The following is a 407,655-nucleotide window of genomic DNA, read 5'->3' as shown; positions in this document are numbered from 1 at the left end:
GGCGAAGCTGAGAACTTAAGCGCCAGTAAACGGCGGTGGTAACTATAACCATCCTAAGGTAGCGAAATTCCTTGTCGGGTAAGTTCCGACCTGCACGAATGGCGTAACGACTTCTCGACTGTCTCAACCATAGGCCCGGTGAAATTGCATTACGAGTAAAGATGCTCGTTTCGCGCAGCAGGACGGAAAGACCCCGGGACCTTTACTATAGCTTGATATTGGTGTTCGGTTCGGCTTGTGTAGGATAGGTGGGAGACTTTGAAGCCGTGACGCCAGTCATGGTGGAGTCGTCGTTGAAATACCACTCTGGTCGTGCTGGATGTCTAACCTGGGTCCGTGATCCGGATCAGGGACAGTGTCTGGTGGGTAGTTTAACTGGGGCGGTTGCCTCCTAAAGGGTAACGGAGGCGCCCAAAGGTTCCCTCAGCCTGGTTGGCAATCAGGTGTTGAGTGTAAGTGCACAAGGGAGCTTGACTGTGAGACTGACGGGTCGAGCAGGTACGAAAGTAGGGACTAGTGATCCGGCGGTGGCTTGTGGAAGCGCCGTCGCTCAACGGATAAAAGGTACCCCGGGGATAACAGGCTGATCTTCCCCAAGAGTCCATATCGACGGGATGGTTTGGCACCTCGATGTCGGCTCGTCGCATCCTGGGGCTGGAGTAGGTCCCAAGGGTTGGGCTGTTCGCCCATTAAAGCGGTACGCGAGCTGGGTTTAGAACGTCGTGAGACAGTTCGGTCCCTATCCGCTGTGCGCGTAGGAGTGTTGAGAAGGGCTGTCCCTAGTACGAGAGGACCGGGACGGACGAACCTCTGGTGTGCCAGTTGTCCTGCCAAGGGCATGGCTGGTTGGCTACGTTCGGGAGGGATAACCGCTGAAAGCATCTAAGCGGGAAGCCTGCTTCGAGATGAGCACTCCCACCTCCTTGAGAGGGTAAGGCTCCCAGTAGACGACTGGGTTGATAGGCCGGATATGGAAGCCCTGTGAGGGGTGGAGTTGACCGGTACTAATAGGCCGAGGGCTTGTCCTCAGTTGCTCGCGTCCACTGTGTTGTTCTGAAACAACGACCCCAACCCGTTTGGTTATGGGTTGGTGCGGTTGACAGTTTCATAGTGTTTCGGTGGTCATAGCGTGAGGGAAACGCCCGGTTACATTCCGAACCCGGAAGCTAAGCCTTACAGCGCCGATGGTACTGCAGGGGGGACCCTGTGGGAGAGTAGGACGCCGCCGAACAATCATTCCAAAAAGACCCCCTCCCGTCCGGGAGGGGGTCTTTTTGCATTTCCCGGAGACAGGGCGGAAGGCTTCCGGGCCGGCCCGGCCGAGGGGGCGGGCGCCGTCAATATGTCGCTAAAAGCGCCTGATCAGTGCACTGATCAGCGGAAAATCGCCGCTCACGCCGTAGTCTCGAAGGGAAGGGGAACAGGTGTCCGGGGGTGGCCCCCGGGCAGAGCCGGATCAAGAATGGTGCTCATGGGACGAGGCAGGCTGCGCATCTACCTTGGGGCGGCCCCCGGGGTCGGCAAGACGTACGCCATGCTCGCCGAGGCGCACCGGCGGCAGCAGCGTGGCACGGACGTCGTGGTGGCGTTCGTGGAGGACCACGGCCGGCGGAACACGGCGGAGCTCGTCGAGGGGCTGGAGGTCGTGCCTCGCCGGCTCCTGGTACACCGCGGGGCCGAGTTCACCGAGATGGACGTGGACGCCGTCCTCGCCCGCCGCCCGCAGGTGGCGCTGGTGGACGAGCTGCCGCACACCAACATCCCCGGCTGCCGCAACGCCAAGCGCTGGCAGGACGTCGAGGAGCTGCTGGCGGCCGGGATCGACGTGATCTCCACCGTCAACATCCAGCACCTGGAGTCGCTCGGCGACGCCGTCGAGGGCATCACCGGAGTGCGCCAGCGCGAGACCGTCCCGGACGAGGTGGTGCGCCGGGCCGACCAGATCGAGCTGGTCGACATGTCCCCGCAGGCGCTGCGGCGGCGGCTGGCGCACGGCAACGTGTACGCGCCGGAGAAGATAGACGCGGCCCTGGCCAACTACTTCCGCCCGGGCAACCTGACCGCGCTGCGCGAGCTGGCGCTGCTGTGGACCGCCGACCGGGTGGACGAGTACCTGCAGAAGTACCGGGCCGAGCAGGGCATCGAGCGCACCTGGCAGGCCCGGGAACGGATCGTGGTGGGCCTGACCGGCGGCCCCGAGGGGGCGACACTGATCCGCCGGGCGGCCCGGATCGCGGCCCGCGTCTCCGGCGGTGAACTCCTCGCCGTCCACATCTCCCGCTCGGACGGGCTCTCGGGCTCCGGCTCGCCGCAGACGCTGATCGAGCAGCGCGTCCTGGTGGAGAGCCTCGGCGGCACCTTCCACGCCGTCCTCGGTGACGATCCGGCCGCCGGGCTGCTGGACTTCGCCCGGGGCGTGAACGCGACCCAGATCGTGCTGGGCACCAGCCGCCGGCCGGCCTGGCAGTACCTCTACGGGCCGGGCGTCGGCACCACGGTGACCCGCGAGGCCGGCGACATCGACGTCCACATGGTCACCCACGAGCACGCCGGGCACGGCCGCGGCCGGGTGCCGGTGCGCCGGATCACCGACCTGGGCCGCCCCCGCACCATCGCGGGCTGGCTGATCGGGCTGGCCGGCCCGCCGGTGCTGGCCGTGGTGCTGACCGCGATCGGCGGGCTGGGCCTGTCCACCGACATGCTGCTGTTCCTGTCGTTGACGGTGTGCGCCGCGCTGGTCGGCGGGCTGCTGCCGGCGATCGGGTCGGCGCTGGTCGCCTCCTCGGTGCTGAACTACTACTTCACGCCGCCGCTCCACACCTTCACCATCAACGAGCCGCAGAACATCATGGCGGTGGCGATATTCACCGTGGTCGGCATCTCGGTCGCCTCCGTGGTGGACCTGGCCGCCCGGCGCACCCACCAGGCGGCGCGCAGCCAGACGGAGGCGCAGACGCTCAGTGCGCTGGCCGGCACCGTGCTGCGGGGCGCGCCGAACGGGGACGGGGTGCTGACCGCGCTGATGGAGCAGGTCCGCGAGACCTTCGGGCAGGAGAGCGCCGCGCTGCTGGAGCGCCCGGAGCCGCTCGGCGCCTGGGTGCCGGTCGCCACCGCCGGGCCGCGCCCGCCGGAGCGGCCGGAGCAGGCCGACGTGGACGTCCCGGTCGGCGACAGCCTGGCGCTGGTGCTGCGCGGCCGGGTGCTGCCGGGGGCGGACCGGCGCCTGCTCGGGGCGTTCGCCGCGCAGGCCGCCGTGGTGCTGGAGCGCCGCCGGCTGGCCCGGGAGGCCGCCGCGGCCCGGCGGGAGGCGGAGGGCAACCGGATCCGCACCGCCCTGCTGGCGGCCGTCTCGCACGACCTGCGCACCCCGCTGGCGGGCATCAAGGCGTCCGTCAGCTCGCTGCGGGCGGCCGACGTCGAGTGGGCGCCGGAGGACGAGGCGGAGCTGCTGGCCGGCATCGAGGCCGGGGCCGACCGGCTCGACCATCTGATCAACAACCTGCTGGACATGAGCCGGCTGCAGACCGGCACCGTCACCCCGCTGATCCAGGAGACCGACCTGGACGAGGTGGTGCCGTTCGCCCTCGGCGGGGTGCCGCTCGATTCGGTGCGCCTCGACGTCCCGGAGACGCTGCCGATGATCCGGGCCGACGGCGGCCTGCTGGAGCGCTCGCTGGCCAACCTGGTCGAGAACGCCGTGAAGTACAGCCCGGACGGCGTCAAGGTGCTGGTCAAGGCCGACGCGCTGCGCCAGCCGGGCGGGCCGGGGCGGGTCGAGCTGCGGATCGTCGACCGCGGCCCGGGCGTGCCCGAGGACGCCAAGGAACGCATCTTCGCGCCGTTCCAGCGCTACGGGGACGCGCCGCGCGGCGCCGGGGTGGGCCTCGGGCTCGCGGTGGCGCGCGGCTTCGTCGAGGCGATGGACGGTACCGTCACGGCCGAGGACACCCCGGGCGGCGGCCTCACCATGGTCGTCAGCCTGCCCGCCGCCGCGCGGCCGCCCGAACCGGGGGAGGCACCCGGCGACGGCAACGAGCCGCTGTCCCGGCTGATCACATGACAGCCGGTGGCGCGCCGTTGCGGCCCGCGGTTCCCCGGTTCCGCAAGTCGTACGTTCATCAAGTCCCGCAGTCCGCAAGTCCCGCAGTCCGCAAGTCCCACAGTCCGCAAGTCCGACAGCCCTGAAAGGCGGAGCCCGTAAATGACCCGGGTCCTCGTCGTGGACGACGAACCGCAGATCGTCCGCGCGCTGGTGATCAACCTCAAGGCCCGCAAGTACGAGGTCGACGCGGCCCATGACGGCGCGAGCGCCCTGGAACTGGCCGCGGCCCGCCATCCGGACGTCGTCGTCCTCGACCTGGGCCTGCCCGACATGGACGGCGTCGAGGTGATCCGGGGCCTGCGCGGCTGGACCCGGGTGCCGATCATCGTGCTGTCGGCCCGGCACGCCTCGGACGAGAAGGTCGAGGCCCTGGACGCCGGCGCCGACGACTACGTCACCAAGCCGTTCGGCATGGACGAGCTGCTCGCCCGGATGCGCGCCGCCGTGCGCCGCGCCGAGCCGGTCGCCGGCGAGGACGACTCGCTGGTCGTCACCGAGAGCTTCACCGTCGACCTCGCCGCCAAGAAGGTCAACCGGGACGGCACCGACGTCCGCCTCACCCCGACCGAATGGCACCTGCTGGAGGTGCTGGTCCGCAACGCCGGCCGGCTGGTCAGCCAGACCCAGCTGCTCCAGGAGGTGTGGGGCCCCGCCTACCGCACCGAGACCAACTACCTGCGGGTCTACCTCGCCCAGCTGCGCCGCAAGCTGGAGCGCGACCCCTCGCACCCGCGTCACTTCATCACCGAACCGGGCATGGGCTACCGCTTCGAGAGCTGACCGGGGACGCCCCCGGCGGCCGCACGGCCTGCCGCCGGGGGCGTGGGAACCGGTACCCTTCCGGCATGAGTGGTGACAACAGCAGCGACCAGCCGCAGGGGCGCTTTCGCCGCATGCTCAGTCGGCTGACCTCCTCGGCCGAGGAGCTGCAGGCCGAGGAGCTGCGCCAGGAGAGCGCGGCGGAGTCGGGCTGCACGCCGATCGCCGGCTGCGCGGACCGCGAGCTGGTCACCGTCGCGGGCACGCTGCGCACGGTGACGCTCCGCCCGCGGGCCGGGGTGCCGGCCCTGGAGGCCGAACTCTTCGACGGCACCGAGGCGCTGGACGTGGTCTGGCTCGGCCGCCGCTCGATCGCGGGCATAGAGCCGGGCCGCCGGCTCGTCGCCAGCGGCCGGATCAGCCACGCACGCGGGCGCCGCGTGCTGTTCAACCCCCGGTATGAGCTGCGTCCGGTCGGACACGGGAGCGAATGAGCGTGAGCAACCAGCCCGGCGGCGAGTCCGCCGCCCAGCTCGACCTGGTCGAGAACCACCAGGCGGCGACCGCCCCGCACGGCGCCGAGTCGGCCGCCGACGAGGCCGCCCGGAAGGCGGCCGCTTCCAAGGAGGCCGCCGACACCATCCTGCAGGCCTTCGGCGGCGTGCGCGGCATGATCGACATGACGTTGCCCGGCCTGGTCTTCATCGTCACCTACAACATCACCCACCAGGTCAGCGCCTCCGCCTGGGCGGCGCTGGGCCTGTGCGCGGTGTTCGTGGTGGCCCGGCTGGCCCGGCGAGAGACCGTCCAGCACGCCTTCAGCGGGGTGTTCGGCGTCGTCCTCGGCGCCTGGATCTCGATGAAGAGCGGCCGCGCCGAGGACTTCTACCTGCCCGGCCTGCTGTGGAACGTCGGCTACTCCGTCGCCCTGGCGATCTCCGCCCTGGTGCGCTGGCCGATGATCGGCGTGATGCTCGGCCCGGTCACCGGCGAGATGTTCACCTGGCGCAAGGAGAACCCGGGCCGGTTCGCCGCCTACACCAAGGCGACCTGGGCCTGGGTGGTGATCATGGGCCTCAAGCCGGTGATCCTCTTCCCGCTGTACTTCACCCACAACGTCAACCTGCTCGGCTGGCTGAAGGTCGCCCTCGGTATCCCGCCGATGCTGCTGGCGATGTACGTCACCTGGCAGATCCTGCTGAAGGCGCCGCCGCCGATCAAGGCGCAGCTCGACGAGGAGGAGCCGGCCCGGTAGCCGGCCCGCACGCGACGGGCGAGGGCCCGCACCCGCCAGGGGTGCGGGCCCTCGCCCGTGTCCGGCTCGCGCCGGCGGTGCTACTGGGCGCCGGAGGAGGCCGACAGCAGGTCCTCCAGCTCCTCCTCGCGCTCCTGCGCGGCCACGAAGAGCAGCTCGTCGCCGCCCTCCAGGGTGTCGTCCTTGCCCGGCACCAGCACCCGGCCCTCGCGGATGATGGTCACCAGCGCGGTGTCCTGCGGCCAGGCCACGTCGCCCACCCGGGTGCCGACCAGCTCGGTGTCGGCGGCCAGGGTCAGCTCGACCAGGTTGGCGTTGCCCTGGCTGAAGCGCATCAGGCGGACCAGGTCGCCGACGCTGACCGCCTCCTCGACCAGGGCGGACATCAGACGCGGCGTGGACACGGCCACGTCCACGCCCCAGGACTCGTTGAAGAGCCACTCGTTCTTCGGGTTGTTCACCCGCGCGACCACCCGCGGCACCGCGTACTCGGTCTTGGCGAGCAGCGAGACGACCAGGTTCACCTTGTCGTCGCCGGTCGCGGCGATCACCACGTGACAGCGCTGCAGTGCGGCCTCGTCCAGCGAGGTGATCTCGCAGGCGTCGGCCAGCAGCCACTCCGCCATCGGCACCCGCTCCACCGAGATGGAGTTGGGGTTCTTGTCTATCAGCAGGACCTCGTGCCCGTTCTCCAGCAGCTCGCCCGCGATCGAGCGACCCACGGCACCGGCCCCGGCAATGGCGACCCGCATCAGTGACCCTCCTCCTTCGGCCCCTGCGCGAACGCGGCCTCGACCGTCGTCAGGTCGGTCCGGCGCAGCATCACGTGCACCAGGTCGCCTTCCTGCACCACCATCTGGGGCGAGGGCAGCACGCCCTCGCCGAGCCGGGTGACGAACGCCACCCGGGCGCCGGAGGCCTCCTCCAGCAGGCTGATGCGCCGGCCGACCCAGCCCGGGGCGTAGGCGACCTCGGCCAGCTGGACGCCGCCGCTCGGGTCCTGCCACAGCGGTTCGGCGCCGCTCGGCAGCAGCCGGCGCAGCATCTGGTCGGCGGTCCAGCGGACCGTCGCCACGGTCGGGATGCCCAGGCGCTGGTAGACCTCGGCGCGGCGGGGGTCGTAGATCCGGGCCGCGACGTTCTCCACGCCGAAGTTCTCCCGGGCCACCCGCGCGGCGATGATGTTGGAGTTGTCACCGCTGGAGACCGCGGCGAACGCGCCGGCCTCCTCGATGCCCGCCTCGCGCAGGGTGTCCTGGTCGAAGCCGACCCCGGTCACGCGGCGCCCGTTGAACCCGGCGCCCAGCCGACGGAACGCGGTCGGGTCCTGGTCGACCACGGCCACCGAGTGGCCCTGTTTCTCCAGGGCTCTGGCGAGGGCCGAGCCCACGCGGCCGCAGCCCATGATGACGATGTGCACCGGCGCTACCTCACCCGTCCCGTAGGGTTCTTGACCTGCGCAAACACCGTTCATCTCCCTTTCCCGCCCGGCTTCCCTGGGCGAGCGTTCTCGTGCGGCGCCGACTCACAACCTGAGTGTTGCCCGCCGACTCGTATCCGACACGCTAGCCGGTCCATAGAACGCAGTCGCGACGAAGGGGGGGACAAAAGGCGGAGCCCGGCCCGGGAAGCCCCTACGATTCCTTAACGTGCCTATGCCGACTGACCTACCGAAACGCATCCTGATCGGGCGCGCTCTGCGCAGCGACAAACTGGGCGAAACGCTCCTGCCCAAGCGGATCGCGCTGCCCGTCTTCGCCTCGGACGCGCTCTCCTCGGTCGCGTACGCCCCCGAGGAGATCCTGCTGACGCTCTCCGTGGCGGGCGCCTCGGCGATCCACTTCTCGTGGCAGATCGGCCTCGTCGTCGCCATCGTGATGCTCGCCGTGGTCGCCTCGTACCGGCAGAACGTGCACGCCTACCCGAGCGGCGGCGGTGACTACGAGGTCGCCACCGTCAACCACGGGCCCAACGCGGGCCTCGTCGTCGCCAGCGCCCTGATGGTCGACTACGTGCTCACCGTGGCCGTCTCGACCACCTCGGGCGTCGCCAACGTCGTCTCCGCCGTCCCCGCGCTGCGCGGCCACGAGCTGACCCTGTCGGTGATCGTGGTCGTGGTGCTGATGGGCATGAACCTGCGCGGCGTCCGCGAGTCCGGCACCGCCTTCGCCGTCCCGACCTACGCCTTCATGATCGGCGTCGTCGGCATGGTCGGCTACGGCTTCGTCCGGCACTTCCTGCTCGGCCAGGACATGCCCGCCGAGAGCTCCGGCTTCCACCTCGCGGCCACCCCCGGCAACGAATCGGTGGCCGGATTCGCCATGGTGTTCCTGCTGCTCAAGTCGTTCTCCTCCGGCTGCGCCGCGCTCACCGGCGTGGAGGCGATCTCCAACGGCGTGCCGGCCTTCCGCAAGCCGAAGAGCAAGAACGCCGCCACCACGCTGCTGATGATGGCCAGCATCGCCGTGGTGATGTTCATGGGCATCATCTGGCTGGCCCGCCTCACCGGCGTCCAGATGGCCGAGAACCCGACCGAGCAGCTCGTCGGCGCCTCGCCCGGCTACCACCAGAAGACCGCGCTGGCCCAGATCAGCGAAGCCGTCTTCGCCAACTTCACGCCCGGCTTCTACTTCGTCGCCGCCGTCACCGGCCTGATCCTGGTGCTCGCCGCGAACACCGCCTTCAACGGCTTCCCGGTGCTCGGCTCGATCCTCGCCCAGGACCGCTACCTGCCGCGCCAGCTGCACACCCGCGGAGACCGGCTGGCCTTCTCCAACGGCATCATCCTGCTGGCGATCGCCGCGATCCTGTTCGTCATCGCCTTCGACGCCGACCCCAACCGGCTGATCCAGCTCTACATCGTCGGCGTCTTCGTCTCCTTCAACATGAGCCAGTCCGGGATGATCCGGCACTGGACCCGGCTGCTGCGCACCGAGACCGACCCGGCCAAGCGCCGCCACATGCAGCGCAGCCGGGCGATCAACACCTTCGGCCTGGTGATGACCATGGCCGTGCTGATCGTCGTCCTGGTCACCAAGATCAGCCACGCCTGGATCGCGATCGCCGCGATGGTCGTGCTGTTCGTGATGATGAAGGGCATCCGCCGCCACTACGACCGGGTCTCCGAGGAGCTCACCACCGCCGAGGAGCCGGACGACGTGGTGCTGCCCACCCGGGTGCACGCCATCGTGCTGGTCTCCAAGCTGCACAAGCCGGCGCTGCGCGCGCTCGCCTACGCGAAGCTCGCCCGTGCCCACACCCTGGAGGCCGTCACCGTCAACGTCGACCCGGCCGACACGGTGGCGCTGCGCCGGGAGTGGGACGAGCGCGGCATCGAGGTGCCGCTCAAGGTGCTGGACTCGCCGTTCCGCGAGATCACCGGGCCCGTCCTGGACTACGTGAAGAACCTGCGCCGCAGCAGCCCGCGTGACGTGGTGTCGGTCTACATCCCCGAGTACGTGGTCGGCCACTGGTACGAACACCTGCTGCACAACCAGAGCGCTCTGCGGCTCAAGGGGCGGCTGCTGTTCAAGCCCGGGGTGATGGTCACCTCGGTGCCGTGGCAGCTGGAGTCCTCCGAGCGGCGCCGCCCGCAGAAGGCCTGGTCGGCGCCGGGCGCCGTCCGGCGTGGCGAGCCGCGGGCGCCGAAGGCCGTACAGTCGAAGGATTCCGCCTCCACCGGTGCGCGCACCGGTGCCACCTCCGACCGCAGCAAGGACTCCTCCCAGTGACCCGCAACAATCCGCCCCGCTCCTCGGGCTCCTCCGGCGCTTCCGGCAAGGGCGCCCGTCGGGGCGGCACCCAGCCCGGGCAGGCCGCCCGACCGCGTTGGGGCCGGCCGACCCGCCCGGAGGCCACCGACCGCGACGGCCTCACCGCGCGCACCGCGCCGCTCGCCCCGGGAGAGCGGACGGAAGGGCCGCTGCCGGCCGGGAAGGCGGCGGTCAAGGCCGCTGCGGCGGGTAAGGGCGGCGCCGCCAAGGGCGTGGCGGGCAAGGCCGGAGCGGCCAAGGGCGCGTCCGGCAAGGGCACGTCCGGCAAGGGGGCTTCCGGCGAGGGGGCTTCCGGAAAGGGCGGCTCCGCGCAGAGTGCGGCCGGCAAGGGCGCGTCGGGGAAGGGGCCGCGCAAGCAGACGGTGCGGCCGCCGAAGGCGCTGCGCACCGCGCCGCGGGCCGCGCGGCCCGAGACGCCGTCCGGTGACCCGCTGGCCGGGCAGCGCTACGAGGTCGAGGTCGGCCCGGTCGCGCACGGCGGCGGGCACTGCGTGGCCCGGCACGAGGGCCGGGTGCTGTTCGTCCGGCACGCGCTGCCCGGCGAGAAGGTGGTCGCGCTGGTCACCGAGGGCACCTCCACCTCCCGGTTCCTGCGGGCCGACGCGGTGGAGATCCTGGAGCCCGCCAAGGAGCGGATCGCGCCGCCGTGCCCGTTCGCCGGGCCCGGCAAGTGCGGCGGCTGCGACTGGCAGCACGTCACCCCGGGCGGGCAGCGCAAGCTCAAGGGGCAGGTGCTGACCGAGCAGCTGGCGAAGCTGGCCGGGCTCACCCCGGCCGAGGCGGGCTGGGACGGCAGCGTCGAGCCGGTCGGCGGCAAGCTGCCGCCCGGGCAGGTGCCGGCCTGGCGCACCCGCGTGCAGTACGCCGTGGACCAGGAGACCGGGAAGGTCGGCCTGCGCAAGCACCGCTCGCACGAGGTGCAGCCGGTGGACCGCTGCCTGATCGCCGCCGAGGGCGTCACCGAGCTGGGCATCGAGGGCCGCGACTGGCCGGGCGTCGCCTCGGTCGAGGTGATCGCCGCGACCGGCTCCTCGGACCGCCAGGTGGTGCTCACCCCGCGCCCCGGCGCGCAGCTGCCGCTGGTCGAGCTGGACAAGCCGGTGTCGATCGCCCGGGTGGACGAGCAGGGCGACGTGCACCGCGTGCACGGGCGCGGCTTCGTGCGCGAGCGGGCGGCCGGGCGGACCTGGCGAGTCAGCAACGGCGGTTTCTGGCAGATCCACCCCGAGGCGCCGGACACCCTGGTCGACGCCGTCCTGGACGGGCTGGACCCGCAGTGGGGCGAGAACGCGCTCGACCTGTACTGCGGCGTCGGCCTGTTCGCGGGTGCGCTGGCCGACCGGGTCGGCGAGGAGGGCGCGGTGCTCGGCATCGAGTCCTCCAAGCAGGCCGTGGCCGACGCCCGGCACAACCTGGCCGTGCTGGACAACGTGCGGATCGAGTGCGACCGCGTCGAGGCGCTGCTGCCCCGGACCGGCATCACCGCCACCGACCTGATCGTGCTGGACCCGCCGCGCTCGGGCGCCGGGCGCGAGACCGTCGCGCACCTGGTCGGCCTGGAGGCGCGCCGGATCGCGTACGTCGCGTGCGACCCGGCGGCGCTCGCCCGGGACCTGGCGTTCTTCCGCGAGGGCGGCTACCGGCCGGTGTCGCTGCGGGCCTTCGACCTGTTCCCGATGACCCACCACTTCGAGTGCGTGGCGATCCTGGAGCCGATCGGGGAGTGATCGGCGGGCCTTCGGGGCCCTCCGGGGCCCGGGCGGGCTTTGCCAGGCCCTGACCGGCTTGACCGGCTTCGACCGGCGACGGCAGAGCGACGGAAGAGGAGGCGGCACCCGTCCACGCGGGTGCCGCCTCCTCGTCGTTCGGGTGTGGGACGGTCAGGGCTCGTTGTGCTCCTCCTCGTCGGCGCTGTGCGGAAGGTCGATCCCGTGTTGGGCGGCGAGCCGGAGCAGTCCGGCGATCCGGCCCTCGTACGCCTGGACGCCGTCGGCGTCCCCTTCGGCCCGGGCCGCCGCGAGGTCCCGGCGGGCCTGGGCGAGCTGCTCGCGCAGCTCCTGGTCGAACATGGCTGTCATTGCCGGCCTCCACCGGTCGGTGCCGCTCCCCGGAAAGCTCGAGAGTTCAGAGTCCCGGAAGGTGAAGAACTCTTCAAGTCTCGCTCGTTCCGGTGGTGCGGCGCCGAGCGGGCGGGTGCGGGTCCGGCGTGGAGCGGTCGGCGGGGCGGTGCGTGGGTCAGGGGGTGGCAAGGGGGACGCAATGCCCGGGTAAAGGCCGCTGCCGGTAGCTCCGTTCGGCCCCCGGAAGGGGCTTGACGAGGCGATTCGCGCGGGGCGAAGGTGAGCGGCCGACATGTCATGTGTGCTGTTGCACAGCCACCGCCGGGGCCGACCCTCCCGCCCGGAGCGGTCGGCCGGAGCGGTGCGGCCCTTGCGTGAGGGGGAGGGTCATGGAGCTGGAACTGCGGCACCTGCGCGTGCTGTGCGCCATCGCCGACACCGGGAGCGTCGGCAGGGCCGCCGTCCTGCTCGGCGCCTCGCAGCCGGCGACCAGTACGCAGCTGCGCCGGATCGAGCGCCACCTGGGTGCGCCGCTGTTCGAGCGCACGGCCGCGGGCGTCGCGCCGACCTGCTTCGGGGTCGAGGTGCTGGCCGCCGCGCGCGACCTCCTCACCCGTGCCGACTGCCTCGGCCGCCGCCCGGCCGCCCCTGGTGCGTCGGCCGTCCAGGAGCTGCGCCTGGCCGCGACCATCTCGCCGATCCTGCCCGGGCTGGTCACCAGGGCCCGGCACCAGCGGCCCGACCAGCGCTTCACGGTGACCTCCGTCTACCGCTCCTCGGACATCGTCGACCTGCTGGAGCAGGGCGACGCGGACGCCGCCGTGGCCGTCGACTATCCGGGCCGGGAGGTGCGGCACTCGCCGTCCGTCGCACACCGCGGCATCGTCACCGAGCCCGCCTTCGTCGCGCTCCCGGCGGGCCACCGGCTCCGCCACCGCACCGAGATCGCCCTGGTGGACCTGGCCGAGGAGGACTGGTTCCTCACCCCCGACGACGGGGCCGGCTGGCACGGCGTCTTCTACGGCGCCTGCGCCGCGGCGGGCTTCACCCCGGTGACCGTCCATGAATTCCTCGGCGGCCGGCTGGAGTTGCAGGAGATGATCGCCGCCGGGCTCGGGATCTCCGTCGTGCAGGCGACCACCCGGCCGCTCGCCGAGGTGGTGGTCAAACCGCTCGCCGGGACGCCGATCTGGGTCCGCCACCTGCTCGCCTGGCGGGCCGCGGGGGTGAGCGGCGAGGTGGTGGAGACGCTGTTCGGTGCGGCGGCCGCGGCGTACCGGGACCTGATCGCCTGCTCGCCGACCTTCCAGGCCTGGGCGGCGCGGACGTACCGGCCGGTCCGGCCGTAGGGCGATGGCCGGCGGCCGGGGTCCGGCGTCGGCCGGTTGACCGACCGGCCGGGCGGCTGCGGTGCCGGTGGGGCCGTGTTATGCCGGACGCGCTTGATGTCATATGACCTGTGACATTGTTCTGAGGGGTCGCCCGGTGACAGGATCACGTCGACTTCCCCCATGCCTCGGCAGTCGTCCAGTCGCCTCCCCCCACAGGAGAAGGACCCAGCAGTGCGCCTTCGCATACCCCTCCCCACGCTCATGGCCGGCGTCGTCGCCGGCTGTGCCACCGCCGCCACCCTGTTGCCGGTCCCCGCGCTCGCCGCGTCCGGGCCGGCCGCCCCGCCGTCGGCCGGCGCCCGGTCGTCCGCCGATGCCGCGTCCGCCGATGCCGCTTCGGCCGTCCCGAAGCCACTGGGGGCCTTCCTCACGGCCACCCCCTCCGAGGACACCGCCCCCGCCCCCGCCCCCGTCGCCAAGCCGCTGCCGCCGGCCCTGCTGGGCCAGGTCGTGATGGGCCAGCCGGCCGGCACCACCGTGCAGACCGCGCCGCGCCCGGCCCAGCCGCACACACCGCCCGCGGCCAAGCCCGCCGCCTCCGCCCGCGCCGCCGCCGGTACGGCCGGCGCCGCCGCGGCGAGCTGCACCCCCGCCGACTTCGGCGGGCGCAGCGGCGCCGACCTGGTCTCCTTCCTCGAAAGCTCGACCCCGGACTGCGTCAACACCCTGTTCAACGTCACCGGCACCGACGCGGGCAGGATCTTCAAGGAATCCCAGATGCTCACCGTCGCCAACGCCTACCAGGGCCTGGCGGCGAACTACACCGGGGACAACTCCACCGGCATCCTGCAGCTCGTGCTCTTCCTGCGGGCCGGCTACTACGTCCAGTCGAACAACGCGGGCGCGGTCGGCCCGTACGATGCCGCGCTCACCAGCGCCTCCAAGGCCGGACTCGACGCCTTCTTCGCGAGCGCGCACTGGACCGATGTCACGGACAACAACGGCACCGTGCTGAACGAGGTGCTGGTGCTGACCGACAGCGCCAACCTGCAGGGCAGCTACCTGGGCGTCTACAAGCAGGTGCTGAACAGCTACAACAACTCGTACAACGCGTTCCCGAAGATGCTCAAGGCGGTCAACGCCGTGCTGTCCGCGCCGCTGTGGCGGGGCAACTGGAACCCCGACTTCGTCGCCGCGGTCGGCGCCGACCCGAGCGTCGGCACCACCCTGGGTTCCTTCGCGCTCAACCACAAGGACCTGCTCGGCACCGCGAACGCCTATCTCGACGTCAACGCCGGCAACGACCTCGGCCGGATGGCGGGCGACGGCCCCGCGGTCGAGGCCGCGGTCAAGGGGCAGGTCAAGGCGGTGCTCGACGGCGCCCAGATCACCGGCGCCACCGGCCCGCTGTACGTCCACACCGCCTACCAGGCCAACGCCTTCGACCCCGGCCAGTGCTCGTACTACGGCACCTGTGACCTGCCGGCCAAGCTGACCGCGGCGGTGCTGCCCAACCAGCTGGTCTGCGACAACCGCACCATCCAGACCGAGGCGCTGTCGCCCGCCGACCTCGCCGCCGTCTGCGCCAGCCTGCGCGGCGAGGACACCTTCTTCCACAACCTGGTGAAGGACAACGGCCCGGTCAACCAGTACGGCAAGAACCTCACCCTCGCGGTCTTCGCCAACCAGGCCGACTACCTGAACTACTCCTGGGCGATCTTCGGGAACTCCACCAACAACGGCGGCCAGACCGTCATGGACCCGACCGACCCGAACAACCACGCCGTGTGCGTGATGTACCAGAAGTCGTGGAACGACGGCTTCACCGCCAACGTGTGGAACCTCAACCACGAGTACACGCACTACCTCGACGGCATCTACGACATGAAGGGCAACTTCTCCACCGAGATCTCCGTGCCCGACATCTGGTGGATCGAGGGCGTCGCCGAGTACGAGTCCTACGCCTACCGCGGCACCACCGACACCCAGGCGATGGCCGAGGCCGCCAAGCACACCTACAAGCTCAGCACCGTCTTCCAGAACTCGTACGACAACTCGGACTCGGTGCGCACCTACCCGTGGGGCTACCTCGCCGTCCGGTACATGTTCGAGAAGCACCCGGCCGACATCTCCGCCATGCTCGGCCACTTCCGCACCGGTGACTACCAGGGCGGCTACGCGGTCTACAACGGCATCGGTACCGGCTACGACGCGGACTTCGACGCCTGGCTCAACGGCTGCGCCGCCGGCGCCTGTTACGCGGCCGGCCCGACCGCGCTGTTCAACCAGTCCGTCAACGGCGCCACCGTCACGCTGACCGACACGTCCGTCCAGACCGGCCCCGGCCAGATCACCGCCCGGCACTGGACCTTCGGCGACGGCACCTCGTCCGACGAGCGGAACCCGACCCACGGCTACGCCGCCGCCGGCACGTACACCGTCGCCCTGACCGTCACCGACAGCACCGGCAAGACCGCCAGCACCCCGGCCTCGGTCACCGTCACCACCGGCACCGGCACCGGCACCGGCGGCGGCACCACCCTGCCGACCTGCACCGACCCGCGCACCGACGCGCTCGGCCAGAACTGCTCGCGCTCCAGCCTCTCCGCCACCGCCGGCAACCTCGACTACCTGTACGTCTACCTGCCGGCCGGCGTCAGCACCCTGAAGGTCACCACCACGGGCGGCACCGGCACCGCGTACCTGTACTACAACGCGGACACCTGGGCCTCGCCGAACGCCTTCTCCGCCTCCTCCACCAGCTCCGGCAGCACGCAGAGCATCACGGTCGCCAACCCGACCGCCGGGTACCGCTACATCAGCCTCTACGCGAACACCGACTTCAGCGGGGTGACGGTCAGCACCCAGTTCTGACCGGTCCTCCCCGCCCTCGGGCGGCTCTCGGGCGGCCACGGTCGCGGCACCTCGCCGCGGGCGTGGCCGCCCGGCGTCGGTCGGGGCTACGGTGGTCGGGCGTATCGGCCGGGGACATGGCGGTCGGGGACCTGCCGGTCGGGGGCGCGTTGGTCGGGAGGGGGCGTGGTGGGAGGTGCGTGTTCGTCCGGCGAGCGCTTGTCCGGTGTCTGCGCGCCCTTGTTGTGCTAGCACTTCGGCGCTAGCTTGGGGTTCATGGGTAAGAAGCAGCTGAACGTCCGGGTGGACGCCACGACCGCTGAGATGGCCCGGGAACGGGCGGAGCAGCAGGGGATCAGCATGAACCAGTACATCGAGCGCCTGGTCCAGCAGGACATGGGCGAGGCGGGGCGGGCGTTCGTCGACGCCGCCGCCCAGTTCATGAAGGAGTACGAGACGGCCTTCCTGGCCGAGTTCGCGGAGCCGGGCGACCTGCAGGACGTGCGCCGTTGAAACTGGAGGTCGACCTCTCGTGGCTGCTCATGACCGCCGAGCAGTACACGCCCGGTGACCCGCAGGTCATCGACTACGGATCGCTGCTCGCGGCCGTCGCCCGACACCAGGCCGAGATCTTCGACATCGCCGTCTACCCCGAACCGCAGGACCGCGCCGCCGCCCTGATGCACCAGCTGATCCGGGTGCCGGCCCTGGAGAAGACCAACGAGCTCTACGCGACCGCCGTCGCCTACGCCTACCTCGTCGCCAGCGGCTGCACCGTCGCGACCACCGCCCGGGAGGTGCGCAGCCTCGCCCGGGCCATCCGGGAGGGGCGACTCGGCGTTTCCGGGGTGGCCGAGCGGCTGGCGGCCTGGGTGGTGGACGAGGCCGAAGGGGAGGGCGTCAGCGGGGCGGACGACGAGGACGACGACTGAGCCGTCGTGCGGTGCGGGTCGTCCTCGTCGTCCGTTCCTGTCCGCTCCGCCCGGTGTGGGCCCCGGGCGGGGGCTGGTCAGAGCCGGGCTGGTCCTGGACTGGTCGGGCGGCCGGGCTGGTCCTGGGCTGGTCGGGCGCCGGACGGGTCCTGGCCTGGTCAGGCGCCGGACGGGTCCGGGGCGGGCTCGGCGATCAGGGCCGTCGCGAACGGGCGGAAGCCCGCCCGGCGGTAGATCCGGGCGACGTCCTCGTCGGCGGCGGACAGGAACACCGTCCGCACGCCGTTCGCCCGCGCGTGTGCGACCAGGGCCGCCGTGACCGCCAGGCCCAGCCCGCTCCGGCGCGCGGTCGGCAGCGTTCCGACCCCGGCCACCTCGGTGACCGCGCCCACCGGGCTGTGCTGGCCCGCGCACAGCGCCGAACCGTCCGCCAGCGCGGCGGCCAGCACGGTGGTGCCGTCGACGATCCGTTGCGCGATCCGCTCCACCGTGCCATCCGCCGCCAACCGGCCTGCGGTCTCGGCCAGTTCGGCCGCACCGGCGGCGCCCACGTCGGTGCCCGGGTCGGCGAATGCCACGTGCGGAACGGCGACCGCCGTCGCCAGCTCCGGCGCGTCCACGGCCAGGACCTCCACCCGTACCTGCTCCGGCAGCCCGGGCGCGGGGGCCGGCTCGTCCTGCGGGCCCAGCACCAGCAGCGGGTGCTCGTGCACCGCCAGCCCGGCCGCCTCCACCGCGGCGCGCAGCTCCGGGTTCCGTTCGGCCACCCACTCGAAGGCCTCCGGCGCGCCCACCTCCCGCTGGCGGGCCAGTACCCGGAGGACGTCCTCGGCGGTGGCGGCGGTGCCGTCGTGGTCGAGCGTCGGGCGGGCGTAGTAGGGCCAGCCCGCGCCCTCGCGGAGGAACAGGGTCAGCGGGCCGAAGTCCTCGACGCGGGCGGCGCTGCGCGGCACCGCGTCGTAGTAGCGCTCGATCGCGTCGAGCAGGGGGTGGTCGGGAGCATGATCGGCAGAAGTCACAGCGCGCATCCAAGCAGGGGCCCCGGCGGATCGCCACCGTATTGTTCCCGGGGTTCGCTCCGGGGCCGGTGCGCTCGTGGTTCGTGCCTCGTACTGCCGCGTGCCGGCTGGTGGTGCCTCGTGGCTCGTGCCTCGTACTGCCGTGTGCCGGTCGGGGGCGCCTCGTGGTGGCGGGGGAGCGACGGTGCGCGGGCGTGGGCACGGTCCGGGCGCCTGATTGTTGCCGAACGCTTACCGGCTCGCAGCGATCTTGTACGTATACCGCGTGGCATGCTGATGCCTTTACAGCTCTGCCGAGGGGGGACGGCGGACGTCCGCACTCGGTTCGGCAAGGGGGGAAGACAGGCCCATGAGGCTCTGCTTTCTGGTGGAGGAGCACTACCGGCACGACGGCATGCCGCTCGACGTGGTGCGCCAGCTCACCGCGTGGGGGCACCGGGTGGACGTGCTGCGCCCGGGGGACTCGCTGATGGCGATCTCCGAGGCGGTCCGGGCCGGCAGCCACGACGCCTGGGTGCTCAAGACCGTCTCGGGCGGGCCCGGGCTCACCCTGCTCGACGCGGCCGCCGCCGTCGGCCTCACCACCGTCAACGACGTCCGCTCCATCCGCGGCGTCCGCGACAAGGCGCTGGCCTCCGTCATCGCCCGCACCCGCGGCCTGCCCGTCCCCGTCACCTACGCCGCCGCCCGCTGGGAGCGGCTCGCCGAGATACCGGCCGCCGAGTACCCGCTCGTCGTCAAGCCCGCCGACGGCAGCTCCGGGCGCGCCGTCCGGCTCGTGCCCAGCCCCGACCACCTGCTCGACCTCGGCTCCGAACTCGCCGACGAGGGGCTGCTGATCGCCCAGCCCTACGTGCCCAACTCCGGCACCGACCTCAAGGTGTACTGCGTCGACGGCGAGCTCTTCGCGACGGAACGTTCCTCCCCGCTCCACCCCGGGCAGGGCGTCCGCGAGCGGCAGGTGCCGCTGCCCGGGGACGTCGCGCGGATCGCGGCGCAGGTCGGCGAGGTGTTCGGGCTCGACCTGTACGGCGTCGACGTGCTGCTCGGGCCGGACGGGCCGGTGGTCGTCGACGTCAACGACTTCCCGAGCTTCCGCCAGGTGCCGGACGCCGTCGCCAGGGTCTCCCGGGCGGTGCTGCGGCTCGCGCGCAGCGGGACGGCCGTCTCGGCTCCCGCCCCCGCGCTGGTGCCGGCGGGCGGCGCCGGGTACGGGCACCTGGGCTTCGGTGGCGGGGAGTTCGGTGGATCCGAGTTCGGCCGGTCGGAGTTCAGCCGGTCAGAGTACGGTCGGTCCGAGTTCGGCGGCTCGGAGTTCGGTGGGGCGATATGAGGATCGGGCTGATCACCGCCAGCCCCGACCACCCGGTGCTCGCGGCGACCGCCGCGCTGCTGGCGCGTCGGCACGAGGTGGTGACGGTCGACCCCGCCGGGTCTGCGGGCGGGCCGGCCGACGTCTATCTACTCAAGGCGCGTACCCGCCAAGCGCTTGTGCTGGCAAGGGAGTTGGAGCGGAGCGGTGCGCCCGTCGTCAACTCTGCCGCAGCGACCGAGCTCTGTCAGGACCGGGTGCGGATGGCCGAGCTCGCGGACGCCGCCGGGCTGCCCTTCGCGGCGACCGTCGACGCCGGTCGGCTCGCCGAACTCGCCGATCCTGCTTACCCGTTCGTCGTCAAGAGTCGGCACAGTCGGCGCCACGACCTGGTCGCGCGAGTCGACGGCCCCGCTCGGCTGCGCGAACTCGCCGCGCACTGGCCTGACGAGCCCGTCGTCACCCAGCCGTTCGTCCGGGGGACCGGCTGGGACCAGAAGCTGTGGGTGATCGACCGGCAGGTGTTCGCTGCCCGGCGCCGGTCCGAACTCACCTCTGATTCACGGGAATTGGGGCCACAGGATTGGGAGCCGCCCGCCGAGCGGGCCGCCCTTGCCCTGCGCGTCGGCGAGGTGTTCGGGCTCGACGTCTACGGCGTCGACCTGCTCGACGGGCCCACCGAACCCGTCATCGTCGATGTCAACGCCTTCCCCGGGGTCCGCGGCCGGCCCGGCGCGCCCGAGGCGCTCGCCGCCCTCGCCCTGCGCGTCGCGGCGGAGCGCGGTCGCGTATCGGCGGAGCGGGGTCGGTAGACCGGGTGCGCCCGACCTCGCCGGGCCGGCAGGCCGGGCGGGCCGTCGCGCCCGGCGGGGTCGTTAGGCTGGCTGCTCAGGGCCACCGGGCCAGCGAGACCCCGGGGCGTCCGGGGACCGGCGAGACCCCTGGGCGCCCGGGCCGAACGGCGAGAGAAGACGGAACGTTGCTGCAGGACATCGAGCACTACCTGGCCTGCCCCCTCTGCGCGCAGGACCTCACCCGGCACGAGCGCGCCCTGCGCTGCCCCGCCGGCCACAGCTTCGACCTCGCCAAGCAGGGCTACGTCAGCCTCCTCGCCGGCGACGCCCACACCGGCACCGGCGACACCGCCGAGATGGTCGCCGCCCGCGCCGACTTCCTCGCCGCCGGCCACTACCGGCCCATCGTCGACGCCCTCGCCGAGGCCGCCGCGGCCGCCGACCCGGAAGGCCTCGTCGCCGACCTCGGCGCCGGCACCGGCCACTACCTGGCCCACGTCCTCGACGCCCTGCCCGGCCGCGTCGGCGCCGCGCTCGACATCTCCAAGTACGCGCTGCGCCGCGCCGCCAAGGCCCACCCCCGGATCGGCGCCGTCGTCTGCGACGCCTGGCGGCCGCTGCCGCTGCGCGACGCCTCCGCCGGGCTGATGCTCAACGTCTTCGCCCCGCGCAACGGGCCCGAGATCCGCCGCGTGCTGCGCCCCGGCGCCACCCTGCTGCTGGTCTCGCCCACCGCTCGCCATCTGCGCGAACTCGTCGACGCGCTGGGTCTGTTGTCGGTCGACGAGGAGAAGCAGCGGCGGATCGACGAGAAGCTCGGCCCGTACCTGACCCCTGCCCGGCAGCGGCAGGTCGAGTTCACCCTGCGGCTCGGCCCGGAGGACGTGCGCACCGTCGTCGGCATGGGCCCCAGCGCCTGGCACACCGACCCGGACCGCCTGGCCGCCGCGCTCGCCGACCTGCCGGATCCGGTCGAGGTGACCGCCTCCGTGACGGTGGCTGCCTACCGGCGCTGAACGGCGGGGCCACGGGTCGGCAGGACGGCGGGGCCACGGGGCTGCGGGTCGGCAGGACGGCGGGGCTGCGGGGTGCCCGGTCGGGACCGGCCGCCACGTTGGGATGAATCTGCCGAGCAGGCACGTTTCTGCCGCCCGGCCTGCGGCTAACGTCCGACGGGTGAACCGCGACGCCACCCGGCCCGCCGCGCCGGCCCACCCCCGACCGAGCGCCCCGGGGCCCGATCGGTCATCCGTAACACGTCCCACCGTCGAGGAGCTCCGGCTCACCTCGTTCAAGTCCTATCGGCGCGCGGTCCTGCCGCTCGCTCCCCTCACCGTCCTGCACGGGCCCGCCGGCGTCGGCAAGTCCAATGCCCTCGACGCGCTCGCCGTGCTGTCCCGGCTCGCCCTCGGGGAGGAGATCGCCGACTCCCTCGACGGGCTGCCCGACCGCACCGGCCCCCTCGCCCGGCCCGTCCGCGGCGGCCTGGACGGGTGCGTCCCGCACGGGCGCGACGCCGTCATCCTCGGCTGCACCGTCCGCTCCCCGCACGGCCGCATCCGGCTCGACGTCGTCGTCCGCACCGACGGCCCGGTCCGGATCGCCCGCGAATCGCTCACCCTCGACGGCCGCACCCTCGTCGACACCGGTGAGCAGAACGTCCGCAAGCGGCGTGTCAACGTCTGCTGGCACAACGACACCCGCCAGGGCGACATCCGGGCACCCTTCCCCAGCGGCACCATGATCACCGCGCAACTGCCGCTGCGGGTGGCCGGCTCCTCCCCGGGCGAACGCCAGGTCCTCGCCGCCGCCGAGGACCTGCTCACCGCACTGCGCGAGGTCTTCCCCGTCCACCCCGTCCCCGCCCTCATGCGCGGCTGGGCCCGGCCCGACCCACAGGCCCGGCTACGCAGCAACGCCGCCAACATCTCCGCCGTCATCGCCAGGCTCGCCAATGAATGCCCGCGCCGCTACGGGCAGCTCCTGCGCGCCGTCCAGGCCGCCGCGCCGCACCCGCTGCTCGGGCTCTCGCTCGCCCACCGCGGCAGCGGGCCCGACGAGCGCGTCCTCGCCGTCTTCGACGAGGGCGTCCTCGGGCGCACCGGAGCCGACCAGGCCTCCGACGGCATGCTGCGCCACCTCGCGTTCGCCGCGGTGCTGCTCACCGGGGCCGGGGTGCTCGACCTCGACGTGGCCGCCGAGGTGCCGTGGGCGCACCGGCAGCTCACCGTGCTCGCCGAGGACCTCGGCGCCGGGCTCTCCGACGAGCAGACCGCCGCACTGCTGCGGCTGGCGCAGGACATGTCCGGGCGCAACCAACTGCGCGTCCTCGCCGCCCTGCAGGAGCCGGCCGCGGCGCGGGAGGCGCTGGGCGCGGCCGACCCGCGGTCGGGCGCGGCCGTGCTGGTCGAGTGCCGGCGCGACCCGGACTCGGGGCACACCGTGCTGCGGCCCGAGACGGCCCGGGTGCCGGCCCAGTGCGGGCGCGGGGACGGGGCCGCCCCGGAGGCGGATGAGGTAGACCTGGACGAGTGAGCGAACGAGTGACGAGGCCGGGGGAACCGGCCGGGCCCACCGGGCCGACCCTGGAGGACCTGCGGCAGCGGCTGGTGGACTTCGCGGCGGCCCGGCGGTGGGAGCCCTTCCACACGCCGAAGAACCTGGCGGCCGCGCTGAGCGTGGAGGCCGGCGAACTGCTGGAGATCTTCCAGTGGCTGACGCCCGAGCAGGCGGCCGCGGTGATGTCCGAGCCGGAGCGCGCCCACCGGGTGCGGGACGAGGTCGCGGACGTCCTCGCGTACCTGGTGCAGTTCTGCACGGTCGTCGGGGTGGATCCGCTGGAGGCCCTCGCGGCCAAGATCGAGCGGAACGAGCTCCGCTTTCCGGTGCCGGACGGGTCGGCGGACGGCGGCGGAGACGGCGAGGACGGGCCGGACGTCAACCGGGACGTGAACGACCAATCCGTGTGAGGGACGGGATTTGTCCACAGCCCCGGACTTTTCCACAGCTTCGGAATAGGTGGATGCGGGCCTGCCGACTTCGCCGCACGCTTTCGCCGTGACCACGTGGCCGCCCCTTTGGCGGCCGCGGTCCCACGGCGACAGCGAGCGAAAGGAGTGGCGGCCATGGAGGCGCTGCGACTGATCAAGAGGGCCCGGCACGCCCTGGCCGAGGCCAGACACGTACCGGACGTGCTGGCCGAGGCGCGGCAGGCCGCGCTGCTCACCGAGGCGGTGGGGGCCGGGTTGGCGGAGCTGGACGACGACGAGCTCACCGGGCTGGGGCAGCAGTTGTCCGAGGCCGGGGCGCACGCGGCGGTGTGCCTGGAGCGCTCCGTCGTCAGGGCCGCCGTGCTGAGCGGCGGCCGGGCCGGGCGGCTCACCGGACTCGGCGAACTGGCGCCGACCTTGGGGGCGTTGGACGGGCTGCTGCGGGACGTCGGGGAGACGCTGGTGGTGCTGGCCTGCGGGGCCGACACCGAGAGCCTCTACTGGACGTGCATCGACGGCGTCGACGCGGTGGCGGAGTGCAAGGACCTGACCGGGCGGCTGCGGAAGGTGGTGAGCAGCTCGGAGAGCGAGGAGAGCGTGGCGCTCGGCGGGGCACCGGCCGAGCGGGGTTCACCCTTACTCGTGGTCCGGCTCGGCCCGCCGGATGAGGGCGGGCCGACGGACGGGGGGCGGGCACCGGACTACCGGGTGCCTGGCGCGGCCGGAGCGTCGGAGGAGGTGTCCGTGCCGGTGGGGTAGGCGGCCGGGTCGGCGTCCCGAGCGCCGGAGGACTGCAGCTCGGCGAGATCCGCGGTCACCGAGGCGAGCAGTTCCTGCATCTGTTCCAGCAGGCTCTTGTGCGTGGCGGGCCCGGACGAGGTATCGGCGGCCAAGTCCGCCGGGCTGCGCGGGAGCTGCGGCGTGGTCGTTGGTTCGGACATGGCGGGACCTCTTCGGATCGGCAGTGCGGCGTGAAGCGGCCGACGGTGGCTCGGCCTGCGCAGCGAGGGTGCCTGATGCCGTGCCACCGAGGTACGCACCCCCGCCGCAGCACCTAACGAACCGTTCCGGAGAGCAGTCACCGCGCACCACCCGATGCGGTCCAACTCCAGTACGCCGTAAGTCTCCCGAGTGAGCCCGGCTTGCCGCCGCAAAGCAGCCTGAGCTAGGTGGGCGAGGTTGCGAGTGGAGGGACGCCCCCTCGATTGCGGGCAGCCCACGAGGTGGGTTGCGACGAGTAGGCCAGTGGGTGAGTGGGGCGATAGGCGGGTGGGCCGGTAGTGGCTGCTCGGCGCCGGTATGCCCGGCGCCGAGCAGCCCGGGAGGGAGCAGGGGGTCGGGATCACAGGGTGGGGGCGGAGGGGGGAGGGGGGAGGGGGAGGGGCCCACCGGAACAGCAGAGCGCCAAAAGTTGGGCCCCGGCGCCGCGAGCGCGGCGCCGGGGCGCTACCGCAGACCGTAGAACGAGACCGGGGTCCGGAGCCGATGAACCGGCTCCGGACCCCGACGGTGCGGGCCCGCAGATCAGTTGTGGGCGTGCAGGTCGGCGTTGAGGCCGCCCCAGGAGCCGGAGCGGGCGATGACCTGGACGGCGCCGGTCTGCGAGTTGCGGCGGAACAGCAGGTTGTCCTGGCCGGACAGCTCGACGGCCTTGGCCACGGCGCCGTCCGGGGTGGTGACCCGGGTGCCGGCGGTGACGTAGAGGCCGGCCTCGACGACGCAGTCGTTGCCGAGCGAGATGCCGATGCCGGCGTTGGCGCCGAGCAGGCAGCGCTCGCCGACCGAGACGACCTGCTTGCCGCCGCCGGAGAGGGTGCCCATGATCGAGGCGCCGCCGCCGATGTCGCTGTGGTCGCCGACGACGACGCCCGCGCTGATCCGGCCCTCGACCATGGAGGTGCCGAGCGTGCCGGCGTTGAAGTTGACGAAGCCCTCGTGCATCACGGTGGTGCCGGCGGCCAGGTGGGCGCCGAGGCGGACGCGGTCGGCGTGGGCGATGCGCACGCCGGACGGGGCGACGTAGTCGGTCATCCGCGGGAACTTGTCGATGCCGTACACGGCGAGCTGGCCGCCCTGGGCACGGACCGCGAGGCGGGTCTGCTCGACCCTGTCCACCGGGACGGGGCCGATGCTGGTCCAGGCGACGTTGGCGAGCAGGCCGAAGATGCCGTCCAGGTTCTGGCCGTGCGGCTTGACCAGGCGGTGGCTGAGCAGGTGCAGGCGCAGGTAGACGTCGTGGGTGTCGAGCGGCTTCTCGTCGAGCGAGGCGATGGTGGTGCGCACGGCGACCACCTCGACCCCGCGGCGCGCGTCGACACGCAGCGCCTCGGCCGCGCCGGCGCCGAGCTCGGCCTCCGCCTGCTCGGCGGTCAGCCGGACGGTGCCGGCCGGGCCGGGCTCGGTGGCCAGGGCGGGGGTGGGGAACCAGGTGTCGAGGACGGTGCCGTCGGCGGCGATGGTGGCGAGGCCGGCGGCGACGGCGCCGCTCGGGAGGGAGGTGGATTCAGCAGTCACACCGTGCACGTTAACCAATGCGGGGCTCTGCTGCCGAACACGCCCACGGTGCGAACACGTCCACCGCGTGAACACCCCCACCTGCGAGGACACCCGTGGTGCGAACACGCCCACCGCGCGGGCACGGCCGCGGGCGGGCCCCGACGGACGGCCGCCGGGCGGGAAAAACCGGTGCTCAGCGGGTGTGTGCTGGGCAATACTCGGACGGGTGTTCATGTCGATCTCCACCACCGGCAGCGCCGAGAGCCCGGCCACCGATCTCGGGTTCCTGCTGCACAAGCACCCTGACAGGGTCCAGCGGTTCGCGACGTCGCACGGCGAGGCGCACGTCTTCTACCCCGAGGCGGGCGACGAGCTCTGCACGGCGGCGCTGCTGCTGGACGTCGACCCGATCGCCCTGGTCCGCAGGGGCCGGGGCCGCGGCGGTTCGCCGGACTGCGCGCTCGCCCAGTACGTCAACGACCGCCCGTACGCGACGTCCTCGCTGCTCGCGGTGGCGCTGCGCACGGTGTTCCGGTCCGCGATGAAGGGGGCCTGCCCCGCCCGGCCCGGGCTGGCCGACCGGCCGCGCCCGCTGCGGATCACGCTGCCCGCGGTGCCCGCGAACGGCGCGGGCGAGGGCGGCGGCCCGGCGATGGCGGCCCGGCTGTTCGAGCCGCTGGGCTGGCGGGTCGAGGCGGCGGTGATCCCGCTGGACGAGTCGTTCCCGGAGTGGGGCGAGTCCCGGTACGTGCGGCTCGTCCTGGTGTCGGACGCCGTGCGGCTCGCCGACGCGCTCCAGCAGCTGTACGTGCTGCTGCCGGTGCTGGACGGCGCCAAGCACTACTGGGTCGCCCCGGACGAGGTGGACAAGCTGCTCGCCGCTGGCGAGGGCTGGCTGGCCGCCCATCCGGAGCGCGCCCTGATCACCCGCCGCTACCTGGCCCGGCGCTGGTCGCTGACCCGGACGGCGATGGAGCGTCTGGAGCTGGCCAGGCTGGCGGAGGCGGACGACCGCGAGGCCGAGGAGATCGACAACGCGGTCGCCGACCGTCCGGAGGAGACCGAGGAGACCGAGGAGACCACCGGGCCGACGGCGGCGCCCAGGCCGCCGTCCCTCGCCGTGCAGCGCCGTACCGCGATCGTCGCCGCGCTCCGCGAGGTGGGTGCGGCCCGCGTCGCCGACCTCGGCTGCGGCCAGGGCGAGCTGATCGGCGCATTGCTGACGGACACCCGGTTCACCGAGGTGCTCGGCGTGGACGTGTCCGCGCGGGCCCTGCAGGCGGCGTCCCGCAGGCTGCGCCTGGACCGGCTGCCGGAGCGGCAGGCGGCCCGGGTGACGCTGGCACAGGGTGCGCTGACGTACACGGACGCCCGGTTGAAGGGCTTCGACGCGGCGGTGCTGTGCGAGGTGATCGAGCACCTGGACCTGCCGCGGCTGCCCGCCCTGGAGTACGCGGTGTTCGGCGCGGCCCGGCCGGGGGCCGTGGTCGTCACCACGCCGAACGTCGAGTACAACGTCCGCTGGGAGAGCCTGCCGGCGGGCGTCGTCCGGCACGCCGACCACCGCTTCGAGTGGTCGCGCGCCGAGTTCCGCACCTGGGCTGAGCGGGTCGCGGCCTCGTACGGCTACACGGTGGTGCTGCGCCCGGTGGGCCCGGAGGACGGGGAGGTCGGTGCGCCGACCCAGCTGGCCCTCTTCCGCCTCGGCACCCCGACCGAGTCGACCCCCACTCCCGTTCACACCCCGACCCCCACCCCCAGCCCCACGACGCCCGAAGGAGGCGAACCCCGATGACCGATGAAGCCGCCCCGGCGTCCGAGCAGCACCACGTCCACGACCAGCACCACGACCAGGCCGCACCCCGCCGCCTCCCCGTCACCGACGTCTCCCTGGTCGTCCTGATCGGCCCCAGCGGCGCGGGCAAGTCCACCTTCGCCCGCCGCCACTTCCTGCCCACCCAGGTCGTCTCCTCCGACTTCTGCCGCGGCCTGGTCGCCGACGACGAGAACGACCAGTCGGCCTCCGCCGAGGCCTTCGACCTCCTGCACTACATCGTCGGCAAGCGCCTCGCGGCCGGCCGGCTGACCGTCGTGGACGCCACCAACGTCCAGCCCGAGGCGCGCCACGCACTGGTGCGGATCGCCCGTGAGCACGACGTGCTGCCGATCGCGATCGTCCTGGACGTCCCGCCGGGCGTGTGCGCCGAGCGCAACCGCACCCGCCCGGACCGCCGGCTGCCGGCCCACGTCATCCCCCGCCAGCACCGCGAGCTGCGCCGCTCCCTGCGCGGTCTGGAGCGCGAGGGCTTCCGCAAGGTGCACGTGCTGCGCGGCGCGGCCGAGGTGGCGACGGCCGAGGTGGGGCTGGAGAAGCGCCACAACGACCTGCGCCACCTGACCGGCCCGTTCGACATCGTCGGCGACATCCACGGCTGCCGCTCCGAGCTGGAGACCCTGCTGACCCGGCTCGGCTACACGCTCACCCGGGACGCCGAGGGCCGACCGGTGGACGCGGTCCCCCCGGCGGGCCGTACCGCCGTGTTCGTCGGCGACCTGGTCGACCGCGGCCCGGACACGCCGGGCGTGCTGCGCCTGGTGATGGGCATGGTGGCGGCCGGGCACGCGCTGTGCGTGCCGGGGAACCACGAGAACAAGCTGGGCCGGGCGCTGGACGGCAAGAAGGTCACGGTCGCCTACGGCCTGCAGGAGTCGCTGGACCAGCTGGCCGCCGAGTCGGAGGAGTTACGGGCCGAGGCCCGGGAGTTCATGCGCGGTCTGGTGAGCCACTACCTGCTGGACGGCGGCGCCCTGGTGGTCTGCCACGCCGGTCTGCCGGAGCGGTACCACGGCCGCAACTCGGGCCGGGTGCGCTCGCACGCGCTGTACGGGGAGACCACCGGCGAGACCGACGAGTACGGCCTGCCGGTGCGCTACCCGTGGGCGGAGGAGTACCGGGGCCGGGCGCTGGTGGTGTACGGCCACACGCCGGTGCCGTCGGCGAGCTTCGTCCACAACACCGTCTGCCTGGACACCGGCTGCGTGTTCGGCGGCAGCCTGACGGCGCTGCGCTACCCGGAGCGGGAGCTGGTGAGCGTGCCCGCCGAGCAGGAGTGGTACGCGCCGGTGCGGCCGCTGGTCACGGACGCGCCGGGCGCCCGCGAGGGCCGTCCGCTGGATCTCGCCGACGTGACGGGCCGCCGGAGCGTCGAGACCGCGCTGCACGGGCGGGTCGCCGTGCGGGAGGAGAACGCGGCGGCGGCGCTGGAGGTGATGAGCCGCTTCGCGCTGGACCCGCGGCTGCTCGCCTACCTGCCGCCGACCATGGCGCCGAGCGCCACCTCCCGCCGGGACGGCTATCTGGAGCACCCGCAGGAGGCGTTCGCCGCCTACCGCGGGGACGGCGTGCGGCACGTCGTGTGCGAGGAGAAGCACATGGGTTCGCGCGCGGTGGCGCTGGTCGCCCGGGACGACGCGGCGCTGGAGCGGCGCTTCGGCGTGGCCGGTCCGGGCGCGATCTGGACCAGGACGGGCCGGGCGTTCCTCGCCGACGGCGACCTGACCGCCGCCGTGCTGGGCCGGGTCCGGGCGGTCGCCGAACGCTCGGGGCTGTTCGACGAGCTGGGCACCGGCTGGCTGCTGCTGGACGCCGAGCTGATGCCCTGGTCGCTGAAGGCCGTGGAGCTGCTGCGCCGCCAGTACGCGGCGGTCGGTGCGGCGGCGGGCGCCGCCCTGCCGGAGGCGCTGGCCGCTCTGGAGCGGGCAGCCGGGCGCGGGCTGGACCTGGCGGAGCTCACCGTCCGGCAGCGGCAGCGCGCGACCGACGCGCAGGCGTTCACCGAGGCGTACCGGCGGTACTGCTGGCCGACCGAGGGGCTGTCGGGCGTACGGCTGGCGCCGTTCCAGGTGCTGGCCGCCGAGGGGGCGAACCTCGCGGTGCGCCCGCACGACGAGCACCTCGCCTGGATCGACCGCCTGGTCGCGGCGGACGACGGGCAGGCACCGGTCCTGCACCGCACCGGCCGCCTCCTGGTGGACACCGAGGACGAGGCGTCGGTGGCCGCCGCCACCGCCTGGTGGGAGGAGCTGACGGGGGCGGGCGGCGAGGGCATGGTGGTGAAGCCGCTGGCCTCGATGGTGCGCACGGAGCGGGGCGAGGGCCGTCCGGGCGGGCTGGTGCAGCCGGGGGTGAAGGTGCGCGGCCGGGAGTACCTGCGGATCGTCTACGGCCCGGACTACACCGAGTACCTGCACCGGCTGCGCGAGCGGTCGCTGGGCCACAAGCGCTCGCTGGCGCTGCGCGAGTACGCGCTGGGCCTGGAGGCGCTGGACCGGCTGGCGGCCGGCGAGCCGCTGTGGCGGGTGCACGAGCCGGTGTTCGCGGTGCTCGCGCTGGAGTCCGAGCCGGTCGATCCGCGCCTGTAGATCGCCCGGACGGCCGACCGCCGAGGGGGGAGTCCGGCAGGGCTCCCCCCTCGGTTCACCCCTGCGGTGTATAGAAATTCCGAGCGTCGTATACACTTGCCGCTTTCCCGTACGTCCCGTCATCCCAGGAGCCCGGTATGGCCTTCAACCTCCGGAACAGGCACTTCCTCAAGGAGCTCGACTTCACGCCCCAGGAGTTCCGCTTCCTGGTGGACCTCGCCGCCGGGCTCAAGGCGGCCAAGTATGCGGGCACCGAGCAGCCCCGGCTGCGCGGGAAGAACATCGCGCTGATCTTCGAGAAGACCTCCACCCGCACCCGCTGCGCCTTCGAGGTCGCCGCCCACGACCAGGGCGCCACCACCACCTACCTGGACCCGGCCGGCTCGCAGATCGGCCACAAGGAGTCCATCCGGGACACCGCCCGGGTGCTCGGCCGGATGTTCGACGGCATCGAGTACCGGGGCCACGGCCAGGCGATCGTCGAGGAGCTGGCCGCGCACGCCGGCGTCCCGGTCTGGAACGGCCTCACCGACGAGTGGCACCCCACCCAGATGCTGGCCGACGTGCTCACCATGACCGAGCGCACCGCCAAGCCGCTCGCCGAGACCGCCCTCGCCTACCTCGGCGACGCCCGTTCCAACATGGGCAACTCGCTGCTGGTCACCGGCGCCCTGCTCGGCATGGACATCCGGATCGTCGCCCCGCGCTCCCTCTGGCCGGCCGAGGAGGTCCGCAAGGCGGCCGAGGTGCTGGCCGGGTCCACCGGCGCCCGGATCACCCTCACCGAGGACGTGGCCGAGGGCGTGGCCGGCGCGGACTTCCTCTACACCGACGTCTGGGTCTCGATGGGCGAGCCCAAGGAGGTCTGGGCCGAGCGGATCGACCTGCTCAAGCCCTACCAGGTGTCGATGGACACCGTCCGGGCCACCGGCAACCCGGACGTGAAGTTCCTGCACTGCCTGCCCGCCTTCCACGACCTCGGCACGGTGGTCGGACGGCAGATGTACGAGGCGACCGGCATGGCCGAACTGGAGTGCACCGACGAGCTGTTCGAGTCGGCGCACTCCGTCGTGTTCGACCAGGCCGAGAACCGCCTGCACACCATCAAGGCGGTCCTGGTCGCCACCCTCGGCTCCTGAGGCCGGGGCCCGCGAGCCCCGGCCTCAGGACTGGAACCGGGGCCGAAGCCGGGGCCGAAACCGAAGCCGGGGCCGAAGCCGGGCTCACTTCCCCAGCTTGACGCAGGCCACCCGGTCGCCCGCCGCGTGCGGGCCGGCCGGGGTGCCCGCGTGCAGCACCAGCGAGCGCGCCTCACCCGGCCGCGGCTCCCAGGTCACCGCGGCCGTCGCGGTGCCCTCGCCCTGCCCGTCGGTGCGCAGCACCAGCCGCAGTTCGTTGCGCTCGTTGGCGTACGCCGGGTCGGTGGACGGCTGCACCGGGTCCGGGGCGTCCTGGTAGTGCGGCCCGGACGAGGCCGGGTCGGCCCCGCAGGCGCCGGTGTGCAGGTGCGCCGGGAACTCGTGGTCGGGGGCGAGTCCGGAGACCGTCATGGTCAGCACCGTCCGCCCCGGGATGGAGCGGTCGGTGACGATCCGGGTGTGCGCGCCGTACGGCACGAGGTCGTCCGCGTAGCTCACCGCGGTCGGCGGGACGAAGGCCGTCGCCGGGTCGAAGGCGGCCTCGACGACGGAGACCGGCGAGGCGGTGGGGGCGAGCAGGGCCAGCGGCAACAGGGCGGTGGCGAGCGGAGCGGACATCGGCGGGCCTTCCACGGGCGGGGTGACGGACACCCTGCTCAACGGCGCCGGGCGCCTGCGGACACCGTCGGACGGCTACTCCGCGGCGCGGTGGATCCCCCGGATCTCGCAGCGCGGCCCGCTGGCCCGCATCAGCCGCAGGTCGGCGGTGACCAGCGGCACCCCGTACTGCTCGGCGACCGCCACGTACGCGGCGTCGTCCGGGGTGAGGTTGTCCTTGAGCTCCCAGATCCGGCTGAGCAGCGGTGCCACCTCGACCTTGCGGATCGCCAGGGCGGCGAGCTCGTGGGTGAGTTCGGCGACCCGCTCGGCGGTCAGCTCCTTGGCCAGGTAGAGGCCGCGCAGCGACTGCATCACCTCGACCACGACGTGCTCGGGCGCCAACCACTCGCCGTCGGCGGCGAGTTCGGCCCGGGCGGCGGCCCCGCGCGGGCCCTCGTCGGCGAGTGCCAGTACCACTGCGGACGCGTCCACCACGATCATCGCCGGCCCCCTCTGGATGTCACCACACCGGCCACCGTACCGGGCCGGATCTCACCCGGCGGGGCCGGGCTTCACGGCCGCGGCGTCGGACGGCTGGTCCGCTCCGGTGTGCTGTCGTGGAACGGCCGGATCGTCCGCCCGGACGCCCGGGTGCCGGCCCTGCGCGGGGCGCGGGCATGACGACGACCCTGCCGGCCGATGTCGCCCCGTCGCCGACCGGTGGTTCCGGTGGTGAGCTGGTGGTAGTGCTGCTGGTGGCCGCCGCGGTGGTGGCGGGAGTGGTCCGGCTGATCCGGCTGGAGCGCGAGCGCCGCGGTCCGGATGGTCGCTGACCTGCGCCGTTGTGCACCCGGGCATGCCTGCGGTGGTGAAGGCGGCGGCATGCACTATGGTTTATCTCGACATCGAGATAACTGCCCCTTACGATATATCTCGACATCAAGATACTTGCCGAGAGGCGCTCGCCGGCGATGCGGGCAAGGTGGGCCTAAGTAAGGCTGACCTTACCACTGCGGCGGCCGGATATCGCGCGAAGCACCCAGAAGGAGTCCGTCGTGTCCGCGAACAGCTTCGACGCCCGCAGCTCGCTGCAGGTGGGCGACGAGTCGTACGAGATCTTCAAGCTCTCCGCCGTCGAGGGTTCCGAGCGGCTGCCGTACAGCCTCAAGGTGCTGCTGGAGAACCTGCTCCGCACGGAGGACGGCGCGAACATCACCGCCGACCACATCCGCGCGCTCGGGAACTGGGACGCCGACGCCCAGCCGAGCCAGGAGATCCAGTTCACCCCGGCCCGCGTGATCATGCAGGACTTCACCGGTGTGCCGTGCGTCGTCGACCTCGCCACCATGCGTGAGGCCGTCAAGGAGCTGGGCGGCGACCCGGCCAAGATCAACCCGCTGGCCCCGGCCGAGCTGGTCATCGACCACTCCGTCATCGCCGACAAGTTCGGCACCCCGGACGCCTTCGTCCAGAACGTCGAGATCGAGTACGGCCGCAACAAGGAGCGCTACCAGTTCCTGCGCTGGGGCCAGACCGCCTTCGACGAGTTCAAGGTCGTCCCGCCCGGCACCGGCATCGTCCACCAGGTGAACATCGAGCACCTGGCCCGCACCGTCATGGTCCGCGGCGGCCAGGCCTACCCGGACACCTGCGTCGGCACCGACTCGCACACCACCATGGTCAACGGCCTGGGCGTGCTGGGCTGGGGCGTCGGCGGCATCGAGGCCGAGGCCGCCATGCTGGGCCAGCCGGTCTCCATGCTGATCCCGCGCGTGGTCGGCTTCAAGCTCAACGGCCAGCTGCCGGCCGGCACCACCGCCACCGACCTGGTGCTCACCATCACCGAGATGCTGCGCAAGCACGGTGTGGTCGGCAAGTTCGTCGAGTTCTACGGTGAGGGCGTCTCCTCGATCCCGCTGGCCAACCGCGCCACCATCGGCAACATGTCGCCGGAGTTCGGCTCGACCTGCGCGATCTTCCCGATCGACGCCGAGACCATCAGCTACCTGAAGCTCACCGGCCGCAGCGAGCAGCAGCTCGCCCTGGTCGAGGCGTACGCCAAGGAGCAGGGCCTCTGGCACGACCCGTCGGTCGAGCCGGTCTACTCCGAGTACCTGGAGCTGGACGTCTCCACCGTCGTCCCGTCGATCTCCGGCCCGAAGCGCCCGCAGGACCGCGTGATCCTGGCCGAGGCCGCCACCAAGTTCGCCGAGGCGCTGCCGACCTACTCGGCCGAGGCCTCGAAGCCGACCGCGGTGACCGCCCCCGACGGCTCGAAGTACGAGATCGACAACGGCGCGGTCGTGATCGCCTCGATCACCTCCTGCACCAACACCTCCAACCCCTCCGTCATGCTGGGCGCCGCCCTGCTGGCGAAGAAGGCCGTGGAGAAGGGCCTGCGCGTCAAGCCCTGGGTCAAGACCACCCTGGCGCCCGGCTCCAAGGTCGTCATGGACTACTACGAGAAGGCCGGCCTGCTCCCGTACATGGAGAAGCTGGGCTTCAACCTGGTCGGCTACGGCTGCGTCACCTGCATCGGCAACTCGGGCCCGCTGCCCGAGGAGGTCTCGGCCGCCGTCAACGAGGCCGACCTGGCCGTTGTCTCGGTGCTCTCCGGCAACCGCAACTTCGAGGGCCGGATCAACCCCGACGTCAAGATGAACTACCTGGCCTCCCCGCCGCTGGTGGTCGCCTACGCCCTCGCGGGCAACATGAACGTCGACATCACCAAGGACGCGCTGGGCCAGGACGCCGACGGCAACGACGTCTTCCTGACCGACATCTGGCCGTCCGAGCAGGAGGTCGCCGAGGTCGTCGCCGGCTCCATCGACGAGGCCATGTTCGACAAGGGCTACCGGGACGTCTTCGCCGGCGACCACCGCTGGCAGTCGCTGCCCGTCCCGACCGGCAACACCTTCGAGTGGGACGCCGAGTCCACCTACGTCCGCAAGCCCCCGTACTTCGAGGGCATGGCCAAGACCCCGAGCCCGGTGACCGACATCGCCGGCGCCCGCGTCCTGGCCAAGCTGGGCGACTCGGTCACCACCGACCACATCTCCCCGGCCGGCAACATCAAGCCGGGCACCCCGGCGGCGCAGTACCTGACCGCCAACGGTGTCGAGAAGCGCGACTTCAACTCCTACGGCTCGCGCCGCGGCAACCACGAGGTGATGATCCGCGGCACCTTCGCCAACATCCGCCTGCGCAACCAGATCGCGCCGGGCACCGAGGGCGGCTACACCCGCGACTTCACCCAGGCCGACGGCCCGGTGTCGTTCATCTACGACGCCTCGCAGAACTACCAGGCCGCCGGCACCCCGCTGGTCGTCCTGGCCGGCAAGGAGTACGGCTCCGGCTCGTCCCGCGACTGGGCCGCCAAGGGCACCGCGCTGCTGGGCGTCAAGGCCGTCATCGCCGAGTCGTACGAGCGCATCCACCGCTCGAACCTGATCGGCATGGGCGTCCTGCCGCTGCAGTTCCCGGAGGGCGAGAGCGCCGACTCCCTCGGCCTGACCGGCGAGGAGACCTTCTCCTTCACCGGCGTGACCGAGCTCAACGAGGGCCGCACCCCGAAGACCGTCAAGGTCAAGGCCGGTGACAAGGAGTTCGACGCGGTCGTCCGCATCGACACCCCCGGTGAGGCGGACTACTACCGCAACGGTGGCATCCTGCAGTACGTGCTGCGCTCGCTCATCGGCTGAGCCTCGGCACAGGCCTCAAGGGAGGCCGGACCGCACTTCGCGGTCCGGCCTCTTTTGCATGCTGCCCCACCTGTGCCCGGCCTCTTGTGCGCTGTGCCGCGATGGACTAAACCTCTATCCCATCTGGTCCAGACCAATTGACGCTCATTCAGAGAACAGGTCCGGTATGCCCACTCGCGCCTCAGCCCTGCTCGCCGCCGCCACCGTCGCCGCGCTGCTCGCCGCCCCCGCCACCGCCAACGCCGCCGACGGCCACCACGGCCCGAAGCCGAAGGGCCAGCGGGTCGGCTACTTCACCCAGTGGGGCGCCGACAGCTCCGCCAAGCGCGTCCAGGACTCCGGCCAGGCCGGGAAGCTCACCGTCATCAACTACGCCTTCGGCAACGTCTCCGCCGACGGCACCTGCTACGAGACGAACGACGCGGGCCAGGGCGACGCCCACAACGACTACCAGCGCTCCTTCGGCGCCGCCGAGTCCGTGGACGGCGTGGCCGACACCCCGGGCCAGAAGCTCAAGGGCCACTTCAACCAGCTGCGCAAGCTCAAGGCGAAGAACCCGCAGCTGCGTACGGTCATCTCGATCGGCGGCTGGAGCTGGTCGAAGTACTTCTCGGACGCGGCCGCCGACGACGCCGCCCGCAAGAAGTTCGTCTCCTCCTGCATCGACCTCTACCTCAAGGGCGACCTGCCGGTCCTGCCCGGCTCCCCGGAGGGCGGCGCGGGAGCGGCCGCGGGCGTCTTCGACGGCATCGACATCGACTGGGAGTACCCGGGCGGCGGCGGGGACGCGGGCAACGTGGTCCGGCCCGAGGACGGGCGCAACTACACCCTGCTGATGCGGGAGTTCCGCAGGCAGCTGGACGCGCTGAGCGGCAGGAAGGGCAAGCACTACCTGCTGACCGCCGCCGTCGCCGCCAACGAGACCGTCGCCGACCGGCTCGAACTGCCCGAGCTGAGCGACTCGGTGGACTGGCTCAACCTGATGACCTACGACCTGCACGGCCCCTGGGAGGGCAAGGGCCCGGCCAACCACCAGGCCAACCTCTACTCCGACCCGACCGACCCCGAGCCGCGTCAGCGCAGCGCCGACAAGGCCGTCGTGCACTACCAGGAGCGCGGCCTGCCCTCCGAGCAGATCGTGCTCGGCGCCCCGCTGTACGGCCACGGCTGGACGGGCGTCGCGCCCGGCGAGCGCGGCGGCCTCTACCAGAGCGCCACCGCCACCGCGCCCGACCTCTCCTACCGGGAGGTCGACGCCCTGCCCGGCACGGTGTACGTGGACCGCGACCACGGTGCGTCCTGGAAGTACGACGGCACCACCTTCTACAGCTACGACACCGCCGAGGTGCTCACCCAGAAGGCGCGGTACGTGCGCCGGAACGACCTGGGCGGCGTGATGGTCTGGTCGCTGGACGGCGACGACGCCCAGGGCAGCGCGATCGCCGCCCTGGACCGCGGCCTGCGCCGCGGCTGACCGGCTGACGGGCTGGCCCGACCGACCGCCCCCCCGAACGCCGAAGGGCCCGCCGGACACGGCGGGCCCTTCACCCCTGTGCGTCAGGCCCGGTCGCAGGCCTGCGCCCGCAGCGCGCGGGCCAGGTCGTCGCGGCACTCCAGCACCAGGCGGCGCAGCGCCGGCGCGGCCTGCGGGTGGCCGTCCAGCCAGGCGTCGGCCTCGGCCAGGGTCTGCTCGTCGGTCTGGGAGTGCGGGAAGAACCCGCCGACGATCCGCATCGCGATCTCGATGGTCCGCTCGGACCAGACCCGCTCCAGCAGCTTGAAGTAGGGCGCCGCGTAGAGCGCGGTCAGGTCGCGGTGGGCGGGCACCGCGAAGCCCGCGATGTTGGCCTCGACCAGGGCGTTCGGCAGCTCCTCGGAGTCGACGACGGCCGACCAGGCGACGGCCTTGGCCTCGGCGGTGGGCCGGGCGGCCAGGCACTGGGTGTACCGGCGCTTGCCGCTGGCGGTGTTGTCGGCGGCCAGCTCCCCGGCCAGCTCCTCGTCACCGGCCTGGCCGGCGGCGGCCAGCGCCAGCCACAGCGACCAGCGCAGCTCCTGGTCGACGTCCAGGCCGTCGATCCGGGCGCTGCCGGCCAGCAGGCCGCGGACCAGGCCGAGGTGCTCGGCGCCGCCCGCGGTCTGGGCGAGGAAGCGGGCCCAGGCCAGCTGGTGGTCGCTGCCGGGGACGGCCTCGCGCAGCTCGCGCAGGGCGCCGTCGGCCAGCAGCCGGCCGCCCTCGGCGCGCCAGTTCGGGTCGGCGTACAGGTCGACGGCGGTCTTGGCCTGGGTGTGCAGCGACTGCAGCACGCCGATGTTGCCCTCCTGGCCGGCGAAGCGCAGCACCAGGGCGACGTAGTCGCGGGCCGGCATCAGGCTGTCCCGGGTGAGGTTCCAGACGGCGGACCAGGCCAGCGCCCGGGCCAGTTCGTCGTGGATGTCGCCGAGGCCGGCGCGCAGGGTCTGCAGCGACTCGGCGTCGAAGCGGATCTTGCAGTAGGTGAGGTCCTCGTCGTTGAGCAGCACCAGTGCCGGGCGGGGGCGGCCGGCGGCCTCGGCGACGACGGTGCGGTTGCCGGTGACGTCGAGCTCGATCCGCCCGGTGCGCACCAGGGAGCCGTCGGCGTCCCGGTCGTAGAGGCCGACCGCGATCCGGTGCGGGCGCAGCACCTCCCCGTCCTGGAGGACGGCGAGTTCGGTGATCCGGCCCTCGGCGTCGGTGGTGACCTGCGGGGTGAGCGAGTCGACCCCGGCGGTCTGCAGCCAGGCGGCGGCCCAGGCCTTGAGGTCGCGGCCGCTGGTCTCCTCCAGGACGTCCAGCAGGTCGGCGAGTTCGGTGTTGCCGAAGGCGTGGCGCTGGAAGTAGCGGCGGGCGCCCTCGAAGAAGGCCTCGGAGCCGACGTACGCGACCAGCTGCTTGAGGACGGCGGCGCCCTTGGCGTAGGTGATGCCGTCGAAGTTGAGCTTGGCGTCCTCGAGGTCGCGGATGTCGGCGGTGATCGGGTGGGTGGTGGGGAACTGGTCCTGCCGGTAGGCCCAGGCCTTGCGCTGGTTGGCGAAGGTGACCCAGGCGGAGGAGTACCGGGTGCGGGCGCCGATCAGGCCGTAGGAGCCCATGAAGTCGGCGAAGGACTCCTTCAGCCACAGGTCGTCCCACCAGCGCATGGTGACCAGGTCGCCGAACCACATGTGCGCCATCTCGTGCAGGATGACGTTGGCGCGGCCCTCGTAGGCGGCGTCGGTGACCTTCGAGCGGAAGACGAACTCCTCGCGGAAGGTGACGCAGCCGGGGTTCTCCATGGCGCCGATGTTGTACTCGGGGACGAACGCCTGGTCGTACTTGCCGAAGGGGTACGGGTAGTCGAACTCCTCGTGGAAGAAGTCGAGTCCGAGCTTGGTGACGCCGAGGATCTCGTCCGCGTCGAAGGACGGGGCGAGGGACTTGCGGCACATCGCGGAGAGCGGGATCTCCAGGGTGGTGCCGTCGGCGAGCTCGCGGCTGTAGTGGTCGCGGGCGACGTGGTAGGGGCCGGCCACGACGGCGGTGAGGTAGGTGGAGATCGGCTTGGTCGGCGCGAACTCCCAGGTGCGGGCGGCGCCTTCCTCGACGACGTCCTCGTGGACGGCGTTGGACCAGACGTCCCAGGCGGCCGGGGCGGTCACGGTGAAGCTGAACGGGGCCTTCAGGTCGGGCTGTTCGAAGGTCGCGAAGACCCGGCGGGCGTCGGCCGGCTCGTAGTGGGTGTAGAGGTAGGTCTCGCCGTCCACCGGGTCGGTGAAGCGGTGCAGGCCCTCGCCGGTGCGGCTGTAGGCGCAGTCCGCCTCGACGGTGAGGACGTTCTCGGCGGCGAGGCCGTCGACGTGCACGCGGGCGCCGTCGTAGGCGGTGGCCGGGTCGATCGAGCGGCCGTTGAGGGTGACCGAGCGGACGGCCGGGGCGAGCAGGTCGAGGAAGGTGGCGGCGCCGGGCTGGGAGCAGCGGAAGGCCACGGTGGTGGTGGAGCGGAAGGTGGCGGCCGCCGGGTCGGGTGCGGAGGTCACGTCCAGCCGGACCCGGTAACTGTCCACGGCCAGGATGCTGGCCCGCTGCTGGGCTTCGTCGCGGCTCAGGTTTCTGCCCGGCACGGCGGTACTCCTTTGTCCGGCTCGCACGGTGGTGCGTCTGTGGGTGGTGCGGTCTCGGTGCGCGGTGTCCTGCGCCCTGCGGGGGCATCCTTTCACGCCCTCCCTCGCCGGTACCATTGCACAGGCCGCCCCGGCGGGGCCGGAATCAGCGGCGCCGGGCGGGTGTTGGGGCAGGGGGTGGAACACCTCCCCGCCTCGTTATCACCTCACGAAGGACGACAGCCGTGACGACTGCCGCTGAGCGCAAGACCGCCGACTTCTGGTTCGACCCGGCCTGCCCGTGGGCGTGGATGACGTCCCGCTGGCTGATCGAGGTCCAGCAGCTGCGTCCGGTGGACGTGAACTGGCACGTGATGAGCCTGTCGGTGCTGAACGAGCACCGCGACCTCCCGCAGAACTACCGCGAGCTGCTGGACAACGCCTGGGGCGCGGTGCGGGTGTGCATCGCGGCCGCCCAGCAGCACGGCGACGAGGTGCTGGGCCGGCTCTACACCGAGCTGGGCCTGCGCTTCCACAACCAGGGCCTGCCGCAGAACCGGGAGACCGTCGAGGCGGCGCTGGTGGCCGCCGGGCTGCCCGCGGAGCTGGCGGACGCGGCCGACACGGACGCGTACGACGAGGCCCTGCGCGCCTCGCACAAGGAGGGCATCACCCTGGTCGGCGAGGACGTCGGCACCCCGGTGATCGCGGTGGAGGGCGCGGACGGCGAGCGGGTCGCCTTCTTCGGCCCGGTGGTCACCCCGGCCCCGAAGGGCGAGGCCGCGGCCCGGCTCTGGGACGGCACCCTGCTGGTGGCCTCCACCCCGGGCTTCTACGAGATCAAGCGGACCCGTACGGCGGGCCCGTCCTTCGAGTAGCGCCGGACGCGCGAGGGCCCGGTACCGACCAGGTACCGGGCCCTCGCGCGTTCCGGGCTCAGCGGGCGGCGGCCGCGTCCCGGCGCTGCTTGACCAGGCCGGCGACGATCAGCAGGGCGACCAGTACCCCGGCCGCGTACAGCTGCTGCCGGTTGTCCTCGGTGGTGGTCATCAGGGCGAGGATGCCGGCCACGGCGGCCATCGCGATCCAGGTCAGGTACGGGTAGCCCCACATCTTCACGGTGAGCAGTTCGGGCGCCTCGCGCTCCAGCCGGCGGCGCATCCGCAGCTGGACCGCGCAGATGAACAGCCAGACCACGAGGATGGCCACGCCGGTGGTGTTCATCAGCCAGGTGAAGACGGTGGCCGGCCAGAACTTGGCGGCCAGCACGGCGCCGAAGCCGAACAGGCAGGAGGCCAGCACGGCCCGACGCGGCACCCCGCGGCTCACCTTGGCGAGCGCCCGGGGGCCCTGGCCGCGGCCGACCAGCGAGTACGCCATCCGGGAGGCGCCGTAGATGTTGGCGTTCATCGCGGAGAGCAGCGCGATCAGCACCACCACCTGCATGATCGTCCCGGCGCCGGACACCCCGAGGTGCCGCAGCACGGTGACGTACGGGCCGTCGGCGACCACCGCCGGGTCCTTCCAGGAGACCAGGGTGACGACCAGGGCCATCGAGCCGATGTAGAAGATCGCGATCCGCCACACCGCCGTGCGCACCGCGTTGGCGACGTTCTTGCGGGGGTCGTCGGACTCGGCGGCGGCGATGGTCACGGTCTCCAGGCCGCCGTAGGCGAAGACCGAGGCGAGCAGTCCGACGATCAGCCCGTTGACCCCGGTGGGCAGGAATCCGCCCTCGCCGGTCAGGTTGTGGGTGCCGGGGGCGCCGGGGCCTATCACCCCGGCGATGCCGAGCCCGCCGAGGACCAGGAAGGCGATGATCGCGGCGACCTTGATGGTGGCGAACCAGAACTCGAACTCGCCGAAGTTCTTCACCGCGGTGAGGTTGCTGACGCAGAAGAAGACCATGAACAGGCCGACCCAGACCCAGGAGGAGACTCCGGGGACCCAGCCGTTGACGATCTTTCCGGCGGCGGTGGCCTCGGCGGCGACGCCGCAGCACAGCATCACCCAGTACATCCAGCCGGCCGTGATCCCGGCCCAGGGGCCGATCTCCTTCTCGGCGTGCACCGAGAACGACCCGGAGGCGGGGCGGGCGGCGGACATCTCGCCGAGCATCCGCATGATCAGCATGACCAGCAGACCGGAGAGGAGGAACGCCAGGATGATCGCCGGACCGGCGGCCGCGATGCCCGCGCCGGAGCCGACGAACAGGCCTGCGCCGATCACCCCGCCCAGCGCGATCATCGACAGGTGGCGCTGCTTGAGGCCGTGCGAGAGCTGCTGGCCGGTGGCCGGGGGACTGTCGGTGCCGGTGGTCCCGGGCGCGGAGGTGGGGGCCATAGGGCTGGATCCAGACTGTTCGGAATACGGCATGAGCTGTCCAATATCCGTGGGCACCTCTGTTCATGCCAGGAGCGCGGACCTCGGGACCACCATGCGGACCGACCGGTGACGCGGCGGGTTCGTTCGATGACAGAGCGTTGGCGCGGGCCCCGATGGGCCGGTTCCGACAACGGTCGAGGGCGGGGCTTTGTCCGAAACCGTGACGGTGACGCAGTGGATCACCGCGTAGGTTCACAGGTGTTCACTCACCTGAGCACCCCACGGAGGAGACCCCTGATGGCCACTGCCACCACCCCGATAGCGCGCCGCGCCGTCCTCGCCGACCTGCTGCCCGCCGCCACCACCCGCCTCGGCGCCCAGGCCCGCGACCTGGCCCTGGTGGCCGGCGGCGCCGCCCTGACCGGCGTGGCCGCCCAGCTGTCGGTGAACGTCCCCGGCTCGCCGGTGCCGGTCACCGGCCAGACCTTCGCCGCGCTGCTGGTCGGCACCGCGCTCGGCGCCCGCCGCGGCGTCGCCTCGCTCGGCCTCTACCTGCTGGCCGGCCTGGCGGGCGTGCCCTGGTTCGCCGAGGGCACCTCCGGCTGGGCGATGCCCTCGTTCGGCTACGTGCTCGGCTTCGTCCTCGCGGCCGCCCTGACCGGCGCGCTGGCCCGCCGTGGCGCCGACCGCACCCCGGTGAACACCGCCGTCACCATGGTCCTCGGCAGCCTCGCCATCTACGCGGTCGGCGTCCCGTACCTGGCCCTGTCGCTGCACGTCCCGCTCGCCCGGGCCGCCGAGCTGGGCCTCTACCCCTACCTGGTCGGCGACGCCCTGAAGGCCGCCTTCGCCGCCGGCGCCCTGCCGCTGGTCTGGAAGTTCGCCGCGAAGCGGTGAGCCCCCTGCCGGGTCCGGGCGCACGCGCATGCCACACTCATGGCATGCGCGTGTACCTGGGCTCAGACCATGCCGGATACGAACTGAAGAACCACCTCGTGGAGTGGCTCAAGGAGGCCGGGCACGAGCCGGTCGACTGCGGGCCGCACATCTACGACGCCGAGGACGACTACCCGCCGTTCTGCCTGCGCGCCGCCGAGCGCACCGCCGCCGACCCGGAGGCGCTGGGCGTCGTCATCGGCGGCTCGGGCAACGGTGAGGCGATCGCCGCCAACAAGGTCAAGGGCGTGCGGGCGGCGCTGGCCTGGAGCGAGCAGACCGCCGGGCTCGGCCGCGAGCACAACAACGCCAACGTGGTCTCCGTCGGCGGCCGCATGCACACGCTGGAGGAGGCCACCAAGTTCGTCGAGGTCTTCCTCAACACCCCCTACAGCGGCGAGCCGCGGCACACCCGCCGGATCGAGATGCTGAGCGAGTACGAGACCACCGGCGAGCTCCCGCCCATCCCGGCCCACCACCCGCAGGGCTGATCCACCCCACCCGTCCACCCTCCTCCGACGGCCGGCCGCACGCTCCACCGCGGCCGGCCGCCGCCGTTTCCGGACCCCTGGGCCTGTGTCGTCGGCCACAGGCCCCGGCGCGCGGACGTCGGCGCACGCGAGGCGCGTGCGCCGCCCGCGTGGTTCGTACGCCCAACCGGCGTACGCCTCCTGACGCCGCGCCCGCCGCCGCGGCGATCGGCCGAAACCGGCCGACGGTCCCGCGCCTCGTCGCACCCGCCCGGGTCCGGCCCGTCGACGCCGGGCGGTGCCCGTGGATAAGGTCGGGCCCCATGGCTGGCAGACCGCCGGGCGCACCGCCCCAGACGACTGCGACGAGGCCCGGCGCCGCTCAGGCGTCCGGACCCGTGACGGCCCGGTTGCGCAGGAGGCTCCGCCGGGTCCGCCGAAGGCTGCGCACGGCCGGTGTCGACTACTTCCGCGGCGGCGCCGCCGACTGGCCGGTGCTCTGCGCCCTCGCCCTGCTCGTCCCGCTGCTGATCCTGCTCAACATCTGGATGCCCGCCTGGGCGCCGCCCACCGCGCTGGTGCTGCCGATCCTGGCCGGCGCGCTGCTGCTGCGCCCCGGCAGCCTGGTGGTGCTGTACGCGCTGGCGGCGCTCGGCCTGTCCGCCGAGTCGGTGATCCACACCGGCCAGCGGGTGGCCAGCGAGAACCCGGAGGCCTACATCTACGGCGTGACCCCGGGCGCGGCCCTGGTGGTCGGCGCCGCCGGGGTGGGCGGCCTGCTGCTGGCCCAGTTCCGGGCCCGGGTCGGCGTGCCCTGGTGGGGCGGCTCGACCATGCTGTTCGACCTGCGCGAGCGGCTGCGGGTGCAGAGCCGGGTGCCGGAGCTGCCGGACGGCTGGCACGCCGACATGGCGCTGCGCCCGGCCGGCGGGCAGTCCTTCTCCGGGGACTTCGTGGTCGCCGCCCGCACCGGCCCGGGCCAGCGGCTGCTGGAGGTGGTCCTCGCGGACGTCTCCGGCAAGGGCATGGACGCCGGCTCCCGCGCGCTGCTGCTGTCCGGCGCCTTCGGCGGCCTGGTGGGCTCGCTGCCCGCGCACGACTTCCTGCCCGCCGCCAACGGCTACCTGCTGCGCCAGTCCTGGGAGGAGGGCTTCGCCACCGCCGTCCACCTGGTGCTGGACCTGGACACCGGCGAGTACGAGCTGCTGTCGGCCGGGCACCTGCCCGGGATGCAGCGGCTGGCGGGCGCCGGGCGCTGGGAGGTCAAGGAGGCCGAGGGCCCGCTGCTCGGGATCTACGACGGCGCGAAGTTCGAGGGGGTGCACGGCCGGCTGAACCGCGGCGACGTGCTGATGCTGTGCACCGACGGCATGGTCGAGGAGCCGGGCCGGGACCTCTCCGAGGGGATGGACCGGCTGATGGGGGAGGCGGACCGGCTGGTGCCCGGCAGCGGTCCGGCCGCGGGGGTCGGCGCGGCGTCCGCGCTGATCGAGACGGTGGCCCGGGACATCAACGACGACCGCGCGGTCCTGCTGCTCTGGCGCGACTGACGCCCGCCCGCCCCGGCCGTCCGTCATCGGGCGGGATCGGCACATGCCACCGGCAGTCGCTGTCAAGCCGGGCAGCCGATCTTCGGCCAAATCGGACGGCCCGCCGGCTGACCGGACCTGCGGCTTCCGCTACCCGCCCCCGGCCGCTTCCCGGCCGCTCAGCGCCGCCCCGCCGACGATTCGTCAGAACGGCTCCGCTATCGTCCCGGTCGGCGGAAACTCGTCTCGCATCGCAGGATATCGGCGTTGGGCTGACTGTCAGACCTTTACGCAATCGGCACGGTCGACCACACTGAGTCCGGGCGGGACTGTTCAGGATTCGGGGGATGGGGGGCGTCACGTGCGGCACGACAGACATCGTTCGACCGCGCCGGGCTCCCTCGCCGGCGATGTGCCGGTCGGTCCGGGATTCCGCCTCGGGACCGTCGGACAGGCCGGGGTCCGGCTTCGCAGGTGCCGCCGGGCGGCGGCACCACGCTATGAAACGAGGAAGTGAGTCCGGGTGGCACTCTCCGTCTCCGCGCTGGTCCTGTTCGCGATCCTGTGCATCATCTTCATCCGCAACAAGCAGTTGAAGATCGCGCACGGCATCATCGCCGCCCTGTTCGGCTTCATGCTGCACGAGACCACGGTCGCGGGCTCGATCAACTCCCTGCTGGCGAACCTCGCCCACAGCATCTCAGGCATCACCGGCGGCTGATCGGACCGGGCCGTCCGCGCTCCCCGCGAGGGGATCACCGGCCGGCCCGTCTGGCCTCCCGCCAGCGGGCGAACAGTCCCCGGGGGCGGGCCGGGGCCGGGGCCGGGGCGCGCATCGGTGCGGGTGCCACGGCGCCCGCCGACGCGGCCTGTCCCGCCGCCGCCCGCTCGGCCGTCAACAGCACGAACAGCCGCGCCCAGCACAGCCGTTCGCCCCGCGGCCAGTCCATCGCGCGCAGCGCCGCCGAGGCGGCCTCCGACACCTCGCCGTTGACCCGGACCTCGGCGACGTCGTCGTCCGCCTTCCCGCCCAGGAAGAGCTTCACCCCGACCGGCCCCGGCCCGGCCAACTGCGGCCGCAGCGCGGGCGCGAGCGCCGGCAGCACCCGGTGTTCGGCGAGCCAGCCCGCCAGGTGCTCGTTGCCGAAGCCGAACACCGCCGCCGGCCCCTGGACGGCGTGCCAGCCCGGGAGTTCGGCGTGGTCCGCGTGGTCGGCGTGCACGCCGCGCCCGTCCGCCAGCTCGACCAGCACCGAGGCGGTGGTGGTCGCCCACATCTTCACCGCGTTGGCGAGCTTCTCCTCCTCGGTCTTGCCGAGGCCGGCCGCGCAGTCCCACACCACCGGCGCGTCCGCCCGGCCCAGGTGCAGCACGAAGCCGAGGTCGACATGGCCCGAGCCGTCGCCCCCGGGGTGCTCGCGCACCGCCACCGCCGTCGTCCCCGGGCCGCGCACCACCTCGCCGTCCGCGGTGAACTCCTGCCCGAGGCGGGCCATCTCCCGGACCACACACCGCTGTATGACGGCCAGTCGCTCCTGGGGACGCACCGGGACTCCTCCACCTCGGAGCGCGGCGGGTGAGCTCGCGCTCGAACTGCGCTCGAACGCCGCCGAGGCTATCGGCCCGGCACCCGAGCGGGAAACCGCCGGGGGCGACCGGCCCTCCGGTCGCGGGAATGTCTTGAATGCACCATTTTGGGAGGCGGAATCGCCCACGGCCACCGGCCGGGGCCCTGCTGTCCGCCTGGAGAACCCGCATGCCCCGCACCGGCCTGACGCCCCCTCCGCCGCTCCTGGTCCACCCGGACGGCTCCGGCCTGGTCGCCGAGATCGAGGCCTACCTCGCCTCGCTGCCCGCCCCCGTACGCCTCCCGGCGCCGTACGTCTGCCCCCACGGCACCGCCGTACGGCCCTGGTGTGCCGGCCACCCGGCGCCCCGGGCCACCCTGCTCGACCGGGTGCTGTGCCGCCCGGCCCGCCCGGTGCCGGTCAGCGCCGCCGACCACCTGCGGCTCGCCTCGCGCTACATCGGCGCCCACGGCTGGCTGCAGGGCGCGATGTGGGACGCCCGCGGCCGGGTCTGCCTGCTCGGCGCCCAGGCCGCCGTCCTCGCGCACGGCTACGGCACCCCGGCCACCGTCCGCACCGCCCGGGTCCAGCTGATGGAGGTGCTGCACGCGACCGGCCGCCCGGCGCACTCCCCGGACGAGTACAACGACCGCCCCACCACCCGGGAGGCCGACGTCCACCAGCTGCTCGGCCGGGCCGCCGCCCGGGCCGGCCGGCTCGGCCTCTGAAAACGCGACCGGCCCCGGTGCGTGGAGACGCACCGGGGCCGGTCTGACGAGCGGGCGACGAGAATCGAACTCGCGTGACTAGTTTGGAAGACTAGGGCTCTACCATTGAGCTACGCCCGCGTGATCCCCCGGACGTTGCCGGCCGGAAGTTCGGGGAACAGCGTACCTGGTCCGGCCGCTTCCGTGCACACCGCATTTCCCGCGCACTCCTTCGGACCACCCCCGAATAAGTCGGCGAGCCGCCAGGGCCCGACGTGTACGCTTCCTCTCGGCACCACGGGGTGTGGCGCAGTTTGGTAGCGCGTCCGCTTTGGGAGCGGAAGGCCGTCGGTTCGAATCCGGTCACCCCGACAGTGCGGCAGGGTCTCGCCCACCGGGGCGGGGCCCTGTTCTGTTGGGGCGGTACTTGGGGCGGTACGGTGGCGCCTGGCGTCCGCCTTTCGTGGTACCGGTAGGATGGGCCGCTGGCGGTAGTCCCTGTGGCGTCAACCCAGGTCAACCGCACGAGGGCGAGGAGTCACGCTCACCGCTCACCCCCCACGGGAGATGTTGCTCCAACCGCCCATCGCCCGTCTCGCCCGACCCACTCGTACGGCCTCGGCCGGCGGCCGGGAACGGCGGAGGCAACCTGACCGCAAGCCCATAGGAGACCTAACCGTGAAGAGCGCCGTCGAGACTCTGAACCCGACCCGGGTTCGACTCACCGTCGAGGTGCCCTTCGAGGAGCTCAAGCCCAGCCTCGACGCGGCGTACAAGAAGATCAACCAGCAGGTCACGGTTCCGGGCTTCCGCAAGGGCAAGATCCCGGCTCGCGTCATCGACCAGCGTTTCGGCCGCGGTGCCGTGCTGGAGGAGGCCGTCAACGACGCCCTGCCGCGCTTCTACACGCAGGCCGTCGACGAGGGCAAGATCGAGGTCCTCGGCCAGCCCGACATCACCAACATCGAGGGTGTCGAGACCATCGCCGATGGCGGTGACCTGAAGTTCACCGCCGAGGTGGACATCCGTCCGGAGATCACCCTTCCCGACTTCGCCTCCATCGAGGTGGCCGTCGACCCGATCGCCGTCTCCGACGAGGACGTCGAGAAGTCCCTGGAGCAGCTGCGCGAGCGCTTCTCCTCGGTCAAGGACGTTGAGCGCGCCGCGGCCGCCGGCGACATCGTGGTCGTCGACCTGATCGCCAAGGTCGACGGCGAGGTGCCGGAGGACGGCACCGCGAACGGCGTCAGCTACGAGATCGGCTCGGGCCGCCTGATCGACGGCATCGACGACGCCGTGACCGGCCTGGAGGCCGGTGGCACCGCCACCTTCTCCACCGAGCTCAAGGGCGGCACCCAGGCGGGCAAGACCTCCGAGGTCACCGTCACCGTCACCGCCGTCCAGGAGAAGGAGCTGCCCGAGCTGGACGACGAGTTCGCCCAGCTGGCCAGCGAGTTCGACTCCCTGGAGGACCTGCGTGCCGACTCCCGCAAGCGCCTGGAGCGCATGAAGGAGTACGACCAGGCCACCCAGGCCCAGGAGAAGGTGCTGGACGCGCTGCTCGGCCTGGTCGAGATCGACTTCCCGGAGAAGCTCCTCAAGGACGAGATCGAGACCCGCAAGCACAACCTGGAGCACCACCAGCTCCAGCCGATGGGCCTCGACATCGACACCTACCTGGAGACCCAGGGCAAGACCCGCGAGGAGTGGGAGGCCGAGATCGAGGAGCAGGCGAAGAAGGGCATCAAGACCCAGTTCGTCCTGGACCAGATCGTCGCCGACGAGGAGCTGGGTGTTAACCAGGAGGAGCTGACCGAGCACCTCATCCGCCGCGCCGCCGGCTCGGGTCTCACCCCGGACCAGTTCGCGCAGCAGGTCGTCCAGGGTGGCCAGGTGCCGCTGCTGGTCGGCGAGGTCGCCCGCGGCAAGGCGCTGGCCACCGTGGTCGAGGCCGCCAAGGTCGTCGACACCGAGGGCAACGAGATCAACTTCGACGACGAGGACGAGACGGGCGAGACCGTCGAGGCCACCGCCGAGGAGACCGCCGCCGAGGAGAAGACCGAGGCCTGAGTGCCCCGGTAGCCCCTGAGGCCCGCAGCGGGCCCGGACACCGTACGGTGTCCGGGCCCGCTGTCGTCCCACCGGGTGCGGTCGCGACCCTGCGCTCACAGCGAACAGTTCTGCGTGAGGGATTCTGCGGCCCGGCCTGCGCGTTAGGGTCCTTGGACAGCAACAATCACACCGTGATACCCGGAAGCTGTGCGACACCGTGAGAGCCGTGGAACGGCCCTCCAAATCGACTGAGCAGGTGGCTAAGTGACGTTCCCGCAGATGCAGATGCCTGGCCCGATGGCGCCGCACGCCGCCTCTGGTGACGTGCTCGGCGGCCTGGGCGACCAGGTGTACAACCGGCTGCTCAACGAGCGGATCATCTTCCTCGGCCAGCAGGTCGACGACGACATCGCCAACAAGATCACCGCGCAGCTGCTGCTGCTGGCCGCGGACCCGGAAAAGGACATCTTCCTTTACATCAACTCCCCGGGCGGTTCGATCTCGGCGGGCATGGCGATCTACGACACCATGCAGTACATCAAGAACGACGTCGTCACCATCGCGATGGGCATGGCGGCCTCGATGGGCCAGTTCCTGCTGACCGCCGGCGCCAAGGGCAAGCGCTTCTCGCTGCCGAACGCCAACATCCTGATGCACCAGCCCTCCGCAGGCCTCGGCGGCTCCGCCACCGACATCCGCATCCAGGCCGAGCAGCTGCTGCGCACCAAGAAGCGGATGTCCGAGCTGATCGCCTTCCACAGCGGCCAGTCCTTCGAGCAGATCACCAGGGACTCCGACCGCGACCGCTGGTTCACGCCGGAGGAGGCCCTGGAGTACGGCCTGATCGACGCGATCATGCACAGCGCCGCGGACGTCCCCGGCGGCGGCGGCACGGGCGCCTGAGCCTCGGCCCGGCCCACGAGACGACAGCCACAACGCCCCGGAGGACAAGGACCCCCATGAACATCCCCAGCCTGTCGGCCGCCCAGGCCCGCGTCGAGGACATGCGCGCCGAGGGCCGCTACATCGTCCCGCGCTTCGTCGAGCGCACCACGCAGGGCATCCGCGAGTACGACCCGTACGCCAAGCTGTTCGAGGAGCGCATCATCTTCCTCGGCTCGCAGGTCGACGACGTCTCGGCGAACGACATCATGGCGCAGCTGCTGTGCCTGGAGTCGATGGACCCGGACCGCGAGATCCAGATGTACATCAACTCGCCCGGCGGCTCGTTCACGGCCCTGACGGCCATCTACGACACGATGCAGTACGTGAAGCCGGACATCACCACGGTCTGCATGGGCCAGGCGGCCTCCGCCGCGGCCGTGCTGCTCGCCGCCGGCACCCCCGGCAAGCGGATGGCGCTGCCGAACGCCCGGATCCTGATCCACCAGCCGTACACCGAGACCGGCCGCGGCCAGGTGTCCGACCTGGAGATCCAGGCCAAGGAGATCTTCCGGATGCGCGAGCAGCTGGAGGAGATGCTCTCCAAGCACTCCAAGAAGCCGGTGGAGCAGGTGCGCGAGGACATCGAGCGCGACAAGATCCTCACCGCCGAGGAGGCCCTGGAGTACGGCCTGATCGACCAGATCATCTCCACCCGCAAGACCTCGCTGACCTCCTGAGGCCGGCATCCTCCGAAGCGGGGCGCGCACCAGGGTGCGCGCCCCGCTCGGGCTCATCGGCGGCCTCCGTAAACGGCATCTGTTCGGTATCAATTCGCCCAGGGCGTAGGGCAGACCCGGCGAAGAGGACGGAATCAGGGGCCCGGCAGAGTACCGTCGGATAGCGAGACCGATCGCCGTCGGCGTTGACGGTCCACAGCACCAGGCCCCGGAACCCCTGCGGGGCCCCTGGCGAAGGGGAAGCACCTCGTGGCACGCATCGGAGACGGTGGCGACCTGCTCAAGTGCTCGTTCTGCGGCAAGTCGCAGAAGCAGGTGAAGAAGCTGATCGCCGGACCAGGCGTGTACATCTGCGACGAGTGCATCGACCTGTGCAACGAGATCATCGAGGAGGAACTCGCCGAGACCTCCGAGGTGCGCTTCGAGGAGCTGCCGAAGCCCCGCGAGATCTACGAGTTCCTGGACCAGTACGTGGTCGGCCAGGACCTCGCCAAGAAGGCGCTGTCGGTGGCCGTCTACAACCACTACAAGCGGGTCCAGGCCGGCGAGGCGGGCCGCAGCGGCGGCAACGGCCGCGAGGACGCCATCGAGCTGGCCAAGTCCAACATCCTGCTGCTGGGCCCCACCGGCTCCGGCAAGACGCTGCTCGCGCAGACCCTGGCCCGGATGCTCAACGTGCCGTTCGCGATCGCGGACGCCACCGCGCTGACCGAGGCCGGGTACGTCGGCGAGGACGTCGAGAACATCCTGCTCAAGCTGATCCAGGCGGCCGACTACGACGTCAAGAAGGCCGAGACCGGGATCATCTACATCGACGAGATCGACAAGGTCGCGCGCAAGAGCGAGAACCCGTCGATCACCCGGGACGTCTCCGGCGAGGGCGTGCAGCAGGCGCTGCTGAAGATCCTGGAGGGCACCACCGCCTCGGTGCCGCCGCAGGGCGGGCGCAAGCACCCGCACCAGGAGTTCATCCAGATCGACACCACGAACGTGCTGTTCATCGTCGGCGGCGCCTTCGCCGGCCTGGAGCGGATCATCGAGGGCCGGGCCGGCGCCAAGGGCATCGGCTTCGGCGCCAACATCCGCTCCAAGCGGGAGTCGGACGCCAGCGACCACTTCCGCCAGGTGATGCCCGAGGACCTGGTGAAGTTCGGCATGATCCCCGAGTTCATCGGCCGTCTGCCGGTGATCACCAGCGTGCACAACCTGGACCGCGAGGCGCTGCTGCAGATCCTCACCGAGCCGAAGAACGCGCTGGTCAAGCAGTATCGCAAGCTCTTCGAACTGGACGGCGTGGAGCTGGAGTTCTCCCGGGACGCGCTGGAGGCGATCGCCGACCAGGCGATCCTGCGCGGCACCGGCGCGCGTGGTCTGCGGGCCATCATGGAGGAGGTGCTGATGTCCGTGATGTACGAGGTGCCCTCGCGTCAGGACGTCGCCCGCGTGGTGGTCACCGGGGACGTGGTCTCCAAGCACGCCATCCCCACCCTCGTCCCGCGCGACATGATCAAGCGTGAGCGGCGCGAGAAGAGCGCCTGACCCGCGTCCGGCACGGACGAAGGGGGCCCCGCACCGACCGGTGCGGGGCCCCCTTCGTCCGTGCCGGACGCCGTGGACTACTTGGGCACCTCGGCGACCGCGCGCAGGTCGCGGGAATCGGCGGCGAGCTTGTCCAGGTCCGGCTGGGTGCCGGAGTCGACCACCTTCATGACGATGACGATGCTGCTGTTGTCGGCCCAGGCGCACAGGCCCATCGTGGTGTCGTTGTCGGCGGCCACGGCGCACTCCATCGTGCCGCCCTTGGGCCCGGCGTCCACCGCGTGCCGGCCGCTGAGCTTCGGACCGCTCGCGGTGATGCCCGTGAACGCCTGGTCCAGCTCCTGCTTCGGCGCCAGGACCTTGCCGTAGGCGCCGACCGCGACCAGCTGCGGCTGCGACTGCGCGTCCTGGTAGAGGGCACCCACCCCGGTGGGCTTCCAGTTGCCGTCGCCCTTGCCGAAGCCCGAGGTGAGCTCCTTCTCTATGCTGTCGGTGACCTGGGGGTCGGTGTTCTTGGTCAGCTCCTTGAAGGTCGCCGGCAGGACGATCTTCTCGGTGCCCGCGTTGCTGGTCACGTCGTAGACGAGGTAGGCGAGCGTGCCGCCGCCCAGCAGCAGGACGCCGCCGACGACGCCGAGCACGGTCCAGAGCGTCTTGCGGGACTTGCGCGGCGGCGGCACCGGGGCGTACGCGCCGTACCCGGGGTAGGCACCGGGCTCGCCGGCCGGGGGATAGCCGGGCGGCGGGCCCTGCGGCGGGATGCCGCCGTAGCCCGGGGCGGCCGGCGGCGGTGCGTCGTATCCCGGCTGCGGCGGGGGGCCGTAGGGGTTCTGCTCGGTCACGCGAGACTCTCTCTGGTGGCGGTGCGCGGGCGCCGGCCGGCGGCCCGGGCGGCGGAAGGGGACGGTGTCCGGGTTACTTCGCGACGACCATCGCGTCGCGGATCGCCCGGGTCTTGTCGGCGGCCTGGGCCGGGGCGAGCCCCTGGGCGCCGCCGGTCAGGCTGATCTTGCTGAAGGTGATCCGGCCGGTGGTGGACTTGTCCGCCCACACGCAGACCGTGGGCCCGGCCTTGCCCGCGATGACGCTGGCCACGCCGCAGGCGAGCTTGGCCGAGGAGCTGTGGCCGTCCTGCGCCGGGAAGTCCGTCATCGGCGTGGACCAGGTCAGCCCGCCGGTGTCCTTCTTCGAGTCGGCGATGATCTGGTCGGGGTCGTTGAGCTCCCCGTAGACGCCGATCACCGAGAGCGTGTCGAGTGCGTCGGAGCCCTTGCTGTAGCTGGCCGCCAGCGCGTTGAGGTTCTTGCCGAACTTCGCCGCCTCGGGCTTGCTCGGGTCGACGGCCTCCTCCTTGGCCGACTTCTGGGTGTAGCCGTCCGGCAGGGACTGCGGCGCGGAGATCTTGTACTGGCCGCCGCTGTCGCCGCCGCCGAGGAACTTCCACGCGGCGAAGCCGCCGCCGCCCAGCACCAGCGCGCCGACGACCAGGCCGACCACCAGGCCGGTCCGGCCCTTCTTCGGCGGCGGCGGGTAGCCCGGCTGGCCGTACGGGGCCTGCGGCGGCACGCCGTACGGCTGCTGCGGGGCGCCGTAGGGCTGCTGGGGCGCGCCGTACGGCTGGCCGCCCTGCGGCGGGTAGCCGTACTGGGGCTGCGGGGCGCCGTAGGGCGGCTGCGGCTGCGGCGGACCGTACGGGGGCTGCCCCCCGTACGGCTGAGGCTGTGGCTGTCCCTGCGGATACTGCTGGCCCTGGCCGTACATCTGCGTTCGTGCTCCCCCGCCGCACCCGCGGCCTGTCGTGGTGTTGAGGTGTTCCGCACCCGCGCGGAGACCGGACGAGTGCCCGGGAACGGTACCGTACGGAGCCTGGAATCGAACCGTTCGGGCGGTGCGCGTCCGCGGAGCGAAAGCGGTTCGTAACACGCGCCCACGGTTACGTAAACTGTGCGTCGTGACCGACACGACGAACCAGCGCCCCGTGAGCACCTTTGCCGGGGACGAAGCAGCGACCCTCCCGACGACCTACACCCCCGCGGACGTAGAGGGCGAGCTGTACGAGCGCTGGGTGGAGCGTGGCTACTTCACCGCCGACGCGAAGAGCGACAAGCCCCCGTTCACCATCGTCATCCCCCCGCCGAACGTCACCGGCAGCCTGCACCTGGGCCATGCCTTCGAGCACACGCTGATCGACGCGCTGGTCCGCCGCAAGCGGATGCAGGGTTACGAGGCGCTGTGGCAGCCCGGCATGGACCACGCCGGCATCGCCACCCAGAACGTGGTCGAGCGCGAGCTCGCCAAGGAGGGCAAGTCCCGCCACGACCTGGGCCGGGAGGCCTTCGTCGAGCGCGTCTGGAAGTGGAAGGCGGAGTCCGGCGGCCAGATCTCCGGTCAGATGCGCCGCCTGGGCGACGGCGTGGACTGGTCCCGCGAGCGCTTCACCATGGACGAGGGCCTGTCCCAGGCCGTCCAGACCATCTTCAAGAAGCTCTTCGACGACGAGCTGATCTACCGCGCCGAGCGCATCATCAACTGGTGCCCGCGCTGCCTGACCGCCATCTCGGACATCGAGGTGGAGTACCAGGACGACGACGGCGAGCTGGTCTCGATCCGCTACGGCGAGGGCGACAACGCGATCGTCGTCGCCACCACCCGCGCCGAGACGATGCTGGGCGACACCGCGGTCGCCGTCCACCCGGACGACGAGCGTTACCGGCACCTGGTCGGCACCGAGATCGAGCTGCCGCTGACCGGCCGTCGGATCCCGGTCGTCGCCGACGCCCACGTCGACCCGGAGTTCGGCACCGGCGCCGTCAAGGTGACGCCCGCGCACGACCCGAACGACTTCGAGATCGGCCAGCGGCACGACCTGCCCTCGATCGCCGTCATGGACGAGCGCGCGGTCATCACCGTGCACGGCCCGTTCCTCGGCCTGGACCGGCTGGAGGCCCGCTCGGCGATCGTCGCCGCGCTGCGCGCCGAAGGCCGGATCGTCGCCGAGAAGCGCCCGTACGTGCACTCCGTCGGCCACTGCTCGCGCTGCAAGACCACCATCGAGCCGCGGCTGTCCATGCAGTGGTGGGTCAAGGTCGGCCCGCTCGCGCAGGCCGCCGGCGACGCGGTCCGCGACGGCCGGGTCAAGATCCACCCGCAGGAGATGGAGAAGCGCTACTTCGACTGGGTCGACAACCTGCACGACTGGTGCATCTCGCGCCAGCTGTGGTGGGGCCACCGCATCCCGGTCTGGTACGGCCCGGGCGGCGAGGTCGTCTGCGTCGGCCCGGACGAGCAGCCGCCCACCGGCGAGGGCTGGCACCAGGACAGCGACGTCCTGGACACCTGGTTCTCCTCCGGCCTGTGGCCGTTCTCCACGCTCGGCTGGCCGGAGCAGACCGAGAGCCTGGCGAAGTTCTACCCGAACTCCGTCCTGGTCACCGGCTACGACATCCTGTTCTTCTGGGTCGCCCGGATGATGATGTTCGGCCTCTACGCGATGGACGGCACCCCGCCGTTCCACACCATCGCGCTGCACGGCATGGTCCGTGACCAGAACGGCAAGAAGATGTCGAAGTCCTTCGGCAACGTGGTCAACCCGCTGGACTGGATGGACAAGTACGGCTCCGACGCGCTGCGCTTCACGCTGGCGCGCGGTGCCAACCCGGGCGTCGACGTGCCGATCGGCGAGGACTGGGTCCAGGCGGCCCGCAACTTCGCCAACAAGATCTGGAACGCCACCCGCTTCGCGCTGATGAACGGCGCCACCGTCGAGGGCCCGCTGCCCGCGCCGGAGGAGCTGACCCCGGCCGACCGCTGGATCCTCTCGCGCCTGAACAGCACCGTCACCGAGGTGGACGGGCTGTACGAGGACTACCAGTTCTCCAAGCTCTCCGAGGCGCTGTACCACTTCGCCTGGGACGAGGTCTTCGACTGGTACGTCGAGCTCTCCAAGACCACCCTGGCCAAGGGCGGCCCGCAGGCCGACGCCGCGCGCCGGGTGCTCGGCGAGGTCCTGGACGTCACGCTGCGGTTGCTGCACCCGATCGTGCCGTTCGTCACCGAGACGCTGTGGACCACGCTGACCGGCGCCGAGTCGCTGGTCATCGCCGACTGGCCGAAGGACGGCGGCTACCGCGACGCCGAGGCCGAGGCGGAGATCGCCACGCTGCAGCAGGTCGTCACCGAGGTCCGCCGGTTCGCCGTGAGCCAGGGCCTCAAGCCGGGCCAGCGCGTCCCGGCGCGGCTGGAGCTGGACGGCACCGTGCTGGCCGTCCACGAGGACGCGATCCGCTCGCTGCTGAAGCTGACCGTCCCCGAGGAGGGCTTCGCGGCCACCGCCTCGCTGCCGGTCGCCGGCGCCACCGTTTCGCTGGACCTCTCCGGCACCATCGACGTCGCGGCGGAGCGCAAGCGCCTCGCCAAGGACCTCGCGGCCGCCGAGAAGGAGAAGGCCCAGACCACCGCCAAGCTCGGCAACGAGGCCTTCCTGGCCAAGGCGCCGGACGAGGTGGTCGCCAAGATCAAGGCGCGCCAGGAGGCCGCCGAGGTCGACATCGCCCGGATCACCGCCCAGCTCGCGGCGCTGCCGCAGGGCTGAGCCCGCACCGGCCCGCGAGGGGCCGCACTCCGCGACGCGCGGGGTGCGGCCCCTCGGGCGTTTCCGGATGTCACCGCCCGGGCGCGGTGGGGTGTTCATTGCACTACGCCTAATAGCCCAGAAACATTGCTCCCTTCCGGCGAATATTCATCCTGGACCGGGTGAGGTCTTATTCCGCCCGAATTCATTCCGGTCTTGCCCGCGCGGTTTCGCGGAAGTTTGCAGGTCGGATGTGTACGGTGTGCACGGAGTTTCCGATAGGTGCTTCTGCTGAGCGTTCCTGCTGAGCCGACGGACGGGAGGGCATGGCGTGGTGGTGACCGAGGAGTTGGCCGACGAACTGCCTGCGGAGGCGGTGGAGGAAGCCAAGGCCAGGGCGGCGACCCTGCTGTTGGCGTTCCGGCACGGCAACCAGCTCGCGTTCGACCACGAGCTGGACCTGCTCCTCGCCGAGCACGCCGAACGAGAGGTGACCACCCTGCTCGCCTGGATCGCCGCCGAGGCCGTCCGCAAGGCGTACGCGCCCGAGGTCGGCGACCGGGTGCTGCGGGCGATGGCCCGCCGGTCCCCGGCCGACAGCGGCGCGGTCGCGGTGGACGAGGAGAGCGCGAACGCCGCCCTGCTGATCGAGGCGGTGGCGGCCGGCGAGGTGGCCGAGGTGCGCGGCCTGGTCGCCTCGACCGCCGACACCACCTTCCTGCTCGGCGGTCTGCTGCAGGGCGTCGCGATGATGCTGCCGCTGCTGCCCGAGGGCGAACTGGCCGAGATCACGGCCGAGTTGCGCCGCCGCCACGGCGGGCCCGGGGCGCACGTCCCGGAGGCCCGGGGCGGGGTCTGAGACCCCGCCCCGGGCCTGCGGGGGCCGTCACGGCATGGCGTGCAGGTGCGCGCCGATGGTGCCCGCGACCGGGTTGCCCGCCTTGGCGTCCCAGTTGGTCGACCAGGTCATCGCCCCGCCGATGCCCGGCCAGGTGGTGTCGGGCTTGTAGCTGCCGCAGTTGGTGCCGCCGGCCAGGCAGTCCAGCGCGTTGTCGACCACGCTCGGGCTGACGTACCCGCCGCCCGCCGCGCTGGTGGAGGCCGGCACCCCGAGCCCGACCTGGTCGGGCCGCAGCCCGCCCTTGAGCTGGATGCAGGCCAGTGCGGTGAGGAAGTTCTCGGTGCCCTGCGAGTAGACGTTGCCGTCGCAGCCGTTCATCGCACCGGAGTTGTAGTACTGCATGTTGACGATGGTGAGGATGTCCTTCACGTTCAGCGCCAGCTTGAAGTACTCCATGCCGGTCGACTGCATGTCGATGGTCTGCGGCGCCATGGTGAGGATGAACCCGTTGTCGGCCTTCGCGGCGAGCGAGTGCAGCGCCTGGCTCATGGAGGTGGCGTTGACGCCGTTCTCCAGGTCGATGTCGATGCCGTCGAAGCCGTAGCCCTGCATCAGCGACCAGGCGGTGTTCGCGAAGTTGGCCGCGGAGGTCGGATCGCTCACCGACACCGTGCCGTTCTGCCCGCCGACCGAGAGCACCACCTTCTTGCCGGCCGCCCGCTTGGCCGCGATGTCGGCCTTGAACTGGGCGTCGGTGTAGCCGCCGAGGCGGGAGGACAGGGCCGGGTCCAGGGTGAAGCTCAGCCCGCCCGGCGTGCTGGTGGCGTCCGCGAAGGAGACCGCGATGACGTCGTAGGCGGCCGGGACGTCGCTGATCCGCTGGACGGTGGCGCCGTTGTCGAAGTTCTGCCAGTAGCCGGTCAGGATGTGCTTGGGCAGGCCGGGCGGCCTGCCGGTCGAGGTGGCGGTCGGGCTGCCGGTGGGGGAGGGGCCGCCGGTGTCGGTGGCCGTCGGGCTCGGGCTCGGGCTCGGGGAGGTCGTGGCGGTCGGGCTCTGGGAGGGCTGCGGACCGCCCGGGCCGATCAGCGAGACGTCGTCGGCGAGGAAGGCGGGCTGGCCGTACCAGCCGTGCAGGTAGACGGTGACGCTGCTGGTGCCCGGGCCGGTGGTGAACGTGGTGCTCAACTGGCTCCAGCCGGCGGAGTTCGTCCAGGTGCCCGGGTCGGTGCCCCCGGTGCCGCGGGCGCCGAGGTAGACGTACGAGCCCTGGATCCAGGAGCTCAGCGTGTATGTCGAGGAGGGCTTCACGGCGACGGTCTGGGTGCACTCGCCGGTGTCGCCCGCGCCCGGGGTGGACTGCAGGGCGTAGCCGCCGGAGTGCACCGTCGCACTCTGGACGGCGCCGTTGCCGCAGGACCAGCCGGACAGGGTGCCGGTCTCGAAGCCGCCGTTGGTGATCAGGTCGGGGTCGGCGGCCTGGGCGCCGGGGCCGGTGGCGAGGACGAGCCCGCTCAGGCCCAGGGCGACGGCGCCGGCCCCGGCGAGCAGGGTGTGGACGGCGCGCGGGCGCCGGTGTCGGGCAGGTGGCATGACTCCATCTCCTGTGGGGGAGGCCCGGCGGCGCGCCCGGGTGGTGGGGGTGGAGCGCCGTCCGGGGTGTCGATGGTGCGCGTGCGGGAGCTACCGACAACTCAAGTCCCTGTTGGGAAAGGAGACTTGCCTCACAAGGTGGAGTAGACCAATCCGGCTGTCAAGAGGGCGCCGGGGCCCAGGGCGGGTCTGACCGTTCGCGTCGCGCGCTCGGCGGGAATGGTCAGACCTAGGCGGCCAGCGGCCGCGCCTCGGCGTCGACCGCGCCGGCCTCGGCCGGTTCGGCGATCGCGGCGGTCAGCGCGGCGATCCGGGCCGAGGCCAGGCCGTCGCCGTACGGGCTCGGAGTGGCCGCGAGCCGGGCGAGCCGCTCGGGGGTGTCGGCCAGCCAGGTCCGGGCCAGCTCGCCCAGCTCCTCGCCGGGGCCCACCAGCGCGGCGAAGCCCGCCGCGACGGCCTCCGGGCGCTCGGTGGAGCGGCGCACCACCAGCAGCGGGCGGCCGAGCACGGTGCACTCCTCCTGCACTCCTCCGGAGTCGGAGACCAGCAGCGCGGCGTGGCTCGCCAGGCCCAGGAAGTCGGCGTACCCGACCGGTCCGGTGACGGACAGGCGCTCCAGCAGGGCGTCCAGCCCGAAGCGCTCGACGGCAGCCCGGGTGCGCGGGTGCATCGGGAACAGCACCGGGGTGCCGGCCCGGGCGATCCGGTCCAGCTCGGCCAGCACGGCGCCGAGCGCCTCGGCGGTGTCGGTGTTCTCCGGGCGGTGCGCGGTGGCCAGGACGTAGCCGTCCGGGCTCAGCTCGTGCGCGGCGAGCAGCGTGGCGCGGGCCGCCCCGGTCGGCAGTTGACGGCGGACCACCTCGACGACGGTGTTGCCGGTGAGCGCGATCCGCTCCTCGGCGAGGGCCTCGGCGCGCAGGTTGGCGACGTTGTCCCCGGTGGCGGCGCAGAGCAGGTCGGAGACGTGGTCGACCATCACCCGGTTGTGCTCCTCGGGCATCGCCCGGTCGAAGCTGCGCAGCCCGGCCTCGACGTGCACCAGCGGGATCTCGCGGGCGTTGGCGGCCAGCGCCCCGGCGAGGGTGGCGTTGGTGTCGCCCTGGACGACCACGGCGGCGGGGCGGTCCTCGGCGAAGGCGGCGTCCAGCTGGCCGAGGGACTGGGCGATCTGGCCGGCCCGGGGGCGGCCGCCGACACCGGTGAGCAACTCCGGGCGGGGCAGGTCGAGGTCGCGCAGGAAGCGGCCGGACATCGCCTCGTCCCAGTGCTGGCCGGTGTGCACCAGCCGGGTGGCGTCGCCGAGTTCGTGGATCAGCGGGGCGAGCTTGACCAGCTCGGGGCGGGTGCCGAGGACGACGGCGACGCTGGCGGGAGGAAGGCGCATGCTCATGGGGAGGCTCCGAGGGGTGGGGCGGCTCAGGACGCGAGGGCGGTGGGGGCTCAGGACTCGAGCGCGGTGGGGGCGCCGAGGGCGGTCTTCTCGGCGTTGCGCCGGGTCTTGGCCCAGCCGTTGCGGCCGAGCACGATCCGGGCGGCGGCCCGGGCGGCGACCACGAAGAGGTGGTAGGCGTAGAGCCAGACCAGGACGCCCCAGAGCAGTCCGGTGAGCCGGCGGCGGTCGGGGTGGGCGAGCCGGCGGTAGGCGAAGCCCCAGAACACCATCGGCACGGTGGCGATCGCGAAGGCGAGCAGCATGTACGGCCCGAACCGGAGCTGGAAGTCGGCGGTCTCCGCGGGGAAGAGCACCAGGCCGGCCGCCGTGATCCCGATCGAGAGCGGGGTCAGCAGGACCAGCAGCACGCAGACGACCGGCTGCAGGAAGGTGTAGAGCACCTCGGCCTTGCCGGCCCAGGTGTAGAAGGGGGAGCGCAGCACCCGGCCGGTGTAGCGCAGGCACTGCATGTTGCCCTGGGCCCAGCGGGTGCGCTGGGTGAGGAAGCGGCGTAGCGAGATCAGGCCCTCCTGGGAGACCTGGGTCTCGGCGACGTGGGTGAGCCGCCAGCCGGCCAGACGCAGGTCGAGGCCGGACTCGTAGTCCTCCAGCAGGGCGCGCTCGGGCCAGGGGCGCCCGGCCCGGCCCTCCTCGGCGGTGAGCGAGTCGAGGGCGGTGAGGCGGACGAACTGGCCGTTCCCGCCGAGGCCGACGCTGCCGGTGCGGCGGCGCAGCAGCTGCATGCCGGCGTTGTTGGCCTGGAACTCGACGTCCTGCATCCGGACCAGGGCGCGGGCGAGCGCGTTGGCGGCGCGGCCGCGGCCGGGCAGCGGGAGTTCGTCGTCGGCGTTGCGCATCCGGACGCCGATCTGGACGGCGCCGGTGTCGGGGCGGGCGAGCGCCTTGTCGTTGCAGACCTGGGCGAGGGTGCCGGGGTCGAGCCGTCCGTCGGCGTCGACCACGCCGATCACCACGCGCGAGCGGTCGGTGTCCTCGGGCAGCCAGGCGGAGATCTCGCGGTAGGCGGCGTTGAGGGCGGCGCCCTTGCCGATCCGGGCGTGCGGGCGGCGGCGCTGGACGAGGTGGACGCGGTCGTCGTGGGCCGCGGCGGCGAGCACGAGGTCGCGGGTGGCGTCCTCGCTGTCGTCGTCGATCACCCACAGGTGGGCCTCGGGCGCGCTCTCGCGCAGGCCGGCCAGGGTCTGGGTGACCACGGCCTCCTCGTCGCGGCAGGGGATGACCAGGTGCCACCGGAAGGCGGTCGGGTCGCCGGGCTCGGCGGGCCGGTTGTGCTTGAAGGCGTGCCGGGAGCCGGCCCAGTAGACGAGGAAGCGTCCGAAGACGAAGGCCATGTAGCCGACGAGTGCCAGCGAGACCAGTCCGGCGAACCAGACGATGCCGTCCTGGCGGAGCACGATCCACTCGTGCAGAACGTCGGGCATGGCGTGGTTCTCCTCGTGATCAAAGGCGGTGCGGCTCCAGGTGGTGCGAATCGATGCTTCATTGCGGTTCAAAATCGCTAAATCAATAGTAAAGCGGGCAAACTGGAAAGTCTGCCCAAAGTGGCCGTTCTCACCCCGTGAGGACGGCCCGCCAACGCTCCGTAGACTGTGGTCGTGAGCGACAAGGCCGACCCGAACCCGTACACCCTCCGCCCCGCCGACGGCGACACCGGCGACGCCCTGCGCGACGTCGAAGTGGAGCTCTCCAAGCGCTGGCCGGAGAACAAGCTGGAGCCCTCGCTCGACCGGATCGAGGCGCTGATGGACATCCTGGGGCAGCCCCAGCGGTCCTTCCCCTCCATCCACATCACCGGGACCAACGGCAAGACCTCCACCGCCCGGATGATCGAGCAGCTGCTCAACGCCTTCGAACTGCGCACCGGCCGCTACACCAGCCCGCACGTGGAGAGCGTCACCGAGCGGATCAGCCTGGACGGCGCCCCGATCACCCCCGAGCGCTTCGTCGAGGTCTACAACGACATCGAGCCGTACGTGCGGATGGTCGACGCCCAGCAGCCGGTGCCGATGTCCTTCTTCGAGGTGCTGACCGGCATGGCCTACGCCGCCTTCGCCGACGCCCCCGTGGACGTCGCCGTGGTCGAGGTCGGCATGGGCGGCTCCTGGGACGCCACCAACGTCATCGACGCCGCCGTCGCCGTGATCACCCCGATCGGGCTGGACCACACCGACAAGCTCGGCGAGACCACCGGCGAGATCGCGGTCGAGAAGTCCGGGATCATCAAGCCCGGCTCGGTGGCCGTCGTCGCCCAGCAGCAGCTGGACGCCGCCCAGAACATCCTGCGGCGCGCCGTCGAGGTGGACGCCACGGTGGCCCGCGAGGGCATGGAGTTCGGCGTGATCCGCCGTGAGCTCGGCGTCGGCGGCCAGCTGGTGACGCTGCGTGGCCTCGGCGGCGAGGAGTACGAGGACGTCTTCATCCCGCTGCACGGCGAGCACCAGGCGCAGAACGCGGCGCTGGCGCTGGCCGCGGTCGAGGCCTTCTTCGGCGTCGGCGGCGCCCGCGGCGGGCAGCTCGACGTGGACAAGGTCCGCCAGGCCTTCTCCGGTGTCTCCTCGCCCGGTCGCCTGGAGGTCGTCCGCCGCAGCCCCACGATCATCCTGGATGCCGCGCACAACCCGCACGGCGCCCGCGCCACCGTCGCCGCCCTCGGCGAGTCCTTCGGCTTCACCCGGCTGGTCGGCGTGATCGGCACCTCCGGCGACAAGGACGTGGCCGGCGTGCTGGAGGCCTTCGAGCCGATCCTCGCCGAGGTCGTCATCACCCAGAACACCACCCACCGCGCGATGGACGTCGACGCGTTGGCGGCGCTGGCCGTCGAGATCTTCGGCGGGGACCGCGTCCAGGTCGAGCCCCGGCTCGACGACGCCATCGCCGCCGCCGTCACCCTCGCCGAGGAGGAGGGCGACCTCGGCGGCGCCGGGGTGCTGGTCACCGGTTCGGTCATCACGGTGGGCGAGGCCCGCCTGCTGCTCGGGAGGAAGTGACATGAGGACGCTCTGCTCCTCGACGCTGATCGGCGAGGCCTTGCTGATCCTCTTCGCGGCGCTGGTCGCGATGCAGCTCTCCGACGTCTCCACGGCCACGGTGTGGATCGTCAGCGGCATCGCCATGGCGCTGTGCGTCGCGCTGTGCGGCATGATCAACCGCCCCGGCGCGGTGCCCGTCGGCTGGGCGCTGCAGATCGGGCTGATCGCCAGCGGCTTCATCCTTCCGACGATGTTCGTCCTCGGTGTGGTCTTCGCCGGCCTGTGGTGGTGCTCGGTGCACTACGGCCGCAAGGTGGACGAGTTCAAGGCCGCCCGCGCCGCCGCCGAGGCGGCCGCCGTACAGGCTTAGCGCCCGGACCGGCGGGCCGACACGCCGCTCACGCAAGGTAATCTCTGCGTGTCGGCTCCCGCCTGGCGGCCCGACTGTCTGCCGAACCGAATCCCCAGGAGACGCACCGTGTCCCAGCGCACTCTCGTCCTGCTCAAGCCCGACGCCGTCCAGCGTGGCCTGGCCGGCGAGATCATCAGCCGCATCGAGCGCAAGGCCGGCTGGCGGCTCACCGCCGTCGAGCTGCGCACCTTCGACCGGGCGACGCTGGAGCAGCACTACGCGGAGCACGTCGGCCGCCCGTTCTACGAGCCGCTGCTGGAGTTCATGACCTCCGGCCCGTCGATCGCCCTGATCGTCGAGGGCGAGGAGGTCATCCGCGGCATCCGGATGCTGGCCGGCGCGACCAACCCGCTGGAGGCCGGGGCGGGCACCATCCGCGGCGACTACGCGACGATCACCCGCGAGAACCTGATCCACGCCTCCGACTCCCCGGAGTCGGCCGAGCGCGAGATCAAGATCTTCTTCCCGGCGCACGCCTGAGCCAGGCCGGGCTGCACGCCCGAGGGACCTTGGCACTGCCCCGGTCGGGACCATTGGCCCGGCCGGGGCATTCTTATCGTGAAATAGGGAACTGGGGACGCCGACACGGCGTCCCAATGCCCGGAGAAGCGATCACGCTCCGGACAATGGACGGTATGCCCCGCGTCGACGTCCGTGCCGTGCGGCGTGACTACGATGGACGCGACTCAAGGGCCCGGTCAGGCAGCTCAGCTGGTCTCCGCCCAAGCGTGGGCGCGCTTCCGTCCAACCCCCATGAACTCCGAGCCCGGGAAGGCACCTACACCCCATGGCGAGCAACCTGTCGTTCATCGGCCGCGACTTGGCGATCGACCTTGGAACTGCCAACACGCTGGTGTACGTCAGGGGCAAGGGGATCGTCCTCAACGAGCCGTCCGTCGTCGCGGTGAACACCAACACCGGCGGCATCCTGGCGGTCGGCGCCGAGGCGAAGAAGATGATCGGCCGCACCCCGGGCAACATCGTCGCCATCCGCCCGCTCAAGGACGGCGTGATCGCCGACTTCGAGATCACCGAGCGGATGCTCCGCTACTTCATCCTCAAGATCCACCGCCGCCGCTACCTCGCCCGCCCCCGGGTCGTGGTCTGCGTGCCCTCCGGCATCACCGGGGTCGAGCGCCGCGCCGTGATCGAGGCCTCCTCGCAGGCCGGCGCCCGCCAGGTGCACATCATCGAGGAGCCGATGGCCGCGGCCATCGGTGCCGGGCTGCCCGTCCACGAGGCCACCGGCAACATGGTCGTCGACATCGGCGGCGGCACCACCGAGGTCGCGGTCATCTCCCTCGGCGGCATCGTCACCGCCCAGTCCATCCGGGTGGCCGGCGACGAACTGGACAACGCGATCGTCCAGCACATCAAGAAGGAGTACTCGCTGCTCCTCGGCGAGCGCAGCGCCGAGCAGATCAAGATGAGCATCGGCAGCGCCTTCGGCCTGGAGGGCGAGAAGGACGAGCACGCCGAGATCCGCGGCCGCGACCTGGTCAGCGGCCTGCCCAAGACCGTGGTCATCTCCGCCGCCGAGGTCCGCGAGGCCATCGACGAGCCGGTCAACTCGATCATCGACGCTGTGAAGACCACCCTCGACCAGTGCCCGCCCGAGCTGGCCGGCGACGTCATGGACCGCGGCATCGTGCTCACCGGCGGCGGCGCCCTGCTGCGCGGCCTCGACGAGCGGCTGCGCCGCGAGACCGGCATGCCGATCCACATCGCCGAGAACCCGCTCGACTCGGTCGCGCTCGGCTCCGGCAAGTGCGTCGAGGAGTTCGAGGCGCTCCAGCAGGTACTGGACGCGCACCCGCGCCGTTAGTACCGACGAGACATCCGACACTCAACTGAACGGGCCGACCGCCCGGGCCCCACCGCCCGGGCGGTCGGCCAGGTACGAAGGGGCAGTACCAGCACCGTGAGGGACACACGAGAGAGCCGGCTGCTGCTCATCCTGCTGGTGGCCGTCGCCTTCGCACTCATCACCGTGGACATCAAGGGCGGTGAGAGTTCCCCGCTCGGCGGTGCCCGACGCGCGGCCGCCGGCGTCCTCGGCCCGGTCGAGCGCGGCGCGGCCACCCTCGTCGACCCGGTGGCCGACACCGTCCGGGCCTTCCGCGACGCCGCCGGCAACAACGGCCGCACCGACCAGCTCACCCGCGAGAACACCGAACTCCGGCAGAAGCTCGCCTCCTCCGACATGGCCACCGGGCGCACCAAGCAGCTCGACGACCTGCTGCGCACCGCCGGCGCCGGCGGCTACACCGTCAAGGCCGCCCAGGTCATCGCGATCGGCCCGGCCCAGGGTTTCTCCTGGACCATCACCATCGACGCCGGCAGCGACGACGGCCTGGCCCGCGACATGACGGTGATCAACGGCCAGGGCCTGGTCGGCCGGATCACCACCGTCGCCCCGACCACCGCCACCGTGCTGCTCGCCTCCGACCCCGGCTTCTCGGCCGGCACCCGGCTGGAGGGCACCGGCGAGATCGGCTTCGCCTCCGGCGGCGGCACCAGCCCGATGAAGGTCTCGCTGCTCAACGGCAAGGCCCAGGTCAAGGCCGGCGACCGGCTGGTCACCTTCGGCTCGCAGAGCGGCCGCCCGTTCGTGCCCGGCGTGCCGGTCGGCAAGGTGGTCGAGGTCGAGGCCACCCCGGGCCAGCTGACCAAGACCATCATGGTCGAGCCCTTCGTCCAGTTCACCCGGCTGGACCTGGTCGGCGTGGTGGTCGTGCCGCCGCGCAGCGACCCGCGCGACGGCGTCCTGCCGCCGGCCCCCGCCCAGGGACAGGCCCCGGCTGCCCCCACCCAGGCCCCGGCCACGCCCGCCGCCCCGCCCGCCAAGCCCACTGGGGGGAACTGAGCCATGCGCCTCGCCCGCATTCCCGTCTCCGCCGTCCTGATCCTGCTCGGCCTGATCCTCCAGGTCAGCGTCTTCGGCCGGCTCCAGCTCCCGGGGGCCACCCCGGACATACTGCTGCTCGTCGTGGTCGGTCTGGCCATGGTCTACGGGCCGTCCGGCGGCTGCGTGGTCGGCTTCTCGGCCGGCCTGCTGGCCGACCTCGCGCCGCCCTCCGACCACGCGATCGGCCGCTACGCGCTGGTGCTCTGCCTGATGGGCTACGCCGCCGGGCTGCTGCGCCCGGACCACGGCCGCCAGCGGTCGGTGTCCGGCGCGCTGCTGGCGGTGGCCGGCGCGGCGGTCGCCTCCACCCTGCTGTACGCGATGGTCGGCGCCCTGGTCGGCGACACCGCGGCCCGGCACGTCGGCCTCGGCGGCCTGGTGGTCAGCGCCCTGCTGTACGACCTGCTGCTGGCGCCGTTCGTGGTGCCGCTGGTGATGCTGATCGGCCGCCGCTTCGGGCGCGACCCGGTGAGCGCCGCCAGCGACGACGACGAGGGCGGCCCCGGTCTGGGCACGCTGGCCCGCTACCGCACCACGCGTGAGGCCTCGGCCGGCCCGTCCTACAAGAAGCGGCGCGTGCCCGGCTTCGCCCGGCGCCCGTAACCGGCCCGGCGCCCGTCACCGGTCCGGACCCCGACCTCCCGACTTCCCGCATCCTGGAGCGCACGAGACGTGAGCAACATCCCCGAGACCGGCCGTACCCGGCGGGTGACGATCCGTCTGGTGGTGCTGCAGATCCTGGTGCTGTCGCTGCTCGCCACCCTCGGCGGGCGGCTGTGGTACCTGCAGATCCGCAACGCCAGCGTCTACACCGCCAAGGCGACCGGCAACCACATCCGCGAGGTGGTCGAACCGGCCGTCCGCGGCGAGATCCTGGACGCCTCCGGGCGGATCCTGGCCGGCAACGAGACCCGACTGGTGGTCTCGGTCAGCCGCACCTCGCTGCTGCAGCAGAAGGACGGCGGCAAGGCGGTGCTCGGCCGGCTGGCCGACGTGCTGGGGATGCCCGCCAAGGACGTGCAGGAGAAGGTCCGGCTCTGCGACGCCAAGACCCCGCAGCCCTGCTGGAACGGCTCGCCCTACCAGCCGATCCCGGTCACCAAGGAGGCGACCACCCAGCAGGCGATGCAGATAATGGAGCGCCGCGAGGACTTCCCCGGGGTCACCGCGCAGCCCACCGCCGTGCGCCGCTACACCGGCGCCGAGGGCGCCAACATGGCCCAGGTGCTCGGCTATCTCTCGCCGGTCACCGACGACGAGGTCAGCAAGACCGCCGACAAGAGCGGCCTGGACCGCTACCTGCCGGCCGACCAGATCGGCCGGGCCGGGCTGGAGTCGGTGTACGACCGCGACCTGCGCGGCACCGCCGGCATCACCCAGCTGGAGGTGGACAACCTCGGCCGGGTGATCGGCACCGCCGGCACCGCGGCGCCGCAGACCGGCAACAACCTGGTCACCAGCATCGACGCCCGGGTGCAGAAGGTGGTCGAGGACAACCTGGCGCAGGCCATCTCCGACGCCCGGAACACCTTCGACAAGGTCACCAACCGCAACTACGAGGCCGACTCCGGCGCCGCCGTGGTGATGGACGTCCACACCGGACGGATCGTCGCCATGGCCAGCGCGCCGACCTACGACCCCAACCTCTGGGTGGGCGGCATCAGCGGCAAGGACTACCAGTCGCTGAACAGCAAGGACTCCAACTTCCCGCTGCTGAACCGGGCCATACAGGGTCAGTCCGCCCCCGGCTCGACCTTCAAGGTCATCTCCACCACCGCCGCCGTGGAGGCCGGCTACCCGCTGGACGGGACGTACGCGTGCCCGAAGAGCGTGACCATCGGCGGCCGCGAGTTCAAGAACTTCGAGAGCGAGAGCTTCGGCTCCATCACCCTGGAGAGGGCGCTGGAGGTCTCCTGCGACACCGTCTTCTACGGCCTGGCGAACGACCAGTGGCTGAAGGACGGCGGCATCAAGCCGAAGAAGGACCCGGGCGACTGGTTCTTCAAGACCGCCCACCAGTTCGGCCTCGGTGCCAAGACCGGCATCGACCTGCCCGCCGAGGTCACCGGCCGGGTGCCGGACCGGCAGTGGAAGCAGTCCTTCTACGACAACAACAAGGACGCCTGGTGCAAGCAGGCGGCGCAGGGCGGCAACAGCTTCTCCGACCAGATCGCCAAGGAGAACTGCGTCGACGGCTACCAGATGCGCGCCGGTGACGCCGCCAACTTCGCGATCGGCCAGGGCGACACGCTCGTCACCCCGGTCCAGATGGCCCGGATCTACTCGGCGCTGGCCAACGGCGGCACCTTCTACCGGCCGACCATCGCCAAGGCGGTGATAAGCCCGAGCGGGGATCTCGTCCGCGAGATCGCCCCGCACGAGGACGCCAAGTTCCCCGGCGACCAGAAGCTGCTGAGCTACATCAACCAGGCCACCGCGGGTGTCATCACCAGCGGTACCGCCGCCTGGAAGTTCGCCGGGGCCGGCTGGCCGCAGGACAAGATCGAGCTGCACGCCAAGACCGGCACCGCCGAGGTCGAGGGCAAGCAGACCACCTCCTGGCTGACCACGTACAGCAAGGACTACGCGGTCGTCATGACGATCAGCCAGGGCGGCACCGGCTCCGGCGGTTCGGGTGACGCGGTCCGCCGGATCTACCAGGCGCTGTACGGCGTCGACGACAAGGGCGCCATCGACAACGGCAAGGCGCTGCTGCCCGCGCCGCAGGCCGAACTGCCGAAGTTCAACGCGGACGGCACCGCGATCGTCAAGCCGGCCGCCTACACCGTCGACCCGGCCCCGGCCGGCGTGGCCCCGGCCGCTGTGACCCCGGCCCTGCTGGACGCGGTGCAGGGCGGGCCGGCCCCGGCATCGGCCTTCCTCGACCCGCCGCAGCCGACCGACCGGCCGGCTCCGGGCACCGCGGCCGACGCCGCACTCGAACCGAACCGCGGCCCGGGAAGGGGGCGGGCATGACCTCCTACGGCTCGTACCGGCAGCTGCGGCTGACCCCGCAGCGCAGCGGGGTCTCCAAAGCCCTGGCCAAGGACTCCCCGCTGTGGCGGCTGGACTGGATACTGCTGCTCGCCGCGCTGGCCCTGTCGCTCGGCGGCTCGCTGCTGGTCTGGTCGGCGACCCGCGGGCGGGACTCGCTCACCCACGGCGACCCGCAGTACTTCCTGTACCGGCACCTGACCAACCTGGTGGTCGGGCTGGTGCTGTGCGCGGTGGTGATAGGGATAGGGAGTCGGCGCTTCCGCACCCTGGTGCCGTTCCTGTACGTCGGCGTGATCCTGCTGCTGCTCGCCACGCTCAGCCCGCTGGGCTCGACCATCAACGGCGCGCACTCCTGGATCCAGCTGGGCGGCGGCTTCTCGATCCAGCCGGCCGAGTTCGCGAAGCTGGCGATCGTGCTGTCGATGGCGGTCGTGCTGTCGGACCAGGTGGACGCGGGGGAGCGGGAGTTCCCCTCGCACCGGGCGGTGTTCCGCGGCCTGGTCTGGGCCTGCCTGCCGATGTGCATCGTGCTGCTGATGCCGGACGCCGGCTCGGTGATGGTGATGGCCTCGATCGTGCTGGGCATCCTGCTCGGCTCGGGGGCGGCCAACCGGTGGGTGCTCGGGCTGCTGCTGGCGGGCGCCGGCGGGTGCGTGGCGATCTGGAAGCTCGGGGTGCTGAGCAAGTACCAGATCGACCGCTTCGCCGCCTTCGCCAACCCGCAGCTGGACCCGTCCGGCGTCGGCTACAACACCGCGCAGGCCCGGATCGCGATCGGCTCGGGCGGGCTGACCGGCAAGGGGCTGTTCCACGGGACGCAGACCACCGGGCAGTTCGTGCCGGAGCAGCAGACCGACTTCGTGTTCACGGTGGCCGGCGAGGAACTGGGCTTCATCGGGGCGCTGGCGATCATCGTGCTGGTCGGCGTGGTGCTGTGGCGGGCCGGCCGGATCGCCCGGCAGGCGACCGACCTGTACGGGACGATCGTGGCCGCGGGGATCATCGCCTGGCTCTCCTTCCAGGCCTTCGAGAACATCGGGATGTGCCTGGGCATCATGCCGGTGGCGGGCATCCCGCTGCCGTTCGTCTCCTACGGCGGGTCGTCGATGTTCGCGGTGTGGATCGCGGTCGGGCTGCTCCAGGCGGTCCGCAGTCAGCGGCCGATAGCGGCCTGAGCGAGCCGTCCGGCGAGGGCCGGTCCGAGAACCTCTCGGGCCGGCCCTCGCGGTGTCTGCCGCGGCGCACCCGGGACCACAACTCGGCCACCTGGAAGGTGAGTTGGGGCTAGCCCCGGGTCAGAGCAGGCAGTCGGCGGCGGTGAGCACCGCGCGGACCTGGTGGGCCAGCTGGTCCTGGACCGGCACCCAGCGGGCGCCGAAGCGGTGGCGCAACCGGTCCAGGCTCTCGGTGACGATGTCGCGGGCCCGGCCCCGGGCCGCCTCCACCGCCGGACCGCCGGTGTCCGCCAGCAACCGCAGCAGCATCGACGCCACCCGCAGCGGGATCCGGGCCGCGACGATCCCGGCGGTGGTCACCCGGGACACCGTGAGCGGCTCGGCGCACCAGCGGGCCAGCCACTCGTCCGCCACCGGCGGGCAGACCTCCAGGGTGAACCCGGCCGTGCGCACCAGCGCGCCGTACCTCGCCCTGGTGTGCGCGGGCACCTGGGCCAGCAGTCCGGAGAGCTCCTCGGCGCGCTCCCGCAGCGTCCGGGCCGCGGCGCCGACCGCGCGCTCCACCGCCGGGTGCGGGCGGCCGTCGCCGACCGCGTCGACGGCCCACATCGGCACCTCCAGCACGGCCGTCACCCCGCCGTACCGGCGGGCGTACGACCAGGTGGACAGCTCCGGCTCGTCCGGCAGCACCCGCGAGCGGCCGGCGCCGTCCGCCGCGGGCATCAGGTACGTGCCGGGGGACGGGCTGGCCCAGCCGAGCGCGTCGAAGGGGTCGACGTCCAGCGGGAGGCCGGCACGGCGCACCGAGGAGGCGAAGAGCTCGGGCAGCCGTGGCACCGGAGAGGTCAGCTGGATGAAGGCGCCGCCGAAGTCCACCCCGTGCAGCGAGCACTGCAGGAACGGGCGCAGCTCGTCGATCAGGCCCGTCAGCGCCAGGCTCTCCGGCATCGGGGGCCGGCCCGCGTCGGCGGCCGGCAGCAGTTCGGGCTGCTCCTCGAAGGAGGGACGGAAGAAGTGTTCGTAGTGCCGGCGCATGGTGAGCGGTCCGTCCAGCCAGCCCGCGTTGAGCGCGGCGCCGTCCGGGTCCAGGCAGAGCAGCAGGTGCCAGGACAGGCCGGGCCGGGCCTGGCGCGCCAGCAGCACCTCGGCCAGCCGCAGGGCGCCGGCCGTGCCGATCGGCTCGTTGGGGTGCGGGCCGCCGACGACCAGGACCGCGCGCGGGCCCCGGTCGACGGACAGCAGCAGCAGCGGGCGCCCGGCCCGGGACCGGCCCACCTCGCGCAGCCGGCAGCGCTGCGGGTGGCGCAGCGCGAGCCGCCGGGCCGCGGTCTCGGCCTGGGCCACCGTGGGGTAGCGGGCCGGCCGGGTGTCGAGGGGCCGGCAGGGGCGGGCCCGCCGGTCGGTGTCGGTCATGGCTCTCCTAGGGCGTGTCCGCGTGGCTGCCCGGCTGCCAGGCCGTCGGGGCGTGCGGGTGCGCCGCCGGACGCGGTCGGCGGGGCCGGGGACGGGCCCTGAGCGCCGGGGAGGGGGGTCGCCGGGGAGTCGGCGAGGGTCGAGCGTACGGCTCAACTCCCCTGTCCGGAAGGGGTGCAGAGGTCTCTGGCGGAGCCCTGTCAGTACCGCACGGGCCGTCCGGACATGTCAACGGCGGACGGCGTCGGGCGGCGGGCGCGCGCTGCGCGTGCCGGGGCGGCCGGGACCGGGGCCCGCCGCGCCGGAGCACGGCCGGGCGTCCGGGCCGGGCGGGGGCGTGCCCGGGGGTGAGCCAGCGGGCCGTTCCCCGGATTGGGCTACCCTTGAGGGTCACCCCTCCCCGCCGTCGCCTGCCGATGCGCGCGGCACCGAATCACGTCGTAAGGGTTCCTAGTACATGACTGTCGAATCGGTCTTCCCACGCCTGGAGGCCCTCCTCCCGCACGTCCAGAAGCCGATCCAGTACGTCGGCGGCGAGCTCAACTCGACCGTCAAGGACTGGGACGCCTGCGACGTCCGTTGGGCGCTGATGTACCCCGACGCCTACGAGGTCGGCCTGCCCAACCAGGGCGTCATGATCCTCTACGAGGTGCTCAACGAGCGCGAGGGCGTGCTGGCCGAGCGCACCTACAGCGTCTGGCCGGACCTCGAGGCGTTGATGCGCGAGCACGACGTCCCGCAGTTCACCGTGGACGCGCACCGCCCGGTGAAGGCCTTCGACGTGTTCGGCCTGTCGTTCTCCACCGAGCTCGGCTACACCAACATGCTGACCGCGCTCGACCTGGCCGGCATCCCGCTGGAGGCCAAGGACCGCACCGACGAGGACCCGATCGTCCTGGCCGGCGGCCACGCCGCGTTCAACCCCGAGCCGATCGCGGACTTCATCGACTGCGCGGTGGTCGGTGACGGCGAGCAGGCCGTGCTCGACATCACCGGGCTCGTCCGCGGCTGGAAGGCCGAGGGCCGCCCGGGCGGGCGCGACGAGCTGCTGCTGCGCCTGGCCCGCACCGGCGGGGTGTACGTGCCGAAGTTCTACGACGTGGAGTACCTGGCCGACGGCCGGATCGGCCGCGTCGTGCCGAACGCCCCGGGCGTGCCGTGGCGGGTGTCCAAGCACACCGTGATGGACCTCGACGAGTGGCCCTACCCGAAGCAGCCGCTCGTCCCGCTCGCGGAGACGGTGCACGAGCGGATGTCCGTGGAGATCTTCCGCGGCTGCACCCGCGGCTGCCGCTTCTGCCAGGCCGGCATGATCACGCGCCCCGTGCGGGAGCGAAGCATCACCGGCATCGGCGAGATGGTCGAGCGCGGGCTGAAGGCGACCGGCTTCGAGGAGGTGGGCCTGCTCTCGCTGTCCAGCGCCGACCACACCGAGATCGGCGACATCGCCAAGGGCCTGGCCGACCGCTACAGCGACGACAAGATCGGCCTGTCGCTGCCGTCCACCCGCGTCGACGCCTTCAACATCGACCTCGCCAACGAGCTGTCCCGCAACGGCCGCCGCTCGGGCCTCACCTTCGCCCCAGAGGGCGGCAGTGAGCGGATGCGCAAGGTGATCAACAAGATGGTGTCGGAGGAGGACCTGATCCGCACCGTCGCCACCGCCTACGGCAACGGCTGGCGCCAGGTGAAGCTGTACTTCATGTGCGGCCTGCCCACCGAGACCGACGAGGACGTGCTCCAGATCGGCGAGATGGCGAAGAACGTCATCCAGAAGGGCCGCGAGGTCACCGGCCAGAACGACATCCGCTGCACCGTCTCCATCGGCGGGTTCGTGCCCAAGCCGCACACCCCGTTCCAGTGGGCCCCGCAGCTGTCCGCTGAGGCCACCGACGCCCGCCTGGCCAAGCTGCGCGACTCGATCCGCGGCGACCGCAAGTACGGCAAGAACATCGGCTACCGCTACCACGACGGCAAGCCCGGCATCGTCGAGGGCCTGCTGTCGCGCGGCGACCGCCGCATCGGCGCCGTCATCCGCGCCGTCTACGAGGACGGCGGCCGCTTCGACGGCTGGCGCGAGCACTTCTCCTACGACCGCTGGATGGCCTCCGCCGAGAAGGGCCTGGCCGGCACCGGCGTCGACGTCGACTGGTACACCACCCGCGAGCGCACCTACGAGGAGGTGCTGCCCTGGGACCACCTGGACAGCGGCCTCGACAAGGACTGGCTCTGGGAGGACTGGCAGGACGCCCTGGAGGAGGTCGAGGTCGACGACTGCCGCTGGACGCCGTGCTTCGACTGCGGCGTGTGCCCGCAGATGGACACGGCCATACAAATCGGCCCGACGGGCAAGAAGATGCTTCCGCTGACGGTCGTCAACGCCGCTGGCCAGCAGAAATAGCCCGAAGCATGGGTGACACGGTCAGCGAGCTGTGTGACTTCCTTCACGGCCTTCCGAAGGGTGAGCGGGAGTTCGTTCTGGGCGCGCTCGGCATGATGCGCGCCCCGGGCGCCCCCGCCCACCACAGGGAGGCCCGGCAAGGCGGCCAGAGGACCCCTCTGCCCGCCGCCCGGAGTGCCCCGGGCATCGAGTCCTCGATCGAGTGGGTCTGAGAAGTCACAGGAGGCCCCCCTAGGGCTCTCTCAGGCCTTTCCGAGGCGGAGATCGACAGAAGCCCTCTGGCGTCGCTAGGGGGCTTCTGCGTGGCGCTCCTGGGGCCACATCGTCGCATCCCTGACGCTCACAACCACCTCAGGATTGTCCTCGCAGGCCGGACCGTGCAGGTTCGGTGCCTCTCAGCGCCTCAGCAAAAGCACGTTGATCGAACGTCTACACGCGCCTGGTGGACTCGGAGCACTGACCCCTTCGAGGTACTGGAGGTCCATCGTGATCAAGCGTGTGGTAGTCGGCGTGGCAGCAGCCGCGCTGTTCAGCTTGGGCACTGGTGTGGCGCTTGCAAACACGGGCACGGAGAGCGCGGCACCCGGTTCGGCTAGCACGTCGGTTGCCTGGGTGTGCTCGACGTGTCACTACGCCAACACCGCCGCGTCCGGGTGGAAGGGCGACGCCAACGACGCTTCCGTCCAGGGCATCGTGGAGGCTTGGATCGGCCATGAGGAGCACCGCGCACTGGCGTCCGAACACTGGGGAGGCGACGCCGAGGGCGCAACAGTCCTGCCGACGCTGAAGCCCGAGACAACTCACTACCACGCTGCTGCATTTCCTTCGGAGGGGGAGGTATGCGGGTGAGGCTGCCCGGGCTGATTCGATAAGCACCGAGAAGGCATTCGGTAGTAAAGCAAACTGCCCGGCCAGGCCCCTACGGCTGGCGGGGCACCTCCGCGGCCCGAGGGTCCCTCAGAGCCTCCTCAGGACGTCCTCGCAGGCCGGACGGCGCCGGGCCTCTCCGGCCGGTCATGGGAGTGCCCCATGGGACCGGTGTCCTCCCCGCGGAGAGTCCAGGGCCCTCGGACCTCGGGGTCCCGGCCGGCGGCGTGCACCAGGAGCACCGCGGACTCGTCGCCCTCCGGGCTCTCTGCCTGGGCCTGGTCGAGCTCGTAGAGGATCATGATCTCTGCCATGCTTCGGTGGTGCGGCACGGCGGCGTTCCATGCACGTTGGGCCCTGACTCTCAAGGCGGAAAAGGGCCAAGCCGGATGGCCTGGCCCTTCAATGTGTCCTGGGACCAATCAGCAGAGCCGGCTATGTGGCCGCCGTCGCGTCACCCAGAGCGGGCATGGTCACACGTAGGTCGGTACGTAGTTCCAGCAGTAAGCCGTGTTGCCATCCTGCCACTGCTGGAGCGAGGATCCGGTGTCCGGTCCGACAATTCCATCGGGAGTTGACCCGATCCTGCTCTGGTAGTCCTTGATCTTGCTGAGGGTGTCGTTTCCGAAGACCCCGTCGGGGTTCAGGATGTTAATTGTCGGGCCATCTATTCGGACCTTCCAGTTGTTATACAGCAACTGAACGCACTTAACCGCCGGGCCGCTGTCGCCATATTGGATGTAGGGAACCCCCGGCTTGGCACTCGCTGACGAGGTGCCCGCCACCAGTAGTGCGGCAGCGCATGCGGCCACTATTCCGCCGCGGAGTGACGACTTCATCTGAACCTCCTGAAAAATTTGCACCACAAGATCACGCCGAAGGTGACTCCGACGTGGGCTGACCCTACTAGGGGCAGGTGTCGAAAAGTAGTCAGGGAGCTTCCGCCAGCAGTCAGTTACAGCGTCTCACGGCGCTGACCTGGGATTTGAGACATGGCTAGCCACCTCAGTTGAGACGTCCCACAAAGCCTGCCTGGGCCTGGTCCAGCTCAAGGAGCACGATGACCCCCGCCATGGTCCGAATGTGCAGGACTGCACGGATGGCCGCATTTTGATTTTCACTGGGTCCGGCCGATGTCTAGTCCGGTTATGTACTCGCTGCGTACGCTCGAAGCCAACTGCTCGTTGGCACGAGAGCCCGGGGGAGACGATGGCTCGCGAGGCAAGTCCTGGCTAGCTCATCGGGTGCCCGCGTGGCCTCGGTATCCACTTCCGAGCGATACCCGGTTGTTCTCAGCTACTCCCCATGAGTGACAGGTGTGCGGCGGCCGACTTGGACAGGCTCTCCAGGATGGCTTTGCCCTTCTCGGCCGTACCGAGTGACGGGCGGCCGATGATGCCGTTCTCGGTGTAGCCGGCCATGCCCAGGGTCAGGAGGTGGGGACGCTCCGGGGCGTCGTGGTCGTCGCCCTCGATGCCGTCGCGGACGAGGTGGGGAGCGCCGTGGAGGAGCAGGGACACTTCCAACTCGCCGCCGTGCATGTCCTCGGCACCTGAGCTCTCCAGGGCGGCCGCTTCGCGGGCCTGGTGCCAGTCCTCCCGAACGGGAAAGAGGGCGACGCGCGGGCTGTCGGTGTTGGCCTCCTGGACGACGTTCGAGAGGACGTAGTTGCCGCCGTGGCCGTTCACGATCAGGAGGCCGGGGACCCCGGACGCCTGGAGGGACTTCCATGTGTCGTTGATCACGGCGTAGAGCGTCGCGGCGCTGATGCTGACGGTGCCCGGCATGTGGGCGTGCTCGTGGGAACAGGACAGCGTGATGGGCGGCAGGAGGAACAGGTCGTAGTCGGCGGCGATCCGCTGGGCGATCAGGCTGGCGACGACGGTGTCCGTGGTGAGCGGCAAGTGGTCGCCGTGCTGCTCGAAGCTGCCGACTGGCAGCACGGCGACCTTGGCGCCGCGCCGGCGTTCGTCTGCGGAGGTGGCGGCCGTGATCAGTGCGTCCGTGGGCCCAGCCTCTCTCATCAGGTCGTCAGCGGTCGAGAGGGTTCGCCGTGCTCATCAGGGTCAAACGACCGGTGAACATGGCTACTTCGGGTATAGCGTGCCAGCGCTGAAGGGCCTTTCCGGCTGCGGACAGCTCGGACATCGTCCGGGCGGACTCGGTGTCGATGGCGATCGAGAGGGCTCGGCCGGCTGCGGCGGCGGCCTGTTCCGGCTCGCCGGACACGGCGTAGGCGCGTGCAAGCCGTGAGAGGTACACGCCCTGGTCGTTGCGGTAGATCGGCGGCAGGGATCGGAGTTCCGCCTCGAACATGCCCACGGCGGTGCGCGGGTCGCCGAAGTCGATCAGGCAGTTCGCACGCTGCATCTCGATGTAGGTCGGCGTGCAGTACGCCAGATCCAGCGCCTCGTCCGCGTGAGAGTCGTCCGGTACGGCGGCGAGTTCGTGGGCCTCGTCGAACTTTGCCTCGGCGAAGCGCGGGTTGCCCATGAGGGCATGGCCCGGGGCCTCCTGCTGTGCGGCCAGAGCGCGGATACGGCGCGTGGCGCCGACCGAACGTTGGGCGGCTCGGGCGAGACTCACGGCCTTCTGGGCATTGCGCTGGGCGGTGGCCTGGTTGCTCTTCCGGAAGAGCACGTAAGCGGCCATGACGTCGTCGCCGCTCTCTTGGGCCCATTCCATAGCGCGGTCTGACCAATAGAGGGCCTCGTTGAAGTCCCCCAGGTCCTGGTTCAGCCAGCCCAGGAACTCGGCGGTGCGGGCGCCGATCGTCAGGAGTTCGTCCCGGGCACGGCCGCCCGTGCTCTGCTGGAGGCGGTCGAGCAGTTCGACGTGTCGGGTCACCGCGTCGAGCGCATGACGGGAGCCGAGCAGGTTGGCGGCCTTGCAGTGGCTGGGCATGACCGTGCGCAGGTGGGCGACGAGGAACTCCGGGTCGATCGGCGCACGGAGGTCCTGGCTGCCGGCGGTCGGCGCCGGAGCGTGGCATCGAGGCTGTGTCGGTGCGCTCATGCAGTCCATTCCCGTGGACGGAACCCGGCTGGGCACGATGACCTGCATCGTCGCCCCGGAGGTGCGGATCGCGAACCGTGAGACCGGGGAGGTGAGGAAGGACCGTGAGGGGCAGACCGTGTACACGGTCGGTGTCGCGGTGCGGCAGGACGGCCGGCGGGCCTCGATCATCGAGATCAGCGCGTCCGGCGAACCGGTCGGCGTCGTGGAGGGCGTGCGGGTGCACGTCACCGGCCTGACCGCCTTCTCGTGGGCGATGGGGGACCGGCACGGCCTGTCCTTCCGCGCTGACACGATCACCCCCGTCCCCGTCCCCGTCCCCGCTCCCGCGTCGGCCTCGCCTAAGGGTGGTGATGCCTGATGAGCACCGTCACCCGCGCGCGGCTCCGGCGTCTGCTGTGTGAGCTCGGTGACCTGGCCGACGAGGTCAACCCGTTCGCCGCCGACAGCAGCGGCGCGCAGCTGTTCGACCAGATCGCGACCCTCGCCGCCAAGGCCGCCGGCCAGGCCCGTGATCTGGAGACCGAGGCCCACAACACCGCGATGAAGAACGGGGGCCGGCCGTGATCCTCGCCCAGCTCCTCTGGGTGGCACTGCTGGCCACGGTGCTCATCCTGCTCGCCACGGCCCCGGGGCTGCGGCGCAGCTACCCCTACATCTGGTGGTGCGTGCTCGGCTACCCGGTCACCGTGATCCGGGTCCGGCTCACCTGGCGTCGGCTGACAACGAACCTCGGCCTCGCGGTGGCCAAGCGTCCCGGGCGGGCGTTGCTCGGCGACCTGGTGGTGAGGGGTGATCCCCTCAAGCCGGTTCCGCCCCGCCTGGGCGTGCCGAAGCTGCGGCGTGGTGGCCTGGACGTGGCGGTGCGGATGCACCCGGGGCAGGTGCCGGACCACTTCCTGTCCGCCGTGGAGGCGCTGACGCACGCCTGGCGGGTTCACGCGGTCCGGCTGTTCTCGGACGAGCGCGGGTTCGTGACCCTGTCGGCTCTGGCCTGGGACCCGCTGTGGGCGCCGGTCGTGCCGTACCAGTTGAAGCAGCGCGTGTTGCGGGCGGTGGTTGGGCTGCTGGAGGACGGCCGGGCCTGGGTGATCGACTTCCGGCGCGCGCCGCACTGGCTGATCGTCGGCGCGACCCGCTCGGGCAAGTCCACCCTGATCGCCTCCCTGGTGAAGGAACTTGCCCCGCAGCGGGTCGCCCTGTTCGGCATCGACCTCAAGGGCGGCATTGAGCTCTCGCTGTTCGAGGACCGCTTGTCGGCGCTGGCGTCCACCCGGGCCGAGGCGGCGAGGCTCCTGGCCGAACTGGTCGCTGAGACTGAGGCGCGGATGCAGTTGTGCCGATCGGTCGGGGCCCGGTCGATCTGGGACCTGCCCGCCAAGGCCCGGGTGCTGCCTGTCGTCCTGATCGTCGACGAGGTCGCGGAGCTGTACCTGATAGCCACGCGGGAGGACAAGGCAGAGGTCGGCGAGATCTCCACGAACCTCCTGCGCCTGTCCCAGCTCGGTGCGGCCCTCGGAGTCCACCTGATTATCGCGGGGCAACGCGTCGGCTCGGACCTCGGCCCCGGGGTCGCGGCCCTGCGGGCGCAGTTGGCCGGCCGGGTCTGCCACCGGGTGAGCGACGCGGGGACGGCGGAGATGGCGCTCGGCGACCTCAACAAGGACGCCTTGGAGGCTGCGCAACGGATCACCCTCGCCGAGCAGGGCGTCGCGATCACCGCCGACACCGACGGTCGGTGGACCCGGGCCCGCTCCATCCACGTCACTCCCGACCAGGCTCGTCCCCCCGGCCGAGCCACCGCACACATGGCTCGGCCGGGGCCCGGCGACCCCTGGCCCTGGAGACACCCGCCATGACTCGTAACAACCCCTACACCGACCCCACCGCACGCCGCGCCCTCCTCGACCGGGAGGCGCGGCTGCGCCAACTACCGTTCATCGATCGCGACTTGGTCCGCCTCGGCGAGATGTCGGACCTCAACCGCTGGCTCGACCAGATCCGCGCCACCGGCGGCTGCGCCCAACCGATCTACCTCACCGGCAGCACCACCACCCTCGACGCCGAGACCGGCGAGGTCCTGCGCCACTACTCGACCGGCACCGAACCCGGCGGCCGGCTCCCGGTCCGCTGCCGCAACCGCCGGGCCACCCGCTGCGCACCCTGCTCCCGCGAGCACAGCGGCGACACCTTCCACGTGGTCCGCTCCGGCCTCATCGGCGGCAAGGGCGTCCCCGACACCGTGCGGACGCACCCGCGTCTGTTCGTCACCCTGACCGCGCCTTCGTTCGGCCCGGTCCACCGCGCCGACGACTGCCACCCCGCCCGGCGCCGACGCTGCGAACACGGCGGCCACCACGGCTGCGGCCGAACCCACCCCGACACGGACCCGCTCATCGGACAGCCGCTCTGCGCCGACTGCTACGACTACCCCGGCCACATCCTGTGGAACGTCATGGCCCCGGCGTTATGGAAGGCCTTCCGCGACAACCTCTACCACCACATCGCCGCAGGGGCTGGCGTAGGCCGGACGCAGGTGCGCACCCTGGTTCGGGTCTCGGCCACCAAGGTCGCCGAGTACCAGAAGCGCGGCGCCGTCCACTTCCACGCCGTCATCCGCTTCGACGGGCCCGACGGACCCACATCGCCGCCCCCGCCCTGGGCCACCCCGGACCTCCTCCTGGAGACGGTCCACTCCGCGGCTTCCGCCGTCGCGCTGCCGTGCCCCGACTCGGAGGCTTACAGCGGCGGACGGCTCAGCTTTGGTACTCAGCTCGACGCGCATCCCCTCACCAACGGGGACGGCGGACGGCTCACGGACGACGCGGTAGCCGCCTACGTCGCCAAATACACCAGCAAGAGCGCCGAAACCGCCGGTGCCGCCGACCGCCGCATCACGTCGCTGGCAGAGATACGGACGCTGCGCGTCAACCCGCACGTCAGGGCCCTCATCGCCACCGCCTGGCGCCTCGGGGGCCTGCCCGAACTGCGCCACCTACGCCTGCGCACCTGGGCCCACATGCTCGGATACCGCGGCCACTGCCTCACCAAGACCCGCGCCTACTCCACCACCTACGGCCAACTCCGTGCCGCCCGTGCCGAACACGCCCGCGCCGTCGCCGCCGGCCGGGACCTGTACGCCGACTGGGACACCGGGACGACGGTCGACGCCGCATGGCGCTTCGTCGGGTCCGGCCACAGTCCGGGGGAAGCGCTCATCGCTGCGGGTATCGCGGAGGACCTTACGACCAACCGTGAGGTGGCCCGCGACGCCGCGGGGCTCTCTGGCCGGCGCCGGGAAGTGCCGTGACGGTTCGTCCCGCCACGCCGGGCACGACCCCTCTGGCGGGAAGCTCTGCCGAGCGGGCGTCGGAGCAAGCGCGCGCGCCGGTCATCAGGAGCGAGATCGTCATCGTGGACGACGAAGGCAACAAGGAGCCCTACGACCCGACGCGGCACTGACGACGACAGCCCCCGGCTCTGATGTCGGGGGCTGTCGCACGTCTCCTTGTCTGTTCAGAGCTTTCCGGCGAAGTGGTCTTCCTTGATGACCAGGCGGTCCCGGTAGTCCTTGGGGATCATGAGCCTCAGCTTCACCTCGGGTGCGCGCTGGCCCTTGATTTTGGTGCGGGTGACCTCGCAGCGGACGCCCACCCTCAGGAGGTCGGCCGACATGGCCTCGATGCCGCCTTCCTCCCAGGTCTGTCGGAACGTCTTGCCGTTGGCCACGTTCACCCACCGGTCTTCCGTGGTCGCGGGGTCGATCTCCCCGAGCTCAGCGATCAGTTTGTCCAGGGTCTCCTCAGCCTGCTCGCGGGTGAATCGGGTCTTCGAGAACCGGCCGCCGGGCTCAAGTTCCTTCATGTAATAGGCGACGGACTCTTCAAGCTGGGCCACCTTCGCGCGGGCCTCGGCGCCTCGCGCGTACTCCCGGACCTGTACAGGCTCGTCGCCGAGGACGGACAGCACGTCACTGACGAGCTTGGCGTTGATCGCATCAGGGTTGGGGGAGCCCAGGCCTCCGGCCTTGCATCCCTGGCACCGCAGGTACGCGTACATCCGGTCTTTGACGCGGTTCCTCTGCACGGTCATGTTCGTCTTGCAGTCGGCGCAGATGAAGACGCCGAGGAACTTCGTAGCGCTGCCCGGCTGCCGCTGAGGCTGGTTCTTGCTGCGCTTGTCGAGGTCGGCCTGGAACTCGTAGAACTCGTCGTCCTCGAAGATCGCCTCGGCGACCCTGATGGGCTTCCCGTTCTTGTCCAGGACGAGCTTGGACCGGCGGACGCCGCCCGTCTTGTCCTCCTCGACGCGGTAGCCCATCAGCGCCGGGTTGCGCAGTTGGCGGCGGAGGGTGGTGGGGGTGAGGCCGTCGCTGGCGAGACCGGCGCGCTTGAGCAGCGTGACCATGCGGCGGGCGGACACGCCGCGGCGGGCCAGGCGCCGGCACCAGTGCAGGGCCTTGTGGGCGTCGGCCTCTATAACAAGGACGACGTTCCCGTCCTCGTCCTCGGCCGTGGTGTAGCCGAAAGCCGGCTTGCCGACGATCCAGGCGGACTGGGTCTTGGCGTAGTCCCAGAGGCTCGCGACGCGCGTGCTCGTGTTGGTGGCCTCGATCTCCGCGATGCCGCCGATCAGCGTGACCATGATCTCGCCGACCACGGTGGTCAGGTCGATCGAGTCGTGCTTGGAGACCAGGTTCTTCCCGTACTTCAGCGCCCAGTCGATCATCGCGTTCAGGTCGGAGAGCCGACGGATGAAGCGGTCGAGCTTCCAGAACAGGAGGACGTCGAACTCCGGCGCCCGGTTGTTCAGCCAGTCGCCCAGCTGCTTCCGCTTCCACGGCGGCACCTTCGTCGCGGAGACGTTGAGGTCGCTGGCGACGCCGACGACGCGGCAGCCCCGGCTCAGGGCCTCGCGGCGAAGGTCGAGCTCCTGGCGGACGGGGGAGGTGGTGTCCTCCGTCAGCACGGACAGCCGGACGGAGAGCAGCGCCCGGGGCGCGTCCGCCGGAAGTGCGGCCTCGGCTCTCTTCAGCTCTTCCAACAGGGCCAGATCCGCGGCGGTCCACTCGGCTTCGACCGTGTACGCCTTCTGTTGCGCGCTGCGTGCTGTGCGGGTGCGCTTCGCCATGCCGGTGACCCCTGTCGACAGTTTTAGACCTGTCGCCATTTAGCCGCAGATGGACCTCCAGATCCAGCCGGCAAGAAGTTGCTGCCGCTGAGCGTCGTCAACAAGTAGTCCTTTCGCGCGCCGCGACCCCCGGTCGGACCCGTTCCGGCCGGGGGTCGTCGGTGTGCGGCTGACCAGGGGCGGAACGAGGGGGGTGGCGGGGCGCGTACCCTTTGAGGTGACAGAGTCCGGACAGCGGCGGCAGCCGCCGCGCCGGACGGGGACAACTGACTAAGGACTGAGCGACCCTGGCACGCCGTACGCCCGACGGTCCGCCGCCCGCGCCCACGGTGCAGCGGATCCGTCTCCGCTACACGAAGCGCGGCCGGCTCCGCTTCACCAGCCACCGCGACTTCCAGCGCGCCTTCGAGCGCGCTCTTCGCCGGTCCGCCGTGCCGATGGCCTATTCGGCCGGCTTCACTCCGCACCCGAAGGTGTCCTACGCCAACGCGGCCCCGACCGGGGTGGCGAGCGAGGCGGAGTACCTGGAGATCGGCCTGGCCGCTCTCCGCGACCCCGAGGAGCTGCGGGCGCAGCTGGACGGGTCGCTGCCGACCGGCCTGGACGTGATCGACGCGGTCGAGGTCCGGACGCCGAACTTCGTGGAGCGCCTGGAAGCCTCCGAGTGGCTGGTCCGGCTGGACGGTGTCGAGCCGCAGGAGGCGGCCCGCGCGGTCGCGGTGTTCCTCGCCGCGGAGCGGGTGGAGGTGGAACGCCTGACCAAGAACGGCGTGCGGGTATTCGACGCGCGCGGTGCGGTGGCGGCGCTCGACGTTCTCCCGCCGCAGGTCGACGGCGGTGCGGACACGGTGGTCGAAGCGGACCGCGATGTTCGGACCGGCCGTCCCTGTGCGATACTGCGCCTGGTAGTACGACACGCCACACCCGCCGTACGACCCGACGACGTATTGTCCGGTCTCCGTGCGACGGCCGACCTGGCGCCGCCGGTCCCCGCAGAGGTGACCAGGCTGGCGCAGGGGCCGCTCGACGAGGGGACCGGCACGGTGACCGACCCGCTGGCGCTCGACCGCGCCGCGGCCCCGGCCGGCTGACCGCCGCCAGGGTTCGCGGGGCCGCGTCCGCCTGACGGGCGGAGGCCGGGTCCAGTGCCTCACTGGACCCGACGGTCCTCCAGGTTCCCGCGGCTCCCCAGGGGAGCGAGCGTCGTCGCAGCACAGGCCGGCCACCTGAGGCCCGCCGACCAGGACGGTCGGTGGGCCCGGGAACCCCGTCCGGGAGCCACCCGGGGTTGGGGAACGGCGCAGCTTGGGAAAACCTCAGAAGACTGGTCAGACCAGAAGACTTTTCGACACCCCGCTGAGCGTGGGGCGCCGAGCGAGACTACGAGCCCCTGTGCGGCCTCGCGTCCGCGCGGCGGCACCGTGAAAGGGTCCGGGCCGAGCATCGTCGCGATGCCGGTCGGCCACCGGTGCCGTGCCGTGCCCGGATGTGGAGCCCGGGGGCCTGACGGGAGATCCACCCGCATGCTCGATAACACCGATCCGCAGCAGAACGCGGCAACGGAACAGAACGAGAACGCCGCGAACGGCGGCGAGGGCGCGTCCGCGCCGCCGCGTCGCCGTCGCCGTGCGGTGTCCCGCCCGGCGGGCACCCCGCAGGGCGCGGCCGCCGAGACGGCCGAGACGGTCATCCCGGCCGAGGCGCCGACGGCGGAGACTGCTCCGGCCGTCGCCCCGGAGGCGGCTCCGGCGGCCGAGAAGCCGGTTCGGGCCCGCCGCACCCGCAAGCGCGCCGAGGCCCCCGCCGGGGCGCCGGAGGCGACCCCGAGCGTGGCCGCCGAGGCGCCCGCCGTCGAGAAGACGGCCGAGAAGGCGACCGAGGAGACGGTCGAGAAGGCCGCTGAGCCGGCCGCCGAGAAGGACGAGAAGGCGGAGAAGCCGGTTCGGGCCCGCCGCACCCGCAAGCGCGCCGAGGCCCCCGCCGGGGCGCCGGCCGCCGCTGAGGTCCCGGCCGCTGAGCCGGCCGTCGCGGCGCCCGCCGTCGAGGCCCCCGCCGCCGAGCCGGTCGCCGAGGAGGCCCCCGCGGCTCCGGCCCGCCGGGCCCGTCGTCGCCGCGTGGTCGAGGCCGCGCCGGTCGTCGAGGCCCCGGTCGAGGAGCCGGCCGTCGAGGAGCCCGCCGAGGAGGAGCCGGTCGAGGAGGCCGTGGCCGTCCAGCCCGAGCCGGTCGTCCGGCCCGAGCCGGCCGCCGAGCCGACCCACCGGGTGCGCCGCCGTGCGGTCCGCCCGTCCACCGCGATCTTCCAGGCCCCGGTGTTCCAGGAGCCGGCCCCCTTCGTCGCGCCCGCCGCGCAGCAGCAGCCCGCGACCGCGGCCGCGCCGGCGTCGGCGCCGGTCGAGGCCCCGGCCGCCGAGCGCGAGGAGGACGAGTTCGAGTACAGCGGCGTCGGCCGCCGCCGCCGGGTGCGCACCTCGGTGCGGGTGCAGCCGCCGAGCCGTTCGAAGGCCGCCGAGAAGGCCAAGGCCGCGGAGAAGGCCAAGTCGGCCGAGAAGGCCGTCGAGAAGGCCGCGGTCGTCCAGAAGGCCAAGGTCGTCGAGAAGGCCGCCGAGGCCCCGGTCGAGGCGCCCGCCGTCGAGGCCCCCGTCGCCGGTCCGGAGACCGAGGGCGAGTGGGAGGACGACGGCCGTCCGTCGCGCCGTCGCCGCCGGGGTGGCCGTCGCCGTCGCCGTGGCGAGGCCGAGGAGTTCGAGGCCGAGGTCGTCGAGACCGGGCAGCCCGCCGCCGAGGAGTCGGCCGCGGACGTCGAGGAGGAGGGCGAGGAGGACGACGACCTGGCCGCCGGTCTGTCCTCGTCCCGTCGCCGTCGTCGCCGTCGCCGCCGCAGCGGTGAGGCCGGCGCCGTCGAGGTCGCCGAGACCACCGAGGACGGCGTCCGCACGGTGGTGAAGGTGCGCGAGCCGCGCCGCCGTTCCACCGAGCCGTCCTTCGACCCGGACGAGGTGCAGTCCATCAAGGGCTCGACCCGCCTGGAGGCGAAGAAGCAGCGCCGCCGCGAGGGCCGCGAGCTGGGCCGCCGCCGGGTGCCGATCATCACCGAGGCCGAGTTCCTGGCCCGCCGCGAGTCGGTCGAGCGCGTCATGGTGGTGCGCCAGAACGGCCAGCGGACCCAGATCGGCGTCCTGGAGGACGGCGTGCTGGTCGAGCACTACGTCAACAAGGAGCAGGCCACCTCGTACGTCGGCAACGTCTACCTGGGCAAGGTCCAGAACGTGCTGCCGTCGATGGAGGCCGCCTTCGTCGACATCGGCAAGGGCCGCAACGCCGTGCTGTACGCCGGCGAGGTCAACTTCGGTGCGCTGGGCGGCCACGGCGGCCCGCGCCGGATCGAGTCGGTGCTGAAGTCCGGCCAGTCCGTGCTGGTGCAGGTCTCCAAGGACCCGATCGGCCACAAGGGCGCCCGTCTGACCAGCCAGATCTCGCTGCCCGGCCGCTACCTGGTGTACGTGCCCGAGGGCTCGATGACCGGCATCTCGCGCAAGCTCCCCGAGAACGAGCGTGCCCGGCTGAAGCAGATCCTCAAGAAGATCGTCCCGGACGACGCGGGCGTCATCGTGCGCACCGCCGCCGAGGGCGCCTCCGAGGAGGAGCTGACCCGCGACGTCCAGCGGCTGCAGCAGCAGTGGGAGGACATCCAGAAGAAGGCCGCGACCGGCAACGCCCCCGCGCTGCTGTACGGCGAGCCGGACATGACCGTCCGGGTCGTCCGCGACATCTTCAACGAGGACTTCACCAAGGTCATCGTCTCCGGCGACGAGGCGTGGAGCACCATCCACGACTACGTCTCCAACGTGGCCCCGGACCTCGCCGAGCGGCTCCAGCGGTGGACCTCCGAGGTGGACGTGTTCGCCACCTACCGGATCGACGAGCAGCTGATGAAGGCGCTGGACCGCAAGGTCTGGCTGCCCAGCGGCGGTTCGCTGGTGATCGACCGCACCGAGGCGATGGTCGTCATCGACGTCAACACCGGGAAGTTCGTCGGCCAGGGCGGCAACCTGGAGGAGACGGTCACCCGCAACAACATCGAGGCGGCCGAGGAGATCGTGCGCCAGCTGCGGCTGCGCGACCTCGGCGGCATCATCGTGATCGACTTCATCGACATGGTGCTGGAGTCCAACCGGGACCTGGTGCTGCGCCGCCTGCTGGAGTGCCTGGGACGGGACCGGACCAAGCACCAGGTGGCCGAGGTCACCTCGCTGGGCCTGGTCCAGATGACCCGCAAGCGGGTCGGCCAGGGCCTGCTGGAGTCCTTCTCCGAGTCGTGCGTGCACTGCAACGGCCGCGGCGTGATCGTCCACATGGAGCAGCCGAGCGCCCACGTCCACGCCCCGGCCGTGTCGGCCGAGGCGGCCTCGGGCGGCGGCAAGCGCCGTCGCCGGGGCAAGGGCGGGGCGGTCCAGGAGGAGCCGCAGGCCGTCGAGGTCGAGGTGGCCGAGGCCGTCGTCGAGCTGCCGGCCGAGCCGGTGCGCGAGGAGATCGAGGGCCAGCTGGCCCTGGAGGTCCCGGGTGCCGAGGAGCCGGCCGCGGAGGAGGCCCCGGCCGCCCCGGCGGACCTGGTCGAGATCCCGGCCGCCCCGGCGGCTCCGGCCGGCCGCACCCGCCGCCGCGCGGTGCGCAAGGCGACGGCTCCGGCCGGCGTGCCGGGCGAGGCCGAGATCGTGGTGCTGCAGGCGCGGGCCGACGCGGCCCTGGAGGCGGCCCTGGAGGCCGCCGCCCCGGCCGCCGTGGCCCCCGAGGCCGTGGAGGCCGTGGAGGCCGCCACCGAGGCGCCGGCCGAGCCGGTGGCGGTCGAGGAGGCCGTGGTCGTCGAGGCCGCCGCCCCGGAGGCCGTCGAGGCTCCGGCGGAGGAGGCCGCGGCGACCGGGACCCCGGCCGCCGAGGCCGAGGAGCCGGCCGCGGAGGAGGCCCCGGCGCCCAAGAAGCGGGCCGCCCGCAAGACCGCCGCGAAGAAGACCGCCGCCAAGAAGACGACCACGGCGGCCAAGAAGACCACCGCCCGCAAGACCGCGACCAAGCGGACGAGCGCGGCGGCCAAGAAGGCGGCGGCCGCCGAAGGTGATACGGCGGCCGAGTAGTGCCCACGCGCCCGGGGCGGGACTTCTCCCGCCCCGGGCCGTACGGGCCGGTTTGCCCCCGGGGCGGCCGGTCCGTATTCTTGACCACTGGCGTGTCTACGCCACGCTCCCGAGCACATCACCTTCCCGAGGCGCCGCGTTCGCGCGGCACGGGCGGGGAGAGGCCCCTGTGTCCGTACCCAGGTGGCTGGCGTCGGGGGTTCAGACCGAGTAAGGAAAGCAGGTACCGCATGTACGCGATCGTTCGCGCAGGCGGCCGCCAGCACAAGGTCGCCGTCGGCGACGTGCTGGAGATCGACCGTATCGAGGCCAAGCCGGGTGACTCGGTCGAGCTCTCGACCATCCTGATCGTCGACGGCGAGGCCGTCACCTCGGACCCGTGGGTCCTGGCCGGCGTGAAGGCTCACGCCGAGGTGGTCGACCAGACCAAGGGTGACAAGATCGTCATCCTGCGCTACAAGAACAAGACCGGCTACCGCCGTCGCCAGGGTCACCGTCAGAAGCACACCGCGGTGCGCATCACCAGCATCGACTCGGTCAGCAAGTAAGGGGATAGCGAGATATGGCACACAAGAAGGGCGCAAGCTCTACCCGTAACGGCCGTGACTCGAACGCCCAGCGCCTCGGCGTGAAGCGCTTCGGCGGCCAGGTCGTCTCCGCCGGCGAGATCCTCGTCCGCCAGCGCGGCACCCACTTCCACCCGGGTGCGGGCGTCGGTCGCGGTGGCGACGACACGCTGTTCGCGCTGAACGCCGGTGCGGTGCAGTTCGGCACCCGCCGCGGCCGCAAGGTCGTCAACATCGTGGCCGTCGAGGCCTGAGTCACACCAGACTCACAGTGAAGGGTGGGCCGGGATGATCCGGTCCACCCTTCGCGCTTTACGCAGGTAGAAGCAGACTTTCGCACACTGGAGGCACACCATGACCACCTTCGTGGACCGCGTCGAACTTCACGTCGCCGCGGGTAACGGGGGCCACGGCTGCGCCTCCGTGCACCGGGAGAAGTTCAAGCCGCTCGGCGGCCCGGACGGCGGCAACGGCGGGGAGGGCGGCAGCGTCATCCTCACCGTCGACGCGCAGATCACCACCCTGCTCGAGTACCACCACTCGCCCAAGCGCAAGGCCACCAACGGCAAGCCCGGCGCGGGCGGCCACCGCACCGGCGCGGACGGCGAGGACCTCGTCCTGCTGGTGCCGGACGGCACCGTGGTGCTGGACAGGCAGGGCAACGTGCTGGCCGACCTGGTCGGGCACGGCACCAGCTTCGTCGCCGCCCAGGGCGGCCGCGGCGGCCTCGGCAACGCGGCGCTGGCCTCGGCCCGCCGCAAGGCGCCCGGCTTCGCGCTGCTCGGCGAGCCCGGCGAGGCCCGGGACATCGTCATGGAGCTCAAGTCCGTCGCCGACGTGGCCCTGGTGGGCTACCCGAGCGCCGGCAAGTCCTCGCTGATCTCGGTGCTCTCCGCGGCCAAGCCGAAGATCGCGGACTACCCGTTCACCACCCTGATCCCCAACCTCGGCGTGGTCACCGCGGGCGACACCGTCTACACCATCGCCGACGTGCCCGGCCTGATCCCCGGCGCCAGCCAGGGCCGCGGCCTCGGCCTGGAGTTCCTGCGGCACGTCGAGCGCTGCTCGGTGCTGGTGCACGTGCTGGACTGCGCCACCCTGGAGCCCGGCCGCGACCCGCTGACCGACCTGGAGACCATCGAGGCCGAGCTGGCCGAGTACGGCGGCCTGGACGAGCGCCCGCGCCTGGTCGCGCTCAACAAGGTGGACGTGCCGGACGGCCAGGACATCGCCGACCTCACCCGGGAGTCCCTGGAGGAGCGCGGCTACCGGGTGTTCGAGGTCTCCGCGGCCTCCCGCAAGGGCCTGCGCGAGCTGAGCTTCGCGCTGGCGCAGATCGTCGCCGAGGCGCGCGCGGCCAAGCCGGTCGAGGAGTCGACCCGGATCGTGCTGCGCCCCAAGGCCGTTGACGACGCCGGCTTCACCATCACCGAGGAGGACGGCGCCTTCCGCATCCGCGGCACCAAGCCGGAGCGCTGGGTCCGCCAGACCGACTTCTCCAACGACGAGGCCGTCGGCTACCTCGCCGACCGGCTGGCCCGCCTCGGCGTCGAGGACAAGCTGTGGAAGGTCGGGGCGCACGAGGGCGACACCGTCATCATCGGCCCGGACGAGAACGCCGTCGTCTTCGACTGGGAGCCGACCATGGCCGCCGGCGCCGAGATGCTCGGCCGTCGCGGTGAGGACCACCGCTTCGAGAACCCGCGCCCGGCGGTCGACCGCCGCCGCGAGAAGCAGAAGGGCAAGGACGCGGCCGAGGCCGAGTTCCTCGCCTTCGAGGCGCTCTCCAGCGGCCGTCAGGCCTCCATCGAGGGCGACGACGAGGACTGATCGGACGGGCCCCCGGGCCCCCGGGCCTACCGGCACGAGCGGCCCCCGCCACCCTTCGAGGTGGCGGGGGCCGCTCGCGTGCTCACGGCCGACGGGACGTCACTTCGTCCAGGAGGCCTGGAGCTTCAGCAGGTCGGTGAGGTCGGTGTAGCCGACCGCGACCGGGGCGGTGCCGGTGGTGGCGATGATGATGCAGCCCTTGGCCTCGACGCCCTTCGTGACGCCCTGGAACTTCGCCCCCGTGCACTTGGGCAGCGGGTTGGCGGCGTTCATGACGTTCAGGCCCTTCTGGCCGGTGTTGTCGAAGACGACGAACTTCGAGTCCGGGGCGGTGAAGGAGAGGCTGGCGTCCCCGAGGTTCTTGATGGTGTAGCTCACGTACATCGGGGTGCGGCCCTCCAAACCGGTGGTGGGGACCTTCGCGGCGGTCAGCTCCTGGAGCGAGCCGGCCTCGACACCGGTGACGGTGATCTCCAGCTTGGTGGCGACCTTGGAGGTCTTGTCGGCGAAGTCCACGGTCGCGGGCCGGCCGACCTTCACCGCGGTGGCGGCCGCGGGCACGGCGCCGCCCGCACCACCGCCCGCCGCGCCGGCCGTCCCGGCACCGCCCGTGGCACCGGCCGTCCCGGCCCCGGGGGCCGCGCTGGTCGGGGCCGCGGTCGAACCGCCGGTCGCCGCACCGCCCGTGGCCGAACCGCCGGTCGCGGCCCCGGAGGCGGCGGTGGTCGGCGCCGGCGCCGCGCCGGTGGCGCCGCCCGCCCCGGCCGGGGTGTCCGTGTTGTCCGGACCGCAGGCCGCGAGCGACAGGGCGGTGGCCGCCGCCAGGGCGGCGACGGTCAGCTTGGTTGTGTACGAACGCATGGTGCGCTTTCTCCCGGGCGCGCGGCCGCGAACCGTTGCCGGCCTGCCCAGTGCGGCGCCGCCCCGATGACAGGAACGTCGAAGACGAATGGGTTCAGCGGGCAAGAAGCCGTCCCCCGATCTGGCTTGCGGTCAGGGACCATACCAGCCATCCGGGTTGGCGGCCGGGCTGTGGCGACGCCGTGACCAGGGCGGGTCCAGCCGGTGAAACACCCTGCGGGCGACCTGCGCGGATCGCGTAGATTTCGGGGGTGGCGGCCCCGGGCCGGGCCCGCCGCACCCGCACCACACCGGAAGGGCGTACAGCGAGATGAGCGAGGACTCACTGCGCGAGGAGGTGCTGACCGCGCGGCGGATCGTCGTCAAGGTCGGCTCCTCCTCGCTCACCACGGCGGCCGGCGGCCTGGACGCCGACCGGGTCGACGCCCTGGTGGACGCGCTCGCCAAAGCACGCAGCCGCCCGGAGGCGCCCGAGGTCGTCCTCGTCTCCTCCGGCGCCATCGCCGCCGGGCTCGCCCCGCTCGGCCTGGACCGGCGGCCCAAGGACCTGGCCCGCCAGCAGGCCGCCGCCAGCGTCGGCCAGGGCCTGCTGGTCGCCCGCTACACCGCCTCCTTCGCCCGGTACGGCATCCGGGTCGGCCAGGTGCTGCTCACCGCCGAGGACGCCAGCCGGCGCGCCCACTACCGCAACGCCTACCGCACCCTCGACCAGCTGCTGGCGATGGGGGCGATGCCGATCGTCAACGAGAACGACACCGTCGCCACCGCCGAAATCAAGTTCGGGGACAACGACCGGCTGGCCGCGCTGGTCGCCCACCTGGTCCGGGCCGACCTGCTCGTGCTGCTCTCCGACGTGGACGGCCTCTACGACGGCGACCCGGCCCGCCCCGGCAGCAGCCGGATCGACCGGGTGAGCGGCCCACACGACCTCGACGGCGTCGAGATCGGCAGCGCGGGCAAGGCCGGCGTCGGCACCGGCGGCATGGTCACCAAGGTCGAGGCGGCCCGGATCGCCACCGGCGCGGGCATCCCGGTGGTGCTCACCGCCGCCAGCCAGGCCGCCGACGCGCTGGCCGGCCGGCCCACCGGCACCCTCTTCCTGCGCACCGGCAGCCGCACCTCCGACCGGATGCTCTGGCTGGCCCACGCGAGCAGCCCGCGCGGCGCCCTGCACCTGGACGCGGGCGCCGTCACGGCCGTCGTCTCCGGCGGCGCCTCGCTGCTGCCCGCCGGGGTCACCAAGGTCGACGGGGAGTTCACCGCGGGTGATCCGGTGGACCTTCTTGCCGAAAACGGCCACATCGTGGCGCGCGGACTGGTCAACTTTGATGCGAGGGAGTTGCCCCGCCTGCTCGGCCGGTCCACCCGCGACCTGGCCCAGGAGTTCGGCGCCGCGTACGAGCGTGAGGTCGTCCACCGCGACGACCTGGTCGTTCTGCGCGGCTGACCGGCCGGTGTGCCGGTGCCGGCCCGTCGGCGGAGTGCGGTCGGTGGACCGCTGCGTACGGGGAGAGGCCCGGCCGCGGGCGAGGAGGGGCGCAGCCGTACCGGTCGGCCGCGGGCCGGCGGGGCCGGTGTGGGGGACGACACGACATCGCCGAACAGGAGGCCGCCGGTGGAACGCAGGCGCGAGGCAGCGCTGACCGCAGGGACGGCGGGCCGGCGGCTGACCAGCATCGACGGCGGCCGCGGGGACGGCCCCGCCGAGCCGGCCGGTCCGCCGCCGCAGGGGCCCGGCGGGGTGCGCGGGCTGCGGCCGCGGCGTGCCGACGCGGGGGAGCCGCCCACCGTGCCCGAGCAGGCCCGGCTCTGGCACGTGGTGCTGAGCGTGTCCGGGCAGGTCACCCCGCTGTCCTCGCTGCGCGCCTCGCTGGAGCGGCTGGCGCACGACCACTCGTTCTTCCTCACCGCCCGCTACGCCGCCGACCACGCCGAGATCCGGTACTGGGAGCAGGCCCGGGACCTGCACGACGCGGCGGCGATCGCGCTGCGGCTGTGGGGCGAGCACAAGGTCACCGCGAACCTGCCGCCGTGGGAGATCGTCGGCCTGGAGGTGGTCGACCGGGCGACGTACCACAAACGGGTGGCGGAGGGCTTCGGCGATCCGCCGCCGCACCTGGGCGGGGTGCACCCGTACTGAGCGTCCGGACGCCGTCTCACCGGGCGAAATGGCCGCTCGGCGGGCTCGGCGCAGTCGCTACCCTTGGCGCATGACCAGCGACCTCGCCACCGCCGACAGCCCCGTCCTCGCCGTAGCGCGCCGAGCCCGGGAGGCGGCCGCCGCGCTCGCCCCGCTGCCGCGTAAGGCGAAGGACGCCGCGCTGCTGGCGATCGCGGACGCCCTGGTGGCCCGCAGTGCCGAGATCACCGCCGCCAACGCCGAGGACGTGGCCCGGGCCCGCGAGGCCGGCACCGCCGAGTCGGTGATCGACCGGCTGCGCCTCGACGACGAGCGGATCGCCGCGATCGCGTCCGACGTGCGCGACGTCGTCGGCCTGCCCGACCCGGTCGGCGAGGTGCTGCGCGGCTACACGCTGCCCAACGGCCTGGACGTGCGCCAGGTGCGGGTGCCGCTCGGCGTGGTCGGCATCATCTACGAGGCCCGGCCGAACGTCACGGTGGACGCCGCCGCGCTCTGCCTCAAGTCCGGCAACGCGGTGCTGCTGCGCGGCTCCGCCTCCGCCTACCGCTCCAACACCGCGCTGGTCGCCGTCCTGCGGGACGCCGTCGCCGAGGCCGGGCTGCCCGCCGACGCCGTCCAGCTCGTCCCGGGCGAGAGCCGGGACTCCGTCCAGGAGCTGATGCGCGCCCGCGGCCTGGTCGACGTGCTGATCCCGCGCGGCGGCGCCTCGCTGATCCGCACCGTGGTCGAGGGCTCGACCGTGCCGGTGATCGAGACCGGCACCGGCAACTGCCACGTCTACGTGGACGCGCAGACCGACCTGGCGATGGCCGTCGGCATCCTGCTGAACTCCAAGGCGCAGCGGGTCAGCGTCTGCAACGCCGCCGAGACGCTGCTGGTCCACCAGGACGTCGCGGACGCCTTCCTGCCGCTCGCGCTGGCCGCGCTCGCCGAGGCCGGGGTGACCGTGCACGGCGACGACGCGGTGCTCAAGGCCGCCGAGGGCGGTGCCGCGACCGTGGTGCCCGCCACCGACGAGGACTGGGGCGCCGAGTACCTCTCGTACGACCTGGCCGCGGCCGTGGTGCCCTCGCTGGACGCCGCCGTCGAGCACATCCGCCGCTGGTCCTCCGGCCACACCGAGGCGATCGTCACCACCTCGCAGGCCGCCGCCCGTCGCTTCACCCGGCTGGTCGACTCGACCACGGTGGCCGTCAACGCCTCCACCCGCTTCACCGACGGCGGGGAGTTCGGCTTCGGCGCGGAGATCGGCATCTCCACCCAGAAGCTGCACGCCCGTGGCCCGATGGGCCTGCCCGAGCTGACCAGCACCAAGTACATCGTCACTGGTGACGGGCACGTGCGCGGCGAGGCGACGCAGACCGTGGGCGGGGCCGCGGACGCCCGCTGAGCGGGACCCGGGCGGCGGGCCGGGGCGGCCCGGACCGCCGCGCGTCACACGTGTGACGGACCAACTGCGATGAGCCACAGACAAATCGTCCGCCCGGTAATACGCTGAATCCGTGGCTGACGATGTGGGGGGCTTGCCGTACCCCGACGGCGCCGACCACGGTGGTGCGGACGACGAGTTCGCCACCGTGGTCTTCGATGAGGCCTTCGTCCGATCCGCCGCCGTGCACGAGCCGACGGCCAAGGAGCGGCAGCTCGCCGCCGCCGAGGCCAGGTTCGAGCCGGACACCGCGGGCCCGGGCTGGGGCTATGACGTCACGCCCGGGGACGGGCTGCCGCTGGAGCTGCGCCCGTACCCGAGCGGACTCGACGACGACCGCCTCTACCCGGATCCCTGGTCGGGCCCCGGCCGGGCGACCGGCCGCCCCGGTCGGCGCCGGGGCCGGCGCAGCTACGACCCGGTGCCCGGGCGCGGGCGGTACGTGGCCCAGCAGCGCTGGCACCGGCCGGTGGCGTGGGTGCTGGCCGTGATCATGGGCGTGAGCCTGGTGGCGGTCGCGGTCGCGGCGATCTACCAGGGCGTGGGCGGCTCCTCCGGCGCGCCCCGGCGCCCGGAGTCCGGCAGCAGCAGCCCCGGGACCGATCCGAGGCCCGCGCCGGCCGAGCCTTCGCTCGTGGTCACCGCACCCGCGGGGTGACGTCGTAGGGGTGGTGCGCGCCGGGGCGGGCGGTCGCCGGGCGTTCCCGGGAATCTGTGTGAACACCCTCGTGGCGGGGCGCGGATGCGCCTTACCCTGGTGTCATGGGTGACCCGCGAGAGCCTCCTGAGGGTGCGCCCGACGGTGGTTCCGGCAACGAGGACGAATACCGGTCCGTCGTGTTCGACGAATCGTTCGTCCGGGCTGCCCGGATCCAGGAGCTGTCCGCCCGGGAGCGGCTGGCCGGGTCCTTCGGCCGGGCCACCCGCCCGCGGGTGCGGCTCGGTCCGCTGGGCACCGTGCCGCGGCAGGCGCTCGCCCTGCTGCTGCTCATCCTGCTGGCCTTCGGGGCCGCGGTGTACTTCGGCGTCCGCTCGCCGACCGGGATGTCGGCCCGGCCCGAGGGCAGTCAACTGACCGTCAGCCTGGTCGCGTTGAGCCCGGCCTCGGCGGTCAGGGTGGTGGCCGACCCGGCGGATCCGTTCGCCGCGCTGCCGACCGGGTACAGCGACGGGGCGATCGGACTGGGCACCCCGACCGGGGCCGCCACCGAGCACTTCAGCCGGGTCGAGGTCACCAAGGCGCTCGATACCGTCCAGCGCTACCTGGTCGCCTCCTCGCTGACCCCGGCCACCCTCGTCCAGGGCGCCACCGCCGACGTCCGGGCCTTCGTCACCCCCGGTGAGCAGGCCCAGTTCGACGCCAGCGTGACCCAGCCCGTCGACGACCGGCACCACGCGCTGACCGGCTGGCTGGTCCGCTTCGACCCGGCGCGGGTCGCGCTGGCCGCCGACACCGTGAAGGTGACCGGCGCGATGCGGATCGACGAGGCGGACACCGGCACGCTGCAGATCACCACCGACCACACCTTCGTCTACGCGCTGAAGCCCGCCGGCGCCCCGGCCGGCGCTCCGGTCACCCTGGAGACCGTCCGGCGGCAGCTGACCTTCCAGTTCGACCGGGTCGACCTCGCCTCGGCGCAGCTGCGGCTGGTGGACTCGGTGATCCAGGCCGGTCCGGAGCCCTGCACCACCTCGATGGCCGGGTTCCTCCAGCCGGTGCTGGCCACCCCGCAGGGCACCCAGGTCGCGCCCCCGTCGCCGATCGACCCGGGCAACCACGCGCAGCCGGCGTGGCAGGTGTGCGGAGTGCTGGCGGGGAGCTGAGGGGCGCCTCGCCGGGATTCCCGGAGCCCGGCCGGAGCCTCGGGGGAGACGGAGGACGGTCCGGGCGTCCGGTCGGACGCCCGGGCCGTCGTCGGCGCGCAGGTGCGGCGGATCAGCCGTCGCTGCGGTCGGTTCGGTCGTCGCGGTTCGACGGGCCGCTGCGCGCGGCGCCCGTGAAGGTGTCGCGGAGCTTGCCGCCGACGGTCGCCGCGCCGCCGGCCACGTCCCGGATCAGGCCCATCAGCGGGTCCTTGCTCTCCTTCACCGAGGTCGTGTAGTGGTCGGCGGCGGCCTTCCACTGCTCGCCGACCGAGGTGTCCGGGTCGTCCGAGCGGCGCGGGTAGGCGCCGGCCAGGATCGAGCGGTACTCGTCGCTCTCCGCCCACTTCTTCAGCTGGGCCACCCGCACCACCGCGAACGGGTGGCTCTGCGGCAGCAGCTGGAGCAGCTTGAGCACGCCGTCGCGCAGGTCGCCGGCCTTCTCGTACTCCTCGGCCTGCTCCAGGAAGGCGTCGACGTTCAGCTCGGCCAGGTTGTGCCCGCCGGCCAGCTTCATCAGGGCGCGCATGGACGCCTGGACGTCCTGCCCGGCGAGCAGGCCGGCCCGGTCGCTGGACAGCTCCGCCTTGCGGAACCACTCCTTGAGCGCGGTGACGATCGCCATGATCGCCAGGTTGCCGAGCGGCACCCAGGCGACCCGGGTGGCGATGTTGGTGAGGATCATCAGCATCGTCCGGTAGACCGCGTGGCCGGACATCGCGTGGCCGACCTCGTGGCCGATGACCGAGCGCAGCTCCTCCTCGTCGAGCAGGTCGACCAAGCCGCTGGTGATCACGATGATCGGGGTGTCGATGCCGATGCAGTACGCGTTGACCGTCGGGTCCTGGGTGACGTACAGGTCCGGGACCTGCTCCAGGTCGAGCACGTAGGCGGCGTCGCGCACCATGTCGTTCAGCTCGGGGAACTGGCGCTCGGAGGTCTTCACGGCGGTGGCCAGGAACATCAGTCGGATCGCGCGCTCGGACACCAGGCCGGCGAGCTTCTTCAGGACCTCGTCGAAGCCGGTCAGCTTGCGCAGGGCGACCAGCGCGGAACGGTCGGCGGGGTGTTCCCAGGCGCGGGTGGAGATGTCGGGGAAGCGCTGGCGCCGACGGCTCGGGGTCTTCGCGATCGGGTCGGTCATGGTCTGAGTACCTCCTGGTCGACGGCGGCCCCGGCTCGGCGGCCGGCCCCCGCTGGTCTTCGCCTGCAACGACTGTTCTGGCAACGTCCGTGGTTGCGTACTCGTCCCCGCGGCCAGCGTACGCGCGGGCCGGGCCACGCCGCAGGGGCCGGTGGGCGGCGCCGGCGTGAGGCCGGTTTACCCTGAATGCCCTGGAGAACCGAGACCGGACCCGGCCGCGGTACCGAGCAGTTCGAGGAGCCCCGCAGATGTCCACCGACACGCTTGTCAGCCTGGCCGCACCCATTTCGAACGAGGCCGGTCCGGGCCTGTTCCTGCGGATCATCGTGGTCGCGTCGTTCGTCGGCGTCGGCCTGCTGGTGTGGATCATGGCGCGGGCCTTCCGCGGCAACTGAGCCCCGCCGCCCCGCTTCGGCTCACGCACGGTCAGCGGCGGTGGGCCGCCGAGCGGTTGCCTGGCGACCCCCCGTACGATGACGGGTGGGCCTTCACCGGCCCGGAAGAACCCCAGGTCCGTTCACCCGAGCCGAGAAGGTCCCGCCGACCATGAACACTGCCGCCGCACTTCCCGTCCTGAACCTGCTCGCCGAGGGCGAGGGGGGCAACCACGAGAGCCTGAACCCGTACCTGACGGGCGGCGCCGCGCTGTTCATCCTGGTGCTCCTGCTCTTCGTGACCACCCGCTTCAACCGGGACCGCTGAACGGGCCCATGGCGCTGCTCGGGGAGCGTCCGGCACACCGGCCGGCCGCTCCCTCACGCGTCTCCGGACAACCCTCACCCGGGCGTTCCCGCACTGTAACGGGCGTCGCGTAAGGTGTGGCGGCATGGGAGAGCAGGCCGGGAATCCCGGCGGACCGGAACCGGTGAAGAAGCGCCTCGGGGTGATGGGCGGGACCTTCGACCCGATTCACCACGGCCACCTGGTCGCCGCCAGCGAGGTGGCGAGCGCGTTCCACCTGGACGAGGTGATCTTCGTGCCGACCGGGCAGCCGTGGCAGAAGAGCGACCGCCAGGTCACCCCGGCCGAGGACCGCTACCTGATGACGGTCATCGCCACCGCGGAGAACCCGCAGTTCTCGGTCAGCCGGATCGACATCGACCGCGAGGGCCCGACGTACACCGTCGACACCCTGCGCGACCTGCGGGCCCAGCACCCGGACGCCGACCTCTTCTTCATCACCGGCGCCGACGCCCTCGCCCAGATCCTGTCCTGGCGCGACTCCGACGAGCTCTTCTCGCTCGCCCACTTCATCGGATGCACCCGCCCGGGGCACACTCTGTCGGACGCCGGGCTTCCGGTGGGCGGGGTGTCCCTGGTGGAGGTCCCGGCGCTGGCCATCTCCTCCACGGACTGCCGCAACCGGGTCGCCAAGGGCGAACCGGTCTGGTACCTCGTCCCGGACGGCGTGGTCCGCTACATCGACAAGCGGGCGCTGTACGCGCCGCACCGGACCTGATCAGGAGCGGGCGTGACTGAACGACGCGGCGGACAGCAACAGCCGGAAGACTGGTCCACCGGGCAGTACCAGCAGCCGTACCAGGGCTACCAACAGCAGCCCGAGCAGCTCCCGCAGCAGCAGTACGACCAGTACGGGCAGCCGGTCTACACCCAGGACCCGTACGGCGGTTACCAGGAGCAGCAGTACCAGCAGCAGCCGTACCAGGGGTACCAGCAGCCGGGGCAGCCCGGGCAGCTTCCGCAGCAGCAGTACGACCAGTACGGGCAGCCCGTGCAGGCGTACCAGCAGCAGGGAGGTTACGGCTACCAGGAGCAGACGTACGGCTACGAGGGCTACCAGCAGCAGCCGTACCCGGCCGCTCCGGCGGTGGCCGAGCCCGAACCGCAGCCGGGGTCCGGGGTCGTGCCCGCCGCGCCCGGGGCGCCCGTCGCTCCGGCCGTGCCGCGCCCGCGCGTGCCCCGGCCCGCCGCCGAGGCGGCGCCGGCCAAGCCCGAGCCGCCGTCCGAACGTGTCGGCGGGGCCCGGGCCGGCAAGGCCGGCGGCAAGGGGCCCACGGGCGACTACCCGACGGACGAGTTCACCTTCGTCGACGAGGAGGCGGAGGAGTCCGAGGACGTCATCGACTGGCTGAAGTTCGCCGAGTCCCGCAGCGAGGTGCGCGCCGAGCGCCGCCGCAAGCTGCGCAACCGGCTGATCGGCCTCGGCGTGGTGGTGGCGCTCGCGGCGGCCGGCACCGGCGGCTACCTCTGGTTCACCGGCGACAAGCAGACCGCGGCGAGCGCGGCCGGTCCGCGCCAGGTCAACGTGGTGCACCTGCGCGACCTGCAGGGCAAGGTCTCCAGCGCGCTGCTGGTCAACGACTCCGCCGGGAGGAAGGGCACCGTGCTGCTGCTGCCCGACGCCCTGCGGCTGCCCGGTCCCGGCGACCCGCCGGTCACCACCGTCGGGCAGGCCATGGACAGCATCGGCGCCTCCGCGACCCGCGACGGCCTGTCCACCGTGCTCGGCGCCCCGGTGGCCGGCACCTGGCGGCTGGACACCCCGTACCTGGAGATGCTGGTCTCCCAGCTCGGCGGTGTCCGGGTGGACACCAACGCCGAGACCCACGAGGGCGGCAAGCCGGACGGCAAGCTGCTGTCGGCGGCGGGCAAGAACACCCTGCTCAACGGGAAGGCCGCGGTCGCGTACGCCACGCTGCAGGCGGCCGGCGAGAACCGGGACGCCCAACTGGCCCGGTTCGGACAGGTGATGGACGCGGTGGTGCGCACCATGCCGACCGAGTTCAAGGACGCCAAGGACGACGTGCACCGGATGAACGCGGTGCTCGACCCCTCGCTGCCCGAGGACGCCCTCGCCGGGGTGCTCGCCCAGCTCGCCCAGCAGGCGAAGGACGGCCACCTCGGCACCACGGCGCTGACCGTCAAGCCCGACGGCGGTCTGGACGAGGCCACGGCGGGCAAGCAGGTCAAGGACGTGCTGGGCGGCACCGTGAAGTCCGCGTCCTCCGGCGACGCCCCGGCCCGGGTCTCGCTCCAGGACGCCACCGGCAACGACCAGGCGGTGGCCGCCGCGCAGGTCCAGATCACCAACGCGGGCCTGACCTTCATCCCCGGCGGATCCAAGACCGCCGCGCAGGCCACCAGTGAGATCCGCTACACCGACGACGCCCGGCAGGCCGCGGCGAAGTCGCTGGCGATCAGCCTCGGCCTGCCGGATACGGCGGCGAAGAAGGTCGGCGACGCCCAGAACGCGGACCTGGTGGTCGTGCTCGGCAAGGACTACCAGCCGCCGAAGAACCAGTAGGCCGCGTCCTTCGGCCCGGGCGGGCGGCCCGGGCCGGCGACCCTCCGGCCCGGGCGGGCGACCCTCCGGCCCGGGCGGCCCCGAAAATGCGTTCCGGGGCCGCCCGGGCGGCGTGAGATCCTGGAAGGCGACCCCCGGCCAGTGCCGGGAGTCGCCCAAAGCCGCCGAGCCGGAAGAACACCGTGACCGTCACCGACCACAGCCAGCAGCTCATCACCGTCGCCGCGCAGGCGGCGGCCGACAAGCTCGCGCACAACATCATCGCCTTCGACGTCAGCGAGGTGCTGTCGATCACCGACGCCTTCCTGATCGCCTCCGCGAACAACGACCGCCAGGTCCGGTCGATCGCCGAGGAGATCGAGGACCAGCTGCGCGAGCAGCTGGACATCAAGCCGGTGCGCCGCGAGGGCGAGCGCGACGGCCGCTGGATCCTGCTCGACTACCTGGACATCGTCGTGCACGTCCAGCACGCCGAGGAGCGCTCCTTCTACTCGCTGGACCGCCTCTGGAAGGACTGCCCCGAGCTGCCGCTGCCCGAGGACGCCCTGGCCTCGCGCAACCGGCCCGACGCGTACACCGACGAGGCCGGCAACGCCGTCGCCCCGGCCGACGACTTCGGCAAGCCCGAGGACCTGCACTGAGCCGGGACGCACGGGGGTCGCGCATCGTCTTCTGGCGACACGGCCAGACCTCCTGGAACCTGGAGTCCCGCTTCCAGGGCACCACCGACATCGAACTGACCGACCAGGGCGTCCTGCAGGCCCAGCGGGCGGCCCGGCTGCTCTCCGGCCTGCGCCCCGACCTGCTGATCTCCTCCGACCTCACGCGGGCCAGGCGCACCGCCGAGGAGCTGGCCAAGGTCACCGGCCTCGACGTGCAGCACCACGAGGGCCTGCGGGAGACCTACGCGGGCTCCTGGCAGGGCCTGACCAACGCCGAGATCCGCTCCCGCTACCCGGAGGAGTACGCGGCCTGGGCGGCCGGCGAGCCGGTGCGGCGCGGCGGCGGCGAACTGGCCACCGAGGTCGCCGACCGCTCGGTGCCGGTGGTGCTGGAGGCCGTCGACAAGCTGCCGGAGGAGGGGACGCTGGTGGTGGTCAGCCACGGCGGCACCATCCGCACCATGCTCGGGCGGCTGCTGGACCTGGAATCGGCCCAGTGGGAGTGCTTCGGCGGGCTGTCCAACTGCTGCTGGTCGGTGCTCGGGCAGGGGGCGCGCGGCTGGCGCCTGCTGGAGCACAACGCGGGCACGCTCCCGCAGCCGGTCATCGGCGACGACACCTGAGCGACTGAGCGACGGGCGCGTCGCGGGGCGGGGCGGAGGGGGCCCGAACGGGCGGATTTCGCAGTTCCGGGCCTGACCAGCTAGAGTCTTCCTCGTTCGCACGGAGGAAACGCGGCCCGGAAGGGAAGCGGGAAATCCGGTGAGTGCGGGGCTGTAGCTCAGTTGGTAGAGCGCTTGCATGGCATGCAAGAGGTCCGGGGTTCAATTCCCCGTAGCTCCACTCCGCACCAGCGGTCCTGGTTCGCCAGGGTCGCGCGTGTCGCGGGGCTGTAGCTCAGTTGGTAGAGCGCTTGCATGGCATGCAAGAGGTCCGGGGTTCAATTCCCCGTAGCTCCACAACAGTCGAGAGGCCGCCACCCACCGGGTGGCGGCCTCTCGCGTTGCCGGGCCCCGCTGGCCGGCCGGGTCTTGAGGGCCGGCCGAGCCCTTGCGGATGGGCCGGGTGCTACGGGTGGCAGGTGTGCGCCCAGCCGCCCGGCGCGGCGGGCAGCCGCTGATCTCCGGGCGGGTGCTGCGCGCCCCCGGGCTGCGGTCGGCGGCGGCCGGCCTGTTCGCGGTCAACGCCGTCGCCGTCCTGCTCGGCGCGGGCTTCGCCGCCCGTACCCGGCGGTCGGCGGGGTAGGGCCGGGCTCGGCCGGGCGGGGCCCGGGTTGGGGTGGGTTGGGTCCGGCCGGGCAGGGCCCGGGTTGGGGTGGGTTGGGTCCGGCCGGGCCGCATCGGGGGAAGCGGGTTCGCGGACCTCGGGGAACGGATTCGTGGAGCACCCCCGGGACCGTGTAAAGTAGTCGATGTCGCCGAGGGAAACCGGACGGAAACGGTCGAAAGCCCCCGGTGACATCGCAGGTCAAGGGGCTGTAGCTCAGTTGGTAGAGCGCTTGCATGGCATGCAAGAGGTCCGGGGTTCAATTCCCCGTAGCTCCACAGCAGTCGAGGGCCGCCTCCCGAAAAGGGAGGCGGCCCTTCGGCGTTCTGGTCATGCCACCGGCGGGAGAGCCGGAAAGACCGCTACCGTCGTGCCATGGCCGATCTGGAGCGAAGGCGGAACGAGGAACTGGCCCGGATACTGCACCAGCTCGGCTGGAGTCCGGAACGGCTCGCCCGCGAGGTGAGCCTCGCCTTGCCGCCGGGCCTGGCCATCAGCTCCACCGCCCCCTACAAGTGGCGCGACCGTGGCATGGTGCCGCGCAGCCCGCACGACCAGACGGTCTGCGAAGTGCTCAGCCGCACCCTCGGTATCGCCGTCACCTACGAGCAGCTCTGGGGCCGGATGGGCGGCCACCGCGGCGCCAAGATCCTCTCGCCCCGGCTGCTCACCGACCCGTGGACCGCCGACACCGCCCAGACCGCGCTGCGCGAGGCCGCCACCGACGCCGGGCCCGTCCGCCTCACCGACCTCTTCCGCGGCACCGACCTCGACCAGGCCGCCGAACGGCTCGCCTCCCCGCCGCCGCCCGTCGGAGGCGGGGAGGGCGCACTGCGCGTCGACCCCAGCCTCGTCGGCGACCTCGGCCTGTCCTACCGCAGCAAGCAGCGGCTCGAACGCTCCTGCGGCGGCGGCCTCGTCCTCGGCCCCACCCGGGCCGAACTCGCCATGCTGGCCAAGCTGTTGGAGCTCGGCGCGTACGACGAGCGGATCGGCCGCGAGCTGTACGGCACGGCCAGCCGGCTCGCCCGGCTGGCCGGCTGGGCCGCGTACGACCTCGGCCACGACGCGGCCGCCCAGCGGGCGTTCGTCGCCGCCCTGCGGGCCGCCCACGTCAGTGGCGACGCCCGGCTCGGCGTCGCCGTGCTCGGCGCCCTGGTGGTGCTCGCCACCCAAGGCACCGGCGGGCGCGGCCTGGACGCCGTCTCCGCGCTCAACACGGCCCTGGTGACGCACGGCGCCGTCCTGAGCCCCGCCGCCCGGGCCCGGCAACTCGGCCGGATCGCCCGCGCGCACGGCCGCCGAGGCGAGGCCGAGCAGGCCGAGGCCGCCGCCGCCCGGGCCTTCGCCGAACTCGACGGCGTGCCCGGCACGGCCGAGGCCCGCGCCGAACTCGCCGGGATGGTGGGGGAGGGGCGCCTGGCGCTCGGCCAGCACCGGCTGGCCAAGGCGCTGCTGGCCGAGGCCGTCGCCGGCCTGGGGGCGGGCCGGGCGCGGTCCAAGGCGCTGCTGATGGTCCGCCTCGCCGAGACCCACCGGCGCCTCGGCGACCAGCGGGAGGCGGCCCGCACCGCGGCGCTCGCCCGGGCGCTCGCGGCGGGCATGCAGTCCGAGCGGCTGGCCCGGGCGCTGCGCGACTTCGACGCGGCGACGCGGGCGGCGGCGTCACCGGCGTCACCGGCGTCATCGGCGGGGCGGTGAGGCGGCGGGGCGGAGGGGTCGGGTAGGGCGGCGGGGCGGTGCGGGGCGGGTGCGGCTGGTGCCGTCCGGCCCCGGCGGACACCCGGGAGCGCGTTGACCTGCTTGCGGTACCCTGAGCCCATGCGAACCGTGCGCCTGCTCCTTAGCCGGCCGCGCTGACCAGGACCGGCTGCGCCCTCGGGCGGTGCCGGAGTCGGCGTGGCGTCCCCTCCTGCGAGGGGATTTTTTGTTTTCCGCCCCCGTTCACGGGCCGGCCGTGTGCGCGGTTCGCCAACTGACATCGATGGAGCTTGAAGGACCATGAGCGAGACGACCCCTGCGTCCGGCACGGCCGAGACCGCGACCGAGCCGTTCCGGTACAGCGCCGCGCTGGCGGCGGAGATCGAGTCCCGCTGGCAGGACATCTGGGAGAAGGAGGGCACGTTCAACGCCCCCAACCCCGCCGGTGCCCTGGCCGACCCGGCGGCCGGCGACGTCGCCGCGAAGCCGCACAGCTTCATCATGGACATGTTCCCGTACCCCTCGGGCGCGGGCCTGCACGTCGGCCACCCGCTGGGCTACATCGCCACCGACGTCTACGCGCGCTACCAGCGGATGACCGGCCACAACGTGCTGCACACGCTGGGCTACGACGCGTTCGGCCTGCCCGCCGAGCAGTACGCGGTGCAGACCGGCACCCACCCGCGGGTCTCCACCGAGGCCAACATCGCCAACATGCGCCAGCAGCTGCGCCGGCTGGGCCTGGGCCACGACCCGCGCCGCTCGATCTCCACGATCGACCCGGACTACTACCGCTGGACCCAGTGGATCTTCCTGCAGATCTTCAACTCCTGGTACGACGAGGCCGCCGGCAAGGCCCGCCCGATCGCCGAGCTGATCGCCCGGTTCGAGTCCGGCGCGCGGCCGACCCCCGACGGGCGCCCGTGGGCCGATCTGTCCGCCGCCGAGCGCGACGAGCTGCTGGGCGAGTACCGGCTGGCCTACGCCAAGGAGGTGCCGGTCAACTGGTGCCCCGGTCTGGGCACCGTACTGGCCAACGAGGAGGTCACTGCGGACGGCCGCTCCGAGCGCGGCAACTTCCCGGTGTTCAAGTCCAACCTGCGCCAGTGGATGATGCGCATCACCGCGTACTCCGACCGTCTGATCGCCGACCTGGACCTGCTGGACTGGCCCGAGGCCATCAAGCTGCAGCAGCGCAACTGGATCGGGCGCTCCGAGGGTGCCCGGGTCGACTTCGCCGTCGGCTCCGATGAGAAGATCACCGTCTTCACCACCCGGCCCGACACCCTGTTCGGCGCCACCTACATGGTGCTGGCCCCCGAGCACGGCCTGGTCGACTCGATCGCCCCCGCCGCCTGGCCCGAGGGCGTGCCCGCCGAGTGGACCGGCGGCGCCGCCACCCCCGCCGAGGCCATCGCCGCCTACCGCGCCGCGGCCGCCGCCAAGTCGGACGTCGAGCGGCAGGTCGAGGCCAAGGTCAAGACCGGCGTCTTCACCGGCGCCTACGCCGTGAACCCGGTCAGCGGCGCGTCCGTCCCGGTGTTCATCGCCGACTACGTGCTGATGGGCTACGGCACCGGCGCCATCATGGCCGTCCCCGCCCACGACCACCGCGACTTCGCCTTCGCCCGCGCCTTCGCGCTGCCGATGCGCTGCGTCGTCGCGCCCACGGACGGGCGCGGCGAGGACGCGGCCGCCTGGGACGACGCGTTCGACACCTACGACTCCGTCATCGTCAACTCCTCCCGGGACGGCCTGACGCTGGACGGCCTGAGCGTCGTCGACGCCAAGGCCCGCGTGACGGCGTGGCTGGCCGAGCGCGGCATCGGCGAGGGCACCGTCAACTACCGCCTGCGGGACTGGCTGTTCAGCCGCCAGCGGTACTGGGGCGAGCCCTTCCCGATCGTCTACGACGAGGACGGCGTCATGCACGCGCTGCCCGAGTCGATGCTGCCGGTCGAGGTCCCCGAGGTCGACGACTACTCGCCGCACACCTACGACCCGTACGACTCCACCTCCTCGCCCAAGACCCCGCTGTCGCGCAACGAGGACTGGGTCACCGTCGAGCTGGACCTGGGCGACGGCGTGCGCACCTACCGCCGCGAGACCAACACCATGCCCAACTGGGCGGGTTCGTGCTGGTACGAGCTGCGCTACGTCGACCCGTCGAATTCCTCGGCGGTCGTCGACCCGGCCAACGAGAAGTACTGGCTGGGCCCGACGGAGACCAAGCCGGCCGGCGGCGCCGACCTGTACGTCGGCGGTGCCGAGCACGCCGTGCTGCACCTGCTGTACGCGCGCTTCTGGCACAAGGTGCTGCACGACCTGGGCCACGTCTCGTCCGTTGAGCCGTTCCACAAGCTGTTCAACCAGGGCATGATCACCGCCGACGTCTACCGTGACGAGCGCGGCTTCCCGGTGCCCGCCGCCGAGGTCGAGGAGCGCGGCGGCGCGTACTTCTGGCAGGGCGAAGCGGTCAAGCGCGAGGCCGGCAAGATGGGCAAGTCCCTGAAGAACGCCGTCGCCCCCGACGACATCGCCGACGAGTACGGCGCCGACACGCTGCGCCTGTACGAGATGTCCATGGGCCCGCTGGACGTCTCCCGCCCGTGGGACACCCGTGCCGTCGTGGGCTCGTACCGCTTCCTGCAGCGGCTGTGGCGCAACATCGTCTCGGAGGCCACCGGCGACCTGGTCGTCACTGACGAGGAGCCGGACGAGGCGACGCTGCGCGCCCTGCACAAGGCGATCGACGGCATCCGGGGCGACATGGCCGGGCTGCGGTTCAACACGGCCGTCGCCAAGGCGATCGAGCTGAACAACTACCTGGTCAAGCGCGGTTCGACGCCGCGCGCCGTGGCCGAGCAGCTGGTCCTGATCGTCGCGCCGCTGGCCCCGCACATCGCCGAGGAGCTGTGGCGCCGGCTGGGCCACGGCGAGTCGCTGGCGCACACCGACTACCCGGTCGCCGACCCGGCGTACGTGGTGGACGAGGCGGTGACCTGCGTGGTGCAGATCAAGGGCAAGGTGAAGGCCCGGCTGGAGGTCGCGCCGACGATCTCGGACGCCGAGCTGGAGGCGTTGGCGCTGGCCGACCCGGCGGTCGTCGCGGCGATCGGTGACGCGCCGGTGCGCAAGGTGATCGCGCGGGCGCCGAAGCTGGTGAACATCGTCACCGGCTGAGGTCGGTTGACTGAGGGCTGATGGCTGAGGTCGGTGGACTGAGGTCTGCTGGCCGGGGCCCGTTGGTTGAGGGCTGATGGCCGGGGCCCGTTGACTGTGGGCTGTGGTGCGTGGCCGGTCGACTGGGGCTGACGGGGCGGGCGTCCTTCGGGGCGCCCGCCCTTCGTCGTGCCCGGGATGGCTGGTGTCGGTTGTGCCAGGGCGGGTCGGGCCCGGTGGTGCCCAGGGGCTCGTGGACCCTCGGGGAGATCCCCGATCTGTCCCTGATCTCCGCCGCCCGGGCCCGTTCGGACCGCCCCGGGTCCGATCCGGCGGCTACCGTGGAACCCTCGGCAGTACGGCCCGCGTTGGGTCCGGTGGGGGCCGAAACGGTGGCGGAAGGTGGCTCGCGATGGACGCGTTCGGCGTGATGATCGGCCTGGTCCTGCTCTTCGGGATCGCGGTGCTCGTGCTGGCCGTGGTCGGCACGGTCAAGGCGGCGAAGGCCGTCGCCGCGAAGATCGAGCGGCACGAGGCCAACGCTCGGCGCGTCGTGGAGAACGCCACCCTCAAGGCGAAGACCTTCACCAAGGTCGGACCGCCCGGGCAGATCGCCGCCGTCCGGCTCGGTCTGCGCACCTCACTCGACGGCACCCGGCAGGTCCTGGAGAGCGGCCTTCCCCAGGACGGTCAGCTCGGCGAGGCCCTCGCCCTGCTGACCAGGCTCGATACGCACGCCGCCGAGCTCGACGGCGAACTGCGGATGTTGGAGCGGGAGCCGGACACCGCGCGGATCGCGGCCAAGCTGCCGGAGCTGCGCGAGCGTGCCGAGCGGATCACCCACTCGGCGGAGACCATGCGCTGGGCCGCGCAGGACCGGATGCACCGGTTCGCGGACGACGAGCTGAGCCGGCTCAGCCAGGAGTGCGAGAGCGAGGCGGGGGCGCTGCGGCACTGGGACACTTCGGCGGGGTCCTCCGCTTCGTCCTCCTCGTCCGCTGCCTCCTCTTCTTCCTCCTCCTCTTCCTCGTCTTCGCCGGGTGCGGAGGCGTCCTCCGGGGGCGCTGCGCGGGCCGGGTTGACGGACGGGAAGGGGCGTCCGAGTGCCGAGGAACTCCTCGGACTCGCGGACCCGCTGGCCAAGCTGGCGCAGCGGTTGCGGAAGCCGTCGGCGGGGCCCACGGCGGGCTGAGCCTGCTCGCGTCGTCTTCTCGCGTCGTCTCCTCGCGTCGCCTGCTCGCCGCGAACTTGCCGCGCGCTCGACCGACTGCTTGGCGGTGCGGAGACACTTTGGTGGGGCTTCGGCGGCGCCTTTCGGGGCCCGTGGGCGGGCGCTGTCCTCACGGACGAACGGGGAGTAACCTCCGCCTCATGCCCTCCGACCTCGCACTTGTCACCGATTCCACGGCCTATCTGCCGCAGGAGGCCCTCGATCGGTACGGGATCACGGTGGTTCCGCTGAGCGTCGCGGTCGGTGACTCGGTCCGCTGCGAGGGGGTCGAGATCTCTCCCAAGGACGTCGCCGAGGCGCTGCGCGAGAAGCAGCGGGTGACGACCTCCCGGCCCAATCCCGAGACCTTCGCCGCCGCCTACCGGGGCGCCGTCGAGGCCGGGGCGAAGGGCATCGTCTCGGTGCACATCTCCGGCGAGCTGTCCGGCACGGTGGAGGCCGCCCGGCTGGCGGCCGCCGAGGCGCCCGTACCGGTGCGGGTGGTGGACAGCCGGCTGGTCGGCATGGCCCTCGGATATGCGGCGCTGGCGGCGGCCGAGGCGATCGCGGCCGGGCGGGACCTGGCGGAGGCGGCCGAGGCCGCCACCCGGCGGGCCGCCGTGACCAGCGGGTTCTTCTACGTCGACACCCTGGAGTACCTGCGCAGGGGCGGTCGGATCGGGGCGGCGCGGGCGCTGCTCGGGTCGGCGCTGGCGGTCAAACCGCTGCTGCACCTGGACGGAGGGCGGATCGAGCCGTTGGAGAAGGTACGCACCGCGTCGCGGGCGATCGCGCGCCTGGAGGAGATCGCGGTCGAGCGGTCGGGGGACGCGGAGGTCGACATCACCGTGCACCACCTGGCGGCCGAGGAGCGGGCCGAGCCGCTCGCGGAGCGGCTGCGGGCGCGGGTGCCCGGCCTGCGGGAGCTGTACGTGGGCGAGGTGGGGGCGGTGATCGGCGCACACGTCGGGCCGGGGCTGCTCGCGGTGGTGGTCGCGCCGCGCTGAGGGGGCTCCGGTCAACTCGGCGGTGCTCTGCCCACTCGTGCGAGTGAGCTGATTCATCCACAACCCCCGGGTTGTCCACAGGGTTTCGGTAATTTCTGCGCGCACTGCCGAGGACTCCTACCGTCCTCGGCATGACGAGCATGAGCCTGGGCGCGGCGAAGCGCCACGAGATCAACGAGACCGTACGGCTGCGGATGGCGGCGTTGCTGCCGGTGGACGATGGGGCTGGTGGTGGTGGAGGAGGCGGCGGGGCCGGAGTCGGGCGAGGAGGCCCTGGGGGCTCCGGTGCGGTGGCGGGGGAGCCCACGGCGACCGGGCCGCCTTCGGGCGCGGCTCCGTCCGGGGCTGGGGAGCGGCCGCCTGCACCGCATGTGCCGCATGTGCCGCCTGCTCCGTTGGAGCCGTCCGGGGTGGGCGGGGTGGGCGGGGTCGTGGACCCGCCGGAGCCGGTGGCCGGGGCGCGCCTCCGGTTCGGTTCGGCGATGGCGCTCGACCGGCGGGCGGTGGCCGGGCTGGCCGTCCTGCTGCTGTTCGCGGTCGGCTACGCCGTGCAGCACTTCTGGCTGGCCCGGCCGCAGGCGGTAGCCGTGCCGGCGCTGGCGTCCGCCCCGGTGGCACCGGGGTCGGCGGAGTCTGCGCCCGTGCCGGCTCCTGCCTCGGGCACGGCCTCGGCCGAGGCCGCCGATGCCGCTGCCGTCGGGGCCCAGCCGGCCGTCGTGGTCGACATCGGCGGACGGGTTCACCTTCCCGGCCTGCACACCCTGCCCGGCGGCTCGCGGGTGGCCGACGCCTTACGGGCGGCGGGCGGCCCGCTGCCGGAGACGGACACCCGGGGCCTCAACCTGGCCCGCGTACTGACGGATGGTGAGCAGATCCTGGTCGGCGAGCCGGGCTCGGCCCCCGCCCCGGGCGCCGGAGCCGGCAACGGGCCCCCGGCGGCCGGCACGTCGAGGCCACCCGTCAGCCTCAACCGCGCCACCCTCGAACAGCTCGACACCCTCCCCGGAGTCGGCCCGACGCTCGCCCATCGCATCCTCGCCTACCGCACGTCGCACGGCTCGTTCCGCACGCTCGACCAGCTCCGGCAGGTCGGCGGCATCGGCGCTCGCACGTTCGCGGAACTCCGTCCGCTGCTCACCCTCTGACGCCCCTTCCGACTCTCTCCCGCCTCTCCGCGGATCCGTTCGCCCGTCCTTCCCCCGTGCTGTTCGTGGCCGCTTTCGTCCAGCCGTTGTGTCGTCAGCCGTCGCCGTCGCCGCCGCCCCGCCGAAGGGAGGTACCGCCATGTCCGCCACCACCGACCCGATCCTGCACACCCGTTCCACGGGCGCCGACTTTCGGCTGCTGCTTCCCGCCGTCTCGGTCTGGGTGGTGACGGCCGCGCTCCTCGACCTGGAGCCGGGGTACGACGTCCTCGCCTTCACCCTGGCGGGTGCCGCCGCACTGGCAGCCGTCCTGCTGCTCGCCAGGCCGGCGGTCCCACGCCGTCGCGGAGCGGCGGTGACCTTGGCAGCCATCCTGCTCACCGGGGCCGCGGCCGCGATCGCCACCCCGCTGCACACCGCCGATCTGCACCGGGGGCCGCTACCGGAGCTCGCCCGCGCGGCCGAGCACGCCCCACCGCGATCCCTGGGCGAGCCCGCCCGGGTGGTGGAGGTGGAGCTGACCGTCGCCGGCGATCCGAAGTCCCACGCGGCCCGGGGCGGGACCACCGGCGGGCAGACCCTCCTCACCGTCGACGCGGTGGCCGACCGGGTCACACTCGTCCCGGACGGGCGGAGCACCAGGACGCGGACCCCGGTGACCGTCATGGTCCGGGGAGCGGAGTCCGGGCCCTGGCAGCGGCTGCTCCCGTCGGAGCGGCTGGCGGCGGAGGCCGAGGTACAGCCTGCGGGGGAGGGCTACGACACCGAGTCCGCGGCGCTGCTGGTCGTCCACGGCCCGCCCCGGCAGATCGAGCCGCCGAGCCTGCCGCAGCGTGTCGCCGGGCGGCTGCGGGCCGGGCTGCGCACGGCCGTCGACGGACTCCCGCCGGACGCGCGCGGACTGCTCCCCGGCCTGGTCGTCGGGGACACCTCGCAACTGCCCGACGACCTCGGGGACGCCTTCCGGGCCACCGACCTGGTGCACCTGGTGGCGGTCAGCGGTGCCAACCTGGCGATCGTCCTCGGCGTGCTGCTGGGTGCCCCCGGTCAGGCCGGGACCCCGGAACGGCGCGGGCTGGCCGCGGTGCTGGGGCTCTCGCTGCGTACCAGCGCCATGCTCGGGACGGCGCTGACGCTGGCCTTCGTCACCGTCTGCCGACCGGAGCCCAGTGTGCTGCGCGCGGCGGGGACGGGTCTGATCGGCATGCTCGCGCTGGCCACCGGCCGTCCCCGGCAGGCGGTGCCCGCGCTCGCCGGGACGGTCCTGGTCCTGGTCCTGCTCGACCCGTTCCTGGCGCGCTCCTTCGGATTCCTGCTCTCGGTGCTCGCCACGGCCGGGCTGCTCGTCCTCGGGCCGCACTGGGCCGAGGCGCTGCGGGCCCGGCGCTGGCCGCGCCACCTGGCGGGCGCCCTCGCGGCGACGGCCGCCGCCCAGGCGCTGTGCGCGCCGGTGACGGTGGTGCTGTCCGGGCACATCAGCCTGGTCGCGATCCCGTGCAACCTGCTGGCCGAGCTGGCGGTGGCCCCGGCGACCCTGCTCGGTTTCGGGGTGCTCGTGCTGCAGCCGCTCCTCCCGGACCTGGCCCGGCTGCTCGCGGAGCCGGCCGGAGTGCCGGTCGGCTGGCTCGCCCTGGTGGCGCGGCGCGGTGCCGAGCTGCCGGGTGGGCAACTCTCCTGGCCGGGTGGGTGGTTCGGGACGGCGACGGTTGCGCTGGTCACCCTGGCGGTCTGCTGGGCGGCGCCGCTCCTGCTGCCGCGGCGCGCGCGGCCCGGCGAGCCAGTCCGCGCCCGGCTGCGGTGGGTACGGGCGCTGGTGACGGGGGTGCTGCTCGTGGTCCTGCTGGCCGTGCTGCTGCGGCCACCGCAGCTCACCCGGATCGCCACCGGCTGGCCGCCGCCAGGGTGGCGGATGGTGATGTGCGATGTCGGCCAAGGGGACATGCTGGTCCTCGCGGCCGGTGCGCCGGACAGCGCGGTGGTGGTCGATGCGGGGCCGGATCCGAACGCCGCCGACAGGTGTCTGCGCGACCTCGGCATCACGGCGGTGCCGCTCCTGTTGCTGACGCACTTCCACGCCGATCATGTCGAGGGCGTGCCGGGGGTGTTGCGGGGGCGTCGGGTCGGTGCGGTCGAGGGCACGACCCTGGACGATCCACCGGGCGAGGCGGCCCGGGTGGCAGGTTGGGCGGCCGGCGCCGGGGTGCCGCTCCTGCGTGCTGGGCGAGGTGAACGGCGTTCGGTGGGCGCGGGGTTGTCGTGGGAGGTGGTCTGGCCCGATCCCAGGGTGGCTGTCGAGGCGCCCGGCGCGAACAACGCGAGCGTCGCGTTGCGGGTGTCGGTCGCGGGCGGCCTGCGGATGGCCTTGCTCGGGGACCTCGAACCGCCCGCCCAGTCGGCGCTGCTGGGCCGCTTGAGGCGGGTGGACGTCCTGAAGGTGGCGCATCACGGATCGGCGCACCAGGACTGGGACCTGACCGGCGCGTTGCGCCCCCGGTTGGCCTTGATCTCGTGCGGTGAGGGCAATGCGTACGGGCACCCGTCCGCGCGGACGGTCGACCACTTGCGCGCGTTGGGCGCGAGCGTGCTGCGCACCGACCGGGTGGGCGACATCGCCGTGACGGGCGACTCCCCGGTCACCCTCGGTGTGTCCGTGCATCCCCGGACCGCCCACGAGGTGCGCAAGCCGCGCTCCCACGGCGGGAGCTCGTCGGCCGTCGCCTCCGGCGTCGGCCGGGCCCCGCACGCCCCGCGGGCTCCGCCCGGATGACCCCCGCTCTCCTCCTCCCGTCCACGAAGTGGGGAAGGGAAAGGGGTTGGGGTGGGGAGGAGGAGGGAGGGGTGGGGGGCGGGGGCGGGGCGGGGGCCCGGAGAACAGTTGCGGCGCGCTCCGAGCAGGGCCGGAGCGCGCCGCGTCGTGGCCGGGTCAGCCCTCTTCGCGCCAGCCTTCGTGGGTGGCGGCGAGGGTGTCGAGGGCGTGGAGGTGGGTCGGGGTCCAGCCGTCTTCCGGGGGTTCGACGACGACGAGCCACTGCGCGTCCTCGGCGTCGTCCTCGCCGGCGAGGGCGTCGCGGACGATTTCGAGCTCGCCGAGGTCGGGGTGGGTGGCGCTGAGTTCCTCGAAGGCGTCCTCGGCGGCGTCGCGGTCGGGCAGGACGAGCAGTTGCCGGGCGTGCGGGTCGTCGACGTCCGGCAGGTCGGTGGTGTGGTTCTCGGTCACTGGGCCATTCTCCAGGTCGGGCTGGCAGACAGGTCGGCCGGGCGGGAGTGTCCGCGCCCCGTGGGATGCTGGTAGGCGATGGCCAGGAAGAGTGCACCCGACGACCTGCTCGCCCCGCTGACCCTCGCGGTCGGCCAGGAGGAGCTGCTGCTGGACCGTGCGGTCGCCCAGGTGGTGGCGGCGGCGAAGGCGGCGGATCCGGACACCGACGTGCGGGATCTGCCGCCCGGCGGCCTGCAGCCGGGGAGTCTGGCCGAGCTGACCACGCCGTCGCTGTTCGCCGAACGCAAGGTGATCGTGGTCCGGGCCGCGCAGGACCTCTCCGCCGAGTCGGTGAAGGAGGTCAAGGCGTACATCGAGGCGCCCGCCGACGAGGTGATCATGGTGCTGGTCCACGCGGGTGGCGCCAAGGGCAAGGGCCTGCTGGACGCCGGACGCAAGGCGGGCGGTCGCGAGGTGGCCTGCGCGAAGCTGGCCAAGGCGAGTGAGCGGCTGGCCTTCGTCCGGGGCGAGTTCCGTACGCTGGGCCGCTCGGCCACGCCGGAGGCCTGCCAGGCCCTGCTGGACTCGCTCGGCAGCGACCTGCGGGAGCTGGCGGCCGCGTGCAGCCAGCTGACCTCGGATGTCGAGGGCACGATCGACGAGACGGTGGTGGCCCGCTACTACAGCGGCCGGGCCGAGGCGACGGGCTTCGAGGTGGCCGACCTGGCCGTCACCGGCCGGGCGGCGGAGGCGCTGGAGCGGCTGCGCTGGGCGCTGGCCGTGGGGCAGCCGCCGACGGGCATCACCTACGCGCTGGCCTCCGGGGTGCGCAGCATCGGGCGACTGGCGACCACCGGGCGGAACATGCGTCCGGCCGATCTGGCCCGCGAGTTGGGCATGCCGCCGTGGAAGGTCGAGCGGGTCCGCCAGCAGATGCGCGGCTGGACGGGCGACGGGGTGGCCACCGCGCTGACCGCGATCGCCCAGGCCGACGCGGCGGTGAAGGGCGGCTCGGACGATCCGGCCTTCGCGCTGGAGCGCGCGGTGGTGGCCGTCGCCCGGGCTGCCCGGGCAGGGTCCCGCCCCGCCTACTGACCGGCCCCGGCCTTAAGACCCGGCTCCGGAAGACCACGTAAGACCCGGCACGTAAGACCCGGTCCCATGGCCCGGCCCCTCCTACCGGACTACTTGCGCATCGCGCGGACAGCGTCCCAGCCGTCGGACTGCAGGGCTGTGCGGAGCTCCTCCTTGGACGGCACCTTGGTCTTTCCCTCGGTGTAGCTGGCGGACCAGGAGATGTAGTACGTCATCCCGCCGTCGCGGACGTCGAGTTCGGCGCTGACGCTGTGCCAGGTCTTGTCCGAGGCGCCCGGGTCGTCCTTGTAGAGGAAGTACGCCTCCTCGCCGAGCCCCGGCACGTCGGTGACCTGGTAGTCGCGCGCCCGGTAGACCTCCTTGGCGGCCGCGAACTCGGGTGCGGGGTTGACCGCCTTGTGCAGGTCGGCGCGCAGGTAGACGGAGGCGTACTCGCTGTCGGAAGTGCCGGCGCCGCTGCGCTTGAGCGACATCGAGCAGTTCATGCTGTCCAGCGCCGGGTGCCGGTCGCTGTGGTGGGTCGGCGCGCTGGAGTCGGAGACGCTGTACAGCCGGAGGAGCGAGGAGGGCCTTCCCGTGGTGCAGAAGTCGTCCGAGAGGCGGTAGGCGCCCAGGGGCCGTGGCGAGGCGTCGGTGCTGACTAGGTCGGGTACGACGAGCACGGCGGTCGCCCAGCCGGCCGAGGCGAGCAGCGCGCCGACGAAGGCCCAGACGGCATTGCGGCGCAGGTTGCCGCCGGACCGTCGCGCTCCACCGCCTGCCGGCACGGGAGTCATCCCCGGTGCGGTGGGCAGCCCGGGCGGCGGCCCGAAGCCCTGGACCGGCACTCCCCGCGCTCCCGACGCTCCCGCCCCCGGCGCCTGCTGCGGAAAGCCGTAGCCCGGCCCGTTCGGTGCCACCGGCTGCGGCTGCGGCTGCGGTGGTGGTGACGGTGGCGGCGTCGTCATGAAGCTCCCCCTCGGGCCCGGCGTCGAGGTGCTCCCCGCACCTCGATCGCGCGTGACCGACCATAGCGGTCGGACCGCGGAACGCGACAGGCGCCGCAGTGGGCCTCTGGGGAAGAGGCAGACTACGGCGCCTGTCGTACTGCTTCGTGCACCGCACCCGCGTGGCGAACGCAGGCCGCGTACGGTGCGAGTCTCGCGCACCTCAGGAGTCCGGGTAGAGGGCCGGGTCCGTCCCGAGGCGGTGGGGGCCGTGGCCCCCGGGCGTCAGGCCTGGGCGGCCGCGTTGACGCGCTTGGTGATGGCCGACTTCTTGTTGGCGGCCTGGTTGGCGTGGATGACGCCCTTGCTCACGGCCTTGTCCAGCGCCTTGGAGGCGGCGCGGGCCAGCACGGTGGCCTTCTCGGTCTCGCCGGCGGCAGCGGCCTCACGGGCCTTGCGCAGAGCGGTCTTCAGCGAGGACTTGACGGCCTTGTTGCGCAGGCGCGCCTTCTCGTTGGTCTTGTTGCGCTTGATCTGGGACTTGATGTTCGCCACGAAGGAGCCTCAGTCTTGTCTAAAGGATTGAACGGGCTGCACCGCGCGGCCGCCGGTCGTGCTGAGAGGGCATGCCGAGGCCAGGTGCAGCAGCCCACGCTACCAGGGGCCCACCACCCGTCCCAAACCGGCCGATGCTCCCGAACCGGCCGCCCGACCTCGCCGTACCGGCCCCGCAGCGCCCGGCTACGCCCTGAGCACCGGCTCGCCGTAGTGCTCGACCTCCGGGAACGGCTGGTAGTACCGGTGCAGCAGGTCCCGCCACTGCTGGTACTCGGCCGAGCCGCGGAACCCCTCGGTGTGGTCCGCGAGCGTCTCCCACTCCACCTGGAGGAGGAACCGCGAGCCGCGCCCCTCGTCGAGGCAGCGCCGCAGTTCCAGGGAGCGGAAGCCGCGCTGGACGGCGATCAGCGGACGGGCCTCGGCGAAGGCGGCGAGGAACTCGTCCTCCTGGCCGGGCAGGACGTCGAGCAGGGCGCTTTCCAGGATCATGGGGAGCCATCCTGCCGCCCCGCTCGGGGTGGGAGAAGCCCTGGACGAGACCGGGCCACGAAACCGGGCCGCGAGACCGGGCCGCGAACCGCCCCGCCAACCGAACCGAGGGCCGAACGCCGGACCGAACGGCAGCCCGGTTCGTGGTCGTGGGAAGATGGGAGGAACTATTTCGATCGGACGAGACTGTCCGGTCCCCGGGAAACCGGTCAGCGATGACCAGGACACCCCCGGCCCCGGACCAACGGAGAATCGGACCAAGGTGCCCGCGACCCCCAGCAATGTGCCAGAGCCCAGCCGTACCGACCCGGCGCTGATCCGCAACTTCTGCATCATCGCCCACATCGACCACGGCAAGTCGACGCTCGCAGACCGGATGCTGCAGATCACCGGCGTCGTCGACCCGCGGCAGATGCGTGCCCAGTACCTCGACCGCATGGACATCGAGCGCGAGCGCGGCATCACCATCAAGTCGCAGGCGGTCCGCCTCCCGTGGGCGCCGAAGACCGGGCCGGACGCCGGGACGACGCACATCCTCAACATGATCGACACCCCCGGCCACGTGGACTTCACGTACGAGGTGTCCCGCTCCCTCGCGGCCTGCGAGGGCACCATCCTGGTGGTCGACGCGGCCCAGGGCATCGAGGCGCAGACCCTCGCCAACCTGTACCTGGCGCTGGAGAACGACCTCACGATCGTCCCGGTGCTCAACAAGATCGACCTGCCGGCCGCCCAGCCGGAGAAGTACGCCGCGGAGATCGCGCACATCATCGGCTGCGACCCCTCGGACGTGCTCCAGGTCAGCGCCAAGACCGGTCTGGGCGTCGAGGCCCTGCTGGACCACATCGTCAACACCATCCCGGCCCCGGTCGGCGTCAAGGACGCCCCGGCCCGCGCGATGATCTTCGACTCGGTGTACGACTCCTACCGCGGCGTGGTCACCTACGTGCGTGTCGTGGACGGCCAGCTCACCAAGCGCGAGCGGATCGCCATGATGTCCACCGGCGCCACCCACGAGCTGCTGGAGATCGGCGTCATCTCGCCCGAGCCGAAGGTCGCCGACGGCCTGGGCGTCGGCGAGGTGGGCTACATCATCACCGGTGTGAAGGACGTCCGGCAGTCCAAGGTCGGTGACACCATCACCTCGATGCACAAGGGTGCGACCGAGGCGCTCGGCGGCTACAAGGACCCGCGCCCGATGGTGTTCTCCGGCCTGTACCCGCTGGACGGCTCGGACTATCCGCTGCTGCGCGACGCCCTGGACAAGCTGCGGCTCAACGACGCCGCGCTGGTGTACGAGCCGGAGACCTCGGTCGCGCTCGGCTTCGGCTACCGCTGCGGCTTCCTCGGCCTGCTGCACCTGGAGATCATCCGGGAGCGCCTGGAGCGCGAGTTCAACCTCGACCTGATCTCCACCGCCCCGAACGTGGTCTACCGGGTGATCATGGAGGACGGCACCGAGCACACCGTCACCAACCCGAGCGAGTTCCCGACCGGCAAGATCGCCGAGGTGTACGAGCCGGTCGTGCGCGGCACCATCCTGGCGCCCAACGAGTTCGTCGGCGCGATCATGGAGCTCTGCCAGTCCCGCCGCGGCAACCTGCAGGGCATGGACTACCTCTCCGAGGACCGCGTCGAGCTGCGCTACACGCTGCCGCTCGCCGAGATCGTCTTCGACTTCTTCGACCAGTTGAAGTCCAAGACCCGCGGCTACGCCTCGCTCGACTACGAGCCCATCGGCGAGCAGAGCGCCCAGCTGGTGAAGGTCGACATCCTGCTGCACGGCGACGCGGTGGACGCCTTCTCCGCGATCGTGCACAAGGACAAGGCCTACGGCTACGGCGTGATGATGGCGGGCAAGCTGCAGAAGCTGATCCCGCGCCAGCAGTTCGAGGTGCCGATCCAGGCGGCCATCGGCTCCCGGGTGATCGCCCGTGAGACGGTCCGCGCGATCCGCAAGGACGTCCTCGCCAAGTGCTACGGCGGTGACATCTCGCGTAAGCGCAAGCTGCTGGAGAAGCAGAAGGAAGGCAAGAAGCGGATGAAGATGGTCGGCCGCGTGGAGGTCCCGCAGGAGGCCTTCATCGCCGCGCTGTCCACCGACGCCGAGGCGCCGAAGGACAAGAAGTAGCGGTCTGAACGGAAGGGCCCGGGCGTCATCGGCGTCCGGGCCCTTCCGCATGCCCGGGGCCCGGGGCTATTTCAGCGTGCTGAGCACCCCGGTGACGATCGCCGCCTTGGCCAGCCGTCCCGCCGTGCCGGTGAGCACGGTGGGCCGCATCGAGTCGTCCCCGTGGACGAGTTGGAGCAGCCCGTCCCGCCGGCCGAGGCTCAGGCACTGCGCGACGTACCTGTACGTGAACGGCTTCGCGGTGCGCCCGTCGAGCAGCTTGCCGAGGTACTGGCCCTGCGGCAGGGCGGTGGCGCAGCCCATCCGCAGGGTGCCGGTGCCGGGGACGGTCACCGCGGCGGCGTCGCCGATCACGTGGACGTCCGGGTGGGAGACGGAACGGAGGAGGGCGTCGACCAGAGCCCGGCCGCGGTCGTCGACGGCCAGTCCGGCCTCGGCGGCCAGCGGGTGCGGCTCCATCGAGGCGGCCCAGGCGGTGACGTCGGCGTCGATCGGGCCGGCGGTGGTGCGCAGCCCGGCGGGGGTGACCTCGGCGACGGTGGCGTGCTCGTGGACGGTGACGCCGAGCCGGTCCATGACCTGCCGGATGTGGGTGCGGGCCCGGGCTGAGAACCACCCGCCGACCTGGCCGGCCGCGACGATCCGGACCCGCCACCGGGGGTGGGCCTCGGCGAGTTCGGTGGCCAGCTCGATGCCGGTGGCGCCGCCGCCGACCACGGCCAGCGTGCCGGGGCGGTCGGCCTCGTGCAGCCGGCGGTGCAGTTCGGCGGCCCGCTCCGCCGGGTAGGCGTGCTCGGCGGCGCCGGGGACGTCGTGCCAGGCGGTGCGGCTGCCGAGGGCGTAGACCAGGGTGTCGTAGCCGAGGGAGGCACCGTCGTCGAGCAGGACCTTGCGCCCGGCCAGGTCGAGTTCGACGGCCCTGGCTCGCCGGTGCTCGATCCGGCGGCCGCGCGCCAGCTCGCCGATGGCCGGCCAGTCGCGCCCGTGACCGGCCGCCGTCTCGTGCTGGCGGACGCGGTGCAGGAGTCGCGCCTCGGGTGCGACCAGGGTGACGGGGCGGTGCCGTCCGGCGCCCTTGGCCGCGCTGAGTCCGGCGTAGCCGGCGCCCAGGACGACGATCCGCTGCTCGGTGCCGGTGCCGGTGCCGGTGTCGGTGTCGGTGCTGTTGCTCATCTCGTCCGCCTCCTCGGGAGTGCGCTCTCGTGGAGCGCTGTTCGGGAGGGGGACGACGCGGTCGGCCGGAGTGTGACGGTGACCTGCGTCACAACCCGATCGTGTTCACAACCTGATCGGGCTCACGGCCCCATCGGGCTGAGGTGGCCGAGCTTCTCCGGGTTGACCACCACGAAGGCCTCGGTGATCCGCCCGTCGGCGACGGTGAGGGCCACCACGCCGCCGACGGTGCCCGTGGCCTTCTCGTACCAGACCAGCCCGGGCTCGCCGTTGACCAGCGCGGAGCAGAGCCCGAACTCGGGGGTGAACCACTTCGTGACCAGCCCGGACACCAGCCGGGCGACGTTCCAGGCGCCGAGGACGGGGCGGGCGGCGGCGCGGACGATGCCGCCGCCGTCGGCGTGCCAGACCACGTCCGGGGCGAGGATCTCCATCAGGGCGAGGATGTCGCCCCGGGTGCTGGCGGCGACGAAGGCCTCGACCGCCTGGCGGTGCTCGGCCGGGTCCGCGACGGCGCCGGACCGCCCGCCGCCGGACCGCCCGCCGGTTGACCGCCCGCCGCGCCGCCCGTCGCCGTCGCGGACCCGGCGGCGGGCCCGGGAGGCCAGCTGGCGGGCGGCGTCGGGAGTGCGGTCGAGGGAGTCGGCGATCTCGTCGAAGCCGACCGCGAAGACGTCGTGCAGCACGAAGGCGGCCCGCTCGGCCGGGGTGAGCTGCTCCAGGACGGTGAGCAGGGCGAGCGAGACGGACTCGCCGCGTTCGGCCAGTTCGGCGGGGGAGTCGGCGGCGTCCGCGTAGGAGACGGACGGCTCGGGCAGCCATTCGCCGTAGTAGGCCTCGCGGCGGGCCCGGGCGGAGCCCAGCTGGTCGTAGCAGAGCCGGGTGACGACCGTGGTGAGGAAGGCGCGCGGGTCGGCGACGGCGTCGTGGTCGGCGCCCTGCCAGCGCAGCCAGGCGTCCTGGAGGACGTCCTCGGCGTCGGTGAACGATCCGAGCAGCCGGTACGCGACGGAGCCCAGGTAACGCCGGTTCGCCTCGAAGGCGTCCGGTTCCTGGCCGTCGTCGGCTGCAGGCGCGGAGGTCACGGGCCTACGGTAGCGAAGGCCGCCACCGACCCGAGGAGCGGAGCGTGACGTACCGGGCGAGAGGGGTGCGGAACGCGCGGGGCCGGGGCGGAAGACTCCCGCCCCGGCCCCGCGCACCCTCGCGCAGCGGGTCAGTCCACCTCGGCCACGGCCTCCGCGAACTGCGCCTGGTACAGCCGGGCGTAGGCGCCCTCGGCGGCGATCAGCTCGTCGTGCGAGCCCTGCTCGACGATCGAGCCGTTCTCCATCACCAGGATCACGTCGGCGTCCCGGATGGTGGAGAGGCGGTGCGCGATCACGAAGCTGGTGCGGCCGGTGCGCAGCCGCGCCATGGCCCGCTGGATCAGCACCTCGGTGCGGGTGTCGACGGAGCTGGTCGCCTCGTCCAGGACGAGGATCGAGGGCTGGGCGAGGAACGCCCGGGCGATGGTGATCAGCTGCTTCTCGCCGGCGCTGACGCCGGTGCCCTCGTCGTCGAGGACGGTGTCGTAGCCGTCCGGCAGGGTGCGCACGAAGCGGTCGACGTGCGCGGCCTTCGCCGCCTCGATCACCTGCTCGCGGGTGGCCCCCTGGGCGCCGTAGGCGATGTTGTCGGCGATGCTGCCGCCGAACAGCCAGGTGTCCTGGAGCACCATGCCGATGCCGGAGCGCAGGTCCTCGCGGGACATCGCGGCGACGTCGACCCCGTCGAGGGTGATCCGCCCGGAGCTGACCTCGTAGAACCGCATCAGCAGGTTGACCAGGGTGGTCTTGCCGGCGCCGGTGGGGCCGACGATGGCGACGGTCTGGCCGGGCTCGACCTTGAGCGAGAGGTCCTCGATCAGCGGCTTGTCGGGGTCGTAGCGGAAGGACACGTCCTGGAAGGAGACCCGGCCGTGGATGGTGTCGGGCCGCTCGGACACGGCCGGTTCGGGGCTCTGCTCGGGGGCGTCCAGCAGCTCGAAGACGCGCTCGGCGGAGGCGACCCCGGACTGCACCAGGTTGGCCATGCTGGCGACCTGGGTGAGCGGCTGGCTGAACTGCCGCGAGTACTGGATGAACGCCTGCACGTCGCCGATGGACAGCGAGCCGCTGGCCACCCGCAGGCCGCCGACGACCGCGACCAGCACGTACTGCAGGTTGCCGATCAGCATCATCGCGGGCTGGATGATCCCGGAGATGAACTGCGCCCGGAAGCTGGAGGCGAACAGCGCCTCGTTGTGCTCGCGGAAGGTCTCGGCGGACTCGCGGTGGCGGCCGAACACCTTGACCAGGCTGTGGCCGGTGTACATCTCCTCGATGTGCGCGTTGAGTTGGCCGGTGGACTTCCACTGCTGGACGAACTGCGGCTGCGCCCGCTTGCCGACCTTGGCGGCGACGACCACCGACAGCGGCACCGACACCAGGGCGATCACGGCGAGCAGCGGGGAGATCCAGAACATCATCGCCAGCACACCGACCACGGTGAGCAGCGAGTTGACGACCTGTCCCAGGGTCTGCTGCATGGACTGGCTGATGTTGTCGATGTCGTTGGTGACCCGGCTGAGCACCTCGCCGCGCGGCTGCTTGTCGAAGTAACTGAGCGGCAGCCGGGCGAGTTTGGCCTCGACGTCCTGGCGCAGCCGGTAGCCGGCCCGCTGGATCGCCGCGGTGGCCAGCCGGCCCTGGACGATGCCGAACAGGGCGGAGGCGACGTAGATGGCCAGTACCCAGAGCAGGACGGTGCCGATGGCGCCGAAGTCCATGCCCTGGCCGGGGGTGAAGCTCACCGAGGAGAGCAGGTCGGCGACGCCGCCCTCGCCGTGGGCGCGCAGCCCCTCGACGATCTGCGCCTTGGAGGCGCCGGGCTCGAAGCGGGCGCCGACTACGCCGGCGAAGATCAGGTCGGTGGCGTTGCCGAGCACCTTGGGGCCGGTGACGGCGCAGCCGATGCTGAGCACGCCGAGGGCCAACACGCCCGAGAGCAGGGAGCGTTCGGGGCGCAGCAGGCCGAGCAGGCGCTTGCCGGAGCCCTTGAAGTCCATGGACTTCTCGGTGCCCTGGCCGCCCATGAAGCGGCCCGGTCCGGCGGGGCCGCGGCGGGCGGCGGCGGCCTGGGAGTCGGTGGGCAGTTCGGCGGCGGGGGCCGCGGGCTGGTCGTCCGTGTCGGGCTTGCCGGGGGTGGTCACGCCGCCTCCTGCTCGGTGAGCTGGGAGAGCACGATCTCCCGGTACGTCGGGTTGTCGGCCATCAGTTCGCGGTGGGTGCCGGTGCCGACGACCGCGCCCTCGTCGAGGACGATGATCCGGTCGGCGTCGCGGATCGTGGAGACGCGCTGGGCGACGATCAGCACGGTGGCGTCGGCGGTCTCGCGGGAGAGGGCCTTGCGCAGCCTGGCGTCGGTGGCGTAGTCGAGCGCCGAGAAGGAGTCGTCGAACAGGTAGACGTCGGGCTTGCGGACGAGCGCCCGGGCGATGGCCAGGCGCTGGCGCTGGCCGCCGGAGACGTTGCCGCCGCCCTGGGCGATCGGGGCGTCCAGGCCCTCGGGCAGCTTCTCGACGAAGTCCTTGGCCTGGGCGATCTCCAGGGCGTGCCAGAGCTCCTCGTCGGTGGCGTCGGGCCGGCCGTAGCGGAGGTTGCTGGCGACGGTGCCGGAGAACAGGTACGGCTTCTGCGGGACGAGTCCGACGCTCTCGGCGATCGCCTCGGGGGCGAGTTCGCGCACGTCGACGCCGTCGAGCAGGACCTGGCCGGAGGTGGCGTCGAAGAGCCGGGGTACGAGCCCGAGCAGGGTGGACTTGCCGCTGCCGGTGGAGCCGATGACGGCGGTGGTCTCGCCGGGGCGGGCGGTGATGTCGATGCCGCGCAGCACCGAGGCCTCGGCGCCGGGGTAGCGGAAGTCGACGTCGCGCAGCTCCAGGTTGCCGCGGCGCAGCACCTCGGTGATCGGCGTGGCGGGCGGGACGACGCTGGAGGAGGTGCCGAGGACCTCGTCGATGCGCTCGGCGCAGACCTCGGCGCGCGGCACCATCATGAACATGAAGGTGGCCATCATGACGCTCATCAGGATCTGCATCAGGTAGGAGAGGAAGGCGGTGAGCGCGCCGATCTGCATGGCGCCGCTGTCGATCCGGTGGGCGCCGAACCAGAGCACGGCGACGCTGGAGACGTTCACGACCAGCATCACGGCCGGGAACATGAACGACATCAGCCGGCCTACCTGGAGGGCGACGTTGGTGAGGTCCCCGTTGGCGCCGGCGAAGCGGGTCTGCTCGTGGCCGTCCTTGACGAAGGCGCGGATGACCCGGATACCGGTGATCTGCTCGCGCAGGATCCGGTTCACCGTGTCGATCCGGGTCTGCATGCTGCGGAACTTGGGGCGCAGCGAGCGGACCAGCAGGAGGACGACGATGCCGAGCAGCGGGATGACGGCGAGCAGCAGACCGGACAGCGGCACGTCCTGGTTGAGCGCCATGATGATGCCGCCGACGCACATGATCGGCGCGGCCACCATGAGCGTGAAGCTCATCAGGGCCAGCATCTGGACCTGTTGGACGTCGTTGGTGGTGCGGGTGATCAGCGAGGGGGCGCCGAACTGGCCGACCTCGCGGGCGGAGAAGCTCTGCACGCGGTCGAAGACGGCGGCGCGGAGGTCCCGGCCGAAGGCCATCGCGGTGTGGGCGCCGTAGTAGACGGCGCCGATCGAGCACAGCGCCTGGATCAGGGTGACACCGATCATCACCCCGCCGACGCGCAGGATGTAGCCGGTATCGCCCTTGACCACGCCGTCGTCGATGATGTCGGCGTTGAGCGTCGGCAGGTAGAGCGCCGCCAGGGTGGACACCAGTTGGAGCACCACGAGCAGGGCGATCGGTCGGGAGTATGGGCGCAGGTACGCCCGGAGCAGTCTGATCAGCACTTGCACACTCTTGTCGTCGGCGGGTGGATTCGCATCCCAATTCTCGTTCTTTGGTGCACTCGTACAGACGATTCCCAGGGTGTGAACCGGAGGTTTGTCCAGCCCTTTGCCGAATCGCCCGGTGGGCCCGGTTGCGCGGTTCACCCGGGGTCCTGGCGGGGTCGTCGAACGGGCACCGGCGCCGTGGCGGTGTGCCGACGGTCCGTGCCCTCTTACGGAATGACCGATTTCCCCCTAGGCTGCTGATTGCCCCCTTGTTACTCGCCGGTACCGTCCGGGTTACCCGGGGGCCCGGCGACCGCCCCCCACGGGCGCCGCGACAATCCCTCAGACGGCCACCCGCCCCCGGAGGTCCTCGTTGAGTTCCGCGCAGTCCCTGATCGACTCCGGCAGTGCCGACATCGTCGCCGGGCGTCCCGCCTCCGTCGCCCACCTGTTCCTGGAGCGGGTCGCCGCCACCCCGAACGCCGAGGCCTACCGCTACCCGGCCCCGGTCGACGAGCACGCCGCGGACGGCGCCCCCGGCGCCGAGCAGTGGCGCTCGCTCACCTGGGCGCAGACGGCGGCCCGGGTCAAGGCGGTGGCCGCCGGCCTGATGGCGCTCGGCATCCAGCCGGAGGACCGGGTCGCGCTGGCCTCCTCCACCCGCGTCGAATGGATCATCGCCGACCTCGGGAACATGTGCGCGGGCGCCGCCACCACGACCGTCTACCCGAGCACCAACACCGACGAGACCGCCTTCATCCTCTCCAACTCCGGCTCCAGGGCGCTGTTCGCGGAGAACGCCGCCCAGCTCGCCAAGGCCGTCGACCAGATCGAGCAGCTGCCCGAACTGCGGACCGTCATCCTCTTCGACGCCCCCGAGAGCACGGCCCCCGGGAGCGCGGCCCCCGAGACCGGCGCGACCGGGTCCGGCGCGACCGAGTCCGGCGCGACCGCGACCGAGGTCCCCGGGACCGCCGGCCTCGCCCTGCTCACCCTCGCCGAACTGGAACAGCGCGGCGCCGAGTACCTGGAGCAGCACCCGGACGCGGTCGAGAAGGCGGTCGCCGCGCTCGACAAGGAGCAGCTGGCCACCCTCATCTACACCTCCGGCACCACCGGCCGCCCCAAGGGCGTGCGCCTGGTGCACGACTGCTGGGCGTACGAGGGCCGGGCTCAGGAGGCCAGCGGGCTGCTGCGCTCCGACGACGTCCAGTTCATGTGGCTGCCGCTGTCGCACGTGTTCGGCAAGACGCTGATCTCCGGCCAGATCGCCACCGGCCACGTGATGGCCGTGGACGGCCGGGTCGACCGGATCATCCACAACCTGCCGGCCATCCGGCCGACCGTCATGGCCTCGGCGCCGCGCATCTTCGAGAAGGTCTACAACGGCATCGCCGGCCGGGCCCGGGCCGAGGGCGGCGCCAAGTACAAGATCTTCCGCTGGGCCGCCAAGGTCGCCCGCGAGCACGCCCGGGCCGTCCAGGAGAGCCGGATCGCCACCGGCACCGGAACCGCCCCGCTGGGCCTGCGGCTCCAGCACACCGTGGCCGACAAGCTGGTCTACGCCAAGATCCGCGCGGCCTTCGGCGGCCGGCTGCGCGGCGCCGTCTCCGGCAGCGCCGCGCTCGCCCCCGAGATCGGCTTCTTCTTCCTCGGCGCCGGCGTGCCGATCCTGGAGGGCTACGGCCTCAGCGAGACCAGCGCCGGCTCCTGCGTCAATCGCGAGGAGGACGTCCGGATCGGCACGGTGGGCCGCGCGCTGCCCGGCACCGAGGTCCGGATCGCCGAGGACGGCGAGATCCTGCTGCGCGGCCCCGGCGTCATGCGCGGCTACCACGACCTGCCGGAGAAGACCGCCGAGGTGCTGGAGGCCGACGGCTGGTTCCACACCGAGGACATCGGCGAGCTCGGCCCCGACGGCTTCCTGCGGATCACCGACCGCAAGAAGGACCTGTTCAAGACCTCCGGCGGCAAGTACGTCGCGCCCAGCGAGGTCGAGGGCAGGTTCAAGGCGGCCTGCCCGTTCGTCAGCAACATCCTGGTGATCGGCAACGGCCGCAACTTCTGCACCGCGCTGATCGGCCTGGACGAGGCGGTCATCATGCCGTGGGCCGCCGAGCACGGCCTGGCCGGCAAGTCCTACGCCGAGGTGGCCGCCGACCCGCAGGTGCACCAGCTGATCGACGGCTTCGTCCGGCGGCTCAACGCCGACCTGCAGCGCTGGCAGACGATCAAGAAGTTCCACCTGCTGCCGCGCGATCTCGACATCGAGCACGGCGAGCTCACCCCGAGCCTGAAGATCAAGCGCCCGGTGGTCGAGCGGACCTACGCGGACGCCGTCACCGCGATGTACGCGGGCGCCAACGAGGCCTGAGCCGCCCCGCCCCCGTACGGCTCACCGGTTCGGGTGAGCCGTACGGGACAATGGGGTCATGCCCTCCGCACTCCCCGACGGCGAACCGGTGCCGTCCGACGGTTCCCTGCCCGCGCACGCCCGCACCGGTCTCGGGCAGCGGCCGTTCGGCTTCTACCTGCACGTGCCGTACTGCGCCAGCCGCTGCGGCTACTGCGACTTCAACACCTACACCGCCACCGAGCTGCGCTCCTCCGGGGCCGTCGCCTCCCAGGAGACCTACGCGGACAACGTGGTCGCCGAGATCCGGCTGGCCCGCAGGATCCTCGGCCCCGTGGACCTCCCGGTGCAGACCGTCTTCCTCGGCGGCGGCACCCCCACCCTGCTGCCCGCCCGCGACCTGGTGAAGATGCTCGCCGCACTGCGCGAGGAGTTCGGGCTCGCCGACGGCGCCGAGGTCACCACCGAGGCCAACCCGGAGTCCGTCGACCCGGCCTACCTGGCCGAGCTGCGCGAGGGCGGCTACAACCGGGTCTCCTTCGGCATGCAGAGCGCCCGCCCGCACGTCCTGCAGCTGCTCGACCGCCACCACACCCCGGGCCGCCCCGAGGCCTGCGTCGCCGAGGCCCGCGCCGCCGGCTTCGACCACGTCAACCTGGACCTCATCTACGGCACCCCCGGCGAGTCCGACGACGACTGGCGGGCCTCCCTGGACGCCGCCATCGGCGCCGGGCCCGACCACGTCTCCGCCTACTCCCTGATCGTCGAGGACGGCACCAAGCTCGCCGCCCGGGTCAAGCGCGGCGAACTGCCGATGATCGACGACGACGTGCACGCCGACCGCTACCTCATCGCCGAACAGGCCCTCAGCGCCGCCGGTTACTCCTGGTACGAGGTCTCCAACTGGGCCACCACCCCCGAGGGCCGCTGCCGCCACAACGAGCTCTACTGGACCGGCGCCGACTGGTGGGGCGCCGGCCCCGGCGCGCACAGCCACGTCGGCGGCGTCCGCTGGTGGAACGCCAAGCACCCCGCCGCCTACGCCCAGGCCCTCGCCGAAGGCCGCACCCCGGCCCTGGGCCGTGAGGTCCTCGCCGAGGAGGACCGCCGGGTCGAGCGCATCCTGCTCGAACTGCGCCTCGCCGAGGGCATCCCGCTCACCCTCCTCACCGACACCGGCCGCCAGGCCGCCGCCCGCCACCTCGCCGACGGCCTCCTCGACCCCGACACCCACGCCGCCGGCCGCGCCGTCCTCACCCTCCAGGGCAGGCTGCTGGCCGACGCGGTCGTACGTGACCTGGTGGACTGACATTCGTTGACGTGGGTGTCAGCCGTCGGAGGGAGCGTGGGATGACCGCCATCGATGATCGGATGACCGGGATCTTCGAGAACCTGGAGGTGCCGGAAGGCGTCAAGGCCGAGCTCATCAGGGGGGAAATCGTGATGACGGCCGGGCCTGACATGGTCCACAACCTCATCGTCCTGGCGATTCAGCACCAGCTTCCGTACGGTCGGTGGCGTCCCCTCACGACCCAGGACCTGGGGATCCCCGGCCAGGCGAGCGAACCCCAGCCCGACCTGGTCGTCTTCGAACGCGGGGCGGTCGAGGAGCACGGACGACTGCTGCCGTCGCCTGCCGTCACCCTGGTGGTCGAGGTGGTGTCGAAGACCAGTGTCGATCGTGATTACCGGACCAAGCGGGAGCTCTATGCCGAGGGCACCGTCCCCGCGTATCTGATCGTCGACCCGATCAAGGGAGTCTGCGTGCTGCTGACCGAGTTGGGCAAGGATCCCGGGTCCGGGCTCCCGAGGTACATGTCCGAGCGGACCAGTAAGTTCGGCGAGCCCGTCCCCGTCGGCCTGCTCGATGTCGATCTGGACACCACGGACTTTCAGCAGTACGTCTGACCTACCTCACCCCGGGAGCGTCACGAAGTCGATCAACTCCTCGACGCGGCCCAGGAGCTCCGGCTCCAGGTCCTTGTAGGTGTCGACCTTGGAGAGGATCCGCTTCCAGGCGGCGGGGGTGTTCACCGGCCAGCCGAGGCGGCGGCAGACGCCCTCCTTCCACTCCTCGCCGCGGGGGACGGCGGGCCAGGCGGGGATGCCGACGGAGGAGGGCTTCACGGCCTGCCAGATGTCGATGTAGGGGTGGCCGACGACCAGGACGGCGTCGCCGGTGACCTGGGCGGCGATGCGGTGCTCCTTGGTGCCGGGGAGCAGGTGGTCGACCAGGACGCCGAGGCGGCGGCCCGGGCCGGGGGCGAAGTCGGCGACGATCGCGGGCAGGTCGTCCACGCCCTCCAGGTACTCGACGACCACGCCCTCGATCCGCAGGTCGTCGCCCCAGACCCGTTCGACCAGCTCGGCGTCGTGCCGGCCCTCGACGTAGATCCGCGACTCGCGGGCGACCCGGGCCCGGGCGCCGGGGACGGCGATCGAGCCGGAGGCGGTGCGGCCAGGCGCCCGCGAGGGGGCCGGGCCGGTCGGGCGCACCAGGGTGACCACCCGGCCCTCCAGCAGGAAGCCGCGCGGCACCAGCGGGAACACCCGGTGCTTGCCGAAACGGTCCTCCAGGGTGACGGTGAACCCCTCGGCGGTCCGCTCGCACCGCACCACCGCGCCGCAGAAGCCGGTCGCCGCCTCCTCCACCACCAGGTCCCGCTCGGCGGGCACCTCCGGGGCGGGCTGCTGCCTCTTCCACGGCGGGGTCAGGTCGGGTCCGTACTGGCGGCTGTGCATGCAGGTGACTATAGGCAGCGGCAGCGCCCGAGGATCGGACGGCCCGTCACAGGCCCGGCGCGCCCCAGACCGGGAACCAGCGGCTGAGGTCCTTCTCCAGCCGCAGGTCGTTCCCCAGCAGCGCGTTGACCTGCAACTCCAGCGGGCTGTTGCGCCGCTCCCCGCCGCCGGGCATCGGGGCGAAGGGGTAGAAGGTGCCGCGCTTGTAGAGGTAGACCAGCGCCAGCGACTGCCCCTGCCCGTTGCGGAAGGCGACCAGCGAGCAGAGCAGCTGGGGTCCGAAGCCGTTCGCCTCCAGCTCGCTGTTGACCGCGTGCAGGTCGTTCACCAGCTCCGGCAGCTCCTCGGGGGTGTGCCGGGCGAGCAGCCAGGAGTAGCCGTAGCCGTCCTTGGAGGCCTCCACCGGGACGCCGCCGCGCTCGGTGTCGGCGTCCAGCAGCGCCCGCACCTGCTGCTCGACCTGCCCGAAGGCCGCGCCCTCGACGGCGGCGAAGCAGACCGAGCCGAGGCCGGTGGGGGTGAACCCGGCCCCGGCCTCCAGGGTGAGGGCGGCGGACGGTACGCCGAACAGCTGGTCGAGGTCGGGCTTGACGGGCTTGGTGCGCCCGAACAGGGCGTCCAGGATTCCCACGGCGGTCCTTTCAGGAGGGTGCGGGCGGAGTCGGGCGGAGCGGCGGAGGGGGGAGTCAGCGGCCGAGCTGCTCGGAGATCTTCGCCAGCTGCTCCAGCCGCTTCTCCAGCGTCGGGTGGGTGGAGAACAACTGGGCGGCGGTCTCCCGGGCGCTCAGCGCGGGGGCGAAGTAGAAGGCGTTGTAGGGCTGCGCCTGGCGCAGGTCCTTGCTGGGGATGGCGGCGATCTGCCCGGTGACCTTGGTGAGCGCGGAGGCGAGGGCGCTGGGGCGGCCGGTGAGCTGGGCGGCGGAGCGGTCGGCGGCGAGTTCCCGGTAGCGGGAGAGCAGCCGGGTGAGCAGGAAGCTGATGGCGTAGACGACCATCGACACCAGCGGGATGACCAGGGCGGCGATCGCCGCGTTCTGGTCGTTGTTGTTGCGGCCGCCGCCCATGAACCCGCCGTACATGGCGATCCGGGTCATGGCCCCGGCGAGGACGCCGAGGAAGCCGGCGATGGTCATCACCGCGACGTCCCGGTGGGCGACGTGGGACAGCTCGTGGGCGAGGACGCCCTCCAGCTCCTCGGGTTCCAGCCGGCGCAGCAGGCCGGTGGTGACGCACACCACGGCGTTCTGCGGGTTGCGGCCGGTGGCGAAGGCGTTCGGCATGTCGTTGTCGGCGACCGCCACCCGGGGTTTGGGCATGTCCGCCAGCGCGCAGAGCCGGTCGACGGTGCCGTGCAGTTGCGGGTACTGCTCAGGGGTCACCTGGTGGGCGCCCATCGCCCGTTCGGTGATCTTGTCGCTGAACCAGAACTGGGCCACGAACAGCCCGCCGGAGATCAGGACGATCAGTGGCCAGGCGCCGCGCAGCAGCACGATCAGCAGGCCGGTGAAGCCGACGTACAGCAGCCCGATCACGAACATCGTCACGACCATGCGGCCGGTCAGGCCGCGGTCGGGCGCGAAACGGGTGTGCTGGCCCGAGCTCGACATTGCTTGCTCCTCCATTCGCCGTCGCTTTCGATGCTGCCACCCGGACGGCCCCGCGGCACCACCCCCGCGCCGGGAACTGCGGGCAGGATCACTCCGGCCGGGCCGTTCCTGCCGTTGGGCCCGGGCCTTACACTGGCAGGTACGGTTTTGGCACTCGGGTATGACGAGTGCCAAGGCGGGTCCCGGAACCGGGTGTCCCGGAACGGGCAGCAGCATGTGCGACACAAACGGACAACGCGCGAAGACGGAGGTGTGTGCCCCATGGCCGGTGAGGTTCGCCAGCTCGACGACCGCAAGCTGGCCGTGCTCCGCGCGATCGTCCAGGACTACGTGGGGACCGAGGAGCCGGTCGGCTCCAAGGCCCTGGTGGAGCGGCACAACCTCGGGGTCTCCCCGGCCACCGTCCGCAACGACATGGCGGCGCTGGAGGAGGAGGGCTACATCCACCAGCCGCACACCAGCGCCGGGCGCATCCCCACCGACAAGGGGTACCGCCTGTTCGTCGACAAGCTTGCCGAGGTCAAGCCGATGAGCGCCCCCGAGCGCCGGGCGATCCGGCACTTCCTGGACGGCGCCGTCGACCTGGACGACGTGGTCGCCCGGACGGTGCGGCTGCTCGCCCAGCTCACCCGGCAGGTCGCGGTGGTGCAGTACCCCTCGCTGTCGCGCTCCACCGTCCGGCACATCGAGCTGGTCGCGCTGGCCCCGACCAAGGTGATGCTGGTCCTGATCACCAACACCGGCCGGGTCGAGCAGCGGATGGTGGACTGCCCGGGCCCGGTCGGCGAGACGGTCCTGGCGGACCTGCGGGCCCGGATCAACGCGCGGGCCGTCGGCCAGCGGCTGCCGGACGTGCCGGGCTTCCTGGAGGAGCTCCCGGCGGGTTTCGAGCAGCCGGACCGGCCGACCGTCAGCACCGTCCTGGCGACGCTGTTCGAGGCGCTCGCCGAACAGAACGAGGAGCGGATCATGCTGGCCGGCACGGCCAACCTGACCCGCTTCGGGCACGACTTCCCGCTCACCATCCAGCCGGTGCTGGAGGCACTGGAGGAGCAGGTCGTCCTGCTCCGCCTCCTGGGTGAGACCGCGGACGCCGCGATGACGGTCCGGATCGGGCGGGAGATCGCCTACGAGGGGCTGAATTCCACCTCGGTGGTCTCGGTCGGCTACGGTTCGGGCGACGAGAGCGTGGCCAAACTGGGTGTGATCGGTCCGACCCGGATGGACTATCCGGGCACAATGGGGGCGGTGCGAGCGGTGGCACGGTACGTGGGTCAGATCCTGGCCGAGTCGTAGCAAACAGTCGCTGTCGGTCATCTGACGGCGACATCCCAGTCGCAGCACTACTACAGGCGGAACAAGCGGAGCATTTGGTGGCCACGGACTACTACGCGGTACTCGGCGTCCGACGGGATGCGGGGCAGGACGAGATCAAGAAGGCGTTCCGGCGCCTGGCACGCGAACTGCACCCGGACGTCAACCCGGACCCGAAGACGCAGGAGCGGTTCAAGGAGATCAACGCCGCCTACGAGGTGCTCTCCGATCCGCAGAAGCGGCAGGTCTACGACCTCGGCGGTGACCCGCTCTCGCCGGGCGGCGGGGGCGCGGGCGGCTTCGGCGCGGGCGCGGCGGGCTTCGGGTTCTCCGACATCATGGACGCCTTCTTCGGCGCCGCGGCCGGCCAGCGCGGCCCACGCTCGCGCACCCGCCGCGGCCAGGACGCCATGATCCGGCTGGAGATCACCCTGGAGGAGGCCGCCTTCGGCACCACCAAGGAACTCCAGGTCGACACGGCCGTCACCTGCACCACCTGCAGCGGCGAGGGCGCGGCCCCCGGCACCTCCGCGCAGACCTGTGACATGTGCCGCGGCAAGGGCGAGGTCTCCCAGGTCACCCGGTCCTTCCTGGGCCAGGTCATGACCTCCCGCCCCTGCCCGCAGTGCCAGGGCTTCGGCACCGTCGTGCCGACCCCGTGCCCGGAGTGCGCCGGCGACGGCCGGGTCCGCGCCCGCCGCACCCTGACCGTCAAGATCCCGGCCGGTGTCGACAACGGCACCCGGATCCAGCTGGCCGGCGAGGGCGAGGTCGGCCCCGGCGGCGGCCCGGCCGGCGATCTGTACGTCGAGATCGCCGAGACCACCCACCCGACCTTCCAGCGCCGCGGGGACGACCTGCACTGCACCGTCACCATCCCGATGACGGCCGCGGCCCTCGGCACCCAGGTGCCGCTGCAGACCCTGGACGGGCTGGAGGAGGTCGACATCCGGCCCGGCACCCAGTCCGGCCAGTCGATCCCGCTGCACGGCCGGGGCATCACCCACCTGCGCGGGGGCGGCCGGGGCGACCTGATAGTGCATGTCGAGGTGCAGACGCCCGGCAAGCTCGACGCCGAGCAGGAGGAGCTGCTGCGCCGGCTCGCGGTGCTGCGCGGCGAGGAGCGGCCGTCCGGCCAGTTCGCGCCGGGCCAGCAGGGCCTGTTCTCGCGTCTGAAGGACGCGTTCAACGGCCGGTAGCCGTCCGCGTGGGGGTGCCGGGGCTCTGCCCGGCACCCCTTTCGCGTTCCCGATCCGCCCCCACCACCGGAGGTTCCCCGCATGACCGCCCCCGTCTTCGTCGTCGAGACCGAGCGGATCGCCGCCGCCGCACCCGGCTCCGTGGTGCGCCTCGACGGGCCGGAGGGGCGGCACGCGGCCGCGGTGAAGCGGCTGACGGCGGGCGAGGCGGTGACCCTGGCCGACGGGCTGGGCCTCGGGGTGGACGGGACGGTCGCCGAGGTGCTCGGCAAGGACGCGGTCGACGTCACGGTGGCGTCCGTGCGCCGGGAGCCCGAGCCGGCGCCGCGGATCGTCGTCGTCCAGGCGCTGCCCAAGGGCGACCGCGGCGAGCTCGCGGTGGAGACCATGACCGAGGTCGGCGTGGACGTGGTGATCCCGTGGGCCGCCTCGCGCTGCATCACGCAGTGGAAGGGCGACCGGGGCGCCAAGGCGCTCGCCAAGTGGCGGGCCACCGCCCGGGAGGCCGGCAAGCAGTCCCGCCGGCTGCGCTTCCCCGAGGTGCGCGAGCCGGTGACCACCCGGCAGCTGGCGCCGGTCCTGGCGGGGGCGGCGTTCGCCGCCGTGCTGCACGAGGAGGGCGCCGAGCCGCTGGCGCTGGCCGCGCTGCCCGAGGGCGGGGACGTGGTGCTGGTGGTCGGCCCGGAGGGCGGTGTCTCCCCGGAGGAGCTGGCCGCCTTCGCCGAGGCGGGCGCGAAGCCGTACCGGCTGGGCCCGTCGGTGCTGCGCACCTCCACCGCCGGGGTGGCCGCCGGCGCGCTGCTGCTGGGCCGTACCGGCCGCTGGTCGTAGCGGGCTCCGGTCGGGGCGGGAGTCCGCGAAAATCGGCCCGCGCGGTGTGCGTGGGTGCCTACGCTGACCGCGTGACGGAACCCCTGAGCACCTCCGCGGGCGCCTATCTGCGCCACCCCCATCTGCACGGCGACCTGGTCACCTTCGTCGCCGAGAACGACGTCTGGCTGGCCCCGCTGGACGGCGGCCGGGCCTGGCGGCTGACGGCCGATCATCTGCCGGTCCACCACCCCCGGTTCGCCCCGGACGGGCGGCACATCGCCTTCACCTCCGCCCGGGACGGCGCGCCCGAGGTGCACGTGGTGCCGGTGGACGGCGGCCCGTCCCGCCGGCTCACCCACTGGGGCAGCGACCAGACCCAGCTGCAGGGCTGGACGGCCGACGGCCGCCCGATCGCCACCACCACCGCCGGCGAGGCCACCCTGCGCCGCACCTGGGCGCACGCGGTGCCGCTGGACGGTGGCGAGCCGGTGCGGCTGCCGTACGGACCGGTCGGCGGGCTCGCCTTCGAGCCGCAGGGCGCCAGGGTGCTGCTGGGCACCGTCAACAACCGCGAGCCGGCCTGGTGGAAGCGCTACCGGGGCGGCCGGGCGGGCAAGCTGTGGATCGGCCGGGACGAGTTCGCGCGGGTGCACGAGGACCTGGACGGCCAGCTCTCCTCGCCGCTGTGGGTGGGGGACCGGATCGCCTTCCTGTCCGACCACGAGGGCGTCGGCGAGCTGTACTCCAGCCTCCCGGACGGCTCCGACCTGCGCCGCCACACCACTTGCCCGGAGGGCTTCTACGCCCGCAACGCCACCACCGACGGCACCCGGGTGGTCTTCCACCGGGCCGGCGACCTGTGGCTGCTGGAGAGCCTGGCGCAGGGCGCCGAGCCGCGCCGGCTGGACGTCCGGCTGGCCGGCCCGCGCAGCGGCCGCCGGCCCCGCCCGGTGTACGCCGCGCACTGGCTGGAGTCCGTCGCCCCCGACCGCACCGGCCGGGCGAGCGCGGTGGTGGTGCGCGGCGGGGTGCACTGGCTGACCCACCGCGAGGGCCCGGCCCGGGTGCTGGACGAGACGCCGGGTGTGCGCGGGCGCCTCGCCCGGGTGGTGCCGGGCGAGGACGGCGCCCAGGGCGTGCTCTGGGTGTCCGACGCCGAGGGCGAGGACGCCCTGGAGTTCGCGCCCGCCGTGCAGGGCGCCGAGCGCCGCCGGCTGGCGGCCGGCCGGCTCGGTCGGGTCAACTCCCTGGTGGTGTCCCCGGACGGCAAGCAGGCGGCGCTCGGTGTGCACGACGGCCGGGTGCTGCTGGTCGCGCTCGCCGACGGCACCGTGCACGAGCTGGCCCGCAGCGCCGACGGCGAGGTCAGCGGGCTGGCCTTCAGCCCGGACTCGGCCTGGCTGGCGTGGTCGAGCCCGGTGGCGGGCCTGGGCCCCTTCTCGCTGCGCCAGATCGTGCTGGCCAACCTGGCCACCCGGACGGTCGGCGAGGCCACCCAGCAGCGCTTCATCGACACCTCGCCGGCCTTCACCGCGGACGGCCGGTACCTGGCGTTCCTGTCGGTGCGCAACTTCGACCCGGTCTACGACGCGCACGTCTTCGACCTGTCGTTCCCGAACGGCTGCCGCCCGTACCTGATCACGCTGGCCGCCGACACGCCGTCCCCGTTCGGGCCGCAGCGGGCCGGGCGCCCGCTCGGCGGGGAGGAGGACGAGCCGCGCGGCAAGAAGGCGGACGGCGAGGAGGCCGCCGCCGACGCCCCGCCGGTGACCAGGGTCGACCTGGACGGCATCGCCGACCGGATCGTGCCGTTCCCGGTCGAGGGCGGCCGCTTCGACTCGCTGCGGGCCGCCAAGGACGGCGTCCTGTGGACCAGGGCCCCGCTGCTCGGCGAACTCGGCGACGAGGCGGCCTCGCTGGACGAGGAGCGGCCCCGGCCGGCGCTGGAGCGGTACGACCTGAAGAAGCGTCGCGTCGAGCAACTCGTGCAGAGCGTCGACGAGTTCGCGGTCAGCGGGGACGGCGCCCGGGTGGCGGTGCTGGACGAGGGCGAGCTGCGGATCGTCCCCGCCGACCACAAGGCGAGCGGCGAGGACGACGAGGTGACCGTCGACCTGGCCCGGCTGCGGGTCACCGTCGACCCGGCCGCCGAGTGGCGCCAGATGTACGCCGAGAACGGCCGCCTGATGAGGGACAACTTCTGGCGCGCCGACCTCGGCGGCGTCGACTGGGAGGGCGTCCTGGACCGCTACCGGCCGCTGGTGGAGCGGGTCGGCTCGCACGACGACCTGGTCGACCTGCTCTGGGAGGTGCACGGCGAACTCGGCACCTCGCACGCCTACGTGCTGCCGTACGGCCTGCACACCGAACCCGCACGGCGCCAGGGCCTGCTCGGCGCCGACCTCGCCAAGGACGGCGACCGGTGGCGGATCGCCCGGATCCTGCCCGGCGAGTCCTCCGACCCCCGGGCCCGCTCGCCGCTGGCCGCGCCCGGCGTCGCGATCCGCCCGGGCGACGCGGTCCTGGCCGTCAACGGCCGCCCGGTGGACCCGGTCACCGGCCCGGCGCCGCTGCTGGCCGGCACCGCCGGGCAGCCGGTCGAGCTGACCGTGGCCGGCAAGGACGGCACCGACCAGCGCCACCCGGTGGTCGTCCCGCTCTCCGACGAGGAGCCGCTGCGCTACCACGACTGGGTGGCCGGGCGGCGGGCCGCCGTGCGCGAGCTGTCCGCCGGGCGGCTCGGCTACCTGCACGTCCCCGACATGCAGACCACCGGCTGGGCCCAGATCCACCGCGACCTGCGCTCGGAGATGGCCAAGGAGGGCGTGGTCGTCGACATCCGGGAGAACCGCGGCGGCCACACCTCGCAGCTGGTGATCGAGAAGCTGGCCCGCCGGATCATCGGCTGGGGCGTCGCCCGCGACGTCGCCAGCCCGATGCCCTACCCCGGTGACGCCCCGCGCGGGCCGCTCGTCGCGCTCGCCAACGAGTTCTCCGGCTCGGACGGCGACATCGTCAACGCCGCCATCCAGGCGCTGGGGCTGGGCCCGGTGGTCGGTACCCGCACCTGGGGCGGGGTGATCGGCATCGACAGCCAGTACCGGCTGGTCGACGGCACCCTGGTGACCCAGCCCAAGTACGCGTTCTGGGTGGAGAACTACGGCTGGGGCGTGGAGAACCACGGCGTCGACCCGGACGTCGAGGTGCCGTTCGCCCCGCACCAGTGGGCGGCGGGGGAGGATCCGCAGCTGGCCGAGGGCGTCCGGATCGCCCTCGCCGCGCTCGCCGGGACCCCGTCCCGGACGGCCCCGCCGGTGCCCGGGGAGCAGACCGGGGAGTAGGCCGGGGACCGGGCCCGGAGTGGGAGGTCGGGCGGGCCGACTTCCCACTCCGGGCGGCGCGGGGGATGCGGGCCGTGGTCGGGATGCGCCCGGTCCGCCGCGAGCGGCTGCCGGAGTATCAGCAGGCGGTCGGGCGGCTCGGCTAGGCTGCCGCCGTACGGCCCACGACACAACCCGAGGAGAAGCCGATGGCCGGCGAGTCGCAGCCCGACTGCCTGTTCTGCAAGATCGTGGCGGGCGAGATCCCGGCGACCGTGGTGCGCAAGACCGAGCGCATCCTCGCCTTCCGCGACATCGCTCCCAAGGCCCCGGTGCACGTCCTGGTCATCCCGCACGTCCACTACCCGAACGCCGCCGCGCTGGCCGCCGCGGAGCCGGAGATCGCCGGTGAACTCCTCGCCGAGGCGGGCGCGGTGGCCAAGGATGAGGGCCTGGAGGACTACCGGCTGATTCTCAACACCGGCGCCGGCGCCGGTCAGACGATCTTCCACGCCCACGTCCACGTGCTCGGCGGCAAGCCGATGACCGAGAGCATGGTCTGAACCCGACGTGTCACAGCGCGAACTCGTCGTCCTCGGCACCGCCAGCCAGGTGCCCACCCGGCACCGCAACCACAACGGCTACCTGCTCCGCTGGGACGGCGAGGGCCTGCTGTTCGACCCCGGCGAGGGCACCCAGCGGCAGATGCTGCACGCCGGGGTCTCGGCCACCCAGATCACCAGGATCGCCGTGACGCACTTCCACGGCGACCACTGCCTGGGCCTCGCCGGGGTGATCCAGCGGATCAACCTGGACCGCGTCCCGCACCCGGTGGACGTCTACTTCCCGGCCTCCGGCGAGGTCTACTTCGAGCGGCTGCGGAACGCCACCGCGTACCACGAGACGGCCGTGCTGCGGCCCCGGCCGATCGACGAGCCGGGCCCGCTGCCCGCGCCCGGCGCCCGCTTCGCGCTGGACGCCGTGCGGCTCTCCCACCCCGTGGAGTCCTTCGGCTACCGGCTGTCCGAGCCCGACGGCCGCCGCCTGGTGCCCGAACGGCTCGCCGCGCTCGGCGTCTTCGGCCCCGCGGTCGGCCGGCTGCAGCACGAGGGCGCGATCGAGGCGGACGGCCGGCGGGTCACCCTGGAGGAGGTCAGCGAGCCCCGGCCGGGCCAGCGGTTCGCCTTCGTGATGGACACCCGGCTCTGCGACGGCGTGCACGAACTCGCCGAGGGCGCCGACCTGCTGGTCGTCGAGTCGACCTTCACCGACGCCGACGTCCGCCTCGCCGAGGACCACGGTCACCTCACCGCCGGGCAGGCCGCCAAGGCCGCCGCCGAGGCCGGGGTGCGCACCCTGGTGCTGACCCACTTCTCCCAGCGCTACCCGGACCTCGGCCAGCACCTGGCCGACGCCCGCAGGCACTTCGACGGGGAGCTGGTGCTCGCCGAGGACCTCGCCCGGGTGCCCGTCCCCGCCCGGCGCCAGCCGTGAACCCGGCGCACACCCCGTGAAAAGGGCTCGCGCCGTCCCCCGATCTGCCGCAGCATCGTCGGGTGCGGCCCCGCCGCCCGCCGCGGCGATCACGTGCGCGGCGTACCCTGGTGCCCCGGAGAGACCGATCGGCACACGACACCACGGATGGGATGAGGCAGGCCCCAGCGCCGACCTATGAGTGACACATCGCAGACCCGTACGAACGGCCGGTCACGCCCCGAGCCGGCCGACGACGGCCGCGTCAGCGCCCGGATCGTCATCCCCGAGAAGCACCCGATGGTCACCCTCCTCGGCACGGCGGACTCGCTGCTGCGCGTGATCGAGCAGGGGTTCCCCGCCGCCGACATCCACGTCCGCGGCAACGAGGTGACCGCCACCGGAGCGCGCGCCGAGGTCGCCCTCGTGCAGCGGCTCTTCACCGAGATGATGCTGGTGCTGCGCACCGGCCAACCCCTGACGGAGGACTCCGTGGAGCGCTCCATCGCCATGCTCCGGAGCGCCGTGGAGGACCCGGACAGCCCGGCGCCGTCCCAGGTGTTCACCGCGAACATCCTGTCCAACCGGGGCCGCACGATCCGCCCCAAGACGCTCAACCAGCAGCGCTACGTCGACGCGATCGACAAGCACACCATCACCTTCGGCCTCGGCCCGGCCGGCACCGGCAAGACCTACCTCGCGATGGCCAAGGCCGTCCAGGCCCTGCAGGCCAAGGAGGTCAACCGGATCATCCTGACCCGCCCGGCGGTCGAGGCCGGGGAGCGGCTGGGCTTCCTGCCCGGCACCCTCTACGAGAAGATCGACCCGTACCTGCGCCCGCTCTACGACGCGCTGCACGACATGATGGATCCGGACTCCATCCCGCGCCTGATGGCGGCCGGCACCATCGAGGTCGCGCCGCTCGCGTACATGCGCGGCCGCACCCTCAACGACGCCTTCATCATCCTGGACGAGGCCCAGAACACCTCGCCCGAGCAGATCAAGATGTTCCTCACCCGCCTCGGGTTCAACTCCCGGGTGGTCGTCACGGGTGACACCACCCAGATCGACCTCCCGAGCGGCACCCGCAGCGGCCTCAAGGTCGTCCAGGAGATCCTGGCCGACGTGCCCGACATCCACTTCTCCGTCCTCACCAGCACCGACGTGGTCCGCCACAAGCTGGTCGGCCGGATCGTGGACGCGTACGAGCGCTGGGACGCCCAGCAGGAGGCCGAGGAGACCACTCCGCAGGCCGCCCGCAAGCCGGCCCAGCGGCGCGGCGGCAAGACGACCGCGGCCCGCGCACCCCGACAGTCCCATCGCACCGAAAGCTGAGTAACCAGCCCGTCATGTCGATCGACATCGCCAACGAGTCCGGTTGGGACGCTGACGAGGAAGCCATCCTCGACGTCGCCCGCTTCGCCCTGGACAAGATGCGGATCCACCCGCAGTCCGAACTGTCCGTGATCCTGGTGGACGGAGCGGCGATGGAGGAGCTGCACATCCAGTGGATGGACCTCCCCGGACCCACCGACGTGATGTCCTTCCCGATGGACGAGCTGCGTCCCGGCAAGGAGGGCGAGGAGCTGCCGCAGGGCCTGCTCGGCGACATCGTGCTCTGCCCGGAGGTCGCCGAGCAGCAGGGCAAGGCGGCCCCCTCCAAGCACTCGATGGACGAGGAGCTCCAGCTACTCACCGTCCACGGGGTGCTGCACGTCCTCGGCTACGACCACGAGGAGCCCGAGGAGGAGGAGGAGATGTTCGCCCTCCAGAAGCGGATCCTGGACGACTGGCGGGCGGGCCGCGGCCTCGGCGGCATCTCCCCGGCCCCCACCACCCACTGAGCGCGGAGCCCGAACCCCTGTGAGTGGTGAAAGTACGAGCTTCATCCTCGGTGCCGTGCTGCTCGTCGTCCTCGGCTGGCTCGCCGCGTGCGCCGAGGCGGGCATCTCCCGGGTCTCCCGGTTCCGGGCGGAGGAGGCCGTACGGGCCGGGCGGCGCGGCTCGGCGCGGCTGCTGACCGTCGCCTCCGACCCGATCCGCTACCTCAACCTGGCGACCCTGATCCGGGTGGCCAGCGAGATGGCGGCGGCCGTCCTGGTCACCGTGGTGTGCGTGCGCAACGTCGAGCCGACCTGGCAGGCCGTGCTGCTGGCGTTCGGCGTGATGGTGCTGGTGTCCTTCGTCGCGGTGGGGGTCTCGCCGCGCACGATCGGACGCCAGCACCCGCTCACCACCGCGACCGCCGCCTCCTTCGTGCTGCTGCCGCTGGCCGCGGTGCTCGGCCCGATCCCGCGGCTGCTGATCCTGCTCGGCAACGCGCTGACCCCGGGCAAGGGCTACCGGGAGGGGCCGTTCGCCTCCGAGGCCGAGCTGCGGGCGCTGGTCGACCTCGCCGAGAAGGACGACCTGATCGAGGACGAGGAGCGCCGGATGGTGCACTCGGTCTTCGAGCTGGGCGACACCATCGTCCGCGAGGTGATGGTGCCGCGCACCGACCTGGTGATGATCGAGCGGCACAAGACCGTCCGGCAGGCGCTCACCCTGGCGCTGCGCTCGGGCTTCTCGCGGATCCCGGTGGTCGGGGACAACGAGGACGACGTGGTCGGCATCGTCTACCTGAAGGACCTGGTCCGGCGCACCCACATCAACCGGGAGGCGGAGTCCGAGGAGGTCGGCGCGGTGATGCGCCCGGCCGTCTTCGTGCCGGACTCCAAGCCGGCCGGCGACCTGCTGCGCGAGATGCAGCAACGCCGCTCGCACGTGGCGATCGTGATCGACGAGTACGGCGGCACGGCCGGCCTGGTCACCATCGAGGACGTCCTGGAGGAGATCGTCGGCGAGATCACCGACGAGTACGACCGGGAGATCGCGCCGATCGAGGACCTCGGCGACGGCTCGTACCGGATCACCGCCCGACTGCTGGTGGAGGACCTGGGCGAGCTGTTCGGCATCGAGCTGGAGGACGAGGACGTCGAGACCGTCGGCGGCCTGCTGGCCAAGCACCTCGGCCGGGTGCCGATCCCCGGCTCGTCCTGCGAGATCCCGCTGCCCGAGCCCGCCGCCACCGGGCTGACCGGCATCCTGCTGACCGCCGAGTCCTCGGCCGGGCGCCGCAACCGGATCGGCTCGATGGTCGCGACCCCGGTCCGCAAGGCCGCCGACGCCGGGACGGAGCCCGGCGAGTAGCGGTCGCGCCGTCGCGGGGCGACCATGGACAGCATGACGCATCAACTTCGCGCGGAGTACGGCCCGCAGGGGGCGACCGGCGGGGTCAGGGTCTGGCACGTGGTACGCGAGTCCGACCCCGCGATGGCGCTCTGCGGCCGCAGCATGGCCGACGACGCCGAGACGCGGCCCGAGCAGGAGTGGGGCACCGGGCTGCGCTGCTGCCAGCAGTGCGGTTCGCTCTACATGCACGAGGTGCCGCACATGCAGGGGAGCCACCCCTACAGCTAGGCCAGCAGGTCAGCCACGCCATGGTGGAGGTTGCCATGAAGCTGCACGACGAACTGCCCGTCAACACCCGCCTCGTCACGGTGTGGCGGATCGGGGCGGGGCTCGGGGGGATCTTCCTGATCGTGTTCGGGTGCCTGGGACTCGCCGGCGAACCAGGCTTCCTCGCCACGCACGGTGACCGGATCGCCGGGCTGTCGACCAACGGGGCGCTGAGCATCCTGTCCATCGTGGTGGGCGCGATCCTGGTGGCGGGGGCGGTGATCGGCGGGAACGTCGCGTCCGACCTGAACATGGTGGTCGGCCTGCTGTTCGTGCTGTCCGGCTTCTACGGTCTGGTGGTGCTCGGGCGGCCGGACGCCAACATCCTGAACTTCCGGATGTCGAACGTGCTGTTCGCGTTCATCTTCGGAGTGGTCCTGACGACCTTCGGGATGTACGGCCGGGTGAGCAGCCACCTGCCGCACGACAACCCGTTCTGGCGCGAGCGCACGGAGCACGAGGGGGCGCGGCCGTCCGGGCCGAAGACCTTCGTCAAGGTCCTCAAGCCGAACCCGGGTCCGACCCACCCGGTCGGCCACTGAGCCGCCGCGGGGGCCGCCTATGCTCGGCGGCATGAGTGACATCGTCGAGCTCGACCCCGAAGACAAGAAGATCATCACCCTGGCCCGCTCGGCCCGCGCCCGCAACGGCGTCGCCGAGGGGGCCGCGGTGCGTGACGAGACCGGCCGGACGTACGTGGCCGGGACGGTCGCGCTGGAGTCGCTGCGCCTCAGCGCGCTGCAGACGGCGGTGGCGATGGCGGTGGCCAGCGGTGCGAACTCGCTGGAGGCGGCCGCCGTGGTGAGCGAGGCGGAGCAGCCGGCCGAGGCCGACCTGGCGGCCGTCCGGGACCTCGGCGGGGTCGGGACGCCCGTGCTGCTGGCCGGGGTGGACGGGACGCTGCGGGTGGCGACCGAGGCCCGCTGAGGCCCTGCTGGGGCCCGCTGGGTCGGGCGACGGCGGCGACCCGGCGAACACCTGCGCGGGCTTGGCAGATAATCTCACCGGGGGAGTGAACTCGGTGAGGGGGCTGGGCACATGGGGGCGGTGGCGTTCTTCGCCGGGCTGCTGTTGTTCGTGATGGGGATGGGCAAGTGGCAGGAGACCGGCTCGCCGTACTGGCTCTGGGGCTCGGTCGCCTTCCTGGTCGTCCTGGTGGTGATGTCGCTGGTCGCGCGGGGCGGCCGCAAGGGCTGATCGGGCCGTGTGGGCGGGGCCGGACGGCGCGGCTCTGGTGATCAGGGAGAATGGAGCACATGAGTGCCCCTTCCTCCTCGTACCGCTCCGGCTTCGCGTGCTTCGTCGGCCGACCCAACGCGGGCAAGTCGACCCTGACCAACGCTCTGGTGGGGACGAAGGTCGCGATCACCTCCGACCGCCCGCAGACCACCCGGCACACCGTGCGCGGCATCGTGCACCGCCCGGACTCCCAGCTCGTCCTGGTCGACACCCCCGGACTGCACAAGCCGCGCACCCTGCTCGGCGAGCGCCTCAACGACCTGGTCCGCAGCACCTGGGCCGAGGTCGACGTGATCGGCTTCTGCCTGCCCGCCGACCAGAAGCTCGGCCCCGGTGACAAGTTCATCGCCAAGGAACTCGCCGAGATCAAGAAGACCCCCAAGGTCGCCATCGTCACCAAGACCGACCTGGTCGACTCCAAGCGGCTCGCCGAGCAGCTGATCGCCGTCCACCAGCTCGGCGAGGAGCTGGGCATCGAGTGGGCCGAGATCATCCCGGTCTCGGCGGTCGGGGACAAGCAGGTGGAGCTGGTCGCCGACCTGATCACCAAGCTGCTGCCGGAGGGCATGCCGCTCTACCCGGACGGCGACCTGACCGACGAGCCCGAGCAGATCATGGTCGCGGAGCTGATCCGCGAGGCCGCGCTGGAGGGCGTGCGGGACGAGCTGCCGCACTCGCTGGCCGTCGTGGTCGAGGAGATGCTCCCGCGCGAGGGCCGCCCGGCGGACCGCCCGCTGCTGGACATCCACGCCAACGTCTACATCGAGCGGCAGAGCCAGAAGGCGATCGTGATCGGCGCCAAGGGCGCGCGGCTCAAGCACGTCGGCACCACCGCCCGCAAGCACATCGAGGCGCTGCTCGGCACGCCGGTCTACCTGGACCTGCACGTCAAGGTGGCCAAGGACTGGCAGCGCGACCCGAAGCAGCTGCGCAAGCTCGGGTTCTGAGCCCGGGCTCCCCGTGGAGGCCCGCCCGGTTGGGCGGGCCTTCGCCGTGTCCCGGTATTCCGGTACCGGGGTGCTGTGCGCGGTGGATGCTGTGCGCGGTGGGTGCTACGAGCGGTGGGTGCTACGCGCCCTCGCGCAGCACCAGCGACACCAGTTCGCGCTGCGGGTCGGTGAGCTTCGGGTCGGCGCAGTACACCGTCCGGCCGTCGACGGTGATCTCGTAGTGGAAGCCGTCCGGCACCCCGTACGAGGGGGCCCGCAGCCCGCCCGCGACGGCCTCGCGGGCGAGCGCGTGGACGTGCGGGGCGTCCGTGCGGTCGACGGTGTCGAGTTCCGCATGGCGGACGATCCCCGCGAGGCCGCCGGTCCGGGTCACCTGGATACGCATGGTGTCCATGGTGCTACCCGGGGAGGGGGTTTGCCGGGCTTTTCCCGGACCGTGACCTTAAGGCCGATCGGCACGGTGGGCGTCAGCCGGGGCTGACGCCCACCTGCGCCCAGGACGCCGTCACCGTGTCCGCCACCGAGGTCTGGTCGGGGTAGCGGGCCTTGGCGGCGGCCACCGTGGCCCGGGCGAAGGCGGTGAAGTCGGCGTCGGCGGGCAGCCGGCGCCCGGTCAGCGCGTCGTACCAGATCCGCCCGGCGCGCTCCCAGGCCGGGCCGCCGAGGGCGGTGGCCAGCAGGTAGAACGCGTGGTTGGGGATGCCGGAGTTGATGTGCACGCCGCCGTTGTCGTCGGCGGTGTTCACGTAGTCCCGCATGTGCGCGGGCTGCGGGTCCTTGCCGAGCTGGGGGTCGTCGTAGGCGGTGCCGGGGGCCTTCAGCGAGCGCAGCGCCACGCCCTGGACGCCGGGGGCGAGCAGTCCGGCGCCGATCAGCCAGTCGGCGTCGGCGGAGTCCTGGTGCAGCGCGTACTGCTTGACCAGCGAGCCGAAGACGTCGGAGACCGACTCGTTGAGCGCGCCGGGCTGGTCCTGGTACTGCAGCCCGGCGGTGAACTGGGTGACGCCGTGGGTGAGTTCGTGGCCGATGACGTCGATGCAGGCGGTGAAGTCGCCGAAGATCTGGCCGTCGCCGTCGCCGAAGACCATCCGCTGGCCGTTCCAGAAGGCGTTGTCGTAGTCCTGGCCGTAGTGGACGGTGGCGTCCAGGCGCAGCCCCTGGTCGTCGATCGAGCGGCGGCCGTAGACGTCGGCGTACAGCGCGAAGGTGGCGCCGAGGCCGTCGTAGGCGTGGTTGACGGACTGGTCGGAGACCGGGGCCTGGCCCTCGGTGCGGACGGTGCGGCCGGGCAGCCGCTGGCTGTGGCCGTCGTCGGCGATCACCCGGCTGGGGGCCGGGTGGCCGCCGGTGGGCGGGGGAGCGGTGAGGCGGGCCGCGCGGTGCGCGGTGTCGAGCGCGAGGGAACGGACGGCGGGCTCGTGACCGGCCTCGGCGAGGCGGTCCAGGACGTACGGCGGGACGATCGCACAGAGCGGTACTGCTGCAGTCATGTGGCCCAGGGTGAGGCCTCGATGACCGGTTGTCACCACCCTTGGCATGACCGGTCGGTGTCTCAAGGGGTGGAACGGTGGCCCGGATCACTTCGGGGGCGCGCGGCCCTGGGTTACGCTGGGGCCATCATGCGCAACGGGCTGCTTCTGCTTAGCTGCCGCGTCGAGGGCCTGTAGTCCACGGGGCCGGCTCCCTCGCCGCGGGGATCGAGCTGTGCGCGTCATCCGGCGATCCGACGGAGGATCGCCAGCGGCAGCTGGCCGGCCAGTCGGTGACCTTTCCCGACCCGCCCCGCACCACGCATCACAGGAAGCCGAGAGTCATTCCATGACCGAGCAGAGCTCCGCCGCGTCCATCCCCGCCGGTCGCGCCTTCGTCGACCGTCCCACCCCGATCACCGTCGCCTCCGTGCGCCAGCAGCCCTCCGGCATGCGGCACGGGCGCTACCTGCCGTTCGACACCGTCGACCTGCCGGATCGCACCTGGCCGAGCAGGGTGATCACCAAGGCGCCGCGCTGGCTCTCCACCGACCTGCGGGACGGCAACCAGGCGCTGATCGACCCGATGTCCCCGGCCCGCAAGCGCAAGATGTTCGACCTGCTGGTCGCGATGGGCTACAAGGAGATCGAGGTCGGCTTCCCGTCCTCCGGCGCCACCGACCACGCCTTCGTACGGTCGCTGATCGAGGAGGGGGCGATCCCCGAGGACGTCACCATCTCGGTCCTGACGCAGGCCCGCGAGGAGCTGATCGAGAAGACCGTCGAGTCGCTGGTCGGCGCCCCCCGCGCGACCGTCCACCTGTACAACGCGACCGCGCCGCTGTTCCGCCGGGTGGTGTTCCGCAACGACCGGGCCGCCACCAGGGCGATCGCCACCGAGGGCACCCGGCTGGTGATGGAGTACGCCGAGAAGCTGCTGGGCGAGGACACCGTCTTCGGCTACCAGTACTCGCCGGAGATCTTCGTGGACACCGAGCTGGACTTCGCGCTGGAGGTCTGCGAGGCGGTCATGGACGTCTGGCAGCCGGGCGAGGGCCGCGAGATCATCCTGAACCTGCCGGCCACCATCGAGCGGGCCACCCCGAACGTGCAGGCCGACCAGTTCGAGTGGATGTCGCGCAACCTGTCCCGCCGCGAGTTCGTCTGCCTGTCGGTGCACCCGCACAACGACCGCGGCACCGCCGTCGCCTCCGCCGAGCTGGCCTACATGGCGGGTGCCGACCGCATCGAGGGCTGCCTGTTCGGCCAGGGCGAGCGAACCGGCAACGTCGACCTGGTGACCCTGGGGATGAACCTGTTCTCGCAGGGCATCGACCCGCAGATCGACTTCTCCGACATCGACGAGGTACGCCGCACCGCCGAGTACTGCAACCAGATGGAGGTGCACCCGCGCCACCCGTACGCCGGCGACCTGGTGTACACCTCCTTCTCCGGCTCGCACCAGGACGCCATCAAGAAGGGCTTCGACGCCCTGGAGGCGGACGCCAGGGCCGCGGGCGTCCCGGTCGAGGAGCACACCTGGGGCGTGCCGTACCTGCCGATCGACCCGAAGGACGTCGGCCGCACCTACGAGGCGGTCATCCGGGTCAACAGCCAGTCCGGCAAGGGCGGTGTGGCGTACGTCCTGAAGAACGACCACAAGCTGGACCTGCCGCGCCGGATGCAGATCGAGTTCTCCCGGATCATCCAGGCCAAGACCGACGCCGAGGGCGGCGAGGTCACCCCGGCCGAGATCTGGCGGGTCTTCGAGGACGAGTACCTGCCGACCCCCGACAACCCGTGGGGCCGGATCTCGCTGAGCGGTTCGCGCACCCTGACCACCGAGGACGGCCGGGACGCGCTGATCGCCGGCGCGATGGTCGACTCCGTACCGGTGACCCTGACCGGTGTCGGCAACGGCCCGGTCTCCGCCTTCGCGGACGCGCTGGCCCGGATCGACGTGGACGTCCGGGTCCTGGACTACGCGGAGCACGCGCTGAGCGAGGGCGGCGACGCCCAGGCCGCCGCGTACGTCGAGTGCGCGGTGGACGGCAAGGTGCTGTGGGGCGTCGGGATCGACGGCAACACCGTGCTGGCCTCGCTGAAGGCGATCATCAGCGCCGTCAACCGGGCGCAGCGCGGGTAGTTCGTACGAGTGGCATGCGGCGGGGCCGTCCTCCGGGGCGGCCCTTCGTCGCGCCTGGGGCCGCTGTGTCCTGCGCCACATTTTTTCGGGTCGGAAGCCGTTCGAGGTACTGACACGTGCCGGTAACCATGGCAACATCGATCCACCGGAAAGCCGGGTCGGTGGGACGGCCCAGGTGTCCGGTCGCGTGACCTGCCCATTGTTGTGCAGGCCGTCTGCCATGTCTGGGGAGTGGCGCCGTGACCAGGTTGTGGGGTGTTCGCCCGCGGTGGCGGACTGACGTTCTCGGTGACTTCTTCTGCCCGGGCTGTGGCGGGGACCGCAACTACCGCCGGCAACACGGCCGGCGGTGGCTGCGGCTGCTGGGCACCCCGGTGCTCCCGCTCGGCCCGGTGATCGGCAGCGTGCAGTGCACCAGCTGCCGCGGCCGGTACGGCGTCGAGAGCCTGGAGCAGCCGACCTCGGTACGTCTCGGCGCGATGCTGCGGGACGCGCAGTACACCATCGCGCTGGCCATGCTCGCGGCCGGTGGCACCGCCCACCGGGCGGCCCGCGACGCGGCCTGCACGGCGGTGCGCGAGGCCGGGTTCGAGGACTGCGGCGAGGCCCAGGTGCTGGCCGCGCTCGCCGCGCTGTCCGGGCTCGGCGGTGAACTGCACGACGCCCACGGGATGGCCGGCGGCCTGGCCGTGGAACTGCACGCGGTGCTCGAACCGCTCGCCCCGCACCTGGCCCACCAGGGCCGGGAGCGGCTGCTGCTGCAGGGCGCGGCGATCGCCCTGGCCGACGGACGCTACCTGCCGCAGGAGCGCGAGGCGCTGGCCGCGGTCGGGGGCTGTCTGGACCTGCCGCAGTCGCGGGTCGGGGCGCTGCTGGAGGCGGCGACCCGGGCTCCGTACTAGCTCCGTACCGGACCTCCTCCCGTCTCCGTCCCTCCTGAGCCGTCCCCTCCCTCCTGAGCCGTCCCCGTCCTTCCCGAGCCGTCTCCGATCCCTCCGAGCCATCTCCGATCCCCCACAAAACGGGCCCGTCTCCCCCCTCCGGGCCCGCCGTGACCCGCACCGTACGGTCCTCCCCCACGGACTCGGTGCGGGCAACACGGCTGTCGGTCGGTGGGGGAGAATGGCTTCCATGAGTCTTTTCCGGGACGACGGCGTCGTGTTGCGGGCGCAGAAGCTCGGCGAGGCCGATCGGATCATCACCCTGTTGACCCGACAGCACGGCAAGGTGCGGGCGGTGGCGCGCGGGGTGCGCAAGACCAAGTCCAAGTTCGGCGCCCGCCTGGAGCCCTTCTCGCACGTGGACGTGCAGTTCTTCAGCCGCGGGAGTGAGTTGGTCGGTCGCGGGTTGCCGCTGTGCACCCAGGTGGAGACGATCGCGCCGTACGGCGGTTCGATCGTCACCGACTACGGCCGCTACACCGCCGGGACGGCGATGCTGGAGACCGCCGAGCGGTTCGCCGAGAACGAGGGCGAGCCGGCCGTCCAGCAGTACCTGCTACTGGTGGGCGGCCTGCGCACGCTGGCGGCCGGGGTGCACGAATCGCACCTGGTGATGGACGCCTTCCTGCTGCGCTCGCTCGCGGTGAACGGGTACGGCGCGAGCTTCACCGACTGCGCCAAGTGCGGCCTGGAGGGGCCGAACCGTTTCTTCTCCCTTCCCGCCGGCGGGGTGCTCTGCCCGGACTGCCGAGTGCCCGGATGTGCCGTACCCTCCCCTGAGACACTGGTACTGCTCGGGGCGCTGCTGTCAGGGGACTGGCAGACGGCCGATTCCTGCGAGCCGAGGTACTGGCGGGAGGGCAGCGGCCTGGTCGCGGCCTATCTGCAGTGGCATTTGGAGCGGGGCATCCGCTCGATGAGATACGTGGAGAAGTGAGCACATGGCAGCGCGACGGCTCTTCGGCGGCGGCAAGCAAAGGGAGTACCTCCCCCCGACCCCGCACCCCAGCGGCGCAAAGCCCCCGAAGATCCCCGGCGAGCTGGTCCCCGACCACGTCGCGATCGTGATGGACGGCAACGGCCGCTGGGCCAAGGAGCGCGGACTGCCCCGCACCGAGGGCCACAAGGTCGGCGAGGCGGTCGTGCTGGACGTCCTCAAGGGCGCCATCGAGCTCGGCGTGAAGAACATCTCGCTGTACGCGTTCTCCACCGAGAACTGGAAGCGCTCGCCCGACGAGGTGAAGTTCCTGATGAACTTCAACCGGGACGTCATCCACCGCCGCCGCGACGAGATGGACGCGATGGGCGTGCGGGTCCGCTGGGCGGGCCGGATGCCCAAGCTGTGGAAGAGCGTCGTCCAGGAGCTGCAGGTCGCCGAGGAGCAGACCAAGGACAACGACGCCGTCACGCTCTACATGTGCGTCAACTACGGTGGCCGGGCCGAACTCGCGGACGCCGCGGCGGCCCTCGCGGCCGACGTCGCGGCCGGCCGGCTGGACCCGAAGAAGGTCAACGAGAAGACCCTCGCCAAGTACATGTACCACCCGGACATGCCGGACGTGGACCTGTTCCTGCGCCCCAGCGGCGAGCAGCGCACCTCCAACTTCCTGCTCTGGCAGTCCGCGTACGCCGAGTTCGTGTTCCAGGACGTGCTCTGGCCGGATTTCGACCGTCGCGACCTCTGGCGCGCCTGCGAGCAGTACGCGATGCGCGACCGCCGCTTCGGCGGGGCGATCCCGAACGAGCTCCCCGCGCCGCTGGACCTGCCCACCCAGCGCTGACGCGACGCGGCGAAGGGCCCGCGGGAGCGAATCCCGCGGGCCCTTCGCCGTACTCGTGCTCGGGCCGTCTGCCCGGACCTGTCGCTCGGACCGTCCGCTCAGAGCTTCTTGGCGCACTCCGCGCAGGTGCCGAAGATCTCCAGGGTGTGCGCGATGTCGCTGAACCCGTGCTCCGCGGCGACCGAGTTGGCCCAGCGCTCCACCGCCGGGCCCTCCACCTCGACGGTGGCGCCGCAGTGCCGGCAGACCAGGTGGTGGTGGTGCCCGCTGCTGCACCGGCGGTAGACGGCCTCGCCGTCGGCGGTGCGCAGCACGTCCACCTCACCGGCGTCGGCGAGCGACTGGAGGGTGCGGTAGACCGTGGTCAGACCGACGGAGTCCCCGCGGTGCTTGAGCATGTCGTGGAGCTCCTGCGCGCTGCGGAAGTCCTCGATCTCGTCCAGGGCCGCCGAGACGGCGGCACGCTGCCGGGTCGAGCGGGCGCGCGGCGACGGGCCTGCGGTGGTCACCGTGGGTCCTCCTGGGGTGGTGGGCGTCTCGCACCTCATTGTGCCAGCCCTGCCCCCCGCTCCGGAGTGGTCGCGTCGGACGAACCCTGTCCCGGGAGTTGCTCCGCGTTCCGCTTCGGGACCTGCCCCGGGATCCGCTCCGGCAGTTCGACGTCGCAGACCTTCGGCCCCGGGTCGGTGGCGGCGCGGTGGCGCCGTCGGGCGAGTGGTGCGGCGAGCAGGCTGAACACGGCGAAGACCGCGATGGCGAGCAGCACGATGGCCGGGCCGGAGGGCACGTTGAGGTGGTAGGAGCCGGTGACGCCGGCCAGCGAGACCACCACGCCGAGCGCGATCGAGGCCGCCTGGGTGGCGGCGAAGGACCGGGTGAGCTGCTGGGCGGCGACCACCGGGACCACCATCAGGGCGCTGACCAGCAGCAGCCCGACCACCCGCATCGCGACGGTGACGGTGACCGCGGCCATCACCGCGAGCAGCAGGTTGAGCGTGCGCACCGGCAGCCCGGTGACCCGGGCGAAGTCCTCGTCCTGGCAGATCGCGAAGAGCTGGCGGCGCAGGCCGACGGTGACCGCGACGACCACCGTGCCGAGCACCGCGATGGTGATCAGGTCGGCGGGGGCGACGGTGAGGATGGAGCCCCAGAGGTAGCTCTCCAGCGAGCCCGCGCCGGCCTGGGCGGAGAGCGAGACGAGCAGCTTGCCGCAGGCCATGCCGCCGTAGAAGAGCATCGCCAGGGCGATGTCGCCGCGCTGGTTGCCGCGCGAGCGGACCAGTTCCATGGTGACGGCGCCCAGCACGCAGACCAGCACGGCCATCCAGACCGGGCTGGTCTGGAAGATGAAGCCGAGGCCGACGCCGGTCATCGCGACGTGCCCCATGCCGTCGCCCATCAGGGCCTGCCGGCGCTGCACCAGGTAGATGCCGACGGCCGGGGCGGTGATCCCGACCAGGACGGCGGCGAGCAGGGCGCGCTGCATGAAGTCGTAGGAGAGCATCTCGGTCATGCGAGCAGCCTCGGCGGGGTGTGGTCGGCGTGCGGGTGGACGTGGTCGTGGCCGGGCAGCGCGTGCAGGCCGGTGTTGGGCACGGGCGGGCCGTCGTGCGCGACGCAGCCGTCCCGCAGCACCACGGCGCGGTCGATCAGCGGCTCCAGCGGCCCGAGTTCGTGCAGCACGAGCAGGACGGCGGCGCCGCGGGCGACCTCGGCGCGCAGGGTGTCCGCGAGCACCTGCTGGCTGGCGGCGTCCACGCCGGCCATCGGCTCGTCCATGATCAGCAGGTCGGGGGTGCCGACCAGGGCGCGGGCGATCAGCACCCGCTGCTGCTGGCCGCCGGACAGGTCGGCGACGCCGTCCCCGGCCCGCTCCAGCATGCCGACGGCGGCCAGCGCGCGGTCCACCGCCGCGCGGTCCCGGCGGCGGAACGGCAGCAGCCGGTGCTGCGGCAGCCGTCCGGTGGAGACCACCTCGCGCACGGTGGCCGGGACGCCGGAGGCGGCGGTGGTGCGCTGCGGGACGTACCCGATCCGGTGCCAGGCGCGGAACCCCGCGTACGGGACGCCGAACAGTTCCAGCGCGCCCTGCTCCAGCGGGACGGCGCCGATCACGGCCTTGACGGTGGTGGACTTGCCGGAGCCGTTGGCGCCGAGCAGGGCGACCACCTCGCCGGGTTGGACGGTGAGGTCGACGCCGCGCAGCACCGGCCGACCGCCGCGCGAGGCGACGGCGTCGCGGAGGCGGACGGCCGGGGGTATCGGGTGGGTCATGGTGTGCTGTCGTCCCGTCAGCTGGTGGTGGCAGGGGTGCTGGGGGCGCTCGCGCCGAGGGCGGTCTGGAGGTTGGCCAGGTTCTGCTTCATGACCGAGAGGTAGTCGTCCTTGGAGGGGTCCTTGACGCCCTCCAGCGGGTCCAGGACGGCGGTCTTGAGGCCGAGGTCCTTGGCGACGGTGTCGGCGAGCTTGGGGCTGACCAGGGTCTCGAAGAAGATCGTGGTGACGCCGTTGTCCTTGGCGGCCTTCTGCACCTCGGCGAGGCGGGCCGGGGTGGGCTCGGACTCGGGGTCGACGCCGTTGATGGCGACCTGGGTGAGGCCGTAGTGGTCGGCGAGGTAGCCGAAGGCGGCGTGGCTGGTGACGAAGGTCTTGGACTTGGCGTCCTTCAGGCCGTCCCGGAACTCCTGGTCAAGGGTGGTCAGCCGGCCGACCAGGTCGTCGGTGTTCTTGCGGTAGTCGTCGGCGTGGGCCGGGTCGGCCTTGGCGAACTCGTCGCCGACGCTCTTGGCGATGGCCGCGTAGCGGGTCGGGTCGAGCCAGATGTGCGGATCGCCGGCCGGGCCCTCGTGCTGGTGGCCGTCGGCCTCGGCGGCGCCCTCGTCGAGGTGGTGGTCGACCAGCGGGCTGGCGGCGGTGGCGTCGATCTCGTGCTTGCTGGAGGACTGGGCGACCGCCTGGTCGACGGTGGGCTGCAGGCCCTTGAGGTAGAGGACCGCGTCGGCCTTCTGGACGGTGGCGACCTGCTTGGCGGTGAGCTCCAGGTCGTGCGGCTCGACGCCGGCCGCGGTGAGGTCGGTGACCGCGACGTGGTCCTTGCCGATCTGCTGGGCGAGGTATTCCATCGGGTAGAAGGAGGCGACCACCTTCAGCTTGCCGTCGGCGCTCTGGGCGCTGCTGCTGCCTCCGCAGGCGGTGAGGGCGAGGGAGGCGGCGAGGCCGGTGGCGGCGAGGGCTATGGAGCTGCGGGCACGTCGTCCGATCATCATGACAATCATTCTCATCTCAAGTGGAAATGATTGTCAACTCACTCGGATGGGTGAACGGCAGATGGCGATGTGTGGGGTCGGCCGGACGATACCGATTTGAACCCCGTACCCGTATGGCCGGTAACCTGAGGTATTCGGGTACGCGCAACCAGCCGTGCCCTGACCGTGCCGTACGTACTGAAGAGAGCACTGTGGCCGCCGACAAGATCGACACGATCGTCAGCCTGAGCAAGCGCCGTGGCTTCGTCTACCCCTGCAGCGAGATCTACGGCGGCACTCGTGCCGCCTGGGACTACGGGCCGCTGGGCGTCGAACTCAAGGAGAACATCAAGCGCCAGTGGTGGCGCGCGATGGTCCAGGCCCGTGAGGACGTCGTCGGACTCGACTCGTCGGTGATCCTCGCGCGCGAGGTGTGGGAGGCCTCCGGCCACGTCGCCACCTTCAACGACCCGCTGACCGAGTGCCTCTCCTGCCACAAGCGCCACCGGGCCGACCACCTGGAGGAGAAGTACGAGGCCAAGCATGGCTTCCCGCCGCCGAACGGCCTCAAGGACGTCAACTGCCCCGACTGCGGCACCAAGGGCCAGTTCACCGAGCCCAAGGACTTCTCGGGCATGCTGAAGACCCACCTCGGCGTCACCGAGGAGGCCAGTGGCCTGGCCTTCCTCCGCCCCGAGACCGCCCAGGGCATCTTCACCAACTTCAAGGCCGTCCAGACCACGTCGCGCAAGAAGCCGCCGTTCGGCATCGCCCAGACCGGCAAGAGCTTCCGCAACGAGATCACCCCCGGCAACTTCATCTTCCGCACCCGCGAGTTCGAGCAGATGGAGATGGAGTTCTTCGTCAAGCCGGGCGAGGACGAGCAGTGGCACGAGTACTGGCTCCAGCAGCGCTGGGACTGGTACGTCGGCCTCGGCCTGCGCACCGAGAACATGCGCTTCTTCGAGCACCCGAAGGAGAAGCTCTCCCACTACGCCAAGCGCACGGTGGACATCGAGTACCGCTTCAACTTCGGCGGCAGCGAGTTCTCCGAGCTGGAGGGCGTCGCCAACCGCACCGACTACGACCTGCGGGTGCACAGCGAGGCGTCCGGCCAGGACCTCAAGTACTTCGACCAGGAGTCCGGCGAGCGGTACTTCCCGTACGTCATCGAGCCGGCGGCCGGCCTCAACCGCGCCATGCTGGCCTTCCTGATCGACGCCTACTTCGAGGACGAGGCGCCCAACGCCAAGGGCGTCATGGAGAAGCGCGTCGGCATGCGGCTCGACCCGCGCCTGGCCCCGGTCAAGGTCGCCGTCCTGCCGCTGTCGCGCAACGCCGACCTCTCCCCGAAGGCCCGCGGCCTGGCCGCCGACCTGCGCACCGCGTGGAACGTCGAGTTCGACGACGCCGGCGCCATCGGCAAGCGCTACCGCCGCCAGGACGAGATCGGCACGCCGTTCTGCGTCACCGTCGACTTCGACACCCTTGAGGACAACGCGGTGACCGTCCGCGACCGCGACACCATGTCGCAGGAGCGCGTCTCGCTCGACCAGGTCAAGGCGTACCTGGCGGCGCGGCTGATCGGCTGCTGAGCCCGCTTCGCTCTGCGGGAGCCCTCGTTCGCCCCTGTCCGTTCGGGGCGGGCGGGGGCTCCTGCGTGTTCCCGGCGGTTCCGCCCGCTGCTCACCGGCCGACGCTACCGTCTGCCCCAGCGGGACCGGGGGGCCGCCGCCGGCTCGGTCGGCAGGCCGGCGCTGCGCAGGGCGGCGAGGGTCGTCCGGTGCCGGGCGCCGTCGGCGAGCAGCGCGGCGAGCAACTGCCCGTACAGCTCCGGGCTGGTGTCCAACGCGGCCGCCAGTCGGACCAGTTCCACCGGCGGGCGCAGGGCCGCCAGCTCGTGCAGCAGGACGGTCGCGAGTTCGGCCGGCAGGTCCGTCGCCAGCGCGGCCAGATCCGCCGTCGGCCGGCCGGCCGCCTGGCGCAGCAGCGTCCGCACGTCGGCGTGCCGACCCGTGCGCTGAAGGCCGGTCGCCAGCGCCGTCACCTCCGGCGTCGGCGCCGAACCCCACTCCCACAGCAGCGTCGCGCCGTCCGCGCTCTGCCCGGCCCGCTCCAGCGCCGCCAGCAGGGCGGGCAGCACCGACGCCGGATAGCCCCAGAACGCGTGGAACAGCTCCGCCGCCTCCTCCGCCAGCCCCAGCTCGCGCAACTGCGCCAGCATCGCCACCGCCTGGTCCGGGGCGCACCGCGCGGCACTCCTGGCCAACTGGAGGGCCGCGCCGGTCGGGCCGCGCCGGGAGAGCATGCCGACCAGCAGCGCGGCGTCCGCCGGATCGAGGCCGGTGGCCGCCCGGGACAGCAGCTCCGTCGCCTCGGTGAAGGCGCCGGCGCGGTGCAGGGCCGACACCCGCTCGGCGAGGGCGCCGATGTCGGGGCGGGCCGGGGGAGGCGGTGCCTGGGCCGTCGGCTCCTCGGGCGACTGCCGGTGCCGGAGCCGGTTCTCCAACGCCTCCAGCTGGTCGCTCAGTTGGAGGCAGCGGGCGCCCAGGCCCTCGCGCAGGGTGCGTGCCTGCGCCAGCTGTCGCAGCAGGTCCCCGTCCGGCCGCTGGCGGCCCGGCGCCGCCCGGATCGCCTCGTTCAACCGCCGCTCCCGCTGGCTCGCGTAGCGGCTCGCGCGGAGTAACTCGTCCAGCTCCGCCCGGAGTTCGTACGCCTGTTGCTCGCCCTCCGGGTCTCGGTCTGCGGGTTGTGCCGTCGGCCCCATGCGCATGATCGCCCCACCCCGTCCATCTCGCCCCTGACTGCGGGACATCCTGGTGTTGTCATATGGCGGGGGAGTTAAGGGAGCACGTCCAGTCGTGCGCGACTGGTGTCAAGGAGCGCGCAGACGGCGGTCGTTGCGAGAAGTGCGCCGGTCGCGCTCCGCAGCGGGACGACCACCCTCATGCGGCCAGCCGCGTCCGCGCCTCCATCAGGGCGAAGCCGAGCAGGTTCAGCCCCCGCCACTCGTCGGGTCGTTCCGCGCGGATGTCGTCCGCCGCCAGCCCGATCCCCCAGATCCGGTCCACCGGGCTCGCCTCCACCAGCACCCGCTGCCCCGTCCCCACCAGGTACGCGCGTAGCGCCTCGTCCTGCCCGAACTTCGCCACGTTCCCTTCGACGACCAGCTCGAACCGCCCCGCCGTCCACGTCGCCTCGTCGAACCCCTTGACCAGCCGCCCCAGCTTCTTCGCCTCGGCCGGCGTCCGAGCCTCCAGCACCCGCTGCTCGATGGCCTCGTCCCCGAACATCCGGGCCTTCCCCGCCATCATCCAGTGCTCGGCGGACGCGTAGGCCACCCCGTCGACGGTGAACTCCCCGGGCCACCACTGGCTCAGGCACTCCTGCCTCGTCCCGCCGCCCTTCCGCTCGGTGTGCCCCCAGAACATCAGCCACTTCGGCCGCACCCCGGCGGCCACCAGCGCCGCCAACTCCTCCCGGGAACGGACATCTTCCGGGGCCCCCACACGCATCTCGCTCATATCGTCATTCTGACGCAAAGGGGGCTTTCGGGCCAGCGGGTTTTCGGTGGCCGGCGGGGTCAGCCGGCGGGCAGGGCGTTCGCCATGTCCCGGAAGCGGGTCGACACCCGCATCATGCCGTCCGGGCCGACGTTGAGGTTCTCGATCCAGCCGTCCCGGTACCAGAAGAGCGACGGCGTCAACGGGGCCGGGTCGCCGGCCGCGAGCTCCTTCGACAGGTCGATCAGGAAGCGGATGGCGTTCAGCGACAGGCCGGTACGGATCGGGACCGCGCAGAGCGCGTTGTTCGTCGGCAGGGCGACCAGGGCGCCGTGGGGCAGCTCGATGCCCCCGCCCAGGGCGTGCTCCAGGCGCAGGGCGTGGGCGGCGCCGGGCCAGGCCCCCGTCCCGTTGACGGTGTGGATGGTGTCGCCGTTGGACGCGTCGAAGACCTGCCGGTTGAGTTGCTCGGTGGCCAGGTTCGCGAAGGCCCGCTCCCACAGCTCGGCCCGGCTGATGCTCCACTGGTCGGCGGCGTGTTCGGCTATCGACAGGGCCTCGGTCTTGCCGGCCCGCTTGCCGGCGTCCACGCAGAGGACGACCGACAGCTCGTCGTCGATCTGCCGCGCCATCGGATCGGGCCCCAGGCCGCGGCTCCTGGTGATCAGGAGCCGCAGCCGGTCCCGGACCTCGAAGACCGAGATCCTGGCCAGCGCCTGGCATGGGCCGTGCTCGTCGCACAGCGGCCTCGGAAGGTTCTTGCGGCTGCCGAACAGTGGCATGGGTGGCTCCCCGGGTGCTTGTGGTGGTCGAGCTGTGCCACAGCATTCCACCGGTCGGCCCTGCCGTCCCGGGATCACCCGATTCCCGGACGCATGCTGATGATGCGTCAGCAGGTGGAGTGCTCCAGCGCCGGGCTGGTCAGGGCGACGCGTGCCTCAAGCCGGTCGGCGAGTTGCCCGGTGCGACTGTCGTAGACGAGGGCGTCGAGGGCGGTGGTGGCGGGCCTCACGGGGTGAGCCAGCTGTCGAGCCGCACGGTGATCAGTTTCTCGTTCGTACCCACGACTTTGGCGGCGAGGGGCGCTCCGCCGGGCGCGTGGAGCGTGACGGTTGCACCGACGGCGGGGTACCACGGCTGCTGGTCGGCCTGCTCGCGACGGGCGCGGACACCGGCGCGCAGGACGTCGACGATCTGGACGACGACGGAGGTCGGAGCGGCGCCGAGGTCGATGAGGACGATGCCGGTGACGGAGGCGCACTGCCAGTCGATCCCGGGGGAGGGGAGTTGGGTGCCGGCGTAGGAGAGGGTCGCTTTGAGGTCGTCGAGGGCGTCGGCGGCCTCGCGGCGGTCCTCGGCGGTGATTCTTCTGAGCATGGAAGCCATGGCGCTGCTCCTGGTGAGTTTTACGTTTGGGTCTCCAGATTGCCGGTGCGGAGCTACGCTGTGAAGCCGACTGGTTACAGCTTGTTGCGTGTAAGGATTGGGAGAGCCCGATGCCCAGGCCGGAAGTCCTCCTCGGAGGAATGACCCCACGTGAGTACTACGCCTCAGAGCTGCGCCGACTGCGTGAGGCGGTCGTCCCGCGCATGTCGCAGGAGAAGCTCGGGGCGCTGGTGTTCGTGTCAGGCGGGTACATCGGACAGTTGGAGACGGCGGTGAGGGTGCCGCAGCTCGACCTGTCCAAGCGGATCGACGAGGCGCTCTCTACAGGTGGCGTGTTGGAGCGGCTGCACTCCCTGCTGGGCTTCACGAGGTTCTCCGACTACTTCGAGCATGCCTCCGACCACGAGGCTCGGGCGCTGACAATCAGCGAGTACGCCGGGCAGATCGTCCCAGGTGTGCTGCAGACCCCGGAGTACGCGCGAGCACTGTTCTTGGATGCCGGAACCATTTGGACTGAGGAACAGATTGTTGCGAATGTTGCCTCGCGAATGGAGCGAGGACAGCGCATCACGGCACCAGATGGGCCTGAGTTGTGGTTCATCCTCGACGAGGCAGTGCTCCGCAGGGTGATCGGTAGCCGCCAGATTATGGCCCACCAGTTGCGACATCTGGCAGAAATGGCCAGGCTGCGGCGCATGGTTCTTCAGGTCGTCACATTTGAGGCTGGGGCTCATGCGCTCTCGGGTCTGCTCTGTCTGATGACGTTCGATGACGCTCCGCCCCTCGCGTACAGCGAGTCGGCCTATGCTGGCCAACTGCTGGATGACCCGCAGATGCTGGCCAAGTGCCATCGCGCATACGATCTGACTCGGGCCACCGCGCTGTCCGCGCGGGCATCTCTGGCCTTCATCCAGTCGATCGCAGAGGGATACGAGAGTGGCAAGCACGGGTCAGCAGCCAACTCGATGGCGTAAGAGCAGCTACAGCAACTCCGACAACGGCTCGTGCGTGGAGGTCGACGACGCCCACTCTGGCCGTGTGCGCGACTCCAAGGACCCTGAGGGCCCGGCCCTCGCCTTCACCCCCGCCGCCTGGCAGTCCTTCGTGACCGCCGTCCGCGCGGGCGAGTTCGGCACCAGCATCTGATCTCGCGGCCTTGGGCCCCGCGCCCAAGGCCGCCGTTCCCGCCGGAGGCGTCCCGCATGGCCAGGCGTGACTACGAGGACGACCCCGCCGCGCCGAAGCCCAACAGCCTGGTGCCGTCCGCCGCGGTGGTCGTGGTCGACGGCGCCTCACCGGTTGGAGCAGCGGCCGCACACCCGTCGTCCGCTAGTGCCGCATAGGGCACCGTTCGCCCGCTCTGGGGGGATGAATGACGCGCCGGGCAGAGCGGTTGCCGCGTAGCCTGCCTGGCTGTGGACATGGGACGTGCTGATCAACAACTCCGCCTGATCGCTGAGGCCGTGGAGGTTGCCGGAGCCCTTGGGGCCGAGATGTGGCTTCGGGGCGGATGGGCCATGGACTTCTTCCTCGGAGAGGTCACCCGGGACCACGAGGACATCGACTGGTTCGCCTGGGCGAAGGATGCCGGGAAGCTGTCTGAAGGCCTGCTGCTGCACGGCCATCAGCCGGTCTCAGGGCCACCGCCCGATCTGCAGCTCGATGTCGTCAAGGGCGGGCTGGGGAGCAGCTTCACGCTCCTGGACCGGGATACGGCCGGTCGTGTGGTGGTCGCCGGGGGCCCTTGGGCCGGTACGCCTTGGCCCGAGGGGATGCTCGATGCTGGGCCGGGTCGTATCGGTGGCCTGAGGTGCGCGGTCGTGAGTCCGCAGGCCCAGATCGAGATCAAACGGATGATGCCGATCTGGGACCCCTCCCGGCCCCGGCGGACCAAGGACGCCGAGGACATCGCCCGATTGGAGACAGCCCTCCGCGCGCGGGCCGGCGGTCCGGGTGAGGTCCGTGGATCGGCAGTCGCTCTGCCTCGACCAGCCCACCGGCCGGCCTCGCCGGACGCGTTGTAGCGGCGGCTACTTGAGGCCCGCTGCGACGCGGATGAGTTCGTCGTCCGAGAGCGGTGTTGGCCCGCCGGTGGTGACGCTGAAGGTGTAGGTCCCGTCGGACCAGGTCAGTGCACGGGGACCGGTCGGCGTAGGCGGTCAGTGCGCACATGACTGGCTGGCCGCGCATGAAGCCGGCTCCCCTCATCAGGCCCCTTGGATATCGATCACCTAGGCTGGCGCGGTGACTGATGAGCAGGAGCGGGTGCAGCCGTCGGGAGTGTGGGCCACGGCGGTGGGGGTGGCCAGGGTGCGGGCGCTGGAGACCGAGCGGGAGAACGCGCTGTTCCGCGACCCACTGGCACAGGCCTTCGCCACCGCCGGCGGCCTGTGGCCCTCCTCGTCGCCGCTGCCCGATGACGAGACCGCGCGACGCCGCCGGCTGGCCGTGTCGTTCTCCATCGTCATCAGGACGAAGTTCCTCGACGACCTGTTGCAGCAGGCCTCCGCGTCCGGGGTCCGGCAGGTCGTGCTGCTCGGCGCCGGCATGGACAGCCGGGCCTTCCGGCTGGACTGGCCCGAGGGCACCCGGCTGTTCGAGGTCGACACCGCCGCGCCACTGGACTTCAAGGCTTCGGTGCTGCGCCAGGAACGGGCCGTCGCACGCTGCGAGCGGATCACCGTCGCGGTGGATCTGCGTGAGGACTGGCCGGGCGCGCTGGCCGCCGCAGGGCACGACCCGACCGTGCCGACCGCATGGATCGCCGAAGGACTACTGATCTATCTGCCCGAGGATGCGGTGGAGCTACTGCTGGCCCGGATCGGCACGCAGTCGGCGGCAGGCAGTCGGATGGGGCTGACATTGGGCTCGCGCGGCGTGATCGAGCGCTTCGGCGCGGACGCCGCGCCGGGATCGGCGGCGTCCATGTGGGTCTCGGAGATGCCCGACGACCCGGTGGGGTGGCTGGCCGGGCACGGCTGGGAGGCCGACAGCCACACCCTGCGCGAGCGCGCTGCCGCCTACGGCCGCCCGATCAGTACCCCGCCGCAGCGCGAGGAGCGGCCCGGCGGACTGATCTCGGCGGTCCGCCGGTAGAGCGCCCCCGGTTCCCTGGATGATCGATTCCAAGGGGCCTGATGAGTGGAGCCAGGTCCATGCGCGGCCGGCCAGTCATGCGCGCACTGACCGCCTACGACCACTGAAGTCCGCCCGAAAGTCGCTTGGTTGGACGGTGGTTTGGTCGACATTCCTTAGCCGTGAACGAAGTGCTGCCGCACTTGAACGAGCTGCTGTTTTCCTCGGTCGAGGGCGTGTTGGTGGAATCGGTCGAGGTGATCGACACGGTCGTCCGGGTCGAGGCCCGTACGACCGCAGGGTGGGCGGCCTGTCCGGGGTGCGGGTGCTGGTCGGGGCGAATGCGCGGCTCCTACCTGCGATTTCCTCGTGATCTGCCGACGGCGGGCAAGTTCGTCGTGGTGTCATTGCGGGTGCGGAGGTTCGTCTGCGAGGAGGAATCCTGCGAGCGCATGACCTTCGCCGAGCAAGTACCCGGTCTCACCCGCAGGTTCGGGCGACGGACCGAGCGGCTGCGGTCGACGCCCATCTCCACGGAAGGGGCATCGCTGCCTGACCCGCCGCGCGAGAAGTCGGCCGGTCCGACTTCTCGCGCGGCGCCCCGGGGTTTCGGAGCCCGCCCCATCGAGCAGATCCGGGAGAGGACATGACATGTCCTAGCCCCCGAGGCCGATGTGAGGAGCACTCATGAGCCCCACCCGTCGTGACGTCCTGCGCTGGGGAGCCGGTGCCGGTGGCGCTCTCCTGGCCGCCGCCGCGTTCAGCCCCTCTGCCGCCGCCGCTACCGTCAGCCCGTCCTCCTGGATGAGCGCCCTGGACGACGCCACACCGCTGACCGCCCTGACGATCCCCGGTACCCACGACTCCTGCTGCACCGACCCGCTGCACGGCACCGAGTGGTCCCACACCCAGAACTGGGGCGTGCCCGAGCAACTCCAGCGCGGCATCCGCTTCCTGGACATCCGCTGCAACGGACTCGCCGGGACCGCCGACGAACTCGGTATCTACCACAGCGACAACTACCAGTACGTCCGCCTCCAGGACGTCCTCGACCAGTGCCGCGCCTTCCTCGCCGCCAACCCGGGCGAGGGCCTGGTCATGCGGGTCAGGAACGAGTACGCGGGCGGGAACCGGCTCGACGACACCGAGTTCCAGCGCCGGATCAACCACTACCTCGACGATCTCGGCTACCGGGGCCTGTTCTGGACGAACCCCTCGTGGCCCACGCTCGGCCAGGCCCGTGGCCGGATCGTCCTCGCCGCCGACTTCGGCAACCCCTGGTCCGTCATCCAGTGGTCCAGCGCCACCAACACCTGGTTCGCCACCCAGGACACCTTCCAGGGCATCAGTCTCGCCGCCAAGTCCCAGGCCGTCGTCGACTGGTTCGACCGCGCCTTCCTCGACCAGGGCTCCCCACGGATGTTCGTGAACTTCACCAGCTATGCCAACGGCGGCTGGCCCAAGGTCAACGCGGCCGCCATCATGCCGCCCGTCCACGACTACCTGAACGCCCGCCGCCAGCAGCCCGCCCACTTCGGCATCGTCCCGATGGACTTCCCCGACTTCCACACCGACGTCCTGCAACTGCTCATCGACAAGAACTTCATCGGCCGCTGACCGGGCCGCCGACTCCCGCCGGTGGGTAGCCTGCCATCATGTCTGATTCCTCGCCCTTCGCCGGCCCCACTCGCTTCGACGGCGACCGCGACCGCGTCGCACTCGTCGTTCCCGGGGTCGGGTACTCGCCCGCGAGGCCGCTGCTCCACTTCGCCCGTGCCGTGCTCCTCCAACACGGATGGACGGTGCAGGAGTTGTGGTGGCAGGTTCCGGGCGACTTCCGCGGGCTCACCGTGGACGACCGGATCGCATGGGTCGAGCGGCAGGTCGGCCAGGCCGTCGCCGCCGAGGAGGGGGCCTGTCGTCTCCTTGTCGGCAAGTCCTTGGGTTCGCTCGCCTGTGGCATCGCAGCCGATCAGAGGATGGCGGCGGCCTGGCTTACCCCTGTCCTGACCCTCGACCAAGTGGTTCGTTCGTTGCGCCGATCCGAAGCGCCGACGCTCCTGGTCGGTGGGAGCGCCGACAAGCTGTGGGATCGACAGGCCGCCGGGTCGGTGGGGCACGAGGTCCTGGAGGTGCCCTCGGCGGATCACTCCCTTGAGCTGGCGGATGATGCGGTGGGGTCGACCGGGGTGCTGCGGCAGGTCGTCTCGCGACTGGACCGCTTCGTCGGTTCGCTCGAAATCTGACGCGGCTCCGCGGACGTTCGTGGAGGGGTGTTGAGCACCCGGTCGTCGAGCAGGTACTCGCGCTGGCCCTCGTCCAGCCGCAGCACCCGGGGCGATCGCCTTCAGGACGTGGCCGGAGACGGCCGACCGTCGACCGCCGACCGGCCTCGTGCCACCCCGGTCGACCCGGGTGGCACGAGGCCGTTGCGACAACCGTGACCCTGCGCCGGCCTCAGCCGATGGACCGGGGGAGACGGGTGGTCAGATACAGGATGGTGAAGGACCCGAGGAGTTGCAGACCCAGGCACAGGGCGAGGGCGCGGTCCATGCCGAGGCTGGGGGAGAGGGACAGGTAGAGGGTGCCGAGGGTGGCGACGCCGAGCGCGAGGCTGGACTGCTGGCCGGTGGCCAGGACGCCGCTGCCGACGCCGGCCCGGGCGGCGGGCACCTTGGAGAGCACGACCCGGAACAGCGGGGTGCCGATCAGGCCCTGCCCGATACCGGCGAGGGCGACGCCGGGGGCCATCCGCAGCGGGGAGAAGTGCGCCCAGTCGGCGAGCACGGTGACGGCGAGGGTGGCCAGGCCGGCGGCCTGGACGACGGCGCCGGCGCTCAGCACCCGGCTGCCGTAGCGGCCGATCAGGCGGGGCCCGGAGAGCGAGGCGGTGAAGTAGCCGACGGCCATCGGGACGAGCGCCCAGCCGGCCGCGACCGGTCCGAGGTGGAGCCCCTGCTGGAGGGCGACGGCGATGACGAACATGAAGCCGCCGAAGCCGCTGAAGTAGGGCAGGGCGATGCCGAGGCCGCGCCGCATCTCGGGGATGCGCAGCAGGGACGGCGGCACCAGCGGGGTGGCGCCGCGCTGCTCCGCCCGGCGTTCGACCAGGGCGAAGGCGACGGCGAAGACCGGGAACAGCCCGAGCAGCACCCAGGACCAGAGCGGCCAGCCGGCGGCGCGGCCCTCCATCAGCGGGACGAGCAGGGCGAGCAGCGCCGCGGTGAGCAGGACGGTGCCGGGCACGTCGACCCGGGCGGCCTGGGAGGCCCGGCTCTCCGGGACGTAGCGGACGGCGAGGACCAGGGCGAGCAGTGCGAACGGCACGTTCAGCAGGAAGACGGAGCGCCAGCCGGTGCCGAACAGGTCGGCGGCGACGAGCATGCCCCCGAGCACCTGCCCGATCACGACGGAGATGCCGCCGACGGCGCCGTAGATGCTGAGGGCGCGGCCGCGCCGGGCGCCGTCGGTGGCGGCGGTGATGGTGCCGAGGACCTGCGGGATCAGCAGCGCGGCCGAGGCGCCCTGGGCGGCGCGGGCGGCGACCAGGGTCCAGGCGCCGGGGGCGAGGCCGCAGGCGAGCGAGGTGAGGGCGAAGAGGGCGGCGCCGACGACGAAGAGCCGGCGGCGGCCGAAGATGTCGCCGAGGCGCCCGCCGAGGACGAGCAGGACGGCGAAGGCGATGCCGTAGCCGGCGGCGACGAGTTCGAGAACGGCGGGCCCGGCGGCCAGGTCGTGGTCGATGGTGGGCAGGGCGACGTTGACGATGAAGAAGTCGAGCATCGGCAGGAAAGCCCCGAGCAGGACGGTGACCAGCCCGGCGGTGCTGAGGGAGGGGGTGCTGAGGGAGGAGGTGCGCGCGGCGGTGGCCGCGGCGTCGGGGGTGACGGCGGCGCGAACCGGGTTGGGGGCGACGGCGAGTTGTTGGGTCACGGGTCATACGATCCGCTGCTCCGTACCCTGGTACCAGAGTGTGGTTATCCAGGTATAAGAAGTACCTGGCAACGGGATGCCGCCTGACGCATCCTAGGAACCATGAGCCTCACCACCCCGGCCGCGCAAGCCCGCACCACCCCCGACGACGCCCGCCGGCACGACCTGGCGGCCTTCCTGCGCAGCCGCCGCGAACGGATCGCTCCCGACCAGGTGGGCCTGCCGTTGACCGGCCGCCGCCGCACGCCGGGGCTGCGCCGCGAGGAGGTCGCGCAGCTCGCCGCCGTCGGGGTGACCTGGTACACGTGGTTGGAGCAGGGGCGGGACATCCAGGTGTCCACCCAGGTGCTGGACGCGGTCTCCCGCGCCCTGCTGCTGGACCCGAGCGAGCGCTCGCACCTGTTCACCCTGGCCGGCGCGGAGGATCCGGCGCCGGTGAAGGAGTGCCCCTCGGTCACCCCGAGCGTGCGACTGGTGCTGGATCAGATGGCGCCGTACCCGGCCGCGGCGGTCAACTCCCGCTACGACGTGCTCGCGTACAACGCCCAGTACACCGCGATCGTCGGCGATCTCAACGAACTGCCGCCGGAGGACCGCAACTTGATGTGGCTGGCGTTCACCCCCTCACGCTTCCGCGAGGTGCTGATCGACTACCGGACCGAACGCCTCGGCATGGTGGCCCGGTTCCGCGCCTCGATGGCCGACCACGGCGCGGAGCCCGCCTGGAAGGCGCTGCTGGCCCGGCTGCTCAAGGCCTCACCGGACTTCGCGGAGGTCTGGCAGCGGCACGACGTGATGCGCCCGGGCAACGGGATCAAGCGCTTCCAGGTGCCGGGCGTGGGGCTGCTGCACTGCGAGTACACCAACTTCTGGCTCGGGCCCCGGCTCGGGACGCGGATGATCACGTACACCCCGCTCGACGAGCGGACCCGCGAGCTGATGAACTGCCTGCCCAGCAGCCGGTAACGGCTGCTCCTAGCGGCGGACGGGGGCGGTGCGGCCGAGCAGCAGGCACACCGCCGCGAGCGGCAGCTCGACGCAGAGCGCCATCACCAGCGCGGCGAGCACCGCGTGGCCCGGGCCGGCGCAGGCGATGTCGGCCAGTGCGTCCCCGGCGAGCAGCAGGGCCACCGCCCCGCCGGCCCAGGAGGCGGCGGCGCTGCGCCGGCGCAGCAGCGCGTCGAGCGAGAGCAGCGCGGCGAACTCCAGCAGGTCGAGCACGACCCACGGGGTCTCGTGGCCGACGGCGAGGACCACGAGCCAGGGCAGCAGCGCGACGGCGGCCACCGCCGGCACCCGCTCGAAGCGGGCGGGCAGGGCGGGCAGTGCGGGCAGGAGGAGGGCGGCCGGGCGCCCGGCGACAACGGCGGTGCTCATGCCGCCCCGCCGGCTCCGGCCACGACCCGCTCCCGGCGCCGCACCCGCTCCAGCGGCTGCCGCTCGGTGGCGTCCCCGCCGGGGTGCCGGACCAGCACCCCGGTGTACGGCCCTTCCGCCCAGGCGAGCCAGAACCGCCCGGCGACCGTGACCGCCTCGGCGGCGACTGCCGACTGCGAAGACCGGAACGACAGCGCGGAACGCAACGACAGTGCGGCCCGGAACGGCCGGGCCAGCCGCCCGACGGTGAACGCCACCGTGGGCGCGCTGCCGTCGGCGGCCAGCCGGCCCCAGGCGAGCACGTGGTACGCCCGCCCGCCGGCCGGACTGCGCCGAGCGCCGCGCAGCAGCTGCGGGGTGAGCCGGGCGGCGACCAGGACATCGGCCAACTCGCCGTCCTGGTACACCTCCAGCGCGTCCCGGCCGCGACGGGCGACCAGGCTGCGGACCGACCAGGGGCCGGCCCCGACCGTCAGCGTCCCCTCCGGCCCCGCCGCCTGGCGGAGCACGTCCCCGGGAACACCCCCGTGGCTCCCGGGGACGGGCCGCCGGTGCGGCGGGATGGCGGAGTGCGATGCGGTGCTCGTCATGCCGTCAAGCTTTCCGCCGATCACGGGCCGCTGTCGGTGGTGCTCCACTCCGAATCAGGGGTGTACCTAGATACACCCCCACTGTGAGCCCCCCTTCATGGTGGCCGTTGATCATCGCGCCCTACGCTGTCGGTCATGCCCTCCACCACGTTGCGCCGAGCGCTCGTCAGGAGCCTTCGGCGCCCCCCGTGGTCGCCCGAGGCCTGGCGGGACACCCGTTTCATAGCCGCCGGCATCCCGATGGCCCTGCCGGTCTGGCTGGCCGTCATCGAGTCCAAGCTGCTCTTCCCGGGGATCGTCCTGGTCCTGTGCTGCACCCGCCCGCTCACCGCCGCGCAGCGCGGCCGGCTGCGCGCCCTGCACGGGGTGGAGGTGCGGCCGCCGAGGCCCGGCGAGCCCTGGGCCTGGCTGCCGGGCCGGCTGTTGCTGGGCCTGACCTGGCGCCAGACCGTCTACCACCTGCTGGCCGGCCCGCTGCTGGCGGCGGGCGCGCTGGTGGTGCTGTACGCCTGGGGCGCCGGCCTGGTGATGGCCAGTGTGTACGGCTGGGTCTGGCTGATGCCCTTCGGCAGCCCGCTGCGCTCGGAGCTGGCCGGGCTGAACGTCGCGATCACGGTCGCCGGGGTGCTGCTGCTGGCCCTGATGCCCTGGCTGGCGGCGCTGACGGCCTGGCTGGAGGTGCGGACGGCGACGCTGCTGCTCGGCCCCAACCGGGCGGAGGCGCTGGAGCGGCGGGTCGAGGAGATCGCCGAGAGCCGGGCCGGACTGGTCGACGCGGTGGACGCCGAGCGCCGCCGGATCGAGCGCGACCTGCACGACGGCGCCCAGCAGCGCCTCACCTCCCTGGCGATGAACCTCGGCCTGGCCCGGCGCACCCTCAAGGACGTCCCGCCCGAGGTCATGCAGGTGATCGTGGAGGCGCACGAGGAGGCGCAGGCGGCCATCGACGAGCTGCGCGACCTGGTCCGCGGCCTGCACCCGGCCGTCCTGGAGGACCGCGGCCTGGACGCGGCGCTGTCCGGGATCGCCGCCCGCGCCCCGCTGCCGGTGCGCCTGGACGTCGACCTGACCGAGACGGTCGCCCCGACCGTCGAGGCGGTCGCCTACTTCACCGTCTCCGAGGCCCTGACCAACGTGGCCAAGCACGCCCGCGCGAAGCGGGTCGACCTCTCGGTGCGGACGGCCGGCGGCCGGCTGCGCCTGGTCATCAGCGACGACGGCGTGGGCGGCGCGGACCCCTCGCGCGGCACCGGGCTCACCGGTCTGCGCAAGCGCGCCGCCTCGGTCGACGGCACGCTGTCCGTTCTCAGCCCCCTCGGGGGGCCCACCACCATCACCGTGGAGTTGCCGTGCGTGCTGTGATCGCCGAGGACTCGGTCCTGCTGAGGGTCGGCCTGGTCAAGGTCCTGGAGGCGGTGGGCTTCGAGGTCGCGGCCGCCGTCGGGGACGCCACCGAACTGCTGGCCGCCGTCGAGGAGCACCGCCCGAACGTGGTGGTCGCCGACGTCCGGATGCCTCCGGGCTTCCACGACGAGGGCGTGAAGGCCGCGATGGTGATCCGGCAGCAGTGGCCGGAGGTCGCCGTCCTGCTGCTCTCCCAGTTCGTGGAGGAGCGCTACGCCGCCGACCTGCTGGCGACCAACACCAGCGGTGTCGGCTACCTGCTCAAGCAGCGGGTGGCCAACGTGGACGACTTCGTGGACGCGCTGCAGCGGGTCGCCGAGGGCGGCACCGCGCTGGACCCGGAGGTGGTGGCCCAGCTGCTGGTGCGCCGCCACCGGGACCCGCTGGAGAAGCTGACCCCGCGCGAGCGGGACGTGCTCGGCCTGATGGCGGAGGGCCGCTCCAACGCCGCGATCGCGGCCGCGCTGGTGGTCAGCGACAGCGCGGTGGCCAAGCACATCAACTCGATCCTCACCAAGCTCGACCTTCCGCCGGCCGAGGACAGTCACCGCCGGGTGCTGGCGGTGCTGCGGTTCCTGGAGGTCGGGTAGCGATGGGCGAGCCCACAGCGGTGTGGCAGCGGAAGGCCTGGCGGGTCACCGGGACGCTCTCGATCGTGCTCGTCATGATCGGCGGCGGGCTGCAGACCTGGGCGATGGTGGTGCAGCAGCGGACGACCTCGGTCAAGCCGTACGACGTCTCGATCCACAAGGTCAAGCTGGACACCGGCAGCGCCTCGGTACGGGTCAGGGCGGGCCGGGAGGGCCATGTGGTGGTCCGGCAGAACCTGGACTGGATGGTGCGCAAGCCGGTGGTGTCGACCACCGTCGACGGCGACGTGCTGACCGTCGGCATGCGGTGCCGGCAGATCCTGCCGTTCGCCGACTTCGGCTGCGGCGCCCAGATCGAGCTGGAGGTGCCGGCCGCGACCGAGGTCTCGGGAGCCGTGAGCTCCGGGTTCGTCGAGGTGGACGGCCTGAGCGGCGACGTCCGGATGGACCTCACCTCGGGCGAGTTGCGGCTGATCGGCACCTCCGGGGAGGTCGACGCGCACGCCACCTCCGGGATGGTGCAGGGCATCGACCTGAGCGCGGAGCGGGTGAACGCCGAGGTCGGCTCGGGCTCGGTGGAGCTGGACTTCGCGAAGGCCCCGCACTCGGTGGACACCAGGACCACGTCCGGCTCGGTGCGGATGAGCCTGCCGAAGGACACCCACTACGCCTTCACCGGCGAGTCGGGCAGCGGCAGCCGCTCGATCGACGCCAACCTGGCGGACGCCTCCAGCCCGAACCGCATCCACGCCTCGGTCGGCTCCGGCTCGATCCGGATCGGCCCGGTGTAGGAACCGGCCCGGCACAGGAACCGATCAGGTACAGGAACCGGCGCTCACCCGGGTGGGGGACAATGGAGAGTCCCGATCCCCCTGCCCCGAGGTCAGCCGCGCATGACAGTCACGCCCGCACCCACCGCGCCCGACGCCGAGTTCGCGCCGCTGGACATCGGCCCGATCCAGGTGTGGCCGCCCGTCGTGCTGGCGCCGATGGCCGGCATCACCAACGCGCCGTTCCGCACGCTCTGCCGCGAGCAGAGCGGCGGCAAGGGTTTGTACGTCTCGGAGATGATCACCACCCGGGCGCTGGTCGAGCGCAACGCCAAGACCATGCAGCTGATCAAGTTCGACCCGAGCGAGAAGCCGCGCTCGATCCAGCTGTACGGCGTGGACCCGGTGACCGTCGGCAAGGCCGCCCGGATGATCGCGGACGAGGGCCTGGCCGACCACATCGACCTCAACTTCGGCTGCCCCGTCCCCAAGGTGACCCGCAAGGGCGGCGGCTCGGCGCTGCCGTACAAGCGCAACCTGCTGCGCGAGATCCTGCGCGAGGCCGTGGCCAACGCGGGCGACCTGCCGGTCACCATGAAGATGCGCAAGGGCATCGACGACGACCACCTCACCTTCCTGGACGCCGGCCGGATCGGCGCCGAGGAGGGCGTGGCCGCGATCGCCCTGCACGGGCGCACCGCCGCCCAGCACTACGGCGGGACGGCCGACTGGTCGGCGATCGCCCGGCTGCGCGAGTCCGTGCCGGCGCACGTCCCGGTGCTGGGCAACGGGGACATCTGGTCGGCGGACGACGCGGTGCGGATGATGCGGGAGACCGGCTGCGACGGGGTCGTGGTGGGTCGCGGCTGCCTGGGCCGGCCGTGGCTGTTCAAGGACCTGGTCTCGATCTTCGAGGGCGAGGTCGACTACGCCCGCCCGGACTTCGGCTACGTGGCGCGGGCGATGGTGCGGCACGCGCAGCTGCTCGGCGAGTGGCTGGGCGACGAGGCGCGCGGCGTGATCGACTTCCGCAAGCACGTCGCCTGGTACACCAAGGGCTTCTCGGTCGGCTCGGAGCTGCGGGTGAAGCTCGCCAACTCCTCCTCGCTGGTCGAACTGGCCGAAACCCTCGCCCTGGTGGAGCAGTCCCAGGCCTGGCCGGCCGGCGCGGACGGCCCGCGCGGGCGCACCGCCGGCAACAACCGGGTGGTGCTGCCGGAGGGCTGGTTGGACGATCCGTACGACTGCGCCCGGCCGGGCGCCGACGCCGAATCGGACACCTCTGGCGGATGACCTGTCCATAGTGGCGAAATGGTCCCGCTCGGACCCACTGCCATTCGGTCCCAGCCCTCTTGTCCAATCTGGACAGGAGGGCTCCTTTCTGGCGGTCCGATGTCACGGAACGGGCACATTCCTGGACGGAGTGCGACGATTGACGGAGGAGGACTACGTTCGACCGGTGGGATGCGCTGGTGACGCTTGCCACATGCGGTGGCGACTGACGGTGGGTCAGTGGACGAAGTGGACAGGTCGGCTGTGAAACGCTTCCCGAAGCCGGCCGGCCGGGGATCGGCCGATCCGAGTGCAGGAAATCAAGCCGGGGCAACGCGGGCGACCCGAGACCGCTACCGTCCGTCCGAATCATGCGATCTTCAGGTTCCATTGCTTCAAGACTTGAACGCGGGCTAGCGTCATCCGGACGATTTCACCAACAGAGGTGAACGCCTTTATGTGCATTCGATCTAGCGGGTTACCCCCGAGTACCGGCCTCGTACGGCCCATTCGGGGCAGAGAAGAACCTTCGAAATGGGTATGTTCTCCGGCGTCAGGGCAACCGCGTACGAGGAGACCGACCCGTGCCGTCCCAGCAGAAGTTTGTTTACTCCTTCACTGAAGGAAACAAGGACCTCAAGGACCTTCTCGGCGGCAAGGGCGCGAACCTGGCCGAGATGACCAACCTTGGCCTCCCCGTCCCTCCGGGGTTCACCATCACCACCGAGGCCTGCAAGGTCTTCCTGGAGACCGGCAGCGAGCCGGCCTCGCTCCACCAGGAGATCGGCGCCCACCTCGACGCGCTCGAGCAGGAGATGGGCAAGAAGCTCGGCCAGGCCGACAACCCGCTGCTGGTGTCCGTGCGCTCGGGCGCGAAGTTCTCCATGCCCGGCATGATGGACACCGTCCTCAACATCGGGCTCTCCGACGCCTCGGTGGTCGGCCTCGTCGCCCAGTCCGGGAACGAGCGCTTCGCCTGGGACTCCTACCGCCGCCTGGTCCAGATGTTCGGCAAGACCGTGCTGGGCGTCGACGGCGAGCTGTTCGAGGAGGCCCTGGACGAGGCCAAGCACGCCAAGGGCACCGTCAACGACCTGGACCTGGACGCTTCCGACCTCCGGGAACTCGTCGAGGTGTTCAAGGGCATCGTCGAGCGCGAGACCGGCCGGGCCTTCCCGCAGGACCCGCGCGAGCAGATGGACCTCGCCATCCACGCCGTCTTCCACTCCTGGAACGGCGACCGCGCCCGCCTGTACCGCCGGCAGGAGCGCATCCCGAACGACCTCGGCACCGCGGTCAACGTCTGCAGCATGGTCTTCGGCAACCTCGGCGAGGACTCCGGCACCGGCGTCGCCTTCACCCGTGACCCCTCCACCGGCGCGCAGGGCGTGTACGGCGACTACCTGTCCAACGCCCAGGGTGAGGACGTCGTCGCGGGCATCCGCAACACCCTGCCGCTGGCCGAGCTGGAGAAGCTCGACAAGAAGTCGTACGACGAGCTGATGGCGATCATGCACACGCTCGAGAACCACTACCGCGACCTCTGCGACATCGAGTTCACCATCGAGCGCGGCAAGCTCTGGATGCTGCAGACCCGCGTCGGCAAGCGCACCGCCGCCGCGGCCTTCCGGATCGCCGTCCAGCTGGTCGACCAGGGCCTGATCGACCTGGACGAGGCCCTCATGCGGGTCACCGGCGGCCAGCTCTCGCAGCTGATGTTCCCGCGCTTCGCGCCGAACACCGAGTCCAAGCAGATCGCCTGGGGTCTCGCCGCCTCGCCCGGCGCGGCCATCGGCAAGATCGTTTTCGACTCCTACACCGCCGTCAAGTGGTCCCGCTCGGGCGAGAAGGTCATCCTGGTCCGCCGCGAGACCAACCCGGACGACCTGGACGGCATGATCGCCGCCGAGGGCATCCTCACCTCGCGCGGCGGCAAGACCTCGCACGCCGCCGTCGTCGCTCGCGGCATGGGCAAGACCTGCGTCTGCGGCGCCGAGGAGCTGGAGGTCGACACCAAGCGCCGCCGGATGACCACCGCCGACGGCCTGGTGCTGGAGGAGGGGGACGTCGTCTCCATCGACGGCGCCACCGGCAAGGTCTACCTCGGTGAGGTACCCGTCCTGCCGTCCCCCGTCGTCGAGTACTTCGAAGGCACCCTGCACGCCGGCGCCGACGTCCAGGGCGGGCTCGTCCAGGCCGTCCACCGGCTGATGTCGCACGCCGACGGCCGCCGCCGGCTCGCCGTGCGCGCCAACGCCGACAACGCCGAGGACGGCGGGCGTGCCCGCCGCTACGGCGCCCAGGGCATCGGCCTGTGCCGCACCGAGCACATGTTCCTCGGCGAGGAGCGGCGCAAGGAGGTCGAGCACCTGATCCTGGCGGACAACGACAAGGACCGCGAACTCGCCCTCTCCACCCTGCTGCCGCTGCAGAAGGGCGACTTCCTGGAGCTCTTCCAGGCCATGGACGGCCTGCCCGTCACCGTCCGCCTGCTCGACCCGCCGCTGCACGAGTTCCTGCCGGACATCACCGAGCTGTCGGTGCGCGTCGCCCTCGCCGAGGCCCGCAAGGACCCGAACGAGAACGACCTGCGCCTGCTCCAGGCGGTGCACAAGCTGCACGAGCAGAACCCGATGCTCGGCCTGCGCGGCGTCCGCCTCGGCCTGGTCATCCCCGGCCTGTTCGGCATGCAGGTCCGCGCCATCGCCGAGGCCGCCGCCGAGCGCAGGCTGGCCGGCGGCGACCCGCGCCCCGAGGTGATGATCCCGCTGGTCGGCACCGTCCAGGAGCTGGAGCTGGTCCGCGACGAGTGCGAGCGCGTGCTCGCCGAGGTCGCCCAGTCCACCGGCGTGCAGCTGGACATCAAGCTCGGCACCATGATCGAGCTGCCGCGCGCCGCGGTCACCGCCGGCCAGATCGCCGAGGCCGCCGAGTTCTTCTCCTTCGGCACCAACGACCTCACCCAGACCGTCTGGGGCTTCTCCCGGGACGACGTGGAGGCCTCGTTCTTCACCGCCTACCTGGAGAAGGGCATCTTCGGGGTCTCCCCGTTCGAGACCATCGACCGCGACGGTGTCGGCGCGCTCGTCAAGCACGCCGTCGAGGCCGGCCGGGCCACCCGCCCCGACCTCAAGCTCGGCGTCTGCGGCGAGCACGGCGGCGACCCGGACTCGGTCCACTTCTTCCACGAGGTGGGGCTGGACTACGTCTCCTGCTCCCCTTTCCGGATCCCGGTGGCGCGCCTGGAGGCAGGCCGCGCCGCCATCGAGACGGCGGGCAGCGACTCGCGCTGAGAGAGGGTAGGCATCCCCTCCTCGGCCGCGGGCCGGACTGACCGCTTCCCTCCCGTCGGGAGGGCGTACACCGGAGCTCGGCGCAGGAGAACCGGCGTACGTGACACGGCCGGGCGGGGACGGACAATGGCGTCCGTCCCCGCCCGGCCGTACGTCTGCGCCCGGCCGGGTGTGGCGGTGGCCACGTGTGCAGCTGGACGGACGGAGCGTGCGGGCCTGCCAAGCTGGGGCGCATGACCAGACGCAAAAGCCCGCTCGTCGTCGTGGCCGTCCTGATCCTGGCCCTCGTCGCCGGGATCGGGTACCTGCTCGCCGGCAAGGGCGGCAGCAGCCACCCCAAGGCCGCCGCGAGCTCCACCGCCACCACGGCGGGCGCCTCGGCCGCCAAGCCCTCGGCGCCCAAGCCGTCCCCGCCGGCCGGCGGCACCCCCGCCCCGAGCGGCACCTGGGTGCCCGCCGACCCGGCGCTCGCCGACGTCTGCCGCACCAAGCTCCCCAGCCAGGCCCAGGACACCCTCGGCCTGATCGCCAAGGGCGGCCCCTACCCGTACAACCGTGACGGCATCGTCTTCGAGAACCGCGAGAGCCGCCTGCCGAAGAAGTCCGGCGGCTACTACCACGAGTTCACCGTCGTCACCCCCGGCTCCAACGACCGCGGCACCCGCCGCGTCGTCACCGGCAACTCCGGCGAGCAGTACTGGTCGGCGGACCACTACGCCACCTTCCAGGAGATCGACCCGCGCTGCTGACCGCCGCCGCCCGCCCGCCGGGTCCTCAACGGGCCCGGCGCCAGGTGATGCGGAGGTGGGGGCCGTGCGGGCCGGTGGTGAGGAGGGCGGTCAGCTCGTGGAGGACCGGGGTGGGGTCGCGCCGGAGCTGGATCGGGGTGGTGCGGACCACGGGGAGGCCGGCGGCGGTCAGCCGGTTGGCGCGGGCCCGGCCGCGTTCGTGGTCGGCGGGGCGCGGGTGCCAGGCGCGGGAGTCGATCTCCAACGCCACGCAGGCGTGCGGCCAGTAGGCGTCCGGGACGGCGAGGAAGCGGCCGTCCCGGAAGAGCACCGGGTTCCACAGCGGCTCGGGCAGGCCCGCGTGCGCCAGGAGTTCGCGGGCCTCGCCCTCGACCACCGACCGCACCCCGGCGGTGAGGTCCTCCACCACCCGGGCCACCTGCGGCAGCCCGAGCGCGCCCGGCCGGGCCAGCAAGTGGTCCAGCAGCTCGCCGAGTTCGCAGTGCCGCCGCTGGACGGCCTCCGCGCACAGCGCCCGGAACCGGCGCTGCCCGGTCTCGCCCGGCGCGAGGTCGGCCAGGGCCCGGGCGACGGTGGTGCTCCACAGCCCGTCGTCCCGCTCGAAGCCGCCCGGCAGCGGCCCGGCCGCCCGGTGGACCCGGACGAACTCGCGGTCGCCGACCCGGCGTTGACCGGGGATCAGCACATCGACCCGGCCGAGGTCCGCCGGGTGCCCGGCGCTCGGCAGTCCGGCGTCGGCCAGCACCGCGTCCCCGGTCAGCAGTACCTCGCCGGCCTGCGGCGCCCGCCCCTTCGGGCTCGCGTACGCCAGTGCGGCGCGCAGTCGCTGATGGGCGGTCAGCCGCCCGGTCTGCAGGCAGATCACCCGGGGCAGCACCTGCTGCCAGGGCCCGCCGGGGCGCAGCCGGTGGGCGATGGTGCCGGACGGCACCCCGAGTCGGCGCAGCTGCGCCCGGGTGACGATGTGCTGCTGGTCGGCGCCGAGCAGCACGACGGGGTCGGGAGGGTTCGCGCGGGTCATGCCCTGGGTGCTGCCCGCCTGGATCGGGGGTATGCGAAACATCGCCCGTCGGGGGCGCTCGCGGGAATGATGTTGACGGGGTGTCGGTCGAACCGTTCTGCTGGGGGCCATATGACGACTCCACCCACCAGCCCCGCGCTCGACGCGCTCGACGGTCTCTCCGTCGGCGACGCCTTCGGCGCCCAGTTCTTCGTCCCCGCCACCGCCGCCGCCCACTTCGCCGACCGCACCGACCCGCCCGGCCCCTGGCCGTGGACCGACGACACCGAGATGGCCTGCTCGGTGTACGCGGCGCACACCGAACGCGGCACGATCGACACCGCCGACCTCACCCAGGCGTTCGCCCTGCGCCACGACTTCGACCGGGGCTACGGCCCGGCCGCCAACCGCCTGCTGCGGCTGGTCCGCGAGGGCGGCGACGCCCGGGTCCTGGCGGCCGAACTCTTCGACGGCCAGGGCTCGTACGGCAACGGCGCCGCGATGCGGGTGGCCCCGCTGGGGGCGGCGTGCGCCGGGGACCTGGACGAGGTCGTCCGGCTGGCCGCCGAGACGGCGGCGATCACGCACACCCACCCGCAGGCGGTGGACGGCGCCGTCGCGGTCGCGGTGGCCGCCGCGTTCGCGGTGCGGGCGCGGACCGAGGCCATGACGCCGAGCGGCTTCCTGACCAAGGTCCGGCACTACACCCCGAGCGGTGCCGTCCACGACGGTCTGGCCGAGGCGGCCGCCCTGCTCGCCGAGCCGGATCCGGCGGCGGCCGCCCGGGTGCTCGGCAACGGCAGCCGGACGTCCGCCGCCGACACCGTCCCGTACGCCCTGTGGTGCGCCGCCCGCCGGCTGGCCGACTACCCGGCCGCCGTCCGGGAGGCGGTCGCGGCCGGCGGGGACATGGACACCGTCGCGGCGATCACCGGGGGAGTGGTCGCCGCGTACACCGGGACCCGGGGCATCCCGGCGGCCTGGCTGGCGGCCCGCGAGCCGCTGCCGGCCTGGGCGTTCCCGGAGCCCGGGTCGGTCACCGGCGGCCGGGGCCGCGCCGACATGCTGGTCCCGCGCCCGCACCCGGTTCCGGACGTGGTGTGGACGGAGGAGCAGTGGCAGCGGATCCGGACCGGCTCGGATCCGGCGGCGCTGGACCACCGGTGGTCCGTCCACACCCGGGAGGGCACCGTCCGGATCTGCCACTCCCGCAGCGGCCACGCCGTCTGGGAGGTGGCTGTCACCTCGGCGCGCGGCGGCCGGCGCCCGGTCTCGGCGATCGTCGAGGCGAGCCGCAACCGCTGGATGGCCCTGCCGGGCGAGCAGCACGGCACGGCGCTGCTCGCCTGGATCCTGGCGACCGCCGCCACCGGCGAACGGGTGCCGTTCAGGCCGTGATCAGGTGCCCGGGACCGCCGCCGTGTCTAAGGCACTCCTGGTTGATCGCCGGATCCGGGGCGCTGGGCGAGGTGGCGGCGGCGATCCGCAGCTCGATGATGTCGCGCACCGCGGGCCACTCGGAGTCGAGGATCGAGTAGAACGCGGTGGAGCGCACCACGCCGTCGAGCCCGCGCGAGTGGGCCCGGCGGACGCCCTCGGAGGTGGCGCCGAGCCGCTCGATGGCGGTGCACGAGCGCTGGTTGCGGGCGTCGGCACGCAGCGAGATCCGCTGCACCCCCCACTCCTCGAAGGCGTGGCGCAGCATCAGCAGCTTGGCCTCGGTGTTGATGCCGGTGCCCTGGGCGCGCGGCGAGAGCCAGCTGTTGCCGATCTCGGCGGCGTCCGGGACGGCCGTGGCCGGGTCGCCGACCGGCACCCCGGGCACCGGCGGCCAGACCACCGGGCCCTGCCAGTAGTCGAGTTCCAGGAACCGGGTGGAGCCGACCACCCGGCCGTCGGCGAGGTTCACCGTCGCGAACGGCAGCGACCGTCCCGCGGCCTGGTCGGAGAGGGCCCGCGCGATGTAGTCGCGGGCCGCCTCCAGGCCGTGCGGGACGGGCGTGAAGGCGTAGGTCGTACGGTCCTCGGCGCCGGCCTTGGCGATGGCCTCGGCATGGTGCGCGGCGAGGGGCTCCAGCCGCACGGTGCGGCCGGTGAGGATGACAGGTACGGGCACGGAACCTTCGGTCCTTCATCGGTCGGAGGGTGCCTCCCGTGCCGGGGTGCGGCTCGGGCTGCGCTTGACTGTTCGCCCCGATCCGGAGTCCGCCCGCCGGGTACCCGTGCACGCCGGAGGACCGGTCGGGCGGGGCGGGGGCGGCGGCCCGGAGCGGGCGGCGCGGTGCCGGAACGGACACGGATCCTCGGACCGGTCCGGCGGGATGAGCGAGGGGACAGTGTGCGTCCGCGAAATGGCCGAGGAGGAAACGAGAGCGCGAAGGGAAGCAGGCGGCCAGGTGAAGGCAAGATGCGTCGTGGGTGGCTGGCCGAACACCGGTCCGGGACGTGGTCGACGGCGTTACGGACGACGTGACGACGACGCGACGATGCGAGGCAGCGAGAGGACGATACCCGCCAGAAGGCGGTGCGTCACTTCGCGGCACGCGAATGGCGGTGCGGGCCTCCACCGCACCTCCCCGGCCGGGCCGTTGAACACCCGTGACCAGGGGCTTTCCCCCCGGGTGCGATCATGATCCGGAGCGGTCGGCGGAGGCCGCCGGGCGCGCCTTCCGGGGCGGTCGGGAATTCCGGCGGTGCCCGGCACGCTGGAGAGGACGAGAAGCCGGTACGTCGTGACGAGTAGAGAACGGGGTTGGGTGCGCGGTGCGTGACTTCCAGGCGCTGTACGAGCTGGATCAGCAGGGCGTGGCCGCGGTGGCGGCGGCCAACGTGGAGCTGCGCGACACCGGTGCGGGCCTCGTGCTGCTCCAGCACTTCGAGGGCTTCATGGACGCCGGCGAGGCCGGCGGCCAGGTGGTGGCCCACCTCCTGGAGACGGGCTCGCCGCAGGTGGTGGCCCGCTTCGACCACGACCGTCTGGTCGACTACCGGGCGCGCCGCCCCGCGATGGTCTTCGACCGCGACCAGTGGACGTCCTACGAGCCGCCGGAGATCCTGCTCCAGCTCGTCCGCGACTCCGCGGGCGCGCCGTTCCTGCTGCTCACCGGCCCCGAGCCGGACGTCGAGTGGGAGCGCTTCGCCGGCGCCGTCCGCGAGCTGGTGGAGCGCTTCGAGGTCCGGCTGTCGGTGGACTTCCACGGCATCCCGATGGGCGTGCCGCACACCCGCCCGGTCGGTCTGACCCCGCACGGCAACCGGCTGGACCTGGCGGCCGGCTACCCGCAGTGGTTCGAGCAGGCGCAGGTCCCGGGCAGTGCCCAGGCGCTGCTGGAGTACCGCCTGGCCGAGGCCGGGCACGACGTGCTGGGCTTCGCCGTGCACGTCCCGCACTACGTGGCGCGCTCGGCCTACCCGGCCGCCGCCGTGCTGATCCTGGAGGCGGTGCAGTCCGCCACCGGCCTGGTGCTGCCCGGCAACCGGCTGCGCGAGCGGGTCGGCGAGGTGTACGCCGACATCGAGGAGCAGCTGGCGCACGGGGACGGCGAGTTGCGCTCGGCCATCCGCGGCATGGAGGGCCAGTACGACGCGGTGGCGGGCGCGGAGGGCCGGGAGAGCCTGCTGGCCGAGCCGGTGGACCTGCCGTCGGCGGACGAGCTGGGGCGGCGCTTCGAGCAGTTCCTGGCCGAGCACGAGCGCGGCGCGGAGTAGGTCCGGAGCAGGCCCGGCGGGGCCGGGTCCGCCCGGTCCGTCATCAGCGGTCGGGAGTCGCGGGAGTCATTCGGTGGCGCCGTTCGTTGGTTCTTGCGGCGTCGGGGGACGCGCCGCCGTACGGAGCTGTCCGCGACGCCTATCCCCGGGGGGATGCCATGCGCACGACCACGCGCGCGACCATGTCCAGGACCATGCGCCCGACCGCCGCCCTGACGGCCGGGCTGGCCGCACTGCTGCTCGCCGGGTGCACCGGCGCGGGAGGGGCCGACGGCGGTTCGGGCTTCGCGGGCGCGCTGCCCGCCAAGAGCCCGAAGCCCACCCCGCCGCCCACCGGCCCGTACGTGGCCCTCGGCGACTCGTACACCGCCGGGCTGAAGATCGCCCCGCAGGTGGGCGAGCCGACGGGCTGCGCCCGCTCGGGGGTCAACTACCCGTCCCTGGTGGCGAAGGGGCTCGGGCTGGCGGCCGACAAGTTCCAGGACGTCAGCTGCAGCGGCGCCCGCACCGGGGACCTCACCGGCGCCCAGGAGACCGACCACGGCACCAACCCGCCCCAGCTGGACGCGCTGACCCCGGCCACCCGGCTGGTGACGGTCGGCATCGGCGGCAACGACGCGGGCTTCATGGAGGTCGTCAAGGAGTGCGCCAAGGAGAACCTGGTGGACGCGGTGAAGGGCATGGTCGGCGCCTCGCGCGCGGCCTCGCCCTGCCGCGAGCACTACGCCTCCGGCGGCACCGACCAGGTGCAGCGCAAGGTCGACGCGGCCGGTGAGCAGCTCGGCCGGATCCTGCAGGACATCAAGCACCGCTCCCCGCAGGCCCGGGTGTACGTGATCGGGTACCCGACGCTGCTGCCGTCCGACCCGGAGGCCTGCCGGCCGGTGCTGGGCAAGACGGTCGCCGGGGGAGACCTGGGCTTCCTCTCGGAGAAGGAGCAGCAGCTCAACGGCATGCTGAAGAAGCGCGCGGAGGGAGCCGGCGCGGTGTTCGTGGACGCGGCCACCCCCTCGGCCGGGCACGACATGTGCGCGGGCGAGGCCACCCGCTGGGTCGAGCCGCCGTTCCCGGCCCCGGGCCTGGCGGCGATCCACCCCAACGCCAAGGGGCAGGAGGCGGTGGCCGCCGCCGTCCTGAAGGCCGTCCGCGGCTGAGGCTGAGGGCGAGGCTGAGGGCGAAGACGGCAGGCCGGGGCGGGCACCAGCGCGTACCGCAGGATTCACGCCCCGGCCCGCGCCCCTTCGCGCGCGGCTCACCCCGGGTGTCGGGGGCGCGGCGTACGGTGAGGAGCATATGGATGACACCGCGAACCGCCTCGCCGCCGCCCCGTTCCCGTACGACCGCACCGCCGAGGCCCGCTGGGTCCCCGAACCGGACAAGCGCCCGGGCCGTACGGCCTTCCAGCGCGACCGCGCCCGGGTGCTGCACTCGGCGGCGCTGCGGCGGCTGGCCGGCATCACCCAGGTGGTCGCCCCGATGCGCACCGACTTCCCCCGCACCCGGCTCACCCACTCCCTCGAATGCGCTCAGGTCGGGCGGGAGTTGGGAGCGGCCCTGGGCTGCGACCCGGACCTCGTGGAGGCCGGCTGTCTGGCCCACGACATCGGCCACCCGCCGTTCGGCCACACCGGCGAGGAGGCGCTCGACCAGGCCGCCGAGGCCTGCGGCGGCTTCGAGGGCAACGCGCAGTCGCTGCGCATCCTCACCCGGCTCGAACCCAAGCGCTTCGCCCCGCCGGGCGAGCAGCCCGCCGCCCGGCTGGCGCCCTGGCCCGGCCGCAGCGTCGGCCTCAACCTGACCCGTGCCGCCCTCGACGCCGCCACCAAGTACCCGTGGACCCGCGGCGCGCACCCGGTCGACCCGGCCTCGTCCAAGTACGGCGTATACGCCGACGACCTGCCGGTGTTCCGCTGGCTGCGGGCCGGCTCCCCGGCCGGGCGCAAGTGCTTCGAGGCCACCGTCATGGACTGGTCCGACGACGTCGCCTACTCCACCCACGACGTCGAGGACGGCCTCCAGGCCGGCCACATCGACCCGGCCGCGCTGCGCGCGCCGAGCGAACGGGCCGAGCTCTTCAAGGTCGCCGAGCGCTACGCCCCGGACGCCGGGCCGGAGGAGCTGGCCGCCGCCCTCGACCGGCTGCTCGGCCAGGACTGGTGGCCCCGCGCGTACGACGGCACGGCCCGCGCCCGGGCCGGGCTGAAGGACCTCACCAGCCAGCTGATCGGCCGCTTCTGCCTGGCCGCCGAGCAGGCCACCCGGGCCCGCTACGGCCCCGGCCGACTCACCCGGTACACGGCCGAGCTGGTGGTGCCGCGCGGTGTCCGGCTGGAGTGCGCGGTGCTCAAGGCGGTCGCCGTCCGCTTCGTGATGCAGCGCGACGAGCAGGCCCAGCTGCGGGCCCGCCAGCGGATCGTGATCGCCGAGCTGGCGTACGTGCTCGCCCAGCGCGCCCCCGAGGGCCTGGACCCGGTGTTCGCCGCGCTCTACCGTGAGGCCGAGGACGACCGCGCCGCCCTGCGGGCGGTCATCGACCAGATCGCCACCCTCACCGACGCCTCCGCCCTCGCCCTGCACGCCCGGCTCGTCGGCGCCGCCTGGTCCTGACCCGGCCGGTCCGCTACGCGGCCGGCCGGAAACCCCGGCCACCCCAGTAGACTTCCGGGGTGGCCGGGCGGATCAGGGACGAAGACGTACAGGCGGTGCGCAGCGCACTGCCGATCGACGCGGTGGTCGGCGACTACGTTCAGCTGACCAACGGTGGCGGCGGCGAGTACAAGGGCGTCTGCCCCTTCCACGACGAGAAGTCCGCCTCCTTCTACGTGAACCCCGCCAAGGGCGTCTTCCACTGCTTCGGCTGCCAGGAGAACGGCGACACCATCGCCTTCCTGATGAAGATCGAGCACTTCACCTTCGCCGAGGCCGTCGAGCGGATGGCCGCCCAGGCCGGCATCACCCTGCGCTACGAGGAGGGCGGCTACAACCCCCGCCACCAGCAGGGCGAGCGGACCCGCCTGGTCGAGGCGCACAAGGTCGCCGCCGCCTACTACCAGGAGCAGCTGGCCGGGCCGGAGGCCGAGATCGGCCGCCGCTTCCTGGCCGAGCGCGGCTTCGACGAGGAGGCCGCCCGGACCTTCGGCGTCGGCTACGCGCCGGTCGGCTGGGAGCACCTGGTCCGCTACCTGCGCGGCAAGGGCTTCTCCGACAAGGAGATCCTGCTCGGCGGCCTGGCCTCGCAGGGCCAGCGCGGCGGTCTGATCGACCGCTTCCGGGGCCGGCTGGTCTGGCCGATCCGGGACATCGCGGGCGAGGTGGTCGGCTTCGGGGCCCGCCGCCTGCGCGAGGACGACAACGGCCCGAAGTACCTGAACACGCCCGAGACGCCGATCTACAAGAAGTCGCACGTGCTGTACGGCATCGACCTGGCGAAGAAGGAGATCGCCAAGTCGGGCCGCGCGGTGGTGGTCGAGGGCTACACCGATGTGATGGCCTGCCACCTGGCCGGGGTCACCTCGGCGGTGGCCACCTGCGGCACGGCCTTCGCCGAGGACCACATCAAGATCATCCGCCGGCTGCTGATGGACACCTCGCAGTACCGCGGCGAGACGGTCTTCACCTTCGACGGCGACGCGGCCGGCCAGAAGGCCGCCCTGCGGGCCTTCGAGGACGACCAGAAGTTCGCCGCCAAGACCTCCATCGCGGTCAGCCCGGGCGGCATGGACCCGTGCGAGCTGCGCCTGGCCCAGGGCGACGAGGCGGTCAAGCAGCTGATCGACAACCCCGTCCCGCTGTTCGAGTTCGCGCTGACCTCGGCGGTGGCCCGGCACCGGGTGGACACCCCGGAGGGGCGGTCGGCGGCGCTGGAGGAGGCGGCCCCGATCGTCGCCAAGATCAAGGACCGCTCGATCCAGCACGAGTACGCCGTCCGCCTGGCCGGCATGCTCGGCATCCTGGACGAGCCCTTCGTCGTCCGCCGGGTCTCCCAGCTGGCCCGCTGGGACCGCGAGCGCCAGCAGAATCCCAGGGGCGCCGACCGCGGCCGCCGCCCCGAGCCCGCGCCGGCCCGACCGGCCCAACCCGCCTTCCGGCTCAACCCGCGCGACCCGGCCCAGTTCGTCGAGCGGGAGCTGCTCAAACTGGCGCTCCAGCACCCGGACCTGGTCAGCCCGGCCTTCGACCACTACGGCGACGACGAGTTCCCCACCCTGCCCTACACCGCCGTCCGGCAGGCCATCGCCAAGGCCGGCGGCGCCGCGTACGGGGCGACGCTGCCGGACTTCACCAACGCGGTGCGCGAGGCGGCCCCGGACGACCAGGTGCGTTCGCTGGTGACCGAGCTGACCGTCGAGCCGGTGCGCTCGCGCCGGAAGGTGGACGCGATCTACGCGGGGGAGTTCCTGGTCAAGCTGCGCCTGCTGGCGGTGGACCGGCGGATCGCCGAGGTGCGCGGCTACCTGCAGCGGCTCGGCCACCGGGCCGACGCCGAGCAGTTGCACGCGGTGCAGACCGAGCTGTGGCAGCTCCAGCAGTACGGCCAGCAGCTCCGCAGCCGGGGCGCCGCGGCCCTGTAGGCGCGGGCGGGCCGGCGGGAACAGCGGAGAAAGTCCGCGCACGAGTCTCGGCCACGGAGCGTGGCGTACCGCACACTGGAGGGCGTCCCACCTCCGTCCAGCGCGGGTCCGCCAGAGTCGCGCCCGCCCCGAGGGATGCCCGTGGACCAAGGCCTTGCCGCGACGTCCGGTGCGACCGCCGCACCGACCACCACCAGTACCCGACCGAACCCCGGCGGCCCGACCGGGGAGCAGGAGACCGACCACGGCCGGGCCGGGGCCGCACCCCCGGACGGCGCCCGGGTCCCCGCCCAGGGCCTGCCGGAGGGGCACCCCGAGAGCCCGGAGCCGGACCTCGACGCCGAGGCGCCCGGGCTCGACGGCGAGGCCCCGGAGTCCGACGGCGAGCCCTCCGGTGGCGAGCCCTCCGGTGGCGAGTCCTCCGACGGCGAGTCCTCCGACGGTGGGGACGGGGAGGAGTCCCGCCCGCAGGCCGAGGGCGTCGCCGGACCGGCGGCGGACCTGCTCCGCCAGTACCTGCGCGAGATCGGCCGGGTCCGGCTGCTCACCGCCGTCGAGGAGGTGGAGCTGGCCCGCCGGGTCGAGGCCGGCCTGTTCGCCGAGGACCGGCTGAACGGCGACCCGCCGCCGCCCGACCACCTGGCCCGCGAACTGGACACCCTGGTGGTGCTGGGCCGGATCGCCAAGCGCCGGCTGATCGAGGCGAACCTGCGCCTGGTGGTGTCCGTCGCCAAGCGCTACGTGGGCCGTGGGCTGACCCTGCTGGACCTGATCCAGGAGGGCAACCTGGGCCTGATCCGGGCGGTGGAGAAGTTCGACTACGCCCGCGGCTACAAGTTCTCCACGTACGCCACCTGGTGGATCCGGCAGGCGATGAGCCGGGCGCTGGCCGACCAGGCCCGAACGATCCGGGTGCCGGTGCACGTGGTCGAGCTGATCAACCGGGTGGTCCGGGTGCAGCGCGTCCTGCTGCAGCAACGCGGCCTGGAACCGACCTCAGCCGAGATCGCCGCCGCCCTGGAGCTGACCGAGGAGCGGGTGCGCGAACTGCTCCGGCTGGCCCAGGAGCCGATCTCGCTGCACACCCCGGTCGGCGAGGAGGACGACGTCGCGCTCGGCGACCTGATCGAGGACGCCGACGCCGCCTCACCCGCGGAGTCCGCCACCTTCCTGCTGCTGCGCCAGCACCTGGACGCGGTCCTGGCCACCCTGGGCGAGCGGGAGCGCCAGGTCGTCCAGCTCCGCTACGGGCTGGACGACGGCCGCCCGCGCACGCTGGAGGAGATCGGCACGGTGTTCGGCGTGACCCGGGAGCGGATCCGCCAGATCGAGTCGAAGACGCTGATCAAGCTCCGCGACCACGCCTTCGCGGCGCAGCTGCGCGGGTACCTCGACTGAACCACCGGCGCTTACGGCGAGGGCTGCGCGGTGGTCGGCTGGGCGGGGGACGGCGGGTCGGTGGCCGCCGAGCCCGTGCCGGTGCCCGGGGGCGGTGAGGCGGGGCCGATCGGGATCGGGGTGGAGGCCACCACGGTGGCCAGGTCGGAGACGGTCGGGGTGCAGACGTGCCCGGCCGGCTGGTACCCGCAGACCTGGAAGGTGGTGGCGGGGTCCGCCGCGTCCAGCATCGACGAGTAGTTGTCGTAGCCCCAGTGGATGAGCGCCATCTCGCTCTCGCCGGAGCCGTCGGTGATGGTCGCGTAGTCCTTCGGCTGGCCCTCGGTGATCGCCGCCCAGGCCGCCTGGCAGGTCTGGCTGTACCGGAGGTAGACGACCACCTTGCCGATGACGTCGGTCTGCAGGGTCCGGGCGTCCTTGCCGCAGCCGGTGGCCTTGGGGTCCTTGTGCGCGCAGCCGACGGCCTGGCAGGTGGGGGTGGCCGGGACGGGCTTGGCCTCGGTGGCGGTCGGCGAGGCGGTCGGGACGGGCTCGGCGACGGCCTCCGGCTGCTCCTGGTGCCGGGTGATCCGCAGGCCGACGAGCACCAGCAGGGTCACCAGCACGGCGGCGCCGACCGGCAGCGTCGCCGGGTGCCGCCACCACGCCACCGGCGGCCTCCCGGCGTCGCCGGGCCGGTCGGTCCCGTCCAACAGGTCCGGCTGGTCCGGTTGGCCGGCCGCGGGCGCCTGTGCGGAGGGCCCTTCCGCCGGGGGCTCCTCGACCGCCGCGTCCTCCTCGGGAGCCTCCTCCGGGACGGGCTCGCCGTCCTCCCCGGGCGTCGCCACGGCCTGCTCCCACAGCGCCCGCAGGGCGGCCCGGTCGCAGTCCACCGCCCCCGTCAGCGCCTCCAGCGCCTGCTCGGTGATGACCCGCTTGCCGTTGAGCCAGCGCTCCCAGGAGGCCCGGCTGTAGTGCGTCCGGGTGGCCAGCTCGGACAGCGAGAGCCCGGCGGCGTCCTTGATGGTCCGGAGTTCCTCGGCCAGGCGTCTGGCGGGTTCGGACAGCTCTTCGGGCAGGTTCTTCCAGGCGGAACCCATGGGGCCTTCCAACGATGCGAGACGGACACGGGGAACGGGGAAAGCGGAACGGGCTCCGGCCTGGGCCGTTCGGGTGTCTCCGCTTCTCCAAACTCATCGGCCTGGCGTCCCAAACCCCAGGTCATGGCGCTGAGACGGACGGAAGTGTCTCACAACCCCCGGGAACGCTTTAACCCGCACGCGTTCGTCGTGCACAGTTCTCTGGTCGGTGTGGTTCGCCACCCGGCGGCGTCGTTCGGACCCGGACCGGTCACCGGCCCGAAGTCCGGCATCCACGTCCCGATTCCCCCACCGGCCGGGGCAGCCTCGCGGGGGGAGGCTGCCCCGGTTCGTCCGGGACGCACGGTGGGGAGGGCGCTTCGCCGCGCTCTCCCCACCGTGATCACGTCCCGGTGGCCGTCAGTGGTGGAAGCCTGACCGGGCCGGAATCCCGAGCTCCTTGAGCGGGCCGGGCTGACGCCGCAGCTCCGGCATGATCCGGGTGAGGTCGGTCAGCAGCAGGTCGGCGAGGTCCTGGGAGAAGCCGTTGCGGCAGACCACCCGGAGCACCGACAGGTCCGTCCGGTTCGGGGGGAAGGTGTAGGCGGGCACCTGCCAGCCGCGCTCGCGCAGCCGCCGCGAGACGTCGAACACGTCGAACGGCACGTCGTCGGTGGTGGTGAAGGCGAAGACCGGCAGCTGGTCGCCGCGGGTCAGCAGCCGGAAGCCGCCCAACCGCCCGATCGCCCCGGACAGGTAGGTGGCGACCTCGCGGCAGGCGCCCTGGACGGCCCGGAAGCCGTCCCGGCCGAGCCGCAGGAAGACGTAGTACTGCGCCACCACCTCGGCTCCGGGGCGGGAGAAGTTGAGCGCGAAGGTCGGCATCTCGCCGCCGAGGTAGTTGACCCGGAAGACCAGTTCCTCCGGCAGCGCCTCCTGGTCGCGCCACAGGGCCCAGCCGACGCCGGGGTAGACCAGGCCGTACTTGTGCCCGGAGCTGTTGATCGAGGCCACCCGGGGGAGGCGGAAGTCCCAGACCAGCTCGGGGTCGAGGAAGGGGGCCACCATGCCGCCGGAGGCGCCGTCCACGTGCACCGGGATGTCGAGGCCGGTGCGCTGCTGGAACCCGTCCAGGGCCGCGCAGATCTCCGCGATCGGCTCGTAGGAGCCGTCGAAGGTGGAGCCGAGCACGCCGACCACGCCGATGGTGTTCTCGTCGCACAGCGCGACCGCCTGCTCGGCGTCGAGGTGGAAGCGCTCGCCCTCCATCGGCGCGGTGCGGGCCTCGACCTCCCAGAAGTTGCAGAACTTCTCCCAGCACACCTGTACGTTGCCGCCCATCACCAGGTTGGGCCGGGCCCCGGCTGAGTAGCGGTCGGCGTTGCGGCGCATCCAGCGGCGCTTGAGCGCCAGGCCGGCCAGCATGCAGGCCTCGCTGGAGCCGGTGGTGGAGCAGCCGACCGCGCTGTCCGGGTCGGGTGCGTGCCAGAGGTCGGCGAGGATCGCCACGCAGCGCCGTTCCAGCTCGGCGGTCTGCGGGTACTCGTCCTTGTCGATCATGTTCTTGTCCAGGCACTCGGTCATCAGCCGGGTGGCCTGCGCCTCCATCGAGGTGGTGACGAAGGTCGCCAGGTTGAGCCTGGCGTTGCCGTCGAGCATCAGCTCGTCGTGGATCAGCTGGTACGCGGTGTCGGCCGCGACGGGCCCCGCGCCGAGCCGGTGCAGCGGCGGCGCCAGCTTCATCGTGCCCAGCGGGTCGGCGGCGCCCATGAACGGACTGATGCTCAGCCGGCGGTCGTCGCCGGCCCCCTTGTGCAGCGCCATGGGATCCTGCCGCCCTTCACTCCGGTGGCCGTGTCCCGTCCAACGCTGCCATCGGCCGCCGGGTGACGCATCTGCACCGGGCGGTTCGGGCCGTGCGTCAGGCCGCCGTCTCCGGGTGGATCTGCTCGCGGGCGGCGCGGTACTGCCGGCGCACCGCCGAACCGATCGCCAGGTCCTGTTCCCCCTCGGGCTCGACGGTCTCGGCGTCCGGCAGTTCCCACTCCGGCGGTTCCGGGGTGCCGGCCAGCGCCCAGGCGGCCTGCCGGGCGGCCCCGCGGGCGGCGTGGGCGCCCGGCGGCGGCACCACGACCGGGACGCCGAACAGCGGCGGGGCGATGTGCCGGACGGCGGGCAGCCGCCCGGCCGCGCCGAGCAGGAACACCCGCCGCACCGCGACGCCCTGGACGCGCAGCACGTCGAGGGCGTCCGCGATGTTGCACAGCATGCCCTCGACGGCGGCCCGGGCCAGGTGCTGCGGCGTCATCGACTCGGCCCGCAGACCGGTCAGGGTGCCGGCCGCGTGCGGCAGGGCCGGCGTCCGCTCGCCGTCGAGGTAGGGGAGGAGCACCAGCCCGTACGCGCCGGGGGAGGAGTGCAGGGCGAGGTCGCTCAGGCCGTCCAGGTCCTGGCCGAGCATCGCCGCGGTGGAGCGGAGCACCTGGGCGGCGTTGAGGGTGGCGACCATCGGCAGGTGGCGGCCGCCGGCGTCGGCGAAGGAGGAGACCAGCCCGGTGGCGTCCACCACGGCCCGCTCGTGCACCGCGAAGATCGTTCCGGCGCTGCCGAGCGAGACCACCGCGTCTCCGGGGCGCAGTCCGAGGCCGAGCGCGGCGGCCATGTTGTCGCCGGTGCCGGCCGAGATCAGCAGGCCCTCGGGGGTGTGCCCGGCGGGTTCGGCGGGGCCGAGCACCTCGGGCAGCCTCAGGTGGTGGCCGAGTGCCAGCTCGACCAGGTCCTGCCGGTACTCGCCGGTGATCGGGGACCAGTAGCCGGTGCCGGAGGCGTCGCCCCGGTCGGTGGTGCGGCGCTTGGGGTGGCCGAGCAGCTGCCAGATCAGCCAGTCGTGCGGCAGCAGCACCTCGGCCACCCGGCGGGCGTTGGCCGGTTCGAACTCGGCCAGCCAGCGCAGCTTGGCGATGGTGTAGGTCGGGGCGGGGACGGCGCCGATCGCGGCGGTCCAGGCGGCCGGGCCGCCGAGCTCGTCCAGCAGTTTGGCGGCGGCGCCGCCGGAGCGTGGGTCGTTCCAGAGGATCGCCGGCCGGACCAGCACCCCGCCCGCGTCCAGGCCGATCATGCCGTGCTGCTGCGCGCTGACGCCGATGGCGCGGACGCCCTCCAGCAGGCCGCCGGCCGCGGCGTCGCCGAGCGAGTGCAGCCAGATCTGCGGGTCGGCCTCGCCGGGGCGGGTGTCCGGGTCCTCGGGGACGGGGTGCGGCGCCTTTCCGGAGCGCAGGACGGCGCCGGTGTCGGTGTCGCACGCGACGATCCGGGTGCGGTTGGTCGAGCTGTCTATCCCCGCGACGATGGCCATGTCGAGATCATGCCTCAGCCCGGCCCGGGACGCGTCCGGGCCGGGTGAGGTGTTGCCCGTTCGGAACGCTGCCCAGGGCCCCGGTACACCCTGGCGTCACCGCTCCGTCACGGACGGAAGGTACCCCAGCCGTCGTCCTCGGCGCGGGAGCGGTTGAAGTACGGCACCCGCTCGGTGACGGCGTTCGGCAACCGGCCCCCGACCTTGTCCGCGACGGCGTCGGCGGCCTTCCCGGCGACCGCGCCGGCCTGGTGCCTGGCCCGGTCCGCCGCACCCTGCACCGTGGGGTTCTGGGCGATCTGCCGGGTGACCTTCGCGATCTGGTCGTAGCGCCGGCGCCCGGCCCGGGAGCCCAGGACGTACCCGGCCGCGAACCCCGCGGCCATCGACAGCTTCCACATGATCGGATCCACCCTCTCCTGGCGGCCTTCTGCCGCAATGCCCTACCCGTCCGTCGGGTCGGCGAACCGTCCGTGCCCCCAGCATCCCCGGGCGCCGTGCCGGGCGCTCGCCGGGCACGCCGGGCGGGCGCCCCGGCGGCGGCCCGGCGAAAGCGATTGGCGGACCACCCCCCCGAGTGCGCTAATGTATGTCCCGCAGCGAGCGCCGAGGAGCCCGGGAGACCGGGGGCCGAGGCGGAAGCCGATCCCCCATAGCTCAATTGGCAGAGCAGCCGACTGTTAATCGGCAGGTTATTGGTTCGAGTCCAATTGGGGGAGCTCGGGAGAGGACTTGCAAGAGTCCTCCTCCCTTCCGTGGTACGGAAGTTGGGTACCGCGATCCCGCATAGCTCAATTGGCAGAGCAGCCGGCTGTTAACCGGCAGGTTTTTGGTTCGAGTCCAAATGCGGGAGCTGCATCGGGTCCGCCCGGTGACTGCTCAGAGCGAAGGCCCCTCGGATGACCGGGGGGCCTTCGTGTTGCCGTGCCCGCTGTCGCGTCCGTCACGTCTCCCGGACGGGCGGCTCAGGTGGTCGCCTGCTGGTAGAGCGTGGCGACCCGCTGGTCGAAGGTGACGCTGTAGGACGTGCCGGGGGTCTCCCCGCCCTCCTGGTAGCCGCCGATCACGCCGACGACCGCGCCGTTGTCGGTCACCCACGGGCTGCCGCTGGTGCCGTCGGTGTAGCCGCCGCAGTCGAAGCGCTCCTGGGTCGGGCTCTGCGAGCGGGTCCTGGCCGCGCAGGTGATCGGCTCGTCGCGCTCGTTCGGGTAGCCGGTCACCGAGACGGCCAGCCCGAAGCCCTGGCCGGTGGCGACCGGGTTGCCGCCGACGCTGTCCTCGACCTGCTTGCCGTCGACCGGGCCGACGGTGACGAAGGCCACGTCGTACTCGGGGTCGTCGTCGGACGCCCAGCGCGGGTCGACGGTGATCTGCCGCACCGGCCAACTGCCGTACGGGGAGAAGCCGTTGCGGTAGCCGGGGGTGAACACCAGGCCGTCCAGCAGGCCGATCCGGCTGCTCTGTACGCAGTGCGCGGCGGTGACCAGCAGGTTGCGTCCGGGGCTGTGGACGACGCTCGCGGTGCAGGCCCGGGGGCCCTGGGCCGTCCGGACCGAGAGGGTGCCGATCCGGTCGCGGGCGGCGCTCTGCTGTGCGACCTCGGCGGTGGGCGCCTGGTCCTGGCCGCCGCACGCGGTGCCGGCGGTGAGCAGCAGGGCCGTCAGCGCGACCGTCCGTGCCGCGCGCGCGGGCCGTACCGGGCGGGGGGCCATCGTGGCTCCGTCTCGTTCCTCGGGGCGGGCACCGGGCTCGTGCGTTCCGCCGTTCGTGAGGAAGATCTACCAGGCCGCGCCCGGCGGCGCCACTGTCGTCAGGACTCGCCTGTCCCCGTCACCCGGTGGCCCGGTCGTAGAGCGCCTGCACGCGGTCGCCGAAGTAGCTGCTGTACGAGGTGTCCGGGCTGTTGCCGCCCTCCTGGTAGCCACCGATCACGCCGACCACGGTGCCGGTGCGGGTGCTCGGGTCGAAGTCGGTCACCCACGGGCTGCCGCTGGTGCCGCCGGTGTAGTCGGGGCAGTCGATCCGCAGCTGGGTGGAGCTCTGCTCGGTGGTGGTGTTGGAGCAGGTGATCGGGACGTCGCTGCTGCCGGGGTAGCCGGTGACCCGCACGGGCACCTGGTAGCCCCGGCCGACGCCCAGCTTGTTGGCGCCGAGCACCTGTTGCACCTGCTGTCCGTTCTGGGCCTGGACGATCGCGAAGGCGACGTCCACGTCCGGGTCGGCGTGGTCCTTCCAGCCGTCGTCGACGGTGACGGCCAGCAGCGGCCAGACGCCGCTGGGGGTGTCGCCGTTGCGGTAGCCGGGGATGAAGACGAGGTCGCTGCGCTGGCCGAGTCGGGGGTCCCAGACGCAGTGCGCGGCGGTGACGATCAGGTTGAGCCCGGCGCTGTCGACGACGCTGGCGGTGCAGAAGTGGTCGCCGTCCGCGTTGCGGGTGAAGACGGCGCCGACCAGACCGTTGAGCACGGTGGGTCGGGCGGTGCGGGTGATCCCGGTGTGCTTGGCGACGGCCCCCTTCAGCCGCTGCCGGTTCCAGCCGTGGCTGTTGCCGGGCCCCGAGGGCGTGGCCGGAGCCGAGGTGACCGTCGGTGCGCCCCCGCCGGGCCTGGCCGAGGTGGTGCAGCCCGCCACGGCCAGCAGTACCGCGAGGGCCCCGGCCACCGCTCCCGTCCCACGCATCGTCATCCGTCCAGGCTGCCCGCCCGGGTGCTCGGGCGCCACCCGGACTGCGTAAAGCGGAGAGGCGCACACCTGTGCGCACCCGTGCGCGCCCCCGGCGCGCATCACGGGTGATCGACCGGCTATGCTGCCCGGGACGGCCTTTCGGGGCCGTCTGCTGCTGCCGTGGCCGACGACCGGCGCGCGCGGCGAACCGGGGCGGTAGCTCAGCCGGTTAGAGCAGGGGACTCATAATCCCTTGGTCGTGGGTTCGAGTCCCACCCGCCCCACTCCCGGTCACCACCGTGCAGGCTGCTGGCCTGCGGAGATGTGCGGGGCGCCTGCGAGAACTGTATGCGGGCGACAGCCCCTCGGCGGCGATTACACGCCGAGGTTCACCCGCATGGGGAACGCCGCGGCAACGTCACGCTGACGTTCGGTCGGATCGAGCGGTGTGGCTGGGCCCGGCTCAGCGGACCAGGGGCGGTCACTGGTCCGTGTGCCGAGAGGGCTGGGGCATCAAGCCCGTGCGGAGCCGATCGGAATGACGAGCCCCAGGTTCCAGCGGAAGTAGCCGATCACATCGTCGCCCTTGACGATTTCGAAGGAGAGCCGGACGAAGGGGTTGCCGGTCTTCGCGAGCCGCATGGCCGAGACCTGGTCCTTCACGATTTCCGTGTCGAATTCCGCTTCCTGGTGCGAGCCGTCCTTCAGACGGGGCAGGAGTGCGAGGCCGAGGAGGCGGTCGAATTCTGATGTCGCCCCGGATTCGTCGACGCAGCGGTAGATCAGAACGCTGTAATCTTCGTCGAATGGCAGTGCGGTTGCGCGCCACCGCACGAAGTCGCCCGGTGCGGCGTCCAGGGAGAGTTCACCGAACTCGCTGAAGGCGTCCCCGCTGAGGTTGACCGGGTGGACGTGGTCCGAATCGACCTCGGCCGGGTCGTCTCTGTCATGGGATGGATTCGGATACTTCTCGACAATGGCAGCGACATCGAACGCGGCGAGGACGTCGATGATTTTCGGCCGGGTGGAGGCTTCGCTCGTGGTCGACACCTTGTGCTCCAGACTGGTCGGGTTCGTGCTGCTGCCTGGCCGACGGGTGCCGGCCAGGCAGCAGGGGGTGGACCGCTACTTGATGGTGAGCGCCGGATCCCAGGAGTAGTAGCCCAGGGCCTGGCCCTCCCGGTTGATGATCTCGAACGAGAAGTGGTAGTTCTCGCGGCCCTTCTTGAGGACGTCGGCGGTCCAGTAGTGGCCTGTCACCGTCTGGGACTTGAAGGCCGGATCGCCCGCCTGGCCCGTCAGGTACGGCAGGTTGGAGTCGGGCGTCAGGTGGTGGGGAGGGCTGATCAGGTTGTCGTCGGTGCCCACGTACTTGCAGAGCAGGACGCTGTAGTTGGCGTCGAACGAGAAACTCGTCTCACGCCAGCGAATCACGTCACCGACCTCGGCCTGGAGGTTCAGATTGGCTCCGGAGCTGCCGATGATGTTGGCCTGCTTGACCATCATGTAGATGTACTTGTCGTCGGCCGAGACCGTCTTCGGGTTTTCCGGCGTGGTGCCCTGCGGCGGGTAATCCGTGAGGATGTCATCCGCGTTGAACGCGATGAGGACGTTGATGATTTCCGGGCCTGACATCTGCACCATTCCTGGTTGTGAGTGTACGTAGTAGGCTGTTGTCGGCCTGCTGACGGATCGTTGTTCGAGCCGTCGAAAATTGACGCTACCGACCGGGCTCGTGGGGTCGTGGTGTCGACCTTGTTTCTTATGGTGGCCACGTTGTCTGGGTGCGATGTGATGAGTCTTGTCGTGCGCCTTGTCCCCGACGTGCCGTGGGAGGCGTTCGGGAGGGTTGTGCAGACGGTCGAGGTGGTCAGGCCGCAGGGTGGCGGCCGCCGCAGGGCGGGCTCCTTGTGTGCGACCCCTGGCGGGCCGGGCGAAAAAAGTGATATCACTTTGACAGCTAGAGCGGACACACTCGCTGGAGGAGCTGGTCTCATGGCCACACCGCGTTCTGCCGTCGACGTCGAAGACGGACCCGTCCTCGACCTTCCGGTCCCCAAGATCACCGAGCGGGCCATCGCCGGTGCCGCGGGGCTGCCGGTGCTCGGAGGGGCGCTGCTCGGCCTGCTCGCGGGGATCGCGGCGAACATCGTCGGCGGCCTCCAACTGGCCGGTGGGTCCCAAGGGTTGGGGATCTCCCTGCTGGTCGCCGGGCCCGTGCTCGTGCTGGGCTCGCTGCTGTTGATGTGCGGGCTGACCGTGGTCTCGCCCGGCGAGGCCCGGGTGGTCCAGTTGCTCGGCCGCTACCGCGGCACCATCCGCGCCGAGGGCCTGGCCTGGCTGAACCCGTTCACCAGCCGCCGCCGGATCTCCACCCGGATCCGCAACCACGAGACCGAGACCAACAAGGTCAACGACGCGGACGGCAACCCGATCGAGATGGCCGCCGTGGTGGTCTGGCAGGTCGAGGACACCGCCAAGGCCGTGTTCGAGGTGGACGACTACACCGACTTCGTCGCCATCCAGACCGAGACCGCCGTCCGGCACATCGCCAGCAGCTACCCGTACGACGCCCACCGCGAGGGCCAGTTGTCGCTGCGCGACGGTGCGGAGGAGATCAGCCGGATGCTCTCCGCCGAGATCTCCGCCCGGGTCGTCTCGGCCGGCGTGCGGGTCGTCGAGTCCAGGATCACCAGGCTCGCCTACGCGCCCGAGGTCGCCCAGGTGATGCTCCAGCGCCAGCAGGCCGGCGCGGTGGTCGCGGCTCGCCGACTGATCGTCGAGGGCGCCGTCGGTATGGTCGAGGAGGCGCTGGACCGGCTCGCCGAGCGCGACGTCGTCGAACTGGACGAGGAGCGCAAGGCGGCCATGGTGAGCAACCTCCTGGTGGTGCTCTGCGGCGACCGCGGCACCCAGCCCGTCGTGAACACGGGCTCCCTCTACCAGTAAGGCGCGGGCGTTGGCGACGGAGCGGAAGAAGATCCTGCTGCGGCTGGACCCGGCGGTCCACGACGCGCTGGCCCGGTGGGCCGCGGACGAACTGCGCAGCGCCAACGCGCAGATCGAGTTCCTGCTCCGCCGCGCCCTCAGCGACGCGGGCCGGATGCCCGGCGGCGCGGCCCGGCTTCCCCGGCGCGGCCGACCGCCCAAGGAGAGCCCGGAGACCGGCGATTCAGACGCCGGATGACCGGGCCCACCCCACCGTCCATCTGCTTGGAGTCCACCATGGACCTGCCCACCGCCCTGCCGGAGAAGCTGTACCTGCTCGCCTACAACCCCGAGCGCGAGCGGCTCACCGCCACCGACAGGCTCGACCTGGTGCTGCGGGCCGCCGCGCTCGCCGAACTCCTGCGGCGCGGGCTGATCCGCGACGACGGCCGACACCCGGTCGCCGTCGACGGCGCGCAGGCCGACGGCCTCGACCCGCTCTCCACCGCGATGCTGGAGCTGATCCGGCAGGGGCGGCGGCGCAGCTGGCAGAGCTGGGTCGGCCGCCGCCAGGGCCCGGTGTCCCGTGCCTCCCGGGTGGTCCGGGACGGGCTGGCCGCGGCCGGCCGGATCCGGATCGAGCAGCGCCGCGTACTCGGGCTGTTCCCCTGCGCCCGGGTCATCCTGCGGGAGCCCCGGCTGCGCAAGTCGCTGGCAGCGTCGGTCGGTTCGGCGCTGAAGTCGCCGCTCAGCCGGGTCGACCCGGCGGACGCCGCACTGGTCGCGCTGGTCGACGCCGCCCGGCTGGGATCCGCTCTGACCTGGCGCCAGAGCCGCGAGTTCCGCGCCCGGATCGACAAGTTGGCGCCCGCCGCCGGCCCCGTCCCGCGCGCCCTGCGCCGGGCCATCAACACCAGCCGCGCCGACGGCACGGCCGCCTGACCCACCCGCACCCCGAGCCCGTACCCGAGCCCGGTCGCCGACACGGCGGCCGGGCTTTCCACGTGCCAGGCCGCCGCCCCCATCCACCGATCGGTTGATCCCCCCTCCACCGCGTCCACCAGCGGCTCTGACCGTCCGGTCGATCCGCGGCGGTGGCCCCGCGCGGGAAGCTCGTTGCAGGCCGGGAAACGCGGCCGGGAACCAGCGGGGACGAACGGGAGGGAGCGGCGCGATGGCCGTGATCGAGGTGTCGGGGCTGAGCAAGGCCTACGGGCGGCGCCAGGTGCTGGAGGGCGTCTCCTTCGGCGTGGAGCGCGGCGAGGTGTTCGGCCTGCTGGGGCCGAACGGTGCGGGCAAGACCACCGCCGTGGAGTGCTGCGAGGGCCTGCGCCGGGCCGACACGGGGACCGTCCGCGTCCTCGGCCTGGACCCGGTGAAGGACGCCCACCGGCTGCGGCCCCGGATCGGCATCCAGCTCCAGCAGGCCCAGCTGCAGGGCGCGCTGCGGGTCGGCGAGGCGCTGGAGCTGTACGCCGCGCTCTACCCGAACCCCCGGGACTGGCGGGAGCTGCTGGACGAGTGGGGGCTCGCCGACCAGCGCCGGACGCCCTTCGACAAGCTCTCCGGCGGCCAGCGCCAGCGGCTGTTCATCGCCCTCGCCCTGATCGGCAACCCCAAGGTGGCCTTCCTGGACGAGCTGACCACCGCGCTCGACCCGCAGGGCCGCCGCGACACCTGGGAGCTGATCCGGCGGATCCGCGACGACGGCGTGACGGTGGTGCTGGTCTCGCACTTCATGGACGAGGTCGAGGCGCTCTGCGACCGGGCCGCCGTGCTCGACGGCGGCCGGATCGTCGCCACCGGTACCCCCGCGGAGCTGATCGCCCGCTCCGGCACCGGCGGCACGCTCGGCTTCCGCCCCACCGCGCCGCTGGACACCGCCCGGCTGGCGGCCCTGCCGGGGGTCACCGGGGTGGAGGAGCGGGACGGCCGGGTCGAGGTCTCCGGGGTCGGGGACTTCGCCGACGAGGTCACCGGCCTGCTCGCCCGCGAGGGGATCGTCGTCACCGGGCTGCGGATCCGCGAGCACAGCCTGGACGACGCCTACCTCGCCCTGACCCGCCACGACTCCTGACCCGCCGTCACCACGCCCGCCGTCACCACGCCCGAGGGGACCACCACCGTGAACCACACCGCCCAGCACGCGGCCCACCACACCGCCCACGCCGTCCGCCGCCTGGCCGTCGCCGAGGCCCGCCTGTTCCTCCGCGAGCCGCTGACCGCCTTCTTCGGCCTCGCCTTCCCCGTCGTGCTGTTCCTCGTCCTCGGCTCCGTCCCGGCCCTGCGCAAGACCTCGCCCGGCATGCACGGCATGAGCACCATCCAGCTGTACGCGCCGATCCTGGCCGTCTTCACCCTGCTGCTGCTCGGCCTCAACGGCCTGCCCTCGCTGCTCGCCGCCTACCGCGAACGCGGCGTGCTGCGCCGGATGTCCGCCAGCCCGGTCCGCCCGGCGCTGCTGTTCGGCGCGCTGCTCCCGCTGTACCTGGCCGTCGCCGTCGTCTCGGTGCTGCTGGTGGTGGTGGCCGGGCCGCTGCTCGGGGTGGCGCTGCCGCGCCAGCCGCTGGGGTTCCTGCTGGCCTTCCTGCTGGCCGCCGCCGCGCTGCTGTCGATCGGCCTGCTGCTCGCCGCGGTCGTCCCGTCCGCCAAGGCCGGCAACGCGGTCGGCGCGCTGGCCTTCTTCCCGATGATGTTCTTCTCCGGGATCTGGCTGCCGCGCGAGTTCATGCCGGCCCTGCTCAACCGGATCGGCGACTTCACTCCCAGCGGGGCCGCCGTGCAGACCCTGCAGGACGCCTGGGCCGGGCACTTCCCGCACGCCGTGGGCCTGCTCACACTCGCGGCGTACGCGGTGCTCGCGGGGGCCGCGGCTGCCAGGCTGTTCCGGTGGGAATGATCAAGCGGCCACCGGCCGACGAGGACGCGCTCGGCGACTGGCTGGACCGGCTGGACCAGCTGATCGGGCCGCTCTGCTACGTCGCCCTGCTGATCGCCACCGCCCTGGCCCTGCTGGTCCCCGTCCCGACCGCGCACTCCGCGGCCGCCCCCCTCCCGGTGGCGGCCGCCACGCTGCTGTGGCTGCTCCTGCGCTCGGTCCTGGACCGCAGGCCGGGCGCGGACGGCCGCGCCCGGTACCCCGGCGCCCACTTCGCCGTCCTGCTGGCGCTGACCACCGTGCTGGTGCTGGACAATCCGCTCTTCGGCTTCTTCGCCTTCGCCGGCTACCTGCACGCCGCCCAGTACCTGCGGGGCCGGGGCCGGATGGCGGGCGCGGCCGCGGCCACCGTCCCCACCTCGCTCTCCCAGGTCGGTGGGGTCCTGCCCGACAGCCTGGCGAAGTTGGGCGGACTGCTGACCGTCGTCGCCTTCAACCTGATGGTGGTCGGGTTGATGTTCGCGCTCCGCGAGGTCGCCGACCGGCTGAGCGCCCGCCGCAAGGCCGCCAACGCCGAACTCGCCGAGGCCAACCGGCTGCTCACCGAGATGCTCGCCGAGAACGCCGGCCTGCATGCCCAACTCCTCGTCCAGGCCCGGGAGGCCGGGGCCGCGGACGAGCGCCGCCGGCTCGCCCGGGAGATCCACGACACCGTCGCCCAGGGCCTGGCCGGGATCGTCACCCAGCTCCAGGCCGCCGAGCAGAGCCGCGCCCAGGACGCCGCGGCCGCCGACCGCCACCAGACGAACGCGGCGGCCCTCGCCCGGGAGAGCCTGACCCAGGCCCGCCGGGCCGTCCACGCGCTGCGCCCGATCGAGCTGGAGCGGGCCGCCCTGCCGGAGGCGCTGGCGGAGCTGGTCGAGCAGTGGCGCGAGCGCAACGGCGCCGCCGCCGGGCTGACCGTCACCGGCGAGGCCCGCCCGCTGCACCCCGAGGTCGAGGTGACCCTGCTGCGGATCGCCCAGGAGTCGCTGGCCAACGCCGCCAAGTACGCCCAGGCCTCCCGGGTCGGCGTCACCCTCTCGTACATGGCGGGCCTGGTCACCCTGGACGTCCGGGACGACGGCGTCGGCTTCGACCCGGCCGCCGAGCCCGCCTCCCGGGCCACCGGTGGCGGCTACGGTCTGGACGTGATGCGCCGCCGGGCACAGCGCCTGGCCGGGCGGCTCGACCTGGAGACCGAACCGGGCGCCGGCACGACGGTGTCCGCGACCCTGCCGGCGATCAGCGTGGAGGAGTAGAGCCGTGAGCGACGGAACGACGATCAGACTGCTGCTGGTGGACGACCATCCGGTGGTCCGGGACGGGCTGCGCGGGATGTTCACCGCCGCCCCCGGCTTCGAGGTGGTCGGCGAGGCCGGGGACGGCGCCGAGGCGCTGGTCCTGGTCGCCGCGCTGCGCCCGGACGTGGTGCTGATGGACCTGCGGATGCCGCGGATGGACGGCGTCACCGCGATCCGCGAGATGGCCGAACGCGGCCTGCCCGGGCGGGTCCTGGTGCTCACCACCTACGACACCGACGCCGACGTGCTACCCGCCGTCCGGGCCGGCGCCACCGGCTACCTGCTGAAGGACGCCGCCCGGGAGGAGTTGTTCCACGCCGTCCGGGAGGCCGCCCGCGGCGCCTCGGTGATCGCGCCGACCGTCGCCGCCAAGCTGCTCGGCCAGGTCCGCGCGCCCGCCCGGGAACCGCTCAGCCCGCGCGAGCTGGAGGTGCTGGAACTGGTCGCCTCCGGCGCCACCAACCGGGAGGCCGCCGCCCGGCTGTTCATCAGCGAGGCCACCGTGAAGACCCATCTGATCCACGTCTACGCCAAGCTCGACGTCAAGGACCGCGCCTCCGCCGTCGCCGCCGCCTACAACCTGGGCCTGCTCACCCCGACCGGCCGGTAGTAAGACCGACCGGCACATGGTGGGCGGCGTCGCGACGCCCAGGCTGTCGCCTGGACGGCTTCTCCTCAGTCGCCGCAGCTCCGCTGCTACTCCCTCGTCGGCACCGCCCAGACTCGGCCCGGACGCCGCTCCTTCATCCACCCACCATGTGCCGGTCGGTCTAAGCTGGCCGGATGCTCGAACCCGCCCTGCTGCCGACCCCGCTGGTGGACTGCACCGATGAGACCTTCGCGCGGGCCGGGGTGGAACTGCGGCTCAAGCGCGACGACCTGCTGCACCCGAGCGTCCCGGGCAACAAGTGGCGCAAGCTCGGGCCCAACCTGTCGGCCGCCGTCGCGCAGGGCCACACCCGGCTGCTGACCTTCGGCGGGGCGTACTCCACTCACCTGCGGGCGGTCGCGGCGGCGGCCGGGGCGCTCGGCCTGGAGAGCGTCGGGTTGGTCCGCGGCGAGGAACTGGCCGACCGGCCGCGCAACTGGTCGCTGCGGGCGGCCGAACGGGCCGGGATGCGGCTGGAGTTCCTGACCCGCACCGAGTACCGGGAGGCCACCGGCCGCGCCGAGGACGGTATCGACGCCGACGCCGACGCCGACGCCGACGCCGGTACGGCGGTCGGCCCGCACCGGCGGTGGGGCCCCTGCCTGGTGCTCCCGGAGGGCGGCTCCAACGCGCTGGCCGTGACCGGCGCGGCGGCGATCCCGGCCGAACTGTCCGACCTGGGCGGGCACGACGTGGTCTGCTGCCCGGTCGGCACCGGCGGCACCCTGGCGGGCATCGCGGCCGGCCTGCCGCCGGGCGCGCGGGCGCTCGGCGTGGCCGTGCTGCGCGGCGGCGAGGGCTACCTGGAGGGCGAGGTCACCCGGCTCCACCGGGCCGCCTACGGCCGGGAGTTCGGCAACTGGCGGATCGACCACGCGCACCACGGCGGCGGCTACGGCAAGGTCCCGGCCGAACTGGCCGTCTTCGCCGAGCGGTTCGAACGCCGCCACGGCATCCCACTGGAACGCCGCTACGTGGCCAAGCTGCTCGCCGCGCTGACCGACCTGGCCGCGGCCGGCGCCTTCCCCCGCGGCACCCGCCTCACCGCCGTCGTCACCGGCCTGCCCGACCCGGAGTAGGGCCGGGCAGACCGAGCGGAGCGGCCGCCCGGCCAGGAGACGCGGCGGCCCGGCGGGGCGCGCCGGCCGGGCTCACCCGAAGGTCAGGTCGGCGCACGGGTCGGTGTCGGCGCCGCGGGAGTTCTCGGCTATGCCGGTGGGCACCCCGCTGGGCACGCCGCTCGGGGTGCCGCTCGGGGCCGTGCCGGGGGCACCGCTCGGGCTGCCGCCCGGGTCGCCCGGCGCGGCGGGGGAGGGCGACACGCCCGGACCGCTCTCGACCGCGTCCAGCTTGGTGGCGGGGCTCGGCCGGAAGTCGCGGCCCAGCGTCACGGTGATCGCCTCGGAGCCCGGCTCCTCGACCGCGCGCGCCCCCGGGAAGAGCGCGGCCACCTGGTCGGCGGCGGCCTTCAGGGTCGGGTCGTAGCTGATCTCGGTCTGCAGCCGGCCGCCGATGGGCTTGCCGAGCGTGACGTTCTGGAAGCCCCGGGCCCGCAGCACCTCCGCGCCGGAGTTCGACAGGCCGGAGGTACCGACGCCGTTGACCACGAGCACCGGTGCGGCAGCCTGCTCGGGCGCGAGCGGCCCCGCGGTGCCGGCCGCGCCGCCGGGGCCGGGCACGGTGGGGGAGGGGGCCGGGGTGCCGGTGCCGGCGGTGCTCTGCCCGTCCAGCGTGCGGTCCTCGCGCAGCAGCCGCCACAGCGTGTTGGCGTCGGGCTGCACCAGCTGGACGCGCTCCCCGGCGAAGCGCCAGGGCGCGGTCACGAAGGTGATGTCGGACAGCTTGATGTCCTGCAGCGAGCGGGTGAAGTCGACCAGCTTCATCGCGGTGCCGAGCCCCTCGTCCACGGTGAGCGAGCGGGTGGCCGCGTCGGCCAGCGGGAGCAGGGTGGGCAGGGAGAAGCCCTGGCCCTGCACCTTCTTGATCATCGAGGAGACGAAGGCCTGCTGGCGCTTCATCCGCCCGATGTCGGAGTTGTCGCCGAAGCCGTACCGGGCTCTCAGGTAGTCCACGGCGGGCTGTCCGGAGAGCTTCTGCATGCCCTTCTTGAGGTGTATGCCGTGCGAGTCGACGTCGTTGGGGACGCAGACGTCCACGCCGTTGATGGCCTCGGTCATCGCGGCGGCGCCCTTGAAGTCGACCACGACGGTGTGGTCGATCCGCAGGCCGGTGAGCGTCTCGACGGTGTTCTGCGTGCAGGCCGGGTTGCCCTTGGGGAAGTCGCCGACGGTGAAGGCCGAATTGAACATCTGGCTGGTCCGGGGCGAGGTCCAGGTGCCGTTCGGCAGCTTGCAGGACGGGATGGTGACCAGGGTGTCCCGGGGTATGGAGACGCCGACGGCGTGCTTGTGGTCGGCGTAGACGTGCACCAGCATCGCGGTGTCGGAGTGGCCGACGCCCTCCTCGCCGCCGCCGATCGCGTTGTTGCCGTCGTCGCGGGTGTCCGAGCCGAGCACCAGGATGTTGACCGGCACCGAGGCGCCGGGGGTGGTCGGGACGGGCGCCGGCGGACGCTCGGTGGCGACGCCGCCCGCGTCGAAGGTGGTGATGTTGTTGTCCAGCCGGTGGTAGAACCAGGCCCCGGCGCCCACGACGGACAGCACCAGGACGGCGGCCAGGCCGATGGCGGTCCGCAGGTAGCGGCGTCTGCGCGTGCTGCTGCCCATCCTCCGTGTCCCCCCGTCTTTCCGTCTCTCGTGTTCGATGTTCGAACGTTAGACGTTTCGACGGACGGTTCGGTTACCTCCGGCAGCGGTGCGGATTTCGCTCCGGGGCTGTGATGCTGCTCACGCCCCGGGGGTTGCGGCTCCGGTGAGCATGCGGCGGAGCAGGTCGCGCAGGACCGTCCGCTCCTCGTGGCCGAGGGCGGCCAGCGGCTCGCGGGCGAAGTTGAGCGACTCGCGCAGCTCCGCGGAGGCGGCGGAGCCGGTCTCGGTGGCGGCGACCAGCTTCACCCGGCGGTCCTGCCGGTCGGCCTCCCGGGTCACGAAGCCGCGGGCTTCGAGCCGGTCGACGATCCCGGTGATGTTGGACGGCTCGCAGCTGAGCGTCTGGGCGATCTGGCGCATCGGCATCGGTCCGCGCCGCAGCAGCGCGAGCACCTTGGCCTGGGCGCCGGTGAGCGAGCGGGCGGCGGCGGCCTCTTCGTACTCGCGGTGGAACAGCGCGACCAGGTTGGCCATCAGGTCGACGACCTCAAGGGTGATCTCGTCGGACTGCGGCGTGGCGGCCAGGGTCGACTGGGTGTCCATGCGTCACAGTCTACCTGAAAAGTTGACAACATGAACCTTTCATGTCCATCGTTACTTCAGTAGCTCAACCTTTCATGTACCAGAACCACTAAGGAGCGTCCCCATGGCAGAGCAGGCCGCGCCCGCGACCGCCCGTGAATGGCACCTCGCCGCCCGTCCCCAGGGCTGGCCGGTGCCGACCGACTTCGCCCTGGTCGAGGCCCCGGTCCGGACCCCGGGCCCGGGCGAGATCTTGGTCCGCAACGCCTACCTCTCGGTGGACCCGTACATGCGGGGCCGGATGAACGACGTGCGCTCCTACGTCCCGCCGTTCAAGCTCGGCGAGGCCATGGACGGCGGTGCCGTCGGCTACGTGGTCGCCTCCGAGGCCGAGGGCTTCGCCCCGGGTGACGCGGTGCTGCACGGCCTCGGCTGGCGCGAGTACGCCACCCTGGACGCCCGCCGCGCGGTCAAGGTCGACCCCGCCGCCGCGCCGCTCTCCGCCTACCTCGGCGTGCTCGGCATGACCGGCCTCACCGCCTACGCCGGGCTGCTCGCCGTCGGCGGCCTCAAGGAGGGCGACAAGGTCTTCGTCTCCGGTGCGGCCGGCGCGGTCGGCGGCATGGTCGGCCAGATCGCCAAGCTCAAGGGCGCCTCCCTGGTGGTCGGTTCGGCCGGCTCGGCGGAGAAGGTCGCCAAGCTGGTGGACGCCTACGGCTACGACGCCGCCTTCAACTACAAGGACGGCCCGGTCGCCGAGCAGCTGGCGCAGGCCGCCCCGGACGGCATCGACCTCTACTTCGACAACGTCGGCGGCGACCACCTGGAGGCCGCGATCGGCGCGCTCACCGTGCACGGCCGCGCCGTGCTCTGCGGCGCGATCGCCCAGTACAACGAGACCACCGCCCCCGCCGCCCCGCGCAACCTGGCGCTCGCGATCGGCAAGCGGCTGCGCCTGGAGGGCATGCTGGTCGGCGACCACGCGGCGCTGCAGCCGCAGTTCGTCGCCGAGGTGAGCGGCTGGCTGAAGTCCGGCGAACTGCGTTCCGAGGAGACCATGGTGGACGGCTTCGAGCGCACCGCGGACTCCTTCCTCGACCTGCTGCGCGGCGTCAACACCGGCAAGATGGTGGTCCGCCTGGACGGCTGATCCTGCGTCAGCCGCTGACCCGCCCCGCCGCCCCACCGGGCGTGGGGCGGTTTGCGTACGGGCGCAGGGGGATCGGTCGCACTACCGCATTCCGGCCGGATCCGAAAGTGCGTCATCCATGGTGCGGGGCGGCGCGGTACGGTGGGTCCCGCCTGGCGATGGGGCCGTTCGGGGGAGAGATCCAGCCGAGGGGTAGACCTGGTTGAGGATTCGACTAGCATTGAGCGAAAGCCTGTCCGTTTTGCTCAATTTAGTAGCTTAATGTCGGCTAACGTGGGTAACTGCGGATCAACTGCAGGCACGAGGCAGCTGGGGAAGGCGACCCTCGTCCACAGCCTGGAGGTCCCGGTGACGACACGTGGAGTTCTCTACATCCACTCCGCGCCCCGCGCGCTGTGCCCGCACGTCGAGTGGGCCGTCGCGGGGGTGCTCGGTGTGCGGGTGAGCCTGGACTGGATCCGCCAGCCGGCCGCGCCCGGACACTGGCGCGCCGAGCTCTCCTGGCAGGGGGAGCCCGGTGCGGCCTCGAAGCTCGCCTCCGCGCTGCGCGGCTGGCAGCTGATGCGGTACGAGGTCACCAGCGAACCCTGCGCCACGGCGGAGGGGGAGCGGTACAGCAGCACGCCCTCGCTCGGCATCTTCCACGCCGTCACGGGCATCCACGGCGACATCCTGATCCCCGAGGACCGGCTGCGCGCCGTCCTGCTGCGGGCCCGCAGCGAGGGGGCCGACCTGGAGGCCGAGATCTCCCGGCTGCTGGGCAAGCCCTGGGACGACGAGCTGGAGCCGTTCCGGTACGCGGGCGAGGGGGCGCCGGTGCGCTGGCTGCACCAGGTGGTCTGAGCCGACCTCCCCAGAACGTGCGAGAGGGGCCGGCGCTCACGGCGAGCGCCGGCCCCTCTCGATGCGCCGGTCCGGCGCGGTGGCTCAGCGGGTGCGGAAGGCCAGCACCACGTTGTGGCCGCCGAAGCCGAACGAGTTGTTCAGCGCCGCGATCCGGCCCTCGGGCAGCCTGCGGGCCTCGCCGCGCACGATGTCCGCGTCCACGTCGTCGTCCAGCTCGTCGACGTTGATGGTCGGCGGGGCGATCCGGTTGTACAGGGCCAGCACGGTGGCGACGGTCTCGATGCCGCCGGCGCCGCCCAGCAGGTGGCCGGTCATCGACTTGGTCGCCGAGATGGCGATGTGGTCGAGGTCGTCGCCGAGTTCCTTGCGCAGCGCCTTCAGCTCGGCGGTGTCACCCTGCGGGGTCGAGGTGGCGTGCGCGTTGACGTGCACGATCTCGGCCTTGTCCAGGTCGTTGCGCTCGAACAGGTCGGCCAGCGCGCGGGCCACGCCGGCGCCGGTCGGCTCGGGCTGGGCGATGTGGTGGGCGTCCGAGGACAGGCCCTGGCCCACGGCCTCGCAGTAGATCCGGGCGCCGCGCGCCTCGGCGTGCTCGACCGACTCCAGCACGACCACGCCGGCGCCCTCGCCCAGCACGAAGCCGTCCCGGCCCTTGTCGTACGGGCGGGAGGCTCGCTCGGGGTCGTCGTTGCTCTTGGACATCGCCATCATGTTGGCGAACGCGGCGATCGGCAGCGGGTGGATCGCCGCCTCGGTGCCGCCGGCCACCACGACGTCGGCGCGGCCGGTGCGGATCATCTCGATCGCGTAGCCGATCGCCTCGGCGCCGGAGGCGCAGGCGGAGACGGGGGTGTGCACACCCGCGCGGGCGCCGACCTCCAGGCCGACGTTGGCCGCCGGGGAGTTGGGCATCAGCATCGGGACGGTGTGCGGGGAGACCTTGCGGGCGCCCTTCTCCTTCAGCACGTCGTACTGGTCGAGCAGGGTGGTCACGCCGCCGATGCCGGAGGCGATGACCGCGCCCAGGCGCTCGGGGGCGAGCTTGGAGGAGTCGTCGGTGGCCGGGGTCTCGTAGCCGGCGTCGGCCCACGCCTCCCGGGCGGCGATCAGCGCGAACTGGGCCGAGCGGTCCAGCTTGCGGGCCAGCGGGCGGGGGAGGATCTCGCCCGGCTCCACGGCGGTGCGGGCGGCGATCTTGACGGGCAGCTCGGCGGCCCACTCCTCGGTCAGGGCCGCCACTCCGGAGCGCCCGGCCACCAGGTTCTCCCAGGTGGTGGCGGCGTCGCCGCCCAGCGGCGTGAAGGCGCCGATACCCGTGACGACCACGGTACGGTTTTCAGCGGTCACTGGTTTCTTCTTCTCTCACGTTGTGCGGGGTCGGCGGCGAGCCGAGGAAGGGCCCGGCCGGGCGCCCGGTGGGGCGTCCCGGCCGGCGGGTCGGCCCGGCTCTCGGGGAGCCGGGTCGACGAGTCAGCCGTCCGAGGCGTGGGGAACGCCGGACGTGCTGGACGGATCGATCGGTCAGACGGTGGCGTTGGTGAGGATGTAGTCCACCGCGTCGCCGACGGTCTTCAGGTTCTTGACCTCGTCGTCCGGGATCTTGACGTCGAAGCGCTCCTCGGCGGCCACGACGACCTCGACCATGGACAGCGAGTCGACGTCCAGGTCGTCCGTGAAGGACTTGTCGAGCGCGACGTCCTCGACCGGGATGCCGGCGATCTCGTTGACGATCTCGGCGAGACCTTCCAGGACCTCGGCCTTGTCCTTAGCCATACTGGCTGCTCCTCTTCGGTGTTGAACGCGTCCGACCGGCGGCCGGACGCAGGTTTGCGGAATGAGTGGGGCGAAACGCGCCTAGGGGAGCGTAACGACTGCTGCGGCGTACACGAGACCCGCCCCGAACCCGATGATCAGTGCGAGGTCGCCGCTGCGGGCCTCGCCGCTCTCCAACATGCGCTCCATCGCCAGCGGGATGGAGGCCGCGGAGGTGTTGCCGGTCTCGGCGATGTCGCGGGCGACCGGCACCGAGTCGGGCAGCTTGAGCGCCTTGATCATGGCGTCGGTGATGCGCATGTTGGCCTGGTGCGGGATGAACGCGCCGAGCTGGTCGGCGGTGACCCCGGCGGCGTCCAGCGCCTGCTGGGCGACCTTGGCCATCTCCCAGACCGCCCAGCGGAAGACCGGCTGGCCGTCCATCCGCAGGGCCGGCCACTTCGTCTCCTCGCCCACGCCGTTGACGGCGCCGGGCTTGGCGAACGCGGTGTCCCAGGCCTGGGTCTGGGTGATGACCTCGGACTGCGAGCCGTCCGAGCCCCAGATCAGCTTGCCGATGCCGGGGGTGTCGGACGGGCCGACGACCGCGGCGCCGGCGCCGTCGCCGAAGATGAACGCGGTCGAGCGGTCCGACTGGTCGGTCAGGTCGCTGAGCCGCTCGACGCCGATCACCAGCACGTACTCGGCGTTGCCGCCGCGGATCATGCCGTCGGCCAGGCCCAGGCCGTAGCCGAAGCCGGCGCAGGCGGCCGAGATGTCGAAGGCCGGGGCGGTGCCGCAGCCGAGCCGCTCGGCGATCTCGGTGGCGATCGCCGGGGTCTGCTTGAGGTGCGAGACGGTCGCGACGATCACGCCGCCGATCTGGTCCGGGGCGATCCCGGCCTGGGCGATGGCCTTGCCGGCGGCCTGCACCGACATCTCGGCGACGCTCTCCTCCGGGCCGGCCCAGCGGCGCTCGGCGATCCCGCTGCGGGTGCGGATCCACTCGTCCGAGGAGTCGATCCACTCCAGCACCTCGGCGTTGGGGATCACCCGGACCGGGCGGTAGCCGCCCACGCCCAGGATGCGCGAGAACTGCGCCCCGGTCGCGGGCCGGATCTGTGGCTTCGTCATGCCTGGTTCTCCTGGTCCTGACCGCCGTGTTCCGCGACGAGCGCGCGGGCCTTGTCCAGGTCGGCGGGGGTCTTGACGGCAAGCGTTGCCACACCCTTGAGGTTGCGCTTGACCAGTCCGGTGAGGGTGCCCGCCGGGGACAGCTCGATGACGGCGGTCGCGCCGAGTCGGCCCAGGGTCTCCATGCAGAGGTCCCAGCGGACCGGGTTGGAGACCTGCGACACCAGGCGGTCGAGCACCTCGGCGCCGGTGTCCACGACCTCGCCGTCCCGGTTGGAGACGTAGCGCACCTGCGGGTCGGCCACCGTCAGCGTCGGCGCCAGCTTGGCCAGCCGCTCGACCCCCGGGGCCATGTGCTCGGTGTGGAAGGCGCCGGCCACCTTCAGCGCGATCAGCTTGGCACCGGCCGGCGGGTCGGCCCTCAGCGCGTCCAGCTGGGCCAGCGTGCCGGCGGCGACGATCTGGCCGCCGCCGTTGTTGTTGGCCGCCGTCAGGCCGTGCTCGGCGAGCTTCGCCGCGACGGTCTCCGGGTCGCCGCCGAGCACGGCGATCATGCCGGTCTCGGTCACGGCGGCGGCCTCGGCCATCGCCTGGCCGCGCTCGCGGACGAAGGCCAGCGCGTCGTGCGCGCTCAGCACCCCGGCGCCGGCGGCGGCGGTGATCTCGCCGACGCTGTGGCCGGCCACGGCGCCGACCAGCTTGCGGGCGACGTCCTCGTCCGGGAACAGCTCACGGGCGGTCATCAGGCCGGCCGCGACCAGCAGCGGCTGGGCGACGGCGGTGTCCTTGATCTCCTCTGCGGAGGCCTCGGTACCGGCGTGCACCAGGTCGAGCCCGGCGACCTCCGACCAGCCGCGCAGGCGGTCGGCGACACCGTCGAGCTCCAGCCAGGGGCTGAGGAAACCGGGGGTCTGGGCACCCTGTCCAGGGGCGACGATTACGAGCACGGTTCAACCCTCTCTCGCCAGGCGCCCAGGGGCGGGTAGGCGACGGTAACGAAGAAAACCATCCGGGATTGTAAGGTCCCTACATTCGGCTCAACTCGGCTCCCCGGCGGCGGTGAGCCGGCCGAGGGCGAGCGCGATCCGCAGCGTGAACGCCGAACGTACGTCGGACGGGGCGTACCCCGTGACATCGGTCACACGTCGTAGCCGGTAGCGCACCGTGTTGGGGTGGACGAAGAGCATCCGGGCGGCGCCCTCCAGCGAGGAGGCCTGCTCCAGGTAGACGCTCAGCGTTTCCAGCAGCGCCGAGCCGGCTTCGTCCAGCGGTGTGTAGATCTCCTCCACCAGCTGGCGGCGGGCGGCCTGGTCGCCGGCCAGCGCCCGCTCGGGCAGCAGGTCGTCGGCCAGCACCGGGCGGGGGGCGTCCGGCCAGGCGGCGCAGGCGCGCAGGCCGGCCGCGGCGGCGTGCGCCGAGCGGGTCGCCGAGAGCAGGTCCGGCACGGTCGGGCCGACCACCACCGGGCCCGGCGCGAACTGGCCGATCAGCGCCCGGGCCGCGTGCACCGGCTCCTTGTCGCCGCCGACCACGACCACCAGGCGCTTGCCCAGCACCCCGGTCAGCACGTGCAGCTTGGCGTACCGGGCGGCCCGGCGGATCGCCTCGACCACCAGCTCGCTGTCACCGTCCGGGGCGCTGCCCATCACCACCCGGACCTGGCTCGGCTGGCCCCAGCCGAGCGCCGCGGCCCGGGACAGCACGCCCTCGTCCGCGTCGCCGGACAGCAGCGAGTTGACCACCAGCGCCTCCAGCCGGGCGTCCCAGGCGCCGCGCGCCTCGGCCGCCTGGGCGTACACCTGGGCGGTGGCGAAGGCGATCTCCCGGGCGTAGACCAGCACGGACTCGCGCATGTCCGACTCGTCGCCGGGGGCGGCCACCTCCTCGATGGCCTCCTCCATCACCTCGATCGTGGTGCGGATCAGCTCGACGGTCTGGCGCAGCGTGATCGCCCTGGTCAGCTCGCGCGGGGCGGTGCCGAAGACGTCCGTGGAGATGGCCTGCGCGGCGTCCGGGTGGCGGTACCACTCGGTGAAGGCCGCGATGCCGGCCTGGGCGACCAGGCCGATCCAGGACCGGTGCTCCGGCGGCATCCGCCGGTACCAGCCGAGCTGGTCGTCCATCCGCGCGATCGCGGCGCTGGCCAGCTTGCCCGAGGACTTCTCCAGCCGCTTGAGCGTCGCCGCCCGGCGCTCGGCCCGCTCGGCCGCGACTCTGCGCTCCTGCGCGGTCAGGCGGGGCGCCGCCCGGCCGGGGCGGTCGCGGCCGGCCCTGGGGGTCGGGCTCTTCCCGGTCGGCTCGGCTGTGGGACTCGGTTCGCTCTTGGAGTTTGCGGAAGCGGCTGGCACAAGGACAAGACTGCCTCACGCGAGTGACTGCTCGTGCACACCCCCCGGCGAACGCGACACGGTGGCACCGGTCACACCCGCTACGGTGGGGTCCGTGACCGACGCCGCCGCCCGCCCCCGCGCCGACCTGCGCCGCACCGTCGAGCGCTACCTCTCCACCCCGGCCGAGGGCGTCGAGACCCGACACGCGTTCTCCTTCTCCGGCCACTACGACCCGAAGAACACGCACTTCGGCGCGTTGCTCGCGTGCAACGAGGAGCTGCTCGCCCCGGGCGCGGGGTTCGAGGAGCACAAGCACCGGGACACCGAGATCCTCACCTGGGTGCTGGAGGGCGCGCTGGCGCACCGGGACTCCCAGGGGCACGGCGGGGTGGTCCGCCCCGGGATGATCCAGCACCTCGGCGCGGGCTCGGGCGTCACCCACACCGAACGCAACGTCGGCGGGGCCGCCGGCCCGGTCCGCTTCGTCCAGATGTGGCTCCAGCCGGACGTGTTCGACGCGCCCCCGGTGTACGGGCTGCGCAGGGTGGAACCGGCCGACGACGGGTTGACGCTGCTCGCCTCCGGCCTGGAACGCGACGCCGGGACGGACGCCCTGCGGCTGCGCCGGAGTGACGCCGCGCTCTGGCTGGCGACCGCGGGGCCGTGGCAGCCGCTGCCCCGACTGCCCGAGGCCGCCTGGCGGTACGCGCATCTGACGGCCGGTTCGCTCGGCTACCGGACGATCCCGGGGCCGAAGGGCGGCGGCCGTTCGATGGCCCCGGGCGACAGCGTGCGGATCACCGGCGACGCCTTCGCCGACCCGACGGCCGGCGAGACCGGCGCCGAACTCCTGCTCTGGGAGATGCACTCGCCGGTCTCGTACGGCTGACGGCGTCCTACCGGACCTCGGCCAGCACCGCGTCCGAGAAGGCCGGCCAGACCTCGGCGGCCCACGGGCCGAAGTCCCGGTCGGTGAGCGCGACGCAGGCCACGCCGGCCTCCGGGTCGACCCACAGGAAGGTGCCGGACTGGCCGAAGTGGCCGAAGGTGGCGGGCGAGTTGGCGGTGCCCGTCCAGTGCGGGGACTTGCCGTCGCGGATCTCGAAGCCGAGGCCCCAGTCGTTCGGGCGGCGGTGGCCGTAGCCGGGCAGGACGCCGCTGGTGCCCGGGAAGGCGACCTCGCGGGTGGCCTGCCGGACGGTGGACGGGTCCAGCAGCTTCGGGGACTGCAGTTCGGCGGCGAACCGGACCAGGTCCGCGACCGTGGACAGGCCGCCGGCGCCGGCCGGGGACTTGTGCGCCGTGTTGAGCAGCGTGTCGTGCATGCCCAGCGGCTCGAACACCGCCTCGGCGGCGTACCGGGAGAACTCGATCCCGGCGGCGTCGGACAGCGTCCGCGCCAGCGCGTGGAAGCCCGCGTTGGAGTACAGCCGGCGGTTGCCGGGCTCCGCGAACACCCGGTCCTCGTCGAAGCCCAGGCCGGAGGTGTGCGCGAGCAGGTGGCGGACGGTCGAGCCGGCCGGCCCGGCCGGGTCGTCCAGCTCGAAGACGCCCTCCTCGACCGCGACCAGCACCGCGTACGAGGTGAGCAGCTTGGTCACCGACGCCAGCGGGAACAGGTGCTGCTGCGGCCCGTACGTGCCCAGCACCGCGCCGTCCGCCCCCCGGACCACCGCCGCCGCGGCGTGGGGCACCGGCCAGTTCTCGATCATCCGCAAGCTCTCCATGCGCCCGACTCTAACGAAGGCCCGAAAACAGGTGGCGGGAACACCCGGCTGAGAGGCTTGCTTGGAGTGCACTCCAACTCGATAGCGTCGTTGTCACCGCTCACCACAGGGGGTAACCGATCATGGCCACGCTCGCACCCGTTGAACTCGACCTGCAGAGCTGCGCCGAGGTCTTCCACCGTCCGGTCGGCGATCCGGACCGGACACCGCGGCACCCGATCAGCGAGGTCGCCGCGGCCAGCGGACTCACCGCCCACACGCTGCGCTGGTACGAACGGATCGGCCTGCTCGACCCGGTCGACCGCTCCGCCAGCGGCCAGCGCCGCTACCGCGACGCCGACCTGCACCGGCTGGCCTTCCTGGGCCGGCTGCGGCTGACCGGCATGCCGATCGCCGACATGCTCCGCTACGTGGAGCTGGCCCGCCAGGGTGAGCGGACCTTCGAGGCGCGACGTCAGCTGCTGGTCGACCAGCGTGCGGAGGTCCGCCAGCGTGTCGCCGACCTCCAGGCCACTCTCGCCGTCCTCGACTACAAGATCGACCTGTACTCCGGCCGGATCGCCGCGTCCGAGGGACCGGCGGTCTGCCGCTACGAGTAGCCGCCACCAGCACGCCGTACGCAGAGGAAGAAGCAGAGCCAATGACCGTCCCCACCCTCCCCACCGTCCGACTCGGCGCCGACGGCCCGTCCGTGGGCGTCCAGGGCCTCGGCTGCATGGGCATGAGCGAGTTCTACGGCCCGACCGACCGTACCGAGGCGCTCGCCACCCTGGACGCCGCCCTGGAGGCCGGCGTCACCCTGTTCGACACCGCCGACGCCTACGGCTTCGGCCGCAACGAGGAGCTGATCGGCCCCTTCATCCGGGCCAACCGCGACAAGGTGGTGCTCGCCACCAAGTTCGCCCTCGAACGCAAGGAGGAGGACCCGTCCTACCGCGGCATCCGCAACGACCCGGCGTACATCCGGGCCGCCGCGGACGCCTCGCTGCGCCGCCTCGGCGTGGACGAGATCGACCTCTACTACATGCACCGCCGTGACCCGGCCGTGCCGCTGGCCGAATCGGTCGGTGCCATGGCCGAGCTGGTCCAGGCCGGCAAGGTGCGCCGGCTGGGCCTGTCCGAGGTGACCGGCGCCGAGCTGCGCGAGGCGCACGCGATCCACCCGATCGCCGCGCTGCAGTCCGAGTGGTCGGTGTTCGCCCGGGACGTCGAGCGCACGGCGGTGCCGGCCGCGGCCGAACTGGGCGTCGCCTTCGTGCCGTACTCGCCGCTCGGCCGGGGTTTTCTGACCGGCTCGTTCCAGGCCGCCGAGCAGCTCGCGGCCGACGACGTCCGGCGCACCCAGCCGCGCTTCACCGGCGCAAACGCGGCGGCCAACGCCGAACTCCTGGCGCCGCTGCGGGAGATCGCGACGGCCCGCGGGGTGACCCTCGCACAGGTCGCGCTGGCCTGGGTCCACCAGCGGGCGGAGGTGCACGGGCTGACCGTCGTGCCGATCCCCGGCACCCGCAAGCGCAGCCGGCTCGCCGAGAACACCGCGGCCGCCACGCTGCGGCTCACCGCCGGGGAACTGGCCCTGCTGGAGCCGGTGGCGGGCGAGGTGGCCGGGGACCGCTACCCGGACATGCGCCTCACCCAGGTCGGGCGGGAGTAGGTCCGGTGTCCGGTGGGGGGAGCGGCCGCCCGGGCCGCTCCCCCCACCACCGCCGGAACAGGGCCTGAACCGGGTGGGCGCCGCTCAGACCTCCCGGCCCAGCCAGGCGGCCAGCCGGGTGTGCACGTCGGCGTCCGGGGCGACCGGCCGCACCGCGGCGAACGGGACGGGGCCGCCGCGGTGTTCGGCCGACAGGACGGCTTCGGCGACGGCCAGCGCGGCGTGTGCCAGCGCGTCGTCCAAGGGTTGGTCGGAGCCGAGCGCGCGGGCGATGTCCCAGGTGTGGGCGACCGTCTCCATCAGGTAGCCGCCGACCGCGATCCGGCCGGGCACCACGCCCCAGGGCGCGTGGGTCGGGCGCTCCAGCGCGGCGTCGTCCGCCCAGGCCGCGGCGGCCCGGGCGCGGGCCCGGTCCAGCGCGCCCGGCCAGGCGTCGTCCGGCAGGTCCCCGGTGGCCGCGACGACGTCCTCGGCCCGGCCCCCCTCGCCCAGGTACGCGAACCGGTGGACGCCGCCGACCACGTGGCCCAGCAGCTGGCGCAGCGTGAACTCGGTGCACGGGGTGGGCCGGTCGAGGGCCTCCGGGGTGATCTCGGCGAACAGCTTCTCCAACTGGCCGAGGGCGAGCAGGTACTGCGGGCGGGCGTCCTGGACGGAGGTCACGTGGAGTCAGCTCCCTGATGTCGGGCGGGCTTTCGGTCTCGGACGGCAATCTCCCAGTAAAACCTGACAACCGCCGTCAGGATTGCTGGGATTCTGCTGCCATGAAGGCCGACCGCCTGCTCTCGATCCTGCTCCTGCTCCAGACCCGCGGCCGGGTGTCCGCCACCGAACTGGCCGAGCGCCTGGAGGTGTCCGTCCGCACCATCTACCGCGACGTGGAGTCGCTCTCCGCCGCCGGCGTGCCCGTGTTCACCGAACGCGGCCGGCACGGCGGCATCAGCCTGCTGCCCGGCTACCGCACCGACGTCACCGGCCTGACCGCGGACGAGGCCCGGGCCCTGTTCGTGCTCTCCGCCCAGGGCGCGCACAGCGACCTCGGGCTGGACGGCGCGCTCGGCTCGGCGCTGCGCAAGGTGATGGCCGCGCTGCCGGCCCCGCACCGCCCGGCCGCGGAGCGGGTCACCGAGCGCATCCTGGTCGACCCGGCCCGCTGGATGCAGAGCGGCCCGGCGGCCGGTGCCGCGGCCGGCCCGGAACTGGGCGAACTGCAGTACGCGGTGTTCGCCGACCGGCGGTTGCGGCTGCGCTACCGGCACAGCGGCACGCCCGCGCCGGTGGAGTACACCGTCGACCCGTACGGGCTGGTGAGCAAGGCCTCGGTCTGGTACCTGGTGGCCGATCTGCACGGTGAGCCCCGGCTGTTCCGGGCCGACCGGGTACTGGCCGCCGAGACCACCGACGAGGCGGTGCGCCGCCGTCCCGGGGTGGGGCTCGGGGACGCCTGGGCGGTGCTGCGCGAGCAGGTGGAGCGGCTGCCGAAGGAACTGCCGGTGCGGGTGCGGGTGCGGCGCGGGCGGCTGGACATGTTCGTCCGCATCCACGGCGGCCGGGTCACCACGCCGCCGCCGGAGGGGGGTGCCGGGCCGGCCGAGGAGTGGGTCGAGGTGGCGATGGTCTTCCCGGCGCCGGCGGCCGTCCGCTCGCTGCTCGCCTTCGGCGCGGACGTCGAGGTGCTGGGCCCGCCCGCGGCCCGCCGCGAGCTGGCCCGGGCGGCGGCGGACGCCCTGCGCCTCTACCAGGACTGAGGCGGGCCGGAGCCCCAGGGCTGCATCAGGAGCTCGGGGCGGGCCGGACGACGTCCTGGTAGTGGCCGAGCGAGATCGCCGCGAAGTTGTGCAGGCTGTCGGTGCCCTCGGTGAAGTAGCCGTTGTGGCCGACCGCGCGGGCCGAGGAGATCTGCTCGGCGCCGAAGCCGCTGCCGGTCGGGTCGGCGCCGTGGCCGAGTCCGCCGACCTCCAGGTACGGGACGTTGCCGATCCAGTCGCTGGGGTTGCGGGTGGCCCAGACGTGCACGCCGGTGCCCAGCTCGCTGGTGCTCTGTACGCCCATGCCGGGGCTGCCGAACACCATCAGGTCGGTGACCCCGGAGACGTCGGAGGGCGAGGCGGCCGCGCGCGGGATCTCGGGGGCGGCGTTGCCGCAGACCACGGAGCCGTACGAGTGGCAGAGCAGGGCCGGGGGCGCGTCCGGCCGGGTGGTCTCCTTGAGCCCGGCGAGCAGCCGCTGCAGCCGGGGCGCGCCGACGTCGGCGAGCCGGGAGGTGACGGCGTCCGGGCCGAGGCCGGAGGGGGTGACGTAGCCGGTCCAGGCGATCACCGCGGTGCGGGTGTTCGGCGCCTGCTTCTGCTCTTCGGTGTACAGCGCGCGGGCCATGCCGGCGGGGGAGCGCAGCGGTTCGACGGTCTGGTCGAAGTGGCCGAGGTCGGCGTCCGAGCCGGGCACCAGGACGGAGATCCGCTCGGCGTCGGCGAGGTCGCCCCACACCTCGGAGACCAGGCCGCGGCCGCGCGGGTCGAAGGCGAGGACCTGGCGGTCGGGGGAGAGCAGGTGCTCGACGTCGTTGGCGCGGGAGACGGCCAGCTGGCGGGTGTCGGAGTCGAGCTTCGGGTCGGCGGCGCGGGCCCGGGCGTGGTCGCGCTCGGCGGTCAGCGCGATCTTGTTGGCGCGGTAGCGCAGGCCCAGCGGGGCGCCGTCGAAGTTGCCGACGACCAGCGGGTAGTCCTGGATCAGCCGGTCCAGCTCGGTGGGGGCGAGCGAGGCGAAGAACTCGGCGGCGGCGGCCGGGCTGGTGGTGGCCGGGTCGGGCAGGGTGCGGCCGAAGGTGTGGTCCTGGACCCAGGCGGCGCTGCCGGCCGGGGGCGTGGAGATCGCCAGCTGCTCGGTGGAGGCGGCCGCCTGGGCCGCCGCGGCGCCGGCGTCGGCGAGCACGGCACAACCCGCGAACGCCCCGATCAGTACCCGCTTCCAGCGTCGACGGTTGCGCACCGCACCAACTCCCTTGGGGCCCGTCACCGTTTCTCGGGCGGTGCCCGGAGGGTGCGACAAGACTGCTTGCTTCCCTGCGCAAGCCTAGGGTGCCCGGGGAGGTGACGCGCCCGCCCAAACTGTGGGATGGATCACATGAACCGGCGGTGTCGTTTCGGCGTCAGGGCGTGTCGTGCGCGTCGAACTCGCGCAGCATGCGCTTGGGTGCCGTCCGGCGCCAGGCCTCCACGACCAGGTCGCGCAGTTCCTCCGGGTCGACGCGGTCCAGCCGGACGCTCACCCAGCCGTGTCGTCCGACGTACGGGGCGCTGGAGAACACCTCGGGCTCGGCGGCCAGCAGTTCGGCCTGGTCCGCGGGGGAGGCCTTGACGGTGACCGCCAGGCCCCCGGGGGCGCCCATCGCGAAGATCCGGCCGCGCACCCGCAGGGTCTCGATGTCCCAGGTCGGTTCCTGCGCGGCCTCCGGCAGGGCGAGCGCCATCGCGCGGAACTCCTCGAACGTCACCATGGCGGCAGGTTAGAGCACGGCGCCGACAACGCGCCCCCGGTGCGCGCGAGGCGTACCGGGGGCGGGCGGGCCGGTCTGGCCGATGTGGCCGATGCGGCCGGTCAGCCCAGCGAGGCCCAGGCGTCGCAGGAGCGGTCGCCGGAGACTAGTCGGTCGGGGTGGCCGCTGCCGTCGGCGATCGAGATCCGGCGGTAGCTCTGGCCGCAGAACGCCCAGTACTCGCTCTGGCCGCCGACCCGTTGGCAGTCCGGGACGGGCAGGAAGCAGTCCACCCGGCTCAGGCCGTTCAGCGAGCCCCACTGGGAGATCTCACGGTCGGTGCGCTCGCGGACGTCGGTGTGCGCGGAGCCGTCGGCGATCGAGCAGAGCCGGTACTGCTGGCGGCCGCTGGTGGTGTGGAACACCCAGTACCAGCTCTTCCCGCCGACCCGCTGCTGGTCGGGCACCGGCAGCCAGCAGTCCACCTGGCCGACGCCGCTGAGCGAGCCCCAGGCGGTGAGGTCGCGGTCCGCGCGCTCCAGCGCGGTGGTGTAGCTGCCGCCGCCGCAGGTGATCGAGACGGCCCGGTACTGCTGGCGGCCGCTGGTGCTGTGGAACACCCAGTACCAGCTCTTCCCGCCCGGGTTCTGCAGGTCCGGCATCGGCAGGATGCAGTCGACCCGGCCGACGCCCTGCAGACAGGACCAGGTGTTCAGCCAGGTGTCGTCCTCGACCTTGCGGTCGGTGTGCGCGGAGCCGTCGGCCACCGAGATCAGCCGGCACCGGTCGCCGTGGAACGCCCAGTACTGGCTCTGACCGCCCCGGCGCTGCTGGTCCGGGACGGGGAGGAACTCGTCGCACGGGTACGCCTTCACCGGCTGCGGCTTGGGCTGCTGGCCGCCGCCCGGCTGCTGGGTCTGCCCGGTCTGCCCGCCCTGGCCGGTGGTCTGCCCGCCGCCCTGGGGGGTGAGCCGGCCGTCGCAGAGCGCCTTCAACACGCTGATGGACGGCATGAAGGCGTACACCGAGCCGGTGGTCTGCACGAACTGCTGGAAGCTCACCGGGGTGTGCCTGATCGTGCCGTCCTGGTCCCGGCTCTCGAAGTCGACGTCGGGGGCCTCCTGGGTGACCGGGTCCTTGCCGGGGACGGGCCGCGGCCCCGCGTGCCCGGGCGGGGTGGTGTCCGTCTGACGGTTGGGCGGGAAGTTCGGCTGGTCCATCCAGTCGGCCTGGATGAACTCGAACTGCCGCTGGATGTCGGCCTGGTAGCAGATGAACAGCAGGCCGCGCGGGTCGTCGGGGCCGCCCGGGCCCTCGGACGCCGGGTCGAACGGGGCCCCGTACGGCGTGCCGCGGCGCATGATCCGCCGGCCGTCGAGGTCCTTGGCGGCGAACGGCTCCTTGTCCGGGCTCTCCTGCAGGGCGGCGCGCGGGCTGGTCTTGCGCAGGTGTGACCAGAGCGGGGTGACCAGGCCCTCCAGATCGTCCCGGAAGTCGAAGTCGTTGTCCGAGGCCGCGCTCGGGTTGTTCGGGACGTCCCGGTCCTGGTGCTTGCAGACCGGGGCGCCGGAGCGCCAGCGGCCGACCATCCGGGCGGCCAGCCACTCGGTGGTGGCGCTGTCCGGGACGGCCTTGGCCTGCTTGAGCTCCCGCAGCTTGATCGAGACCTGCGACCACCAGCCGGGGACGTCCTGGGCGAGCCGGCGGATCACCTGGAAGGAGCCGTTGCGCGACCAGACCGGGTACTGGTCCTTCGGGAAGCTGAACGGGTCGTTGTCCTCGCCGCAGACGAACTCGCCGGGCGGGATGAGCCGGGTGCCGGGGTGGCCGTCCAGCTCCTCCGGCCTGGCCGGGGCGGGCCGGTCGAAGTCCCTGATGCCGGGCTCGCTGATGCCGTCCTTGAAGCCGAAGTGCTCCTTGCCGCGGCGGCTGCCCAGCAGGGTCTGGGCGTTCTGCTGGTAGACGATCAGGACGCGCTGCTCGGCGGCCGCGATGCGCTGGGCCTCGATGGCCGCCTGGAGGTCCTTCTCGCTGTCCGCCGAGAGCTTCAGCACGGCGTGGATCGGCTGGTTCTTGCCGTTGCCGAAGAGCCAGTTCTCCGGGGAGTTGTCGCCGGTGTCACCGAGCGCGCCGGCCCGCTTGGCCGAGCCCTCCTTGAACGCCTCCAGGCCGCTGCCGATCGGCGGGGGCGTCACGAACGGGTCGGTGGTGGAGAGCGCGCGCAGGCCCTCGTAGGTGAAGCTGACGCCCAGCCAGGTGGCCTTGAGCGTCTTCGGGTCGTCGCCGCCCGAGGACTTGCGGGCCTCGCTGAACGCCTCGTTGAAGGTGGCGACCTCGCGGGTGGTGGCGATCTGCGGGACCAGTTGGCGCAGCCATTCGCGGGCCCGGCCCGCATCCTCGAACTTGAGGAACAGGACGCTGACGTTGTCCTTCTTGAAGCCGGCGAGGATGTCGCCCTGGATCTCGTCACTCTCGCGCAGTCTCAGATCCGGTGCCATGGGTGGGTTCCTTTCTGGGTGGGGGGTGGTCAGGCCGAGGAGCTGAGCTGGATCCATCTCGCGACGCTGGGTACGCCCTGGTCGTTGAGCAGGAAGAGCATGTACCAGCCGGGCGGCGCGGCCTTGGCGTCCGGCGGGGCCTGGAGCTGGAGCCGGTTGCCGGCCCGGCTGGTGATCCGCAGGTCGAGGTGGCGCTGACTGGTGTTGACCGAGTGGGTGGAGGTGGTCGGCGACAGCAGGACGGCCTTGACGGCCTGGCCCGGGGTGGTGCTGGTGACCGTGAAGGTCTTGTCGTAGCCGACCGGCGAGGTGGGCGGGTTGTCCAGCGCGGGCCGGTCGCCCTGGTGCAGGTAGGCGGGCTCGTAGATCTCGATGGTGCCGTTCATGGTGACCGGGCCCGTGGTGCCGGGGACTCCGCTCACCGTGCCGTTGACGTCCGTGTTGTTGGCCAGCTGCTGGAGTTCGTCGCCGGTCACCATGACGCGTCCGTCCGGCAGGACCACCGCGTTGGAGTGGTAGCCGCGCGGGAGCCGCTGGACCGGGCCGAGCTTCCAGTTGCCCTGGTCGTCGCGCAGTTCGACCTGGCGGTACTTGAGGTCGGCGTTGGGGTTGTACGGGCCGTTGCCGTAGTCGCGGATGTCGTACGCGCCGTTGACGGTCATCAGCCGGCCGTTGGGCAGCAGGAGGGTGTCGTCCTGGGTGCGGCCGAAGGCGCGGGACTTCTCGGCGGTCCAACTGCCGTTGGAGAAGCGCAGGGTGCTCGGGTTGTCGCGGTCGCCGCCGAGGACCAGGGTGGAGTCCGGGCCGTTGACGCCGCCGGGCAGCATCACGGCGGAGCCGTAGTTGCGCTTGCGGCCGTCCGGGCGGGCCGTCAGGTCGCTGCGGGACTCGGCGACCGGGTCGAACTTCCACTGCTCGTTGGGCTGGCGGCCGAAGCCGTAGACGTTGCCGTCGTTGAGCGAGAACAGGTGCGGGTAGTCGGTGGTGAACGGGCCGTCCGCCTTGAACCGGTCCACCGGGGTGTTCCTCGGGGTGTCGTTCTTGCCCTGGGGGACGGGCGAGCCCTTGGCGGGGAAGCGCTCGACCACCGGGGTCGGGGTGCCGTAACCGAGTTCGGACTGGCCGGACATGATCAGCTGCCGGCCGTCGGCGCCGGTCACCACCGAGGGGTACCAGCGGCCGACCGACATGTCGGGGTTGCGGGTCCAGGTCTCGGTCCACGGGTCGAAGATCAGCGAGAGCTTGGCGCCGGTGCCGCCGTTGCCGCCCAGGTTGCCGCCGAAGACGCCGAGCATGCCGTTGGGCAGGAAGGAGTGGCCGGAGCAGAAGAACGGTACCGGGCGGGGCTCGTTGAGGCCGTCCGGCATGTCGGCGACCGGCGGGGTGACCTGCTTGAAGGCGTCCTTGCCGGTGCCCTTGGCCGGGTCCCAGAGGAAGGCCCGGCCGGCGTTCTCCTTGCCGGTGGTCTGGGTGGGGGCGGGCTCCTTCTCCGGGTTGGTCTCGATCCGCTCGAAGGAGAACAGCAGCACCTTGCCGGTGGGCAGCAGCGCGACGTGGTCGCCGAAGTCGGGGGAGGGGAAGTACTCCTTGAACGACCCGAAGACCTTCGGGTCGAAGGCGGCGTTGGTGCTGGACTGGGAGGCCGTCAGCGCGTTGTACCGGTTGGTGCGGGTGGTCTGCGGGTAGTCGCCGATGCCGCGGATGGCGGCGCGGGCCCGGGCGTGCTCCTCGGCGTGCTCGGCGCCGAGCGCGGCGACCTCGTCGTCCCGCATCTCGGCCATCACCCGGGGGGAGGCGACGTGCGGGACGAGGTCGTTCTGCCCGGGGGTGACCGGCCCGCCGTGGGCGGCGACCGGCCCGACGGCGCCGAGCAGGGTGCCGGTGGTGACCGCGCAGACCACGGCGGTGGCCGACAGCCGGCGGCGGGCCCGGGGCCGGGGCTGTGGGCATGCTGGGGACGGGGACATGGAACTCCTCGGAGAAGGGGTGTGCGGGGAGGAGCGGCGAATGCGGACGGACGGGCCGTGGGCGGGCGCGGTCCAGCGATGGTCGCCGACCGTCACAGGACATCACAGTGCGTATCGGTTCGCATGCGGATGCATCCGGGTGTGGACCACCCGCGCCGAACCGTCGGCGGAACGGCCGAAGGGGCGCGGACCGGTCGGTCCGCACCCCTTTCGTGCCTCACCCTCCGGTGCAGGTCACACCATGCCCAGCGCGTACGCGGCGAACAGCGCCGCGCCCGCCGCGGCCAGCGCCTTCCCGGCCCGGGAGAAGGCCGTCCAGGGCCCGTCGAACCGCCGGGTGAACCACCCGATCGCCACCAGCACGGCTCCGAACAGCGGAAGCAGCGCCACCCGGGCGGCCACCCAGCCGACCGAGTCCGGCGCGGTGGTCAGCCCCGGCAGGGCGCCCAGGCCGGCCGCGCCGGGCACCGCCACCGCGAGCATCGCGCTCTGGTGCCAGCAGAAGATCGTCATCGCCGAGAGGTTGACCACCACCACCGGCAGCCACAGCAGCGGACGGCGGGTCAGCAGGCGGCCCAGCCGCTCCCGCAGCAGCACCGCGGCGCCGCACTGCGTCGCCGCCAGGGCCAGCACCAGCAGGGACGGCGGGTGCGAGTTGGTCCGCTCGACCCCGGGCACCCCGACCATGCTGGCCGGGTAGTGGAACACCACCAGCAGGGTGGCGAACAGCGCGCCGCCGCCGAGCAGCAGCACCCGGGCGGTCGGGCGGCCGAGTCGGCCCTGCGCCCACAGCACGCCCAGCTGGTAGCCGAACAGCCAGCCCGGCAGGATGTTCAGCAGCCCGACCCAGGACGGCATCGCCTCCGCCCACGGCCCGTACCGCAGCAGGTCGACCGTGGCGACGGCGGCCACCAGGGCGCCCGCCGACCAGCCGCCCAGCCGGCGCCCGGCCGCCACGCAGAGCGGGGTGAGCGCGGTCAGCCCCAGGTAGACCGCGATGTACCAGAGCGGCTGCACCACCAGCGTCGCGCCGGTCCGCACGGTGTCCGAGGGGACGCCGAGCGCGGGCAGCAGTGCGATCAGCAGCGCCCAGACGGCCGTCACCCCCAGCACCGGGCGCAGCAGCCGCACCGTCCGGCCGCGCATCCACCCCGGGTACGTCACGCCCTTGGCCCGGGCGCGTTCCAGCGACTGGACCGAGGAGTGGCCGCCGACCAGGAAGAACACCCCGAGCATCTGCAGCACCCAGCTGATCGGGGCGAGGCCGCCGAGCGCGGAGAGCGGGCTGGCGTTGTGCAGGGCGCCGTCGGCGGAGAGCGTGAAGCCGCCGAGCAGCCAGTGCCCGACCGGTACGGCGAGCAGGGCGAGGGCGCGCAGCCCGTCCAGGGCGCGGTCGCGGGTCTCGGGGGTGCGCGCGTCGACCTGGCGGGCGGCGCTGCGCAGGGCGGTGAGCGGGTGGGCCATGGTGGTGCTCCTTTCGGTGGCGGGCGGCTAGCGGTCAGCGGCCGAGCGCGACGGCGGCGAAGGCGGCGAGGGAGGCGGTGCCGGGGGCGAAGTAGCCGGCGTGGCCCGCGGATCCGGTGGCGGGCAGCGGGCGGGCGCCGAAGCCGGGGGCGGTCGGGTCGGCGCCGTGGCCCAGGCCGAGCACCGAGACGTAGGGGACCCGGCCGATCCAGTCGGAGTCGTTGCGGGCGGTGGCCCAGAGCGGGACGCGCGGGTCGAGGTCGGCGGCCGAGCCGACGCCCATCCCCGGCGAGCCGAGGACGACCACGCCGGAGGCCTGGTCGGGGCCGGAGCGGGCCAGGCCGCAGACCACCGAGCCGTAGCTGTGGCAGAACACCGTGGCCGGGGCCTGCGGGCGGGTGCTGACGGCGAGTCCGTCGAGCAGCCGGGTGAGCCGCTCGGCCCCGGCTCGGGCCAGGTCCTCGGTGGCGGCGTCCAGGCCGATCCCGAGCGGGGTGGTGTAGCCGGTCCAGGCGATCACGGCGGTCTGCCGGTCGGTGGCCTGGTAGAGCGAGCGGGCCATGCCGGCGGGGGTGCCGTACGGGCTGGAGGCGCGGTCGAAGTTGTGCAGGTCGATGTCGGAGCCGGGGACGACGACGGCGGTGCGGCGAGCGGTGGCGAGGTCGCCGAACACCTCGGCGATCTGGCCGCGGCCGCGCGGGTCGAAGGCGAGGATCTGGCGGCCACCGTCCAGCAGGGTGCGGTAGCGCTCGGCACGGTCGCGGGCGGCCTCGTGGTCCTGCGGGGTGAGCGCCGGGTCGGTGGCCCGGGCGAGTTCGCGGCCGCGTTCGGCGGTGAGGGCCAGGGTGTTGGCCCGGTACCGGAGCCGGACCGGGACGCCGTCCAGGTTGCCGACCACCAGCGGGTGCCGGACGGCCAGCGCGTCCTGCTGAGCGGGCGTCAGCCGGGCGAAGAAGGCCGCGACCTCGGCCGGGGTGGTGGTGACCGGGTCGGGCGGGTGGACGCCGAGCGCGGTGTCGGCCACCCAGGCGGCGCTGCCCGGCGGCGGGCCGGTGACGGCCTGCTGGGCGTCCGCGGAGAAGCCGCCGAGGCCGAGCACCGCGGCGAGGACCACCCCACTGGCCGCGATCGCTCTCCTGACCCGAAACTTCCCCATGTCCGGCCCCTCCCTTGTCCGTTCGACTTCGACGGAGAGGAAGGTAGAAATGCGACGGCCCCGCGGACGTCACACCGCGGGGCCAACTCCCGGGTGCTACCGGGGTATTACTGGGGGTGTAGCACGGGGTACTGCAGGGGGTGCGGCGCGGAGGCTGGCGCGGCGAGCGACGCGGAATGCGGCGCGGAGCACGGCGCCGGGGCGGGCCGCGGGCCTCACTGGCCCGGGGTCACCAGGCCCGACTCGTAGGCGAGGACGACGGCCTGGGCCCGGTCGCGCAGGTCGAGCTTGGCGAGGATGCGCCCGATGTGGGTCTTGACGGTCTGTTCGGCCAGCACCAGCCGGGCGGCGATCTCCTGGTTGGACAGGCCGCGGGCGATCAGCTCCAGTACCTCGGTCTCGCGCGGGGTCAGGCCGTTGAGCCGCAGCTTCGGGTCGCGCCGCCGGGCCGGCCGGTTGCGGGCGAAGTCCTCGATCAGCCGGCGGGTCACCGAGGGGGCGAGCAGCGCCTCGCCGGCCGCGACCACCCGGACCGCGGATATCAGGTCGGCGGGCGGGGCGTCCTTGAGCAGGAAGCCGCTGGCCCCGGCGCGCAGCGCCTCGTACACGTAGTCGTCCACGTCGAAGGTGGTCAGCATCATCACCTTGGGTCGGTGCGCGCCGGGCACGGCCGGGTCGAGCAGCCGGCGGGCCGCCTCCAGGCCGTCCATGACGGGCATGCGGACGTCCATCAGCACCAGGTCCGGGTGGGTGCGGCCGCTCACCTCCAGGGCCTGCGCGCCGTCCGCCGCGTCCCCCACCACGTCGATGTCGCTCTGGGCGTTGAGCAGGGCGGCGAAGCCGGCCCGCACCATGGCCTGGTCGTCGACGATGATCACGCGGATGGTCATGCGGGTTTCTCCCGGGGGGTTTCGAGGGGCAGGACGGCGGCCACCTTGTAGCCGCCGTCGGGCATCGGGCCGGTCTCCAGCCTGCCACCGACCAGCCGGGCGCGTTCCCGCATTCCGATCAGTCCCTGCCCGGTGCCCTCCATGGAGGCCTCCAACGACTCGGTGTGCTTCGGCGGCGGCGTGTTCACCACGGTCAGCAGCAGGGTGGGGCCCTCGTCGACCAGGCAGACCCGGACCTTCGAACCGGGCGCGTGGCGCACCACGTTGGCCAGCGCCTCCTGCACGATCCGGTAGGCGGAGAGGCCGACCGCCTGCGGCACCGCCTCGGCCAGCCTCGGATCCACGGTCAGCTCGGCCGGGACCCCGGCCCGTCCCACCGTCTCGATCAGCTGGGGCAGTTGCGCGATCCCGGGCTGCGGCACCTTCTCGGCGGCGGACTCCTCGCTGCGCAGCACGCCCAGCAGCCGGCGCATCTCGGCCAGCGACTCGCGCGCGGTGCCGGCGATGGCGGTGAACTCCTCGCTGGCCTCGGCCGGTACGCCGGTGATCCGGTACGGCGCGCTGGCCGCCTGAACGGCGATCACCGACATGTGGTGGGCCACCACGTCGTGCAGCTCCCGCGCGATCCGGGCACGCTCCTCCAGCAGGGTGCGCCGCTCGCGTTCGGCCTCGCTGATGTGCTCCTGTTCGGCGAGCAGCCGGCGGGCCTCGGTGCGGTCCTGGACGGCCCAGCCCAGCAGCAGGGCGGCGCCGCCGAGGGCGACCAGCAGCATGGTGGTGCCGTCGTCGGCGTGCGGGAAGCCGAGCGTGGTGGCGAGGAGGGTGAGCAGGATCGTGGCGATCCAGACCGAGATCAGGGTGGCCCGGCTCTCCCGCAGCGCGAGCGCGATCAGCAGGAAGACGTACGCCAGGATCATCGGCGCCGTCCACGGCCAGGTGCCGCCGTGCTGGTCGTACCGGGCGGTGATGGAGGCCGTGGTGACCAGGGTGGCCGCGCTGATCCACCAGGCGGCCAGCGGCCGGGTGATGGCGAGCAGCAGCGGCGCGGTCTGGGCGATGGTGAGCGCACCGGCGATCGGCAGGGCGACGTTGTAGTAGCCGACCAGGGCGGCGATCCCGGTGGGGATCAGCGACGCCTGCATGATCAGCGCCACGACGTACGGCAGCCGCCGCAGCCAGGCGCGGGGGGAGTCCCCGAGCAGCGGGGCGTGCCCGCCGGTCGGGGTGGTGAGGTGGAGCCGGAGCGAGCGGAGCAGCCGGACGGTCTGCGCGCGGACTTCGGCCTTGCTGATCGTGTTCATCGCGGGCCAGCCTAGGAGGGTGGTGTCCGCCCGTCGTCGCACTGGGGTCGAACATCGGGGGTGCTACCGGGGTAGGGGGTGATACCCGGGTAGTACTGCGGGCGGCACTGGTCCGGACCCTCCTGGGGTCCTGCCCGGGGCCCGGTTCCGGACCTACTGCGGCCCCTGCTGCGGGCCGGTGCGCCAGTGGCCGGCCAGGGCCGGGCCGAGCTGGTCGAAGTGGCGCTCGATGACGGCGACCATGCCCTCGGGCCCGGCGGGCTCCTGCTCGGGGGTCCAGGACAGGTGGGCGGCGCGCAGCACGCTGCCGAAGACGGCGGCGAGCACGGTGGGGCGCAGGTCCCTGGCCGGGTCGAGGCCCTCGCGCTCGGCGAGCACCTGGACGACCACCCGCTCCTGCTCGGTGACCCGGCGCAGGTGGGTGGCGAGCAGGGTGGGGGTCTCCTCGATCATCCGCATCAGTTCGAGGGCGGTGGTGATCGAGCCGGGGCCGGAGCGGTGCTCGGCGCCGAGTTCGAGCCAGGACTGGACGATCGCGGCGCGCAGCGCCTGGAGCGGGGACTCGTGGGCCGGGCGGCGGCGCAGGCACGCGATGAAGTGGTCCTCGGCCTCGGCCATCACGGCGAGCGCGACCTCGTCCTTGTTGGCGAAGTAGCGGAAGAAGGTGCGCTGGGAGACCTCGACGGCGGAGGCGATCTCGTCGACGGTGGTGCGGGCGAAGCCCTGGCGGAGGAAGAGCACGTGGGCGGCCTGGACGAGGGCGTCCCGGGTCTGCTGCTTCTTGCGCTCGCGCAGCCCGGGCAGCCGTTCGGCGGGGACCGGGGCGGCGGTGGGGGTGGGGGTGCGAGCGGCCATGGTGGGGCCTTCCGGGCGCGTGCGGGCGGGGTGGGACCACAACCTTAGCGTTCTGACAAATGTCAGCCAGAGCCAGAAGTCAGTGTTTGCCGAATGTCAGACGCTGACATAATCTGCCGGAAGTGGCGCTCGCCGGCCGGGCACTCGTGGGGACGGGTGGGCCGCGGCGCCACTCCCACGTTTCGTTCTCTGTCACGCCCCCGGAGGGCCCCAGATGAGCCAGTCCGTCGTCAAGAACGCCAAGGCGGACGTCCCGCCGCAGCGCACGCCACCGGGCGGGGGAGGGCTCAAGGGGCACCCCTGGCTGACCCTGCTGACCGTCGCGGTCGGCGTCATGATGGTCGCCCTGGACGGCACGATCGTCGCCATCGCCAACCCGGTCATCCAGGCGGACCTGAAGGCGGCGCCCTCCGAGATCCAGTGGGTGACCAGCGGCTACCTGCTGGCCCTGGCGGTCTTCCTGATCACGGCCGGCAAGATCGGCGACCGGTTCGGGCACAAGAACACCTTCCTGGTCGGCGCCGTCGGCTTCGCCGCCACCTCGGCCGCGATCGGCTTCGCCGGCAACATCCAGACCGTGATCGCCTTCCGGGTGCTCCAGGGCCTGTTCGGCGCGCTGCTCCAGCCGGCCGCGCTCGGCCTGCTGCGCGGCGCCTTCCCGGCCGAGAAGCTCAACATGGCGATCGGCATCTGGGGCGGCGTGATCGGCGCGTCCACCGCGGCCGGCCCGATCGTCGGCGGCCTGCTGGTCGAGCACGTCAACTGGGAGTCGGTCTTCTTCATCAACATCCCGGTCGGCCTGATCGCGCTCGGCCTGGGCCTGTGGATCCTCAAGGACGTCCGGGCCGAGAAGGCCGCCAAGTCCTTCGACGTGCCCGGCATCGTGCTGCTCTCGGTGGCGATGTTCGCGCTGGTCTTCGGCATCATCAAGGCCCCCGAGTGGGGCTGGGGCGACGCCCGCACGCTGCTGTTCCTGGGCGGCGCGGTGGTCCTGATGGTGCTCTTCGCGTTCTGGCAGGCCCGGGCGAAGGAGCCGCTGATCCCGCTCAGCCTGTTCCGTTCGGTGCCGCTGTCGGCGGGCACCCTGCTGATGGTGCTGATGGCCTTCGCGTTCTTCGGCGCGATCTTCTTCGTGACCTTCTACCTGCAGAACGTGCACGGGATGTCGCCGGTTTCGGCCGGCGTCCACCTGCTGCCGATGACCGGCATGATGATCGTCGGCTCGCCGGTGGCGGGCATCGCGATCGGCAAGCTCGGCCCGCGGATCCCGATCGTGGCCGGCATGCTGATCACCACCGCCGCGATGTTCGGCATGTCCACCCTGGACGCGGGCTCCGGCACCGGCGTGATGTCGCTCTGGTTCATCCTGATGGGCCTGGGCATCAGCCCGGTCATGGTCGGCGCCACCGAGGTGATCGTCGGCAACGCCCCGCTGGAGCTGTCCGGGGTGGCCGGCGGCCTGCAGCAGGCCGCGATGCAGGTCGGCGGCAGCCTCGGCACCGCGGTGCTCGGCGCGCTGATGGCCGCCAAGGTCACCGACGTGCTGCCCGGCAACTGGGCCAAGGCCGGCCTGCCGCCGGTCCAGGGCGCGGACGCGGAGGGCCTCAAGCAGGCCGCGCAGCTCGGCATCGCCCCGCCGGCCCCGGCCGGCACCCCGCAGCAGGCGGTGGACGCGATGGCCGGTGCCGTGCACGACTCCTTCGTCAGCGGCATGTCGCTCGCCTTCGCGGTCGCCGCCGTGGTGGCCTTCGCCGCCGCCGTGCTCGGCCTGCTCACCCGCCGCGGCGCCGTCGAAGCGGGCCCGGCCGTCCACATCTGATCCCCGCCCACACCAGCGGCCCCGGACTCGGCGGAGTCCGGGGCCGCTGTGCGTCCTCATCCGCTGCCCGGGGTCAGACCCGAGCCAGGGCGACCAGCGGAATCGTCCGGCCGGCCCCGGCGCGGTAGTCGGCGAACAGCGGCGCGGTGGCGATCTGACGGGCCCACAGCGCCTCGTGGTCTTCCGGCGCGACCGGGGCGGCCAGCGCGGGGTAGCGGTCGGCGCCGACCTCGACGGTGACCTCGGGGTGGGCCAGCAGGTTGCGGTACCAGAGCGGGTCCTTCGGGCTGCCGCCGTTGCTGGCGAAGACCACCAGCCGCTCGCCGTCCGGCAGGTAGACCAGCGGCGTGGTGCGCGGCTCGCCGCTGCGGGCGCCGCGGACGGTGAGCAGCAGCACCGGCCGGCCGGTGAGCTCGCCGCCGACGACACCGCCGGTCGCCCGGAACTCGGCGATCACCTCTCGGTTGAACTCGGTTCCGCCGTCGGTGGGTTCGGGGTGCTCTCGACCGGGGTTCCCGGGTGCGATCTCGTTCGTCATGGGGACGAGACTAGGGCTTGACACCGCTGTGCGGGCCGAGGCACAGGGGCGGGAACGCCGAAGGGCCGGGCCTCCGTGCGGAGGCCCGGCCCTTCAGGGTCCAGCGGGTGATCAGGCGTCGCCGCCGGCGGCACCCGGGTCGGCCGCGGTCACGTCGAGCAGCTGGTAGCGGTCGATCGCGTCCTTCAGCGCGCTGCGGTCGACCTTGCCCTGCTTGGCGAGCTCGGTGAGCACCCCCAGGACGACCGACTGCGCGTCGATGTGGAAGAAGCGACGGGCCGCACCGCGGGTGTCGGCGAAGCCGAAGCCGTCGGCGCCCAGCGACTGGTACTGGCCCGGCACCCAGCGGGCGATCTGGTCCGGCACCGCGCGCATCCAGTCGGACACGGCGACGACCGGGCCCTCGGCGCCCTGGAGCTTCTGGGTGACGTACGGCACGCGCTGCTGCTCCTCGGGGTGCAGCAGGTTGAACTCCTCGGCCTCCACCGCGTCGCGGCGCAGCTCGTTCCAGGAGGTCGCGGACCAGACGTCGGCCTTGACGTTCCACTCCTCGGCGAGGATGCGCTGGGCCTCCAGGGCCCACGGCACGGCCACGCCGGAGGCGAGGATCTGGGCCGGGATCTGGCCGGCGGTGCCCGGCGCGTACCGGTGCAGACCCTTGAGGATGCCCTCGACGTCGACGTTCTCGGGCTCGGCCGGCATCTTGATCGGCTCGTTGTAGACGGTCATGTAGTAGAACACGTCTTCACCGTGCGGGTACTGCTCGCTGGAGCCGTACATCCGCCGCAGACCGTCCTGGACGATGTGCGCGATCTCGAAGCCGTACGCCGGGTCGTACGCGACGACGCCGGGGTTGGTCGAGGCCAGCAGGTGCGAGTGGCCGTCGGCGTGCTGCAGGCCCTCACCGGTCAGCGTGGTGCGGCCGGCGGTGGCGCCGATCACGAAGCCGCGGGCCAGCTGGTCGGCCATCTGCCAGAACTGGTCGCCGGTGCGCTGGAACCCGAACATCGAGTAGAAGACGTACACCGGGATCAGCGGCTCGCCGTGGGTGGCGTAGGACGAGCCGGCGGCGATCAGCGAGGCGGTGCAGCCGGCCTCGGAGATGCCGTCGTGCAGCATCTGCCCGGTCGGCGACTCCTTGTAGGCCAGCAGCAGATCGCGGTCGACCGACTCGTAGGTCTGGCCGAGCGGGTTGTAGATCTTCGCCGACGGGAACAGCGAGTCCATGCCGAAGGTGCGGTACTCGTCGGGCGCGATCGGCACGAAGCGGTTGCCGATGCCCTTGTCCCGCATGAGGTCCTTGAGCACCCGGACGAACGCCATGGTGGTGGCGATGGTCTGGTTGCCGGACCCCTTCTTGACCGCCTTGTACGCGTCGTCGCCGGGCAGTTCCAGCTGGCGCGGGCGCACCTTGCGGGTCGGCACGTAGCCGCCCAGCTCGCTGCGGCGGTCGTGCATGTACTGGATCTCTTCGGAGTCGCGGCCCGGGTGGTAGTAGGGCGGGTAGCCCTCGTCGAGCTGCTTGTCCGTGATCGGCAGGTGCAGCCGGTCGCGGAAGCGCTTCAGGTCCTCGACCGTCAGCTTCTTCATCTGGTGGGTGGCGTTGCGGCCCTCGAAGTTGGGGCCGAGCGTCCAGCCCTTGACCGTCTGGGCCAGGATGACCGTCGGCTGGCCCTGGTGCTCGCGGGCCGCCTTGAACGCCGCGTAGATCTTCTTGTGGTCGTGACCGCCGCGACCCAGGTGCTGGATCTGCTGGTCGGTCATGCTCTCGACCATCTTGCGCAGGCGCAGGTCGCTGCCGAAGAAGTGCTCGCGGATGTACTGGCCGGTCTCGGTGGCGTAGGTCTGGAACTGGCCGTCCACCGTGGTGTTCAGCTTGTTGACCAGGACGCCGTCGCGGTCCTGCGCGAGCAGCGGGTCCCAGCTGCGGTCCCAGACCAGCTTGATCACGTTCCAGCCGGCGCCCCGGAACTGGGACTCCAGCTCCTGGATGATCTTGCCGTTGCCGCGGACCGGGCCGTCCAGGCGCTGCAGGTTGCAGTTGACCACGAAGGTCAGGTTGTCCAGGCCCTCACGGGCGGCCAGCGACAGCTGGCCCAGCGACTCCGGCTCGTCCATCTCGCCGTCGCCGAGGAAGGCGTAGACGTGCGAGTCGGAGGTGTCCTTGATCCCGCGGTGCTCCAGATAGCGGTTCATCCGGGCCTGGTAGATCGCGCCGAGCGGGCCGAGGCCCATCGAGACGGTCGGGAACTCCCAGAAGTCCGGCATCAGCCGCGGGTGCGGGTAGCTGGACAGGCCGTACGGGGCCTTCGACTTCTCCTGGCGGAACGCGTCGAGCTGCCGCTCGGACAGTCGGTCCAGCAGGAACGCGCGCGCGTAGATGCCGGGGGAGGCATGGCCCTGGAAGAAGATCTGGTCGCCGGACTCGCCCTCGGCATCCTTGCCGCGGAAGAAGTAGTTGAAGCCGACGTCGTACAGCGACGCGGAGGAGGCGAAGGTGGCGATGTGGCCGCCCACGCCGATGCCCGGGCGCTGCGCCCGGGAAACCATGACGGCCGCGTTCCAGCGGGTCGCGTTGAGGATCTTCCGCTCGATCTCCTCGTTGCCGGGGAAGAACGGCTCGTCCTTGGTCGCGATGGTGTTGACGTAGTCCGTGCTGCGCATCTCGGGCACGGCGACACGCTTCTCGCGGGCGCGCTCGATCAGGCGGAGCATCAGGTAGCGGGCACGCTCGCGCCCCCGCTCGTCGATGGCCGCGTCAAGCGACTCCAGCCATTCCGCGGTCTCCTCGGGATCGAAGTCCGGGACCTGACTCGGAAGGCCGCCAATGATGATCGGGTTGCGATCGGATCCGGAAGCCACGCTGTTCCTTCACTGTCGGTCGAAACTGAGGTGTGTCGCGCCGCCTCCATCGTGCTACCGCGCTCGGAGATCCGTCATCTCTACCGATCGGTAACCGTTCCGCCTGGTGGGCGGGACGGTCTGGTGGTGCGCGGTCCGGGCGTCTTCGCCCGCCCCGCACACCCCCGGGTGTTACGAACAGAGGTGGTCCGACCTGGTTTCCCGTCCGCCCGATGGCGGGCGGCCGGGGTGAGGGCCAACAGGAGACTCTACGCCCGCGTACGCGCGGACCCGAATGCCGTTCGCATCTCGGGCACGCGTACGGCCTGTGGGCCGGGACCACCCGAAGCATCGTTGTCCTACACAGAGAAGGGCAAATCGGTGTGATTCCCGACACGTCCGGACGGCGTGTCCCGGTGCGACACGTCAACCTTTGGGGGGGATCGGGGGTCGGGTACTTGCGCGAACCGCCGCGCCCGTGTGGACTACGGCCACAGCCTCGGCATGGACGCCGAGCCGAATACTGGAGGTTATTCCCGTGAGCGCGACCGCGGACCCCGCGGACAAGTCCAACCCGGCGGCCCGTCTCGGCTTCGAAGAGGGCCAGATCATTCAGGAGCTGGGGTACGACGACGACACTGACCAGGAGCTCCGCGACGGCATCGAGGAGCTCACCGGGACGGATCTCGTCGACGAGGACTACGACGACGTCGCCGACGCCGTCCTGCTGTGGCACCGCGACGACGACGGGGACCTCACCGACTCCCTCGTCGACGCCCTGGAGTACCTGGCCGAGGGTGGTCTGATCTGGCTGCTGACGCCCAAGACCGGGCGCGACGGCCACATCGAGGCGTCCGAGATCGCGGATGCGGCCCGCACCGCGGGCCTCTCCCAGACCAGCTCGATCGCGGTCGCCAAGGACTGGGCGGCCACCCGGCTCGCGACCAAGTCCACGGCCAAGCCGGGCGGCAAGCGCTGAGCGGATTCTGAAGCCCCGGACCGGGCCCCGCCGGAGGATCCTCCGGCGGGGCCCGGTCGTTTCCGGCGTGCGGGGCCCGGTCGTTTCCGGCGTGCGGTGCCGGGTACGGACGCGTTCGCCCAGGGCGAAAGGGATGGAGCGCGGAAGCCCGGGCCTCATCCGTTCGGCGGAACGCGGGTGATCGGATGCGAGGATGGCGCCGGGCCGCGCCGCCGCGCGGCGTGGTCGCGTCAGAAAGGTCCCGTCCATGGCCATCGAGGTCGGCACCGAGGCTCCGGACTTCGAGCTCAACAACCAGCACGGCGAACCGGTCCGCCTCTCCGACTTCCGGGGCGAGCGGAACGTCGTCCTGGTCTTCTACCCGTTCGCCTTCACCGGCGTCTGCACCGGCGAGCTCGGCGCGATCCAGCGGGAGCTGCCGCGGCTGCAGGACGACCGGGTCCAGGTGCTCGGCGTCTCCTGCGACTCGCAGTTCACCCAGCGGGTCTTCGCCGACCGGGAGGGCCTGGAGTTCCCGCTGCTGGCCGACTTCTGGCCGCACGGCGAGGTCGCCCGCGCCTACGGCGTCCTCGACGAGCGGAAGGGCTGCGCCCTGCGCGGCACCTTCGTGATCGACACGGCGGGCGTGGTGCGCTGGAGCGTCGTCAACGACCTCCCGGACGCCCGGGACGCGCAGGAGTACCTGAAGGCCCTCGACGCGCTCTGACGGCCCCGGGAACCGCGCTGCGGGCCCCATCCGGCCGAACTTCGAACAGCCGCGCCGGACCCGTTCGCGCATCCGGACGGGAACCGCGCACTACGCTCGGTCCGTTGGCCGGGTGGCGCAGGAGCCGCTCGCCGGCCGGCGCCTCGAACCGCACCACCGGGGGCACCAGGGCGTGCCTCCCGATTCTTGGAGGACAAGTGGGTGTCAGCCTGAGCAAGGGCGGAAACGTCTCGCTCACCAAGGAGGCCCCGGGTCTTGTGGCCGTGGTCGTCGGCCTGGGCTGGGACGTCCGGACCACCACCGGGACGGACTTCGACCTGGACGCCAGCGCGCTGCTCTGCAACGACCAGGGCAAGGTCGCCGCGGACGGGAACTTCGTGTTCTTCAACAACCTGAAGAGCCCGGACGGCTCCGTCGAGCACACCGGTGACAACCGCACCGGCGAGGGCGAGGGCGACGACGAAGCGATCAAGGTCAACCTGGTCGGCGTCCCGGCGGACGTGCAGAAGATCGTCTTCCCGGTCTCGATCTACGACGCCGAGAACCGCGGGCAGAACTTCGGCCAGGTGCGCAACGCCTTCATCCGCGTGCTGAACCAGGCCGACAACACGGAGCTGGCCCGTTACGACCTCTCCGAGGACGCCTCCACCGAGACCGCGATGGTCTTCGGTGAGCTGTACCGCAACGGCGCCGAGTGGAAGTTCCGGGCCATCGGCCAGGGCTACGCCTCCGGCCTGCGGGGCATCGCCCAGGACTTCGGCGTCAACGTCTGAGTCGTCGGCAGTCGAGGCGTCGGCGCCTGAGTCGGCAGCGGCCGAGTCGTCGGCGGTCGAGTCGTCGGCGTCTGGGCCGTCGGCGCGCAAGCCGTGCACGGGGCGGCCCCGGACCTTCGCGGTCCGGGGCCGCCCCGGCTTCGTGCGCGCTGCGTGCGCTGCGAGGATGTGAGTTCAGGAAGTTCAGCCGGCCAAACGGGGCCGGCCGGGGCCGCGGGGGACTACACCTTGTAGGCGCGCCCCGGGAGAAGGCAAGGGAGGAAGAACAGTCATGGTGGTCACGCTCGCCAAGGGCGGGAACGTCTCGCTCACCAAGGCCGCGCCGAACCTGACGCAGGTCCAGATCGGCCTCGGCTGGTCCGCCCGTTCGACCACGGGCGCACCGTTCGACCTCGACGCGAGCGCCCTGATCTGTGGTGGCGGCCGGGTGCTCGGCGACGAGTACTTCGTCTTCTACAACAACCTCAAGAGCCCCGAGGGCTCGGTCGAGCACACCGGCGACAACCTCACCGGCGGCGACGAGACGGGTGACGACGAGGTCGTCCTGGTCAACCTGGACCTGGTGCCGGCGCAGGCGGACAAGGTGGTCTTCGCGGTGTCGATCTACGACGCCGAGGCGCGGCTGCAGAACTTCGGGCAGGTCCGCAACGCCTACATCCGGGTCGTCAACTCCCTCGACGGCCAGGAGATCGCCCGTTACGACCTCTCCGAGGACGCGTCCAGCGAGACCGCGATGATCTTCGGCGAGCTGTACCGCTACGCCGGTGAGTGGAAGTTCCGCGCGGTGGGCCAGGGGTACGCCTCCGGCCTGCGTGGCATCGCCCTCGATTTCGGCGTAAACGTACAGTAAGGGCGAAAATCAGAACAATCGCACCCAACCAACGATCATGAGAACAGAGGGCAGTGCGGGGGTGACCTGACCGGGCGCGGCCCGGTCAGGGCGTCTCGGGACGAGGCCGCCCCCCGGCACGGCCCGAAACCCGAAAGGTAACCAAGTCCCGTGTTCCTCCGCACTTTCGGCTGGTCGTTCGCGATCACCGTCATCGGCCTGATCGCGGCCGGACTGCTCTGGGGGGCCCAAGGATTCGGCATCGTGCTGATCCTCTCCATCCTGGAGATCTCCCTGTCGTTCGACAACGCGGTGGTCAACGCCACGGTGTTGAAGCGGATGAACCCGTACTGGCAGAAGATCTTCCTGACCGTCGGCGTGCTCATCGCCGTCTTCGGTATGCGGCTGGTCTTCCCGCTGCTGGTGGTCGGCCTCACCGCGAAGCTCAACCCCGCGACCGTCATCGACCTCGCGCTGCACTCCGACAAGACGCACGACGGCCTGACCTACGGCCAGTACCTGGAGGCGGCCAACCCCGCCATCGCGGCCTTCGGCGGCGTCTTCCTGCTCATGATCTTCCTCGACTTCCTGTTCGACGAGAAGGACCACAACTGGCTGGCCTGGATCGAGCGCCCGCTGGAGAAGGTCGGCAAGCTGGACGCCTTCTCCAGTGTCGTCGCCCTGGTCGTGCTGGTGCTGGCCTCCAACTTCTTCGCCGGGGAGCACGCTGAAACCGTTCTGCTCGCGGGTGTCCTCGGCCTGATCACCTACCTCGTGGTCGGCGGCCTGTCCTCGATCTTCGAATCGGGCCTGGAGGACGAGGCTGAACGCGAGGAGGAGGCGGAGAAGTCCGGCAAATCGATCCTCCAGGTCGGCGGCAAGGCGGCGTTCTTCCTCTTCCTCTACCTGGAGGTCCTGGACGCCTCGTTCTCCTTCGACGGCGTGGTCGGCGCGTTCGCCATCTCCAGCGACATCTTCCAGATCACCCTGGGCCTGGGCATCGGCGCGATGTACATCCGTTCGCTGACCGTCTTCCTGGTCCGCAAGGGCACCCTGGACGACTACGTCTACCTGGAGCACGGCGCGCACTACGCGATCGGCGCGCTCTCGGTGATCCTGCTGGTCGGGATCAAGTACCACATCCCGGAGATCGTCACCGGCCTGATCGGCGTCGCCTTCATCGGGCTGGCGCTCGGTTCGTCGATCCTGCGCAACCGGCGCGAGGGTGCGGACGACGAGCAGGAACTGGTGAGTTCCGGCAGGTAGCCGTCGGGCATGCGAAAACGGCCGCCTCCGGGGTTCCGGGGGCGGCCGTTTCGCGTCGCGGTGTGCGCGGTCAGCCGAGCTGCTGCTCGATCGCGCGCAGCTTGCGCTCCAGCGAGTCCAGCTTCGGCATCGACAGGGTGTCGTCGTCGGCCGTCAGGTCGATGGTCGAGCTGCGGTAGGACGAGCCCGAGGCCGTTCCGGCGGTCGAGGAGGCCGAGTCGGCGGACGAGGAGTAGGACGAGGAGTAGGACGACGAGTACGACGAGCCGACGGCGGCGCGCGGGCGGCGGCCGGCGTCCAGCGCGCTCAGCGAGGTCGGCTCCAGCGAGCCCGGGGCGGACTGGTGCGAGGCGGTGGTGTCCGACCCGGCGGCTAGGGCAGGCTCCGTAGCGCTCGGGCCGTCTCCGGCAGCCGTGAGCGCGGGCACCTGGCGGCCGCTGCGGGCCCGGGCGAGCATGCCGCCCTGACGGGAGATGGCCTTCAGCTCGGCCCGCTCGCGGCGGTCGGCGGTGCGGGCGCGCGCCTTGGCGTCCAGCTTCGCCTGGCGCTCCTCGCGCACCTCGTCGACCGCCTCGTCCAGGCTGCGGACGTTCTCCAGCAGCATCAGCGACCAGGCCGCGTAGGTCTCGCGCGGGGCGCGCAGCCAGCGGACGATGCGGATCTGCGGCAGCGGGCGCGGCACGAGCCCCTGCTCGCGCAGCGCGGCCTTGCGGGTCTGCTTCAGCGCGCGGTCGAAGAGGATCGCCGCCGAGATCGACATGCCGGAGAAGAACTGCGGGGCGCCGTCGTGCGACACGCCGCGCGGGGCGTGCACCCAGTTGAACCAGGCCGAGGCGATCGCGAACACCCAGACCAGCAGGCGCGAGCCGAGCGCGGCGTCGCCGTGGCTGGCCTCGCGGACGGCGAGCACCGAGCAGAACATCGCGGCGCCGTCCAGGCCGAACGGGACGAGGTACTCCCAGCCACCGGACAGCCCCAGGTTCTCCTTGCCGAAGCCCACCAGGCCGTGGAAGGACAGCGCGGCCGCGACACCGGCGCAGCAGAACAGCAGCGTGTAGGAGGAGATGCCGTAGATCATCTCCTTGCGCCGCCGGCGCTCCTCGCTGCGCTCCCAGGAGTCGCCGGCCTCTTCCTTCTTCGTGTTCTTGAAGCGCAGCGTCGCCAGCAGGATGGCGACGAACAGCAGGGCTGCGCCGCCGATGACGGTCCAGACCAGCTGTATGGAGGTCAGGTTCATTGCGGGTCGGGCCTCGGGTTTCCGCAGGGGACGGGTTCACAGGGCGACACAGGCGGTCAGCTCCCGGTGCGTCGGGATCGCCTGACGATTCGTTCGTCGCCGCACGGCATTCCCGCCGCACCCGCGCAGGGGCGGACGGGACACCTGTGCGGCTAGACGATATCGCGTCCGAAGGGGCGGCATGTTACGGGAGGGCGGCTTCCTCCTGCCAATCGACCCGCCGGTGAGCGCCAGGGGGCCCCACGGGGTAGGGGAGAGGACGGTTCGGGTATCGGACGGCCGGGCTGATGCCCGATCATGGAGCGGCGGACCGTCAGATCGCCTGACGGGAGCAGGGGGAGGGGACGGGATGGTCTCGATCTGGGAGTACCTGCGCGGGGAGCGGAACTACACCTTCGACAACCCCGGTGGTCAGCACAAGGTCATACTCACCAAGTCGACCCCGCAGCACGCGATCACCGGGGCCGCGGCCACCACCGGCTACCTCTACGTCAACCTGCACTGGACCACCCGCTCCGGGGCCGTCCGGCCGAGCGCGGGGGACCGCGTCAAGCGCTTCTTCAGCCCGCGCATCCTGAGCCCGCTGGAGCCGGACTCGGTGCAGAACCAGCAGGTCAACGTCGACCTGGACCTGGCGTGCATGTACGAACTGTCCGACGGGAGCAGCGGCGTGGTGCAGCCGCTCGGCGGCTACTTCGGCGACCTCCAGCATCCGCCGTACATCAAGCTCAGCGGCGACGACCAGTACGGGGCGCCGTCCGGCGAGACGATGTACGTCAACCTGGAGAAGAAGGACAAGTTCAAACGGCTGCTGATCTTCGTGTACATCTACGACGGCACGCCGGCCTTCGAGCAGTCCCACGCGGTGGTGACGATCGTGCCGCAGACCGGGCCGCGGATCGAGATCAAGCTGGAAGAGCGGGCCCGGGCGGCGCGCTCGTGCGCGGTGGTGCTGATCGAGAACGCGGGGGACAACCAGCTGACGGTGCGCCGTGAGGTGCGGTACGTCAACGGGTTCCAGGCGGACATCGACCGGCTGTACGGGTTCGGGATGCAGTGGCAGCGCGGGTACAAGAGCCAGTCGGGCGGCTCCGAGTAGGGCGGCGTCGGGCGGCGGGGTGCGGGGCCGCCCGGTCGGCCGCGCCGGCCCCGCTGGCCGCGTCGGCCCCGCCGGCTTCGGCTAGCGGGGCTGGAACTGCGGGCCCTGTGGCGGCAGGGCGAACTCCTCGCCGGTGGGCGCCTGTGCGGCGGGCTGGGCGGGCTGCTGTTGGCCGGTGCCGGGGTGCGGGTAGCCGTAGCTGCCGGGGTGCTGCTGCTGTGGGGCGGGCTGCTGCTGGTGCGGGTAGCCGTAGCCGGTGCCCTGCTGCTGCGGGTACGGCTGGGGGGTGGGCTGCGGGTAGCCGTACCCCGTACCGGGCTGCTGCTGGTGCGGATAGCCGTAACCGGTGCCGGGGGGCTGCTGCGGCTGGGGGTAGCCGTACCCGGTGCCGGGCTGGTGGGCCGGGGGCGCGGGCGGGGTCGGCGGCGCGGCCGGGGGCACGGTGGGCGGTGCGGTCGGCGGGGGTGTCACGGTCGGCGGCGCCGAGGGGGGCGGCGGCGGGGTCGGCGCCGTGCCCGCGGCGGCCGTGGCGGCCTGCTGCTGCGGCTGGGACCGGGGGGCGGGCGGGGGCTGTCGGACGGCCGGGGCCAGGGTGAAGGTGTCGGGCTCCGGCTGGGCGGTCGGGCGCGGGGCGGGCAGCGGGGTGCTGCGCGGGTCGACGGCGGCGGTGGGGGTGGACGTCGAAGCCGGTGCCGGTGCCGGTGCCGCGTCGGCGGTGGCGGCCTCCGCCTCGTCGTCGACGGTGATCCCGAAGTCGGTGGCCAGGCCGATCAGGCCGGAGGTGTAGCCCTGGCCGATCGCCCGGAACTTCCAGGCCCCGGCCCGCCGGTACAGCTCGCCCGCGACCAGGGCGGTGACGTTGTCGCCGTCGGAGATCGCGAACTCGGCGAGCGCGGGCACGCTGTCGCCGGTCGCGGCGTCGAAGAGCATCAGGCGCAGCCCGGGCACCGCGCGGAAGGAGCCGCCCTCGGAGGAGCCGGCCAGCACCACCCGGTCGACGTCGGCGGGCAGCTTGGCGAGCTCGACCTCGATCGTGTCGATGATCTCGGCGCCGCCGGAGGTCTGTTGCTTGGGCAGGTGGCGCACCAGGCCGGAGGGGTGTCGCGGCTGGTTGTAGAAGACGAAGTCGGCATCCGAACGGACCCTGCCGTTGGCGCCGAGCAGCAGCGCGGACGCGTCCACGTCCGGCGCACCGGGCGTGGCGCTCCAGCGCAGCACGGCACGGACCGCCGCCGCCGGCAGTGCGATGTTGGCGCCCTTGGCCATCACGTGCGTCATAGCGGACCATCCTGCCCGTTCGCCACCCCTTCGGACAACGTGACCGAGGCCGCCGCAACAGGGTCGGACTTTGCCAAGAATTGCGCTATCCGTGGGTTTGCCGGTGCTTCTCCCGTGAATCCGTGATCCGGACGACGGTGTTCCGGGATGTTCCGGGAGTTCAGTGCCGAGGAACCGCGGACGGCCGGAATCCGTCCGTACGATGGGCGGTCGAAGGGCCCACCGGGGTCGGACGAAGGGGGGTCCGCCGGCGTCCGTCCGGGAACCACCGCGCCCCGTGGACCGGTTAACCATGGTGTCGTCCCGCTGAATCGTGGTGTCGTCCCGCGCCGCCGCACGCCCCGGCAACGGACCGGTGGCCGTCAATCCTCTGAGGAGAGCACCTTGCGCCATTTCGGCCATCTCGCCGACGACGTACGCGGCCGCCTCTTCCTCGAACAGCCCCGGCCGTTCACCGATCGGAGCGAGCCCGCGGTGCTCGCCACCGCCCTCGGCGGCACCCTCTACAGCCCCGCCACCCGGCCCGCGTTGGCCGCCGACATCCGCAAACAGGCTGCTCGGGGCGTGGTTTCGATGGTGCTCTGCCTGGAGGACGCGATCGCCGACCACGAGGTGGACGCGGGGGAGCGGAACCTGGTCGAGCAGTTGAATGACCTGGTCAGGGATTTCACCGACTGCACACAGGGCCACCCCCTGCTCTTCATCAGAGTCCGAGCCGCCTCCCAGATCCTCGACCTGGCCGAGCGGCTCGGCCCGGCCGTCGGACTGCTCAGCGGCTTCGTCCTGCCGAAGTTCACCACCGAGACCGGCGGCGCGTACCTGGCCGCCCTCGCCGCCGCCGAGGCCGCCACCGGGCGACGGCTGTTCGCCATGCCCGTCCTGGAATCGCCCGAGCTCGCCCACCTGGAGACCCGGCGCGAGCAGCTCTTCGGCATCGCCGAACTGCTCGCCGGGCACCGGGAGCGGGTACTCGCCGTCCGCCTCGGCGTGACCGACCTCTGCTCCGCGTACGGCCTGCGCCGCTCGCCCGACCTCACCGCGTACGACGTCGCGCTGGTCGCGGCGGTGATCGGCGAGGTGGTCAACGTGCTCGGCCGGGCGGACGGCACGGGGTACACCGTCACCGGTCCGGTCTGGGAGTACTTCCCGGTGCAGGAGCGGATGTTCAAGCCGCAGCTGCGCCGCACGCCGTTCGCCGAGTCGTCCGGGACGGCCCTGGCCTCCGGTGAGGAGGTCCGCCGGCGGATCATCGAACACGACCTGGACGGGCTGATCCGGGAGGTCGAACTCGACCGGGCCAACGGCCTGCTCGGCAAGACCTGCATCCACCCCAGCCACGTCCCCGCCGTGCACGCCCTGTCCGTGGTCACGCACGAGGAGTACTGCGACGCCCGGGACATCCTCCGGCAGGAGCAGGACGGCGGCGGGGTCCTGCGCTCGGCGTACACCAACAAGATGAACGAGGCCCGGCCGCACCGGGCCTGGGCGGAGCGGGTGCTGCTGCGGGCGGAGGTGTTCGGGGTGGCCCGGGAGGACGTGAGCTTCGCGGAACTGCTCTCGGCCTGCCTGTGCGGGGGCTGAGGGGGCTGCGGGGGCTGAGGGGGCTGCACCGCGTTGGGCCGCCGTGCCGATCTCAACGCCGTAACCGATCTCAACGCTGAAACCGATCTGAACGTCGTAACCGATCCGAAGACCGCACTACCGCACCATTCGAAGGCAGGACCAGCAGTGACAGCACAGCAGACGTGGACCGGCCGGTGGGTCTCCGACCGGGCCGGCATCGCCCTGACCGGATCGGACCGCCTCCCCGAACTCGTGGGCCTGGCCCTGCGCGAGAACCGCAAGCGCGCCCACCTGCTGGTCTCCACCGTGCTCGGCAAGCACGTCCCGCAGCGGCCCGCGGTCGTCCACGGCGCCGGGCTCGAACTCGGCCGCCGGGTCCACGCGTTGCTCGGTGACGAGGCCGCCGCGCGAGCCGTCGTCCTCGGCTACGCGGAGACGGCCACCGGCCTCGGCCACAGCGTCGCCGACGGCCTCGACGCCCCGTACCTGCACTCCACCCGCCGCCCGGTGCCCGGCGTGCCCCCGGTCGGCGGCTTCGAGGAGGAGCACTCGCACGCCACCTCGCACCTGCTGCTCCCCGCCGATCCCGAACTCCTCGCCGGTGACGGCCCGCTGGTGCTGGTCGACGACGAGTTCTCGACCGGCCGGACGGTCCTCAACACGATCCGCGAACTGCACGCCCGCCACCCCCGTGGCCACTACGTCGTGGTCGCCCTGGTCGACCTGCGCTCCGCCGCCGACCGCCGCCGGCTGGTCGACGCCGCCGCCGAACTCGGCGTCCGGCTCGACCTGGTGGCCACCGCCACCGGTGCCGTCGAGCTGCCCGCCGACGTCCTGGACCGCGCCGAGCGGCTGATCGCCGAGGCCACGCCCGCCCACGCCCCCGCCGTGCCGGCGGGTGCGCCCGCGCCGCTCGTCCGGGTCGAGCTGGACTGGCCCGCCGGGCTCCCGGACGGCGGCCGGCACGGGTTCACCGCCCGGCACCGCGCCCGACTCGACGCCGCCCTGCCCGGGTTGGCCGGACAGCTGGCCGAGGCGATACCCGCGACGGCGCGGCGCGTGCTGGTCCTCGGCTTCGAGGAGCTGATGTACGCCCCGCTGCGGCTGGCCGACGCGCTCGCCGAGCGGCTCGGCGGCGACCGCGTCCGCTACTCCACCACCACCCGGTCGCCCGTCCTCGCCGTGGACGACCCCGGCTACGCCATCCGCACCCGCCTCGCCTTCCCCGCCCACGACGACCCGCAGGACGACGCCTCGCGGGAGCGCTACGCGTACAACGTCGCCCCCGGCACCGACCCGGCCCGCCGCTTCGACGCCGTCGTGCTGGTGGTCGACGACGTCGCCGACACCGCGGCCCTGCACGAGGGCGAGCGCGCCCTGCTCGGCCAGCTGCGGCAGGTCACCGACCAGGTGGTGCTCGCGGTGCTGCCCTCCCACCGGCCGTCCCGCCTGCCGTCGCGCCTGCCGTCCCCGCTGTACGGCCCGGAGTTCTCCTCGTACCGGCCCGACGAGGTGGCCTGGCTGCTCAAGGACCTCTCCGGCGTCCCGCTCGAAGCCCCCACCGAGGAGCGCGAGGAGGCCGTCCAGAACGGCGGCGCGCACTATGCGGAGTCGCTGCCGGTCGAGTACCAGCCCAGCCCCGAGTACCAGGAGCTGTTCCACCAGGCACTGCGCGCCTCCGCCCGCCGGATCGCGCTCGCCGTCGGCACCGTCGCCGAGACCCTGCTGAGCGAGCGCGGCCCCGGCCTGGTGCTCGCCTCGCTGGCCCGGGCCGGCACGCCCGTCGGCATCCTGATCCGCCGCTGGCTCGGCTACGCGCACGGCCTCGACACCCCGCACTACGCCGTCTCGATCGTCCGCGGCCGTGGCATCGACCCGGTCGCCCTGCGCTACCTGGCCGCCCATCACCACGCCGGCGACGTGGTGTTCGTCGACGGCTGGACCGGCAAGGGCGCGATCACCCGCGAACTCGCCGACGCCCTGGCCGGTACTGGTTTCGATCCGGACCTCGCCGTCCTCGCCGACCCCGGCCGCTGCGTGCGCACCTACGGCACCCGGGACGACTTCCTGATCCCCTCCGCCTGCCTCAACTCCACGGTCTCCGGCCTGATTTCGCGCACCGTGCTGCGGCCCGGCCTGATCGGCCCGGACGACTTCCACGGCGCCAAGCACTACGCCGAACTGGCCGGCGGCGACGCCTCCGCCGCGTTCCTCGACACCGTGGCCGACCACTTCGCCGCCGTCCGCGCGGAGGCGGTCGCCGCCGCCGGCCGGCTGTCCGCCGACCCGGACCGCACGCCCGACTGGGCCGGCTGGGCCGCCGTCGAGCGGATCAGCACGGAGTACGGCATCGACAGCGTCAACCTGGTCAAACCCGGCGTCGGCGAGACCACCCGGGTCCTGCTGCGCCGCGTCCCCTGGCGGATCCTCGCCCGGCGCGGCGCCGGCGCCGACCTCGACCACGTCCGGCTGCTCGCCGCCCAACGCGGCGTCCGGGTCGAGGAGGTGGACGGCCTGCCGTACTCGTGCGTCGGCCTCATCCACCCCCGTTACAGTCGAGGGGCGACCGGCGCATCCGGTACGGCCGTTCTGGTGAAGGAGTCCTGATGCACCCGGATGTTCTCGTGGCCAGCGACCTCGACCGCACGCTCGTCTACTCCAACCGGGCCCTCGCCCTGGACGTCCCCGACCGGCTCGCGCCCCGGCTGCTCTCGGTCGAGGTGCACGAGGGGAAGGCGCTCTCCTTCATGACCGAGCAGGCCGCCGCGCTGCTCGTCGACCTCGTCCGCCAGGCCTGTTTCGTCCCCGCCACCACCCGCACCCTCGCCCAGTACGAGCGGATCAACCTGCCCGGCCCGACGCCCGGTTGGGTCCCCGCGTACGCGATCTGCGGCAACGGCGGGCACCTGCTCGTCGACGGCGTGCCCGACCCGGACTGGCGCGCCGAGATCACCGCGCGGATCGCCGCCGGCGCGGCCCCGTTGGAGGAGGTCGTCCGGCAGCTCGCGCTGAGCGCCGACCCGGAGTGGACGCACAAGCGCCGCGTCGCCGACGGCCTGTTCGCCTACCTCGTCGTCGAGCGCGCCGAACTGCCCGGCGGCTGGCTCGACGAACTCACCGGCTGGTGCGCCGAACGCGGCTGGACGGTCTCCCTCCAGGGCCGCAAGGTCTACGCCGTGCCCGCGCCGCTCAGCAAGAGCGCCGCACTGGCGGAAGCCGTCCGGCGCTCCGGCGCGACCACGGTGCTCGCGGCCGGCGACTCGCTGCTCGACGCCGACCTGCTGCTCGCCGCCGACGCCGCCTGGCGGCCCGGGCACGGCGAACTCGCCGACGGCGGGTGGACCGCCCCCGGCGTCACCGCCCTGGACGAGGTGGGGGTGGCGGCGGGGGAGGAGATCGTCCGACGGTTCCTGGCCCGGGTGGCCGCGACCCCGGTCGCGTCCTAGCCGCGGTCGGGTGCCCCCGGCCCTAGCTGCAGCAGCCGCCGCCGCAGCAGCCGCCCCCGCCGCCGGAGGGGGCCTGCTGCGGGGCACCGCCGGAAGCGGAGCCGGTGACGGCGACGGCGGACAGCAGCTTCACGGTGTCCTCGTGGCCCTGCGGGCAGACGGCGGGGGCGCCGGCCTGCGCCATCGGGCGGCGGAGCTCGAAGGTGGCGTCGCAGGTGCGGCAGCGGAAGTCGTAGCGTGGCATACCGGCAGGGTACCCAGGCCGTCCGGCGGCCGGTTACCGCGGCTTGTTCACCTTGCTCACCGCAGCTTGTTCACCTTGTTCACCGCAGTTTGTCCACTGTGCTCACCGGGGCCCGCCCAGATCGCCGCGGATCAGCCCGATCACCCGCGCCGCCGTCTCCCGCACGCCCGCCAGCTCGGTCAGGAAGTGCCAGTAGTCGGGGTGCCGGCCGGCCGCGTCCAGGGTGGCCACCGCCCGGTCCAGCCGCGCCACCGCCTCGTCCAGCGGGGCGGCGTGCCGCGGGTCCGGCGCGCTGCGGCCCGCCATCGCCAGCCGCTGCGCGTCGCGCAGGGCGAACCGGGCCCGCTCGACCTCCCGGTTCGGGTCGTGCTGCACCTCGTTCAGCTGCCGCAGGCGGTCGTTCACCGCGACCACCGACCCGTCCGCCGTGTCCAGCAGCGCGCGCACCGTACCGATCGCGCCCGTCGCGTCCGCCCAGAGCTGCTCGTCCCGGGCCCGGGCGGCCTCGGCCAGCTTCCGCTCCGCCGCCCGGCCGGTTTCCGCGACCTGCGCCGACACCCGCTGGAGGTCCTGCCAGCAGGCCGCGCTGAACCGGCGGCGCAGTTCGCTCAGCGCCGGCTCGACCGTCGCCGCCTTGGTCTCCAGCGCCTGGATCCGGGTCCGCAGGCTCGCCACCCGCCGGTCGATCTCCCGCGCCCGCTCCGGCAGCTGCCCGGCGTCGGCCGCGATCGCCTCCGCGCGCTGCTTCACCTCGTCCGCGCGCCGCAGCGTCGGGGCCACCCCGTGCCGGGCCGGCCCCTCGTTCAGCAGCCCGAGTTCCGGTGCCAGTTCGGCCAGCCGGGCCGCCAGATCGTCCGCCCGCAGCCCGGCGCCGCGCACCGCGTCCAGCGCGTTGCTCGCCTGGAGCAGCGCGCGCTTCGCCTGCTCGACGGCGGGGGTGACCCGCATCAGCTGCTGCTCGGCGCGTTGCAGGACGGGCTGCAGCCGCTGCAGGAAGTCGTTCAGCTCCGCCCGGGCCGAGCCCAGCTGCCCCTTCACGTCCTCCAGCTGCCGCCGGGCCCGCGTGGCCGCGCCGGCGTCCAGCGCCTCGTCGTCCAGGTTGTACGCGTCCAGCGCACCCAGGTAGTTCACGGTGACCTGGTCCACCCGGCCGGAGATCGCCTCCAGGTCGGCCAGCACCCGCCGTGCCGTCGCCTCGTCCTCGGCCGCCCGGACGGTCTCCACCGCCAACTGCACCTCGCGCTGCGTCGAGTCCAGCTCGTAGAACGCCTCCTGCGCGGCGTCCCGGGCCGCCTTGGCGTCCGCCCGCACACCCTCCCCGCCGCGCCGGCCCCACCAACCGCCGCTCCCGGCGGAGGCCAGCGCAACCGTGCCCAGTGCACCCGCCAGCACCACCGGCACCACCAGCGCGTCGGCCAGCGCACCCCCCGCCCGACGCCACCCCCGCCCGCTCCCGCCGGCCACCGTCACTGCGCGCTCCCTGCTCCGACCCGCTGATCCGCCCCCATTCTTCCCGATCACCCCACCCCACCGGCACCCCACCCGTCCCACTCCCCGGCCACCGACACCACACCACCCCCCGGGACCAGGTACCCTAGGCAGTCGTCGTGCCCCCACCGGGCCGCGACGGGGGCGCGTAGCTCAGTGGTAGAGCGCTGCTCTTACAAAGCAGATGTCGGCGGTTCGAAACCGTCCGCGCCCACCGTCCGAACAGCAGGAATAGCGGTAGAGGCCCAGGTCGGGGAGGCTTCCCGACCCGGGCCTTCTGCATCCGTACGATCTCCCTACGCCCAGCTCGTGGCCGGTACCGTCGGTGACCCGCATGTCCCAGGATTGTCGGCTCTGCCCCTGCGCGGTCTCCCGGCGTCCGCGCCGGTCGGTGGGAGCGAGCTGCACGGTGTCCTCCTCGGGGGCGGGGGACGGGGCCGCCCGGCGCGCTTCCACGGACACCGGCGGGAGATCGGGGCTCCGCGTACCGGGCGGTTGCTGCGTGCCGCCCGCAGGGCCCCAGGTCCCATCCGGGGTCATTCCCTGCGGACGGCGTGAACAGTGAGGGGCCGTCAGCTACGGTCTACCAGAGCTGAGTTGAGTCTTCCCCCGGGCGCTTCCTGCGCACTCCCGCACGTGACCTGGGGAAACGCCGTCCACGGACCGGGGCAGCATGACGTCCAAGCGTGCACAGCCGGCGGAGCGCCGCGTGGCGCTGGGCTGCAGTCAGGAACAGCTCGCCGAGAAGGCCGGTGTCGCCGTGTCGACGGTCGTGCGCTGGGAGGCCGACCGGACTCCGTGAGCACCGAGGCCCTGCCGGGCGCCACCGCCGCGATGTTCAGTGCGGAGGAGCGCACCCCTGCCCGGCTGCTGGCCTCGCAGCTCGGCGGCCGAGACCGTCTTCGACTGCGCCGACCCGGCCACGGCGCCGGCCTGGATGGCGTTCTTCGGGCGGGCCCGACTCGGCTCGGTGCAGGTCGCCGCCGGACCGGGCCGGGCGGTGCTGCGCAATGTCGTGGGCGGGCTGCTGGCGATGGCGGTGACGTACGGCGGGGGCGTACTGCTGGAACGGTTCACCGGGTGAAGCCGTCCGGGGACTGCCCGGGAGGCGAGGTCGTGCGGCCTGTGTTTGTGTGGCTGCAAACCGCTTGGGAGAGGTGAAGCGCCGTGACCATACCCCCGTTCGGATCGAATGATCCGTTCTCCGATCTGCTCAGCCGGTTCTTCGGGATGAGCCCGATGGCCTCCCCGCCCGCAGTGCAGCGGGTGCCGATCGGACGGCTGCTGAGCGAGTCCTCGCAGGAGTTGTTGGGCCTGGCCGCGCAGCGGGCGAGCGAGGACGGGAGCAGTGATCTCGACACCGGGCACCTGGCCTGGGCGGCCACCCGGGTGGAGCCGTCGCGCCGGATGTTGGAGCGGGCGGGGATCGACCCGGACCAGCTGGCCGGCGACCTGGAGCGGTCGCTGCCGTCGGGGGGCTCGGCCACGGTGGACGGGCAGCCCGCGCTCACGCCGTCGGCCAAGCGCGCGCTGCTGGCCGCGCACGCCCGTTCGCAGGCGGTCGGGGCCTCGTACATCGGGCCGGAGCACATCCTCGGCGCGCTGCTGGACCAGGAGCGGTCCGGGGCGGGGACGGCGTTGCGCAACGCGGCGCCCTCGCAGGAGGCGCTGAAGACGGTGTTGGAGGGGCGCGGTGTCGGCGGGGAGCGCAGTAGCACGGGCGCGCATCCCAGCGAGACGCCGACCCTGGACGAGTACGGGCGGGACCTCACCGAGGAGGCGCGCTCGGGGCGGCTGGACCCGGTGGTCGGGCGGGCCGAGGAGATCGAACAGACCGTCGAGATCCTCTCCCGGCGGACCAAGAACAACCCGGTGCTGATCGGCGAGCCGGGTGTCGGCAAGACCGCGATCGTGGAGGGGCTGGCGCAGCGGATCGTCTCCGGGGACGTGCCGCAGAGCCTGGCGGACAAGCGGGTGGTCACCCTCGACCTGACCGCCCTGGTGGCGGGCTCCAAGTACCGGGGCGAGTTCGAGGAGCGGCTGAAGAAGGTGATCGACGAGGTCACGGCGGCCGAGAAGAGCGTGATCCTCTTCCTGGACGAGCTGCACACCGTGGTCGGCGCGGGCGCCGGCGGCGAGGGCTCGATGGACGCCGGCAACATCCTCAAACCGGCGCTGGCGCGCGGCGAGTTGAGCGTGGTCGGCGCGACGACGCTGGACGAGTACCGCAAGCACGTGGAGAAGGACGCCGCGCTGGAGCGCCGCTTCCAGCCGGTGCTGGTGCCCGAGCCGAGCGTCGAGGAGACGATCGAGATCCTGCAGGGGCTGCGGGACGCGTACGAGGCGCACCACCAGGTGCGGTTCACCGACCAGGCGCTGGACGCGGCGGCGACGCTGTCCGACCGGTACGTCAGCGACCGCTTCCTGCCGGACAAGGCGATCGACCTGCTGGACCAGGCCGGTGCCCGGGTGCGGCTGCGCAGCCTGAGCGGGTCCACCGAGGCGACCGGGGTGCAGGGCCGGATCACCAAGCTCAAGCGGGAGTTGGAGGAGGCCGTCGCGGACGAGGAGTTCGTACGGGCGGCCAACCTGAAGGCCGAGCTGCGGCAGACCGAGGACGAGCTGGCGTCCATCGCCGAGTCCCGCGAGGAGGTCGTCGACGTGACCGCCGACGACATCGCGCAGGTGCTGTCGTCCCGGACCGGCATCCCGGTCGCGGAGCTGAACGCGACCGAGAAGGAGCGGCTGCTCAAGCTGGAGGACCATCTGCACGAGCGGGTGATCGGCCAGGACGAGGCGGTCACCGCGGTGGCCCAGGCGGTGCGCCGCGGCCGGGCCGGGATGGGTGACCCGGACCGGCCGACCGGCTCCTTCCTCTTCCTCGGGCCGACCGGCGTGGGCAAGACCGAGCTGGCGAAGGCGCTGGCGGCGCTGCTGTTCGGCGACCCGGACCGGATGATCCGCTTCGACATGAGCGAGTTCCAGGAGAAGCACACCGTCTCCCGGCTGGTCGGCTCCCCGCCCGGGTACGTCGGCTACGACGAGGCGGGGCAGCTGACCGAGGCGGTCCGCCGCAAGCCGTACAGCGTGCTGCTCTTCGACGAGGTGGAGAAGGCGCACCCGGACGTCTTCAACCTGCTGCTCCAGGTGCTGGACGACGGGCGGCTGACCGACTCCCAGGGGCGTACGGTCGACTTCCGCAACACCGTGGTGATCATGACCAGCAACATCGGCTCGCAGCGCATCCTCGACCACGCCGGGAACGTGGACGAGATCCGCGACGACCTGATGCGCGACCTGCGCCGGCAGTTCCGGCCGGAGTTCCTGAACCGGATCGACGAGGTGATCGTCTTCCACGCGCTCACCCGCAAGGACCTGCTGTCGGTGGTGGGCCTGCTGCTGGAGCGCAGCCGGCGCCGGCTCAAGGCGCAGGACGTGGAGCTGGAGGTCACCGAGGCGGCCAAGGAGTGGCTGGTCAACCGTGGGTACCAGCCGGAGTTCGGGGCCCGGCCGCTGCGCCGGACGATCCAGTCGGAGCTGGACAACCGGCTGTCCAACCTGCTGCTGGACGGCACGGTGCAGGAGGGGGACACGCTGATCGCGGACGTGAGCGACGGCGAGCTGGTGGTCACGCTGGCCCGGCCGGAGGCGTCCGCGACCTTCGAGCAGGCGGAGGAGAAGGCGCAGGAGGCCGCGGCAGAGGGCTGAGCGGGAGAGGAACGGGTGGGACCGGGTTCGGGCGTACTCCCGTGGGAGTACGCCCGAACGCCACTGGTGGAGGACGCGTGGGGAGGCGGCGCGGGTCTAGCCTTCCGGGCATGATGCCGCCCACGTCCCCGCCGACGGAAACGCCGGGTCCGCCGCCACATCCCCCGGGCCCGCGACCGCCCTCGGGAGAACCGCCCGAGCCGTGGCGCCCGCGGTGGGTGCGGGCGGCCGACGCGGGCCGGCCGCTCGGGCTGGCGGTGGCGGTCGCCGTGGTCCAGGTGGTCGGGTCGACGTTCGCCGGGCGGAACCAGGGCGGGCGGGTCCCGCTGGACGCCGTCGGCTACCTCCTGCTGCTGATCGGCCCGGCCCTGCTGGTGCTGCGGTGCCGTCGGCCGGTCGTGGCGGTGGTCGGCACCTCGGTGGTGACGGCGGCGTACCTGGGCGCCGGGTACCCGTACGGGCCGGTGTTCGTCAGCTGGCTGATCGCCTGCTGCACGGCGATCGGCTCCGGGCACCGCCGGGTGGCCTGGGCGGGCCTGGGTGGGGTGTACCTGGTGCACGTCCTGATCACCTTCGCGCTGCCGGCGGACTGGCAGCGCACCCCGCCGTCCGCCTTCTCCCGGCAGGCGGAACTCGGCCTGCTGGCCTGGCTGTTGCTGGTGGCCGCGGGCGCCGAGCTGGTCCGGTTCCGGCGCGAGCGGATCGCCGCCCACCGGGCCTACCGGCAGCAGCTGGAACAGCGCCGGGCCAACGAGGAACGGCTCAAGATGGCCCGGGAGTTGCACGACATCCTGGCGCACAGCCTGTCGCTGATCAACATCCAGGCGGGGGTCGCGCTCGCCCTGCTGGACCGGCGGCCGGAGGAGGCCCGCACCGCGCTGGTCACCATCAAGTCGACCAGCAAGGAGGCGCTCGGCGAGGTCCGGCAGGTGCTCGCGACGCTGCGCGGCCCGGAGGCGGCGCCGCGCGGCCCGGCCCCCGGGCTGGACCGGCTGGACGAACTCGCCGACCAGGCCGACCGGGTGGGCCTGGCCGCCGAGGTGCAGGAGCGCGGCGAGCGGCGCGCGCTGGCCGCCGGCGTCGATCTCACCGCGTTCCGGATCGTCCAGGAGGCGCTGACCAACGTGATCCGGCACTCGGCGGCGCGGCAGGCGGTCGTCGTCCTGGACTGGACCGATCCGGCCGCGCTGGTGGTCCGGGTCGAGGACCCGGGCCCGGCGGTGCTCGGCGACGCCGGCGGGTCGGGCAGCGGGCTGGCCGGGATGCGGGAACGTGCGGCCGCGTTCGGTGGCACCATCACGGCGGGGCCGCTGCCGGGCGGCGGCTTCCGGGTCCGGGCGGAGCTGCCGACACCGAAGGCGGAGAGTGAGTGATTCGGGTACTGCTGGCGGATGACCAACTGCTGGTCCGGGCCGGGTTCCGGGCCCTGCTGGACCTGCAGGACGACCTCGCGGTGGTCGGCGAGGCGGACGACGGCGAGGCGGCGCTGCGGCTCGCCCGCGAACTCGTACCGGACGTCGTGCTGATGGACGTTCGGATGCCGCGGATGGACGGCCTGGAGGCGACCCGGCGGATCGCCGAGGACCCTGCGCTGTCCTCCGTGCGGGTGGTCGTGCTCACCACCTTCGAGCTGGACGAGTACGTCTTCGAGGCGCTGCGCTCGGGGGCGGCCGGCTTCCTGGTCAAGGACACCGACCCGGCCGACCTGCTGCGGGCCATCCGGGTCGCGGTGGCGGGGGACGCGCTGTTGTCGCCGGGGGTGACGCGGCGGCTGATCGGCGAGTTCGCGGCCCGTTCGAAGGCGCCCGAGGCGGCGCCGGGCGGGCTCTCGGACATCTCCGTGCTGACCGAGCGGGAGCGGGAGGTGCTGGCGCTGGTCGGGATGGGGCTGTCCAACGAGGAGATCGCCCGGCGGCTGGTGGTCAGCCCGCTGACGGCGAAGACGCATGTCAGCCGGGCGATGGTGAAGCTCGGGGCCCGGGACCGGGCGCAACTGGTGGTGCTGGCCTACGAGTCGGGGCTGGTGCGGCCGGGCTGGCTGGGCTGAGGGTCCTCCGTGCGGCGGCGCGCCGTGCTGCCGGGTCCTGCTGCCTGCGCGCCTGCCGCGCCGTGCTGCCCGGTCCCGCCTGTCCGTCGCGCCGTGCTGCCCGCCTGCCGCGCACCACCCGGTGGTCCTGCCCGACCGCTCTACTTCCGGCCCGGCGTGTCGCGGCCAGCCCGTACTCTCCCGGGAGTACCCCAACTGCCGCTGCTGGTAGGACGCGTGATGAGGCCGCTTGGCGGGACGCTTTGGTCACCTCGGGAACCGCCCGAGGTCTGGAGGCCCACCGCCGAGGAGATGAACCACCATGTACACGCTGCTGGCCGATGGGGGAGGGCACGGGCCCGGTCCCTGGATCCTGCTGATCCCACTGGTGTGGATCGCCGTGGTGGTCCTGGTGATCACCGTGCTGCGCCGGACGCTCTGGCGGCGCGGCTGCGGAGCCGGGGCCCGGGCGGACCACCCGCTGGCCGTCCTGGGCCGCCGCTACGCCGAGGGCGACATCGACGCCGAGGAGTACCGCGCCAGGCGTTCCGTGCTCGGCGAGTCGCCGCGGGACCAGTTCCGAGGGGGTGCCGGGAAGTGACCACGCTCGACCTCGTCCGCGGAACCGCCGCCCGGGCCGCCGACGCCGTCAAGATCTACGGCGTCGGTGGCACCGAGGTCCGCGCGCTGGGCCACGTGACGGTGGAGTTCCCGGCCGGGCGGTTCACCGCGATCATGGGTCCGTCCGGCTCGGGCACGTCCACCCTGGTGCACTGTGCGGCCGGGCTGGACACGCTGAGGAGAGCCGGATGCACCGGAAGAAGCCCACCGGCCCCACCCGGTCCGGGTGGTCAGGACCTTTGGGCCTGCGGGAACACCTCCCGCAGCAGCGGGTCCGGCAGCCCGCGGCGGCTCCACTCGCGCGGGTAGCCGAGCGAGACCTCCTCGAAGGGGACGCCGTCGTAGCTGGTCTTCCGGGGGATGTGCAGATGGCCGTAGATCATCGCCGCGGTGTTGAAGCGACGGTGCCAGTCGGCGGTCAGCTCGGTGCCGCACCACTGGGCGAACTCCGGGTACCAGAGGATCTCGGTGGGGTGGCGGACCAGCGGGTAGTGGTTGACCAGGACCAGCGGTACGTCCGGGTCGCAGGCCGCCAACCGCTGCTCGGTCAGCCGGACGCGCTCACGGCACCAGGAGTCGCGGTCCGGGAACGGGTCCGGGTAGAGCATCCGCTCGTCCGCGCAGACGATGCCGCTCTCGTAGGCGGCTGCCAGGGACTCCTCCTTGGTCGTCGTGCCCGGCGCACGGAAGGAGTAGTCGTAGAGGAGGAAGAGCGGGGCGATGCGGACCGGTCCGCCGGCACCCTGCCAGAGCGGGTACGGGTCCTCGGGGGTCACGACGCCGAGGCTTCGGCAGAGCTCCACCAGGTGGTTGTAGCGGGCCACGCCGCGCAGCTGCACCGGGTCCTCGGGGTGGGTCCACAGTTCGTGGTTGCCGGGGGCCCACACCACGCGGGTGAAGCGTTCGGCGAGCAGCCCGAGCGCCCACTCGATGCTGGTGGTGAGCTCAGCGACGTCCCCGGCGACGAGCAGCCAGTCGTCGGGGGTGCTGGGTTGCAGCTTCTCCACCAGGTCGCGGTTCTCCTGGTAGGAGATGTGCAGGTCGCTCACGGCGAGGAGCCGCCCGCCCGCCCCGGTCGGCTCCGACGGCGCGTCGCTGCGGTACTCGGTAGTCACTCCTGCCCCCTGTGGTCACCCGTCCGTTGTCGCCACAGTACGTGGCGGACGGGGGCCGTGGGGCGGGTTGGCGGGATCAGCCGTTCGAAGGCCGGTTCTGGCGCGGGCGCCTGACGGGTCGCCCCACCACGCAAGCCGAGCCACGCAAGCCGAGCCACGCAAGCCGAGTCGCGCGCGCCGAGCACCGCGTGCCGAGCCACGCAAGCCGAGCCGCCGGAAGCCGGACACGGCCCGACTCAGGAGCCGAACTCCATGAGCACCCCGTGAGAGGTGGCAGTGGTGGCGGCGAGGATCGCCAGTGAGGCGATGCCCAGGGCCAGTCCGAGGACGGCACGGCCGCGCCGCCGGGTGCCGCGGACCAGGGCCAGCGTGGCGAGGGTGATGGCGAGCGGCCCCAGGACGACGTTGAAGAGGAGCAGACCGGGGAGGCCGAGCAGGAAGGAGGCGACGGCCAGATTGTCGGCCTCGCGGGCCTCGCCGTGGGCGTCGCTGCGGGCGCCGCTCTGACGGTTCGTGACAGTGCTCATGACGGTGGCGGGTCCTCTCTGGGGAGCGGCCGGGTCAGCGCTGCCGCAGCCGGGCGAGGCCCTCGCGGGCGCCGAAGGCGAGCAGCCAGGCGGTGATGGCGGCGGAGGCGGTGAGGAAGACGGGGAGCGAGGTGTGCGCGGCGGTGCCGATCAGGACGCCCATGGCGACCAGCGCGGAGAACAGGATCATGGCGGGCCCCTCCGGCCGTGGCAGTACCGGCCCGACGTCGAGCCCGGCCCGATGTCGAGCTCAGCCCAGTGTCGAGCTCGGCCCGGTACCGACACCGGCCCGGTGTCGATTTCGGTTGACAAGTGTTCACTGACTTCGGCCTCACTCTACGCCCGACTGGCCAATCTCGGCAAACACTTGTTTACTGAATGGCGTGAGTCACACCGTTGGGGCCAGGCAGGCCCAGAAGCAGCAGAGTCGGCGGGCGTTGCTGGATGCGGGCCTGCGCCTGCTGGCCGATCAGAACCTGGCGAGCCTGGGCGTGCGCGAGGTCACCCGGGAGGCCGGGCTGTCCCCGGCCGCGTTCTACCGGCACTTCCCGGACCTCGCCGCGCTCGGCGTGGCGTTGGTCGAGGAGTCGCTGGCGAGCCTGCACGTCATGATCCGGTCGGTGCTCGCCGAGGCGGGCGGCGCCGAGGAACTGATCGACCGTGCGGTGGACGTCATCGAGCGGCACGTGCGCGAGCACCGGGCGCACGTCCGCTTCCTGGCGCGCGAGCGGCATGGCGGGGTCCGACGGGTCCGCGAGGCGATCGATGCCGAACTCGGCCGTTTCGCAGCCGAGGTGGGGGAGGCGTTGGCGCTTCAGCCGGTCTCGCGTGGGTGGAGCGAGCAGGACCTGCGCATGCTCGCCGAGCTGTACGTGGACCACATGGTCTCGACGGCGTCGGCCCTGCTGGAGGCGCAGGAGTCGGATCCGGCCAGGGAGCGGCGGATCGCCGCGACCGCGCGTCTGCAACTGCGCCTGATCAGCCTCGGCCGGCGTCACTGGCAGGCGAGTTGACCATGGCTCGCCCCGGGTGGGGGCTGGAACGAGCCATTGCGGCCGGAGTGGTCTCTTGGGCATGTCTTGACTCTTGACAGTGGGTCATGTCCGCGCCAGCTTTGGTGGACCCCCACACCGAGAGGTCTCTCATGAAGAAGCCGCTCATAGGCATGCTCGCTACGCTCCTGGTCGCCGGGGCCACCGCCCTCGCCGGGGCCCTCCCGGCTCAGGCCGCGGCCCCGGAGGCCCCCACCGCCTCCGTCGAGGCCCAGAGCGCCCAGGCTCAGGGCATCCAGGTCGAGAGTGCCCAGGCCCAGGGCGCCGAGTTGCAAGGCGCCCAGACCGCGGACACCAAGGCGGCCCCCCTCGCCGCCGTCACCTTCGCCGGAACGGTGGCGCTCAGCAACTGCTCCGGTTCGCTGGTCCGGATGCCGGGCTCGGTCGCGAGCGACCCGGCCCTCATCCTGTCCAACGGCCACTGCCTGGAGTCCGGTATGCCCGGCCCCGGCGAGGTGGTCCTCAACCAGCCCTCCAGCCGGACCTTCACCCTCCTCAGCTCCACCGGCGGCAAGCTCGCCACGCTGCGCGCGACCAAGGTGGTCTACGGCGCCATGACCGACACCGACGTGTCGATCTACCAGCTGAACACCAGCTACGCCTCGATCCAGTCCCGGTACGGCATCGCCCCGCTGACCGTCTCCGCCGCCCACCCCGCGCAGGGCGCCTCGATCCGGGTCGTCTCGGGCTACTGGAAGAAGATCTACTCCTGCTCGATCGACGGCTTCGCCTACCGGCTGCACGAGGCCGACTGGGTCTTCAAGGACTCGGTCCGCTACACCTCCGGCTGCAACGTGATCGGCGGCACCTCCGGCTCGCCGGTGGTGGACGCGAGCACCGGTCAGCTGGTCGCCGTCAACAACACGATCAACGAGAGCGGCGAGTCCTGCACCCTCGACAACCCGTGTGAGGTCGACGAGAACGGCGCGGTGACGGTGCACCAGGGCATCGGCTACGCCCAGGAGACCTACGGCATCCCGGCCTGTTTCGCCGCCGGCAACCGGTTCGACCTCACCCTGCCCGGCTGCACCCTGGTCGGGCCCTGACCGCCGTCCCGGCCGTGATCACCACCCCGCCGCCGACAGCCGCACGGCCCGTGATCACCACCCCGCCGCCGACAGCCGCACGGCCCCTGATCACCACCATCCCGCTGGCAAACGCAGAGCTCCTGACCACCACTCCGCCCCCGGCCGCCGTCCCCGTGCCGGAACCGAGGCGACCCCGCTGACCAGCACCGTTCCCCGATGGGCCACCCGCGACCGGCGGGTGGCCCATTCGGCCGTCCACCAGGCGGCCGCCGCACCACCCACGCCGCAGAGTTGTGCCGACAAGGCGGCAGTCATGTCCGTTGACCCGATGGAGAGTTGATGACCACCACGCTACGCAGGCTATTGGTTTCCGTCCTGCTGATACCGCTGCTCGCGCTCGGCGGCCTGGCGACCCCAGCGCTGGCCGCCGGTGCCCAGGGCGTCGGGGCCGCCGAGGCCGCCCACGGCCGGAGCCCCGCCGACGACCCGAACGCCGACATCAAGGACCGCCTGGCGGCGATCCCCGGGGTGACCATCACCGCGGAGCAGCCCACCACCACCGGCCACCGCTACTTCCTGGCCACCTACACCCAGCCGATCGACCACTTCCGCCCCTGGCTGGGCACCTTCCAGCAGCGCTTCAGCGTGCTGCACCGCGGCTACGACCGCCCGACCGTCTTCTACACCAACGGCTACACGCTGGGCACCACCCCGTCCCGCACCGAGCCGACCCGGCTGGTGGACGGCAACCAGGTGTCCATCGAGTACCGCTTCTTCACCCCGTCGCGCCCCGACCCGGCGGACTGGTCCAAGGCCGGCATCCGCCAGCAGGCCGCCGACTCGCACCAGCTGGTGACCGCACTCAAGCGGATCTACCAGCAGGAGTGGCTCTCCACCGGCGCCAGCAAGGGCGGCATGTCCTCCACCTACTTCCGCCGCTTCTACCCGGACGACGTCGCGGGCACGATCGCGTACGTGGCGCCGAACAACACCGATGTCAACGACTACGCCGCCTACACCGACTTCTTCCGCACCGTCGGCACCCCCGAGTGCCGGGCCGCGCTGAACGCCGCCCAGCGTGAGCTGCTGGTGCGCCGCGACCGCCTGGAGACCCGCTACGTGGCCGACAACAAGGCCGCCGGCTCCACCTTCAACACCCTCGGCACGCCGGACCGGGCGTACGAGGCGGGCGTGCTCGACGTGATCTGGGCGTTCTGGCAGTACAGCCTGGAGTCGGACTGCGCCAAGGTCCCGGTCGCGGCCACCGCGACCGACGACGAGCTGTACGCGTGGTTCGACTCGCAGTCCGGCATCACCGGCAACAGCGACCAGTCGCTGGCGAAGTACACCGCGTACTACTACCAGGCCGCCACCGAGCTGGGCGCGCCGTTCTTCGACGTCTCGTACCTGAAGGACGTGCTGCACTACGACTACAAGGAGCTGTACTCGGCCCGCTCGTACGTGCCGAAGGAGATCCCGACCACCTTCAACCCGAACGCGATGCGGGACATCGACCGCTGGGTGAAGCGCGACGCCGAGCGGATCATGTTCGTCTACGGCGGCAACGACCCGTGGGGCGCCAAGCCCTTCAAGCTCGGTCGGGGCAGTGACGACAGCTACGTCTACACCGTGCCGGGCGGCAACCACGGCTCCAACATCGGCAAGCTGCCGGCCGCCGAGTCGGCGGAGGCGACCGCCAAGGTGCTGGAGTGGGCCGGCCTGGCCGACCAGGACACCGCCCGTTCGCTCGCCAAGGCGCAGCAGATCCCGCCGTTCGGCCCGCTCGACGAGGAGGGCCAGAAGCTGGAGCGTCGCCCGCTGTAACCGCGGGGCCCACGCGCACCGGTAGCGCACCAGGAGGAGGCCGCCCCCAGTCGGGGCGGCCTCCTCGTGCGTGCGGCAGGGCCGGCGGACCGGTCCGACCCCCTCCCCGAAGCAGTGAATCAGTGCTTCAATATTTCCGTGGCCTACCGACGCACCCCCGCCGTCCAAGCCCGCCTGGATGCCCAGCGCGAGACGGTGCTGCAGGCCGCCGCCCTGCTGCTCGCCGAGCGCGGCTACGGCGGCTGCACCATGGCCGCCGTGGCGGACCGTGCCGGGATCGCCACCGGAAGCCTCTACCAGCACTTCGCCAACAAGGCCGAGCTGTCCGTGCAGCTGTTCCGCCGGGTGGTCACCCGCGAGATGGCCGCCGTCAACGCGGCCGTCGCCCTCCGGGAGACTCCCCGGCAGCGGATCGCCGCCGTCGTCGAGACCTTCGCGGCCCGCGCCCTGCGCGCGCCCCGGCTGGCGTACGCGCTGCTGGTCGAACCGGCCGACGCGGTCGTGGACGGCGAGCGCCTGGTGTTCCGCCGGGCGTTCCGGGACGTGATCGCCACCGAGATCACCGCCGCCGTGGCGAGCGGCGAACTGCCCGAGCAGGACCCGGTGCTGACCGCCGCCGCGCTGGTCGGCGCGGTCGGCGAGGCCCTGGCCGGCCCACTCGCGGCCGCACCCACCAGAGCCACCGGCACCACCGGAGCCACCGACACGGCCAAAAGCACCGAGACGGCCGCCCCCACCGAAAGCGCGGTCACCACCGACGTGGTCCCCGCCCTGGTCTCCTTCACCCTGCGTGCCCTGGGAGGACGCGATGACAGCGACGCATGAGGTCACCAACCAGGTGCCCCTGCCGTACGGACACGACACCGCCGCCGATCCGACCCTGCTCGCCGCCCTGCACCGGGCCGGCGCCGGCTGGGCCGAGCCCGAACTGCGCGAACTCGGCCGCCTGGCCGGCTCCGAGCAGGCCGCCGAGTGGGGCCGGCTGGCCAACGAGAACCCGCCGGTGCTGCGCACTCACGACCGCTTCGGTCACCGCGTCGACGAGGTCGAGTTCCACCCGGCCTGGCACGAGTTGATGCGCACCGCCGTCTCGTACGGCCTGCACGCCGCACCCTGGCGGGACGAGCGGCCCGGCGCCCACTCCGCCCGCGCCGCCAAGTTCTTCGTCTGGGGCCAGGTCGAGGCCGGCCACACCTGCCCGATCTCGATGACCTACGCGTCCGTCCCGGCCCTGCGCGCCAACCCCACCCTGGCGGGCGAGCTGGAGCCGCTGCTGGCCGCCACCACGTACGACTTCGGGCTGCGCGAGCCTCGCACCAAGCGCGGGCTGATCGCCGGCATGTCGATGACGGAGAAGCAGGGCGGCTCGGACGTCCGCACCAACACCACCACCGCGACCCCGCACGCGGACGGCACCTACCGGCTGACCGGCCACAAGTGGTTCACCTCGGCGCCGATGTCCGACCTCTTCCTGACGCTCGCCCAGGCGCCGGGCGGGCTCAGCTGCTTCCTGCTGCCCCGCGTCCTGCCCGACGGCGGCCGCAACCGCCTGCACCTGATGCGCCTCAAGGACAAGCTCGGCAACAAGTCCAACGCCTCCGCCGAGGTGGAGTACGACGGCGCGGTCGGCTGGCTGGTCGGCGAGGAGGGCCGCGGGGTGGCGACCATCATCGAGATGGTCAACATGACCCGCCTGGACTGCACCATCGGCGCCGCTTCCGGCATGCGGTACGGCGCCACCCGGGCTGTTCACCACACCCTGCACCGGCGGGCGTTCGGCAGGCTGCTGGTGGACCAGCCGCTGATGCGCAACGTGCTCGCCGACCTGGTGGTGGAGTCCGAGGCGGCCACCGCCGTCGCGATGCGGCTCGCCCAGACCACCGACCTGGCCCTGGCTGGGGACGAAACCGCCACGCTGGTACGGCGGTTGGGCCTGGCGGTGGCCAAGTACTGGGTCTGCAAGCGGGGCCCGGCGCACGCCGCCGAGGCGCTGGAGTGCCTGGGCGGCAACGGTTACGTCGAGGAGTCCGGGATGCCTCGGCTCTACCGGGAGGCGCCGCTGGTGTCGATCTGGGAGGGCTCCGGCAACGTCGCCGCCCTGGACGCGCTGCGTGCCATGGCCAAACGACCGGAGACGGTCGAGGCCTTCCTCGGTGAGCTCGACGCGGCCGCCGGGGCGGACCGCCGACTGGACGCGGCCGTCGCGGACCTGCGCAAGCAGCTCACCGACCTGACCGACCTGGAGTACCGGACGCGCAGGCTGGTCGAGTCGATGGCGCTGGCCTTCCAGGGCTCGCTGCTGGTCCGCCACGGCAGCCCGGCGGTGGCCGACGCGTTCTGCGCCACCCGGCTCGGCGGCGACCACGGCGCCGCCTTCGGCACCCTGCCGTCCGGCGTCGACACCGCCGGGATCATCGACCGCGCCCGCCCGGTGCCCGCATGAGTGCGGACGAGGTGGACGAGGTGGACGAGGCGGCAGACGTCCGGTCGTTCTGGCAGGCCCTCGGCCTGCCCGGCCTCGTCGACGTGCACACCCACTTCATGCCGAAGAGCGTCCTCGACAAGGTGTGGGCGTACTTCGACGCGGCCGGCCCGCTCATCAACCGCCCCTGGCCGATCACCTACCGCCAGGCCGAGGCCGAACGCGTCCGGCGGCTGCGGGAGTTCGGCGTCCGCGCGTTCACGTCGATGCTCTACCCGCACAAGCCCGGCATGGCCGCGTGGCTGAACTCCTGGGCCGCCGACTTCGCCGCCCGCACCCCGGACTGCCTGCACACCGCGACCTTCTTCGCCGAGCCCGAGGCGCCCGCCTATGTGGCGCGGGCGATCGAGGACGGCGCCCGGGTGTTCAAGGCGCACCTGCAGGTCGGCGGCTACGACCCGACGGACCGCCGGCTGGACGAGGTCTGGGGATTGCTCGCCGAGACCGGCACCCCGGTGGTCAGCCACTGCGGATCCGGGCCGGTGGCGGGCAAGTTCACCGGTCCCGGCCCGATCGGCGAGGTGCTGGACCGGCACCCGGGGCTGGTCCTGGTGGTCGCCCACCTCGGGATGTCCGAGTACCGGGACTTCCTCGACCTCGCCGAGCGCCACCCGGGCGTCCGGTTGGACACCACCATGGCGTTCACCGACTTCGTCGAGGCCGACGACCCGTTCCCGCGCGCCGAACTGCCGCGCCTGCGCGCTCTCCAGGACCGCGTCCTGCTCGGCAGCGACTTCCCCAACATCCCGTACCGCTACGTCCACCAGCTGGAGGCGCTGGCCGGGCTGGGCCTGGGGGAGGAGTGGCTGCGCGCCGTCTGCCACGACAACGCCGCCGCGCTCTTCGGGCTCGCCCCGGCGAGCCGATCACCGCACCGCCTGATCACCGCACCGCCTGATCATCGCACCACTGATCACCTGGTTCGGTCGCCGCACCACTGATCACCTGGTCACCGCACCGCCCGCAGCGCCCCCAGCGCGTCCGCGTGCAGCCCGGGCGCGGCGGCGAGGAAGCTGGCGGAGCCGGCCGTCCAGGCCGCCCCGGCCCTTGCCTGCACCGGTCCTTACCTGCGGGGTAATCGACGCCCGGCGCCCGGGCGGGCAGGGTGGTGGGACCCGGGCGGCGCCACGACCGCCGGGCCCCACCCCCGTCAGGAGGCTGATCCGCCATGTCCGCGAACGCCCTCACGCCCGTCGGCCCCGGCTCCGTCCTCTCGCGGTGGACGGTGCGCGGCGTACTCGCCCTGGACGCGCTGGTCACCGGCGGAAACGGCCTGGTCTACCTGGCCTTCCCCGGCCCGGTCGGCGACCTGCTCGGGGTCGGCCGGACCACCCTGCTCGACCTCGGGGTCTTCCTCACCGGCTACGCCCTCGGGGTCGGCGCCCTGGCCGCCCGCCGCCGGCCGCCGCGGCTCGCCGTGCAGACGGTGATCGACCTCAACCTGGCCTGGGTGGTGCTCAGCCTGGTCGCGATGGCGGCCTGGTTCGAGCCGACCACCGCCGGGGCCGTCTGGATCCCGGCGCAGGCGGCGGTGGTGGCCCTGTTCGCCGTCCTGCAGTTCACCGCGCTGCGCCGGAGCGACAGCCGTGCCGACAGCCGTGCCGACGGTGGTGCCGATGGCCGTGCCGATGGCCGTGCGGGCCGCCGCGCGGACAACCGCGCCTGAACCGGGGTCAGCGCTCCGGGCCCACGGCGGCCTGCAGGAACCGCACCGTCTCCGCGTCGGCCGGGAGGAAGGTCTCCATGGCCAGCTCGGAGACGGTCACGTCCAGCGGCGTGTTGAAGGTCGCGATGGTGGAGAGGAAGGACAGCACCCGCCCCTCGTGCCGGATCCGCATCGGCAGCGCGAACGGGAACAGCCCGGTGTCGTCCCCGTGCTCCCCGTCCGGGCCCGGGGCGTCCGCCGGCTCCGGGTAGCCGCGGACCTCCTCGTACAGCCGCCGCAGCAACTCGGCGCTGACCAGCTCGATCCGGTGCGCCATCCGCTCCAGCAGGTGCCGCCGCCACTGCGGGTAGTTCACGATGCGCGGCGCCAGCCCCTCGGGGTGCAGGGCGATCCTGATCGCGTTGAGCGGCGGCTGCAGCAGGTGCGGGGCGACGCCGTCGAGGAGCAGCCCGAGCGAGCGGTTGGCCGCCAGTACCCGGAAGCTCCCGTCGACGACCAGCGCCGGGTACGGGTCGTGGGCCGCGAGTAGCCGCTCCAGGCCGCCGCGCAGCGCGTCCATCGAGGGGTCGTCCAGCGGCGTCTCGGGGAAGTGCGGGGCGTAGCCGGCGGCGAGCAGCAGGGTGTTGCGCTCGCGCACCGGGACGTCCAGGTGTTCGGCGAGCCGCAGCACCAGCTCCCGGCTCGGGCGGGACCGGCCGTTCTCGACGAAGCTGAGGTGCCGGGCGGAGGAGTCCGCCCGCAGGGCCAGTTGCAGCTGGCTGAGCTGCCGCCGTTCGCGCCAGCTGCGCAGCAGGGGGCCGACTCCGGTACCCGTCGGGCTGCCCATGCCCGCCATGATCGTCATGGCCAGGACGGTACTGGACCGGGACCGCGCCGCGGGAGAGGGCCTGCCGGTTGGGGCGGCGTGGCTCAGACGCCGGTGCTCGACCCCGGCCGGATGACCATCAGCACCACGACCACCGCCCACAGCAGGTTGAACACCCCGGCCGTCATCGGCAGCAGCCGCAGGCCCTGGACGGCCTTGGCGTGCTGCTCGTCCGGGGTGTCGGGGCCGAGCGCGTCCACCGCGGCCTGCTGCCCGGGCAGCACGAAGAGCAACAGCGAGAGCGCGGCGATCGCGGTGAGCACCATCGAGACGATCACCCAGGACTGCCCGAGCACGTCCATCACCTGGGCCAGGCCGATGCCCAGCACCGGCACGGCGACCCCCAGCAGCGCGTAGACCTGGGTGATCCGGTGCAGGACCCGCAGCACGCCCGCGTCCGAGGCCTGGTCCGGCCCACCGGACAGCGCGGCCTTGGCCCGGCGCGGGAACATGCTGACGGCCACCGCGACCGGGCCTATGAACAGGACCGACACGAGGACGTGCAGGCTCAGCAGGAACTTGGCCATGGCGGGGACACCCTTAATCCGGCGGTGGGCAGCTGGTTCGGCGGGCGTCCGGTGACGACGCGCCCGCGACCAGGCACGCTAACACCGCTTATCCGGCGGCCTGCCGCCCGCCCCGTCCCGTCCTGCCCGCCCCGACCTGCTCAGTCCGCCGTGGTCAGCTGGATGATCCGCGGCGCGGCGGTGCTGACCGCCGCGACGGCGGCGCCGTACTCCGGGTCGGTCCAGTCGAGCAGGTGCAGGTCCTGGTGGCGGCTGCGCAGCGGGGCGCCGGGCGGGACGTCCAGGGGCAGGGCGGAGAGGTCGACGGACGCCAGGGTGTCCAGGGTGGCCCGCCCGATCTTGATCAGCGACTCCTTGCGCACCCACAGCCGCAGGAACGCCCGGTCCGGCTCCGCCGCCGCCTCGACCAGGCGCAGCTCGGCGGGGGAGAGCACCCGGCGGGCGACCGCGCCCAGCGATCCGCCGCGGGCGGCCAGCTCGACGTCCACGCCGACCGGCTGGAATCCGGCCCCGGCCGCGACCACGCCCCGGGTGTGGGACAGGCTCACGTGCACCCCGGGGTGGTCCGGCAGGTACGGCTTGCCGTGGTCCGCCAGGCCGCAGTCCGGGCACTGCTGGGCGAGCGTGACCGCGGCGGCCGGGACCCCGAGCAGCCGGGCGGCGCAGAGCCGGACCAGCACGTGGCCGGCGGTGAAGTCGATCCGCCCGGACTCGTGCCGGAAGCGCGCGGCGCGCTCGCGCTCGACGGGGGTGAGCAGGTGCTCGCCCGCCTCGGGGTGCCGCAGCACGGCGTCGGCGGGCGCGACGGCGACGAGCGGCGTGCTCTGGTCCTGGGCCTCGGAGGTCATTCCCCCAACCTAACCGGCGCGGCCGCCGCCCGGGGCCGGGTCGGGTGGAGACGGCCGCTGCGCCGTTCGGTTGGTTTTCGAATCCGATCTGAGGATCTGCAGGGTAGGAATCGTCCGGTGTGAGGTTTGATGTGCCGGATCTGTGAGATCGCCAGCAGATAGTACGAATTAGCAGGTTTTGCGCGCCTGCTCCTTTTCCTATGCGCGGAGGAATGTGTCGATGGGTCAGGGCACCGGTACGCCGGATCACAGAACGACCGCCGTGAACAGAACACCAGCCACCCGTGGCCGCCGGGCCGTCCGGGTCGCCGTGGCGACCGCCGTCGCCGCGCTGCCGATGGCCGCCGTGCTGACGGTCGGTTCGGCCGCGCCACTGGCACCGCCGCTGGGTGCCTGTACGGGGCCTGACTGCCCGGCCACCTGGCCGCCGCCGAACAACGGCGACTTCACCGGCCGGGACGCCAGCATCAACGTCTTCACCGGCGGCGACTACACGGTGACCGGCCGCGCCGCCGAGGCCGAGGGCAAGATCGTCGCGCTGGGGAACCTGACCGTCGACAAGAGCCAGGGCGGCGGCGCCTACAACATGGGTGTCGTGGGCGTCGGTTCGCGCGTCGTGCCGCCCAACGGCAGCGACTTCGTGACCACCGGCGGCAGGGTCGACGTCAGGAGCGGCAACCGGATCCTGATCGGCGGCAGCGACTCCAAGGGCCAGGCCTTCGGCAACCTGCGGCACGCCGGCAGTGTCTCCGGCACGGTCAACATCGACCCCACCGGCCGGTCGATCCAGGACCCGAACGCCGCCGCGCCGTACCAGGAGGTGCTCACCCAGATCGAGGAGGTCTCCGACTGCGTCGGCCGGGCCACCGCGACCGGCACGGTCAACGTCACCAACAGCGAGGCGACCTTCACCGGTGACGGGACCAGCAGGAAGCAGGTCTTCAACGTCACCCGGAACCTCGCCTCGCCGAGCGGCGGGCAGATCGGACTGGTCTTCAACAACATCCCGGCCGGGGCCACCGTCGTGGTGAACATGCTCGGGGACAGCCCGGTCATCAACACCTACACGGGCACGGGGCTGCCCGGCGACCAGACCACCGCGATGCGCTCCAAACTGATGTGGAACTTCCCCACCGCGACCTCGGCCGAGATCCGCGGCAGTGCCCAGTTCCAGGGCTCGGTCATGGCCGGGAACCCGGGCGGCACCACGACCATCTCCCAGCCGGGCATGGACGGCCGGGTGTACCTCGCGGGCAACCTGATCCACACCGGCACCGGCGGCTACGAGATCCACAGCTACCCGTTCGACGGGGACCTGCCGGACTGCAAGGTGTCGCCGAGCCCGTCGCCGTCGACCTCGCCGTCCTCCTCGCCGTCCTCCTCCCCGTCGTCCTCCCCCTCGTCGTCACCGTCGTCGTCGCCCTCCTCCTCCCCGACGCCGTCCCCGACCGCGAGCTCCACCTCGCCCTCGGCCAGTCCGTCCAGCTCCGGTCACCCGACCAGCCACCACCCGACCAGCCACCACCCCACCGGTCACCCGACCAGCCACCACCCCGGTCACGGCGGTGAGTTGCCCTCCACGGGTGCGGGCAGCGCCCCGGTGGTCTTCGGCCTGGCCGGCGTCGGCCTGCTCGGCCTCGGTGGCCTCGCCGTCCTGGCCGCCCGCCGTCGCGGCCGCCACGGCTAGGGCCCCAGGAAGCAGCGAACAACGGCCCAGGCCGCCCGCGTCGTCGACCCCGACCGGGCGGCCTGCGCCGTGCTGGGGTGTTGCAACGACCGCTAGAGCCCAAGGTGGGCGAGGGGCCGGAGGCGGCTCAGTGGGAGTCGAAGAAGCGGTCCACCGTGCGGCGGTCGGCGGCGACGGTGTGCACCGGCTCGCCGACCACCCGGCCGGCCAGCGTGACGGCCAACTCGCCCACGTCCTGCCGGAGTCGGTCGGCGGCCTCGGCCCGGTCGGCGGCGATCCGCGTGTGCGAGGCGGAGACCAGCCGGTCCCGGTCGCGGATGCCCTCCGCGCGGGCATCGGCGACGGCGGCCGCGCCCTGCTCGGCGTACTCCTGCCGGATCCGGGACGCCTCGTGCCTGGCCTGTGCGAGCTCCTGCCGGCCGGCGTCGTGGGCGGCCTCGGCCTCGGCGCGGACGGCCTCCGCGCGTTCGGTGCGGCCCTCGGTCGCGTCCCACCGCTCGGCCTTCACTCGCTCGATGCGCGGGAGGAGGCCGTGGCCGAGGGTCCACATGACCAGGAAGAACAGGGTCAACCCGAGGGCCAGCATGAAGGGTTCGGGCTGGAGCGGTCCGAGTTCGATGTTCACGCAAGCCTCCCCTTGGTGTTGACGGACAGTCAGCGGGGAGTTTTCCCAACGATGATGAGGGTCGAACTTTACCTGGGCATGACCTGCGTCACTGCCCCATGACGTACGTGACGGTCGGGCCGGTGGTCCAGCCGCCGTCCACCGCGAGCTCGGCGCCGGTGACGTAGGAGGCGTCGTCGGAGAGCAGGTAGACCACGGCGGTGGCGATCTCGGGCGCCTCGCCGACCCGGCCCATCGGGGTGTAGGTCATGCCCGGGTGGACCGAGTTGACCCGGATCCGCTCGGTGCCCAGCTCGACCGCGCCGAACTCCGCCACCGCGAAGTCCACCACGCGCCGCCAGTCCTGCTCCGAGGTCACGTCGTGCCGTACGAACCGTGCCCGGTCGCCGAGTTCGGCGGCGGTGGCCTTGCCGTCGTCCGCCAGGACGTCGGTGATCACCACGCTGCCGCCGGCCGCGACGGCGAGCCGGGCGGCCTCGGCGCCCAGGCCTCGGGCGCCGCCGGTGATGATGACGGTCTTGCCGGTCAGGTCGTTCATGACGCGCTCCTCTGGGGGGTGGGGGCGGAGAGCATGGCGGCGGACATCGTCACCAGGTCGGCGAGGAAGGTCTCCTCGTCGGTCAGCGGGGTGGACCCGGTGAGGTGCTGCTGCGCCCGGTCGGCCAGGGCCACGCCGATCAGGGTGAGGGCCAGGTCGATCCGCTCCAGCCGGATCGGCTCCGGCAGCGCGGCGATCCGGTCCTCGACCAGTTCGATCAGCCGCCAGTAGCCGCCGCCCGCCAGCGTGGGGTGCGGGGTCCGGGTGCGGACCCCGCTGCTGTGGCTGACCTGGGCGGAGATCCGCAGGCAGCGCCGGCCCTGGTCGGTGTGCAGTTCGGTGGCCTCGGCCGCGACCAGGGCGTCGAGCAGCCCGGGCAGGTCCGCGTCCGCGAGTGCGGGCAGGCGCGGCGCGAGGGCCTGCTCGGTGCGTTCCTGGCGGCCGGCCATGATCGCGTCGAGCAGGCCCTCGCGGGAGCCGAAGTGGTACTGCACGGCGGACGGGTTGCTCTGTCCGGCCAGTCGGGTGATGTCCCTGGTCAGGGCGGCTTCCACGCCTCGGGTGGCGAACAGTTCCTCCGCCGCCCGCAGCAGCCGCTCGCGGGTCTCGTGGCCCGCCGATGTCCTCGCCATGCCCGCAACGTCAATGCTGCACATTATTAACGGCGAGGAGCACCCCCGGCGCCGCACCCCGGAAGGCTCCGGCTACGTCACCTCACCCCGGCGGGAGAACCGCTCCGCCCGCCACTCGCCGCTCGTCAGCACCTCGGCCAGCTGCCGGGCCGCGTCCCAGACCTCGGTGTACGACAGGTACAGCGGGGTGAAGCCGAACCGCATGAGGTCCGGTGCGCGGAAGTCCCCGATCACGCCGCGCTCGATCAACGCCTGCACCACCGGATAGCCGTCGGCGTGCCGCAGCGCGACCTGGCTGCCCCGTCGGGCGTGCTCGCGCGGGGTCGCCACCTCGATCCCGTCCAGGCCCTCGACCAGGCCGATGAACAGGTCGGTCAGCGCCAGGCTCTTCGCCCGGACGGCGGCCAGGTCGGCCCGCTCCCAGACGTCCAGACTGGCGCCCAGCGCGGCCTGGCCGAGCAGCGAGGGCGAGCTGGTCAGGAAGCGTCCGACGCCCGGCTTCGGGTCGTACCCGGGCTCGAAGGCGAACGGGCGGGCGTGCCCGAACCAGCCGCTCAGCGGCTGCCGCGGACCGGCCGCCAGATGCCTTCCGGCGACGTACAGGAAGGCCGGTGAGCCGGGCCCGCCGTTCAGGTACTTGTAGGTGCAGCCGATCGCGAAGTCCACGCCCGCCGCGCCGAGTTCGACCGGCAGCGCGCCCACCGAGTGGCAGACGTCCCAGATCATCAGCGCGCCCGCGGCCTGCACCCGGGCGGTGATCCCGGGCAGGTCCAGCAGCTCGCCGGTGCGGTAGTCCACCTGTGAGAGGACCACCGCGGCGACGTCGCCGTCCAGGTGCCGGTCCAGCTCCTCCGGCCGGATCAGCACGCTGCGCGCGCCCTCGACCAGGCCGGTGGCGCCCTCGGCGATGTACAGGTCGGTCGGGAACGCCTCGCCGTCGCCCAGCACGGTGCGCCGCCCCGGGCGCAGCCGCAGGGCGGCGACCAGCACCTTGAACAGGTTCACCGAGGTGGTGTCGCAGACCACCACCTCCTCCGGCTCGGCGCCGATCAGCGGGGCGATCCGCCGTCCCAGCCGGTACGGCTGCTCGAACCACCCGGCGTCGTTCCAGCTGCGGATCAGCTCCCGGCCCCACTCCTCCTCGACCACCTGCCGCACCCGCTCCGGGGTCCGCACCGGCAGCGCGCCGAGCGAGTTCCCGTCCAGGTAGACCACCCCCTCCGGCAGGGCGAACTCCTTGCGGAACGCCGCCAGCGGGTCGACGGCGTCCAGCGCCGCGCACTCCTCGCGCGTGATCATGCCGATCCCCTCGTTCACAGCTCGTCCCGGATCGTCCACAGCTCCGGGAACACGTCCTGCTCGGCGGACTTGCGCAGCCAGCTCAGGCCGCTGGAGCCGCCCGAGCCGGGCTTGCCGCCCATGGTCCGCTTGACCGCGGACAGGTGGCGCTGGCGCCAGTGGGTGACCCGCTCGGCGACGTCCAGCAGCGCCTCGCCGAGCGGCTGCAGGGCGGCGTACTCCGGGTCGGTGTAGACCAGGCGCCAGGCCTCGGCGACCTCCTCGTCGGCGCGGTAGCGCTGCTCGGAGGGCTCCGGGCGCAGCGGCAGGCCGCGGCGGGCCAGCAGGGCCAGTGCGTCGTCGTACAGGCCGGGGGAGCGCAGCGCCTCGGCCAGCTCGGCCTGGGTCTGCGGCATCCCGTCGTACATCGTCAGCAGCGCGGCGTTCTTGTTGCCGAGCAGGAACTCCAGGTGCAGGAAGGCCGAGGACTGGAAGCCGGAGGCCTGGCCGAACGCCGAGCGGAAGGCGTTGAACTCCTGCGGCGTCATGGTGGCCAGCAGGTCCCAGGACTTCACCAGCACGTCCTGCGCCTGGGTGCCGCGCCGCAGCGCGGCCAGCGCGGCGGGCAGGTCGTCCTCGCGCAGCGCCCGCTGGGCGAGCGTCCACTCGTGCCGCAGCAGGTCGAACAGCAGCTCCATCACCTGCGTGGTGATGATGAACGACAGTTCGGCCGGCTCCTTGCTCTGCGGACGCTGCAGGCTGTGCAGCTCGTCCAGGCACACGTAGCGGGCGTACGGGGTGCCCCGACCCGGCTCCCCGTGCCGACCGAACGACAGGTCGGGTGTCTCCACCGTGTCGTGCCCCATCCCGTGCCTCCTGATCCACCCGGGTGCGTCGCCCGGACCGGCGACCAGGCGGACGGCCTGGTTCCGCCGGGGTGCCCATTGTGCGGCGGTGCGACCCCCCGGTTGAATGGTCGACGGACACCGCAACCGCCATTGCGGTTGTCGATCGCAAGGCGTTGTGCCGATTCGCTTTACGATCGCGAAACCACCCGTTCCAGTCACCCCGGGAGCCGCCATGGACGCCGTCGACCGCCGCCTGCTGGCCGAGCTGCAGACCGATGCCAGGCTCTCCTACAACGAACTCTCCCGCCGGGTGAGCCTGTCCGCACCCGCGGTGGCCGAACGGGTCCGCCGGCTGGAGGCCGACGGGGTGATCACCGGCTACCACGCCCACGTGGACCTCAGCCGGGCCGGACTGCCGATCACCGCGCTGGTCCAGATCCAGTGCTACGGACCGCGCTGCGTGCTGCGCGACCCCCAGGTGGCCGCCTGGCCGGAGGTGCTCCAACTGCACCGGGTGACCGGCGGGGCCTGCTGCGCGCTGCTGGTCGCGGTGCCGACGATGGCCGACTTCGAGGCCCTGTGCGACCGGCTCGGCGGCTACGGCCAGCCGTCCAGCTCGATGATCCTCTCCAGCCCGGTGCCCTGGCGGCCGGTGGTCGCGCCGTAGCGCCGTGGCGCCGTGGTGCCTCTCGCCGTGGCGCCGTACGGCCGGAGCGGTAGGTTCCTCGGCATGCCGAACGAGCGTCACATCCTGCTGCTGCCCGGGAGCCTGCGGGCCGGCTCGACCAACGAGACCGTGCTGCGCACCGCCGCCGCCGTGGCCGCCGCCACCCCGGGCCTCCGGGCCACCTACTACGCGGGGCTGGCCGATCTGCCGCACTTCAACCCGGACCGCGACACCGACCCGCTGCCCGAGCCGGTGGCCGCCCTGCGCGCCGCCGTCGAGGCCGCCGACGCGCTGCTGGTCTGCACCCCCGAGTACGCCGGGACGCTGCCCGGCTCCTTCAAGAACCTGCTGGACTGGACGGTCGGCGGGACGGAGATCTCGGACAAGCCCACGGGCTGGATCAACGCGGCCGGCCCGGGCCGGGGCCAGGGCGCCGAGGCCACCCTGCGCACCGTCCTCGGCTACACCGGCGCGGCCGTGCTGGACGAGGCCTGCGTGCGGATCCCGCTGGACCGCCAGGCGATCGGCCCGGACGGGCTGGTCGCCGACCCGCTGGTGCGGGAGCGGATCGGCGAGGTGCTGGCCCGGCTCGCCGCGGGCTGATCGTGGAGCCGGTCACGGGCTGACCGCCGGGCCCACCGCGGGCTGACCGCGAGGGCGCGGCCGGGCTCAGTGCCCTTCCAGCATGTGCACCCCGAGCCCGTCCAGGCCGTTCAGGAACAGTTCCACGCCGACCGCCGCCAGCAGCAGTCCGAGCAGCCGGGAGAGCACCTCCAGCGAGGTGCGGTGGGTGCGCCGCATCAGCGGCGCGAGCAGGGCCACGCAGACGTAGTTGATCACCACGACCGCGAGGTACGCCCCGGCGACGACGACCTTCCAGCCCCATTCGTTCTTGGTGAGCGAGGCGACCAGGACGGCGGTGATCGCGAGCGGGCTGGCGATGTACGGCAGCAGCAGCTCGCGGATGCCGTCCACCATGTGGTTCGGCAGGTGCTCGTCGTCGTCGCTCTCGGTGCCGAGGTGGAGACCGAAGACCAGCGCGACCGCGTAGATGAAGAAGATCGTCCCGCCGGCGAGCTGCAACGACTGGTCGCTGATGTGGAACAGCGTGGTGACCTCGTCCGCGGTGAAGCCGAGCACCAGGCCGACCGCCGCCGAGATCACCGTGCTCCACGCGGCCAGCCGCCGCAGTTCCCGGGTGCTCCGGGTGGAGGCCAGCCGGGCGAAGGCCAGCAGGGTCTTCGGCGGGCCGACCACGGCGAAGAAGGTGATGAACGCGCTGCTCAGGTTGAAGACGAACATGCGCCAAGCATGGCCGCGGGGCCCGGTGCGGGCGCTGTGCCACGCCCCGAGGCCGGGCGTGGCGTGGCGTGAATCTCACGGGCGGGCGGTTCATTCCGGAAGACCGGCGAATTCCCCCGGATGGCGGCCCCGGCTCGAACGGGTGCGCGCTGTCGGGTCCCATGGAAGTCGGATCACCCCCCGGGAACGAGGATGCGACATGTGTCTGAACCGTAAGGACCTGGGCCTGCTGGCCCTGCGCGGAGCGGTCGGCGGGGTGCTGATCGCGCACGGGACCCAGAAGCTGTTCGGCTGGTTCGGCGGCGGCGGTCTGGAGGGCACCACCCAGGCGATGGAGCACATGGGCTTCCACCCCGCCCGGCAGAGCGCCATCGCGGCGGGTGCCGGCGAGGCGGGTGGTGGTGTGCTGCTGGTCGCCGGGCTGGCCGGCGCGGTGGTGGCCGGGACGATGGCCGGCGCGGTGGCGGTGCACGCGCCGGGGGGCTTCTTCGCGACCTCCGGCGGCTACGAGTACCCGGCCTTCCTCGGCGCGACCGGGCTGGCGCTCGGGCTGGCCGGTCCGGGACGGTACTCGCTGGACCACCTGACCTGCCACGTGCTCGACCGGCCGTGGATGGGACTGCTGGCCTTCACGGCGTCCGTCGCCGGGGCGTACGGCGTGGTGGCCCGGCGCCGGCACGCGGTGCGGCTGCGCGAGGAGCGGGCCGCGGTGGAGGCGGACGAACAGGAGGGCTCGGGGCTGTCCTGACGGCGCGGGCGCCGGTGCCGGTGCCGACGCGCGGTGCGGTGCCGACGTCCGGTGTCACCCGGAGGCAGTAACCCTGCTGGCGCTCCCCCCGCGCCCCTCGGAGGGTGGGCGGGGAGGTGTGCCGGGCAGCCCGGCACCGGGGCAGAAACGAGGGACCGTATGGACCGCCAGCCGCTCACCCGGACCGGTTCGAGGCCGCGCGTCACCGCGCGGCGGCCGGACGGAACGCCGGCGCGCCGCCAACGCCGGTCGGTGGCCCGGGTGTTGGCCGTGGCGGTGGTCGGCTCGGCGGCGCTGGCGGGCTGCTCCTCCTCCGGCAGGAGTGCGGGCACCGTGGCCTCCTCGGCCGCCGCCGCGATCGAGCAGGGCGCCTCGGCCGCCGCCTCCGCCGCCTCGGCGCTGGCCTCGGCGGCCGGCGGGGCGGGGTCGGTGATCTCCTCGGCGGAGGCGCGGGCCTCGGCGGCGGTGTCCGCGGCCTCCTCGGCGGTCGCCGGGATCAAGGGCGGGCTGGACGCCAAGGGGGACGTGTCCGTCGGGGCGGTGAGCACCGGTCCGGACGGCAAGGCGCAGGTGGAGCTGACCGTCACCAACCACGGGCAGCAGTCGTACCGGTACGTGATCCAGATCAACTTCACCGACGACTCCGGCAAGCTGCAGGACGCGACCGCGGTGACCGTCCAGGACGTGGCGGGCGGAAAGAGCGCCCAGGCCACCGCGCGCAGCAACCGGGACCTCTCGGGAAGCCTGAAGGCCGTGGTGGCCAACGCGGTGCGCTACTGACGCCCAGGTCGGCGGGGTACCCGGGTGGGGGTCGAACCTTAAGCGCGGCTCAAGGCCCAACAGGACCCCTTGACGGGGGAGTTGGTCTAGTCCATTTTTATTGCCCAGGTGCAGGGAGCCCCTGAACCGGCGTCAACGGCCTCGTGCCGCGGGCGCCGGTTCGGCACATCCCGGTGTCCGTCACGGCCCGATTCCGCTGATCCGCTCGATTCCCCACCCCTGATCTGTCATGTCCCGGTCGCCCGACCCCACCTCGGGCGCACCCCCCCGGGACGACGGAAACCCCCACAACCAGGAGTTACGCACCCATGCTGCGTTCACGCATTGAAAGGGCCGGGGCCCCGGCTCCGGCGGGCGGCCGCCGACGTCGTCCGAAGAGCCTGGCCGCCATCGCGGCCGGCACCGCCGCCTCCGTGCTGCTCGGCGCGGGCCTCGCGCTGACCGGCGGCGGCGCGGCCAACGCCGCCACCACCAACAGCACCGGCGCGCCCGCCACCAGCGGTGGCATCAAGGTCGCCTACTACGACCAGTGGTCGGTCTACGCCAACGCGTACTACCCGAAGACGATCCAGGACACCGGCGTGGCCGGGAAGCTGGACTACCTGATCTACGACTTCGCCAACATCCACCCGACCGACCTGGGGTGTTTCGAGGCCACCAAGGCCGCCGACGGGAACGACAACAACCCCAACGCGGGTGACGGCGCGGCCGACGCGTTCGCCGACTACCAGAAGAGCTTCGGCGCGGACATCTCGGTGGACGGCGTCGGGGACGTCTGGAACCAGCCGATCGCGGGCAACTTCAACCAGCTGAAGAAGCTGAAGGCGAAGAACCCCAACCTCAAGATCCTGCTCTCGATCGGCGGTTGGACCTACTCCAAGTACTTCTCGCCGGCCTCCGCCACGGACGCCTCGCGCAAGCACCTGGTCTCGTCCTGCATCGACATGTTCATCAAGGGCAACCTCCCGAGCGACGCCGGCTACGGCGGCCCGGGCACCGGTGCCGGCATCTTCGACGGCATCGACATCGACTGGGAGTACCCGGGCGGCGGCGGCCACACCGGCAACATCTCCAGCCCGTCCGACAAGCAGAACTTCACGGCGCTGCTGAAGGAGTTCCGCACCCAGCTGGACGCGCAGGGCAAGGCCGACAACAAGACCTACGCCCTGTCGGCGGCGGTCGGCGCCGGCCAGGACAAGATCATGAACGTCGAGACCGACAAGATCGGTCAGTACCTGACCTTCCTCGACGTCATGACCTATGACATGCACGGCGGTTGGGACCCGCAGGGTCCGACCAACCACCAGGCCCCGCTCTACTCCGGCCCGAACGACCCGTCGACCCCGGCCAAGCCGGGCAACGGCAAGTACTCGATCGACAACGCCGTCAAGGCGTGGACGGTCGGCGACAAGGACTACGGCATCCCCGGCGGCTTCCCGGCCAACAAGATCAACATGGGTGTCCCGTTCTACTACCGCGGCTGGACCGGCGTCCAGAACAACGGCAAGAACGGCCTCTTCCAGCCCGCCGCCAGCCCGGCGGCCGGCGCGGCGATGTCCGGCAACGTCCCCGGCATCCAGATGTACAAGGAGCTCGCGGGCTTCGTCGACAACCCGTCCAAGACCTTCTGGGACGACGACGCCAAGGCCACGTACTTCTACGACGGCAACACCTTCTGGAGCGGCGAGGACGCCAGGTCGATCCAGGCCAAGCTCGACTACGCGCACTGCAACGGCCTCGGCGGCTCCTTCGCCTTCTCGCTGTACGACCTGGGCACCAGGACCGCGCTGTTCGACAAGATGGTCGACGCCACCAACGGCTCCTCCTCCGCCTGCCCGGCCCCGCCGACCGGCACGCCGACCCCGACCCCGACCGGCACGCCGACCGGCACCCCCACGGGCACGCCGACCGGTACCCCGACCGGTACCCCGACCTCGCCGGCCGGCTGCCCGGCCGCCCCGAGCTGGGACGCCAACGCCACCTACGCGGCCGGCGGCACCAAGGTCTCCTGGAAGGGCCACTACTACACCAACAAGTGGTGGACCAAGGGCGACGACCCGAGTCTGAGCGGCCAGTGGGGCGTCTGGACCGACAACGGTCCCTGCTGACCCGTCGGACACCACGAGCTGAGGGCCTGACGGACCCTCGCGGCACCTGAACCACGCAGTCCGGCCCGCCGGGGGAGCACCCCCGGCGGGCCGGACTCGTCGGCTTTCAGGCCAGGTCGGCGGTGCGCCCGAGCGCGTCCGGCTGGCTCTCCTCGATCCGCCGCAGCATCCGTGCGAGCAGCGCCGACAGCACGGCCCGCTCCTCACCCGAGATGTCCTGGAGCAGCTCCTCCTCGAACACCGCCGCCATCCGCATCGACTCCAGCCACTTGTCGCGGCCGTTCTCGGTGAGCTCGATGATCACCCGCACCCGGTTGGTCTCGTCCCGCTCCCGGGTGACCAGGTCCTCGCTCACCATCCGGTCGATCCGGTGCGTCATCGCGGCCGGGGTGAGGCCGAGCCGCTTGGCCAGCTCGCCCGGCCCGAGCTGGTACGGGCTGCCGGAGACCACCAGCGCCTTGAGCACCTCCCACTCGGCGGCCGTGATCCCGAGCACAGTCAGCTGTCGGTCGTAGGCCACGCCCATCCGTCGGGCGACCCGGGACATGGTCTGCACGATGGTCTCCACCTGGGGGTCCACGGTGGGGAATTCCCGCTGGTAGACGGCCACCTGCTCGGCGATGCCGAGCTCCCTGGGGGTGGCCGGCGCGGGCTTGTCCGTAGTCATGCGGACCAGTGTCGCACGGGGGCGTGCATCTCTTAAGCCTTTGACTCCGCACTCTTCCGGTGCTAAGACTTTATCTCGTCAAACTTTAGCTCTGAAATCTTCTGGACTTAAGAGTATCCAGTTGAATCCAGGAAGGGATGTGCACGGTGATCGGCACGGTGAAGCAGCGGGGACAGCAGCGACGCGGGGCGGGCGGCCCGCTGCGCCGCGTCCAGATCGGCAACGCGCTCAGCGCGTTCGGCAGCGGGTTCACGATGCCGTACATGTTCGTGTACGTGGACCAGGTGCGCGGGCTGGGCTCGCTGGCGGCCGGGATGGTGTTCACCGTCTTCGCGCTGGCGGCGCTCGCCGTCCTCCCGTTCACCGGCCGCGGCATCGACCGGTACGGGCCCCGCCCGGTCCTGCTGGTCGGCTCGGCGCTCGCCGCCACCGGCGCGTTCGCCTTCGGCCACGCCACCGGCACCCCGGCCCTGCTGGTCTCCTCCTTCCTGTTCGGCGCGGGTGTCACCACCTGCCAGCCGGCGCTCGCCACGATGATCGTCCGCTGCTCGACGGCCGCGACCCGCTCGCACGCCTTCGCGCTCCAGTTCACCCTGGTCAATCTGGGCATGGGCATCGGCGCCCTGGTCGGCGGGCAGATCGTGAACGTCGCCGACCCGGCCAGCCTCACCCGGCTGTTCACCATCGAGGCGGCGACCTTCCTCGGCCTGGCGCTGGTCACCGGCACCGCCCGGATGCCGGCGGCCCCGCTGATCCCGCTGCACGAGAAGAACGAGGGCCCCACCGGCCTGCGCGCGCTGGTCGCCGACAAGGCGATGCTGCGGCTCTGCCTGCTCGCCGGGCTGATCTTCTTCACCTGCTACGGCCAGTTCGAGTCCGGCGTCGCGGCCTTCGCCACCGACACCGTCGGCACCGCGCCCTCCACCCTGGGCTTCGCGATCGGCGCCAACGCGCTGACCATCGTCGTCCTGCAGATGTTCATGGTGCGGATCACCGCGCGCCGCCGCCGCACCACCGCGATGGCCGCGGCCGGCGTGGTCTGGCTCGGCGCCTGGGCGATGGCCCTGGTGGCCGGCCTGATCCGGACCGAGACCATGGCCGCCACGGTCGCCATCGTCTCGATCTACGCCCTGTTCGGCGTCGGTGAGTCGCTGCTGGCGCCCACCATGGGCCCGATCGTCGCCGATCTCGCCCCCACCCGGCTGCTCGGCACCTACAACGCGGGGTACGCCCTGGTGAAGCAGATCGCGATCGCGGTCGGCCCGGCCGTCGGCGTGCTGCTGGTCGGCTCCGGCACGTGGCCGCTCTACCTCGCGGCCATGGCGGGCTCCACGCTGCTGATCGTCGCCATGGCGCTGCGGCTGCGCCCGCACCTCACGGCGGAGCAGGACAACGCCGCCCCGGCCGTGGTCCGCGCCCCGGTCGTCCGGGAGCTGCAGACCGCCGCGTGACCGCCGTTCGAACGGGCGTGCCGACGGGCGCCGACCAGGTCACCTGGTCGGCGCCCGTCGCGCTTGGCTTCGCGACCACCGCCACATAGTGTCAGTGGCTGTTGCCGCCCGGCCCCGGCCGGCGCAGCAGACACGGGCAGAGCAGACAGGCGGATCGGCGAGGCAATGACGCAAACGGCGCTCACGCACCCCCCGGTGGCCCCGGCCCCCGTCACCCCGGCACCGGCCCCGCGCCGGCTGCTCCGCCGGGCGGCCGACTGGTCCGGCTGGCTCGGGCCGATCGGCGTCGCGCTCTTCGCCGGCCTGCTGCGGTTCTGGCACCTCGGCTACCCCAACGCCTTCGTCTTCGACGAGACGTACTACCCCAAGGACGCCTGGTCGCTGCTCCGACAGGGCTACGAGGGCAGCTGGCCGGACCACGCCAACGCCGACATCCTGGCTGTCCCGCAGGGCGTCCCGCTCACCTCCGCGCCCGAGTTCATCGCCCACCCGCCACTCGGCAAATGGGTGATGGCGATCGGTGAGCAGCTGTTCGGCCTGCACCCTTTCGGCTGGCGGTTCATGACCGCCCTGCTCGGCACCGTCACCGTGCTGATGCTCGCCCGGATCGGCCGCCGGCTCTTCGGCTCCACCCTGATCGGCTGCACCGCCGCGCTGCTGATGGCCGTCGACGGCCTCCACCTGGTGATGAGCCGGGTCGGCCTGCTCGACGGCATCCAGATGTTCTTCGTACTCGCCGCCTTCGGCGCCCTGCTGATCGACCGCGACCACGTCCGCGCCCGGCTCGCCACCGCCACCGACGGCGACCGGGCCCGGCTCGGCCTGCGCCCCTGGCGGATCGCCGCCGGGGTGTTCCTCGGCGCCGCCTGCGCGGTCAAGTGGAACGGCGCGATGATCCTCGCCGCCTTCGGCCTGCTGACCGTCCTGTGGGACCAGTCCGGCCGCCGCGGGGCCGGCGCCCGCCGCCCCTGGCGCTCGATGCTGCGCCGGGACGCCGTGCCCGCCTTCCTCGCCATGGTCGGCTCCGCCCTGGTGGTGTACGTCGGCGCCTGGGGTGGCTGGCTCGCCAGCGGCCGCAGCGGCGAGGGCGGGTACGACCGGCACTGGGCCGACGGCCGCGCCGGCCTGTCCCCGGACCGCTTCCTCGGCATCCCGCTGCCGCAGGTGCCGATGAGCTGGGTGCCCGCGCCGCTGCGCAGCCTGTGGCACTACCACTCGCAGATGTACGACTTCAACACCGGGCTGAGCACCCCGCACACCTACCAGTCCAACCCCTTCAGCTGGCTGGTCGACGGCCGCCCGGTCTCCATGTACTGGGAGCAGGTCCCGAACGGGCAGCGCGGCTGCACCGCCTCCGGCGGCTGCGCGGCCCAGATCCTCGGCCTCGGCACCCCGCTGCTCTGGTGGACGGCCTGCTTCGCCCTGGTCTACCTGCTGTGGCGCTGGTTCTTCCGCCGGGACTGGCGCTCGGGCGCCGTGCTGTGCGCGGTGGCCGGGATCTACCTGCCCTGGTTCCAGTACCAGGAGCGGACGGTCTTCTCCTTCTACATGGTCGTCCTGGTGCCCTTCCTGTGCCTGGCCGTCGCCCAGCTGCTCGGCGCGATCCTGGGCCCGGCCGGCGGCAGCCCCGAGCGCCGCCGGATCGGCGCGGCCGGCGCCGGGCTGATCGTGCTCGCCATCGTCGGCTGCTTCGCCTTCTTCTACCCGCTGTACACGGCGGAGGTGATCCCGATGACGTCCTGGCAGGACCGGATGTGGTTCACCAGCTGGATCTGACACCGGTGCTCCCGTCCGCGGCGGGCGCTCCGGCCCCGGTGCCGCTCGGCACCGCAGGCGGTCCGACGCCGGTGCCGCTCGCCGCCTCGGGAAGCCAGCTGCTGCCGGTCACCCCTGTGCTCGGGGTGGTCGCCGCCCTCCTGCTGCTGGCCGCCGTCGCGGTGGCCGGGTGGGGCCGGCTCGGCCACGGGCACGCGGTGCTGCGGGCGGGGCTGCGCGCGGTGGTGCAGTTGGCCGCCGTCGCCGCGGTGATCGCCTGGGTGGTCGGCTCGCTCTGGTGGTCGGCGCTGTTCGTGCTGCTGATGTTCACGGTCGCGGTGCGCACCGCCGGGCGGCGGATGACCCCCGGCCCCGGCTGGGTCTGGGCGGCCGCCCCGATCGGCGCCGGCGTGCTGCCGGTGCTCGCCCTGCTGCTGGCCGTCGGACTGCTGCCGCTCAAGGGCCTGTCCGTCATCCCCGTCGCGGGCATCCTGATCGGCGGCGGGCTCACCGCCACCTCGTTGGCCGGGCGGCGCGCCCTCGACGAGCTGCGGCAGCGCCGGGGCGAGGTGGAGGCGGCGCTGGCGCTCGGCTTCGTGGAGCGCGACGCCCGGCTGGAGATCTGCCGCACGGCCGCCGCGACCTCGCTGGTGCCCGCGCTCGACCAGACCCGGACGGTCGGCCTGGTCACCCTGCCCGGCGCCTTCGTCGGCATGCTGCTCGGCGGCGCCACGCCCGTCCAGGCCGGGGCGGTGCAGTTGTTCGTGCTGGTCGGGCTGCTGGCGGTGGAGTCCGTGGCGATCGTGGTGGTGCTGGAGCTGGTCGGGCGGGGGCTGGTGACCGCCGGGGCACCTGACGGGGTCGGGTACCCTTGAGCACGTTGAAGGGGAGTAGCCCTCCACCGGACCGTCGACATACTGGCCCCCACGGGCCCGGCGCCCGGGGCACCTGATCCGCAGGGGCGGTGCCGGCGAGACCTTCGGCCGCAGTGCTGTGACCATGACCAGTGCTGTCGGGCCGAAGCGTCCCCTGACGGAGCTGCGGAGGCCGGGCAGCCAGACCGAGGGAACCCCCCTGATGAGCTTGACCGTTGCCGCGTTGACCTTCGGCATCATCTTCCTGGCCGAACTGCCGGACAAGACCGCGCTGGCCAGCCTCGTGCTCGGCACCAAGTACCGTGCGAGCTACGTCTTCGCGGGCGTCGCCGCCGCGATGGCCGTTCAGGTCGCCCTCGCCCTGGCCGCCGGGCACCTGCTCTCGCTGCTGCCGCACCGCTGGGTGGAGGGCGTCACCGGCGTGCTGTTCCTGGCCGGCGCGGCCATGCTGCTGTTCCACGGCGGGGGCGAGGAGGAGGACGGGCACGCCGCCAAGGAGCCGTCCTCGCCCAGCTTCTGGAAGGTGGCCGGGGCCAGCTTCGTGGTCGTCGCGGTCGCCGAGTTCGGCGACCTGACCCAGATCATGACCGCCAACCTGGCCGCCAAGTACGCCGATCCGCTGGCCGTCGGCCTCGGCGCGTGGCTGGCGCTGTGCGCGGTGGGCGGGATCGCCATCGTGGGCGGGCAGAAGCTGCTCAAGCACGTGCCGATGAAGCTGATCATCCGGGTGGCGGCGGCGATCATGGTGGTGCTGGCGGGGATCAGCATCTTCCAGGCCGTCACCGGCTGAGCCCGGTCGGCGGATGCTCAGCAGCCCGGGTCGGCCTCCAGGACGGCCCGGGTCTTCGGGCCGTAGACGTTGGTCTCGCCCTTGATCCGGTTGCTGAGCTGGTAGTCCCTGAGCGCACTCTGGGTCCAGTCGTCGAAGGTGCCGGTGATGATCGACTTGTCGACGTATCCGCACTCGGCGGTCCACAGCCGCTGCTGCATGGCCTTGACGTCGGGCCCGGTCATCCCGAGCTGGAGCACCCTGGTGGTCGCGGTCGGCGTCGGTGTCGGGGTGGGGGTGGGCGTCGGCGTCGGGGCCTGAGTGGGCGTCGGGGTGGGAACGGGGACCGGGGCCGGGGGAGCGGCGACCGGGGCCTGGGTGGTCGGCCCCGGCACCGGGGTGGCGGTCTTCGTCGGGCTCGGCCGGCTGGTCCTGGTCGGCGTCGGGCTCGGCGCCTCGCTGGTCGGCGGCGGCGTGGTCGGGTCCGTCGGCGTGGGGGTGACCGGCTCCACCGGCGCGGGCGCCAGGGTGGTGGGCAGCGGCTGCGCCTGCCGGGTGGCCGGGGCCGACGAGGGCGTCACCGCGTACGCGATGCCGATGGTGAGCGCCACCAGGCCGGCGCCCACCCCGGCCAGCAGCAGCTTGTGCCGGGCGAGTGGGTTCTGCGCGGCCTGCTCGGCGGCCCTCCGCGCGGCCCGGCCGCCGACGGCCTCCGGCTCCGGCTCGGCGCCCGGCGTCGCGTGGTCGAAGGGGAAGAAGCCGAGGTCGTCGCCGGGCGGGGCCTGCGCCGCCGTCGCCGCCGCGTACGCGCCCGGCCCGGAGGCGGGCACCGGCGGCAGCACGGTGGTGGCGTAGGCGTCGGCGTCCGGCCCGAGGGGCGGAACGGCCGGCGGGGGAGCGACGGGCGGTAGCGCCGAGGCGACGGGGGGCAGCACGGTGGTCGCGAAGGGGTCCACCGGCGGGACGTCCGCCGGCGCCTCCTCGGCGACCTGGCCGACCGCCTGCGGCACGTACGGGCGCACCAGCGGCGGGCCCTCCAGGTGCGGGAGGACGGCCGTCTCGGTGAGGCTCGGGTCCGGGACGCAGCCGCACCCGGTGGAGCGTGCGGCGCCGCACGTCGGGCAGTGCTGGTCCGGCATCGGCCGGTCCTCCTCGGTTCTCGGGCGGTCTCCGTGCGTCCGGGGCGTTCCCGGGCTCACGATCGCGCCTGATTATGCAGGACGTCCCGGAGGGTGGACAGGGGCGTCCGGCGGCGGGTGGGGGTGTTGTGCCGGTTGGTGGCGGTTGGCTCCTGAGGAACGGACGGGATGCGGCGGACGTCCCCGGATGCTTACGTTCGGCTCAACCCGGCGGAACAAACCGGGGCATTTCTGACAGCATGGTGAGCTGGGAGTGATCATCCGCACGGCCTGCCGCACCGGCCGGGCCCGCGACCCTACGGAGACGCCATGACGGACCCTCCCCCAGCCTCTGGCCGGGAGTACCCCCACGCCGCGCCCGATCGGGGCCCGGCGAACGTGCCCGGGCCGCCGGAGGTCACCGTCCCCAGGCTCTGGGTGCCGATCGGCGCGCTGCTGCTGGCGATGCTGCTCGCCGCCCTGGACCAGACCATCGTCTCCACCGCGCTGCCCACCATCGTCAGCGACCTCGGCGGCCTGGACCACCTCTCCTGGGTGGTCACCGCCTACCTGCTGGCCTCCACCGCCGCCACCCCGCTCTGGGGCAAGCTCGGCGACATGTACGGCCGGAAGCGCTTCTTCCAGGCCTCCATCGTGATCTTCCTGCTCGGCTCGGTGCTCTGCGGCATCGCCCAGAACATGGGCGAACTGATCGCCTTCCGCGCCCTGCAGGGCCTGGGCGGCGGCGGGCTGATGGTGCTCTCCCAGGCCATCGTCGGCGACCTCGTCGCACCGCGGGACCGCGGCAAGTACCAGGGCCTCTTCGGCGCCGTCTTCGGCGTGACCAGCGTCCTCGGGCCGCTGCTCGGCGGGCTGTTCGTCGACCAGCTCAGCTGGCGCTGGGTCTTCTACATCAACCTGCCGGTCGGTGCCGTCGCCCTGGTGGTGATCGCCGCGGTGCTGCACGGGCTGGAGGTCAGGCGCGAGCACCGGATCGACTACCTCGGCACCGCGCTGATCGCGGCCGTCGCCACCTGCCTGGTGCTCATGACCTCGCTCGGCGGCACCACGTGGGCCTGGACCTCCTGGCAGGTCGTCGGCCTGGGCGTGCTCGGCCTGGCACTGCTGCTCTCCTTCGTCCTGGTCGAGCGGGCGGCCCGGGAACCGGTGCTGCCGCTGCGGCTGTTCCGCTCGCGGACGTTCAGCCTGGTCGCGGTGATCTCCTTCGTGGTCGGCTTCGCGATGTTCGGCGCGCTCACCTACCTGCCGACCTTCCTCCAGGTCGTCATGCAGGTCACGCCCACCATGTCCGGCATCCACATGCTGCCGATGGTGCTCGGCATGCTGCTCACCTCGATCGGCTCCGGCCAGATCGTCGCCCGCACCGGCCGCTACCGGATCTTCCCGATCGCCGGGACGGCCGTCACCACCGGCGGCCTGCTGCTGCTCTCCCGGCTGGACGAGCACAGCAGCACCGCCGAGATGAGCCTCTACTTCCTGGTCTTCGGCCTCGGGCTGGGGCTGGTGATGCAGGTGCTGGTGCTGATCGTGCAGAACTCGGTGGGCTACCAGGACCTCGGCGTCGCCACGGCCGGGGCCACCTTCTTCCGCTCCATCGGCGCCTCCTTCGGCGTCTCCATCTTCGGCACCCTCTTCGCGAGCGGGCTGCGCGACCGGCTCGCCGACGCCCTGGCGGGAATTCCGCTGCCGCCCGGGTTCCACCCCGAGGTCATCACCTCCGACCCCCGCGTGATCACCCGGCTCCCGGCCGCCGCCCAGGCGGCCGTCCACCACGCGTACGCCGAGTCGATCACCCGGGTGTTCCTGTACGCGGTGCCCGTCGCGCTGGTCGCCTTCGTGCTGTCGCTGTTCCTGCGCGAGCAGAAGCTGCGCTCCACCGTCACCGCCCCGGACCTCAGCGAGTCCATCGGCCTCAACCCGGTCGAACGCTCCTCGCTGGACGAGATCGCCCGCTCGCTCTCCGTCCTGAGCAGTCGCGAAGCCCGGCGCGACCTCTTCCGACGGATCACCGCCACCGCCGGGCTCGACCTCCACCCCGCCTCCAGCTGGCTGCTCCTGCAGATCCACCAGCACGGCTCGGCCGAGCCGGCGGAACTCGCCGAGCGGCGGATCGTCCCGATCGCCGTCGTCGACGAGGCCGTCCGGGAGGTCGAGGGTCGGGGCCTCGCGGCCCGCTCCGGCGGCCTGCCGATGCGGCTCACCGAAGCCGGGGAGGAGGTCGCGCTGAAGCTCGTCGCCGCCCGGCGCTCGCAACTCGCCGAACTGCTGGGCGACTGGGACGAGAAGCAGTACACCGACCTCGCCGACCTGCTCACCCACCTCAGCTCGGCCCTTTGCGCCGACCGGCGCGACCGCCCCGACCGGACCTGGCCCGAGCCGCCGTACCGCGGCGAGGGGCGGTCGTTCTAGCCGCCGTGCCGGGCCGGTGTCGCGGGCCCGGCAGGTTTCGCCGGACAGGCCCTAGCCGCCGCAAGTAGCTTGCCGGGCAAGCCAGTCGGCGGCGGCGTCGAGGACCGGGTCGGAGCCCATGCGGGCGCCGACGGTCACGTCCGGGGCGATCGGCCCGGTGTGGATCCGGCCGGTGCGATCCGCCTCGGCGGCGCCGGTGAGGAGGATGACGGCGCCGTCGGAGAGGCGGTGCGGCGGTGGCGGTTGCTGCGGTGGTTGCGGCGATGGCCCGGCGCGGCCTCATGGGCTCCCCCTGCGGTTCGTTCGGACCCTGATGGTGGCTCACGGGCTCCCGAACCAGCGAGGGGTGTCGAGGCGGAACGGGTCGCCGGGGGCGAGCAGGCGCAGGGCCGTCTCCACCTCGCGCAGCCGCTCCTCGCCGAGGGTGGCGGACCACTCGGCGCGCAGCTCGTCGAAGATCCGGGCCGAGCGGACCAGGCAGTCCACGCCGCGGGCGGTCAGCCGGACCACCTTGCGGCGGGCGTCGGCCGGGTCGCTGCCGCGCTCGACGTAGCCGAGCTGCTCCAGGTTCTCGACGGTCTTGCCGGCGGCCTGCTTGGACACGCCGAGGCGGCAGCCGAGTTCGACGGCGGTGGTGCCGTGCGGGCCGATCGCCTGGAAGACGAAGCCGTGCATCGGACGCAGATCGGGGTGGCCCTCACGGGCGATGCGCTCGTGGAGCTCGTCGATGATCGTCCGGAAGGCGAGCAGGAGGCGCAGCGGCAGCTCGAAGCCGGGCGGGGCGGGTTCGCTTGACACGGATAGACAACCTCATTGACCATATAGACAACGCCATTGACCATCTTAAGGGGTTTCCCAACCATGCCCGTGATCCGTCACACCGACGCCCGTCGCACCGAGACGCCGAACGCCGTCATGACCACCTACGCCTCGCCCACCCAGGGCTCAACCGCCCTCGCCATGTGGAAGGTTGACATGGAGGCCGGCAAGAGCGGCCCGCTGCACGCGATGGACGTCGAGCAGATCTGGACGTTCGTCACCGGCTCCGCCACCGTCGAGCTGGCCGACGGCCCGGTGACCGTCGCGGCGGGCGACACCCTCGTCCTCCCGGCCGACGTCGCCCGCCAGATCACCACCGCCGACGGCTTCACCGCCGTCGTCGCCGGGCCGTCCCCGGCCCACGTCTACAACCCGGACGCCGTCACCCCGCCCGGTGCCTGCGGCCTCGCGCCGAAGGACGACGAGCGCCTCCTCCCGCCGTGGATCGCGTGACCCGTCGGGTGTGAGGTGTAGGACACTGCTGGCAGCAACCGAGCCGGCGGCCGTTCACGCGCCCCGGCAGACGAGGAGAGGTGCGGCATGTCCGTCGTCAAGATCAATGAATGCGTTACACCGCTCACATGAGATCTGACCGGTGGCCGTCGTAGGAAGTGCCGCCGGACGGCGAAGCCCCGACCATGCGTCACGGGGGACGATGCATGGTCGGGGCCATTTCTGGGTCATGTGGGCGTGGACTGCCCACCGTGGTTACCCGAGGGGTTGTCCGGCCCGTGCCTTCTCGGCCGGTACGGACGGCCCTTCGGCGTGTACCGGTACGGGTCGCGTTGATCCGGGTACGTCGCCCACTGGTTGCACCGGAAGCAGAATCCGTCGCCGGTTTCTGGGTCGGCTGCGATGGGCTGGCGGCACAGCGGACAGTCCACGGTTCTCCTACGCGCTCAGGTCGAACTCCCCGGCCTTGATGGCGTTGGTGAAGTCCGCCCACGCCTCCGGGGTCATGGTGACCACCTCACCGGGCCGCTCGGAGTCGCGCAAGGCGACCACGCCGGGGATGTTGGTGGCCACCTGCGGGCACGCCTTGCGCACCGTGTTCTGACAGGCGGCGATGGTGACGAACTCGAACTCGGGACGGGCGGTCATTCCACTGTCCTCTCTCGCGATCTTCCTTGCGGTCCCCGCCCCCTTGGGACGGGAGTCTCAAAGCCCCCAGCGCGAGCGGGCGTTGGCGATCGCCGCAGCAATCCTGAGACGGGCCATGGTCGGCGAGTCGGGGACGGGCTCCAAGGACGGCAAGGCGTTCTCCTTGGTGCTCTCCTGGTCGTCCTGGTCGACCGGATACGGCACCGGCCCGCCCAGGAAGCTCGTCCAGTCCGGCGGCAGGTACTCCGGCTCACTCGTCGGCATCGTGCGCCACCAGGCATTCGCCGTCCGCGATGTGCTGCGCCTGTCCGCGCGCCAAGTTCCTTGCGATCGTGGGGAAGTCCTCGGCGGGGTACTGCGCTTGCGCGGAGTCGAAGTACTGGCAACCGGGGCACTGGTCAGCGTCCGGTGCGGGCTCGTCCGGTGTCCGCCGGGCGATCTCACGGAGCAACACACGCCACCGCCTTACAGGTGAGTTCGTGCGCCAGGCAGCGAAGCTCGATCTCGCGCAGCACCGACTGATCCGGAAGCTGGGGCGACTCCGCGAACACGCGGGCGATCTTGTCGAAGGATGCGCACACAGTGCACCCCGGCCGGCTGTCAGGTGGCGCCACTGGTCACGTCCTCCCACCCCAGCGGGGCGTACTTGAAGGGGTCCGGAGGGCGCCGGTCGTCGTCCGCCTTCGCCTTGCGGTAGTCGGCGCGGCAAGCGGCGATCAAGGCCGGGCTGGCGCGCTTGCCGGGCGGTCGCCTGTGCCGATCGGCTTCATGTTCCTCGCGTGTCATCGTCACCGCTCTCCGACTCCGGTCCCGTGTTCCGCCGACTGTCAGCGAACCGATCGTGCCCCGACCCCGAGAGCCATTGCGACGTCGTGAGGGCGTCACTCCGGAGTCCTGGCAAGACGTCATTTAGGCGTCGTCGGACGATGTTTGGGCCTATCGTCTAGTCATGACTACGCCGAATGAGACCCTTCGGGCCGTACGCCTCGGGCTCCGTCTCAGCCAGGACGAGTTCGCGAAGCGGCTGCGGGCAGTCGGGGAGGATCAGGGAGAGCCGAACGACGCCAGTAAGCGCCTGGTTCAGCGCTGGGAGTCGGGAGAGGTGAGGTATCCCCGTCCGGTGTACGTTCGAGCCCTTGAAGCTGTCACCAAGATTCCCGTTGACCGCCTCGGCTTCGACTCGCCACAGTTGCCGCCAAGGGTCAGCGTGGACGGTACAGGAGGGCACGACGTGACCAGTGATGAACCGGGCGTGCCCGTGCAGGCTGCGCCCGCTCCTACAGGTGAGGACTACTCGGGAGTCTGGGTCAGCCACTACGAGTTCTATAGCAGCAGTCGGGAGAACACGTTCACCGGCCTGCACCACGTCGTGCTGTCCCAGAACGGGAACCGGATCACGGGGCGATCCCTCCCAGGGGCGTCATCCAACCCCGAATCGCCGCTGTCATTCGATCTCACTGTTGATCGGAACGTCGTGACGGGTTCCTGGGTGGAACAGACCGCACAGGACGGCTACTACCAGGGGGCCAGGTACCACGGCGCCATTCAGTTGTTGGTCGACCCGACCGGCCGCCGCATGGCCGGCAAGTGGGTCGGCTTCGGCAAGGAGTTCGACGTCAACACCGGGCCGTGGGAGCTGCGCCTCTTGGACAAGTCCACGGCTGACGACGTCCTGAGCCGCTACAGCGTGCCGCCGGAGGCATAGCCCGCCTGACGGCGCACACGAGTAAGAACCCGGAGACGGGTGAGACGATAAATGAGAATGTTAACGGGAATCAGATTTTGCTTGGGTGTCCCGTAGCACGTTGGTTTCCTGTGACGGCATGGGTGCAAGCGTCAGATTAAGGTGGCAGGTGTCGATTATTTCTGGGATTTGGTCTGGCGGATCTCCTGGAAGGCTGCGCCGTGATGCTCGGCGTGATTGTGAGCAGATATGCCGGGTTTACTCGCAAATGCTCAATGGCATTGAAGGAAACTTCACTCCGGAAGAATTTCGAGAAGTTCGTGCCGCAGTCCGTTCCGCTGCTTCGCGAAGGTTTCGTCATCGAGTCTGGGTGCGCCGCTTCTGTGAGAGTACCCCTGGGTTTATCGCAGAGACTGCACTATTTGCGGCTTTGATCGCGGGCACCTATTGGGTCTATGGCCATTTCATCCACCCCGGCTCCTCCTGGTCTGCTCTTGAGGCTCTCAATACGGGCATATGGGCAGTTGCTTTGTATGGCGCCATTATAGTTTTCAGGATCGCATTTAATCCGATTGCATCGCTGGACGGGCGGGCGGTGGCAGACAAGTCTGCGCGCTATCAGCTGCTGCTGGCGTTGGCATGGATCTCGATGGTGCCCATTATGACTTGGGGCTTCATAGCAATTGCAATTCAGTGGTCAGGTGGGCGGCTCCCGCCGCTTCTTGCTGTTGATTTCAGGGCTAGCGTGCTCTTGCTGGGCCTGACGATGTTTGCCAGGCCGGTAGTGCGTACTTTGGCAGGGCGATGGCTCGTGAAGACTGAGATGAGCGCCCACCCCTTCGACGGCATGATCTTGTCATTTTTGCAGTGTGCCCACAGTATTGAGTCATCGAAAGAGCAGTGGCATGTCGGATCTCGATCGAGATATTTGATTGCGTGGATTGAGGTGGCTGCTAAAGAGTGTGAGCGGTTCCCTTCTGCTAGTCGCAGGGTGGCTTTTGTCGATCGTGCGGCTCGGCGGAGCTATCGAGACATTGGCTACCAAGTTGCAGCGGTTGTGCGCTCGCACAAGATAATGGTGGCCCGGGCTGGTCGAGAGCGTGACTATTCTGCAGCCGCCGAATCATTCTGTAGTGCATTGGTGGGCTTGGGTCGAGGTGAAATTGGCCAGCTGCTGGTAAATGCTGGCGAGGTTTCTAATGTCTCGCGCATGCGTGTGGCGGCTCGTCGAGTCGGCCCGTCGCTGCCGTTGTTTGTGGCTGCGTTTGTTATTCCGTTGATCCCGCAAGTCTCGGCTTCTTCGGAAGCGGTAGGAGGTATTCGGGTGACTCTCATAATTGCTGGTACTCTGTCCCTGATTGTTCCTCTGGATTCGCCAGCAGGATCTAGAGTTATGGATGCTGTGGCAAAATCATTGGAGGGGAACGGTAAATAGCTCTGCTGGAATTGCGTAGGGGGCATCTGCCCTCACCCGATTAATGGTGGGCGGTGCGCCGGCCCCTGTTTGGTGGCGCTGAGACTGTCATAATGTCCGTTAACAGGGATTAGGGCTGCCCTTGAGGGGCCTTTGTTTTGCATCTCTGGACTGAACTCGGTTGATCGGCAGTCCAGTTGGCGGCCGGGGGCCCGGAAGCGGCGTGACACTCAGGGTGCGTGCGCGAAGCTGGAGCTGGGGTCGCCAGAAGCCACACGCCGTGAACTTCTGCAGTGCCTATCCCCGGCGTCCGGGACGACAAAGAGCCGCCCGTCCGCAGTGGGACAGGCGGCTCTCCGGTAGGCGCAGCGGCTACGACTCGTCAAGGTGGCGGTACAGCGTCGCCCGGCTGATCCCGAGCGCCTTCGCGATGCTGCTCACGCTCTCCCCCTTCGCGCGGCGGGTACGGGCAATGGCCAGCTTGTCCTCGCTGATCACGGACGGCCGCCCACCGGCCCGCCCCTGAGCCTTCGCGGCGTCCAGCCCGGCGCGGGTTCGGTCCTTGATCAACGAGCGCTCGAACTCCGCCATCGCGCCGACCACCTGGAGCATCAGCCGGCCGTCCGGAGTGTTCGGGTCGATGCTCGCCAACGCACCCGTCAGGACCTTGAACCCGACCCCGCGCGCAGACAGCGCGTCCACCATCGTCACAAGGTCGATCAGCGACCGGGCGAAGCGGTCCAGCTTCCACACGCACAAGGTGTCGCCGGGGCGGAGGTAGTCCAGGACGGCCAACAGCTCTGGGCGGTCGGTGTTCCTCCCGCTGGCCTTGTCGGTGAAGATCCGGACGCAGCCCGCTTCGGTCAGCGCGTCGTGCTGGAGCTGTGCCTCCTGGTCGTTGGTGGAGACTCGGGCGTAGCCGATCAGGTGGCCGGTGGTCTTGGTCGTCGCCATGCCCCAATCGTCTCAGAACTCGTCTCATAACACCATGGGCTCCGGGAAGATTTTGAGACGGGTTTTGAACATCGAATCGGGGTCGCTGCGCCCTCCCGCCGGACCATCTCACAAATCATCGTTTCTGGGACGTTGTTCGAGGGTGACTGAACGTCACGGTGGACTCCCTTTAGGGATGCGCTCTTGCGCAGCGTGCCCAGGCATCCTGAGCTGACCACCTGTGGTGGTCGCTACTGACACGCCCTTGCGAGGCAGAACGGCGGTGCGGTAGCCGCAGGTGCGGGTGCCATGCCGGACGCGAGATGTCCGGTAGATGTCCGGTGATATGTCCTTCACGCCACTGCCTCCAGGTCGATTGACTAGTGCCATGGCGCAGAACAAGAACAGGCGACCTCAGTTCGAACTTCGCTGGGGAGGAGTCCACTTGACCATCCAGCGCATCCCCGCGTGGATGGTCACAGTGGCAACTGCTGGCAGCACCGCCCTCGCAGCCTGGTGGACGCAGCGGTGAGGCTTGAACCGGAGTCAGCGCACGGGCAGTCCGCAGAGGTGCATGTGATCACGAGAGCCGCGCCTCGGCGGCGAATGCCAAGAGATCACCCTGCCCTGTCCCGCGCAAACACTCCGAACAGCCATGCGAGAGTTTTTCCTCCCTGCCGGTCGAGGTCGGGACCGAAGGGGGGTACCTGCCTTGGGGGTGGCCGCCGCTCAGCGCCAGAACGCCGCCCGGCGAGACGCTTGAGACACTTCTGAGGGTGATTGCACCAACCTTCTCCATGCGCGCGAAGAGAAGGTTGGTACAACTGACCTCCAAGGTGTCTCAAGCGTCTCGCCCGCTGTCCTACCGGACCTGTCCGAACACGTCCCGCTGGACGGCCACCAGCCGGACGCCGATCACGCCGCGCACCTGCTTGCCGTTGATCCGCTGCCTGCCGACTTCCGCGCCGAACTGCCGGGCCACGGCCTTGGACCACGCCTGCGGCTGTCCGGGCAGCTTCGGGTGCACCTGTTCACCGCGCTGCTTGATCTCGCTGTTGGACACGAAACCGTCCGGCTGGACCTCGAAGTTGGCCGCCACCCAGTCGGCGAACGGGTCGGACTCCTCCCGGTACTCGTCGGTCGCCCTGGTGACCCGCTCCGGCTCGTTCAGGCCATGCTCGAACCACTCGACGGCGCCCCGCACCGCCCACGCGGCTATGCCCTCCGCTTCGGCCATCAGCCGGCCTTTGAGCCCCGTGTCCTCCCGGCCGATGAACGACTCGTCCCACGGCACGCAGCGGAAGCGCCGCCAGATACCTTCGTCGGTTCCCCGGATGGTCGGTTTGTCGTTGCCGGACATGATCAGCAGTGCGGTGGGCGTGAAGTCGTACGCGGGCTTGTACTTCTGGTTCGCGGTGAGTAGGTCGGCGGCCGTGAAGAGCTTCACGAACGCTTCGTCCAGGCGGGCGGCCGTCATTTCGCTGGACAGCACGAGCCGGGCTCCGTGGAGCTTGGCCACCAGCGACCCGTTACGGCCGTTGCGCTGCTTCTCCCAGAACTCGGCTTCCTGAGCAGTGGTCACGGCCGCGAAGACCTTGCCCAGCGTCTCGGTGAACACCCCCTTGCCGTTGCGCCCCGACCCGTAGAAGAACGCCAGGCACTCCTCCCGCGTCGAGCCCGTCACCGCGTACCCCGCGAGTCGCCGCAGGAACGTGTGCATCTCCGGATCGTCCGGGTGTGAACTCTCAAGAAACCTGAGCCAGTTCGGACATTCGGCATCCTCGCGGTAGTCGTGGTCAACAAGCCTGGTGATCAGGTCGTCCGGGTCGTGGGGGCGCAGCCGGCCCGTGCGCAGGTCGACGGTTCCGTTGCGGAAGGCTAGAGCGAACGGGTCGGCGTCCAGGTCGGCCACGGTGCGCCGGATGCTCGGCATGGCCCGCATTTCCAGTAGGGCGGCCGTGATCAGCCGGGAGGTGCGGAGTGCCCGGCCCGCGTCGATCAGGGCGTCACTGCCCGCGCCGATCGCCTCAGCCAGCAGGGTGTTCGACACGTCGTGGACCATGCCGCGCGCGACGGCGTCGTGGCTGGAGTCGTTCACCCAGTGCCGCCCGTCCCACGTGTACCAGCCGGGGCCGTCCACGTGGATGAGCCGCCCGCGCACCTTGTCCGCGATGAACTCCGCGCGGTCGACGTCGGTGCCGTCCCGCTGCGTCAGAAGGCGTACCGCCTCGGTTGCCGTGCTCATCGGCCGCTCCGCTTGTTCTTGGCCTGCCAGGCGGCGAGGTACGCGCTGTTGCGGCCCGTACGGCCACGCTGTCCGGTCGCGTCCGTCAGGGCGCGGAGTTCGTGGTTGCGCTGGTTGGTGGCGGGCCCCGGAGCGCTTTCCCGGCGTGCGGCCTCCCGGGCCTCTTCCTCCGCTGCCCGTAGGAGGGAGGCAGCGTAGGACTGCTCCCGATCCCAGTTGGTGCGGGACTCCTCGGGCGCGATCTCGTAGTGCGGCAGGCGGACTGCGCCCTGGCAGTGCGGAGCACGGGTGCCCGTCATGTCGGCGCGCTTGCCGTCGCCGCCCCCGTGGCGGTGTTCTGCGGGGCAGTACGGGCACAGGACGGCGAGCATCCACGTCCCGTCGGCGCTGCGGCCGGTGACGCGTGCGGGCGCGACGGGCGGGCGCTGTACGGAGTGCTGTTCGGACATGCTGATCCTCACTGGTTTGGAAAATGGAAAACCCCCGCAGGTGGCCCGTCACCCCATGCGCCAACACGGGTGGTACGGGCTCTGCGGGGGTTGCTGGTGGTCCCGGTCACGGGAGAGGCGGAGGCACGGCGGTTGGCGTCACTGTGGCTACGGGGAAGGGGGCGGAAGAAGTCCGCCAAAAAGTCCTCCCCCTCCTTGTGGAGGCCGACGATTTCCAGACAAAGCCCTTGTAAGCGGATGAATCGGGACAAGGGCTGGGCGAATCTTCACCAGTCCTTCACCTTGAGGGCTTCGGATCTCACCATTCGAGACAGGGGTCGATACTTGGCCCTTTGATATCTGTAGGGATCAGAGATTGTCCGGAGAAAGCGACGTAACAGCGCAAGCGGGACACTTTCCCGGAAAGTGTGACCCAAGCGTTGTGCAGCGGACCACGCGCTCTTTCTGTGCGCACTGGAGCGCACCGCCTTCCTGGCCGCCCGCACACCCAAAAGCCCCACGGGGCCCCAGGGGGCGCGAATAAGCCCCGCCCGACCGATTTTGGTCAGACGGGGCGTTGCATGGGCCTCAAGGGCTGCCGGGGCCCTCTGGCGTTAGTCGGCGGACGGCTTCTCGGCCCACCTGATGACTACGCGGTCCCGGGTGTTTGCGTTCCGGCCCCTGCCTATCGCCTTGGTGATCCGGACCGAGTCCACGAACAGCGACAGGAACTCCCGTTTGCGCTCAAGGGTCATGCCCGCCCAGGTTGAGCCGTCGCCTATCGGGTCGCTGTCAGGCGTTGTCCAGTCCGTCGGGATCGTGACGGTTCGGCTGCTTGCCGATCGGAACTCTTCGACCCGCGCGGAAACGCGCTCCTCGTGAGCCGCCAGCCGGGCGACTGATTCGGCGAATATCCGATTGCCGGTCTCGCCGACGTACAGACCCTCCTGCCGATCCTGGTACAGCGTTCGAAGTGCTTCGCGCACGTGGACCAACTCGGCTTCTGATGCGGCCTGTTCGGCATCATGAGTCGGGTCCTGCTGCTGGCGGGTGAACCGGCGAGCAGCCTCCATCAGCCACTCTGCGTCGTCCTCGTCCGCCGGGTCCATGGCTGTCAGACGCGCCCAAACGGAGCTGGCCACCTCGTAGTCCGCAGCCGTTGCGTCGATGACCAAACCGCCGTGCCCGGGGACGACACCGGCGGGGCGGTTGCACTTGTAGTAGAGCTTGGGGTTCTCGTCGTCGCCCCTGTCGTCCGCCACCATGACTGAACCGCAGACGTCGCAGAACAGCATTCCGTGGCCAGCGAGCAGCGTCGGGACGCGACGGCCAGAGCGGGCGACGACCTTCGAGCGGCCGTTCAGGATCTCTTGGAGAGTCCACCACTCCACTGCCGTGATGATGCCGTCGTGCGACACCACGGGAGAGCCGTCGTCTCCGCGCAGAACGGTCCGCTTGCCCTGTGTTCCGGGGACCACGTTGCCGTCCTCGTCCTTCGTGCGCGGCTTCCGGCCTTCCCAGATCATGGCGTACCCGGCCAGCCGGGGGTCTCGGAGAATGCGCAGGACGGTGGAGGTCGTCCAGCCGGGGCCAGCGAGGCTCTTGGACGAGCCGTTCGCGCGGCGTGCTTCAAGGCGTTTGGTGCCCTTGTCGCCCAGCGTGGTCACCTTGGTCGGTGCGTTCGACTTGGTGAGCTGACGCGCTATGTCTCCGGCGGACATGCCATCGGCAGCCCAACGGGCCATGTCACGCACGTGTGGCGCCTCGATCGGGTCAGGAATCAGTCGCATCACGGACAGTTCGCCGCGCTGCTCCCGGACCGTCCGGAAGCCGTACGGCGGGATGCCGGAAACGTGGCTCCCGGCCGCGCGTAGCGTCTCCTTGGTCGCCGCGACGTAGGCGGACTTGAGGTCGGATTCCTGCTGAGCCAGTGCGGCGATCAGACCGAAGATGGCAACGCCCATCGGGGTGGAGGTGTCGAGGTAGGGCTCTTCGACCGAGACCAGGCGCACGCCGTACCGGGCCAACTCCTCGTTGATCTTCATGGCCTCCAAAGCGCCCTGCCTGGTGAGGCGGGAGAGGGAGAACACGACCACGGCGTCAACCTGACCGGCGCGGACGGCCGCCATCATCTCTTCGAACCCGGGTCGAGTGACGTTGGGGTCCCAACCCGACTTGCCGACGTCTTCGAAGTGGCCGTTGTTCTCCCAGCCCTTCGCGACGATCAGGGCTTCGGTCTTCGTTCGCTGGGCAGCCGGCGAAGCCTGCGAGTCGTCCTCACGCTTCTTTGACTGTCGTATGTAGGAGACTGCTCGCACGTGGTCAAGGTTATGTGCCCAGGTAGCGGGCCTAATGATGAGAGGTGCCATGTGAGTAGCATCGTTAAGATCAACGTACTGACGGTCCCGGCCGAGCAGCGCGAGGTGCTGGAGCAGCGCTTCGCCTCGCGGGCCGGCACGGTGGAGAACTCGGACGGCTTCGAGTGGTTCGAGCTCCTCCGTCCGGTCGAGGGCACCGACGACTACCTCGTCTACACCCGCTGGCGCGACGAGGCCTCCTTCCAGGCCTGGATGGAGGGCCCCATGAAGGCGGCGCACCAGGGCACCGGCGGAGGCGGCGAGCGGCCCAAGCCCGCCGCCTCCGGTTCCACCGTCTGGTCCTTCGACGTCGTCCAGCAGACCGGCCCCAAGGGCGCCTAGCCAGGGCCTGCCCGGCCGTAGGTCGGACGGTCGGGCCCTCTTCCGGCCCGGTGAAGGTGCGGTTCCCGGCGAAGGCCGGTGAACCCCTCCTTCCGGGGCGGTCGAGGGCCCGACGCGGCTTCGCGACCGCGCGGGGCGCGTCAGCCGCGGAAGAGGTTGTGGCCCACGTCGGAGGGGACCAGGTCCTGGGTGGGCTTGCTGTCCGGGCCCGGGACGTGTTCGCCGGGGATGGGGGCGGTGCTCTCGCGGTGGAGGAGGGAGACGCCGTCCTCGGACCAGATCTGCCGGTACCCGTGGTCCAGGAGGAGCTGGATCCGCTCCGCCTGCTGCGTGTCCGTGGCGAAGGGGAACGAGCGCTTGTTGGAGCGGGTGAGCACGTACTCGCGTCCTCGTGGGGTCTCGTCCACCAGGACCACGTCCGTCCTGGCGGTCAGCCGCGGCGCGATCTGGTTGTCGGCCTCGACCGAGGCGCCGTCGGGGATCAGCGCGGCCGCCCGTACCAGGGCGGCCTCGCTCGGTTTGGGCTGCCAGGAGGACGGCACGGCGAGCTGCATCAGTCCGAGCGGTACGGCGGCGACCAGTGCGCAGCCCGCCGTCGCCAGGCCCAGCGTGCGGGCCCGCCGAGCGGTCCGCTCGGCGGCGGTCAGCCTGCCCAGCACCTCGATGGCCGCCGTGAGCAGGATCGGCCAGAGCATGGAGTCGTAGTGGCGGGCGATCGACCAGTGGTTGGGGTTGCTGGAGAGGATCCGCTCGGCCAGGAGCGGGAGCGCGCACAGCACGGTCGCCGACCGCAGCGGCAGCAGGCACATGGTGCCGAAGAGCCAGAGCAGCAGCAGCGGCTTGAGCGGCTGGTCGAAGGCGGCCTGCACCAGGAGCAGCGGGTCGTGCAGCAGGTTGCGGACGGCATCGCCGCCGTCGGAGCCGAGCTTGGCGTAGTTCCAGTAGTAGCCCGGCTCGCCGCCCATCGCCGGGATCAGCCACTTGATCGCCACCGCCGCGGCGAGCGGGCCGCCCAGCAGCAGGCCGAGGCCCGTGCGGCGGCCGGCGCGGTCGTCCGTACCGCGGGTGCGCAGCAGCAGCACCAGGCCGTACGCCCCGACCATGAGGCCGAGGTCCTCCTTGGTGCAGCAGAGCAGCACGGCGCTGAGGACCACGGTGCCGTACTTCCGCGCGAGGCCGCGCTCCAGCATCAGCAGGGTCAGCGGGACCGCGAAGGCGACCTCGTGGAACCCGACCCGGGAGGCGACCAGCAGCGGCCACCCGAGCGCGTAGACGAGGCCGGCGAGGTCGGCGGCCCGACGGGCGGTCTTCGGTTCTGCGGCGGCGAAGCAGTGGGCGGTGATCCGCCGGATCAGTGGTACACCGACGGCGAAGAGCAGGGCCTGGCCGATGATCAGCGAGCGCGGGTCGTCCCAGATCCAGTACAGCGGCGCGAGGAGGGCCAGGACCGGGGAGAAGTGGTCGCCCAGCAGGGAGAAGCCCGGCGGGAACTCGTGGTGGTAGCTCTTCAACGACGAGACGGGCAGCCCGAAGTGGGCGTACCCGCGCACGCCCTGGTCGAAGATGCCGAGGTCGAAGCCGCCGAGCGACACGGACGTCCAGCCCTGCATGCCGATGGCGCACATGACGGCGAAGCAGAGGACGCTGAGCAGCGCGGTGCGCCGGGCCGGTGTGCGCACGAGGGCCGGGGAGGGCTTGCGGACACCGGGCGCGGCGGCGGGCGGCGACGGTGCGGACGCGGTCTGGGTGGTCACGTCAGACCTGACTCGTCAGTGCGGCGTCGCGGTCGGTCCTGCTGCGCGGGAGGGACCAGCCGGTTCCGGTTCCGGTGTCGGCCTGGCGCCGTGCGCGGTACAGCCGCAGCCCCACCACGGTGAGGACGGCGATGCCCAGGGGCGGGTAGATCGAGCCGGGCAGCTGCCAGTACCAGGCGACGCCGCGGCCCCACCGGTGGGGCGCCGTCCACATGGCGTGGGAGAGGAACACCGCCAGCGTCACGCCGAGCAGCACCTTGCGCGCCCTGGTCCTGGCCTCCACGACCAGCAGCGCGATCAGGGGGATGCACCAGACCCAGTGGTGGGTCCAGCTGATCGGCGAGACCAGCAGCGCGGTGAACGCGGCGCAGACCGCGCCCCAGGCGTCGGCCCGGCGCAGGATCCGGGCGGAGCGCCCGGCGAGGACGGCCACCGCGAGGCCGAGCGTCCCGACGATCGCGGAGGCGGCGAGCCCGACCAGGCCCGGGTCGTTGACGTCGAGCAGACGGCAGATGGCTCCCCGGAGCGACTGGTTGTCCATGAGGACCGTGACGCCGACCCGGCTCGGGTCCCACAGGTAGTTCGTCCAGAATCCGTAGGAGGCGTCGGGCAGCGCGATCCAGCCGATCAGGCCGGCCGCCAGGAACGTGCCGCCCGAGACCATGGCGGCCCTGATCCGCCCGGTCAGCAGCAGGTACACGGCGAACAGGCCCGGGGTGATCTTGATGGCGGTGGCCAGGCCGATGCCCACGCCCTTGAAGCGACTGCCGTCGGGCCGGGTCAGGTCCCACAGGACCAGGCACAGGATGGCGAGGTTGACCTGGCCGTACTGGAAGGTGGTGTACACCGGCTCCAGCCAGACGCTCAGGCCCGTCGCGAGCAGGACGGCGGCCGGACGGTGGCGGGCGGCGGGCCACCCGATCAGCCGGAGGGAGAGGTGGACGGCCAGGGCGAGCAGGGCGAGGTTGAGGAGCATCACCAGGACCCGCAGGGTGCTCACGTCGAACCAGGTGCTCGGCACGAAGAGCATCGCGGCGAAGGGCGGGTAGGTGGCCGGCAGGTCCCAGCCGGGCAGCCGCATCGCGTACAGGTCCTGGCCGTGGACGACCGCGGCGCCCTCGGCCCGGTACACGAGCATGTCGACCATGGTCGCCGCGTGGAAGAAGTGGCGCACGATGGCGAAAGCCGCCAGTGACACCCCTGCCACGACGGCCGCTACGATGGTCCAGGACTTCGGTCTTGTGGGTGCCGAGGCGCCGGTGGACTCCTCCGTTTTTTCCCGCCGCGCCCACCGTGTAAGACCGAACTCCCGCACTGCGATGGCACCTCGTTGAGATAGACCAGATCGTTCCGTCGTCAGCGTCTGGGCCCACCCACCATAACCGACCCCTCTGAGGCCGACCGCGACTCGGTCCGGCCGCCGCCTCCGGCCCGGGGCCCGCTCAGGCCGTGGCGGTCTGGAGGACCTCGCGCAGGCCCGGGACGGATGCGCGGTCGGCGCGCCAGACCGGCCGGAGGCGCAGGGCGGGGGGCCGGAGGGGGAACCGGACCAGGGCGCCGGAGGTGAGTTGGTCCTGGACGGCGACGTCGGAGGGGCCCGGAAGTAGCAATGTTTCTCCCGGGCCCCCGCGCGTGGGCGTCCGCGGAGGGTCAGCGGTTCTTGAACTCCTCGATGGCCGTCCGCACCGTCTGGTGCGTCGTGGGGCTTCCGGCGTGTCCGGCGTCCTCGATGATGTGGAGTCGCGCGTCGGGCCAGGCCTTGGCGAGTTCCCACACGGCCTGGACCGGGCAGCCCATGTCGTGCCGGCCCTGCACCAGGACCGCCGGGATTCCGGCCAGTTTGTGGGCGTTGCGCAGGAGTTGGTCCTCCTCCAGCCAGGCGCCGTTGCTGAAGAAGTGGGCGCAGATCCGGACGAACGCGATCTGCTCGTCGACCTCCTGGTCGCTGTACATGCCGGGCACGCCGTTGGGCTCGGTGGAGACGACCGCGTCCTCCCAGGTGAGCCAGTCGACGGCGGCCTTCTCCCGGACGGCACGATCGGGGTGCTCCATCAGCCGCGCGTAGGCCGCGAGCAGGTCGCCGTCCCGCTCGCCCTCGGGGACGCCGTCGCGGAACCGGTCCCACGCCTCGGGCTGGAACCGCCCGGCGCCCCGGTAGAGCCAGTCGAGCCCTGTGCGGCTGCTCGTCGTCACCGCCAGGAAGACGATCTCGGTGACCCGCTCGGGGTGCTGCTGCGCATAGGCCAGGGCGAGCGTGGTGCCCCAGGAGACGCCGTTGAGCAACCACTTCTCGATGCCGAGGTGCTCGCGCAGCCGCTCCATGTCGTCGACCAGGTGCCAGGTGGTGTTCAGACTCATGTCCACGGCAGGGTCGCTGGCGTGCGGGGTACTGCGACCGCAGTTGCGCTGATCGAAACGGACGACGCGGTAGCGCTCGGGATCCCAGGCCCGCATCGGGCCCCGCGGCGCGCCCCCGCCCGGGCCGCCGTGGACGTGCACGGCGGGCTTGCCTTCGGGGTTGCCGTACTGCTCGTAGTAGATGCGGTTGCCGTCTCCGGTGTCGAGGAACCCGGTGTCGTAGGGATGGGTCGGAGCGTAGAGATCAACCATGACCGTCGAGCCTACGGAGCGATCGCGGTCGGGTTCCACTGATTTCTGCCTCAAACTGCCGCATTGACACGGGTATTGAGTCGAAGGGGCGGGCGGCGTGGAGGGCCGGGCGCTCACGGCTTGGTGGTTGCGCTCGGGGTGCTGCGGCCGTTCTGGCGTGCGGCGGTGGTCGGCGTGGGGAGGCGTTCCTGGCGGTCGTGGTCCTGCGGGTAGAACTGCCGGGCCCAGTGCCGCAGGGCGCCGATCGGGCCGTCGCCGGGGGCGAGTCGCGGCGGCGACAGGTACTTCTTGGTGGACCAGATCGGGAAGTCGGCCGCGGTGAACTCGCAGCTCCACTTGAACATCAGGCCCGACAGCAGCCGCGAGAGCGACCGGCTGACCGTCCTGCCGAGCGCGGGCGGCAGGGCGGCCGGCGGCGCGAAGGAGAACCGGCTCGCCTGCCTGAACTGCATCCGGCCGGGGGCGACCATGGTGGCCATCACCAGGGAGCACATCTCCAGTCCGAGGGCGGGCGTGCGCACGTCGCTGTGCAGGCAGCTGAGGCCGTAGCCGTCCACCTCGATCTCGACCTGGCGCCGGCCCAGGATCGGGAACTCCTCCTGCACCCGCATCGAGACGTGGAACGTCACGCCGTCGAAGGCGACCGGTGCCGCCAACTCGCCCCGGGTCCAACCGTGGAGGGTGAGGAAGTGGCCCAGGTCCACGGCGTTCTCCATGACGTCCTGCGCATAGCCGGGCATCTCCCAGGCGGCGTGCTGCGGCGGCTGGTCGCCGAGGGCGTGCCACGCCGGGATCTCCCAGTCCGGCTGCCGGCCGTCGTGATGGCGCCAGACGAAGACGGCGTCGTTCACCTCGCGCACCGGCAGCTGTGCCAGGGCGGCCTTCGGCGGCGTGGTGCCGTAACCGGTGCGCACGCACCGGCCGTCCGGGTCGAAGGCGAAGCGGTGGAAGGGGCAGACGAGGTCGTTCCCGTCGACCTCGGCGAGGCCGAGATGGGCCCCCAGGTGCGGGCAGTACGGACGGGTCGCCCGGATGCGGCCGTTCCGCAGCCGGTACAGCACGACGTCCTCGCCGGCCAGTTGGCGGGTGAGCACCGTGCCGGGCTTCAGCTCGGCGCTGAAGGCGAGCGCGGACCAGCCGTCGGGGTAGGGCAGGCCCGGTGGCAGGGCGAGGTCGCCCGGGGTCGGACGGCTGCTGACGGAGTGGACGTGTTTTCCGAACGCGCGCAAGAGTTCTCCTTCTGCTGTGGCGGATCGAGTCGGCGGCGCAAGAGGAAATCGGGAAATGCGAAAATCCGACCAAAGGAAATTCCGTGGTTCTACGCCAACCCGGCGGGGAAATTTGTTTCCGGACGAAATGCGCCCCACATGCTAGCCACAGATGGAGAGGGGTTGCACGAACAATCCGAATGGCAAGGGGTAAATGTGATGATCCATTGGATTGGTGGCGCCAGGCCGCCTTGTTCGGGTGACGTCGAACCCGCGCTACCGTCCGGGGGATGCCGAGCGACCACCCCACCCCCTCCGAACCGAACGCCGCCCCCGTTCCGCAGCTGCTCTGCGACACCAAGGCGCTCGCGGCCCGCGGCCCGGCGCGGGCGCACCCGGTGGCCGGCGGGAACGGCGGCCGGAAAGTGTCGAAAAAAGTTCGGACGGCGATGTCGAGAACCCGCGCCCGGCTCCGTCCCCGTGGTGAACGCGACCACAACGGGTCGCACCAGTACCGAGGAGAACCACGATGGCCAAGTACCTGCTGCTCAAGCACTACCGCGGCGCTCCGGCCCCGGTCAACAACGTGCCCATGGACCAGTGGACGCCGGAGGAGATCTCGGCGCACATGCAGTACATGTACGACTTCGCGGCCCGACTGGAGCGGACCGGCGAGTTCGTCGACGGCCTGGCGCTCGCCCCCGAGGGGGCGTGGGTCCGGTACGACGGTGAGGGGCGCCCGCCGGTCACCGACGGCCCGTTCGCCGAGACCAAGGACCTCATCGCCGGCTGGATGGTGATCGACGTCGACAGCTACGAGCGCGCGATCGAGCTGGCCGGGGAGCTGTCGGCCGCCCCCGAGCTGCTTGGCGAACTGATCGCCTGAGCACGAGTCAAGTTCCTTCGGGTCACGGGTCTGTCCCAGCGGGCGACGGCCGCGAACGGGTGCGGAACGGTGGCGGGAACCGCCGTCCCGGCTGGCCGGCGGCGCATCCCGGCGGGGTGCGCCCGGTGGTGGTGGGCGTGGTCCCTGGCTGCGCGTGTAACAGCACTGTATTGGGGGGTGGTTGGGCGGAACGGCTCGCCGGGCGGGTGGGTCCTGGTGATCAGAAACGCCCGCTCGTACCGACCCGTACCGAGCGCCCGGCACCGGCAACCGATACTGAGGAAGAAACGATGCGCGTTTACAAGCTCCCCTTCGCAGCCCTGGCCGTTGCCGCGAGCTTCTCGTTGACGGCCTGTCAGAACGACGACGGCGGCACGGGGCAGAGCAAGCCGTCGTCCGCGTCCACTGTGTCCGCCGCGCCCACCGCGCCCACCGCGTCGTCTGCGTCCACCGCGTCGTCTGCGTCCACCGCGTCGTCCGCGCGCACCCCGCCCGCCCCGCCCGCCCCGCCCGCCGCGCCTGCCGCGCCTGCCGCGTCCACCTCGGGCGGCGGGTCGGGCTCCGGTGGGACGGTCTCCGGCGGGACGGGTACGGCTGCCGGGACCAGCTCCACCGACAACGGCAAGGGCGGCAAGTGCCGCACCGACGACCTGGAGATCACGGCGGTGGAGCGCACGATCGACGGCGACACCGACGGCACCGTCGTGGTGGAGCTGAAGAACCACAGCGGCCGGGACTGCGCGATCTCCGGGTACGCGGGCGTCGACCTGAAGACCAACGCGGGGTCGCTGTCCGCGAAGCGCTCCGGTGAGCCGGTCGTTCCGGGCGTCGTCAAGAACGGGAAGTCGACGTTCTTCGGCATCAGCTACCCGCTCAACAAGTCGGGCGGCTCCGGTGTCCGCGTCACGGGGCTGGTGGTGACCCCGCCGGACGAGACGAAGCCGGTCACCCTTCCCTGGCCGGGTGCCGGCACGCTGCCCGTCACGAGCGGCGCCGGCTCCCCGGTGAAGGTCGGCCCGATGGGAAGTGCCGGTCAGGGCGAGTGACCCGCACGTCCTGGAGTCTGCCGTCACAGTGCTCCCGGGCGCCGCGCATCCAGATGATGGATCCGCGTGGCCGGAGCCCCGCCAGGTGGCTCGCGGGCCCTCAGCATGGCCGCTGGGCAGGCCAGTTGAGGGGGCGGCCGCCCACGGGCGGGGCCTCGCCCGGCAGCTGTCCGGACCGGCCCGTGCGGGCGGCCGGTCGTTCAGGTGAAGTTCCCGGGCGGCAGCCGGGGACACCGGGCGCCCGGGGAAGCCTCGTGTGTGACGGCCGCCCGTTCGGAGCGGCCGCACCGGACCACGGAGACGTTCCCCCATGCGTCTGTCCCCACGCTCCGCCGCCCTCGCCGGCGCCGCCCTGTCCGTCGCCGTCCTGGTCGGCCCGGCTCCCGTCGCCGCCGCCGACACCGCTCCGCCGCCCCCGGCAGGCCGGTACCTGAACCTGCACCAGTGCGTCTACCACGGCCCCTTCCTGCCGACCGGCTTCGACCTCATGACCACCCTGGTCCCGAGCAGGGACGGACGGGCCGCGCCGCCATGAGTGCCCTGGGCGGGACACCAGGTGCGGGCGGCCCGCCGCGGTCGCGGGGCGGCCGTGCGGTGAGTGTCAGACGGTGTCGCGGACCTTGAGGTAGCCGTTCTCGACGAGGAACTTCTGGTCCGGGTTGCCGGCGCCGCACTGGTAGATGAAGGCGTTGTCGCCGTTGGTGCGCGTGGTACCGACGTCCAGGCACATCTCCTGATCGCTGCCCGCCGTCGACTGCAGGACGAACGAGCCCTGGCGCAGCAGCCAGGTCTGGTTGGCGATGGCGGCCCGCGAGTACTCGCAGGCCCAGATGCGGACGTTGTCCCCGTTGAAGCCGGTGTCGTCGGCGTCGAGGCACATCTCCTGCCCGGAGCCCACGGTGTCGGCGACCTTGACCCGGCCGTCGTCGAGGACGAAGCGCTGGTTGGTGTGGTCCAGGCACTGCCAGATCCGGACGTTGTCGGCGTTGAACCGGGTGTTGCCCACGTCCAGGCACATCCCGGTCGGGACCCGGGGCGGGGTGGCGACGTTGAGGGTCCCGTTGTCGATCGTGTAGACGGTGCCGTTGTTGGGGTCGGTGTAGCGGAAGCTGCCGTTGCCGCGCGGGAGCGTGGTGTCGGCGGGCGCCGTGGCATCGACGGTGACCTGCGGCAGGAAGCGGAAGTACCCGTTGGACGGCCAGCCGCTGCGGCTCCCGTTGAGGCCGTAGCCCTCGCAGGTCAGGGTGCGGTTCCCGGTGCCGAGCGCGCAGTTGCGCAGGCCGACGTTGTTGGTGCCCCAGGAGGAGCCGTCGCCGCTGTACTGGGTGGGGACGGTGGCCTGCGGGGCGAAGGTGGTGTTGCCGGGTGCGGTGAAGACGGCGGTCATGCCGGAGGGCGGGAGGAGGCCGGGGCCGCCGGTGTTCTGGTACGTCCACGGCACGGCGGCGGTCCGGCCGGGGGCGATGGTCACGGTGGTGGGCACGTCGCGGCCGATGAAGGTGACGGCAGCGGCGGGGGACGCGAGGGCGACGGCGAGGGTGAGGGTCGTCCCGGCGACGACCGTGGTGCGGGCGAGGGTTCTGATCACGGTCGAGATGATCGTGGACGCATCGGGCCGTCGGCGGTGCGCGGCGCGGCCGGGGAGCGGGGGTTCACCCGCTCGGCGGCCGGAAGGTCACCGGTGCGTCGAAGGCGGCGCGGCGGGTGGTGCGGCGCAGCGCCCGCAGGACGGAGGTGCCGAGGGTGAGGCAGAGGACGACCGTGAGGGCGGCGCGGGGGAGGTCCCACCCGAGGGACGTGGTGAGGCAGTAGGCGGCGAAGCGAACCAGGTTGGCGGGCAGCGGGTCCCCGGGGACGAAGGAGATGGAACCGGACAGGCCCGCGATGTACGGCCAGCCCTGGAGGTTCATGATCGTGCCGTAGAGGACGGACGACAGCGCGCCGTACCCGGCCAGCAGGGCGAGTTCGCGCCGGCCGCGCAGACCCGCCGCGCCCGGGAGCAGGCCCGCGCCGAGGCAGACCCAGCCCATGGCGAGCATCTGGAACGGCAGCCACGGCCCGACGCCGCCGGTCAGCAGCGCGGAGGCGAACATCGACAGCGCGCCGAGGACGAAGCCGAAGCCCGGGCCGAGCACCCGCCCCGACAGCACCATCAGGAAGAACATCGGCTCCAGGCCCGCCGTGCCCGCGCCGAGCGGCCGCAGCGCCGCGCCCGCCGCCGCCAGCACCCCGAGCAGGGCGACGGACTTGGCGTCCAGCCCGGGTGCGCCGCCGCCCGCCGTACGGCCCTCGGAGATCTGGGCGATGACGACGGCGAGCAGCAGGGGCAGCAGCAGCGCGAACAGCCAGGGGGCGTCGGTGGCGTGGCCGACCAGGGCGGACTCGGTGGAGGCGAGCAGCGGCCAGCCGAAGGCGGCGACGCCGACCAGCGAGACCAGCAACAGGGCCGCCCGGGAACGGCGGCCGAGGGGGACGGGGCGGCTCATGCGCTCAGTGCCTCCGCGACCTGGTGGACGGTGAGCCACGGGCCGGGCGCGAGCACCTTGGCGACCTGCGGGGCGAAGGCGGGGGAGGAGACCACCACCTCCGCCGTCGGGCCGTCGGCGACGATCTCGCCCTCGGCCAGGATCACCGTGCGGTGTGCGAGTTCGGCGGCGAGCTCGACGTCGTGGGTGGCCAGCAGGACGGCGTGGCCCTCGGCGGCGAGGTCGCGCAGGATCTCCACCAGCCGGGCCTTGGCGGCGTAGTCCAGGCCGCGGGTCGGCTCGTCGAGCAGCAGCAGCGGGGGCCGGGCGGTGAGCACGACGGCCAGGGCCAGGGTGAGCCGCTGGCCTTCGGAGAGGTCGCGCGGGTGGGCGGTGTCGGCGATGCCGGGCAGCAGCCGTTCGACCAGGGCGCGGCAGGTGCCGGGGGCGGCGCCCGCGTCGGTGTCGGCGGCGGCGCACTCGGCGGTGACGCTCTCGCCGTAGAGGAGGTCGCGCGGGTCCTGGGGGACGAGGCCGACCTCGCGGATCAGTTCGGCCGGGCGGGTGCGGTGCGGAGTGCGGCCGCCGACCGTCACGGCGCCGGAGGCGGGGGTGTGCAGGCCGACCAGGCTGCCCAGCAGGGTGGACTTGCCGGCGCCGTTGCGGCCCATCAGGGCGGTGATCCCGCCGGGGCGCAGCACCAGGTCGACACCGCGCAGGGCCTGGACGGGACCGCGCCGGACGGCGAGGCGGGCGACGGTGGCGATCGGTGCGCCCGTCGGGGCGGGGGCGGCGCCCGGGCGGCGGCCGTCGAGGCGTTCCCGCAGCCCGGCGGCCTTGCGGCGGGCGTCACGGACGGACAGCGGCAGCGGCCGCCAGCCGGCGAGCCGGCCGAGGCCGACCACCGGCGGGTGCACCGGCGAGTGCGCCATCACCTCGGCCGGTTCGCCGAGGACGGGCGCGGCTCCCGGGGTCAGCAGCAGCACCTGGTCGGCGTACTGGACGACCCGCTCCAGCCGGTGCTCGGCCATCAGCACGGTGGTGCCGAGGTCGTGCACCAGCCGCTGCAGGACGGCCAGCACCTCCTCCGCCGCGCCCGGGTCGAGCGCCGAGGTGGGCTCGTCCAGGACCAGCACGCGCGGGTGCACGGTGAGCACCGAGCCGATCGCGACGCGCTGCTGCTGGCCGCCGGAGAGCGAGGTGAGGGCGCGGTCGCGCAGGTCGGCGAGGCCGAGCAGGTCCAGGGTCTCCTCGACCCGGCGCCGCATCACGTCGGCGGGCAGGCCCAGCGACTCCATGCCGTAGGCGAGTTCGTCCTCCACGGTGTCGGTGACGAAGTGCGCCAGCGGGTCCTGCCCCACCGTGCCGACCAGGTCGGCGAGTTCACGCGGCCGGTGCTCGCGGGTGTCCCGGCCGCCGACGGTCACCCGGCCGTGCAGGGTGCCGCCGGTGAAGTGCGGGACGAGCCCGCTCACCGCGCCCAGCAGGGTGGACTTGCCGGAGCCCGACGGGCCGACCAGCAGGCAGAGTTCGCCCTCGGGGACGGTCAGGTCGACGCCCTCGACGGCGGGTGCGGCGGCGTCCGCGTACCGGACGGAGACCTGCTCGAAGGTGATCACGAAGCCCTCCGGGGCGGGGTCGGGGCGGCGAACGCCGGTACCAGGCCGAGCAGGACGGCCAGGACGGCGGCCAGCGGCAGCACGGGGACGGTCGGCGGGACGACGGTGGGGGCGAAGGCGGCCGGATCCTGCGTGGAGAGGTAGCCGACCAGTCCGGCGACGGCGGCCCCCGAACCGGCGGTCAGCCACTCGGGCAGCGCCCAGGGGTCCGGCCGGTAGCGCGTTCTGACGGATCGCCGGCTGCCGAGCAGCAGCCCGGCGAAGGCGGCGGCCAGGCCCAGCAGCAGTACCGGCGGCGCCCAGCCGGCGCCGCCGGCGGTCAGCAGCCCGTACGCGGCCAGGCAGATCCCGAGCAGGCCGGCCAGGGTGAGCGCGGCCGTCGCCCGGGCGAGTCGGCGCGGGACGTCGGCGGTGCGGCCGAACCCGCGGGTGTCCATCGCGGCGGCCAGCGCGATGGAGCGCTCCAACGCGCCCTCCAGGACGGGGAGTCCGACGCTCAGCACGGCGGCGACGCCCTTGTCCGTACGGCCGCGCAGACGGCGGGCGGCGCGCAGGCGGCGGACGTCCGCGACCAGGTTCGGCGCGAAGGTCATCGCCACCACCACCGCCACGCCCGCCTCGTAGAGTGCGCCGGGCAGGGCGCGCAGCAGCCGGGCCGGGCTGGCCAGCGCGTTCGCGGCGCCCACGCAGACCAGCAGGGTGGCCAGGCGCAGCCCGTCGTACAGTGCCGCGAGCAGGCCCTCGACGGTCACCCGGCCGCCGATCCGTACCCCCTGCGCCCAGGTGGGGAGCGGCACTTCGGGCAGCGTGAACAGCACGTGCGTGCCCGGGATCGGCGAGCCGAGCAGGACGGCGAACACCAGCCGGATGCCCAGCACCAGCAGGCCCAGCCGCAGGAACGCCCCGTACGAACGCGACCAGGGCGCGTCGCCACGCCGGGCCGCGACCACGTACCCGGCGACGGCGGCGAGCAGCAGCAGGATCGCCGGATTGGTGCTGCGGGTCGCCGCCGCGCCCAGCCCGAGCGCCCACAACCACCAGGCCCCGGGGTGCAGTTGGCGGGGACCGGTGGGCGGGCGGGTGCTCCGGGCGGTGCGCATGGATCAGTCCAGGTGGGTGTTCTGGGGCTCGGTCTTCCGGGCGGTTCAGGAGGTGCGGCGGCGGCGTGCCTGCCAGCCGGCGCCGCCGGCCAGCACGGCGAGCAGCGCGCCACCGGCGATCAGGCCGACGTCCGGACCGCCGCCGTCGCCGCCGGCCTCGGGGGCGGACGGCTCGGCGGCGGCGCCGAGCTGCTCGGCGCAACCGGCCTTCGGGAAGCCCGCGATGGCGCAGAGCAGACCGTTGCCGTCGTAGCGCAGCGGCGGGGCGACGGCGGCCAGCACCTCGGCCGAGGTGGCGTTCGGGACGACGGTGGCACACGCGTTCCGCTGCTCGGGCGGCGCCTCGGCGGAGCCGGAGTCGGCGGCGGTGCCGAAGTCCAGCACGACGGCGACCCGCTTGCGGCCCGGCTGCGCGGGCGTGTCGGCGCAGACGGCGGCGAAGCCGCTCGCCGCCCGGGGCTGCGCGGCCTGCTGCCCGCCGTCCGGACTCACCGCGAAGCGCCAGCCGTCCACGGCGCCGTCCGGCGGCACGGACACCGCCGGGCCCTGCTGCTGGTACGCCCACCCGCCGTCGGTGCCGCGCCAGAACGACCAGTACCGGTACCCGGCCGCCGCCTGCGCGGGCGCGGCGGCGGCCAGGAGCGCCACCACGCCGGCGAGCAGGGCCACCAGCGAACGGCGGCCGGCGCGGCGCCGGCCCGGGTGGGGTGTCACAGCTGCCGGCCGCGCTTGCGCTGGAGGCTGAGCAGGATGCCGCCGCCGACGCCGACGAGCAGGCCGACGATGATCGGCCAGTACTGGCCCATGCCGTCGTTCTTCTTCGAGGCCCCCGTGGTGGCGGCCGGGCCGGCGGTCGCCTTGGGCGCCGGGCCGAGCGCGGTGAGCCGGCCGGTCAGGGCGCCGGTGTCGCCGTGGGCGGCCTGGGTGACGAGCAGCAGGCTGGCGGTGGCGGCGGCGTCGGTGCCGCCCTTGGTCCAGGTGGCGCCTTCCTTGGCGAGCCAGTCGACGGCGCCGGCGGCCTGCTGGGGGTGGCCGCTCTGGATGAGGCCGAGGGCGGCCCAGGCGGTGGCGTTGTAGTCGGGCGTCGGGGCGGCGCCGGGGGTGGTGAGGGTCAGGTGGTGGTCGCCCGCGGCGAGCTGGGCGGCGAGGTACGCCCCGGCGGCCTCGCCCGAGTCGGCGTGCGGGACCGGCGCGGAGGGGGCGCCGTCCTGGCAGGTGAGCGCCTTGGGGGCGGCGTCGGCGCGGACCGTGGTGGCGACCGGGAGGTGGCCGCCGGCCGCGGCGAGCGAGGCCTGGGCGCTGGCGAGGGCGTTGGGGGCGAGGGCGCCGCTCGGGTCGGGCTGGTAGGCGAAGGCGCCGCGCTGGTCGGCGGGGGCGGCGCAGCCGAGCTGGAAGAGGGCGAGCCCGTCGTAGGCGTTCCTGCCGGCCTTGGCGACGCTCGCCGGGTCGGCCTTGGCGGCGAACAGGGCGTTCACGGCGAGGCCGGTGGAGTTGGCGTCGCCGGGGCTGCCGGGGTTGTAGGGCCAGCTGCCGTCGGCGTTCTGGGTGGCCTTGAGCCACTGGACGCCCTTGTCGACGGCCTCCTGGTGCCCGCCGAGCGCGACGAGCGCCTGGACGGCGACGGCGGTGGCGTTGCTGTCCTCGGTCTTGGCGTCGCAGGCGGCCCCGGCGGCCCGGAACGAGGGCCAGCCGCCGTCCTCGCACTGCTGCCCGGTGAGCCAGCCGACGGCGGAGTCCGCCGGGGTGACCTCGGCCGCCGCGAGCGCGGTGAGGGCGAGGGACTGCCGCCAGACGCCGTCGTACGTCGGGTCGCCCTTGCCGTACAGGCCGTCGGGGACGGCCGCGGCGGTCGGCGTGGGGCTGTCGGCGAGGGCCGGTCCGGCGGTGGCGCCGGCGAGCAGCGCGGCGGACAGGGCGGCGGCGCCCAGGCGGGCGGCGGTGAGCATGGTGGAGATGTGCCTTTCGGTGAGCGGTGGTGGCCTGGCGGGGCCGTTCCGTAGTCCTCGACGGTGCCGGGCGGTGCGCGTGGCGGGCCCGGGCGGGCCGCTCGCCCCTCCACGGGCGGTCCGACTCGCCCGGGCCGTCACGGGCACCGGGCTCACGGTTGCGGGGTCAGCGCCGGATTCGCACCGGCTTCCCCCGGGGGAGGAGCGGGATGAAGTTGTGCTGCCCGTCGACTCTAACCGCCGGGGCGGCCGCGATGGCCCGCCGGAGGAGGAACAGGTTCCAGTCGGAGCCGGTTCAGGGCAGCGTGAGCAGCCGGGCCGCGGTGTGCAGGTCGGCCCGGACCTCGGCGATCGAGGCGCGGCCGGAGAGCCAGGCGACCAGCGCCGAGTGCCAGGTGTGCTCGATCACCCGGACGGCCGCACGCTGGCTCTCGCTGGGCGGCCCGGACTGGCCGATGGCGTCCAGGATGAGCTGCCCGGTGGCGGTGCTGACCTGGTCGACCTCGGCGCCGACGGAGCGGTCGGCGAAGGACAGCGCCCGGACCATCGCCTCGGCCAGCAGCGGTTCGCGCTGGAGCGCGTGGAAGGCCCGGGTGAGCGTGTCGGCGACGCGCGGGGCCGGTTCGGGGTCGGTCGGCGGGTGCCGCCGGATGTGCTCCTGGAGGCCCTGCAACTGCTCCAGCATGACCGCGACCAGCAGGTGCACCTTGGACGGGAAGTACCGGTAGAGCGTGCCGAGGGCGACCTGTGCGCTCTCCGCGACCTCCCGCATCTGCACCGCCTCGTACCCGCCCCGGGCGGCCAGGGCGGTGGCGGCCCGCAGGATCCGGCGCCGGCGTTCGGCCTGGCGGGCGGTCAGCGGCGGCTCACCCGGTTGGGCGGGTGGCGGCGCGGCGGGGTTCACGGAGGTGGTCGGCGGCGGCAAGGAGTGCTCCCGGGGCGCGTGGGTGGCGGCGTGCTCCACAAGGTCGGCAGGATCGGCGTGGCGGGAATCACCAGCCCTGACTCCGGAGCGAAAGCTACGGGCCGGTATCTTCGAGGTCTCTCATTGTTCACATGGTCGATGACGAGTTCCCCAGCCACTGAAACCTGATCTACTTTAGCGACCGGCAGCACAGATAGCAGCTAGAGATGAGGGCCCGAGGATGACCGCGCAGCCGCTGCGGATTGCCCTGCTGTCGTACCGCGGGGACCCCTTCTGCGGCGGTCAGGGCGTGTACGTACGGCACCTCTCCCGGGAGCTGGCCAGGCTCGGCCACCACGTGGACGTGATCGGTGCCCAGCCGTACCCCGTGCTGGACGAGGTCGACGGCCCCGGCTCGGTGCGCCTGGTCGAGCTGCCCAGCCTGGACCTCTACCGCGCCGACGACCCGTTCCGCACGCCCGCCCGCGGCGAGTTCCGCGGCCCGGTGGACGTGCTGGAGTTCGCCACCATGCGCACCGGCGGCTTCCCCGAGCCGCTGACCTTCTCGCTGCGGGCCCGTCAGTACCTGGCCCGGCACAAGGGCCGCTACGACGTGGTGCACGACAACCAGACCCTCGGCTACGGCCTGCTCGGCCTGGCCCGGCACGGCTTCCCGCTGGTCACCACGATCCATCACCCGATCACCGTGGACCGGCGGTTGGAACTGGACGCGGCCGACACCCGGGTGCGCCGGCTGTCGCTGCGCCGCTGGTACGCCTTCACCCGGATGCAGCGCCGGGTCGCCGCCCGGCTGGACCACGTCATCACCGTCTCCGGCACCTCGCAGCGCGAGATCGCCGAGCACCTGGGCGCCGCGCCCGGCGCGATCTCGGTGGTGCCGATCGGCGCCGACACCCGGCTCTGGTCGCCCTCCGAGACGGTCGCCCGGGTGCCCGGACGGATCGTCACCACCTCCAGCGCGGACGTCCCGCTCAAGGGTCTGGTGTTCCTGGTCGAGGCGCTGGCGAAGGTGCGCACCGAGCGCCCCGCGCACCTGGTGGTGGTCGGCAAGCCGCAGAAGGAGGACGGCCCGGTGGCCGAGGCGGTGCGCCGCTTCGGGCTGGCCGAGCACATCGAGTTCCGCAGCGGGCTGACCGACCGGGAGCTGGTCGACCTCTACCGCTCTGCCGAGGTGGCCTGCGTGCCGTCGCTGTACGAGGGCTTCTCGCTGCCCGCCGCCGAGGCGATGGCCACCGGCACCCCGCTGGTCGCCACCACCGGCGGCGCGATCCCCGAGGTGGCCGGGCCGGACGGGGAGACCTGCCTGGCCGTGCCGCCGGGGGAGGCGGACCTGCTGGCGGCGGCGCTCGGTCGACTGCTGGACGACCCGGAGCTGCGCGCCCGGCTCGGCGCGGCCGGCCGCGCGCGGGTGCTGGCCCGGTTCACCTGGGAGCGAGCCGCCGAGTTGACCGCCGAGGCCTACCGCGCGGCGATCGCCACCGGGGCCGGCGCCCGGGCCCGCTCCGGTCCGGGCTGGCGGTACGTGCCCTGAGCCCCCGGCCGCCGGCCCGGCGCGGGATCGATCTGACGCGGCGTCAAGTTCGCGTGGTAGCAATAGGAATGGGAGCCCTGCAGTGCTGACCGTCGATTTCTCGCGCTTCCCGCTCGCCCCCGGCGACCGGGTGCTCGACCTGGGTTGCGGCGGGGGCCGGCACGCGTTCGAGTGCTACCGCCGCGGCGCCAACGTGATCGCCCTCGACCAGAACGCCGAGGAGATCGCCGAGGTCACGAAGTGGTTCGCCGCGATGGAGCAGGCCGGCGAGGCCCCGGAGGGCGCGTCGGCGGTCGCGATGGAGGGCAACGCGCTGGCGCTGCCGTTCGAGGACGAGTACTTCGACAAGATCATCATCTCCGAGGTGATGGAGCACATACCCGATGACAAGGGCGTGCTCAACGAGATGTTCCGGGTCCTCAAGCCGGGCGGGCTGCTCGCCGTCACCGTGCCGCGCTGGCTGCCCGAGAAGATCTGCTGGACGCTGTCCGACGAGTACCACGAGGTCGAGGGCGGCCACATCCGGATCTACCGGGGCGACGAACTGCTCGGCAAGCTCAAGGACGCGGGCCTGGAGCCCTACGGCACCCACCACGCGCACGCGCTGCACTCGCCGTACTGGTGGATCAAGTGCGCGGTCGGCGTGAACAACGACAAGGCGCTGCCGGTCAAGGCGTACCACCAGCTGCTGGTCTGGGACATCGTCGGCACCCCGGTGATCAGCACGCTCACCAAGGCCGCCGAGCGGGCGCTCAACCCCGTCATCGGCAAGAGCTTCGTGGCGTACGCGTCCAAGCCCCGGCGCGTGGGCGCATGACCGCCGCCGTCCCCGAGGTGCTGCTGCTCGACGGGGTGCTCGACGCCGACCAGGCCGCCGGCACCGTCCGCAGCATCCTGGCCGAGCAGCGCCCCGACGGCGCCATACCCTGGTTCGCCGGCCACCACCTCGACCCCTGGGACCACACCGAGGCCGCGATGGCCCTCGACACCGCCGGCGAGCACGCCGCCGCCGAGGCCGCCTACCGCTGGCTCGCCGCCAACCAGAACCCGGACGGCTCCTGGTACGCCGCCTACACCGACGGCGTGGTCACCGACCGGGCCAAGGAGACCAACTTCTGCGCCTACGTGGCCGTCGGGGTCTGGCACCACCACCTCAGCGCCGGCGACGACGCCTTCCTGGAGTGGATCTGGCCCGTCGTCCGGCGCGCCCTGGACTTCATCGTCCGCCTGCGGCTGCCCGGCGGCCCGATCGCCTGGCGCCTCGACGAGGACGGCACCGCCACCGACGAGGCGCTGCTCACCGGCTCGTCCAGCATCCTGCACGCGCTGCGCTGCGGCCTGGCCATCGCCGAGTACCTGGAGGAGCCGCAGCCCGACTGGGAGCTCGCGGCCGGCCGGCTGGGGCACGCCGTCGCCCGCCACCCCGAGCGGTTCCTCGACAAGGGCCGCTACTCCATGGACTGGTACTACCCGGTGCTCGGCACCGGACTGCGCGGCGACGCGGCGCTGGAGCGGATCGACCGGGAGTGGGACCGCTTCGTCGTCCCCGGCCTCGGCGTGCGCTGCGTCAGCGACCGCCCGTGGGTGACCGGCGGCGAGAGCGCCGAACTCGCCCTGGCGCTCTGGGCGGTCGGGCGCTCCGACCGCGCGGTGGAGATCCTGCGCTGGATCCAGCGGCACCTGCGGCACGAGGACGGCTCGTACTGGACCGGGTACGTCTTCGAGGACGACGCCGTCTGGCCGGAGGAGCGCACCACCTGGACGGCCGGCGCGCTGCTGCTCGCGGTGGCCGCGCTCGGCGGCGACCCGGCGACGGTCGCGGTGTTCGGCGGGGAGCACCTGCCTGCCGGGCTGGTGGTCGAGGACTGCTGCTGAGGCCCGTGCGGGCAGGACGACTGGGTCCGTACGGACAGCGCGAAGGGGCGGGACCGGAGAGATCCGGTCCCGCCCCTTCGTCGTACCGGGGGCGTCAGCCGCGCTGGATGCCCGAGGTGTCGCTCAGCAGGCCGACGTTGCCGTCCTGCAGCTGGGCGACCAGCGCGCTGCCGCGCTGCTCGACCGCCAGGTACCAGGTGCCGGGCACCAGCTCGCCGACCGGGGCGCCCCCCGGGTTGTCCTTCGGGGCCAGCGGACGCGGGGCCGGGACGGCGAACCAGAACGGCGCGAAGTCGGCCGCGGGGGCCGCCGGGGCCGGCTGCTGCTGCGCGACCGGGACCGGCTGCGGGGCCGGGGCTGCCGCGTCCTGCGGCTGACCGGTCTGCACCGGCTGGCCCGGCTGCGGCTGGCCGGCCGCCGGGTAGCCGTAGCCGCCCGGCTGGGCGCCGTACGCCGGGGCCTGGTTCGGGTCCTGGCCCGGGGCCGGGTAGCCGTACTGGCCGGGCTGCGGCTGGCCGGGCTGACCCGGGGCCGGGTAACCGCCCTGGTAGGGGACGGCGGCCGGGCGGTCGGTGACCAGCGGGGCCTTCAGCGCCGGCACCAGCGGCGCGGCCGCGGCCGCACCGGCCAGCACGATCAGCGCGATCAGGCCCAGCCAGGCGCCGAAGCCGTGGCCGAAGCTGCCGCCGGACGGGCCGCCGCCCAGCGACCAGAGCGCCGTCCACAGCGCTGTGACGGCGAACGCGATGCCCCACTGGTCCAGCCGCAGGCCGAGCACCTGGCGCCCAGCCGCGGCCGCGCCCTGGAAGCGGTGCAGCAGGATCAGCACCGCGGCGGCGATGCCGAGGAGGTAGATCGAGGGCAGGATGGGGAACAGCTGGGTGCTCCACGCGTTCTGCGACGCACCGTCGCAGTACCGGCCGGTGCAGTCCACCGTCCAGTAAGGCAGGAAGGAGGCGATGAAAAGCAGGACGGCCGCGCCTGCGACGGCGGCGTCTCCCCTGGTGAGAGCGCGCAGATTCACTAACGTTCCCCTCGTTGACGTGTCGTGGACGGCGGTTCGTGCGGTCGGCTGACCGGCCGAAACTCCCGAACGGACCAGAAGCCTAGGCCCAACCGCACCGCCGGTGCACGGCGGGACCGGGAATGGGGCGAACTCGTTGCAAACGGCGCGGGCCGGGCGGGCCGCACACCGCCGGTCGCTCCTGTCCCAACTCCCTTACCGCGTGGTCAGATACGCCGTCAGCGCGTCGGCGATCCCCTGGGCCGCCAGCTGCCGCCACTGAGGATCCGTCATCCGCTTCGCGTCCGTCGAGTTGCGCATGTTACCGCACTCGATGAACACCTTGGGTACCGCGGACAGGTTCAGACCTCCCAGGTCGGAGCGGGTGTCCAGACCCTCGTTCGCGGTGTAGTCCGCGTACGGCTCGCCGGTCGCGGCGCGGAACCGCTCGCGCAGCAGCAGGCCGAGCCGGCGCGAGGGCTCGACGATCGCCGAGTTGTCCGCCTTCCCGGCCACCACCTTCGCCGGCAGGATCACGTGGAACCCGCTGCCGGCCGCCGGACCGCCGTCCCCGTGCACCGACAGCGCCACGTCGGCGTGCGCGGCGGCGCCGGCCCGGGCGCGCTCGTCCACGCACGGGCCCCAGGGGCGGTCGCCGTCCTGCACCAGCACCACTGCGGCGCCGCGGGCGGCCAGGATCGCGCGGGCCCGGCGGGAGACGTCCAGGGTGTACTCGGCCTCGGTGTAGCCGGAGTTGGTCTCGGTGCCGGTGGTGTCGCACTCCTTGCGGGAGTTGCCGACGTCGACCTGGCGGTTGATCTCGGTGGAGTGCGCGAAGTTGCCGGGGTTGTGGCCGGGGTCGAGCACGATGGTGCGGCCGGTGAGCGCGGTGGGGGAGACCGGGGCGGCGGGGCCGGCGGCGGACGGGGTGTCCGACGGGGCCGGGGCGGGGGTGCCGGGTGCGGCGCTGTCGGGCGCGGTCCCGGGTGCGGTGGTCCCGGGTGTGGCGGTCTCCGGCGTACCGGTCCCCGGGGTGGGAGTGCCGGGCACGGTGGGGCCGGACTGCGCGGCCGGTGCGGTGGTTGGTGCGGCGGTGCTGCCCGCCGGGCCGGAGCCGTCGAGGGCCTGCCAGCCCAGCCAGCCCGCCAGGCAGAGCGGAACGGCCGCGCCCACCACCGTGGTGGTGCGCAGCAGGGTGGAACGGCGGGGCGGTCGAGCGGTCGGGCCGGTCACGAGCGGGTCAGATCCTGTCCTGGGTGCGCGGGGTGAGGCCGTAGGTGTCGGCGATCGGCTTCCACTTGCCCGCGAAGTCCTTCTTCGCCTGGGTGGCCTGCGGGTTGAGCTCGTCGGCGCGCTTCTTGTCGGCGGTGGTCGGGGCCGAGCCCGAGCAGCCCTGGCCGGCGACCGCCCGCGCCCAGCTCGCGTACGCCCGGTCTATGTCGGCCGACAGCTGCCAGGCGGACTTCAGCGACGCCACCGCGTCCGCGCCGCCCGGCACGTCGGAGGCGCTCAGCCCGGCGAGCTTGCGCAGCAGTTCGTCGCGCTGCTTGGCGCCGTTGTCGAACACCTGCGCCGCGCTCTCGATGTCGGGCTTCGCCGGGCAGCTGATCACCTTGGCGACCGCGCTGCCGATCGGGGCCTTCGCGCTCTCGCCCTGGGTGAGCAGGTCGTCCAGCGCCTGCGCCTGGGTCTTGGCGTTGGCACCGGCGCCCGAGGCGGTGGGGCTCGGGGTCGCGGCGGGCGAGGCCGGGTCGGTGGCGCCCGGCGCGGCGTCCGTGCCGGTGGGCGCCGGGACCGGCTGCGGGTTCCCGCCGGGTGTCGTGACGGCGGCGGACGGAGCGGGCGCGGCCTGGTCCTTCTTGTCGCCGCCGCCCTTGGCGGCCCACAGCAGGCCGCCGCCGACCGCCACCACCAGGAGCAGCGCGAAGCCGATCAGTAGCGGCGCCTTCCGGTTGACGGGGCGGTCCTCGTCGTCCGGGTCCGCGTAGCCGGTGGGGTAGTCGGGGTGGTCGGCGGGCTGGCCGGGCTGGGCCGGGTACGGGCCGGCGGCTTGGCCGTACGGGGGCTGCGGCGGGCCGGCGGGCGGCTGTGGCGGGTACACGTAGCCGGGGCCGGGGGCCTGCGCGGTCACGTGGGAGGGGAACGGCGCGGGCGGCGGCACGGACGGCGGTCGCGGGGCGGTGGGGAAGCCGGCTGCGGCCGGGGCTTCGTGGCCGGGGGCGGCGGCCAGGTACGGGCGGGCGCCCAGCGGCGGGCCCTGGTCCCCGACCGCGCCGGGGGTGGGCTGCGGTGCGGCGGGCTGGGGCTCGGTGGGCTGCGGGCCGGTGGGCTGGGGTTCGGCGGGGCGCTGCGGGCCGCGGACCCAGCCGCCCGCGCCGCCGCGGGCGGTGGGATCCCAGACCGCCGGAGCGGTGTTGTGCTGGTCCGTCATGTGCCGCTAGCCCCCACCGTCCGCCGATGCTCTGCCTGGTGCTGCGCGGACACCGTACCGTTCGAACCCCCGCCCGACAGCTCCGGCACGACGTTAGAGCATCCGGGCAGGGCTGTGGGGCCGCTCGGAGGATCGGGCGGCCCGGGAGGTTCGGCGGTCGGTGGCGCCCGTCAGCGCCCGTCGGCTCCGGCCCGGCGCAGGACGCGCAGCGAGCCCGTCACCGAGACCTCCTCGAAGCCCTCGGCCAGCGCCCGCAGGTACACCCGGTACGGGGCCTGGCCGCCGTCCGCCGGGTCCGGGAACACGTCGTGCACCACCAGCAGCCCCTCCGGTGCCAGGTGCGGGGCCCAGCCCTCGTAGTCGCCGGTCGCGTGCTCGTCGGTGTGACCGCCGTCGATGAACACCAGGGCCAGCGGCCGTCCCCACAGCGCCGCGATCCGCGGCGAGCGGCCCACCAGGGCCACCACGTGCTCCTCCAGCCCGGCCGCGTGCAGCGCCCGGCGGAACCGCGGCAGGGTGTCCATCAGCCCCACCTCCGGATCCACCAGTGTCGGGTCGTGGTACTCCCAGCCGGGCTGCTGCTCCTCCGAGCCGCGGTGGTGGTCCACCGTCAGCGCGACCGTCCCCGCCTCCCGGGCCGCCGCCGCCAGCAGGATCGCCGAGCGGCCGCAGTAGGTGCCGATCTCCAGCACCGGCAGCCCGGTGCGCCGCGCCGCCGTCACCGCCGCCGCGTACAGCGCCAGCCCCTCGTCCACCGGCATGAACCCGGTGGCCGCCTCGAACGCCGCCAGCACCTCGGGCGCCGGGCGGGCGCTCTCCAGCAGGTCGGACATGCGGTGCTCCTCGGGCTCGGGACGTCCAGGACGTGGGCGGACGTGCTCGCCCCGGACCCTACTCGACGGTAGGCCCGCCGGCACCGGCAGGGCCACGCCCCCACGGCCGGCCTCCGGCGCCGGGGCGGGCGGGGTGTTCTGGAACGTGTTCTAGTCGGCTCGCGCGGCCCGTGCCAGAATCGGCCCCGACCGCGGAAACCGAGGCACACCGGGAGCAGTTCCATGCGCGCAGCCGTCCTGCACAAGACCGGCCAGGACACCCTCGACGTCCGGGAGGACGTGATCGCGGTCGGCTTCGGGCCGGGCACCGTACGGGTCCGGATGCGTGCGGCCAGCCTCTGCCACTCCGACCTCTCCGCGATGAGCGGCGTCCTGCCGCAGCCCGCGCCGTTCGTCCCCGGGCACGAGGGTGCCGGGGAGGTCGTCGAGGTCGGCGAGGGCGTGCCCGGCCTCGCCCCCGGCGACCGGGTGGTGCTCTGCTGGATGGCGCCCTGCGGCCGTTGCGCGCACTGCGAGCGGGGCCGCGGCCACCTCTGCATCGCCAGCCTGCGGCGGCTCGGCGCCCCCGGTTTCCGCTTCGAGCAGGGCGGCGCGGCGGTCGAGGCCTCCGGGTTCTACGGCACCGGGGCGTTCGCCGAGGAGGTCGTGGTCGCCGCGGACGCCGTCATCAAGGTGCCCGCCGACCTGCCGTACGAGGCCGCCGCGCTGATCGGCTGCGGGGTGACCACGGGCGTCGGCGCCGCCGTCAACACCGCCCGGGTCGAGCCCGGCGCCTCGGTCGCGGTGATCGGCGCGGGCGGGGTCGGGGTCGCCACCGTGCAGGGCGCCCGGGTCTGCGGCGCCGCCAGGATCACCGTCGTCGACCCGGTCGCCTCGCGCCGCGAGCGGGCGCTGGCCTTCGGCGCGACCGAGGCGATCGCCCCCGAGGAGCTCAGGGCGGCGGCGAAGGGCCTGCCCGGCGGCGGCTTCGACTACGTCTTCGAGGCGGTCGGCCGGGCCGCCACCGTCCGGGCCGGCTACGACGCGGCCCGGCGCGGCGGCGCCGTCGTGGTGATCGGCGCCGGCGCGCAGGACGACCTCGCGCAGTTCACCATGGGCGAGCTGTTCTTCAACGAGAAGCGCCTGCTGCCCTCGCTCTACGGCGGGGCGCCGGTGGCGCGCACGATCGCGCTGGTCGTCGACCTGTGGCGGGCCGGGCGGATCGACCTCGACGGCATGATCACCCACCGCGTCGCCCTGCCGGACGTCAACGAGGCGATCGCCCAGATGCGCAGCGGCGAGGCGCTGCGGACGGTCGTGATGCTGGGCTGAGCCGCTTCGCGGCCCGACGGCGTGCGGGCCCGCCGGGGATGTTCCCCGACGGGCCGGTGCGGGTGTACTCAGCCCCGGTCCGCCGCGGCGCGGTGCCGGCCGTGCGGGTCGGCCTCGGGCCTGTCGTCGGCGGCGGACCGGCCGCGGTGCCGGCCGTGCGACGCGCTGTCCTCGGCCGTGCTCTCGTCGGCGTCGGTCCCGTTGGCCGCGGGTCCGGTGGTGTCGGTGAGGGTGTCGGACATCTGAAATCGTCTTTTCCGTGCGGAGGGTGCAGGTCATCGGCGCCCGGCCGGCGCTGTCCGCGCGCGGTCGGGTCCCCGATCGGGCGCTCGGTACGCGCCACAGCCGGTGATCGCGGCCCGTGCCCCGGCCACCATAACGGCCGGAACGGAGGAGATCCTATCGAGATCATGACGCGTGCCCTGCGGTCGAGCCCAGCCAGTGACCCGCCAACTCGCGGTACAACGGGGACAGCACCTGCAGATCGCCGTGCCGGGCGAGCAGCCCCCGTCCGCCGTCCAGCAGCAGCACCCGGTCCGCGCGCAGGGCCGAGCTGATCCGGTGCGCGACCACGACGAGCGTCCCGGGCCGGGCGGCGAAGGCCCGCTCGACCCGCTCCTCCGCGCCAGCGTCCAGGTGACAGGTCGCCTCGTCCAGCACCACGACCGGCGCCGGGGACAGGTACGTCCGCACCAGCGCGAGCAACTGCCGCTCCCCACCCGACAGCACGCCCGGATCGCGCAGGACGGCGTCCGGCCCGCCCAGTCGCGCGACCAGCTGACCGGCGCCCAAGGTGGCTACGGCGTCGGCCAGTTGATCGTCCGTGGCCCCCGGGGCGAGCCAGGAGAGGTTGTCCCGCAGCGGCCCCGGGAACACGTACGCCTCCTGCGGTACCAGCGCCACCAGCCGGGCCCGCTCCGCACCTGCCAACCCGGCCGGCCGTACCCCGCCCACCGTCACGGCCCCGTCCGTCGGCGCCAACACGCCGGCCAGCAGGCCCGCCAGCGTCGACTTTCCCGCCCCGCTCACGCCCACCACGGCCACATGCTCTCCGGCCCCGAACCCGGCCTCCAGCCCCTCCAGCACCGCCGCCCCGGCGCCGCCGTGCCCGTACCGCAGCCCGCTGATCCGCACCTCCGGAGCCCGGCCCGCCACTGCACCACCGGGTGGGGCGGGCGGGGCGCCCGCCGCTGCGGCGGGGGTGGCCGGGGGGCCCGCCGTGCTTTCCGCGCTGGGCAGTGGGGCGTGCGTCTGCGCACCCGCGCCCGCAGCTGAGGGGCGGACACCGCCGACGGTCGTTGCGACCGGGGCGTCGCTCGTGGTGCCGGCCAGGCGGTCCAGGACGACGGCGAGGCCGAGGAGCCAGCCGCCGACCGTGCCCGCCAATGTCCGTACAGCCGGGTCGAGTTGCTGGAGCAGGTAGGTGGCGACGCCGAGCAGTTCGCCGGGGGTCAGGGCGTCGCGGGACAGCAGCCACGGTGCGGCGGCGAGGACGGCCAGTACGGGCAGCCGACCGCCGAGTGCCACGACCAGCGCGCGCAGGGCCGAGGCCCGGCCCAGGGCGCGGGAAGCCGCGGCGCTCGCTCGGGCGGCGTCGGTCAGCGCCTCGGTGACCCGCTCCTGCGTGCCCGTCGCCTGCACGTCGCGCAACCCGTGCAGCGCCCGGTCCGCCTCGGCGGCCAGTCGCTCCTCGGCCAGGACGACCGCCCTCCGCCGCGCCACCAGCGGGCGCAGCAGGCGGGCGAAGAGCAGCCCGGCGGCGAGCAGCGGCAGCAGGACCAGCGGTAGGACGGCGGGCGAGAGCAGCGCCAGGCCGACCAGGGCGGCGGCCAGGGTGACCCCGACGCCGCGCAGGGTGCGCAGCAGGGTGGCGGTCAACTGCCGCGCGGACTCCACCTGTTCGGTGAGCCGGGCGACCTCGGCCGGGTCCGCCGAGGGCCGGGCGAGCGCACTGTGGACCACCCGCTCGACCAGGGCGTCCCGCAGCGGCTCCACCACCCCCGCCAGGTGCGGGAACCCGGCCCGTGCCGCGTACGCCCGGAAGGCCATGGCGGCACCGAACCCGGCCAGCCAGGTCACCCCGACCCCCGGCCGCCCCACCAGGAACCCCTGGTCGACGGCGGCCGACACGAGCAGCCCGGACAGCAGCGGTGGCAACGCCTCCACCCCGGACCACGCGAGCAACCGGAGCAGCGGCGCACGCGTGACGGCGAGCTGCCGGAACAGCAGCCCCCACCCGGGGGAGCCGGACACGGGAAGTCGACACCGCCGACTTCCCACGCCGACCCGACGAGCACCCGCCGCTGCCGACTGCGTTGCGGGACGTCGATGCCGTCGACTTCCCGGGCCGGGCGATTGGCCTGTGCCGCCCCGGCGGCCCCGGCGGATTCCCGCTACCGCCGCTGGTTGCGGCACGGGATGTCGGTGGCGCCGACTTTCGATTGTCGGGCTTGGGGGTGCGGCGGGTTCGGAGGGCTGTATCGGAAGTCGGTCTGGCCGACCTTCTGTGCAGGGCGGTGCCGCAGGTTGGTCCGGTAGCGGCGGCGGGGGCGCTGGGGTGGGCGGCGCCGGAAGTCGCTCGGGCCGACCTTCGGTGTGGCCGCCGGGCGGGGTGCGGTGGCGGGCCATCAGGCGGTGGCTGCTTGGAGGGTGGTGTCGGACAGGGCGGCGCGGTAGTCGGGATCGGTGAGGAGCGCGGTGTGCGGGGCGAGGGCGCGGAGGCGGCCGGCTTCGAGCCAGGCGACGAGGTCGGCGCGGGCGGCGACGCCGGCGCGGTGGGCGACCACCAGGCGGGTGCGGCCGAGGGTGGCGCGGTCGAGCGCCTCGGTGACCTGGTACTCGGTGGCGAGGTCCAGGCCCGAGGTGGCGTCGTCGAGGACGACCACCCGGGCGGGCTGGCCCAGTAACCGGGCCAGGCCGAGGCGTTGCAGTTCACCGCCGGACAGCCTGAGGTCGTCGAGCGGGGTGTCCCAGCCCCGGGGAAGCCGTCGCAGGAAGCCGTCCGCCCGGGCGGCCGCCGCCTCGGCTGGGCCGGCGCCGGCCAGCGCGTCGCGAACCGTACGGCCGACCAGTGCGGGCCGGGCGAAGGCGTAGCCGACGGCGTGCCGCAGCTCGGACGGGGCGAGCGCGTCCACCGGTACGCCGTCGATCAGCACGGCGCCCTCGTCGGGGTCGCGCAGCCGCCCGGGCAGCGCGGCCAGCAGGGACTTGCCGGAGCCGGAGCGCCCCACCAGCGCGACCGTACGGCCGCCGGGGACGGTCAGGTCGAGCGGGCCGAGCAGCACCCGGTCGTTGTCGCGCACCACCACGCCGCGCAGCACCACCTCCCCACGGCCGCCCGCCGGGAGGGCGGCCGTACCGGGTTCGGCGGGCCGGAGCGCCAGCAGTTCGTCGGCCCGGCCCTGCCCGGCCCGCGCGTGCGCCACCCCGACCAGCGCCTCGACCTGCTCGAACAGTCCCGCGCCGAGCGCCGCCCAGCCGGCCGCCGCGGCGAGCGCCCCGGGGGCCAGGGCGCCGCGCGCGAGGAGCGCTCCGGCGGTGGCGAGCACCGCCACCTCGACCACCGCGATCAGCAGGGTGGCTTGCCAGGCGGTGCGCCGCTGCGCCGCCCAGAGCGCGTGCCCGGCGGCGGACAGTTCCGGCAGTGGCGCGAGCACCCGTGCCGCCTCGCGCTGTTCGGCGCCGGCGGCGTGGATGCTGCGCAGTCCGGTGAGGGCGCCGCTCAGCCGGGCGGCGAGGTCGGCCTGGACCGCCTGGTAGCGGGCGAACACCGGCCCGGCCTCGCGCAGGAAGAGCCTGATCAGCACCACGCCGGGCACCACGCCCGCGAAGAAGGCGAGCGCCAGCCACGGCGACAGCAGCCCGAGTCCGACGATCGCGCCCGCCGAGGTGAGCAGCGCGGTGGCTGCGCCGAGGACGGCGGGCAGCCGGCCGCCCGCGTCGCCGGCGGAGCCCAGCAGCCGGGCGGCCAGGTCGCCGGGCGGCGGTCCGTGGCGGAGCCGGCCGCCCGGCCCGAGGGCGAGCAGGTGGCGGACGAGGCGTCCGCGCAGGGCGGCGGTGGCCTCGGCGGAGCAGGCCGGTCCGGCCGCGGCGGCGGTGGCGTTGGCGGCGGCGGCCACGCCCAGCACGAGGGCGAGCCGGACGAAGGCGCCGGGCCCGGGCCGGTGGCCGAGGGCGGCGTCGACGGCCGCGGCGAGGACGGCGGGCAGGGCGAGCGTGGTGGCGGCCTCGACCGGCAGGGCGATGCCGAGTGCGAGGGCCCAACTGGTGGGGCGGCGGGGCAAGTCGAAGCTCCCGTCGGGATGTCGGGATGTCGGGATGTCGGGACGTCGGGACGTCAGGTCGGCCGGAGCGGCCGGAGCGGCCGGAGCGGTCGGAGCGGTCGGGCCGTCGGCCGGTCGTGGGAAACGGACGGTGCCGTCCCTGCCTGTCCGGACAGGCAGGGACGGCACCGGCGGCTCACCGCCTGGATCAGCTGTTGGTGAAGATCAGGCAGGTCAGGATGAGACAGGTGTACTGGCAGCCGGCGCCGTGGCCGGTCAGCTCGACGGACTCGGTCTCCGGCAGGTCCTGCAGCGCCGCGAGGTCGGTCTCGAAGTCCACCATGTTCTCCATGATCGGGTTCCTCCCCTGGAACTACGCCCGCCGCGATCTGCCTGCGGGCATCGGGTATCGCTCCCCGGGCGGCTCGGTCCGCCGCACCGGGGTGGTGCCCCGGGCCGTGGGGCCCGGGAGTCTGGGTGTCGAAATGTCGAGATGTCGAGTTGCTGCGGTAGCGAGCCACCGCGGCGCCGGGGCTCAGGTCACCCCGGTCGGCCGGTCCGCAGGAACGCGGCCAGCAGCTCGTGCAGCACGGCCGCGCCCTCCTCGGCGAGCACCTCGTGACCGGAGCCGGCCGCCTCGACGTACCGGAAGTCCGCGCCCTCGACCCGGCCGATCCGCAGCAACTCGTGCCGTAGCGACCGGGATTGGCTGACCGGGACGACCTCGTCCCGGTTGCCGTGCACCACCAGCAGCGGGGCGCTCAGCCGGTGCGCCAACTGCAGCACGTCGCGCGGGCCCCGGGCGTCGGCGATCGGATCGCCGCCGCCCAGCCGGGTGGCCAACGCCCGTACGGGGGAGGCCGCTTCGGCCAGCAGCCGGGCGCCGGACAGGAACGGCGCGACCACCGCGCAGCGGGACACCTGCTCGGCCGGCGCGTGCGCGGCCGCCAGCAGCGCCAGGAACGCGCCGTAGCTGACCCCGAACAGAGCGGGCGGCTCCAGGCCGAGCGCCGCGCGCTGACCCGCGATGCCGTCCAGCAGGTACAGGACGTCGTCCAGGTCGGGCCCGCCCCAGGCGCCCCGGATGGCCATCGCGTGCGCCACCCCGTAGCCGGTGGAGCCGCGCTGGTTCGGCGCGACCACCGCCAGACCCTCGGCGGCCATCCGCTGCAACGCCGGGTCGAACTCCAGCCGCCAGGCGTCCGCCGGGCCGCCGTGCAGCGCCAGCACCAGGCGCGGGCTGCTCAGCCAGGCATCCCCGCCGTACACCACGGCCTCCAACGGCCCGGCCGGACCGGCGAGTTCGAGGCTCTGGGCAGGCTGCCAGCGGCCGCCGTCCCCAGGCTCGGTGCTGCCGTCCACGCGCCAACCCGGTGGCGGGGTCCGGGAGATGCGCGGCCCACCCGGCTGCCAGGGCAGGGCGGTGTCCCGCCACGGACCGGGCAGGCCGGAGCTCAGCGGGGCCAGTTGCAGCGGCAGCGGCATCGGGCCGGACGCGGCCGTCGCCGGGCCGTGCGCCAGCAGCGCGTCCACGTCCAGGGCGGCCAGCGCCGCCGGGTGGTCGGGCGAGGAGTACGGAAGCCGCAGCGCCGCCTCGTCCCAGTGTCCGACCGCGCCGAGCCGACCGGGCGGCACCGGCAGCGGGTCCAGCCGACCGGCGGAGGGCCGCCACAGGGCGAGCGCGGAGCCGGCGCCGTGGTCGACCTGCACCGCCACCCGCGGGCCGTCCGCCGTCTGTCGCAGCGCGACCGGTCGCAGGAACATGCCCGCGACGTGCAGACACTCCGGGAACCGCAGCGGCGCCCCGCCGCCGAGCACGCCCCAGCCGAGCCGGTCGGTGCCCGGCGCGTCGCTGCGCACCATCGCGAACCGGGAGTCCGGGTCGAACAGCACCAGCCGGTCGTTGCTGCGCTCGCCGATCTCCAGCAGCGGGGTGGTCACGCCCCTGCGCAGGTCCAGCACCACGCTGCGGACGAGCCCCGCGTTCACCCGGTCCAGCGACAGCAGCAGTCCGGCGTGGTCCAGCCAGGCGCCGCCGCCGTGCAACCCCGGGATCTCGGCGACCTGTTCGGGCTCGCTGCCGTCCGTCCGCACCAGCCATGCGGTGGTTGCCGGGCGGGTGTCCGTGCCGAGGGCGAGTGCCACCGGCGTCCGCGGACCGGCCCCCGGGGCCGCCGGGAGCGGCAGCAGCCGCAGCCCGGGCATCCGGATCGTGGCCAACTGCTGCTCCACGGCGGCGTTTTCGCCGTACGAGAGATGGACCAGGTCGTGCCGCTCGCCGTCGTGCCGGCAGACCAGCACCGAACCGTCCGGCAGTGCGACCAGTTGCGAGCGCAGGCTCTCCGACCGGTTGCCGGACAGCGGCAGCGCCAGCGGCGTGGCCGGACCGCCGTTCGAGGGCAGCCGCCAACTCTCCACGTACCAGCCGCCGTCGGCGGCCGAGGCCAGGCAGGCGGCGTGACTGCCGTCGGTGGCGAAGGTGAAGCTCAGCCTGCGCAGCGCCTGCGCGACGGTCCGGGTGGCCACGTTCACGTCCCGCTCACCCCGCTTGCCGTGCAATGGAGTTGGTGCACGTCGGGCGACACCGGATCCACCCACGGCCGGGGGCCGCCGTGCCGCAGTCGCAGCAGGAAGGCCAGCGCGCCTGCCGTGCCGGTGCCGTAGCCGGCCGCGCAGCCCGTCCCGGTCTCGTCCGGCAGCACCAGCAGGCCGTCCCGCAGCGCAGATCGAGCGGCGATCAGCTGCGCCAACTCCTCGGCACCGGTACGGAATTCAGGCTCGCCGAGAGCATCGGCGAGATCGAGCAGGTACTCGCCGTCGCCGGCCAGCCCGTGGCAGGCGCTCACCCCGCCGTGCCAGCGCCCGGCCAGTACGGCCCGCCCGGCGGCCAGCGCCAGGCCGTGCGCCGTGGTGTCGCCGGTGGCCCGCCAGAGCCGGAGCAGGAAGCTGCCCGCACCGGATGAACCGCTGCACCAGTGCGACAGCCGGACGCTCTCCGGATCGCCCGCGCTCTGCGGCCACCAGGCGCTCTCGTGCGGCGCGTCCCAGCGGACGGTCGCGGCGAGCGTGTGCCCGGCCTCGACGGCGCCGGCCAGCAGCGTCCGGTCGCCGGTCGCCTCGGCGGCGGCCAGCAGGAAGGCGCCCACGCCGGCCACGCCGTGCGCGAAACCGAGATGGGTGATCCCGGCGAGTGCCGAGTCGAAGTCCGCCGGCACCGGCCACACCGTCCCGCACGGCTCGCGCCGGGCGGCGGCGAGCAGGGCGCGGCCGCAGCGGGCGGCGCGGGCCAGGAAGGTCGTATCGCGGGAGTCGTCAGGGGTGAGGCCGTCGCCGGTGATGCCGTTCGCTCCGAAATCATCGGCGGCGAAGCGGAGTTGGGTGAATCCGGCACCGGCCGCGCCATGGCAGACATCGGGGTTCGGCCACTCGACGGCGATCCGCCGGGCGAGCGCGGCGGCACGGTCGGCCAGCTCGTCGTCGTGCAGTGCCCGGGCGGCGTCCAGCAGCGCCCAGGCCGTGCCCGACCGCCCGAAGTGCAACCCGGGCAGTATCACCGGCTCGGCGGCCAGCCGCCGCTCGATCCACCCGGCGGCCGTCCGCGCCGTCCGCGCGGCCTCCGCCCGCACCTCGTCCGGCAGCCCGTCCGTTACCGCCGCCCGCGCCAGCACGGCCAGCACCCCGGCGGCGCCGTGCTGCACGTTGCACGGATCCGTCCGCTCCCCGGCGGGCACGACCGGCCACAGCCGGTCCCGCCGCTGTGGCGTGGCGGTGGCGGCCAGGTGCCGCAGGCCGTCGTGCAGCACGCGGTCGAGCACGGCGGTCGGCGCGACCTCGGCCGGGCCGGAGCGCGCGTCGCAGGACCGTTCGCTGGGCGTGATCCGTCGGGTCGGGGCGTGCCACAGGGGAGTGACGGCGGCGGGTGCGTCAGCCGCCGGCCCGCGACCGTCGGCGGCCTGCACGCCACCGGTGGTCGCGGCACGGTTGCTGCCGACCCCGCCGCCGTCGGTCTGTCCGGCGCTTGCGGCAGCGGCTGCGGCCATCGCCGGGACGCCCGGCGCGCTCGTCGCCGGGTCGCCCACTGGGCCGCGTCCCATGGCCGGTCCGCTGCCGCTGCCCGTCGCCGGGTCGCCCACCACACCCCCGCCCGCCAGCTCCGCCCGGACCTGGGCGAGGCTCCACCGCTGTCCCGGCTCCTCTGCCCGGAGGCCGAGGACGGCGGGGGCGAGGCGGCGGGCGGTGGTTCCGGTGCGGGCGGCGAGGGTGAGCCAGCGGCCGAGGCGTTCGGCGACCGGGCGGGCCTGCGGGAGGTCGTCCGGGAGCAGTGGGTCGTGGCCGGTGGCGAGGAGGAAGAGGAGACCGCCGAGGGCGTACCGGTCGACGGCCGGATCGGCGACGCAGGTCCCGGCGCCGGTGGGGCCGGCCACGAGGGCGAGCCGGCCCGACCCCTGTTCGGGGGCGCGGTAGCCGGGGGTGCCGGCGGATCCGGCGGGCCGACCGGTCTCGGCGGCGAGTTCGAGGTCGACGAGCCGGAGGCCGCCGTCGGGGCGGACCATCACATTGCCGGGGGAGAGGTCGCGCAGGACGAGCCCTTGGGCGTGCACCTGCTCGACGAGGTCGAGGAGCGCGTGCGCGACCGGCCCGGCTTCGGCCCAATCGACGTCGGGGCTGCCGTCGCGCCGCAGTCGGGTGGCGACCCAGGCGCCGAGCGGCTGCCCGGCGATTCGTTCCTGCACGAGGAAGACGGAGTCATCCTGTTCGATCAGTTCGATCGGGTGGGGGGCCAGTCCCTGTCCTTCCAGCCGGGCCAGCAGCGCGGCCTCGTGCCGCAGCGCGTCTCGGGCGTCGGTGCCGGCCCGGTCGACCTCGATGTGGGCGCGGGCCTGCTTGACCACGACCTCGCCGCCGCCGACGGCCTCCCGGCCGAGGAACACCCCGCCCTTGGCGCTGTGCCGTAGCGCGGCGGTGATCGCGTACCGCCCGGCGAGCAGCACGCCGCCGCGCTTGGCCGCTCCGGAACGGGCAGTCCTCAGCGCATCCGGAGGCTCCAGCGGGTCCCGCGCCCAGGACGGCGCCCGGTAGGAGGCGCCACGCACGTCCTCGGCCCGCTGCCCGTCCGGCCCGCGCAGCACCGACCGGTACTCCCCGTCGTGGCCCAGCTCGGCGCGGGCCGCGAAGGTGCCGTACCGGTAGTGCACCCGGCTGCCGGGTCGGTACGGGCGGTCGGAGAGCACGACGGGCCCGGGCAGCCCGGTGGTGGCCCGGTCGAGTGCGGCGGCCAGCCGCCGGAACTGCGCGTCGTCGGCCGGGTAGACGGTGATGAACTTGCCCGCCGAACCTCGGTCGCTGTTGCGGGAGTTGAGTTCACGCAGGCGCTCCTCCCCGGCGGCGAACTTGAAGGTGCACGGGTCGTCGGCGAGGACCCGTGTGACGGCCGCGAGCACCGCCTCACCCACGGCCGAGGCCGCGCTGACGTGGAGCTTCCACCCCTGCCCCGGCAGCGACCCCACATCCGAAGAGCCCACATCCGAAGAGCCCACATCCGAAGAACCCGACCCCGAAGAGCCCGACGCGGGCGGCCTGGCCGTGCACCAGAAGCCCTCGACGGCGACCTCCCAGTCACCGCCGCCTCCCCGGGCGCCGGCACCCGCCAGCGCCGCCCGCGTCGTCTCCGGCCACGGTCCGGCCGCATCCGGCCCGTGGCCCGCCGATTCCCCGCCCCCGGCCGTACGCAGCGATGTGCCCGCCTCCATTCGCCACCACATCCCTTCGTCTCGGCCGCCGCTCGCGGATGCCCACCACTCCGGCACCCGGGCGCGCGGCCCGGCCTGATCGGTTTCCTCGGAAGGAGCGGGAGTGCCGCCCCTGAACGGGAGTGCCGTCCCCGGGCTGCCGTCCCTGGGGTGGGAACACCACCCCGGCCGCGCCCGCCCCGGACCCGGTCTCGCCAGGGCCCGTGTCCGGCGGAGCGCCCTCCCGACCCCCGGTCGGGGCAACTTTCGGGGCAACTCCCGTTCGCAGGAATGAAGTTACTTTCGAGACGTGAGTGGCTCAACGCACAGCCGGTCACTTCACTCGTAAGGGTGATCCAGAGGCGTTTTCGAATTCGTACGAGGGCCCGGATGTGAGCAACGGGCGCCGGGCATGCGGGCGCGCACGGCTCGCGCGCGCCCGCACGGGCGCCCCTCGCCGCAGGTTGACGCGCATCCGTACGCCCCCGGCACCCGCGTCCGAGACCAGACCACCGCCGCACCACCGACGCGCCCTCGACGCAGCGCCGACCCCAGCGCCGACGCACCACCGACCCCACCACCGACCCACCACCGCCGCACCGCAGGCCGGTCGCCGAACGGCCGAGGCCCGACCGCGCCCGCGCGCACGGTAGTCTCGACAGGTGCCGAAACTGTCCGACGTCATCACCGCGCTCGAAGAGGTCTACCCGCCGCAGTGGGCGGAGGCCTGGGACGCCGTCGGCCTGGTCTGCGGGGACCCTCAGGCCGAGGTCGGCCGCGTGCTGTTCGCCGTCGACCCCGTCCAGGCGGTCGTCGACGAGGCCGTCGAGTGGGGCGCGGACCTGGTGGTCACCCACCACCCCCTCTATCTGCGCGGCACCACGAGCGTCGCCGCGACCACCTTCAAGGGCCGGGTGGTGCACACGCTGATCAGCAACGGCATCGCCCTGCACGTCGCGCACACCAACGCCGACCACGCCGACCCCGGCGTCTCGGACGCGCTCGCCGAGGCGGTGGGCCTGCGGGTGACCGGCCCGCTGGTGCCGGACCCGACCGACCCGCTGGGCCGTCGTGGCACCGGCCGGATCGGCCTGCTGGAGCCACCGCTGTCCCTGTCGGCCTTCGCCGCGCAGGTCGCCGAGGGCCTGCCCGCCACCGCCGCGGGCGTCCGCGTCTCCGGCGACCCGGACCGGCTGGTGAGCCGGGTCGCGGTGTGCGGCGGCTCGGGCGACAGCTTCTTCGCCGAGGTGCGGGCGGCCGGGGTGGACGCCTACCTCACCGCCGACCTGCGCCACCACCCGGCGTCCGAGGCCGCCGAGGCGGCGCCGGTCGCGCTGGTCGACGCCGCGCACTGGGCCACCGAGTGGCCCTGGCTCGCCCTGGCCGAGCGGGCCCTGCAGGCCGCCGCCGACAAGCGCGGCTGGGCCGTGGAGACCAAGGTCTCCCAGCGGGTCACCGACCCGTGGACCGCGCACGCCCCCATGTCCTTCACTGCCTGACCCGATTCACAGGAGCCTTCCGCTTGAACGCCGCGCCCGCCGACCAGATCCGCCTGCTCGACCTCCAGGCCATCGACTCGAAGCTCGACCAGCTGGCCCACCGGCGCCGGACCCTGCCCGAGCACGCCGAGATCGAGAAGGCCGCCGCCGACCACACCGCGCTCAAGGACCTGGTGGTCGCCGCCGAGGCCCAGCAGGGCGACACCACCCGCGAGCTGACCAAGGCCGAGCAGGACGTGGAGCAGGTCCGCTCCCGGTCCGCCCGCAACCAGCAGCGCCTGGACTCCGGCGCGATCACCTCGCCGAAGGACCTGGAGAACCTCCAGCACGAGATCGGTTCGCTGGCCAAGCGCCAGGGCGATCTGGAGGAGGTCGTGCTGGAGATCATGGAGCGACTGGAGAGCGCCCAGACCCGGGTCACCGAGCTGACCGCGCGCCTGCAGCACTCCACCGTCGTCCTCACCGAGGCCGAGGCCCGCCGGGACGCCGCCTTCGCGGAGATCGACGGCGAGGCCGACAAGGTCAAGCGGGACCGCGAGGCCGTGGCCAAGGTCATCCCCGCCGACCTGCTGAAGGTCTACACCAAGCTGCGCGAGACGCAGGGCGGCGTCGGCGCGGCCCGCCTCTACCAGCGCCGCTGCGAGGGCTGCCGCACCGAGTTCTCCATCACCGAGCTGAACGCCATCAAGGCCGAGCCGGCCGACAAGGTGGTCCGCTGCGAGAACTGCTCGCGGATCCTGGTCCGTACCGCGGACACGGGCGTCTGAGCCGATGGCGGCTCGCTTCATCGTCGAGGCGGACGGCGGGTCCCGGGGCAACCCGGGGCCGGCCGGCTACGGTGCGGTGGTCCGGGACGGCGACACCGGGCAGATCATCGCCGAGGCCGCCGAGTTCATCGGCCACGCCACCAACAACGTGGCCGAGTACCGGGGCCTGATCGCCGGCCTCAAGGCGGCCCGGGAACTCGACCCGGACGCCTCGGTGGACGTCCGGATGGACTCCAAGCTGGTCGTCGAGCAGATGTCCGGACGCTGGAAGATCAAGCACCCCGACATGCAGCCGCTCGCCGCCGAGGCGCGGACGATCCTGCCGCGCGGCCGGGTGACGTACACCTGGATCCCGCGCGAGCGGAACAAGGACGCCGACCGGCTCGCCAACGAGGCGATGGACGCGGGCAAGGCCGGCCGTCAGTGGGAGCCGCGGAAGCCGCAGCCGGCCGTGGCCGCCGACGAACCGCCGCTGGAGACCGTCGCCCCCAAGGCCGGCTGGGCGGCCGAGGCCGACCTCGGCACCCCGACCACCTTCGTCCTGCTCCGCCACGGCGAGACCGCGCTGACGCCGCAGAAGCGCTTCTCCGGCAGCGGCGGCTCCGACCCGGAGCTCTCCGACAAGGGTCGCTGGCAGGCCGAGCGGGCCGCCGAGGAACTGGCCGCCCGCGGCAGCATCCAGGCCGTGGTGGCCTCGCCGATGCGCCGCACCCGGCAGACCGCCGAGATCGTCGCGGCCCGGCTCGGCCTGGAGGTCCGGTACGAGGACGGGCTGCGCGAGGTCGACTTCGGCGCCTGGGAGGGCCTGACCTTCGCCGAGGTGCAGGAGCGCCACCCGGAGGACCTGGCGGCGTGGCTCGGCTCGGCGAAGGCCAAGCCCACCGGTAGCACCGAGAGCTTCACCACGCTCACCCACCGGGCCGGTGTCGCCCGGGACAAGATCATCGCCCGGTACCCCGGCAGGACCGTGCTGGTGGTCTCCCATGTCAGCCCGATCAAGACGCTGGTCCGGTTGGCGCTCGGCGCCCCGCCGGACGCGCTGTACCGGATGGAGCTGTCCGCCGCCTCGTTCTGCGCCGTCCAGTACTACGCGGACGGCAACGCCTCGCTGCGGCTGCTCAACGACACCTCGCACCTGCGCTGAGCCGCCGAGCCGTGACCGCTGAGCCGCTGAGCCGTGACCGCTGAGCCGGTGGCGGGCTCGTCATCGACCCCGCCACCGCGCTCGACCCCGCTCAGTGCACCTCGGTGACCACCACGTCCAGCTGCCACGGCTTGCGCGCCGTCCTCTCGGCCGCGAGCTCGACCTGGTGGCCCAGGCCCAGCAGCGTGTCCATCAGCTCGCCCGGCGTCTTCGGCTCGGCGCCCGCGACCAGCAGGTCGCGCACCAGTCGGCCCTTGGTCGCCTTGTTGAAGTGGCTGACGACCGTGCGCTTGCCGTTCCGCTCCTGCAGGACCCGGACGGTCGCCGTCCGGGACGCCACCTCGCCGGCCGGCTTCCACGCCGCCGCGTACGCCGAACTGCGCAGGTCCAGCACCAGCCCGTCCGCCACCTCCGGGAGCTCGGAGGCCATCGCGCCCCGCCAGTACGCGCCGAGCGCCCCCGGGCCGGGCAGTTTCACACCCATCGAGCAGCGGTAGGGCGGGATCCGGTCGGAGATCCGCACCGCGCCCCACAGGCCCGAGAAGACCAGCAGCGACCGCTCGGCCCGGCCGTACGCGGCGGCGTCCAGCGTGGCCAGGCCCAGGTTGTCGAACAGCACCCCGGTGTACACCTCGCCGGCCGGCCGGGCGCCCGCCGCCGGCAGCCCGGCGTTGCGGGCGATCTCGCCGCGCAGCCCGGGGCTGAGCCCCAGCACCTCGGCGGCGGTGTCCTCGTCGCCCCGGCAGAGACCGACCAGCGCGTCCAGCACCTCGCCGCGCGCGGCCGTCAGCCCGGGCAGCGACAGCCGGTCGAGCGCCACCGGCACGCCGTCCCCGGACGCGGCCTTGCCCTCCGACGGCGGCAACAGCACCAGCACAGCGGACTCCTCAACAGTTTGTGGCGGATGAACCCCGCCACCCTACGCAAAACCCGTCCCGGGCCGCAGGGCCCGTCCTCGAACCCCAGCCCCCGGAGCGGCGCCGGGCCCCAGCCCCTCGCCCACCACCACGGCCGCCCCGGCTGCTCCGGCGGCAATTCGGTGGGCCGCCCCGGCGTTCCCCACTACGGTGAGCAACGAGGAGAGTGAACGTGATGACCCTGCGCCCCCTGGATCTGAGGTCCCTCCTGGGCCGCTGAGCCCGGCGCGTCCGCCCGTGGCCTCCGTCCGGAATCACCCGATTCGCCCTACGCTGCCTGCATGCCTCGCCGAAAACTGCGCGTCAAGGCCGCCGACTCCGCCCGGATCAACACCGAGCTGACCGAGCTCCGCGCCCGCCTGGAGGTCCACACCGGGTGGCCGGAGCCGGTGCTGGCCGAGGCGGAGGAGGCCGCCGAGCGCCCCCGACTGCCCGAGCACGACGCCACCGACCTGCCGCTGTTCACCGTCGACCCGCCCGGCTCGCGCGACCTCGACCAGGCCATGCACCTGCTCCGCCGCCCCGGCGGCGGCTACCGGGTGTACTACGCCATCGCCGACGTCGCCGCGTTCATCCGCCCGGGCGGCGCGATCGACGCCGAGGCCCGCCGCCGGGTCGAGACCCTGTACTTCCCGGACCACCGCGTCCCGCTGCACCCCACCCGGATCTCCGAGGACGCCGCCAGCCTGCTGCCCGGCGAGCCCCGGCCCGCCCTGCTCTGGCAGCTGGATCTGGACGCCGACGGCGCCGTGGTGCTCGCCGACCTGCGCCGCGCCCTGGTCCGCTCGCACCGCCGGCTCGACTACGCCGCCGTCCAGCGCGCGGTGGACCTCGGCGGCGCCGACGAGCAGCTCGCCCTGCTCGCCACCGTCGGCCGGCTGCGCGAGGAGCAGGAGCGCGCGCGGGGCGGGATCAGCCTGCCGGTGCCCGAGCAGGAGGTCGAGGAGACCCTGCACGGCTACGTCCTCGGCTACCGCGCGCTCGGCCCCGCCGACGGCTGGAACGCGCAGATCTCGCTGCTCACCGGCATGGCCGCGGCCGAGATGATGCTCGACGCGGGCGTCGGTCTGCTCCGCACCCTGCCGGCCGCGCCCGCCGCCGCGTACGAGCGGCTGCGCCGGATCGCCGCCGCGCTGGACGTGGACTGGCCGCAGGCGCTCCCGTACCCGGAGCTGATCCGCTCCCTGGACCCGGACGTGCCGCTGAACGCCGCCTTCCTCACCGCGTGCACCGGCCTGCTGCGCGGCGCCGGCTACCACGCCTTCGACGAGTCCCGGGGCCTGCCCGCCCCGGCCGATCCGGGCCATGCCGCGCTCGCCGCGCCGTACGCGCACTGCACCGCGCCGCTGCGCCGGCTCGGCGACCGCTTCGCGCAGGAGGTGTGCGCGGCGGTGGCGGCGGGGGAGGGCGTGCCGGACTGGGCGCGCGAGGCGCTGCCGGCCGTCCCGGCGCTGATGGCGAGCGGGGACCGCCGCGCGGCCGAGGTCGAACGGGCCTGCGTGGACCTGGTGGAGGCGGAGCTGTTGTCCGGCCGGGAGGGCGAGGACTTCGCCGCCGTGGTCATCGACGTCGACGGGAAGCGGCCCGCCTCCGGCACCGTGCAGCTGCGTGAGCCCGCCGTCCGGGCCCGCTGTGACGGCGACTCCGCCCGGGGGGCGCTGCCGCTCGGCCGGGTGATCGACGTCCGGCTGACGCAGGCCGACCCGGTCACCCGCACCGTCCGCTTCGCCGCCGTCTGATCCCCGCACCGGCACGCCGCCCGTCCGCCCGTCCGCCCGTCCGCCGTCCGCCCGTCCGCCCGTCCGCCCGTCCGCCGTCCGCCCGTCCGCCCGTCCGCCCGTCCGCCGTCCGCCCGTCCGCCGTCCGCCCGTCCGCCCGTCCGCCGCCCGCCCGTCCGCCGCCGACCCGCCACCCACTACCGGCTCGCCGCGCCGACCCGCCGCCGACCCCGCCACCCGGACGGTCCGCCTCGTAGCCCCGTGCCCGCCGCCGGGGTGGGAGGATCGGTTCCGTGTCCCAATCCCTGACCCTCGCCGCCCCGGGGCGGCGCCGCCGCCTGCTCGTCCTGGCGATCTGCTGCCTGAGCCTGTTCATCGTCGGCCTCGACAACACCGTGGTGAACATCGCCCTGCCGGCGATCCAGCGGGACCTGGACGCCCCGGCGTCCGGACTGCAGTGGATCATCGACGCCTACACCCTGGTCCTGGCCTCGCTGCTGATGCTGTTCGGCTCGGTGGCCGACCGTTTCGGCCGCCGCCGGGTGTTCCAGACCGGGCTGGTGTGCTTCGCGCTCGGCTCGCTGCTGTGCAGCCTGGCGCCGAGCCTGGAGTGGCTGGTGGCCTTCCGCGCGCTGCAGGCGGTCGGCGGTTCGATGCTGAACCCGGTGGCGATGTCGATCATCACCAACACCTTCACCGACCCGAAGGAGCGGGCGCAGGCGATCGGCGTCTGGGGCGGCGTGGTCGGCATCTCGATGGCGCTCGGCCCGTTGCTGGGCGGCTTCCTGGTGGACGGGGCCGGCTGGCCGTCGATCTTCCTGATCAACGTCCCGATCGCCCTGGTGGCCATGCTCCTGACCGTCCGCTACGTCCCGGAGTCGCGCTCGCCCCGGCCGCGCCGGCTGGACCCGGTCGGGCAGGCGCTGATGATCGTCCTGCTGGGCTGCGGCACCGCCGCGATCATCGAGGGCCCGGGCAACGGCTGGACGTCCCCGCTGATCCTCGCCCTCGCGGCCGCCGCCGTGGCCGCGCTGGTCGCCTTCCCGCTCTGGGAGCGGCGGGTGGCCGAGCCGCTGGTGGACCCGCGGTTCTTCGCCAGCGCGCCGTTCACCGGCGCCACCGTCACCGCGGTCTGCGCCTTCGCGGCCCTGGGAGGCTTCCTCTTCCTCAACACCCTCTACCTGCAGGACGTCCGGCACTACGACCCGGTCGAGGCGGGCCTGTGGACGCTGCCGATGGCCGTGCTGATGCTGGTCTGCGCGCCGCTGTCCGGCCGGATCGTCGGCAGTCGGGGCCCGCGCGGCCCGCTGGTCGCGGCCGGGCTGGGCCTGGCCGCGAGCGGGGTGCTGCTGACCAGGCTGACCGCCGACTCCCCGGCGGTGCTGCTGCTGGTGTCGTACGCGCTGTTCGGCTTCGGCTTCGGCATGGTCAACGCGCCGATCACCAACGCGGCCGTCTCCGGCATGCCGCGCGCCCAGGCGGGGGTGGCCGCGGCGGTCGCCTCGACGAGCCGCCAGGTCGGCCAGTCGCTGGGGGTGGCGGTGATCGGCACGGTCGTCACCTCGGCCATGGTCGGCCCGATGACGACCGGCTTCACCCCGGCCAGCCACGCCGGCTGGTGGATCCTGGTCGGCCTGGGCGGCGCGATCCTCCTCCTCGGCCTGGCCACCACCACCCGCTGGGCCACCGCGACCGCCGCCCGGGTGGCCGCCCGCCTCGGCGGCGAGCCGTCCGTGGTCCGCTCCGGTGTACGGGAGGCCCCGCCCGAGCGGCTACGATGACCACTACGGCGGAAGAGTCGGCCGGGCGGTCGCGACGGGTCCCTGACCCGCCGAGGAACGTCCGGGCTCCACAGAGCAGGGTGGTGGGTAACGCCCACCCGGGGTGACCCGCGGGACAGTGCCACAGAAAACAGACCGCCCACCGCTTCGGCGATGGGTAAGGGTGAAACGGTGGTGTAAGAGACCACCAGCGACCGGGGTGACCCGGCCGGCTCGGTAAACCCCACCTGGAGCAAGGTCAAGATCGGTGCCCTCGGGCGCCGTGCGCGGATGATCGAGGGCTGCTCGCCCGAGTCCGCGGGTAGACCGCACGAGGCTGTCGGCAACGGCAGTCCTAGATGGATGGCCGCCTCCCCGGGCCGCGCAAGCAACCCGGGAGACAGAACCCGGCGTACAGGCCGACTCTTCCGCCGCCTAACTGAGAAAAGGCCCTCTGACCTGCGAAACGGCAGGTCAGAGGGCCTTTTCTCTGCCCGTGGGGCCCGTAGCGGCTTGCTCGCTCTTCGCGTCTATTTCTGCCTGCTTCCGGGTGCGCTGTGGCGATTGCGTGGCGGTGAAGACCCCCGCCCGAAGCGCAGACACCCGGGGTTGACCACTCCGGGTGGAGGAGTGTTACGGTCCTGCCACCGACAAAACGACCCCGGCAGCGCGCTAACGCTCCGGGGTCTGGCACGAAGAGATGAGTCTTCGAATGCGCATCCAGCGTACCCGCTGGCAGGCGGGCTATACACCCCTGCCCAATGCCGTCCTGCGGCACCCACGCCTGTCCCTGGCCGCCCGTGGTCTCCTTGGCCACCTGCTCTCTCTGCCCGACGGCGCCCGGGAAACAATCGAGTCCATCACCAAACGGGTTCGCGAAGGCCGACGACGCGTCAGCGACGCCATGGCCGAACTGGTGGCTGAGGGCTACGTGGTCCGACGCCGGGAGCAAGACCCGGAGACCGGCCAGTGGGTCACCCACGTGATCGTCTCGGATGTTCCGATGGGACCGACCGACCAAGCGCCGACGGTCGGTGAACCGACACGTCGGTATGTCGGCCGTTCCTCCAAGGAGGAAAAGACCGGTGAAAAGAACCCCCTCCCTGTGGCTGCGGCCGACGTGCCGGCCACCTCGGAGACGGGGGAGGAGGAGACTCCTCAGGATGAGCTGACCGGCCGCTCAGCGGCCCTCCTGGGCCGCCTCGGCGCAGTTGAACCACGCCTCACTCTGTCCGCCGCTGACGCGGCCACCCTGGCGCCCCTGGCCGCTGAGTGGCTGTCCCGGGGTGTCTCCGAGGCCGAGTTGCGGGCCGCCCTGACAACCGGTCTCCCCAGCCCGATCTATTCACCGGCCAAGATTCTGGCGGCTCGGTTGAAGCGGGTGCCGGCGCCCCGAGCGGTCACGAAGTCGGAGCCCGCTGGCGAGTGCGCCGAATGCGACCGACCGCTTGCGCGTGGCCAGGTGACCGGTATCTGTGGCCAGTGCGCCCGGGTGGCCGCCCCTGCGGACACGACTCCGCGGACGCTGCTCGGCGAGGGCAGCCGCCTTGTTGCGGCCATCCGTGAACGTCGTGCCGGCGGCCACTTCGCACCCCACGCCCGTAGCCGCTTCGCCACCTTCTGAAATCTGTCCTCTTGATCTTGAAAGGGGACAGCTATGTCCTCCATGCCCTCAACCGTTGTGGCCGTTGACCTACCCTGGTTCGCCAAGACGGCGTTCAAATTCGGCCGTCCCATCGCCTTCATCGCGGCCCTGATCATGTCCGTCCCAGGTGAGATCCACCTCGCCGAAGTGGCCGGATGGAGCCCGGGGTACGCCCGCCTGATGCCGGTCTGCGTATCCGTTTACGCGGCCTGCGCGGCGGTCATCAGCGACGTGGCCAAGCGGCTTGATCTTCCCGGCCGCAAAAGCGCGCTGGTCGGGGCCGTGGCCGCTCTCGTACTGGCCATCTGCGCTCAGGACATCAGCCATCTGATAGCCCTCGACTACATGGGTGCTGGCGCGGTCCTGGTGGCCGCTGTGTCCGCCATACCTCCCCTGGTGGTGGCACACATGATGCACATGGCTGCGGCGCCGAAGTCGACGGCAACGGCCGTCGAGGTGGATGCCATTCCGGCCGAATCCGACGAGGGCGGCCAGCTCGCCTTCGACCTGGAGGCCGGCCATGCCTCGTCTGGTCGGAAGCGGCGGGGACGCCAGGGCATCCCGGATGAGGTGGTTGCGGCCGCCGTGGAGGCCCTGGAGGACGAAGGCCGGAAAGTCAGCGGCCCTAACCTGGCCGAGAAACTGGGCCTCTCACCGCGCCAGGCCCGCCGGTACATCCCACGGATCCCCTGACCGGGGACGTAAAGAGGCCCCCGTGAGGGGGCCCCAACGCGGCACTCCTGTGGCCACGGACGGCAAGGGGTCGAATCCGAGCCTGAGTCGAGTTTATCGAACCGACGGGGGCGGATCAGACTCGTCGGGCTTCTGGCCCGACTCGGGCGGAGGCGGCGGATTGCGGCGGTCCTGCTTGGTCGAACGGTGCTTCCACCACTCGCGCCACCAGGAGAGGCGGTGGGCGGACTGGCGGGGCAGTAGGGCGCCCGCCACGATCCGGACGGATACTGCGATGGCTAGCAACCCAACAGCCCACCAGGGGGTGTTATCGGGCAGGGTGATCTGTGGCATGGGGTTCCCCGAGAAGGGGGCACCTCGGCTAGGCGGCCAGACTCCAACCGAAGCGGTGCCCCTGGTGACTGGTGGCCAGCAGGGGGTTCAGCCCCGGTCCCCGGGGGACCACGGGACCAGCCAATCGTTCGGAGCCGCAGACACAGACCCAGGTTCGAGGTTCTTCAACGAGAGGGTGCTCTGTGGGTGCTGGCAGCACTTCCCAGAGCACAGCGAGCAGCAGTTCGAGCGCCAGTTGCTCCGCCTGAGCCCGGAGCCCGGTTCCGTGGAGAAGAACGGCAAGGTCAAGATTGGTGAGCCGGAGCTTGGCAGGTCGGTCAATTGATCGGGCGAGTACCGGGGAGAGAGCAGAGGTGACAAGCCCCCGGGGAAGGATCTGAAAGCGACCACGTACCAGAGCACGAATCGCTTCTCGGCCGGCGTGAGCCAGACCTTGCTGTGAAGTAAGGGACGGCAGTACACCGGCAGCCGAGGAAGCCGGACGGAGGCTGACTGGCTCGCTGCGGGCCTGGACCAACCAACCGAGGGGCAGTACACCGGCTTGAGTGATGCGTACGGCCGCTGTCTCAAGCTCAGTCAGCTCACTGAGCTGTGCAAGCAGGCGCAGACGTTCCAACGGCGACCAACGCGGGTACCGCTGGTACCTGTCGTTATCGAGTTCGGCACGGAGATCGCGCATGCGGAGACGCCTGACGCCGACTTTGGGCCACACCTGATCCACAAGCCCAGGTTAGCGGACACTTCTGACAGGCAGCCAAAGAGTGAAAAAACAGGTTCCTGGCGAACCTTGTGATCCCCTCCCTCGGAGGATCTTCCGAGGGAGAGGTACCTGTTCCTGCGGAGGGGCCGAAGCGCTTCCCCAGGCCGAGGTGCACCTGATCAGCCTACCTGGGATCCAGTGCCCTCAGAGCCGCCTCAGGACGTCCTCACAGGCCTGACAGCGCTTGTCCCGCAGGTAAACCGGGTACCAGGGCTCTCCAGGCCTCCCAGGCCGGTAATGCGAGAGCTCCATGGGCTCGGTGTCCTCCCCGCACAGAGTCCGCGGGAGCGGGTCCTCGGGGACTTCGGGGTCCTGGCCGGCGGCGTGCACCAGGAGCACGGCCGGCTCCCCGCCCTCCGGGCTGTCTGCCTGGGCCTGGTCTAGCTCCAACAGGACGATGATCGAGCCCATGCTTCAACCTTGCGGCACGGCGGTGCCGATTACCTGCCGACGCATATTTACTTCTCAATCAGGGAGATTTCGCCATCTGCGGAGATGTTCAAGACGTAGTCCCGAGGCTGCTTGTCGATCTTTGCAAGAAGAACCTTAGGGCCGCCAAATTCCCACTCTCCCAGGATCTCCCAGTTGTCATCCTGAATCCACATAAGGCCTTTCTTGGTCTGAATCGACGGGCGATTATTCGCGTGCTGTGAGATCCAGAAGTAAACCTCGCTGTAACTGCTGGGGCTGCAGGTGCGACTTTCCGTGCGGTTTTCGTTGTTGATGACGGATACCCATCGGTCAGATGCATTCTGGCAACCGTTGATTGCGACGGTCATGGCCATTTCCTCCTTCTAATCTGCGGGGTCAAGTTTGGGTAGCGGTTTCTAGTGTCCATGCCTGGGCTTCTGCACACTGGCCAGCGCCCCTATTATTATGCGCCGCTCGGGCAGGCGGCACGCCGACAGGCCCACTGAGTTACCGCCAAACGGGTGACCTTTTCGGCTCTTTCCCCTCGCGGTAGCCCTACGTACACGTGTAACGATGCCGGCTGGTAAATCCACGACTGTCTGACCAGCGACATCGGCTGTACGGGTTCGAACGGGGCGTTGGTGGCACTCGCTACCGGAGGTGGCGCGCCCGCCAAACGTGCGGTACGTGACGGCTGACTTCGTCATCGACCGCAAGAACCGAGCGCGGTTCGGTTGTACCAGGGCCAGTAAGGGCGTTTGGGGAAGCGTTACCACGCAGCACCTAAGAGATGACAGTGGCCACACGATCGTGACGGAATACAACTACTGGAAGCTGTCATAGGCCAAGCAACCCGGGCCGTACCCATCAAACTTGAACCAGTGCGCTCCCTCTCTCAAGGAGGGAGGCTAACTTGTGTCTCAAGAGAGAAGAGCCTCAGAGAAGGTAGAGAACTCACTCTGACAGGGGGTATATAACCCCCCTACAAAATAGATGTATGTGTCCGCGGGCTCTGGTTGAGGACACCTTGGCCCAAAGAGTGGCCGGCATCACGTCCTGAGGCCTCATTTCATTCATTCAGTGCCTTCAGTGAGCCCGTGGAGCGGTAGTTGGAGCCCCGAGAGGCCCCAGAAGAGCCCTAGGGGGCCCGAAAAAGGCCCCTGAGCAGTCCAGGGAGGCCCGTTGGCCGCCAGGCCGGCCTTGACGCCCTCCAGCGCCTGGAAACTTTCATACCCGTACACAGGGTGAGGACAGCACCCCCGGTGGGTCCTCTCTGAACGCATGCATGTGTTACCCCCGTGTGATGTGTGGTAAGGGAATGAATGAAATGACAGGATCGGGGACTCAATTCATTCAGGGGACTCCTTCAAGTGAGCAGGTGAGAGGGCATCTCTGACGGGACGTCAGGGAAGGCCTCCCGAGGGGTGGCGGGGGAGCGTCCGGCACTCCTAACGGGTCCTCAGATGTGTTGATTATGTGTATATCGGCCAGTGTTCTCGTGAAATCAGTAACGCTGAGATAACGATCAGATAGTAACTTTGAGTAGTCATTGGCCCATGTGGCGACTCGTCGCGTGTCCGCTTTGGATCTATATGTGCGTCATGCCTCTCCTTTAGTTCCTATACAGGCCCTCGGGGGTGCACCGCGAGTACCTGCCGAAAGGAGGCTTTCTGAATCAGAACTTGAAGTGAGGGGTCTGTGGTCCTAGTGTTCTGGGTGTCGGAAAGAGCAACACCGAATGGCCCGGCCGGAAGTACCACCCACTGCAACAGCGGGGGATCGGGAAAAGGCTGTCGGGCGAGTAGGTGATCGGACCGGCGGAGGGTGTCAGCGCCCCTCCCAAACCCACCAAGTGAATGACCTGGCCCCTCGCCAAGGGGGCCGCAGAACGGCACTCAGACGGCCCTCTGGGTCACATACAAGCACGCGCATAGGTCCCCTTCATGGGTTGGTAACCGAGGGGTGAAACCGGCGTTGAACATCACATAGACCACACGGGATGAAGCGAATAGATGCCCGGAGTGACTTGGTACCCGAGCGGGGTGAATCCTGCGATGACCGGCCTAGTACGTGGTGGATAACCGGACCTGATCGCCCGGCATGGATAGATCACCTGCATTACGAGCCGACACCATTGCGTCCGGCAGTGCGAAGGATGGGTGACTGATACTCACCCACCGGGACTACTGGCCTTAAGCGTGTGAGGCACAGCGCGGCAGGGAGCGTCAAAACCACCCTGTAGGGCCACGTGGGGTCATGCCTGCGCGGCTCTCGATGGACCTGCCAGGAGTGGGTCCAGATTCAGGCCGGCATCAGACCTAGGGAGAAGTATGTCCGAAACACTTGTCAAAACTAGTTGCGGTTGCGTGATTCGAGGCGGATTCCACACGTTTGATTATCTCGTCCACACCGTGGAAGTCACGGGGAACGGGGGCGGTCTCGTAGACGCCATTGATGTCCGGGCCGACTCCCCGGATTGTGCGATCGGGGCTACCCGGGCAAATTTCACGCGACGTGGCGTGAACTGGGAGCGCTGGCACTTCGAGGCCATCGGCTACAACAAGGCCCGTGCCTACTGTTGTGCGGCCCGCAGTCCCTGCGACCTCTGCCAGGGGCTTCAGGCGGCAGAATAGGCCCCCTTTTTTGCCTCAAAACTTGAAGTGAGGTGTCGGATTGGTTTGGCCGCCTACGGATTCGGCCGTGGACGGTCATGCCCATTCGATCGCCTGGGATCTAACGAAAGGAAGTACAGCAATGGCTTTGGAGTATCGGGTCTGGAATGAAAACGGGGACCTGTTCGGAGTCCACCGAAAGCCGGAGAGGGCCGAGGAAACGGCTGAAAAGGCGCGTCAGGACTGTGTCAGGTACTGCGAGACGGACGGGGAGGAGGAGAACCCCGGGCGGGGTGACTTCCGATGCGGGGTGCTGAGCCCTCACGGGATCAGCATTCAGGTAGTCGACGGCGGATACGACGTCACCAACCATCACTGATAGAGAGGGAATGAATTATGTCTGGGGCACGTACGCGTCGTATTGCCCGAGTTCGAGCAGCTATGCCATTCGTGGAAAATCTGGCAGAACTCACCCGAGAAGCACACAAGGGCGTTTGGTTCCGTGCGGACTCGGATGACTTCACCCGCATCTGGTTTGCGACCCCGTTTACTCGAAAGCGGGACGCCGATGCGCTAGAAGAGAGTAACTGGCAAGTCGTAACCAGGGACCTGGAAAAGAGGTTCCCTGAGGGGGTTTCTGTCCATTCCTTCGGGCACTTTGCGCACGGGCACTACGAGCGTCTCTATGTGTCCACCGATGACGCAGTCGCAATCCGGGCTGTTCAGGAATGGGTGGGTCGCCTGGAGGAATATGCGGTGGCAGATGAGATGCACTACTCGGGGGTTGAATGGGAGCGAAACCACCCCGAGGAAGGGACGTGCTACTCGGACGACCCGGATTGCTGCAAGGTCGTCCGGAAGTGGTGGGAGTTCACTCGGGATGACTTCTCGTCCGGCGCCGAGAAGCGCCACGAAAGGGCACAGGAGCGCCACCGAAAGGCGACCGAGGAATGGGCAGAGGCGGGACAGCTGAGTCTCTTTTCGACCGTGCCGACCGTAGATGAACTGTTGAATCTTATGGGACTGGAGAACTGAAATGAGCGGTGAACAGCGACTTCAAAAGCTGGTTGACGCGCTGAATGAATTGGAAAGCGCGGGCGAGGGGGTTCGGTTTGGTTCCCGCATGGACGCGTCGACGGGGTGGCGGAGTGTGCCTTACGTCGTGAATGAGCGGCGGTGCGAAATTGTCGTGGCTTGGTCGCAGTGTGAGCGGCGCTGGATTCTGGGGGGGTATCTGATATGAGCAAGACCATGCGTAGCGCGCTTTCCCGGGTACTCCTGGTGGCTGTCATGGCGGCCTCTTACTGGGCGGGGGTGGAGGTGGCGAATCACCGGGCCCCGGAGTCCAACGTATTCAGCTTCAACGATGGCTTCGAGGACGCTAAATGGGACGACTGCCAGCAGGGATTTGCAGCGGCCTGTGACTGGCTGCACGACCGCCGGTGAGTGACGCGCTTTGGTCCGGCCGGGCTCTGCCCGGTCGCTCCATGGCCTTTCACCCAACCAACCCAAAGGATCGGAAATTATGAAGCGCACTTTTGACACTGAGCGCAACGTTGAAGCGGCAGCAGCCAATTACGAGTATGTACAGGCGTTCCGCGAGATGTGGGAGTACGGATTCCCGCGTTGCCCGCTTACCCGCTACACGGAAACGGCCTTTCGTGTGGCCGACGAACTGAACAAGCGTCCCGCCTGACGGGCTTTGGTCGGGGCCGGAAGTCCGGCCCCGGTCATGGCCTGCCAGTCGGCAGAGACCAGGACCCCGAACCCCTGAAAGGGGACGTCATGCGAAACCTCATTAGCTCGATTCTCGCCCGCTTTGGCTATGTCAAGGGCGGTGCCCCAGCCCCTGTGGAAGTTAATTTGCCGGTTGACCTTACCTGCTCTGTGGAGGAGGGCTTTTTTACGGTCGTCCTCGACTGGGCGGAGGACGGTCTTCGTGAGCCGATAGTAGAACACGTCCAGGCGGCTAACTACTTGTCCGCCATAGATGTGGCCATGGAGGCAGCATGGGGCCTTTACATGGGGTTGGTGTCAGGGATTCCGGAGGGTGCCGAATACGACCAGGAGGAAGCCCGCGAGATTTGGTACTCGCCTTCGGTGTTCCACGGTCTGGCTGTTCCGGTGCGCGGCTAGGACGCATTCGGGTTGCGTGAGATCTGGGAGAGGAAACGATGAACCTGCGGGAAAAGGTCGAAGAGATCATCAAGGACTACGACGAGGCTCAGGAGGGGTGGCAGAAGACCCTGAGGGCGGAGTTGGCGACGTACGACCCCGAAATTGAGGGGCAGGAGTGCGAGGACTGGGAAATGGATCGGTATAACGAGCTGGACACTGAGCACGCGTTCTCTCGGTCGGCTGACCTCGACGTGGTCATAGATGAACTGAGGTACTGGCTTATGCAGAACAAGCCGGAGGCGGGATGTAGCGCCAACGCCTGACCCGCCTTGCTCTAGGCCGTCCTTCGGGACGGCCTTTTGCATGGCCTGTCAGCCGACAGCCAGCACCTAGCCGAGAGGCAATGCAATGAGTGAACCGAACTGGGATGACGTGCGATACCTCCTCCACTACAAGGACTCGGGAGCACTGCACATCTACCCGGCCTCAAATGCGGTCGGGCACGGGTTCCCCGAGACGCTCCTTCGGACCGTGACGGACGGGATCGACGCTGAAAAGGCGTTCCTGGAGTTCCAGGCTGCTAACCCGAAGCGTCGGGAAGTGCTGGCGTCGGTCTGGTACCAGATTCCCGGGAAGCCCTGGTATCGGATCGAGATCCGGAAGGCTCCGGACACTATTGGGTCCGTGGTGGGAGACCTCTCCGGGAAGCGGCTTCCCAAGCGTCCCCGGGGTTCCTCCGGGGAGCGGTGTGACAACGTCGCCCGCTATGTCGAGGTGGCCAAGGCTTCTCCGATGGTTGGGGTTGCTCTCCGCACCGTGTGCACCTGTGGCCTGACCCACTTTGCCAAGGCGTTGGACGGTTACCGGGCGGCCACGGACGTCCCAATTTCGGTCGTGGACGGGATTCTTGGGGTGACTCGCCCTATCGATCTGGGCTACCGGATTTCCGGTCCTTGGGTGGCCGCGCAGCAGGGCGGAGAGTTCCCTCACGCCGTGTACCGGGCTCCGGTGGAGCGGATCGAGGACGGCCAGTGAACGGCTGGAAGTACGAAGTGTGGGCGTGCCGTTGCGGCTACACCTTGCCGGAGGAGCACGACGGTTCTTGCGGCATCTGGGAACAGGTCGAGGCCCTCTCGGGAGGCAAGTGGTTCGAGGCCTATTCCATGGCGGCCGGGCTGCCGCACGGCCGCGTGTGGGGCCGGTACCTGCCCACCGGGAAGGCTGTTGCTGTCTTCGAGCACATCGCGGGTGGCGGTCTCTGCGCTGGTTGCTGGCGGCGCCACCAGGTGACGCACACGGAGCACGTCATCGAGCCGGACACCGGTCTCTGCCGTCCCTGCATCGAGGTGGAGAAGCGGCGGGGCCCGTGCACCCGGACACCCGACGGCCGCGAGTTCATGTGTGAGGACTGCCGGGTGTCCTTCCGGAGGGCCCACGAGTCCACCGCGTACGCGGAGGGTCGGGACCCGGACTCGCGCCTGTACCGCTCGGCGCTCGACGTCGCCCGTGAGGACGCCACGCGCTAGTCGCTTGCGTCGCCACCAGGTCCACGCCGGCTGACGGTCCCAGGGAGAGGTCTGCCCTGATGCCGGCCGCGGAGGGTCCTGGTGGTGGCGCTGGCCACTAGACGAGAGGAATGGTCAATGCCCTACCCGAACAACTATCAGGGCGGTTGCTCCACCAATTGCGGAAGCGGTAGACCGATGCCGACAGATGATGAAGTGCGGGCGTTCATGGTGGAGATCGGATTGCGTGATCCCGATAACAGCTCAGACGTAACGCCACCAGAAGTCCGTTACTTCCAGAACTACAAGCCCTCTCATGACGCCCGGAAGGCCAGTGAGAGGGCCGCTCAGGAACGCATGAATGAGCAGTGGAGACGGGCTGACGAGTCCCGCCAGCGGGCGGAGCATCACGCCCGCCACATGAATCTGTGCCGCGAGTGGGGTAACGCAAGCGGCTTCACAGTGGGAACGCGAGGGGCCATTCCTAAAGCCGTCCGCGAGGCATACAGGGATGCGACGGGAGTAGAGCTTTGAGCATGATCAAGAAGTTCATCGAGGACACGAGCGTTCTGCGGATTGCTGCAGTGGAGATCGCTGGAGTGGAGGACGACACGGAGCGCGGAATCGCGCTCACCCTCCTGTTCGAGGCGTGTGGGGAAATCGCCCTGACCTACGCCCGGCCCGCCGGGGTGGTTGGCCTCCTGACCGACGTGGTTGCCATGGAGTTCCAGGGCGAGCGGCAGCGGCTCCGGGTTCTGGTCGGGCTGGAGGTTGCGGCATGAGCGGCCGCGTTGAAGCCCACGAAGGATGCCCCGGAAGTACGGAAGAGGAGAAGTAAAGATGACCGGGTACTACGCAAGTTTGGAAATCCGGCTCGCGCTTGACAATGCGCGGGAGCTCATAGAAGCGGAGCTTACTGAAAGCGAGAACTATAAGGATCTGATGGATCTCTTCACCGCCGCATTTAAGGCGGCACTGAGGGACCCTGAGGTCGAGTTCGAAGCGGTTGTACTTGACGCATACGGTGCCAAGTACGGACCGAGGGAAGTCCGTACTTGGTGGAACGGCTGGAAGTAACTGCGGTTGCTTTTGGTGAAGGCCGGGTTCCTTTGGGGGCCCGGCCTTTGCCATGAACACCCGCACACAAGGAGGGACGAACAATGGCCACAATGCGAGTCGTGAAGACCTTTTGCAACGCGTGCTGGAACAAGAGGAGGGCGGAGGTTGACGCCGTGGAACGGCTCACCCTTGGGGACCTGGAATGGGACCTGTGCGAGGTACACCGGGACCGGTTTGGGCAAATGCTGGGCGAAGCCCTGGACGTTGTCGAGCCCATCGCTGTCAGCGCGTAACGAGAAAGGGAACAGGGAAAATGGGTGCGTGGGAAGAGATGAAGTACGGGCCTCTCGGCGAGGCCGTGGACAAGGCGCGGGATTTTTCCGAGGGTGACCCGGTAGGTATCTATGCGGCGGCACTGAGTATGTGGTCGGCCGCTCTCGCGGGTTCGGTGGTGCAGCCCAACGGCCGGCCCGTGGTGGTGTGGACGGCCATGGTCGGCCGCAGCAAGGTTGGTCGGAAAGGTTTCGCGCTGGCGACAGCTCAGGCGGCTGTCGGTCCCTCGATCTCGAAGTTCCTGGTCGGTCGGACCCGTAAGGGAATCACCTCCGGTCCAGCGCTGGTGACCACCCTGTTCGAGGTCGTTCAGGAGACGCTTGTTGCTGAGGGGGGTATGGACGGTCGGATCATGGTCATTGAGGACGAGTGGGCTTCTACGCTCAGGCGGGCCAACCGCGATGTTTCGTACCACGATCAGCTGATTCACGCCTGGGACGGGTCGCCGTTGGTCAACACGATCAAGGGGAAGAAGGGGAGGAGGGAAGAGGAGCGGGTGGAGAACCCGCTGCTCGGGTTCCACGGGCACATTCAGCCCGCACGCTGGCACCGCTTGATCCGGCCGGACGACGCCCTTGGCGGGGTCTACAACCGCATCTTGCCCGTGTTGGTCGAGCGACAGAAGAACTTGCCCACCGGGATGAGCAATCCGTTGAGCAACGTAAAGGAGTCGGCAGCGCTCACCCGGGCCTACAAGTGGGCGCGCGCTGAGCCTCGGGTGATGCAGTTCTCGGCTGCCGCCGCTGAACGGCACGACAACTACCGGGCCGAGTTGGAAGACCAGCTGGACGAACTGCCGGAGACCCTGTCTTGTCTGATTGAGCGGGCGGATGAGCACGTCCTTCGAATCGCCTGTGTCCTCACTGCCGCCGAACGGAAGGCGGTCGTCGGGGTCAAAGCCTGGGAAGCGGCCAGGGCCTTCGTGGACTACAGCATGGCCAGCGTCAGGCGTCTGGCCAGTGAGGCTGAAACGGTCGGCCGGCGCCAGGCCAAGCCACTGCCCGACGTCATCCGCGAGACCTTGCAGCGGTACGGCGGCGAAGCCACTTCCTCGGTGCTTCTTCGTGCGATCGGGGCGCGGGCCAACGCGGCTGGGATCAAGGCGGCTGTAGCCGAGATGGACGATGTGGAGATGGAGGTGGAGCGGACTGGCCAGCGCGGCGGGCCGAAGATCAACTACCGACTGGTTGGGCCCAAGCCTGTCGAGGTTGGGCAGCCCGAGCCGGCGCCCCTGCCCCTCGTCGAAGTGGCGGTCGAGCCTAAGCGCGAGCTGGCGACGGCGGCGGTTGAACGGTCCGAGCCGGTGGTGGTTCGCGTGATCGAGTCCGTGATCGAGCCTAAGCCGGTCAAGACCAAGAAGGTGAAGAAGAAGGCCGGGAAGTCGAAGAAGGCGGTTGCCTCCAAGCCCCGGCTGTCCGTGGTCGCTGGGAGCCCGGAGCCAGGGCGGCCGGAGACCAAGCCGACAGCTGCCCGAAAGGCCTCCCCGAAGCCCCCGGCCCCCGCCCAAACGTTGGCTAACCCCTTCCTCGCCCTGCTGTGAAACACCATCTCCGCGGACGTCCGCAGGGCCACCTGCAGTGCACCGAATGCCGGGCCGGCTTCCTGAACCGCGAGTCGGCCCGGCGGTCCCAACAGCCCTGCTACGAGCAGCCGTTGCCTCATGGCCACCGTTACGACCGAGAGCACATTCTCTACCCGATCTCGTACGACCGAGGCACCGGACACGGCCCGGACCGGCTGTGCGACGACTCCGGATGCCTCTGTGTCCGGCACACCTGCGACTGCGACGTGTGCCGGGACGAACTCAACGTGCCAGGCCTCAAGAGCCTGCTGGACAGCCAAGAATCCGAGAAGGACGACAGCATGGAATCCCACCTGATCCCCGTCGAAATGCCCGCCCAGCTTCGCAAGCACGCCGTGTACAAGCTGGTCCCGGAGACAGAAGGGCAGCACGAACTGGCCACGCTCTGCAAGGCGGCGAACGAGGGGCGGTCGAACTGCGCCAGCGTCATTGGCCTGACCAACGTTGCCTTGGGCGCCGCGCTGGAGATCGCCCGTGAGTGGCGGTACAGCAAGAACGGTAACGAGATTCAGGCCGGGCGAACGCTGCTCAAGAACCACGAGATGGAATACGTCCCTGAGGACCCGCGCGAGCGTCGGCACGAGTTCAAGATGCCCAAGTCGATTGCCGGGGTCCCTAGCCACATGTGGATGTTGAAGGACCTGCCGGAGATCGCCGCCGACCTCAAGGCGTGCTCCTGGACCAGCGCCGGGGGGAGTGGTCGGGTCACGTACGAGACGATGGGGTGGCTGTTGGAGCGGGCGGAGAGCTACGTGCGCTCTGACAGCTCGGCCGCGCAGCGGGCGGGGAAGAAGTTCATCGCGACTTACCGGCCTGCCTGGGAGGAGACTGGTCGGCTCATCACGGAGTACCTGGAGGAGGGAGCCGGCCAGGAGCCAGAGGAACTGGCGGTCGAACCTGAGGAGGCCTTGCCCACGGTCGAGGCCCGGAAGTGGGAGAAGCACCGGCTCAACAAGTTCGTGGACTGGGATGATCGGCCCAGCTACTTCTGGTTCGGCGGTGTGGTTAAGGACGGCGCGGCTGATCCGGTAGGCGTGCTGGTGTCGCTGACCTGGCGAGAGTCCGAGAAGGGCACCAACTACCTGCGAGACGTCGACACTAACGGGGTGGTGGCTACGGTCCACAGCATGTCGCAGGTCTGGGCTGCCCCTGTCGACCCTCCGGGGGAGGTCGGGGAGGCTGCGGTGGACCAGGACCAGGACCAGGACCAGGAGCCCGAGCCCACTCCCGAGCCGGCCGAGAAGTCGAGTCCGCGGGGACCTGTTCCGGAGAACTGGGTGTGGATGGCCGAGGAAGCACACTCCGCGACGGCACGGGCCTGGTGGCGTCGGAAGGTCGAGTCGTGGGGTCGGTGACCCCGAGGGTGATGCCTCAGCGACAGCGCCCCCGGACCCCGGTCCGGGGGCGCTTTGCTGCCCTGATCGCACGATGGCGGGATGGGGTGTGGCGCGAGGAGATGAAGCCCGTGACCCTGTCCGGCGGGGAATAGCACGAAGGCCCCCGCCCAGCAGGGCGGGGGCCTCGCTTGGTCCTGGGCTCAGACCTCGCCGAACTCGCCGGCCTGGACGGCGGTGACGAAGGACTCCCAGGCCCCTGCCGGAAAGACGAGGGCAGGACCCTCGGGGTCCTTGGAATCACGGACAGGCATGACGCCGGGGACACCGGGGGCCACCTCGACGCAGTTGCCGCCGTTCTGGCTGTAGCTGGACTTGATCCAGACGGTGTCGGAGAGAGTCAGATGGTCAGTGCGGGTCATGATCGGAGGTCCTTCCGAGCTGCGCGAATCATGTCGAGGGACGCCACATCCGAACTGGCTCCCACTTGCAAGCGATCGTAGTCGTGGGACCACAAGGTGACGGTCCCGGTCTCTCTGGTCAGGAACCCTCGTTCTTGCGACTCGGTGTATCCCAGCAGGCTGCGATCAGACAGGGTCAGCAGTACCACCGGCAGCGCCAGAGACCGGCGCTCACCCATGGAGAACGGCGCCACTTGGATGATAGTCCTCGGACGTTCTGCCAGCTCTGCCAGGTGTTCGAGCTGTTCGCGCATGACGGCCGCACCTCCGACAAGCCTTCGGATGCAGCTCTCATCTAGCACCGCGTGCATAACGGGCGCGTCATTGCTGTCGAGCCGCTGTTGGCGGGTCAGCAGGTATGAGACCCGAGTCTCGGCTTCTTCGGCTGTGATTGCCCCTCGTCGTACGTCCGCCGCAGCCAGCGCCTCGGCGTAGGCCTTGGTCTGGAACAGCCCCGGAATCACCCCAAGTTCGAACTGTCGCAGCTCAATGGCCTTGGACTCCTGCACTGCGTACTCGGGGAACCCCTCCAGGAGGGAGCCGCCGCCGCTGAGGCTCCAGTACGTCAGTTCTAGTGTCCCACCAGCCCCTAGGACTTGGTCGGCCGCTTTGACCCAGTCAAGTGTGGGAATGCGGGTGCCTCGTTCGAGGTTCGAGATCTGACTGTCGCTTAGGTTGGTGAGCTCTCCGAGCTCTATCTGTGTGAGCCCTGCCGCCTTACGCAGCCTGCGGAGTTGTGCACCGAAGGCCTTCAGTGGAGATGCGGACGGATTGAGTTCGGTCTCACGCATAGTCAAACCTCCGTTGCCTTCTGAGTCCCACACAAGATCTGTCAAGAGGGAAAGCCTTCCGATGGTAGGGGCGATCGGTCCACCATGGCTACACCAAGTGAGACGCCAAGAGCGAAGCGCTACGGAGACCCCCATGTCCGAAGACCCGGAATCTGTGTTGTCCAACCTCGTCCCCCACGAGGTCGTTCGGGACCTGAAACACCGTGACGCCGACGGCAAGCCGAGGGAGGGGGCCTTCGTGGAAATCCTCTGCGGGGCGGCCTTCTTGAGGCCGCTGGGCGGGGGCCGTGAGTGGACGACCCGACCTCATCAGCTGCAACCGTGTGATCCCAGGGAGATCGCGCCCGGCACCGGAGGCAACCCGCGGCGCCGGCTGATGTTCCCGGAGTCGGCGTGACCTCCGGGGAGATGCTGATCGCCGGGCTGCATGTCAGCTCGTTGGCGGTCGGTGGCTTTGCCGCTGTGGCGCGGCCAGCCGCGCCTGGGGCAGAGAACGCGGTGGTCACTGAGATGCCGTCCCCGCGCCTGTACCAGCTCGGTCGGTGTGTGCCGTGCAAGGGGCGTTGGACACTCGTTGCCCCGGGACTCTTCTACTTTCGGGGTGACGGTCAGTACGTCAGCATCCCGGCCTGCGCGGACCACCACGAGGCGTTCGTAATGCACGTCCACAAGACGGCCCTGCGGGCGACGTTGCCGTCGAAGGGGGAGGGGTGGGAATGATGGAGCCCACTGAACGGGCGTCGGATGATCTGGACGCCGAGCTTGCGCTGATGCTGGCCGTCAGTGGTGGCCCCGAGGGATTCGTGCGAAGCGGTCACCGGGAGTTGTGGGCCGGGCCGGACCACCGTGGTCAGCGGCTGCCCCGCCGCTGTCGAGGGGACTGGGAGGGCAACATCGCCTCCGGCCTGTGGTTGAACCGCGAGCCGGACTGACAAGCTCCCGCCCCCGTGCTGCGAGGTCGTACTAGCACGGCAGCGGGGTTCAACGCCCGTCCGTGAAGACGGTCGTGGATGGGCGCCGGCAGGCTGACCTCCCCTGCCGGTTGGTTCCGAGGGCGTTGGCGAGCAGCCCTTGTTGAGCCACACCGCTCCCCGTCAGAACCCGCACTGGCGGGGAGCGGTCCACCCCTTGATCACCGGTCGGTGGAGTCCTGATCTTCTGACCGGAACCCCCGCCCTGGAGCCGTTAAACGTCACGGACGGACAACCAGGGCGGGCCTAGAACTCCCGGCATCGCGGGAGTGAGCACCGCGCGATGCCGGGGGGCGCTCCGGGGTTCAGGAGTCCCCTGTTGAGCGCACGCGCCGCCCCTCCACCCTGTGTCGACGTACGGGGGAGAGGGGCGGCCACACAGCTCCCGCCCCGGGTGCGTCACGTGTCAGTTTCACGCCCGGGGCGGGCCTCAGAATCAGCGAACTACCGAGGAGATGAACATGGTTGAGCGCCAGGGGCCGCACGGGTGCGACTGCGGTTGTGGGGCGCCGAACAACGCCTCCTGCAAGAACTGGATCCGATAGCGCATCCACGAATGAATCAAATCCACTCAATTCATTCAGAGTTGGGAGAAGTTATCATGAAGAGCAGTCGTGCTGTCCTGATCCTGGCCGGTGTTGTTGCCGTACAGACGGCGGTCGGGTACTTCCAGCACCGTGAACGTGTACAGCTGGACCTCGGCCTCGGGCATCAACAGCTCGTCGAAGCCGAGAGCGTCAACCCGCAGGTTGACGAGGCCCGCAAGGCCGATCTGCGCGCCAATCGCGTGCTGACCTTCATCGGCCTGAAGCACCAGCTTCGAGTGATGGGTCTTGCGGAGCTGAGGGTGAACCTCAAGGAGGCGGCCAAGGCGACCATCCAGAAGGACTACTGGCAAAGGCACGGAGGCTTCCGCCGGGATGAGGCGGATGCCTCCGGTCGCCGAAAGCTGCGGGTCTTCGTGACGGAACTGGGGTTGGCACACGAGATGGGGAACCGAACGGCGCTCGCCGACTTCGACCCCGCCGCCGCGTGATCGAGCCGGAGGCCGAGAGGTCGAGTGCCGAGGTTGATCGACTTGTCGACCTGGTGACGGCCTTCGAAGAGTTCGCGGCCGATCCCGAGACGGTCATTCTGTTGCGGGTGGCCGCTGACTCGGCTGAGTGAGGCTAAAACTCCCACCCACGCTGATCCCAAGGCACACCGGCATGCGGGTGGGACAGGCGCCGGCCACTTCCGGGCAGCCGGCGCCCTGATCGTCATCGGGCCTTTGTGGCCCAACTGCTCATGCTCATCCATCAGTTCAGGGAGGAAGAACATGACTGACCTCGGCCTTCCGGGGATACCGTCCCGTCGAAACCTGGTGATGGAAGACGGTCTTGCCTTTGCCACCCACGGGCACCACTTCACGGCTGAGCCCGGCGTCGACGTTCGGGAACTCGCCCGACGGGCGGTCGCCCCGCTCTCCGTGATCGTTCAGGTCACGAAGCGTTGTGACTTCGACTGCTCGTTCTGCTCCGAAGTCATCCAGCTGCCCGACCCTACGCCGCAGCAACTGGAGACCATGCGGGACAACCTCAAGGGAACCAGGCGGATCTTCCTGTCCGGCGGTGAACCGCTCATGCGCCGAGACTTCGGCGAGATCGTGGACATGTTCGCGGACGAGGACTTCGTCTTAGCTGTGCCGACGAACGCCACCCACGGCCTCCAGCACGCGAAGAGGATTGCGGGGAAGATCGCGTTCGCGAACATCGGCCTGGAAGGCCCGCGAGGGGTCACCAACCGGGTACGCGGGGACTACGACAAGGTCATGCCCGGCGTGCGCGCACTCCAGGACGAGGGTATTCCAATCTCCCTGTCCGCGGTCGTCTACCGCTCGACCCTGGCGGCGCTGCCGTTCACGGTGCAGATCGCCGACGTCCTCAACGCGGGCAAGGTCAAGTTGATCATGCCGTTGAGGAAGGGGAACGCTCTCAACCTCGCCGAGCATGAATTCATCACCGACGACGAGGCCAGCGAGGCATTCGGCCGGCTCACCGAACTTCGCTCCACCTACCAGTGGAGTCCCGCCCTGCGGCTCACCACGTGGACGCCGGAGAACGAAGGCCACATGATCGTGGTGGAGCCCACCGGGAAGGCCAACGCCTGGCCGGTCTACGACTCGAAAGACCTGTTCGAGCCCATCGGCAACGTGCTGGAGGAGCCGATTCAGGAGATCTGGAAGCGATACCGCTTCAAGGAGAACCACTACCGGAAGTACCTCGGGGCCTCGATCCGCACGATCGGCCACGGGGGAGGCGGCAGTGCTGCGTGAGTTCTCCAACCTGGCGTGGCCCAAGACGCCCTACGCGGCCGACATGCGTCCCGTTGCCCGTAAGGTGCGGCTCCTCACCGGGATGAGCATTCAGTGGGCCGACGATGGCAGTGAGGCCACCCCGATCGGTGCCGCCGCCGTGTTCATCCCCGTGCACCGAACCGCAAGCCGTGAGATCGTCGCTGACACCCTGCACTTCGGGTACCGCAGCGTCGCCGTGGAACCGGACGGTGACCGGTCCGACATCCCGGCCTTCGTGGACGGCGTGCTCGTCCAGGCGCGCCGCGAGGCCGAGATCATCGGGTGGCACTCCTTCCCGGATGACCTTCACGCCCTTCGTCCCCTGCTGACGACTCCGCGCGCCGGTATCGACTCCGTTGGCGAAGCGTGGGCCGACCGGCCCCGCCGCGAACGCAGCACGGCTTTGCTGGTCGACACGGCTGACGATGGCATGCAGCTCGACAGCGCGCTCACCGCTAACCGCCTCGACTTCGGCCCGGTGCTCTGGCGGTACAGGGCACCTGTAGTGCTCCAACAGGCGTATGAGGACCTGACGGTCTCGACGGGTCAGCCTGGACGTCAGGTGTGGCCCACTCAACACATCGGCGCGGCGGCGTTGATGACCGCCCTCGCCACGGCTCTCATGGCCGGCCGCCAAGCCGAACGGCTGACCTGGAACGGGACGTTCGATGTGGCCAAGGCGCTTCGCCTGGCCGCGTGGGACACCATGCCCCTGGTTTTCGACTCGACGGACCGCCAGGTCTGATTCAGGCATACCGTGGGCCCGGCACCAGGTGCCGGGCCCACACCGCTAGGAGCAACGTGATCACGGTCAGCAACCTCTCCGACCCGCGACGCCTGCCGCGCAAGGACTCTCGGACGCGCCGGGTGGCCTCGCTCGACGTCGAGTGGACCAAGAACTACCGGATCAAGAACGGGAACAGGGCGTTCTGTTTCTCGCTTGCTGTGCTCGATGTCCCGACCACAGGATCTGTAGCTGACCTTGTTCAACTCCCGTTCGCGTACGTGAGCATGTACGTCGAGGACGCTGGTGAGACTGGGGAACTCGTGGCCGCCGCGGCCGACACCATCACTCGGGTTTTCGCGGACGCCGACCTCATCACCGGGCACCAACTGTGTTCCGACCTGGCTGTACTGGTTGCCAACCGAGACAACGATGAATCGGTTCTCGACAGCGCCCGAGCCGCCTGGTCAACCCGCCGTAACCCCAAGGACGAAGGCCCTCGGATCATCGACACCCGATACGACGCCGGCCATCTGCTCGACGGGACCTCCCGGCGTCTGGTCGACGTCTGCACCGAACTAGGCCTCGATGTCACCCAGCCGGAACTCCGCAGCACGTCCATGACCAACCTGCACCGCCGGTGGCTGGAGAAGGACGACATCGAGGCTCGCGAGCGGGTCAGCGTCCTTAACCTCAGGCACTCCCTTTCCACCGCGCTCGTTGCCGTGTCTGCGGCTGGCCTCGGTCGCTGGGACAACCGCGGACTCAACGTGAACCGCATGATCGCCGCCCACGCCGATGGCTGGGGCTGGCTCCAATCCCGGACCTTCCAAGACCTTCTGGGGGAACCGTGCCCATTCGAGACTGCCAGGTTGTAGCCGTCGAGGGAACGGCGGCGGGCGGAAAGACCACGCTGGTCCACGCCCTCACCGCCTACTACCGCGAGCAAGGCGTCAACGTCGCTGCCACAGGGGAGCCCGCACGGGTGAGCCCCTTCATGGAGGAGATCGTCCTCCACGGCAAGGGCGAGTTCGATCTCACCGCCGAACTCGATGCCTTCGCGGCCCAACTCAGTACCACCATGCGCGCCGCGCGCAATCACAGCCTGCTCATCACCGACAAGACGCCGGCTAACGTGGTGGCCTATACCCGGCTTCTCCTCGACCAGGGTGACCCACAGGTGCGCGCTGTCCTGCGGACGATGGAATCGCTCTGCAACGCCTGGATGCCGTTGGCGTACAGCGCGGTGATCCACTGCCGCGACCAGTACGACCAGGCGGCTGGCGGCGACCGGTTCCGCGGGAAGGTGCTTGATCTCCAGAACGCCACTGAGACGGCTGTCTACGAGGCGATCCGGACCACCAACGTGCCGATCATTGACCTCCCGCAGGGCCTCACCACACAGGCCCGCGTCGAGTGGATCGCCAAACACCTTCACCTCCTGGGCATCAACGTCCACTGAGGTGGCCTATCGTCCTCCTAAGACACACCTTCGGAGGACCTGGTGCAGCCCCAACGCCCAATCAACGACGCGATGATCATCCTCGAACGGAACGGTCTCGTCCTGCTGGCCGAGCGAGCCAACACCGGCTACAGCGACGGCATGCTCAACCTCCCCAGCGGGAAGGTCGACGCGGACGAGGACGTGATCTCGGCAGCAATCCGCGAAACCCGTGAAGAAGTGGGCGTGGAGGTTCACCGAGAGGCTGTTCGGATTGCCCATGTCATGCACTACCGCAACCCAGAGGGAGAGGTGCGCGTCGGCTGGTTCCTCGCTGCCTCCGAGTGGAACGGCGAGCCGTACAACGCCGAACCGCACAAGTGTGCCGGGGTCAACTGGTACCCGCTCAATGATCTTCCAGAGAACACCCAGCCCTACAACGAGGCCGGGATCAGCCGGTACCTAAAGGGCGAACCGTTCTCTGTCGTGGGCTGGTAGCCCGGAAACGCGAATAGGCCTCTCCCCTTTCGAGGAGGGGCCTATTCGTCCATCCGACGGTCTGCTCGGTCTGGGGGCCATGGGTGAGTGTCGCGGCCCCAACTGGCCTGGGAATGGCGGGAACTGGCCGTTGTCGGATGACGTGCTGGCTGTCAAGCTCAGCGTCGAGGCTTGCGGCATCAACGGCGCCGGGACGGATCTTCACGGGGGGACGAGAATGAAACGGAGCCTGAGGCAGCGTGTTGTGCGGGCTGTCGTGGCCGGCGCCTTGGCAGTCGGCGGGCTCGCACTGACGGCCGGACCCGTTCACGCGGATACCGGGGACCACTGGGTCACCCTGAACACCACCCACTACGTGGGGCTCTACTGGTCGCCCTGGACGGCCAACAAGGACGTCCACCGAGACCTTGCGCCCGGGGATCAGGTGAACGTCAACTGCTGGACGGTTGGAGAGGACATCGCCAACCAGGGTGACGTTTGGTACCACATCACTACTGAGTACTACTGGTCCGGCATTGGTCGGCAATTCTTCAACGACTATGTGTATGGCGCATATGTCGACAACTATGACTTGTGGCATGCGCGAGGTACCAACGGCCTCCCCCAGTGTTCCTGACGAGGGATTGACCAGAAACACGAACAGGCCCCTCCCCAAAAGGGGAGGGGCTTCTTTGCGTTCACAATCAGGCGGTCTGTTCAGCCTCCAGCTTGGTCAGCTCGGCCTGGAGTACGGCAGCGCGGTCCTGCGGAGAGGTCTCGTGCAGAGCCGCCGTGGTCTTCGCGTCCTCGTGCCTCTGGGCGACCTCACCGACACCGACCAGGGCGGCCGCGGCAGCCACCAGGGCCTCCCACGGGATCTGGGGATACCAGGCGGTCAGGAGCGGGATCAGGGCCGCAGCGGCGGCCACGACCCGGACAGCGTGAGTAGAGATGAATGAATTCATGTGTCTCCCTTGGTAGTTGATTCGTTCAGAGTCAGCGCATGAGGCGGGACCAGGTGACCGGCCCCGGGTAGCCGTCGGCGTTGGAGCCGGACCAGCCCTGAGCGCGCTGGAAGGCCTGGACTGCACGCCGATCCGCCTCGGTCCAACGGGGACCAGGACCAACCGCGTAGTACCGGCCGTAGCCCTTGCGGACGAGCTGCTTGCCGACGGCGGTCACGCTCGGGTTGCTGACACCAGGACGGAAGGCCTGGCGACCCGGGAACGAGCTGGAGGTCGAAGCGGTCGGCGTTGAGGTGGTCGAGCTGATGTTCTGACCCTTGCCATTGATCAGGTAGTCCCAGGTCTGCGGACCGGGAATGCCGTCCGCGGAGCTGCCCGACCACCCCTGAGCCAGCTGGAACGCCTGGACCGCCCGACGGTCGGCCTCACCCCAGCGAGGGCCTGGACCCTCGGAGTAGAAGCGGGCCCCGCCGCGCTGCACCAGGAGCTGACCGAGCTTGGTCACCGAGACGTTGTTGGCGCCAGGACCGAACCTGTCGACACCCGGAAAGGAGTTGGTGGCCGGCGGGGGAATCGGGTCGGGATTCGGAGCCGGCTCGGGGTTGGACTGGGCTGGCTCCTGGTCGCCGGGGACGGCTGGCACGGTGACGGTGTCGCCAGGACGGATCTGGTCGGGATGGTCCTTCACACCCGGGTTGGCCGCCAGGAGTGCGGCCAGGCTGATCCCGGCTGCAGCAGCAATCGCGGTGAGCGTCTGGCCGGCTCGCACGGTCACAGTGCGGGTGCTACCGGAGTTGGAGCCGGAGTTTCCGGCCGGGCCGGAGGCGGACGCCTGGTAGGCGAAGCCTGCCCGCCCCTTGAGGGCGGGGTCCGCGGTGGTGATGCCTCCATCGAAGACGGGCAGACCGTAACCGTAGACGTAGGAGTCCCGGCGGCGCCGCGACCGGCGCATGACCTTGTTGCCGTTGGCGTCGTTCTCCGTGCTGGTGTTGCCTTCGTATGTGTAGATGGTGGTCTCGTCGTAGGCGTAGACGATTCCGGTGTGAGTACCTCCGCCGGGCCCGTACAGGACCTGAGCGCCGATCGCCGGGTAGGCGCTCCACCGGCCCCGGGACTGGAACCAGTCGACGGCGTTCGAGCAGGAAGCGGTACGCGGGTAGAGACTGGCGACGCCGGCCTTCATGGCTACCCAGCTGACCCAAGTTGCGCACCACGGCTGATAGTTGCTCCACTCAAGGCCCGGAACCTCGCCGGAATACCTCTGGTGGCCGGACGGGCGCTCGCCCGGTGCGCGCTGGGCCTGATAGCCGACCTCGCCGGCTGCGATCGATAGGACGTTGGAAACCTGACTCAGAGGAACCTCCTGAGGAAATGAAGAGAGGGGCCGGCCAGGCGGCCGGTCCCCTCGGGAATGAATGAATTGATCAGATGCCGGAGCGAATCCGGGTCGGGTCGAGGGTCGTGATCAGTTCGACCAGTCGACGGTTCTCCGCCTCAATGCGGGTAAGTCGCTCCTTAATTTCACTCAGGTCATCCTGGAGCCTGTCTGCCCGGGTCTTCTGTGCCTCAGCCTCACCGCGCCAGACTTCCGCAGAGTTGATCTGCCAGGATGCGCGGACCATAACGAACGCGGCGGTGACCGAGGCCGCCGTACCGGCATAGCTGAAAATGTCAGTAGGGGTCATTAGCCTCCTTTACCCGGAAATCTTCTCGATCTGCAATGACCAAACGTCGCGGTCGTAACCTGGCCCAAGATCTGAACGGAACCCCTGCCACCACGAGACGATGTTTGCGCTAATGGCATCACCAGCGTTCAGGGTGGCCATCATCTGGAAAGAAGTAGTGGTCGTGTCGCCGTACGTATCCGAGCCCGGCATGCCGTACATGATGGCGCCATGGGATCGGCCGCCACCACTCAACGACCCTCTGACCTTGGCATTTGCGCTCCCGGTAGACCAGCCACCAAGGCTCATGTGCGCCCGGTACACACCAGCCTCAGGCACCTTGATATCGGTGGTGCTGGAGAGATCCCAAGCCCCGACCTTGGTAATCGGATGGGCCGTATCCCAGTACACGACAGACGACGAATCGGCGGCCAGCTGAAATGTCCCGGCCAGGCCGAGATGGAGTACCGGGTTGACCTTGAGCCGGTTGATCGAACTATCGTGATCCGTGACTGTCTTATAGAGGGCATCGTGAACGTCATAAATCTGGCCGTTGAGATCGGCCGGGCCGATCACCTGGCGGCTTGTCCAGGACTTGAGAGGAGGGAGTGAGATCAGTTATAGCTCCAGAATTGTGGTCTCTCCGAGAACAGACCCAATGGGGTCTCCGAGAATCCAGGTCGACTTGCCGTCAGAGCGGCCAGGAATTGAGATCAGGACCACTGCCGCAGAGGAGACCGTGGCGTCCAGCTGGATGCCCCCAGGGGAACCGCCGGCCCCCGGAGTGTCGCCCGTCATGAGACTGATTTCATTCATCCCCCACGTCCCGAGCTGTTGAGCCCGAGGGGTCACGCCGGACGGCCAGGCAAGGCCAGTCAGGGAGTTGGAGACGGTCACAGCGGCGTACAAGTTGCGGTAGCTGGTCGAGGCCATCAGGGGGAGGGAGTTGGTGCCGCTGTACTCCCGGATTCCGACAACCGGCGTCAGGCCCACGCTAGAAATATCGCCAAGTCGATATACGAGGTTCATCGTGGCGGCATGCGCGCCACCGACGTCCCAGGTGACAGAGGCCCCCCGGGATGGTTCCCAGGGCCACACGGCAACCGCCATCAACAGGCCGCTGCCTAGCCGGTATTGGGTGGGGATCGCCCCGGCAGGGCTCAGTAAACGGGGCGCCGTCGAAGAACCGTCGGCCACGCAGATAGACACGATCCAGTCGTTCGTACGGGTCGGGGGGAGAGGCAGTTCCACCAGGCCCTGGCCCTGGACGAGTGAGCTGCTTCCGCCCTGGTAGGCCGGAAACTCCCGGGGCGTCGGAGCGGAGTCCATCCAGGCCGCCCCGTCCCAGTAAAGGGGCGGCTTCGGGGCCCACTTCGACCCGTGCCAGATCTGCGGCGTTCGGTCGACCCAGGCCGAGCCGTCCCAGACACGAAGCTGGTTAGCCATACTGCACCCATACGTCTCCAGGCCGAGGGACCGCCGGAGAGTTGGGCCCGCTGAACAGCCTGGCTGAACCAACGTTCGTGGCCGTGACGGTACCCGCAGAGATCACCGAACCGTCGCCCTGAACTCGAAAAACGCTGGCGGTAGTTGTGGTGCTGGCCTTCGAGTTGGTGACGTTGACAACGGTCTGGTTCGCCGGGTAGGCCGGGGCACCGATGCAGAGGGCGGCGCGCACTCCAATGGTGTCAATCAGCAGGGCGCCGCTGTTGCGAAGCCGGGTGTAATCGGTGTTGTCGGCCGTCTTGAGTTTCCAGGCTGAACCGTTGATGTCGGCAGTCGAGGGGACGATCCACCGAGCCCAGTCCGAACCGGCTGGGACGTTGAGATCCGACCCGTTGATCGGCACGTAGTTCAACAGCCGCTCATTGGTGTAGGCGCGGTCCTGGTGAGGGTCCGCGGCGGCCTGGTGCTGGACCAGGCGCTCACCGGTGTTCGTGGCGAGGAGTCCGACCCGGCCGGCCCCGAAGTCAACCCACAGCCGCTCAGCGCCGCTGGCCGGCCCGTAGAACGGGGGCACCATGCCCCGGTTGTCCGCTACGAGTTGGAGGACCGGGGCGCCGGAGGAGTCGGTCAGGTCGGTGATCTGTCGGGCGCCCTCGCTGGGGCCGTCCCAAACGGTCCCGACGGCGCCGGGAATCCGGGCTCCGCTCACGCTTTCCGCCACGTCAGCGGACGTGCCCCCAAAGAGATTTCGTGCCATAAAGTCTCCTTACTCGGCGAAGACGTCGGATTCGTAAGTTCCGCTCAGATAGAGCGTGGAACGGGCAGGGATACCCGGAAGCAGAGTGAGCCCGGTGGAATCCGGGGTAAAGAGGTTCACAGTCGTGGTGCTGTTTCCCTCCCAGGTGATTCCACGGACGTCGCTCAGCCAAGGGCGCCCGCCGTTTCCGCCGGGGTTGTCAATGTAGCCGTGGAACGTCTGGGCAGTCCGCCCGTTGGCCGGCTGGGGAAGGGAGGCCTGCATGTACCACCCGGTGGTCACGATGTCGGCCCCGGGGTTTCGAATCCGCATGTTGAAGTGGACCAGATTCGGGGCCGCCCACCGCCAGCGGCATACGCGATCGACTTCGGCAGGCTGTGAATTAACGCCCCAGAGCCCTGGGGTGAAAGGTCGGGCCTTGCCCAGGTGCCGGGCCACCACATAGCCGTCACGACCGCTGTAGGCCTCGTACTGGCTGTCTCCACCGTCCACGTCCAGGTCATAGAGGAAAGACCCTCGGGGCAGGAAATCAGCCGTACTCCGCGTGTTCCATGGCGTTGCCACCGCCCGGGGCATGTCGAACTGGCCTCGGGAGTAGACCACCAGGGCGCCATTGGCTGCCGGCACATCGACTTCCAGGAGGACCATCTCCCAGCGCTGACCGGGAGCCCGCTGGGGCTGAGGGGCGATCGGGGAAATGCTCGGCTGGCCCTTCACCACGGCCAGATTCACACTGCCCTTGGTGACATCAGCCCGAATGACCAAAGTGTCCTTACGGGGCTTATCCGTCGGATTCGGCTCGACGTCCAGAGAAGCAGTCGCCGTGAGCTGGTAGTAGAAACCCCCGACCCACGCATTCCCGGGGTCGACGGTAATTGTCCGACCGTTGATGACCTTCCAGGCGAAAGGAAGGGCCGCAGCATCATAGGTGCTACTGGTGAGCTGGTAGTCAATCCGGTCCCCACCCCACAGGTGGGCCATCTGTTGCCACTGAATCTGAGAAACCATCTCACTGCCGCCCGAGGAATTCGCCTGGGCAAATGGGTAGCTGACTTCAGCCATGAATCACATCCTCGCTTCGAGTTTCCTCAGCTTCTCTCGAAGCTCGTTTACGGTCTTGTACAGATTCAGTGGATCGCCGGTACCCTGCTCGCCGATCTTTGGGCGGATGGTGAGCTGCCTCCCGGCATCCTCAACGGTGATGCTGACCTCACGAACTATATCGACGTAGTCGACTCCGTCGATTGAGACGGTAACCAGGTCACCCACGAAATAGTCCCGACCGAACTGGATCTGTTCCGTGTCAATCGGGTACAGCTGGAAGTTTCCGTTTCGCTCGCCCTGCTGGAGGGCTGCGGCAGCGGCATCGCGGACGGCCTTCTTGGCGTTCGCGAACTCCTCATCTGTAGTTTCCGGCCTTGCCTTGGCCGGCTGGCCGGTGGCTGGGTCGGTCTTGAGCGGGAGGTCGCGGCGGTCAACCAGTTGTTCGATCTGGATACCCCACTCGGTTTCGGCCTCAGAATCGATCTGCTGGTACAGGTAGCGCTCCTCTCCCTCTCCCTGGCATGCCACAATGGCTCGGGTGATCCTGGGTGCGGTAAGCGACCAGACGTATTCCCGGAGGTTCCCCAGTTCAGGGGAGAAGCGCACTTCCTTGGACCGGTCCCGAGGCGTGTAGACCTCCAGGCCAATACGCCTCGTATCGGGGTTGTAGACCAGTCGGTATCCGATGCTCTTGGAATCTGTCCACTTCTCAAGGACTGTGCCGATTGAATCAAACCGCAGCACCTCGGAGACCGGATCACCGAAGTCCGCGGAGGCAGGCAGGGCCAGGCCGGGAACCCTACGGTCCGGGAGCGCAGAGGCTCCTACCGCGTGCTCCAGTTCCCATAGAAGCGCTGAGCCGGCACGACCGGAGACGACCCGGTTCGACTTCGCCTTGTACTGCTCTGAGATCGGGGCGGTAGGCTCGGGGAAAGCGAGACGAGAGTAAGCGACCTTGTTGTCACACTTCCCGCCGACAAACAGCGAACCTTCGCTCGTGTGCTGAACAGTGGTCCAATATTTTTGAAAGAACTCGATCTGACCGGTGAGAACAGGCTCGGGAACACCATCCTGATAGACGGAGATCCCGCCGCCCTTCTGGAGAAGTGCAGCCTGTTCCGTCCCGGCCTTCACCAAAAGTTGCCAACTGCCCTGCTGGCAGAATCGGACGATTAGATCCAGCTTGATCCAGGTATCGATCTCGCCTATCCGGCGGAGGCCCCGGTCCCGCACCTCGATTCGGTATCCCATGTATCAGTAGCTCTCGTATCGGGGGCGGAAGGATAGACGAAGGGAGGCGGTGGGGCCGCCGGCCGCCAGGTCCACGGAGACGGCCGACTCCCCGGCCGGCACAGGCCAGAGGGCAGGGGAGCCGTCCAACCCGGACCAGTAGTTGGTGCCCTGGTCGTCCCGGAGCGTCTTGTATCCGGGACGGGTGTCGATGGTGAGCGTTCGCCCTGCTGGTACGGCGTCAGGCGCCCCGACGGACCCGGCAGAGATGCCGAACGAGCCGCCGTCCGCTCCGGTGAGCCGGAACCCGCGGACGGGCCCCTTGAGCTGCCACACGGGCCAGGCCTCGACGTCGCCGGGGTTCACCACAGGGATGGCCGAGTTGGACAGGACACCCTTGTTCAGGGAGAGCGGCATGAATCCCTTGCCGGTCTTCAAGAAGGCCGTGCCACCGCCGAAACTCCACTCCGCCACCTGGAGATCGGGGCCGTACCACCACGGGTCATAGGCGGTGAACTGCAAGCCGTATTTGGACCAGCGGAACCCGGCGTTATCCACGCCTTCGTCACCCTGCATACCGTCTTTGTAGTGGGCCATCAGGGTTCGGGTCTGGGAATCGGCCTCAGTGACCTTGATCAGACAGGGGCCGTTCTTCGGGTTGATGGCCCGGATCAACCGCCGCTTTAGGTCTCGAAGAGACCGACGGTCAACCCCGTGCAGATAAACCGGGATCATGATTTGCCGGGCTGCCACACGGCTGCCCCGGTAAATGGATCCATCCAAATTCGGGCTATCATCGGCATAGAGTTCGACGGGCGGCATATCAAGTCCGGTGGCCCCGGCCTGAATCAGGATCGCCGGCCACTCCTGGGAGGCAAAGGAGGTCAGGGAGATTTCCTCTCCCTGACCTCCAGCGCCCGTGATCGTCACGTGGGTATGGCCCCATTCCACCGGCTGAGGGGGCAGCGGCAGGGGTGCCGGCTGCTGGTCCTTGACGGTTGGGGTTATAGCCGGAATCGGCAAATAGGGCCTCCCTCGCGATTACATTGCTGACATCACCTCCGCGTATTGCATGGCCCGCAGAACGGCCTGAGTGGTGTCCTCGGCCTTGGCCTCATGGATGTGGATTTCGTAGGTCTTGCCCTGGAGCATTCGCCGGGTGTCCCCGGCGTTGTGGACACGCTCACCTCCTCGGAAATTCACCAGCTCCGGACCCTGCTCGCCGACCAGCTTTAGGCCGGGAGATGCGGAAAGCGTCCCCGACCAGTACCCGGAGTTCCCAGAGAGGGCCTGAGGCCACCCGGCGCCGTAACGGTGGATGGCGTAGTTCAGGCCCGCATAAATCGAGGCGAGACCGTTCAACCGCCCGAGGTACTGGTACGGTCCGGCGTAGGCCGCGAAGGTCGCCGGGATGGTCTGCATGAGACCGGCGCTGGCCCCAATATTCGGGTTCAGGGCGTTCGAGTCGAAATTATTGACGGCGTTAGGATCGCCACTCGACTCCACCTGAATCCGGTGCAGAACCAGATCCGTGTAACTCTGGTCGAGGCCCAGTTCACCGAGGACCCGCTGAACCGTCGGGCGCCAGCGGGTAACCTGATCCCCGGTGGGATCGAGCCTGCCGCCGAGCATGTCATGGAAATCCAGGTCGGACACCGGGATGGTGGCCGAAACCTTAGAGCCGGACGAGAAGTCGAAAAGACCATCGGTATTCGGCAGGGCCTCCTTGGCTGTGCTCAGGACGTCCTCTAGAACCGACTCGGCATAATCGCCTGGAGCATCGTAGATGCCTTTAACAGCCTGAACCATGTCGACGACCTGATCGACCTCGGCCGAGGCGACATCCCAGATCCCGTTAATACCCTCCTTTACCGTTCCAACCGGGTCTGTGATCAGATCCTTAGCGCCGCCGACAACAGCCTTCAGCGATTCCCACACGCCGCCGCCAAGGTTTCCCAGGGCCTCGGTCAGAGTGTGAGTTGAGAACGTGTCTCCGAGGAACCGCTCTCCTCGTCGGAGAATGTTCCCATCGCCCTTCCAAATGTCGTCCCAGAAATACTGGCCGAGGATCGGCGAGATACTTCCGCCGAGAGTTCCCGCTACCTGGCCGAGAACGGTCGGAACTCGGCGGAGAAGCGACCACGAGTCCGTGGTGACGAAATCAAAGATTCCCTTGAACCGGTCTGCGACGCCGGAACCGACCCACCTAGAGGTGTTCGACCCGACACCGAGCATTCCGAACTGAGCGTCACCTCCAATGTCGTCACTCGCCTTGGAGTAAGACATGACCCGGGCAGCGGCCGTGGCATAGGGGAAAACGTTTTGGAGCTGAATTGCGTTGCGGATATCGTCGAACCCGAACCGGCCCGCGATACCGCCACCCGCATAGCGGGACAGCTGGCCCTTTCGGGCCGCTGCATTCCACGAGTGGATCAGAGCCGGCCCGAGGGCCGCAGTGACCTCCGGTCGGAGGATTGCCTCACCGGGAGAAAGTATCGCCGGAATGGAGTCCACACCCGGCGCATAGCCAGGAAGAACACCACCCGCCGCATATTTTTTCTTCGGAGTATCCGGCTTGGAAGGGGTACCCGAAGAATGCCCTCCGGGCGCCTTCTTCGAGATGTTGTCGATCGAGTCGTCAAGACTCTTGGCATGGCCGTGAGCCGCCATGAGAGCAGCCGATAGCTTTTCGATTCGCTCAGTGATGTCCTTGAGCGAACGGTTGTTCAGCAGGCCGACCCTGCCAGCCACCGAACCCTCACCGGTACCCTGACCGATCTTGGTGTAGACCGACTCAGCGGAGCTGTGGACGGCATCGAACTCCGCCCTCAGACCCGACAGCGAGCGCTGGTTCAGGAGACCGACTCGCCCGGCCACACTGAGTGCCCCGGTGCCCTGGCCCACCTTCTCGTGGACCAGGTCGGCGGCCCCGTGCAACTGAGTGAACTCGGACCGGAGCCCGGATAGCGACCTCTGATCGAGCAGGCCGACACGGCCGGCAACCGAGGTTGCCCCGACGCCCATGCCGATCTTCTCGTACAGGGAGTTCGCCGCTGAATGGGCCTGAGTGAACTCGGCCCGAAGGCCGTTGAGGTTCTTCCCGTCCAGGCGGCCGACGGAGAGGCTGGTCTCCTCGACCTTAAGCCGGAGGTCCGTAACGGCACCGTGAGCACCGTCGACCTGGACCTTGAACGCAACCAGGCGCTTGGCATCGAGCTGGGCGACCTCACGCTGAGCGGTCTGGAGCTCAGCGATCAGGAGCGCCGCCTTCTGGCGACTGTCGCCCAGCTCCCGCTGGAGACCACTGAGCGTGGCCCGGTTCAGGGCCTCAACGCCCTGAGTGCGGGCCTGGGTCAGCTCCGTGTGAGCCGCCTGTGCGGCCCCTTCAACACTACGGTTGCCGTTGCCGGACAACTCGCCGATAAGAGTACGGAGTTGGGTGTTGTTAACTGCCTGGAGGTCCCGGCGGAGTTCCGCCGTCCTGGCGTCCGCCTGGCGGATCTGAGCCTCAAGGGCCTGAATCTCGTTGCGGACTCGGCGGTCATCCCCGGAGGTTCCGCCGGTCAGTTCGATTCGACGCTGGCGGTAGCCGCTCAAGAAGCCGTCGCCCTCGCCGCGACTCTGGACGCCGGCACGGGCCTGTCGAACGATCCGGGACGCTCCCCGGACTCCGCGGCCAGCGGCCACGACAGGGGCAGCTGCAACTGAGGTCATGGTGCCGGCCAGCTTGCCGGCCTTGCCCACCAGCTTGAGCAGGATTCCGGCCCCGATCGCCAGCGGGCCGAGGACAGCGCCGAGTTCGGCGGCCTTGAGTACCAGGTCCCGAAGGGCCGGATGTTCCTCCAGATAATCGGCTGCCTGCTTGATCCACTTTGTGAATCTGGACAGGGTGTCGATAAACTTTTCGACCATCAGCTTGAGCGTCGGAAAGACGTCCTTGCCGATGTCCTGAACGTCATTAAGGAGCCCGCCCTCAAAGCGGGTTCCATCTTTATCACTGACCTTGTGGCCCATGATCTTCTGGCCAAGACCGGTGTAGTTGTAAGAGCCGTCCTCGCCCTCACTGTAAAAGAGCTGGCCAAGCTTGAACTGGGCCTGCTCCTTCATATTCTCAATGCGACTGCCGACCGTTGCGCCACCCATGCGCTTGGCCGAGCCCATGATCCCCATCTTGGGGTCGCGCCAGTGCTCCAGCAGCTTTTCAATGAGCTGTTCGCCGGACAGGCCGCCGGTGTCCTTCGCATTCGCCATGAAATCCATGAGCTGGGCACTGGCTTCATACGTGGTCGGCGGGTCCAGGTCGGCGCCCGCATCCTTGGCCATCTTCTTCCGGCCCTCAAGTTCAGCCGGAGTGAAAGCGCGGTCATGGAAACCGACCAGCTTGGCAATCTGCTGGGCAGGAATGCCCGTAGCGCGTTCAAGCTGCTTGAGATTTCGCAATGGAGTACGGCCCATGTCCTGAATGACCTCAAGGGCATACATGCCATCCGAGACCATCTTGGGGTCGAGGACGCCGCCATAGGCCGCACTGTCGCCGATCATTTTGACCATGTCGACAGACCGCTGAGCTACTTCCCGAGAACCTTCCGCGTGCTCCAGCGGGTCGGAGGATGCAAACTTCTTGTTGTGGGCGGCGTTCGCCCTCGTATAGCGAGTACCGTACTTAAGCATGTCATTGACGCTGTATGGCGTCTCAATGCCGTACTGGGTCATCTCGGTGAGAAGTGAGTTGACATCCTTAAGTTCAACGCCCATCCCTCGGAGGCCGGTCTGAGCTGAGATCATGGAGTCGGCACTTTTAACGCCAAAGGCGGTGGCAGCAGCAGCGGCCAGGCCGAGAGGGGAAACTAGGTTATTGGTGACCAGATGGCCGGCCTCGGAAAGCCCGGTACCAAATTTCTCAACGCCTTCGAAGCCCTTTTTCCACGCCTTGCCGATGGTCGCTACGACAGAGGTATGAGAGGCCGAGATCTGAGAGAGCGTCGTACGGGTCTCGGCAAGCTGCTGACGCAGCCCGTCCCGAACAGCGGCCACCTGGGCCAGCTCGCCGCGGATCGTCTGCTGCTGGGCCTGCTGGCGAACGCGGGCGGTCTCCCGAATCGCGGCCTGGGTCTCCCGCTCAAGACGGAGTCGGGTGGCCTCGATCTCCCGGTCAATGCGGGCCTCGTCCTCAAGGGCGCGCTGCCGACTGGCGCGCTCCTCACGTGCAGTCTGAGCAGCTGCCTCGGCCTGCCGGCGCAAGCTGGCCAGGCGTTCCCGTTCGGTCGCCTGGGTGGCACGACTGCGGGCAGTTGCGGCCTCAGTCTCCTGAGCCACCGTGGCACGGAGAGCCCGCTGGGTGACCGTGCTGGTCTCCTCGGCGAGGGCCTGCTTCTCGACTTCGAGCTTTCGGGCCTCCTTGAACCGGCGAGCAGCCTCAGACCCGAACTGGGCGGTGAGCTCTCGTTCGATCCGAGCCAACGTCTCCGCAGAGTCCTTGCCCTCAGCCTCGATGGCGGCCTTGGCCTTCTTGGCCGCCGTGGCAGCGGCCTTCGGCAGGCCCTCGAACCCCTTGGTGGCTGCGGTACCAAAGACCTGGCCGGCCTGGGTACCGGCCTTCTCCATCTCCTTGACCAGCTGGGCCTTAAACCTCTGGGCGCCTTCTGGGTCGACCTTGGGGAAGATATCGATGTAGCCGGAACCGACCTTGATCGGGCCGCGAGAGGATGCCATGCAGCCCTCCTAGGGTCAGAGTGAATTCATGCGTGAGAAGAAGTCCGCGACCTCACCGCCATCGGCGAAGTAAGTTTCAGAAGAGGGGAGTTCGGGCGTCGGCATGCCCGGCCGCGGAAGCGGCTCGGGGATCGGCAGATCGGCCGACTCTTCCGAATTGGCTTTCAGGAAAAGGAAGTTGCTCAGTTCAAGGGCGTCCGAGACTCTGGCGAGGAGGTGGTCCGCGGTGCCCCACCGCGCCGTCTCGTCCAGTTCGGCCAGGAGCACGGACTGACCTGGTTTGTGCATCAGGGCGTTGATGAGCACATGCACCCGACGAAGGGATAGCCGTCCGCGCCACAGGTCTAGGAGGTCAACCCCGTAGAACTCCAGGAGATCGGCCTCCAGGGCCTCGCTGTGCTCCCGTACCACGCGGACGGTGTTGATCAGTTTCCCGAGTCGGCCCCAGCCTCGTCGACCTTCTTGGCCAGGGCCCGGAAGTCACGGATCGTCGGGCGGGTCGCCCGGTACTTGGCCCACACCTCGTCACCCACGATCAGACGGACGGCCTCCATCTCGGACTCGGCGTCCAGGAGATCGAGAGGCAGGTCCAGTGGCGGAGGGACAGTAAACGTCAGCCCGGCGTGCTCGAAGGTGGTCGGGGTCTCGGTGGCCTCGGCCTCGACGGCCGACTTCGGGGTGGTCTTGGCAGCAGGCATGGGGAACTCCAGCATCTAGGGAAGAGGAAAGGGGCCGGGGACTATGAGCCCTCCCCGGAAGGGGAGTGCGGCCTTAGCCGGAAACGACTGTGCAGGCCTTCGAAACACCGATCTGGGCCTTATCGGTTACGGAGTAGCAGTAATCCACTCCAGCGTGAGTCACCTTGATTTCAGCAGTTGCCTGACCCTTCGGAACGGTTACGTCGTAGGTGCCGTCCGCCGAAAGTGCGGTCTGGAGCTGGAACGCGGTACCAGCCGCATTCAGGAGCTTGACCGGGGCCGGGCTGGTAATGCCGGTGGCAGTCACGCGAGCCGTCCACGAGGACGCTGCCGAATCATTTGTGGAATGGCCCGGAACGGCAACCACGGCGGAGAAGGGAGCAGACGGAGCTACCCCGCCGCTGGTCCCCTTGATATCGTCGTTGGTGAGTACATAGCCAAGGTTTCCAGCGGTGTCCAGGGCCGAAATTGTGAGCTCGTACCTCTGGGCCTCCTTGCGCTGGAGGGTAATAGCGCCACGGTCCGAAATCATGGCCCGCGGAATGACACAGCGGTAGAGCACACCGCGCTGAGCCCAGTCCGTGACCACGGTGACTTCCTGGAGGTCAGGGGTACTGGAGAGATCCAGGCGGTAGGTGCCCGTCTCCTTGCCGTCCTTATCCTTAAGAGCGATCCACGGCGCACCCCAAAAAAGCTCAGTGGTGAGATTATTGGTCTCAATCAGCGTTGCCTTGATCTGGATACTCGCGCTCTTGACCACGTAGAGAACCGGGGTCGCGGACTGCCAGGCATTAATCGGGTCGGTTTCAATAGAAGGAGTGATAGTGACGCCGCCCTCGTCCACGTACCCCAGGCTCTTATAGCCGGTCGGCGGGGTCTTACCGTCACCTACATCTACCGGCAGCTGGGTGCCGCCCGGACGGCCAGTCGGGGCCGGGGCAATATGCAGGCCACCATTGGGGGCGAAACGAATCTTCTGGGCATCGGTCAAAGGCTGCCTCCGGGCATAAAAAAGCCCCACGTCCGTGAGGCCACAGGGCTTAGCTAGAATTGGTTGGAGAGGCTTTCAGGCCTCGATATAGAAAATGGAGATCTCGCCGCCGTACATGTGCTCACGGCTGGTGCTGTCCGGGTAGTACCGGGGGATGGAGATCTCGGCGACGTCGAGCACCAAGGCCCCGGCGACTTCCCGGCCGGGCAGCTGCTCAAGGAGATGTTGACGGACAACGTGGGCCAGACGCGCGGCCTCGGCGCGGTCCTGGTGGTAGACGTCGTACTCGATGTCCGCACGGTCCATCCGGTCCCGTACCATCCGGTGGCCCCCGGACTGGGCGAGGTAGATGGTGGTGTCCCCGGCCTGCCGGCCGACCATGTCGCCGGTGACGGAACCTGCGGGGAGGTCAGGCAGCGAACTCAGGTACATCCAGGCGACATTGACCGGATCCGCTATTCGATTCGTGCTCGTTCCAGGGCCTCCTTCAAGAAGTACCTGCCAGGGTGGCGGCGGCCCTTCCGATCCTTGTAACCGCGCTCCTGGAGCATCGCGTGGCGGACGTCGTGATCGAACTCCACGACCACCTGGCCATACCAGGTGTCATAGAGGGTGATCAGGGCTTCGATGTTCCGCTTGATCGAGTTCCAGTTGGACCGGTACGAGGCCTTCGGAGCCGCCTTGATGGCCAACTCGGCGATACGGGCGGTGTGGTACTCCACGATGGCCTGAGCCTGAGGAGCCGACAGAACCTCTCGCTCCCACCCGGGCGTCATCTGCAGGGTGAACTTGCTCATCGCCTCACCCGCACTGCCTTCACCGTGATGTGGCTGAGGGCGCCGGCTCGCCAGTGGGCGGGCTCGTCCTCGACCTGGTAGACCGTTCCGCGGACGGTAATTTGGTCGGCAGAGTCCACGACGGCGGATGGCGGGAGGTAGATCAGCAGCCGATCAACTGTGGTCTCCCGCTCAGGCGATCGAACCGTGTAAGGCTTACCAGGTTGGACGCTGGCTAGTCCTGACCAGACCTTCGTTGTGTGGTCCCAGTCCCGCCGGTTGGTGTAGGCGTCCGCCACCAGGGCGGCGCGCCAGACCTCTACGGGCTCGGAGTATCGGGGCAGGGCTGCACCTCCCGGGCCAGGGGGATTGAGGAGAGGGAACGCCGGTATCGGCGAAGGGACGCCTTGGCAGCCTCGGAGAGACCGAGAACGGAGGCGGAGGCCTGAAACTGCACCTCCAACTCGCCGGTCCTCTCCATGACCACACCGGGCGTGACCGACAGCCAACGAATCACCTCGTAACAGGCAACCACCCTGAACGTGGCCGGTGGAGCGGACGTGTCCCAATTACCGTTGCAGTGCGCGGCAATGAGAACCGAGACGTCATCCAGAAGGGCATCGACCCGAGGCTGTTCGTCCGTCAGGACGGGCCGCCCAAGGCGGGCAGCCACGTCCTCAGAAGTGGCGAAACGATTCATCAGCCGCCCGCCGGAGCACCAGACTCCGCGATGGAGATCTTGAGGCCTCGAACGAAGGCCTCGCCGATGGAGACGCCGCGCACCGAATAGTCCGGGTCCTCCTTGACGGTGGCCAGGCCATACATGGTGTCCAGGCCGATCGTGTCCGCCTTACGGGCGTAGTCATAGTCGAGGAGCATCCGGGTGGCGATCCCGTTGACGTTCTGGATGGCGCCGTTCACCGCGCCCAGCGGGATGGCTGGGCAGGCGGACACCAGGAGCATCGCGCTCTTGTGAAACAGGTAGGCCTCAAGGCCGAAGCTGTTGTGGATCACGATGTCGAACCCGTAGATCCGGCCGATCGTCGCCCGGCGGAGGGCGTTGGTGTCGCCGGAGTAGTCGACGGCCACGAATTGGGGGTCCTTGAGGAGGATCGCCTCAACCTCGGGGCCGGCGATCAGGTAGCGCTCCGAGGTCGGCACGTTCGCAAGGTTCATGGCCATGCGAGCATCCACCAGGGCGGTTCGGAGTGCCAGGGCTCGCGCCGTCATGTTGGTGCCGGTGCCGTCTGCGGCCGGGATGGTCACGGTGACGTCGCCGCCAACTGCCTTCTTCTGGGCGGCAGTCAGAGCAGATCGGGTGATGCTCGACTTGATGAATGATGCGGTGGTGTCGTCGAAGTATTCGGCGAAACCACGGCTGAGCTTGGTAAGGACCTGGGAACCGAACTCCCGGAGGTCAAAGGCGACCTGCTCCATGCTCAGGACGGTGGAGTTCTGGGCCAGGGTGGTCAGCTGAACCGGGAACCGGCTCTCACGGATGAAGCCCTGCGGGGCAAGACGCGGGTCGGTCGGCAGCGGCCGATCCGACGCGGCGGCCAGGAGGTTCTTGTCACCCTTCACCGGGTTCTGGATCGGGGTCGTGATGCCGGTCGACTGCACCGGAATGCCGCGCGACTCGCGGTTGACGTTGATGACGTCGCCCAGGCCGCCGGTGAACGACAGCTCGGAATACCGGGCCGGAAGCCCGCCAAGGGTGAGCTGTCGGTCAAGCAGGCCGAGAGCGGCAATCGTGACCTGCTTCGGGTCAAGGTTGATGTGATGCGTAGTTGGCGCCATAGGCAGGCCTCCAAGGCATAAGAGAAGCCCCGAGGCGAACTAGCGCCTCGGGGCTGTGGGAAGTTGGGGGGAGAGGGTTAGACGAAACGCCCGCCGGAGATCATGTCGGCCAGCTCGTTCGGGTCCATGCTGGTGAACGACGGCGCCGGGTTGCGGTGGTAACCCGCGCCCTGGAGGTCAGCGAACTCCGACTCGACCGGAAGGCCGTTGATGTAGGCCTTCACCTTCTCCGGGTCGGCCGTACCGTCCTCGGCGGCGAAGAGCGTGAAGTCCAGGAAGTCAGGCTGAACAGAGACGCCGGCGGCGGAGGCCTGAAGCTGGATCTCCGCCTTGATCAGGGAGCGGCCGAACTCCGTAGCGCTGGCCTGTCGGCCTTCGGCGCGAGCGGCCTCAAGGGCCTTCTCGTGCTCGGTCATCTGGCCCTGCTTCAGTTGGTCCAGCTCTCGGGAAGTCTCCTTCCAACGACTCTCGTTCTGGCGGCTCAGAGCCTTCCACTTCTCGACCTGCGCCGCCAGATCGGCATCGTCCGCCGCAAGCTTGTCGGTGGGCTCGGTCTCCGGGACATCAGACATCCAGTCTCCTTACTTCTTGGCTCCATGGAGCTTCCGGTTGATGTTTCCGGAGTTTCCCTGCGGTGGTTTGCTGGCGGCCTTCTTGGCAGCCAGGGCAGTCGGATCGTGTTGGGGCTGAGGGCCGATCTTTTGGACTTCCGCAGCCGCCTTGGCATCCTCCTTACGCATTTCGCGGAAGGATTCGATCTGGGCGGATGAGTAACCGGCATCGGACCAGAGCTGTTCCTCGGGCACGTTGAGCTGTCGCAGCTTCAGGAGTGCGTCAATGTGCTGGGCCTCGGTCCGGTACTCCGGGTCCTTCCAGACCGTTTCAAGAGCGAAGGCGTCCTTGCGCTTGTCGCGCTTGATGGCGAAACAGAGCCGGATAACTCGCTCCCAGGCCTCGCCGAAGTGAAGCATCCTCTCTCGGACCTTCGCGATGAGACCGGCCTCGGCCGAGATGATCGACTCACCTGAGGGCGTAGAACCACCGTTCACCAGGAAATAGTGATGGGGGAGCCTGGACACAGAGCTCAGGTGTTGGAGAAGCATACTGACCAGCGTGACGTAGTTCCCCAAATCGGCGGCCGGGAATGAGCCGAACTTGGCCGCCGGGTCTTCCGCCTGAAGGATCTTGTCCACTGCGACCCGGAAGGGCTCGATCGGTCGACCGTTAGCATCTTCCTGGATCTCCAGACCAGTGACAAACCTTTGTGGGAAGGCCGCCATCTCAGACGCGGTCAGCGCGTCCATGACGGTCTTATTGATGGCGTCTTGGATCGGAATGCAGTTCGCCAGGTCCGAGAACGGCCGGCCCTGTATTCGGGCCCGGTTGTCGAAGGGAACCACCGGGACGACCCCGAGCGGGTTCTTGGTCCGGTTCCCCTGTTCCCAGTCGGTCACGCCAAACGGCACCTCGTAGACGTACGTGGGTGTCCAGAGCGTTGCCCCGATCCGGCCCCAGTCATCGGTGGTGAAGTGGGCTGCGGCGTCCAACTCAGTGAGACTGCCGGTCCGGTACTGCACGGCCATGCTGTCGGCAGAGGCCGGAGTGATCAGGGGCTCGCCGGCCTTCTCCCACACCTTGACATACGCGGTGCCCTGGATCATGGCGTCCAGGTGGACCGCAGTCGACAGGGCATCCATGCTGGACCGCTGCCAGAACTCGCGGGCATCCTTGTCCGTCCCGGATTCTCCGGGAAGCGAGAACGAGTCAACATGCATTCGTTCATTCGCCGAATCCACGATCATGCCGCAGAAGTTATCCCGCCACTGCTCGAAGACCGAGGCAAAGGCCGCCTTGTACCGCATCTGCGAGAAAGCGAGCTTCTGTTGCTCGCCCTCGTAGTACTTGGAATACTCCTTCATCGGGGAGTTCGGACCCGGCAGCTTGGAGGCGAGGTAAGCGAGCCACTGAACGGGGCTCTCAGGCGGACCGATGGCACTGTAGCCACCTGGGGGGACAATCATTCAACCTCGCATTAGAATCCGACGACGCGCCCCCTTCGCCTCTTGAGCCGGCCATCGGCAATGGCATCCGCGCGGGCCTCGAAGGCCAGCACGGCGCACACGGCAAGGTCGATCTTCTTTTTTGATCGAGGGGAATCCTTGGTAATGAGAGTCCCCTGCGGAACTTCTCGGGTTACGGCATTCAGCACGTGGCGAGTCAGATCCTCGTCACCGTCGTGGGAGATATCCTGAACGGCAACTGCGGAATGGAATCGCTCAGTGGCCTGGACCATCCTCGTAGGCCGGTTAGTCCAGTACTCGAAGACGCGGTCGTCGCCGTACTCGATAGACCAGCGACCGATGGCCTCTTGCCAGTACGGCGGATCGCAATACATCCACTCAACCAGGTAATCCCGGAAGGCCCGGCCGATAGCGGCCTCGACCGCCAGGACGTCAACCTCCCAGTCCGGGTTATTTGGATCGCGGGGATTCTCCTGGAGGTGAATCGGGAACAGCCTGCCGTCCCGAAGGCGGCACCCTATTGCCCCGGTCGCGTCGCCTCGGAGGGACCCGTCAAACCCAATCGCGATCTGATCGCCGAGACGAATCGGGTCGTTCTCGGAGAGGCAGAGAGACCAGACGTCCTTAGAGATCCAGCCGTCAGCATTCTCCTGAATCCGATTCAGATAAAATCGGTAGGCAACCGCCGGAGGAGTACGCGGGTCCTGAATGGCATCTGCGATCCCGTCGACGTCGACCCACGACGAATCGCCGTAGGCTGCTCGAACCGCCTCAACGACCTGGGCGCGGTCCTTGAAATCGATTTCCCCAAGGGCCTCAACGCAGTCGTAGAGAAGTCGTCCGGCACCGGCGAGGACGGCCTCATGCGTCCGCTGGGCAATGCTGTTCTCGTTGGGATTGTAGGCGTTCGTCGTCTCGATCAGGCGAGAACCGGCACCCGCCGTTTTCTGGACGTTGCGGTCCAGGGTCTCCCAGACGTAGACACCCGCATTGGATTCAATCCAGTGGTGTACCTCGTCGCAAACAACGAAGAGATGGCCCGGCCCCCGACAGGAGCGTTTCTGCCGGGGGCCAGACAAAGGTAGGCCTCGCCCCCTCAAGCCCGCGACTAGACGACGTAACAGGCTCAATCCGGCCGGGGCGGCCATCCTTGAACTGGATGAGTCCCTTGCCGATCTCGATGCCGTATTCGGCTTCGGCAGGGGATTCCGCGAGCATGCCGCGGATCATGTCCCGAGTATTGGCCGTCTGATCCAACGAGGTCGCGGCAATCTGTACCAGCGGAAGCGGGACACGCTTACCAACCGGCATACCGGCCTCGTCAAAGTGCGAGAATCGGCAAGGACCGATGAATTCGACGATACACAACGCGGCCAAGAGAGGCGTCTTGCCCCAACCCTTGGCGCGTCGAAGCGCTGCGGACCGGTAGAGCCACTTCCCCTTATCGTCAATCGCATACATCCAAAGCACATAGCGAAGCTGTTCGGGAGTAAACCGGAAAGGCTCGCCGGCGCGTTCGCCGTCCGGCTGGAGGATGTACGTCTGGGCCCATCGGATGATCTGGTAGCCGAGGGAACGGGAGGGATGCGGAACACCTGGGGGGATGTTGCCGGTCTGCGGCACCCAATCACCCCCCCGGTCAGTTGTTCTGCTGTTCCTCACTCAGGAGCTTGAACAGCTCCTCGTCCAGGTCAGCCGGCGCCTGGTCGGCGTCCTCGGCTTGCTCCTGGTCCTGGTCGTCGTTGATCGACATCCGAAGACGGGCCCTGTCCTCAGTCGTCGCGCCCCACTTGGCGGTCCTCTGCCGAACCTCGCCGGCATGCCTCAGATCACCCTGGTAGAGGGCATCTACGAGACGAGTCGTGATTTCCAGCTCAGCCCAGTCGGTTCCAGCCCACGTCGCCGACTGCGGCGACGTCGCCCAGGTCCGCCAGAACCTCTTGGCGCCGCTGGTGCTGATCCCGAGGCTGCGGGGGAGTTCCCGGCCGGGCTGGGGGCCGGATGTCAGCTCCTGGGCGTGCGGGTGGGCGTTGCGCCGGATCGCGTTGCTCTTCGGCTGCGGCCCTCGGGTCATCGGCCACCTCCGGAAACGACGAAGCCCGCCACCAGGGCGGGCAGATGAACTGTGGTGTGCTGGACCGGATTCGAACCGGTGTTGTCTCCCTGCGCGGGAGGAGTCCTAGACCGCTAGACGACCAGCGCCGTTCCCTCCATCCCCTGGCCGGGGGAGGTTCGGGAACCTGCGGGAGCGACCCGCATGGCACAGGTGGGAGGACTTGAACCCCCAACTCGCGGCTTTGGAGACCGCTGCTCTACCAATTGAGCTACACCTGTAAATCCCGTGATACTCGGCACGGGCACCTCGTCCGGACGACAGGGCTCGAACCTGCGACCTCTCCACTACGGGAGCGCTCTCTATCCATCTGAGCTACGTCCAGCTGGGCCGCCTCAACGGTCCCGGTACGTCTTCATCCTGTGGCATGCCTTGCAGAGCGTCCACAAGTTTTCGGGTTCCCAGCTTCCGCCCTGGGCCACCGGGACCAGGTGATCAACCTCCAACTCCGAGCGGGCCCCGCAGCGCTGACACCGCCAGCGGTCGCGGGTGAGGACCCGTACTCGACGAGACGACCAGTCGCCTGGACGGCCGGCATTCCGCGGCGACACCCGGTCCCAAGACCGGCGGAGCTGGTGGTCACCGCAGCGACCATCCCGGGCCGTCCGGGAGGTACACCCACTCACCAGGCAGATGGATGCGGCTCTGGGCAAGGTCACCTCCCGGTGGTCTGTGGCCCCGGCTGGATGCTGGTCTGGCAGCCGGGGCCGATCCCTGGACTCACTCCCGGAGATTGAAATCTCAACAGGAGGGTCTAAAACAGGGCGTTTGGTTGGTTTCTGTTCACTTGGTACAAGCCAAGGAAATTTTACTGAGATCTTAGTAGGACTTTGAGACTTCTTCTCTTGTTTGTTCTCTCACTAAAGACGTATGTGTCCTCCAGCGAGGGTCCAGGACGCATTCCTTTGAAGTGAGAGCTAGGTCACATCAAGTCGAACGCATGTGCTAGATGGCCTGGCCAAGGCCATGTTTGAACGCGTTCAAGTACATCTCGTTGTAGCCACTCGTAGCGGGGGCTTGCATGCCTGGCTTGATGTGAGGGGTAGGGGTCGGTACTCTCGAAGTGGCACCTCCCCTGCTCTTGAAGTGATGCCCTCTTTCTCAATCTGATGCCTACTCAGTCAAAGGGTCTATCTATGGCCAAGCTTCCCTCGGATGCGGATCTGTCCAAGCTCTTCATACTTGGGGCAACCGATCTTGAGCTCGCTAAGAAGTATGGGGTTTCGGTTCAGGCCGTTAACCTGCGCCGAGGAAATCTGAAGATGGGCGTATGGTCTCGTGGCTCAGCTGTAAGTCGTGTGAACAACATGGTTTCTGAGATTTGGGATGTCCAATCCCATAGTGGCGCCGGCAGCCATCACGTCACGTCCAAGAACCAGTCTCTGAGGCTATATCTGCGAATGAAGCTAAAGGACTCCTTGAGCGAGCGCCAGTTGCGGACAGCGCAGCTTTTTGAGGCCCGACTGAGAAGGGAGCAGGCGGTCCTCGACTACAGCCCAGATGATGGTTTCATGTACGTGCCAAGGGTTCCGGCCGACGAGCGCCTGATCGTGAGGTGGCCTGAAGCGATGTCGCGACCAGAGGGCGAACAGCTGGAACTGTGGAGCCTCCCTGAAGAATAGAACCCAAGTCAGCCGGGTTGGCGAGTTCGAGCCAGGGTCAACAGGTCCCCAACGAGGGGGCCTGTTTTGCGTTCTGACTCCCAATCAGATGGATGTACTGGCGGCTGGTGATAAGCGTCACACTTGAAGTGAGGGGCGATTGTCGGAGATGTACTGTAAGTTCGCTGTCGATCACAGGCTGTTCGGAAGAATCTGTGCAAACGTCCGGGAGGGGTCCTATGCTTTCTACGTTCGGGGGGGTTCAGGTGCGAGCGCGGCCCGTAATGGAGCGAGTCCGAGGAGAGATCGAGGCGAGTGAGACGGTGTCTAGCGAAGTCATTAGCTCCCCAGGGCTTGTAATTGCGTACCACGTTGCCCGGCCCGTAGGTGAGTACTGGGATGTCTGCTACAGCAACATGCTGACCGACTCGGAGATCTCCGAGATGGTCGACCTTGAGGAGCGGATCTTTCGCACTTTCGGTTTCCGGCTGCGCGACATAGAGGTTGAGAGGGAGGAGATTCCCCGGCCGCACCCACATCTTTCCGGCGGCACCGCCCACACTTTTGTCCGACTTTGCCCGAAAGTTGCACTTGATGTCTGATATTCGAAACAAGCCCCGCTCTGTGAGCCAGACCTTGCTGTACGAGGGATGTGGGGAGCGGTACCGCCTCGGGCGGGTAGAGGGGGAGACCCCGCTGCCGGCCGCCTGGTCGATGCACGGCACGGCCTTCCACCTTGCGGCCGAGGGTATCGAGCGCTCAGGTCGGAGGATGGCCCAGGAGGAGGCCGTGCAGATCTTCTCTGACGAGTACGCCGTCCTTGTGAACAAGGCTCTGGACCAGGAACCCGACACGACTCGGTGGCTCTCGGTATCAGGGTCCGGCGCTGAGGACATCGAGCGCCGTTACGTGTTGGGACAGGAGCAGACGCGGCAGTACTGGGAGTGGACTCAGGAGCATGAGCCGGCCATCTGGTCCACGTCGGACGACCAGCCCGGCCTGGAACTCGGCTTCGAGGTCGAGATTGGCGGCGTGGTCGTCCGCGGCTTCATTGATCAGGTCATCGTGGAACCGGACGGTTCAGCTCGGGTGCGGGACCTTAAGACGGGTTCGACCAAGTCGCGGTTTCAGCTGGAGACGTACGGTGTCGCCGTGCAGCTGGTCCATGGCATCACCGTGAACAAGGGTGACTGGTACCTGGCCAAGAAGGGAGGCCTGTCTCGGCCTGTCGACCTCAGCGCCGTGACCGCAGAACTGGTTGGCGAACGCTTCGCAACCATGGACGAAGGAGTCAAGGCGGGTAAGTTCGAAGCGAAGCCCGGGTTCCTCTGCCGATTCTGTGACGTGAAGCACAAGTGCTCTTTTTTTCGATAAGAACTTGAAGTGAGGTGCCGGTGGGGCATAGTGTTCCATCATCGAAGCAGGGCCTGCGCAAAGAGCTTTATTTTTCAGGTAGAACTTGAAGTGAGGGGTGGGCGAATGTACTCTCTGACGCAGTCCGTAGCCATCAAGGGTGCAGCCGGCGAGCCGCTTCCGAGCCCTCTCGCCGGGCTCAAGAAGCTCGAAGTCGAACACAGGCGGGGCGAGTTCAGTCTGATTGCGGCGGGCCCAGGGACAGGAAAATCCCTTGTCGCCCTAAATCTGGCAATGCATGGCGATGTGCCAGCCCTCTACGTCTCGGCCGACTCCGGGGCGGCAACTCAGCTCAGCAGGGCAACGGCCATTGTCACTGGATCAGATGTCCGAGAAGTCAAACGGCGGCTGCTTGCAGGCGACTTCGACGAGTACGCCGAAGCCCTGGGGCGGCGATGGTGGGTCCGGTTTCTGTACGAGGCCCGCCCGTCGTTGGCGGACCTTGAAATCAACCTTGCGGCCTATTTCGAGGTGTTCGGGTGTTACCCGCACTGGGTCATCATCGACAACATCACCAACGTGGATGTGGGCGGGATTGGAGATGCTGAGAGCTTTACATTCAGCCTCGAAGGTCTGTGTGAGTACCTGTCAGAGATGGCCCGGGAAACGCATGCTCACGTGTTGGCCCTCCACCACGTCGTTGGCGAATACTCGGACGGAAACAAGCCGATCCCGCTTTCCGGCGTGAAGGGCAAGATCGGCCGGGTCCCTTCGTTGATCCTGACCATCCACAAGGAAATTGACGGGTTGGATGGACGGCTGCTGCACATATCGCCCGTCAAAAATCGCGAGGGGTTTGAAGACTCCAGCGGAGAAACCTACAGCACCTATGAGCTGGACCGCACCAACCTGCGTCTGGTACCAGCCGACACCACATTCTGAGGGGGAATAGATGACTACCAGCGGCTACACCATCGACCGGGAGATTGTTGACGTGCTCCTGGACCAGGAGCCGGCTATCAGTGTCGAAGCGATCCGGGAGGCCGGCGGGGGCCTGGTCGCCGTCGTCCTCCATGTGGAGGACCGGCGTCGGCTCAAGCTCCGGGCCCTGGCCCGAGACCTCCTCAGGCTGCGTGGCGGATTCCAGGTGGCCGCGATCTCGGTCCGCGGAACTGACGGTCACAGGGACTGGGCAGTGGTCCCGCTCGATTATCTTCGAGGCCTCGCAAGGGATCTGACCGATCTCCAGCAGCAGCTTCACCTCGAAGCCGTGCTGCGGCGGCGTGGCTGAGCCACGCAAGGGCTACCGGCTGTGCACAGGGTGTGGAAAGTCTCGGGCGGAACGGTTCTTCACCGGCCCTCGGGGTCGGCTCTGTGAGAGCTGCCGAAAAGGCCGACGGAGGTCGGCGGCCCGAAGTGCTCGCTTGGTGGCCACCTACGGTCTGACCGAAGCCGAGTACCAACAGCTCCTCGTCGCGCAGGGCGGCCGGTGCGCGATCTGCCAGGAAACCCGCCGGGGGAATCTGGCGGTCGACCACTGCCACCGAACTGAGGCCATTCGGGGCCTGCTCTGTAATCGCTGCAACGGGCAACTGCTTGCCCGAGGTGCGCGGGACCGTCCGGAAGTACTCCGGCGGGCGGCCGATTACCTGGAGGCCTTTCCGGCCTGGCGAGTACTTGGGCCTCGCTACACCTACGACAAGCCCAAGGAGGGGGAGGGATGAAGCCGCCGATCGGCGCTGCGCTGGCGCACTTCTACGGAATCCAGGTCGACGCGACTCGGGCCGGCTGGCAGAAGATCCTGTGCCCCCTACATGTGGAGTCGCACCCCAGTGCCTCGGTCAACGTAGAGAAGGCCCGGTGGGGCTGCTTCGTGTGTGGCATCTCGGAAGACGGGATCGACGTGATTCGAAGGGAGATGAGTATTGGGTTCAGGGAAGCGTGTGAATTCGCACGTGAACGGTTCGGTGGAGGCAGCCAGGAGCTACCACCAGCAGTACCGGGGCAGCCACGCCGAGGCCTACATGGCGGCCCGCGGACTGGCGGAAGTGGCGCCCGGGTTCGGAGTGGGATTCGTCGGTTCGGCTCAAATTGGCCATGAGAAGTACGAGGGCATGCTGGCCATACCGTACCGGCGCCCGGCGGGCGGAGAATACGGGGTAGCGACCATCAGGTTCCGGTGTATCCGGGACTCGTGCGTGAAAGACCAGAACGGCAGCTACTACGCTCCGGACCGTAAGGAGAAACACGAGGGGCATGGGAAGTATCAGTCCCTCCCTGGGGATGTACCCCGGCTCTACAACACTCCCTCCCTCATCCTCCCGAGCCCTTTCATCGCGGTTTCGGAGGGCGAGTTTGATACCCAGGCGAGCGTGCTAGCCGGTGTTCCCTGCGTGGGGACTCAGGGCACCGGGGCTTGGAAGCCCCATTTCGGTCCTGCGCTGGTTGGATATGAGCGGGTCTTCCACGTCGCAGATGGCGACGAGGCCGGCATTAAGGCGGCCGAGAAGCGGGCGGCCGAGACTCCGAACGGCGTCCCGATCTACCTCGGGGATGGCCTCGACATCAATTCATTCATCCACGCCAAGGGCGTTGACGCATACCGAAAGAAGCTGGGACTTGATCAGTAAGTGGAATGAGGGTACCCGGGTGCGTGTGGTCTCGAACGATGAGACTAAGGGGCGGCTGGGAAAGATTCACCTGCCGGTCTATGCCGCCTACCTCCCGTTTACGGCTGTGGTGCTGGATGACGACTCGGAGCAGGCGCCGGCTTTTTACGCGGATGACGAACTGGAGGCTGAGTGAGTAACGACCCGGTTAACCGCCCGGACCACTACACGTGGCTGCCAATTGAGGTCATTGAGATCACGAAGCATCTCGGCTTTGTGCTCGGCAACGTCGTCAAGTACATCCTGCGTGCAGGGCGAAAGGGCAGCAAGCTGGAAGACCTCCGGAAGGCTCGGTGGTACCTCGACTATGCAATTCGAGAAATGGAAAAGGAGGAGCTGCTTGCGGCGAATCGTAGTAATCTCTGATACTCAGATCCCATTTGAGTCCAAGCGGGCTCTTCGAAACGTGATCAACTTTGTCGGCGAGTACCAGCCTGACGAGGTTCTGCAAATTGGTGACCTCGTTGACTACCCGGCCCCGTCCCGATGGAGCGCCGGTACCAAGGCCGAGTTCGAAGGCAACGTCATTCGGGACTCCGAATACGCCAAGAAGGTGTTCCTTGGCCCTCTGCGAGACGTCTACGACGGCCCGGTAAAGGTGCTCGAAGGGAACCACGATGAGAGGCCGAGGAAGTACCTGGCGAGTAGGGCGCCGGCGTTGGCGGCAGAGGATCAGTTCTACAAGTTTGAGAACCTGCTCGACTTCGCGTCCTACGGGGTTGAGAAGGCTGCCCCCTACTACCCGGTTGCGCCGGGTTGGGTGGCGATTCACGGCCACGAGTCGCCGGGAATGAGCCAGGTGCCGGGGGCCACCGCGAGGCTTAAGGCGGTTAAGGCCGGGACGAGCGTGATTATGGGGCACACTCACCGGCTGGCCATTTCGCCCCATACCACCGGCCACAACGGGCGACTGACCACGATCTACGGATTTGAAGTCGGTCACCTTATGGACGTTAGGCAGGCGGGGTATTTGAAGAACGGCCCTGCAAACTGGCAGTCGGGGTTTGGAATCCTCTACGCCGGAAAGTGCGGGGCCACCCCGCACGCGATCCCGGTAGAACGGGACGGGTCCTTTGTTGTGGAGGGCCAACGGTATGGGGAAATCAAGCGTGTGAGCGGGAAGTTCGCACCACGAAAGGGGGAGGCTGCCTAGTGGCAGAAATGGATTGGCAGAAGGTCAACGAGATCTCCCGGAAGGTGGCCGGCGAGCTGGCCCGAAAGTGGCCCGTGGTCGAGCTGGACGACGTCCACCAAGAAATTATGCTTCACATGATGGAACAGCGGAGTCACCTGGAGAAGCGGGCCAGCGACTTTGATTTCCTGCGTCAGGTGGCGTGGCGGGCCGCGAAGTCCTACGCGTCCCGAGAGCAGCAGCAAAAGGACCTTGCGGACGGCCAGTACTTCTATACCCCGGATGAGGTTCGAGCCACACTCAAGTCTTTCATTTACACCGATGAAGAGCTTGGCGAGATGATCGGCAGGAAGGACGATCTCAGCCGGTGCCGGATCTCGGACAACATCACGAGTGCGCGAATCGACGCCACGACTGGGATGCGAAAGCTTAAGCCCGAATACCGCGATGCCGTTGCCCGAACCTACATTTACGGCCTACCGCCGGGCTCACCAGGTGAGGCCAAGACGGCCCAGCGCGCAGTAGACGCCCTGGCGACCGCGATGAACGCCCACATCCGCAGCAAGGCGAGGGCCACCTGTTGACGACTGAGACCCGCAAGCACTACAGCCGGACGATCGCCGGGGACGACACCCTGACAGCTCAGGTGATCTATGACAACCGGCCAGACAGTCACACCTACCTCATGATCTCCAGCCTGAACGGGGTCCTGGAGGTACTGCTCGCGCCCGAGGACGTTCGGGCCCTGAACCGAATGCTGTGCGAAGCCGAGTACTCCACCCCGGCCCCGTTCTAGGAGACCCGTGACCTACCCCGACCCGTTCGAAGAGCGAAGCCCGTGGGACGAACCGTCTCCGGCCGCAAACTCCATCATCCCCAACGCCCAGGAGGCGCCTGTGACCCCGCCCCAGACCCCCGCCCAGCTCGCTCCTGAGAACGTCACGCTCTCGTTTAAGGGCGGTGCTGGCTATGACGCGAGCCTCCTGGTCCTCCGTGCCGGCTCCCTCACCGAGATGGATGAGCTTCTGACCACGCAGTCCGCGGCGCTCAAGTCGCTGCTGGAGCGCGCCGCCAAGGTGCAGGCCTTCAACACCGGACTCAACTCCCCGGTCGGCTCCGGTTCCACGCCGAAGAAGTTCGCGAACGGGAAGGTCGTCAGCCAGGCCCCCGCCGGCCCTGGCGACGACGACTGCCCGCACGGCCGAAAGCTGGTCGACAAGGGCTCCTGGAGCGCGATGTTCTGCCAGGCCCAGCCGAAGAGCGCGCAGTGCGAGCCGCTGTGGAAGCAGGACGACGGCTCGTTCAAGGCCAAGTAACAGAGGGATTCCCCGTGACCTCGGGGGCCGGGCCTCTGCCCGGCCCCCTCTTCTATGCCCCCTAAGGAGCCTCTTGCTTAAGGTCTTTGCCGCAACCGTGGCCGTCTTGGCACTCCTCATGTCGTCACTTTGGATCTGGGCCGAAGCGCCGTGCTCGCTGTGGTCCTGGTCCCGGGTGGGCGACATGCCGGCCCGCTGCCTTCTGGAGCGCTGAATGGGCGCTGAGGAGTACGTAGTGGAGGGCTTGGACAACGGCGGCGTGGTGATCGTCCACGCGCCCTGTGACGGCCTTGCTGGGGAAGGCGGGTGCTTCTGCTGTGAAGACAATTCCGTGACCCTAGCCGACTTGATCAATGCAAGCGAACTGCACTCCTGCGAGGAGGACCCAACCTAGGAGACACCAATTCAGGTAATCGCCTATCGCATCAAGCGACAGACGGTCCGAATAAACGTTGCCGAGACCCTGATGGATCTCTGGGATTTCATCGACTGGGTTCGGGACAATCCGGTTCTGGGGTACGACACCGAAACGACCGGTTTGGACTGGTGGAACTGGGATCGAGACTTCCGATGCCGGCTCGTCCAGTTTGGCAACGCAACGGAGAGCTGGGTTCTGCCGGTTGAGATTGACCCGGAGTTCGCTGAGGCTGCTGCCTGGGCCCTGCGGACAGCCCACCGGATTATCGCCCACAACGCGAATTTCGATGGACACGTGGCCGAGGTCGCGTTCGGGGTCACCCTTGAAGAGCTCTCGCCGAAACTGCTGTGCACCAAGATCTCAGCCCACCTTGTGGACCCTCGGGCCGTCAAGGAGCAAGGGCCGGGCCTGAAACTGGAGGAGCTGACCAAGCACTACATCTCCGCAGAGCTGGCCACTGAGGTCAAGGGCTCGATGACCCAAATAGCCAAACGCTATCGGGTCAAGAAGGAGGAGATTTGGTCTCGGGTCTGGACCTTCGATGAAGAGTATTTGCTTTATGCAGGTATGGACCCTGTGCTTGCCTATCGACTGTTTCACGTTCTCTACCCGTTGATTCCTCTGCGGTCTAAGCGCAAGGGACTTTTCAGCTGGGAACACCGGCTCGCCTTCGTCATGGCTCTGATGGAACGAACCGGATATCTGGTAGACGAGGCATATGCCAGGGCTCGAATAGCGGAACTGCTGGCCGAAGAGGAGAAATGGAAGGAGGTTGCTCGGGGCTTCGGAGTCGAGAACGTCAACTCGAACCAGCAGCTTATCGATGCATTCACCGGGTTCGGCGTCAAGCTGACGAAGCGGACCGCCAAGGGGAACCTGGCCATGGACGCGGAAGTCCTGGACGGGATCGCGCATCCGCTGGCCGAGGCAGTCAAGAAGGCCTCGAAGGCCGGGAAGTGGAGGGCAACCTGGTTTGAGAACGCCCTCAAGGGGATGGACTCAGAAGGCCGGGTGCATGCATCGGTCAATTCTGTCGGGGCCAGGACGGCCCGGATGTCAATTTCCGGGAGTATTGCGGCACAGACATTCCCTGCCGGGGACGGATACGTACGGCGTATGTTCCTTGCGGAAGAAGGCCACGTCACGGTCTCGGTCGACTACGCAAATATGGAGCTTCGATTTCTGGCGGCAGAGTCCGGGGATCCGGTCATGATTGATGCATTCCTTCACAACAAGGACTTGCACCAGATCACCGCGGACGCTGCTGAGGTACCCCGGAAGATCGGCAAGATGGCGAACTTCCTGACCGTGTTCGGGGGAGGCCCCAAGGCCCTAGCTCAGCAGGCCGGCGTCACGTTGGAGGTGGCTAAGAGGACCCTCGACGCCTTCAACTCGACTTATGTCCGTGTTGGGGAGCTGGCCGACAAGCTATCCAAGCAGGCACAGAAGTGCGGGCACATTTTCACCGCTACTGGGCGGAAGCTGCCGGTCGACCGGGGAAGGGCATACGCGGCCCAGAACTACTACGTGCAGTCAGGGAGCCGGGACATCACTGTTAGGGGAATCCTGGAGCTGCACAAGGCCGGGTTTACCCCCTGGATTCGCCTCGTGATTCATGACGAGATCGTTTTCTCATTCCCGAGGGAGCGAGCCGAGGAACTGACCAAGCGCGCCGCAGAGATCATGGGATTCACCGTCCGCGGGGTCCGAGTGCCGGCCGACGGTGAGATCGGAGAAAGGAGCTGGGGGAGCGTGCTCGACAAGGAAGGGAGCAAGCACTGACTGAGGAAAGCGATCTGGCGGATTGCGAATGGTGCGAGAACTATGAGTCATACGGCCTGTATGACCTAAACGATGGCGGGGAAGCCGGCCTGTGCTGGCTGTGTGCGGTAGACAACGAAGTGGGGGACTGTGAGTGAGTGAGAACACCGAGGGCGACGAATTTGCTGAGCTGCTGGGCGATATTGAGGACCGGTTCGCCGGAGTCCTGCGCCTAAAGCGGGCCAAGGCGGTCCTGGAGGTGGCCGAGGTCACGGGGATGATCTACACCCGGGCCGTCAGCAGCGGCGTGCCTCACGACCTGGCTCAGGCGATGGCGGCCGGTTACTGGGAACTGGAAATAGTTGGGGAGGCCGAGGCAGGAGCAGAAGGCGAGGAGGAGTGATTTGAGTCAGATGTTGAGTGTTGATGACGTAGCCTCATACCTCCAAAAACCGCGATCGTGGGTTTATGGCAACTGGCGAAATTTTGGAATTCCGTTCCGGAAGATCGGAAATCAGCTGCGTTGTCGACCTAGCGACCTTGAAAAGTGGATTGACCGTCAGGGAGGTTGAGCTTCGCAAGGACGACTTTCGCCTTCTCGGTGAGATCCCCGCCGGCTTTACCGGCGATTGTGGTGAGAAGCCCTTCTCTCCGGGCGCGCTTTAGATGGTCCTTGATGGTCTCGGGGCGGCGTCCAATTGTCGTCGACAACCAGGAGATCGGGGCCTTCTCGCCGCTATCTGAAACCGTCTTGTACGTCAGAGCCAAGGTGGCGAGGTAATCGACGGAAACGCCTTCGGAGGTGAGTAGTTCCCGTGTTGCCGCGCCGAGCGCGATCGGGCCTGAGAGCTCCTCGACGCTCGGCGCGGCCTTCCGGGCTTGGGCAGTCGCGGACGCGAGATCCAACCGTCGGAGGACTGTCGTAGAGATGCCGCGGGCGAGATCGCGGGGTGTGGTGTTCGGGCCGGGCTCAATCGTCACCCGCTGTGGCCCGGAATCTGGGGCAGCGTTGGCTGGCCACCAAAGGCGCACTCGCCACGTGCCGTGATCCTGGACCACCTCAACACCCCGCACCTTACTGTCCATGGACCGGACGGTAGCACGCTGAAAGTCATGCACCCGGGGTGGACAACCCAGGGTGGATCGTTGCAAGCTTCCGTCACGCACCCATCGGGGGGCGACTGAACGATTGGAGAACCTGTGTCAGTTGGCAAACGGTGTAAGTGTTCGTGCCTGTGTGTGAACGGTTGCCGCCACAAGGACCCGGCCAAGTGCATCTGTCGCGCGAAGTGCGAATGCGAGCGTAAGGGCTGCACTCATGGCTGGACGGCTCGGGTTCGGGATGCCAATGGCGAACCGGCGGATATGACCTTCGAGAAGAAGAAGGACGCCGAGGCGTATGAGGCGAAGGTTCGCGACGGTAAGTCGACGGGTGTTGTAGTCAGGCCAAAACAGTTCAAGACCACCTTCAAGCAGTGGTCTGAGACGTGGCTCAACCCGCGTAAGAAGAGAAAGCCCGGAACGCAAGAGTCGTACGAAGCGAATATGCGGAAGCATATTCTGCCGCAGTTCGGCGGGATGCGCCTGTACAAGATCCAGCCGGATGATGTGCAGGACTGGGTGTGGGCTCTTTCGGACAAGGGGCTTGCGCCTCGTACGGTCCACTTGATCTTCAAGACGTTCCGCGCGTGTATCAACAGTGCGGTGCGGAAGCGGACCCTCACGTATTCTCCGTGCATCGACATCGAGCTGCCTGAGATCAAGCGTCGAAAGGTTGTGCCGGCGACACGCGAGCAAGTGTGGGCGCTTTGCGAGGCGATGCCCTCGCATGCAAGGGCATTGATTCTGGTGGGCGTGGGTTGTGGTCTGCGATCAGGCGAAGCCTTCGGGCTTTGTCTTGATTCCGTCAACTTTGAGGCCGGTACGCTGACCGTCCGACGGCAGGTCATCAAGGTTAAGTCGAAGACTCAACTCGTGGACTACAACAAGACTGAAACATCGCACGAGCGTGAGGTGCCGCTTCCGGCGTTCGTTCATCGCGCTCTGCTTGACCACCTTGACCGCTTCTCGGTCTTGAGGCTGGAGAACGGCGCGGAGGTCATATTCCGGTCACAGCAAAGAAATGTTATCCGCAGGGACCACTTCTACAGGACCTTTAAGAGGGCCCTCGAAAAAGCTGGGCTACCGGCGGATTTCCGATTCCACGACCTCCGCCACTCCTTTGCCTCACACGCGCTCGATCAGGGCGTTTCAGAGGCCACGGTTCAGCTCTATATGGGCCATGCTTCGGCCAACGAGCTGAAAGGCACGTATCACCACCAGGTTCTGGGAGCGGCTGCACGAGACCGTACGGTCCTGGAAGCGGTGTTCATGGCGGAGACGGATGGCATCGACATCCCCACCGTCGTGGAAGAACAGGCGGGCGACGAGGGGCCCGGCGAGAAGGATGTGGACGAGGAGGGGGAGTAGCCGGACGCTGAAGAGGCCAAGTGAGTGGCGGTCGCCGAAGGTGTGGCGATCGCGTGGCGATCGGACCGCCGGGAACGACGTTTCCGCAGGTCGCTGCTGGTAAAGAGACTGTTCCCGGCGTACAGGCCGACTCTTCCGCCCCCTTTCCCCGCTGTCCTCCGCGGGGCTCGCGCTTTCCCCGCTGTCCTCCGCGGGGCGCGTGCCGACGGTCTACGCGGGGCGCGCGCCGACGGCGTCGCGGATCTGGTCGCCCAGACCGCCGTTGACGCGGGCGCAGTTGGCGCAGCAGAAGAAGCGGCCGGCCACCTCGACGCCGTGGCCGACGATGCGGACCTGGCAGTGCTCGCAGCGCGGCGCGAGTTTCTCCATCGCGCACTCGAAGCTGTCGAAGGTGTAGGTGTCGCCGGTGATGGTCCTGATCTCGAAGGCGAGCCAGTAGTCGTTGCCGCAGGTGACGCAGATGGCCATGGCGGCCGTCTCCTTCCGGTGGGGGCCGGCGGGCCGGGGTGGCCGCGCAGCCATTCCCAGTGTCGGAGGGCCCCGCGGGGGCGGCCACTCGACGGCGTCGTCAGGCGGACCGGCCGGCCAGCTCCTCCAGCGCCCGGACGGCGCGGTCGGCGTCGTCGGCGCCGACGAACAGGTGGTCGTGGTGGAAACCGGCCACCACGTTGCAGCTGATCCCCTCCTCGGCGAGCCGCCCGGCGACGGCCGCGGTCAGGCCGACGGCCTCCAGGGCGGAGTGGATCTGCAGGGTGATCCAGGCCGCCACGTACTCGTAGCGCAGCCCGAGCGCGTCGGCCTCCTCCTGGGCGACGACCACCGTGACGCCTTCGGGTTCGGCGACGGTCACCACCGGCCGCAGCCCGGCGGGCACCTTGGCGGGCAGCGTGCAGTAGACGTACCGCCCCGGGTTGAGCAGCGGGCGCATCCCGTGCAGCAGCGTCGTGAGGTCTCGTTCACCGGCCATGCCCGTCACCGTAGCGGCTGGGCCGTGGGCGGGTGCCGTGCGCGGTGGCCGTGTCGGAATCCGTTGACGAGCGACAGTCGCCGATATATCGTCGAACTATCGAGACAGTAACTCGACTGGCTCGTCGAACCAGGAGGTGGGCGCCATGCGCTCAGGAAGCCGGGGGAACCCGGGCATGCGATTTCGCGGGGAGGTCCCTTACGGCGGTCGGCGTCGTGGGCCGGGGTCGGACTTCGAGGGGCGGGAGTTCGAGGGCCGTGAGGCGTTCGGCGGATTCGGTCCGCCGTTCGGCGGCGGCCCCGGCCGGCCGATGGGCGGCCCGTTCGGGCACGGCTTCGGCGGGCACGGCGGCCGGCGTGGCGGTCCGCACGGCCGGCGGGGCGGCCGGGCCCGGCGCGGCGACGTCCGGGCCTCGCTGCTGGCACTGCTCAAGGAGCGGCCGATGCACGGCTACGAGATGATCGCCGAGATCGCCGAGCGGACCGGTGGGGCCTGGCGGCCCAGTCCGGGTTCGATCTACCCCAACCTCCAACTGCTGGAGGAGGAGGGCCTGATCACCGCGGAGGAGGTCGGCGGCAAACGGCTGGTCTCGCTCACCGAGGCGGGCCGGGCCGAGGCCGAGGCGGGGCCCGCGGAGCCGTGGGCGGAGGCCGGCCGGGAGGTCGACTGGGAGGCCGTCCAGGAGGTCGGCCAGGCGCTGGCCGCGGTCGACCAGGCGATCCGCCAGGTGATGGCGACGGGCACCGAGGCGCAGCGCGCCAAGGGCCTGGCGGTGCTCACCGAGGCCCGCAAGAAGCTGTACCTGATCCTCGCCGAGGATGACTGACCGGCGCGGGGGGTCGGGCGCGGGCGGTGCGGCTGCTCAGGAGTGGACCGTGAACAGGGCCACGCAGGCGAGCAGCAGCACCGCCCAGCCGAACCAGAGCCAGCCGTTCGGGCCGATCACCACGGTGTAGAGGCAGATCGCCACCAGCAGCGCCGCGGTGATCCCGGCGACCTGTCGGTTGTGGTGCGCGACCGCCTGGGGGCGGCTTCTGGGGTGCCGTACCGTTCTCGCCATGCCGTCCTCCCGGGGAGGCTGGGGGCGGCGGCCGGCGCGGCCGTCAGCCGGACGCGCGGGAGGTGGCCGCCTCGTCGAACTCGTAGCGCCAGAACCAGCTGATGCCCCGCACCTGCTTGGACCGGACGTACACCAGTGTGCGGGCCGGAACGTCGCCGTGCGCGGGGACCGGCACCTTGTACGTCTTCGGCACGCCGAACAACGGCCCCAGGGGGATGGGGAGGATGCGGCCGTCCAGGGGGCCGCCGACGAATTCGGTGTCCGCGCTCTTCACCCCACCAGGGTCTCACCTCCGTACGGGTGACCGGAGTGCGGCGCGGGCAGCCGCGCGCAGGCGGTGTGTCGGCCGGGTGCGGGGAGTGTGACCGGAGAGGCACCGCCCCCGGTCATTCGGAGGCCCCGCGCACCCTTATCCTTCCTGTTACGCCCTCGGGTTCACCCGGGTCAGCGGGCCCCGTACGGGCCGGGCGGGCGCGAATCCGCGTGCCCTCCGGCCGACCTGGCGCGGACAGCGTGCTGCCGCGACTGCGTACCGTGACCCGGACGTCGGCCCTCCGGTGACCCCGGTTCCGGTCGGCAGGGCGCGGACAGCAGGGCCGAGCACCGCCCCGGGAAGCAGCGGGGGGCGCCGTGCGTTGCGACCGAGTGGTACGTCGAACGCTGTGTCGCACCAGGCACGGCAGTGCGCGGAAGGGGCCCGATGGAAGCCGGCGGCAGGTGGACGACCTGGTGGCAGAAGCGTGATCGTCAGCGGGCCCGGCCGGGTGAACTGGACGGCCCCGCCGCCAGACTGGATCAGCTGCTCGGTGCCGTCCGCGCCGGATTCCCGCTCGCGCCGGCCGCGCATCCGGCCGGCTACCGCTGCTCCTGTGACCGGGTGGCCTGTCCGGCCCCCGCCCAGCACCCGGTGTCCTTCGCCTGGCAGACCCAGGCCACCACCGACCCCGAGCAGCTCGCCCGCTGGCTCTCGCGCGACCCGCAGACCAACTTCATCACCGCCACCGGACGCGCGCACGACGTGCTGGACGTGCCGGCCGAGGCCGGCCGGCTGGCGCTGGAGCGGCTCACCGAACTGGGCGTCGAGGGCCCGGTCGCCGCCGTCGGCGAGGACCGCTACCTGTTCTTCACCGCCACCCGGGGCACCCCGCAGGACGAGGACGAGTGGTGGCCGAGCGTCCTCGACTCCACCCCGGACACCATGTCCGAACACCCGGGCCTGCGCTGGCACTGCCGCGGCTCGTACACCCTGCTTCCGCCGGCCGCGCTGCCGGACGGCTCCCAGGTGCGGTGGCTGCGCGGGCCCGAGCAGCCGCTGCCGGACCCGCTGCGCGTCCTGGACGTGCTCACCGACGCCTGCACCGAGGTCGGCGCGGTCGCCGAGGAGCAGTGGCTCATCGGCTGACCACGCCGCACCGGGGCCACGGCGGCGCGTGGTCGCCGCAGCGTGAGGGGCACCGAAGCGTGAGGGTCACGGCAGGGTGAGGACCTCCGCGCCGTCCGCCGTGACCACCAGGGTGTGCTCGAACTGGGCGGTGCGCTTGCGGTCCTTGGTGACGACCGTCCAGCCGTCCGCCCAGATCTCGTAGTCGTAGGTGCCCAGGGTCAGCATCGGCTCGATGGTGAAGGTCATCCCCGGCTTGATCACCTCGGTGGCCCGCTCGCTGTCGTAGTGCGGGATGATCAGGCCGGAGTGGAACGACGTGTTGATGCCGTGCCCGGTGAAGTCCCGCACCACGCCGTAGCCGAAGCGCTTGGCGTAGGACTCGATGACCCGCCCGATCACGTTGATCTGACGCCCGGGCTTGACCGCCTTGATCGCCCGGTCGAGCGATTCGCGGGTCCGCTCGACCAGCAGCCGGGACTCCTCGTCCACGTCGCCGACCAGGTAGGTGGCGTTGAGGTCGCCGTGCACCCCGTGGATGTACGCGGTGGCGTCGATGTTGACGATGTCGCCGTCCTGCAGCACGGTCGAGTCCGGGATGCCGTGGCAGATCACCTCGTTGATCGAGGTGCAGACCGACTTGGGGAAGCCGCGGTAGCCCAGGTCGGACGGGTAGGCGTCGTGGTCGCACATGTACTCGTGGGCGACGGCGTCCAGCGCGTCGGTGGTGACGCCGGGGGCGATCAGCTTGGCCGCCTCCGCCATCGCCTGGGCGGCGATCCGGCTCGCGATCCGCATCTTCTCGATCGTCTCGGCGGTCTGCACCTCGGGCCCGGTGTACGGCGCCGGTGCGGGCCGGCCGACGTACTCGGGGCGCGCGATGTGTGCCGGGACCTTGCGGGTGGGGGACTGGATGCCGGGTACGAGAGCCATGGCCGCGAGTCTATCGGCCGACCCCGGCTCACCCGGGCGGTGTGCGCGCGGGCCCGGGCCGGGGAATGATCGGTACGACCCCATCGCGTCGACGGGAGAGCACCATGCCCCTGGGATTCCACCGCAAGCCGACCGGCAAGCCCGGCGAGTGGTTCTACTGCATCAAGCACGGCAAGGTCGAGGAGGGGCCGGAGTGCCCCGCCAAGGACCGCCTCGGCCCGTACGACAGCCCCGAGGAGGCCGCGCACGCCCTGCAACTCGCCGACGAGCGCAACCGGGAGTGGCGAGGCGACCCGCGCTGGAACGACCAGCCGAAGGGCGACGACGCCGAGTAGCCACCCGGCGGCCGCCCCGGCCCCGGCCCGCCCGGCAGCCGTCAGTCCGCCGCGGCGGCCGCCCGCTCCCGGTCGCGTTCCGCCCGCTCGTGCTCGACGCGGACGGCGGCCGTGTGCGGGTCGGTGCGGTCGTCGTAGGCGAGCAGCCGGGGCAGCGCGGCGGCGACCGCGAGGACGGCGGCGACGCAGGCGAGGCCGCCGGTCCAGACGGCGGCGCGCACGCCGATCAGCCCGGCCATGGTGCCGGCCCGGACCTGGCCGAGCTGGGGGCCGACGGAGTAGCTGAGCAGTTCGACGCCGGCCATCCGGCCGCGGACCTCGTCCGGGATGGACTGGTTCCACATGGTCGAGCGGGCGAGCCCGCTGATCTCGTCGGCGCCGCCGGCCAGTGCCAGGCCGAGCAGCACCAGCCAGATGCTCCCGGACAGGCCCGCCAGGGCCATGGCCGCGCCCCACCCGACGGCGGCGACCACCAGCAGCCGCCCGTGCCGGTGGATCCGGGACGTCCAGCCGCTGGTCGCCCCGACCAGCAGGGCGCCGGCCGCGGACGCCGCGTACATCGGGCCGAGCGCCCAGTCCGCGCCCAACTCGGAGGCCAGGAACGGGAAGACGGCCACCGGGAAGGCGAACAGCATCGCGCAGAGGTCGATCGCGTAGGTGCCGAGCAGGTCCTTGCGGCTCCAGGCGTACCGGATGCCGGTCAGCACCGCCCGTACCGACGGCCGTTCGGCGCCGGTGGCCGGCGGCACCGCCCGGATCCGGACGAGCAGCAGCAGGGAGACGGCGAAGGTGAGCACGTCCAGCGCGTACGCGGTCTCCACCCCGGAGAACGCCACCACGACACCGGCCAGCGCCGGACCGGCCACCGAAGCGGCGTTGTGGTACAGGGACTTGAGGGCGAACGCCGCGGTCAGGTGCTGGTGCGGGACGATCCGCGGGGTGAGCGAGTCCAGCGCCGGGCGCTGCAGCCCGTCGCAGGCCGCGACCAGCGCGGCGACCAGATAGATCGGCCAGAGCAGCGGGGACGGCAGCAGCGCGTTGAGCAGCAGCAGTCCGGCGAGCAGGCCCAGCGCGGCCTCGGCGCGCAGCACCAGCTTGCGGCGGTCCAGGGCGTCGGCGAGGGCGCCGCCCCACAGGCCGAAGACGATCAGCGGGACGAGCTCGAAGGCGCCGATCAGGCCGACCGCGAACGAGGAGCCGGTCAGCTGCTTGATCTGCATCGGGACGGCGACGTAGGTCAGGAAGCTGCCGAAGCTGGTGACACAGCCGGAGAGCCACAGGAAGCGGAAGTCGCGGGAGACGCGCCAGGGCGACAGGTCGGGCATCAGCGAGCGCAGCAGCGGGCGCCATCGCCCGGGGGGACGCGGGGGTTCGTCGTCGTTCACGAACCACGATCCTCGGACGGGCACTCCCGCGCCCGCAAAGGGTTTTTCCAGGGCGATAGCCAGGGCGAGGGCGCGGGCGATAGCCAGGGCCGGGGCCGACCGGCGGCTACCAGCGGCTGATCGCGGGCGGCGCGGTCAGCCGGCCGGCGAGTTCGGCGAGCCGGTCCAGCCCGCCGCGCCGGGCCGGCGGCTGCCCGGCGGCGGCGCTGACCAGGTGCTGGGCCAGGTCGAAGGGCTCCTCGGCGGCCGTGCCGACGGCGAGCCGCTCGTGCGCGAGCCCGCCGAGGCCGCCCGGCTCGCCCGTGGCGGCGCCGTCCAGCGCGAGCACGGTCGCGCCGTGCCGGCGGGCGTCCTGCACCCGCTCCAGCAGCGGAGCGCCGGCCGCGTCCGGGGCCACCACCAGGACGGTGGCGCCGCGCCCGGCCGCGGCGAGCCGGCGCAGGCCGTGCGCCAGGTGCGCCGCGGCGTCGGCCGGCGGGGCGTGCCGCAGCAGGGTGGGTGCCAGCCGGGGGACGGCCGACCAGGCGGCCTCGTCCTCCAGGTGGGCGGCCAGGTGCCAGGGCTCGTACGCCTCGGTGCCGACCAGCAGCAGCTCGCCCGCCCCGCGGCGCGAGACCGAGCGCCGCAGCGACCCGGCGAAGCCGCCGACCGCCTCCAGCCAGCCGGTGCCCGCCAGGTGCTGCCGGAGTGCCGAAACTCTCACCGCGTCCATGCGGCCCAGAATGTCGCGCCCGCCGGGGATTTGGCAGGATCGGCCCATGACTTCCCTCGATTCAGCGACAAACCCGGCCCACGAGCTGCCGGACGTCTCCCAGCTGGTGGTCGGCGTCCTCGGCGGCACCGGCGACCAAGGGCGGGGACTCGCCCTGCGGCTGGCCAAGGCCGGCCAGCAGGTGATCATCGGTTCGCGCGACGCCGCCCGGGCCGAGGCCTCGGCCGCCGAACTGGGTTTCGGCGTGCGCGGCGCCGACAACGCCACCGCCGCCCGGGAGAGCGACGTGGTGATCGTCGCGGTGCCCTGGGACGGGCACGCCGCGATCCTGACCGCGCTGCGCGAGGAACTGGCCGGCAAGATCGTGGTCGACTGCGTCAACCCGCTCGGCTTCGACAAGCAGGGCGCGTACGCGCTGAAGCCGGAGGAGGGCAGCGCCGCCCAGCAGGCCGCCGCGCTCCTGCCGGACTCCCGGGTCACCGCCGCCTTCCACCACCTCTCGGCGGTGCTCCTGCAGGACGAGTCGGTGGAGCGGATCGACACCGACGTGATGGTGCTCGGCGAGGAGCGCGCCGCCACCGACGTCGTGCAGGCGCTGGCCGCCCGGATCCCGGGCATGCGGGGGATCTTCGCGGGCCGGCTGCGCAACGCCCACCAGGTGGAGTCGCTGGTGGCCAACCTGATCTCGGTCAACCGCCGCTACAAGGCCCACGCGGGCCTGCGGGTGACGGACGTCTGAGCCGAACCCCCACGCCGTGTCGGCCTCACCCCTGGACAGGTTCCGGAGGTGAGGTCGGCGACAATGGGTCCGGCCGCTACCCGGCCGACCGCACCCGGCCCTAGGAGCCCCCCGCCATGCCCCGCACGTCCCTCTTCGCCCTGATCGTCGTCGTCCTCGCGCTGGCGGCCGCCGTGGTCTCGCTGACC

387 protein-coding genes, 12 tRNA genes, 2 rRNA genes, 1 other RNA gene, 3 pseudogenes and 1 riboswitch (1 of these 406 cut by a window edge) are annotated in these 407,655 nt (G+C 71.4%); of the genes and pseudogenes, 240 read left to right on the top strand and 165 right to left on the bottom strand.

Features of this window, described 5'->3' with window-relative positions:
* The 6 genes from ACIOJE_RS09445 to ACIOJE_RS09420 form a co-directional block, all read left to right on the top strand.
* Nucleotides 1-1,028 (top strand): 23S ribosomal RNA (locus ACIOJE_RS09445); the annotation flags it as partial.
* A gap of 86 nt (nucleotides 1,029-1,114) precedes the next feature.
* A 5S ribosomal RNA gene (gene rrf, locus ACIOJE_RS09440) occupies nucleotides 1,115-1,231 on the top strand.
* A gap of 240 nt (nucleotides 1,232-1,471) precedes the next feature.
* Entirely contained in the window at nucleotides 1,472-4,060 is a 2,589-nt protein-coding gene (locus ACIOJE_RS09435; protein WP_280677212.1) for a sensor histidine kinase KdpD, read from the top strand.
* A 141-nt stretch (nucleotides 4,061-4,201) separates the two neighbouring features.
* Nucleotides 4,202-4,882, top strand: a complete 681-nt coding sequence (locus ACIOJE_RS09430) for a response regulator (protein WP_033351413.1) — start codon at nucleotides 4,202-4,204, stop codon at nucleotides 4,880-4,882.
* A gap of 65 nt (nucleotides 4,883-4,947) precedes the next feature.
* Nucleotides 4,948-5,355 (top strand): OB-fold nucleic acid binding domain-containing protein, encoded by a 408-nt coding sequence (locus ACIOJE_RS09425; protein WP_063347599.1) that lies wholly within the window; start codon nucleotides 4,948-4,950, stop codon nucleotides 5,353-5,355.
* A 2-nt stretch (nucleotides 5,356-5,357) separates the two neighbouring features.
* Nucleotides 5,358-6,116, top strand: coding sequence for a DUF3159 domain-containing protein (locus ACIOJE_RS09420; RefSeq protein ID WP_280677209.1), 759 nt, complete (start codon nucleotides 5,358-5,360; stop codon nucleotides 6,114-6,116).
* An 80-nt stretch (nucleotides 6,117-6,196) separates the two neighbouring features.
* On the opposite strand, the gene ACIOJE_RS09415 is transcribed toward ACIOJE_RS09420, so the two are convergent.
* Entirely contained in the window at nucleotides 6,197-6,868 is a 672-nt protein-coding gene (locus tag ACIOJE_RS09415) for a TrkA family potassium uptake protein (RefSeq protein WP_063347598.1), read from the bottom strand.
* The gene (locus tag ACIOJE_RS09410; protein WP_400774606.1) at nucleotides 6,868-7,536 is read right to left on the bottom strand and encodes a potassium channel family protein; all 669 of its coding nucleotides are present in this window, start codon (nucleotides 7,534-7,536) and stop codon (nucleotides 6,868-6,870) included. The genes ACIOJE_RS09415 and ACIOJE_RS09410 overlap by 1 nt, the downstream gene beginning before the upstream one ends.
* A gap of 229 nt (nucleotides 7,537-7,765) precedes the next feature.
* On the opposite strand from ACIOJE_RS09410, the gene ACIOJE_RS09405 reads away from it, so the two are divergent.
* Nucleotides 7,766-9,847 carry an APC family permease gene (locus ACIOJE_RS09405; RefSeq protein ID WP_280677206.1) on the top strand — a complete coding sequence of 694 codons (2,082 nt, stop codon included), beginning with the start codon at nucleotides 7,766-7,768 and terminating at the stop codon, nucleotides 9,845-9,847.
* 422 nt (nucleotides 9,848-10,269) lie between these two features.
* A complete protein-coding gene (locus ACIOJE_RS09400; RefSeq protein WP_280677248.1) occupies nucleotides 10,270-11,616 on the top strand; it encodes a class I SAM-dependent RNA methyltransferase in 1,347 nt (448 codons plus the stop codon).
* Between the two features lie 153 nt (nucleotides 11,617-11,769).
* Here ACIOJE_RS09400 and ACIOJE_RS09395 read toward each other — a convergent pair whose 3' ends face one another.
* Nucleotides 11,770-11,967 (bottom strand): hypothetical protein, encoded by a 198-nt coding sequence (locus ACIOJE_RS09395; RefSeq protein WP_218206900.1) that lies wholly within the window; start codon nucleotides 11,965-11,967, stop codon nucleotides 11,770-11,772.
* 371 nt (nucleotides 11,968-12,338) lie between these two features.
* On the opposite strand from ACIOJE_RS09395, the gene ACIOJE_RS09390 reads away from it, so the two are divergent.
* The 4 genes from ACIOJE_RS09390 to ACIOJE_RS09375 all read left to right on the top strand — a co-directional run bounded on the left by ACIOJE_RS09390 (nucleotide 12,339) and on the right by ACIOJE_RS09375 (nucleotide 17,065).
* Nucleotides 12,339-13,298: a LysR family transcriptional regulator gene (locus tag ACIOJE_RS09390; protein ID WP_280677202.1), complete on the top strand. Its 960-nt coding sequence runs from the start codon at nucleotides 12,339-12,341 to the stop codon at nucleotides 13,296-13,298.
* A gap of 213 nt (nucleotides 13,299-13,511) precedes the next feature.
* Nucleotides 13,512-16,154, top strand: a complete 2,643-nt coding sequence (locus ACIOJE_RS09385) for a collagenase (RefSeq protein ID WP_400774602.1) — start codon at nucleotides 13,512-13,514, stop codon at nucleotides 16,152-16,154.
* Between the two features lie 255 nt (nucleotides 16,155-16,409).
* Nucleotides 16,410-16,646, top strand: coding sequence for a toxin-antitoxin system HicB family antitoxin (locus tag ACIOJE_RS09380; protein ID WP_280677198.1), 237 nt, complete (start codon nucleotides 16,410-16,412; stop codon nucleotides 16,644-16,646).
* The gene (locus ACIOJE_RS09375) at nucleotides 16,643-17,065 is read left to right on the top strand and encodes a fic family toxin-antitoxin system, toxin component (protein WP_280677196.1); all 423 of its coding nucleotides are present in this window, start codon (nucleotides 16,643-16,645) and stop codon (nucleotides 17,063-17,065) included. Before ACIOJE_RS09380 ends, ACIOJE_RS09375 begins: the two co-directional genes overlap by 4 nt.
* Before the next feature lie 158 nt (nucleotides 17,066-17,223).
* Here ACIOJE_RS09375 and ACIOJE_RS09370 read toward each other — a convergent pair whose 3' ends face one another.
* A complete protein-coding gene (locus ACIOJE_RS09370) occupies nucleotides 17,224-18,093 on the bottom strand; it encodes a GNAT family N-acetyltransferase (RefSeq protein WP_400774599.1) in 870 nt (289 codons plus the stop codon).
* 340 nt (nucleotides 18,094-18,433) lie between these two features.
* On the opposite strand from ACIOJE_RS09370, the gene ACIOJE_RS09365 reads away from it, so the two are divergent.
* The 6 genes from ACIOJE_RS09365 to ACIOJE_RS09340 all read left to right on the top strand — a co-directional run bounded on the left by ACIOJE_RS09365 (nucleotide 18,434) and on the right by ACIOJE_RS09340 (nucleotide 23,939).
* Nucleotides 18,434-19,417, top strand: coding sequence for a RimK family alpha-L-glutamate ligase (locus ACIOJE_RS09365; protein ID WP_400774597.1), 984 nt, complete (start codon nucleotides 18,434-18,436; stop codon nucleotides 19,415-19,417).
* A complete protein-coding gene (locus ACIOJE_RS09360) occupies nucleotides 19,414-20,208 on the top strand; it encodes a RimK family alpha-L-glutamate ligase (protein WP_400774594.1) in 795 nt (264 codons plus the stop codon). The genes ACIOJE_RS09365 and ACIOJE_RS09360 overlap by 4 nt, the downstream gene beginning before the upstream one ends.
* A gap of 167 nt (nucleotides 20,209-20,375) precedes the next feature.
* Nucleotides 20,376-21,206 (top strand): putative RNA methyltransferase, encoded by an 831-nt coding sequence (locus ACIOJE_RS09355; protein WP_280677189.1) that lies wholly within the window; start codon nucleotides 20,376-20,378, stop codon nucleotides 21,204-21,206.
* A 160-nt stretch (nucleotides 21,207-21,366) separates the two neighbouring features.
* Nucleotides 21,367-22,725, top strand: a complete 1,359-nt coding sequence (locus ACIOJE_RS09350; RefSeq protein WP_280677187.1) for an ATP-binding protein — start codon at nucleotides 21,367-21,369, stop codon at nucleotides 22,723-22,725.
* A gap of 50 nt (nucleotides 22,726-22,775) precedes the next feature.
* Nucleotides 22,776-23,159 (top strand): nucleotide pyrophosphohydrolase, encoded by a 384-nt coding sequence (locus tag ACIOJE_RS09345; protein ID WP_400774646.1) that lies wholly within the window; start codon nucleotides 22,776-22,778, stop codon nucleotides 23,157-23,159.
* Between the two features lie 156 nt (nucleotides 23,160-23,315).
* Entirely contained in the window at nucleotides 23,316-23,939 is a 624-nt protein-coding gene (locus ACIOJE_RS09340) for a DUF6099 family protein (protein ID WP_400774591.1), read from the top strand.
* Here ACIOJE_RS09340 and ACIOJE_RS09335 read toward each other — a convergent pair.
* Both ACIOJE_RS09335 and dapD read right to left on the bottom strand, forming a co-directional pair.
* Nucleotides 23,882-24,121, bottom strand: coding sequence for a hypothetical protein (locus ACIOJE_RS09335; protein ID WP_400774590.1), 240 nt, complete (start codon nucleotides 24,119-24,121; stop codon nucleotides 23,882-23,884). The two genes, ACIOJE_RS09340 and ACIOJE_RS09335, sit on opposite strands and share 58 nt — an antisense overlap.
* A 583-nt stretch (nucleotides 24,122-24,704) precedes the next feature.
* On the bottom strand, nucleotides 24,705-25,694 hold the full coding sequence (gene dapD, locus ACIOJE_RS09330) for a 2,3,4,5-tetrahydropyridine-2,6-dicarboxylate N-succinyltransferase (protein WP_400774588.1): 990 nt from the start codon (nucleotides 25,692-25,694) through the stop codon (nucleotides 24,705-24,707).
* Nucleotides 25,695-25,902: 208 nt separating this feature from the next.
* Here dapD and ACIOJE_RS09325 point away from each other — a divergent pair, with 208 nt between their 5' ends.
* The 3 genes from ACIOJE_RS09325 to argF all read left to right on the top strand — a co-directional run bounded on the left by ACIOJE_RS09325 (nucleotide 25,903) and on the right by argF (nucleotide 31,237).
* A complete protein-coding gene (locus tag ACIOJE_RS09325; protein ID WP_400774585.1) occupies nucleotides 25,903-27,471 on the top strand; it encodes a 3' terminal RNA ribose 2'-O-methyltransferase Hen1 in 1,569 nt (522 codons plus the stop codon).
* Nucleotides 27,468-30,098 (top strand): polynucleotide kinase-phosphatase, encoded by a 2,631-nt coding sequence (locus ACIOJE_RS09320; protein ID WP_400774583.1) that lies wholly within the window; start codon nucleotides 27,468-27,470, stop codon nucleotides 30,096-30,098. Before ACIOJE_RS09325 ends, ACIOJE_RS09320 begins: the two co-directional genes overlap by 4 nt.
* 137 nt (nucleotides 30,099-30,235) lie before the next feature.
* The gene (argF, locus tag ACIOJE_RS09315; protein ID WP_400774581.1) at nucleotides 30,236-31,237 is read left to right on the top strand and encodes an ornithine carbamoyltransferase; all 1,002 of its coding nucleotides are present in this window, start codon (nucleotides 30,236-30,238) and stop codon (nucleotides 31,235-31,237) included.
* A gap of 84 nt (nucleotides 31,238-31,321) precedes the next feature.
* On the opposite strand, the gene ACIOJE_RS09310 is transcribed toward argF, so the two are convergent.
* Entirely contained in the window at nucleotides 31,322-31,855 is a 534-nt protein-coding gene (locus ACIOJE_RS09310) for a superoxide dismutase family protein (RefSeq protein WP_400774578.1), read from the bottom strand.
* Nucleotides 31,856-31,930: 75 nt separating this feature from the next.
* The gene (locus ACIOJE_RS09305) at nucleotides 31,931-32,338 is read right to left on the bottom strand and encodes a type II toxin-antitoxin system VapC family toxin (RefSeq protein WP_280677171.1); all 408 of its coding nucleotides are present in this window, start codon (nucleotides 32,336-32,338) and stop codon (nucleotides 31,931-31,933) included.
* Between the two features lie 176 nt (nucleotides 32,339-32,514).
* On the opposite strand from ACIOJE_RS09305, the gene ACIOJE_RS09300 reads away from it, so the two are divergent.
* From ACIOJE_RS09300 to ACIOJE_RS09290, 3 genes are all read left to right on the top strand, one after another.
* Nucleotides 32,515-32,670, top strand: coding sequence for a hypothetical protein (locus tag ACIOJE_RS09300; protein WP_400774574.1), 156 nt, complete (start codon nucleotides 32,515-32,517; stop codon nucleotides 32,668-32,670).
* 222 nt (nucleotides 32,671-32,892) lie between these two features.
* Nucleotides 32,893-35,538 (top strand): aconitate hydratase AcnA, encoded by a 2,646-nt coding sequence (gene acnA / locus ACIOJE_RS09295; RefSeq protein WP_280677167.1) that lies wholly within the window; start codon nucleotides 32,893-32,895, stop codon nucleotides 35,536-35,538.
* 166 nt (nucleotides 35,539-35,704) lie between these two features.
* Entirely contained in the window at nucleotides 35,705-37,012 is a 1,308-nt protein-coding gene (locus ACIOJE_RS09290; RefSeq protein WP_400774570.1) for a glycoside hydrolase family 18 protein, read from the top strand.
* An 83-nt stretch (nucleotides 37,013-37,095) separates the two neighbouring features.
* Here the strand turns inward: ACIOJE_RS09290 and pepN are convergent, their stop codons facing one another.
* Complete coding sequence (gene pepN, locus ACIOJE_RS09285) at nucleotides 37,096-39,660, bottom strand: aminopeptidase N (protein WP_400774569.1); 2,565 nt, start codon at nucleotides 39,658-39,660, stop codon at nucleotides 37,096-37,098.
* A gap of 224 nt (nucleotides 39,661-39,884) precedes the next feature.
* On the opposite strand from pepN, the gene ACIOJE_RS09280 reads away from it, so the two are divergent.
* Entirely contained in the window at nucleotides 39,885-40,517 is a 633-nt protein-coding gene (locus ACIOJE_RS09280; RefSeq protein WP_280677161.1) for a DsbA family protein, read from the top strand.
* Between the two features lie 58 nt (nucleotides 40,518-40,575).
* Here the strand turns inward: ACIOJE_RS09280 and ACIOJE_RS09275 are convergent, their stop codons facing one another.
* Nucleotides 40,576-41,982, bottom strand: coding sequence for an amino acid permease (locus ACIOJE_RS09275; RefSeq protein ID WP_400774567.1), 1,407 nt, complete (start codon nucleotides 41,980-41,982; stop codon nucleotides 40,576-40,578).
* 279 nt (nucleotides 41,983-42,261) lie between these two features.
* Here ACIOJE_RS09275 and ACIOJE_RS09270 point away from each other — a divergent pair, with 279 nt between their 5' ends.
* The 4 genes from ACIOJE_RS09270 to ACIOJE_RS09255 all read left to right on the top strand — a co-directional run bounded on the left by ACIOJE_RS09270 (nucleotide 42,262) and on the right by ACIOJE_RS09255 (nucleotide 45,620).
* Nucleotides 42,262-42,861, top strand: coding sequence for a biotin transporter BioY (locus ACIOJE_RS09270; protein WP_280677159.1), 600 nt, complete (start codon nucleotides 42,262-42,264; stop codon nucleotides 42,859-42,861).
* A gap of 44 nt (nucleotides 42,862-42,905) precedes the next feature.
* Nucleotides 42,906-43,391 carry a ribose-5-phosphate isomerase gene (locus ACIOJE_RS09265; protein ID WP_063347575.1) on the top strand — a complete coding sequence of 162 codons (486 nt, stop codon included), beginning with the start codon at nucleotides 42,906-42,908 and terminating at the stop codon, nucleotides 43,389-43,391.
* Between the two features lie 389 nt (nucleotides 43,392-43,780).
* Nucleotides 43,781-44,920 carry a PP2C family protein-serine/threonine phosphatase gene (locus ACIOJE_RS09260; protein WP_280677155.1) on the top strand — a complete coding sequence of 380 codons (1,140 nt, stop codon included), beginning with the start codon at nucleotides 43,781-43,783 and terminating at the stop codon, nucleotides 44,918-44,920.
* 502 nt (nucleotides 44,921-45,422) lie between these two features.
* Nucleotides 45,423-45,620, top strand: a complete 198-nt coding sequence (locus tag ACIOJE_RS09255; RefSeq protein ID WP_063347574.1) for a hypothetical protein — start codon at nucleotides 45,423-45,425, stop codon at nucleotides 45,618-45,620.
* Nucleotides 45,621-45,654: 34 nt separating this feature from the next.
* Here the strand turns inward: ACIOJE_RS09255 and ACIOJE_RS09250 are convergent, their stop codons facing one another.
* Nucleotides 45,655-46,446 (bottom strand): DUF6348 family protein, encoded by a 792-nt coding sequence (locus tag ACIOJE_RS09250; protein WP_400774562.1) that lies wholly within the window; start codon nucleotides 46,444-46,446, stop codon nucleotides 45,655-45,657.
* 209 nt (nucleotides 46,447-46,655) lie between these two features.
* Between ACIOJE_RS09250 and ACIOJE_RS09245 the strand changes: the two genes are divergently transcribed.
* The gene (locus ACIOJE_RS09245; protein WP_280677149.1) at nucleotides 46,656-47,195 is read left to right on the top strand and encodes a hypothetical protein; all 540 of its coding nucleotides are present in this window, start codon (nucleotides 46,656-46,658) and stop codon (nucleotides 47,193-47,195) included.
* 49 nt (nucleotides 47,196-47,244) lie between these two features.
* On the opposite strand, the gene ACIOJE_RS09240 is transcribed toward ACIOJE_RS09245, so the two are convergent.
* Nucleotides 47,245-47,315, bottom strand: a tRNA-Gly gene (locus ACIOJE_RS09240).
* Between the two features lie 157 nt (nucleotides 47,316-47,472).
* On the opposite strand from ACIOJE_RS09240, the gene ACIOJE_RS09235 reads away from it, so the two are divergent.
* From ACIOJE_RS09235 to clpX, 5 genes are all read left to right on the top strand, one after another.
* Nucleotides 47,473-47,546, top strand: a tRNA-Pro gene (locus ACIOJE_RS09235).
* 306 nt (nucleotides 47,547-47,852) lie between these two features.
* Nucleotides 47,853-49,244, top strand: coding sequence for a trigger factor (gene tig, locus ACIOJE_RS09230; RefSeq protein WP_280677144.1), 1,392 nt, complete (start codon nucleotides 47,853-47,855; stop codon nucleotides 49,242-49,244).
* A gap of 267 nt (nucleotides 49,245-49,511) precedes the next feature.
* A complete protein-coding gene (locus ACIOJE_RS09225) occupies nucleotides 49,512-50,129 on the top strand; it encodes an ATP-dependent Clp protease proteolytic subunit (RefSeq protein ID WP_360211667.1) in 618 nt (205 codons plus the stop codon).
* 56 nt (nucleotides 50,130-50,185) lie between these two features.
* Nucleotides 50,186-50,848, top strand: coding sequence for an ATP-dependent Clp protease proteolytic subunit (locus ACIOJE_RS09220; RefSeq protein WP_280677142.1), 663 nt, complete (start codon nucleotides 50,186-50,188; stop codon nucleotides 50,846-50,848).
* A 249-nt stretch (nucleotides 50,849-51,097) separates the two neighbouring features.
* A complete protein-coding gene (clpX, locus tag ACIOJE_RS09215) occupies nucleotides 51,098-52,387 on the top strand; it encodes an ATP-dependent Clp protease ATP-binding subunit ClpX (protein WP_063347569.1) in 1,290 nt (429 codons plus the stop codon).
* Between the two features lie 77 nt (nucleotides 52,388-52,464).
* On the opposite strand, the gene ACIOJE_RS09210 is transcribed toward clpX, so the two are convergent.
* Entirely contained in the window at nucleotides 52,465-53,229 is a 765-nt protein-coding gene (locus ACIOJE_RS09210; protein WP_400774558.1) for a hypothetical protein, read from the bottom strand.
* 73 nt (nucleotides 53,230-53,302) lie between these two features.
* The gene (locus tag ACIOJE_RS09205; protein WP_280677136.1) at nucleotides 53,303-54,148 is read right to left on the bottom strand and encodes a hypothetical protein; all 846 of its coding nucleotides are present in this window, start codon (nucleotides 54,146-54,148) and stop codon (nucleotides 53,303-53,305) included.
* Between the two features lie 190 nt (nucleotides 54,149-54,338).
* Here ACIOJE_RS09205 and ACIOJE_RS09200 point away from each other — a divergent pair, with 190 nt between their 5' ends.
* Complete coding sequence (locus ACIOJE_RS09200; RefSeq protein WP_400774556.1) at nucleotides 54,339-56,978, top strand: valine--tRNA ligase; 2,640 nt, start codon at nucleotides 54,339-54,341, stop codon at nucleotides 56,976-56,978.
* 310 nt (nucleotides 56,979-57,288) lie between these two features.
* The gene (locus ACIOJE_RS09195; protein ID WP_280677134.1) at nucleotides 57,289-57,816 is read left to right on the top strand and encodes a hypothetical protein; all 528 of its coding nucleotides are present in this window, start codon (nucleotides 57,289-57,291) and stop codon (nucleotides 57,814-57,816) included.
* 27 nt (nucleotides 57,817-57,843) lie between these two features.
* On the opposite strand, the gene ACIOJE_RS09190 is transcribed toward ACIOJE_RS09195, so the two are convergent.
* The 3 genes from ACIOJE_RS09190 to ACIOJE_RS09180 form a co-directional block, all read right to left on the bottom strand.
* Nucleotides 57,844-59,388, bottom strand: coding sequence for a chitinase (locus ACIOJE_RS09190; RefSeq protein ID WP_400774552.1), 1,545 nt, complete (start codon nucleotides 59,386-59,388; stop codon nucleotides 57,844-57,846).
* 229 nt (nucleotides 59,389-59,617) lie between these two features.
* Entirely contained in the window at nucleotides 59,618-60,778 is a 1,161-nt protein-coding gene (gene wecB / locus ACIOJE_RS09185; protein WP_400774550.1) for a non-hydrolyzing UDP-N-acetylglucosamine 2-epimerase, read from the bottom strand.
* A gap of 50 nt (nucleotides 60,779-60,828) precedes the next feature.
* Nucleotides 60,829-62,262 carry a glycosyltransferase family 2 protein gene (locus ACIOJE_RS09180; RefSeq protein ID WP_400774548.1) on the bottom strand — a complete coding sequence of 478 codons (1,434 nt, stop codon included), beginning with the start codon at nucleotides 62,260-62,262 and terminating at the stop codon, nucleotides 60,829-60,831.
* A 174-nt stretch (nucleotides 62,263-62,436) separates the two neighbouring features.
* Between ACIOJE_RS09180 and ACIOJE_RS09175 the strand changes: the two genes are divergently transcribed.
* From ACIOJE_RS09175 to rodA, 8 genes are all read left to right on the top strand, one after another.
* Entirely contained in the window at nucleotides 62,437-63,828 is a 1,392-nt protein-coding gene (locus ACIOJE_RS09175) for a folylpolyglutamate synthase/dihydrofolate synthase family protein (RefSeq protein WP_280677126.1), read from the top strand.
* Between the two features lies 1 nt (nucleotide 63,829).
* Entirely contained in the window at nucleotides 63,830-64,180 is a 351-nt protein-coding gene (locus ACIOJE_RS09170; protein ID WP_280677124.1) for a DUF4233 domain-containing protein, read from the top strand.
* A 108-nt stretch (nucleotides 64,181-64,288) separates the two neighbouring features.
* Nucleotides 64,289-64,702, top strand: coding sequence for a nucleoside-diphosphate kinase (gene ndk / locus ACIOJE_RS09165; protein WP_280677122.1), 414 nt, complete (start codon nucleotides 64,289-64,291; stop codon nucleotides 64,700-64,702).
* 319 nt (nucleotides 64,703-65,021) lie between these two features.
* Nucleotides 65,022-66,047, top strand: coding sequence for a rod shape-determining protein (locus tag ACIOJE_RS09160; RefSeq protein ID WP_280677238.1), 1,026 nt, complete (start codon nucleotides 65,022-65,024; stop codon nucleotides 66,045-66,047).
* Between the two features lie 96 nt (nucleotides 66,048-66,143).
* A complete protein-coding gene (gene mreC / locus ACIOJE_RS09155) occupies nucleotides 66,144-67,088 on the top strand; it encodes a rod shape-determining protein MreC (RefSeq protein ID WP_400774546.1) in 945 nt (314 codons plus the stop codon).
* A 3-nt stretch (nucleotides 67,089-67,091) separates the two neighbouring features.
* Nucleotides 67,092-67,733, top strand: coding sequence for a rod shape-determining protein MreD (gene mreD / locus ACIOJE_RS09150; RefSeq protein WP_400774543.1), 642 nt, complete (start codon nucleotides 67,092-67,094; stop codon nucleotides 67,731-67,733).
* A 69-nt stretch (nucleotides 67,734-67,802) separates the two neighbouring features.
* Nucleotides 67,803-70,106, top strand: coding sequence for a penicillin-binding protein 2 (gene mrdA / locus ACIOJE_RS09145; RefSeq protein ID WP_400774540.1), 2,304 nt, complete (start codon nucleotides 67,803-67,805; stop codon nucleotides 70,104-70,106).
* The gene (rodA, locus tag ACIOJE_RS09140) at nucleotides 70,103-71,302 is read left to right on the top strand and encodes a rod shape-determining protein RodA (protein ID WP_280677116.1); all 1,200 of its coding nucleotides are present in this window, start codon (nucleotides 70,103-70,105) and stop codon (nucleotides 71,300-71,302) included. Before mrdA ends, rodA begins: the two co-directional genes overlap by 4 nt.
* Nucleotides 71,303-71,422: 120 nt before the next feature.
* Here rodA and ACIOJE_RS09135 read toward each other — a convergent pair whose 3' ends face one another.
* Nucleotides 71,423-72,715, bottom strand: coding sequence for a M14 family zinc carboxypeptidase (locus tag ACIOJE_RS09135; RefSeq protein WP_280677115.1), 1,293 nt, complete (start codon nucleotides 72,713-72,715; stop codon nucleotides 71,423-71,425).
* 457 nt (nucleotides 72,716-73,172) lie between these two features.
* Here ACIOJE_RS09135 and ACIOJE_RS09130 point away from each other — a divergent pair, with 457 nt between their 5' ends.
* Together ACIOJE_RS09130 and ACIOJE_RS09125 are read left to right on the top strand one after the other, a co-directional pair.
* Nucleotides 73,173-75,116 (top strand): TIGR03960 family B12-binding radical SAM protein, encoded by a 1,944-nt coding sequence (locus tag ACIOJE_RS09130; RefSeq protein WP_400774537.1) that lies wholly within the window; start codon nucleotides 73,173-73,175, stop codon nucleotides 75,114-75,116.
* A 486-nt stretch (nucleotides 75,117-75,602) separates the two neighbouring features.
* Nucleotides 75,603-75,965 carry a hypothetical protein gene (locus ACIOJE_RS09125; RefSeq protein WP_400774534.1) on the top strand — a complete coding sequence of 121 codons (363 nt, stop codon included), beginning with the start codon at nucleotides 75,603-75,605 and terminating at the stop codon, nucleotides 75,963-75,965.
* 119 nt (nucleotides 75,966-76,084) lie between these two features.
* Here the strand turns inward: ACIOJE_RS09125 and ACIOJE_RS09120 are convergent, their stop codons facing one another.
* The 4 genes from ACIOJE_RS09120 to ACIOJE_RS09105 form a co-directional block, all read right to left on the bottom strand.
* Nucleotides 76,085-76,297: a hypothetical protein gene (locus ACIOJE_RS09120; RefSeq protein WP_400774532.1), complete on the bottom strand. Its 213-nt coding sequence runs from the start codon at nucleotides 76,295-76,297 to the stop codon at nucleotides 76,085-76,087.
* A 159-nt stretch (nucleotides 76,298-76,456) separates the two neighbouring features.
* Nucleotides 76,457-76,822 (bottom strand): peptidoglycan-binding domain-containing protein, encoded by a 366-nt coding sequence (locus ACIOJE_RS09115; RefSeq protein WP_280677110.1) that lies wholly within the window; start codon nucleotides 76,820-76,822, stop codon nucleotides 76,457-76,459.
* Nucleotides 76,823-77,275: 453 nt separating this feature from the next.
* Entirely contained in the window at nucleotides 77,276-78,007 is a 732-nt protein-coding gene (locus tag ACIOJE_RS09110) for a creatininase family protein (RefSeq protein ID WP_280677109.1), read from the bottom strand.
* A gap of 7 nt (nucleotides 78,008-78,014) precedes the next feature.
* Nucleotides 78,015-79,007, bottom strand: a complete 993-nt coding sequence (locus ACIOJE_RS09105; RefSeq protein WP_400774529.1) for a hypothetical protein — start codon at nucleotides 79,005-79,007, stop codon at nucleotides 78,015-78,017.
* Between ACIOJE_RS09105 and ACIOJE_RS09100 the strand changes: the two genes are divergently transcribed.
* The 5 genes from ACIOJE_RS09100 to ACIOJE_RS09080 are packed head-to-tail and all read left to right on the top strand — an operon-like array spanning nucleotide 78,997 to nucleotide 82,460.
* Nucleotides 78,997-79,359 (top strand): hypothetical protein, encoded by a 363-nt coding sequence (locus tag ACIOJE_RS09100; RefSeq protein ID WP_400774528.1) that lies wholly within the window; start codon nucleotides 78,997-78,999, stop codon nucleotides 79,357-79,359. The genes ACIOJE_RS09105 and ACIOJE_RS09100 overlap by 11 nt on opposite strands.
* Nucleotides 79,359-79,565 (top strand): hypothetical protein, encoded by a 207-nt coding sequence (locus ACIOJE_RS09095; RefSeq protein ID WP_400774526.1) that lies wholly within the window; start codon nucleotides 79,359-79,361, stop codon nucleotides 79,563-79,565. Before ACIOJE_RS09100 ends, ACIOJE_RS09095 begins: the two co-directional genes overlap by 1 nt.
* Nucleotides 79,562-80,857 (top strand): FtsK/SpoIIIE domain-containing protein, encoded by a 1,296-nt coding sequence (locus tag ACIOJE_RS09090; protein ID WP_400774524.1) that lies wholly within the window; start codon nucleotides 79,562-79,564, stop codon nucleotides 80,855-80,857. Before ACIOJE_RS09095 ends, ACIOJE_RS09090 begins: the two co-directional genes overlap by 4 nt.
* Nucleotides 80,854-82,308, top strand: a complete 1,455-nt coding sequence (locus ACIOJE_RS09085) for a replication initiator (protein WP_400774521.1) — start codon at nucleotides 80,854-80,856, stop codon at nucleotides 82,306-82,308. Before ACIOJE_RS09090 ends, ACIOJE_RS09085 begins: the two co-directional genes overlap by 4 nt.
* Complete coding sequence (locus ACIOJE_RS09080) at nucleotides 82,305-82,460, top strand: hypothetical protein (protein ID WP_400774518.1); 156 nt, start codon at nucleotides 82,305-82,307, stop codon at nucleotides 82,458-82,460. The genes ACIOJE_RS09085 and ACIOJE_RS09080 overlap by 4 nt, the downstream gene beginning before the upstream one ends.
* Nucleotides 82,461-82,514: 54 nt before the next feature.
* On the opposite strand, the gene ACIOJE_RS09075 is transcribed toward ACIOJE_RS09080, so the two are convergent.
* On the bottom strand, nucleotides 82,515-84,128 hold the full coding sequence (locus ACIOJE_RS09075) for a recombinase family protein (RefSeq protein WP_400774515.1): 1,614 nt from the start codon (nucleotides 84,126-84,128) through the stop codon (nucleotides 82,515-82,517).
* A 329-nt stretch (nucleotides 84,129-84,457) separates the two neighbouring features.
* Here ACIOJE_RS09075 and ACIOJE_RS09070 point away from each other — a divergent pair, with 329 nt between their 5' ends.
* From ACIOJE_RS09070 to obgE, 5 genes are all read left to right on the top strand, one after another.
* Nucleotides 84,458-85,219 (top strand): TIGR03936 family radical SAM-associated protein, encoded by a 762-nt coding sequence (locus tag ACIOJE_RS09070; protein WP_280677091.1) that lies wholly within the window; start codon nucleotides 84,458-84,460, stop codon nucleotides 85,217-85,219.
* 432 nt (nucleotides 85,220-85,651) lie between these two features.
* A complete protein-coding gene (locus ACIOJE_RS09065) occupies nucleotides 85,652-89,257 on the top strand; it encodes a ribonuclease E/G (protein WP_400774512.1) in 3,606 nt (1,201 codons plus the stop codon).
* 230 nt (nucleotides 89,258-89,487) lie between these two features.
* Nucleotides 89,488-89,805, top strand: a complete 318-nt coding sequence (gene rplU / locus ACIOJE_RS09060) for a 50S ribosomal protein L21 (RefSeq protein WP_280677087.1) — start codon at nucleotides 89,488-89,490, stop codon at nucleotides 89,803-89,805.
* Between the two features lie 14 nt (nucleotides 89,806-89,819).
* Nucleotides 89,820-90,077 (top strand): 50S ribosomal protein L27, encoded by a 258-nt coding sequence (rpmA, locus tag ACIOJE_RS09055; RefSeq protein WP_280677085.1) that lies wholly within the window; start codon nucleotides 89,820-89,822, stop codon nucleotides 90,075-90,077.
* Nucleotides 90,078-90,177: 100 nt separating this feature from the next.
* Nucleotides 90,178-91,653, top strand: coding sequence for a GTPase ObgE (obgE, locus tag ACIOJE_RS09050; protein ID WP_280677083.1), 1,476 nt, complete (start codon nucleotides 90,178-90,180; stop codon nucleotides 91,651-91,653).
* 99 nt (nucleotides 91,654-91,752) lie between these two features.
* On the opposite strand, the gene ACIOJE_RS09045 is transcribed toward obgE, so the two are convergent.
* On the bottom strand, nucleotides 91,753-92,514 hold the full coding sequence (locus ACIOJE_RS09045; RefSeq protein WP_400774510.1) for a hypothetical protein: 762 nt from the start codon (nucleotides 92,512-92,514) through the stop codon (nucleotides 91,753-91,755).
* A gap of 310 nt (nucleotides 92,515-92,824) precedes the next feature.
* On the opposite strand from ACIOJE_RS09045, the gene proB reads away from it, so the two are divergent.
* The 5 genes from proB to ACIOJE_RS09020 all read left to right on the top strand — a co-directional run bounded on the left by proB (nucleotide 92,825) and on the right by ACIOJE_RS09020 (nucleotide 97,910).
* Nucleotides 92,825-93,961 carry a glutamate 5-kinase gene (gene proB, locus ACIOJE_RS09040; protein WP_280677079.1) on the top strand — a complete coding sequence of 379 codons (1,137 nt, stop codon included), beginning with the start codon at nucleotides 92,825-92,827 and terminating at the stop codon, nucleotides 93,959-93,961.
* Nucleotides 93,962-94,129: 168 nt separating this feature from the next.
* Nucleotides 94,130-94,654, top strand: a complete 525-nt coding sequence (locus ACIOJE_RS09035; protein WP_280677077.1) for a hypothetical protein — start codon at nucleotides 94,130-94,132, stop codon at nucleotides 94,652-94,654.
* Nucleotides 94,655-94,724: 70 nt separating this feature from the next.
* Nucleotides 94,725-96,047 (top strand): glutamate-5-semialdehyde dehydrogenase, encoded by a 1,323-nt coding sequence (locus ACIOJE_RS09030; protein WP_400774507.1) that lies wholly within the window; start codon nucleotides 94,725-94,727, stop codon nucleotides 96,045-96,047.
* A gap of 112 nt (nucleotides 96,048-96,159) precedes the next feature.
* Nucleotides 96,160-96,744 carry a hypothetical protein gene (locus ACIOJE_RS09025; RefSeq protein ID WP_400774504.1) on the top strand — a complete coding sequence of 195 codons (585 nt, stop codon included), beginning with the start codon at nucleotides 96,160-96,162 and terminating at the stop codon, nucleotides 96,742-96,744.
* Nucleotides 96,745-96,848: 104 nt separating this feature from the next.
* Nucleotides 96,849-97,910, top strand: a complete 1,062-nt coding sequence (locus tag ACIOJE_RS09020) for a hypothetical protein (protein ID WP_400774501.1) — start codon at nucleotides 96,849-96,851, stop codon at nucleotides 97,908-97,910.
* A gap of 112 nt (nucleotides 97,911-98,022) precedes the next feature.
* Here ACIOJE_RS09020 and ACIOJE_RS09015 read toward each other — a convergent pair whose 3' ends face one another.
* Nucleotides 98,023-99,093 (bottom strand): M48 family metallopeptidase, encoded by a 1,071-nt coding sequence (locus tag ACIOJE_RS09015; RefSeq protein WP_280677069.1) that lies wholly within the window; start codon nucleotides 99,091-99,093, stop codon nucleotides 98,023-98,025.
* Nucleotides 99,094-99,341: 248 nt separating this feature from the next.
* On the opposite strand from ACIOJE_RS09015, the gene ACIOJE_RS09010 reads away from it, so the two are divergent.
* The 16 genes from ACIOJE_RS09010 to ACIOJE_RS08935 all read left to right on the top strand — a co-directional run bounded on the left by ACIOJE_RS09010 (nucleotide 99,342) and on the right by ACIOJE_RS08935 (nucleotide 115,278).
* Nucleotides 99,342-99,488 carry a hypothetical protein gene (locus tag ACIOJE_RS09010; protein WP_280677066.1) on the top strand — a complete coding sequence of 49 codons (147 nt, stop codon included), beginning with the start codon at nucleotides 99,342-99,344 and terminating at the stop codon, nucleotides 99,486-99,488.
* 151 nt (nucleotides 99,489-99,639) lie between these two features.
* The gene (locus ACIOJE_RS09005; RefSeq protein WP_280677064.1) at nucleotides 99,640-99,795 is read left to right on the top strand and encodes a hypothetical protein; all 156 of its coding nucleotides are present in this window, start codon (nucleotides 99,640-99,642) and stop codon (nucleotides 99,793-99,795) included.
* A gap of 124 nt (nucleotides 99,796-99,919) precedes the next feature.
* Complete coding sequence (nadD, locus tag ACIOJE_RS09000) at nucleotides 99,920-100,552, top strand: nicotinate-nucleotide adenylyltransferase (RefSeq protein WP_280677062.1); 633 nt, start codon at nucleotides 99,920-99,922, stop codon at nucleotides 100,550-100,552.
* A 12-nt stretch (nucleotides 100,553-100,564) separates the two neighbouring features.
* Complete coding sequence (locus tag ACIOJE_RS08995) at nucleotides 100,565-102,358, top strand: LCP family protein (RefSeq protein ID WP_400774497.1); 1,794 nt, start codon at nucleotides 100,565-100,567, stop codon at nucleotides 102,356-102,358.
* A gap of 182 nt (nucleotides 102,359-102,540) precedes the next feature.
* Nucleotides 102,541-102,999, top strand: coding sequence for a ribosome silencing factor (rsfS, locus tag ACIOJE_RS08990; protein WP_400661762.1), 459 nt, complete (start codon nucleotides 102,541-102,543; stop codon nucleotides 102,997-102,999).
* The gene (locus ACIOJE_RS08985; RefSeq protein ID WP_400774644.1) at nucleotides 102,996-103,643 is read left to right on the top strand and encodes a histidine phosphatase family protein; all 648 of its coding nucleotides are present in this window, start codon (nucleotides 102,996-102,998) and stop codon (nucleotides 103,641-103,643) included. The genes rsfS and ACIOJE_RS08985 overlap by 4 nt, the downstream gene beginning before the upstream one ends.
* A gap of 147 nt (nucleotides 103,644-103,790) precedes the next feature.
* Nucleotides 103,791-103,863, top strand: a tRNA-Ala gene (locus ACIOJE_RS08980).
* A 43-nt stretch (nucleotides 103,864-103,906) separates the two neighbouring features.
* Nucleotides 103,907-103,979: transfer RNA gene (locus tag ACIOJE_RS08975), tRNA-Ala, on the top strand.
* Between the two features lie 124 nt (nucleotides 103,980-104,103).
* Nucleotides 104,104-104,265 carry a hypothetical protein gene (locus ACIOJE_RS08970; RefSeq protein ID WP_400774495.1) on the top strand — a complete coding sequence of 54 codons (162 nt, stop codon included), beginning with the start codon at nucleotides 104,104-104,106 and terminating at the stop codon, nucleotides 104,263-104,265.
* A gap of 226 nt (nucleotides 104,266-104,491) precedes the next feature.
* Nucleotides 104,492-104,564 (top strand) — tRNA-Ala (locus ACIOJE_RS08965).
* Nucleotides 104,565-104,661: 97 nt separating this feature from the next.
* A complete protein-coding gene (locus tag ACIOJE_RS08960) occupies nucleotides 104,662-105,987 on the top strand; it encodes a hypothetical protein (protein ID WP_280677056.1) in 1,326 nt (441 codons plus the stop codon).
* A gap of 300 nt (nucleotides 105,988-106,287) precedes the next feature.
* Complete coding sequence (gene leuS, locus ACIOJE_RS08955; RefSeq protein WP_400774492.1) at nucleotides 106,288-109,170, top strand: leucine--tRNA ligase; 2,883 nt, start codon at nucleotides 106,288-106,290, stop codon at nucleotides 109,168-109,170.
* Between the two features lie 391 nt (nucleotides 109,171-109,561).
* Nucleotides 109,562-110,341, top strand: a complete 780-nt coding sequence (locus tag ACIOJE_RS08950) for a hypothetical protein (protein ID WP_280677052.1) — start codon at nucleotides 109,562-109,564, stop codon at nucleotides 110,339-110,341.
* Between the two features lie 179 nt (nucleotides 110,342-110,520).
* The gene (locus ACIOJE_RS08945) at nucleotides 110,521-111,366 is read left to right on the top strand and encodes a DegV family protein (RefSeq protein WP_280677050.1); all 846 of its coding nucleotides are present in this window, start codon (nucleotides 110,521-110,523) and stop codon (nucleotides 111,364-111,366) included.
* 131 nt (nucleotides 111,367-111,497) lie between these two features.
* Nucleotides 111,498-112,511: a helix-hairpin-helix domain-containing protein gene (locus ACIOJE_RS08940; RefSeq protein ID WP_400774489.1), complete on the top strand. Its 1,014-nt coding sequence runs from the start codon at nucleotides 111,498-111,500 to the stop codon at nucleotides 112,509-112,511.
* 139 nt (nucleotides 112,512-112,650) lie between these two features.
* Entirely contained in the window at nucleotides 112,651-115,278 is a 2,628-nt protein-coding gene (locus ACIOJE_RS08935) for a ComEC/Rec2 family competence protein (protein ID WP_400774487.1), read from the top strand.
* Between the two features lie 156 nt (nucleotides 115,279-115,434).
* Here ACIOJE_RS08935 and ACIOJE_RS08930 read toward each other — a convergent pair whose 3' ends face one another.
* Nucleotides 115,435-115,728, bottom strand: coding sequence for a hypothetical protein (locus ACIOJE_RS08930; RefSeq protein WP_280677044.1), 294 nt, complete (start codon nucleotides 115,726-115,728; stop codon nucleotides 115,435-115,437).
* Nucleotides 115,729-115,806: 78 nt separating this feature from the next.
* Between ACIOJE_RS08930 and holA the strand changes: the two genes are divergently transcribed.
* A complete protein-coding gene (gene holA, locus ACIOJE_RS08925) occupies nucleotides 115,807-116,805 on the top strand; it encodes a DNA polymerase III subunit delta (RefSeq protein WP_400774486.1) in 999 nt (332 codons plus the stop codon).
* A gap of 89 nt (nucleotides 116,806-116,894) precedes the next feature.
* On the opposite strand, the gene ACIOJE_RS08920 is transcribed toward holA, so the two are convergent.
* The 3 genes from ACIOJE_RS08920 to ACIOJE_RS08910 all read right to left on the bottom strand — a co-directional run bounded on the left by ACIOJE_RS08920 (nucleotide 116,895) and on the right by ACIOJE_RS08910 (nucleotide 118,778).
* Nucleotides 116,895-117,581 carry a hypothetical protein gene (locus tag ACIOJE_RS08920; RefSeq protein WP_280677040.1) on the bottom strand — a complete coding sequence of 229 codons (687 nt, stop codon included), beginning with the start codon at nucleotides 117,579-117,581 and terminating at the stop codon, nucleotides 116,895-116,897.
* Between the two features lie 435 nt (nucleotides 117,582-118,016).
* On the bottom strand, nucleotides 118,017-118,286 hold the full coding sequence (gene rpsT / locus ACIOJE_RS08915) for a 30S ribosomal protein S20 (RefSeq protein ID WP_270147017.1): 270 nt from the start codon (nucleotides 118,284-118,286) through the stop codon (nucleotides 118,017-118,019).
* 186 nt (nucleotides 118,287-118,472) lie between these two features.
* Nucleotides 118,473-118,778, bottom strand: coding sequence for an antibiotic biosynthesis monooxygenase (locus ACIOJE_RS08910; RefSeq protein WP_280677036.1), 306 nt, complete (start codon nucleotides 118,776-118,778; stop codon nucleotides 118,473-118,475).
* Between the two features lie 262 nt (nucleotides 118,779-119,040).
* Here ACIOJE_RS08910 and lepA point away from each other — a divergent pair, with 262 nt between their 5' ends.
* On the top strand, nucleotides 119,041-120,909 hold the full coding sequence (gene lepA, locus ACIOJE_RS08905; protein ID WP_280677034.1) for a translation elongation factor 4: 1,869 nt from the start codon (nucleotides 119,041-119,043) through the stop codon (nucleotides 120,907-120,909).
* 66 nt (nucleotides 120,910-120,975) lie between these two features.
* Here the strand turns inward: lepA and ACIOJE_RS08900 are convergent, their stop codons facing one another.
* The 4 genes from ACIOJE_RS08900 to ACIOJE_RS08885 all read right to left on the bottom strand — a co-directional run bounded on the left by ACIOJE_RS08900 (nucleotide 120,976) and on the right by ACIOJE_RS08885 (nucleotide 127,044).
* Nucleotides 120,976-122,082, bottom strand: coding sequence for an NAD(P)/FAD-dependent oxidoreductase (locus ACIOJE_RS08900; protein WP_400774484.1), 1,107 nt, complete (start codon nucleotides 122,080-122,082; stop codon nucleotides 120,976-120,978).
* A gap of 122 nt (nucleotides 122,083-122,204) precedes the next feature.
* Nucleotides 122,205-123,167 carry an RNA polymerase sigma factor SigJ gene (gene sigJ / locus ACIOJE_RS08895; protein ID WP_400774482.1) on the bottom strand — a complete coding sequence of 321 codons (963 nt, stop codon included), beginning with the start codon at nucleotides 123,165-123,167 and terminating at the stop codon, nucleotides 122,205-122,207.
* A 131-nt stretch (nucleotides 123,168-123,298) separates the two neighbouring features.
* A complete protein-coding gene (locus ACIOJE_RS08890) occupies nucleotides 123,299-125,197 on the bottom strand; it encodes an ABC transporter ATP-binding protein (RefSeq protein ID WP_280677234.1) in 1,899 nt (632 codons plus the stop codon).
* Nucleotides 125,198-125,310: 113 nt separating this feature from the next.
* Nucleotides 125,311-127,044: an ABC transporter ATP-binding protein gene (locus tag ACIOJE_RS08885; protein WP_280677028.1), complete on the bottom strand. Its 1,734-nt coding sequence runs from the start codon at nucleotides 127,042-127,044 to the stop codon at nucleotides 125,311-125,313.
* A 358-nt stretch (nucleotides 127,045-127,402) separates the two neighbouring features.
* Between ACIOJE_RS08885 and ACIOJE_RS08880 the strand changes: the two genes are divergently transcribed.
* From ACIOJE_RS08880 to ACIOJE_RS08870, 3 genes are read left to right on the top strand one after another with little or no spacing between them, the layout of a single operon-like run.
* The gene (locus ACIOJE_RS08880; RefSeq protein WP_400774479.1) at nucleotides 127,403-129,403 is read left to right on the top strand and encodes an AMP-dependent synthetase/ligase; all 2,001 of its coding nucleotides are present in this window, start codon (nucleotides 127,403-127,405) and stop codon (nucleotides 129,401-129,403) included.
* Between the two features lie 58 nt (nucleotides 129,404-129,461).
* Entirely contained in the window at nucleotides 129,462-130,691 is a 1,230-nt protein-coding gene (gene hemW / locus ACIOJE_RS08875; RefSeq protein ID WP_400774477.1) for a radical SAM family heme chaperone HemW, read from the top strand.
* 41 nt (nucleotides 130,692-130,732) lie between these two features.
* Nucleotides 130,733-131,290, top strand: a complete 558-nt coding sequence (locus ACIOJE_RS08870) for a Uma2 family endonuclease (RefSeq protein ID WP_280677022.1) — start codon at nucleotides 130,733-130,735, stop codon at nucleotides 131,288-131,290.
* A gap of 6 nt (nucleotides 131,291-131,296) precedes the next feature.
* Here ACIOJE_RS08870 and ACIOJE_RS08865 read toward each other — a convergent pair whose 3' ends face one another.
* Genes ACIOJE_RS08865 through htpX form a run of 3 tightly spaced genes read right to left on the bottom strand, consistent with a single transcriptional unit; the run spans nucleotide 131,297 to nucleotide 133,731 of the window.
* A complete protein-coding gene (locus tag ACIOJE_RS08865) occupies nucleotides 131,297-132,124 on the bottom strand; it encodes a DUF3097 domain-containing protein (RefSeq protein WP_280677021.1) in 828 nt (275 codons plus the stop codon).
* A gap of 46 nt (nucleotides 132,125-132,170) precedes the next feature.
* The gene (locus ACIOJE_RS08860; RefSeq protein WP_280677019.1) at nucleotides 132,171-132,755 is read right to left on the bottom strand and encodes a hypothetical protein; all 585 of its coding nucleotides are present in this window, start codon (nucleotides 132,753-132,755) and stop codon (nucleotides 132,171-132,173) included.
* 55 nt (nucleotides 132,756-132,810) lie between these two features.
* The gene (gene htpX, locus ACIOJE_RS08855; protein ID WP_280677017.1) at nucleotides 132,811-133,731 is read right to left on the bottom strand and encodes a zinc metalloprotease HtpX; all 921 of its coding nucleotides are present in this window, start codon (nucleotides 133,729-133,731) and stop codon (nucleotides 132,811-132,813) included.
* A gap of 261 nt (nucleotides 133,732-133,992) precedes the next feature.
* On the opposite strand from htpX, the gene hrcA reads away from it, so the two are divergent.
* The 14 genes from hrcA (at nucleotide 133,993) to era (ending at nucleotide 147,534) form a co-directional block, all read left to right on the top strand.
* Complete coding sequence (hrcA, locus tag ACIOJE_RS08850) at nucleotides 133,993-135,027, top strand: heat-inducible transcriptional repressor HrcA (RefSeq protein ID WP_280677015.1); 1,035 nt, start codon at nucleotides 133,993-133,995, stop codon at nucleotides 135,025-135,027.
* Between the two features lie 77 nt (nucleotides 135,028-135,104).
* Nucleotides 135,105-136,244 carry a molecular chaperone DnaJ gene (dnaJ, locus tag ACIOJE_RS08845; RefSeq protein ID WP_280677013.1) on the top strand — a complete coding sequence of 380 codons (1,140 nt, stop codon included), beginning with the start codon at nucleotides 135,105-135,107 and terminating at the stop codon, nucleotides 136,242-136,244.
* A gap of 81 nt (nucleotides 136,245-136,325) precedes the next feature.
* A complete protein-coding gene (locus tag ACIOJE_RS08840; protein ID WP_400774472.1) occupies nucleotides 136,326-137,075 on the top strand; it encodes a 16S rRNA (uracil(1498)-N(3))-methyltransferase in 750 nt (249 codons plus the stop codon).
* Between the two features lie 71 nt (nucleotides 137,076-137,146).
* Nucleotides 137,147-140,398: a PDZ domain-containing protein gene (locus tag ACIOJE_RS08835; RefSeq protein WP_400774469.1), complete on the top strand. Its 3,252-nt coding sequence runs from the start codon at nucleotides 137,147-137,149 to the stop codon at nucleotides 140,396-140,398.
* Between the two features lie 188 nt (nucleotides 140,399-140,586).
* Nucleotides 140,587-140,940 carry a histidine triad nucleotide-binding protein gene (locus tag ACIOJE_RS08830; RefSeq protein ID WP_400774466.1) on the top strand — a complete coding sequence of 118 codons (354 nt, stop codon included), beginning with the start codon at nucleotides 140,587-140,589 and terminating at the stop codon, nucleotides 140,938-140,940.
* Between the two features lie 7 nt (nucleotides 140,941-140,947).
* The gene (locus ACIOJE_RS08825) at nucleotides 140,948-141,871 is read left to right on the top strand and encodes a ribonuclease Z (protein ID WP_400774463.1); all 924 of its coding nucleotides are present in this window, start codon (nucleotides 140,948-140,950) and stop codon (nucleotides 141,869-141,871) included.
* A 177-nt stretch (nucleotides 141,872-142,048) separates the two neighbouring features.
* A complete protein-coding gene (locus tag ACIOJE_RS08820) occupies nucleotides 142,049-143,185 on the top strand; it encodes a PhoH family protein (RefSeq protein ID WP_400661823.1) in 1,137 nt (378 codons plus the stop codon).
* A gap of 14 nt (nucleotides 143,186-143,199) precedes the next feature.
* Nucleotides 143,200-143,694: an rRNA maturation RNase YbeY gene (gene ybeY, locus ACIOJE_RS08815; protein WP_030061268.1), complete on the top strand. Its 495-nt coding sequence runs from the start codon at nucleotides 143,200-143,202 to the stop codon at nucleotides 143,692-143,694.
* 19 nt (nucleotides 143,695-143,713) lie between these two features.
* Nucleotides 143,714-145,039, top strand: a complete 1,326-nt coding sequence (locus ACIOJE_RS08810; protein WP_280677000.1) for a hemolysin family protein — start codon at nucleotides 143,714-143,716, stop codon at nucleotides 145,037-145,039.
* A gap of 33 nt (nucleotides 145,040-145,072) precedes the next feature.
* Nucleotides 145,073-145,309, top strand: coding sequence for a hypothetical protein (locus ACIOJE_RS08805; RefSeq protein WP_280676998.1), 237 nt, complete (start codon nucleotides 145,073-145,075; stop codon nucleotides 145,307-145,309).
* A 35-nt stretch (nucleotides 145,310-145,344) separates the two neighbouring features.
* Nucleotides 145,345-145,890 (top strand): DUF4383 domain-containing protein, encoded by a 546-nt coding sequence (locus tag ACIOJE_RS08800; protein WP_280676996.1) that lies wholly within the window; start codon nucleotides 145,345-145,347, stop codon nucleotides 145,888-145,890.
* 31 nt (nucleotides 145,891-145,921) lie between these two features.
* Nucleotides 145,922-146,275: a cytidine deaminase gene (locus tag ACIOJE_RS08795; protein ID WP_280676994.1), complete on the top strand. Its 354-nt coding sequence runs from the start codon at nucleotides 145,922-145,924 to the stop codon at nucleotides 146,273-146,275.
* Nucleotides 146,276-146,386: 111 nt separating this feature from the next.
* Entirely contained in the window at nucleotides 146,387-146,545 is a 159-nt protein-coding gene (locus ACIOJE_RS08790; protein WP_280676992.1) for a hypothetical protein, read from the top strand.
* Between the two features lie 59 nt (nucleotides 146,546-146,604).
* Nucleotides 146,605-147,534 (top strand): GTPase Era, encoded by a 930-nt coding sequence (era, locus tag ACIOJE_RS08785; RefSeq protein WP_280676990.1) that lies wholly within the window; start codon nucleotides 146,605-146,607, stop codon nucleotides 147,532-147,534.
* A gap of 121 nt (nucleotides 147,535-147,655) precedes the next feature.
* Here the strand turns inward: era and ACIOJE_RS08780 are convergent, their stop codons facing one another.
* Together ACIOJE_RS08780 and ACIOJE_RS08775 are read right to left on the bottom strand one after the other, a co-directional pair.
* Entirely contained in the window at nucleotides 147,656-147,922 is a 267-nt protein-coding gene (locus ACIOJE_RS08780; RefSeq protein ID WP_280676988.1) for a protealysin inhibitor emfourin, read from the bottom strand.
* An 82-nt stretch (nucleotides 147,923-148,004) separates the two neighbouring features.
* Nucleotides 148,005-149,027 (bottom strand): M4 family metallopeptidase, encoded by a 1,023-nt coding sequence (locus ACIOJE_RS08775; RefSeq protein WP_280676986.1) that lies wholly within the window; start codon nucleotides 149,025-149,027, stop codon nucleotides 148,005-148,007.
* Between the two features lie 328 nt (nucleotides 149,028-149,355).
* Here ACIOJE_RS08775 and leuA point away from each other — a divergent pair, with 328 nt between their 5' ends.
* The 4 genes from leuA to ACIOJE_RS08755 all read left to right on the top strand — a co-directional run bounded on the left by leuA (nucleotide 149,356) and on the right by ACIOJE_RS08755 (nucleotide 153,874).
* On the top strand, nucleotides 149,356-151,152 hold the full coding sequence (gene leuA, locus ACIOJE_RS08770) for a 2-isopropylmalate synthase (RefSeq protein WP_400774459.1): 1,797 nt from the start codon (nucleotides 149,356-149,358) through the stop codon (nucleotides 151,150-151,152).
* Between the two features lie 239 nt (nucleotides 151,153-151,391).
* The gene (locus tag ACIOJE_RS08765) at nucleotides 151,392-152,054 is read left to right on the top strand and encodes a TerB family tellurite resistance protein (protein ID WP_280676982.1); all 663 of its coding nucleotides are present in this window, start codon (nucleotides 151,392-151,394) and stop codon (nucleotides 152,052-152,054) included.
* 229 nt (nucleotides 152,055-152,283) lie between these two features.
* On the top strand, nucleotides 152,284-153,030 hold the full coding sequence (gene recO / locus ACIOJE_RS08760) for a DNA repair protein RecO (RefSeq protein WP_280676980.1): 747 nt from the start codon (nucleotides 152,284-152,286) through the stop codon (nucleotides 153,028-153,030).
* A 4-nt stretch (nucleotides 153,031-153,034) separates the two neighbouring features.
* Nucleotides 153,035-153,874, top strand: coding sequence for an isoprenyl transferase (locus ACIOJE_RS08755; RefSeq protein WP_280676978.1), 840 nt, complete (start codon nucleotides 153,035-153,037; stop codon nucleotides 153,872-153,874).
* Nucleotides 153,875-153,972: 98 nt separating this feature from the next.
* On the opposite strand, the gene ACIOJE_RS08750 is transcribed toward ACIOJE_RS08755, so the two are convergent.
* Genes ACIOJE_RS08750 through ACIOJE_RS08735 form a run of 4 tightly spaced genes read right to left on the bottom strand, consistent with a single transcriptional unit; the run spans nucleotide 153,973 to nucleotide 157,140 of the window.
* Nucleotides 153,973-154,383 carry a Fur family transcriptional regulator gene (locus ACIOJE_RS08750; RefSeq protein ID WP_280676976.1) on the bottom strand — a complete coding sequence of 137 codons (411 nt, stop codon included), beginning with the start codon at nucleotides 154,381-154,383 and terminating at the stop codon, nucleotides 153,973-153,975.
* A gap of 35 nt (nucleotides 154,384-154,418) precedes the next feature.
* Entirely contained in the window at nucleotides 154,419-155,387 is a 969-nt protein-coding gene (locus tag ACIOJE_RS08745) for a metal ABC transporter permease (RefSeq protein ID WP_280676974.1), read from the bottom strand.
* A complete protein-coding gene (locus tag ACIOJE_RS08740) occupies nucleotides 155,384-156,148 on the bottom strand; it encodes a metal ABC transporter ATP-binding protein (RefSeq protein ID WP_280676972.1) in 765 nt (254 codons plus the stop codon). Before ACIOJE_RS08740 ends, ACIOJE_RS08745 begins: the two co-directional genes overlap by 4 nt.
* Nucleotides 156,149-156,165: 17 nt before the next feature.
* The gene (locus ACIOJE_RS08735; RefSeq protein WP_400774454.1) at nucleotides 156,166-157,140 is read right to left on the bottom strand and encodes a metal ABC transporter substrate-binding protein; all 975 of its coding nucleotides are present in this window, start codon (nucleotides 157,138-157,140) and stop codon (nucleotides 156,166-156,168) included.
* Nucleotides 157,141-157,331: 191 nt separating this feature from the next.
* Between ACIOJE_RS08735 and ACIOJE_RS08730 the strand changes: the two genes are divergently transcribed.
* Entirely contained in the window at nucleotides 157,332-158,714 is a 1,383-nt protein-coding gene (locus tag ACIOJE_RS08730; protein ID WP_030061233.1) for a glycine--tRNA ligase, read from the top strand.
* Between the two features lie 104 nt (nucleotides 158,715-158,818).
* Here ACIOJE_RS08730 and ACIOJE_RS08725 read toward each other — a convergent pair whose 3' ends face one another.
* The 5 genes from ACIOJE_RS08725 to ACIOJE_RS08705 all read right to left on the bottom strand — a co-directional run bounded on the left by ACIOJE_RS08725 (nucleotide 158,819) and on the right by ACIOJE_RS08705 (nucleotide 162,008).
* Nucleotides 158,819-159,892 carry a hypothetical protein gene (locus ACIOJE_RS08725; protein WP_400774451.1) on the bottom strand — a complete coding sequence of 358 codons (1,074 nt, stop codon included), beginning with the start codon at nucleotides 159,890-159,892 and terminating at the stop codon, nucleotides 158,819-158,821.
* Nucleotides 159,893-160,064: 172 nt separating this feature from the next.
* Nucleotides 160,065-160,643: an NADAR family protein gene (locus ACIOJE_RS08720; protein WP_400774448.1), complete on the bottom strand. Its 579-nt coding sequence runs from the start codon at nucleotides 160,641-160,643 to the stop codon at nucleotides 160,065-160,067.
* Between the two features lie 59 nt (nucleotides 160,644-160,702).
* The gene (locus tag ACIOJE_RS08715; RefSeq protein ID WP_400774446.1) at nucleotides 160,703-161,404 is read right to left on the bottom strand and encodes a hypothetical protein; all 702 of its coding nucleotides are present in this window, start codon (nucleotides 161,402-161,404) and stop codon (nucleotides 160,703-160,705) included.
* Nucleotides 161,405-161,511: 107 nt separating this feature from the next.
* On the bottom strand, nucleotides 161,512-161,634 hold the full coding sequence (locus ACIOJE_RS08710) for a hypothetical protein (RefSeq protein WP_280676964.1): 123 nt from the start codon (nucleotides 161,632-161,634) through the stop codon (nucleotides 161,512-161,514).
* Nucleotides 161,631-162,008, bottom strand: a complete 378-nt coding sequence (locus tag ACIOJE_RS08705) for a hypothetical protein (RefSeq protein ID WP_400774444.1) — start codon at nucleotides 162,006-162,008, stop codon at nucleotides 161,631-161,633. The genes ACIOJE_RS08710 and ACIOJE_RS08705 overlap by 4 nt, the downstream gene beginning before the upstream one ends.
* Before the next feature lie 203 nt (nucleotides 162,009-162,211).
* Here ACIOJE_RS08705 and ACIOJE_RS08700 point away from each other — a divergent pair, with 203 nt between their 5' ends.
* The 8 genes from ACIOJE_RS08700 to ACIOJE_RS08665 all read left to right on the top strand — a co-directional run bounded on the left by ACIOJE_RS08700 (nucleotide 162,212) and on the right by ACIOJE_RS08665 (nucleotide 167,329).
* On the top strand, nucleotides 162,212-162,982 hold the full coding sequence (locus ACIOJE_RS08700; RefSeq protein WP_400774441.1) for a helix-turn-helix transcriptional regulator: 771 nt from the start codon (nucleotides 162,212-162,214) through the stop codon (nucleotides 162,980-162,982).
* A complete protein-coding gene (locus ACIOJE_RS08695) occupies nucleotides 162,945-163,154 on the top strand; it encodes a DUF397 domain-containing protein (RefSeq protein ID WP_400774438.1) in 210 nt (69 codons plus the stop codon). Before ACIOJE_RS08700 ends, ACIOJE_RS08695 begins: the two co-directional genes overlap by 38 nt.
* Nucleotides 163,155-163,210: 56 nt before the next feature.
* Nucleotides 163,211-163,351: a hypothetical protein gene (locus ACIOJE_RS08690; RefSeq protein ID WP_400774436.1), complete on the top strand. Its 141-nt coding sequence runs from the start codon at nucleotides 163,211-163,213 to the stop codon at nucleotides 163,349-163,351.
* A 78-nt stretch (nucleotides 163,352-163,429) separates the two neighbouring features.
* Nucleotides 163,430-164,032 (top strand): nucleotidyltransferase domain-containing protein, encoded by a 603-nt coding sequence (locus ACIOJE_RS08685; RefSeq protein WP_400774641.1) that lies wholly within the window; start codon nucleotides 163,430-163,432, stop codon nucleotides 164,030-164,032.
* A gap of 256 nt (nucleotides 164,033-164,288) precedes the next feature.
* Nucleotides 164,289-165,104 carry a class I SAM-dependent methyltransferase gene (locus ACIOJE_RS08680; RefSeq protein WP_400774639.1) on the top strand — a complete coding sequence of 272 codons (816 nt, stop codon included), beginning with the start codon at nucleotides 164,289-164,291 and terminating at the stop codon, nucleotides 165,102-165,104.
* Nucleotides 165,105-165,265: 161 nt separating this feature from the next.
* On the top strand, nucleotides 165,266-165,733 hold the full coding sequence (locus tag ACIOJE_RS08675; protein WP_400774433.1) for a transposase family protein: 468 nt from the start codon (nucleotides 165,266-165,268) through the stop codon (nucleotides 165,731-165,733).
* Nucleotides 165,734-165,770: 37 nt separating this feature from the next.
* Nucleotides 165,771-166,700 (top strand): phosphatidylinositol-specific phospholipase C, encoded by a 930-nt coding sequence (locus ACIOJE_RS08670; RefSeq protein WP_400774431.1) that lies wholly within the window; start codon nucleotides 165,771-165,773, stop codon nucleotides 166,698-166,700.
* A 38-nt stretch (nucleotides 166,701-166,738) separates the two neighbouring features.
* The gene (locus ACIOJE_RS08665; RefSeq protein WP_400774428.1) at nucleotides 166,739-167,329 is read left to right on the top strand and encodes an alpha/beta hydrolase; all 591 of its coding nucleotides are present in this window, start codon (nucleotides 166,739-166,741) and stop codon (nucleotides 167,327-167,329) included.
* A 211-nt stretch (nucleotides 167,330-167,540) separates the two neighbouring features.
* Here ACIOJE_RS08665 and ACIOJE_RS08660 read toward each other — a convergent pair whose 3' ends face one another.
* A complete protein-coding gene (locus ACIOJE_RS08660; RefSeq protein ID WP_400774425.1) occupies nucleotides 167,541-169,016 on the bottom strand; it encodes an MFS transporter in 1,476 nt (491 codons plus the stop codon).
* Nucleotides 169,017-169,118: 102 nt separating this feature from the next.
* On the opposite strand from ACIOJE_RS08660, the gene ACIOJE_RS08655 reads away from it, so the two are divergent.
* Nucleotides 169,119-169,982 (top strand): helix-turn-helix transcriptional regulator, encoded by an 864-nt coding sequence (locus ACIOJE_RS08655; RefSeq protein WP_400774423.1) that lies wholly within the window; start codon nucleotides 169,119-169,121, stop codon nucleotides 169,980-169,982.
* Between the two features lie 9 nt (nucleotides 169,983-169,991).
* Here ACIOJE_RS08655 and ACIOJE_RS08650 read toward each other — a convergent pair whose 3' ends face one another.
* Together ACIOJE_RS08650 and ACIOJE_RS08645 are read right to left on the bottom strand one after the other, a co-directional pair.
* On the bottom strand, nucleotides 169,992-170,393 hold the full coding sequence (locus ACIOJE_RS08650) for a hypothetical protein (RefSeq protein WP_400774421.1): 402 nt from the start codon (nucleotides 170,391-170,393) through the stop codon (nucleotides 169,992-169,994).
* Entirely contained in the window at nucleotides 170,390-170,983 is a 594-nt protein-coding gene (locus ACIOJE_RS08645; protein WP_400774418.1) for a hypothetical protein, read from the bottom strand. The genes ACIOJE_RS08650 and ACIOJE_RS08645 overlap by 4 nt, the downstream gene beginning before the upstream one ends.
* Nucleotides 170,984-171,118: 135 nt before the next feature.
* Here ACIOJE_RS08645 and ACIOJE_RS08640 point away from each other — a divergent pair, with 135 nt between their 5' ends.
* The 6 genes from ACIOJE_RS08640 to ACIOJE_RS08615 all read left to right on the top strand — a co-directional run bounded on the left by ACIOJE_RS08640 (nucleotide 171,119) and on the right by ACIOJE_RS08615 (nucleotide 179,061).
* A complete protein-coding gene (locus tag ACIOJE_RS08640) occupies nucleotides 171,119-172,345 on the top strand; it encodes a sensor histidine kinase (protein WP_280676941.1) in 1,227 nt (408 codons plus the stop codon).
* Nucleotides 172,333-172,977, top strand: coding sequence for a response regulator transcription factor (locus tag ACIOJE_RS08635; protein ID WP_280676939.1), 645 nt, complete (start codon nucleotides 172,333-172,335; stop codon nucleotides 172,975-172,977). The genes ACIOJE_RS08640 and ACIOJE_RS08635 overlap by 13 nt, the downstream gene beginning before the upstream one ends.
* Nucleotides 172,978-172,979: 2 nt before the next feature.
* Complete coding sequence (locus tag ACIOJE_RS08630) at nucleotides 172,980-173,768, top strand: DUF4097 family beta strand repeat-containing protein (RefSeq protein ID WP_400774415.1); 789 nt, start codon at nucleotides 172,980-172,982, stop codon at nucleotides 173,766-173,768.
* A 102-nt stretch (nucleotides 173,769-173,870) separates the two neighbouring features.
* The gene (gene dusB, locus ACIOJE_RS08625) at nucleotides 173,871-175,040 is read left to right on the top strand and encodes a tRNA dihydrouridine synthase DusB (protein WP_280676935.1); all 1,170 of its coding nucleotides are present in this window, start codon (nucleotides 173,871-173,873) and stop codon (nucleotides 175,038-175,040) included.
* A gap of 563 nt (nucleotides 175,041-175,603) precedes the next feature.
* The gene (gene ppdK, locus ACIOJE_RS08620) at nucleotides 175,604-178,312 is read left to right on the top strand and encodes a pyruvate, phosphate dikinase (RefSeq protein WP_400774412.1); all 2,709 of its coding nucleotides are present in this window, start codon (nucleotides 175,604-175,606) and stop codon (nucleotides 178,310-178,312) included.
* A gap of 233 nt (nucleotides 178,313-178,545) precedes the next feature.
* Nucleotides 178,546-179,061 carry a ribonuclease gene (locus ACIOJE_RS08615; RefSeq protein ID WP_280676931.1) on the top strand — a complete coding sequence of 172 codons (516 nt, stop codon included), beginning with the start codon at nucleotides 178,546-178,548 and terminating at the stop codon, nucleotides 179,059-179,061.
* Between the two features lie 25 nt (nucleotides 179,062-179,086).
* On the opposite strand, the gene ACIOJE_RS08610 is transcribed toward ACIOJE_RS08615, so the two are convergent.
* On the bottom strand, nucleotides 179,087-180,082 hold the full coding sequence (locus ACIOJE_RS08610; protein ID WP_400774409.1) for a hypothetical protein: 996 nt from the start codon (nucleotides 180,080-180,082) through the stop codon (nucleotides 179,087-179,089).
* Between the two features lie 111 nt (nucleotides 180,083-180,193).
* On the opposite strand from ACIOJE_RS08610, the gene ACIOJE_RS08605 reads away from it, so the two are divergent.
* On the top strand, nucleotides 180,194-181,459 hold the full coding sequence (locus ACIOJE_RS08605; RefSeq protein ID WP_400774407.1) for an ADP-ribosylglycohydrolase family protein: 1,266 nt from the start codon (nucleotides 180,194-180,196) through the stop codon (nucleotides 181,457-181,459).
* Here ACIOJE_RS08605 and ACIOJE_RS08600 read toward each other — a convergent pair.
* The gene (locus tag ACIOJE_RS08600; protein WP_280676927.1) at nucleotides 181,449-182,177 is read right to left on the bottom strand and encodes a GNAT family protein; all 729 of its coding nucleotides are present in this window, start codon (nucleotides 182,175-182,177) and stop codon (nucleotides 181,449-181,451) included. The two genes, ACIOJE_RS08605 and ACIOJE_RS08600, sit on opposite strands and share 11 nt — an antisense overlap.
* Before the next feature lie 647 nt (nucleotides 182,178-182,824).
* Here ACIOJE_RS08600 and ACIOJE_RS08595 point away from each other — a divergent pair.
* The 5 genes from ACIOJE_RS08595 (at nucleotide 182,825) to ACIOJE_RS08575 (ending at nucleotide 189,738) form a co-directional block, all read left to right on the top strand.
* Entirely contained in the window at nucleotides 182,825-183,769 is a 945-nt protein-coding gene (locus ACIOJE_RS08595) for a PAC2 family protein (protein WP_280676924.1), read from the top strand.
* A gap of 158 nt (nucleotides 183,770-183,927) precedes the next feature.
* Entirely contained in the window at nucleotides 183,928-184,923 is a 996-nt protein-coding gene (locus ACIOJE_RS08590) for an SGNH/GDSL hydrolase family protein (RefSeq protein WP_400774404.1), read from the top strand.
* 139 nt (nucleotides 184,924-185,062) lie between these two features.
* The gene (locus ACIOJE_RS08585; protein WP_400774402.1) at nucleotides 185,063-186,376 is read left to right on the top strand and encodes a deoxyguanosinetriphosphate triphosphohydrolase; all 1,314 of its coding nucleotides are present in this window, start codon (nucleotides 185,063-185,065) and stop codon (nucleotides 186,374-186,376) included.
* Between the two features lie 59 nt (nucleotides 186,377-186,435).
* Nucleotides 186,436-188,340, top strand: coding sequence for a DNA primase (gene dnaG, locus ACIOJE_RS08580; protein ID WP_280676918.1), 1,905 nt, complete (start codon nucleotides 186,436-186,438; stop codon nucleotides 188,338-188,340).
* A 135-nt stretch (nucleotides 188,341-188,475) separates the two neighbouring features.
* Nucleotides 188,476-189,738, top strand: coding sequence for an RNA polymerase sigma factor (locus ACIOJE_RS08575; RefSeq protein WP_400774399.1), 1,263 nt, complete (start codon nucleotides 188,476-188,478; stop codon nucleotides 189,736-189,738).
* A gap of 11 nt (nucleotides 189,739-189,749) precedes the next feature.
* Here the strand turns inward: ACIOJE_RS08575 and ACIOJE_RS08570 are convergent, their stop codons facing one another.
* The 4 genes from ACIOJE_RS08570 to ACIOJE_RS08555 all read right to left on the bottom strand — a co-directional run bounded on the left by ACIOJE_RS08570 (nucleotide 189,750) and on the right by ACIOJE_RS08555 (nucleotide 194,564).
* Nucleotides 189,750-190,817 carry a DUF2690 domain-containing protein gene (locus ACIOJE_RS08570; protein ID WP_400774398.1) on the bottom strand — a complete coding sequence of 356 codons (1,068 nt, stop codon included), beginning with the start codon at nucleotides 190,815-190,817 and terminating at the stop codon, nucleotides 189,750-189,752.
* Between the two features lie 399 nt (nucleotides 190,818-191,216).
* Nucleotides 191,217-192,620 carry a glutamate decarboxylase gene (locus tag ACIOJE_RS08565; protein ID WP_280676912.1) on the bottom strand — a complete coding sequence of 468 codons (1,404 nt, stop codon included), beginning with the start codon at nucleotides 192,618-192,620 and terminating at the stop codon, nucleotides 191,217-191,219.
* A 97-nt stretch (nucleotides 192,621-192,717) separates the two neighbouring features.
* The gene (locus ACIOJE_RS08560; RefSeq protein WP_280676910.1) at nucleotides 192,718-194,151 is read right to left on the bottom strand and encodes an FGGY family carbohydrate kinase; all 1,434 of its coding nucleotides are present in this window, start codon (nucleotides 194,149-194,151) and stop codon (nucleotides 192,718-192,720) included.
* Nucleotides 194,152-194,258: 107 nt separating this feature from the next.
* The gene (locus tag ACIOJE_RS08555; protein ID WP_280676908.1) at nucleotides 194,259-194,564 is read right to left on the bottom strand and encodes a hypothetical protein; all 306 of its coding nucleotides are present in this window, start codon (nucleotides 194,562-194,564) and stop codon (nucleotides 194,259-194,261) included.
* Between the two features lie 233 nt (nucleotides 194,565-194,797).
* On the opposite strand from ACIOJE_RS08555, the gene ACIOJE_RS08550 reads away from it, so the two are divergent.
* Together ACIOJE_RS08550 and ACIOJE_RS08545 are read left to right on the top strand one after the other, a co-directional pair.
* A tRNA-Asn gene (locus ACIOJE_RS08550) sits at nucleotides 194,798-194,870 on the top strand.
* Nucleotides 194,871-194,931: 61 nt separating this feature from the next.
* Nucleotides 194,932-195,004, top strand: a tRNA-Asn gene (locus ACIOJE_RS08545).
* 112 nt (nucleotides 195,005-195,116) lie between these two features.
* On the opposite strand, the gene ACIOJE_RS08540 is transcribed toward ACIOJE_RS08545, so the two are convergent.
* Together ACIOJE_RS08540 and ACIOJE_RS08535 are read right to left on the bottom strand one after the other, a co-directional pair.
* Nucleotides 195,117-195,863 (bottom strand): serine protease, encoded by a 747-nt coding sequence (locus ACIOJE_RS08540; RefSeq protein WP_280676906.1) that lies wholly within the window; start codon nucleotides 195,861-195,863, stop codon nucleotides 195,117-195,119.
* A gap of 118 nt (nucleotides 195,864-195,981) precedes the next feature.
* Nucleotides 195,982-196,836, bottom strand: coding sequence for a hypothetical protein (locus ACIOJE_RS08535; RefSeq protein ID WP_280676904.1), 855 nt, complete (start codon nucleotides 196,834-196,836; stop codon nucleotides 195,982-195,984).
* A 189-nt stretch (nucleotides 196,837-197,025) separates the two neighbouring features.
* Between ACIOJE_RS08535 and ACIOJE_RS08530 the strand changes: the two genes are divergently transcribed.
* A tRNA-Ile gene (locus ACIOJE_RS08530) sits at nucleotides 197,026-197,099 on the top strand.
* Between the two features lie 229 nt (nucleotides 197,100-197,328).
* Here ACIOJE_RS08530 and ACIOJE_RS08525 read toward each other — a convergent pair.
* Both ACIOJE_RS08525 and ACIOJE_RS08520 read right to left on the bottom strand, forming a co-directional pair.
* Nucleotides 197,329-197,865 (bottom strand): AidA/PixA family protein, encoded by a 537-nt coding sequence (locus ACIOJE_RS08525; RefSeq protein WP_400774394.1) that lies wholly within the window; start codon nucleotides 197,863-197,865, stop codon nucleotides 197,329-197,331.
* Between the two features lie 75 nt (nucleotides 197,866-197,940).
* Nucleotides 197,941-198,450, bottom strand: coding sequence for an AidA/PixA family protein (locus tag ACIOJE_RS08520; protein ID WP_400774392.1), 510 nt, complete (start codon nucleotides 198,448-198,450; stop codon nucleotides 197,941-197,943).
* A 360-nt stretch (nucleotides 198,451-198,810) separates the two neighbouring features.
* Between ACIOJE_RS08520 and ACIOJE_RS08515 the strand changes: the two genes are divergently transcribed.
* From ACIOJE_RS08515 to ACIOJE_RS08480, 8 genes are all read left to right on the top strand, one after another.
* Nucleotides 198,811-199,764: an SPFH domain-containing protein gene (locus ACIOJE_RS08515; RefSeq protein ID WP_280676900.1), complete on the top strand. Its 954-nt coding sequence runs from the start codon at nucleotides 198,811-198,813 to the stop codon at nucleotides 199,762-199,764.
* Nucleotides 199,765-199,774: 10 nt separating this feature from the next.
* Nucleotides 199,775-200,002 carry a hypothetical protein gene (locus ACIOJE_RS08510; protein WP_400661941.1) on the top strand — a complete coding sequence of 76 codons (228 nt, stop codon included), beginning with the start codon at nucleotides 199,775-199,777 and terminating at the stop codon, nucleotides 200,000-200,002.
* Between the two features lie 38 nt (nucleotides 200,003-200,040).
* Entirely contained in the window at nucleotides 200,041-200,685 is a 645-nt protein-coding gene (locus tag ACIOJE_RS08505) for a GPP34 family phosphoprotein (protein ID WP_280676897.1), read from the top strand.
* Between the two features lie 232 nt (nucleotides 200,686-200,917).
* Complete coding sequence (locus ACIOJE_RS08500) at nucleotides 200,918-201,820, top strand: ABC transporter ATP-binding protein (protein ID WP_400774388.1); 903 nt, start codon at nucleotides 200,918-200,920, stop codon at nucleotides 201,818-201,820.
* A 48-nt stretch (nucleotides 201,821-201,868) separates the two neighbouring features.
* A complete protein-coding gene (locus tag ACIOJE_RS08495) occupies nucleotides 201,869-202,642 on the top strand; it encodes an ABC transporter permease (protein ID WP_280676893.1) in 774 nt (257 codons plus the stop codon).
* Nucleotides 202,639-203,922: a sensor histidine kinase gene (locus tag ACIOJE_RS08490; protein ID WP_400774637.1), complete on the top strand. Its 1,284-nt coding sequence runs from the start codon at nucleotides 202,639-202,641 to the stop codon at nucleotides 203,920-203,922. Before ACIOJE_RS08495 ends, ACIOJE_RS08490 begins: the two co-directional genes overlap by 4 nt.
* A 4-nt stretch (nucleotides 203,923-203,926) precedes the next feature.
* On the top strand, nucleotides 203,927-204,574 hold the full coding sequence (locus tag ACIOJE_RS08485) for a response regulator (RefSeq protein ID WP_400774384.1): 648 nt from the start codon (nucleotides 203,927-203,929) through the stop codon (nucleotides 204,572-204,574).
* 173 nt (nucleotides 204,575-204,747) lie between these two features.
* Nucleotides 204,748-205,692, top strand: a complete 945-nt coding sequence (locus ACIOJE_RS08480; protein WP_400774381.1) for a 1-aminocyclopropane-1-carboxylate deaminase/D-cysteine desulfhydrase — start codon at nucleotides 204,748-204,750, stop codon at nucleotides 205,690-205,692.
* Nucleotides 205,693-205,764: 72 nt separating this feature from the next.
* Here the strand turns inward: ACIOJE_RS08480 and ACIOJE_RS08475 are convergent, their stop codons facing one another.
* On the bottom strand, nucleotides 205,765-207,339 hold the full coding sequence (locus ACIOJE_RS08475; protein WP_400774378.1) for an LCP family protein: 1,575 nt from the start codon (nucleotides 207,337-207,339) through the stop codon (nucleotides 205,765-205,767).
* 120 nt (nucleotides 207,340-207,459) lie between these two features.
* Nucleotides 207,460-207,924, bottom strand: a complete 465-nt coding sequence (locus ACIOJE_RS08470) for a MarR family winged helix-turn-helix transcriptional regulator (protein ID WP_280676885.1) — start codon at nucleotides 207,922-207,924, stop codon at nucleotides 207,460-207,462.
* A gap of 103 nt (nucleotides 207,925-208,027) precedes the next feature.
* Here ACIOJE_RS08470 and ACIOJE_RS08465 point away from each other — a divergent pair, with 103 nt between their 5' ends.
* Both ACIOJE_RS08465 and ACIOJE_RS08460 read left to right on the top strand, forming a co-directional pair.
* Nucleotides 208,028-209,053, top strand: a complete 1,026-nt coding sequence (locus ACIOJE_RS08465; protein ID WP_400774375.1) for an NADP-dependent oxidoreductase — start codon at nucleotides 208,028-208,030, stop codon at nucleotides 209,051-209,053.
* A gap of 348 nt (nucleotides 209,054-209,401) precedes the next feature.
* The gene (locus ACIOJE_RS08460; RefSeq protein ID WP_400774372.1) at nucleotides 209,402-209,896 is read left to right on the top strand and encodes a DUF3145 domain-containing protein; all 495 of its coding nucleotides are present in this window, start codon (nucleotides 209,402-209,404) and stop codon (nucleotides 209,894-209,896) included.
* A gap of 84 nt (nucleotides 209,897-209,980) precedes the next feature.
* On the opposite strand, the gene fabF is transcribed toward ACIOJE_RS08460, so the two are convergent.
* The 5 genes from fabF to ACIOJE_RS08435 form a co-directional block, all read right to left on the bottom strand.
* Nucleotides 209,981-211,246 carry a beta-ketoacyl-ACP synthase II gene (fabF, locus tag ACIOJE_RS08455; protein ID WP_280676765.1) on the bottom strand — a complete coding sequence of 422 codons (1,266 nt, stop codon included), beginning with the start codon at nucleotides 211,244-211,246 and terminating at the stop codon, nucleotides 209,981-209,983.
* A gap of 174 nt (nucleotides 211,247-211,420) precedes the next feature.
* Complete coding sequence (locus ACIOJE_RS08450) at nucleotides 211,421-211,672, bottom strand: acyl carrier protein (protein WP_280676763.1); 252 nt, start codon at nucleotides 211,670-211,672, stop codon at nucleotides 211,421-211,423.
* Nucleotides 211,673-211,753: 81 nt separating this feature from the next.
* A complete protein-coding gene (locus ACIOJE_RS08445; RefSeq protein WP_400774369.1) occupies nucleotides 211,754-212,785 on the bottom strand; it encodes a beta-ketoacyl-ACP synthase III in 1,032 nt (343 codons plus the stop codon).
* A complete protein-coding gene (locus ACIOJE_RS08440; protein WP_280676758.1) occupies nucleotides 212,782-213,732 on the bottom strand; it encodes an ACP S-malonyltransferase in 951 nt (316 codons plus the stop codon). The genes ACIOJE_RS08445 and ACIOJE_RS08440 overlap by 4 nt, the downstream gene beginning before the upstream one ends.
* A gap of 90 nt (nucleotides 213,733-213,822) precedes the next feature.
* A complete protein-coding gene (locus ACIOJE_RS08435; protein WP_280677216.1) occupies nucleotides 213,823-215,019 on the bottom strand; it encodes a helix-turn-helix domain-containing protein in 1,197 nt (398 codons plus the stop codon).
* Nucleotides 215,020-215,227: 208 nt separating this feature from the next.
* Between ACIOJE_RS08435 and ACIOJE_RS08430 the strand changes: the two genes are divergently transcribed.
* A complete protein-coding gene (locus ACIOJE_RS08430; RefSeq protein ID WP_280676756.1) occupies nucleotides 215,228-216,004 on the top strand; it encodes a pirin family protein in 777 nt (258 codons plus the stop codon).
* Between the two features lie 7 nt (nucleotides 216,005-216,011).
* Here ACIOJE_RS08430 and ACIOJE_RS08425 read toward each other — a convergent pair whose 3' ends face one another.
* Nucleotides 216,012-216,842: a serine hydrolase domain-containing protein gene (locus tag ACIOJE_RS08425; protein WP_400774364.1), complete on the bottom strand. Its 831-nt coding sequence runs from the start codon at nucleotides 216,840-216,842 to the stop codon at nucleotides 216,012-216,014.
* 122 nt (nucleotides 216,843-216,964) lie between these two features.
* On the opposite strand from ACIOJE_RS08425, the gene ACIOJE_RS08420 reads away from it, so the two are divergent.
* Nucleotides 216,965-217,441 carry a MerR family transcriptional regulator gene (locus ACIOJE_RS08420; RefSeq protein ID WP_280676752.1) on the top strand — a complete coding sequence of 159 codons (477 nt, stop codon included), beginning with the start codon at nucleotides 216,965-216,967 and terminating at the stop codon, nucleotides 217,439-217,441.
* Between the two features lie 41 nt (nucleotides 217,442-217,482).
* Nucleotides 217,483-218,496, top strand: a complete 1,014-nt coding sequence (locus ACIOJE_RS08415; protein ID WP_400774361.1) for an aldo/keto reductase — start codon at nucleotides 217,483-217,485, stop codon at nucleotides 218,494-218,496.
* A gap of 84 nt (nucleotides 218,497-218,580) precedes the next feature.
* Here ACIOJE_RS08415 and ACIOJE_RS08410 read toward each other — a convergent pair whose 3' ends face one another.
* Nucleotides 218,581-219,159 carry a TIGR03086 family metal-binding protein gene (locus tag ACIOJE_RS08410; RefSeq protein WP_280676748.1) on the bottom strand — a complete coding sequence of 193 codons (579 nt, stop codon included), beginning with the start codon at nucleotides 219,157-219,159 and terminating at the stop codon, nucleotides 218,581-218,583.
* Between the two features lie 101 nt (nucleotides 219,160-219,260).
* On the opposite strand from ACIOJE_RS08410, the gene ACIOJE_RS08405 reads away from it, so the two are divergent.
* Complete coding sequence (locus ACIOJE_RS08405) at nucleotides 219,261-220,244, top strand: YafY family protein (RefSeq protein WP_280676746.1); 984 nt, start codon at nucleotides 219,261-219,263, stop codon at nucleotides 220,242-220,244.
* Nucleotides 220,245-220,269: 25 nt separating this feature from the next.
* Here ACIOJE_RS08405 and ACIOJE_RS08400 read toward each other — a convergent pair whose 3' ends face one another.
* The 9 genes from ACIOJE_RS08400 to ACIOJE_RS08360 form a co-directional block, all read right to left on the bottom strand.
* Entirely contained in the window at nucleotides 220,270-221,484 is a 1,215-nt protein-coding gene (locus tag ACIOJE_RS08400) for an alpha/beta hydrolase (protein WP_280676744.1), read from the bottom strand.
* 160 nt (nucleotides 221,485-221,644) lie between these two features.
* Nucleotides 221,645-221,992 (bottom strand): MmcQ/YjbR family DNA-binding protein, encoded by a 348-nt coding sequence (locus tag ACIOJE_RS08395; protein WP_280676742.1) that lies wholly within the window; start codon nucleotides 221,990-221,992, stop codon nucleotides 221,645-221,647.
* A gap of 101 nt (nucleotides 221,993-222,093) precedes the next feature.
* On the bottom strand, nucleotides 222,094-224,469 hold the full coding sequence (locus tag ACIOJE_RS08390; protein WP_280676740.1) for a Dyp-type peroxidase: 2,376 nt from the start codon (nucleotides 224,467-224,469) through the stop codon (nucleotides 222,094-222,096).
* 29 nt (nucleotides 224,470-224,498) lie between these two features.
* Nucleotides 224,499-226,436 carry a galactose oxidase-like domain-containing protein gene (locus ACIOJE_RS08385; RefSeq protein ID WP_400774357.1) on the bottom strand — a complete coding sequence of 646 codons (1,938 nt, stop codon included), beginning with the start codon at nucleotides 226,434-226,436 and terminating at the stop codon, nucleotides 224,499-224,501.
* A 234-nt stretch (nucleotides 226,437-226,670) separates the two neighbouring features.
* The gene (locus tag ACIOJE_RS08380) at nucleotides 226,671-227,900 is read right to left on the bottom strand and encodes an acyltransferase (protein ID WP_280676736.1); all 1,230 of its coding nucleotides are present in this window, start codon (nucleotides 227,898-227,900) and stop codon (nucleotides 226,671-226,673) included.
* Between the two features lie 34 nt (nucleotides 227,901-227,934).
* Nucleotides 227,935-229,056, bottom strand: coding sequence for an alpha/beta hydrolase (locus ACIOJE_RS08375; protein ID WP_400774356.1), 1,122 nt, complete (start codon nucleotides 229,054-229,056; stop codon nucleotides 227,935-227,937).
* Between the two features lie 215 nt (nucleotides 229,057-229,271).
* Complete coding sequence (locus ACIOJE_RS08370) at nucleotides 229,272-229,946, bottom strand: response regulator transcription factor (protein WP_280676732.1); 675 nt, start codon at nucleotides 229,944-229,946, stop codon at nucleotides 229,272-229,274.
* Nucleotides 229,943-231,247, bottom strand: a complete 1,305-nt coding sequence (locus tag ACIOJE_RS08365) for a sensor histidine kinase (protein ID WP_400774353.1) — start codon at nucleotides 231,245-231,247, stop codon at nucleotides 229,943-229,945. Before ACIOJE_RS08365 ends, ACIOJE_RS08370 begins: the two co-directional genes overlap by 4 nt.
* A gap of 153 nt (nucleotides 231,248-231,400) precedes the next feature.
* Nucleotides 231,401-232,102, bottom strand: coding sequence for a TetR/AcrR family transcriptional regulator (locus tag ACIOJE_RS08360; RefSeq protein ID WP_400774350.1), 702 nt, complete (start codon nucleotides 232,100-232,102; stop codon nucleotides 231,401-231,403).
* A 214-nt stretch (nucleotides 232,103-232,316) separates the two neighbouring features.
* On the opposite strand from ACIOJE_RS08360, the pseudogene ACIOJE_RS08355 reads away from it, so the two are divergent.
* Nucleotides 232,317-233,947, top strand: a pseudogene (locus ACIOJE_RS08355) (MFS transporter); the annotation flags it as partial.
* Between the two features lie 47 nt (nucleotides 233,948-233,994).
* Here ACIOJE_RS08355 and ACIOJE_RS08350 read toward each other — a convergent pair.
* Nucleotides 233,995-234,459 carry a nitroreductase family deazaflavin-dependent oxidoreductase gene (locus ACIOJE_RS08350; protein ID WP_400774347.1) on the bottom strand — a complete coding sequence of 155 codons (465 nt, stop codon included), beginning with the start codon at nucleotides 234,457-234,459 and terminating at the stop codon, nucleotides 233,995-233,997.
* A 111-nt stretch (nucleotides 234,460-234,570) separates the two neighbouring features.
* Nucleotides 234,571-237,321, bottom strand: coding sequence for a pyruvate dehydrogenase (acetyl-transferring), homodimeric type (gene aceE / locus ACIOJE_RS08345; RefSeq protein WP_280676722.1), 2,751 nt, complete (start codon nucleotides 237,319-237,321; stop codon nucleotides 234,571-234,573).
* Between the two features lie 517 nt (nucleotides 237,322-237,838).
* On the opposite strand from aceE, the gene ACIOJE_RS08340 reads away from it, so the two are divergent.
* The 5 genes from ACIOJE_RS08340 (at nucleotide 237,839) to ACIOJE_RS08320 (ending at nucleotide 241,853) form a co-directional block, all read left to right on the top strand.
* Nucleotides 237,839-238,279 carry a DUF3052 domain-containing protein gene (locus tag ACIOJE_RS08340; RefSeq protein ID WP_280676720.1) on the top strand — a complete coding sequence of 147 codons (441 nt, stop codon included), beginning with the start codon at nucleotides 237,839-237,841 and terminating at the stop codon, nucleotides 238,277-238,279.
* A gap of 247 nt (nucleotides 238,280-238,526) precedes the next feature.
* A complete protein-coding gene (locus tag ACIOJE_RS08335; RefSeq protein ID WP_280676718.1) occupies nucleotides 238,527-238,985 on the top strand; it encodes a peroxiredoxin in 459 nt (152 codons plus the stop codon).
* Nucleotides 238,986-239,182: 197 nt separating this feature from the next.
* Nucleotides 239,183-239,758, top strand: coding sequence for a TerD family protein (locus ACIOJE_RS08330; RefSeq protein ID WP_280676716.1), 576 nt, complete (start codon nucleotides 239,183-239,185; stop codon nucleotides 239,756-239,758).
* 271 nt (nucleotides 239,759-240,029) lie between these two features.
* Nucleotides 240,030-240,608: a TerD family protein gene (locus ACIOJE_RS08325; RefSeq protein ID WP_280676714.1), complete on the top strand. Its 579-nt coding sequence runs from the start codon at nucleotides 240,030-240,032 to the stop codon at nucleotides 240,606-240,608.
* Between the two features lie 150 nt (nucleotides 240,609-240,758).
* Entirely contained in the window at nucleotides 240,759-241,853 is a 1,095-nt protein-coding gene (locus ACIOJE_RS08320) for a DUF475 domain-containing protein (RefSeq protein ID WP_400774342.1), read from the top strand.
* A gap of 70 nt (nucleotides 241,854-241,923) precedes the next feature.
* Here the strand turns inward: ACIOJE_RS08320 and ACIOJE_RS08315 are convergent, their stop codons facing one another.
* On the bottom strand, nucleotides 241,924-243,090 hold the full coding sequence (locus tag ACIOJE_RS08315; RefSeq protein WP_400774340.1) for a DUF2637 domain-containing protein: 1,167 nt from the start codon (nucleotides 243,088-243,090) through the stop codon (nucleotides 241,924-241,926).
* 349 nt (nucleotides 243,091-243,439) lie between these two features.
* On the opposite strand from ACIOJE_RS08315, the gene ACIOJE_RS08310 reads away from it, so the two are divergent.
* Entirely contained in the window at nucleotides 243,440-244,189 is a 750-nt protein-coding gene (locus ACIOJE_RS08310; protein WP_280676708.1) for a Tellurium resistance, read from the top strand.
* 81 nt (nucleotides 244,190-244,270) lie between these two features.
* Here ACIOJE_RS08310 and ACIOJE_RS08305 read toward each other — a convergent pair whose 3' ends face one another.
* Nucleotides 244,271-245,467: a TerD family protein gene (locus tag ACIOJE_RS08305; RefSeq protein WP_400774338.1), complete on the bottom strand. Its 1,197-nt coding sequence runs from the start codon at nucleotides 245,465-245,467 to the stop codon at nucleotides 244,271-244,273.
* Nucleotides 245,468-245,851: 384 nt separating this feature from the next.
* On the opposite strand from ACIOJE_RS08305, the gene ACIOJE_RS08300 reads away from it, so the two are divergent.
* The 3 genes from ACIOJE_RS08300 (at nucleotide 245,852) to ACIOJE_RS08290 (ending at nucleotide 250,476) form a co-directional block, all read left to right on the top strand.
* A complete protein-coding gene (locus ACIOJE_RS08300; protein ID WP_280676704.1) occupies nucleotides 245,852-247,048 on the top strand; it encodes an HpcH/HpaI aldolase/citrate lyase family protein in 1,197 nt (398 codons plus the stop codon).
* 147 nt (nucleotides 247,049-247,195) lie between these two features.
* Nucleotides 247,196-249,637 (top strand): phosphoribosyltransferase, encoded by a 2,442-nt coding sequence (locus ACIOJE_RS08295; RefSeq protein WP_400774335.1) that lies wholly within the window; start codon nucleotides 247,196-247,198, stop codon nucleotides 249,635-249,637.
* Nucleotides 249,637-250,476: an HAD family hydrolase gene (locus ACIOJE_RS08290; protein ID WP_400774334.1), complete on the top strand. Its 840-nt coding sequence runs from the start codon at nucleotides 249,637-249,639 to the stop codon at nucleotides 250,474-250,476. The genes ACIOJE_RS08295 and ACIOJE_RS08290 overlap by 1 nt, the downstream gene beginning before the upstream one ends.
* A gap of 22 nt (nucleotides 250,477-250,498) precedes the next feature.
* On the opposite strand, the gene ACIOJE_RS08285 is transcribed toward ACIOJE_RS08290, so the two are convergent.
* Together ACIOJE_RS08285 and ACIOJE_RS08280 are read right to left on the bottom strand one after the other, a co-directional pair.
* Complete coding sequence (locus tag ACIOJE_RS08285) at nucleotides 250,499-250,720, bottom strand: zinc ribbon domain-containing protein (RefSeq protein WP_280676698.1); 222 nt, start codon at nucleotides 250,718-250,720, stop codon at nucleotides 250,499-250,501.
* 102 nt (nucleotides 250,721-250,822) lie between these two features.
* On the bottom strand, nucleotides 250,823-252,190 hold the full coding sequence (locus tag ACIOJE_RS08280) for a hypothetical protein (protein WP_400774331.1): 1,368 nt from the start codon (nucleotides 252,188-252,190) through the stop codon (nucleotides 250,823-250,825).
* Between the two features lie 160 nt (nucleotides 252,191-252,350).
* On the opposite strand from ACIOJE_RS08280, the gene ACIOJE_RS08275 reads away from it, so the two are divergent.
* From ACIOJE_RS08275 to ACIOJE_RS08240, 8 genes and pseudogenes are all read left to right on the top strand, one after another.
* A tRNA-Val gene (locus ACIOJE_RS08275) sits at nucleotides 252,351-252,422 on the top strand.
* A gap of 459 nt (nucleotides 252,423-252,881) precedes the next feature.
* Nucleotides 252,882-253,010 (top strand): helix-turn-helix transcriptional regulator, encoded by a 129-nt coding sequence (locus tag ACIOJE_RS08270; RefSeq protein ID WP_400774329.1) that lies wholly within the window; start codon nucleotides 252,882-252,884, stop codon nucleotides 253,008-253,010.
* Nucleotides 253,011-253,049: 39 nt separating this feature from the next.
* A complete protein-coding gene (locus ACIOJE_RS08265) occupies nucleotides 253,050-253,292 on the top strand; it encodes a hypothetical protein (protein ID WP_400774326.1) in 243 nt (80 codons plus the stop codon).
* A gap of 146 nt (nucleotides 253,293-253,438) precedes the next feature.
* Nucleotides 253,439-255,916 (top strand): ATP-dependent Clp protease ATP-binding subunit, encoded by a 2,478-nt coding sequence (locus tag ACIOJE_RS08260; protein WP_400774635.1) that lies wholly within the window; start codon nucleotides 253,439-253,441, stop codon nucleotides 255,914-255,916.
* Between the two features lie 218 nt (nucleotides 255,917-256,134).
* The gene (locus ACIOJE_RS08255; protein ID WP_400774323.1) at nucleotides 256,135-257,289 is read left to right on the top strand and encodes a sensor histidine kinase; all 1,155 of its coding nucleotides are present in this window, start codon (nucleotides 256,135-256,137) and stop codon (nucleotides 257,287-257,289) included.
* Complete coding sequence (locus ACIOJE_RS08250; RefSeq protein ID WP_280685550.1) at nucleotides 257,286-257,963, top strand: response regulator transcription factor; 678 nt, start codon at nucleotides 257,286-257,288, stop codon at nucleotides 257,961-257,963. The genes ACIOJE_RS08255 and ACIOJE_RS08250 overlap by 4 nt, the downstream gene beginning before the upstream one ends.
* 301 nt (nucleotides 257,964-258,264) lie before the next feature.
* The gene (locus tag ACIOJE_RS08245) at nucleotides 258,265-258,543 is read left to right on the top strand and encodes an SHOCT domain-containing protein (protein ID WP_400774320.1); all 279 of its coding nucleotides are present in this window, start codon (nucleotides 258,265-258,267) and stop codon (nucleotides 258,541-258,543) included.
* Nucleotides 258,540-258,740 (top strand): annotated as a pseudogene (locus ACIOJE_RS08240) (ABC transporter ATP-binding protein); the annotation flags it as partial. The gene ACIOJE_RS08245 and the pseudogene ACIOJE_RS08240, both read left to right, overlap by 4 nt.
* 53 nt (nucleotides 258,741-258,793) lie before the next feature.
* On the opposite strand, the gene ACIOJE_RS08235 reads toward ACIOJE_RS08240, so the two are convergent.
* From ACIOJE_RS08235 to ACIOJE_RS08225, 3 genes are all read right to left on the bottom strand, one after another.
* Entirely contained in the window at nucleotides 258,794-259,678 is an 885-nt protein-coding gene (locus ACIOJE_RS08235; RefSeq protein WP_400774317.1) for a metallophosphoesterase family protein, read from the bottom strand.
* A 236-nt stretch (nucleotides 259,679-259,914) separates the two neighbouring features.
* Entirely contained in the window at nucleotides 259,915-260,205 is a 291-nt protein-coding gene (locus ACIOJE_RS08230; RefSeq protein WP_280685553.1) for a DUF4190 domain-containing protein, read from the bottom strand.
* Nucleotides 260,206-260,239: 34 nt separating this feature from the next.
* Nucleotides 260,240-260,395: a hypothetical protein gene (locus tag ACIOJE_RS08225; protein ID WP_280685554.1), complete on the bottom strand. Its 156-nt coding sequence runs from the start codon at nucleotides 260,393-260,395 to the stop codon at nucleotides 260,240-260,242.
* A gap of 193 nt (nucleotides 260,396-260,588) precedes the next feature.
* On the opposite strand from ACIOJE_RS08225, the gene ACIOJE_RS08220 reads away from it, so the two are divergent.
* The 7 genes from ACIOJE_RS08220 to ACIOJE_RS08190 all read left to right on the top strand — a co-directional run bounded on the left by ACIOJE_RS08220 (nucleotide 260,589) and on the right by ACIOJE_RS08190 (nucleotide 268,257).
* On the top strand, nucleotides 260,589-261,218 hold the full coding sequence (locus ACIOJE_RS08220; RefSeq protein WP_280685555.1) for a TetR family transcriptional regulator: 630 nt from the start codon (nucleotides 260,589-260,591) through the stop codon (nucleotides 261,216-261,218).
* Between the two features lie 131 nt (nucleotides 261,219-261,349).
* Complete coding sequence (locus tag ACIOJE_RS08215) at nucleotides 261,350-262,303, top strand: serine protease (RefSeq protein WP_400774314.1); 954 nt, start codon at nucleotides 261,350-261,352, stop codon at nucleotides 262,301-262,303.
* Nucleotides 262,304-262,624: 321 nt separating this feature from the next.
* Complete coding sequence (locus tag ACIOJE_RS08210) at nucleotides 262,625-264,109, top strand: S28 family serine protease (RefSeq protein WP_280685557.1); 1,485 nt, start codon at nucleotides 262,625-262,627, stop codon at nucleotides 264,107-264,109.
* Nucleotides 264,110-264,247: 138 nt separating this feature from the next.
* Nucleotides 264,248-264,934, top strand: a complete 687-nt coding sequence (locus tag ACIOJE_RS08205) for a TetR/AcrR family transcriptional regulator (protein ID WP_400774310.1) — start codon at nucleotides 264,248-264,250, stop codon at nucleotides 264,932-264,934.
* Nucleotides 264,918-266,552 carry an acyl-CoA dehydrogenase family protein gene (locus ACIOJE_RS08200; protein WP_400774308.1) on the top strand — a complete coding sequence of 545 codons (1,635 nt, stop codon included), beginning with the start codon at nucleotides 264,918-264,920 and terminating at the stop codon, nucleotides 266,550-266,552. The genes ACIOJE_RS08205 and ACIOJE_RS08200 overlap by 17 nt, the downstream gene beginning before the upstream one ends.
* Complete coding sequence (locus tag ACIOJE_RS08195) at nucleotides 266,549-267,532, top strand: amidohydrolase family protein (protein ID WP_400774305.1); 984 nt, start codon at nucleotides 266,549-266,551, stop codon at nucleotides 267,530-267,532. Before ACIOJE_RS08200 ends, ACIOJE_RS08195 begins: the two co-directional genes overlap by 4 nt.
* Nucleotides 267,533-267,759: 227 nt before the next feature.
* Nucleotides 267,760-268,257 carry a hypothetical protein gene (locus ACIOJE_RS08190; protein ID WP_400774303.1) on the top strand — a complete coding sequence of 166 codons (498 nt, stop codon included), beginning with the start codon at nucleotides 267,760-267,762 and terminating at the stop codon, nucleotides 268,255-268,257.
* Between the two features lie 7 nt (nucleotides 268,258-268,264).
* On the opposite strand, the gene ACIOJE_RS08185 is transcribed toward ACIOJE_RS08190, so the two are convergent.
* The 3 genes from ACIOJE_RS08185 to ACIOJE_RS08175 all read right to left on the bottom strand — a co-directional run bounded on the left by ACIOJE_RS08185 (nucleotide 268,265) and on the right by ACIOJE_RS08175 (nucleotide 270,497).
* The gene (locus ACIOJE_RS08185) at nucleotides 268,265-269,101 is read right to left on the bottom strand and encodes a helix-turn-helix domain-containing protein (protein ID WP_400774300.1); all 837 of its coding nucleotides are present in this window, start codon (nucleotides 269,099-269,101) and stop codon (nucleotides 268,265-268,267) included.
* A gap of 65 nt (nucleotides 269,102-269,166) precedes the next feature.
* A complete protein-coding gene (locus ACIOJE_RS08180) occupies nucleotides 269,167-269,649 on the bottom strand; it encodes a DUF2269 family protein (RefSeq protein WP_280685562.1) in 483 nt (160 codons plus the stop codon).
* A gap of 140 nt (nucleotides 269,650-269,789) precedes the next feature.
* Nucleotides 269,790-270,497: a 4'-phosphopantetheinyl transferase family protein gene (locus ACIOJE_RS08175; RefSeq protein ID WP_400774297.1), complete on the bottom strand. Its 708-nt coding sequence runs from the start codon at nucleotides 270,495-270,497 to the stop codon at nucleotides 269,790-269,792.
* A gap of 262 nt (nucleotides 270,498-270,759) precedes the next feature.
* Here ACIOJE_RS08175 and ACIOJE_RS08170 point away from each other — a divergent pair, with 262 nt between their 5' ends.
* Nucleotides 270,760-272,184 carry a choice-of-anchor A family protein gene (locus tag ACIOJE_RS08170; RefSeq protein ID WP_400774294.1) on the top strand — a complete coding sequence of 475 codons (1,425 nt, stop codon included), beginning with the start codon at nucleotides 270,760-270,762 and terminating at the stop codon, nucleotides 272,182-272,184.
* 127 nt (nucleotides 272,185-272,311) lie between these two features.
* Here the strand turns inward: ACIOJE_RS08170 and ACIOJE_RS08165 are convergent, their stop codons facing one another.
* From ACIOJE_RS08165 to ACIOJE_RS08145, 5 genes are all read right to left on the bottom strand, one after another.
* Entirely contained in the window at nucleotides 272,312-272,809 is a 498-nt protein-coding gene (locus ACIOJE_RS08165; protein WP_400774291.1) for a hypothetical protein, read from the bottom strand.
* An 88-nt stretch (nucleotides 272,810-272,897) separates the two neighbouring features.
* Nucleotides 272,898-273,347, bottom strand: a complete 450-nt coding sequence (locus tag ACIOJE_RS08160) for an SDR family oxidoreductase (RefSeq protein ID WP_280685566.1) — start codon at nucleotides 273,345-273,347, stop codon at nucleotides 272,898-272,900.
* On the bottom strand, nucleotides 273,344-273,979 hold the full coding sequence (locus ACIOJE_RS08155) for a TetR/AcrR family transcriptional regulator (RefSeq protein WP_400774288.1): 636 nt from the start codon (nucleotides 273,977-273,979) through the stop codon (nucleotides 273,344-273,346). The genes ACIOJE_RS08160 and ACIOJE_RS08155 overlap by 4 nt, the downstream gene beginning before the upstream one ends.
* 72 nt (nucleotides 273,980-274,051) lie before the next feature.
* Nucleotides 274,052-275,278: a kynureninase gene (kynU, locus tag ACIOJE_RS08150; protein ID WP_400774285.1), complete on the bottom strand. Its 1,227-nt coding sequence runs from the start codon at nucleotides 275,276-275,278 to the stop codon at nucleotides 274,052-274,054.
* A 14-nt stretch (nucleotides 275,279-275,292) separates the two neighbouring features.
* The gene (locus tag ACIOJE_RS08145; protein WP_280685569.1) at nucleotides 275,293-276,123 is read right to left on the bottom strand and encodes a tryptophan 2,3-dioxygenase; all 831 of its coding nucleotides are present in this window, start codon (nucleotides 276,121-276,123) and stop codon (nucleotides 275,293-275,295) included.
* Between the two features lie 214 nt (nucleotides 276,124-276,337).
* Here ACIOJE_RS08145 and ACIOJE_RS08140 point away from each other — a divergent pair, with 214 nt between their 5' ends.
* Both ACIOJE_RS08140 and ACIOJE_RS08135 read left to right on the top strand, forming a co-directional pair.
* Nucleotides 276,338-276,772 (top strand): Lrp/AsnC family transcriptional regulator, encoded by a 435-nt coding sequence (locus ACIOJE_RS08140; RefSeq protein ID WP_280685570.1) that lies wholly within the window; start codon nucleotides 276,338-276,340, stop codon nucleotides 276,770-276,772.
* A gap of 63 nt (nucleotides 276,773-276,835) precedes the next feature.
* On the top strand, nucleotides 276,836-277,375 hold the full coding sequence (locus ACIOJE_RS08135) for an NADPH-dependent FMN reductase (RefSeq protein WP_280685571.1): 540 nt from the start codon (nucleotides 276,836-276,838) through the stop codon (nucleotides 277,373-277,375).
* Between the two features lie 66 nt (nucleotides 277,376-277,441).
* On the opposite strand, the gene ACIOJE_RS08130 is transcribed toward ACIOJE_RS08135, so the two are convergent.
* A complete protein-coding gene (locus ACIOJE_RS08130) occupies nucleotides 277,442-278,074 on the bottom strand; it encodes a MarC family protein (RefSeq protein WP_400774282.1) in 633 nt (210 codons plus the stop codon).
* Nucleotides 278,075-278,273: 199 nt separating this feature from the next.
* Here ACIOJE_RS08130 and ACIOJE_RS08125 point away from each other — a divergent pair, with 199 nt between their 5' ends.
* The 3 genes from ACIOJE_RS08125 (at nucleotide 278,274) to ACIOJE_RS08115 (ending at nucleotide 281,710) form a co-directional block, all read left to right on the top strand.
* Nucleotides 278,274-278,822 (top strand): DoxX family protein, encoded by a 549-nt coding sequence (locus tag ACIOJE_RS08125; protein ID WP_400774280.1) that lies wholly within the window; start codon nucleotides 278,274-278,276, stop codon nucleotides 278,820-278,822.
* A 159-nt stretch (nucleotides 278,823-278,981) separates the two neighbouring features.
* Nucleotides 278,982-279,602: a hypothetical protein gene (locus ACIOJE_RS08120; protein WP_280685574.1), complete on the top strand. Its 621-nt coding sequence runs from the start codon at nucleotides 278,982-278,984 to the stop codon at nucleotides 279,600-279,602.
* A 308-nt stretch (nucleotides 279,603-279,910) separates the two neighbouring features.
* Nucleotides 279,911-281,710: a glycosyl hydrolase family 18 protein gene (locus ACIOJE_RS08115; RefSeq protein ID WP_400774277.1), complete on the top strand. Its 1,800-nt coding sequence runs from the start codon at nucleotides 279,911-279,913 to the stop codon at nucleotides 281,708-281,710.
* Nucleotides 281,711-281,816: 106 nt separating this feature from the next.
* Here the strand turns inward: ACIOJE_RS08115 and ACIOJE_RS08110 are convergent, their stop codons facing one another.
* Nucleotides 281,817-282,377 carry a MarR family transcriptional regulator gene (locus tag ACIOJE_RS08110; RefSeq protein WP_280685576.1) on the bottom strand — a complete coding sequence of 187 codons (561 nt, stop codon included), beginning with the start codon at nucleotides 282,375-282,377 and terminating at the stop codon, nucleotides 281,817-281,819.
* A gap of 146 nt (nucleotides 282,378-282,523) precedes the next feature.
* On the opposite strand from ACIOJE_RS08110, the gene ACIOJE_RS08105 reads away from it, so the two are divergent.
* The 4 genes from ACIOJE_RS08105 to ACIOJE_RS08090 all read left to right on the top strand — a co-directional run bounded on the left by ACIOJE_RS08105 (nucleotide 282,524) and on the right by ACIOJE_RS08090 (nucleotide 287,248).
* On the top strand, nucleotides 282,524-283,828 hold the full coding sequence (locus tag ACIOJE_RS08105) for an MFS transporter (RefSeq protein WP_400774275.1): 1,305 nt from the start codon (nucleotides 282,524-282,526) through the stop codon (nucleotides 283,826-283,828).
* 165 nt (nucleotides 283,829-283,993) lie between these two features.
* A complete protein-coding gene (locus tag ACIOJE_RS08100) occupies nucleotides 283,994-285,604 on the top strand; it encodes a dolichyl-phosphate-mannose--protein mannosyltransferase (RefSeq protein WP_400774272.1) in 1,611 nt (536 codons plus the stop codon).
* A 71-nt stretch (nucleotides 285,605-285,675) separates the two neighbouring features.
* Nucleotides 285,676-286,458: an ABC transporter permease gene (locus tag ACIOJE_RS08095; protein WP_280685601.1), complete on the top strand. Its 783-nt coding sequence runs from the start codon at nucleotides 285,676-285,678 to the stop codon at nucleotides 286,456-286,458.
* A gap of 199 nt (nucleotides 286,459-286,657) precedes the next feature.
* Complete coding sequence (locus tag ACIOJE_RS08090) at nucleotides 286,658-287,248, top strand: TMEM165/GDT1 family protein (RefSeq protein ID WP_400774632.1); 591 nt, start codon at nucleotides 286,658-286,660, stop codon at nucleotides 287,246-287,248.
* Nucleotides 287,249-287,265: 17 nt separating this feature from the next.
* On the opposite strand, the gene ACIOJE_RS08085 is transcribed toward ACIOJE_RS08090, so the two are convergent.
* A complete protein-coding gene (locus ACIOJE_RS08085) occupies nucleotides 287,266-288,366 on the bottom strand; it encodes a peptidoglycan-binding protein (RefSeq protein ID WP_400774270.1) in 1,101 nt (366 codons plus the stop codon).
* A 309-nt stretch (nucleotides 288,367-288,675) separates the two neighbouring features.
* Here ACIOJE_RS08085 and ACIOJE_RS08080 point away from each other — a divergent pair, with 309 nt between their 5' ends.
* Nucleotides 288,676-290,775 carry an MFS transporter gene (locus ACIOJE_RS08080; protein WP_280685579.1) on the top strand — a complete coding sequence of 700 codons (2,100 nt, stop codon included), beginning with the start codon at nucleotides 288,676-288,678 and terminating at the stop codon, nucleotides 290,773-290,775.
* Between the two features lie 321 nt (nucleotides 290,776-291,096).
* Here ACIOJE_RS08080 and ACIOJE_RS08075 read toward each other — a convergent pair whose 3' ends face one another.
* A complete protein-coding gene (locus ACIOJE_RS08075; RefSeq protein WP_400774267.1) occupies nucleotides 291,097-291,573 on the bottom strand; it encodes a MarR family winged helix-turn-helix transcriptional regulator in 477 nt (158 codons plus the stop codon).
* Nucleotides 291,574-291,636: 63 nt separating this feature from the next.
* Here ACIOJE_RS08075 and ACIOJE_RS08070 point away from each other — a divergent pair, with 63 nt between their 5' ends.
* Nucleotides 291,637-292,047, top strand: coding sequence for a cupin (locus tag ACIOJE_RS08070; RefSeq protein WP_280685581.1), 411 nt, complete (start codon nucleotides 291,637-291,639; stop codon nucleotides 292,045-292,047).
* 438 nt (nucleotides 292,048-292,485) lie between these two features.
* Here the strand turns inward: ACIOJE_RS08070 and ACIOJE_RS08065 are convergent, their stop codons facing one another.
* From ACIOJE_RS08065 to ACIOJE_RS08055, 3 genes are read right to left on the bottom strand one after another with little or no spacing between them, the layout of a single operon-like run.
* Nucleotides 292,486-292,695, bottom strand: coding sequence for a DUF397 domain-containing protein (locus ACIOJE_RS08065; protein ID WP_400774263.1), 210 nt, complete (start codon nucleotides 292,693-292,695; stop codon nucleotides 292,486-292,488).
* Nucleotides 292,696-292,752: 57 nt separating this feature from the next.
* Nucleotides 292,753-292,959 (bottom strand): hypothetical protein, encoded by a 207-nt coding sequence (locus ACIOJE_RS08060; RefSeq protein WP_400774261.1) that lies wholly within the window; start codon nucleotides 292,957-292,959, stop codon nucleotides 292,753-292,755.
* Nucleotides 292,946-293,149 carry a hypothetical protein gene (locus ACIOJE_RS08055; RefSeq protein ID WP_400774260.1) on the bottom strand — a complete coding sequence of 68 codons (204 nt, stop codon included), beginning with the start codon at nucleotides 293,147-293,149 and terminating at the stop codon, nucleotides 292,946-292,948. Before ACIOJE_RS08055 ends, ACIOJE_RS08060 begins: the two co-directional genes overlap by 14 nt.
* 495 nt (nucleotides 293,150-293,644) lie before the next feature.
* On the opposite strand from ACIOJE_RS08055, the gene ACIOJE_RS08050 reads away from it, so the two are divergent.
* Both ACIOJE_RS08050 and ACIOJE_RS08045 read left to right on the top strand, forming a co-directional pair.
* The gene (locus ACIOJE_RS08050) at nucleotides 293,645-294,400 is read left to right on the top strand and encodes a helix-turn-helix domain-containing protein (RefSeq protein ID WP_400774258.1); all 756 of its coding nucleotides are present in this window, start codon (nucleotides 293,645-293,647) and stop codon (nucleotides 294,398-294,400) included.
* Between the two features lie 148 nt (nucleotides 294,401-294,548).
* Nucleotides 294,549-295,814, top strand: a complete 1,266-nt coding sequence (locus tag ACIOJE_RS08045; RefSeq protein ID WP_400774255.1) for a hypothetical protein — start codon at nucleotides 294,549-294,551, stop codon at nucleotides 295,812-295,814.
* 351 nt (nucleotides 295,815-296,165) lie between these two features.
* Here ACIOJE_RS08045 and ACIOJE_RS08040 read toward each other — a convergent pair whose 3' ends face one another.
* The 4 genes from ACIOJE_RS08040 to ACIOJE_RS08025 all read right to left on the bottom strand — a co-directional run bounded on the left by ACIOJE_RS08040 (nucleotide 296,166) and on the right by ACIOJE_RS08025 (nucleotide 301,717).
* A complete protein-coding gene (locus ACIOJE_RS08040; protein WP_400774252.1) occupies nucleotides 296,166-296,747 on the bottom strand; it encodes a recombinase family protein in 582 nt (193 codons plus the stop codon).
* An 841-nt stretch (nucleotides 296,748-297,588) separates the two neighbouring features.
* Nucleotides 297,589-298,971 (bottom strand): phage/plasmid primase, P4 family, encoded by a 1,383-nt coding sequence (locus ACIOJE_RS08035; RefSeq protein ID WP_400774250.1) that lies wholly within the window; start codon nucleotides 298,969-298,971, stop codon nucleotides 297,589-297,591.
* On the bottom strand, nucleotides 298,968-299,420 hold the full coding sequence (locus ACIOJE_RS08030) for a hypothetical protein (RefSeq protein WP_400774248.1): 453 nt from the start codon (nucleotides 299,418-299,420) through the stop codon (nucleotides 298,968-298,970). Before ACIOJE_RS08030 ends, ACIOJE_RS08035 begins: the two co-directional genes overlap by 4 nt.
* 593 nt (nucleotides 299,421-300,013) lie before the next feature.
* A complete protein-coding gene (locus ACIOJE_RS08025; RefSeq protein WP_400774245.1) occupies nucleotides 300,014-301,717 on the bottom strand; it encodes a recombinase family protein in 1,704 nt (567 codons plus the stop codon).
* A 51-nt stretch (nucleotides 301,718-301,768) separates the two neighbouring features.
* On the opposite strand from ACIOJE_RS08025, the gene ACIOJE_RS08020 reads away from it, so the two are divergent.
* Nucleotides 301,769-302,098 carry an antibiotic biosynthesis monooxygenase family protein gene (locus ACIOJE_RS08020; RefSeq protein WP_400774243.1) on the top strand — a complete coding sequence of 110 codons (330 nt, stop codon included), beginning with the start codon at nucleotides 301,769-301,771 and terminating at the stop codon, nucleotides 302,096-302,098.
* A 140-nt stretch (nucleotides 302,099-302,238) separates the two neighbouring features.
* On the opposite strand, the gene ACIOJE_RS08015 is transcribed toward ACIOJE_RS08020, so the two are convergent.
* The 5 genes from ACIOJE_RS08015 to ACIOJE_RS07995 form a co-directional block, all read right to left on the bottom strand.
* A complete protein-coding gene (locus ACIOJE_RS08015; RefSeq protein WP_400774240.1) occupies nucleotides 302,239-303,852 on the bottom strand; it encodes a DUF2079 domain-containing protein in 1,614 nt (537 codons plus the stop codon).
* Between the two features lies 1 nt (nucleotide 303,853).
* Nucleotides 303,854-305,059, bottom strand: a complete 1,206-nt coding sequence (locus ACIOJE_RS08010; RefSeq protein WP_400774238.1) for a glycosyltransferase 87 family protein — start codon at nucleotides 305,057-305,059, stop codon at nucleotides 303,854-303,856.
* Between the two features lie 235 nt (nucleotides 305,060-305,294).
* The gene (locus ACIOJE_RS08005; protein ID WP_400774235.1) at nucleotides 305,295-305,462 is read right to left on the bottom strand and encodes a hypothetical protein; all 168 of its coding nucleotides are present in this window, start codon (nucleotides 305,460-305,462) and stop codon (nucleotides 305,295-305,297) included.
* Between the two features lie 40 nt (nucleotides 305,463-305,502).
* Nucleotides 305,503-306,462: a prolyl aminopeptidase gene (gene pip, locus ACIOJE_RS08000; RefSeq protein ID WP_280685586.1), complete on the bottom strand. Its 960-nt coding sequence runs from the start codon at nucleotides 306,460-306,462 to the stop codon at nucleotides 305,503-305,505.
* A 113-nt stretch (nucleotides 306,463-306,575) separates the two neighbouring features.
* Nucleotides 306,576-307,691, bottom strand: coding sequence for a Rieske 2Fe-2S domain-containing protein (locus ACIOJE_RS07995; protein WP_400774231.1), 1,116 nt, complete (start codon nucleotides 307,689-307,691; stop codon nucleotides 306,576-306,578).
* A gap of 508 nt (nucleotides 307,692-308,199) precedes the next feature.
* Here ACIOJE_RS07995 and ACIOJE_RS07990 point away from each other — a divergent pair.
* The 3 genes from ACIOJE_RS07990 (at nucleotide 308,200) to ACIOJE_RS07980 (ending at nucleotide 310,137) form a co-directional block, all read left to right on the top strand.
* Nucleotides 308,200-308,556: a YciI family protein gene (locus ACIOJE_RS07990; protein WP_400774229.1), complete on the top strand. Its 357-nt coding sequence runs from the start codon at nucleotides 308,200-308,202 to the stop codon at nucleotides 308,554-308,556.
* Between the two features lie 290 nt (nucleotides 308,557-308,846).
* Complete coding sequence (locus tag ACIOJE_RS07985; protein ID WP_400774227.1) at nucleotides 308,847-309,602, top strand: DUF4232 domain-containing protein; 756 nt, start codon at nucleotides 308,847-308,849, stop codon at nucleotides 309,600-309,602.
* Between the two features lie 310 nt (nucleotides 309,603-309,912).
* Nucleotides 309,913-310,137: a hypothetical protein gene (locus ACIOJE_RS07980; RefSeq protein ID WP_400774224.1), complete on the top strand. Its 225-nt coding sequence runs from the start codon at nucleotides 309,913-309,915 to the stop codon at nucleotides 310,135-310,137.
* Nucleotides 310,138-310,203: 66 nt separating this feature from the next.
* Here the strand turns inward: ACIOJE_RS07980 and ACIOJE_RS07975 are convergent, their stop codons facing one another.
* The 7 genes from ACIOJE_RS07975 to ACIOJE_RS07945 form a co-directional block, all read right to left on the bottom strand.
* Nucleotides 310,204-311,190: an RICIN domain-containing protein gene (locus ACIOJE_RS07975; protein ID WP_400774222.1), complete on the bottom strand. Its 987-nt coding sequence runs from the start codon at nucleotides 311,188-311,190 to the stop codon at nucleotides 310,204-310,206.
* 64 nt (nucleotides 311,191-311,254) lie between these two features.
* Nucleotides 311,255-312,088, bottom strand: a complete 834-nt coding sequence (locus ACIOJE_RS07970) for an ECF transporter S component (protein ID WP_400774219.1) — start codon at nucleotides 312,086-312,088, stop codon at nucleotides 311,255-311,257.
* Nucleotides 312,085-313,686 carry an ABC transporter ATP-binding protein gene (locus ACIOJE_RS07965; RefSeq protein ID WP_400774216.1) on the bottom strand — a complete coding sequence of 534 codons (1,602 nt, stop codon included), beginning with the start codon at nucleotides 313,684-313,686 and terminating at the stop codon, nucleotides 312,085-312,087. Before ACIOJE_RS07965 ends, ACIOJE_RS07970 begins: the two co-directional genes overlap by 4 nt.
* Nucleotides 313,683-314,786, bottom strand: coding sequence for a CbiQ family ECF transporter T component (locus ACIOJE_RS07960; RefSeq protein WP_400774213.1), 1,104 nt, complete (start codon nucleotides 314,784-314,786; stop codon nucleotides 313,683-313,685). The genes ACIOJE_RS07965 and ACIOJE_RS07960 overlap by 4 nt, the downstream gene beginning before the upstream one ends.
* 45 nt (nucleotides 314,787-314,831) lie before the next feature.
* On the bottom strand, nucleotides 314,832-315,500 hold the full coding sequence (locus ACIOJE_RS07955; RefSeq protein WP_400774211.1) for an SCO2322 family protein: 669 nt from the start codon (nucleotides 315,498-315,500) through the stop codon (nucleotides 314,832-314,834).
* Nucleotides 315,497-316,732, bottom strand: a complete 1,236-nt coding sequence (locus ACIOJE_RS07950; protein WP_400774208.1) for a prenyltransferase/squalene oxidase repeat-containing protein — start codon at nucleotides 316,730-316,732, stop codon at nucleotides 315,497-315,499. Before ACIOJE_RS07950 ends, ACIOJE_RS07955 begins: the two co-directional genes overlap by 4 nt.
* Nucleotides 316,733-316,849: 117 nt before the next feature.
* Nucleotides 316,850-316,925, bottom strand: a riboswitch (cobalamin riboswitch).
* Between the two features lie 102 nt (nucleotides 316,926-317,027).
* Nucleotides 317,028-317,636, bottom strand: coding sequence for a TetR family transcriptional regulator (locus ACIOJE_RS07945; protein WP_400774629.1), 609 nt, complete (start codon nucleotides 317,634-317,636; stop codon nucleotides 317,028-317,030).
* Between the two features lie 241 nt (nucleotides 317,637-317,877).
* On the opposite strand from ACIOJE_RS07945, the gene ACIOJE_RS07940 reads away from it, so the two are divergent.
* From ACIOJE_RS07940 to ACIOJE_RS07930, 3 genes are all read left to right on the top strand, one after another.
* A complete protein-coding gene (locus tag ACIOJE_RS07940; RefSeq protein WP_400774205.1) occupies nucleotides 317,878-319,188 on the top strand; it encodes a glycosyltransferase family 4 protein in 1,311 nt (436 codons plus the stop codon).
* An 82-nt stretch (nucleotides 319,189-319,270) separates the two neighbouring features.
* Nucleotides 319,271-320,005 carry a class I SAM-dependent methyltransferase gene (locus tag ACIOJE_RS07935; RefSeq protein WP_280685598.1) on the top strand — a complete coding sequence of 245 codons (735 nt, stop codon included), beginning with the start codon at nucleotides 319,271-319,273 and terminating at the stop codon, nucleotides 320,003-320,005.
* Nucleotides 320,002-321,063: a prenyltransferase gene (locus ACIOJE_RS07930; protein WP_280685599.1), complete on the top strand. Its 1,062-nt coding sequence runs from the start codon at nucleotides 320,002-320,004 to the stop codon at nucleotides 321,061-321,063. Before ACIOJE_RS07935 ends, ACIOJE_RS07930 begins: the two co-directional genes overlap by 4 nt.
* Nucleotides 321,064-321,157: 94 nt before the next feature.
* Here the strand turns inward: ACIOJE_RS07930 and ACIOJE_RS07925 are convergent, their stop codons facing one another.
* From ACIOJE_RS07925 to ACIOJE_RS07910, 4 genes are all read right to left on the bottom strand, one after another.
* Complete coding sequence (locus ACIOJE_RS07925; protein ID WP_400774202.1) at nucleotides 321,158-322,087, bottom strand: hypothetical protein; 930 nt, start codon at nucleotides 322,085-322,087, stop codon at nucleotides 321,158-321,160.
* 195 nt (nucleotides 322,088-322,282) lie between these two features.
* A complete protein-coding gene (locus tag ACIOJE_RS07920) occupies nucleotides 322,283-323,299 on the bottom strand; it encodes an N-acetylmuramoyl-L-alanine amidase (RefSeq protein WP_400774199.1) in 1,017 nt (338 codons plus the stop codon).
* 7 nt (nucleotides 323,300-323,306) lie between these two features.
* Nucleotides 323,307-324,497 (bottom strand): hypothetical protein, encoded by a 1,191-nt coding sequence (locus ACIOJE_RS07915; protein ID WP_400774196.1) that lies wholly within the window; start codon nucleotides 324,495-324,497, stop codon nucleotides 323,307-323,309.
* Nucleotides 324,498-324,667: 170 nt separating this feature from the next.
* On the bottom strand, nucleotides 324,668-325,330 hold the full coding sequence (locus ACIOJE_RS07910; RefSeq protein ID WP_400662213.1) for a class I SAM-dependent methyltransferase: 663 nt from the start codon (nucleotides 325,328-325,330) through the stop codon (nucleotides 324,668-324,670).
* Nucleotides 325,331-325,552: 222 nt separating this feature from the next.
* On the opposite strand from ACIOJE_RS07910, the gene ACIOJE_RS07905 reads away from it, so the two are divergent.
* Nucleotides 325,553-326,641, top strand: coding sequence for an alcohol dehydrogenase catalytic domain-containing protein (locus ACIOJE_RS07905; RefSeq protein WP_400774193.1), 1,089 nt, complete (start codon nucleotides 325,553-325,555; stop codon nucleotides 326,639-326,641).
* A gap of 68 nt (nucleotides 326,642-326,709) precedes the next feature.
* On the opposite strand, the gene ACIOJE_RS07900 is transcribed toward ACIOJE_RS07905, so the two are convergent.
* The 6 genes from ACIOJE_RS07900 to ACIOJE_RS07875 form a co-directional block, all read right to left on the bottom strand.
* On the bottom strand, nucleotides 326,710-326,883 hold the full coding sequence (locus ACIOJE_RS07900) for a hypothetical protein (protein ID WP_280674760.1): 174 nt from the start codon (nucleotides 326,881-326,883) through the stop codon (nucleotides 326,710-326,712).
* Between the two features lie 166 nt (nucleotides 326,884-327,049).
* Nucleotides 327,050-328,894, bottom strand: a complete 1,845-nt coding sequence (locus ACIOJE_RS07895; protein ID WP_400774189.1) for an ATP-binding cassette domain-containing protein — start codon at nucleotides 328,892-328,894, stop codon at nucleotides 327,050-327,052.
* A 374-nt stretch (nucleotides 328,895-329,268) separates the two neighbouring features.
* The gene (locus ACIOJE_RS07890; protein ID WP_400774186.1) at nucleotides 329,269-330,924 is read right to left on the bottom strand and encodes an ATP-binding cassette domain-containing protein; all 1,656 of its coding nucleotides are present in this window, start codon (nucleotides 330,922-330,924) and stop codon (nucleotides 329,269-329,271) included.
* A 187-nt stretch (nucleotides 330,925-331,111) separates the two neighbouring features.
* Nucleotides 331,112-331,255 (bottom strand): VenA family class IV lanthipeptide, encoded by a 144-nt coding sequence (locus tag ACIOJE_RS07885; protein ID WP_159398410.1) that lies wholly within the window; start codon nucleotides 331,253-331,255, stop codon nucleotides 331,112-331,114.
* A gap of 188 nt (nucleotides 331,256-331,443) precedes the next feature.
* Nucleotides 331,444-333,435 carry an alpha/beta hydrolase family protein gene (locus tag ACIOJE_RS07880; RefSeq protein ID WP_400774184.1) on the bottom strand — a complete coding sequence of 664 codons (1,992 nt, stop codon included), beginning with the start codon at nucleotides 333,433-333,435 and terminating at the stop codon, nucleotides 331,444-331,446.
* Nucleotides 333,432-336,410, bottom strand: a complete 2,979-nt coding sequence (locus ACIOJE_RS07875) for a lanthionine synthetase LanC family protein (protein WP_400774181.1) — start codon at nucleotides 336,408-336,410, stop codon at nucleotides 333,432-333,434. Before ACIOJE_RS07875 ends, ACIOJE_RS07880 begins: the two co-directional genes overlap by 4 nt.
* Nucleotides 336,411-337,294: 884 nt before the next feature.
* Here ACIOJE_RS07875 and ACIOJE_RS07870 point away from each other — a divergent pair.
* The 3 genes from ACIOJE_RS07870 to ACIOJE_RS07860 are packed head-to-tail and all read left to right on the top strand — an operon-like array spanning nucleotide 337,295 to nucleotide 340,042.
* On the top strand, nucleotides 337,295-338,131 hold the full coding sequence (locus ACIOJE_RS07870) for a Nif3-like dinuclear metal center hexameric protein (RefSeq protein WP_280674745.1): 837 nt from the start codon (nucleotides 337,295-337,297) through the stop codon (nucleotides 338,129-338,131).
* A gap of 23 nt (nucleotides 338,132-338,154) precedes the next feature.
* Nucleotides 338,155-338,898: a zinc ribbon domain-containing protein gene (locus tag ACIOJE_RS07865; RefSeq protein WP_280674743.1), complete on the top strand. Its 744-nt coding sequence runs from the start codon at nucleotides 338,155-338,157 to the stop codon at nucleotides 338,896-338,898.
* A gap of 4 nt (nucleotides 338,899-338,902) precedes the next feature.
* Complete coding sequence (locus ACIOJE_RS07860) at nucleotides 338,903-340,042, top strand: bifunctional RNase H/acid phosphatase (RefSeq protein WP_280674741.1); 1,140 nt, start codon at nucleotides 338,903-338,905, stop codon at nucleotides 340,040-340,042.
* 91 nt (nucleotides 340,043-340,133) lie between these two features.
* Here the strand turns inward: ACIOJE_RS07860 and yaaA are convergent, their stop codons facing one another.
* Nucleotides 340,134-340,919, bottom strand: coding sequence for a peroxide stress protein YaaA (gene yaaA, locus ACIOJE_RS07855; protein ID WP_400774177.1), 786 nt, complete (start codon nucleotides 340,917-340,919; stop codon nucleotides 340,134-340,136).
* Between the two features lie 321 nt (nucleotides 340,920-341,240).
* Between yaaA and ACIOJE_RS07850 the strand changes: the two genes are divergently transcribed.
* The 5 genes from ACIOJE_RS07850 (at nucleotide 341,241) to ACIOJE_RS07830 (ending at nucleotide 346,775) form a co-directional block, all read left to right on the top strand.
* Nucleotides 341,241-342,698, top strand: a complete 1,458-nt coding sequence (locus ACIOJE_RS07850) for an RNB domain-containing ribonuclease (RefSeq protein WP_400774175.1) — start codon at nucleotides 341,241-341,243, stop codon at nucleotides 342,696-342,698.
* Between the two features lie 272 nt (nucleotides 342,699-342,970).
* Nucleotides 342,971-344,458 (top strand): MFS transporter, encoded by a 1,488-nt coding sequence (locus tag ACIOJE_RS07845; RefSeq protein ID WP_400774173.1) that lies wholly within the window; start codon nucleotides 342,971-342,973, stop codon nucleotides 344,456-344,458.
* A gap of 13 nt (nucleotides 344,459-344,471) precedes the next feature.
* Nucleotides 344,472-344,868, top strand: an RNA gene (gene rnpB, locus ACIOJE_RS07840) — RNase P RNA component class A.
* Between the two features lie 281 nt (nucleotides 344,869-345,149).
* Entirely contained in the window at nucleotides 345,150-346,061 is a 912-nt protein-coding gene (locus tag ACIOJE_RS07835; RefSeq protein WP_400774170.1) for a hypothetical protein, read from the top strand.
* A 33-nt stretch (nucleotides 346,062-346,094) separates the two neighbouring features.
* Nucleotides 346,095-346,775, top strand: coding sequence for a hypothetical protein (locus ACIOJE_RS07830; protein WP_400774167.1), 681 nt, complete (start codon nucleotides 346,095-346,097; stop codon nucleotides 346,773-346,775).
* Between the two features lie 1,237 nt (nucleotides 346,776-348,012).
* Here the strand turns inward: ACIOJE_RS07830 and ACIOJE_RS07825 are convergent.
* Nucleotides 348,013-348,279: a hypothetical protein gene (locus tag ACIOJE_RS07825; protein WP_400774165.1), complete on the bottom strand. Its 267-nt coding sequence runs from the start codon at nucleotides 348,277-348,279 to the stop codon at nucleotides 348,013-348,015.
* Nucleotides 348,280-348,326: 47 nt separating this feature from the next.
* Nucleotides 348,327-348,647: a hypothetical protein gene (locus ACIOJE_RS07820; protein WP_400774162.1), complete on the bottom strand. Its 321-nt coding sequence runs from the start codon at nucleotides 348,645-348,647 to the stop codon at nucleotides 348,327-348,329.
* Nucleotides 348,648-351,033: 2,386 nt separating this feature from the next.
* Between ACIOJE_RS07820 and ACIOJE_RS07815 the strand changes: the two genes are divergently transcribed.
* From ACIOJE_RS07815 to ACIOJE_RS07760, 12 genes are all read left to right on the top strand, one after another.
* Nucleotides 351,034-351,270 carry a hypothetical protein gene (locus ACIOJE_RS07815; protein ID WP_400774159.1) on the top strand — a complete coding sequence of 79 codons (237 nt, stop codon included), beginning with the start codon at nucleotides 351,034-351,036 and terminating at the stop codon, nucleotides 351,268-351,270.
* A 71-nt stretch (nucleotides 351,271-351,341) separates the two neighbouring features.
* Complete coding sequence (locus ACIOJE_RS07810) at nucleotides 351,342-351,926, top strand: hypothetical protein (RefSeq protein WP_400774157.1); 585 nt, start codon at nucleotides 351,342-351,344, stop codon at nucleotides 351,924-351,926.
* A 204-nt stretch (nucleotides 351,927-352,130) separates the two neighbouring features.
* A complete protein-coding gene (locus ACIOJE_RS07805) occupies nucleotides 352,131-352,337 on the top strand; it encodes a hypothetical protein (protein WP_400774154.1) in 207 nt (68 codons plus the stop codon).
* 79 nt (nucleotides 352,338-352,416) lie between these two features.
* Complete coding sequence (locus tag ACIOJE_RS07800; RefSeq protein WP_400774152.1) at nucleotides 352,417-352,587, top strand: hypothetical protein; 171 nt, start codon at nucleotides 352,417-352,419, stop codon at nucleotides 352,585-352,587.
* Nucleotides 352,588-352,676: 89 nt separating this feature from the next.
* Nucleotides 352,677-353,027, top strand: a complete 351-nt coding sequence (locus tag ACIOJE_RS07795; RefSeq protein WP_400774149.1) for a hypothetical protein — start codon at nucleotides 352,677-352,679, stop codon at nucleotides 353,025-353,027.
* Between the two features lie 38 nt (nucleotides 353,028-353,065).
* Nucleotides 353,066-353,332 (top strand): hypothetical protein, encoded by a 267-nt coding sequence (locus tag ACIOJE_RS07790; protein WP_400774147.1) that lies wholly within the window; start codon nucleotides 353,066-353,068, stop codon nucleotides 353,330-353,332.
* Nucleotides 353,333-353,417: 85 nt separating this feature from the next.
* Nucleotides 353,418-354,044 carry a hypothetical protein gene (locus ACIOJE_RS07785; RefSeq protein WP_400774145.1) on the top strand — a complete coding sequence of 209 codons (627 nt, stop codon included), beginning with the start codon at nucleotides 353,418-353,420 and terminating at the stop codon, nucleotides 354,042-354,044.
* Nucleotides 354,041-354,535, top strand: coding sequence for a hypothetical protein (locus ACIOJE_RS07780; RefSeq protein WP_400774142.1), 495 nt, complete (start codon nucleotides 354,041-354,043; stop codon nucleotides 354,533-354,535). The genes ACIOJE_RS07785 and ACIOJE_RS07780 overlap by 4 nt, the downstream gene beginning before the upstream one ends.
* Before the next feature lie 515 nt (nucleotides 354,536-355,050).
* On the top strand, nucleotides 355,051-355,296 hold the full coding sequence (locus tag ACIOJE_RS07775; protein WP_400774140.1) for a hypothetical protein: 246 nt from the start codon (nucleotides 355,051-355,053) through the stop codon (nucleotides 355,294-355,296).
* A gap of 58 nt (nucleotides 355,297-355,354) precedes the next feature.
* Nucleotides 355,355-355,591 (top strand): hypothetical protein, encoded by a 237-nt coding sequence (locus ACIOJE_RS07770; protein WP_400774138.1) that lies wholly within the window; start codon nucleotides 355,355-355,357, stop codon nucleotides 355,589-355,591.
* A gap of 295 nt (nucleotides 355,592-355,886) precedes the next feature.
* Entirely contained in the window at nucleotides 355,887-357,446 is a 1,560-nt protein-coding gene (locus tag ACIOJE_RS07765; protein WP_400774136.1) for a DUF3987 domain-containing protein, read from the top strand.
* 323 nt (nucleotides 357,447-357,769) lie between these two features.
* Complete coding sequence (locus tag ACIOJE_RS07760) at nucleotides 357,770-358,843, top strand: hypothetical protein (RefSeq protein WP_400774134.1); 1,074 nt, start codon at nucleotides 357,770-357,772, stop codon at nucleotides 358,841-358,843.
* A gap of 182 nt (nucleotides 358,844-359,025) precedes the next feature.
* Here ACIOJE_RS07760 and ACIOJE_RS07755 read toward each other — a convergent pair whose 3' ends face one another.
* The gene (locus ACIOJE_RS07755) at nucleotides 359,026-359,244 is read right to left on the bottom strand and encodes a DUF397 domain-containing protein (protein ID WP_280676855.1); all 219 of its coding nucleotides are present in this window, start codon (nucleotides 359,242-359,244) and stop codon (nucleotides 359,026-359,028) included.
* Nucleotides 359,241-360,074, bottom strand: coding sequence for a helix-turn-helix transcriptional regulator (locus ACIOJE_RS07750; protein ID WP_280676853.1), 834 nt, complete (start codon nucleotides 360,072-360,074; stop codon nucleotides 359,241-359,243). The genes ACIOJE_RS07755 and ACIOJE_RS07750 overlap by 4 nt, the downstream gene beginning before the upstream one ends.
* 133 nt (nucleotides 360,075-360,207) lie before the next feature.
* On the opposite strand from ACIOJE_RS07750, the gene ACIOJE_RS07745 reads away from it, so the two are divergent.
* From ACIOJE_RS07745 to ACIOJE_RS07700, 10 genes are all read left to right on the top strand, one after another.
* The gene (locus ACIOJE_RS07745; protein ID WP_280676851.1) at nucleotides 360,208-360,471 is read left to right on the top strand and encodes a hypothetical protein; all 264 of its coding nucleotides are present in this window, start codon (nucleotides 360,208-360,210) and stop codon (nucleotides 360,469-360,471) included.
* A gap of 319 nt (nucleotides 360,472-360,790) precedes the next feature.
* Entirely contained in the window at nucleotides 360,791-361,006 is a 216-nt protein-coding gene (locus ACIOJE_RS07740; protein ID WP_280676849.1) for a hypothetical protein, read from the top strand.
* Between the two features lie 640 nt (nucleotides 361,007-361,646).
* A complete protein-coding gene (locus ACIOJE_RS07735; protein WP_400774129.1) occupies nucleotides 361,647-362,081 on the top strand; it encodes a DUF6082 family protein in 435 nt (144 codons plus the stop codon).
* Nucleotides 362,078-362,212: a hypothetical protein gene (locus ACIOJE_RS07730; RefSeq protein ID WP_400774126.1), complete on the top strand. Its 135-nt coding sequence runs from the start codon at nucleotides 362,078-362,080 to the stop codon at nucleotides 362,210-362,212. The genes ACIOJE_RS07735 and ACIOJE_RS07730 overlap by 4 nt, the downstream gene beginning before the upstream one ends.
* Nucleotides 362,213-362,363: 151 nt before the next feature.
* Nucleotides 362,364-363,359 (top strand): radical SAM protein, encoded by a 996-nt coding sequence (locus ACIOJE_RS07725; protein ID WP_400774123.1) that lies wholly within the window; start codon nucleotides 362,364-362,366, stop codon nucleotides 363,357-363,359.
* Entirely contained in the window at nucleotides 363,349-364,125 is a 777-nt protein-coding gene (locus tag ACIOJE_RS07720; RefSeq protein WP_400774120.1) for a hypothetical protein, read from the top strand. Before ACIOJE_RS07725 ends, ACIOJE_RS07720 begins: the two co-directional genes overlap by 11 nt.
* 56 nt (nucleotides 364,126-364,181) lie before the next feature.
* A complete protein-coding gene (locus ACIOJE_RS07715) occupies nucleotides 364,182-364,982 on the top strand; it encodes a hypothetical protein (RefSeq protein WP_400774117.1) in 801 nt (266 codons plus the stop codon).
* The gene (locus ACIOJE_RS07710; RefSeq protein ID WP_400774114.1) at nucleotides 364,955-365,566 is read left to right on the top strand and encodes an AAA family ATPase; all 612 of its coding nucleotides are present in this window, start codon (nucleotides 364,955-364,957) and stop codon (nucleotides 365,564-365,566) included. The genes ACIOJE_RS07715 and ACIOJE_RS07710 overlap by 28 nt, the downstream gene beginning before the upstream one ends.
* A 72-nt stretch (nucleotides 365,567-365,638) precedes the next feature.
* Nucleotides 365,639-366,043 (top strand): NUDIX domain-containing protein, encoded by a 405-nt coding sequence (locus ACIOJE_RS07705; RefSeq protein ID WP_400774111.1) that lies wholly within the window; start codon nucleotides 365,639-365,641, stop codon nucleotides 366,041-366,043.
* 130 nt (nucleotides 366,044-366,173) lie between these two features.
* Nucleotides 366,174-366,659 (top strand): hypothetical protein, encoded by a 486-nt coding sequence (locus tag ACIOJE_RS07700; protein WP_400774108.1) that lies wholly within the window; start codon nucleotides 366,174-366,176, stop codon nucleotides 366,657-366,659.
* Between the two features lie 67 nt (nucleotides 366,660-366,726).
* Here the strand turns inward: ACIOJE_RS07700 and ACIOJE_RS07695 are convergent, their stop codons facing one another.
* The 24 genes from ACIOJE_RS07695 to ACIOJE_RS07580 form a co-directional block, all read right to left on the bottom strand.
* Nucleotides 366,727-366,951, bottom strand: a complete 225-nt coding sequence (locus ACIOJE_RS07695) for a hypothetical protein (RefSeq protein ID WP_400774106.1) — start codon at nucleotides 366,949-366,951, stop codon at nucleotides 366,727-366,729.
* Between the two features lie 67 nt (nucleotides 366,952-367,018).
* Complete coding sequence (locus tag ACIOJE_RS07690) at nucleotides 367,019-368,314, bottom strand: peptidoglycan-binding protein (RefSeq protein ID WP_400774626.1); 1,296 nt, start codon at nucleotides 368,312-368,314, stop codon at nucleotides 367,019-367,021.
* A gap of 97 nt (nucleotides 368,315-368,411) precedes the next feature.
* Nucleotides 368,412-368,672 carry a hypothetical protein gene (locus ACIOJE_RS07685; RefSeq protein WP_400774103.1) on the bottom strand — a complete coding sequence of 87 codons (261 nt, stop codon included), beginning with the start codon at nucleotides 368,670-368,672 and terminating at the stop codon, nucleotides 368,412-368,414.
* A gap of 9 nt (nucleotides 368,673-368,681) precedes the next feature.
* A complete protein-coding gene (locus ACIOJE_RS07680; protein WP_280676833.1) occupies nucleotides 368,682-369,227 on the bottom strand; it encodes a hypothetical protein in 546 nt (181 codons plus the stop codon).
* Between the two features lie 862 nt (nucleotides 369,228-370,089).
* Complete coding sequence (locus ACIOJE_RS07675; RefSeq protein WP_400774100.1) at nucleotides 370,090-370,854, bottom strand: hypothetical protein; 765 nt, start codon at nucleotides 370,852-370,854, stop codon at nucleotides 370,090-370,092.
* Between the two features lie 9 nt (nucleotides 370,855-370,863).
* Nucleotides 370,864-371,916, bottom strand: a complete 1,053-nt coding sequence (locus ACIOJE_RS07670; protein WP_400774097.1) for a hypothetical protein — start codon at nucleotides 371,914-371,916, stop codon at nucleotides 370,864-370,866.
* Between the two features lie 3 nt (nucleotides 371,917-371,919).
* On the bottom strand, nucleotides 371,920-373,149 hold the full coding sequence (locus ACIOJE_RS07665) for a siphovirus ReqiPepy6 Gp37-like family protein (RefSeq protein WP_400774094.1): 1,230 nt from the start codon (nucleotides 373,147-373,149) through the stop codon (nucleotides 371,920-371,922).
* Nucleotides 373,150-373,152: 3 nt separating this feature from the next.
* Nucleotides 373,153-374,058 (bottom strand): phage tail domain-containing protein, encoded by a 906-nt coding sequence (locus ACIOJE_RS07660; protein WP_400774091.1) that lies wholly within the window; start codon nucleotides 374,056-374,058, stop codon nucleotides 373,153-373,155.
* Between the two features lie 111 nt (nucleotides 374,059-374,169).
* Nucleotides 374,170-378,840 (bottom strand): transglycosylase SLT domain-containing protein, encoded by a 4,671-nt coding sequence (locus ACIOJE_RS07655; protein WP_400774088.1) that lies wholly within the window; start codon nucleotides 378,838-378,840, stop codon nucleotides 374,170-374,172.
* A gap of 15 nt (nucleotides 378,841-378,855) precedes the next feature.
* Nucleotides 378,856-379,152 (bottom strand): hypothetical protein, encoded by a 297-nt coding sequence (locus ACIOJE_RS07650; protein ID WP_400774087.1) that lies wholly within the window; start codon nucleotides 379,150-379,152, stop codon nucleotides 378,856-378,858.
* Between the two features lie 113 nt (nucleotides 379,153-379,265).
* Nucleotides 379,266-379,538: a hypothetical protein gene (locus ACIOJE_RS07645; protein WP_400774084.1), complete on the bottom strand. Its 273-nt coding sequence runs from the start codon at nucleotides 379,536-379,538 to the stop codon at nucleotides 379,266-379,268.
* Nucleotides 379,539-379,611: 73 nt separating this feature from the next.
* A complete protein-coding gene (locus ACIOJE_RS07640) occupies nucleotides 379,612-380,529 on the bottom strand; it encodes a hypothetical protein (protein ID WP_400774081.1) in 918 nt (305 codons plus the stop codon).
* Nucleotides 380,530-380,604: 75 nt separating this feature from the next.
* Nucleotides 380,605-380,961 (bottom strand): hypothetical protein, encoded by a 357-nt coding sequence (locus ACIOJE_RS07635; RefSeq protein ID WP_400774079.1) that lies wholly within the window; start codon nucleotides 380,959-380,961, stop codon nucleotides 380,605-380,607.
* A 23-nt stretch (nucleotides 380,962-380,984) separates the two neighbouring features.
* Nucleotides 380,985-381,326 carry a hypothetical protein gene (locus ACIOJE_RS07630; protein ID WP_400774076.1) on the bottom strand — a complete coding sequence of 114 codons (342 nt, stop codon included), beginning with the start codon at nucleotides 381,324-381,326 and terminating at the stop codon, nucleotides 380,985-380,987.
* Nucleotides 381,327-382,004: 678 nt separating this feature from the next.
* Nucleotides 382,005-383,102, bottom strand: coding sequence for a hypothetical protein (locus ACIOJE_RS07625; RefSeq protein WP_280676812.1), 1,098 nt, complete (start codon nucleotides 383,100-383,102; stop codon nucleotides 382,005-382,007).
* A 77-nt stretch (nucleotides 383,103-383,179) separates the two neighbouring features.
* Nucleotides 383,180-383,674, bottom strand: a complete 495-nt coding sequence (locus tag ACIOJE_RS07620) for a hypothetical protein (protein ID WP_280676810.1) — start codon at nucleotides 383,672-383,674, stop codon at nucleotides 383,180-383,182.
* 9 nt (nucleotides 383,675-383,683) lie between these two features.
* Complete coding sequence (locus tag ACIOJE_RS07615) at nucleotides 383,684-385,021, bottom strand: phage portal protein (protein WP_400774072.1); 1,338 nt, start codon at nucleotides 385,019-385,021, stop codon at nucleotides 383,684-383,686.
* Nucleotides 385,022-385,134: 113 nt separating this feature from the next.
* Complete coding sequence (locus ACIOJE_RS07610) at nucleotides 385,135-386,202, bottom strand: hypothetical protein (protein ID WP_400774069.1); 1,068 nt, start codon at nucleotides 386,200-386,202, stop codon at nucleotides 385,135-385,137.
* On the bottom strand, nucleotides 386,120-386,746 hold the full coding sequence (locus tag ACIOJE_RS07605) for a hypothetical protein (protein WP_400774067.1): 627 nt from the start codon (nucleotides 386,744-386,746) through the stop codon (nucleotides 386,120-386,122). Before ACIOJE_RS07605 ends, ACIOJE_RS07610 begins: the two co-directional genes overlap by 83 nt.
* Before the next feature lie 16 nt (nucleotides 386,747-386,762).
* Nucleotides 386,763-387,197, bottom strand: a complete 435-nt coding sequence (locus tag ACIOJE_RS07600; protein ID WP_400774066.1) for a hypothetical protein — start codon at nucleotides 387,195-387,197, stop codon at nucleotides 386,763-386,765.
* 52 nt (nucleotides 387,198-387,249) lie between these two features.
* A tRNA-Ala gene (locus ACIOJE_RS07595) sits at nucleotides 387,250-387,325 on the bottom strand.
* A gap of 56 nt (nucleotides 387,326-387,381) precedes the next feature.
* Nucleotides 387,382-387,457 (bottom strand) — tRNA-Trp (locus tag ACIOJE_RS07590).
* 31 nt (nucleotides 387,458-387,488) lie between these two features.
* Nucleotides 387,489-387,561 (bottom strand) — tRNA-OTHER (locus tag ACIOJE_RS07585).
* Nucleotides 387,562-387,571: 10 nt separating this feature from the next.
* Nucleotides 387,572-387,787 (bottom strand): HNH endonuclease, encoded by a 216-nt coding sequence (locus ACIOJE_RS07580; RefSeq protein WP_400774064.1) that lies wholly within the window; start codon nucleotides 387,785-387,787, stop codon nucleotides 387,572-387,574.
* A gap of 585 nt (nucleotides 387,788-388,372) precedes the next feature.
* On the opposite strand from ACIOJE_RS07580, the gene ACIOJE_RS07575 reads away from it, so the two are divergent.
* The 17 genes and pseudogenes from ACIOJE_RS07575 (at nucleotide 388,373) to ACIOJE_RS07495 (ending at nucleotide 398,058) form a co-directional block, all read left to right on the top strand.
* The gene (locus ACIOJE_RS07575) at nucleotides 388,373-388,858 is read left to right on the top strand and encodes a hypothetical protein (RefSeq protein ID WP_400774062.1); all 486 of its coding nucleotides are present in this window, start codon (nucleotides 388,373-388,375) and stop codon (nucleotides 388,856-388,858) included.
* 395 nt (nucleotides 388,859-389,253) lie between these two features.
* Nucleotides 389,254-389,439 (top strand): hypothetical protein, encoded by a 186-nt coding sequence (locus tag ACIOJE_RS07570; RefSeq protein WP_400774059.1) that lies wholly within the window; start codon nucleotides 389,254-389,256, stop codon nucleotides 389,437-389,439.
* A 22-nt stretch (nucleotides 389,440-389,461) separates the two neighbouring features.
* Nucleotides 389,462-390,211, top strand: a complete 750-nt coding sequence (locus ACIOJE_RS07565) for a PD-(D/E)XK nuclease family protein (RefSeq protein WP_400774056.1) — start codon at nucleotides 389,462-389,464, stop codon at nucleotides 390,209-390,211.
* 105 nt (nucleotides 390,212-390,316) lie between these two features.
* Entirely contained in the window at nucleotides 390,317-391,132 is an 816-nt protein-coding gene (locus tag ACIOJE_RS07560) for an AAA family ATPase (RefSeq protein ID WP_400774054.1), read from the top strand.
* A gap of 10 nt (nucleotides 391,133-391,142) precedes the next feature.
* Entirely contained in the window at nucleotides 391,143-391,481 is a 339-nt protein-coding gene (locus ACIOJE_RS07555) for a hypothetical protein (protein WP_400774052.1), read from the top strand.
* A gap of 136 nt (nucleotides 391,482-391,617) precedes the next feature.
* Nucleotides 391,618-391,914 (top strand): endonuclease VII domain-containing protein, encoded by a 297-nt coding sequence (locus ACIOJE_RS07550; protein ID WP_400774623.1) that lies wholly within the window; start codon nucleotides 391,618-391,620, stop codon nucleotides 391,912-391,914.
* Nucleotides 391,911-392,096 (top strand): annotated as a pseudogene (locus ACIOJE_RS07545) (CHC2 zinc finger domain-containing protein); the annotation flags it as partial. The gene ACIOJE_RS07550 and the pseudogene ACIOJE_RS07545, both read left to right, overlap by 4 nt.
* A gap of 49 nt (nucleotides 392,097-392,145) precedes the next feature.
* A complete protein-coding gene (locus tag ACIOJE_RS07540) occupies nucleotides 392,146-392,820 on the top strand; it encodes a topoisomerase (RefSeq protein WP_400774049.1) in 675 nt (224 codons plus the stop codon).
* The gene (locus ACIOJE_RS07535; protein ID WP_400774046.1) at nucleotides 392,810-392,995 is read left to right on the top strand and encodes a hypothetical protein; all 186 of its coding nucleotides are present in this window, start codon (nucleotides 392,810-392,812) and stop codon (nucleotides 392,993-392,995) included. Before ACIOJE_RS07540 ends, ACIOJE_RS07535 begins: the two co-directional genes overlap by 11 nt.
* On the top strand, nucleotides 392,992-393,225 hold the full coding sequence (locus tag ACIOJE_RS07530) for a DUF3310 domain-containing protein (protein ID WP_400774044.1): 234 nt from the start codon (nucleotides 392,992-392,994) through the stop codon (nucleotides 393,223-393,225). Before ACIOJE_RS07535 ends, ACIOJE_RS07530 begins: the two co-directional genes overlap by 4 nt.
* A 40-nt stretch (nucleotides 393,226-393,265) precedes the next feature.
* On the top strand, nucleotides 393,266-394,012 hold the full coding sequence (locus tag ACIOJE_RS07525) for a metallophosphoesterase (protein WP_400774042.1): 747 nt from the start codon (nucleotides 393,266-393,268) through the stop codon (nucleotides 394,010-394,012).
* Nucleotides 394,013-394,020: 8 nt separating this feature from the next.
* Nucleotides 394,021-394,575 carry a hypothetical protein gene (locus tag ACIOJE_RS07520; RefSeq protein ID WP_400774620.1) on the top strand — a complete coding sequence of 185 codons (555 nt, stop codon included), beginning with the start codon at nucleotides 394,021-394,023 and terminating at the stop codon, nucleotides 394,573-394,575.
* The gene (locus tag ACIOJE_RS07515) at nucleotides 394,572-394,787 is read left to right on the top strand and encodes a hypothetical protein (protein ID WP_280676783.1); all 216 of its coding nucleotides are present in this window, start codon (nucleotides 394,572-394,574) and stop codon (nucleotides 394,785-394,787) included. The genes ACIOJE_RS07520 and ACIOJE_RS07515 overlap by 4 nt, the downstream gene beginning before the upstream one ends.
* Before the next feature lie 217 nt (nucleotides 394,788-395,004).
* A complete protein-coding gene (locus tag ACIOJE_RS07510) occupies nucleotides 395,005-395,307 on the top strand; it encodes a hypothetical protein (RefSeq protein ID WP_400774038.1) in 303 nt (100 codons plus the stop codon).
* Between the two features lie 466 nt (nucleotides 395,308-395,773).
* Nucleotides 395,774-397,507: a DNA polymerase gene (locus tag ACIOJE_RS07505; RefSeq protein ID WP_400774036.1), complete on the top strand. Its 1,734-nt coding sequence runs from the start codon at nucleotides 395,774-395,776 to the stop codon at nucleotides 397,505-397,507.
* Between the two features lie 133 nt (nucleotides 397,508-397,640).
* Nucleotides 397,641-397,889: a hypothetical protein gene (locus ACIOJE_RS07500; protein ID WP_400774034.1), complete on the top strand. Its 249-nt coding sequence runs from the start codon at nucleotides 397,641-397,643 to the stop codon at nucleotides 397,887-397,889.
* Nucleotides 397,890-397,899: 10 nt separating this feature from the next.
* The gene (locus ACIOJE_RS07495; protein ID WP_400774617.1) at nucleotides 397,900-398,058 is read left to right on the top strand and encodes a helix-turn-helix domain-containing protein; all 159 of its coding nucleotides are present in this window, start codon (nucleotides 397,900-397,902) and stop codon (nucleotides 398,056-398,058) included.
* Here the strand turns inward: ACIOJE_RS07495 and ACIOJE_RS07490 are convergent.
* On the bottom strand, nucleotides 398,018-398,572 hold the full coding sequence (locus ACIOJE_RS07490) for a hypothetical protein (protein ID WP_400774032.1): 555 nt from the start codon (nucleotides 398,570-398,572) through the stop codon (nucleotides 398,018-398,020). The two genes, ACIOJE_RS07495 and ACIOJE_RS07490, sit on opposite strands and share 41 nt — an antisense overlap.
* Before the next feature lie 279 nt (nucleotides 398,573-398,851).
* Between ACIOJE_RS07490 and ACIOJE_RS07485 the strand changes: the two genes are divergently transcribed.
* On the top strand, nucleotides 398,852-399,955 hold the full coding sequence (locus tag ACIOJE_RS07485; RefSeq protein WP_400774029.1) for a tyrosine-type recombinase/integrase: 1,104 nt from the start codon (nucleotides 398,852-398,854) through the stop codon (nucleotides 399,953-399,955).
* A 210-nt stretch (nucleotides 399,956-400,165) separates the two neighbouring features.
* On the opposite strand, the gene ACIOJE_RS07480 is transcribed toward ACIOJE_RS07485, so the two are convergent.
* Entirely contained in the window at nucleotides 400,166-400,423 is a 258-nt protein-coding gene (locus ACIOJE_RS07480; RefSeq protein WP_280674729.1) for a Prokaryotic metallothionein, read from the bottom strand.
* Nucleotides 400,424-400,523: 100 nt separating this feature from the next.
* Complete coding sequence (locus ACIOJE_RS07475) at nucleotides 400,524-400,922, bottom strand: ACT domain-containing protein (protein WP_280674727.1); 399 nt, start codon at nucleotides 400,920-400,922, stop codon at nucleotides 400,524-400,526.
* A gap of 175 nt (nucleotides 400,923-401,097) precedes the next feature.
* Here ACIOJE_RS07475 and ACIOJE_RS07470 point away from each other — a divergent pair, with 175 nt between their 5' ends.
* Nucleotides 401,098-401,748 carry a PadR family transcriptional regulator gene (locus ACIOJE_RS07470; RefSeq protein ID WP_400774026.1) on the top strand — a complete coding sequence of 217 codons (651 nt, stop codon included), beginning with the start codon at nucleotides 401,098-401,100 and terminating at the stop codon, nucleotides 401,746-401,748.
* A gap of 36 nt (nucleotides 401,749-401,784) precedes the next feature.
* On the opposite strand, the gene ACIOJE_RS07465 is transcribed toward ACIOJE_RS07470, so the two are convergent.
* Together ACIOJE_RS07465 and ACIOJE_RS07460 are read right to left on the bottom strand one after the other, a co-directional pair.
* The gene (locus ACIOJE_RS07465) at nucleotides 401,785-401,982 is read right to left on the bottom strand and encodes a hypothetical protein (RefSeq protein ID WP_280674838.1); all 198 of its coding nucleotides are present in this window, start codon (nucleotides 401,980-401,982) and stop codon (nucleotides 401,785-401,787) included.
* 43 nt (nucleotides 401,983-402,025) lie between these two features.
* Nucleotides 402,026-402,256, bottom strand: coding sequence for a hypothetical protein (locus tag ACIOJE_RS07460; RefSeq protein WP_280674723.1), 231 nt, complete (start codon nucleotides 402,254-402,256; stop codon nucleotides 402,026-402,028).
* 426 nt (nucleotides 402,257-402,682) lie between these two features.
* Here ACIOJE_RS07460 and ACIOJE_RS07455 point away from each other — a divergent pair, with 426 nt between their 5' ends.
* Nucleotides 402,683-403,384, top strand: a complete 702-nt coding sequence (locus tag ACIOJE_RS07455; RefSeq protein WP_280674721.1) for a bifunctional DNA primase/polymerase — start codon at nucleotides 402,683-402,685, stop codon at nucleotides 403,382-403,384.
* Nucleotides 403,385-403,450: 66 nt separating this feature from the next.
* Here the strand turns inward: ACIOJE_RS07455 and map are convergent, their stop codons facing one another.
* The gene (gene map, locus ACIOJE_RS07450; RefSeq protein ID WP_280674719.1) at nucleotides 403,451-404,296 is read right to left on the bottom strand and encodes a type I methionyl aminopeptidase; all 846 of its coding nucleotides are present in this window, start codon (nucleotides 404,294-404,296) and stop codon (nucleotides 403,451-403,453) included.
* Between the two features lie 104 nt (nucleotides 404,297-404,400).
* Between map and ACIOJE_RS07445 the strand changes: the two genes are divergently transcribed.
* Nucleotides 404,401-404,631, top strand: coding sequence for a hypothetical protein (locus ACIOJE_RS07445; RefSeq protein ID WP_280674717.1), 231 nt, complete (start codon nucleotides 404,401-404,403; stop codon nucleotides 404,629-404,631).
* A gap of 41 nt (nucleotides 404,632-404,672) precedes the next feature.
* Here ACIOJE_RS07445 and ACIOJE_RS07440 read toward each other — a convergent pair whose 3' ends face one another.
* Nucleotides 404,673-405,956, bottom strand: coding sequence for an MFS transporter (locus tag ACIOJE_RS07440; RefSeq protein ID WP_400774615.1), 1,284 nt, complete (start codon nucleotides 405,954-405,956; stop codon nucleotides 404,673-404,675).
* A gap of 166 nt (nucleotides 405,957-406,122) precedes the next feature.
* Entirely contained in the window at nucleotides 406,123-406,728 is a 606-nt protein-coding gene (locus tag ACIOJE_RS07435) for a hypothetical protein (RefSeq protein WP_400774021.1), read from the bottom strand.
* Between the two features lie 46 nt (nucleotides 406,729-406,774).
* Here ACIOJE_RS07435 and npdG point away from each other — a divergent pair, with 46 nt between their 5' ends.
* On the top strand, nucleotides 406,775-407,467 hold the full coding sequence (gene npdG, locus ACIOJE_RS07430) for an NADPH-dependent F420 reductase (RefSeq protein ID WP_280674711.1): 693 nt from the start codon (nucleotides 406,775-406,777) through the stop codon (nucleotides 407,465-407,467).
* Nucleotides 407,468-407,583: 116 nt separating this feature from the next.
* Nucleotides 407,584-407,655: the start of a hypothetical protein gene (locus ACIOJE_RS07425; protein WP_280674709.1), read on the top strand. 120 nt of this gene lie beyond the right edge of the window; the window shows 72 of its 192 coding nt (coding positions 1-72); it begins with the start codon at nucleotides 407,584-407,586; its stop codon lies beyond the right edge, outside the window.

Source organism: Kitasatospora sp. NPDC087861 (assembly GCF_044742585.1).
Taxonomy (GTDB): Bacteria; Actinomycetota; Actinomycetes; order Streptomycetales; family Streptomycetaceae; genus Kitasatospora.
This window is presented reverse-complemented; position numbering and strand designations above follow the sequence as displayed.

Bases quoted from the DNA above. Each gene is read 5' to 3' on its own strand.
- ACIOJE_RS09435 (WP_280677212.1), top strand. From the start codon at position 1,472: ATGGGACGAGGCAGGCTGCGCATCTACCTTGGGGCGGCCCCCGGGGTC.
- ACIOJE_RS09430 (WP_033351413.1), top strand. From the start codon at position 4,202: ATGACCCGGGTCCTCGTCGTGGACGACGAACCGCAGATCGTCCGCGCG.
- ACIOJE_RS09425 (WP_063347599.1), top strand. From the start codon at position 4,948: ATGAGTGGTGACAACAGCAGCGACCAGCCGCAGGGGCGCTTTCGCCGC.
- ACIOJE_RS09415 (WP_063347598.1), bottom strand. From the start codon at position 6,868: ATGCGGGTCGCCATTGCCGGGGCCGGTGCCGTGGGTCGCTCGATCGCG.
- ACIOJE_RS09395 (WP_218206900.1), bottom strand. From the start codon at position 11,967: ATGACAGCCATGTTCGACCAGGAGCTGCGCGAGCAGCTCGCCCAGGCC.
- ACIOJE_RS09390 (WP_280677202.1), top strand. From the start codon at position 12,339: ATGGAGCTGGAACTGCGGCACCTGCGCGTGCTGTGCGCCATCGCCGAC.
- ACIOJE_RS09380 (WP_280677198.1), top strand. From the start codon at position 16,410: ATGGGTAAGAAGCAGCTGAACGTCCGGGTGGACGCCACGACCGCTGAG.
- ACIOJE_RS09370 (WP_400774599.1), bottom strand. From the start codon at position 18,093: ATGCGCGCTGTGACTTCTGCCGATCATGCTCCCGACCACCCCCTGCTC.
- ACIOJE_RS09365 (WP_400774597.1), top strand. From the start codon at position 18,434: ATGAGGCTCTGCTTTCTGGTGGAGGAGCACTACCGGCACGACGGCATG.
- ACIOJE_RS09360 (WP_400774594.1), top strand. From the start codon at position 19,414: ATGAGGATCGGGCTGATCACCGCCAGCCCCGACCACCCGGTGCTCGCG.
- ACIOJE_RS09340 (WP_400774591.1), top strand. From the start codon at position 23,316: ATGGAGGCGCTGCGACTGATCAAGAGGGCCCGGCACGCCCTGGCCGAG.
- ACIOJE_RS09335 (WP_400774590.1), bottom strand. From the start codon at position 24,121: ATGTCCGAACCAACGACCACGCCGCAGCTCCCGCGCAGCCCGGCGGAC.
- ACIOJE_RS09320 (WP_400774583.1), top strand. From the start codon at position 27,468: ATGACCGATGAAGCCGCCCCGGCGTCCGAGCAGCACCACGTCCACGAC.
- argF (WP_400774581.1), top strand. From the start codon at position 30,236: ATGGCCTTCAACCTCCGGAACAGGCACTTCCTCAAGGAGCTCGACTTC.
- ACIOJE_RS09310 (WP_400774578.1), bottom strand. From the start codon at position 31,855: ATGTCCGCTCCGCTCGCCACCGCCCTGTTGCCGCTGGCCCTGCTCGCC.
- ACIOJE_RS09305 (WP_280677171.1), bottom strand. From the start codon at position 32,338: ATGATCGTGGTGGACGCGTCCGCAGTGGTACTGGCACTCGCCGACGAG.
- ACIOJE_RS09300 (WP_400774574.1), top strand. From the start codon at position 32,515: ATGACGACGACCCTGCCGGCCGATGTCGCCCCGTCGCCGACCGGTGGT.
- ACIOJE_RS09290 (WP_400774570.1), top strand. From the start codon at position 35,705: ATGCCCACTCGCGCCTCAGCCCTGCTCGCCGCCGCCACCGTCGCCGCG.
- ACIOJE_RS09275 (WP_400774567.1), bottom strand. From the start codon at position 41,982: ATGGCCCCCACCTCCGCGCCCGGGACCACCGGCACCGACAGTCCCCCG.
- ACIOJE_RS09270 (WP_280677159.1), top strand. From the start codon at position 42,262: ATGGCCACTGCCACCACCCCGATAGCGCGCCGCGCCGTCCTCGCCGAC.
- ACIOJE_RS09265 (WP_063347575.1), top strand. From the start codon at position 42,906: ATGCGCGTGTACCTGGGCTCAGACCATGCCGGATACGAACTGAAGAAC.
- ACIOJE_RS09245 (WP_280677149.1), top strand. From the start codon at position 46,656: ATGCCCCGCACCGGCCTGACGCCCCCTCCGCCGCTCCTGGTCCACCCG.
- ACIOJE_RS09225 (WP_360211667.1), top strand. From the start codon at position 49,512: ATGCCTGGCCCGATGGCGCCGCACGCCGCCTCTGGTGACGTGCTCGGC.
- ACIOJE_RS09220 (WP_280677142.1), top strand. From the start codon at position 50,186: ATGAACATCCCCAGCCTGTCGGCCGCCCAGGCCCGCGTCGAGGACATG.
- ACIOJE_RS09205 (WP_280677136.1), bottom strand. From the start codon at position 54,148: ATGTACGGCCAGGGCCAGCAGTATCCGCAGGGACAGCCACAGCCTCAG.
- ACIOJE_RS09190 (WP_400774552.1), bottom strand. From the start codon at position 59,388: ATGCCACCTGCCCGACACCGGCGCCCGCGCGCCGTCCACACCCTGCTC.
- wecB (WP_400774550.1), bottom strand. From the start codon at position 60,778: ATGAGCATGCGCCTTCCTCCCGCCAGCGTCGCCGTCGTCCTCGGCACC.
- ACIOJE_RS09180 (WP_400774548.1), bottom strand. From the start codon at position 62,262: ATGCCCGACGTTCTGCACGAGTGGATCGTGCTCCGCCAGGACGGCATC.
- ACIOJE_RS09170 (WP_280677124.1), top strand. From the start codon at position 63,830: ATGAGGACGCTCTGCTCCTCGACGCTGATCGGCGAGGCCTTGCTGATC.
- mreD (WP_400774543.1), top strand. From the start codon at position 67,092: ATGCGCCTCGCCCGCATTCCCGTCTCCGCCGTCCTGATCCTGCTCGGC.
- rodA (WP_280677116.1), top strand. From the start codon at position 70,103: ATGACCTCCTACGGCTCGTACCGGCAGCTGCGGCTGACCCCGCAGCGC.
- ACIOJE_RS09135 (WP_280677115.1), bottom strand. From the start codon at position 72,715: ATGACCGACACCGACCGGCGGGCCCGCCCCTGCCGGCCCCTCGACACC.
- ACIOJE_RS09130 (WP_400774537.1), top strand. From the start codon at position 73,173: ATGACTGTCGAATCGGTCTTCCCACGCCTGGAGGCCCTCCTCCCGCAC.
- ACIOJE_RS09120 (WP_400774532.1), bottom strand. From the start codon at position 76,297: ATGGCAGAGATCATGATCCTCTACGAGCTCGACCAGGCCCAGGCAGAG.
- ACIOJE_RS09115 (WP_280677110.1), bottom strand. From the start codon at position 76,822: ATGAAGTCGTCACTCCGCGGCGGAATAGTGGCCGCATGCGCTGCCGCA.
- ACIOJE_RS09110 (WP_280677109.1), bottom strand. From the start codon at position 78,007: ATGAGAGAGGCTGGGCCCACGGACGCACTGATCACGGCCGCCACCTCC.
- ACIOJE_RS09100 (WP_400774528.1), top strand. From the start codon at position 78,997: ATGCAGTCCATTCCCGTGGACGGAACCCGGCTGGGCACGATGACCTGC.
- ACIOJE_RS09105 (WP_400774529.1), bottom strand. From the start codon at position 79,007: ATGGACTGCATGAGCGCACCGACACAGCCTCGATGCCACGCTCCGGCG.
- ACIOJE_RS09095 (WP_400774526.1), top strand. From the start codon at position 79,359: ATGAGCACCGTCACCCGCGCGCGGCTCCGGCGTCTGCTGTGTGAGCTC.
- ACIOJE_RS09085 (WP_400774521.1), top strand. From the start codon at position 80,854: ATGACTCGTAACAACCCCTACACCGACCCCACCGCACGCCGCGCCCTC.
- ACIOJE_RS09075 (WP_400774515.1), bottom strand. From the start codon at position 84,128: ATGGCGAAGCGCACCCGCACAGCACGCAGCGCGCAACAGAAGGCGTAC.
- ACIOJE_RS09065 (WP_400774512.1), top strand. From the start codon at position 85,652: ATGCTCGATAACACCGATCCGCAGCAGAACGCGGCAACGGAACAGAAC.
- rplU (WP_280677087.1), top strand. From the start codon at position 89,488: ATGTACGCGATCGTTCGCGCAGGCGGCCGCCAGCACAAGGTCGCCGTC.
- rpmA (WP_280677085.1), top strand. From the start codon at position 89,820: ATGGCACACAAGAAGGGCGCAAGCTCTACCCGTAACGGCCGTGACTCG.
- obgE (WP_280677083.1), top strand. From the start codon at position 90,178: ATGACCACCTTCGTGGACCGCGTCGAACTTCACGTCGCCGCGGGTAAC.
- ACIOJE_RS09045 (WP_400774510.1), bottom strand. From the start codon at position 92,514: ATGCGTTCGTACACAACCAAGCTGACCGTCGCCGCCCTGGCGGCGGCC.
- proB (WP_280677079.1), top strand. From the start codon at position 92,825: ATGAGCGAGGACTCACTGCGCGAGGAGGTGCTGACCGCGCGGCGGATC.
- ACIOJE_RS09030 (WP_400774507.1), top strand. From the start codon at position 94,725: ATGACCAGCGACCTCGCCACCGCCGACAGCCCCGTCCTCGCCGTAGCG.
- ACIOJE_RS09020 (WP_400774501.1), top strand. From the start codon at position 96,849: ATGGGTGACCCGCGAGAGCCTCCTGAGGGTGCGCCCGACGGTGGTTCC.
- ACIOJE_RS09015 (WP_280677069.1), bottom strand. From the start codon at position 99,093: ATGACCGACCCGATCGCGAAGACCCCGAGCCGTCGGCGCCAGCGCTTC.
- ACIOJE_RS09010 (WP_280677066.1), top strand. From the start codon at position 99,342: ATGTCCACCGACACGCTTGTCAGCCTGGCCGCACCCATTTCGAACGAG.
- ACIOJE_RS09005 (WP_280677064.1), top strand. From the start codon at position 99,640: ATGAACACTGCCGCCGCACTTCCCGTCCTGAACCTGCTCGCCGAGGGC.
- nadD (WP_280677062.1), top strand. From the start codon at position 99,920: ATGGGAGAGCAGGCCGGGAATCCCGGCGGACCGGAACCGGTGAAGAAG.
- ACIOJE_RS08960 (WP_280677056.1), top strand. From the start codon at position 104,662: ATGGCCGATCTGGAGCGAAGGCGGAACGAGGAACTGGCCCGGATACTG.
- leuS (WP_400774492.1), top strand. From the start codon at position 106,288: ATGAGCGAGACGACCCCTGCGTCCGGCACGGCCGAGACCGCGACCGAG.
- ACIOJE_RS08950 (WP_280677052.1), top strand. From the start codon at position 109,562: ATGGACGCGTTCGGCGTGATGATCGGCCTGGTCCTGCTCTTCGGGATC.
- ACIOJE_RS08945 (WP_280677050.1), top strand. From the start codon at position 110,521: ATGCCCTCCGACCTCGCACTTGTCACCGATTCCACGGCCTATCTGCCG.
- ACIOJE_RS08940 (WP_400774489.1), top strand. From the start codon at position 111,498: ATGACGAGCATGAGCCTGGGCGCGGCGAAGCGCCACGAGATCAACGAG.
- ACIOJE_RS08935 (WP_400774487.1), top strand. From the start codon at position 112,651: ATGTCCGCCACCACCGACCCGATCCTGCACACCCGTTCCACGGGCGCC.
- holA (WP_400774486.1), top strand. From the start codon at position 115,807: ATGGCCAGGAAGAGTGCACCCGACGACCTGCTCGCCCCGCTGACCCTC.
- ACIOJE_RS08920 (WP_280677040.1), bottom strand. From the start codon at position 117,581: ATGACTCCCGTGCCGGCAGGCGGTGGAGCGCGACGGTCCGGCGGCAAC.
- ACIOJE_RS08910 (WP_280677036.1), bottom strand. From the start codon at position 118,778: ATGATCCTGGAAAGCGCCCTGCTCGACGTCCTGCCCGGCCAGGAGGAC.
- ACIOJE_RS08900 (WP_400774484.1), bottom strand. From the start codon at position 122,082: ATGAGCAACAGCACCGACACCGACACCGGCACCGGCACCGGCACCGAG.
- ACIOJE_RS08890 (WP_280677234.1), bottom strand. From the start codon at position 125,197: ATGGGCGGCCAGGGCACCGAGAAGTCCATGGACTTCAAGGGCTCCGGC.
- hemW (WP_400774477.1), top strand. From the start codon at position 129,462: ATGCCCTCCGCACTCCCCGACGGCGAACCGGTGCCGTCCGACGGTTCC.
- ACIOJE_RS08870 (WP_280677022.1), top strand. From the start codon at position 130,733: ATGACCGCCATCGATGATCGGATGACCGGGATCTTCGAGAACCTGGAG.
- ACIOJE_RS08865 (WP_280677021.1), bottom strand. From the start codon at position 132,124: ATGCACAGCCGCCAGTACGGACCCGACCTGACCCCGCCGTGGAAGAGG.
- htpX (WP_280677017.1), bottom strand. From the start codon at position 133,731: ATGTCGAGCTCGGGCCAGCACACCCGTTTCGCGCCCGACCGCGGCCTG.
- hrcA (WP_280677015.1), top strand. From the start codon at position 133,993: ATGGCCGGTGAGGTTCGCCAGCTCGACGACCGCAAGCTGGCCGTGCTC.
- ACIOJE_RS08840 (WP_400774472.1), top strand. From the start codon at position 136,326: ATGACCGCCCCCGTCTTCGTCGTCGAGACCGAGCGGATCGCCGCCGCC.
- ACIOJE_RS08830 (WP_400774466.1), top strand. From the start codon at position 140,587: ATGGCCGGCGAGTCGCAGCCCGACTGCCTGTTCTGCAAGATCGTGGCG.
- ACIOJE_RS08820 (WP_400661823.1), top strand. From the start codon at position 142,049: ATGAGTGACACATCGCAGACCCGTACGAACGGCCGGTCACGCCCCGAG.
- ybeY (WP_030061268.1), top strand. From the start codon at position 143,200: ATGTCGATCGACATCGCCAACGAGTCCGGTTGGGACGCTGACGAGGAA.
- ACIOJE_RS08805 (WP_280676998.1), top strand. From the start codon at position 145,073: ATGACGCATCAACTTCGCGCGGAGTACGGCCCGCAGGGGGCGACCGGC.
- ACIOJE_RS08800 (WP_280676996.1), top strand. From the start codon at position 145,345: ATGAAGCTGCACGACGAACTGCCCGTCAACACCCGCCTCGTCACGGTG.
- ACIOJE_RS08795 (WP_280676994.1), top strand. From the start codon at position 145,922: ATGAGTGACATCGTCGAGCTCGACCCCGAAGACAAGAAGATCATCACC.
- ACIOJE_RS08790 (WP_280676992.1), top strand. From the start codon at position 146,387: ATGGGGGCGGTGGCGTTCTTCGCCGGGCTGCTGTTGTTCGTGATGGGG.
- era (WP_280676990.1), top strand. From the start codon at position 146,605: ATGAGTGCCCCTTCCTCCTCGTACCGCTCCGGCTTCGCGTGCTTCGTC.
- ACIOJE_RS08780 (WP_280676988.1), bottom strand. From the start codon at position 147,922: ATGCGTATCCAGGTGACCCGGACCGGCGGCCTCGCGGGGATCGTCCGC.
- ACIOJE_RS08775 (WP_280676986.1), bottom strand. From the start codon at position 149,027: ATGACTGCAGCAGTACCGCTCTGTGCGATCGTCCCGCCGTACGTCCTG.
- leuA (WP_400774459.1), top strand. From the start codon at position 149,356: ATGACCGAGCAGAGCTCCGCCGCGTCCATCCCCGCCGGTCGCGCCTTC.
- recO (WP_280676980.1), top strand. From the start codon at position 152,284: ATGAGTCTTTTCCGGGACGACGGCGTCGTGTTGCGGGCGCAGAAGCTC.
- ACIOJE_RS08755 (WP_280676978.1), top strand. From the start codon at position 153,035: ATGGCAGCGCGACGGCTCTTCGGCGGCGGCAAGCAAAGGGAGTACCTC.
- ACIOJE_RS08745 (WP_280676974.1), bottom strand. From the start codon at position 155,387: ATGACCGAGATGCTCTCCTACGACTTCATGCAGCGCGCCCTGCTCGCC.
- ACIOJE_RS08740 (WP_280676972.1), bottom strand. From the start codon at position 156,148: ATGACCCACCCGATACCCCCGGCCGTCCGCCTCCGCGACGCCGTCGCC.
- ACIOJE_RS08735 (WP_400774454.1), bottom strand. From the start codon at position 157,140: ATGATGATCGGACGACGTGCCCGCAGCTCCATAGCCCTCGCCGCCACC.
- ACIOJE_RS08725 (WP_400774451.1), bottom strand. From the start codon at position 159,892: ATGCGCATGGGGCCGACGGCACAACCCGCAGACCGAGACCCGGAGGGC.
- ACIOJE_RS08720 (WP_400774448.1), bottom strand. From the start codon at position 160,643: ATGAGCGAGATGCGTGTGGGGGCCCCGGAAGATGTCCGTTCCCGGGAG.
- ACIOJE_RS08715 (WP_400774446.1), bottom strand. From the start codon at position 161,404: ATGCCACTGTTCGGCAGCCGCAAGAACCTTCCGAGGCCGCTGTGCGAC.
- ACIOJE_RS08705 (WP_400774444.1), bottom strand. From the start codon at position 162,008: ATGGCTTCCATGCTCAGAAGAATCACCGCCGAGGACCGCCGCGAGGCC.
- ACIOJE_RS08700 (WP_400774441.1), top strand. From the start codon at position 162,212: ATGTCGCAGGAGAAGCTCGGGGCGCTGGTGTTCGTGTCAGGCGGGTAC.
- ACIOJE_RS08690 (WP_400774436.1), top strand. From the start codon at position 163,211: ATGGCCAGGCGTGACTACGAGGACGACCCCGCCGCGCCGAAGCCCAAC.
- ACIOJE_RS08685 (WP_400774641.1), top strand. From the start codon at position 163,430: ATGGGACGTGCTGATCAACAACTCCGCCTGATCGCTGAGGCCGTGGAG.
- ACIOJE_RS08670 (WP_400774431.1), top strand. From the start codon at position 165,771: ATGAGCCCCACCCGTCGTGACGTCCTGCGCTGGGGAGCCGGTGCCGGT.
- ACIOJE_RS08665 (WP_400774428.1), top strand. From the start codon at position 166,739: ATGTCTGATTCCTCGCCCTTCGCCGGCCCCACTCGCTTCGACGGCGAC.
- ACIOJE_RS08655 (WP_400774423.1), top strand. From the start codon at position 169,119: ATGAGCCTCACCACCCCGGCCGCGCAAGCCCGCACCACCCCCGACGAC.
- ACIOJE_RS08650 (WP_400774421.1), bottom strand. From the start codon at position 170,393: ATGAGCACCGCCGTTGTCGCCGGGCGCCCGGCCGCCCTCCTCCTGCCC.
- ACIOJE_RS08645 (WP_400774418.1), bottom strand. From the start codon at position 170,983: ATGACGAGCACCGCATCGCACTCCGCCATCCCGCCGCACCGGCGGCCC.
- ACIOJE_RS08640 (WP_280676941.1), top strand. From the start codon at position 171,119: ATGCCCTCCACCACGTTGCGCCGAGCGCTCGTCAGGAGCCTTCGGCGC.
- ACIOJE_RS08630 (WP_400774415.1), top strand. From the start codon at position 172,980: ATGGGCGAGCCCACAGCGGTGTGGCAGCGGAAGGCCTGGCGGGTCACC.
- dusB (WP_280676935.1), top strand. From the start codon at position 173,871: ATGACAGTCACGCCCGCACCCACCGCGCCCGACGCCGAGTTCGCGCCG.
- ACIOJE_RS08615 (WP_280676931.1), top strand. From the start codon at position 178,546: ATGACCAGACGCAAAAGCCCGCTCGTCGTCGTGGCCGTCCTGATCCTG.
- ACIOJE_RS08610 (WP_400774409.1), bottom strand. From the start codon at position 180,082: ATGACCCGCGCGAACCCTCCCGACCCCGTCGTGCTGCTCGGCGCCGAC.
- ACIOJE_RS08605 (WP_400774407.1), top strand. From the start codon at position 180,194: ATGACGACTCCACCCACCAGCCCCGCGCTCGACGCGCTCGACGGTCTC.
- ACIOJE_RS08590 (WP_400774404.1), top strand. From the start codon at position 183,928: ATGCGCACGACCACGCGCGCGACCATGTCCAGGACCATGCGCCCGACC.
- ACIOJE_RS08585 (WP_400774402.1), top strand. From the start codon at position 185,063: ATGGATGACACCGCGAACCGCCTCGCCGCCGCCCCGTTCCCGTACGAC.
- ACIOJE_RS08575 (WP_400774399.1), top strand. From the start codon at position 188,476: ATGCCCGTGGACCAAGGCCTTGCCGCGACGTCCGGTGCGACCGCCGCA.
- ACIOJE_RS08570 (WP_400774398.1), bottom strand. From the start codon at position 190,817: ATGGGTTCCGCCTGGAAGAACCTGCCCGAAGAGCTGTCCGAACCCGCC.
- ACIOJE_RS08565 (WP_280676912.1), bottom strand. From the start codon at position 192,620: ATGGCGCTGCACAAGGGGGCCGGCGACGACCGCCGGCTGAGCATCAGT.
- ACIOJE_RS08560 (WP_280676910.1), bottom strand. From the start codon at position 194,151: ATGGCCATCGTCGCGGGGATAGACAGCTCGACCAACCGCACCCGGATC.
- ACIOJE_RS08540 (WP_280676906.1), bottom strand. From the start codon at position 195,863: ATGGCCCCCCGCCCGGTACGGCCCGCGCGCGCGGCACGGACGGTCGCG.
- ACIOJE_RS08535 (WP_280676904.1), bottom strand. From the start codon at position 196,836: ATGACGATGCGTGGGACGGGAGCGGTGGCCGGGGCCCTCGCGGTACTG.
- ACIOJE_RS08520 (WP_400774392.1), bottom strand. From the start codon at position 198,450: ATGTCAGGCCCGGAAATCATCAACGTCCTCATCGCGTTCAACGCGGAT.
- ACIOJE_RS08515 (WP_280676900.1), top strand. From the start codon at position 198,811: ATGGCCACACCGCGTTCTGCCGTCGACGTCGAAGACGGACCCGTCCTC.
- ACIOJE_RS08505 (WP_280676897.1), top strand. From the start codon at position 200,041: ATGGACCTGCCCACCGCCCTGCCGGAGAAGCTGTACCTGCTCGCCTAC.
- ACIOJE_RS08500 (WP_400774388.1), top strand. From the start codon at position 200,918: ATGGCCGTGATCGAGGTGTCGGGGCTGAGCAAGGCCTACGGGCGGCGC.
- ACIOJE_RS08490 (WP_400774637.1), top strand. From the start codon at position 202,639: ATGATCAAGCGGCCACCGGCCGACGAGGACGCGCTCGGCGACTGGCTG.
- ACIOJE_RS08480 (WP_400774381.1), top strand. From the start codon at position 204,748: ATGCTCGAACCCGCCCTGCTGCCGACCCCGCTGGTGGACTGCACCGAT.
- ACIOJE_RS08475 (WP_400774378.1), bottom strand. From the start codon at position 207,339: ATGGGCAGCAGCACGCGCAGACGCCGCTACCTGCGGACCGCCATCGGC.
- ACIOJE_RS08470 (WP_280676885.1), bottom strand. From the start codon at position 207,924: ATGGACACCCAGTCGACCCTGGCCGCCACGCCGCAGTCCGACGAGATC.
- ACIOJE_RS08465 (WP_400774375.1), top strand. From the start codon at position 208,028: ATGGCAGAGCAGGCCGCGCCCGCGACCGCCCGTGAATGGCACCTCGCC.
- ACIOJE_RS08450 (WP_280676763.1), bottom strand. From the start codon at position 211,672: ATGGCTAAGGACAAGGCCGAGGTCCTGGAAGGTCTCGCCGAGATCGTC.
- ACIOJE_RS08445 (WP_400774369.1), bottom strand. From the start codon at position 212,785: ATGACGAAGCCACAGATCCGGCCCGCGACCGGGGCGCAGTTCTCGCGC.
- ACIOJE_RS08425 (WP_400774364.1), bottom strand. From the start codon at position 216,842: ATGGAGAGCTTGCGGATGATCGAGAACTGGCCGGTGCCCCACGCCGCG.
- ACIOJE_RS08420 (WP_280676752.1), top strand. From the start codon at position 216,965: ATGGCCACGCTCGCACCCGTTGAACTCGACCTGCAGAGCTGCGCCGAG.
- ACIOJE_RS08415 (WP_400774361.1), top strand. From the start codon at position 217,483: ATGACCGTCCCCACCCTCCCCACCGTCCGACTCGGCGCCGACGGCCCG.
- ACIOJE_RS08405 (WP_280676746.1), top strand. From the start codon at position 219,261: ATGAAGGCCGACCGCCTGCTCTCGATCCTGCTCCTGCTCCAGACCCGC.
- ACIOJE_RS08395 (WP_280676742.1), bottom strand. From the start codon at position 221,992: ATGGTGACGTTCGAGGAGTTCCGCGCGATGGCGCTCGCCCTGCCGGAG.
- ACIOJE_RS08390 (WP_280676740.1), bottom strand. From the start codon at position 224,469: ATGGCACCGGATCTGAGACTGCGCGAGAGTGACGAGATCCAGGGCGAC.
- ACIOJE_RS08385 (WP_400774357.1), bottom strand. From the start codon at position 226,436: ATGTCCCCGTCCCCAGCATGCCCACAGCCCCGGCCCCGGGCCCGCCGC.
- ACIOJE_RS08380 (WP_280676736.1), bottom strand. From the start codon at position 227,900: ATGGCCCACCCGCTCACCGCCCTGCGCAGCGCCGCCCGCCAGGTCGAC.
- ACIOJE_RS08375 (WP_400774356.1), bottom strand. From the start codon at position 229,056: ATGGGGAAGTTTCGGGTCAGGAGAGCGATCGCGGCCAGTGGGGTGGTC.
- ACIOJE_RS08370 (WP_280676732.1), bottom strand. From the start codon at position 229,946: ATGACCATCCGCGTGATCATCGTCGACGACCAGGCCATGGTGCGGGCC.
- ACIOJE_RS08365 (WP_400774353.1), bottom strand. From the start codon at position 231,247: ATGAACACGATCAGCAAGGCCGAAGTCCGCGCGCAGACCGTCCGGCTG.
- ACIOJE_RS08360 (WP_400774350.1), bottom strand. From the start codon at position 232,102: ATGGCCGCTCGCACCCCCACCCCCACCGCCGCCCCGGTCCCCGCCGAA.
- ACIOJE_RS08350 (WP_400774347.1), bottom strand. From the start codon at position 234,459: ATGACGAACGAGATCGCACCCGGGAACCCCGGTCGAGAGCACCCCGAA.
- ACIOJE_RS08335 (WP_280676718.1), top strand. From the start codon at position 238,527: ATGGCCATCGAGGTCGGCACCGAGGCTCCGGACTTCGAGCTCAACAAC.
- ACIOJE_RS08325 (WP_280676714.1), top strand. From the start codon at position 240,030: ATGGTGGTCACGCTCGCCAAGGGCGGGAACGTCTCGCTCACCAAGGCC.
- ACIOJE_RS08315 (WP_400774340.1), bottom strand. From the start codon at position 243,090: ATGAACCTGACCTCCATACAGCTGGTCTGGACCGTCATCGGCGGCGCA.
- ACIOJE_RS08310 (WP_280676708.1), top strand. From the start codon at position 243,440: ATGGTCTCGATCTGGGAGTACCTGCGCGGGGAGCGGAACTACACCTTC.
- ACIOJE_RS08305 (WP_400774338.1), bottom strand. From the start codon at position 245,467: ATGACGCACGTGATGGCCAAGGGCGCCAACATCGCACTGCCGGCGGCG.
- ACIOJE_RS08290 (WP_400774334.1), top strand. From the start codon at position 249,637: ATGCACCCGGATGTTCTCGTGGCCAGCGACCTCGACCGCACGCTCGTC.
- ACIOJE_RS08285 (WP_280676698.1), bottom strand. From the start codon at position 250,720: ATGCCACGCTACGACTTCCGCTGCCGCACCTGCGACGCCACCTTCGAG.
- ACIOJE_RS08270 (WP_400774329.1), top strand. From the start codon at position 252,882: ATGACGTCCAAGCGTGCACAGCCGGCGGAGCGCCGCGTGGCGCTGGGC.
- ACIOJE_RS08260 (WP_400774635.1), top strand. From the start codon at position 253,439: ATGAGCCCGATGGCCTCCCCGCCCGCAGTGCAGCGGGTGCCGATCGGA.
- ACIOJE_RS08245 (WP_400774320.1), top strand. From the start codon at position 258,265: ATGTACACGCTGCTGGCCGATGGGGGAGGGCACGGGCCCGGTCCCTGG.
- ACIOJE_RS08230 (WP_280685553.1), bottom strand. From the start codon at position 260,205: ATGAGCACTGTCACGAACCGTCAGAGCGGCGCCCGCAGCGACGCCCAC.
- ACIOJE_RS08225 (WP_280685554.1), bottom strand. From the start codon at position 260,395: ATGATCCTGTTCTCCGCGCTGGTCGCCATGGGCGTCCTGATCGGCACC.
- ACIOJE_RS08215 (WP_400774314.1), top strand. From the start codon at position 261,350: ATGAAGAAGCCGCTCATAGGCATGCTCGCTACGCTCCTGGTCGCCGGG.
- ACIOJE_RS08210 (WP_280685557.1), top strand. From the start codon at position 262,625: ATGACCACCACGCTACGCAGGCTATTGGTTTCCGTCCTGCTGATACCG.
- ACIOJE_RS08200 (WP_400774308.1), top strand. From the start codon at position 264,918: ATGACAGCGACGCATGAGGTCACCAACCAGGTGCCCCTGCCGTACGGA.
- ACIOJE_RS08195 (WP_400774305.1), top strand. From the start codon at position 266,549: ATGAGTGCGGACGAGGTGGACGAGGTGGACGAGGCGGCAGACGTCCGG.
- ACIOJE_RS08190 (WP_400774303.1), top strand. From the start codon at position 267,760: ATGTCCGCGAACGCCCTCACGCCCGTCGGCCCCGGCTCCGTCCTCTCG.
- ACIOJE_RS08185 (WP_400774300.1), bottom strand. From the start codon at position 269,101: ATGACGATCATGGCGGGCATGGGCAGCCCGACGGGTACCGGAGTCGGC.
- ACIOJE_RS08180 (WP_280685562.1), bottom strand. From the start codon at position 269,649: ATGGCCAAGTTCCTGCTGAGCCTGCACGTCCTCGTGTCGGTCCTGTTC.
- ACIOJE_RS08175 (WP_400774297.1), bottom strand. From the start codon at position 270,497: ATGACCTCCGAGGCCCAGGACCAGAGCACGCCGCTCGTCGCCGTCGCG.
- ACIOJE_RS08160 (WP_280685566.1), bottom strand. From the start codon at position 273,347: ATGAACGACCTGACCGGCAAGACCGTCATCATCACCGGCGGCGCCCGA.
- ACIOJE_RS08155 (WP_400774288.1), bottom strand. From the start codon at position 273,979: ATGGCGAGGACATCGGCGGGCCACGAGACCCGCGAGCGGCTGCTGCGG.
- kynU (WP_400774285.1), bottom strand. From the start codon at position 275,278: ATGATCACGCGCGAGGAGTGCGCGGCGCTGGACGCCGTCGACCCGCTG.
- ACIOJE_RS08145 (WP_280685569.1), bottom strand. From the start codon at position 276,123: ATGGGGCACGACACGGTGGAGACACCCGACCTGTCGTTCGGTCGGCAC.
- ACIOJE_RS08140 (WP_280685570.1), top strand. From the start codon at position 276,338: ATGGACGCCGTCGACCGCCGCCTGCTGGCCGAGCTGCAGACCGATGCC.
- ACIOJE_RS08135 (WP_280685571.1), top strand. From the start codon at position 276,836: ATGCCGAACGAGCGTCACATCCTGCTGCTGCCCGGGAGCCTGCGGGCC.
- ACIOJE_RS08130 (WP_400774282.1), bottom strand. From the start codon at position 278,074: ATGTTCGTCTTCAACCTGAGCAGCGCGTTCATCACCTTCTTCGCCGTG.
- ACIOJE_RS08125 (WP_400774280.1), top strand. From the start codon at position 278,274: ATGTGTCTGAACCGTAAGGACCTGGGCCTGCTGGCCCTGCGCGGAGCG.
- ACIOJE_RS08120 (WP_280685574.1), top strand. From the start codon at position 278,982: ATGGACCGCCAGCCGCTCACCCGGACCGGTTCGAGGCCGCGCGTCACC.
- ACIOJE_RS08115 (WP_400774277.1), top strand. From the start codon at position 279,911: ATGCTGCGTTCACGCATTGAAAGGGCCGGGGCCCCGGCTCCGGCGGGC.
- ACIOJE_RS08110 (WP_280685576.1), bottom strand. From the start codon at position 282,377: ATGACTACGGACAAGCCCGCGCCGGCCACCCCCAGGGAGCTCGGCATC.
- ACIOJE_RS08100 (WP_400774272.1), top strand. From the start codon at position 283,994: ATGACGCAAACGGCGCTCACGCACCCCCCGGTGGCCCCGGCCCCCGTC.
- ACIOJE_RS08085 (WP_400774270.1), bottom strand. From the start codon at position 288,366: ATGCCGGACCAGCACTGCCCGACGTGCGGCGCCGCACGCTCCACCGGG.
- ACIOJE_RS08080 (WP_280685579.1), top strand. From the start codon at position 288,676: ATGACGGACCCTCCCCCAGCCTCTGGCCGGGAGTACCCCCACGCCGCG.
- ACIOJE_RS08070 (WP_280685581.1), top strand. From the start codon at position 291,637: ATGCCCGTGATCCGTCACACCGACGCCCGTCGCACCGAGACGCCGAAC.
- ACIOJE_RS08065 (WP_400774263.1), bottom strand. From the start codon at position 292,695: ATGACCGCCCGTCCCGAGTTCGAGTTCGTCACCATCGCCGCCTGTCAG.
- ACIOJE_RS08060 (WP_400774261.1), bottom strand. From the start codon at position 292,959: ATGCCGACGAGTGAGCCGGAGTACCTGCCGCCGGACTGGACGAGCTTC.
- ACIOJE_RS08050 (WP_400774258.1), top strand. From the start codon at position 293,645: ATGACTACGCCGAATGAGACCCTTCGGGCCGTACGCCTCGGGCTCCGT.
- ACIOJE_RS08040 (WP_400774252.1), bottom strand. From the start codon at position 296,747: ATGGCGACGACCAAGACCACCGGCCACCTGATCGGCTACGCCCGAGTC.
- ACIOJE_RS08035 (WP_400774250.1), bottom strand. From the start codon at position 298,971: ATGAGCACGGCAACCGAGGCGGTACGCCTTCTGACGCAGCGGGACGGC.
- ACIOJE_RS08030 (WP_400774248.1), bottom strand. From the start codon at position 299,420: ATGTCCGAACAGCACTCCGTACAGCGCCCGCCCGTCGCGCCCGCACGC.
- pip (WP_280685586.1), bottom strand. From the start codon at position 306,462: ATGGTTGATCTCTACGCTCCGACCCATCCCTACGACACCGGGTTCCTC.
- ACIOJE_RS07990 (WP_400774229.1), top strand. From the start codon at position 308,200: ATGGCCAAGTACCTGCTGCTCAAGCACTACCGCGGCGCTCCGGCCCCG.
- ACIOJE_RS07985 (WP_400774227.1), top strand. From the start codon at position 308,847: ATGCGCGTTTACAAGCTCCCCTTCGCAGCCCTGGCCGTTGCCGCGAGC.
- ACIOJE_RS07980 (WP_400774224.1), top strand. From the start codon at position 309,913: ATGCGTCTGTCCCCACGCTCCGCCGCCCTCGCCGGCGCCGCCCTGTCC.
- ACIOJE_RS07970 (WP_400774219.1), bottom strand. From the start codon at position 312,088: ATGAGCCGCCCCGTCCCCCTCGGCCGCCGTTCCCGGGCGGCCCTGTTG.
- ACIOJE_RS07960 (WP_400774213.1), bottom strand. From the start codon at position 314,786: ATGCGCACCGCCCGGAGCACCCGCCCGCCCACCGGTCCCCGCCAACTG.
- ACIOJE_RS07950 (WP_400774208.1), bottom strand. From the start codon at position 316,732: ATGCTCACCGCCGCCCGCCTGGGCGCCGCCGCCCTGTCCGCCGCGCTG.
- ACIOJE_RS07940 (WP_400774205.1), top strand. From the start codon at position 317,878: ATGACCGCGCAGCCGCTGCGGATTGCCCTGCTGTCGTACCGCGGGGAC.
- ACIOJE_RS07930 (WP_280685599.1), top strand. From the start codon at position 320,002: ATGACCGCCGCCGTCCCCGAGGTGCTGCTGCTCGACGGGGTGCTCGAC.
- ACIOJE_RS07915 (WP_400774196.1), bottom strand. From the start codon at position 324,497: ATGACGGACCAGCACAACACCGCTCCGGCGGTCTGGGATCCCACCGCC.
- ACIOJE_RS07910 (WP_400662213.1), bottom strand. From the start codon at position 325,330: ATGTCCGACCTGCTGGAGAGCGCCCGCCCGGCGCCCGAGGTGCTGGCG.
- ACIOJE_RS07905 (WP_400774193.1), top strand. From the start codon at position 325,553: ATGCGCGCAGCCGTCCTGCACAAGACCGGCCAGGACACCCTCGACGTC.
- ACIOJE_RS07900 (WP_280674760.1), bottom strand. From the start codon at position 326,883: ATGTCCGACACCCTCACCGACACCACCGGACCCGCGGCCAACGGGACC.
- ACIOJE_RS07885 (WP_159398410.1), bottom strand. From the start codon at position 331,255: ATGGAGAACATGGTGGACTTCGAGACCGACCTCGCGGCGCTGCAGGAC.
- ACIOJE_RS07860 (WP_280674741.1), top strand. From the start codon at position 338,903: ATGGCGGCTCGCTTCATCGTCGAGGCGGACGGCGGGTCCCGGGGCAAC.
- ACIOJE_RS07850 (WP_400774175.1), top strand. From the start codon at position 341,241: ATGCCTCGCCGAAAACTGCGCGTCAAGGCCGCCGACTCCGCCCGGATC.
- ACIOJE_RS07835 (WP_400774170.1), top strand. From the start codon at position 345,150: ATGCGCATCCAGCGTACCCGCTGGCAGGCGGGCTATACACCCCTGCCC.
- ACIOJE_RS07830 (WP_400774167.1), top strand. From the start codon at position 346,095: ATGTCCTCCATGCCCTCAACCGTTGTGGCCGTTGACCTACCCTGGTTC.
- ACIOJE_RS07825 (WP_400774165.1), bottom strand. From the start codon at position 348,279: ATGGGCTCGATCATCGTCCTGTTGGAGCTAGACCAGGCCCAGGCAGAC.
- ACIOJE_RS07820 (WP_400774162.1), bottom strand. From the start codon at position 348,647: ATGACCGTCGCAATCAACGGTTGCCAGAATGCATCTGACCGATGGGTA.
- ACIOJE_RS07815 (WP_400774159.1), top strand. From the start codon at position 351,034: ATGGCTTTGGAGTATCGGGTCTGGAATGAAAACGGGGACCTGTTCGGA.
- ACIOJE_RS07805 (WP_400774154.1), top strand. From the start codon at position 352,131: ATGAGCAAGACCATGCGTAGCGCGCTTTCCCGGGTACTCCTGGTGGCT.
- ACIOJE_RS07800 (WP_400774152.1), top strand. From the start codon at position 352,417: ATGAAGCGCACTTTTGACACTGAGCGCAACGTTGAAGCGGCAGCAGCC.
- ACIOJE_RS07795 (WP_400774149.1), top strand. From the start codon at position 352,677: ATGCGAAACCTCATTAGCTCGATTCTCGCCCGCTTTGGCTATGTCAAG.
- ACIOJE_RS07790 (WP_400774147.1), top strand. From the start codon at position 353,066: ATGAACCTGCGGGAAAAGGTCGAAGAGATCATCAAGGACTACGACGAG.
- ACIOJE_RS07785 (WP_400774145.1), top strand. From the start codon at position 353,418: ATGAGTGAACCGAACTGGGATGACGTGCGATACCTCCTCCACTACAAG.
- ACIOJE_RS07775 (WP_400774140.1), top strand. From the start codon at position 355,051: ATGATCAAGAAGTTCATCGAGGACACGAGCGTTCTGCGGATTGCTGCA.
- ACIOJE_RS07770 (WP_400774138.1), top strand. From the start codon at position 355,355: ATGACCGGGTACTACGCAAGTTTGGAAATCCGGCTCGCGCTTGACAAT.
- ACIOJE_RS07765 (WP_400774136.1), top strand. From the start codon at position 355,887: ATGGGTGCGTGGGAAGAGATGAAGTACGGGCCTCTCGGCGAGGCCGTG.
- ACIOJE_RS07760 (WP_400774134.1), top strand. From the start codon at position 357,770: ATGGAATCCCACCTGATCCCCGTCGAAATGCCCGCCCAGCTTCGCAAG.
- ACIOJE_RS07755 (WP_280676855.1), bottom strand. From the start codon at position 359,244: ATGACCCGCACTGACCATCTGACTCTCTCCGACACCGTCTGGATCAAG.
- ACIOJE_RS07750 (WP_280676853.1), bottom strand. From the start codon at position 360,074: ATGCGTGAGACCGAACTCAATCCGTCCGCATCTCCACTGAAGGCCTTC.
- ACIOJE_RS07745 (WP_280676851.1), top strand. From the start codon at position 360,208: ATGTCCGAAGACCCGGAATCTGTGTTGTCCAACCTCGTCCCCCACGAG.
- ACIOJE_RS07740 (WP_280676849.1), top strand. From the start codon at position 360,791: ATGATGGAGCCCACTGAACGGGCGTCGGATGATCTGGACGCCGAGCTT.
- ACIOJE_RS07735 (WP_400774129.1), top strand. From the start codon at position 361,647: ATGAAGAGCAGTCGTGCTGTCCTGATCCTGGCCGGTGTTGTTGCCGTA.
- ACIOJE_RS07725 (WP_400774123.1), top strand. From the start codon at position 362,364: ATGACTGACCTCGGCCTTCCGGGGATACCGTCCCGTCGAAACCTGGTG.
- ACIOJE_RS07705 (WP_400774111.1), top strand. From the start codon at position 365,639: ATGATCATCCTCGAACGGAACGGTCTCGTCCTGCTGGCCGAGCGAGCC.
- ACIOJE_RS07685 (WP_400774103.1), bottom strand. From the start codon at position 368,672: ATGACCCCTACTGACATTTTCAGCTATGCCGGTACGGCGGCCTCGGTC.
- ACIOJE_RS07675 (WP_400774100.1), bottom strand. From the start codon at position 370,854: ATGGCACGAAATCTCTTTGGGGGCACGTCCGCTGACGTGGCGGAAAGC.
- ACIOJE_RS07670 (WP_400774097.1), bottom strand. From the start codon at position 371,916: ATGGCTGAAGTCAGCTACCCATTTGCCCAGGCGAATTCCTCGGGCGGC.
- ACIOJE_RS07665 (WP_400774094.1), bottom strand. From the start codon at position 373,149: ATGGGATACCGAATCGAGGTGCGGGACCGGGGCCTCCGCCGGATAGGC.
- ACIOJE_RS07655 (WP_400774088.1), bottom strand. From the start codon at position 378,840: ATGGCATCCTCTCGCGGCCCGATCAAGGTCGGTTCCGGCTACATCGAT.
- ACIOJE_RS07645 (WP_400774084.1), bottom strand. From the start codon at position 379,538: ATGCCTGCTGCCAAGACCACCCCGAAGTCGGCCGTCGAGGCCGAGGCC.
- ACIOJE_RS07635 (WP_400774079.1), bottom strand. From the start codon at position 380,961: ATGTACCTGAGTTCGCTGCCTGACCTCCCCGCAGGTTCCGTCACCGGC.
- ACIOJE_RS07630 (WP_400774076.1), bottom strand. From the start codon at position 381,326: ATGAGCAAGTTCACCCTGCAGATGACGCCCGGGTGGGAGCGAGAGGTT.
- ACIOJE_RS07625 (WP_280676812.1), bottom strand. From the start codon at position 383,102: ATGGCGCCAACTACGCATCACATCAACCTTGACCCGAAGCAGGTCACG.
- ACIOJE_RS07620 (WP_280676810.1), bottom strand. From the start codon at position 383,674: ATGTCTGATGTCCCGGAGACCGAGCCCACCGACAAGCTTGCGGCGGAC.
- ACIOJE_RS07615 (WP_400774072.1), bottom strand. From the start codon at position 385,021: ATGAAGGAGTATTCCAAGTACTACGAGGGCGAGCAACAGAAGCTCGCT.
- ACIOJE_RS07600 (WP_400774066.1), bottom strand. From the start codon at position 387,197: ATGACCCGAGGGCCGCAGCCGAAGAGCAACGCGATCCGGCGCAACGCC.
- ACIOJE_RS07575 (WP_400774062.1), top strand. From the start codon at position 388,373: ATGGCCAAGCTTCCCTCGGATGCGGATCTGTCCAAGCTCTTCATACTT.
- ACIOJE_RS07570 (WP_400774059.1), top strand. From the start codon at position 389,254: ATGCTGACCGACTCGGAGATCTCCGAGATGGTCGACCTTGAGGAGCGG.
- ACIOJE_RS07560 (WP_400774054.1), top strand. From the start codon at position 390,317: ATGTACTCTCTGACGCAGTCCGTAGCCATCAAGGGTGCAGCCGGCGAG.
- ACIOJE_RS07555 (WP_400774052.1), top strand. From the start codon at position 391,143: ATGACTACCAGCGGCTACACCATCGACCGGGAGATTGTTGACGTGCTC.
- ACIOJE_RS07520 (WP_400774620.1), top strand. From the start codon at position 394,021: ATGGATTGGCAGAAGGTCAACGAGATCTCCCGGAAGGTGGCCGGCGAG.
- ACIOJE_RS07510 (WP_400774038.1), top strand. From the start codon at position 395,005: ATGGATGAGCTTCTGACCACGCAGTCCGCGGCGCTCAAGTCGCTGCTG.
- ACIOJE_RS07505 (WP_400774036.1), top strand. From the start codon at position 395,774: ATGGATCTCTGGGATTTCATCGACTGGGTTCGGGACAATCCGGTTCTG.
- ACIOJE_RS07495 (WP_400774617.1), top strand. From the start codon at position 397,900: ATGTTGAGTGTTGATGACGTAGCCTCATACCTCCAAAAACCGCGATCG.
- ACIOJE_RS07490 (WP_400774032.1), bottom strand. From the start codon at position 398,572: ATGGACAGTAAGGTGCGGGGTGTTGAGGTGGTCCAGGATCACGGCACG.
- ACIOJE_RS07485 (WP_400774029.1), top strand. From the start codon at position 398,852: ATGACCTTCGAGAAGAAGAAGGACGCCGAGGCGTATGAGGCGAAGGTT.
- ACIOJE_RS07480 (WP_280674729.1), bottom strand. From the start codon at position 400,423: ATGGCCATCTGCGTCACCTGCGGCAACGACTACTGGCTCGCCTTCGAG.
- ACIOJE_RS07475 (WP_280674727.1), bottom strand. From the start codon at position 400,922: ATGGCCGGTGAACGAGACCTCACGACGCTGCTGCACGGGATGCGCCCG.
- ACIOJE_RS07470 (WP_400774026.1), top strand. From the start codon at position 401,098: ATGCGATTTCGCGGGGAGGTCCCTTACGGCGGTCGGCGTCGTGGGCCG.
- ACIOJE_RS07465 (WP_280674838.1), bottom strand. From the start codon at position 401,982: ATGGCGAGAACGGTACGGCACCCCAGAAGCCGCCCCCAGGCGGTCGCG.
- ACIOJE_RS07455 (WP_280674721.1), top strand. From the start codon at position 402,683: ATGGAAGCCGGCGGCAGGTGGACGACCTGGTGGCAGAAGCGTGATCGT.
- map (WP_280674719.1), bottom strand. From the start codon at position 404,296: ATGGCTCTCGTACCCGGCATCCAGTCCCCCACCCGCAAGGTCCCGGCA.
- ACIOJE_RS07445 (WP_280674717.1), top strand. From the start codon at position 404,401: ATGCCCCTGGGATTCCACCGCAAGCCGACCGGCAAGCCCGGCGAGTGG.
- ACIOJE_RS07440 (WP_400774615.1), bottom strand. From the start codon at position 405,956: ATGCCCGACCTGTCGCCCTGGCGCGTCTCCCGCGACTTCCGCTTCCTG.
- ACIOJE_RS07435 (WP_400774021.1), bottom strand. From the start codon at position 406,728: ATGGACGCGGTGAGAGTTTCGGCACTCCGGCAGCACCTGGCGGGCACC.
- npdG (WP_280674711.1), top strand. From the start codon at position 406,775: ATGACTTCCCTCGATTCAGCGACAAACCCGGCCCACGAGCTGCCGGAC.